We start from the raw sequence: 387,329 nt of genomic DNA, 5'->3' as shown, positions 1-387,329 counted from the left end.
CAGGCTTTACGGTTCGAGCCAGCTAAAGCTGCTCGATTTCGCATCCAGTTTTCAAGGCGCAAGCCTTGAACCACATGACTTCTGGTCTGGTGGCGATGGCGGAGGGGTTCCACGCGTTCCCATCCCGAACACGACCGTTAAGACCTCCAGCGCCGATGGTACTTGGACCGCAGGGTCCTGGGAGAGTAGGACGTTGCCAGGCCGGATGCATGCCCGAGCAATCGACGAAGTCGACGGCCAGGGCTGAAGCTAATGCAAACAGCACCCCGAAAGGGGTGTTTTTTTGTGTTGCCTCCTCTCCGAGAAAGAATAATTCGGGCATGGCAGACAGACATTAATGACTGTTCGACGTTAATAGGGGAGGAACGATAGTATGTTGCCGGATGGCGAGAAATCAGTGATGGTATACTTTAACACGCCGGACCAAGCCAAGAAAGCACTAGAGCAAATGAAGAACGAGTTCGAAGTGATTGAAGCCAAAGTCGACCGTTTCGACGGATATCCCGGAGACGGGGCCAACCCGGACAATCCGATCACGGGCGATATTCCAAGCCTTGGATCGCTGACCTTGGGCGGGAACTTTAACCGCGACTCTGGAATATTAGCCGCGGCTAGCACCAGCGCAAGCGGCCTAAGCTCGGGTGGACCGGGCAATAGGGTAACCGGAACGGATATTCTATTGACCGCAATCGTCCATGAGAAGGATCGACAAAGAGCGATGGACATCGCTTACGAATGCGGAGCGCTTAAATAGAGGCGATGCCGTAGAAATGATCCATTGCAGCCTTATTCAGCATATTGCGGGCAAGTGAAAGCCACCCGACCTCTAGGCTCGCTTCGGCAAGCCGCGAAGCAGAAAACGCCGGAAGCTCCGGTTGCTCTTCATTTGCCCAGACACACTCTCCGGCTCGATCATCCGTTTGGCCGACAGCGCAAAGCCTACCACGCTACACCAACTGCACGGAGTACAGTTCGTTATCACCTTATCGTCATTTTTTACTGAATAACGGCATCGAATACCTCTCATTATCGCCGAAGCCGCCAGAACGCTCATCTTCTACAAAATAGCTGCACTTCATACCGTTTACAGGTCAAGGAGAATCCCGAAAGTTGGATACCTGCCATTTATGCAGTTCGTGTCGAGCGATGACGCTGCGTTGGCTTAGTTGATATCGATCATTAAACAACAAAGAGGCGTCACTCGGTCGAATCGACCTTTGGGACACCCCCATTTTCCTCTTAGTGGAATTTCTCCGACAGGAAAGTTCTCCTTGTAACGATTTATTGGACGATAATCTGTCCGACCATATTGTCGTGGCCTTGTCCGCACTGAATACTACAGTGAAACTCGTAAGTACCGGTTTTGTCCAATTTGATCGTTGCGGTTTCGCCGCCCTTGATATTCACGCCTAAATCCCCGATCTCCAGCGCATGAACGCCTTTTTCGTTGTTCAAAGTCAGTACAAGCGTATCGCCTACGTTCGCTACGATCTCGGGTTCGCTGAACTCCCAGTTGACGGCATTCACGGTGATTTCCTTCGTAGCTCCTCCGCCAGCACCCGCCTGTTGAGATGCCGGCGCCGAAGGAGTTGGGGAATTCGCGTTATTGTTGTTTGCATTCCCGCATGCGCTAAGCGCGAATAAGGCGACTAATGCGAGAAACGCACTTAACTTGATGGGCATTCGTGTCATAGTGTGTATACTCCTCCTATAATTATTCGCCGTTAATATGCCCAAAAGCATCTAGACTTAATCTTAAGCGGCATAATCGATCGTTGTCCTCACATACAATCGGTGTGAGGGAATCGAGACGTTCGTCGTACGAAAAGGAGGGTGTGCGAATGGCTAGAGCTTTCTTGAAATCACCTGTAAAAGGCGTGTTGATGGGAGTCTCAATGACCGGCGGATGGCTTCTAGCCGACCTCTTGCTTCCGGAGCCTTGGGGTGACTTTATTCTGTTCGCATCAATGGCAGTGGTGAATATCGCGATCGGATGGAAACTCGGGAAGCTTTACGATTCGCAGAACGACAAGGAGACGGAAGGCGCCTTCGGGGCCGATCAAGAAGCCAACCTGGATTTGCGATCGTAGCAGGGGGGCGGGTTGCGTCACCGACTATACGCAGTCGCTTTGGTCTCTCGATAGTGGAGAGACCTTTTTTGTTTGTACTCGGAACTTTACATAAAATACGCCAATTGGGCAATACCATTATCAATGATGATGGCATGAAGCATCCTCGTCTGAATCGCGAAGCCGCAAACTCACACATCTTGGAGGTCATGATCGTGACAACAACGCAAATCAAAATAGGAGCGGCGCTGTCATTATTGTTTGTTCTGAGCAGTTGTACCGGGAACAACAACAATAATAACGATAACGCTTCACCATCTCCTTCGCCAACGTCCAGCCCGGCCGCGACGAATTCGCCTCCCGCAACCGGCGTAACCGGCCAATCCTTCGAGAACTGGGGATCTTACGGGTACACGCTGGCGAACAATCGCCACGTCCCGTTCAAGGAGATCACCGCCGATAACGTTAACGATCTCGGCGTAATCTGGTCCGCGGACCTGAAGACGCTCGACAAAGACGTCAAAAACGGAAACCAGTCGTATCCGGTCGTCGTCGATGGAGTTATCTACGTAACGACGGCAGGCAACCAAGTATTCGCGTTCGATTCCGTAACCGGGAATACGTTATGGCATTGGAAACCGACTGCGGAGCAAGCCGCCGGCTTCTCCAAAGCGGGGATTATCGCCAATCGCGGCGTAGCGGTAGGCGAAGGTAAAGTGTTCATGCTTGCGGTCGACAACTCGTTGATCGCCTTGGATCAGAAAACCGGCGAGTTGGTGAAAATGATTAAGCTTGCCGACTATATCGACGGAGTTACGATCGAGAACGGATATTACGAAACGACCGCGCCTCAATATTACAAGGGCAACGTGTATATCGGCAACAGCGGCGGCGACAACGGCGTCCGAGGTTTCGTCGCTGCATTCAAGGCGAGCGATCTGACCCCTGCATGGGATTCCCCGTTCTGGACCGTACCGCCGAAGGGCCAAGATTGGCTGGCGAACAGCAAGTTCCAGGGAGGCGGGGCGGTGTGGAATCCCGTAGCAATCGACGAAGAGACCGACATCATGTATTTCGCGGTAGGTAATCCTGCTCCGGATTTCTTCGGCGCCAACCGCCCGGGGGATAACCTGAATACCGATTCGGTCGTGGCCGTGAACGCGATGACCGGCAAGCTCGTCTGGGCCAAGCAGGAAGTGAAACACGACTTATGGGATTACGACGCGGCAGCCTCCCCGATGATTATCAACGCCACGGTGAAAGGCGCCAAGAAGAAGCTTGTCGTGGAAGGCGGCAAATCCGGATTATGGTTCGCCTGGGATGCCGCCACGGGAGATGTCGTATGGGACGGCGTTCCTTTCACCAAGATCGATAAAAAGGACCCGACGCCTGAAGGTACGGTCAGCTATCCCGGAGTGCTCGGAGGAGAAAACTATGCCCCTGAAGCCTATGATCCCGCGACGAATTACGTCTTGATTCCGGGCGTAGAAGAGCCTTCGCGCTTCAAGTCGGCGAAGACCGAGGCGGAAGCCGGAACACCGGACTTTCCCGGGGCTGCCGCATTCGGCACCAACTACGAAGCCGTGGAGGACTTCCAGGGATACGGTACGATCACCGCGATCGACGTCAATACCGGCAAGCAAGCTTATCAGATTAAGACGACCGCAGCGCAAAGAGGCGGCATAACGAGCACGGATTCGGGTCTTGCGTTCTTCGGCGAGCTGGACGGCAAGATCAACGCGCTCGATATCAAGGCGGGGAAAGTAATTTGGACGTTCCAGACGGCCGGTGACAACGTGCAAGCCGCTCCATCGATCTTCACGGTCGACGGTAAAGAATATATGGCCTTCACCACGGGCGGAACAAAACCGAAGTTGCATGTATTCGGAATCGGCGGCAACAAGACGCAAGGTCAGGCTGGTCAAGCCGAGACGGGCAACGCGCATTCGGCGCAATAATCGCGAAAGGGCCCCGGCGGTCAAGCCAGGACGCGTATCGTCTTGGCTTGACCGTCTCATCTAAAAGGAGACCACATACATGATAAGAATGAGCAAAGCGGGATTATACATACTCTTGACATTCGTAACGGCATTATGGACGGATTCCCGTTGGATCGCGCACGCGAACAAAGACGTCCTTCAAGCCCGAATCGAGCTTGAACAGACGACGTTCGTCGTCAAGACATGGCGAGGCGACGGCTCCCATTTGGCTGCCGATAGGGGCAGGCTGACTTTGGGCGGGCGTCCGGTCGCTAACGCCCTCGTGCAAGTCGATTCGAAGGGAAGAACGATCAGAACCGGAGAGGACGGAGCTTTCGCGTTTGACGTCGATCGTAGTCTTATCGCCTACAAGCCCGTTAAGATTACATCCGTCCATGAAGCGACGATGGATGGCAAGCCGATCGGGAAAGATCAAGCTGCAGCCATCATGACAGCTGCAGCCGCGATCAGCGTCTACCATCCGATCGAGTTGATCAAGGTCAAGCCTTCGGACGAGGATGCGAATAAAGTCAAGGTTCATGCGCGGATCAGAAGCGAACCGGGCGACATCATCTCATTCTTCCAAGCCGATAAGTATCGGATATCGGGTCGGGTAGGGGACCACGACGGCAATCCCGTTAAAGACGCGATCGTATGGATCGATCGGGATAGGGGGGAAAGCTTCGCAAAGTCGACTCCTACGGATAAGGACGGAAATTACGAGATGTATTATTGGCCAGAGGACGAGGAGACGAACCTTACCGTTATCGTAGGTACCCGTCGTTATACGCTGCCGGACGGCAAGGTGATCAAGCTTCCCCGAAACACAAGCGTGGATATTCGAATCAGGCTGCCAAGGGAAGGAACGGTGATCGACGACAAGTCTCCCATGCTTGTCTGCACGACCGCGAAGGGAGCGTCGTACACCGGCCTGCTAGCCGGGTTGGACGTCCCCCCCGGGACTTCTTATGCGTTGACAATTCCCGACCGGCAAGGCCGGTTCGTGCTTACTGTTCCCAAGGACGCATGGGATAAGCGTCCTCGGTTTTTCGAGACGCGGCTGACGGCGTTCGTCGGGCTAGATAAAATTCTGAAAGCAGGAGACGAACTCCCTTCGGATTATTTGCATCCAAGCGATAAGGACCCGAGAGTGGACGTTATCCGTCCGGCAACTGCTCCATGAAATATCGGTGCCAGTTGCCGTGCAGGAAAAGCTTGACGTCGTCCTCCCGGTAATGCTTCAACAAGAGGTTCGCTAGCCGATCATAATGTCCCGCGTGTTCAAGTCCGACGATCCATTCCTTGATCCCGTCGAAGTCGGAGCCGAAGCCGATATGGCATTTGCCGCCTAATGCGCATACATGATCGATATGAAGAAGAATCCGGTCGATGGAGACAGGCGGACCCTCGCTCACGAACGGAGGAACGAACGTAATTCCCATGACGCCGCCGGCTTGAATGAGCGCGTTGATCTGCGTATCCGACAGGTTCCTCGAGCGGGGGCTGATCGCGCTTGCGTTGGAGTGGGAAGCAATAACGGGCTTCCGGGATGCTTCGAGGAGCTCCCAGAAGCCTTTCTCGGAGAGATGAGAGACATCCATGATCAAGCCTAGTCGGTTGCATTCCTGGACGAGCTCCATTCCCGCCGCGGTAAAACCGCCTTGCCTCGGCTCAAGAACGCCGTCCGCCGCCCAATTGGCGCGGTTCCAAGTGATGCCGACGATCCTTACGCCGAGATGATATAGAATCCGAAGATAGGCCAAGTTTCCGTGAAGCGAATCTACTCCTTCCAAGGATAGCAGCGCGCCGATCCGATCGTCGCCGATGGCTAGGCGCATGTCGGATTTCGCGCGGATAAACCGCATCTGCGGCAAGGCAAGAACGCGTTCGTGGAACAAGTCGATGCTCTCCAGGACGTATCGGAAATCGGCGGACCATCGTTCCGGTAAATAGACGGCGAAATTCTGAACGCGGATGCCGGACGCCAGCATTCGCTCGAACGTAACGTCCAGGCCTTCTTGGCCGCGGACGAAATCCAATTCCGGACTGACCAGCAGCTTGCTGAGCACGTCGCAGTGAGCATCGATAATAATCATCCTCGATCACCCTCCGCGGTACGAATAGGAATACGTTCCCCGTTCTCCAGTCTCGTTCGAACCTATCCGATTCAAGATTACGCTGCGATGCGGAGATAGAGCGCATACGGGATCGGTTGCCCGGGCGTCGCCCGTCAACAGGAAAGCTTGGCACCGACAACCGCCGTAATCCAGTTCGCGCCGTTCGCAGCTCCTGCAGGGCTCAGGCATCCATTCCTGGCCTCGAAAAGCGTTAAATGAGGGAGAGTGCTTCCAAATCCAATCCAAATCGCGATCCCGCACATTGTCGAAGGACAAGCTCCGAATTTCCGATGATGCGGTGCATGGCAGAACCTGCCCATCCGGAGCTATTGTGAGCGAAATATGGCCCCATCCGCCCATGCAGGGCTTCGGGGAGTCTTCGTAATAATCAGGCACGATCCATAAGAGTTCGATTTGTTTGCCGTAACGCTCGCTCGCCCGGACGTAGGCGGCTTCGGCTTCCTTAAGCTGTTCCCTGAGCGGAAGCAATTGATCGACGTTGCGCAATGCCCATCCGTAGTATTGGGCATTGGCCAGCTCTAACCGCTGCGCTCCCCATGCTACGCAAAGAGCGATCATTTCCTCGATCTGATGAAGGTTGGCGCGATGGAGGACGACGTTCATATTCAGCGCAAGGCCGTTCTCTCGGATATGCTTAGCTGCTTGTCGTTTCCGTTCATATGCCTTGAATCCGGCAATCGTATCGGCAAGCTCCGAAGTGGCGGCTTGCAGGCTAAGCTGTACGCTGTCGACTCCGGCTTCCGAGAGACGCCGGACTCGCTCTTCCGCCAATCCGACCCCGCTCGTAATCAGGTTGACGAAGAAGCCTAACTCGCGGGCCCGAACGATAAGCTGTTCCAAATCCGAGCGCAATAGCGGTTCTCCGCCCGTGAAATGGACTTGCACGACACCTAGATCGGCTGCCTGTTCCAATACGTTCAGCCACTCATCGGTCGAAAGCTCGCATTCTCTCTTCTGAAGTTCGATCGGATTCGAGCAGTAGGGGCAATGGAGCGGACATCGATGAGTGAGCTCTGCCGTTAAGGCATAAGGTAAGCCTACGGGCATACTTCTAACCATCCTTTCTCCGCGGCCGCCGCTAAAAATTCGAAGATATCGTCTTCGAGACCGGTCTGTCCGTACTTCGCCTCCAGTTCTCCTATGATCGTTGCTATCGTGCGCTGCCCGTCGCAGAGGCGGAGGATCGCCCCCGCCGCCTCGTTAAGCTCGACGACCCGCTCCGGCAGCAGCAAGAGTTCCGCCTGACGGGCTTTGTCGTATTTCAAGCGACCCGGACCGCTGACCTTCGGCCGTTCCGACAGCGCCCAATGACTCATCGCTCTTGCTCACCTCCGGGATAAGCCAAGCTAAGCGCATCCAGCAGCGCCCACAGAACGTTGCATTTGAAGCGCAATGCGTCGATCGCTCGTTCTTGATCGCTGCGATCCCTGCATTCGCGCAAGACGATGCTGAGTCCATGGTCCGCGTCGCGCGGCGCTTGGTGCAGCCGGGCTTGAAAGTAAGCGAGCCCTTCAGGGCGAATCCATGGATACAACTGCTCGAAGACGCCGATCCGCTTCGATACGAGAGTAGGGGCGAACAACTCCGTAAGCGAGGAGGCGACGGCTATAGGCCATGGCTCCAGCCGACAGAAGTTCACGTAGGCGTCGACGGCGAATCGCACGGCCGGAAGCACGTGACGCTCATCCAGCATTTCCTCGCGAGAGATTCCCGCGGCTTCGCCAAGACGTATCCACGCTTCGATACCGCCTTCGCTGCCCGCCCGTCCGTCATGGTCGATGATTCGCTGTATCCACTCGCGGCGGTCTTCCCTGGAAGGCAGCTTGGACAAGATCAAGGCGTCTTTAATCGGGATATTCTTCTGATAGTAAAATCGGTTGGCGATCCAAGCCCGTAGCTGGGCAGGGGAGAGCTTCCCTTCGTGCATCGCGATATGGTAGGGATGCTTATCGTGATAGCGCTCTTCGCCAACCTGCCGCAAACGCGACGTAAATTGTTCGTTCGACAACAAATACGATTCCAACATCAAACTTCCATCTCCATCCCGTCAAACCCGACTTCAATGCCCATGGCTGTCAACCTTCGTCTTTCCGGCGAATGATCGACCAATATCGGATTCGTGTTATTGATATGAACATAGACTTTGCGCCTCGCCGATAGACGCGCGATCCGTTCGGCGCTGCCGTTCGATCCGGCAATAGGGAGGTGTCCCATGTCGGATGCGTCCAGCTCGGACGCGCCCAGCGTGCGAAGTTCGTCGCTATGCCAGAACGTTCCGTCGAGGAATAGGACGTCCGCGCTCTCCGCATGCCGCGCAAGCGTGTCCGACCAAGACTCGATCCCCGGCGCATAGACGGCCACGCCTCCCGTCTTCCGATCCGTCATGCGGTAACCGACGACCCATGGCTTCGATTCCCGAGTCGGATGGAGGGGAGGGCTCGCGCGGACGTATCGGGGAGGCTTATTGCCCAAATCAATCGGACATACCGATAATTGTCCCCCAAATAGGTGGAAAGATTCCTCCGGTACAACCTCTATCCACCGATTGCTCGCGAAAGGTTCAATCACTCGCCGTATCGGAAAGCTATCCGCTAGCGCTTGAAGCACGGGGGAAGGGGCGTGTATATCGATGGACGTGCCCTGTCTGAGTCCTAGAAGACCTGTCGTATGATCCAATTCCGCGTCGGTTAGCAGTACGGCTTGAATAGGAGTCCCGCGTAGGGAAGGGCCCGGGTGAAGGCAGGCTTGCGCTTCCAATTGAACGCCTATATCCGGGCTTGCGTTCAGCAATACCCAACGGATTCCGTCAGGGCTGACGGCGAGCGAATCGTTCCGCCTAGCGCTTACGTTCGGATCGCCGGATCTCGTCCGACGGCAATTCGGACAAGCGCAATTCCATTGCGGAAAGCCTCCGCCCGCGGCGGAACCTAACACTTTAATGATCATCGGTTATCCCCTCTAAAGCAGAGATGCCGGATTGCTCCGGCATAGCGAGTTATTTGCGGTAAGCGTAAGCCGTCACTTCTGCGCAAGTCTCGATAATTCTGAAATCGGGCTTAACCCACATGGGCATATCCTCCCTTCGTGATTTCGGCGAGCGACTTGATTCATTGTATGTCGGTTTCGGGATGTCCAAGAAGCACAAAAAATAACGATGCAAGTTCCCTTCCGGAGTCCGAAAAGAGAGCTGCATCGCTATTGCGCATGTTGACGTTAACGATTACGTTGCGGATCGCGGTTCCGAAGCCCGAAAAGACCGAGAAGTCCTAACCATCCGAGCCACCCCCACGAGGTGTTGCGCTCCGTCGTCGCCGCAGCACGATAGCCATTGGTGTTATAAGACTGCGAGCGGTACGTTGAAGCACCGTTCGTCATGCCAGTGCCGCGCTGATTCGCATTGACGTTCCAGAATTGGCTCCCTGTACCCGTGCCGTAGACGCTGACTTCGCGGTTGCCGGTTGCTTGCGTTCTCGTCCCTCTGTTATGCGACTGAACATGCATATGATCGTGACGATCCGTCCCCATTCCGTTGCCGAGGCCGCCGTTTCCTCCGTTGGTCTTCCCGGATTCGGCATAGACCGGAACTGCAACCATCATCAAAGCGACAACCGCTGCGCACAAGCCGCTTAAAACTTTATTTTTCATCGAAATACCTGCCTTTGAACGAATATTTACTCTTGCGGTTAGGTTCTCATCACAGCATGGATCTTATACAGGCCCGTCCTGCGAAAATATCCCAATGGTTATAACGGCAATGTATAAGGTGGAAACCCGCGCATAAACAATATGCAATGTTCCAATCCTAACGACAGCGAAGGAAGCCGAACTATAAGCCGGGGGAGGATTGGAATTGCGCATACAATGGATGGCGTTCACGATGCTAGGTTTACTGACTTTAACCGCATCGGGATGCTCGGACAGAACACCGGACGCCGTTGATGGGAGCATTCGATCGAACGCGCTGCCTACCCCGAATATCGGGATTCTGGACGGGGTTTCCCGGGCGAAGGCCTTGGACAGCTACGATGCGGCCGGCTTGCACGACAACACCTTTTTTCAATTGAACGATGAGATGTCGGACGTCGTGATTCATATGCCGGGCGTGCAATCCGCTTACGTGATGATGACGGACCGCAACGCCTACGTCGCGGTGAACCGAGGGTCCTCGGATATTCTGACGAACGGACCGCAGCTGCCGGATGCTTTCCTATCCAACGTCTCGGACGCCATTCGTTCGAGATCTCCGTCAACGCGTAACGTGTTCGTCTCCGAAGACCCGGTATTGTGGAGTCGCATGCAGACTTATACCCAAGCCGTACGGGAAGGTTACCCGCTCCGGCGATACGTCTCCGAGTTCAATACGCTCGTCCAGCATGTGTTCCCTGACGAATCCAGTCGACCGCCAACATTCCGATAATCGGTTCAAGAAGGGACAGGGCGCCTGTCCTTTTTTTATTTTTACATAGAAAATCGGCTAAATCGATCAATTGTATCGGAGCGGGACGGCGGTGTATGATCATCTATATCAGGGGTACGAATATAAGGAGGCTGTATAATGGGCAAAGAAAACGGGTTCACGTCCTCTCGGAACCAGGGATTCCGGTTAAATCGAGATGACGGTTATTTCAAAAATCTAGGCGTGGACGTGATGGCCTTCGACGATATTTATCCGGAAGGGCATCAATCCGGCGTCAGTATCATAATGCACGGCAATCGCGTCGCGACGAACGGCGATATCCGATTCGAACAGACGCCCGGACAATGGCAACCGGTGCCCAAGCAGGGCGATCGCGAACTGGACGAAACAACGAATACGATCGCCACTACGCTCAGTTTTCCGGACTCATCCAGGCACTTAAAGGGTTTTAATCCGATGATCTATCCCGATTTCCAATTCAATTACAAGGTTATTGTCCAAGGGGAGGGGGCTTCGGTCAAAGTTACCGTCGATTTGGACAGACCGATCCCGGACAAGTTCGTCGGCAAGTTAAGCTTCAACCTGGAGCTGTTCCCCGGCGCGTTGTTCGGCAAACCTTGGATCATGGACAACAAGCACGGCATTTTCCCCGAACAGCCTAACGGTCCTCTGTTATCGCAACCGTCCAATTCCCCGCATGCGGGGAACTTTAGCGAGCCGGATGCGAAAGCGGATCCCAAGCTTCTGTCAGGCGACAACAAGGCATACAATCCGATGATCGCGGACGATCTGATTGCCGAACCGTATGCGATTGGAAAACGTTTTACAGTCCGGCCCGACGACCCTTATAACCGCTTTACTATCGAGAGCAAGGGCGCGGAGCTGAAGCTATACGACGGACGCATGAACCATAACAACGGCTGGTTCGCGATCAGCAGCGAAGTGCCCGCAGGTGCCGCAAGCCGTGCGATAGAATGGGTGATCACGCCCAACGTCGTAGAAGACTGGATCTATCCGGCCGTCGTACAAACCTCGCAGGTGGGCTATCATCCGAAGCAAACGAAGACGGCCATCATCGAACTTGACGAGCGGGATCGCAAACGCCAGAAACCCGTGCTTTATAAATATACGGAGAACGGCGCCGAACAGGTTCTTGCCGCCGAAGGAGAAGAGTGGGGACGATTCCTCCGCTATCGCTACTTGAAGTTCGATTTTACGAACATTAGGGAAGAAGGGTTGTACAAAGTCCAATACGGCGCTTCGGAATCGTCCGTATTCCGTATCGCGGGCGATGTGTACGACCGGGGCGTCTGGCAGCCGGTGCTGGAGTATTTCCTTCCCGTGCAAATGTGTCATATGCGCGTAAGCGAAAAATACCGCGTATGGCACGGTCATTGTCACCACGATGACGCCCGGATGGCTCCGGTAAATCTGAATCACTTCGACGGCTATGAACAAGGCCCTTCTACGTTGACCACTTATAAACCGGGCGAAGTCGTGCCTGGACTGAACATCGGCGGATGGCACGATGCCGGCGATTTCGATCTTCGCATAGAATCGCAGTCCGGTGAGTTCTATACGCTCGCCTTGGCGTACGAAGCCTTTAATGTCTATTACGATGCGACAACCATAGACCAGAACCGCAGAATCGTCGAGATTCACCAGCCGGACGGCAAGAACGACATCCTGCAGCAGATCGAACACGGCGTTTTGTCCGTCGTGGGAGCCTATCGTGCATTAGGACGGCTCTATCGGGGGATTATCGAAAGCGATCTTCGTCAATATGTCCATCTGGGCGATAGCGCGAGCATGCTCGGGGATCGCTGGGTGTTCACCGAAGATAATCCGCCGCGAGAATTAACGGCAGCCGCCCATCTGGCAGCCGCTTCCCGCGCTTTGAAAGACTTCAATCCGACCTTAAGCAACCAATCTTTGCAGTCGGCCTGCGAGATTTACAGCGTTACGGATGGAACCGGCCATGCCAGAACGGCCAAAATTCACGCCGCCGCGGAATTGTACCTGGCCACCGGCGAACGATCCTACAAGGACTTCTTGCTATCGGAAGCCGATTATATCGTCGAGTCGATCGATAAAGTAGGCTGGTTTATCGCGCGAGCCGAGCAAGCGATGAATGACGCCGGTTTCACGAGTAAAATTCGCGATGCATTGCCGGCTTTGAAGGATCGGCTGACGCGGTTAATCGCCGAGACGCCGTATGGGATACCGTATCGCCCGCATATATGGGGAGCGGGGTGGGGGATCCAGAAACTCGGTTTCGAATACTATTTCCTGCATAAGGCTTACCCTGAATGGTTCGATTCCGAGATGATATTTAATGCGCTTAACTTTGTGCTCGGTTGCCATCCGGGGTCCAACACGATGTCGTTCGCATCGGGAGTGGGCGCTCATTCGGCAACGGTAGGATACGGGCTCAATCGCGCCGACTGGTCGTATATTCCCGGCGGCGTCATATCGGGCACCGCGCTGATTCGGCCCGACTTCCCTGAGTTGCTTGTGTTCCCCTATCTATGGCAGCAGGTGGAGTATGTACTCGGAGGCGGCTCGACGCATTTTATGTTCATCGCTTTAGCGGCGCAACAACTTACAAGGGGAATGGAATAGGAGACGTTACGTACAAAGCCCGCGGCGATCATCGGCCGCGGGCTTTGCTATCGGGCGGTACGAGATTCGGTTAGAGATCAACGCCGGTTACGATTCACGATCTTGCCGAAATCGTCCGTGCGGACGACCCGAACGTTCTTCGAGGCTAACAAGCGCTTATCCGTTATTCTCCACGTATGCGACCTCGAATCGGCTCTTCGAACGGCAACGAAGTTATACTTGGAGGTCGTATAAATCCGATACCCTTGCTTCAAGCAATCTTTGATGAATAGGGCATCAGTACCTTGCTTGGCCTTGGCGAACTTGACGCGCCGGAACACTCTCCGGTTGAACATGATCGTAGCTCCGGCAATGGCCCACACTCTTTGACCGGGACGATGTCTTCTTTGACGCAGCAACAGCTTTCCGGAGTGCGGGAAATAGAAATAGATCGATTCCTTGCCGACAAGATCGGCTTTCGGTTTCATGAGAAGCTTCATCGCCTCGGATATATAATTGGGGGAATAATAGTCGTCATCGTCGATTTTGGCGATATAGCGGTATTTGGCTTTGGACACCCCGAAGTTTAAGCATTCGCCCAACGACTTGCGCTCGGGAAGTTGATACACCCGTACATGGCGATATTTCTTCGCCTGTTCGAGATAGTCGGCACGGCGGAGGCTATTTTTATTCAGAATAATGATAAGCTCTTTGGGATTCCGTTGCTGACGGGCATAGTTGTCGAATATACGATGGATATATTGCCTGCGGATCGTTGGGGTAATGAGGGTTACGCCCTTGCGTGAAGCCCGGCCCATGAACTTCGCTCCTCTTCCTATCGGAAAATTATTTGCGTTTAACGAACTTCGGAGCTTGCCCGAAATCGATCGCGACTTTACCGGTTAATCGGGCGATTCGCGGAGCTAAGATGACCGCGTTCACACCGCAGGTGATCAGCGCCAAATCGAAAGAGCGTTGATGTCGCGCCGCTTTTCTTAAGGCGGAACGAATTTGCCTATAATGAGCGAACCGGATCATTGCGGTAACTTTCGCGCGATAGGGCGGGCGCTCCAGGACGGATTTAATGGCGCTCGGGTTACGGTTGACCACGAGAATCCGTCTGCCCTTAACGACCTTGCGGAACAACGGCTCATAAGGCATCACGCGGTTTACGATCGCGTTGCAGGTTAACCGAGGATTAAGCTTGTAATGGCGAAACACCCGATCGGTTAAACGTCTCTTCAAATAGCGCGGAGCACGGATCATGCGATCGTTCTTATCGAGTATGCCTACGACGGTAGCCTTTCGAACGGAACGTACCAGCTCGTCGCGAAGCCTCAAGTTCGGAAGAGTTACCCCTTTATCTTTACGTTTCGCCCACGGCTCGCGCATGACTTTCTTTAAGGGCCATACCGAATTTTGGCTGATGACGATATTCTCTCCGTCGCCGATTCGTACTAATGAGAAAGCTTCCTTGTTCTTTAAGGCGCGCAGAATGCGTCTTAGTACCGCCGGGAGAGATAAATGAGTGCTCATCACATCGTCCTCGTTTCTCGACAATGTCGGATTAGGTGAACGGATATGCTATACCGTATGTGAGTACCCAGACCCTCAACACGGCACAAGCGGATTTCGTTTAGCTTGGGCCCGAGTAACACTTCCGCTTCGCCTACAATATGATGAGCTATAAATCATCAGAGGTGAGCCAATGGCAGTCGTTAAAGCTACGAAACCGCATATCGATATGCTCGCAAGGCTGCTTCGTGCCGAAGCGGAAGCCGAAGGCGAGCAGGGGATGCTCCTGGTTGGCAATGTCGGCATTAACCGAATCAGAGCGAATTGCTCGGATTTTAAAAATTTGCGAACGATTCCCCAAATGATCGAACAACCGCATGCGTTCGAAGCGCTGCAGCATGGGATGTACTATCAACCCGCAAGAGACAGGGAACGCCGTCTAGCCCAGCGGGCCGTGAACGGGGAGAGAAGTTGGCCGGCCAAATTCTCCCTGTGGTATTTCCGTCCAGGAACGTACGACGCCCCGGGACCCTGCCCGTCGACTTGGTATGGTCAGCCGTTCGTAGGCAGATGGAAGAAGCACTGTTTCTATGAACCGACCGCCGAAGAATGCGATAACGTATATAACACCTTCGGGTAACGAGAGCTTATCCCTGACGAAAAGCCGCGTAAATCGCGGCTTTTCGCTTTTTGGCGATTCATTCTCTCCTTAGTCGATGCAAGGATAGGATAAGTTACCTAATTTCGTCATGACCTCAAGGCTCCATTAAGTGACCGTCATGATGACCGGAGTCACTACCCGCCGTTACATCGTCAATGGTAAGATTTATCACGTTGCAATATTTCAGTGAGTATCTGCACTGATGAAATTTTATTTCTGGAGGAGATAACCCATGAACAAAGTTCTAAGGAAAAGCGCCGTATCCGTTCTTGCGGCCGCTGCGATCGTCACTTCGTTCGCTACCGTATCTGCCGCCGAGAGAGGCGTATCGGTACAGGTGAACGGCAAAGCGATCACTTCGTCGTCGAACGCGATCTTTAACGGTAAAACCTACGTCGATCTTGCCGCATTCTCGAAGACAACGGGCATCAAGTACGTATACGACGCGTCTAAGAAGACGGCTGTCGTGGGCGGTATAAAGCTGAAAGTCATCGTCAAGGGCGGCAAACCGACGGTCGCCGTGCGCGATCTGGCGGCTGCGGCCGGATTCTCGGGTGTCGGCTGGAACGCGGAATCGTTGACGGCAACGCTGAAAGCCGGCAACTTGACCGTATTCGGCGACGCCGTATCGCAGAACTTGGGCTGCGTGCTGACGAGCCGCTTCGCGGTCGGCGACGCGATCGTATTCCGGATGAAAGCTGTCGACGCGAAAGGCAAGCTGGCGAAGGATGCCCAGCTTCAAGTGAAGCTGGGAACCGGCGAAACGATCGACATGGTTATGTTCGAAGAACCGGGCATGCCGGAAGATATGCTCTTCTGGAGAGGAGTCTATCGGATTACCGAGGAAACGCCTAAAGGCGTTCTGAGATATTCGGTTACGGCGCAATCCGCTACGGCGCAAGGAACTTTCGAGCCGTTTAACGTGGAGCCTTCGTTGATCACGATCGTCGCTGCCGAGGAAGCACCTGCATCCGATGAGGCACCTGCGACTGAAGAAGCGCCTGCCGCTAATTAAGAGAGGAGAAGTCGACATTGGATTATCGGCTTAACTTGAAAGGGAAAAAGTGGCTTGCCGTGCTGCTCGCGGGATGTCTCGTGTGGTTGCCTCAAGCATCGCAAGGCTTCGCGGCTAGCGCGAAACCCGAGATTAAACTTGCTCAGACGACGGGAACGATCGGCTCCAAGGTTGATTTCAACGCAACGGGGCTTGCACCGAATAAGACCGCCAAGCTGATCTGGCTTACGGTCGACGGAAGTTATCAGCTAGAAGGCATCTACACCGTCATCGGGCCGCAATATAAGGAGAAGGAAGTCGTCCTGCTGCAAGGGACGGCGGATAAAGACGGAGTCTGGCAAGGAACGTTCACGGTACCGCAAGGTTTCGGCGGAGACCATACGGTGTTCGTGCGCCAAGGCAACAACAACGCGGCGCAGAACAATTACTACGTGAATCCGACGTTCAAGATGTCTCCTTCCTCCGGTCCGGTAGGCACCGAGATTACGATTACGGCGGAAGGCATCGGTCCGGCCAACATGGACAGCAACTGGCAGGTGACCTATGACAACAAGATGACCGGACTTATTACGGCCATCTCGACCGATGGATCGGCAACGGCTAAGTTCCGTGCGTCCGGGTCTGCCGGCAAGCATTCCATTACCGTATGGCACGGCTACCTAGGCATGGGTTACATTAATCACCAGCAAGCTCCGAACGCGTATTTGCCGGTTCCTTCGTTCAGTTTCGATGTAACCGACGAGAAACCGGATTTGCGGAACAGAGTCGGCAAGGTTCCCGCGTCCGCTGCTGACGGGGGCGTGAAGATGCCCGCGCTTAAGATGAAACCGGGAGTCAGCGTTTCCCTCAGCAAGCAAGAAGGCACCGTCGGAGAGAAAGTCGCGCTCCAGGCGAAAGGCGTCCCGGCTAATGAATCTTATCAAATTGTCTGGTACACGATGGTCGGCAATCGCGTTACGGCGGCAGGATTCTCCGAGAAAATGAAGCCGATTGGCAACGTGAAATCGGATGGCGACGGCAATATTCAATACGAGTTCCCGATTCCCGACGACCTTGGCGGCGTACCTCACCGGATCGAGCTAAAATCGGATAAAGAGTCTTTCGGCGAAGCCTATCTGCGGATTCTGCCTTCGATCGTATCGGTGAACAAATCTTCCGGTCCGGCAGGGACGGAGATCGAAGTCGAGATCAAGGGCGCAGGCTGGACTGAATTCGATAACGCCTATTACTTGGTCTATGACAATGCGTATACCGGTTATATGTGCGCGTTCAACAGCCAAGGGACGTTGAAGTTTACGATCATCGCGGCTGGCGAACCCGGACACCATCTCATCGATCTGTATCCCGGCATTTACCGAGGAAAGAAGACAGTGCCGGATATTTATCTGGCTCCTCAGCTCACGTATGAGCAGGATCATCCAGGCTCCGCGATGCCGGCGATCCATCTGAGCTTCGAGATTACGAAATAACGATACCCAAAAAAGGCACTCTCCGGCTCGACCATCCAACTTTAACTGCATGAAGTGCCGTTCGTTATTACAGAATCGTCATTTTTCCACTGAATAACTGTATCGAATACATCACATTATCGCCAAACCGTCAGAACTCTCGTTTCCTACTCAAATACCTGCACTTCGTACCGTTTAAAGGCAATAGAGTATCCCCCTCGATTGGAATACCTGCCATTTATGCAGTTAGTGTGCTGCGTTAGCTTGATTATATCGATCAGCAATAGAAAAGAGGCGTCCCTCTCCGGGACAGCCTCTTTCGCATATATATGCTTAATCTCATAGGTATATTCTCATATGCAATTAGTTATTTACTCACTTCTTTCTCGATAAAATTGCCATTATACTGTCATATTATGTAACCATGTAATCTATGTAAATTATTAACAGGAAATAAGGGGGCGAATAATCGCAATGACAATGCCCATGGTATCAGCTTGCGATTTAGAAGATATACGAAGGGAACAGCTCCTAGCGATATTGCAGGATATGTTAGAGGGTCGGCGGGGACACGTGATCAAGCGATTGTCGTCTTGGATCAGCACGTTGCGCATGGAAGAAGAGGGAGCGGATCTTATTGCCTATCTGTTCGGGAAAGCGTTCATGAGCAGATTGGATCGTTCTCGAATGGAAGTCATGAATTTATATCTTCGTCAGCACGACGTGCCTCAGATCGAGTTGTTCAACCTATTGTGCTCCAAATTTCCGGTAGCTATGGCAGCGGGAACGATAGCCAATCGCTGTCTGGTTAACGCGGCGGAAGGCGCGGATTCGCTTAAGCTTCTCGAGATCGGAATTGGCACAGGCAGACAGATTGTCCTTCTGATCCAGAGTCTTGCCGCGATGAACAAGCCGCCTGTATCCTTGACCATTCATGCGATCGAACCGGATCCCGCTAGTCTGGGTTCAGCGGAGGCGAGCGTACGGAAAGCAGCGGAAGAGGCGGGCATTCATCTGGATTTTCACGGCTGCGCACGGACCATGGAGGATGTTGAAGCGGAATTCTGGAATGATATCCAGGCATCCGACGGGAGATTGCTCGTCAACGCGGCGTTCTCGCTGCATCATGTGCACGGCGGGGCTCCGGATGCAGCGCGCAAGATCTTATTGTCGCGGATACATTCTCTTAAACCGACACTCGTCGTCCTGTGCGAACCCGATTCCGATCATTTCGTACGCGACGTTAGACAACGATTCGCCGAAAGTTGGCGTCACTATTCGAACGTGTTTCGCTTAATCGATCAGTGCGATATCACGGCTCAAGAGAAGCGATCGCTCAAAATCTTCTTCAGCAGAGAGATCGAAGACGTACTCGGAGTACCCGAGACGGATCGGGTCGAGAGGCATGAACGAACCGCATCTTGGATTCAACGGCTTCAATTGTCCGGGTTTGAGCCGGCCAATCCGCTTCAAACTCAAGATCTGCTCTCATGGCCTTTACTTGCAAGGCGGATCGATGAGTGGCATGTCGGTTTATCGGAAGGAAACATCAATCTCGTCTCGATCATTTGCGCTTCTTCGCGTTAAAGTACGTTTACAGGATTTCGTAGAATCGAATGCGAACCGCATCTTTCGTCCGTTCGCCTTTGCCGATCATCAACGTACGATTGAGCCAATCGTATCGGCCGTTCTCGACTTCGAAGAAGGGCGTCGTCCGGAAGTAATAATCTTCCGGGGACACGGGTTCTCCGGCTGCCAACCGGGACATCACTTCTTTCGGACCGTGGCGATACCCCTTATTCACGATATAGATCATGGTTCCATCCGAAGTCTTCATCGTGTACATCGCTTCGATCTCCGCGACGCCGTCCGCGCGGATAAGCTGCCAATCGGCTCCGCCGGGAAGGATAATGCCTTCGATCCTCGGTCCCGAGAATCGTCCTCCCAGAATGGGGATCATTCGTCTCGCGCCTTTGGCTGTGTGCCCGACTTCCTGAATAGGACCGACTTCGATGAAGGCCTCGAAGGCGAAATCGGCATTCATCATGACTTCACTTCCTTACCGGCGTTCAACGTATCTTTATCGAAGCCCGCAATTTGTTTGTAACGCGTAGAGATTGCCTCTAGCTCTTGACGACTGATCACGTCATGAAGGTTCGCAAACCCGTTCGGCGCTCGTTCCTCCACGATCTGCATGACGATCTCGGGACCGTTCTGCCGATTGCTGAGGACGATCGATGAAGTCTTGTCCAATCTTAAAGCTTCAAATTGCTTCAATGCGCCTTCCATGTCATCCGAATCCGACAGGGACTTAGCCAATGCCTCCGAATCGAGTATCGCTTGGGAAGCGCCGTTCGATCCGATCGGATACATCGGATGCGCCGCATCGCCGAGTAGGGCTACGCGGCCGAACGCCCATCGCTTGACGGGGTCTTTATCCACGAGGGGAAACTCGTACACGGCCACCGATTGTTCGATGAGCAGGGGAACGTCGATCCAATCGAATTTCCACTGGGAGAATGAAGGAGCGAAATCTTCCTTATTGGCTTTCCGGTTCCAATCGGTACGGTCCAGCATCCCCCCGGGAACGGTCAATTCGGCGATCCAGTTGATCTGAGATTTTCCTTGCGGGTTAGGTGCGGAGATCGGGTACGCGACGAACTTGACGTCGACATGCCCCATCATGATCATCGACCTGCCGGTCAGGTAGGGAGGGGCTTCCGTCGTGCCGCGCCAAAGAATCCGTCCCCCGTATTTAGGCGCGCCTTCGTCGGGATAATAGTTCTTCCTCACCACCGAGTGAATACCGTCGGCGCCGATCAACAAATCTGCCGAATAACGGCCGATCGACTGACCGCTCTTCCGATTGACGAAATGAGCGGTTACGCCTCCGGCATGTTGTTCGAATTCGGCCAAGTGATGTCCGGTCAAGACTGAATTTTCGCCCAACCTCCGTTGCACTTCCCGCAGCAGAAGCATTTGGAGCTTACCCCGGTGAATGGAGTACTGCGGCCATTGATAACCGGCATCCAATCCCCTCGGCTCCTGCCAGATCAGTTGCCCGAATTTGTTATAGTAAGCTAGCTCCGCGGTTCGCACCCCTTCACGATCCAACTCGTCCGCCAAACCCAATTCGGTTAATACTTTAACGGAATGCGGGAGCAGGTTGATGCCCACTCCAAGCGCGCGGATCTCTTCAACGCTTTCGTAAACCCGCACCTTCATTCCCAACTTGTGCAGCTGCAGGGCAGTCACCAAACCGCCGATCCCGGCCCCGATAATCATTACGCTTTTCCGGTTGATCATAGTTACGCTCCATGTGAATGAATAGAAAATATTATTGTTCTATTATAAATCAAACACGATCGGAAAGGCACTGGCTTTTACGGGTTCGCGATCGCGCTCGAATGTTCAGATAAAGTTCAACGCGAGAATGTACAATGAGTACGATTCATGATGATCGATATAAATAGCGGGATAGAAGAGGTAATCGAACCCTCAGGAGAATCAGAAAAAAGATGATAATCAACACGCTGGATAAATCGGACTTATATTTCGTAACCGTATTAGGTTGTTTTGTCAGGAAGTACGATCTTACCCCCAGAGAAATCGAAGTCGTAGAACACCTCTTGTTCAAAGGCTACAGTAATCGCGAGATCGCACAGGTTTGTTTCATTACGGAGAAGACGGCGAAAAATCATATCGCCAGCATTATGAGAAAGACTTCCGTTAAATCCACCAGACATTTGGCCTCGCTCTACATCAATTTCTTGCATGATTTCATCCTTTCGAAGCCGTCTAACGAATAAACCTCCCCGGATACCGACGTTGAAATCCGTCAATGATTGCCTTAGGCACGCGTACCGTTAAGCGGCATATAGTAAATGGCATCAAGTTTGGCGCTTACACGACGGGGCGCAATCTTCGGCATAATTGAGGTGGGATAATGCACAAGAGCGGCGTGGCGTATTTCTCGGCGGAGTTCGGATTGGATGAATCCTTACCCATTTACTCGGGCGGCCTCGGCATATTGGCCGGCGATCATATTAAGGCGGCAGCGGACCTGAATGTTCCGCTTACGGGAGTTGGCCTATATTACGGAAAAGGTTATTTCCAGCAGCGCATAGACGATGGCGGCTCGCAGCAGCATCTATATCCGGAGATCGATCATCGGGGAAGCGTCTACCCGGTTCGGCTCGTAAAGAATGACGTCGGTCAACCTCTCGTTATCGAGGTTCCGCTCTCCGGCAGGCACGTATATGCGAATGCGTGGTCCGTACAGGTTGGCTCGGTCATGCTGTATCTGCTCCATACGGACATTGAAGCGAATAGCGTCGCGGACCGCCGTCTGACGGACACGCTTTACCCTAGCGATCAGAACGTCCGATTAAGCCAAGAGATACTTCTCGGCATCGGCGGCGCGAGATTGCTTGCAGCGCTGGACATCCAGCCTGACGTCTGGCATATGAACGAAGGACATTGCGCGTTCTTAACGCTCGAGCGCATTCGAATGCTGTCGGCTGAGGGCATCCCTTTCGAGACAGCGCTAGAAGCGGTCAAAGCTAGCACGGTCTTCACGACGCATACGCCGGTTCCGGCCGGGCACGACGTATTTCCGATCGATATGATTGACCGATACTTCGGCGACTACTATTGGCAGCTTGGAACGGACAGAGATCGGGTATTGTCGCTAGGCTGCGTGGACGGCGCATTTAACATGACGCGGCTTGCCGTGAGTCTATCGTCGAAAATAAACGGAGTAAGCCAATTGCACGGAGAGGTGTCCCGCGACTTGTTCCACCGGTGGATGCCGCATATCCCGAAGCAAGATATTCCCGTCGATTCGATCACGAACGGCATCCATATCGGGACATGGCTGGCTGCCGGCATGAAGGAGCTGTTCGATCGGTATCTTCCTTCCGATTGGGCCGCTCGCACAATGGAACCCGATTCCTGGGCAGCCGTTCGGGATATTCCACCGGGCGCGCTCTGGGAAGAACATCAACAGGCTAAACAGAAGATGTTTCGGGAGCTTGGCTTGCCGCTTGACGAGTCCGACGGCGGTCCGCTTATCATCGGTTTTGCAAGACGATTTGCGACCTATAAGCGGGCACTGCTTATTTTCAGCGACCCGGATCGATTAGCGCGCATCCTGGGAGATCCGCAAAGGCCGGCGTGCCTCGTATTCGCCGGAAAGGCGCATCCGGCGGACGGACCGGGGCAAGATCTGATCCGTGCAATCGTAGCGCGATCTCGGGAACCGAGGTTCAAGGATCGCGTCTTCGTCATAGAAAACTATGCGATGGATAAAGCGAGATGGCTCGTTCAAGGCGTGGACGTCTGGCTTAATACGCCCATGAAGCCGATGGAAGCCAGCGGTACGAGCGGACAGAAGGCGGCTCTGAACGGAGTTCTCAACTGCAGCGTGCTGGATGGATGGTGGGCGGAGGGCTATAACGGACGGAATGGCTGGGCCATAGATAGCGCTACGGACGGTGATCGCGAATATCAGTCCAAGCAGGACAGCGAAGCGCTTTACCGATTGCTTGAGGAGGAGATCGTTCCGCTGTTCTACAAGCGAGACGATCAGAAGCTCCCCGCGGAATGGGTTAATTTCATGAAGGAATCGATCTGTTCGCTCGCGCCCGTCTTCAACACCCATAGAATGATCAACGATTATCGGCGCACGATGTATGTCCCGGCGAGCGAGAGGGGAAGGCGATTCGCCGCGGATCGCTTTGAGATCGCCTCAAAGGTTGCTGCTTACAAGCAATTTATCCGCGACCATTGGTCCGGCGTCCGTGTTCGGAACATAGAGATTCTTGACGGCACTAGCGGCAGGATCGGATTGAACAAGACGGCTTTCCGAGCCGTCATTCAACTCGGCATTATAGGGCACAAGGACGTCCGCGTAGAAGCGGTAGGTTCCGACGGCCGACAAGGGATTTGGAAGGCGAAGCTAGAACCGGTTCAGCAGCAGGGCAAGGGGGTTTACGTTTACGAAGGCGCTTCTCCCGACGTCACGGTAGATTTCAGGAAAGCTAACGTGAACGTACGGGTCACGCCGGTCAGCCCTGATTTCGCGCACGACTTCGAGACGGAATTGGCCGCATGGGGATAACGTTGGAATCAGGTTAACATCAAAAAACCAAACTGCGGCCGCAGTTTGGTTTTTTGAGTATTACCGAGCTCCCAACCGTTATTTGTAACCACTATCGGTTCAATTTCGACATTATTCTATCTTTTATGACAAACTTCGATTGATTTTGTCGAAAAGTTGGTATTTATTTGCTATATATCATACGGCTCTGTTTGTACTAATTTGGATATAGGAACTGGACAGCAATAAATTGCAAAACGCGGTGAGTATGATTGGAAGATACGAAGGAGCGGAGTGAGCGCGATGGCGAAATGGGGACATTGGAAACCGGGAATGATCGGATTCGCATGCGGAGCCGTATTTTTCTCCGGCATCACCTATGCGGCGACAAGCCAAATTAAGGTTGAGTTTCGCGATTTACGCTATTATTTCGACGGAACGAACAAGCAACCCCCGAGCGGTCTGAAAGGATTTATATACAATGATTCAACTTACGTCCCTCTGCGATTCGCAGCGGAGTCGTTGGGTAAGCCGGTGGAATGGGTCGAGTCCTCGAGTTCGATATATATCGGCAAGAAACCGGAGCGCCCGGAGGAAACGGATGTGCCGGCGCGTTCGTCCGCCTTGCAGGTCTTCCCGAAGGACAACGCTTGGAACACGGATATTTCGAAATACCCGGTACACAAAAACTCGGCAAAGTTTATTTCCTCCATTGGAGCAGCCAGGGGGATGCACGCGGATTTCGGAACGGAGTGGGAAGGCGAGCCGATCGGCATCCCTTATATGATCGTAGACGGCAATCAACCCAAAGTGAAAGTGACGTTTACGGATGACGCGGACCAAAGCGATCCGGGGCCATATCCAATCCCCCTTAACGCGCCAATCGAAGGAGGGCCCGATAGCGGCGGCGACCGACATGTTATTGTCGTCGACAAGGACAACCTGATGCTGTACGAATTGTACCATGCGCGTCCTTCGGCTCAAGGCTGGACGGCTGCGAGCGGCGCGAAGTGGGACTTGAAGTCCAATGCGCAGCGACCGAAATACTGGACCTCGGCCGACGCCGCGGGCTTGCCGATCTTCCCGGGGCTTGTCCGATATGACGAAGCTTCCTCGGGAGAAATCAATCATGCTCTTCGATTTACGGTCGGCAAAACGCAAAGAGGTTTTATTTATCCCGCGAGCCACTACGCTTCGAACCTTACGGATCCTAATCTTCCTCCGATGGGGCTGAGACTGCGGCTTCGTCAGGATTATGACATATCCGGTTTTTCCCCAACTAACCAAGCGATCCTAAAAGCGTTAAAGAAGTACGGAATGATCGTCGCCGACCATGGCAGCAGCTTATACCTCAGCGGCGCGCACGATCCGCGTTGGGACGATGAAGATTTGCATCATCTCGGCAAGATCAAAGGCAGCGATTTCGAAGTGGTGGACACGGGCAAGATCGAAAAGTAAAGCGAAAATAGATATCCAAATGAAAAACTCCGCTGGCCGAATGGCTGGCGGAGTTTATTTTATAAGGCTATCGATTCGTACAAATGAGATGAACAAAGACTAACTAGTGATAGACCCTCAACGAATAGAACGACTGCGTGCTCCAATCCACCCATGGATCCGCTCCCGACACCGCGATATAAAAGGTGTCCTCGATTGTCCGGAAACGACGACTATATCTCAATCCGCTGGAGGACACTCTCGAGGAATCCAATAAATGATAAAACGCTCCGTGTTGATATTCGAAAACCGTAAACTTGCAATTTTGCGCCGGAGGACATTTCAATTCAACAGTAATAAATTCATCCCTATTGGTAAGGTTCACTTTGAAATAATCGACCTCGGAATTAAAGCTTAGCTGATCTTGTTTCCATTGATTAAGATACAGAGTCCTTGCCGTCTGAACGGTCCCGTTAGGATTGGTGTAATAAGGATCTTGAGCAAAAACCGATTGCGCCGATACCAGAATCATGGCTAGCATGAACGGGACAGTAAACCATTTCTTCAGTTTCATTCTTTAAAAACCCCTCCCAAAAGTTAATGATTACAAAATTGAGTAATAGCTGGCCAGCCACTAAACAACAATAATTGATATGGAGCACACAATGGAATAGTTAGGAAACACTAAATAGAAGGGATGAAACAGTAGATCAATAGATCAAAACAATCAATTTTTTATCGTTAAATGTAATAATTTGGCGATTAATTAAATAAATTTAACATTTATGTTTTTGAAGAGGCAATCTTCCGACATCCGTAACCGCAGCAGCGAAGGAAATGTTCTCAAGCGGGGCTTTGAGTGTCCTTTAAGCGTTGCCGAACCTCATGAAAAAGCAATTTCGACAAAATATTCAGATATTCCATAAAAGTAGTGCGAATTCCTCAAAGATAGTGTTTTTTCATCGAAGGGTTTGAAAGAAGAATAACAGAAAACAGAAGAATAACAGAAATAGGAAAAGCGCTCACTGCTGGCATGCTAGGGCAGCAAGAACCATCAGATTCGAAAATCGATAATCATTGGAGAGATTCTTAGCGTGATTAAACAACTGCCTGTCGTGAAGCCGTATATTTCGGCCTATAAACATCATGCGTTGCCTCTATCGATTTTAAGCTACTACGAAGAGAACGAGTCTTGGATTTGCAACCATTATTTGCAGCTCTATCAAAGATTTGATTTTAATGAGAACGTGCACTGGCTGGATTTTTATCTATTCGACGAGATTCCGATTAGATCGAGCACCATTCCATGGTTAGATCACACTCAAACGATTCATATCGACTACCTAAAAAGGCCCATTCACGAATTTTTGATTGATGTTATCGATCAAGGCAGCTTTATATACGTCATTCATGACGATTACTATATGCCGCATTCGTTTTCCTATAATCAGGGACACTTTAAAAACAATCTGCTTATAACCGGATATGATCTCGATAAACAATGCTTTTATGTATACGACTATGCCAATACGACAAGGGGCCAGCTGCAAGTGAATGAAGTACCGTTCCGTCTGATGGAGAAGTCCATCGCTTCGGAGCATGCATGGAACGTATTAACGTTATTCACTTATCAATCGGATTATCGTCATCAACTTCAATTGGAACTTGCTTATCGATTGTTGCAGGATTATGTAACGTCATCGAACTCCTCCCAAGATCTGTTGCTCATCAGAGATCCGCCGGAAAAAAGAGCTTTCGGAATATCCGTGTACGAGCAAATCAAACGCTTTTTACATGGACACAGCGATTTGATTAATACGCTCCATCTTCCTTTCTACGTCTTCCATGAACACAAAGCGAGCGTCGGGAAACTAATGGATAATCTGATCAATAAGTATGACAATCCTGAGATTCGCCGATTGAGAGCGGAATACGAAAGTGTAATCAGAGACGCAGGATTTATGAAAACGATCATTCTAAAATACATGCTTAAGCCGGATTTCGATATCGCGAAGTCGATCATTCCGATCTTGGATTCCATGAAATTATCGGAGGAAAGGGTGATAACCTCATTATGTGAAGAAATCCAGAAGATTTCATAAATAGAAAGGAGTATTGAAATGATGAACGAGCGGCGTAAGAGGAAAAGAGGATGGCGAATATGACTCGTCACGCTTTCTTGTTTCCAGGGCAAGGCGCTCAGGCAATAGGAATGGGGAAAAAATTATACGACGCCTATCCGATGGCACAACGGATTTTCGAAGAAGCGAGCGACGCGTTGCATATGGATATGCGCGAGCTCTGCTTCGAAGACAAAGAACGGCGATTATCGCTCACGGAATTCACCCAGCCCGCGATTCTAACGGTTAGTTATGCGGCATTCAGCGTGTATATGCAGGAAGTAGGCACGGAGCCGACGTATCTTGCAGGCCACAGTCTGGGCGAGATCACGGCTTTAACCGCCGCGGGATCCTTTTCATTCTTCGATGCGGTTAAGCTGGTACGGATTCGCGGACAATTCATGCAGGAAGCGAGAGCCCTTGGCAACGGAATCATGACAGCCGTCGGAAATCTGGACATTCGGATCATCGAGGAAGTTTGCGAGCAGGCATCGACCTCGGAGGAGTTCGCTGTTCTGGCTACCGTGAATTCGCCGATGCAAACCGTGATCTCCGGTCATCGGACAGCCGTTCTGAAGGTTGAAGAACAGTTGGCGTCCATGGGAGCGCGTCTGCTGCGTTTGCCTGTAAGCGGTCCCTTCCACAGTCCGCTGATGATTCCGGCTGCCCGGAAATTCGCCGAACAGCTCAATCGAATCGCACACAAGCCGCCCCGATGGCCGGTTCTTGCCAATGTAGACGGCATGCCTTATGAGGACGAATCGCAAATCGTCCGGAAATTGACGCTGCAGATGAGTCTTCCGGTACGTTGGGCGGACTGCATGGACTATCTGCACAGCCGACATATCGCTGCGGTTATCGATATGGGACCGCAGGCCGTCGTCGGCAAACTAGCCGCCCAGAATATCCCGAATCTGATCGTACATAGCGTCGACAAAGGTATTAACGAACTCCAGCCCCTAGCGAAAGTGCCCCCGACGGGACTAAACGAGACCGTGACGCTCTTCGTCTCCCGTTGTTTGGCGATGGCGGTAAGCACCAGAAACGCCAACTGGAACGACGAGGAGTATGAAGCAGGCGTCGTTCGACCGTATGAAAGCATTCGCGCTCTTCTGGAACGGATAACCAACGGGGTCGTCGTGCCGGGGAAAGAACATATGAGAGAAGCGCTGGCTATGTTGCAGACGATCTTTAGGACCAAAAAGGTTCCCGTTGACGAGCAAAGCGAACGCATAAACCAAATGATGATGGAAACGGGAGTGAACAGCGGTTGGACGCATTATTGAAATCCATATTGGAGCATACCTCCGCCGGCAAGCTGGACAAGGACATCGCAGCGCAACTGATCCAACATTTGAAAGCCGTACAATCGGACAGACGGACGGACAACCGGGATATTGCAATCATCGGGATTTCCACGCGGCTGCCGCTTGCGGAGGACGCCGAACAATTCTGGGAGCTATTGAAAGCCGAAACCGATTTCGTTCGACCTTTTCCCGATCGGCGTCAACAAGATTATCTTAACTACAAAGCCGCTCTGAATGAGGCAGAACATTCGGACATTCGCTTCAAAGAAGGAGCGTATTTGGAAGAAGTCGATACCTTCGATCACCCGTTTTTTCGTATGTCTCCGGCAGAAGCCAATATGACCGATCCCCATCAGCGGATATTCCTGCAAACCGCCTGGAAGGCCATAGAAGATGCGGGGTACGGAGGAAACCGATTGTCCGGCACGAAGACCGGCGTATACGTAGGATATTCCCCGCCTGAAATCCCCTACAGCAGAATGATAGAGCAGAGCAATCCCGAAGAATTGCATATGTCGTTCGTAGGCAATATTCAGGCCATGATCGCAAGTCGAATCGCGTATCTATTAGACTTCAAAGGCCCGACTCTTACCGTGGATACGGCCTGCTCCTCGTCGTTAGTGGCTGTACATATGGCGTGCAAGGCGATTCAGACCGGCGACTGCGATCAGGCCATTGCCGGAAGCGTGAATGTCTATTGGGGACTTCCAGAGAGAGAGGTCCGAATAGGCATCGAATCTTCTAACGGCCGAACGCAGGCGTTCGACGACGGCTCCGACGGTACCGGCGAAGGCGAAGGCTCGATTGCGATCGTTCTGAAGCCGCTGAAACGGGCGCTAGCGGATGGCGACTCCATCTATGCCGTCATTAAAGGAAGTGCCCTCAACCAAGACGGACGTTCGATCGGTATTACCGCCCCGAACGCCGCAGCTCAATCGGATGTTATTGCCGCCGCATGGAAAGATGCCGACGTTGATCCGCAGACGATCACTTATATTGAAGCTCACGGTACGGGAACCAAGCTTGGAGATCCCGTCGAAATCGAAGGGATCAGCAGCGCATTCGAGCGTTTTACGGGAAGAAGGCAATTTTGCGCGCTCGGCGCACTCAAGTCGAACATCGGTCACTTGAATAGCGCGGCCGGCATTGCAGGACTCGTGAAGGCGGCGCTGGCGCTCAAAAATAAACAGCTTCCGCCCAACCTTCATTTTCGTATACCGAATCGGGAAATTACGTTCGAACGATCCCCCGTCTATGTCCTCGACCGATTGACGGAATGGAAGACGGAAGGTACTCCTCGCAGATGCGGGGTCAGTTCATTCGGACTAAGCGGTACGAACTGCCATATGGTGATGGAAGAAGCGCCGGTCGTTCGACGCGCAACCGGGCCAGGGGCGAATACGACAGAGCTATTCACCATTTCGGCCAGGAGCTTGCAGTCTCTAAAGGAGATGATTTCGAACTTTCGCCGATATATTCACAAGAACTGGGGGGAAATGCCGAACCTGCGCGACGTCTGCTATACGCAAAATACAGGCAGAGGTCATTACGATTATCGATTGGCGTTCATCGTAACAAGCTTGGAGGATTGGCAAGAGAAAATAGATAGTCTGTGCACGTCCGATCTTACGCGGATGACACGTTCCGATATCTATTATGGCGAACGGACAGCCAGAGGAGCGAAGCCGAATCGGACGGATCCGATCGAATTCGAGGAAGAGGAGCTGCACCGGCTCCCCCTATCGCAAATAGGCCGTCTATATGTTTCCGGTGCGAAGGTGGATTTCGACCGATTGTATCCATCCGGCGGCTGCAGGAGGGTTAACTTGCCCGCCTATTCCTTTGAACGGATTCGCTGCTGGGTTACTTGGCCCGAGACTGCGGATAAGGACGACCGGCCTGTTGCGGTTAAGCTCCAAGGAGATGTTGCGGCTTTCACGCAAACCGAACGGAAGCTTGCCCAATTATGGGGCGAGATGTTCGGAGTTGCGACGATGGATAGAGAGGACGACTTCTTCGTATTAGGGGGAGATTCCTTAATCGCGGGACTCATGTTGTCCAGAGTGCAGAAGGAATTCGGAGTCGATCTCCTATTGAATCAAGTTTTCGCCAATCCAACGCTGCGAATGCTTGCGCGGGAAATCGATCATACGGACCCGATCTCGTGTGCCGAAATCCGTCCGGCAACGATTCAATCCTACTATCCGACGACGCCCGCGCAACGAAGAATGTATATTCTGGAGAGAAAATCGCGGGACCTGACTTCTTATAATATACCGGTTGTTCATACGATCAACGAAAGGATAGACTACGCGCGGTTTGCCGAAGCGATGCGGCAATTGACGCAGCGCCATGAAGCGTTCCGAACATCGTTCCATTGGGTGGAAGGGGAGCTGATGCAGCATATACGACCCGAGGTGCCGATAGAACTCGAATTCGGCAACGTGACGGAGGACGAATTGCCGGATAAAATTCGCGCATTCGTCAAACCGTTCGACTTAGGCAGCGCCCCGTTATTCCGCGTCGAGCTGCTGAAGATGTCAGAGGATAAGCATATCCTCCTCATGGACATGCACCATAGTATTTCGGACGGTTTTTCCTTGCGCGTCTTATTGGACGAATTGCGCCTGTTGTATGCCGGAGAGAATCTTTCGCCTCTCCGCGTTCAATATAAAGATTACGCCGTCTGGCTGAAGGAACAAGGCGACACGCTATCCATGCACAGACAGGCGAAGTATTGGGAAACGGTCATGGCGGGCGAGTTACCCGTATTGCGAATGCCTCTCGACTTCGCGCGGCCGACGAAGCAGACTTTTGCGGGAAATACGATACATTTTACGATCTCGAACGAAATGACCGACAAGCTGAAGCTGTTCGCCAAAAATAACGATGCAACGTTGAATTCCGTCTTGTTCGCCGTATACTCGGCGTTGCTCCATGCTTACTCCGGTCAGAATGACCTTATCATCGGCACGATTGTTGCCGGCAGATTGCAGGTGGAGCTGGAGCGCGTCATCGGGATGTTCGCCAATTTCCTTCCGATCCGGTTGAACGTGAAGGAAGGAACCACGCTGGCCGAGCATGTCGCGGACGTTCAGCGATCGCTCATCGATGCTTACGATCATCAGATGTATCCGTTCGATGAACTGGTCGAGAAGCTGGGAGCTAATCAAGACGCAAGCAGAAACCCGATCTACGATACGCTCTTCCTGTTCCATAACGAACTCGGTTCCGACGATGATGCCGTCGAGCACCGGTTGGATATCCAAGATGTTCAATGGCAGCATGATGTCGCTACGGTGGATTTCAAGCTGGACGTGCATCTCGAAGAAGATCGTTTGGCATGCAATCTGCAATATAATACCGCTTTATTTAAGCCCGAATCCATGGAGCGGTTCGCAGAGCGGTTCCAACAGCTTACTGCCATCCTATTGGAGCGGCCGAACGAACCGGATTGGGCTATTCCTTTCCTACCCGATCAGACGATGAAACAACAACGTTCGATAGACGAAGCGAGTTGCGTAGCCGTCGCTGCCACGTTTACCGCCGAATCGCTGGAGCCTTATATCCATTGGTGGCTGAACCAATTTCAATTGGAGATGCAGGTAAAGATCGCTCCTTATAATCAAATCTTTCAACAACTATTGGACCCTGACAGCTTGCTATCCGTGAATCGGGGAGCGAACGTGCTGCTGCTCCGCATGGAGGACTGGATACGCGACGACACGGCGACGGATGCGCAACAATGCAGCAAACTGGAGCAAACGTACCGCGAATGGCTGAATATGTTCAATCATAGACAGATGAACGCGACTTGGTTCGTGGGAATTTTTCCTGTTTCCACGCATCTAGGCTTGAGCGAAGACGTTATTCGCTGTATCGAAAGCCTGAACAATCGATGGCTGGATGCAATCGAACAAATGGACGGCGTTATCGCCGTCGACTTGCGCGAGGCGTCTTCTCTGTACCAGGTAAGGTCCGTCTTCGATGAGAACAAAGACGCCAAGGGGCACCTGCCATTTACGACGGAATATGAGGCCGTAACGGGGACGTTGATTGCCAGAAGGTTGATTGCCTGGAAACGGCAGCACTTTAAAGTGATCGTGCTCGATTGCGACCATACGTTATGGCAAGGAGTTTGCGGCGAGGACGGACCGCTCGGCGTCCGCGTGGAAGACCCGTACAGAGAGCTGCAAAGGTTTGTGATTCAGAAGCAGCGGGAAGGCATGTTGATAGCGCTGTGCAGCAAAAATACCGAACAAGACGTATGGGACACGTTCGAGAACAATGAAGGGATGCTGCTCAAGAAGTCGCATCTTGCGGCTTGGCGGATCAATTGGCAAGCGAAATCGGACAATCTGACGGAACTTGCCCGAGAGTTGAACGTCGGCCTGGATAGCATCCTATTCCTGGATGACAATCCGATCGAATGCGCGGAAGTGATGAATCGTTGCCCGGATGTTCTTACCGTGCAGCTTCCCGGTCATCGTCAGGCGATTCCAATGTTCGTTAAGCATCTATGGGCATTGGACCGGATTAGGATTACGGATGAGGATCGCAACCGTACGTCGATGGTTCAAGCGGAGCGCGACCGCCGGGAATCGCACCATCCGGAAACTTCGCTTGCCGATTTCCTGCTCAATCTAAAGCTGCAAGTCAGCATAAGGCCAATGACATCCTCGGAACGGAATCGGACGGTTCAACTGACGCAAAGAACGAACCAGTTCAATTCCAGCACCATTCGCAGGTCGGAGCAGGAGGTGCAGTCATGGGTGTCCCATCCCGATCGCAGCTGCTGGGTGGTCGAGGTCAGGGATCGGTTCGGCGATTACGGGCTAACGGGCTGCTTATTCTGGTACGAGAGCAATCAGGCGCTGTGGATCGATGCGTTCATGCTCAGTTGCCGCGTATTAGGCAAAGGGGTTGAAGACGGGGTGCTAGCCGCATTCAAAGCATTGTGCAAGGAGCGGCAACTAAGCAAGGTGATGATGCGTTTCGTTCCCACGGAGAAGAATGCCCCGTTCCTGCAGTTTCTGCAGCGGAGCGGATGGACCGAAGAGGCAGACCACTATGCTATTCCTGTTGCATTATTGCCCGATGCGATCCAGCATCTGGCTATCAAGTTCAATGAACCGTTGGAAGACATCGGCTCTCATGAGCCAAATGAACCGAATGTTGACAGGCTCGCCGAATTTCCGACTATCGATCCGGTCGCCGCAGCGTCGAATATACCGGATAGCTTGACCGCTATCGACTGGGAGATGGAAACCGTGAATGAGCTGCGGCTGAGACACGGAAACCATTACGTTCCGCTTGAAGCCTATACGGGGGAACGATTGCTCGGCCTTATCAAATCCGTAAAGACGAGAAAAGAGATGGCCCAGCCGTATGTTGCCCCGGAGACCGAACTGGAGGCTACGGTGGCGAAAGTGTGGAGCAAAGTGCTGGGCGTATCTCCCGTAGGCATTCATGACGACTTTTTTCAACTGGGCGGGACATCGCTCAAGGCCGTTCATCTCGATGTGGAAATGGAACAAGCAGGGTTCCCTTCGGACAATCTGCTGGTCTTCGATCTCAGAACCGTGCATCTGATGGCAAGACATTATGATAGAGATCAACCGAACCGCATGAACGATCCGCAGCCTCAAACGCAAGAGCAGTACCCATCTTTAACCCAATTGGAGGAGCCTATGAATTTACAACGATTCGACCACAAGTTTCTAAGCTGTTATAAGGGACAATTAATCAGCTATCTTCAAAGCAAAGGCGTACCAATCGAGTTGCTGCTTTATAATTCGTTCGAAAGCACGGAGGAAATCGTAAGACAATTGTTCGAAGTCAAAATCGTGATGAAATGGGCGTACAGCACCTCGTATTTGATCGAGGAAGAGGAGTTTTCGGACATCGGCCTTCAAATGATATACAAGGAGTTTAGCCGTTTCCAGGACATCGAAGACGAGTTTCTCGCATTAATCAGATGGGGCAAATGGCTTGTCGTATCCGTGGATCACTACTATCTGCCTCATTCGACCGAGATGAACAAGCGCTTGAAGCCCGATCCGAACGACGGCCATACCGTTATCGTGACCGGTTATGATCCCGGCACGGGTCAAGTGACCTTGCTCGATGACGGTCATACCAACTATATTACGTACCGATATCCTCTGGATACGCTTCGGCATGCCAATAATCAACTGTATGACGAGAAGAAGTACTTGCTATATTTCGATTTTATAGGAAAAGCGCCGGATAAAGAGAAGCTGCAACGGAAGTATCGGCAGTGGATCGAATCGTTCAAGGACGATGCGGCATTTTATGGTTCGCTGCTGAGTCATATTATCGACAATCAGAACAACATGGCGGAATTGAGAAGATTCATCGACGCGCTGCACATTATATCCGGATCGAGAGCTATTTTCGCCAAATATTTGCAATTTATCGGCTATGATTCGGCATTGATCGAGCAACTGCAACAGTGCAGTTCATTGGCGGATAACCTGGTCAGACGAATCGTTAAATTCACGATGTCGCAGGACATCGAAGCAGAGGAATTCCAATCCGAATGCGAACGACTCAAGCAACTGGAGAAGCTTATCATCGTACAGTTAAAAGCGGATCCCGAATTATCGAAATCCGATTATTTCAACCACGGTCTCGTAAAATATTAACGAATAGCGGAGGAACATATGATGCTCAAAAACGAATTGGATGCCTTTATTCGAAAGTTTGCCGTTTTTTGCGAAGAGAAATTCAATATTCAAGCTCCGGAACAGATCGATGACCATGTACCGCTAGAGCAGATATTCGAATTCGATTCCCTTGTATTGACCATGTACGTGATCCAATTGGAAGAGACTTTCAACATACGCGTGCCGGACGAGGAAATCATTAGATTGGGGAATTACAGCGTGTCCAGATTGTTGAATTATATCGAGAATCGACAAGCCGCGGTCAAGGGATAATCTATTCGCAAAGGGGGGACATAATGGGGGCATTCAATGTTACTTCAGCAACTGATCCGTTGGAGAAAACCATCCATCGGTTGTTCGAGGAGCAGGTCGAGCAGGCGCCGGACCACATCGCGATCGTATGCGAGGAACGGCAACTCACGTACCGCGAACTGAACGCGCAAGCGAATCGATTGGCAAGAACGCTTAGGGCTAGGGGAGTCGGGGCGGAGCGAATCGTGGCCATTATGGCGGATCGCTCGATAGAGATGGTCGTTGGAATGATCGCGATTCTGAAGGCCGGCGGCGCGTACATGCCCATTGAACGTATGTACCCGGATGAGCGAATCCAGTACATGCTCAAGGATAGCGAAGCGGTATTGCTGCTCGCTTATGGGGGAGAAACGCGGCTGGAGGGATATACAGGGGAAATACTAGATTTAGGAGACAGGCAGTTTTATGATGCGGACGATTCCCATGTTAATCATGTCAACTTCCCCAATAGCTGCATGTACGTGATTTATACTTCAGGAACGACCGGACGGCCCAAAGGGATCTTGATGCCTCATCTAAGCATCGTTAATTTGCTGGTTTATCAACAGCAGAAGACGACGATCGATACGCGTCGTACTTTATCTTTGGCGTCCGTCGGTTTCGATGTCTTCACCCAAGAAACTTTCTCTACGCTATTAAGCGGAGGCACGCTCATTGTCGCCCAAGAAAGCGTGAAACAGGATCCTTGGCAATTGATTCGCTTCATCGAGACTCACGAGATTTCCGCCGTATACTTGCCTACCGCTTATCTGAAACATATGATTTCCGATCAGGACTTATCCAATAAGCTGTTGCAGCATGCGGAGCATCTCGTAGTTGCCGGCGAGAAGCTTGAACTGAACAGAGCGTTTCTTGACAAGAGCATGCGAAGGAATGTTCAAATCCACAATCATTACGGACCTTCGGAGACCCATGTCGTTACGACTTTCACCATTGGAAACCAGGACGGACTGACGTTAATACCGCCTATCGGGAAGCCGATCTCGAACACTTGGGTCTATATTGTCGACGAAAGCAACCGACTGCAACCGATCGGAACGCCGGGAGAACTGTGCATTAGCGGACACGGCTTGGCGCTAGGGTATTTGAACCGGCCGGAACTAACCGCAGAGAAGTTTGTGGAGAACCCCTTCGCGCCGGGAGAGCGGATGTACAAGACGGGAGATTCGGCGAGATGGCTGCCCGACGGCAACATAGAGTATTTGGGCCGGATCGACCAACAGGTCAAGATTCGAGGTTATCGTATCGAGCTGGGAGAGATCGAAGCGCAATTGTTGCGAATCGCATCGGTTCAACAAGCGGTGGCGACGGCGTTCGTAGACAATGCCGGGCACAACCAATTGTGCGCGTATGTCGTCGCGGATAACGCGCTTACGATCGCCGAATTAAAGGCAGAGTTGTCTCGATATTTGCCGGCGTACATGCTCCCGACGCATTACGTGAAATTGGAGCGGATGCCGCTAACCCTTAACGGCAAGGTGGATCGTAAAGCGTTGCCGGCTCCCGAGAGAAGCATAACGACAGGGGCGACTTATGTTGCTCCGCGCAATGAGGTCGAGGCTGAACTGGTCCGCATATGGCAGCAAGTGCTTGGCGTCGAGCCGATAGGGGCGAAGGACGACTTCTTCGATATCGGGGGACACTCGTTGCGCGCCATGCACTTAGTGACAAGAATTCACCAAGCGATGGGAATCTCCGCGACAATCAAAGACGTCTTCCAGCATCCGTCGTTGGAAGGGTTGGCGGAATATATCGGCAAGCAACGCAAACAACAGTATCAGCCGATCCGTGCGTCGACGAAGCAGGAAAGGTATCCGGCTTCATCGGCGCAAAAGCGGCTGATGGTATTGAGCCAGCTGGAAGGAGTCGACACCGGATACAATATGCCGGAAGCGCGGCTGCTTAGAGGCGTATTGGACGCAGACCGCTTGGAGCGGGCAATACAATCGTTGACCAAACGGCATGAAATTTTGCGGACATCGTTGACGTTCACAGAAGGAGAAGCGGTGCAGATCGTCCATGACGAACTTGACGCGCGTCTGGAGCGCATGGTTGCGAGCAGCGAAGAACAACTGGAAGAGCTCGTGCAAGGCTTCGTGCGGTCTTTCGATTGCGGCATGGCTCCGCTATTCAGAGTCGGTTTGATCCGGTTGGAAGAAGAGCGGCATGTATGGCTATGGGATATGCATCATGCGATATCCGATGGGATTTCGATCGGAATAGGGTTAAGAGAACTTGAGCGTCTCTATCGGGGAGAAGAACTCGAACCTCTGCGGGTGCAATACAAAGATTATGCCGCGTGGCAGTTGGAGCGGCAGGGAAGCGCGGAAGCTGCCCGGGAGGAACGATACTGGCTGGAGCAGTTCGCGGGAGACATTCCCGTATTGCAATTGCCTACGGATTATCCGCGTCCGGCGATGCAGAGCTTTGCCGGGGATCATATGCGGTTCACGGTGGATCGCGAAACGATGATCAAGCTGCGGAAGGTGGCGGAAGCATCGGGAAGCACGCTGTATATGGTGCTGTTGGCGGCGTACAACGTGCTGTTGTGGACATACAGCGGTCAAGAGGACATCGTGGTCGGTACGCCGGTAGCGGGGAGAATGCATGCGGATCTGGAACCGTTAATCGGCATGTTCGTGAACACCTTGGCGATAAGGAATTACCCGCAGGGAAACCTCACGTTTCTAGAATTCCTGGAGCAAGTGAAGGACAACGCGCTGCAAGCGTTCGATCATCAGGGATATCCGTTCGGGGAATTAGTGGAGAAGGCGCTAGTAAGAAGGGATACGAGCCGCAATCCTTTGTTTGACACGATGTTCGTGCTGCAGAACATGGAGACGGAACGGTTCAACCTGGAAGGAGCGGAATCGTCGCGTTATCCCGTTGAACATCCCGTCGCAAAATTCGATTTGACGTTGCAAGCGGAACCGCTTGGGGATGGCGGTCTGGCAGTAAGCATGGAATACGCGACGAAGCTGTTCAGACGCGAGACGATCGAACGAATGGGAATCCACCTGCAACGAATATTCGAGGTAATAAGCGAGCGCCCGGATCTACCGTTACGTGCAATCGAGATACTGAATGAACAAGAAGCGCGGCAACTGACGGAAATCTTCAACGATACGCGTGAAGCGTATCCGCGAGAGAAAACGATCCATCAATTGTTTGAAGACCACGTAGAGCGGACGCCGGACCATATAGCCGTTGTATTCGAGGAACGACAGTTCACGTACCGGGAACTCAACGAGCGGGCGAATCGGTTGGCCAGAACGTTACGGGAAAGAGGGGTAGAGCCGGATCGACTCGTAGGGATTTTGGTCGAACGTTCCTTGGACATGATTGTCGGGATATTGGCGGTCTTGAAAGCCGGAGGCGCGTACATCCCCATCGATCCCATGCTCCCGGAGGAGCGAATCCAGTACATGCTGGAGGATTCGGGGGCGAAGGCGCTGCTATTGCAAGAGCGTTGGCGGGAACGGACTTGTTTCGCGGGTGATATCGTCGTGCTGGACCATGAGCAAGCGTATCATGCGGACGGTACGAATCTGGAGCCCTTGGCTCATGCGAATAACTTGATCTATGTCATCTATACGTCAGGGTCGACGGGCCAGCCCAAGGGCGTCTTGGTTGAGCATCGCTCCGTCGTTAATATTTTATTCCAGCTGGAACAAGAATACCCGATGCTGCCTTCGGACGCCTATTTGTTAAAGACCTCGTATACGTTCGACGTCTCCGTAGCCGAGCTGTTCGGCTGGTTTATCGGACAAGGGAAGCTTGTAATTATGCCGCCGGGCGAAGAGAAAGATCCGTTAACGATCATTCAACGAGTGGAAGAGCAGCGCATTACGCATCTCAATTTTGCGCCTTCCATGCTGAGCGTGTTTTTGAATGTTCTGGAGGACGAAGACGTTGCCAAACTGCGATCTTTAAAATATATTTTCGCAGCCGGAGAGGCGCTTACCTCTAAAGTAGTGGAGAGATACAACCAATTACCGCTGATGGCGAGATTGGAGAACATTTACGGACCGACGGAAGCAACCATATATGCGACGAGATATGCCGCATCGGCTGCTGGACAGGGCGAGACGGCGAACGTACCGATCGGCAGGCCGCTTGGCAATGTTCAGACTTGGATCGTGGATCGGTATGATCGCATGCAGCCGGTCGGAGTGCCGGGGGAGCTTTGCATTAGCGGGGACGGATTGGCGCGAGGGTATTTGAATCGTCCGGAATTGACGGCACAGAAATTCGTCCGGAATCCGTTTAAGCCGGAAGGACGGATGTATCGCACGGGAGATTCGGCGAGATGGCTGCCGGATGGAAACATCGAGTATTTGGGCAGGATCGACCATCAAGTGAAAATTCGCGGTTACCGGATCGAGCTAGGGGAAATCGAGGCCCGACTGGTGGAGCACGCCAACGTGCAGGAAGCGATTATCGTTACGGTAGAACAGCACGGCGAGACGCAGCTTTGCGCGTATTACGTCGCGTTGGACGCAGACGGCAAAGAGGCATTAAGCGCGAAACAATTGCAACGATATTTGGCGTCGAAGCTTCCTTCGTATATGATCCCGTCCCACTTCGTGCGATTGGAGAGAATGCCGCTTACGCGAAACGGCAAAGTGGATCGCAAAGCGCTTCCGAAGCCGGTCGTAACCAAGAACGCGGATTCGCATGCGGTTGTACCCCGCAATGAAGTCGAAGAGCGAGTGACGGGAATATGGTCCGAACTACTCGGAGTCGTTCCGAACGAGTTGGATATGGACGACAACTTTTTCGAAATCGGCGGAACCTCGCTGCTTCTTATGCAAATGCAGGCATCCGTCAACAAACATTATTCCGGAATGATTAAAGTTTCCGACTTGTTTAAATATCCGTCCATCTCTGCGCTTTCCGCCTTTATCGCGGATAAACTTCAGCCTAAGGCTGCATCGGATAACGACTCCAAGATCAGCCGCCAACGGCTTGAAGTCCTAGATATCTTAACCTTAATGGAAAAAGGCGATCTGGATATGGAAGAAGCCCTGGCTTTAATTAGACAAGAGTAAGAAAGGAGCCTAATCGTGATTATTGCTACAGCAGCCAACAAAGCTTATTCCGTTCAATTGCGTACCATGCTGAAATCGTTGTTCGTCAACCTTAGCCAGCCGGATAACGTAACCGTAGTCGTCTTAGAAACCGATATTCCGGCCTCAACGCAATCCGAGATTCATGAGCTCGCTAACGCTTTCGGAGCGACCGTTAAATTCATTGCGATGAATAACGATGAATACAGAGGTTATCCGTTAAATGCCGAAATGTCGCACATCAGTCACGAGACATTCTATCGAATCGCTTTGCCCGAGCTCATTCCGGACCGCGATAAAGTCATTTATATGGACTGCGATATCCTCGTATTAGACGATCTCAGGGAAGTATGGAATATAGATCTCGCCGAGCACCCCTTAGCGGCCGTCGAGGATTTCTTGAGCGTGTGGGATCAAAGCAGGCTCGTCGTACCCGAGGGAACGAAATATTTCAATGCGGGTTTTCTAGTGATCAACCTAAAGCAATGGCGCGAAAATAACGTGGCCGCTCAAATTCGAGATACTTTGCTGAATCCTCAACTTTCGTTGGAATATATGGATCAAGACGCCATTAATCTTGTATTGCAGAACAAATTCCTCGAGTTAGATCGCGTTTGGAATTATCAATCCTATTTCTGGAGGAACGGCATGACGATGCAGCGTCCTTCACTGCTTCATTTTACGGGTCCGGAGAAGCCGTGGAATTCCGATACCGAGTTTAATGGAGTGTATCAATACTATTTGAACCTAGAGGTTTAGCCGCTTAGGAACAATACGATGGACGTCCTCGGGGTCGCTGGCGACCTCTTGGACGTCCATTATTAGTTTGGGAATGTTATATCATTATTATCGATTGATAAATTCCTCTGGAACGACTTCATTGGCATAGGCATTTCTAAACTCTGTAAGCAATTCCAATACGGTATTTCCATTCATTCTAATATCTCCATAATTCGGGACAACCGTATGCCAGTTCTCTTCAGCCAAATATCGCGTTGCAAAGAGATACGTCTCGCCAGGGATGAGCAGTGGATCTCCATCCAATAGAATCAATGAATTTTTATGAATTCCTCCTTGTTGATTCACGGTTACGATAGTGGGAAGAACTCCTTTAATATTTTCGAGAACCTGCACGGTAAATTGCGTCTCCGGAATCGCTCCGAGTTTTTTTGTTCCGATTTGTTGTACTACTTTTCCTGTAAATACGTTATTGGAAGCTCCTACGAGCATCTTTTTATCTTTAAAGTTAGCTACGTAAGTGCGATGTGCTTCGACAACTTTATAGTCGTTCGCTTTATTCTTATTAACCACTGCCTGGATACTTAATATTCCGCCCGCCATTAAGACTGCTGCCAATGCAAGGATTAGCCTTTTTTTCATTATTATCATCCTCTTCGTTCGTACATTATTATACCTGTAGTTTCATAATGATATTCAATACCCAAAGCTTGTCCTAATTCGATGCAACATTTTTTGATACGACATCGTTCTACCTAATGAGATCGGCGAGAATGCACTTCAAGATTGAAACAGCGTTAATGGGAGGTGATTGGATTTCGTAGCCCTGTTCCCAGTATAAGCGATATGCCGCGTGCATTGTTATCGTCGAACTCTTAATGTCGTTAATTATACGGTTAATATATAAGCAAAATGCTTTCGAGGAGGCAATGAACATGAAAAAGAAAACCAAGGGCGCCGCAGCGATGCTGCTGCTGGTGGCTGTCGTCGCCGTATCCGTACCGGCTATCGTATCCGCCAATAGATCGAATCAAGCTGAAGAGGCAGCGCCAGTCGTTGCTCAAGATTATCAAGTTGCCCCAACCGTCCAAGTTGACCAATCCGTCTATGAGAATACCGAATACGGCTTCCGTTTCACGTTGCCGGACAGTTGGAAGGGGTACACGATCGTAACGAACCAATGGGAAGGTCATGATGCGACGGACGGCAAGGTCGCAGAAAGCGGCGCGTCGATCGGTATCCGCCATCCCGAATGGACGACAGACAAGCCTAGGCAAGACATCCCGATTTACGTCTTTACGGTGGATCAATGGAACGCGCTCCAGCAGGAAAAATTCTTTATCGGCGCAGCGCCTATGGGACCTAAAGAGCTGACTCGGAATAATAAATACGTGTTCGCGTTGCCGGCGCGCTACAACTTTGCCTATCTTGACGGTTTCGAAGAAGTGGAAGATATCCTTAACGGCAACCCGATTCAACCGATGTACGCATGAGGGCGTAAACCAATAGGACCAATCAGCCCCAGAGCGCGGGATACGCGGCTTTGGGGCTGTTTCATGAATGGACACAATTTGTTGACAACTTCTCGATAGGTTGGAGATAACTGAACGTTACACTTGAGGATAGATGTTGCCGCGTTGTCACCGCGCATGAGGTTTATGCTAAGATCGATTCAAACATTCCTATGCCATGCGGATTGGAGCTTCAATATGGATAAAACGAAAATACTGATCATCGAGGACGAAGAAGCCATTGCGGATCTGCTCGCTTACGGGCTGAAACGCGAGGGCTTCGAGACGCGGACGGCCGGCAGCGGAGAAGAAGGGTTGCGGGAGCTGGAGCTGTTCCGACCGGATCTGCTGGTGCTGGATTGGATGCTGCCGGACCGAAGCGGCCTTGACCTCTGCAAGCAAGTAACGGCTCAATATAATTTACCCATTCTCATGTTGACGGCCAGGTCGGATATTACGGATAAAATTCTCGGTCTAGAGGTCGGAGCGGACGATTATATTACGAAGCCGTTCGACCTGCGGGAAGTTGTCGTTCGCATCCGCACCATTCTGCGCCGTCTGGCGCAAGTCCAACCGGTTGCAGCCGAAGCGGCGCCTTCGGAAATTCGGTTCCGGGACGTTGTCATCGTGCCCGATGAACGTCTCGTGACCAAGCAGGGCGCCACGGTCGAATTGACGCCGAAGGAGTACGATCTGCTTATGGCGTTGCTTGGCTCCCGGGGCAAAATCTTCACGCGCGCGGAGTTGCTTGAGTTCGTATGGGGCTATGATTTTCCCGGCGACATGCGGACGGTGGATACCCACGTTCAGAGGCTCCGCAAGAAACTCGACGCGGCTGAATGGATTACGACCGTCTTCGGAATCGGGTATAAATTCGAGAAACGGAACGGCTGAACCCATGGTGCGTACGCTGCGAGCCAAATTCGTCGTCGGTTTTCTGCTGATATTCGGCTTATCTTTTCTCGTGCTGAATGTGACGGTCAAGGAATTTATTCGGGACAGCAACCGAAGCATCATTACCTCGGATCTTATCGAACTGAAGAACAACAGCAACGTGTACGTCCGTCAAGCTTTTCTCATCAATCATTTTACGAACGACAATATGTATTTCGGCCAAATGGCCGAGGAGATGGTAGACGATCTTCACCGCGCGACCTCGAGCGATGTGAGCGCCTATACGGTTGACGGGATTATGCTGTATTCGTCCAACGAGGCGGAATTCGCCGGCCGCGGGGCCGAGGACCTCAAGCTGGCGCTTGGCGGCAAATCCGCCTATACGATTACGTATGAGGGAAGCGCGGGCTCCGTGCTCTATTCTTATCCCGTCGTCATCGACGGCGTCAAGGTCGGCATCTTGCGATTCGCCAAAGACTTCACTTCACTGTACGAACAGACAGGCAAAATTGTTAACCTGCTGTTCTATCTGGCTCTCGCCATATTCCTGGCCGCGTTCCTGTTCTCGTATTTGCTGTCGCGGCATATTACGATTCCGCTCGTGAAGCTGACCCGCGCCTCGACGGAAGTCATCGAAGGAAACTTGGACGTTCGCTTGACGTTTCGGCGCAAAGACGAGATTGGGCGGCTGGCGGAGAACTTCAACGAGATGATCGGTCGCATCGACAGCCAGATCGCGACGATCGGACGCGACCGGGACCGGCTGAAGACGCTCATGGACCAGGAGAAGCGATTTTTCGATAACGTTACGCACGAGCTGAAAACCCCGCTTACGTCTATTCTGGGGTATGCGGAGCTGATCAGGGAGAACGGGGAAGCGGATCGCGTCTTTTTCGACAAAGGCATGACGCATATCGTAGACGAAAGCCGGCGGCTGCACGGCATGGTGCTTAACCTGCTTGAAGTATCGCGCCGCGGCGCCGCGTTGGACGAGGACGTACAGATAGACCTCGGCCTGCTTCTCCGGGACGTATGCGACGCCATGGAAATTCGCGCGAAACGCTATAAGAAGCACGTTGTCCTGAATCTGGAGGACGGTCTTGTCGTTCTGGGACAAGCGGACAGGCTGCGGCAGCTGTTTATCAATCTGCTGGATAACGCGATTAAATATAGCGAACCCCTGTCGACGATCACGATCATCGGAGAGAAGATCGCGAGGGAGAAGAGGCTTCGTCTCGCATTCGGCAATCCCGGCGTGACCTTATCTTCCGGCCAGGTGACGAGCGTGTTCGAGCCTTTCTATTCCGGAGACAAGACGTTCAAAGAAGAAGGCAGCGTCGGGCTTGGACTCAGTATCGTCAAATCGATCGTTGACGATCATGGCGGAATGATCCGCATGGACATCGACGGCGGAAGGACAACGGTCTATGTAGAACTGCCCTCTGCCGGGGAGGATGGAGACGAATGATACCGCATAGCAAGAAGAGGAGAGGGATAAGGCTTGGGAAGTTGACTGCCATACTCGTTGCGGTATGGCTCCTCGCGATGACTGCCGGCTGCATCGGCGATCCCGCCTCGGAAACCATCATTATTACGGAGGATGAGCAATCGGGGGGCGGCGTTGAAATCGGCGAAGCCTTCCGGGTGAGCACGATTTATCCTCTGCCGGCGCTGGCTTCTTCCGGACTCTCGGTACTCGGTTGGACTAGCGGAGAAGCCGTGGTGGGATATTTCTCCGAGAACGGGTCTCTCACCGTTCCGTCCACCGTAGGGTTGCAGTTGCTCTCCCCGCCCTATGAGAAGCCTGAGCCCTTGATGAATGATGCGAATTCCGGGACAAGCCTGATCAGCTTGTCGCCTGACGGAAGGTTGATCGCCGAATGGACGACATCCCCGGACGGCGCTTATTTGACTCTCGTTCCCCTGGACAGCCGTCCGGCCAAACCTGTCGCGGCCATCCCAATCGTGGAGCTGACGTTGCTCTCGCGTCAAATCCAATGGTCGAGCAACAGCCGGTTTCTGTCTTATATGGAGGCTGACGGCAACCGGACGCAACAGTTCATGGTCGTCTGCGACGCGAGGGACGGAACGGTACAAAAGTTGCCGCTGCATGGCTACAATACGGACGGAAACGTCTCCGTCAGGTTGTCTGAAGACGGTAATGCCGTCCTGCTCGATGACGGGAAACTTGTCGCGATGGCCAAGCGGAATGCCGACGGCAGCTTTGAAGTCCAATACGATCATCCGTCGGGACGCGGCGGCAGTACCTGGATGGATTCCGACCGTTTCGTATTCCTCGGTTCCGACGACACTTTGTTCCAATACGATGCGCGCAACGGAGAGCTTTCCGTGCTGCTGGAGAAGGTAACCGGCTTCAGCCTATCGCCGGACCGACAAGCGATCGCTTATACGCTCAGCGATAAGGAAGCGATCTATGCGGGGAGGCTGCAAGGGAACAACGTGCTGTATCAGACGCCGGTTTATCAGGGAGTCGTTCCTGACCGGATGGTATGGAGTTTAAACGGCGGCGCGCTTCTGGTTGACGGCGGCATGCAGCCGAGCAGGTCGACGCAGGTAGTTGCTCCGGCACCGGCGGCACAAGCCGGGGAGCGGCTGCAAACCTTTATCATAGCGTTTCAATAACGCCGATACGGCGGGCAGGACGTGCAATCGTCTTGCCCGCCGTTTTTAATTCGCAAGATAGAGACAACTTGTTCACAAGAGGATGAAGGTTTGGAGATATCTCCTCTCTATAATGGGGCATGTACCCGGTGAGATGGCAAGGCAACCGGCGCAAAGGAGATTACGACATGAAAAAATACGGCTCCGTCATCTTGGCAAGCGGTTTGCTTGCTATCGCTTTAACCGCCTGCAACGGCGGTCAGGCAATCGGCAACCATGCGGACAATCACGCGGCAGACTCATCTTCCGTCCCTGCTTCGAACGGGAAGGACGATACTCCCCATGGCGGCAAGAAAACGATCGTCTTCTCTACCTTCTGGCAAGATCCCAAATACGAGGCAGCCAAAAAAGCTTACGAGGCCAAGCATCCGGATATCGAGATTAAGCTGGAAAGCGTGTATACCTCCGACGCAACGCTGGAATCCGATATGGAGAAATACATCTCGACCATGAATGCGGCTATGCTCGCGGGCAAAGGCCCCGATCTGATGGAGACCGATATGCTGCCCGTCGTCAGCTACGTGAAACACGGGCTCCTGGCAGATCTGACCCCGATGATACAGGAGGACAAAGCGTTCAAGAAGAGCGATTATTTTACGAACGTGCTGGACAACGTTCGCTTCGGAGAGGCGATGTACGCGATGCCGCTCTCCTTCTTCCTGATGGGCTTAGCCGGGGATGAGGCCACGATCGCGAAGACGGGGGTGAAATTCGATGACCAATCCTGGACATGGAACGAATTCACGACGGCGGCGGAGAAGATGATCGCAAGCGGCGGACTGCCGTCCGCCCTGTCCTATGAAGGACCTGAGTATTTGCTTGGCGAGATGGTAAGAGACAACTACTCCTTATTCGTCAATCCCGAGAAAGGAGAGGCGAGTTTCGATTCGGCGTCCTTCACCGGACTAATGAAGCAGGTGAAAACCATGTTCGACGATGAGCTGGTGTCCAAGGACGGACGCGGGATGAACGCGTATTTCCGGAGCGTGCAGATTAATTCCCCGAAGGATTATTTGGAATCGATGCAAGTATACGGTCTCGGCACGAAGTTGTTTGATCCGGGAAGCGGCGATCATATGAAGCTGTACGCCAAGCCGCACGCGCAGGACATTGCGGCAGGCGGATATTTCAAGACCTATCGGAGCGTCGCCGTAAGCGCACGGTCTAAGGTGAAACAGGAGGCTTGGGATTTCGTGAAATTCATGCTGCAGGAGGACAATCAATCGTCGGATGCGACGACAGGCTTTCCCGTCAACAAGTCGGCGTACGAGAAGCAGCTTGCGGAGCTGAAGAAGCAAGGATCGTTTCAATCCGCCGAGGAAGGGCCGCTTCATGGCGGCATGATTCGAGTAGACGAGGCCATGCTGAACAGACTTGACGCGTATGTGAACGGAGCCGTTCACCAAGTACGGGACGACGATACCGACAAGCTAACAGATTTGATCGTCAAGGAATCCAAAGCTTTTTTCGCCGGACAGAAGTCCGCGGAAGCGGTAGCTAGCCTGGTCCAGAATAAAGCCATGACATACCTGAACGAATAATAACGGACAAGGGAATGAATGAGATGAAGACAATCGGACTCCTGTTACTTTCATTGGCTGTTATCATCCTTTCTCTGGCCGCATGCAACAGCAATAATGTAAGCGGCAGCGATCAGACTAATGGCACCTCCAACGCGTCCAACGGATCGTCGGGCGCTGACGCGGGGGAGGAAACGCCTCCTTCCGGCGGCAAGAAGACGATTGTTTTCTCGGCATTCTGGCCCGACGAGCAATACGAAAGGGCGGCTAAAGCGTATGAAGCCGAGCATCCCGGCGTGACGATCCAATTCCAATATGGCTTAAGCAGGCCTTTCGGTGAAGAGGGAAGCGGGGAACAGAACGATGCCGATATCGAGAAATTCACGACGTCCACCAATACGGCGATGCTGTCCGGGAAAGGGCCCGACCTGATCGATCTTCGCTATTTGGCGGCGGATGACTATGAGAGACATCATTTGCTCGAAGATCTTAAGGCCAAGATGGATGGAGACAAGACCTTCCGCAATACGGACTATTTCGACAACGTACTGAGCGGCGGTTTGTCCGAAAGCGGTATTTACAGGCTTCCGTTATCCTTCAGCTTAAGCGGCATGGCCGGCGACAAAGCCGCAATCGCCGCGACCGGCGTAACCTTCGACGACCGGACATGGACGTGGGATGAGTTCATGAAGACGGGAAGAGAGCTTGTAGAGGCTAGGGGGAAATACGACTCGGCCATCGTAAGCGGGGAAGGTCTACAGGTCGGCGGCTCCGATTATTTCGTGCGCAGCGTGGTAGCGGACAATTACAGCCGATTCGTGGACGAGACAAATCGGAAAGCAAGTTTCGATTCTCCTGCATTCATCGAATTGCTGAAGCAAATCAAGAGCATGTACGACGACGGCATTGTCGGCAAGCAAGGCAGAGGTTACTTTGCGAATATCACGATCACATCCCCGGAAGATTATTTAATCACACTAAATACTTTCGGGAAGGATACCGCGTTCTACGTGAAGCCCCATGCAGGCGAAGAGACGGCTGGCGCATCCTTCCAGACGCGGGACGAGTTTGGAATCAACGCGAACTCGAACGTCAAAGACGAAGCCTGGTCGTTCTTGAAATTCTTGATGGACCATACGACGATCGGTCTTCCGGTCAATAAAGCGCGATTCGCGGAAGCCGTGCGAGCCTTGAAGGACAAAGGCATGTTCACACCTCCTAGCTTGGGCTCGACTCCTAGCGCACCGTTCAAGGTGAATGAGACTCAGCTCGACAAGCTTGAAGGCTTCGCGGAGTCTGCATCCCGCAAGAAGAATGAATCAGGCAAAATACTGGACATTGTATACGCCAATTCGAATGCCTTATTCGCCGGACAGAAATCCGCCGAGAATGTGGCGGACTTGATTCAGAATAAGGCGATGACGGTCTTAAATGAATAGCCTCCATTTTCGGCCGCCGAGGGGGGATGGCGTTGCCGCCGCGCTGTTCCTCCTGCCGAGTCTAATCGGTTTCTCCGTCTTTTATCTGATTCCGTTCTTGCTCGGATTGTACGAGTCTTTCACGGACGGCTCGCTTGGCGGGGAGTTCGTCGGCATCGGCAATTACGCGGATTTGCTGCACAGCGCTTCCTTCCGCAAAGCTGCGGGGAATACCGTTATTTTCACGGCCATTAGCGTACCTCTCTTGATCGCCATGTCTTTGGCCCTTGCCATTGTATTGAACCGGCCGCTGTTTCTGCGCAGTTGGCTGCGGACTTCCTTTATTCTGCCTCTCGTCGTGCCCGTGGCTTCGGTCGTAACGGTGTGGCAAATTTTCTTCGACTGGAACGGAACTTTAAACGCATGGCTGCACGGCATGGGGCATAACCGGATCGATTGGATGCAGTCGAACTGGTCGATGAGCATTGTCGTCGTCATGTATATATGGAAGAACGTCGGATATGACATGATCCTGCTTCTGGCAGGCTTGCAATCGATTCCTAAGGATTACTATGAGACGGCATCCCTCGAAGGTGCCGGCAGGTGGCATCGGTTCCGCCATATCACGCTGGTTTATTTGACGCCGACCCTGTTCTTCGTGCTGCTGATCTCTATCATTCATTCATTCAAAGTGTTCCGGGAAACGTATCTGCTTGCCGGAGATTACCCGTATGACCGGCTCTATATGCTCCAGCACTACATGAACAACATGTTCTTCGAGCTGGATGTCCAGAAGCTGACGGCGGCGGCCACGCTAATGGTTGCTTGCATCGTCGTCCTGACCTCCGGTCTGCTGCGGGCGGAACGACGGTTTCGCGAGAATACGGAGTAGGAGAGGAGGGAGAGAATGAACGACCGTCCACGCTTGTCCGGGCTGATCCTAACCTTACTGCTAGTCGCGCTTGCAGCTGCCGTACTGTTCCCGATCGGACTTACGCTCGTGAGTTCTCTGATGTCGGAAGCGGAGATTGGCTTGAATTACGATCTGATCGGGAAAATGGTAGATACGGCTAACGGCGGCCAAGAGGCGTTCGTCAACCTTAAGCTTCTGCCGGACTGGCTGACGTTGGCGCAATACTCTCAGGTCTTGATTCTAAGCCCGAAATTTCTGAGCATGTTCTGGAATTCGGCCGGTCTCGTCGTACCAATCGTCGCCGGCCAAGCCCTAGTGGGGTCGATGGCTGCATACGCCTTCGCCAAGCTGCGGTTTCCCGGGCGGGATAAGCTATTTTTCGTCTATCTGATGACGATGCTTATGCCGTTCCAGGTTACGCTTGTTCCCAACTATCTCGTCCTTCATGAGCTTGGCCTTATGAATCGTCCGTCGGCAATCATATTGCCCGGCATATTCGGAGCGTTCGGAGTGTTCATGATGCGTCAGTTCATGTCTCATATCCCTTACGCGCTAACGGAAGCCGCCCGAATCGACGGCGCCGGACAGCTTACGATATTCGCGCGGGTCATTCTGCCGCTCGCCAAGCCGGGGCTTGCCGCGCTGACGGTGCTGCTGTTCGTCGATTACTGGAACATGATCGAGCAACCGCTCATCTTCCTTCAGGACGCCGGCAAGCAGCCGTTGTCGCTCTATTTGGCGCAGATCAACCAATCGGCGAGAGGAGTCGGCTTTGCGGCTTCTTCGCTTTATATGGCTCCGATGGTGTTGTTGTTCCTCTATGCGGAATCGTATTTCGTGGAAGGCATTCAGCATTCGGGCATCAAAGGATAATTGTCGGGAGTGATCGTAATGGAAGGAAGGACGTCCGGGTTTAGCCAACGCCAACTCCGGCTGATCTCCGGTCTGTTCCTGGCTCTGCTCGCGGCGTGCACGCTGGCCGGGAATACGATCCGGGGAATGTCTCTGCCGAAAGTGTATACGCAGCTTGCTTCGCAAGGCTCGATTACGCATGAATACGAAGGAAGCGCCACGGTTCAGCCCGTCCGGACACGGGACATTCATAATCCGGCGGGTTGGAAGGTGAACCAAGTCTTCGTCAAGACAGGAGACAAGGTCGATAACGGGCAGAAGCTGATTGCATACGACAACGGCGAGGCCAAGCTGCAGTTGGAAGACATGTTGAACAATCTGAAGAAGCAACAGCTTTCCTATAGTCAGCTTCAAACGGATTATAAGGTTGCGGCAACCGAAGGCGACGAGGGTAAGCTGGCTGCCGCCAAGATCGCGCTTGATTCGGCCAAGCTCGATCTCGCCTCGCAGAAGAACCATATACAGAGTCTCCAGAAAAGTATCGCCGAAGGTCAGTCGGTGCTCGCTCCGTTCGCCGGTATCGTCGTTCAGGTTAACGCGCTTGCCGGCTCCGGACCAGGGGGATTGCCGGACGTTGTGCTGACGGATTCCTCCAAAGGCTATCAAATTCAGCTTCAAGTGCCTGGAGACGTTGCGGGCATGCTCGAGATTGGAGAGGAGCTGAATCAAATCTCGCTGACCGGCAAAGAAAGCCGGCAGCTAACGGGAACGATCGAAGCGGTGGATGACGGGATGCCCGGAGCTCCTGAGGGCAATCCGTCTGGCTTGAATGCATCGGCTATACAACCAAGCAGCGTGAAAATCAGGTTGGAGGACGATCAGCTTATTGGCGGAGAGCGCGTGCGGGTGAAGATAGCGAAGAGCAGCAAGGAACAAACCGTCATCGTACCCAAAGAAGCCGTACATCAAGATGGACGAGGGACGTACGTCTTTACGCTGGAGAGCAGGGAAGGAGCGCTAGGCAATGCCTTCTACGCGGTCGAGACGCCAATTAAGATCGCGGATTCCAATAGCTACGTCGTTTCCGTCGCCGAAGGACTGTTCGGGCAGCAGGAAGTGATCTTGAACAGTACGGGCTTCCTGATGGACGGGATGCGCGTCAGACGTTGACCGAACCGGAGTTCATGCATAATTGGAGTGTTCCCCGCAAAAAGTAGCCTATAGACTATACAAGGGGGAATAAATATGAGAAACAAGTCGGCGACTGCATTGGCCGTCCTGTTCATTCTTGCGCTGGCATTCCAAGCGATTCCGGCTTCAGCGGCGGCCGTTCAAGCCGAGCCTTTTCATTTCGGATTTAAGAAAAGCCGGGGAGGACAGCTTCCTTCGATAGCCGAAGAAGGATTCATGCCGATCCTGAAGAACCATCAGGCCATTTTCTTGGGAAATACGGACAAGAAGGAACTTTACCTGACTTTCGATAACGGATACGAGAACGGCAACACCGGCCAAATTCTAGATGTTCTAAAGGAGAAGCAGGTACCCGCGATATTCTTCGTAACGGGACACTTCGTCAAGGAGCAACCGGAACTTGTGAAGCGAATGGCAAACGAAGGGCATTTGATCGGCAACCATTCATGGAGCCATCCGGATATGACGCGAATATCGGATGAACAAATTCGGCAGGAATTGGAAAAGGTCCGTATAGAGGTCGCTAAATTAACGCAACAACAAACCATGAACTACGTAAGGCCTCCGCGAGGCATCTTCAACAATAGAGTGCTTGGCGAAAGCCAGAAGCACGGCTATACGAACGTCTTCTGGTCGATCGCATACAGGGACTGGGAAACGAACAGACAGCAGGGCTGGAACTACGCGTATACGAATGTTATCGGTCAACTGCATCCGGGCGCGGTTATTCTGCTTCACACCGTATCGCGCGACAATACTTTGGCTTTAGATAATATTATCGATGAAGCTAGAGCACGCGGCTATGAGTTTAAACGGCTGGACACGCTTGAAGTGAAGGTTTACCGATAACCTGCGTTATACAAACTTAGAAGGACAGTTATAGTTGAATAGAAAGCAGGGATCATACATGCAATCGTTACAAGGGAAAGTCGCTCTCGTAACGGGAGCCGGGCGCGGGATCGGTCGCGCCGTAGCCGTCGCATTAGCCCAAGAAGGCGTAAACCTCGGTCTGATCGGGATGACCTTGTCCAACTTGGAGAAGGTCCGGCAGGAGATTCAGGCGCTTGGCGTTAAGGCATCGATCGCTGCGGTTGACGTGAAGGATTTGAGTTCGGTAACGCAAGCCGTCGACCGGATCCAAACTGAACTTGGTGCGATCGACATCGTCATTAACAATGCGGGCACCGCCAAATTCGGTAAATTCCTTGAGCTTACGCCTGAAGAATGGGAGAATATCATCCGCGTGAACCTGATGGGCGTCTATAATGTCACGAGAGCCGTTCTGCCACAAATGATCGATAGACAAGCCGGCGACATCGTCAATGTATCGTCGACGGCCGGCGAACGCGGCGCTGCGGTAACCAGCGCATACAGCGCATCGAAATTCGCCGTTCTGGGCTTGACCGAATCGCTCATGCAAGAGGTTCGCAAACATAACATCCGTGTCACGGCGTTGACACCGAGCACGATCGCAACCGATCTGGCCATTGAACAGAAGCTGACGGACGGAAATCCGGATAAAGTGGCGCAGCCTGAAGATCTAGCGGAATTGATTGTGGCTCAGCTTAAGCTGAATCCGAGAGTGTTCGTGAAGTCCGCAGGCTTGTGGTCGACGAATCCGTAATCTGCATTGCTACATTGATAAGACTCCGCGCGCGGTGCGGAGTTTTTTTGACATTCACGAGCTTAAATCTGCCTGTAAGCAACGTAGAATATTAAAATTTCTTTGGTGCGCAGCCTGACCTGACTACATGAACAAGGATGCGGCTCAAGGTTAAAAATATCGAAGAGCGCACTCTAGACAACTGACAATAGTCGGAGGACAAGAATATGTACCGATTCTGATCCGCGTATATCGCGTTTTTTTCATTGTATCGACACAATTCTTGTCTATTTCCGATGCCAAGAATCTGTTCCGATTGCAAAAAACTCCATATTGTTATAAATTCAACAAAAAGTAAGAATTTATCAGTATAATCAATTCAAGAAAAAATCGAATTTTTATGAAGATAGGGGAGCGTACAATGAAAAAAATAAAAATGATTACAATGCTTTCGATCATTATGATGGTTTTATCTTATATTCCTGTTGCTGCTAGTCAAGATGTTCCAGTTCAAGGTCAATTCAAGGACGTTAATAAGAGTCATTGGGCAAAAAAGGCAATTGAAGAAGCTGTAAAGGCCGGCTATGTGGCTGGATATCCGGATGGAACGTTCAAACCCGAACAACAGGTAAGTCGTGCGGAATTTATTCGGATGTTAGTCGATGCACTAAAGCTACCGCACATCGAAAAGGGATCGCCTTGGTATCAACCTTACCTGGCAGCCGCTCTTGAAACTTACATCCACAAAACCTCTGATTTCAAGGATGGATACAATGATGTTCTTACCCGTGCCGAGCTTGTTAAGCTAGCAGTAAGATCCACTGATGAACAGTATAGAGCGCTTGGAGTGGCAGAGGATAAAAATTATATGGTTTACCAAGCAACGGAAGACGGCATTCTTGCAGGTGTCGGCAAAGGCAGACTTGATCTCGGCGGAACCACGACTCGCGCTCAAGCTGTTGCCATTATTGAGCGTATCATTTCTGTCAACAAAGGCGAGAAGCTATCTGTCGACAAGTATGCTGTTGCAAGCGCTGAGATTCTTTGGCATGGTACGAATATTTTCACTGTAATGCCGCAATTCTTCAATAAACCTGTAAACCATTTTCCCGGTTCTATTATGGGAATTAATTCCTGGAGCATGGATAAATTGAAATTGGAAAATAAAGATTTCAGCGGTGAACTGGTTGAGCTTATTGCAGTAAACCTAGGAGATAAGGATGATCCAAATCGAGGGCTTCTTCCATCCATTGATAAGCTGCAATGGGGTTACAATACTATTAATCCTATGCCGAAGGATGCTTATGTCCTGTTTGGAAGATACAAAATTAATTACAATAACAATACTAAAATATATCACAACGCTCTTGCCTTCGACATTCGCGGTTTCGAATCTAAGGATACACGTTTTAAAAAACTATCTAAACCTGCGGGATTATTTGTTGATGATCCGAATTTTAAATACCCGGATAAAACTATTATTTCCGTTTTCCCAGGCTCTGGCTATTCCTTTAATAAAGATCAATCTTTGACTATTTATCTTACGACTACAGGTAGTGCCGGAGGCCCTGCAGACAGCTTTATGACCTCTACAATTGTAAGCTCTTCTGTTGCTTCCCAATAATATCATCAACCATCTGTAATGATAAGGCATTAGGAGGTAGCCATGGTTAAGAAATCATTTTCTATCTTAAATATAATTGCAGTATTGGTTACTTCTATGGCGGTTCTTTTATCAGTACCGGCTGAGAAAGCAGATGCTGCAACACCGACAATAAAAGAAAAAGTAAATTTTACGTATTCCGAGTCGTCTAATGACGATAAAACATCCGTACCAGATTTTATTTTTTCACCAAATTCATCAAAATCTGCGTCAATTAATATCTCTGCCAAATCCGGGAAAGTAATCAAGAGCCTTGCTTGGTATACAAAGGGGGATACAACTTCCCCAATAAGATCCGTTCCAGGAGCTTGGTTGGATAAACCAAGCTTTTCAGGATCGGATATAACCTTTGGAACCATTGCTACATTAAAGGCTTCAGGCGGTTCACCTTATGGTGGCGTTTATTATTGGAATAGATCTAGCGGAACAGACGAATGGAAATCCAGTTATGAAGAGGTAAGATTCCCAAGTTCAAATAACTCAGCTTGCCCACCGGCACCAAAAGATAAATGGGGATACAAAGCTTATCCAAATTGTACAGATGATAGACTGCAACTAACGCTAACAAAGGATGGAAAATATACATTTCCATCAGACTTCTCAATAGCTGCTCTTAAAAAAAAAATCTATTGCAGATAATGCAGTTTTAACATCTTCAATTAAACCTGTTGACGTAGAATTAGCTGAGGATAAGATTGTCTGCAGCGGAATATACACGGCTAAGTGTGCAAAACCGGACTCCCATACAAAATACGAGGGAAAAATTAAAGAAGTAAAAAGCAACCAGCAAATAACAATATATTACACTCAAACATTTACTGAAGAGTCTTTAGAAGCACCCCTATACGACGAAGCCAAAAAACTTACTGGAGAAAAAGGCCTATACCACGACTATGCAGCCCCTGGCGCCAGACAAATCTGGTATTACGCAGCATTTTCGTTCAACTTTCAAGGGGATACATACATTTATGGGGACAAGGAAATGTACGTTGAGTGGGGAGATCCAGAAGATGTAACAATATCCGGTGATTTTGATATAACCCCAAGTACAATTAACTGGGGTGAAAGCTTTAGCTTACGCCCAAAGGACTTTAAAATACCGGCATCCTGCACCTATGCTTATCACGATTACATGATAGGAGGCTCAAGCAGCTGGTACAGCGATCGGGTCGGTTCCCAAAGTTCCTCGAGTAGTTACTCTTACTCAAACTACCCTTATAGCCTCGCAATTGGGCCCAACCTTGTTCAAATCAGGGTTACTGCAACCTGCGCTGACGGAGCTATAGACTCTGGATGGGTTAATGGCAAGTTTCTCACCATTAAAGAACGCGAAAACAACTCCCCGCCTCAATTTTCGGCTGGTTTCTTTAGAGAGTACAATCGTAATGGCATCATTCCAGACTATGAGGTTCCGGTAGGAACCAAGATTAACCTACGAATTATTAACAATAACACTAGTGAGCCGGCTATGCCCTATGATCCAGATGGAGATCCTATCACGTACACTTGGCTCTTTGAATCAAGCAGCAGTGCATGGGTTCGCAGTTTGCCAGATGAATATGGAGCATGGGAACATGATGAGGTGATTGGAAATCTAACAGCATCTGAACTTGGGGTACATAGCGTAACGGTTATAGCAAGGGATTCATTCGGGGCTGAATCAAGAAGGACTGTGTCCATATCCGTAATCCCGCCAAACCCCATTCCGATCATTGAAGGTCCTACTGAGGTTAAGGAAAATAGACCGCTTCCAGCACCTTTTTCTGGAGCTAAAAGCTATTCCCCTATGGGAAGGACAATAACCCAATACCTATGGGAAAACAATCTACCTAAATACACTACTGTAGGTACTGAAAGGATTAGGCTTGAGGTAGTTGATAGTGCTGGTTTTCATTCCCTGTACAAAACTGAGCATACACTAACCGTACTTCCCGATGAGCCACCTGTTGCTGTTGTAGAGTCTGATCCTTTAGGCATTAGGGTTGAAAGCTATGACATATTCAATAAATCCTATAGTCCGGACAAAGACCCACTCGTCAAGGCTACCTATCGGTATAAATACGACCAAGCCAATGATGGATTTGATAATGATGCTTGGGTTTCTTTAGCAGGAGATCTTGTAAAATCTCAAATTAAACCTGTAAAGGTAGGCAAGTATCTAATTGAACTTACCGTTGAGGAAGATTACGGTAAAACCGATACAGCAACGACTGTACTCGATACTACAAATCTAGCGCCTTCCGTATCTTTTACTGTAGAGGGTAAAAATGAAGTTCCAGAACCTCCAAATAAATATCTGATTCCAGCAGATAGAATGATTAAAAACTGGGATCTATATGAGACTAACTCCATGGTAAGGCTCATAAATAAGCCATACATGTGGGCAATAGCTGGAGACAAGCTACTAGCCGGACTTGGAAAGGGTATGGAACAGCAATTCAGCTATGAAATGAGTTACTCTTATGGACAAGGCCAAGTAGAGGCTCATCGGGTTTTTCCAGTGTTTACCGACAATGGTTATGGCCCTAATAGCATATCTCCATACAAAGCTTTGGCTGCTAGAGATCCTTTGAAATCCAGTCCAATACTAATACCAACCAAATCTCAAGCCTACCCGTCACCTTTTACAACGGGAGAAGATTATGCAAAACTAGAACCCGCTCAATTTCACACGATGGTTAGAAGCAACAATACACATGTTATATTTGATCAAAAAAGAGTTGCAGGGTATACAGACAATGGGAATAATATCTATCAGCCCGTTATTTTTGGAATGAACAAAAGCAGACTGCCAGGGTACGCATCAGAAACGATAATAAATTCAAGCAATCCCTATAACGTAACAACAAGCCTTATACACAAGTGGATCGGAAGCAACCCATACGACTTTATCATTGACATGTACAGAAAGAGGGAGTATCCCTACTATACGAAACAGGACATGACAAGAGATCCTAACTGGAAGGTCAAAGCAGATGCCGGGGATTTTTCCACTGCAAGCGGCAAAAGCAATTTGGGATACGAGACTCCAATGTTTGAAGTGGCAGGAAACAGGATACTTGCAGTATATAACACAAGGTACAAACCGCTATATGCCTATTATGAAAGCTGCTGCGATAGCGATGGTCGAGATAGGTATAAATATGTGTACCCGCCTAAAAACTATGCAGATGTCTACATCTATGATGCTACGACAGGAGAGTTTTTGGGGAGCTCCTTCGAAAATGGGGAGCGCGCGGAGATAAGCAATACGATATCAAACGGCAATCAGACCAGAATAATGACAAAGGGCAGCAATATAGTCCTACTAAGCTCAGAACCAACGCAGGACTATATAGAGATAGATAGGGATGGCAGGTTTATTAAATCTGGCAAGGTACCTTTATCCACAATAACTGTTAATTATGAGCAAAAGTACAGAAACTACTTTGGTCAAATCATAACAGCTCCAATGGCTACCTATAGCTGCAGTTGGGGATATGCTCAATATGGAACCTATTGGAAAGATGACGCAGGCAATTTCTATTCCTATAGGAATGTGGATTGCTACTCTGGAAATTCCGTTGTAAAGTTTGACATGAGTTTAAACCCTGATATTCCGCAGGGTGTATATTTGGTGCAAATAAAACCGGATTATACCGTTGGAACCGTTGCAAAGCTTCAAGGAACATCCATCTCTAGAGGTCAGGTTGGCATGTATGACTTCATGAGGGAGAATTATCCCATCCTTTTCTACAATCCTGTTACAAAGCAAGCTGTAACTAGAACTTACACAGTTGAATATTGTAACGGATGTATGTGGCCAACCAATACGGAGCATTCCAATATGGCAAACATGACTACAGGAGTAGCGGGACCATCAGGTCTAAATCCACTAAGGTATTACACGGATATGGGACCTTCATTCTATGTAACGCATTCTGGCGCTTATGGAAATGGGTGGGTCACATCTAGCGCAAGCGGTACTTTGGATAAGTTTAACTTCAACTCCGATAAGTACATGAGAAAAGAGACAACAAGCTATACTTATGGAGATAGAAAAACAAAAACACTTAGGCTCGGTGAATACGTAGGGGATGGCATATGGCTATCTATATACGAAGGCATTTATCAAGATTCTGGTCCTGGATTCGGACAAGGTGGAACAACACAGGATGCATACATGTTTCTTGATTCTGGCCTTGTAAACAACACTCAAGCCTACAAGACATTCCAGTTTGGTCAGTTTGTATCTCCAGAGGAATATACCGATGCGGAGTTTAACTTTACGCTTAGCATGGATAGTCCCACTGAGAATGCCAAGACGGCTGGATTTTCCTTTCGAATGGCAAGTCCAATAAATCGCTATGCTGTGGAGACAGACGGAGCAAGCATATCACTGGTTAAATATGTTGCAGGAGCAAGAACCGTGCTACAAACAAGAGCTATAGCGATACAAAAGAAAACGGACTACAAATTTAAAGTTCTTGTGAAGGGCGATCGAATAGAGGTATATTTGGGCGGGGTACCATATCTTGACAAAAGAGACGCAACCTTCACATCAGGCAAGTTTGGACCTTTCTCGGACAAATCCTACACAATCTTTGACAGGATTGAGGCAAAAGAGCTAAATGTGGAGGCTGCCACATGGCTTACGAGCTATGCCATTTGGGATGAAAATGGTGTAGAGGGTGAAGCCAAGGCTGAAGTTAGATACAGCGATATCAAGTTTGAGGATCCAGAAAATGATGCTCAAGCAGGAGACTTTGTATGGGGCATTACCCATACCCCTAAGTTCCTGAATAACCAAGGTCTGTCTTCCATGAATGGAAAGACATTCTCTAGTCCTACGCTTACATTCGATAAGGTTGGCAACTATCGTATTGGATTGAGGGCTAAGGATGATCCTAACGCTGCTTATCCTTTCCCTGGTATGGAATTTGATGAGTACAGAAAGGATTCCAATGAATATTGGCGTATTGTAACCGTCCATAGAAGACCTGTATCTTGCTTTGATCTTGGTATTCATAGCACAACCTTGAATGTAACTTGGAATGATTGCAGTTACGATCCGGACAGATGGCAAAGTTCAACTGTTTATGATACTGAATCAACGGGAATTGACTATAAGACAACTCGGGGAGTTACCGAACGGAAGTATTATTACATTACACCATCAGGAAATACGGTTAATGGCAAGCTGGTGACACCGCAAGAAGTCGGCACCTATACAGCCGGAATGCAAGTAAGAGACGATTACGGTGCCTGGAGTTACTGGACAGAGCATGAAATCGATATTGCCGTTCCGGTCATTCCCGACGATCCGCCAGTTCCGGGTTTCACATTAAGCACAATGACGCTAAAGAGAGGGGAAGCTTTATCGATCACTTCCACCGCTTATGATAAAGAGGACGGTGCAGCGGCGAATCTCACTCACGAATACTACATTCGCAACGTTACGACGGGCAGCGTAGAGTCATTACAGAGCACTAACAGGGGAACATGGGCGAAAACATTCAATTCGGTCGGAAATTTAGAAATCCGTCAAGTTGTCTGCGATTCCAAAGGGCAATGCGCACAAATGACCAAAAAGGTATCCGTTCTAAACCTAGCGCCCGTCTCAAACTTTGATTGGTCGCCAAAACCTGCCTATGAGGGGGATGCAATAACCCTTGTGAATCAATCTACGGATCATGATGGAGATACGATGTCTTTTACTTGGACAGTTACCGGACCGAATGCGTACAGAGCAACGTTCAGCACAACCAATGCCTCGATTCCAAGCAGTGTCACCAACAGTAATCCGGGAGTTTATACAGTTAGACTGAGAGCGGTTGATTCTTACGGAGAACCTAACGCATCGGATGCCGTAAAAACGATTGCGGTTAATGTGCTATCGGTTGCCGGACAAGTAACGCATACTGAAAATTGGGAGGAGAATAGACAACAATACAATAATAAATATCCGGGCTCGCAAAGAGCTGTAGATGTATTCTGGGCGGGTGAGAAATTCGTTCTTGCCGCAGATACGACTGTAACTGGAACGCTTACTACAGCAACCACTGTCACCGTGCGGATGGGAACGAACACCGTGTCGCTTTCTCCGACTAATGCAGCGAAAACAAGCTGGACCGGTTCAATGTGGGAAGAGGATTACGAGGAGCTTTCAGCAGGGACGTATACCTTCACTTTCACCGCGGCGTGGAGTAACGGAACGGTTAAGACGAACACAGTAACCGTTCGGATGCTCGATGACATCTACGATTATTTCCGGATTCATCGATTAAAATAAGCACTGTTATCAAGAATAGGCAGGGGCGATTCCGTCCTTGTCTTTTCTTTAGGACATGAATAAATATGCCGACCAAAATTAGATGTAAAGAGTCAAAAGAGGAAAAAGAGGAAACCTTAGGAAATGTGTCGAATAAGACTGTGTCACATGAAAAAGCACAATTGTTAGCAAGTAAAAGAAAGAATCTAACGATTGGAAGGATCGATTGACCAATGACAAGTATTAAAATACTGCCTTTGGCGACACCGCGTATTTACGCCTATTCTTCGCATGCTACAGCTTTGTCTATTGTATCCACTGAAGAAGATTACTTGCCCTGGTTCCACAGTAACTTCATACAACTTTGCGGTTTGAAGGACTACAATGTAACTTACGACGTGCCTTTGGATTTCTATATGGGTCCGCGAAAAGACTATAATTACTACGTAAATAACAACTGGTTAACGTTCCTGAGCACGGATAGACAACTAGTACAAAGCACCTGTGGAGATATTATTAAATACGTCACCGCGTGCATTGACCAGAATCATTATGTCGCATTGCATTTGGATGAGTTTTATGTGAAAGACCGTTGGGCTTATCAAGTCAAGAAATTCGATCATGAGAACCTAATCTTCGGCTACGACCTGGAGAGACAAATTTTCCACATCATTGGTTATAAAGGAGCCAACCATAAGTTCGAAGCTTCCGAGATCAGCTTTGAAGCATTTAAAGAAGCATACGATCAGTGCGATGATCAGAATGATAACATTTGGAGAAGTCAGATCATATTGATTCAGAAAGTGTACAAAAACTCCGGTCCGTTTAAAGGAACCTACGTATTCGATCTCGAATTGGTGATTCGTACCCTTGAGGAATACCTGGAGTCCAAAGATACCGCCAGGAATTTTAGTATGTTTCAAAATAATCTGACCCATTTTGTTTTTGGTTTGGAAGTATACAATTCGATCAAAACGAATTTGCCTACATTTTGGTACGATTTTAGACCATTTCATGTGTTGCTAGAGCATAAAAATAGCATGATCGATAGGATCCAATATTTGAAAGACAACGGATATCTGGCTGAAGCTGATTATACGTACTTACATGAATCCTATAGTAAAATGGTTCGCACCTGCATGCTTATGAGGAATGGACAGATCAGATACATGGCCACAAGGGAACAAGAGAACGACACCCGCTATCTTGATAAAATCATAACGGATCTGGACCAGCTGGCTAGCTTTGAAAAAGAAGTTTTGGGGCATATGCTGGCTGTTCTGAAGCAATATCCTAACAATGGATAGCAGCGTCTTATTGGCGCTTAGAACTTGATATGTACATAGACCGATTAAAGTCCGCGTATTTACGCGGACTTTTTGAATTTATCGGATCGATTCCCGATTGGCGACAAGACGGCCTTAGGAGGACGGCGCTTCGTTCATGGAGTGGATGCCTTGGTTGATCGGCACTTCCTCGGGGAGCCGTTCGGACATGCCGGGCACGTTACGGGGATGAAAGTCGATAAAATCGGATGAATAGACGGAAACGTACAAACGTCCGCTCCCTGCGAAAGCGCGAATGAGAACCGGCTGGTTATATGGGTTGCGGAACGCGAAATCCGGTCCGTTCCAACTGACCGTCGCATCGCGGCCCGGCAGGACATAAGGGACATGGCGGCTGTGCGAATAACGCTCCAAGATATGGAGACCCGCCCGATCGACTGCGTTGTACAGCGTGGAGGACACTTGGCAGATGCCGCCGCCGATGTCCTCCGCCAGCTCGCCCCGAACGATCACTTTGGCTCGCCGGTAGCCTTTATGCTGGTTTCGCACTCCGACAATCTTGTTGAACGAGAACGTTTCATTCGGAAAGACGACCGTGTTATTGATGGCTTGGGCTGCAAGCGCGATGTTGTTCGAACGGTTCTTATTGCCGGCATGAAAATACGTCGCGTAGCTGCCAATCGGCTTTTCCCGGATCAAAGAGAGCAGCTCGCCATCGACTTTCGGATAGACGACGATCTGCGGCGTCGGGAGCGAAATAGGGCCTTTCCCATAAAAGTATTGGTAGCAGAGCTCTTCGAACTTACGGCGATCGAGCTTCACGCCGGGCCGCTCGGCTTCGATTGCGCCGCTTGCGTCGATGCGGGCATTGACGGGCGGACGATCGGTTTGACTGGCAACGGATTCTAACAACGCTTGCAGCTTAGTCGAATGGATAAGCGGAAATACGGACAACGTATAATCAGCGCGATTTACGCGAATTACGGTACGTCCTTCATGTTCGATCGTCATATCATCGGGAGCCGCGGCTTGGCTGAGCCAGATCGAAAAGCCAAGCGCCAATATTCCTCTCATAGGTACACACCCTCCTTCAAGCAGTTACGATTCCCAAACGTCATCCGAAATATGGGCGGAGGAAACCAATTGCAAAAAACATTATTCATGCTGACGGCGAAATGGATCGCGGCAACGACGCTGTTCGCGACGATATTCGTACCGTACGCCACCTTTGCGGCGCCGAGCGGGCAATCGGCGAATACGGTCACGCTCGTCGTTCGTTCAAGCGAACATGCCTCGTTCGAAAGCCTGCACGATATATCACGCTTTAATCCCGATTGGGTGCTTCGGGCCGAGCGGGGGAAGAAGACCGAATTCGCCCCGGAACTCACGGATTTGTACGTCCGTGTGGCCGGACCTGCGGAGAATCGGACGTACCGAATGACGCGTTCCGGTCGTTTGTGGGAGGGGAATACGGGAGAGCAAATGGTTCTCCCGGCGAGCGCGTCTGCGCGTCTGCTTAAAGAAGGTGAAGTGCTGAGGGAGCGTCATTACGGACGCCTGCTTCATTGGCGGGAAGCCGATCGGATTTTTTATCGGAAATGCGTCTTTACCGTACAGGACGTAGAGACGGGACTAACCTTCCAAGTGCAGCGGCGGGCCGGACGCGATCATGCCGATGTGCAGCCGTTGACACGCCAGGATACGAAGGTGATGAATTCCATCTACGGCGGGCAGTGGAGTTGGAAACGCAGGGCGATCGTCGTGCGGTTGGGAGATGAGCGAGTCGCCGCTTCCATGAACGGGAAGCCGCATGGTGGGGATGGGATTCCGGACAACGATTTCTCGGGCCACTTTTGCATTCATTTCTTGGAAAGCACGACGCACAAGTCCACGGTGCCAGACGTGGCTCATCAGATGATGGTGTACAAAGCCGCAGGACAATCCCGGGCCTTTACGAGCGCCGCTTCTCCGGAGAGGTTGGCGGAAAGCTTGGTTCACGCGATGAACGAGCGGGATCCGGAATGGGTAAGGCTGCTGACGGAAGGCGTGAAGCTCGTCAACCAGGATGAGGTTTTGCGGATCATGGACACGCTCGCCGCGGTTCGATCTGCAGCGCCTAGGCGGCAGGATGCGGCCGACGAGGAGGATGCACTTGTGACACCGCTCGCGTGGAGTGTCGATATGTATCCTTCCGAAGAAGGAAGGCGAAGCGCAACATGGAACATGCGGTACATCCGAACTTCGTTTTTCTCTTCGTGGCAATTGAACGATATCTTGATTGAACCTGGCAACGTGCGCGATCGAAGACACAAAAAATAATAGGATAGGTGAGAGAGTGAGAGGAAATGGCTGTACCCTTGAAGAAGTTAGCCTGTAGAGCTGTGCTATCTTCCTTCGGCATCCTCAGCGGCCAGTTCTCGTTCCAGGTCTTTGATGGCTGCCAGCGCCTCGGGCCAGTCGACGCCGGTTCGGTGCTGGTAAAGTTCGATGGCTTCGGAGCGATTGCCTGAGCGCAGCAATATCCTGAGTACATCGGGGTTCTCGTCTAATGCGTTCTGATAGGAAAGACGGGCAGAGGAAACCCGGGTCTGCACTTCTGAGATCATCGACTCGATGTAGCCTTCGTCCACAATACTCCCCAGCGAGCGCAGGGTTATCTTCACGCGTGCGAGGTCCCCTTGCTCTACTTCGCTCAGCACCCGCTCATATTCGCTGGGATAGTGGGTCTGAAGTGTTCTGAGATACTCTCTGGCGCGGCGCAGGAGAGTCTGCTCGCGCGTCTCGGCTGGTTGAGCTGATGATGCGGATTCCGGTTTGGATCGACGAAACAGTGGCATGGCCAACACTCCTTGTTTAACCTATTCTAAAGAGGAGAATGATAGATGAGAATGTTACGTACCGTTCCAGCAATGCCAGTAAGAGATATCAAGCAAAGCATACATTTCTATTGTGACCAGCTTGGGTTTACATTAGGCTACCATGAAAAGGGCTTCGCTGTCCTCTTAAATCATGAGATTCGATTCATTCATCTATGGGAGGCAAGCGATGAAAGCTGGCGATCACGTGATCTCTTACACAAGCCAATCGCTTCTGGCGCCGAATCTTTCATCGCCGGTACGGCCAGCTGTCGAATTGAAGTTGAAGGGATTGACGAGCTATACAGGCGAATTCAACCGTTGGGAATCATACATCCGAATGCGCATCTGCGAGACCGATGGTGGGGCGAACGGGAATTCGGAGTTGTAGATCCTGATAATAACCTGATTGAATTCTACGAGGCACACTAAAAAGGACTTTTGTTGGATATTTTAAATAAAATTTGGATGATAAACTAGTCCTTGGAGAAAAGATGATTTGGATTTAATAACTTGGTTTGCCCATTCATTTCACTAGGAGGACTATCGAATGAAACGTAAAGTTTTTATGGTAACGGTTATGAGTATCGTAATCGCGCTTGGCATGTTTGGACAAGCGGTTGCCGCCGAGGGCACTAGAACCGCTCAAACTTCTAGTGGGTTCATAGGAACGACGTTTGAGGAGATTAAGGGAGGGCAACCGTATTTGTGTACCTACTCCAGTTCAAATCTTCGAACAAAATATACATTTACGTGCGCCCAAGGGATTAAATATAGTCCGACGATGGGGTTTATTCCACAAAACAGCAGGACGCTTGAACTGAACATATTCGAAGACAAGGCTAATAAAACTCATATTAATGTTTTGCGTTCGGATATTCATTATGTTGATCTTTCCTACGGTTGGTATCTTGAAGCTCTGGTTGATCTATTGGAGCATGTGAATAAACCCACTTTAACATGGGCCGAAATCCAAAACTATTCGAATGGCATCGATGCAACCTCAGCCGAGAAAGCAAAAAAAGTAATAGGCGAGTGGGGATTCTTGCAAATTCAACTTCAGGTAGTTAATGAATATATTAATGATCATATTATGAACTGAGTGTAACAAACCGAACCGTTCCTATACTCCGCGCGCTATGCGGAGTTTTTTGTTTATAGAGACAAGTTCGTGTGTAAATATGGTAGACTACTTCCATATTACGAACGGGAGTGGAACAGGATGGCGATGTTGAAGGAAAGCGCGATAATGACCGGAATGGTCGCGCTGATCTTTGCAATGAACGGTCTTGTAAACTATGAATTGACGCAGCCGCTTGCCGGCGGTTCGGAAGCGGTTAACCTGATCCGGCGACATCTCGATGATGCCGGATTTGCGCTGTTGTTCGTCATTGTCGGGTTTGCATTTCTAGGCATATTCGCCGTGCTTCCTAAGGAGAAAGGCTACCTTTATTTAAGCGTATTCTCTTTTCTGGCTTCGCTTCAGCTCTTCGCGGAGTGGGACGAAAAAGAATTGTTGTTCGGGGGTTTCCCGGAGATAAGCAACTTTTCGCTAGCGATTAAGAGCGCCGTTGTAATTGTTGTCTTCTCGCTAATTACTTACTTGCTGGGTACGATGAACGTACGTTGGAGCAGGGGGGTAAACTTAGTTAACTACGCTCTCTGGGGAACGATTATGGTCTCCTTTATAATTGGGGCGAGCAAACCCTTCTTCCTCCTCCTAGATCGCTTGTATATCTTATTAGTAATCCTCAACATGACGCTTTACGCCGTGCAATTCAGATCCCTTATGCGTCTGAAGAGCCATCAGGCGGAGCTGCGTTGGATAGCCAAAGGTTTTGTCCTCTTCATGATCGTAGTGCTGCCCGATATTGGCAAAGACCTGCTTGAAATTCTCCAGAAACGTAGCATAGGATACCTCGACGCCTATTGGGAACAATGTCTGGAGGACACCTTTCCCTGGGCGCTGTTCGTGCTGGTTGCGTATTTCGGCGTACTGTTTTTCCGTAGATTCTTGCAGACCTTACGGGAAAATAGGAATGTTACGGACCAACTAAAGACGAAGAACGTCGCTCTAGAACAGGAAGTGGATACGAGGCAGCGATTGGATCGGCTATTATCCGAGTTGACGCGCGCTTACCGGGTAGGGGATTTGGAGCAAAGCGTATTGCGCGAGGGGCAGCGATTTTTTGCGTCTCATACATTTAACTTGGTTAAGTATACGGAAACAAAGCACGTGGTACAGGGCGTAGGGGGGAACTTAACGGATTCTCTTGAAAAGGAGCTTCTAATCGCTCTGCAAGCGAAACACAACCGACATATCCCCGGAGAAGTTAGCGTTACTCCCTTGTTGGTTCTCGGAGCGGCAGGGGGGACGGGGGATAGGAAACTGTATTTGGCAGTATCCATGAATAGCGGGGAGCCATTTGCTCTCGTTGAGCGGGATCGGTTCGCGTTGATGCTGATGAGCAAATACGTATCGATATTCTATGACTATCTGCATCTCATAGAGGCCAGACTGAATGAAATGGAACAGAATCAAGCGGGCGGCGAGCCCTGGTTGTCCAAGCTATTCATGCAGATTGCGGAAAAGGAAAGAAAGCGGCTCGCTTCCGATCTGCACGATGAAGTACTGCAGGAGTTATTGAATATCCGAAGGTCAGTAGAACGCGCGTCCGGGGAAAATTCCGTGTACGAGAGTAGGGAAGACATTCGCAGGGGATTGGATAACGTCGAATTCATGCTCCGGGAAACCTGCCATGAGCTCATGCCGCCGTTCATCTCCGAGCATGGCGTGCTTCATGCCGTCTCCAAGCTAGTGGAGAAAACGAGGCTGCGCGCGGAGTTTCAGCTAGAATTCAAGGCACTTCCGATTATGGCTCCTATTAGCGACGAACAGACCATTACGATCTACCGAATCGTACAGGAGTTGATCAACAACGGGTTTAAGCATTCGGAGGCTCGTAAGCTGACGTTGGAGGTCGGGCAAGAGGGCGAATGGCTGCACATTCGTTATAAGGATGATGGGATAGGCATGGAGACGAGTCGAGACTTCTATGAGACGAATCGGTTCGGTTTAAAAGGGATTGAGGAGCGGGCGCGGATGGTCGGAGGGAGTGTCATGTTAGAATCCCAGCCCGGTCAAGGGTTGAGGGTTCACTGCGCACTTCCGCTCTAAGAATCAGATAGATCCAAGTTGATCCATTTCAGTTCAAGTCCCTTGAGCACGGCTTCCTGGCGGGAAGCGGCATTCAATTTCACGAACAGGTGCGAGATAACGTATTCGACATTGCGTTGGCTCATAAAGAGCCGGTCGGCAATGTCTTTATTTTTATACCCTTGGGCAATCATTCGGAGTACGCCGATTTCTTTATCGGTGAGGGCTTTATTGGCGTTGCTCTGCTCCGGATAAGGAGAAGGAAACCGCCCTTCCGTCGTCCTAAGCTGGCGTGCAACAGGCAGAGGCAACACCGTCAAGCGTTGAAATGCCATTCGGAGGCTGCCGATAAACGCTAGTTCGCCGAGCGACTTCTCCAAGATCCCGGTGACTCCGATCTCGATCAGGCGATTATAATGCTCAGCTATGTCCTCTCCGGTCAGGATCACGATTATGGCCTCCGGATTCCTCCGCAAGGTCTCTTCCGTCAATTCGAATCCATTCATCTCCGGAAGCTTCAGATCGAAAATAAACATATCGAATGAGGCTTCCCGCATCGACTCTAGCGCCACTTGCCCACTCGAAGCGGTTGTGACGCGATAACCGTGCTTCTCGAGAATCATGGCCGTTCCAGCCAAGAAGGTCTGGTGGTCGTCAACGATCAATAGATGCTTCATGTTCGTTTCCTCCGAAAAGCTTCTTCTGCTTTCTCATTAATTTTCACTATACTACATTCGAGGGATGGAGACACCGCAAACTTCCTCCTCCGTACCGAAGAATCGCCGTTGCGGAATGGAAGTATTTATTGCGCGGTTGGGTTACATCCTTTCGGTGATCGCAACGCGGACACCATGTTACCGTTGAGGCAAGACTTGATACCGGGAGGTTGTAACATGGAGAAGCGAATGGCATATTTGGACCGGCTGAAGGTGTTCATGACGGTGCTGGTGGTCCTCCATCATACCGCGATCACTTACGGAGGGGCAGGAAGTTGGTATTATATAGAACAACCAAGCACGGATGTTGCAACCGCGCTACTTTCGACGTTCACGGCAGTGAATCAATCGTTCTTCATGGGGTTGTTTTTCTTTATATCCGGCTATGTGACCCCATCCTCTTATGACCGCCATGGAGCGGTTAAGTTTATGAAGGCACGATTGATCAGATTCGGAATTCCGATCATCCTCTTCATGGCCGTCATCACTCCATTATTGGCGTATGTATCTACGGGGTATGAAGGCTCGTTCGCCAGTTACTTGATCACGAGAGCGATGCCGAACCTTCTTTTTAGTTTTGCGGAATTCGAGGTGGGACCCTTGTGGTACTTGGTGGCGTTGCTCCTGTTCTTCGCCGCTTATGCGGGGTACCGGCTTATGAGAGGGGAACAGACTGCCAAGAAAACGTACAATCTAACCTCGGGAACGATTGCCGGATATCTCGTCGCCGTCGCGATGGCCAACTTCCTCATTCGATTGATTTATCCCGTCGGGGAGACGGTATTGTCTCTTCAGCTTGCTTATTTCCCGGCGTACGTTGGACTATATATCGGAGGGATAGCGGCTTATCGCGGAAAATGGCTGGATCAATTAACACAATCCGCTGCTCGTAAATGGAGAGTCGTTGTGTGCGTTCTCATTATTTCGTTTCCCATTGTTATGTTACTCGGCGGTGCGATGGAAGGGGATACCTCCTTCGAAGGCGGCATGAATTGGCAGTCGGCCATTTATTCTATTACTGACCCGATTTTAGGGCTTGGGATCTCTTATTGGCTGCTGGTAACGTTTCGCAAGCGATGGAACGGCGATCCGTCTCCGGTGTCCAGATGGCTGTCGGCTCAAGCATTTCTCGTCTATATGATTCATGCCTTCATCGTGACTTATATCGCTTATTGGCTCCGCGGTATTTCCGTTGATCCTCTTCTTAAGTTTATTCTGGTCGGATGCTTGGCACTGCCGCTTTGCTTATTGGTTGCTTCCCTCTTCCGGAAGATACCTGGGCGATAGAAGGAGAGAAGGGTGCTTCAGATCGCTTGTAAGGAAAAGAAAACGTATCATACGCACTCTAAAAAAGTCTTAATCGTAATATTGACGATTAAGACTTTTTCTGCTATCGTTTCTTATGCGTAAAAATTACAATTAGGATGGTGGGAAGATGACCCCAATACCCGTAACCGTATTAAGCGGATACTTAGGCTCCGGTAAGACGACGATTCTGAATCATGTGCTGAACAATCGCCAAGGCTTGAAAGTCGCCGTCATCGTTAACGATCTAAGCGAGGTGAATATCGACGCGGCTCTTGTAAAAGAGGGTGGCGGACTATCGCGCACCGATGAGAAGCTGGTGGAAATGTCTAATGGCTGTATTTGTTGTACCCTTCGGGAAGATTTGCTTCGCGAGGTCGAAAAATTGGCTCTAGACGGTCGTTATGATTACATTCTGATCGAGTCTACCGGAGTCGGTGAGCCTGTACCGGTAGCGCAGACGTTTACTTACGTCGACGAGGAGCAAGGAATCGATCTCACGCAACAATGCCGACTTGATTGTATGGTAACGGTTGTCGATGCGAATCGCTTCTGGCATGACTTCTCGTCCGGGGAATCGCTACTCGAAAGAAGCCAATCCGTCGGCGAAGACGATACGCGCGAAGTCGTCGATTTGCTGATCGATCAAATCGAGTTTTGCGACGTCTTATTGCTCAATAAATGCGATTTGGTCGGAGAAGAAGAACTCGTTCAGCTTGAAGGAATCTTGCGGAAACTGCAGCCTTGCGCGAAGATCATTCGGACGATCAACGGCAATGTCGATCCTACGGCCATTATGAATACCGGGCTGTTCAATTTCGACGAGGCTAGTCAATCCGCGGGTTGGCTGAAGGAAATGGAGAAGCCGGTCCATACGCCGGAGACGGAGGAATACGGGATTTCGTCTTTCGTATATGAACGCGTAAAGCCATTCCACCCGGGCAGATTGATGCAATGGCTCGAGAATTGGCCGGCTGAAATTGTACGGGCTAAAGGGATCATGTGGGTCGCTTCTAGAAACGATATGGGGCAAAATCTTAGCCAAGCGGGGCCATCCATTCAATTCGGTCCGTCCGGTTATTGGGTTGCGGCATTACCGGCCGAAGAGCGAGAAATGTATCTGCGGGAAGAGCCTGAATTAAGGGCCAATTGGTCTGCGAAGTTCGGCGATAGAATCAATAAAATCGTATTTATCGGAATCGAAATGAATCGTGAGGAAATGATTTCTTCGCTCGATGACTGTCTTCTAACGGATCTCGAAATGGTATCCGATTGGTCTCGGATTGAAGACCCTCTGCCGAACGCAATTTATCTTTAGTTCGTAATAATGACATATAAGCGAGGGTGGTGTAATGAAGCAAGAGATCGAGTTTGTCAAATTCAATCCGACGCAAAACATGACCATACTTGTGAAGACAGAACATCCTGCAGAAGATTACAAACATATTGCTGCCCAATTAATGTCTTATGACAACGTGCATGCTGAGCAAGTCGGATTTATAGGCAAGCCGAACACCTGGGAAGCAGCGGCAAATCTAATCATGGCCGGTGGAGAGTTCTGTGGTAATGCTTGTATGGCAATGGCAGTCTACATTGCATCCGAGAATGGATTGGAATCAAACGGCTTCATGGAGATCGCTTTGGAAACTTCGGGAACAAATCAATTAGTAGCCTGCCGCGTACAAAGGAGTGATGACCGTTATTCTTGTCAGGTTTCCATGCCATTGCCTTTCAAGGTCGAACAACAAAGCGTGGAATATGAAGGTGAATATCTTCAACTTGTTATCGTAAGGTACGAACATTATTTTCATATCGTGATCGAAGTCGATCAGGTTGAGGGGATTTGGACGCGAAGAGCTGAAGGGCTTGCTCGACTTCTGGGCGTTACGTTAGGCGCCAGATTGATCGGCATCTTATTGTTTAACCCGATATCGAATGAGATGGCACCTCTCATTTTTCTTCCCGAATTAGATAGCCTGATATGGGAAAAAGGATGCGGATCCGGAACGGCTTCGGTGGGAGCGTACTTGTCTTGGCGGAACAAAGGAGCTATTCAAGCTGAAATCAAACAGCCGGGCGGTACGATTCAAGTCAGGACGGAGTGTCTAGAGCAGAAGATAACAGGTCTTTACATCGATGGGTTAGTGGGCATCGTAGCTCGGGGCAAAGCCTTTATTGATTCGGAAAGGAGTTGTCGGCTTGAATACCTATATCCCACTGCGCCAAACGTTAACTGATTTTCTGGAGATGTTCACCTCGTTAGCGGCATCGAATAACAGCTTTCATAGCTGTTCGGAATTAGAGAAAGTAATTAACGACTATTCGAGATTTATCCTCGATGAGAAGAATCGAGACGATTGGGATCTATTGGATTCACATGAAACAGCTGAAATCTCCAAGGTTGCGACACAATTAAGAAGTGCGTCAGCTCTTTGTGTCAGCATGATGGAGAAGCACCGGGCATGGAAGCTTTTCGGCGGAATCGAGGACAACACCGATTACTTCCACAATATTGAGTCCAGCATCAAAGAAGAATTCGGAAGATTTCAAGTTCATTCGAATTCCAAGGTCTTATTGGTGGGATCGGGTTCATTCCCGATGACACCTCTATATATTGCCAAACAAACGGGAGCCGAAGTTCTAGGTATCGATATTGATCAAGAAGCTATCGAGTTGGGAAGGAAGGTCGTCGATAAACTCGGAGCTGGCTTAAGAGTCAGGTTAGAACATGCCTTTCTGGAACAGCTTGAGGACATTGGGGATTTGACTCATGTTATTTTTAGTTCGACCGTTGCACTGAAATATGAACTGCTGGATCAATTACATTCTTTAACGAATGACAACGTAGTTGTAGCGATGAGATTCGGAAATCAATTGAAATCCATATTCAATTACCCACAGCTAGAAACCGATCCCCTGAAGTGGAAGCTCGTCGATAAGATTGTGAATCCTCATCAAGTCTTTGATATCGCCTTATATCAGAAAGTATGAACAAAAAGGAGGATATGAAGTCAATCGTGAGCGACTTTAATCGTGTATTAGTATTGGGGACGGGACCAGTCGGCATTCAAATGGCACTTCTCTTTAAAAAGTATCTAAACAGTTATATCGCAATCGCGGGACGAGAGTCCGTACGATCAGCCTTTATTTTTACGGCAATGAAGGAGTCCAATCAGGAGATAGAAGTGACTATTCAGAATGAAAATCACCGAAGATTGGAAGGAAGGTGCAAAATCGATCAAGCCTTTCATGGATATGCGGCAGTTCAAGGGGAATGGGATACCCTTCTATTGGCGGTTACAACGGATTCATATATCGAAGTGTTGAGTCAATTGAATGTGCAGCTACTGAGGAAGGTTAGATGCTTGCTCTTGATCTCTCCTACTTTCGGATCGAACATTGTGGTGAAGCAGTACATGAAGGAAATTCACTCTTCCCCTGAGGTAATCAGTTTTTCTACTTACCTTGGAGATACGCGCTGGCATCAAGGTAAACCTTCAAACCGAGTAAAGACGACTGGTGTGAAAAAGAAATTATACGCAGGTTCTTCGAGCCTTCCTTCGGCTAATGTCGATAAGCTTCATGAGTTATATTCTCATGTCGGGATTACTTTGGAAGTTATGCGTTCACCAATTGAAGCGGAGTCGAGAAACATTTCCTTGTATGTTCATCCGCCGCTATTCATGAATGAATTTTCCTTGAAAGTCGTTTTTCATGAAGTAGATTCTAAAAAATTCGTTTACAAACTATTTCCCGAAGGGCCCATTACGCCGCAGCTCATCCGCGATATGAGAAGGTATTGGCAAGAGATCTCGAGCCTGTTAGAGAAAATGAAATTGCAACGACTGAATCTCCTCAAGTTCATGACGAACGATAATTACCCGGTGAGAACGGAAAGTATATCCCGGCAAGACCTGGCTGATTTCATTCATCTCGATTCCATTCACCAGGAGTATTTATTATACGTCCGCTACGCTTCCTTATTGATCGACCCCTTCTCGGAACCGGATCATGAGGGCAAATATTTCGATTTCTCGGCGGTCCCCATAAATACTATGTTCGTTAACAAAGATGGATATTGGGAAATCCCGAGAATGCCCAAAGAAGATTATTATCGAATCAAAATCATTCAAGGCATAGCAAGGTTCGCAGATTCGGAAACGCCGACGTTGGATAGGTTTATTGACACTTACGAAAGAAAATTAGAAGAAACCGTATTAAGGCTGGATGGTCAACCGCTATCTCAAGCTTTCACCGTTCAAAGTTTTGATGAGGACTTACAAAGAATTAGTAGCGAGTTCAATGACCAGGAGGGTATCAAGTGCTAAAGAAAAAGGCTAGCTTTATGGTGTTGTCAATATTTATCGTAATGTCCTTATGGCTAGTGGGTTGCAACTCCAACAACGAGAATTCCGAGAATAAAGAACCGGGCAATGAGCCGAGGAACGAACTGGTCTATGCCACGGCCAAAGACATTAACGACATGAATCCCCATCTGTATGCAGGTTCGATGCCGGCGCAAGGAATGGTGTTTGAATCGTTGGTGGAGAACACGGCTGACGGAATTAAGCCGCTGCTAGCGGAATCGTGGGATATTTCCGAGGATGGCAAGACGTACACGTTCCGCTTGCGGAAGAACGTTACTTTCCATGACGGCGAACCGTTCAATGCCGAAGCGGTGAAGATGAACATCGACGCCATTCTGAGCAATGCTTCCAAACATGCGTGGATCAAACTGACAACCAAGCTGGCAGAAACGAAAGTCATCGACGAATATACAGTCGAGTTGGTGTTGTCGGAGAATTATTATCCCGCGTTGTTGGAGTTGTCGATGACACGTCCTTTTATCTTCCTATCGCCTAAAGATTTCATCAACGGGCAAACGAAAGACGGCGTCAACGGCTACCACGGAACCGGTCCTTATAAACTCGCCGATCACAAAACCGATCAATATGCGACTTTTGTAGCCAACGAAAGCTATTGGAACGGCGCACCTCATCTGAAGAAAATTACGGCCAAAGTTCTTCCTGCCGGCGAAACGACTTTCCTTGCATTGCAGAAGGGAGAAGTCGACTTCGTATTCACGGATGACCGCGGTGCGGACAGCATCGACGTGGAGGCCATGAATCTTCTAGTCGACTCCGGCGATTTCCGGATTGTCAGAAGCGAGCCGATGAACACGAAGATGATAGTGGCCAACAGCGGCAGAACGAACAGTCCTGCAGCGGATGCAGCGGTGCGTAAAGCGATATGGCATTCGATTGATCGGGAGACCATCAGCGATGCGATATTCAATGGCACGGAAGCCCCGGCGGATAAGCTCTTCTCCTCTAATGTCAACTATGCCAATGTCGACTTGCCGCAGAGAAAGCATGACGTCGAGCAAGCGAATCAGCTGCTGGAGGATGCAGGCTGGATCGGCCATGATATCAGGGAAAAAGACGGCCAGAAATTAATCATGGGCTTGTACTATGACGTCAACTCCTCATCTCAGAAGGCTCAGGCAGAAATGATTCAGAGTTCAGCGAAAAAAATCGGCATTCAATTGGATTTATTGGGAGAGGAATCGACCTCTATCGCCAACAGAAGATCAACGGGCGAATATGATTTGCTGTTCAATCAAACTTGGGGTCTTGCCTACGATCCGCAAAGCACGATCGCTTCCTTCACTTCCGAGGCTTCCTATTATCATACGACGAGCGGCATCCCAGAAGCTGAAGAGCTCTACAAGAAAATTGAAGAAGTCATGGGATCTACGGATGAAGAAACTCGCAAATCGCTATACAAAGATATTTTGACGATCGTCCATGACGAAGCGGTGTTTATTCCTCTAACCACCGGGAGCGTCACGGTGTTGGCTCCCAAAGACTTGGAAGGCATCGCGTTCAAACAAACGCAATTCGAACTTCCGTTCGATCGAATGCACTTCGAATAATGCGTCATTTCGCAACGAAGTAGGGGGGAAGTCCCCCTTTTCGTTGTCCTAAAGGAGAATTCCATGGGTGGATATATGTTACGAAGAGCGCTGGTTGCAATTCCGCTTCTCATCGTCGTTTCATTCCTGACCTTTATTCTAAATACGCTGTCCCCGATGGATCCGGCGGAAGTCGTTCTTCACACGCAAGGGGTTCCGAGAATTACGGATGAATTGCTGACGGAGACGAGGGCGGCTCTCGGTATGGATCGACCTCTGCTAACACGCTATTGGGACTGGTTGCTCTCCTGTCTACGACTGGATTTCGGGGACTCTTACGTCACAGGTAAACCGGTATGGTCGTTATTGGGTCCTGCCTTCGTCAATACCTTGCAGCTTACCCTGGTCTCGGTCATTGCCGTTATCTTGTTATCCGTTGCGCTAGGCATCCTCTGCGCTCTAAAGGAAGGCAAGCTGTTGGATAAGTCGATTCGAAGCGTCTCTTTCATTCTAACCTCTATGCCGTCTTACCTGCTGGCAGCTTTACTCGTATTGTACTTCTCCGTCAAGCTGGACCTACTGCCAACGAATGGAATGGATACGGTCGGCAGTTACATTCTACCGGTAGCCGTCATTACGATCAGCTATGCGGGCATCTACTTTCGTATCATAAGAAGTTCCATGCTCAGTAATCTGAACGAGGATTACGTGCTATTCGGCAGAGCGTGCGGATTGCCGGAACGCAAGATCACGAAGCGCATCTTACGAAATTCCTTGCAGATGGCCGTTTCCGTGTTCTGCATGGCCATTCCTATCATTCTCGGAAGTACGGTCGTCGTGGAAAATATATTCGCTTGGCCGGGACTGGGGACGCTGAGCGTCAAAGCGATTCTGGCCAGGGATTTCCCTATCGTTCAGGCTTACGTGCTCGTGTTGGCGGCAGCCTTCGTAATCGTCAATTCCTTCTCGGACATGCTTAATGCCTGGGTGAACCCTAAATTGAGGGAAGATCGTTAAATGAAACGATTACGCTATCTATTCAATAATAAGTTGGCCGCCTTATCGTTAATCTTAATCTCCGCGACCTTCATCGTCGGAATCTTCGCTCCTTGGATGGCGCCGAATGACCCGAATGAGGTCCATATGGAGCTTCGATTTGCTTCGCCATCTTGGGAATTCTTGCTCGGCAACGATCATTTGGGACGCTGCGTTCTCTCCAGGCTGATCCACGGCATTCGCCCAAGCGTTCTGTGGGTTTTGGCCGCCTTGTTCGTATCGGCTGGGCTGGGAACGATTATCGGATTTATCGCGGGTTATCGCAGAGGCCGGATCGACTCCTTCTTGATGAGAATCTGCGATATCATGCTGTCGTTTCCCGGTTATGTGATGATTCTGGCGATCATCGGCATACTCGGAGTCGGCGTCGAGAATATTCTGCTTGCGTTCGTTCTGATCAAATGGGCTTGGTTCGCCCGCATCGTCCGAACGTCCGTCATGGGATATGCCGAGCTCGAATACGTGAAGTTCTCCAAGGCACTCGGCGTCGGGAATCTTCGAATCATGCGGACGCATATATTGCCTGTCACTCTACCGGATATCGCCGTTGCGTCAAGCAGCGCATACGGGTCGATGGTGTTGCAAATATCGGGCTTCTCTTTCCTCGGGCTAGGTATTCAAGCTCCGCATGCGGAGTGGGGGATGATGCTGAACGAAGCTAGGGAAGTTATGTTCTCCAGGCCGGAGATGATGTTGGCTCCCGGTATCATGACCGTCGTCTTCGTGTCTGCCGTCAACTTCTTCGCGGATGCGATCCAAGTCGCGCTGGATCCGAAGTTAAGGACGAACTCCAGCAATCGCAAATATCAGTCGGCGCTTGTAGCAGAGAAAATGCGAAGAGACGAGGTGGCTTAACTTCTCATGAATCTCTTGGAAGTAGAGAAGCTGAGAATATGGGACGGTCATTCCGGGAACGTGCTTGTCGAGAATAGCACGTTCCAGTTGAAGCAAGGAAGCTGCCTGGCGATCGTCGGAGAGAGCGGAAGCGGCAAATCTCTCACCTGCAGGGCAATTCTGAGATTAAACAATAACGCGTTGCGTCAGTCCGGAGAGATTCGGTTTCAAGGGGTGGATCTATCCCTGCTCGATGAGCGAGAGATGAGACGTCGAAGAGGGAAACAGCTCTACATGATCCTGCAGAACGGGATGCGCGCGTTCGATCCGACGAACGTTATCGGCGTTCATCTAAGAGAGACGCTTGTCCACCATTACGATTGGAACGCAAGCGAGATAACGGAGAAGCTGAAGCCAGCCATGTTGAGCGTCGGGCTTCAGGATCCGATCGGGATTCTGAATAAATACCCTCACCAATTGTCGGGAGGAATGCTTCAGCGTATTATGATCGCCTTGGCTATCGTATTGGAGCCGGATATCATACTTGCCGACGAACCGACGACTGCGCTCGATACGGTATCCAAGTTCGAAGTCGTGGAACAGTTCATTCGATTGCGGGAGAGAATGGGGGGCTCCATGATCTTCGTCTCCCATGAATTGGGCGTCGTAAGGAAGCTGGCCGATGAAGTTCTCGTAATGAAAAGCGGATCCATCGTGGAACTCGGGACGACTGCGGATCTGTTCTCGAATGCCCGCCATGAGTATACGCGATACTTAATGTCGTCTCAGCGGATGTTGAACGATCGGTTCCAACAGTTGATGGGGGGTGCCGGCATTGTTGGTCGTTAATGGAGTCTACAAGTCGTATTCCAGAGGAGGGATGTTCTCGAGCGATCGACAACAGATTCTGCGCGACGTCAGCTTCGCCTATAAGCAAGGGGAATGCCTGGGCATCATTGGAGAGAGCGGGAGCGGCAAATCGACCTTGGGACGCTTGTTGCTCGGCATCGAGAAGCCCGAACGCGGGACAATAACGCTTCATGGGGAAAGCGTGGAGAACAGAAGCTCGAGAAGGGGGAGAATCAGCGCCGTCTTCCAAGATTATACGTCATCCATCAATCCTTACTTCACGGTTGAACAGGCGATTCTTGAACCTTTAATCAGGAAGCGTAACGGTCGAGAGGTTAATAGGAGCAAGATCGAACGACTTCTGTGTCAAGTCGGATTGAGTGCATCCTTCTGCGCCAAATATCCGCATGAGCTATCGGGGGGACAAATTCAGCGAGTATGCATCGCTAGAGCTATCGCGACAGAATCGTCATGCATCCTCCTCGATGAGGCGATCAGCTCTCTGGACGGTTCCGTTCAGATGCAGGTGTTGCAGTTGCTTAAGGACTTGAAAGATACGTTCCAACTGGGTTATCTCTTCATTACCCACGACATCCAGGCCGCCGCATACCTGTGCGACCGCGTCTTATTCCTTAGAAGCGGTCAGATCGAAGAAATCGTCGACATCGCGCAGCTAAGGAACGTTCAATCCCCTTATGCGCAGAAACTGATTCGGATGATGATGAACTAGAGGAGCGGAGGGAAGCAAGGATGTTTATCGGCGCGCTGTCATGGCCTTTTCTACGACTATACGTTCTAACGATTATGTACTTCAGCGCCAACGCGATTCTGAATGTCATCATTCCGTTGAGAGGGGATTCGTGGGGCTGGGCGAATACCGAGATCGGAATCGTCATGGGAGCTTACTTGTTTACGACGATGTTCCTGAGACCATGGGCAGGACAACTTATTGATCGGTACGGACCTGTCCGGATCTTGCGGCTGATTCTTGTCATTAACGGACTGGCGCTGCTTCTGTATACGTTCACAGGAATGGAAGGTTATTTGTTGGCCAGAGTGCTGCAGGGCGCATGTACGGCCTTCTTCTCGATGGCTTTGCAGCTTGGCATTGTGGATGCGTTGCCAGATAAGGATCGCTCGCAAGGCCTATCGATGTACTCTTTATTCGCTTCGATCCCGAGCATGATCGGACCTTTGCTTGCGCTGGGAATGTGGCGGTCCGGCGACATGACGTCCTTTGCCCTTACGATGATTACGCTTGCCGTCGTGACGGGCATTGCGGGCTTCACCGTCCGCATGGACAATTCTCGCGAGCCCGAGTCCGGTTTTACGAATCGGAAGACGTCATTCATGAGGCACTTGCCCCAGCTTTACCGCAATGCGGATCTATTCAGGAGCTCTATGGTGATGCTGGGTACTTCCATCGTATTCGGAGCGATTACGACTTTCGTCCCGCTATACGCGGATGAGATACACGACGCGAGCGCAGCCGTCTATCTAATGCTCCAGGCAGGAACGGTCGTTGCGGCCCGATTCTGCTTGAGGAAAAGAATTCCTTCCGACGGCAAGTGGCACGCCGGCTTTGTCATGTTCAACCTGATCATCGTTGCCATAGCATCGTTATGCGTAAGCATAAGTCCTTATACGGCGGGAGGAGTCGCGTTATTTTACCTGGGCGCTTGTCTGATGGGAATCTCTCAAGCGCTTCTCTATCCGACATTAACGTCTTATTTGACCTTCGTGTTGCCGCAGACGAGTCGTAACGTGATGCTGGGCATGTTCATCGCCATGGCCGACTTGGGCGTCTCTCTGGGAGGGGCAGCGATGGGCCCGCTGGCCGATTGGACTTCCTATTCATTCGTCTATTTCCTATGCGCCATTGTTGGCTTCGTACTGATTGGATTTGCTTCCATCAAGCGTAAAGACGAGCAATTCATACAGAAATAGCGTTCGTTCCGTCATCCTGTTACAATGGCTCTAACAAGATGATAAGGGAATGATAGCCATGGGGGCACCGACTAATGTAAAAGATATGCTCTCGACGATGTCCAGGAATGGGTGGAGAATTACGGACCATCGTCGAACGATGGCGCAAATTTTCGTGGACGATTCGGGTTATTTGTCTCCAAAAGACGTATACGACTTATTAAGCGAAAGATATCCTAGCGTCAGTTTCGATACCGTATATCGCAATCTTCGCATGATGAGCGAGATGGGGATACTGGAGCAGTTTTATTTTATGGATGGCGGATTGAAGTTCAAGGCAAATTGCTCTGACCATCATCATCACCATTTAATCTGTATGAATTGCGAAAAGACGCATACTTTCGATTACTGTCCCATGGATCAGCTATCGAACCTTCCCGACGCGTATAAAATATTAGGTCATCGGTTTGAAATCTACGGGATCTGCGAAGAGTGCCAATCCAATCCCGATAAAGCGTAGTTGACATGTACTAACCGCCCTGATACCCTCATATTATACGTAATAATTACAATTAATGAGGGTGGGGGAAATTGAAAACAACGGTTCTGCCGGATTCCTGGAAGGTACATGCTGCTTTTGTGATAGCGTTCGGTACGATTATTTTATTCGTCTTTCAACCAACGATCTTGACTGACATGCTAGCAACCTCAGAAAGCGGCATACATACTTTCAAGACGATGCTAATCAGCATCTTTCTTGAAGCTATGCCATTTTTACTGCTTGGTGTAATCGTATCGTCGTTCATGCACGCGTTCATTCCCGAAAGTTGGTTTCGACAATGGATTCCGAAAAATCCGGTACTCGGCGTAATGGTTGCATGCCTGCTCGGAATCGTATTTCCTCTATGTGAATGCGGGATGATTCCGATCGTACGCAGGCTTGTTGCCAAAGGAATGCCTCTGTACGTAGGAATCGTATTTATCTTAGTGGGACCGATCGTTAATCCAATCGTGTTTTCCGCGACCTTCGCAGCATTCCGTTCGAAACCTGAAATGGTTTACTCTCGTATGGGACTAGCTGTTGCTGTCGGTCTCGTCATCGGTCTTGCCGTGTACTACTTCGTCAAAAGTACGCCTCTCAAACAAAATCGTTCCTCTTCTTTGCTTGCGGTCCACACGCATCCGCATCACCATAGTCATGATCATTCCACGCCCCGTTCTCGTAGGAACAAGTTTTTGGAAATGTTCGAGCATGCCGGAGCGGAGTTTTTCGATATGGGAAAATACCTCATTCTAGGATCGCTGATCACGGCAGCCGTCCAAGCCTTCGTGCCGCGCTCCGAGATTGTCGGTATTGGGCAAGGGGATATTTCCTCGCATCTATTCATGATGGGTTTTGCGTTTATTTTGTCGCTATGTTCGACATCGGACGCTTTTGTCGCATCCACGTTCGCTAGCACGTTTTCGATGAGCTCTTTGCTGACCTTTTTGGTATTCGGGCCGATGCTTGATTTTAAAAATACGTTAATGCTGCTTTCCGTATTTAAAGCTAAATTCGTTCTCTATCTGGCAGTCGGTATCGCAGTAACGGTGCTTGTCGGTTCATGGATCCTGGGTAGCATGGTTTGGGGCTAGAGAAAGGGAAGGAGGAGTTCCGATTGAATGAGCGTTATAGGATTGCGCACTATTGGATCAGGGCGGGCATATTGGCTGCATTATCTTGGTATATCGTACATTTGGTAAAATCGGATAAACTGCATTTATATATTGTTCCTCGGATGATCCCTTACGTTAAATTCGGGACGCTGGCTTTGTTTGCAATGGCAGCCTTTTACGCGTTTCTTGCCATCAGCCGATCTGACGGAAATGCCGCTGAACCAGACTGCGATTGCGGCCATGAACCTTCGCGTTCATCATCACGAAACATACTCATGTACGGGCTATTCGCAATTCCGTTGCTGCTTGGATTTGCGCTTCCTGATCGAATCATGGGTAGCGAAGTCGTTGCGGTGAAGGGAATGAACCTTAACGTGGCGACCGTTGAACAACCGACAGAACAGGAAGAGGATTTATCGGAACCCTCGTTAGAACAACCGAATGAGCAACCGACAGAAATTCCGAGTGAGAAGCGGGAGGGGGAGTCGCCATATCATGAATTAGATAAGCGATTTCCCGCAGATGATTACGGCATGGACTTCGCAACATTAGGGAAACGACTCTATCCTAAAGACACGATACACGTTAATGCTGAAGGATATCTCGAATTGCTTACCACGCTGGATTTGTACAAAGATAACTTCAAAGGCAAAGATATCGTCATTAGCGGATTCGTTTACCGTGAAGACGATATGGGCAAAGACGAATTCGTCGTATCCAGAATGGCCATGCAATGTTGCTCGGCAGATGCGACGCCGTATGGATTTCTTGTTCGATCGGACATGGGGTCATCCCTTAACAACGATACATGGATAAATATGACGGGAACATTGTCGACTACCGTATATCGGGACAACGAAATTATTAGGCTGGAGGCAAAGAAAATAGAAGTCATCTCGGCGCCGGATGATCCTTACGTATATCCTTACTATGACGATTTCGAGGATCTCGTGGTGGATTAGCCTGCCTCGTTGAACTCGATATTGTTCAATTATTCCGGTCTATTGTTGTTAATGCTTTCGGTACAAGATCAACTTTTGAAGCCAAAGCAGTGATCTTGCCGGTAATATTCAGTCCGTTCTTCTGAGAAAGACATGAAATAGTTTCGTTAACAAAACAACATGGAATACAAGACCAATCACAAACCATCCTACGGAAGCTAACGAATGACCGGCGATTCCGGTTAAATAGCTCTGTGCAGGCCAATAAGTTGGGACCCATACAGCAAGATAAGTCCACGGTTCCGGAACAAAATAGGCGGTAACAGGACCTACAAACAACAATCCACTCGCCTTAGACAGCGCAAGCCCTTCTACTTTATTGGCTGCAAATGCAGTCAGAAACAAGGCGAGGATGGGCGCCTCCAAGACTAGCAGAATGACGGTATAGATGTTTTCCGGTTGTATCTCGGTAATCCCGGACAGCAGAATAAATAACACGCTAAGCAGGAACGTCAACAAACTCGGCAGTAACAACCGGTATCGAAAGTAGCCGGCGCGTGCCAGCGGTGTCACTCCGAAGTATGTCACCATATTTTCATCCCGCTCATCAAGCATAAGGAGGCCGGACATTGAACCCGGCAGCATCGGTATAACGATTAGCAGGAATACTGCAGCGAAAGATATATATTCATCCAACAGAAAGTCGTAGTCCTGCACCAGCCAGTCGGAAAGTATGGGAAAGCCTAATCTCGCAATTATGATTAGCATAAGAGGGCCGACTAGACTGGACATCAGCATCGGATCGGTCAATAACTGTCGAATGTCTCCTAGAAGCAGTGCCCGGTACTTCTTCATCCTTGCACACCTCCGTTCCATTGATTGCGAAGCACTTGTCTACCAAACGAACGATGTGCCCATTTGAAGATGAGAAAATTACCTAACAACAAAATAAGTAGTGAATATCCGATTTGGCCCGCCGTTAAGGTTGAATAAGAAGAACGGAGGAGAAGGAGAGATCCTGATGTCGGTATGATTGCGTACAGGCTAGATGGACCGATCTCGAAGAAACCGAGCAGCGGCAGCGTGAAAGGCAAGACATAAAGTTGTGAAAGCAATATAAATCCGTTAATAGATTGTGAACGAACGACTGCTCCAATGGACAACAGCGTTATCATGCTCGAAGTCAACAGCACGCCGAGAGAGAAGAGAACCGGATGATCCGGCATGCCGAGACCGAAGCCGTGAATCGCCCACGCCGCCGATAAGGAGAGCAGGGATAGTGAAATAGATTTCGCCAGTAAATACTCCTTTAACTGAAGCGGCGTGGCGAACAGACTGGCATGTATCCCTTGATCCTTCTCAAGCAAAACAATCCCTCCAGCAAGAATAAGCCCTACCGCGCTTGGGTCAGAGAACGTAAGCAAGAGAGTGACTGTTTCCTTGTATCCTGTTGGCACGTAATGAAGCAGCACCCAGTAGATGGAGCAAACCAATACGTAAACCCCATAGAATCCATGACGAAGCTGGAATCGAAAGTCGAATTTGATCGCAGACAATAATCTACTCATGTCAATGTTCTCCCCGTCACGTCGATAAAGATCTGTTCCAACGTCGTTTCTCGGGAATGCATGGTTTCGATCGGGTATTGACGGAGCAGTTGTAGGAAGCGTTCATTCCCCCCGATCCCATCGATAGCGAAATCCTCCGCTTTCAGCTCCTGGTTGTCTCGATATTCCACTCGGATTTGTCTTACGCCCAAGCGAAGCTTTAAATCGCGAGGCGAGTCGATCAACTTGATGTGACCATCCACGATGAAAGCGACACGGTCACAAAGTTCTTCTGCAGCCTGCATATTGTGCGTCGTAATAATCACAGTGGCGCCTTCGGACTTTTTCTCCAGAATCAATTCCTTCATAATCTTGGAGTTGACCGGGTCCAAGCCTGAAGTCGGTTCGTCGAGAAACAGAACTTCGGGTCTATGCAGAATGGATCGGCAAAAGTTCAATCGCATCTTCATCCCCTTGGATAGTTGGGATACTTTCTGATGGGCCGCATCCTCCAGACCTAATTTGGCAAGGAGTATTCTCGGGTCTTCCGTCGGACCTGCATAGAGCGATTGGAAGAGCCTTAAATTCTCGATCACGGTGAATTTCTGATAGAAGTTGGGAAATTCGAAGGCAACCCCAATTCGTTCATAATAATCGGACCCTACCGTCCGAATTTCTTTCCCCAGAACCTGTACTTCCCCTTCGTACTGCTTAAGGGAGCCGATCAGTATCTTTTGTGTCGTGCTCTTGCCTGCGCCCGATGGGCCAAGAAAGCCGAATATCTCTCCTGGCCGGATGGAAAAGTCGAGGCCGCGAAGCGTCCGTTCAGCAGCCCCCGGGTACTTAAATTGAAGATTCTTAACCATGATCATAAACTTTCACTCTCCTTGGCTCGATGCGGATTCAAAAAAAAGATAAAAAGGAGCCTGCGCTGCGCAGACTCCATCTGTCAAACTTCGTATGCAATTATTGGAAGTTTATTGTTGAAATGAATATAGCATAGTTGTTTCAGCAAGGCAATATCCGAAAGAGTCTATTGTGGGGAATGTTGAATTGTCGGGTTTTGCAGGTTGAAGGCGTTAATGAGTGAATTCCACCATGAAGATTTTGTTATCGTAAAACGAATAATTACTTACCCTCGCGAAGGAACTGTTCGATTCGTACTTTAATGGCATCTCGAGTCGAACGGAATTGAGACAGGATTTCTTCTTCGGTACCGGTTGCCTTGGCCGGATCATCAAATCCCCAGTGCCACTTGGTGACATTCGGATTCATAACGACCGGGCAATGCTCGTCAGCATGTCCACAGAGCGTAATCACGAAAGTCGCCCGATTGAGCGTCTCCGGATCGATAACGTCAGAAGTGTTGTTCGAGATATCGACTCCGGCTTCTTTCATCACTTGAACGGCGCGTGCATTAAGCCCGTGGGCTTCCAAGCCCGCGCTCTTCACTTCATAACGGTCACCGCCAAGCGCATTCATAAATCCGTCGGCCATTTGGCTGCGGCAAGAGTTGCCCGTACAAAGAAAATAAACGAGTGGTTTCATGTGATTTCTCCTTTTTATATGTATCGAATGTATAGGTCAACTAACCGATGAGCTTTAACCAAAGATAAAGACCGGACAGGGTAATGAATAAGACGGGAACCGTTAAGACAATCCCGACTTTAAAATAATATCCCCAGCCGATTTTGACGCCTTTATTCGAAAGAACGTGAAGCCACAAGAGGGTAGCTAACGAGCCGATCGGCGTTATTTTCGGTCCTAGATCGGATCCGATAACGTTCGCATAGATCAGGCCCTCACGAATGACGCCATCGGTGGATGTTCCTTCGATCGCGAGAGCATCGATCATAACCGTCGGCATGTTATTCATGATCGAAGATAGAATAGCCGCAATGAATCCTCCGCCGACCGTGGCTACGAACAAACCTTGATCGGCTGCCCATTGGAACGCGTGGCCGAGTTCTTCCGTTAATCCGACGTTGCGAAGACCATAGACGACGACATACATGCCGATGGAGAAGACAACGACGGCCCACGGAGCGCCTTTCACAAGGTTCCACGTATGAATGGCCGGGCTTCTACGAGCTAAGAACAAGAAGATAAGGGCTACAACTCCGGCGATGATCGATACCGGCATATGGATGAATTCGCTCGCCAAGTAGGCAATCAGAAGCACCGCCAGTACAACCCATGAAATCTTAAAGAGGCGTACATCCTTTATGACTTCTCGAGGCTTTTTCAGTTGCGCCAGGTCATATTGCCTCGGAATGCTTTTACGGAAATACAAGAAAAGAACGACCAAACTTGCAACTACCGACAACAATGTCGGTACGATCATTCTGCCGGCGTACTGAACGAATCCGATACCGAAAAAGTCCGAAGAGACGATGTTCACCAGGTTGCTCACCACGAATGGCAATGAAGCGGTATCCGAAATAAATCCGCTCGCCATAATAAACGGCAATATCATTCGATCGTCGAACTTAAGCGCTCGAACCATTGCAAGTACGATCGGAGTCAAAATCAAAGCCGCGCCATCGTTGGCGAAGAACGCCGCTACAGCGGCTCCTAGCAACACGACGTACACGAACATCAAAGCGCCGTTTCCTCTAGCGGTACGGGCCATGTGCAAGGCAGCCCATTCGAAGAACCCGATCTCATCAAGAATCAACGAAATCAAGATGACAGCCACGAACGCAAGCGTTGCGTTCCATACGATTTGCGTAACGTCCCATACGTCGTGGAAGTTTACGACTCCGCAGATTAGCGCGACGATCGCGCCGCCGCATGCGGACCAACCGATATTAAGCCCTTTGGGCTGCCAGATAACGAATATCAAAGTAATAAGAAACAGGATAGAGGCAAGCGCCAGCATAGTAACCCCCGAATTAATCGCAGCTTTGCGATGGAGTCGCGTTGATCTGTTCTTTCATGGAGGGAAGTTGGTCGATCAACTGCTTTAAGTGAGGTTTGTCTTCCACGTTTAATGAGTAATAAATCCATTGACTTCGCCGAGTTTCATGGACTAATCCGCCGTTTTTTAAGCGTTTTAGATGCTGGCTCACGTTGGGTTGAGTCGTTCGAAGAATCTCGACGATATCGCAAACACACATCTCCTTTTCCTTAAGGCAAGCAAGAATAGTAAGCCTGCTCTTATCAGAGATAAGCTTTAATTGTTCGGACATGGCTTCGATTGATTCCACTCGGATTCTCCTTCCGTTGAATAATAAGCGTCAAATTGAATTATACACATTTCGTATCATAAGTAAACATTTATATTAGTCCTTACTTATTTTAAATGCACGGCGAATATCAATTTAATCCAATTTAGAATATCAACAATGTACAATGGAAGGAGACAGGAATCTTAACGGCGTTATCGAATTTTCTCACACACGGTCAACGAGATTCCGCTGAAAGGGGCGGTGCCATGAGGCGCTTTAGCATACGGCTTCGTTTAATGATCTTGATGATGTGCCTGACGACGCTGCCGGTGTTGACGGTTACGTGGATCGCGACGCTGAATACGAGGGAATCGGTCAAGAAAGAAATCGTGAACGCGAACATGTCGCGTCTACTGTGGGCCGAGCAATATCTGGGCGAGCTGATCGCCCAGGTCGAATCCGCGTTTATCGGCTTGCAGATCAACGAGAAAGTATTGACCGGCATGGAAAAGGCGGAAAGCGAAGATCCCTCCGTGCAGTCGCGAAGCCTGAACGAGATTCGATCGGCGCTGACCTCGGTGCTCTATTCCAATTCCCGCCGCTTCGAACAACTGACGTTATACATTTCCGACAAAAATCAAGCGTATTCGGTCGACTTTTCCGGTAGCGGCGTCCTGTTTCCGATGACGATCGAAGACAGTAGCTGGTCGCGTATGAAAGAGGGTCCCGTGAATCTGTACTTCGAGCCTTCCGGCGATGGCATCTATGCTTACCACAGTATCAACCGCTTCGAAGACCGCCGCATGCAAGGCGGGTTGTCGGTGCGTATCGACGACGAAATCTGGAAAGAAGCGAACGACATTCTGTTGTCCGAGAACGAAAGCTCCGTATACCTGTTGAACGACAAGGCAGGGCTTTTGACGCTGTCGGGGGCATCCGGCGACGGCATTCCCGCCGAAATCTCGGCGATGATCGCCCGCACCGGGTCGTTCGAATCGCAGCCGCGATTTTTCAAGACTGACCGATTTTTCTGCTTCGTCAAGAGAGTCGACGACGGCGAGCTCGCGATCGTGAAGACGATTCCGATCGCTTCGGTGCAGCAAAGCGCGAATTCGACGATCCGCGCCGGCATCTTGACCGGGCTTCTGTTCGCGGTCGCTTCGCTGCTGTTGTCGGTGCTCGTATCACTTCGCATAAGTCGTCCGATCGTGCGTCTGGCGAAAGAGATGCGCATGGCCGACCCGAACCAGCTTGCCTATACGTCGGTGAATACGAGAGACGAAATCGGTCTTCTCGAACGCGGCTACAACTCGCTCGTTCAGCGGGTCAAAGAGCTGATCGAGCACGAATACCAGCGCGAGATCGACGTCAAGAACGCTCAGCTCGCCGCGTTGCAAGCGCAGATCAATCCTCATTTCCTTAACAACACGCTGCACATGATCGGCGGTATGGCGCTCTCCAAACAGGCGCCCGAAATTTATCAGGTCACGAAAGTGATCGGCGATCTGCTTCGCTATTCGATCTCCGAAGGTGAAGAGCTTGTCGCCTTGGACGACGAGATCAGACATATGAACAATTATTTATATATTCAACAGCAGCGATTTTCCGGAAGATGTCACGCGCGTCTGGATCACCGTTACGCGGAATCGAGCATCCGGTTGCCGAAGTTCACGCTTCAACCGCTCGTCGAGAACGCGTTCGAGCACGGCTTGCAGCGCAAGGAGGGCAGTTGGCGGCTCGACATCCGGATCGCGAGGACGGGCTCCCGCGCCGTATTTCTGATCCGGGACGGCGGCGTCGGAATGACCCGGGACCGATTGGCCCGAATCCGGCTCGACCTGCTCGGACGCACGAACGAGCCGCCGCCCCCGGCGGAAAACGACGGACCCAAGCGCAGGCGCGGCATCGGACTCAAAAACGTCGATTCGCGACTCCGCCTCCGTTACGGAAACCGATATCGCGTAAGAATGTTCAGCGAAGAAGGAGTCGGCACGTTGATCGCGATTGCTATCCCTCTCGAATGGAAAGGAGACGATGACGATGCACAGCGTCCTTCTGATAGACGATGAGCCCTGGTCGCGCGAGGTCGTCAAAGCGCTCGGCCAATGGGATCGTCTCGGCTTTAAGCTCGTAGGCGAGGCGGAAGACGGGAATTCCGGAGTGGCAATGATCGAGAAGCTTCGTCCGGACGTCGTCATTACCGACATGCGGATGCCCGGTCTTGATGGCGTAGGCTTGCTGAAGGCGATAAACGAGTCGTTCCCCGAGCTGAAAATCATCGTGATCAGCGGCTACGACGACTTCGTCTATTTGAGGCAAGCCGTCGCTTCCCGAGCGACCGACTATCTGCTAAAGCCGATCGACCCGGACGAATTGAACGCGGCGCTAGCGAAGTGTGCTGCGGAGTTGGATAAGCACAAGGCCGAAACGCCGTTCGCGGGCGTTGAATACACCGTCTTCGAGGAGCCGGAACTGCGTGAGTTGTATTTGAATTTGCGCAGGAGGCTAAGCGCGGCGCTGCTGGAGCTGGACGAAGAAGCCGTCCTCGAACTCGTTGGCAAATTCGACGATTCGGTGCTTGCGAAGATGGGGCAGGACCTGATGCTGATCGTCGAAACGTTCGCCGCGGAGAACGATATCCAACTCAAAGCTGTCTGGAATCGCGGCGGTCGCTCGTTCGACGGGAGCGGGGACTCGCTGCGCTTTATTTACGGAGAAGTGATGAAGGATGCCATCGCATTTCGGCGCAATCGCAATAGGCTCGACTTAGACGACGTCGTCCGTTTTATCGAGCGCCATTATTCGGACCCTATTTCTCTCGACACGGTCGCCCACTATTTCCATGTGACGAAGGAGCACCTAAGCCGAACGTTCAAGGCGCATACGGGACGCAACATGACCGATGCCATCGTCGCTCTCAGAATGGACAAGGCTCGCGAGGCGATAGAAAGCGGCCTTCCGATCAGGCAGGCTGCGGAGCTTGTAGGTTACGCAGACATCGCCTATTTCTATCGCGTGTTCAAGAAGCAATTCGGGGCAGCGCCGGGAGAGTGGATCAAGCAGAAAGAAGCACGTCAATATCGTGCAATCGAAGAAGACAACATCGTCGAATGATGGCATTGGGTTATTCTCCTACAATTAAGCTGTATTCAACAATAAACAGGGGGAATGAACAATGAAGAAAGCGCTTAATCTCGGTACGGCTCTTTTGCTGACGACCGGCTTGCTGGCGGCATGCGGCAACAACTCGGACAAGGTGGCGAGCTCCGCGACGGCAAGCTCGTCGGCAAGCGCGCCGGCAGAGAAGGCGGAGCCGAAGGAAGTCGAATTGAACGTCTTTATCGGCGCTCCACGGTTCAAGGACCAGTTCGATAAATACTTCGAGAAGTTTAAAGCCAAGGAGTTGGCGGAGAAGAACATCGACGTGACGGTTAACCTGGAAATGCCCGCACCGGAACAAGCAAGGGACGTATTGAAGGCTCGTCTCGCGTCGGGAGATGCGCCGGACGTGTTCGATCTTCACGCCACCCAAGACATTCCGAGCTATTACAAAGCCGGCTATTTGACCGATTTATCCGACCAGACGTTCGTAGGCAAGCTGTACGATGGCGTTAAGCAAACCGTGACGCTGGACGGCAAAGTGCTCGCCGTTCCGATGGAGAGCTTGTCTTGGGGCTACCTCTACAACAAGAAAATGTTCGCGGACAACGGAATTACGCCTCCGCAAACGCTTGACGAAATGAAAGCGGTCGTAGAGAAGCTGAAAGCCGCGGGTCAAACGCCGTTCCTGCTCGCCTACCAAGAATCCTGGGTTCCACAGTTGATGACCGCTTTGTCGATCGGCGGCACGGTGTCTTCCGAGCAACCGGATTGGATCGCCAAGATGAACAAGGGCGAAGCTTCCTACAACGATATCGCAAGCATTTTCGACATCATCGATTTGATTAACGCTAACGGCTCCGCTAAACCGTTCGAGGTCGGCAGCGGCCAAGGCTCCACGGACTTCGCGAACGGCAAAGCCGCGATGTGGATTCAAGGCCCTTGGATGGCCGAATCGATCCTGAAGGCGCAACCGGACTTCGAATTCGGAGTGGCGCCGCTTCCGGTCAGCAATAATCCGGCAGGCACCATGATCAATCTGGCGACTTCGACGTCGCTCGCCGTGTCTTCGTCCAGCGAAAATCCCGAAGTTGCGAAAGACCTGGTCAACTTCATCCTGGACGATAAGGAGTCTTCCGCTTTGTTCGAAGAGCTGAAGTTCAATCCGATCGCGACGGTTCATAACTACGAGACGTTCCCTTGGATTCAAGAAGCGACGGCTTACGTCTCCCAAGGCAAAGCCTACCTTGACTTGCAAATGCCGCAGGCCGTTACCGACGAGCAGGCCAAGCTGCTGCAAAGCTATTACAGCAAAGACGTGTCCAAAGAAAGTTTCATCAAGACGATGGACGCGACTTGGGCTAAAGCGGTAAAGGCCGCAGGCCAGTAAGCGAGCAGATAGGGGGAGTGATGATCGTGACGCCGTCGAGAAAATGGAAACGTTCGGTCGCGCTAATCGCCTTCGTATTCCCCGCGCTGTTGTTTTACGCCGTATTCACGCTGGCCCCCGCTATCGGGGGCGCGTGGTACAGCTTGACAGACTGGAACGGATTGAATCCCACCTATTCAATGGTGGGATTCTCCAATTACGCGGAGGCATTCACGCAAGACCCGTCCTTTGTTAAATCGATCTGGTTTACGCTGAAGTACGTCGTGTTTATCGTCGTTCTGCAAAACGTTATATCCCTGACCGTCGCGGTGCTCGTGGAATCCCGCGGACGCGGCAAAGCCTGGTTCAGGACGATCTTCTTCATGCCGAACATGATCAGCATGATCATCGGCGGATTCATGTGGATGTTTATTTTCACGAAAGTGCTGCCCACGATCGCCGCCAAGACCGGATTGCTGTTCCTGGATCAATCGTGGATCGGCGATCCGAAATACAGCTTCTTCTCCATTCTGGTTCTGTCCTTGTGGGGCGGAGTCGGTTATATGATGGTCATCTATATCGCGGCGCTGCAAAACGTGCCGCAAGCGCTCAAGGAAGCGGCGGCCATCGATGGAGCTTCGTCTTTCCAAGCGTTCCGCAACGTTACGTTGCCGCTTATATACCCTGCGATCACGATCGGCTTGTTCATGACGCTGAACAGCTCGTTCAAAGTGTTCGAAGCCGTATTCGCGCTGACCGGCGGCGGACCGGGAAGGGCGACGCAAGTGATCGCCATGAACATTTACGAAGAGGCGTTCTCCTTCAGCAACCGGTTCGGATACGCCAGCGCCAAAGCGATGATCTTGTTCGCGATCGTCTTCGTCATCACGATCGTGCAACTGGTCGTCATGAAGAGAAGGGAGCTGGAAGCATGAAGCTCCGTTCGGCTCTCATTACGTTCATCTTGCTCTTATGCGCCGTCTTTACTTTGTTTCCGATCCTGATGGGCTTGCTCAATTCGCTTAAAACCGAAGGGGATATGATGAACGATATCCTCTCGATCCCGGCGAAGCTCGAATTCGGCAATTACGCGGACGCTTATCATAAAATCCGTTTCATGAACAGTCTGGGCAATACGGTAACGGTGGCGGCGGTCGGCTTGTTCGGCATTATCGCATGCGCTTCGCTGGCGGGCTACAAGCTGTCCCGGACGCCGGGCAAGCTAAGCGCCTTCTTGTTCGGGTTGTTCGTCATGTCGATGCTTATCCCGTTCCACTCGATCATGATTTCTCTGACGATCATCGCCGACCGGCTTCAGGTGCAAGGCTCTACGACGGGACTCGGACTTATCTATATCGGCCTCGGCGTGCCATTCGCGATATTCCTCTATCACGGATTCGTCAAAACGATTCCGAGAGAGCTCGACGAAGCGGCGGTCATCGACGGCTGCGGCGAAGTCCGGTTGTTCGCTTCCGTGATCTTCCCGTTGCTGCTTCCGATTACCGCGACGGTCGCGATTCTGAATCTGCTGTGGATGTGGAACGATTTCCTGCTGCCTTTATTGATGATTACGCACATCGACGACTATACGCTGCTGCTGTCGACGAACATGCTGTTCGGGCAATACGGCAATAACGACTGGTCTGCGATCTTGGCTTCGCTCGTGTTGGCGATGCTGCCTGTCATTCTGTTCTATTTGATCCTCCAAAAATACATTCTGAACGGCATCGCGGAAGGAGCGGTTAAAGGTTGAGCAAAGACGTGCAAGGATTTTTGAAAGCGGTCGGTCGTAAGCTCGTTAACGAAGCGGGGCGGGAAGTACGGCTACGCGGCGTCGGCTTCGGCAGCTGGATGCTGCCCGAAGGGTACATGTGGCGGTTTCCTAACGCGGGAGACCGGCCACGCAGAATCGAAGCGATGGTGCGGGAGCTGATCGGCGAGGAGAAGGCGGAACGGTTCTGGAGTCTCTATTACGAGCGCTACATCGCCGAGACGGATATCGCTCGCATCGCGCAAGAAGGTTTCAACTCGGTGCGGTTGCCCGTCCATTGGCGTGTGCTAATGGAGGAACGCGAGCCGGTCGTCTTCAAGGAAAACGGCTTCCGGATCCTCGATCAAGTCATCGCCTGGTGCCGAGAGCACCGTCTCTATGTCGTTCTCGATTTGCACGGAGCGCCGGGCGGGCAAACGGGGACGAACATCGACGATTCGGAGCGGGACTTGCCGGAGCTGTTCACGGACGAGCGGAATCGCAGACTGACGATAGAGCTATGGCGAAAGCTAGCCAAGCGATATAAGGACGAGTGGATCGTCGCCGGGTACGACTTGTTGAACGAGCCGCTCCCGGACTGGTTCGCGAAGTACAATCCGCTCGTCATGCCGCTCTATCGCGACATCATCCAAGCGATTCGCGAGGAAGACTCTCGTCATATGATCATTCTTGAGGGGGCGCATTGGGCAACGGATTGGACGATTTTCGACGATCGTCCGGACGACAACCTGATGCTGCAGTTTCATAAATATTGGAACAACCCGGATACCGAGAGCATCCGGAAATTCCTCGACAAGCGAGACGAGTGGAACGTGCCGATCTACATGGGCGAAGGCGGAGAGAACAACAAGGATTGGTACGCCGGCGCATTCCGATTATACGAGGATCACGATATTTCGTGGAACTTCTGGACGTGGAAGAAGATGGACACTGACAATTCCCCTTGCTCTATTCGCAAGCCGGAAGGGTGGGAGAAGCTCGTCGCCTATCTCGAAGGCGGGGAAAAGCCGTCTCCCGACACAGCCGAACGCATTCTTTGGACGTACCTCGATAATCTGCCGATCGAAGCCTGCGACTATCATCCGGCTGTCGTTAACGCGCTGTTCCGCAGGCCATCGGTCCGGATACCCGCGATTTTCTATGGATACAAAGGGGAAGGAGACGGATTCGGTTTCGGGGGTAAGCGCGAGACTCGGACGATCGGCTTTAGAGACACCGACGGAACGGATATCCGATTCGCATCGGAGACCGAGGACGCGACGCCTAACTTCCAACACGGCGGCGGCGAACCTTGGCAGGAGAAGGACTGGATGTACGTCCATCTAGAGCAAGGAGATTGGCTCGCCTATACGTTCGAGACAGAGAAGACTCATTCGATCGGGGTGGATATACGAGCTTCGTCTACGGTCAACGGCAGCAGGCTGGCCGTCACCGTAGACGGTGCCGCGATCGGCGCAGCGGCGCCGTCACCGGCGGTTTGGACGACGGTAACCCTTACAGACGCACGCCTGCTGACGATCGGGCACCATCGGATTGAAATTAAAGCCGAAGCCGGCACCGTGGATTTGATGTGGCTTCAGCTTCATTAAACACACAAGAGCTTATACTTTTTCGAGGACGTTTAGCATGATTGGGCCAACCAGACTTTCGTTTGCTGAGAGGGCAAATCAACTTTGGATGAAGAGAATGTCCAGACATTTGTGTCATTTATGTCTGGACATAGGTCGTTAGACAATTGTCGGGTGACAAGAACTTTTATCCGATTAAAGTCCGCGTAAATCGCGGGCTTTTTTAGTTATCGGCTAACGTTCTTGTCATATGACGATGTCAAGAACTTAGGCCGATTGCCGACTTCAACGATAACGATTACTCAGCAGCTTGTTAAGCAATGGGTATAATTCTCCGGGTTTACATTGTGTGAAATATATGGTTAAAATGAATGAACAAATAGTAAAAGCTAGCTTTTTCGACAAATTATTAGGAAAATCGACAGTGAATTTATTTGAAAAAACAGGAGAGAGTTAGAGAGTTAGGGTTCAGGTAGGTTTTTTGGTGATCTGCTTTGACTAAAGGAGGAAAATAATGGATTTTCATTCGTTAAATGGTGTGGATATGGTAGCAGCCATCACACAAGATACGCTTAATTATCATTGGTCTAAACTGTTCAAGAAGGGAATTTTCTCTAGCAGTCTTTCGATCGATACGGGCAGTTCCGGAATCAAATTGAATGCCAAATTGAACGCGCCGATCGTCCAATTCAATAAGTCGGCGGTTCAAGCAACCTCGCTTCTCGTTCTGAGTATGTCTTCTGGAACGTTCACCTATCAGGAGGGAACAGGCTCACATCATGTAGATTTCAAAAATTGGGTCTATGCGTTTGATGTAAGCTTGAGCTTGGCTGTCGTGAACGGTGAGGATTTGAAGCGTTCAGATGTGGTTCCAGATGCCGTATCGGATCAGTTGAAAGCATTTAATAACTCCTTATATAGCATCCAGCATTTATTCGTTGATTTTCAGAATACCGACTTTACAAGTTATGATCCTTCATTAACGCAATTGCCTTTTCCGGATAATTCTACGATTACGCCAGATCAGCTTGAACAATTTCAACAAGCTTTGGCAAGTTATTTTAGCTCATTACAGGGTGCGTACAATCCTTATGTTCTTGGTTATTGTGTGAGTCAGTTGCCAAACCATACGGGTCTTCAACCAGAAACCTTCACGCCCACGAGCTACAATTTCTCAACCTTTAGCGATCCTTCAACACCAGGATTAAGTACATTGAATTATCTCATCATGACGCAAGAAAAGATTTTTCCGAGCAACACAATGGCGGGGGTATATTTTGAAAACTGGGTAACGTCCTCTGATTACGATGGTAAGTTTATCGTGTCGCCAGACATATTATGGTATGAATGGTTGATCCCTTCAATTCTCTATTCACTTGGCATTCAGCAGCAAGTGAATGCGATGAATGTCATGAATGGCTGGACAGTAAGTCAGTCGAATTCCAATCAAACAACAGAGCCGGACAGCATCACGTGTATTTCGAAAGCCACAATGGTAGACGGTCACACGAACACAACTGACCAACGCAGCGTACAAATCGTATATACCAATGATTCTTCAACGAAAGTGAAAGTGAAGCTGAGCGGTACTTTTACGATGACCTACCGTGTAGACTTCACCTGCATCCTGCACGAGTGGATGGAAGAGGACGCAACGCTCAATTGGTCCGGCAAGATTAAGATCGAAGCGGGCGACAATGGGCAAATCAAGCTAGATCTAGAAGAACTGATCGTTCCAGATGCAACTAGAACAACGAACGGCAATTGGCTAGGCAAAGCAGATATTACTATGATTCCTAACAATAAGAAGACATTGGATCAGATTGGCGATCAATTCGAGAAAACGATGAAGAACAATTTGCAACGATTCCAGAATATGATATCCGGTGTATATAATTGCTTGGTTCTACCTTCAGGCGATGAGTATTTCTATGCAAATCCACAGATGGCGCAAGATGCCAACCTATTGCTAGATATTACATTAAAATCTAATTAAGGATCCCAGTAGAGAAGAGGTTTCTAATGAATATCATTACTGTACCAGGGAATGGGTCAAGCACAAGCAATACCTATCAGATAAGCGTTGATGCAGAATTGATGGTTAATCAGGTTGCGGGTACTGTGGTCGATCCGCAACATATCATGCAAGCGGCACAAGATAGCCTAGGCAATACAATTGTATTCTCCATAGGAAACGATGGCGTATTCTATGCTTTGATCAGAGATGATTCCAGCAATACAGGATGGACACAGGTCGATCTTAGCTCGCAAATAGATTCAAATCTTCAATCACTGACCTTTGACGTTGTACAAAGCACAGATGGAATGCTGCTTCTTGCTTTAGCCATGGCACCTAAGGAAAAGTCTAACCACTCCACCTTGTATATCACACCCTATCTGTCTAACGATCCGACAGTGACGGATTGGCCTAATGTGGTGAATCAATGGGTGGAACGTCCTTTTACGGATGGCAACGTAGAGATTCAAGAGATTGTTAACGGTACGGCTGGCGACAGCTCGACTGCACCTTTAGGGATAGTTGCGGTTCAAAACAGCGATACCTCCGAGCATTATTTCGTTAACCTGGATGCTTCCGATAACACCTGGACTTGGCAAAAGTTCGTTCTGCCTGAGAATGCAACGAAGATTCATGACTTGGCCATCGGCACATTGGAAGGAGATATAGGGGTCTATGCTTTGTATGATACGAGTTCAGGGCAATCTCTTGAATTCACCTCATTGCCTGATCCTACCTATCACAAATCATCCAGCTATGCTTTCACTCTTCCTGGCAAGATGAGAGCTATTACAGCTTTGCCTAATGATCAATCAGATTCATTCGATCTCTATGTGGCAGGGGAAGGGCTATATGTCTATGAAGCCTCCGTGCTTCAGGATGCGACTGAGATCGCGAGCAGTGATACGATCCCATTCTCCAACATTACGGACTTGAATGAAATGGTCGTCACGCAGGATGCTGAATTTGTGTCCCTATTCGCACTTAGTAAAGACGGGTCGTTATTTCATTGCGGAGCTTCCAGAAACGATCTGAACACATGGAGTGTGCCAGTATTAATCAGTGAGAGCGTAACGCAAATTACGGCGAACTTTAACGCATCCTCACAAGCGAATGAATTACTATCCGTGAAAAATGATAGTACACTAAAATATCATTATCAGGATCTGGATAATGCGCTCTGGAAAGAATCACAGATCCAATTGCCGCAGTTAAACGAAGTAGTTAATTTCAATTGTTACACCACCCATGTGAACTTCACAGACCAGAACGGTCAAATTCTCATTAATCAAGAGATAAGCGTATCAGCATCTTCTCTTTGCTACACGACCATGAACGGACAAGTATATCGTTTAGATTCCGATGAATCTGTAACCGTCACGACGGACACGATGGGAAACCTAACGATCATCCAACCGGTAGATACGATCTCTGTGGCTGTCTTCCATCTTACTTGTTCATTGTTCAATGAAGTGATAGATATAGATCCCTCTACCAAAGTGCAAAATGCTTTACAGCAAATTACTTCCTCAGATGACTTGAAGATTGCTAAATTACAGGATGGTACTCCGCTCATCACGACCGATGTGGATGATCAAACCTTGCAAGCAACTGCTGCCTCCTTACAGCAGTTAACAGCTTACACGAGTAATATGACCTCAAATAGTTCTACTTCGACTTTCGCAGCGAAGCCGATTGCATCTGCGAGGTCAGCTAATCAGCCTGGCAGACATTTACTTGCGGCTGCTTCTTTGCCGCAGCAAGCTTGGGGAATGGTATTCAGCAAGAACGCTGCGACTTTCCTTGATCAGACTGCCGCCGTGTCCTATCTGGCCAAGTATCAATCAGGTTCTGGTCGCAGCCTTGCTCAATCTCTCTTTGTATCCGGCTCGATATTTGATGGTTTAAACTGGATTGAGACGGAACTCGGAGACGCAGTAAAGTGGCTTGAGAAGGCTTACGATTCGGTTACAAGCTTCTTTATGCAAGCAGTTGGAAAAGCGTTGGTCTTCGTATTCGAGATCGAAGGAATGATATTCTCCTTTGAGATTAAAGTGATTGAGGCCGCATTACATGCGATCAGTTGGGTACTCCAGAAAACCATCGGAGTGAATATTGACAAGTTTATCGATTGGCTTGGTTTTATCTTTAATTGGGATGATATTAAACTATTCCATAAAGCACTGGTGAATCTATCGAATCAAACGATCGCTTATGGTGAAAGTGAACTGAAGAACGTTGAGAAGAAAGTGAGCGACTTCTTCGACAATCTCAAGAACACCGTCAAGAGTATGGAGCCGACATCGTCATTGCCGGGTCAAAGCGATAACATACAGGAAGCAAAAAATCAATTCTTGGCTTCCCAGTCGGCAGATTTAACGGATATGCAACAGCAATTCAACAATACGCCTGGAAGCTACTGGGGCCAGTATCATTTGATGCACAGCGGGGCGGCGAATAGTACGAACGTGCACACGACAGCTCCTACTGATCCTATGACTTCCTTCTATCAAGACGTAGTTGATCCGACATTGGCATCGATCCAGGATACGATCAATCAGCTCATCCAAGACCTTCAGCTTACGAGTCAGGACAACTCCCTTACCTTTTCACAAGTGTTCGAAATCATGATAGGGGATGTCGTGATCGGCATTCTTGATGCGGCGGAGAAAATCACCGTCGGCTTATTGGAAGTATCCGGCGACATGATGAAGTTATTCCAAAAAGCGCTGAATACCAGCTTGGATATTCCATTCTTCAGTGCTTTTTACAAGAATATATCGGACGATGATCTAACCGTTCTGGATGCAATGATGTTAGTATCAGCGATTCCAAGTACGATCATGTACAAGCTTGCTGCGAATCAAGCGCCTATTACTGATAAGAATGATGTTCTGATCACGGGCGATTATAAGCAGCTTTTTGGATTATTTACAGGTGCCGATAACTCGAATAGACACACTAGCTTAGATGCTGCTCAAGATGATTCATCGACTGTGAGTCCTTCAGTGCTGTATTCGCAGGTTGGAGGGTTCGTGTATACGGTTCTTAATGGGATTCATGATGCCCTCGTATTAATTAGCGTTGATAAACAGCTAGGCATATTGAATGAAGATAATTTCAATGACGCCGAAAGTTTGGAGGAGGAGTTAAAAAGTTTAGAAATGTATGTAGGAGCGGCTTCATTCCTGAGAAATCCATTTTCTTTTCCAGTGGGGACGGATGTTGAAGTTGGTGTTCAGCGAGCGACTTGGGCAACTTATCTTATCGGTTCTATCGCTGAGATCTGCTTACCTTCGCTCGTGCGCAAACTTAAAGGGCAATCTGCAGTACCTTATGCTAAAGGTGCAGAACTCATCATAGTTGCCATGCTCGCATATGCGATGGAGATTAGTATTTCTATAGCAGAGTTCAAGGAAGAGAAAAAGGATAATTCGAATCAACAGTACGATTCGACGGATTCGGCTTTGAAGGTCGCTCAGACGTTATTTTACTTTATTTCCGATATTGCTAGCGGCGTTGCGAGTATGACCATCAAGGACAAAGAGGACCAGACGACTGCCACCGTCTTTTCCGCTGCTTTTGAAGCATTCGGCGGGTTGTTAAGTATTTCTAGGTGTTTAAGGAACACCGTTAAACAAGCAGAGCATCAAAATTTCTAACCTGCGCAAATCGAGCCAGAACAGTTTGACGACCTAATTTGATATGCCACATTCTCGATATCGCAGAGAGAGGTCATGTGATGAAGAAACTCCTATTCGTGCCGGATATATAGAGGTCGTCAAGCAAGGGAATATTAGCAAAGTGAAGGGGAAACTTTATATTGGACAAAGTTATTGGGATACATTGCACAACAGAAAGATGGAAGTAAAGCCCGGCAGCGAAGTTGATTTTAAGGCGGGGGTTTGCTTTCTATAATGATGAAAGCAAGCTTCTTGGAGTAACACCAATATCCATGTGTATGAAACGGCCGGAAAAGGCGACTTGACCAAAGCCAAAAGGGTTACATTGACTATTAATAAATTTGAGCCAATTAACGAAATCGAACCAAACTAAGAGCCTTGTTATGCAAGCGTGTTGTCGGCAGACAAGAACATAGACCGAATCAAATCCGCGTTATATCGCGGATTTTTATTTTGTCGGGTCAAGTTCTTGTCACTTGGCAAGATGACATGTACAAAGACAAGAACATACAACCATACAGATCCGCGCTCAGCGCGGCTTTTTTATTTTCTCGATGTAAGACAAGAACTTGCATTGTTTATAAAGAGGCTTCGAACGTGGATGCAAGTAAGAGATGTAGTAGTTTAATTGAACTAACGGGCAGTTTAGCGCAACCATTAGTTACTTGAGAACGTTGAATTGATTAAGAAGGGGGAGTGAGTTTATGAACATTCGTGCTCTAATCTCCACGTTATTGTTCATTGTTTTGCTTTCTGGATGCAATTCTATTGGGGGTGTCCAAGATTCTAAAGACGCCTCGTTAGATCTATCATTAGCGGATTTGTTAGTTGCCCTTGATGATGTAGGAATCCATTATGAAACAAGAACGGAGACCCAGAATATATACGATCTGCGAAGAGATGGTGCTGAGCGGCACTTGTATCAACTCGGAGCAGGTAAATTGACGATATACCGTTTCCTTACCGTTGACCAGAGGATAGAAGTACAACGAGACCCATTTCCTACCGCCTCTGCAGTACCCCCGAACGGATCGTATGGAATGGGCAGGATACTTGTCTTTTACTACGATGGCGACAACGTAATGGCGCAGAAACTTGCTGAAGCGTTTGAACCATTTGGTTTCGAAGAAAGAAGCCAACTGTATTAAAGGTTGGCAATCGGTGGAACGCTCAGCTAATGGGACACAATACTTCAATCATCCAGCCTGCCGGCGTGATCCGGCAGGCTGTTCAGCTAAGGGGCAGGATAATTCAATGATTTTACGGTGCCGAAATCATTAAGTCTGAATCACTTTATAAGGATATTTGATGCAAACAGCGAGGATATGGTGATCTCTCTAGTATGCCGCTCTAGTGACATATGTGCAAAATACGGGTTTTGTGAATATGTTAAACTCGAATTTATGTAAAAATATTTAAATTCAATTACATTTTTCAACACGATACGACATGAAATTAATTACTAATAACTATTAATTTGTGGGTGTAAAATCCATTTTAGGATTCCTCTCCTATTTATTTTAATGCGAACTATGTATTATTGTTGATTTTGTAGCTGGCCAGCTAGAGAAATTAATAATGGAGGCTAATCATGTGAGTAAATTTAAGAAATTGACTACCGTATTACTGGCTTTGGCAATGATGGCTATCTTTTCTCAATCGGCTTTTGCCGCTGACCCCTACTACACGAATCCTAACGGTTCCACTAGAACTGCATCTCTTTTAACTGTGGGTACAACCGCATCCGATTTCATCTCATTCGCTATGGAAGAAGATTACTACAAAGTGAACGTTGAAAAAGGCAAACTAGTTAAAATCACTTTAAACAGCCCATGGGGTAACTGTGCCAAATACTTTTGCAACGATTATTTACCAAGAACGAATTATGACTTCGCCGTATTCGAATTAGTAAACGGAGTAATAAAATATGTTACGCCTTTTGGCAGCTATGTAGAAGGCGGTAAAGGCGGTACTGATAGTCTCATGTTCTATTCGTCCGGAAATCAATACTATATTAAAGTATCCGGGCATCCGGAAGCTCCAATCGGCAAGGATCCTTATGGTAATCCAATTTACAACTACCATTATTCAGCGATAATGCCTTATCATCTTAATGCCTCTTATTTGAATTTTAACTTCTAGGGTATCCAATGGATTATCATAATTAATATCATTAATCATAAACTCCGCGAGCCTATTCGGTCAGCGGAGTTTATGATTGTAATTCTGCTTGGCAGAGATGAGATACGTTGAATTTTCCTCCGATACGATTGTCGATCCAAGTTCACCCGCATCACTGCATCCAATTCACAACGCGATACGCTACATAGATCGCAACGCCAAACGAAATGTTCAACCAGCCTAAAACTTTGGATAGCTTTTTTTCTTTATTCATATTAGCGGTTTTATAGATATTGATGTCCAAAATTAGTATCAATATGCCCGTGATAATCCAGATCGGTATCACGTAACCGACCGATCCGGCATATTCGCTTATGCCCATGCGAATCCCTCCTGATCAGACTTTCGCTACATTGTCCTTGTTATTTCGCTTTCATTCCGACGCGACGCATTCTCGTGTTTACGGTGACTTCAACATCGACGTTCGGATACATCTCTTGCCATGCCCCTTTCGTAATCACCTTTTTATTCCAGTAATTCGGCAATTTAGCTCGAACGTATTCGCCGAAGCCGAATATGTCGGAATGAGCCTTCTGCGTCTTCTCGATCAAGTTTTCGCAGGCTTTCTTGAGCGCCTTGCGATTGGTGTCCTCGATTTCCTTGAGAATATCGCTGGAGTTGATCGAGAATTGCTCGCTAATCTTCTCTTCCATGCTGATCTCGGTGAAGATTGACACCTTGAAGTATGGTTTTCCGTTACGAATTGAAGCTTTAATCATAGACTTGCGTGAAGTCGCATAGATCGTCACGGTCCTAGACGGATTATTGCCGATAGGGACGAAGCCGCGATAACCGGCAGGATTTAACCCTTTTATCCCCATATAAGCAGCAATGTCGAACGGCAACGTCGAACCGACCATTTTGTCGTAAGTGAATATCGCCATGCCTTGCACCTGAATGTTCTGCTCCTTGCGGATTTCCACGTAAGGCAGGAAAGCTTCTTGTCCTTTCTTCGACGTATTGCTCCAGAACATCCCCACGTAATTCACCGGGAATTTGCCCAGTCTGACGGCGTTGTCCAGCGTGGACATTAAGTACAGCGATGGTACGCGTTCCAGCTCCGGCGCGGCTCTCATCACCTCCAGTGCGCTTCCTTTGGAGACCATCATCCAAGCCATGCGCCGAACTTCCGGATTACGGCGGAGATAATCGTTCAAATTCTGCAAACCATGACGGGCTAGAGCCTCCGATACGACGATTACGCGCAGGTGGCCGAAGAACAGTCTGCCCGACACTTGCTGCTGCAAATTCATAAGCGCATCGTCCAACGTATGCCCGACCACGTCGATAACCCATACGGTCCCCTCGGAACCGCCTTTTCCTCCGCCGCCTTCGCCGGGACCAAGCGGAATTCGGCCGGGCAGTGCGATTTGCACGGCGACGCGCAACATTCGTTGATTCGGAACCGGAAAAGCTCCTTTCAGATGGGAGACGTCCGACTCTTCTTTCGCAGCACCGGGTTTCTCCAGATCGACCGAAATGCCGAGTACGACGGCACGTTCTTCGATTTCAAGCCGATCCCAGCAGCCGGTCAGAACGGGAACGACCATGCCTATCACGATAAGCAGCTTTATCGTCTTAGCAAACTGCGCCGCGAACATCATCGGTTCCCCCTTTTACGACGCACAAGGGCTATCATCCATAGCAACATCGGGTAGCCGATCGTAAGAATCAGTCCGATACGCCCGACGTTCTCGATAATCTCGTACATATGAAGAATACTTCGCGGCAGCATGGCCATGACATATACGGTCGGCAGAAGGAAGAAAGAGAACATCTTGTGATCTCCCAGACGAAAGAGCTTGCTTGCTTCCTTGATCGTAAAAAAATAGCTGGAGAACAAGGTCGTGAATACGGCGGTTACCCATACGGCCAGAAAGGCGGCATCAAGCCGCTCCAACACGTTCGCGGGCAGCGAAGTCCCCTTAGCCAGCTCTAGCGTGGGCCATAGTAAATTTTTGATCTCTTCCGATCCGAACACCCCGACCGTCGCCGCGACGATCGTCACGTACAGTCCGCCGGCAATCAGCATTCCCCAGGCGCTTGCCGTTAGCGCCTTTTCCGGTCGGCGCATCGCCGGAATAACCAACGTCATGATGAACGAACCTTGGAATAGCGCCGTGATCGTTAATAGACCTTCCCACAGTTCCGGTCTCGTCCATGACACGTTCCCCCACATCGGCTGCAGGTTAAGTCCATCGGCGTTTTTCAACGAGAGAGCTACGATCAATAACGCGGGAAAAAGCAGTAGCGGAAAGTAAAAATGATGAATGTACGCAAACGTAGTCACCGAGTTTCTTGTCGCGAGCGCCGCTAGCAGCAGCATGACGATGACCGTTACTTCGAGCGGCGTGCGCGTGAGTACCGACGTAATGACGACTTCGCCGAATTCTCTGGCCGTTAGCGCGCTCAATATGGCGAAGTAACCGATGAGCAACGCGCTGCCAAGACGCCCTAGCCACTTCCCGATGATGTCTTCGCTGTACTGGGTAATGGATTGTTTCGGGAACCGCATGCCGAGAAGCGAGATGACCGCAAGCCCGACGAAGGCGAGCAGAACGCTGACCGCCGTCACGAGCGGCGCGCCGGATTCCGCGGCACGAACGGCGAACAAGGGCAAGGCCAGGACGCCGACGCCGATGATCGTGCTGACGAGAATCGCCGCGCTTTGGATGGCGGTAATCTGCCTTTCGTCCTTCATTCTTCTGCGTCCTTTCGTTCTTCCTTGAACTTCAGGGGGTTTAGAGGGCTTCCCTTGGAATCAGCTTGTTCATCGACAGCTTGACCGCTAATCCTCGTGTGATCTTGCGGAAATAAGAACGACGGTCTTTTCCTCATCAAGGAGAACGGAAAGCGAACGACCGTGTCCTTCATCCCTTCGAAGTTGCCCGGAACGAGCGGGGACATGTAAGGCACGCCGAACGACTTCAATGACAGGATGTGGTTCGCGATGACGATTAAACCAATCATCACGCCGTACAGACCGAATATACCCGCCATAATGATAAGCGGGAATCGGAGCAAGCGAAGCGCTAGCGCGGCGTTGTATGCAGGCGTCGCGAACGATCCGATCGTCGTAAGCGCGATAATGACGACGGTGATCGGACTCGCGAAGCCGGCGGATACCGCCGCCTGTCCTACGACAAGAACGCCGACGATGGACAACGCGCCGCCTACTTGCTGCGGCAACCGGATCGTCGCTTCGCGCAGCACTTCCATCGAGATTTCGATGACGAGCACTTCGATGATCGCCGGGAACGGCACGCCTGCTCTTCCTCCCGCGACCGCAACCGCGAATTCCGTCGGGATCAGCTCCGGATTGAAGGAAATGATCGCCACGTACAACGAAGGAAAGACGAGCGAGAACATCAGCGCGATTAACCGTGCCAAGCGCAGAGCGCTCATAAGCAGGAAACGTTCCGTATAATCCTCCACCGTCTGATAGAACTGATTGAACACGGTCGGAACGACGAGCGCCATCGGCGAGCCGTCGACCATGATTGCGACTCTGCCTTCCAGCAGGTTGGCGGCCACCTTATCCGGACGTTCCATATATTGAACCTGCGGAAAAGGAGAATAGTGATTATCTTCGATAAATTGCTCGAGATATCCCGAGTCGAGGACAGCGTCGATATCGATTTTGGACAACCGTTTATCGACTTCGGCAACCAAATCTGGATTCGTGATTCCCTCCATGTAGCAAACGGCGACCTTGGACTTCGTTCTTCTCCCGATTTCCATCGTTCGAATTCGTAGATCGCTCGTCTGCAGCCGGTACCTTAGCAAGGAGATATTCGTTCCGAGCAGCTCGATGAAGCCTTCACGCGGACCGCGAATGACTTGTTCGGTCGCCGGCGTATCGATTGACCTCTTGTCGATATTACGAGTATCGATCAAGAACGCGTCATACAGACCGTCCACAAGGACGATCGTGTTGCCTTGGAGTATGGCATTCACGAGCGCTTCTAGTTGCCGCTCCAGCTTGCAGGCGCTATGGTAGATCGCATCATTCAGAAGCACTTCGGTCAACTGGCCGAGCTCGAATTCTTTGCCTTCAAGATGCGAAGGCACGTACATGAACGGTTTCAGAATGTCTTTGTTGATCAGTGCTTGATCTACCATGTTCGCGTAATAGCACATGACCGCCGGATACCGCCCGAAGACGTGAAACCGGCGCATGACGAAATCGTTGTTCAATCCGAGCAATTCTTTGAAAAATCGTTCGGACGACGTAAGTTCGTTCCCGAGCAACTTGTCCTTGGAATGCTCTAGCGCCTGCTCGAGCGAATGGTCTTGAACGTCAGCGGAGGCTGTCTTCCTCGGTTTTCTAGGTCTTCTCAGCATCGGATCACCACCCGGGTATAACGCTTCGGTGGTTATTATTTGGCATTCGCTCTACAATTAACCATCCGATACATAAGAAAGCCGACCAGATCGTATCTCTGGTCGGCTTTCTCTTCCTTGGCGCTATAGTCTAAGCAGCTTCACGAAAGACTTCATCGTTGCCTCGCTGCATCTTGCCTGCAGCCAATCTTGAATATGGCGCTCGGCGACGCCGCGATCCGTCGGGCTCGCTTCTATCCGATGAGTGCCCATCCAATGCTCGGCGGTTTCGAACGACGTGCTGTTCCAGCCGTTCTTGTCGCCGTTATCGTTCAGGCGTTGCTTCACCCCGGAGATGACGATGTCCATGCCGGCTTGCAGCTCCGTGATCGCTAGATCGTACTCTTTCTTCTGCTCCGTGGCGGATAATCCGCTAAGCTTCCGCAAGGCGCGCGTTTCGATGCCCGGATTCTCTTCGATGAGCCGGTATAGATCTTTCGCGGTTGTCGAGATCAATCCGTCTGCGTAGCGCTGAAGGGCACTGGCGGTATGCCCGATGACGGCCTTCATGGCAGGCACGAGTTGGCTTGAGATCAAGATCGATTTCTTCTTGAGGAACTTCCCGTACGCCGCCACGCCGTCCGCCGGGAATCGCGCCCGCCACAGCCAAGGATCTCGTTCGGTTTCCGTATACCAATCCGCTTTGTTCGTGAGACTTTCCAAGGAAGGATAATCCGGGAATAGCGGCGATAACGGCAGAATGCCGATTTCCTTGATTGCGTCTATCGCAGCTTCGTAACGCTCGATCTTGATGGCCGTTTGCATCGAACTTAACCCCTTCACATCATTGGTTTACATAATAATTATTACGAATACAGGTGAAAACTTCTATTTATTTAATCTCATTAATCTTTTCTTCAACGGATCGCAGCTTTTGTTCCATCGTACCGACCTTATCGCGCCGATCATCGATCGTGAGCGACGTCGACACTCTCATGGCGCCGTTCTCGAACGGCACTTCGTGCATGCGTCTGACGATCGCGATGAGATCATCCAGATCGCCCTCGATGATCGTGCTCATCGGCGTCAGCTCGTATTTGACCCTTCCTCCCTCTTGCTCGAGCACCCGGTGCACCGCCGCTACATATTCGCCGACGCTTGTCGATCCAGTCCCCAGGGGTACGATCGTCACTTGAACGATTGCCAACTCAAATTCCTCCTCTATTCATCCGTTTCATAGCTTCTCATATGATCTGAGCGTCTTGAGCCGTTCGACCGTCAACCAGCCGCGCCATTCGGATTCGGCGCCGGCGCCGACAGCCGGCCAGCTGATCATCCATCCGCCGTCTTCCTGCTGTTGATCGAGGATGGCGTTCAAATGAACGTTCAGCTCGTCCGTTGTCACGAATTTGCCCGAATAGCTCCCGCGCGCCGGCGCCCAATCCAGCACCTTCTGCACGTAACCTTGCGCATTCGGATCGCGTTCGATCGTTCCCGGTTTTTGCAGCCATTCGTCAACTACCGCAAAATGATGGCTCGCACGGCTTTGATCGGGTGTATGACGCAAAAACTCGACCCATTGGATACCGTCGTGATAGCCGTCTGGTCTAGCTTCCTCCATATATCTCCATAAATAATCGACGCACCGCTTAAACCAATCTTCCTGGAAAACCGCGACATTCGCCTTCTGCTTATAGAGCAAGCCGATAATCGTACCCGTCGGATTGATAGAAGGAACGTCATCCCGTTCGACCATCCACCACGGGGCGTGAGGGTATTCGAGTGCGCTGCGGAACACGAGTGGGAATCCGCCGTCCGGCAACGTAATCTCGCTCAAGTAACGCAAGATTCCTTCCATGATCTCCGGATCGAAAGCGCCGATCTCGTCCATGATGTGCAAAGCCATCTCCGTCGGAACGGGCTGACTCTGCGGGCAGCGGATATCCGGCTCGAGCGCGTTGCCGAATCCGCCATCGGCGTTCTGATAGGCGCGCAATACATCCAGTACCGCCTGCTTGGAGCCGCCCTCGAAATGATACTCGAACCTTCTGCGATCCAACAATCTGCCGTTCTTATAGAGGAACGACTTCGCGAGCTCCAACACGTTCGCACCGTTGTGCATCATCTATCAGCCTCCTGATATCTTTCAAGCGTCTGGTTCGCCATACCGGCAATCTCTTGGCGCAGCCTAGCAGACTCAATGACCTCCGCGTCTATCCCTAATCCGTAGAAAAATCGCACCGCCCATTTCCACTCCGAGAGAGGCAATTGTATATCGAGGTACCACGAATCGTCCGAAATCTGCTTTACGCTGTCGCCGATATGGATGTCTTGCTCCGCCAGCAGCGCTCCTCGGTACGTCAGCTTGGCCACGATTCGAGTATGCTGCTCGTCCGAAGCCGTCACTGGTTTATTCGCTCTTGCATCGCTGCTCGATTCCTTGGGCGCTTCGGCCTCCTCCAACGAGTCGAATCGATCGATGCGGAACGTCCGCTGCTCGCCATGCGTCGCCGAATACGCTTCGCAGTACCAATACCCGTGGGCGGCATAGATTTTGTGCGGATGCAGCAGCAGCGAACGCCGATGATTCTCGGAACGGTACATAACCGTAACCCATGCAGAATCTGCAGTGAAAGCCAGCAACGCGGCCAGGTGCGGCGTCTTCACGATCCGCTCGGGCACGGCCAGCTCCACGCGATCCAGCATCGGCAGGGCTTGCTTCAGCGTCGTCTCCGGCAAGACGGCTTTAATCTTGTCCATGGCCGTCCATCTCGCGTGCTTGAACGGAGTATCGGCCAGCTTCGTCAGACTGTGCAGCGCGAACAACACGGCCAGCGCCTCGCTGGCGTCGAGTTGCAGCGGCGGCAGCTGAAACCCTTCCATAAGCCGGAAACCGCCGGTCGGTCCCGATGTTGCATAGAGTGGAATACCCATCTCGGATAACGCCTGCATATCGCGCAGAATCGTCCGCTTATTCACTTCGAACTTGTCCGCGAGCCTCTGAGCGGTTTCCGGCTTCTGCTGGAGCGCGATCAGTATAGCCATCAATCGATCCAACCGTCTCAATGCCATTTCCCTCCAGTCACAAACCCATTATAGCACCCGATTGGTGACAAGAAGCATGTCATCGATTTTCCCCCCACGATAAAAAACTCGCCCTCAGCCATCTTGTGATGACCGAAGTGCGAGTTCTTAACCAATGAATATCGGCAATTACAAGTTCATGCCCCCGGATGCCTCGATTCGCTGCCCGTTAATCCAGCCGAGCTCGTCGGTGCAGAGAGACGCCACAACGCCTCCGATGTCCTCAGGCTCTCCGACGCGTCCGAGCGCGATCATGGAGCCGATATGCTTGCGCCCCTCCTCATTGACGTTCAAGCCGTTGAAGTCGGTCGCGATCGCGCCCGGCGCTACCGCGTTCACGCGAATGCCTCTTGGCCCGAGCTCCTTCGCCATATACTTCGTCAACACCTCGATCGCGCCTTTCATCGCGGCGTACGCGCCGTAACCCGCGATCGAGAACCGAGTCAACCCCGTCGACAGATTGATGATTGCCCCGTGGTCGTTCATATGAGGCACAAGTTTCTGCGTAAGGAAGAAAACGCCTTTGAAATGCACGTTCATGAGGCTGTCGAACTGTTCCTCCGTCGTGTTCGCGATCGGAGTATTAAGGCCGATGCCGGCGTTGTTAACGAGATAATCCATGCGTTCTGCATTCCACTTCGCCCGCAGCAACTCGGTAAGCTCCAAGACGAAAGAACCGAACGATGCCGCATCGCCTGCATTGAGGTATAACGAAGCCGCCTTACGCCCGGTGCGTTCGATTTCGCCGACGACCGCCTCCGCTTGCTCCTTCTGCGATACGTAAGTAACTATAACGTCGATCCCTTTGCGAGATAATGCCAGAGCGGCATCTCTGCCTAATCCGCGGCTGCCGCCCGTAACGAGCGCGATTTTCGTAACGTTGTTCATGAGAATCTCTCCTTTATTTTTCGCATTGCAATCCATGTCTCCGTGACATAAGCTAATGTTAAACGTTAGAGTTTTATCGAAGTCAAGGGTATGGCGAAAAATAGTGCGGAGGTTCTCTATGTACACGATTAACGAAGTCGCCCGAATATGCGATCTGTCGGCTCATACGCTGCGTTTCTACGATAAGGAGGGCCTTCTCCCGTTCGTCTCGAGGACGCCTTCCGGCATCCGCTCGTTCTCGGAGCGGGATCTCGAACTCATCAAGCTGATCTGCTGTTTGAAGAACACCGGTATGCCGATCAAAGAGATTAAACGATATATCGACATGGTCATGAAAGGAGCGGAAACCGTAGACGAGCGGCGCCAGATGATGGTGGACCACCGCAAGGAAGTGCTGCGGCAGATCGACGAGCTGAAGAAGAACGTGAACTTGATCGATCTGAAAATCGCCTTCTACGACACCCACCATGACGCGAAGTTCGCCGCACATCACAATCACTAGTTAGAGTACGCTCTAGCCTATCCGCACGAAAAAGTCCGTATTCCGAGACAGCCGAACATGGCGGTCATGAAATACGGACTTCGTCTTATGGATCAATATCGCGATTAGGCGTGGAAATTCATACCGTCGGTCGTTTCTTTCACGTAACCGGCACGGATCGTGAAGTCGCCGAAGTGTTCGCCCGGGTTGCGCTCCTTCGCATAACGCGCCAGGATCGGACGAAGCGAATCGAGAATCTCGGCTTCGCCGATGTTCTCCTTGTACAGCTTGTTCAAGCGTTCGCCGCGGAAGCCGCCGCCGAGATACATGTTGTACTTGCCGGGAGCTTTGCCGATGAACGCGAGCTCGGCCAGCATCGGTCTCGCGCAGCCGTTCGGACAGCCGGTCATGCGAACGACGATATCTTCCTCAAGAAGTCCGATTTCCTTCAGCATCGGCTCGACTTTCTCGATCAGAGACGGCAAGTACCGCTCCGATTCGGCCATCGCGAGGCCGCAGGTCGGCAATGCGACGCAAGCCATCGAATTGCGGCGAAGCGCCGTATAGTAGCTGCCGTCGGTCATTCCGTACGTATGGAGCAGTTCCTCGAGCTTCTTCTTCTTCTGAGTGCTGACGTTCCCGATGATCAGGTTCTGGTTAGGCGTCAGGCGGAAATCGCTGATATGCAGCTTCGCGATCTCGCGTAAACCCGTGAACAGCTGCAAGCCTTCTTCATCCTTAATGCGGCCGTTCTGGATGAACAGCGTATAGTGCCATTTGCCGTTGCTGCCTTTCACCCAACCGTAGCGATCGCCGTTATGGTCGAAGGAGAAAGGCTTCGCTTCATCGAGCTTCCAGCCAAGGCGATTGGTCAGTTCGTCCTTAAACCACTCAAGGCCGCGGTCGTCGATCGTGTACTTGAAGCGGGCGTGCTTGCGGACGGCGCGGTCGCCGTAATCGCGCTGGATCGTAACGATTTTCTCCGCTACGTCAATGACTTGCTCCGGTCTGCAGAAGCCGATCGACTTCGCGATTTGCGGATACGTCTTCGGATCGCCGTGGGACATGCCCATGCCGCCGCCTACGATGACGTTAAATCCTTGCAGCTTGTTCTCGTTATCGACGATCGCAATAAGACCGAGGTCTTGGGAATATACGTCCACGTCGTTGGACGGCGGAACCGCGATACCGATCTTGAACTTACGCGGCAAGTAGACCAGGCCGTAGATCGGCTCTTGCTCCACGCCCTCTTGGCTGTCCGCGACTTTCTCTCCGTCGAGCCAAATCTCATGATACGCTCTCGTCTGCGGATCGAGATGATTGCTGATCTTGGTCGCCCATTCGAACACTTGCTCGTGCACTTCCGATTGATAAGGATTCGGATTGCACATGACGTTACGGTTAACGTCGCCGCAAGCGGCAAGCGTGCTCAGCATCGCGTCGTTCACTTCGCGGATCGTCTTTTTCAAATTCCATTTAATGACGCCGTGCAGCTGGAACGACTGGCGAGTCGTCAGGCGAATCGTGTCGCCCCCGTACTTCCGGGCAACGCTGTCCATCGCAAGCCATTGCTCGGACGTGACGACGCCGCCTGCCGCGCGGACGCGAAGCATGAATTGATACGCCGGTTCGAGCTTCTGCTTGTTCCGTTCGTTGCGCAGATCGCGGTCGTCCTGCATGTAGCTGCCGTGGAACTTCATGAGCCGGTTCTCGTCTTCCGTAATCGCACCGGTAATCGGATCTTTAAGCGCCTCTTCGAGATTGCCGCGCAAATAATTCGTACGGCGTTTAATTTCCTCTACGTCGCTGTGCGGGGCGCTGTTCGTCGATAGTAAATGATTGTTTGACATCGTTAATCCCTTTCTCCTCTCGCAAGCCTGCAACTCGCCCTAGTATACGTCTCTCTGGTATCGCTTCTGCTGTTGCATACTAGCTACGTATTCCGCAGCTTGCTCCGAGCTCATGTTGCCTTCCTTCTCGATAATCGAGAGGAGCGCTTGATGGACGTCGTGAGCCATCTTCTTCTCGTCGCCGCACACGTACACGTGTGCGCCTTCCTGCAGCCAACGGAACAGTTCGCCGCTCTTCTCCAGCATGCGATGCTGCACGTATACTTTCTGGTCGGTATCGCGGGAGAACGCCACGTCCATCTTCGTAAGCGCGCCGTCTTTCAGCCAGCGTTGCCATTCGATCTGGTACAGGAAGTCCGTCGAGAAATGCTGGTCTCCGTAGAACAACCAAGATTTGCCGCTCGCGCCCGTCTCTTCGCGGTCCGCGATGAACGAACGGAATGGCGCCACGCCCGTGCCCGGTCCGATCATGATGATCGGAGCGTCCGGATTCTCGGGGAGCTTAAAGCTCGTATTCTGCTGAATGAACACCGGAAGCTTATCGCCGCTCTCCACTCGTTCCGCGAGATGGACGGAAGCGACGCCTTTGCGCGCTCTGCCGTGCGACTCGTAGCGGACCGCGCGAACGGTAATGTGCACTTCGTCCGGATTCGCTCTTGGACTGCTGGAGATCGAGTACAGACGGGCCGGGATTTTACGCAGCAGCGTGACGAACGGTTCCGCCGGGATGCCTTTCATCTTGAAGTCTTGGACCAAGTCCAGCAGATCGCGTCCGTTCATGTATTCCTTCAGCTCTTGCTCGCCGCCTGGAGCCAGCAGGTCGCACAGATCCGCGTTAGACGTAAGCGCCTCGATGGCCGTCAAGAGCGGCTTCGTTAGCGTCGAAATTTCGTAATGGTTCAGCAGCGCGTCGCGCAAGCCGCGCTCTTCGCCGCTCTTGCTGACGGTAACGAGTTCGTCCGCGCGCCAATCCATGGCCGCGATCAGTTGATCGACGAGCTCCGGATCGTTCTGCGGAATGACGCCCAAGCTATCGCCAGGTTCGTATTGTAGATGAGATCCCTCAAGAGAGATTTCGACGTGACGCGTCTCGCGATCCGATCCGCGACCGTTCAAATTCAAGTTTTCCAGAATTTCCGCTTGGAACGGGTTGCTCCGCGAATATTCGGATTCCTCGGCCGCAGCGCCCGCAGCCGGAGCCGCCGCACCCGCCGTTGCTACGCCCGCGCCTGCCGAAGCAGATTCGCGTAACGCGCCGGATACCTGCGCAATCCATTCCGTCGCGGCTTCATCGAAATCGACGTCGCAATCGATGCGAGGGACAAGTCTCTTGCCGCCTAGCTCTTCAAGCTTTTTGTCGAAGTCTTTGCCCGTCTGGCAGAAAAACTCGTAAGACGTGTCGCCGAGCGCCAATACGGAGAACCGAAGATCGTCCAATTGCGGCGCCCGCTTGCTATGAAGAAATTCGTAGAAGGCGATCGCGTTATCCGGCGGCTCCCCTTCTCCGTGCGTACTGACGACGATGAATAGATCTTGGACTTTCTTGAGCCCGTTCACCTTAAAGTCGCTCATGGACGAAAGCGTCGTCTGCACGCCTTGATCCGTCAATTTCTTGGATAGCTTGGTCGCCAATTTGTGGCTGTTCCCGGTCTGGGAACCGTACAGCACGGTCGCTTCTCTCGCGACCGCCGGGGCAGCGGCTGCCGGCTGGCTCACCGCGGAAGCCGCAGGGTTAGCGCCTGCGGAGGCTGATCCGCCGATCGCGGTCAAGAATCCGCTAAGCCAAATTCTTTGCGTATCCGTCAAGGATGGCAGCAGGCGGTTAAGCAGCTCTGCTTGCTCTTGGTTAAACGGACTGTTCGTCGATTGCAATTCCAACAAAATGCACCTCACGCAGCGTAAAATCCTCGTATTTTGTAAACTTCTCTACATCTCAAGCTATCACAGCGCCCTTGCAGGGTCAATTAGATTGATTTTATAGGTTCTATCAGTTCGGGTTATGCCTCTTGGTTTACATAATAATTATTATTATTCATTCATTCTATGGAAACTCGAACCCGTACTTTCTGAAAATGTCCATCGCTTCGTCGGATCGCAAATAATCGAAGACCTCGTCCGCTTCTTTCCTATGTTTCGTCGCTCTTACGACGCCGATCGGATAAACAATCGGCTTGTAGGAGGCCGGATCGACAGCGAACGCGATGTCCGCCCGGTTCGAGGCGAGCGCATCGGTCTTATAGACGAAACCCGCCTCCACGTTGCCCGTCTCTACATATTGCAGCACTTGGCGGACGTCTTTGGCTTGCACGGTTTTCGTGCTAAGCGCATCCCACAGCCCGGCGCCCGTTAAGGCTTCCACCGCGTAGCCGCCGGCAGGCACGATTTCCGGAATGCCGATCGCAAGCTTGACGACGCCGGGCGAACGCAAGTCCTCCAATCTGGTTATCGCCCCTTCGTTGCTCTTAGGAACGATGACGACGAGAGAATTCGAGAGCAGGTTCGCATGCTTGCCCGTTGCGATCAACTGCTTCTCGACCAGCTTGTCCATGTTCGTCTCCGATGCGGACAGGAAGATGTCGATCGGCGCCCCCTGCTCGATCTGCTGCTGCAGCGTGCCGGATGCGGCGAAGTTAAAGCGCAGCTTAATCGAATCGTGCGAGCTTTCGTACCGTTGTTGGACCTCCGTCAGCGCGTCGGTTAAGCTTGCTGCCGCCGAAATCGTCAGGACGACGTTCCCCTCGCTATTTGTCGTATAACGACCGCATCCCGTCGCAATCCCGGCAGCCATCGCGGCGATGCCGACGAGCAAAATCGCTTTACTATATAAGCTTTTCACCTTTATACACTCCCCCTGAAGCTATCCAATCCTTATTTCCTATGTATCCGCAATCCGCGCAATCCGATCGTGACCTTATGTTACAATAGACACAAGGTCGATTAAGTTGATCGAAGCGCACTACGCTTACCTCCTGCGCGGGCGAGTGAACGCCCAGACAAGCGTCGCCACCAGGTAGACGGGCACGACGATCACGATCAATGTCGCGAATTCGGAGAGATCCTCCAACCCCGTACCCGCGCCGTGCCGCAGCATCTCGTATAAGTACAGCGCGTCGGCGATCGCGTAGAGCGCGAACGGAATCCATCGTTGTCTCCACAGCGCACCGCATGTGACCGCAATCATGACGATATCGACGATGATAAACCCGACTTGATTCATAGGGCTCTCCTCTCTTGAAAAACAACGAGCGTCCTCGTACATTGATAGTGAGGTGACACGATGAACCTGCAAAAAAAACGCGACCGCGAGGAACTGGACAAGCACATTCCGCTACTGCCTTGGTACGTCGAAAAATTCATGAATTACAAGCTGCCCGATCTGTCTCCATCTTCCTTGCTCGAATACGCGAGAGATTACGAGAAGTTCTTCTCCTGGCTCATGGCGGAAGGTTTAACCTCTGCGGAACGCATGAGCGCCATTCCGATCGAAGATCTCGAACGGCTGCACATGGACAGCATCGATAACTTCCGCATGTTCCTCGCCACGAAGCGGGACCAAGCGAATACGCGGACGACGATCTCGCGCAAGCTGTCGTCCCTCCGCTCCTTGTTCCACTATTTAAGCCAAATTGCCGAGGACGAGAACTTTTATCCGCTGTTAAAGCGCAACGTCATGGCTAAAGTGTCGGTCAAACGCACGCAGAAACCGAAGGACACGGCGGCCAAGCTAGAAGGAAAACTGCTGCAGGAGCAAGAAATCATCGAATTCATTAACTACATTAATCATGATTACGCCCATGACGTCGCATCGAATAAACAAGCGATTTACGCGCATGAACTGAACCATGTCCGCGATTGCTGCATCGTAAGCCTCATTCTGAACAGCGGGCTGCGCGTCTCCGAGCTCATGAATCTGAACGTCGACGACGTCGACTTCAAAAAGCGGCTCGTGTACGTCTTCCGCAAAGGGAAGAACGACGACACGTTCAAGACGCCCGTCTACTTCCGCACCGACGCGATTGCCGAACTTGAGCTGTATATGAAGGAGCGCGAAACGCGGTACAAGGCGCCGAAGCGGGAGAAGGCGCTCTTCCTCGCCCTTGCGAACGGGAAGAAGGAAGGCTCCCGCATGACGAAGCGCGCCATTCAAGAGATGGTCATGAAATACGCGAAGCGATTCGGAAAGCCGTACTTGTCGGTTCATAAGCTGCGCCACTCGTTCGCCACGGATTACTACTTAAGCAACGACTTGTACAAGACGCAGGAGCAGCTCGGCCATGCTTCGCCGGAGACGACGCAAATCTACGCGCATCTGACGGACAAGACGATGGCGGAAGCGATCGACAAGCGACAAAGCGACGCGCATTAGTTGCCTCATAAAGCAAAAACCACTCGGCGAGAGTGGTTTTGTTATTGTGCGAGCGCTGCCGCCTCTTCCCTGCGCTTCAGAATGGCGTTTACCCATTCCTTGCCGGTACGGCGCTCCTGCTTGGCGATATGAAAATATTCGGCGTAGTCCGCAGCCATCGGGTAACCGCCGATTAATCCGATTACCGGCCGATATTCTTCCAGGATGTCGCGTGCGGCGGCAGCCGTATAGCCGTATAGCTGCTGCATCTGATCGACGATCGCCTTCTCGTACGCGTTAAGCTTAGGACGACCCGCCATAATAACGCCACCTTCTTCCTTGATAGACTTCGTATCCGGATAATTGCAGCATCGGCGCCAGCGACTCCGTGCAGAACGTAATCTGATTGCCGAGCTTTAGCGAATCCAATCTTCGGTTCGCATGATTCCGCGTAATTTTGTCCAGAAACCAGTCGGCATCTTTCTTTAATTTTACTCCACTTGCCACGATTTTACCAGTGTCGGCGTCCGCCATCGGGCCGATCACGATATCCACATGATCCTTGCAGGGATCCGGCGCGCCAGCCGCCACCGTACGGTGTTCATAAATATATTGCGCCCAATGGAGCGATATGCCCGTGAAAATCCGATAGCGCGGTTCGCGCTTCAGCAGCTCGGGAGACACGATGATTTCGAGCACGCACGGATTGCAGGCGTTAAGCTTGTCCTGCATCGCTTTCGCCCATATTCTCGCCTGTTCGAACGAGATCGTCGTGTAGAAGCCTTGACCGAAGTCGCGATTCGGCTTCCAGAAGCGCGAGTTGAGCAGTTGCGTCTGGAAGCCGTCCAAGTAGACGTCCAACGTTCCGTGATACACTTTAGCGGGAAAAACGACTTCGATCGAAATGTCCGGCACCCCCATGCGACTTGACTCGCGAAACTACGAACGCGATGTTCCTATTATAACGGGATTGAAAGATTTTTCCACTATTAGGTTGACATAATATTATAAAAGTAAACTTATAGTCGAGAATTTATTAATGGCATAAAATATGTAGCTGCCTGGTTCGTTGCGTTCATGATCCGCGCGGAGCCCATAACATGACGCAGACGCCGACGATGCAGATCGCGGCGCCAACCCAGTCGTACAGATCGGGCGTCTTTCGATCAACCGCCCATCCCCATAGCACCGCCAACACGACGAAAACGCCGCCATACGCCGCATACACTCTACCGAACGACGGGAAGCTCTGAAGCGTCGGAATGATTCCGTACACGATCAGAATCAAGCCTCCGAGAGCTCCGTACCACAGCGGTCTAGATTCTCTTAGCCATAACCAAACCAAATATCCCCCGCCGATCTCCGCGAGTCCGGCCAGAACGAAAATAATGATCGCCGTTATCATAGCGGTCTCCTTAGCAAGATCCGTTAGATTCTATTTTGTCTAAGCACTCCGACCAGGTCAGGCATTTGCAGCTCAGACCGCTGTCAAGAATCTGAATCATCGAATTCAACTTTCGTTTCCGTTCTTCGAGCTCTGTGCGTTTCTGCTTGGCCATCTGTTCCCAACGCTCCGACAGCGATTCGCCCGACTCGAAGCCTTCGAGCAGAATGGCGATCTCTTGAATGCTGAATCCCGTCTGCTGCGCGATCTTAATAAAGTTGATGCGGTCTAGCAGGCTTTCCTCGTAACGGCGTTGACCGTTGATGCGCGCGGGTGCGGGCAGCAAGCCGACGGATTCATAGTAACGCAGCGTCGACGCATTGACCTCCGCCCTTGCCGCAAGCTGACCGATGCTAATCTCGCCCATAGGATACAGCCCCCTTGACTTCAAGTTAGCTTTAAGTTTTATGCTTGAAATATACTCCATTAGAAAGGTGATGTAAATGAAAAGAAAAGGATTACTTGCGGGACTTGGAGTTATCGGCGCATGTGCCTTATGTTGCGCCTTGCCGCTGCTCGGAGGATTGGCTGCGCTAGGAATCACCTCATACTTCCTGAATCCGTTCGTGTTGTCGGCTCTTGCGCTGATCATGGTCATTGCCGGCGTCGTCTTCTATCAAAGACGCAAATCAAGCGGCTCGTCTTGCATGACGACTGGATGCGGTTGCCAGTCCTGCCGATCGGAAGGAGTATAACGTGGTTAAAGACATCCCCGTCGCTTGTTGTCATACGGCTTTTACGAAAGATGAACGCGAGACGTACGCAAGTATTTGGGAACGATTATCGTCAAGAAGATTCGCAATCACGGAGCTGGAGAACGGTTACCGATTTCAATATCCCGGGGACGCGGAAACGCTGCGGCTTGTCTATGAATGGGTGAGCATGGAGAGGCGCTGCTGTCCGTTTTTAACTTTCGGCGTCACCGCGCGCCATGAAGAGGAACCGATCACGCTCTCTTTAACCGGAGACGAGGAGGCACAAGCTTTTTTACGCACCGAAATGCAGGCCCGGATCGATGCCATTACCGGTCTTTCCTAAATGCTACCGAGGCTGTCCCAAACAAAAAATGAGAATGGAGCAGAGGTTATTTCTGCGCCATCCTCATTTTGTTGTAGTCTATTGCCGTTTTCTTCAACAGATTACGTGTGGCGATAGCGGTTAACGTTGCCACACAACGTTACTTCGGCGCACGTCCTGGACAACCCCTTTGTACATTATGGCGAGGATAACACGTTGATTTGCGAAGCGAACTTCTCTTCCGGCACGATCTCGTATCCAAGCGTCCACACCTGCACGTTGTCGCCTATGTTCAAATTTTCTTGCGCACCCGTTTCTCCGTTCGCCTTATATTTCGTATATGGCAGCAAGCGGTACTTCCTCTGATCGACTTCGATATATCTTTGAGCTACATCAGTATCATCGAGAGACAAATCGGTAATTGTCCCTTCGTGCTCCCCTTTCCCGGCCTCGAATTCGACGACTTGAAGCTGCAAGCCGCTCGTCTGAACCGGATAGCTTTCCTCGAACATGCCATCGCTCCATGCGTTGATCTGATAGCCGATTCTCAGCTCTTCGGCCAGCCCGGACGGGAATCGGACCCACGTTGCGCTCGAGTTGCTTCCCGCCTTCGCCTCTCCGACGACGAGCACGCGATTCCCGTCTAGCGCAGTAATCGTGCCGGTAATGTCGGCTTGCTTCGGCATGACGAACGAATCGATCCGAAGATCGAACGTATAACCGGCGATTTCGTACAAATCCTGCTTAAGCCGTTCAGTCTCCTCAGTGCTTAATGCTTCCCAGGGCGCCTTAGATTTGCGAACTTCGATCACGATTCTCTCGTTCGTCGAGTAGGAAGACTTCAACTGTACGCCGCGTTCGGCGAAGATCTCCCGATGTAGCGACAGCTCCTGCGATAACCGGTCTCTCTCCGGCTGGTTGATATTTTTACGCGACAGACCGGAATGGCCGCATCCGCCGACCGCGATCGCGAGCATCGCCAGCAAGGCGATCCAAAGCGTATGCTTACGCTTCTCTCTTAGCATTCGCAACGCTCCTTCTTGACGTTCGTTATCTTCATACTTTCCAAACGAACGCAGGACGAGAAAGGTTGCTCACCGCAAGAGCGAATAAGGCTGCATCGAGAAGGACGATACTGGAAATCGTAGCTATGATTCCGCCCATAGGAAGGATGGTGTTCCGATTGTTATCGTGTATGCGTGACGTCATACTTGCGCTAGGTTTATCATTGGGAGCGGTCGAGTCCATCGACATTCATCCGCTGCCTGCCTCCGCGCAGCCCGAGTACGCCGAATGGGGTCGAATCGCGATGCAGCGAACAGCCGAACGTTATCGCCTGCCGATCGTGGATTATCAGCATATCGGCCGAAGACAGCTCTCTTCCGGTATAGCGGAAGAGAAGTTCAAGCTATGGCTTCGGGGCGACAACCGGGAGTTCGGCGTGTTCGTTACGATTCGGTTCGAGACGGCGACCGAGAAAATATTGGCGGTCGAATTCGAAGAAACCTCGCGTTAACGCGCGGGCGAGGAAATACAATAGACTACCGAATGATCCGAATAACGAGGTGCTCTGATGGAATTTCGTGTGGAAAAAGATACGCTAGGCGAAATACGTGTCCCCGCGGACAAGCGCTGGGGCGCGCAAACGCAGCGAAGTCTCGAGAACTTCAAGATCGGCACGGAGAAAATGTCCCCTGCGCTCATCTCCGACTTTGCCGTCTTGAAGAAAAGCGCCGCCATCGTCAACGCGCAGCTCGGCAAGCTCAGCGAACAGAAATCGCAAGCGATCGTCGCCGCGGCCGACCGAATCATCGCAGGCGGGATGAACGAGCACTTCCCGCTCGCCGTATGGCAGACCGGCAGCGGAACGCAGACGAACATGAACGTGAACGAAGTCATCGCGAACCTCGCGAACGAGCAACTGGCGAAGCAAGGCAGCAGCGAGCGCATCCATCCGAACGACGACGTCAATAAGTCTCAAAGCTCGAACGACACTTTCCCGACGGCGATGCATATCGCGGCTTACGATGCGGTCGTCAAGCAGGTGCTGCCCGCGATTTGGAAGCTCCATGCGACCTTAACCGAGAAGAGCAAGCAATTCGCCGACATTATCAAGATCGGACGGACGCACCTCCAGGACGCGACGCCGCTTACGCTCGGCCAAGAGATCAGCGGCTGGGTGCGCATGCTGGAGAAAAGCGAGCATATGATCGCGCAAAGCTCGAAGAGCCTGCTGGAACTCGCCGTAGGCGGCACGGCCGTCGGTACGGGCATCAACGCGCATCCGCTGTTCGGCCAGAAGGTCGCCGAGACGGTCGCCGCGCTGACCTGCCATCCGTTCGTCACGGCAACGAACAAATTCCACGGGCTCACGAGCCATGACGAGATCGTTTACGTACACGGTGCGTTCAAAGCGCTTGCGGCCGACCTGATGAAGATCGCCAACGACGTTCGCTGGCTCGCGAGCGGCCCTCGCAGCGGCATCGGCGAACTGACGATTCCGGCGAACGAGCCGGGAAGCTCCATCATGCCGGGCAAAGTCAATCCGACTCAGTCGGAGGCGCTAACGATGGTCGTCGCTCAAGTGCTCGGCAACGATGTCACGATCGGCTTCGCCGCTAGCCAAGGAAACTTCGAGCTGAACGTGTTCAAGCCGGTGATTATACACGCTTTCCTTCAGTCGGCGCGATTGCTCTCCGATGCAATGATATCGTTCAACGACAACTGCGCGGTCGGGATCGAAGCGAACGCCTCGGTCATCCAAGACCATCTGGACCGTTCGCTTATGCTCGTGACCGCTCTGAACCCGCTGATCGGCTACGAGAATGCCGCCATGATCGCGAAGACCGCCCACAAGAACGGCTTAACGCTAAAACAAGCCGCTCTACAGAGCGGCTTGTTGACTGAAGCGCAGTTCGACGATGTCGTCCGGCCAGAGCTTATGATCCATCCGAAGGAATAACGAATCCTTCGAGCTATACGCTCCACCGCGCAGTTCGACGATGTCGTCCGGCCAGAGCTTATGATCCATCCGAAGGAATAACTTAGAATACGAAATCCTCGTCGGTCAGCGGCTCTACGTTCAGCGTGCGGATGTATCCGTTGCCCTTCTTCGAGAAGAAATCGTGCTGCTTCGTCTTCGTGCTCAGGCCGTTCAAGACGATCGGGTTGATCTCTTCCTCCGGGAACGCCGGCTCGAGACCGAGATTCATAAGCGCCTTGTTCGCGTTGTAGCGCATGAACTTCTTCACCTCTTCGGCTAGACCGAGGTCGGCGTACAACTGCTCCGCGTATCTCTCTTCGTTCTCGTGAAGGAACTGCAGCAGACCCTGGAACGTCTCGTACGCTTCGTCCTGCTCGTCGGCGCTCAGCTCGGCGTACACTTCCTGCGCCAATACGCCGACGTACAGGCCGTGAATGCTCTCGTCGCGAAGGATAAGGTCGATGATCTCGCCGCTGCTCGTCATTTTCCCTTGGCCGGCTAAGTACAGCGGATAGAAGAACCCGCTATAGAACAAATAGCTTTCGAGCAATACCGAAGCGGCCATCGCCAAGTAGAGGCTCTTCTTCGAGTCGATCGTCTTATAGTAAGCCGAGATCGTCTCCGCCTTCGTCTGCAAATACGGATTGTTCTCGACCCAGCGGAATACCGCGTCGATCTCCTCGGTCGTCGATACCGTCGTGAAGATGCTGCTGTACGACTTCGCGTGGATTTGCTCCATCATCGCCATAAAGCCGAGCACCGCTTTGCGCTGTAAGCCGTCGACATGCTCGAGAATCCGGGGCATGCCTACGCCGCCTTGAATCGTATCGAGCAGCGTCAATCCGCCCAGCACTTTCATGTATAGCTCCCGCTGCGCCTCGGAGAGGTTCATCCAGGCCATCTTATCGTCGGATAGCGGAATTTCGTCGTCCGTCCAGAACTGCATGATGTTCTGGTCCCAGAACGTCTTCGTGAAATCGTCTTCCTGCTTATTCCAGTTCACCGCTTTGATCGCAGCCAACGTGATTTCCCCTTCCCGTTCAAGCTCCGTATGTTAGACGGAGCAGCTAATGCAATCTTCGACCGCAAGAATCTTCGTCCGAGTGTAATAGAGCGACTTGAGGCCTTTGCGCGCGGCATAAATATAATATCTCGCCAGTTGGCGCGTCGTCACATCGCTGTTGACGTGCAGCACGGTAGAGATGCCTTGGTCGACGTGGGACTGGATTTCCGCGATCAAATCGATCACTTTGAATTGGTCCATGCGGTAAGCCGACTTGTAGAAGAAGAAATTGTCTTTGCTCAAGTACGGCATCGGATAATACGTCGTCGAGTTCGCATACGTGCGCGTCTCGATCGGCTCGACGATCGGCATGACGCTCGACGTCGCGTTCTGCACGTACGAGATGCTTTGCGTCGGCGCGATGGCAAGACGGTAAGCGTGGTACAAGCCGTGCGCCTGAACGTCCAGCTTAAGCGACGCCCAGTCTGCGGGCCCGGGAATATCGATGCCTTCGAACAGCGCTTTGACTTTATCGGTAACCGGATGGAATTTCTCCGCCAGATAGCGGTCGAAGTATTCTCCGCTCGCGTAATCGGACTTCTCGAAGCCCATGAACGTCTCGCCCTTCTCGCGGGCGATCTGCATGCTGCGCTCGATCGAATGATAATTCACCATCATGAAAAACGTGCGTGCGAAATCGATAGCCTCAGGGCTGTCGTACGCGATCTTGTTTTTCGCAAGGTAGCCGTGCAGGTTCATCGCGCCGAGACCGACGGAATGAAGCTCCTTGTTCGCCTTGACGACGCCGGGCGCGTTGTTGATGCGGCTCATGTCGCTGACGGCCGTCAGCGCAGTAATGCCTTCGTGCACGGACTCTTTGATTTTGCGCAGCTCCATGACGTTCGCAATGTTAAGCGACGCCAGATTGCAGCTGATGTCGCGGCGAATCGTGCTCGCCTCGCCCCAATCCCCGATCTCGGACGTCTCCTGCAGCTGGAAAATCTCCGTGCACAAGTTGGACATGCGGATCGAACCGATGTTATTCAAGGCGTGAACTTTATTGGCGTTCGTCTTGTTCATGATGTACGGATAACCGGATTCGAGCTGCGTCATCGCGATCTTAACGAGCATGTCGCGCGCGCTCATGACGATTTTCTTCTTGACGCGGTCGTCTGCCAGCAGCGTCTCGTACATCTCGTCGATGTCCATATCGTCGAGATGCATGCCGTATGCTTTATAGACGGTATGCGAAGCGAAGACGTGAAGCGGCTTGTTCTCTTCCGCCAGCTTATAGAACAGGTTCGGTACGATCAGTCCGATCGACAACGTCTTCAGACGCGTTTTCTCGTCCGCGTTGATCTTCTTGCTATCGAGGAACTCGATGACGTCCCAGCCGAAAATATTATAGTACGCAGCGCCGGAGCCTTTGCGCTGGCCCATCTGGTCCGCGTAGCTGAACGCGTCCTCCATCAGCTTCAGCACCGGCATAATGCCTTTGGCCGCGCCCTCGACGCCTTTGATCGACTCGCCGCGCCCGCGCAGCTTGGACAAGTTGACCGCCACGCCGCCGCCGATCTTGGATAGCTGCATGCACGTGCCGAGCACGTAATTGATCGAATTAAGGGAGTCGTCCATCTCGAGCAGGAAGCAGGACACCATCTCGCCGCGGCGGCTCTTGCCCGCGTTCAGGAACGTCGGCGTCGCCGGCTGCAGGCGTTGCTCCATCATGGATGCGGCCAGCGTCGTCGCAGTCGCCTCGTCCCCGCGCCCCAGATACAGCGCAACGATCGCTACGCGGTCCGCGTAGTTCTCGAGATATTGCTTGCGATCGTTCGTGCGCATCGCGTAATCGGTATAGAACTTCGAAGCGGCCATATAGGAAGCGAATTCGAACTTGTAGCCGTGCGTCAGCCGATAGACGCTGTCGACGAACGGCTCGCTGTACGATTCGTAAACGTTCTCATAGTAATCGTTCCCGATCATGTAACGGACCTTGTCCGTGTGGGTCGCGAACTTGACGCTCTTCGCGTCTATTTCTTTCATGAGCTCGCGCACGGCTTCGCGGTCTTTATCGATTTGGAAAAAACCGTCAGATCCGTGCTGCATAAGTAAGTTGTTCAGCTCAATATGCCGCAACTAAGCTCGCCTCCCGATGAAAATGTTCAATGTCCCTCTGCGTACCTGAAAGCTCGAACTTCCCGAGCACGGGAACGGAATATAGCGCCGAAATTTTGTCCGCGCTGCGCGCGAAGCCCTCTCCCCAGTTGCGATTGCCGCTTGCGAGCACGCCTCTCATGCGCTTATGGTTTGATCTAAGGAAAGATAACGTCTTGTCTGGCGCTTGACCGAAACCGGTCGTATAGGTAACGAGAATGAACGGCTGGTCCAACTCCAGATCCGCCTCGATTTGGACGGCGGGCAGCCCCAGCTTTTTCACGAAACGGCGAACGTTGCCCGTCCGCGAATCATAAGCGATCAACATTCCGTTCTCTCCCTTCATCAGACTACATTCGACATTATCCATAAGATGATCCGACAAAAAAAGACGCGCCGGAAGCAGAAGAAACCGGCACGTCTCAGCAAGCGGCAACAATCGCCGGCATCTAGACGGTACGTGCATCTTCCCCATCATCCGTAGGGAGCATGTTCATACGAGCAGGCAGGTCTCCTGGCTTGGGTTTCACGGCTGTCGTTCGCCTTCCCGGCTAAACCTGAGGTTATCCAGTGGCTTCGGAACGACGCTCTTCCCATACAGTGGCGGGACCGCGCCGGCTTTGCACCGGCTTCCCTATTAAGCTTTTCCCTTATTCTCGGAAAATCACCTGTTCGTTCGATATGTAGTTGTTAAGCTAAAATCTACGTCAATATATAGTGAATGTCAAGACACTTTCTACGAAAACAGGACCTAGTCATTTCGTCCTAGACAGCGCTTACATGATAGATTGTAAGCATTACAAAAGCCGAGAACCCATGTTAAATTGGGCACTCGGCCAGTCGTTAATCTCATTAATAGATGCGGATTAATCCATGATCGATACGATCCGCCAATCGCCGAATTGGTTCTCAAGTTGGAAAGTCAATCGCGCCGTCATGTCGTCGCTGCCCGTAGCCGTGACGACCGCCGTCGCCGCATCGCCGCGTTCATCGACCTCGACCGAATAGCTTTCTCCGAACTCCATCGCCACGTCGTACACCGCAGCCCCCCACGGATCGTCAGCCAGCTGGACCGCATAGGGATCCGGCATCGCGCAGAGCTCGGACAACCGCTCCTTCAACTCGTCGGAGAACCCGTCGTCCAGAACGCGCAGCGCCAAATACTGATAGATCACTTCTTCTATCGATTCCGGGTATAGGACCGGCAATACGATCCTCGTATCGACTTGTTCGAACTTGTCTTGGTCCGGCAGCCACTCGTACTCCCATCGCAAATCGAAGTAGAGCACGTCGTAACTGAACCGTCCTTGGGAGTATCCATCGAACTTACCGTTTCCGTCTTTGTCGATGAGGTCGTCTTCGCCGGCACCCGTCCCGGAAGCGCTATAGACGATGGAAATCGGAACGCCGCCCTTCATCTCGAATAGCTCGAATCCGTACAACCCGACATCGTTCGTGACCCCGCTGTAAATATACTTCTGAGGCTTACCCTCTAGCTGAACGAGTTTCACCTTGCCGGTATGATACCCTTGACCCGCGAGGTTATCGCCGATGCTTGTCACTTCTCCATCGACTTCTCTTAGAACGTAAAGGTCGCTCACCCAATCGAAGTCGCCTTCTTCGCTCCCTAATCCGAGGACGACTTCCTTCGCTCCGTCCAGATCGAGATCTTCCTCCGCGCTGAATACGACGTCTTGGTCCGAGTGGTCGCCGGGAATCGCATCGATGTAGCGTTGCAACGGTTCCGGGGAGTCGGTTGAACTCGGTTCGATAACGGCGGAAGGACTCGCAACGGCGCCGGAAGGCGTCGGGGCAAGCGTCGGTTCTATGTCCGGTGATACCTTGGCAGATTCCACAGCGGTCGCAGCAGCGCTTTTAGAAGTCGTATTCTCGTTGTCGTTGTTCGAGTCGCAGCCGGTGAATAAGACGATGCATAATCCCATTGCCAGCACCCGTATTCGCATCGAGATCCCCTTACTTCATTAGTGTAGTTAAATAATTATAGCACATCTGCTCTATCGGCTTCTCGATGGCTTTATACCGTTGCAAGCCGCGTTCCGTGGAATGAAGCTGCGCGAGCAGCACGGAGGCGTCGTCAACGCCGTCCCAATATCGTCCGAGAAAATGCAGAAAGACGTCGAGCTTGCGCAGGCGGACGAGAACCGGGATCGCTTCCGCCTCTTCTCGGCTTAATCGCCGCTTCTCGCCGAACCCTCTCAACATCGCCTCGATTAGCGAGAGGTCCTCCGAGTCCGATAGCCCCTCCGACTCGGATAACAATCCCGCAATGACGACCGCCAACTCCATCACGCGCAAATCCCATGTGACGAACTCGAAATCGAGCACGGCGGTAATGTTCTGCCCGCCTAGCAGATTGCTATGGTTAATGTCGCCATGGATAAGCTGGTGCGGCAATCCGCGCAGCCGCTGAAGAGGCCCCCTTATCTCGCCAAGGGCCTGTCCGATTATCCCGAGCCGTCCCGCTTCCGCCGCGAACGCCTCGGGCGGCGCGGAGCAGAACGCGGCGACGCTATCGGGCGTACATAACGGATGGGCTTGATCCAGCTCGTAATACGGCGGATATTGCGGGCGGGCGACGCGATGTACTTCCGCGAGAGCCATGCCGAGATGCGCGGCTGCCGTTCCGATCGCGGCGGCAACCTGCGTATCCTTCTCCGGAGGACGCTCCCCTTCCAAGTAAGGGAACACGCAGGCTAGCCGCTCCGTGCCGTCTCGCGTGACGACATAAGTCGAACCGCTCCGAGCCAAAATCGGGCATGGCACGTCGAAGGGCAGCGCCATCTCCTTAAGCTCGCGCAGCAACGCATGCTCGAATGCGACTTTGGACGCATCGCGGTGCGTCTCGTAAATCCGCAGCACCCACCTGCGTCCTTCCGCTTGAACGTATCGCGTCGTATTGTTCCAACCGGACTTTCCTTCGGCGACGATCCATTCGCCGTCCGGCCAATATTGCTCCAGCACGTCATCGAAGAGTGCCGATGCCGAATGACTACTCCGCAGTCGTTGTTTGCTCATCGCTTGTCTCCCATTCCGAACGCAGCAACCCCATCTGAACGACATCGATATATCGACCGTTCTTATACAATCGCTGGCGGAGCCGTCCTTCCTCTTGGAATCCGCATTTCCGATAGCTTCGAATGGCCCGTACGTTAAAGTCGTAGACTTGAAGCTCAAGCCGATTGAGGTTCAGCTCCCGGAAAGCGAACGCGACAAGCAGCTTGAGCGCCTCCGTTCCGATGCCATGCCCTAAATATTCGGGGAATCCGATGACGATTCCGATCGTTCCGACGCGATTCTTCCAATCGATCGCGTCCAAGCTGATCGATCCGATATATTGCTCGGACCCGTGTTCGCAGATGACGAAGCCGCGGCCGTCCGGCTTGCCCTCGAGCATCGAATCGAGGAAATCCTCCGTCGACTGCTGCGTATGCGGATACAGGAAGATGTCGGACAAGTGATTCACGATCTCCGGATTGTTGACCCAAAGACGAATCCAAGGCAAGTCTTCCTTGCGGAATTCCCGAAGCTTGATTCTCTCGCCGTATAGATGCGGCATCTTACCTCACCTCGATCGGATCCTCAAGCAGAATGCCCTGCTCGACGGAACGCTGCACAATGTCTTGCGTGAATCGCCAAAGCGTATCCGATACGGACTCGACGACCGCAAGCCGCTTGAGCACTTGAGACCGGACGATACCGTTCTTCAGCCAACTGTAGCCGCCCGTATAATAGTTGTTAATGACCGGGTGCAGCCGGTCGATCGCGGCGGCGTATTTCGCTTCCATCGTCTCGCCGTCTTCGAACTCGCGCCAAAGCTTCATCCATTCGCCCTTCTGGTCGTCCGGCAGCATGCCGAACAACCGGTCAGCGGCTGCCTGCTCCCGCTCCGCTTTATCTTCATAGCCATGCGTATCATAGGCGAACGTATCTCCGGCGTCGATCTCCACGAGATCGTGAAGCAGAAGCATGCGGATGATCCGATTCAGGTCCAACCCCGGCTCGTTCGCATGTTCGTACAGCAGCATCGCCATCACCGAAGCTTGCCAGCTGTGCTCCGCCGTATTCTCGAAGCGGCTGCGGTCTAGAATGAACGTTTTTCTCAGGACGTTCTTCAGCTTATCGATCTCGGCGATAAAGGCGATCTGTCCGTTTAGTCTGTCGTTGCTCCATCGTTCGGTCATCGTTGCGTTCCTCCGTTAAATGCTGATCATAACCGTTTGCCCTATTGTAACATGGCTCGCCGGATCGTTCATATTCCGTTCATAACGATGCGTTATTATAATGGATATACCCGGAAGCGAAATGCGATTTCGCGCCATTAGGAGTTGAGCCGAATGACTACGATTCTCGTCGTCGACGACGATCCGCATATTCGCGAGCTTGTCGGCGTGTTCCTTAAACAAGAAGGTTTCACGGTGACGGAGGCGACGGACGGCCTCGATGCGCTCGCGAAGCTGGAGAAGTCTCCGGCGGACCTTGTCGTGCTTGACATTATGATGCCGCGGATGGACGGCTTCGAGCTTTGCCGCGAGCTGCGTGAGCTATACGATATGCCGATGCTCATGCTGACCGCCATGGGCGAGACGACCCAGAAGGTCAAAGGCTTCGCGCTCGGAACCGACGATTATTTGGTGAAGCCGTTCGAACCCGTCGAATTGGTCGTTCGGGTGAAAGCGCTGCTGAAGCGGTACAAAATATCGGTTTCGCAACAGGTAACGGTCGGACGAGTCCAACTCGATCGGGCGACGTTCCAGGTGAAGCTCGGCGACATTCATCTTACGCTGCCGCTTAAAGAGTTCGAGGTGCTATTCAAGATGGCGAGCTATCCAGGCAAAACGTTCTCGCGGGAGCAGCTCATCGAGCAAATCTGGGGTTACGATTACGAAGGCGACGATCGGACGGTAGACGTTCACATTAAACGGTTAAGGGAAAGATTCGAGGAGGAAGAAAGCGGATTTCGGATTACGACGATTCGCGGACTCGGCTATCGACTGGAGGCGAATTGAATGAGGCTGCATGGAAAACCATCGGGGTTCAAGCCGCTCCGCCGCCTCCAGGAGGCGCACATTCGCAGCCACGAGCGAATGAATGCGGAGCACTCGGCCTATTACGAGGAACTTTTACGGAAGCATGGCGGCGTCATCAACCAGGACGTGAAGTTCAAGTTGCCCCCTGCGCCCAAAAGTTGGATACTCATCGGACTCTCTAGCTTTTACGGAACGTTGCTGATCGATTACTTGCTGTCCGACTGGCTCGTAAACCTCATCTACGAACAATGGTTCCCCGATTATTACGATACGATGGGCCGCCACTTGTTCGCCGTCCTGTTGATGATGATCGTCTTCGGAATCATCGTCATGATCGTTCGTCTGTTCTTCGACCCCGGTCGGTCGCAGATCAGCATGTTCGTCGCCTGGATGGGCGCGATGCGCCGTATGTCCAAAGGCGATTTCGACGTGACGCTGGATTTCGATGTCCGGTATACCGGACAGATGGGCGTCATCGTCCAAAACTTCAATCAAATGGTTGCCGCGCTTAGAGAGATGGAACAAATGCGGCAGGAATTCATCTCGAACGTCTCGCACGAATTCCAATCGCCTCTTACATCGATCAGCGGGTTCGCTCGCGCCTTGCAGAACGAACAACTGCCGCCGGATACGCGCAAGCACTATCTGGACATTATCGAGCTCGAAAGCGTCCGGTTATCGCGCCTCAGCGACAATCTCCTGAAGCTGACTTCGCTGGAATCGAAGCATCATCCGTTCGAGCCTGGCTCTTATCGTCTCGATCGGCAAATACGCCGAATCGTGCTAGCCTGGGAGCCGTTATGGCGGGAGAAGAACATCGAGATCGACATCGATTTCCCGTCATTGCCGATTACGGCCGACGAAGAATTGCTGGACCAAGTGTGGATCAATTTGTTGAATAATAGCATTAAGTTCACTCCCGTCGGCGGAACGATCTCGATTGACGTCACCGCTACGGAAGGCGGATACCGCATCGAAGTCGCCGATAACGGAAGGGGGATTCCCGAAGAGCATCTTCCTCATCTGTTCGAACGGTTCTATAAAGCGGATCAATCGCGCAACCGTACGGGCGAAAGCAACGGCAGCGGACTTGGCCTGTCGATCGTCCGTAAAATCGTCGAAATGCACGAAGGCACCGTATTCGCCGGCAATCGCGCGGGCGGAGGCGCCGTATTCACCGTCCATCTCCCCGTTCTCGCACAACCGACCGCGCGATGACAATAACGAATTAATTCATGGTCTGCCGATTGAGGATATAACGCAGAAACAGCGCTTGAAGCTCCCGCGAAGAGCGCGTTCTCGTCTTTCCCATCATGCAGGCCATGTGGTTTTTGACCGTCTTCTGGGCAATGTGGAACATCGCTCCCATTTCCTCGTTCCGGAGTCCGAACAAGACGAGCGCGCGAAGCAGCTCGGTCTCCCGTGCCGTCAGCCCGTACCGATCCCCGAACTTGCTTACCGCGAGTCCCGACTCTTTGTCCGCAAGGCTTGCGACTTCCCAATGGTGCATATTCGTCAACATGGCGTTCCTCCGAATCGCTTTTTTCTATTCCCGATACTATTGTCCGACTTTGTCTCATGTTAGGATAAGGAGAAAGTGTTAGGAACTTTCTATATTAGTTGTGAGATTCATATGAAAATAACTCATAGATGTCCGTTGGGGGTGCGTTGCGCACATGTTCCGCTCGCTTCGCTTCAAAATTATTGTCTTCCTGATCATCGCGAACGGTCTATCGTTCGTTGCGATGAGCATTATCAGTTACGAAATTTCCAACAAGCGCATGAACGCCCAGCTCGAGAATCAGAGCATGGTCGACTTGCGCAACACGGTCGCGAATTTGAATACGATGCTCTCCTTGCGCCTTCATGAAGCCGAAGTATTGACGGACTCCGAGGAGTTCCGCACCGGCACGCGGCAAGTGAAGCTTAACTCGCTGAAGAACAACATCGAGAAGTTCGGCTTTCGATACGAATATTACGGCATAGCCGAACGCACCGGAGCATTAGCGTTAACGGATGGACGTTATATGCTGGTCGGTCAATTTCCCGCGTTTCAAGAAGCCTTGCTCGGAATAAGCAGCATTTCGGACCCCGTGCTCGACGCCGACGGCAAACCCATCGTATGGCTGTTCGTCCCGTTATACGATCAGGGCAATCCGGAATGGCAAATCACGGACGTGGCCGCGCTCGCTGTCGATTCGTTCTCGTTGTTCCATCCCATTCTCTCCGTGAAATCCGACGACTACGATGACAGCTCCATTACGCTCATCGATCGAGATATGGACTTGCTGCATTACTCTTCTAGTCCCGACCTCATTCTCAAACGAAACTACATTCGGGACGAACCGTCGACCTCCTTTTTCGCGGAACAAATCAGGATGACCGAACAAGGGAAAGGCGACGTGTATTTGTTCGGACGTGTGCTTAAAATGTTCTACGTGAAAGTGCCCGGCCACGATTGGTACGCCGTCTTCACCGTCTCCAAAACAGAGTTCGAAGCGCCGCTGAGAGCCGTCCTATGGAATAACATGACCTACATCGGAGCGGCGGAAATCGTTCTCGGCGTGTTCCTGTATTTATTTACGAGCAGAATCATATTGAGCCGATTGAAGCTCATCGCGGCCGCTACCCAGCAAGTCGCGTCAGGCGACTTCTACACGCCGTCGATTCCGACGCGGAGCAAGGACGAGCTCGGCCTGCTCGCCGACTCCGTGAATTCGATGACCGAGAAGCTTCGGTATTTGTTCGAGCCTTTCCAGACGTTCATCAAGCACTATAAATACGCGATGATCGTTACGGACGCCGCCTTCCGCGTGACCGCCTTCAATACGCGCGCCCAAGAGATGCTAGACTATTCGGAATCCGAGGTTATCGGCAAGCGCATGCTTCTTAATTGGTACGACCCGATTCAAGTCCAGACGCGTGCCAAAAAGTATTCGGAACAGATGAGTTCGACGATGGAAGCGGACGAATCGGTTATTTTCTTCCCTACTTTGAACGGACTCCAAGCGGATTCCGAATGGATCCTGCACGCGAAGAACGGCGGCAAAATTCTCGTATCGAGCATTCCGAGCGTCATGCGCCATCCTGACGGCTCGATCAAAGGCTATGTACTTCTTGTTCGAGATATTAGCGAGCTCAAACAGACGGCCGCGACGAACACGCGATTGTTCGAGATTATGGAGAGCGCGCACGATATGATCAGCACGTTCGATCTCCACGGGCGCATGTTCTACGTGAATCAAGCCGGTCTTGAGTTCCTCGGCATCGACGAGCTTAACGATTCGAACAATCAGCTCAAGAACTACTTGACGATATCGAACGCCCTCCAGTTCGCCGACGGGCTTCAAATGGCGGAACGCAAAGGCTACTGGCAAAGCGAAACCGAATTCGTGCACGCGAGCGGAGAGCTTCAGACCGTATCCATGATCGTCGTTCCCCATCGTTCGGACGACGGAGGCGAGACGTTCTACTCGACGATCGTGCGCGATATTACCGACCGGAAGACGATCGAACGCCAGCTCCTGCAAGCCAAAGAAGCCGCCGACGAGGCGAACGAAGCGAAAAGCTCGTTCCTCGCGCGGATGAGTCATGAAATACGGACGCCGCTCAACGGTATAATCGGGCTTACCTATCTCCTGCAAAAATCGGATTTGACGGCGATCCAGCAAGATTATCTGAGACAGATAACCGATTCATCGCACAATCTGTTGCATATTTTGAACGCTGTACTTGATTTCTCGAAGCTTGAAGCCGATAAATTATCATTGGAGCACGTTCCTTTTCGCCTGGATGAGTCGATCGTGCGGCTTGGCGGCATGTTCTCGGTGCTGCTTGGCCCGAAGCCCGTCGACTTTATGATCCAGGTGGATCCAAGAATCCCGGACGAACTGATCGGAGATCCGACGCGCCTCGAGCAAGTGCTCTTGAACTTAGGGAGCAACGCGATCAAGTTCACGAACGAAGGCTTGATCGAGATGCAAATCAAACTCACGGAAATGACCGACAATCAGGCGACGCTATCGTTCTCCGTCAGCGATACGGGCATCGGTATGACGCGGGCCCAGCTAAGCAAGCTGTTCACGCCGTTCGTGCAAGCCGACGACAAGACGAGCCGCAAATACGGCGGAACCGGACTCGGTCTCGTCATCTCCCATTCCTTGGTCGACAGAATGGGCGGGAATATTCAAGTGGTAAGCACTCATGATGTCGGGAGCACGTTCGCGTTCAGCTTGCGATTCGAGTTGCCCGAATCGACGCCGCACACCCGTTCGGATGAAAGCTTCAACAGTCGTGTTCTCGTATTGGAGGACCAGCCGATCGTCGGACACCACTGGCGTCTGATGCTCGAATCCATGGGCTGCGAATGTTCGATCGCCAGTTGCTTTGAAGAAGTTCTGGAACTGCTCGCGCAATCGCGATGGGACATCGCGATTATCGATATGGAAGCCGGAGATATGCATGGCGAAGAAACGTGGGCGGCGTGGGTTGGAACGCTGCGTGCCCACGGCATCAAAGTCGTCTCTTCTACGTCGCTGCTCGGAAGAGATGCGCTTCAATACGTAGCGGACGATCTGAAACCGGAAGCCGTCCTTACGAAACCCGTATCGACGCTGCAAGTCCGTCGCATGCTGCAAGTCGTCGCCGCGGACGCGGAATCAAGGAAAGAAGCAGCCTCCTCCGCCGAGTCGGGTCAACCGGAATCGCACGAACAATCCAAGGCGGGAGTACACCGTGTTCTTGTCGTTGACGATCAAGAGCTCAATCGTCTGGTCGCGCAGCAACTGCTCGAGCAGCACGGCTTCGACGTTCTTCTCGCGAGCAGCGGCGAATCGGCTATTCACGCGATAGCCGAACAATTGCCGCATGCGGTTCTCATGGATTTGCACATGCCCGATATGGACGGAATCGAGACGACGTTCCGGCTTCGCAAGCTGTATAGCCCGGAGCAGTTGCCGATCATCGCGCTTACCGCGGACGTAACCGATGAGCAGCATCAGAAGTGTCTGACCTCGGGGATGAACGATATCGTTACGAAACCGATCAACCCGCCCGCGCTGATCTCGGCTCTATCCCGCTATCTTCAAAAAGGCGTCGCCACCGGGTCTAACCTTGCCAAGGCGGCTGTAGCCGCCCAGGATACGCCGTACTTGCAAACCGCGGTCGCGCTGAACCGATTATCCGGCAAACGACAGCTATACGTTCAGTTGTTGGAGAAATTCGACGATCAATATTCGAATGTCGCGCAGCAACTGCAATCCCTAACCGCCGATCCGAACCTCGAACCGGCGATCAGGCTCGCCCATTCGCTTAGCGGCGCGTCCGGACATTTGGGAGCAGACATGCTGCAACATGCGGCCACGGCGCTTGAGCAAGCGCTTAGGAACGGACAAGCCGGCCATTCTGAACTGCACCACCTAGAACAAGCTCTAGACCTGACGATGCCGCACGTTCGTGCATACATTCGACATAAAAAGTAATTAGACGAACCCTGCGGGGCAAGTTATAATAGACACATAAATGAAAATGTTAGCAAAATATGAGCCTTCCTAACACTTTACTAAAGGGTGTGAAAATTGTGACGAAAGCGCTCGTAATCGAAGATGATCCGATCATCGGAGAAATGCTGACTTTATATTTAGCTGAAGAGCATTTCGTAGTGAATCGGGTAGAAACCGCACGCGAAGGATTACAGGCGATACATACGTTCGAACCCGATATCATTTTGCTAGATCTCATGCTTCCAGATGCGGCCGGGACCGAGTTGTGCGCGCAAGTTCGCGGCATAACCGATCTGCCTCTTATAGTCATATCGATGAAGTCGGCCGTCGCCGACAGAATCCAAGCGATTAGCTCCGGCGCGGACGACTATCTATGCAAGCCATTCAGCATGCAGGAACTGAAGGTCAGGATGAACGCCGTGCTTCGACGCTATTCGCAGCAACCCGTGCTTTCGACCGCAAGGACTTCGGCCAAACCCGATCAACAGTCCCTCTCCCTGTCGCAGCAAGGAATCGCTCTTGATTTGGAACGAAGGACGATCGTCATCGACGGCGAACATATCGAAACCACGTTCTCCGAATATGAAATCATGAAGCTATTCGTACAGCATCCCGGTCGCGTATTCACTAGAGAAGAACTCATTAACGCCGTTCGCGGCATCGATTCCTTCATCAACGACAGAGCCATCGATGTCCACGTAACCAATCTGCGGCGCAAGCTCGAGAAGAATCCCAAAGAGCCCCAATTTATTAAGACGGTATGGGGCGTCGGATATAAGTTTATGAAGTGACGTCTTCTCCTCCACGCCTTCTCGGGACTTATCCGAGGAGGCGTTTATCGTTACGCCTGTTCTTTGTCTACGATTACCGTTGAGTTAAAGCTCGCAACCAGCTTATAATAGGAAAGTTGCAACCTTAAATCGGATGAAAAAGGTGCCTTATCATGAGTATTCTAACCGTCAGAAATTTAACGCACGGCTTCGGCGATCGTGCGATATTCAACGATGTATCGTTCCGCTTGCTGAAAGGCGAGCATGTCGGCCTCGTCGGTGCGAACGGAGAAGGTAAATCCACGTTCATGAATATCATTACGGGCTCCCTTGAGCCTGACGCCGGCAAAGTGGAATGGGCGAAGAACGTAAGGGTCGGTTATCTCGATCAACATTCCGTACTCCACAAAGGGATGACGATTCGGGACGTGCTCAAGGGAGCGTTCGGCTATCTGATCAAGATGGAAGAACAAATGAACGAGATGTATGATCGGATGGGATCGGCTACGCCCGAAGAGCTTGAGCAGTTGCTCGCGGAAGTAGGCGACATCCAGGATATGCTGACGAATAACGACTTCTATCTGATCGATGCGAAGGTCGAGGAAATCGCCCGCGGTCTCGGTCTTGGCGATATCGGGCTCGACCGCGACGTGCACGATTTAAGCGGCGGCCAACGGACCAAAGTACTGCTCGCTAAGCTGCTGCTCGAGAAGCCGGATATCCTTCTGCTCGACGAGCCGACCAACTACTTGGACGAGCAGCATATCGAATGGCTGAAGCGTTACTTGCAGGAATACGAGAACGCCTTTATTCTCGTCTCTCACGATATCCCGTTCCTGAACAGCGTCATCAACCTGATCTATCATATGGGCAACCAAGAGTTGAACCGGTATGTCGGCGATTACGACAACTTCTTGCAGCAGCACGAGGCGAAGAAAGCGCAGCTCGAATCCGCCTATAAACGGCAACAGCAAGAAATCGAAGAGCTGAAAGACTTCGTCGCCCGCAATAAAGCTCGCGTCTCGACACGGAATATGGCGATGTCCCGCCAGAAGAAGCTCGACAACATGGAAGTGATCGAGCTCGCCAAGGAGAAGCCGAAGCCGACTTTCAACTTCAAAGAAGCGCGTACTTCCGGGCGCCTCATCTTCGAAGCGAAATCGCTCGTCATCGGTTACGACGAACCGCTGTGCCGTCCGATCGACTTGTTAATGGAACGCGGACAGAAAATCGCGATCGTCGGCGCGAACGGAATCGGCAAAACGACGTTGCTGCGCAGCCTGCTCGGCGAGATTCCTGCCCTCTCCGGCTCGGTGACGAAAGGCGATCATCTGAATATCGGCTACTTCGAACAAGAGATCAAAGCTACCGCGGACGAAACCTGCATCGAAGCCGTATGGAAAAACTTCCCTTCGATGTCGCAATTCGAGGTTCGCGCGGCATTGGCCAAATGCGGACTTACGACGAAGCATATCGAAAGCAAGGTCGCCGTCCTAAGCGGCGGCGAGAAAGCGAAGGTCCGCCTATGCAATCTGATCAACAAAGAGACGAATCTTCTCGTGCTCGACGAACCGACGAACCATCTCGACGTCGACGCGAAGGACGAATTGAAACGCGCGCTTAAAGCCTATAAGGGCAGTATCTTGCTCATTAGCCATGAACCCGAATTTTATCGCGAAGTCGCAACCGAAGTATGGAATTGCGAATCGTGGACGACTAAGGTTTTCTAAGATCCACAGCAATAATAAGGGGTTATCTCTCCGCCATCCGCTGATGGCGAAGGGATAACCCCTCTCTGTTAGGTTAAGTTGATCCCGATCATGACGAGGTCCCTCTCTACGCCATCCAGTACGGCTATGCGCGGCAGCCTCCCCCACTCTTGAAAGCCGAACTTTCTGAGCAGCGCAAGACTTGGTTCGTTATGTCCGAATACGAGGCCGACGATGTTGTCGATGCCTAGACGCGGGCATTCGGCAATCGCCTTCTTAAGCAGCAAACTTCCGATCCCTTGGCCGCGATAGCTTGCGTCGATATAGATGCTAAGCTCCGCAGTGGCGTTGTATGCTGGCCGGCTGTGGAACGATTGAAAGCTTAGCCATGCGATCATTCGCTCGTCTTCTTTCAACACCCAGATGGGCCGGCGGTCCTGCGAATGCTCATGAAACCATGCGTAACGGCTTTCTACCGTAACCGGCTCCAAATCCGCCGTAACCATGCGGCTTGGAATCGTGGAGTTGTAGATTTCGACGATTCGTTCCAGGTCGTCTAAAGTTGCATCCGTAACGGTCATATTCGGTCGCATGCGGCAGTCTCTCCCGGGTCATAATGATAATCTAAACTTTCGTAATGGACATAAACTTCATCCGAGGTGATCGAACTGATCCAATCCCGATCTAAGTATAACCGACTCGGAGTTTGCTGCGCCATTCTCCTGCTTTATACCTTCATGCTGCCATGCGGGGCAAGCTTCGCCGCGGAACCTATGCCTCCGCCCGTAGAAATATTCGACGTCAAACAAGAGAAAGTCGTCCATATCATCCCGATGACCGATTCTCTCCGCGATACGGTAATTAATGCCCTTAATCAGTCGCCTCAGCCCTTTGGAGGCGTTACGATGAATCCGACAGGAGGCATCGTCGCGCACTTCCGATACCCTGAGCCGTTAACGCTCGCCAATCCGATCTATCCGCAGCCTATCAGCGAGCTTTACTTGTTCTTGGAACCGAATAACGCCCCGCTCGCCTTGCTATTCTTCAGCAAAGGGCACAAGCCGCGCGTATTCACGCTACAAGCCGATGCGAATCGCCTCATACAGAGCGTACAGCCCAAACCCTAACAGAATAAGCGCGGCGCCGTATTAGATGCGAACAGCCGCCTTCCCGTTCAGAGAGGCGGCCGTTGCAGTCAATCTTATGGGGTTACGTCTTCCGACTGTTCAACGTTCTGTTTGTCCGGCAACTGCGGAATATAGCTATCCGACAGATGGAGGAGCTTCAGCGTATTGTTATACTCCTCTTCCGTTACGTCGGGTGCCGAATCGGATACGTTCGGCAACGAATAGTTCTCTCCGTCTTTATAGGCTTCTCCAGGCAGGAACAGCTTGCGTTCCGTGAAAACGGATCCCGAAGGCAAGAAGTGTCGCATCGGAAGCTTATTAACGGTCTGATTGAATAGATCTTGACCGAAATGAATTTGCTGATCGAGCGAGAGGCCCATCAAATTCGCGAGCGTAGGCAGAATATCGACTTGGCCGCCTGCCGTATCCAGCTTCGCAGGGTAAGATACGCCTGGAACATGCGCGATAAGCGGAACATTGAACATATCGGTATAGCCGTATTCGTGCCCGAGAATATTCTCCATAAGCGATTTTTCGCGTTTATCTAAGGAGTACAGCGGCAATCCTTGGTGGTCGCCGTATAGCAGAACGATGCTGTTATCCCAAAGCCCGCTGCTCTTCAGCTTATCGATAAATTGTCCGAGCGCATAGTCCGAGTAATTCTGCGCCTCGAGATAATGCCCGACGAGCGTTCCGTCGAATTCTTCCGGGAGATCGAATCTAACTTTATCCTTCGGAATTTCGTACGGGTGATGAGAGCTCATCGCAATCAACTGCGCGTAGAACGGTTGGCCGCTTGCGGACATCTCTTGCAGCTTATCGAACGATTTGTCGTACAATACTTCGTCGGATGCGCCGAACGCTACATGATCGTCATCTCCGAAATAGTCCCGATCATAGTAGCGATCGAACCCGATCGCGGAATACAGCTCTTTACGATTCCAGAAGTCCACTTGGTTCGTGTGGAAGGTTGCCGTATTGTACCCTTGCCCGCTCAGCAGCTTCGGCAAGCTTGGCAACGCTTTTCTAACGTAATTGTCCGTCGCCGGCTCGTGTTTAGGCACGTACAGCGAAGTGTTCACGACGAACTCGGCATCGGAAGTCGTGCCTTGGCCGACCATCGTATAAAAGTGATTGAAGTGGAACTCGTCGTTCGCGAGCTTATTCATGTTCGGAGTCAGCTCTTTGCCGTCGAGCGTCAGTCCGATCAAGAAATTCTGGAACGATTCCATCTGAATGATAATGACGTTCTTGCCTTTAGCGACGCCGGCATATTTCGGAGCTGCCGCGGCGGTGATCCCCTTAAGCTGATCGATCGTAGACTGCGTAATGTCTTCCATCTCGACCCAATCTTCTTCCTCGGTCGAATCCGCGAAGATGGTATAGATCTCGTAATTCAGAATGCCCATCTCTTTGGCTTGCTTGTTCTCGTTCATGCTGGCTTTATTCGTCCAGATGTTAAAAAAGCAAAGCGATACGGACAACGTAATCATGACGGAAATTGCCGGCTTGCGGAAAGGTCTCGGGCGAATCGGCTTCGGCGCCGACTTCGATTTGTAATGAGCCCAGATGAGGAACACGGCGAGCACGATGACATCGAAGAACACGAGCAAATAATAAGGATCCATCAAAGAATAAGTGCTGTTGCCGACTTTCGTGACTTTATCGGCTTGCTTCAGGGCATGATAAGTGGCGATAATACCGTAATACTTGTAATACATGAGTACGGCGAAGTAGAGAACGGTGACGAGTAAGTTCACGATGACGTAGTAGAGGATCTTGCGCTTCGTCGCGAACCATTCGATCAGACAGAAGATCGCCCAGAAGAACGGAACCTCCGTCGCGATCGTCTCCCAAGAAGGTCCATCCGCGAAGACGACGTACCAAGCCAACGCGCCCTTCAGCGCTAGTATGACGGTGAACAATAGAAATCTTCGATTTATTAATTTCAACCATAAAGACAACGCTATCACTCCTTTCGCAACACAAAAATAGGCCGGTAAACAAACCGAAGCCTGCTGTGTCGTCTAGGTGCAAATCTTCACTGCCGATCTTCGATTCTTTCAATCTAGCAAAGAAAAAAATCAAAGGCAAGTGCAGATGTTGGACCGTTAACTAAAGATTAGTTAAATGTGTCTTAATGGTGGCTGAACGCGTATTCGGTGCGTTATTCTACTTCGACCGCATCGTAGGTACAAGTAAATCTTTCCGTCCCGGGCGTCTTCTCCCCGGTGCTCTCGATCCTGAATCCGATGCTTCTGTAGAACTCGACCGCTTCCTCGTCGGTTTCCGCTTCGATCGAGACGGGGTTGAATTGATGGAGCAGCTCCAGAATCATGCCGCGGCCGAATCCGGCTCCTCTTGCTTCCGGTTGCACCGCGATATGACGCAGGGTCATCCGGTCGTTCGAATCGATGTGAAAGCCGACGATGCCGACGATTTGTCCCTCCGATTCATACCCCATGATCCTCAGATCGTCCACCGCTCGGTATTGCTCGATCGTTCGAATGACGTGTTCGGGATCCGGGAATACGGACAGCTCGATCAATTGTCGTACTTCTTCCTCGTGAAGACGCGATTTCAAATCCTGTAACACCCTTGCCAACCCCTTTCATCTATTCGTGCCCGTCTTTATCTTAGGGTCTTATTATACGCTACCTTGGATGTACGCTCCAAACTTGATCGCGCTTACATATGAAAATGGTAAAAAATTAATGTGGGGACTGCTATCCTATCGTTGCGATTATGATTGCCGCGCGAGCAGCACGATTCCTGCCGTAATAAGAACGGATGCCCAGATTCGTTGCTTTCCTTGCGGCTCGCGTAACAGGAATACTCCCATCAGCGTGCCGAATACGGTGCCGATCTCTCTCATAGGAGCAAGTTGGGACACGGGCAGCATCTCCAGCGCCATCAAGAACAGAATATAACCGCCAGGAGAGAGAATTCCGCCAAGCAAGATCGTCGGCCAATTAACGCGCCACTCCCTTGCGATTCCCTTCTCTCGTATCGCGAAGAGCGTAAGCGCGGCGAAGTTGCCGATGTTCGTCAGCTCCGTCAAGAGCTGAGGCGGAACGTGACGAATCGCGACCTTATCGACGACCGTATAAGCCGTAATCAACGCGCCGACCATCAGAGCAACGTATACCGCATGGTTCCCTTTTTTCACGAGTTGTCCGACACGAAGATTGCCCGCGCGGACAATACCGATGACGATACAAGCGATTCCGATCCACCCGACAAGCTGCAGCCTCTCGTTAAGGAGAAGAACGCCGAACACCGGAACCAGCAGCGGGCTCGTCCCTCTCATGATCGGGTAAACCTGCGACAGGTCGCCGATCTTGTACGCCGTTGCAAGCAAATAGATATATACGCCGTGGATGATAACGCTTGCCGCGATTATCACCCATCCTTGAGGATCTACGTCCGAGAATGCCTCCTGGTCGGACCATACGAACGGCAGAAACATAATGGATGACGTTCCGCAGCAAAGCCATAGGAACGCGTGCTTGTTGATGCTTCTCTTGGCGAATAAATTCCACACCGAATGCACAAAACCGGATATAAGCACCAATCCGAATGCCGCGTAAGCCAACTCCGATCACCTGTCCGCCGGAAAGTTAGAGAATCTCCCTGCAATGGTTAATAGCGCCTCGAGCACCCCGATCTCATATGTCGGCGTAATATCGGTCGAAACGATCCGTTCGCAATCGATCGAACATGATCGTCCGCATCGAATAAGATGTTCTCGTAGCGCAATTCCTCAAGTCTCCCTTGTAAAACTCCCGATTCGATAAAATGCAAAAAAAGGAAGAGAGAATGGCTGCTCTCTTTCCTTATTCGCGAACGACGATCGTATCGTTATTATTTTACAGCAACTTGCGAGTTTTGCCTATCTATTACCAAGTGACATAGCCCGGCGAAGGAACGTTGTTCATGATCATATCGACCAGCGGAAGCGTATAAGCGAACACGATGAGCGCGACCGCGATGCCGATCCATAAGCCCCAGCGTTCGAGGAACGCCGGCGTCTTCTCGGATGCTTCCGATACTTCCCCGATCGGATACTCGGTCTCGCCTCTCGGAGCGCGCAGCAGACCGATGATGTTGTAGACGATCAGGATGACGCCGATGAACAGAATCGAACCGCCGATCGCCATGGCGACGTGGTAAGGCATCCACAGCACGGCGTCCGGATGATCGTTATACGTGTTATACGCCGTGCGTCGCGGGGAACCGAACAAGCCGACGATATGCATCGCGCCTGACATGAAGAACATCCCGACGCACCAAATAATCGTCTGAATCATCCCGAGCTTATTCATTCTCGGCGTCAACACGCGTCCGGTAATCGCGGGTATCAGCCAGTACAGAATGCCGAAGAACGTTAGCGCGACGCTGGTCGCGACCGTAATGTGGAAGTGTCCCGTTACCCAAAGCGTATTATGCACGACGGCGTTCATCTGGTTACTCGCGTTGATGATTCCCCCTGCCCCCGCAGGAATGAAGATTAACATGCCCATGAAAGGAGCGAAGAAACGAACGTCTTTCCACGGCAGCTTCTTCACCCATCCGAACGTGCCTTTCGCGCCTTTGGAGCGACCGTAAAGCTCGAACGTGGCGAACATCGAGAACGCCGTCATGAGCGACGGGATAATGACCATGAACGTAAGAACGACCTGCAGGTATTTCCAGAACGGCGAGATCCCGGGTTCCATCAACTGATGGTGAAAACCGACCGGAATCGAGAACAGCAGGAACAGCATGAACGAGAGTCTAGCCAGCGAATCGCTGAAAATCTTGCCCCCGATCACTTTCGGAATAACGACGTACCAGCAGATGTACGCCGGCAGCAGCCAGAAGTAGACGAGCGGATGCCCGAAGTACCAGAACAGCGTGCGGCTCAAGACCACATTAACCGTGTCGACCCACCCGAACGACCAAGGAATGAGCTGCACGACGACTTCGATCGCGACGCCGATCGTACAAATTTGCCAGAGCAGCATCGTGACGACGGACATGTACGCGAACAGCGGCGATAGCTTGCCTTTGTTCCCTTTTTTCCAACGAATATATTGATAGAAAATACCGAAGCCGCTTAACCAACTGCCGACAACGACAAGCGCTAGCGCGATGTAGAACCAAGGCGAAGCCTTCATCGGCGCATAGAACGTGTAGAGCACGCTTGCTTTGCCGAGCAGAATGACGATGACGCCCATAACCGTGCCGACGGACATCAGCGCGTATCCGTACCACCCTAGCTTGCGGGAAACGGGCAGCAGCTTGCCTCCTAGCGTATGCGATACTCCCGAATAGAGGAAGCCGACGATAAAATAGGTCGTGAATATAAGCGCCATCAGCACGCCGTGAGCGGTCAATAGCTCATAGTAACCGATATTCGCGGGCAGCTCGATCGACCCGCTCTTCACCATGCTCTGCAGCAAACCCGCGACGCCGCCGATGAACAGCGCGGCGAAAGCGAACAAGACGTGAGCAAGAACGAGCTTGCTGTCGCTTCTGTCAAATGACTTCATCCGCTAAACCTCCTATTGTACGACGATCGTAATGGCCATGAATTCGTGTCCCGTGCCGCAATACTCGTTGCAAAGAATTAAATATTCGCCCGGTTTGTCGAACGTATGGGTGACGTGGCTCACCTCGCCCGGCACGATCATCATGTTGACGTTCGTGCCGACGATCGCGAATCCGTGAACGACGTCGGAAGACGTAACGATGAAATCGACCTTGGATCCGACCGGCACTTCGAGCGGTACCGCCGGCTCGAATCCGAACGCATAGGCCGTCATAACCGCTTCGTAATGATTTTTGCCGATCTGATTCAAGCCGGGATTGTCGAATGGCGCCGTCTCGGCGACCTTCGTCGGGTCGACCGTGTGGTGGTGCTCGCTCGGCGGCTTCATCCCCATCGAGAACGCCATAACGCCGAGTACGATCAGGAATACCGCAAGCATCGATATCCCGAATTTAAGCCAAGTTTTCTCAAGACGATGAAGATGCATGAATGTCCCACTCCTCCGTTAGTTTCGGGCCATGAACAAGGCGAATACGCCTATCCAAGTCAGTATGATGAAAGCTCCGAGCAGCATGACGGACGCGAACGTCCCTTTAAGCGCCGGCTCTTCTTTCTTGTCTTCCGGTTTAGGCATGCGATGAACCTCCTGTCGAATGGGAATGTATATAGATTCCGCTTAGGAGCCGCTGTATTCGATCTCGCGCATCAGCTGCTCGGTCGCGGGAATGATCGTTTCTTCTTCGATCCGAAAATGTTCATGGACGATCATAAGCACTTGCAACAGATGAGACAGCGATTCCTCGGGCGTAGCGCCTTCTTCTACTACGCGCAGATAAGCGTCGTAATATTGATCCGCGATCCGGCTATCATGCTCAAGCACGCCGATCGGCCCCATCCTGCCGCCGGGTACTAACGTTCTGGCGAATGGATAGATCGTTCCCCGCTCTCTGTCCAAGTGCCGTTTCCAAGCTTGCATGAAAGGAATGACGAGTCTTCTAGCTTCCAGATGATGGGCCGTCCAGTCTGGTTGATCGTAGTTGTTAGGATTCCATTTCATCAGCCGGCAGAGGTGAAGAAGACGCTCATACAAAGAATCATGCTCTTCCTTCCATTCGTCGTACGTGACGTACAGTTCCCACAGATTCGATTCCGGACGTTGCATAGCTCCAGAACCCCCTTTCCGCTCATATCGGGATGTTCGCGATCTCTACGTATTCATTGTGCATGAGCCGCAGGCGGCTTCCTGTGACATTCGTCACTAAACGTTTGAACGTTATGTGAATGCGATTACATGCCCGGACATACAAAAAACCTCCCGGCCGTTAAGCCGGAAGGTTGTCCGTTAATCTTATTCCACGATCAATTTGCCAATCATGTCGGCATGCCCGCTGCCGCACATCGTGTCGCAGATGAATTCGAACGTGCCGGCTTGATCCGCCGTAAACGTTACGGGCTTATTCGCTTTAATGACTTTATCATAGCCGTTGATCTTGATCGTGTGCAGGCCTTGCGTGTTTTTGAGGGTAATGCTGATCGTGTCGCCCTTCTTGACCTTGATTTCCTGTTGATCGAACTCGAAGTTCTTCGCGTTGATCGTAATCGCTTTGGCATCTCCTGCAGGAGCTTCGCTTGCCGCCGGTGACGATGCGGCCTTGTCGTTGTCTTTGTTGCCGCCTCCGCATCCCGTTGCGACGAACGCCGCCAAGAGCAATAAAACCGCCGTGTACATCCATTTGTTCATGAAGAGCCCTCCTTGACTGGTATGCCCCAATCATAAGAGGAATCGGATGAAGAAATTGTGATGGATCTCACATTAATCCAGTTGCCACAAAAGGGTCACAATTCATGAAATTAACGAGAGCGTCCGGAAGGTTTTTTCTCCAACGCGTACAACTCGTCGTCCAATCGGTTCGTTGTCTCCTGGAATACGCTCCGTGCATCCGTTATCGCCGCATTGTAGACATAAGGTCCAATGGCGCCGATCATGAAGTCGACCAGTTGCTCTGCGCCTAGTTCGCCGATGCTCTCTCCCCGCTCCGTCTCGTAATAATGCTGCAGACGTTGAACGAGCTGGAGCTTCTCTTCCCTCGGCAGCTTAATCGGTATCATGCGGTTCAGCTCCGTTGCTTAGTTGCTGATTTTTGCGTTTGCGGTAAAGGATGAAGTTCGTTACGCCCGAGAAGAGGAAGACGACGGTTAGGACGATCCACATGATCCGCTGGTCATCCACAATAATATTAATTAAAAATGCCAACGCGGCGACAATGTATAAGATTCCGATCAACAGGAACGTTTGAGGCTTCTTGGGATTCATTCGCTCGTCTCCTTATGCTTTATGCTATCGTTAAGCGCGTACGTGCTTGTTCAGGAAGGCTACGATATCCTCGAAAGCCGAACGAACGTCCGGCTTATCGAAATGCTGGTCGAACACGTGATCCGCGCCTTCGATCGTGACCAGCTTCGAGATGACGCCGTGTATCCGCAGCTCGTCGTGCATGAGCACCGATTGCTCGTACGGAACGTCCGTGTCTTGATCCCCATGAAGGAATATCGTCGGCGGATAATGCGGCGCGACATGGCTAATCGGATTATACGGGAGAATTCGCCCTTGGTTCCTTGTCGCGTCGAAGCCGCACACTTTAGTCAGCCAATCCCCTTGCTGGCGGCACCGTACATAGTAGTCGAACCGCGCCCAAGCTCCGCTTGTCAATTCGCGGTCGCCTACGGTTTTTGCAGCTTCTTTCTCGCTCACCGCTTGCTTCGAGCAATAATAAGCGCTTGGTTCCGATAACCAACTCCCGATAATGTTACCATACCCGTACAGCGATACGATAGCTTTCGGCCTTACGTTGTCAGGCATCGTCCCCATCAATAAGCTTAGATATCCGCCGACGGAGCTTCCCATCAACGCCATCGCATCGGAATCGAAGCCGTACATGCCAGACGCTTCGTGCTTCACCCAGTGGATGGCATCCTTAACATCTTCGACGATCCTTTCTATCGTCGTCTCGGGCGCCAAACGATAGTCGATATTGACGATGCTGAAACCCGCGCGCCCGAAAAAGTCGATTTGTTCTTGGGCAAGCCATTCGCGCGTGCCGAATATCAAAGCGCCGCTATGCAAGTACATGATCACCGGCGTACCCGGCCCGTTATCGTACACGTCGGCTTCAATGGAGCAATGAGCCGTCCTTTTATAAACATGCGTTTGTTTTACCATATCGTACCTACCGCTTCCTTGGGATGATGAAAGCTCTATCCGATTTCTCGAATCCGATCTTCGGATAGAAGTCGACTGCCCCCGGGGCCGAGATCAGCACCATGCTGACTTCGTTTCCCAATTGATTCTGCAAGTAGGCGACAAGTTGCTTGCCGACATGCTGTCCTTGGAAGCTCTTGTCAACCGCAAGGTCGGACAGGTAGCAGCAGTAGACGTAGTCCGTAATCGCCCTGGCCATGCCGATCAGCTTGCCTTCGCTCCATGCGCTGACGATAACGTCGGCGTGGTCGATCATTTGCTGGATTCTCGCGATGTCCTCGTAAGGGCGTTTAATGCCCGAGTTTTTGAATACTTCCGCTACGTCCGCTGCTTCGACTTTGGCTTCGTGCGTAATCGTGATCATATGAATCAAGCCCATCCCTTCCGTTGTAGGAACGTTCGAAATCGTTATGTCCCGTAATTGGTTTTGCGGAGAAAAGCCGTTCTAAGCTTGTACAGCAGCCACGTCTTCACGACGGATTCGTCCTGCTTATGGATCGCGATCGGATCGAACATCCCGAAGTCGTCCGGAGTTACCGCGAAGTCCAAGGATGATTCTCAAGCGTAGACTTCGTAAGCGATGTCTGCCTCCGATTCTCGAATTCCTGGATGCTCATCTGATTCGTCCCGTTAACCACCATACTTTGTCGATGCAAGAGGTAATCGATAAACCGATATTTCGATAACCCGAGTCATAGCGCAACTGTCCGTCGTCCCCTGCTGCCGCGACAATCGCATCGAATTCCGAAATTTCTGCGTCGGAGAACGGTTCATTGATGACACGATGGAAGAGCATTCTATAGATAATTGCGTTCATCCCCTTGAAGATCTTTGCCCATACAGACGCTCTCTTCGCTATCGACATACGGCTCATAGAGATCAATTACCTCGTAACCTAGCTTCTTGTATAAAGAGATCGCTTCGGGCTGATTCGTTCCCGTCTCCAGAATCGCTCTGCGCTTCCCTTCGTCTCTTGCCCACTGCTCGAGCGCAGAAAGCACCTCTTTGGCGATCCCTTGGCCTCTCGCCTCCGGCTTGACGAACATCCGCTTAATCTCTATGACATTGCCATCTTCCGTCGTTCGGTAGCAACCGCAACCGACCGGCGAGTCCTCGGAATAGGCGACGATCGCGTTGGCGTCCAGCTTGATTCGGTTGAACGGAGCGAAAAACTGCTGCGTCTCCGGGTACCGATTCCATAAATCTTGATCCAGCAACCCGATCAGATACTGAAAATCTTCGTGATCCGGAGATACGCGGTCTAATCGAAACATGGCTAATCATCCTCTTTATTTCATGTCATAAATGATTATTCGGCACTCGTCTCTTTCCCGCTTCCGTCCCCTCCTATCCTTCCGAACTGCTGAATTTACGACTAATTCTACTACACAACCGCTACTCCGATCATTAATTTGGACAAACTTTATACAAAAAAGCCTTCGTCTCAAGAGCGAGACGAAGGAGCGTGAACAAGTTGCTGCCATTGCCACCGGCGTTCGGCGGCCGTGTTGTCTAGCGCTTCGGCGGGATGCGAAGCGCTAGACACTGCTTTAGCGGCATAAGTCGCGGCATGCGCCGCATGGCCGATAACATGAGCGGTGGCCGCCGCATGACCGGCTGCCCTGGCCGCGGCTGAAGCGGCCGAGCTGCCGGCGTCCCGAGCCGCGGCATGAGCGGCGAACGCCGACGCGCGCGCGGCGCTCATGGACAGTTCTCCGCGCGCCCACGCTCGCCCCGCTTCAATCGCTTTCCTCGGCCGCGTATCGTCCGGATGATGATGTTCGAAGCATACAAGTACATGCTCGGCGCACTCCGCAGCCCAGATCGCCGCTCTTCGATGACCGCAGTCTTTGATAAGTTCCGTTATTTGCTTGCTTATGGGCGAATCTACGAACTTTATTTTATCCATCGGTCACCTTCGAATTTGTTTACTCGACACTCGCTCAGTGAGATAGGACCCGTTCTCCACGATCAACGCATTCAACTGCTGCCCGTATGCGCATCCGCCGTCGATGCCGATTTTATCCTCTGCAAACCACACATCGGACTTCCGGTGAATTTCTTCCGCTCTCGAGTGACCGAATACGACCTTCTTGTCGACATGCGTCCGATGAAGATAAAAATCTCCTTTAATATACATGAAGTCGCGTTCCGGCTGTTCCTTCCAATTCGGGTAATTCGGATTTAACCCTGCATGAACATATATATGCGCGTCATCCTCATAATAGAGAGGCAGACGGCGTAAAAATTCGATATGACGGCCATAGGCGTGACCGATTCTCTCGCGTGCCTGATGGATGGCTTCGTCCGTTATCTCCGTACCCGTAAACCCGATATAACTCTGTAAAGTTTGCAAACCCCCATGCTCGCGAAACTTGGCTTTAACCGCCGCTTCGTCGCCGAGTACAAGATCGACGAGTCTTTGATCGTGGTTGCCTCGCAGCGCGATGGCGTTATCCTGCAGGACCAGTTCCATCGTTCGCTCGACGACATCCTTGCTAGCCGGGCCTCGATCTACGTAATCTCCGAGCAAAATTAATTGATCGCTATTCCTATTAAATCGTACGTTATCCAACAACTCATTAAATTCATCGATGCAGCCGTGTATGTCGCTTATGATGATCGTCCTGTTCATTGTCGCACCTACTCGAATCGTTTAGTCATCCCGTTCAGCTCGATTTCTGCCCCGATCTGTCGATCGGACCCGCGAAAACCCGTCATCTCGTTCTGTGTTCCCTCGAACTGCGTGCCGAAACTATTTTTCTCGTGTTCGCGGAGGGGGAGCGTCTTCGCCTCGAATCGTATGCCGTACTCGTCGCTTAGGATCGGTTTGATCGTCATTTCATCGACGTTGCCGTAATTGTAAATCGTGAACGAACAGCTAGCCATTACCTTATATTCGTCCGATTGGAAGGTACAGTGGCTATCTTCCTTTACGTAATCGATAGAACGGAATCCGTCCGCGTTATGCAACAGCAGGAACGTTGCTCTCTCCGCAGCTTGCGGGTACAAGAAGATAAACAGCAAGTAACCGATGACGATTCGGCTTACGATTCTCGGGTATCTCGGTTTATAATACTTCACGGTTCCGACGAATCCGACGATTAGCATGGGCAATCCAAGCAGCGCGGGCCAATGAAAACCGGTTCCATCTGCATTAGACCAAGGAGATAATCCTAACATCTCGAAAATCGCTTCGCCTACCGAACGACCAACGTGATTGCCTGTTAAGATGAATAATGCGAGTAGGATCGCAATAGGAAAGCACGCTTCTCTCCTCAACCGTTCACCCTCCGCTTCATCGTACCATCTTCTCTTGATCGTCCATTGCCACGCATCTTGATTCTATCGAATGCCTGATCGCGCGTAAAGGCGCTTTAGAGAAACTTAAGCCCAAACAAATAAGCTGCCGATACTTCGGCAGCCTTAGGATTGGCGAACGAACACGTCATCGCGCGCTATTTTTTAATGTTGTAGAATCCGAACCGATTGATCTCCTCGATTGCCTTTTGCCCATACGCTTCGATAACCGCAGCTTCGCTCAAGACGTTCTTCTCCTTGGTCTGACCATTATACTGCGTAATCTTGTTGTCTTTCACGACGTACAACGTTTCCATATTCATCGCTCCTCACCTAGGCTAAGAACCAACGATTGAATCTCTTACTTATTCGTTGCATGAACCGCAAAATCCTTTATAACCCAAAGTCGCTCGATTATGGTCTAATGCTTCATCCATTCATCTCTTAGCATGCCGTATACGACATGGTCAACGTAATGGTCGTACAACCATTCTGCCTGTCTAATCAAGCCTTCATTGGTGAAATTCAATCTCTCCGGGATTGCCCTGCTCTTGCTGTTCTGCACGGCTGCTCTAATCTCTACTCGATTCAGTCGGAGCTCGTCGAACAAGTAATGGATCACGGTCGCGCAAGCTTTGGACATGATGCCTTTGCCTTGATAAGCTTCAGCAAGCCAGTATCCGATGGAGGATTTGTTGTTCGTCCAATCGATCTGGTGCAGTCCGATACATCCGACGAGTTGATCTTGATAGAAAATTCCCGCTTGAAAGCCGTTATTGCTCGCGTATTGATTCATCGCAAACTGGATATATTCCCTCGTATGCTCGACGCTTTGCGTGCGGTCGACCCACGGCAACCACTGCCTCAGATGTTTCCGATTGTTATCGGAAAGTCGATAAAGCTCGTCTGCATGACGCGGCTCTAGCAACTTCAATTGAATTTGCTCATTCACCTTATGATTAAACACGCGACTTCTCCCCTGCAACTTTATTCCATCCATTATTGGCTTCCCGGTGCGCTTTATACGGTACTTTGCCGCTCAAGCATTGTCTTCTTGGTTGTGGTGATTATGGCGTTTATCGAACTCTTCGTTCCTCATTCTAATGAGTTCAATCTGCGTCCTAATAAATCCAATCCTGCTCATCATAGGAATAATCCCGCATGCGAGAATCAATAACCCTAATGCGAACGTGAAATGCGGGATCCTCCAAATTTCGCTAGGAGTCAAATCTTTGAGAATGGTATTGGTGCGGACTCCTTGCCCTTGGTAAGCCATGAAAATCAGTATTTTCTCCAGTCCGCTGAACACCACTACGAAGATCCCGGATAAGATCAGTTTCATACTCTGTTGTTTCATATCGTCCTCCTGCTCTCAAATCATGGTTACGAAATAACTGATGAAATATGCAGCGGGAAGCAGCACGAATTGAGCAATCATCGTTCCCATGAATCGGGTCGTCATTAATAATACATAGATTCTGCCTAATTGGTTGCGATGTTCTTCATTATTCAAAGCTTTATCCGTGATCAGGCCTAACTGGGGATCGATAAATATGGTCAACACAATCGTCGCGATGCCGTTAATGATTCCCGACGCCTGCGATGCAGTCATACTGTGCTCCGGAAACAAATGAGCCGCGTACAGCGACGACAGGACACCGACCGTGTAGAACGAGGTGACAAAGATATTGAGCAGGATAAACTTTTTCGATATGCCTAGATAACGATACTGACTCAGCTTCAATCTTGGAATTCTAATATAATGCTTCGTATTCATCAGTTGGCTGATGGAGACGCTAGAGATCAACTTGGGGATTGACCCGGCGATTTCTAGGCGAGTAATGATTCGACCGGATATTGTTACGAACGTAGGAAAAAGGATGATCGCCAATAACGTCCCTACCGAAGAAGCCAGAATAATGATTCTCAAATGATTCAATAACGGAAAAGAAGCATGATGCTTCGCATAGTCGACAAACTTGGCGGACAGCGGGGCTTGTATGAGGTTGGCGGTCCTTGAGACGAGTACGATAATACCGGTCAGAGATAGCGCCACCGCAATCTTATTTAGTCTTACGCCGGCGAATCGTATGGAGTATGACAATGTCTCGGCAGTATGTATAATCATGGTCATGATGAAAACGATGATTAGATTCGTGCTCATTCTTAGGTCAACTCCGGCATCATTCTCTTAACCCGTTCGACTATTCGCTTCTATTATGGGTATGTAGACAAACCGAGGTAAATAACAACAAAAACCCCCGAATGGACACTCCATTCAAGGGTTCGATAGAGGAAGAAGTCACTTCGGGATCAGCAAGTACTTGCCTTCTCTTAGCGATAGATACATCTCGCGATAATTCGCCGCTTCTTCTCTCGCAGCAACTGCATCTTCGGATAATTGTTGAATCAACGTATTTAATCGCTGAACTTCGGCGTTCAGCCTTTGGTTCTCCTGGACTTGGGAACGATAAGATGCTTTCAGGTTAAGGTACTCTTGCTCGTTAACGAATCGGTACTTCGAAACTTGATCGGACATAAGCTCCACTCCCCAGCTTTGAATAATCATAATTATTCGTAAGCGGTTGGAAAATTGAGGGGGTAGAGTAGAATTAATTTTAATCCCGCGATTAGAGACGAATACCCGTTCCTCGTTCATCCATCCGCGCGGCTAAACCTTTTTAATCACCTTGACTTCCTATATTCATCCGTAAGCATTCCTGAGAAGCCCCAATCCTCTTCTTCGATTTCCTGGATGACGATATGGATATGTTCTGGTTTCTTTCCGAGTACGTTTACCAACGTTTCCGTAAATTCTTTAACGATTCGTGCTTTGTCATCACGACTCGCACCCTTCGTTATTTGAAGATTAATATAAGGCATTGTACACCTTCCCATCATCAATTGTCGTGTGACGAATTGGATTCATTACGCATGTCTGACTCTTGATCTTCAATGATTTCTTTCAGATAAAAATCCCTATTCTCTAAAAACCTTCGCGTTACTTGATATTGATCGGTTTCCTTATATTCAATGATTGAAAGCGGACTCGCGTCAAAATTATAAATATCGGCCATTGGATACCCCATTAAGATCGGTGAATGGGTAGCAATGATGAACTGGGCATTTTTCTGTAGTTCGTGAATGATACTCAGAAATTGAATCTGTCTTTGCGGAGATAATGCCGCTTCCGGCTCATCCAGGAGGTAAATTCCCCGCTTACCGAATCGATTATTAAACAATGCGAGGAAAGATTCCCCGTGTGATTGCTTGTGCAAAGATTTCCCGCCGTATGAGTCGTATGTTGAAGGATGATCCATAGCTAGCTGATCGATGTGCGATGCGAAGTTATAATAAGTCTCTGCTCTTAGGAAGAAGCCGTTACTCACCTTAGGCATCCATGACAGTCTGATATAGTCGCCTAACTGGGCGTCTGAAGACTCCACTTCATACTGATTGTTCCGGCTTCCGCCAGCTGTATGAAAACCGCATTGATAAGCAATGGCTTCTAAAAGAGTAGATTTGCCTGATCCATTCTCTCCGACGAAGAAAGTAACATTTCGTTTCAAAGAAATTCTGCTCAAACCTCTGACCGTTGGAATGTTGAATGGATGTTGATCATGATTGTGTATCTTATCATTCAGCTTGATGATCTCACGTAGAAACATGAAATTCCTCCGTAAAGCTTATTCCTGTCTAGGTAAAGTTATTGGTTACCGTGTTGTTCAGCAAGACCGATTTGAACCATTTCGTCAATGTCTTGAACGGTATCCTCACTCAGGCCAAGTATCTAAATTTATTTTTCTTTCATATCGAATTCCGAGATACTTATACCTGACAGTTATTTCTGTTATTTTCTCATTATTCATCAGGTCGAGTCCATAATGAATCGGCTTGGTCCCTTCCAATAATGCCTTTTGTACTTGTTTTGCACGTAGTTTGGGATGTATTGTCCCCTTGTCAATGTCGATAAACTTCGCCATTGGGTCTTCCTGGATCAAAGCGCTCGAGGCTAATTGTCCCGAATAGATAAGAACTAACTGGGCTGTTGTAGGGTCTTTTCCGTTTACGCTTATTTCAACCATTTTAATATTGAATTTTCCGTTATTGACCAAATCTAGAGTTACTTTTGTCCTTTGATCATTCCACGAAAAGCCTGTTGTAGATAGTGGGTTCTGATTCAGCAAGTAATACACCGAAACAATGATTCCTACGATTATGATCCTCAAGGTGACTACTATTGTTCTTTTTTTTGACACCTATATGTTAACCCCTCCGCATGTTCCTGCATTCATTAATTACTCTTCCGATTTATTGAATACTTGATGAGGTGTCAATGGCGGAACTTCTATTGGTCTATATTGTCGTCCGGGTATTTCTAACCTTGAATGAATGGAGCGTTGTTCATCGTTCTCCCTCTCTTCTTAGTTCCTACACAGTTTAGTTTCTATATATCTTTCTTTAAATAATAATGTGTATGTCTTCCAGCATTCTCGATTGTTCCATAAATCTGAAATCCTTCTTTCAGATAAAAATCCAATGCTTGAAAACTCAATGTATCCAGCTTAATAAAGTCGCACTCTTTCTCTTGCGCCATTGTCTCTGCTTCTCTCAGAAGTGCTCTTCCATAACCTAACTTACGATGCTCCGGCTCAACGAATAGATAATGAATCTCCAACCAATTCCAACAAAACTCTCCGACTATCCCGCCGATTATCGGGCCACCTTCAGTAACTAGTTGCAAGTTTAATTCCTGATATCGACCTCTCAAATTCTCCGGAAAATGCTGTAAATTGAACTCTATCATCTTGTTGCTTACGTAATCTTTGTTTATGGGGTCAACATTATTTAATATCATTAATGACAATGCGATTCACTCCAATCTTTCGTGAGGTCTGTAAATTAAATGCTTTAAGGCGAGTCTTCGATTATGAATAGTTACTCCTCCTCACTCGTTGCGCTTCGAGCTGTCATTCTGACTTAAAGATACTCAAGTATGTTTAGCACTTGCCTTACAATCACTCCAATGAATATCAATACAAACAAAATGACTATCCATTTCGTAATGAGTCCCCTGATTAATCCGGCTCAGGTTTCATTCAGGATAATGTCCTTTAGTTCAATCAGACTCTTGATTCTATAGCTTGCTTGTGAGAAGTCGTGCGTTTTTGTGAATTCGTTATGGACAATAGCGCAATCGATACCAGCGGCTACAGCCGAGTTCAACCCTCTGTTTGAATCCTCTACAATCAGGGTCTCTTCTTTGGTAGCTCCGAAGCGCTTCAGGCCGGTCAAGTATGGCTCCGGATGCGGCTTGGCGAGCTCGTAGTCTTCGCGGACAAGGTCGAATTCCATGAATTGTGTAATTTGGCGCTTCTCATGAATAAGCTGAAAATCCGCACGTTTTGCGGTCGTCACAATGGCCATTCGGACGTACTTTGATAATTCAGCTAGCGTTTCAACTACGCCTTCAATCTCTATGGCTTCTGTTCTTAGATATTCCTGATAATAGACATTGCGGACCTCACGCTGCTTATTGATGGTCTGTTCATCAATACCTGCCGCCCTAGCTTGGGACCAAGTGCCCCATGACTGAGTCATGTCACGGAGGTATTGATCTTTATCCAAAGCAAATCCAATGTCAGCCAACGCGCGTTCTCCCGCTTTGTAATACCAGAATTCAGTATCAACCAGAACACCATCATGATCGAAGAGTATGTACTTTTTCAATGTTTCGCTCTCCTTTGTCACCGGCAACCATTCGTTATATTCACGACGCCCCACTACCTTAAGTCCCGTAAATTAGATTCAGTTCTTAAATAACAGTCCTACTTCTTGCAATGCAGTCCTAAGTTTAGGTATTGATGCAGCTCCCATACCGTGTAATTGTAAGATCTCTTTCTCAGAGTACATCGACAGTTTTTGCAGAGAGTTAATTCCATTGTGTTCCAATGCTCGTCTTGCGGGTGCAGAGAGAAGAGAAAGAAAACCATTTGTATGTTTACGCTCTTGTTCACAGATCGGGCAAGTTGGACAATCGCTACTTTTTAAGTAATGATGACCTTTCTCACAAATTCTTTGATTTCTATTAGCAGTTGCCATTAATACTTTCACCTCTTCCCATACGGAAGTATTCTAAGATTGTTCCCGCCAACTTGAATTGACGACTCCATTGTCGTTCGGGAAAGATTTCTTTAATGCCTTTATCTCATCAAAGATTGAAAAGGTGCTAGAGCCATTCATATGGGATATTTTATCATTAAATGAAGGTATATGACTGAAAATGTAGAATAATGTATTTAGAAGTTATTTTTTTGAGAGGCGGTTGAGTTAGTGGAGCCTGTAGTAAATGTACATATTTCAAACAATCAACTCGGCGGGGGCAAATCTTACTTTGACGGTGGATTGCTCTCTTACATCGGTTGGTCAATTTTAGGCTTTTTTGTTACAGTCTTCACTTTAGGAATATGCTATCCGTGGGCATTGTGCATGATTTATGGCTGGAAAATAAATCACACTGTTGTTGAAGGACGCAGACTCAAATTCCATGGCACTGCAATCGGACTTTTCGGTAACTGGATTAAGTGGTTTCTATTATGTATCATTACGATCGGTATTTATAGTTTTTGGTTATTTATTGCCCTAGAGAAATGGAAAGCAAAACACACTACATTCGAGTAATTCAACTTTCCCCGGAAACGGGGATTTTTTGTTCTGCTGAACCGAGGGCCGAATGTCTCGATGCGTGAATATGGTGTTAGATGAAGGTCTTGACCTCATACAATGTTGTTAGTTAATTGTTTAAGAGTATATACTATGTTGTGTCCTATTTCTTTAAGCTAACCATTACTGTACAACATCATTGCTTGGGGGTTATTAAGTGCGTCGATGGAGCTTTCGAAATAATGTTAGAAATGCTGTTAGACATACTGTTACACGATATAATCGTCAACAAAGTCGCAGAAATAATAGAAGTCGTCCGGCATCAGGGGGCTCAAGCAATGATACGATGTACGCAGTTATCTTCTTAATTACTCTATTTGCGTTATATTGGATCTTTAGATTCATCAGATGGTCGTATAATCTAATTGGTTTTCCAGGGTTCGCATTAATTTTTATAGGGCTATTTGGGTATCTGTATTATTGGAAACGCAAACAACAAAAATAGTTAAAGAGTCATTCGTGCCCCTCAAACATTTTCAACAACAAAGCCAATTTCGAGTTTGAATTTGGCTTAATGAAACTATAGCTTCGAAATTTCGAATATAAATTTCCATTCCGCTGTATTGCCTGAGTATCTACCTCGATTTTCCTTTACTGTTACTTTTAATGTTTTTGTAGTTTTCTTTGTAATTGCTGAAACCTTAATTGATGTGCTTCCTGAACCTGAGTCAGGGATCTTATCAAGTTCAGATGCTTTTGCCTTTATCTTGATAGAATCTGTTGACTTCATATCAAGAATTATTGAATCTCCTTCGAGGATTTCTTTATTATTTATGATACCACTAGTCGCCCATTCGTTGCCTACATGATTATTCTCAACTAGCTCTGCATTAACATAAGTAATTTTGATCTTTACAGATTTACTTGCTGCAGAAACCGAACTAATCGTTAGCGCGGATACCAATGTAAATGAAAGAATCATTTTAGCAAATGCTTTAAACATATTTGAGAGTGCCTCCCACAACTAATAAAATAGTGCTCATCTGCACTATTCTACAAATATTTGGGTTTTCCTCTTATCGTTTGTTAGGATTGGCGAAATTTCTGATACGTGTTGTTGTATTCACGTCGTCCCACCCGGCTGCGATGCAAGCGAAATGTTGTTCACTTAGCCAACTCCTTAAACGCTTCTTGGTTCTCTTTAATTATGGAATCCATCAGTGATTCAACCGATGGCTGCGTCTTTGATTTTAAAAACTCAACAAAATCAATTACTTCAATCTTCTTGTCTTCGGGTAGAGTTACAAACTCCTGGAGTAACTTCTCCTCTAGGCTCATTGGAATACCTCCGTTTCCTTTCTTTACATTATACACCAACAAGATCTGCGGTTTAACATTTGATCTTGAAGGTTGTGTATCATTTACCGGTATTTCATCTTACGTACTCATCGAGTCACTTCAGACTCCTGCCAGACCGAAGGCGAATGCCCGATGCGTGAATATGGAGTTTATTCTTTCATCATTCTTTAACTTGCTTTGTAGTTTACGTTCGATTCTTATAAACCCCAAAATAACAAAAATCATAAAGAAATCCGAAACTACATTCATATGGAATCACCAGTTGATCGATGCGTCCGACTGCATTAATCATGTCTTCCTGGTTAACTTACATTCAATTGTTCCTCTTCTTCACCTTATAAATAGTTATAAATATAATTGCCATCACTAATATGGTTCCCGTAACTACTGGATTTACTGATTGATTGCGGATTCCATTATTTAAGTTATCATCTTCACTTTCAGTAATTATAGTTCCATCCCCTAATTGTTGGAGATCATCACTTGCTTGAGATAAATTTAAATTTCCACTACAAAGATTTGTTTGAAACAAATTATTATCGCCTTTATATGAGTAAACTAAATAAACCTGATTTTTTTCGAACTCAAATCCACAGGATGCCCCTGGTCCATCATAGCTATAAATTGTTATATGTTTTTCATTTGTACCTTTCCATGCCTGATCGACTTCAAAAGAATATTTCCTTAATCGTCCATGATCGAATTTTTTTGTTCCGCCTTTATCGGTTACCTTCCCCAAAAAGACCACATGAGATCTTTCTAGCTTTCCCTTAGCATCAGCACCTGCACAACTGCATGCATAGGCTTTGCTTTCAGGAAATAACATCAGTCCAACTATAATAATTGAGAAACTAAGTAAGATTGAAAGAACTTTTTTCATTTTTGTCCCTCCCGTATGACATGAATTTCCGATAACGTTGTTGTATAGGGTGTTGTACGACGTACACCACTACTTTGAAATACTCTCAAGGATATCTATAATTTCTATTAGGTTCTTAATCGATCCATTTACATTTGAAGGTTTTTCAAAAAACTCATCTTCCTTCCATATTCCTATCATTCCAGCCTTTATACTCGCTTCAACATCATTAACTGGATGATCTCCTACAAATACCGCTTCGTGTGGTTCTATTCCTAAGCGATTTAATGCTCTCGCAAATATCTCAATATTGGGCTTTCTTACGCCTTCAATTTCTGAAATCAAGATCAAATCAAAATAACGATCAATCATAAGACCTTTTATATTATTCATTTGGAATCGACCAAATCCGTTTGTTATGATACCTAGCTTTAAGTTCATTCTCTTGATGTAATCTAGTGTTTCAATCACGCCAGTGAACCCAATACAATGACTCTGAAACGACTCAACATAGTCTTCCAATAATTCTTCCCAGGTTAAATTTAGATTCAATTCTTCAATGAGACTTTGATAAACTTTATCTTTCCATACATATCCCTTCTGATCCAGTTGAATAAACCTTTTAATGAAAACATGCTTTTCAACAACATGAAGAGCATGAATATGATTGTATTGATATTCAAGAAAAGCGATCAATGACTGATCTCGATCAAGTAATGTCCCATCTAAATCAAATAATATGCCTTTTATCATCGTTCTCCGCCCTTTGGTGTATGTCACTTAACGCTGTGGTATTCACGAACGCCCACCACCTGCATCCATCTATTTATTCCTCCTTCTAAAAGCGCTCTTATTCACTTCATAACCATCGATCGATTCACATCTTACTTCTGCCAGACCGAAGACGACACAGTCGACCTGATGCGTGAATATGGTGTTAGGTGATACCTCGGTCTTCTTCGGAATTACCCTCAAATTGATTTATGAGTATCTTTGAAGCTACGCTTCTCCATGCCCTTAAGAGTAATAACTTTGCTTCATCTGATTTAACTAATTTCGTATTTACATTCATATAATTCAATTTTGCAAATGTCTCTGGTATTCGAAAGATATTGGGCTCTAATTGAGTAAGAATTTCGCGTTCTTCCGCTGACGTTTTAACTGTTAATGTAACTCCATCTTCTTGGAGCACAGCAAAAATCTTATTCTTTAATCGGAACGAAGGTTTGCCCCAATGTTCTACTTCCTGGGATTCAGGCAATTTCATAATATATTTTCGAATCTCAGAAAACGATATCATTGTTTGGTCTCATCCCTTTCTATTTTCTTTTATTGATCGGACCAAACTCTCATTTGGTTCTATGTCGCCAGCTTCGCTGCTGGAATGCCTCTCCGAATCCTCATTTGTATATTAATTGTTGTAACTTTTTACTTGTTTTTTGTGAAATTGAATATCCTTGTTCAGTATTTGGTAATTTTATCAAAAGACCATTTTGCGGTCTCTCCGTATTACCGATATTTAAGTAATATTTTTTTTGTTCCCCTTCATTCATGGTGATTGTCATCATGAAATCAACACCATAGTCAAGAGATCCACTTATTGGTTTAGCTTTATTTATGGCATCGAGAAATAGATCGATCGATTGTTTATCATTGAATTGTTTTTGAGGGAACGGTGCATTCTTCTGTTCTAAGCAAATTTGGATGCATTCTAGTAAGACTTCTTTAACATACTTTGAATTAATATTCGATTCTTCTAAGAGCCAGTATCCAATGAACCCTGTACAAATGATTAATATAATTACAATCGGCACAAATTTTCGCCTTTGTATATTGATCCCTCTTTCTATTTGAGACTTTACGAGAATGTCATCTAACATTGTTGTATTCACGACGTCCCACCGACTTAAGGTCCCTTAGGAGCTGGCCGCGATGCAGTTAGGCGTGTTGCTGGTGCGTTCTAATAGTCAGAAATTTATAAAAGCCCTTAAATGGAATTGTAATCCATTCACGGGCTTTTATCATCATTAATCATTATGATCTTGATCGCGACAACGTATTATAAATCCCATATACATGTCGTCGCGAGTAACCCGTTCTTAAATGAATGCTTTTCCTCTCTTCTTTTTTAGCACTCGGGGATTTCCGGTGTTGTTGTATTCATGACGTCCCACCGACTTAAGGCTCCGTCAGGAGCCGGCCGCGATGCGGTTAGTCGGTGCGGATGTGTCCGGCTGATTAAGCTTCCCTGAACACTGAAATACCTCATCGAATCACTTCAGACATCTACCGGACCGAACAGCCGAAAGGCTGCGATGCGTGAATATGGTGTTATGCGTTGCCGTCACTACTTGAGTCACTTTCAATTCAGTTCTCTTTCCATTTGAATTGTAATGACTTTCCTTGCATCTTCGAATTTAATGACTTTTAAATCAAAAGGTCTAAAATGATGTTTCGAATAAAATGCTAGTCCTCTTGAATTTGTACTATGACAACTCAGTAGTAACTTATTGATTTTATACTTATCTTTGATCTTCTCAATAATGGAATTTATCAAGACCTCGGAAGCACCTCTTCCTCTGTGACTCGGAGAGACTATCACATTCCCTAGCCAACATGTCTCGTCATTAAAGTCATATAGATTTGCATATGCAGCAATATCGCCTGTAGCTTCTTCGATGATCACCGTTGGTTCAAATCTATCAATAAGCAATTCTAAAATTTGATCAAGTGTTAAAGGATACTTAAATCTTGGACTCACATAAAATAATTCCTCAGCTGATTGTGGAAATGAACATATCTTTAATAAGTCATCCGTGTTTAATGCCCTAGAGATATACATGGTTCAACTCCATCTCTTAATAATTATTAGACGGTTTCGCATAACGTTCTTGTATTCACGACGTCCCACCACCTTAAGCCCGAAGGGCGGCCACGATGCGGTTAGGTGGTGCGGATGTGTCCGGCTAAATAAGCTTCTCCGTTACTGAAATGCCTCATCGAATTCACATCTAACTTCTGCAGGTCCGAGGAGCGACGGAGTCGACCCGATACGTGAGTATGGTGTTAGGCGATGCCAGTGCCACCTTGATTCATCTTTCAAACGGTGTTGTAGTTTTTATGATCCCATAATGATTCTTTAAAGTATTCGATCGGTTTCATGTAATCTATTGGTTTATGAATCATTCTATTCAGCCACATCAAACGTTCAATATTATCGTGAAAATCATCTTCAATAAACCAAGTAACTTCTTTCATTGTTCCTAATACACTTCTGTTGTTTGTCTTAGAAATAACTACTTCTGAGCCATACGCCAAATATCTATTGATCAAACTTTCAACAACTCCCTCTCGGAGTAAATATTCCCGAAGGGTTAGCATGAATCTCTCTTTCAATCGCTCTGTTTGCCCTGTTCTTATTCCATCAATGATAACAGCTAATCTAGTTTGATCGTTCACAAAGACAATGTGTTTCCTTTTATTCAAGTTATATATATGTACATGCCAACTTAAAAATGGAGCTGCATTGACGTCTTCAATTGGTGTAGTTTTCATGTCTTTCAGTAAATCTTTAGTAAGTTTTAATGTAAGCATGTTGATGTTCCTTTCTCGCGCTGGTTTCGTCTAACTGTTGTGTTCACGACGCCCCACCACCTTAAGCCCGTAGAGCGGCCGCGATGCGGTTAGGTGGTGCGGATATGTCCGGCTGAATCCGCTTCCCCGAATCTGAAATGCTTCATAGATTCACATCTGACTCCTGCCGGACCGAGGGGCGACATAGTCGACCCGATATGTGAATATGGTGTTATCAGAAGTCGCTTACATCTTTGAGTTACATTCAGAATCTCCTTAATGTGATTAAATAACTTCGGAAATCAATGTTTTCCTTGTTCTTATTGTCCTTTAAATTTAGTGGGGGTTTAAAAAAATTAATTAATTCTTGTTCAATTAGATCTGGCTCTGGATGAGTATAAAAATGTAGTTGAATGTTCTCAACCATCCAATTAGACAATCTCATTTCGTCTGACTTTGTAAATTTATATCTAGACTTACCCATGTCATTCTGAGATTGAATTCTTTCCAAACCCAATAAAGAACCTAAGCTCTTACGAAGTGTTGAGCCTCTTGCATTTCCTTTAAAATGACTACTATAGTCTCTAGTCCTTAGACTCTTATTTGAGATTCCTACATAGATTACAGGGCGATTATTAAGGTAAGAATAGGTTAACGATCTCATTTGAGTAGGTAACTGAGCGACTGAATTGGCTGTTATACAATATATACCTGTTTCTTTAGGTATAGTCTGGGGGTCATCAGATTTAGGGTCGAAATGATTTTTTGAAAGTTCTTTCAATATCTCCTTCAATGGTTTTCGCTCCTTTCGCTCTTAAGCGATCTCTGATAACGTTATTGTATTCACGACGTCCCACCACCTTAAGCCCAAAGGACGGCCGCAGTGCGGTTAGGTGGTGCGGATGTGTCCGGCTGACTTTGCTTCCTCGAAACTGAAATGCCTCATCGAATCACATAACCCCCTGCCGGACCGAGGAACGACGGAGTCGACCCGATGCGTGAATATGGTGTAATAGGAAGTCAGCGCCTTCTTCGAGACAATTACAAGAAATCTTATTTACCTTTCTCAATGATTTTTTTAATATAGCTGTAATCAATTAAATCTCCCTTAGCTTTAAAGAAAAAACCATTATATCTTATTGTATCTTCTGAATTTATTATGAACTTTATAATTGATTTTCCCTTTTTATTATATATCGTCGTTTTATAGCTATACCCCATAAATCCGAATGTCGGTTTTCCTTTTTGAAAAGTGATTTCTCTGAGATTGTCAATAATATGATCAACTTCCGATTTGGTTGTTATTTCTGTTTCTTCCCCAGTATTACCATCAAAAATAATAAGTTTGGAGACATCAGCATTGTTAATATTTATCAGCCGTTGAGGTATGTATGAAAGACTGAATAAAACTACAGCTATAACAGAAATGACAACCAGCGTGTTCTTCCAAGAGAACTTCAAAAGATCACCTTCTAAAATTGACTTTGATCTTTATTTCTAGCGCTGATTTCCGATAACATCCTTGTATTCACGACGTCGATCCCCTTAGATAGCTCCAATCTTTGGGGGTTCGATGTTTCCGGCTGCATTTGCTTCCCTGTATTCTGAAATGCCTCATCGAATCCACTTCAGACTCCTGCCGGTCCGAGGAGCGACGGAGTCGACACGATACGTGAATATAGTGTTATCCGATGCCCCCAGCCTCTCGATCAACTTATAAATCGCACTTGCGCTCCACTTTTCTTAGTTCTTCTTCTGTCTTTATATTCGGTTCTTAAAGTTAATTCGTCATGATTCTACATCCTTCATGACATATGCTCTTCAATTGCACTTTCTTTAGATATAAAAACAGCCCTTAAATGGAATTGTAATCCATCCGCTGGCAGATATCACCAAATATTTACTTCCTTATAATTACTCTTAATAATCTCAAACAGAATATTACTAATAGATTTATTTTTTACTTTTCTTTGATGCCATCCAGAACACCATTATTACGACCGGGATAAAGATGAACCATGGAATATGAATTGAACTCTGTGTGATGATGGCAATGATTAGCAAGCCCACCGTTCCAAGAATTAGCCATAAACAACCTCTACCGAAAGTCTCCACTGACTCAACTCCCTCTTGTGTTTCCAACATCAATAAATAGTTTGCAATCATCAAGCCATATGTAATGCAGCATTGAAATTGCTCCTTCAGAACATTGGGACTCGCGCTGATATCCTATAAAGTTATTGTATTCACGACCTCCCACCACCTTAAGCCCGGAGGGCGGCCGCGATGCGGTTAGATGGTGCGGATGTGTCCGGCTGATCCAGCTTCCTCGTATACTGAAAAACCTCATTGGATCACATCAGTCTTCTGCCGACCGAGGGGCGACGGAGTCGACCCGATTGAATATGGTGTTAGACGAAGCTCTTGACTTCATCGAAATGCTGCGATTCTCTTCTTATTATCTCATAAATTTCATTTACAATTGTTTCTACTGGTTTTGTACCGTCCACTATAACGTCGCTACTACTTTTCTCATCTTTAAGCATTGCTAAATAAGCATGTCTTCCACGAGAAAGATAATTTCTCATATCATTTAACACTTCTTCTGTTGAGCTTTTATTAAAATCTCTTAGAATTCTTCTTGCCATTGCTACGTCAAGAGGAGTGTCTATGAAGATCGAACAATCTATATAATTATTTATGTCACCGTGTAATCTCGAAAATGGATAGTCAAGCAATATGTATTCAAAATTCTCATTGCTCAACAGCAATTTATTTATATCATTAATTAATGGATCTAGATTCCATTCAGAATAATCCGATCCTTTCTCTACCCAATCACAGATATCTTTAGGATATTCCTCAAAATCGTATTCATCGAAGAATAAAGCTTTGCTACCTGGCAATCTTTCTTTCAATCTATTTGTTATTGTTGACTTCCCGCCTCCTGCAACAGCTGAGATTGATACAATATAGGGCTTTGTTTTATTCATAAGTCCTCCTAATATTTGTATTTACCCGACTTTCAAGAGTTTCGTCTAACGTTCTTATATTCACGACGTCCCACCGAATTAAGGCTCCGAAAGGAGCCGGTCGCGATGCGGTTAGTCGGTGCGGATGTGTCCGGTTGCTATTACTACCCCGAAACTGAATTGCCTCTCCGAATTCACTTCTTACTACTGCCGGACCGAGGGCGAATGTCTGATGCGTAAATATGTTGTTATACGATGCCCAGCACTAACTTGTGATACTTTCACCTTACATTATCTTATCTTTGAGATTTATACTTTTATCAGAAATTATCGATCCGAGAACGTATTCGGTATTGAACTTTATCTTAATAAATGTTTCATCATTAACCTCACCTTTGATACCTATAATATGCAATTTTCCTTTTGAATTCATGTTACCTGCAGAGTAAACAAAAGTAACTTCAAATTCTTTAACACCTTTTGCAATTACGTATTCATATCCGTATTGTTCTTGATCATTTGATATCGTATGCATATTTATATAAGTTTCATCTTGTCTTGCCTCGGTTAACCAATTTGTAATTATCTCAATGTGCTCTGTTTCGATAGAGTTATACTCGACGGAATATATGTCCTTTAGATCAAAGGTATTTAGGTTGTCATGTGAAATTCGATTGTTACAGCCCACAGTAGCAATTAATAACATAATAATGAGTTGAAACATTATTAATCTTCTCATGTAATCTCCTTCAAAGTTTTTTAAGAAGTTGATTATTTCTATATTGTGCAGCCGCGATGCAGTTAGTTACTGGGATGTGTCCGGATGAATTCACTTCATCGTATACTGAAATGCCTCATCGAATTCACTTCTAACTCCTGCCGGACCGAGGGGCGACAACGTCAACCCGATGCGTGAATATAGTGTTATCGGAAGTTCTCGTCCTTTTGAATTGCTCACAAATGTTTTGATCTTCTACTGTTCTTGATCTTCTACATTCTTCTACAGAATTCTTAATGGAATTATAACCCAGCACTTCTAATTCCGCACTTTAAATCCGCATAAATAAAAGCCGCGGCTCCGAAGTTAATCATTCCTCGAAAGGATCACGCGACTAATTAGTTTGATATGTTTTATGCTCTTTAACGGTTCTTGGACGCTCTTATAGCACTCAAGAATTTCCGATATCGTTGTTGTGTTCACGACGCCCCACCACCTTAAGCCCGTAGAGCGGCCGCGATGCGGTTAGGTGGTGCGGATATGTCCGGCTGAATCCGCTTCCCCGAATCTGAAATGCTTCATAGATTCACATCTGACTCCTGCCGGACCGAGGGGCGACATAGTCGACCCGATGCGTGAATATGGTGTTAGATGAAGTTGCTTGCTTCATTGACGTGCTCACATGTTTCTGGGATCTTCTAAGACAAGTAGATCATATGTTTCAATTGTACTACTTCCATCACAATTTTTAGCTTGTAGGACTTTTCTTGACTTGCCATCTTCCCCTCTGTCTCTATTAATAGATAATCCTTGACAAGAGTATTTCGAGATACTTCCATCCGAGTATCCGTCTCTTGATGTATCAATCGTAATTTTCACTTGTTTACCGTCTGATATAAAATCATAAATCCAATAACCACCGTCAATTATTGGGGGTATTACAAGTAAATAGTCTGCTTGATGTTTGTTGAACCGTGCTACAAATTCCTCTATTCGAGAAAAATCTTCTTTATCATAATTGATTAGAATGTTATCTGGTTTACGTGATTCTATTGTTTTGTTTGGACTTGAACAAGCGCTTAATAATATTAATAAGGACCAAACTAATATAGTAACTATAATAGTTTTGATCAGTTTCATTTATTCACATCCTTCAAGCAATTTCAGCTAACGTTTTGTATTTACGAACCCGAGAGGCTTATGGCGACAGAGTCGCCGGGTGGCTTCGCCACTTAGCCTCGCAGGGTTGTCTGCCTGATTTCGCTTCCTCGAACATTCTGCTGGCGAACCAAGGGTTGACGAATGTCGACCCGCCGCGTGAATACGGTGTTATCGGAAGTTACCCTCTTTCAGTTCCAGCTTACAAAGTCCGTCCTTAAAATAAAACATACCTGATCATTCAGGTATGTACTCTAAAATGTCACCGGGTTGGCAATTTAATGATTTGCAAATCTTATCGATTACCTCCAGTGATACATATTGATTTGTATTTAACTTCGCCATGGTCGCTGAAGAGATCCCGGCTAACTTCATTAACTCTTGTTTTTTAATATCCCGATCTATAAGCATTTTAAGCAATGGCTTATAACTTATCATGTTCTTGTTCCCTTCGACCTAAACTTTCCTTTAATTATAACTAGTTATCTTTGCTTAATCAAAGAAATTTTCGAATTGACGCTTGACAAGATTCTTTGCATTGGTTAAGTTATATTTAACTTATCAAATTTATTTACGCGAAATTAAAAATATAGATGGTGGAGTGATGTTGAATTATGACTAATTTCAATGAGGCTTTTGAGAAATTCATCTTTCAACGCACCATCGATCATAGCCCCCACATCAAAAATTTGTATAAGAACTATCAAGAAGTAAATCATGCAGTTAACCAACTACTTGAAAATATTAAACATCAGCTTCCGGAAGAACATATTGGATTACTATTGGAGTTCGAGGAGAGCATCAACTACCTTCATTGTCTCTCTGAGGTCTATATGTATGAACAAGGTATGAAAGATGGGATATGTTTGTCAAAGTACATGTTTCATGATTTTTAAGCTTTAGGGTAATTTCCGATAACGTTCTTGTATTCACGACGTCCCACCACCTTAAGCCCGAAGGGCGGCCGCGATGCGGTTAGGTGGTGCGGATGTGTCCGGCTGAAAATACTTCCCTGTATACTGAAATGCCTCACTGATACTCATCGAGCTCCGGTCCAGACCGAGGGGCGACAGGGTCGACCCGATGCGTGATATGGTGTTATGCGTAGTAGGTCGCTTCTCAGAGAAGCCTAATAAAGTCCCGTTCCTGTCATCTTTAATAAGATCTCAACTATATATTTAGCTCCTTCTTCATAATCAATAAATTCATGGTCATCAAAAATAAAGCCTCTTTCTCTGAAACACGTATACCATTTCCCTTCATCTTCAAAGAAATGGAAACCATCGACGACTGAATGTCTGCTATTTGAATAGTTTTGCGGGATGCCATTCGCTAAGACATATTGAAAAATCTCTTCTTTACTTACAGTAAATACTTCTTTGTAACTATTTTGGGTCATATCCTTAACACCCAATTTGTTACATGCGAAACGTAGTGGATCTCCTGCAAGTAATATTTCAATTTGTGTTTTGCTATCAACCATCTTGGAAACCTCACACATAATTAATGTTTTTGACCTATTACGCATAACGTTGTTGTATTCACGACGTCCTACCACCTTAAGTCCCAACGGGGCGGCTGCGATGCGGTTAGGTGGTGAGATGTGTCCGGCTGATCCTGCTTCCTCGTCTACTGAAATGCCTCATCGAAAATGCTTCAACCAGTTGCCGGACCAAGGGGCGACGGAGTCGACCCGATGCGTGAATATGGTGTTATCCGAAGTACCTGACTTCATTGAGATACATGCTATTTATGGCTCTTCATCTTTCTCAACTAACTTCCATTCCCAGTTATCTAATTTTACTTTAATTTTTATTGGAACTTTCGAGAATCCATATTTGACTTCGTTTGTGTTTGTATCAATCCCTTCATATGTGTACTTTATCCAGACCGTTCCATATAGAAATGTATGAAAAACTTTACCTGTACTTAATTCAATATGGATTCTGTCATCGGGTCCTCTATTAGGATATGTTTGAAACTTTAAAAACTCATCCCTAATATCTTCTGATACATTACTTACCGGGCCTCTGTTTGCCTTATATAAGTAAATTGATGTCACTGTTTGTTTCACACTACTTAAAATCCATACATAGAAACCTATGTATAAAATAATGAATATTGAACATACCACAAATAACGATTTCCATTTGGTTTTGATTTTTGTTTTCATATTATTCCTCTCAGGTATTTCGGATAACGTTATTGTATTCACGACGTCCCACCGACTTAAGCCCCGCCAGGGGCGGCCGCGATGCGGTTAGTCGGTGCGGATGTGTCCGGCTGAATCTACTTCCTCGTCGCTGACATGCTTCCCTGAATCCACAACTAACTCCTGCCGGACCGAGGGCGAATGCCCGATGCGTGAATATGGTGTTATGTGAAGTTCCCCGCAACCTGAGTCAGCTTACAAAACTGCATTAATTCGATAATCTCATATAGATACTTCTTTCTTTAAATCCTATTGCTTTCCAAAATCCATATCCCCTTTCATTCCAATACATGACTTCTATATCTATCTCTTTAGTTTTAAGCTCTTCAGTTAATCTCTCGAACGCCAATTTCCCTATACTCTTGCCTCTGTGATCTCTGCAAATGAAGAATTGTCTTAAGTACAATGGACTTCGCTCATGATTTACCAAGGCATATCCGACGATCTCATTCTCCTCAAAGAACAAATATGCATTGTAATCTGTTGTTATAAAAGATCTCATTCTCTCTTTGAGCTGAACTAAATTCATCTTATTATCATGCTGCTCGTCTTCAATCAGTTGTTTATTAAATAAGGCAAGTATCTCTAGATCTTCATCCACTACTGAGCAAATTCGAACAGATAAATGGCTCAATCAATCACCTTCTGATTTTTTGTCTTTATAGCTCTTGGGGAATTTCACATAACGTTGTTGTATTCACGACGTCCCACCGACTTAAGGCTGCGCCAATAGCCGGCCGCGATGCGGTTAGTCGGTGCGGATGTGTCCGGCTGCATCTGCTTCCTCGTATACTGAAATGCCTCACCGAATCACTTCTAACTTCGTGCCGGACCGAGGGCGAATGCCCGATGCGTGAATATGGTGTTATCGGATGTCGTCATCTTCTTTGATTTAGCTATCAAATTTTCTATACGATTTATTTTGCATTTCAAAAGATATTCCGGGAATTTCTCTGCTTTCTTCATTTGATCTTGGTAGAGTATGATGCTTTGTTTGAATTTCTACACTTTTTCCAATCAATTTAGAATAATCTTTTTTCATTTGTTGAAAAATCTTACTGTAACTTTCTTGTAATAACATACTTTCTTGTAATAATTCTTCTAGCCACTCTCTATTGTATCGACTATATATATTTACGTTTATTGGGGTTGAAAAATGAAAGATTAGCTCCTTGGTTAACTGCTTATTATGCTTCTTTGCAACTTCAAATTCTGCATTGAGCATAGACTCTGGAATGTGTGCTGCCCAGTTTCTTAGATTATTAAGTTCCTGTAATAGATCCAATATCTCTTTGGGCAGTCTCTGTAAACCCCAATCCTCTACATCTACTCTTCGATCAATATATTTTCTAAGCTTTCGATAAGACATTGCATATTTCGATTCATCAGCAAATAGATTGAAAAGGAATACATCCAAAAAATTAATCTTATTGCGTAGATTTTCATAGACGATTCCATCCATCGAATTATCGTCAGCAAGAGTCATAGTATATAGCTTATCTTCAGCTTCTTTTAAATATTTCTTTCTATAATAGAGTTGCTTATGACCCACCATTATTAAGTAGTGCAAGTAAACAATATAGTCTTTCTTCTCATCTAATCTAAACTCTTTATGATTTGATTTTTCCACTTGACCTCATTCCTTTATGACGATTTCCGATAACGTTATTGTATTCACGACGTCCCACCACCTAAAGCCCTAAGGGCGGCCGCGATGCGGTTAGGTGGTACGGATGTGTCCGGTTGATCCCGCTTCACTGCACACTGAAATGCTTCTTCGAAACTCATCGTCCTTCTGCCGGACCAAGGGGCGACGGAGTCGACCCGATGCGTGAATATGGTGTTATGCGAAGGTCTGTTCTTCTTTGATCAACTACCATTGCTCAATACTTAAATCATTCCATAGCGCTTTCCAACGGTTTACTTTCATATCATAAATCTCTTTAGTAATTTGACGCTTGTTTGGTCTTACGACTTTATTAAACACATCATCCAATCCGAAAGGTGCATAAACATTCCACTTATTGGAAGTAATTCTTATGCCAAATGAAGTAGCAGTAGTCGGCCATGTGTCTATTGCATCTTCTACTGAGTGATATGGTTCAATCTCATATCCAAACTGGCTCTTATACCATAAATAAACTCTAGCTTCATTCGTTACATCAATCTTATATGGATAGTCCGGAAAAAAGCTTTCAAGTTGTACTTTCAATCGATCTTCTTTCTCCTCAGATAGATCACTCTCATCGAAATAGACAAAATCTACATCCTTAATTCCATGCTCAAGAGGCATATTACTTAAATAATTCCATACCGTCTGAGTGATGCATCCTGCTCCAATGTAGTAATTAGTTATTTTCAATTCCTGCACTCCAACAAGAAATTCATATATGGCCTTATGTTTCTGTACAATTTGAGTTAACTTTTCAACTTGATGATTTGATGAGTGAATTTGTATCACATCTTTCTATTAATTTGAACTTATAGCTCTTACAGACTTTCGCATAACGTTGTTGTATTCACGACGTCGATCCCCCTTAGATAGCTCCTATCTTAGGGGGATCGATGTGTCCGGCTGAAACTGCTTCCCCGCATACTGAATTGCCTCATCGAATCACTTCTGACTCCAGTCCGGACCGAGGGCGAATGCCCGATGCGTGAATATGGTGTTAGGTGATGTCACTGCCTTCCTGAATTGCTGCCTCAATCAGCTCTTCCATCTTAAATAATGAATGTAAATTGAGTCCAACTTCTTCTATCTTCATTCTGCCTTCAATATTTCTTTCTATTACTATGAGTACATCTGTTACGATTGCTCCAGCTTCTCTCAGGTCATTTGCACTTAGTATCACTTGTCCACCAGTCGTTACGACGTCTTCAATAATGCAAACTCTTTTGCCCTTTACATCAATGCCTTCTGCTAATTTGCAAGTGCCATATTCCTTTGCCTTTTTTCTTACAAAGGCCACTGGGATATTTGATTTCAATGAGAGTGCTGTTGCAACAGGCACACCACCTAATTCAAGTCCTGCAAGCACTTCGGTACCAGGAGGTATTAGTTTGTTTAGTTCTTCTGCAATTCTAGTTAGTAGTTGAGGTTGAGATTCAAACAAATATTTATCAAAATATTCATTTGAGATTTTTCCTGATCTTAATAGAAATTCGCCTGTCAGATGCGAAATATCATAAATTTCTTTAGCTAGATTCTTCATTGTATATTCCTCCAATAAAGTGTTTTATGTAATTGCAGTGATTTCACCTAACTCTCTAATCTACGCATTTCCCATATCCATCCGGCCAGTAGGAATCTACGCCCCAATCCATGCCCTCACTCACTCCATCATCGAGTCCAGAGGGCTCTTAATATTCTTTATACTCTTCACGGCCAAGTGAGTGTAGATTTCCGTCGTTTGCACGTTGCGATGGCCGAGGAGCTCTTGGATATAACGGATGTCGATGCCGCCTTCGAGCAAATGCGTCGCGAACGAATGGCGCAAGCAGTGGAGGCTAACGTCCTTCGCAATTCCAGCATCGGCGAGTGCTTTCTCGAACACCTTCTGAACGGTTCGCTCCGAGATATGGCGTCTCGGGTATTGTCCGGGGAAAATCCACCTATCGGGCTTATAACGTTCAACATAGACCAATACCGCAGCGCAAGCATGCTCAGACAGAACGGTCATCCTGTCCTTTCTCCCCTTGCCTTGACGCACATGCAAAGTTCGCCTATCCTGATCGAGGTCGCCAAGTTGAAGCTTTACGACCTCGCTCACCCGCAAGCCTGACGAGTACGTCAGCAGCAAGATCGCCCGATGCTTCAGATTCAAGACGCGGTCGAGCAACCGTCTAACCTCTGCGACAGACAGCACGTTCGGCAGCTTGCGTTGTTTCTTCGGACGGATAGAGGAGAAGCTGCCCTCGATCATCCCGCACACGTTCTCCAGGTGGAACTTGATGGCGCTGATCGCTTGATTGACGTACGCATGCGACCGATTCTCGCGAAGCAGCTTGTTACTGTAAGCAGGAAGCAGGTCATGGACACGCAGTTCCCTATTCCTCTCATAATACCGATAGAACCGCTCGACATGGCTGACATACGTTCGTATCGTCTGCTTGCTATAACCGCCTAGCCTTAGCCTGATCGCGTACTGACGCTTCACCCCATCTCAACTGGAACGCTCGAATTCGATCGTTGATAACTCGACAGGTAGCTACCTTCCACTCATAGTCCGCAAGCAGCTCGCTTTCCTCCAGCAGCGCATCGTCAACGCTCAAGGCAATCCCATCGAACAGCTGAAGCAATTCCGCCAAAACCCCCGACGTATAAGGAATGATCCACGCCTGTTCCTCCGGATTCCACCTGCGAAAGCACATCCGCTTCACCCGAGCGACCCAATCCGCATGGTACGGCCCCTTCACCGACAACTCATTGCCGCTACGTTAACTGAGCCTAACCTTCATCCTGCGCACCACCCTCTCATTTTATCAATCATCCTATTATTTGGAAACTACTGCCCGCACAACGACAAAAAAGAGACCGTTCCCGCCGGGCGGGAATAGCCTCTCGATGCTTTCGGAGTATAGGTTGATCTTATCATCTAACGAGCAACTCCGTCTAGCCAATCTCCGATCCATCCGTTAAAGTAGAAAGTACGCTTGAATCAGTCACCGTCAGGAGGTCCACCCCAGATGCCATCCCGTTCGGAAAATATCGCCGCAACCCCAACCGCGAGCAGACGCCAACATCTTATTTTTGCGATCGCCACCGTGCTTTATTGGTCTACGCTGTACATTTACGTCCCGATCCTCAGTCCTTATCTCGAGGACCGCGGGATTTCCATAGGCCTCATCGGCTTTATCCTTGGCAGTTACGGACTGACGCAAGTCGTCACCCGGCTTCCGCTCGGCATGTATTCCGACGTCATGTCTCGCCGGAAGCCGTTCCTGATTATCGGCATGCTAGCCGGATTAATCAGCTGCGCCCTGTTCATGCTGCCCGGAACTTGGGGAGGGCCGCTTGCCGGGCGACTCATGGCAGGCATATGCGCTGCGGCTTGGGTTCCGTTCAGCGTCCTCTATGCCTCCTACTACCCCGCTAACCAAACGCATCAAGCGATGGGGACGCTGAGCTTTCTCACCGTATTCGGTCAACTCGTGGGCATGAGCGCAAGCGGAAGCTTAGCCGCATGGGGCGGCTGGAACTACGCGTTCGCATGCGGAATAATCGTAGCGGGGATCGGGGCCATCGTGGCGTTGTTCGTCTACGAGCCTAAGACGGCGCTCGCGCAAGCGAAGGCGCCAGCTCCGACCGAAGGCACGACGCATAACCGACTAGCGTCGCTAGCCGGCATATTTCGTTCCAAGCTTCTATGGAGAGTGTCGATTCTCTCCTTGCTCGCGCATGGTATTCTGTTCATTACGATGTTCGGCTTCACACCGCTGCAAGCGTCCGAGCTCGGCGCCTCGAAATCGCAGCTTACGCTCATCGTCATCGCGTTCATGGTGCCTCATGCGATCGTCTCGTTTATATCCGGCCGACTGTTGGCCCCTCGTCTGGGCAGCCGCAACGTGATCGTCGCCGGTTTTCTGCTGGCCGCGATTTTCACCGCCGCGATCCCTTACAGCGACAACCTGACCTGGCTCGCGCTCACGCAAGCCGGCAACGGAATGGCGCAGGCGATGTACTTCCCGCTTCTGCTCAGCTTCGCGATTCGACCGTTTCCCGCGATCCAGCGAGCGACCGCGATGGGATTCTACCAGTCCGTCTACTCGATCGGCATGTTCATCGGGCCTTACGTCGCCGGGGGACTCAATTCGATGGGCGGTTTGAGAGCAGGATTCTTGTTCGGTTCGTCGCTTGGCCTGATCGCCGCCATCCTGTCGTGGAGCAAGCAATTGAGCGACGAGGATTAACGATTCGCGAACGCCCACATTCCGAACATGAGTAACGCCGAACCAACCACAGCTCCGTAGTCTCGAGCTGCCATTCGCAGCTTCGCCGCGCGGGTCGGGCGCACGTCCCTCGCGACACCGCGGCTTTCGAGCGCGATGGCGATCTCGTCGCCAAGCCGGAATATCGATAACAGGAACGGCAGCGCCATATCCTTCAGCTTCGAGGCGAACGCCCAAGGTCGCCCGGGCCTCATTTTTCCACGCGACAGATCGATTCTAGCGAACCTTCCCCATTCCTCCACGAGCACGGGAACGAATCGAATCATGATCGTAACCGTCAGGATGAGCCGATGCGCGAACGCCGGCGTCCTCCCTCGAATCGTCAACAGCTTCTGTAGCGCATTGCGCAAGGACAGCGGCGTCATCACTAACGGAATGCATAGTCCGAGCAGTAACACGAGGTACGTCCTTGTAAAAGGAAGCAGCGTGCCGATGAAAGCGTCCGTATCGAACGTGAACCAACCCAACGCGAAAAAAGCCGAAACGAACACCGATAACAACGCGTAAGTACGAAGCAGCGCTCGCCACCGCCACAAGGAAATACGCCCCGCAGCAAGCAACGATAGAGTAAGCGCTCCGGCAACGGCGATGCCGCCCCATTGATTCTGTGCGAATATCCCTAGCGACAATAAGATATAAGAGAACCAGATCGTGCGCGGATCGAACGCTCCTAATCGATGCTTGGCCGTCTCGGCAGCGTTGCGAAGGCGGCGAGCGGGTGCCTCGGCTGTAAGCCGTCTTGCGTCCTCCGGCGCCGCTTGAACCTCGCGGGCGACCGCGACGGCTCCCGCAGCGGAATCCGGCGACCATAGCTGCTCCGCGGGAATTCCTCGCAGGTGCAGCTTATGCGCGATTTCCAACCATAATGGCACGGACATTCCCGCCTCCGCAAGCCATTCCGAATGCGCCAGCAGCTCGGCCGGATTGCATCTCCTCACCGTTCCCTCATAATCGAGCAGGAGCACGGAATCCGCGAGCGGCATCGCCCAGTCCAGTTCGTGGGAGACGAGCACTATGCCGATCCCGCGTTTCTTTAACCCCATTAAATATTCGCCTAACCGCGCATGCCCGTCGCCATCCACCCCCGCGCTCGGCTCGTCTAGTAACAGCCAAGAAGCCGGGGGCACGAACGATGCGGCCAATGCCGCGCGACGGCGTTCCCCTCCGCTCATCCGGTACGGATCGCGCGCAAGCCAATCCGCATGCCACCCTACCGCTTCCAGCGCCTCCGACACGCGTTCATCCAGCTTCTCGTTACTTAACCGATAGGGCCGGGCGGAGTACTTCAACTCTTCCGATAGCGTCCGGGAGAATAAGCCGTTCTCGGGAGACTGCGGGGCATAGCTATAACGCAAGAGCGCGCTAGCATTCAGCCGCTTCTTGCCCCATCGGTTCTCCTGCCATAGCGGCTCCATCCCGTAACGAATCCGCATGCCCTCGGGCGCACGCAACCCGGCCAGCTTCTCAAGCCACGTCGTCTTGCCGACGCCGTTGCCTCCCGCGAGCACAATGACTTGGCCGGGATACAGCGTCAGCGCGGCTCCAGACATGTCGCCGGACGTGCCCGTACGCCAACCGATCCCTTCAATGCATAGCTCTACCGGTCGATTTTCCTCCCGTTCCTGCCCACTCGCCGTCCGCAACGTCTCCCAACACCCTTCGCCATTCCTCCGCCGTCACCGGAAGCGGATCCTTAAGCTGATCTTGCCTTCTTAATTGCAACGCCATCGCCGGCAAATATGGCATACGCAATCCCGCTTGCTCGCAAGGGGTTATCGCCTCTTCATCTTCCCCGTACAACATCTGCCGTACGTCGCCGTCGAAGACGATCCGTCCTTCGCTAACCGTGATAACGCGCGATTCCGGCTCGAGCTCGTCCAGCCGCTGCGTCACCCACACGATCGAGGTTCCTTGGCGCTGCAGCCGCCTCGATTCCTTCACGATCGTCACCCGAGTCCGTTCGTCCAGCATGGAGGTAGCTTCGTCCAGCACGATCAATGGGGCTTCGCCTGCGATCGCGGCAGCGAACGCCGTCAGTTGCAACTGCCCGCCGGATAGCCTGTGCCACGGCTCATCGGCCAGTGCTAGCAGGCCTACTCGATCCAGCACCCGCTCCGCGGCAACCCCGATCTCGTCCGCCGGCTTCCTTTGCCACTCGAGCGCGAACTGAATTTCCTCGCGAGGCGTTTCCCCGAACAACTGCGCTTGAGGATGCTGCAACACGATCGGGCTCACGTTCGACCCGGCGAAGCCTCGGCGATAATCGCCGATCATCCCTTCTGTATATAAACCGGCCAACACGCGGGCCAGCGTCGATTTTCCGCTGCCGTTCACGCCGACGATATAGAGCCATTCGCCCGGCGCAACGCTTAATCGTACATCTTCCAGACGAGTCACCGCGTCTCCGCGTTCATCGCTGCCGATGACGGATACCCCGTGCAGCTCTATCGGCTTAGCCGCCGATTCTCTCATTTCATTTTCCCTCTTCCCAATCCAGCGATCTCATGCTACAATCCGAATTGTTAACCACGTCCACACAATAAGGTTAACATTCGAAAGGAGATTTGACAACGTGTCTAATCCGATTACCACGACTAACGTCAACAGCCGAGCCAATACGAGCGAATGGATCCGAGGAATCGTCTTCACTGCTTTATTCGGCGCCCTGTTCATCGCAGGGAGCTATATCAAATTCAGGATCGGCTTCTCAACCGTACCGATTACGCTGCAGACGTTCGCCGTCATCCTTGCAGGAGGGCTGCTGGGCGCTACATACGGGTTTATGAGTATTTTCATCGTCATTCTATTAACGGCCCTCGGCCTTCCGCTCATGGGCGAAGGCAGCGGACTTTCCAAGATGACCGGCGCATCGGCGGGCTTCATCTGGATGTTCCCGATCGCCGCCTTCTTGCTCGGCTGGATATGCGATAAGCTGTTCGCAGGGCGCTCGCGGCTCACGATCGTTCGACTGATCGTTCTCTTCCTTTCCACGTTCCTGATCGGTTCCCTATTGCTTTATGTAACCGGCGCTCCTTGGCTTGCGCACTACTTGCATTGGGACCTTGACACGACGCTTCGCAAAGGGATATACGTTTACCTCCCAGGCGACGTATTGAAATCCGTTGCCGGCGCCATCGTCATCGCCGCGCTGCGCCCGGTGCTGCCGAAGATCCGCCCAAGCAAGTGAGTTGCTTCGCCGATCCGGCCTCCAAGCTCCCGCAAGGGAGCTTTTTTAGTCCCTGCAATCACGAACCGAGGCACTGCCGATCGGGACACAGGTACAAGCAAGAAAGCCGCAGAGTACATACAATTAACAAGATTGTGTGGCGTCATGAACCGGATGTTAGGCGCGGCTATCGCGGCCGATCCAGCTTCTCGATTCGATTCATGCGACTGTCTAGAAGGAGCGTGTACCTACCCGATGGCAACCGGCCGGTTAGACCTGTATATCGCCAAAGTACCGGACAATACGATCGTCTTGACGCTAGGCTGCGGCGATTCCTCGGAATTGCTTGCCATCCCGCGGAATACGCCGATCAATCTTAGCCGCGGCGCGGTCAAGGCGAGCAACGTTAACGTACAGTTTCTCGAGGGACGCGAATGCTTCGCGGATTTCATCGAGATGAACTTCTCTCTCGCTCAGCGCCTCCAGTTGCAAGCGCTCCGACGCTACGCGTTAACGTATTCGTCCGCGAACAGAACCCTCTCGATTCAGCCGTCTCCGATCAGTGAAGCGAAGGCCGTCATCCATTCGCAGAGCGTGAACAACCTCTCGATCGGATACGAGCTCGTCTCCAAGCTAGGCATTCCCGACCGGCAAGGACTTCCGATCCGCGTTCGCAACGGCAAATTTCTCGCGGGGATGCGGCTTCAGGTGCCCGCGAACCTATCGGACGACCGGCTGCGCCTGCCTTCCTATTGGATGAACAAATGGCGTTTGGCCCCGAACGCGAGCTACATGCTGCACTACGATCAACGCTACTCGATTCTGAGCATTTCTCCTCTGTAATTCATATGCAAGCACCGACGAACGTTCTCGCCTCATGAAGAGGGCCGCGCAACTCGAAGCTGCGCGGCCCTCTTGGTTATTTGGATTTTTTCTTGGCGGCTGAGCGGCCTTGCTTCTTCGGATCATCGCTCTTCGGCGCGCGCGTCTGCGAATTCGGGATGCCCTCGGTCACGTCTGGCAGCCTCCTTCCTATCGCGGGGTTCGAATACCCCGGCGACAGTAGGTTGGCAGTCTAGCCGCCGCTTTATTCGCTATGCTTAGTCGCACTGCTCCGGCGCTTCGGCCGGCTTGGCGGCTTCGATGTCGAGCTTCTCCGCGACGGAGTCTCGAATGACCGACACGACGTTCTGAAGCAAATAGTTCACGTCGACCTGGCTTTGCTGGAATTGCTGTACGACCGGCATATTGTCGAGCTCGTCCTGGATTACCGAAATCTCGGTTTCGATCTTCTCCACCATCTGCGGATTGTTGAACGTGTGCTGGAACGCGACGAGCTCTTTTTGTTTCTTCTTGATGAGCGCGATCAATTCCTGAACGCGGGTATGCGATTGAATCACTTTCTCCGCTTTCTGGTACAGCTCGACTTCTTCCGCCGTTGCGATCAAATCCGCGAGCTCCTTCGCCCGCGCCAGAATATCCTCTCGAACGACAAGGTCGATGCTGCTGAACGAAGGTACGCAGCTATGATCGTGGTCATGATGATCATGATCGTGTGCATGTGCTGTCATCTGTCTCTCTCCTAACTTGAGGTGGACGTCCCGTCATTATATAGCGGCCGCTTCCGGCTCCGTTACGACTTCTGCTTTAATATACCATGTCTGCGGCTCCGTGACCCGCACTTGCACGAATTGCCCGATCCATTCCTTCTTCCCCTGAAAATGAATGAGCTTGTTCGTACGCGTTCTGCCGGACAGCACGTCGGGGTTGTTCTTGCTCTCGCCCTCGACGAGCACTTCGACGATTTGGCCTTTGAGCTCAAGGTGGTTAGCCAGCGACAGCTCCCCGATCAGCTCGTTCAGCCGCTGCAGACGCTTCTGCTTCACTTCGTAAAGCACGTCGTCGGCCATCTCCGCGGCCGGCGTGCCCTCGCGCGGCGAGTAGATGAACGTGAACGCCGACGAGAAATTCGCCTCGCGCACGATCGACATCGTCTCCTCGAATTGCTCCTCCGTCTCGCCCGGGAAACCGACGATGATGTCCGTCGTCAGCACGACGTTCGGAATCGCCTTCCGAATGCGACCTACGAGTTCGAGGAACCGTTCGCGCGTGTATTTGCGGCTCATCCGTTTCAGAATGTCCGTGCTGCCGGATTGCACCGGCAAATGGATATGCTCGACCAGGTTGCCGCCTTTGGCGAGCACTTCGATCAGATGGTCGTCGAAGTCTCGCGGATGGCTCGTCGTGAAGCGTACGCGCGGAATATCGATTTTGCGTATATCGTCCATCAGATCTCCGAACCGATAGTTCCGGTCTTCGAAATCTTTGCCGTACGCGTTCACGTTCTGGCCGAGCAGCGTAATCTCCTTATACCCTTGGCGCGCCAAATCGCGAACTTCCGCGATAACGTCCTCCGGCAAGCGGCTTCTTTCCTTGCCGCGAGTGTACGGCACGATGCAGTACGTGCAGAACTTATCGCATCCGTACATAATGTTGACCCACGCCCGCAGCCCTTCGGCCCGCTTCTTCGGCAAATTCTCGATGATGTCGCCTTCCTTGGACCAAACCTCGACGACCATCTCTTTGCCGAAGTACGCGTCCTGCAGCAGATGAGGCAGACGATGGATATTATGCGTTCCGAAAATCAAATCCACGTGAGGGTGCTTGTGCATGATCCGGTTCACGACCGACGCTTCCTGCGACATGCAGCCGCATACGCCGAGAATGAGCTCCGGACGTTGCTGCTTCAGCAGCTTCATATGGCCGAGCTCGCCGAACACTTTGTCTTCCGCGTTCTCGCGAACCGCACACGTATTCAGCAGAATGACGTCCGCATCCTTGCGCTCTTCCGTCGCTTCATATCCCATTGCCTCGAACAGTCCGCGCATGATCTCCGTATCGTGCTCGTTCATCTGGCAGCCGTACGTGTATATCAAGTACTTTTTGCCGCGTCCGAGCCCGCTCAGTTCCGCCGGAACGCCGTTCTCGTAATGGACCTTAATCTCTTCCTTGCCGCGCTTCTTCTCGTCGGAATAGCTCGGGGCGGAGAGCATCGTTATATCTCGGCCGTTAATCCGATAGGTCGTTTTCCCATCCTCTTGCTTAATGACTTTAGCCGAGGAGAAATCGAAATATTGAGCGTAATCCTTATTCCCCTTCTCGGATGCCATATCAGGATTCACTCCTCCTCTTAGATATGCCAGATTCCATCCTAAAATTATATCATTCGGGTTCGTAGATATCCATCGTTAACCGCATCAATAGCCTAGCTTTGCTTCGATTGTCGCGATTCCGTTCGAATAGCTGTAGGAGATCGACATCGATTTCACGTCCGCGTGCTTCTTCAGCATCGTATCGATATCACCGGACAGCTTTCTTCTGCCGTATAGGTAGGTAAACTTCACCGAAGGCTTTCGGCTCTCGATCGCACGATTAATGACGTTAATCGCTTCGTCCACCGTCGCCGCCTGCTCGCCGATGTCCTTCATAATCGCTTGATAAGCGATCGCATACTTGTCTTTCGCTTTGATCTTCGTCTTCAGCATTTCGCGGTAGTCCGTATTCGCCGCCGGCAAGCTTCCCTGCTTCCAGGAATGATCCCGCTTCAGCGCCGCGTCCGTCACGTTGAAGTAACTGTACGAGACTTCCTTCTGCGAATCCCATGTCGTATCGACGTTATACCACTTCCCGTCCAGCTTCACCTTATTCCAAGCGTGCAAGCCGGTGCTGACGGTTCCCGATACGATATGCACGGGAATGCCCGCTTCCTGCATGAGCCGATAGGTGAGCAGCGCATAGCCTTGGCACACTGCCTCTCCCGTCGTCAACGCTTCGTATGCCGTATATTTGCGTAACGACTTGTCGTAGGTCACATGAGAGGCGATATAGTCGTGAAGGACCTTCTCCTTCTGAATGTCGCTCATCTTGTTCGTCGTCAGCTTGGCGACGATCCGCTTCGCTTCCGCTTTAACGTAGTCGGTCTGCTTTTTCGTCTCCAAGTAGTCGACCTTATAGACGGCCGTCCCTTTGGACTTGCCCGGCGCGCTTGTCGTTCGGATCGAATAGCTCTTGATGAGCATTGCGATATACTCGTCCGCTTGCATCGCTTCTTTGATGATCGCTTCCGCTTTCTTCACGTCGGGAACCGATAGCGTAAATGAAGGATTCTGAGCGGACAGCTGCCTCGCGACTTGCTGTACGACAGTGGACGCGCTCGCGGCCGCTACTCCGGTAGTGCCGTCATACGCTGCCGGATTGCCGGATGACGACACTATGCCTAACGCTAGGACGAGGCTTGCGATGATCCGCCTTGCCTGTACCAACACCATGCAACACCTCCAAGTTCGTACATCCTATGCCGCACGTGCGCTTCCTAGTCTAGTATCTCGCCCATGTCTCCCGTCGCGAGGCCTGCCGCGTTGCCCTCGTCCGTGTCGATGTGCATGTCGAGCGCGTATTGATCCGACACGCGCGCGAGCACCTGCTCGAACACGACGCCGCGTTCTCCGCCCGCGCGGACGCGAAGGATTTGCTTATCCTTGATCCCCCACCGCTCGGCATCCGACGTATGGAAATGGATATGGCGCGCCGCAACGATCACGCCTTTATCTACCGTTACCTCTCCCGCTGGGCCGACGATGCGAATGCCCGGCGTGCCTTCGATCTTGCCGGATTCGCGAACAGGCGGATGGAGGCCGAGCGCGAACGCATCCGTACGCGACACTTCCAGTTGCGTCTCTTTGCGCGCGGGGCCAAGAATGCGCACTTTCGGAAAAGAACCTTTCGGGCCGTGGACGGCTACCGTCTCGTTCGCCGCGTATTGTCCCGGTTGAGACAGCGGTTTGAATTCGGTCAGCTCAGCGCCCTCGCCGAACAGAATAGACACGTGCTCTCTGGATAGATGGATATGACGCGCGGAAATTCCGATCGGCACTCGTTTGGCTTCTGTCATGTACAATCACGACTCCTTGATCTGGATGGTAGATTGATCCTATATGCCCTCAGTATAGCGCAATAGGCGCGCGGGACAAACCCCGCACGCCTATTGAATCATGAATCTTATTTGAATTCTGTGAGCAACTTCTCAAATTCGTCGCGAGAAAGTTTAATATCTTGCTTCGCGATCCCTTCCGGCTTGAAGCCGACCGCGAGATCCTCGTACGACTTGCGCTCCTTGTTCTGATAGATCAGGCCGGTGAGCATGCCGCCGGTTTCCATGATCTTGTTCATGGCCGCAACGCGGTTGGTCGGATCGTAATCCGGGAATTGATCCAGATTCACGATGTGTTCCTTGAACCAATCGTACGTGTTGATCTTATTGAACGTCACGCACGGGCTGAATACGTTGATCAAGGAGAAGCCTTTATGCTGCAGTCCTTGTTCGATCAACGACGTAAGCTGTTTCAAGTCGCTCGAGAACGATTGGGCGACGAAGGTGGCGCCGGCTGACAACGCGATCTCCAGCGGAGACAACGTCGATTCGATCGAGCCTTCCGGCGTCGACTTCGTCTTGAAGCCTTCCGCGGAACGCGGCGACGTCTGCCCCTTCGTCAGACCGTAGATCTGGTTGTCCATAACGATGTACGTAATGTCCAGGTTACGGCGAATCGCGTGAACCGTGTGGCCCATTCCGATCGCGAAGCCGTCTCCGTCGCCGCCGGAAGCGATTACGGTCAACTCGCGGTTGGCGAGCTTGACGCCTTGGGCGATCGGCAGCGCGCGTCCGTGAATCCCGTGCAAGCCGTATGCGTTAATGTAACCGGAAATCCGTCCCGAACAACCGATACCGGAAATCACCGCGAGCTGCTCCGGCTCAAGCCCCACGTTCGCCGCCGCGCGCTGGATCGCCGCTTGCACGGAGAAGTCGCCGCAGCCCGGGCACCAGTTCGGCTTCACATTGTTGCGAAACTCTTTGAATGTAGCCATCTTAGTTCAGCTCCTTGCACGCATTGTGAATTTCCGAAGGCAAGAACGGCGTTCCGTCGTATTTCAGAAGGTTGCGGATTTTATCGTGCGAACCGACGTTCAGCTTGATGAGGTTCGCCAATTGGCCCGTCGCGTTATTCTCGAGCACGATGACTTTCTTCGCCGCGTCAAGATGCGGCTTCAGCAGCTCGCTCGGGAACGGGTGCATCTGGCGAACCATGATGCGGTTCGTCGAGATGCCTTCCGCCGAGAGGCGCTCGCGCGCTTCCTCGATCGTGCCGCCGGTCGAACCCATCGCGATGACGAGCAGATCCGGGTTCGCGTTCGGAGCGTCGACCTTGACCGCGTCGGTAATGCGCAAGTCGTTCAGCTTGTTCAGGCGTTTGTCCATCATTTTCTTCCGGTTGATCGCGCTCTCCGAAGGGCGGCCTTCTTGATCGTGCTCGACGCCGGTCACGTGGTGGATGCCGTGCTTCACGCCCGGGATCACGCGAGGCGAGACGCCGTCCTCCGTGAACTCGTAGCGCTTGAACAGCCTATTCTCTTCCGTAGGCGGCAGTTCGCCCGTTACGAGCTTCCCGCGATCGATCACGATCTTATCGTATTCGAGAGCTTCGCATGTCTGCTTGCCGAGCGACAGCTGAAGGTCGGTCGCGATAATGACCGGCACTTGGTATTGCTCGGAGATATTAAAGCCTTCGATCATATCGTAGAAGCATTCTTCGATCGTGCTCGGCGCGATGACGACTTTCGGAATTTCGCCGTGCGTGCCGTTGATGAGCGCGTTAATATCGGATTGCTCTTGCTTCGTCGGCAAGCCCGTGGAGGGACCGCCGCGCTGCGTATCGACGATGACGAGCGGCGTCTCGGTCATACCGGACAGGCCGATGGCTTCCATCATGAGCGATAAGCCGGGACCCGCCGAAGCCGTCATCGTGCGGACGCCCGCATAGTTCGCGCCGATCGCCATCGTAACGGCAGCAATCTCGTCTTCCGTCTGCACGACGGTACCGCCGAATTTAGGCAGTTTCTTGATCAGCCACTCCATAATCTCGGAAGCAGGCGTGATTGGATATGCCGACATCAGACGACAGCCTGCGGCGAGCGTGCCGAGAGCCATCGCCTCGTTGCCGATCATGAACAGCTTCTGCTTGCCGTCGGCGTCCGCGAGCTTGAATTCTTCGAGCGGGCCGCCGGCTTGTTCAAGCACGAACTCCGCGCCGCGGCGCACCGCTTCGATATTCTTCTCGACGATCGCCGGACCTTTGCGCCCGAACTCTTCTTCTACCGCTTTGTTGAATACGTCCATCGACAGCCCGAGCAAAGCCCAGGATGCGCCGGACGCCACCATATTTTTCATCAGGGATGTACCTAGTTCTTCGGCGATCGACGTGATCGGCACCGCGAACAGTCGCGCTTGCACGCCTTCCGGGATCGTTGGAGAGAACTTGGCGTCCGCGACGACGACTCCGCCTGGGCGAAGCTCGTGCGCGTTCAAATCGATGCTCTCTTGGTCGAACGCAACTAAGATGTCTAGGTCGTCGGAAATCGCTCGAATCGGCTTCGTGCTAATGCGGATTTTGTTGTTCGTGTGCCCGCCCTTGATCCGTGAGGAAAAATGGCGGTACCCGTACAGGTAGTAACCCAAACGGTTAAGCGCTGTCGAGAAAATACGGTCCGTACTTTCCACGCCTTCGCCTTGCTGACCGCCGATTTTCCATGACAGTTGACTGATCACAGTGCCCATCTCCTCTAAGCTTCGGTTCGTCGAATTTCGACACTATCCCCAATTTAATTTAAATGTTCAAACAGTTAAATCTTATGTTCAGCAAGTATAAAATGCAAGACCTATTCGCGTAAACGAATGATAGCTGTTTTCGATGGTATACATATCCAGATTAGATCGATGTAAGCTCTACGATTCGGTTTCAGAGATTTTTCGTAAAATACCGTTCGGCATTGTCCGAAGCGAACCCGCGGACGAGCGGTTCCGGGTACCGCTTGAGCAAAGCTTCGATCAAATGGGGGTACTGGCCCGGGTGCCGGAGACCGACCGGATGACGCTCGATGCCGTCGAAGTCGGAACCGAACGCCACGTTCGCCTCCCCGCCTAACGCGCATATGTACTCGACATGCCGCAGGACGTCGTCGATGGAAGCCGGCTCTCTCCGCGTCAGGAACCATGGCACGAACGTAATGCCGATCATGCCGTCTTGGCGGATAATGGCCTTGAGTTGATCGTCGCGCAAATTCCTCGGATGATCTATATACGCATAAACGTTCGAATGGGATGCAAAAATCGGTTTGGACGAAAGCCCGGCGACATCCCAGAACCCGCGCTCGGACAAGTGCGACACATCGAGCAGAACGCCAAACCTGCCGCATTCCGCCACGAGCTGCTTCCCTTCGCGGGTTAACCCGCCGCCTCTCGGCTCCATCGCGCCGTCGCACGCCCAGTTGGCATGATTCCAAGTCGGTCCGAGCAATCGAAGTCCGAGCAGATGCATCAGCCGAAGCGCCCACAGGTTTCCCTGTAATCCGTCCGCGCCTTCGAGAGACAAGATCGCCCCGATTTTCCCTTCTCGATGCGCATCGGCGATGTCGTCCGCTTTGCGAATCAGCTTCATGCGCGGCGCCGTCAGCACTTCGCTCCAGAACAACTCGGCGGCTCGGAATAGCGTCTCGGTGTCTCGCGCAACCTGACTAGGCAGATACAGCGCGAACACCTGAAGCCCGACCCCGCCCTCTTCAAGCCGATTAGGCGTCGTATCGAATACGTCCCCGGGGGCATCGTCCCCCCATCGGACATCAGGATGCTCAAGCAGCTTGCTGATGACGTCGACGTGCAAATCCGTTACCTTCACAGTTATTCCCTCCCGGAATGGAATAAACCCGCTCCACGCATACAAAAAAACCTGCCGCAAAGATGCCATCGCATCGGTCGCGCACGCGCGCCGCTTCGGGAATAGCATCTGAGTAACAGGTTAACGGGTTTGACGCTATGTCTTGTGGTTTACCTAGGCTCGACGATCAGTTTAATCGCCGTGCGATCTTCTCCGTCGATGACGATATCCGTGAATGCCGGAATACAGATCAGATCGACTCCGCTCGGCGCGACGAATCCGCGCGCGATCGCTACGGCTTTCACCGCTTGATTGAGAGCCCCCGCGCCGATCGCTTGCAGCTCGGCGGCCCCGCGTTCGCGAAGCACGCCTGCCAGTGCGCCGGCTACGGAATTTGGATTCGATTTGGCGGATACCTTTAATACTTCCATGACCATTACCTCCTCTTATGACAACCAACGCTAGGCTGTATGCGAGAAAAGCAGTTGCGGCTAGCAAGCAACATTAGCAACATATGCGCGTGCTTCGGCTGCAATAGGAATCAAAGGATGGGCCCACTAAGGCATACATATTCGTTGGCCGCTCCGAAAATTCCTTCTTTTCCCGCGGGGGATGATCATGAAATTGTCATTATAATCTGAATATTCCTAGACGGCGATCCAACTATCCTCGTCCACGGAAATCAATTGCACTTTGTTCGCTCTGCCCGTCGCTTCATCGATGTCGACGAACACGCCGCCGAGCGTCCATTTGCCCTCGGCAACCGTGAATCTTGCGGGCATTCCGGTAATGAAACGGCGCACGACGATGTCTTTATCCATCCCCAGCACGCCGTCCCTCGGTCCTGTCATGCCGGCATCGGTCAGATAAGCCGTTCCGTGAGGGAGAATGCGCGCATCGTTCGTCTGCACGTGCGTATGCGTACCGACGACGAGCGAAGCGTACCCGTCCAGATGCCAGCCCATGGCGATTTTCTCGCTCGTCGCTTCCGCGTGGAAATCGACGAGAATGCATTTGGTTCTCTTGCGAAGCTCCTCGATCTCCTCGTCGGCCACTCGGAAAGGGCATTCCGCCGGTGGCAGGAACGTGCGGCCGATCAGATTAACGATGCCCAGCTCCTTGCCGTTCGCCTTGACGATCATGCTGCCTCTGCCCGGCGTGCCCGCAGGCAAATTCGAAGGGCGAACCATTCTCGATTCGTCATCGATAAATTCGAAAATTTCGCGGTTGTCCCAAGTGTGGTTGCCCATCGTAATGCCGTGGACGCCCCACTCGAACAGCTCGCGCGTAATGGCCGCATTGATGCCTCGCCCTCCCGCCGCGTTCTCTCCGTTGGCGATAATGATATGCGGCTGGTATTTATCTTTTAACCATGGAAGCAGTCGCTTCACGGTATCTCTTCCGATGTTGCCGACGATATCTCCGATAAATACGACTTTCATTCGTTCCTCATCCTTCCGGTGCGGCCAATAAGAAAAGTGGCTGCAATTGTCGCAGCCACTTCTCAGCCTTCCCTGCATTTCCGCTCACTATTTCGCGTACTCGACTGCGCGAGTCTCGCGAATGACCGTTACTTTGATGTGACCTGGGTAGTCCAGTTCGCCCTCGATCTTCTTCGTGATATCGCGTGCCAGACGGAACGCTTCGGTATCGTCGATTTTCTCGGGTTGTACCATGACGCGAACTTCGCGTCCGGCTTGGATCGCGTAAGACTTCTCGACGCCGTCGAACGATTCGGAGATCTCTTCCAGCTTCTCCAGTCGCTTGATGTACGTCTCGAGCGTCTCGCGACGCGCGCCAGGCCGTGCCGCGCTAAGCGCGTCAGCCGCTCCGACCAGCATAGCGATAACCGAAGTCGCTTCGACGTCGCCATGGTGGGAAGCGATACTGTTGACAACGACCGGATGTTCCTTGTACTTCTTGCCCAATTCCACGCCGATCTCGACATGCGAGCCTTCCACTTCGTGGTCGAGCGCTTTCCCGATATCGTGCAGCAATCCGGCGCGTTTCGCAAGCGTAACGTCCTCGCCCAACTCTGCAGCCATCAGCCCGGTCAAGTATGCGACTTCCATCGAGTGCTTCAGCACGTTCTGGCCGTAGCTTGTCCGGAATTTCAGACGACCGAGAATTTTGATCAAATCCGGATGAAGGCCATGCACGCCGACTTCGAACGTCGCTTGCTCCCCGTATTCCCGGATTCTTTCGTCCACTTCCTTGCGAGACTTCTCGACCATTTCCTCGATGCGGGCCGGGTGAATACGTCCGTCCGCAACCAATTTCTCGAGCGAGGTTCTCGCGATTTCGCGGCGAATCGGGTCGAAGCCGGATAGAATAACCGCTTCCGGCGTATCGTCGATGATGAGGTCGATCCCCGTCAACGTCTCAAGCGCGCGAATGTTGCGGCCTTCGCGACCGATAATCCGTCCCTTCATCTCTTCGTTAGGCAACGATACGACGGATACCGTCGTCTCCGCCACGTGGTCCGCGGCGCAGCGTTGAATGGCGAGAGAGATAATGTCGCGGGCTTTCTTGTCGCCCTCTTCCTTCGCTTGCTGTTCGATTTCCTTGATCATTTGGGCGGTTTCGTGGCGCACTTCCTGTTCGACCGTCGTCAGAATCATTTGCTTCGCGTCTTCCGTCGACAGGTTCGAAATGCGTTCCAATTCCGCTACCTGCTGTTTATGCAACAGCTCGATCTGGTCTTGCGTCTCTTCGATACGTTTCTCTTTGTTGGCGACTTGCTCCTCTTTGCGTTCCAACGCTTCGAGTTTGCGGTCCAGCGATTCTTCCTTCTGAAGCAAACGCCGTTCTAGACGTTGAATTTCGTTGCGGCGTTCGCGAATGTCGCGTTCCGCTTCGTTACGGAGCTTGTGCACCTCGTCTTTGGCTTCCAGCACCGTCTCTTTGCGAAGCGCTTCGGCTTCTTTCTTAGCGGACTCGACAATTTGACGGGCAGCCGTTTCGGCGCTGGAAATTTTGGCTTCCGCAATGGATTTGCGTACGAAATAACCGATCCCAAAGCTAAGAAGGCCAACAACGAGAACGATCAAGACCCAGATTAAAGGGTTCATGGTCTTTCACCTCCTCGTTGCATCACCAAGGCAGTTGCTTGGGGACACTTATTCAGTTTGATTGCCGGTTTCTAAACCGTTTCGTAGTCGTGTGAACAATGCATTAAAGGTCGAAAAAACGCGATCCGGCTCCGATTTTGGAAGGAAATCGATACTCGGATAGTGTAGTTTAATACAAAATCATTGTAGCTTTCTCCAAAATAGATTGTCAAGCCACGTTAAAGGCGCTTGCCCCCTGTCCCGAGTACCGCAAAACCTATTGCCATCGGCCAACGTCGAATCGTGCGGAAAGAGGATTAAGCGGTTTGCATCCGCTCGAGAGAGCCCTCGCAACGGCTATCGCTCCGCTCCGCATCGTCATCGCTATTCCTGCCGTCGTCCGCTTCCAATTCAACCTGCACCGCCTGCGCAGCCGATCGGGCGAAGGTGCGTCTATTCGAACGTTTCATCGTAATCGCTATCGATCCACTCCGCATCGTCGTCGCCGTGCCTGCCGCCGTCCGTTTCCGAGGCGGCCTGTTGCGCAGCCGACCGGGCGACGGAGCCCGTGTAGCCTCGTCTCATGAGCATCGCCATTAACTTCTGCTTGCGTTCCCGGTCGTTGCCTTTGACCGACGGCCACTTCTTGCGCGCGAGCGCGAGCGCCGACTGCTGCTCGATTTCCGGCTCGATCGCTCCGATCGCTTGCTCGATCTCAGGCTTCGCGACGCCGCGCTGCAGCAACTCCTGGCGAATGAGCATCCGCCCTTTGCGCTGGTTAGCCGCACGCTGCTCCGCGAATCTGCGCGCGAACGCGGAATCGTCGACCATGCGATTCGTTCGAAGCCGTTCCATGCAGCCGGCGATCGCCTCTTGCGCGAAGCCTTTGCGCTTTAACGCACGTGACAGCTCCGCCGTCGTACGCGCTTTCCGTTCGAGCATTCCAAGCGCGGCGCGGTACGCCTCCTCCTTCTGCTCTTCTTCGAGCAGCTTGGCGTACTCCCCCGCCGTCAATTGCTTGCCCTTGAGCAACCGCCATCCGACAAGCGTATCTTCGTGGATCGTCAGTACCGCTTCTCCCGGTTCCGTTGCTGTCTGCGCGCTGGCGATCAGCGCGTCCACCTCGTCCGTCCACGACTCGAACGACTTTTCTATTATGGGCTTCGAGTACGTATCCTCTGCATCCTTGGGCCAATATCCCGTCAGGTCAGGATCGGTATCCTCTTCGTATTCGAGCTTCAACGTAATTCGATACATCATCGACCGCCGCAAATGCGCTTCAACCGAAACGACAGTCGCCCCAATGACCGTACGCGGATCAGTCGCGGCTTCCTGTTGCTCTTCTACCGCTTTCCGATAGTCGTAGCTTCTTCCCGTCCGCTTCCCGTTCATTATGCCGCCCCCTTTTGTCCGAAAATCGATAAAAAAACAAATAGCGGCACGTTAGGCCGCTAGCTGTTTATATATGTCGGTTCTGCATTATTCTTCGCCAAACTCCGTGTCATCGTCGTCGTCCGCGCTGCTCGCCGCGGAAGCCGCTTTAGCCGTAGCAGATGAACTGAGCAATAAGTCGCGGATGTTCTTCTCGATCTTCGAGCTGATTTCCGAATGATCCTTCAAATATTGCTTGGCGTTCTCGCGGCCTTGACCGAGACGTTCGCCTTCGAAGGAGAACCATGCGCCGCTCTTCTGAACGATATCTTGCTCGGCGCCGATATCGATAATGCTGCCTTCCTTGGAGATACCTTCGCCGTACATAATGTCAACGTCCGCTTGCTTGAACGGAGGCGCGACTTTATTCTTAACGACCTTAATCTTCGTGCGGTTGCCGACGACATCGTTGCCTTGCTTAATCGATTCTACGCGGCGAACGTCAAGTCGTACGCTCGCATAGAACTTCAACGCGCGTCCGCCCGGCGTCGTCTCGGGATTGCCGAACATAACGCCGACTTTCTCCCGCAGCTGGTTGATGAAGATCGCGATTGCCTTCGACTTGCTGATCGCGCCGGAAAGCTTACGCATCGCTTGGGACATCAAGCGAGCTTGCAAGCCGACGAACGAATCGCCCATGTCGCCTTCGATCTCCGCTTTCGGTACGAGCGCGGCTACCGAGTCAACGACGATAATGTCGACGGCGCCGCTGCGGACGAGCGCTTCCGCGATTTCGAGCGCTTGTTCGCCCGTGTCCGGTTGCGAGAGCAGCAGCTCGTCGATGTTGACGCCGAGGTTTCTCGCGTAGATCGGATCGAGCGCATGCTCGGCGTCGATGAACGCCGCTTGGCCGCCGTTACGTTGAACTTCCGCGATCGCGTGAAGCGCGACCGTAGTCTTACCGGACGATTCCGGTCCGTATACTTCTATAATTCTACCGCGCGGGAATCCGCCGATTCCGAGGGCGATATCGAGTGCCAGTACGCCGCTAGAGGACGTCTCCACTTGTAATTGCGCGTTCTCTCCGAGCTTCATAATCGAACCTTTGCCGAATTGCTTCTCGATCTGGCGCAAAGCCATGTCTAATGCGGCGCGACGATCTGACAACACACCCACATCCTTATTCTTTAATAGTTTAATCATACTCTGTTTATAGACGTTTGCCAAGCATTTTGAGAACATTTGTTCGATTTTATTTCGAAAAAAGAACCGAAGCAAAGTTCTCTTCGCCCCGGTTCTTCCGAAACTTTCAACAAAACTTTATCATACCCTACATAAGTTGACAAGCTTCGCGTTTCTATCTTTTATGTCAAATTTGTGAACGCTTTCTCGCTTTTTACGTCTGACAACTACAACCGCACCCCGCGACCGTTCCTAGCCCTGACCCGAGGGGATAATAGCCATAAGCGCCGCCATGCGACACCCCCTGACCCGAGGGGATAATAGCCATAAGCGCTGAACCGGGACACCACTGATCGACCGAAGCAACCTCAACTACCGGCCTGTCACTCGCCCCGTCCGGTAAGAGCCAACCACAGCATATATAGAGCCCGCTTCGACGCGCGAATACGAATGCCTTGGCGGTCGCCCGACAGTTGAAGCTGCACGACCCGAGTCTCCTTGTCCCGCTCCGCCAGACCAACGAACACGAGTCCGACCGGCTTGCCCTCGGAAGAAGCGGGACCGGCGACGCCCGTAATCGACAACGCGAAGTCGGCGTCCGCCAGCTTTCGTGCGCCCTCGGCCATTGCGACAGCCGTCTCAGAGCTTACCGCGCCCGGAGCATTGTCGCCTTCGAGCAAACTCGCGGGAACATCCAGCGCGCGATGCTTCACCAAATTACTGTAGCTGACTACGCCGCCGAGGAACGCATCCGCGCTGCCCGGTACGGTCGTCAGCATAGAAGCGACCATCCCGCCCGTGCAGCTTTCCGCGAGCGTCACCGTACGCCGCTGGGACGCCAGCAAGCGGATGACGGCCGCTTCGATCGGGATATCTTCCTCCGCGTACAGATGACGCGGCGTGCGCGAACGGATCTCCGTAAGCGTCGGTTCCAGCTTGCGAGCCGCTTCTTCCGCGGTCGCCGCTTTCGTCGATACTCGGATCGTTACTTCGCCTTCCGCCGCGTAAGGAGCGATCGTCGGATCCTGCTGCTCGCGTATGAGATCGATCAACAAGTCCTCCAGGCCCGACTCGCCGATGCCGGCGAACTTCAGCATGGCCGAGTGCAGCGTATCGGCTTCGCCTAGCAATGATTTCAGCCAGGCCGTTCCGTCGTTCGCGAACATCGGCTTCATCTCGCGCGGCGGCCCGGGCAACAGCAAGTAATGCGTGCCGTCCTCGCTAAGCGCGTTGCCGACGGCCAGCCCCGTATCGTTGCGAAGCGGAGCGGCTCCCTCGACCAACAGCGCCTGACGACGGTTGCTTTCCACGAAACTGCCGCCGCGTCCGGCGAACATCGCCGTAATTTTATCCATCGTCGGTTCGTGAAGCTCTACGCCCCGCTTTAAGTATTCCGCGAGCGCGTCGCGGGTCAAGTCGTCCATCGTCGGACCGAGGCCTCCGGTGAACACGAGCAGGTCCGCTCTCCCTCGCCCGATCTCGATCGCTTGAATGATACGCTCCTTGTTATCTCCCACCACGGTCTGATAATAAACATCAATGCCCAGCTCTGCCAACCCTCTCGACAGATACTGGGCGTTCGTGTTTACGATTTGACCGAGGAGCAGTTCCGTGCCGACGGCAATGATCTCTGCTCTCATGCGCTTCTCCGCACCTCGTTATACGACCCGCGGCCGATCAATCGACCGGGATCAAATTTTTGTTTTTGACGAAATAATCGATTCCGGAATAGACGGTAATGGCAACCGCGGCCCAGATCGTGACGACGTCCATTTGAAGATCGATGAAATTGAACGGGAAGTTGTTGAGCAGGATGACGATGATCATCGTGATCTGGACCGCCGTCTTCCATTTGCCCCACTTGCTCGCCGCCATGACGGTGCCGTCGAGCAGCGCGACCTGGCGAAGACCGGTAACGGCCCATTCGCGGCTAATGATAATGATCGCGACCCAAGCGTCCAACTTATCGATTTCGACGAGAGAAATAAGAACGGCCGCCACCAATAGTTTATCCGCGAGCGGATCGAGCAGCTTGCCGAGGTTCGTGACGATTTTGCGCTTGCGGGCGATGTACCCGTCCAAGCCGTCCGTGCTCGCCGCGATGATGAATAGCAGCGTGGCGAACACTTGATTCCAAGTGATCGAATAGTTGCCGATCGTCAGCGGATCGACGTCCAGCTTAACGAGCAGGAAGAACGTCATGATCGGAACGAGGAAAATACGCGCGAGCGTGATTCGGTTAGCGAGATTCATGCGATTCCCTCCCCTGACAGATCGTATTCGTAAGCGTGGGTAATACGCACTTTGCGAATTTCGCCGAGCTCCGTCCGAATGCCGGACACGTACACTTCGCCGTCGACTTCGGGTGCGTCATACTGGCTGCGGCCGATATACACGTCGCTTCGCCCGTCGTAGCGTTCGACGAGGACGTCCAGCGTGCGGCCGACGTATTTGGCGCTGTTGCTTTGAGCGACTTCTCGCTGGACTTCCATCAACGTGTGCGCACGATGCTGCTTCGCTTCGTCCGACAATTGGTTCGGCAATCGGTTCGCAGGCGTGTCCTCCTCTTGAGAGTAGGCGAATACGCCAAGGCGGTCGAATTTCATCTCCCGTACGAAATCGCACAGCTTCTCGAACTCTTCTTCCGTCTCTCCCGGAAATCCGACGATCATCGATGTACGGAGTGCGACGTCCGGAATGCGGGCGCGAATGCGCGAGATTAACTCGCGAACGTCGCGCTGGCGGCCCGGCCTGCGCATCCGTTTCAAGATCGCATCCTCGCTATGCTGAAGAGGCATATCGATGTATTTGCAAATTTTCGGATTCGAAGCGATCGTCTCGATCAGTTCGTCCGTGAAGAAGCCCGGATACGCGTAATGCAAGCGAACCCACTCGATCCCTTCCACTTCGCACACGCGGTTCATCAGGTCGGGCAGCTTGAAACCCTCGTAAAGATCCGTGCCGTAATTCGTGGAGTCCTGCGCGATCAGGCTGATCTCTTTGACGCCTTGCTCCGCGAGCTGCTTGACTTCCGAGAGGATCGATTCGATCGACCGGCTTCGGAACTTCCCGCGCATGATCGGGATGCTGCAGAACGTGCAAGCGTTGTCGCAGCCTTCGGCGATCTTCACGTATGCGGTATGCCGAGGCGTGGACAACAGGCGGGGCAGCGTTTCCTCGTAGTTGAATACGGGATTGCCGACATAGACGGGTTTCTTCCCGCCTAGCGCTTCGTCAATAATATCGTTAATGCGATGAAAATCGCCCGTGCCGACGATGCCGTCGATTTCGGGCATTTCCTTCATTAATTCCTGTTTATATCTTTGCGTAAGGCAGCCCGATACGATGAGCGCCTTCAGTCTAGCGGTATCTTTGAGCTCCGCAAGGTTTAGAATCGTATTCACGGATTCCTCTTTGGCCGCGTCAATGAAGCCGCACGTATTGACGATGACGACCGTTGCGTCTTCCGGTTTATCGACGAGTGTATAGCCTCGCGCATGAACGAGTCCCGACATGATCTCCGAATCGACCAAGTTTTTCTCGCAGCCCAGCGTGACGACGTTGACTTTCTCTTGCATCGCTTTGATCCCCCATACGTTCGTCCGTAGAAATAACCCATCACAAAGTATAATCGAACGCTATGTAAAGTGTCAAAAACAGCCGCTTAGCGGAAATTGTTGAATTGAAGCTCCAGCGGGAGTCCAGCGCCTCTAAGCAATCCCATTACGTTTTGCAGATCGTCCTTGCTCTTGCCGGTAACGCGCAGCGAGTCGCCTTGAATCATGCTCTTCACTTTCAGCTTGGAATCGCGGATCAGAATGTTGATTTTTTTGGCGTTATCCTGATCGATGCCCTGCTTCATCTTGATGACTTGGCGGACGGTGCCTCCGGACGCGGACTCGACTTTGCCATAGTCCAGATTCAAGATCGGAACGCCGCGCTTGATCATCTTCGTCTGCAGAATATCGATAACGCTCTTTAGCTTATAATCGTCGTCGGAAGCGACGACAAGCTGTTCGTTCTCGAGCTTGATGCTGCTTTTGCTGCCTTTGAAGTCGAATCGCGTCTCGATCTCCTTCATGGCTTGCGTGACCGCATTATTAACCTCCTGCATATCCACTTTGGATACGATATCGAAAGAATATTCCGATGCCATTAACGATCTTCCTTTCTCTGTCCCGATTTTTCCTACCATTATAGCACGAGAACCGACTACGCCAAAAACGAAAAAGCCCTCATTAACGAGGGCCGAATGATTGGCTTATTGTGCTGATGTCTCTCCCTCGGCGGGCGTAAAGACCATCCGAATCGGCTGTCCCGCCTTGTCTCCGTCCTCAATCGTCACGCCGTCGATCGATACGACCGCTTTATCCGCGCTGCCGACGTTCACGAATAACTGTTGATCCAAAGGGAAGCTGAACGTCGAATTCGTCGGCACGTCTTTATCGAGCACCGTCTTGTTTAATAGCCCTTTGCCTTTAGCCCCGTTACCCGGATATACGCCGATCCATACGTAACCGGACACGTCGACCTGAATCTTATGCCCCGTTCCCGGCGACACCGAATAGTACTGCTTGCCGCCTTTCGTCTCGACCAATTGCACGGATACGTTCGGAGTAGGCGGCGGGGTAATCGTCGGCGTAATCGACGGCGTCGGCGTCTCCGATATGGAAGGCGACGGCGTAGTTGTGTCCGAAGTAATCGGCGGAGGCGTCCCGAGTTCTTCCGGATTCGAATCCTTCGTATTCGAGTAGTACACATAAATAACGGCTGCGATTAGGATCGGAAAAGCCCACATGAGCAGCGATACCGCGACTTTGCCCCATCTATCGTTATGTTGCACGCTTCTGCGTTTGGGCTTTATGCGAGGTTCGGCGGTGCCGACCTCGGAAGTCGCCGCTTTAGGCAATTCCTTCTGGTAGAGGCGAAGCACTTCTTCGGCGTCAAGTCCGACAGTTTCGGCGTACGTCTTCACGAATGCCCGAACGTAAAAAGATCCGGGAAGCACTTTGTAGTCGCCTGTCTCGATCGCTTCCAAATACCTTTTGCGTATTTTGGTGGTTTCCTGGATATCGTCCAGCGAATAGCCGCGCTGCTCGCGCGCTTTACGAAGTAAAGCACCTAGATCGGACACAAGTTTCACCTCTTTCGGTTCATGTTGTAGAGTAGCGATGATTATGTAAGATTACAGGTCTTCGAATCCGGCCGTCGTGAAATTGACGTACGTAATTTCTTCGTCCGGCGTATTCCGCAATTCAATGATGAAATCGAATACGTCATAATCGAACTGCGATTCCCTTACGAAAATATCCGGGTGCTCGATCACTTTGGTCGAATTCATCGCCATCAGCTCTTGAAGAAGAGCGTGATGCTTCTCGTTCGACCGGATCGTGCTGACGATTCCGTCGATAATGAAGACGTTGTTAGGAGTCATCTCGTCGTCCGACAATTGGCTTCTAACCGTCTGTCTCAACAGCGTCGAAGAAACGAACGTCCAACGCTTGTTCGCGCATACGCTTCCCGCGATGATCGACTCTGTCTTGCCTACGCGCGGCATACCGCGCAGTCCGATCGTCTGGTTGCCTTCCCGCTTGAACAATTCGCCGAGGAAGTCGACGAGCAACCCGAGTTCATCCCTCGTGAACCGGAACGTCTTCCGGTCGTCGGAATCTCTCTCGATGTACCGGCCGTGCCGTACAGCAAGTATGTCTGTCAGCCTAGGAGGCCGAATCTTATTCACCGTAATGTTCTCGACTTTGTTCAGCATTTTGCTGAGCAGCTCGATTTTCTCGTCGTCGTTCGTCTGCAGCAGCATGCCGCGTGTCCGGTCTTCTACGCCGTTTATCGTTATAATGTTGACTTCGAGCATCCCGAGCAAGGAAGCGATATCTCCGAGCAAGCCGGGACGGTTTTTATGAATTTTATATTCCATGTACCACTGTTTGGGTTCCATCATGCACCTCATTCGGTTCGAGCAACGCTTAGCTGCAATGTTCTTTCTTTGTTATTCTACAACGCTCCTCATTATCCTGCATAATCTTACAACAACTTAATACAAAAGTCCCGTTCTCTAAGCAAAAACAAAAACTTTCGCTTTAATCGGACAGAAAGCCTCCTTGCGGAGGCTTTCTGAGTCGCTTGCATCGATAGCTTCAGCTGCTGTGATCGGCAAGCTTGACCATCAGCTTCGCCATCGTTTTACGATCGCTTTCATCCCCTACGTCCCAAAGCTCTTTCAACACGCGTTCTTCATCGTTTTTAGGATCGACCTTCGTATCTAGGAAAGACCCGATCTCATAAGCCAGCTTCGAAATGACCTCTTCGTTGATGCCCATTTTCTTCGCCGCGCTGACTCGATCGCCCAAAAACTTCTTCCAGGTGTCGAAATCGTTGAGTACGGTTGACATGTTACAGCCTCCTCGATGGTTACGGGATAAAAGCTCATCGATAATATGCGCGCAAGAGGCCGTAATTATGCGTCATTCCCCGTTCCAACCCCCGTTGATCCCGATGACTTGCCCGGTAACGTAGTTCGCGCCCTCCGATACGAGATAGCGAACGAGCGAAGCGACTTCTTCAGCAGTGCCGAGCCGTCCGAGCGGGATCGCTTGGCGCAGCGAAGCCTTATCTTCCTCGCCCAGCGCGGCGAGCATGTCCGTGTCGATCGCGCCGGGCGCCACGGCGTTCACCGTTACGCCCGAGGAAGCCAGCTCCTTCGCCATCGATTTGACGAACGCGTTCAAGCCGCCTTTGGACGCTGCGTACACCGCTTCCCCGGCTGCCCCGACGACTCCCCACAAACTGGACAGATAGACGAATCTCCCCCGCCTGTTCCATGCCATAGCCGGTCCGAAAAGCTTCGTCAAATAATACGCACTCTTCAAATGTAGCGTGAACAAGTCGTCCCACACGTCCTCGCCGGTATCCTCGAGTAGCCCGTAATGGGCGGCTCCGGCGCCATGCACGATAACGCCCGGAACCCAGCCTTCCGCGTCCAGCTTCGCCTTCATATCGCGCAGCGATTGCCCCGAGCGAGCATCCGCCTGCACGACGATCGCGCGGCTCCCGGACGCCCGGCATGCCGTAGCGACTTCCTCCGCTTGCCGGACAGCCGCGTAATATTGGACGGCAACGTCGTATCCGTCCGCCGCAAGCTGTTTGGCCACGGCGGCCCCGATGCCTCGGGAGCCGCCGGTGACAAGCGCTATACGGTTCAAGAGGAGGCTTTGCTCCTGACGACCGCGACGGCAAGCTGCTCGGGTTTGGCGTGCTCGCGAAGCCGCTCGTTCACTTCATCGAGCGTTAAGCTTTCGAACACCTCTACGGCGCGGAACAAGTCGCCGCCTTTGTGGCGGTACCGCGTAAACTCGCTGGCGATCGCTTCCGGGCTATTGAACATGCGCAGCATCGCTCCGATCCGTTTGCGGCGCGTGCGTTCGAAGATCTCCTCCGGAATGCCTGCGGAAGCCGCTTCGTACATCGCCTCCGTGACGCGGCGCACGAGCTCGTCGGGATCGGGCGTCTCCCCGCCGATAACGGAGAACGCATAGCCTGGACCGGTGTTGAACTCATGGCCGAAGCTGTCGGAGATCAAGTTGTCGTCGTACAGCGACTGATACAATGTGGAGCTGGATCCGAGCACCGATTCCAGCATGATTTTACTCGACAGCTCGTAGCGAATGGCATCGCGTCCCGTGCCCGGATCGTCCTTAAAGCCGAACATGCATTTCGGCAGCGATACGGGAAGGAAGATTTCCTTCTTCTTCTGTTTCACCGTCTTCGGCTCGTCCTCGAATAACCGTCCGATTTCGCCGCCCGGACCGAACGTCTTGCCGGCTTGATCCCGCTTCACCTGCGCCATCGTCTCTTCGGGATCGACGCCGCCCACGACGAACAGCGTCATGTTCGAGGGATGGTAGAACGTATGGTAGCAATCGTACAGCATTTCCTTCGTGATGGAGCGGACCGAATCCGCCGTTCCCGCGATATCGATGCGCACCGGGTGCTTCTCGTACATCGCCTCGTTCAAGCCGAAATAAACGCGCCAATCGGGATTGTCCCTGTACATGTCGATTTCTTGTACGATGATGCCCTTTTCCTTCTCGACGTTCTCGTCGGTGAAATAAGGATTCTGCACGAAATGCAGCAACGTGCCGAGGTTGGCGGCTATATCCTTGGTGGCGGAAAATAAATAAACGGTCCGGTCGAAGCTCGTGTAGGCGTTAGCCGCGGCTCCCTGAGAAGCGAAAGCGGAGAAAATATCGCCTTCCGGTTCCTCGAACATTTTGTGCTCCAGAAAATGGGCGATACCGTCCGGAACGCGGACCGTCTCTCCGCCCGGAACGGTGAAGTGATTGTCTGCCGAACCGTATTTGGTCGTGAACGTGGCGTACGTCTTCGTAAAGCCGGGCTTCGGCAGGATGAACACGTCCAGTCCGTTGTCCAGCTTCTCGTGCCATATTTTTTCTTGCAGCGTCGGATACTCGAGCAACGGCATGGTCAGCCCTCCTCCTTTAGGTCGCGCAGGAAGTATATCGTGTCCAGCTTCGCCAAATGAGCGGCCGCCGTCGCCTGCCCCGGCGTGACCGCTTCGATGTCGGCGATGAAGCTTTCGCCGGTGCGATTGGCGCCGGACAGCACGTTGCTGAAATCGAACGAGATGCGCTCGAACGCCGAATCCTGCAGCTCCCGCAATTGGTTCACGATCATCGCCTTCGTGCGCTGCACGTCCGTCTCCGAGAAGTCGCCGGCTTTGAGCGCTTCAAGCTGTTCCTGCATAATGCGCGAGGCGCGCTCGAAGTTCTTGATCTCGATGCCGGATTGAAGCGTCAGGAGGCCTTTATGTCCGTCCAGCCTGGATGATGCGTAATACGCAAGGCTCGCTTTCTCCCGCACGTTAACGAATAGCTTAGAGTGCGGGAACGCTCCCAGCAAGCCGTTATACACGAGCAGCGCCGCATATTCGTCGCTGCCGTACGAGGCGCCGACGCGAAGCCCCATGTTCAGCTTGCCTTGGCCGACCTCGAGCCGCTCCTGGATCGTCTGCACTTCGGGTCTAGCCTCTGCCAGCGTAGGCGGAGCGTACGCGGAAGGCGCGCCGTCCGGCAGATCGAACGAACGCTTCGCGAACGCCGCGACTTCCTCCAGCGTCGTATCGCCCGCCACGTACAGGTCCAAGTTCGCTTGGCTAAGCCAACGCGTGTAAGACTCGTATAGCGAGGCTCCGTCGATTGCCGCCAGCTCGTCCTTACGCCCGAGCGCAAGCAATCGATACGGTTCGTTCGAGCACATCTCTTCGATGCAACGCTCGGACGCGTACCGGATTTTATCGTTGATGATCGCATCGATGCGTTTGCTTACCGTCGTCTTCTCCGCTTCGATATACTTAGAGCGAAAATGTCCGTTTTCCGTCGCCGGCTTCGTCAGCACCTCGCCGAGAAAGGAAAGCGCCTCGCCGAGCAGCGGCTCCGACGAAGACACGAATCGGTCGTTAATGATGTCTAGACGGAAATTGACGATCTGATTGTCGCCGCGCTTATACAGGTCGAATCCGAAACCGGCGCCGTACAGTTCGTCGAGCTTCTCGCGGAAAGAGATCGTTTCCGGATAAGACCGCGTCCCCCGCCGAAGCACGAAAGGGGTGAGCGCGATCGGCGTCACCCCGGACTCTGTAAGCGGTACCCCTGCGAACAACGACACGGCGAACGTTTTGAAGCGCTTGGTCGGCAACACGTGCAGCCGCAGTCGGCCGAGCGTGCCTCTTTGGAACTGTTCCGACATTTACTCATGCCCCTTACTTAGTAAATTCGCGTCCTCGTCTCGTTGCGTTCAGCCCCATTCTACCTGATTGAACAAGCAAGAAGCAAATGCTGGAAACCCATTCGCCACCAAGCGACGCGAAGTTTCAAAGCGCATTTCGTTTCCTTTGCGCGGGCCACGCAAACAGGCGGCTTACCGGCAGAAAATGTGCTTCCCGATCGTCTTGTACTGCGGTCGCGACCAGATCCATTTCGACGTGGCCGTCGCCGGGTTGAAGTAATAGAGACAGCCGTCGGTCGGATCCAAACCGCTGACCGCGTCCTTCACCGCTTTCATCGCGCTTTCGTTAGGCGTAAGCCAGATTTGGCCGTCGGCTACCGCCGTGAACGCGCCCGGTTGGAAAATAACGCCCGAAGCCGTATTCGGGAATTGAGAAGATTGCACGCGGTTCAAGATGACCGCCGCGACCGCCACTTGACCGATATAAGGCTCTCCTCGGGATTCGCCATAGACGGCGTTCGCCATCATTTTTAGATCTTTGGCCGTCAGGCCGAGATTGTTATTGGCGGGAAGTTTCGAAGCGCTTGCCGCACCTCCTCCTCCGCCGCCGGAAGACGCCGCGCCGCCAGGCAGCTCGCTGGCGGTGGGCTTCCAGTTTTTCGTGGCGCTCCACAGCTTGAGCTTGGTTTTCGCTCCGACGACGCCGTCCGATTTCAAGCCGAACTTCCACTGGAACCAAGTGACCGAGTTCTTCGTCTCGCTCCCGAAGATGCCGTCTACTTTTCCGTTGAAATACCCAAGCGCTTTCAGTCTGCCTTGCAGCTCGTAAATATCTTTGCCCGTCGAACCTTGTTTAAGCGTAGTTGTTCCGAACGTCTCGCGGCTCAGCCCGTGATTCTGCAAAGAATAGAGGCCAAGCAAGCCGAACACTATGCAAACGGTCAGGATGACTAGACGATAGCTCACCGTATTCACGCCTTTCTTCGTAATCCAAGTTAGTCGTTCGCCCGTTAGTATGAGATACGCGAAACCCTCTTATACCCATTTCGGGCTGCCTAAACAAAAAGCCCGCCGCCCCGGACCGGGACGGCGAGCAATCGAATGAGTGCTGTATGGAGCTGGAAATTACGAAGAAATGCGCTGCTGATACTGCTCCATCGTCATGAGCACCTCGCGCGGCTTGCTGCCTTCGTAAGGGCCGACGATGCCTTTGGCTTCCATCGTGTCGATCAGCCTCGCCGCACGGGTATATCCGACTCTCATTCGGCGTTGCAGCAGCGAGACGGACGCCTGCTTCGCTTCGATAATGATCTGCACCGCTTGATCGAACAGCTCGTCGAGCATTTCGTCGGGCGTGTCCGATTCGGTGTCGTCGACTTCAGGTACCAGATCTTCGCTGTACTCGGCTTCGGCTTGTCCGCGGGCGTATCCGACGACTTGCTCGACCTCGTTATCCGATAAGAACGCGCCCTGCACCCGAATCGGCTTGGATGCGCCCATCGGCAGGAACAGCATATCCCCCCGGCCGAGCAGCTTTTCCGCGCCTACCATGTCGAGAATCGTGCGCGAATCGACCTGCGACGATACGCCGAACGCGATCCGGCTCGGAATGTTCGCCTTAATGACGCCGGTGATGACGTCGACCGACGGCCGCTGCGTGGCGATAATCAGATGGATGCCCGCGGCGCGGGCCATCTGTGCCAAGCGTGTAATCGCGTCTTCGACGTCGCCTGCGGCAACCATCATCAAGTCGGCGAGCTCGTCCACGATGACAACAATATACGGTAGAACGCCGTCCGGATTGTCTCCGCTCAACATAAGCGCGTTATAGCCCTCGATGTTACGCGTGCCGGACTTGGAGAACTTCTCGTACCGCTTCTCCATCTCCACGACGATTTTCTTCAACGCGAGAGAAGCGCGGCGAGGGTCCGTGACGACCGGCGCCAGCAAATGCGGAATGCCGTTGTATACGTTGAGCTCGACCATCTTCGGGTCGATCATCAGAAACTTCACTTCGTCCGGCTTCGCCTTATAGAGCAAGCTCGTAATGATGCCGTTGATGCAGACGGATTTGCCGGAGCCGGTCGCGCCAGCAACGAGCAAATGCGGCATCTTCGCCAAGTTGCCGACGATCGGCTGCCCGGAGATGTCCCGCCCGAACGCGATCGTAAGCTTCGCCTGCGATTCTTGGAACGGCTGAGTCTCCAGCACTTCGCGAAGCGTAACGACGCTGACCTCGTTGTTCGGAACTTCGATGCCGATCGCCGATTTGCCGGGTATCGGCGCTTCCATCCGAATATCCTTGGCGGCAAGTGCAAGCGCGATATCGTCGGTCAAGTTGACGATGCGGCTGACTTTGACCCCGACGTCGGGCTGCAGCTCGTACCGCGTAACGGCGGGACCTCTCGCCACGTCGAGCACTTTGGCGCGAACGCCGAAGCTCTCGAGCGTCGCTTCGAGCTTGCGCGCGGTGCTCATATAATCGGCGGCGTTGCCGGACTTGCCGGTTGCCGTCGGCTTGTCGAGCAAGTTCAGTCCCGGCAGACGATACGGCTTCGGCGGTTTGCGCGCCGGTTTCGGCGGCTCGGGCGTTGCCGCAATGTCCGCGACATCGTCTGCCTGAGGCTGATCCGCGACCTCGGCATGCCCGTCATCATCCATTCCAAGCTCCAGCTCAGACTGCACGAGATGAGCCGGCATCTCCGGCTCTTCCTCGCGATCGGCTTCGGCTTCCCAAGTCGGGGTTGGATAAACCTGCTGCGCGAAATCCGTAAATCTCGGCTGCGGCTGCTCTTGCGGCGGCGTGACAGACGATTGCGGCAATTCGCCGTCCGGCTCGCGATCGTCATCCCCGTGCATCGTATGTACATCCGAAGGCATGTTTTTAACGTCAGGCGCCGCATCGGTTTTCTTCGAGGGCCTGATATTGAGGTTGACCGGTTCGTCTTCGTCCCACTGATCCTCCGGCATGCTTCCGGACTCCCGTTCCGGTTTGCCATGGAACAGCTGGAAGAACAGCGGCGTCTTGCGCTGCCGCGGCATGAGCGGCTGCTCGTCCATCGCGTCGTCGTCCGGTTCGAGCGGTATTGCCGGAATTGCCGCAGGTTTGCCCGCGCCTTTGACGGGCACCGCTTTCGCGCGCAGCAGCTTGCTGCCGGAGGACAGACGCGCGGCCAACAGCGGCATGACGCGCATCAGGAACAAACGGATCGCTCTGCCCATCTCGACGTAAGAGCGATTCGTGATGAGCAACAGAGCGATCGCGAATTCGATAATCAGCACGAATTTCGCGCCGTAATAGCCGAACAGCCAATAGAGCACCGAGTACTGCAGCGCGCCGGCCATTCCTCCGCCGATGTCCTTCTTCGTGATCGATACGTCTTCTTCCGGCGGAACGGCCCATAGCTGCTCCTTCAATTGATCCGTCGTCTGGCTGACGATATTCGAAGGCGTAACCGCATCGACCGGACCGAGGCTATTGTCGATCGCGGCCATCGCGCTCCATAGCGTAAAACCGAGCACGACGATAATAAAGCCGGACCTGCGCGACGTCCAGCCGCGCGGCCAGCTGCGTTTAATCATGACGTACAGTCCGACCCAAACACCCGCTAGCGCGAGCATATAGTAATGAATGCCAAGGAGGAAGCCGAACAGCTTGGAAAGAGATCTTCCGACGGCGGCTTCTCCGGAGATGGCGATGACCGATAACGTAATCAATAGAATGCCGTACACTTCGTACTTTAAGCTTGCTCCGAACGGAGCGCGTTTCTTTTTGCGTTTAGCCAAAGCTGCCACCTCCCGGTTCAACATTATACCACAGTTGACGCGAGGTTGGCAGAAGTTCCCGCCGACTTAGATCCCTAGTCCCGCTTGGACGGTATCGCTTTCATCGTTTGCCTTCGCCGCGTAATGGATCGATCGTCCCGGCATGTATTCGGGATTTAAGTATTGGTCGAGCGGCGCGGACAGCAGCCGCACGATCGTGCCGACGCCCGGCGCGGTCGGGCGGACCTGCATGGTCACTTCCCCGTGCGTAATCTCGACGAACGGTCCCGGTTCGGCTTGCATGCCGTCGAGAACGAGTTCCAGTGGCATCGTTGTATAGAGCGTCATAGGGCGGCCGCTCCTTCCGCTCTGGCTTTCTTGCGTTCCGAGATTCGCCGATTCAACTCGCGCAAGCCGTCGCCAAGTCCGCCGACGGCGTTGATTAACCCATGCTTAACCGCATCGGCGCCGATGACGGTCGTGCCGATATCCCGCGTCAGCTCGCCTGTTTTGAACATCAGCTCCTTGAACGTTTCTTCCGAAATGCCGGAATGGCGAACGACGAAACGCGTGACGCGCTCCTGCATTTTCTCCAAATATTCGAACGTTTGCGGAACGCCGATGACCAGCCCCGTCATCCGGATCGGGTGGATCGTCATCGTGGCGGTATCGGCGATGAACGTATAATCCGACGAAACGGCGATCGGCACGCCGATCGAATGGCCTCCGCCGAGGACGACGGTAACTGTCGGCTTGCTGAGCGACGCGATCATCTCCGCGATGGCCAGTCCCGCTTCGACGTCGCCTCCGACCGTGTTAAGCACGATCAGCAAGCCTTCGATTTTCGGATTCTGCTCGGCCGCGACAAGCTGAGGAATAACATGTTCGTATTTCGTCGTTTTATTTTGCGGCGGCAGCATAAGATGTCCTTCTACCTGTCCGATAATCGTGAGGCAGAATATGTTCGACTCTCCCGGCGGCAACGGCGTCTGCCCAAGCTGTACGATCGATTCCGTCGTCGCGGACGCCTTGCGGCCGTCTTCAGCCGGATTCGCGTTCGGTTCCTCTCCGTTTGCCGCGTTCATCTCATTATCGCTCAACTTGATCCCTCCATCGCTGCATCCTATTGGCTTGACATAGTATGGTCGCCGAGGGAACAAATATACGGCTTCATGCAAAGCAAAAACCGCTCCCCTCCGCTTCGCGCGTAAGAGGGAACGGTTCTGAATGAGTGTGGGTTCTATTTCTCTTATACTTCCATGATGATCGGCAAGATCATCGGTCTGCGTCTCGTTTGCTCGTACAGGAACCGGCCGAGCGCGTCTTTGACGTTCGTCTTCAGCGACGCCCATTCGTTCACGTTATCGTTCATCAGTTTCTGCAGCGTGCCCGTTACGATACGGTTCGCTTCTTCGAGAAGCCCTTCGGACTCTCTCACGTAGACGAAGCCGCGCGAGATAATGTCCGGTCCGGACATGATCGCGCCGTCTTGCTTGCTCAGCGTAACGACGACGACGAGGATGCCGTCCTGGGACAGCAATTTGCGGTCGCGCAGTACAATGTTGCCTACGTCACCGACGCCAAGTCCGTCGATCAATACGTTGCCGGACGGAATTTTGCCGGCTTTGCGCGCCGTGCCGTTCTGGAACTCGACCGTGTCTCCGTTATCGATAAGGAAAATATTTTCCTTCGGAATACCTACCGCTTCGCCTAGCAAGCCATGATGGCGGAGCATCCGATATTCGCCGTGGATCGGGATGAAATATTGCGGCCGAATGAGGTTCAGCATGAGCTTCAATTCTTCTTGGCTGCCGTGTCCGGATACGTGTACGCCGGAAATCGATCCTGGTCCATAGATGACATGCGCGCCGAGTCGCATCAATTCGTCTACCGTACGACCGACATAACGCTCGTTACCCGGGATCGGGGTAGCGGCGATAACGACGGTGTCGCCTGGCAGAATGTCGACTTTGCGGTGTGTCGATCTCGCCATGCGCGTAAGCGCAGACATCGGTTCGCCCTGGGAGCCCGTCGATAGGATAACGACGCGGTCCGCGGGAAGCTTGTTCACTTCTTCCGGCTCGATGAGCATGCCTTCCGGAATGTTAAGGTAGCCGAGTTCGGACGCGATCGTAACGACGTTAACCATGCTGCGTCCGATGACGGTCATTTTGCGGCGAGTTTCGACCGCGGCGTTAATGACCTGTTGAATCCGATGCACGTTCGATGCGAATGTCGCAACGACGACGCGTTGTTTGGAGCTGCGGAAAATCTCTTCGAATTCTTTGCCGATGTTGCTCTCAGACGGCGTGAATCCCGCGCGTTCGGCGTTCGTGCTGTCCGATAACAGCGCCAATACGCCTCTGCTGCCGATACCGGCCATTCGCTGCAAGTCCGCATATTGCTCGTTCACCGGCGTATGGTCGAACTTGAAGTCGCCCGTATGAACGACGATACCTTCCGGTGTATCCAGGCATACGCCGACGGAATCCGGAATACTGTGATTCGTGCGGAAGAAGCTCGCTTTGATCGAACCGAGCTGCAGTTCCGTTGCTTCGTTAATGAGAATTCGCTTCGTGTCGCCGAGCAATCCCGCTTCTTTCAGCTTGTTCTCGACGAGACCGAGCGTCAGTTTCGTGCCGTAGATCGGCACGTTCAGTTGCTTCATGATGTACGGAAGTCCGCCGATGTGGTCTTCATGGCCGTGCGTAAGCAGAATACCCCGTACTTTATCTCGGTTTTCCATTAGATAAGTAATGTCCGGAATAACGACGTCGATGCCGAGCATCTCTTCTTCTGGAAACTTCAATCCGGCATCAACGACGATAATATCGTTCGCGTATTGAATGCAATACATGTTTTTGCCGATCTCACCTACGCCGCCGAGCGCGAAAATGAGCAATTTATCTTGGTTGTTTTTCTTAGACAAGTGTAGTACCTCCCGAATCATCTCGACGATCCCGTTCGATATGAAATTTTCAAGTTGCTAAATATTGGCCGCACCCAATCACTCTCAATCATTATACATGAAGCAAAAGAACAAAAACAAGTTAGCCGAACCAGGTTCGACGCAGCAAAAAAACCGATATCCAGCGGATACCGGTTTCGCGGGTAAGTGAACTTAGCGGCGACCGACAGAAATCCGATGGTTATGCTTTCATTAACGCTAGCAGGAAATCTTTCTCCGCGTCGTTCGCGTCCACGAGCGGCAGACGAACGCCGCCCACGGGCAAACCGCGCAGGCCGAGCGCATGCTTGACCGCAACCGGATTCGGAACCGGGTGCGGGCAATGGAACAAGCCTTTGAAATACGGATAGCATTGCTGGTTGAGCGCGATCGCTTCTTGTACGTTTCCTGCCAAATAAGCATCGATCAGCTTCTTCATCTGCGCGCCGATTACGTGACTGGCGACGCTGACGATGCCATAACCGCCGACCGATAATACCGGCAGCGTCAGCGCGTCGTCTCCGCTGTATACGACGAAGCCTTCAGGTGCCCCGCTGACGATTTCCGTCACTTGCTCCAAGCCGGCGCACTCTTTGGTCGCCACGATGTTCGGAATTTGCGCGAGCCGCAGCGTCGTCGAGACCGAGATCGAGGTAACCGTGCGGGACGGCACGTTATAGATCATGACCGGAAGCTTGGTCGCTTCGGCGATGACGCGAAAATGCTGGTAAATGCCTTCCTGGCTTGGCTTATTGTAATACGGAGCGACGAGCAGGATCCCGTCGACGCCGGCTTCTTCCGCCTTCTTCGTCAATTGAATGGAATGCGCCGTTTCGTTGCTCCCCGTTCCGGCGATGATCTTAGCGCGTCCCGCCGCTCTTGCGACCGCGAAGCGGAACAGCTCGACCTTCTCTTCGTCGGACAGCGTCGGAGATTCTCCGGTCGTCCCGCTGACGACCAGGCTCTCGGCGGCTTGCTCTTCGATCAGATAATCGATGATCCGCCCTGTCGTCTCCCAGTCGATATTCAGATTCTCATCGAATGGCGTAACCATAGCTGTGACTAAACGTCCGAAATTCATTGCGATATCCCCCTTAATTCTACCCCTATTATGCCAGATGAAGTCCGAACGCGGAATGCAAAGTTTGAAGCGCCGCCGCCAAATCGGATTCGGCGATCAGCACCCAAATCGTCGTATTCGAGTCCGCGGATTGCAGAATGTTGACGCCCGCCGTCGTTAAGGCCTCCACGATGCCGGCCATGACGCCGGGCTCTCCGTTCATGCCGCCTCCGATCAGCGACACTTTGGCGCAGCCTCTGCGTACGGTCGGCTCGAAATCAAGCTCGCGCAGCAGCCTTACCGCATCGTCCGTGTCGGCGCCCGATACCGTGTAATGAACGCCCGTCGGCATGACGTTAATGAAATCCACGCTGATCCCGTGCGTAGCCATCGCCCTGAATACGCGAAGCTGCAGCTCCGAAGGTCCGTTATCGTTATGGACTGCCAGTTGGGTAACGCCGCTCACGTGCGCCAGGCCCGTGACCGTACGGTCCGTCCACACGCCCTTCTCCCGAATCGTCTCCGACCTGGTGACGAGCGTCCCTTCTCCGTCCGAGAACGTCGAACGAACGCGAACGGGTACGCCTGCTTTCATCGCGATCTCGACGGCCCTGGGGTGGATGACTTTAGCGCCGTTGTTCGCCATGTTGCTGATCTCTTCGTAACTCACGACCGGCAGCTGGCGAGCGCTTGGCACCCACCTCGGATCAGCGGTCAGAATGCCGTCCACGTCCGTATAGATATCGACGATAGACGCTCCGAGAGCGGCTCCTAAAGCCGTTGCCGACGTGTCGCTCCCGCCGCGCCCAAGCGTCGTGATCTCTCCGCGGTCCGTCGAGCCTTGGAACCCGGCGACGATCGCGACACGGCCTTCCTTCAGGTGCTGACGGATCGCTTCCGTCTGGATGCGCACAATTCTCGCGGCCCCGAATCTCGCATCCGTAACGATCCCTGCCTGTCCTCCCGACAGGGCGACGGATGGAATCCCTTCCGCGGTCAATAGGCTGCATAGCGTTGCGGCGGAGATCAACTCTCCGCAGGAAAGCAATAAATCTTTCTCTCTCGCGGGCAAAGCGTTGCCGTTCTGACGGACGAGCTCTAGCAACGAATCCGTAGCGTACGGCTCCCCTCGTCTGCCCATCGCCGATACGACGACGACGAGCGAGCGACCGGCGGCTCGTTCCCGGACAATGTGACGGAGGACGTGGCGCCGGCTCTGTTCGCCTTGCAGCGACGTCCCGCCGAATTTTTGCACGATCAGGTCCATCTTGCTTCCTCCACTTCAGGCTTAGACCGTTGGTGGAAAAAGAGCGAGAACATTGCTGAGTCTTTTCATTATTGAGGGATTGCGATAAACTCCGCGATTTGAACCGCGTTCCAAGCCGCGCCTTTAAGCAAATTGTCGGACACGATCCACAGGTTCAAAGCGCGCGGGTTGGAGATGTCGCGGCGAACGCGGCCGACGAACGTCTCGTTCTTGCCTGCCGCGAACGCCGGCATTGGATATTGCTGAGCCGCCGGGTCGTCATGCAGCACGATGCCTGGAGAGTCCGACAATAGGCTGTTCACGTCTTCGATCTCGAAATCGGACTTCAGCTCGACGTAGACCGATTCGGAGTGGCCGTAGACGACCGGAACGCGCACGCAAGTCGCCGTGACTTCAAGCGTATCGTCGCCCAAGATCTTCTTCGTCTCGCGAATCATCTTCATCTCTTCGAGCGTAAAGCCGTTGTCCGTAAACTTGTCGATTTGCGGAATGACGTTGAACGCGATCTGGTGCTTCACCGGAAGCGAAGCGGTCGGCAGAATGTCCGGTTTCGGATCGTTGCCGGCCAGAACTTCGCCCGATTGGCGGAGCATCTCGCTAATCGCTTTGGCGCCCGCGCCGGACACCGCTTGATAGGTCGACACGATAATCCGGCTTATGCCGTATCGGTCGTAAAGCGGTTTAAGCGCGGCGACCATCTGAATCGTCGAGCAGTTCGGGTTCGCGATGATCCCTTTATGCCCGCTGAGCTTATCGATGTTGACTTCCGGCACGATGAGCGGCGTATCCGGATCCATGCGGTAAGCGTTCGTATTGTCGATGCACACGGCACCGTGTTCGACCGCGTGCGGAATAAGGGCTTTGCTTACGTCTCCGCCTGCGCTGAACAATGCAATATCTACGCCCTTGAAGCTTTCCGGCTTCGCCTCTTCCACCGCGATCTCTTGTCCCTTGAACTTGAGTTTCGTGCCGGCGGAGCGGGCCGAAGAGAGAAGCTTCAGGCTGGCCAACGGGAAGTTGCGTTCTTCGAGCAATCGGATGATTTGTTCTCCAACGGCGCCGGTCGCTCCTACGACGGCGACGTTAAACAACGTTCGTGAAGACATGGTTGGTTCTCCCCTTTGGGTGCAACGAATAGATCTCAAGCGTATTGGAATCGCTCAATGAGCAAAGGTTGCAGTTGTTTGCCTTGCAACGCCGCCTCGCAGGTTTCCATGACGAGATCCATGCGCGCGACAAGGGAATTCGGCTTCGCCTGCGGGTTATCTTGACCGAACGGAACGAAATAGACGTTCTTCGTCACGAGCAGCTTCGCGATATTGGCCGCGTTCAAACCAAGACCGTCGTTCGTCGAGATGGCGAGGACGAGCGGCCTTTGATTGCGCAATTGCGACTTGGCGGCCATCAGGACCGGTCCGTCCGTCATCGCATTCGCCAGCTTGCTTGTCGTGTTGCCCGTGCACGGAGCAATCGCGAGTACGTCAAGCCTCTTCGAAGGACCGAGCGGTTCCGCGTCCACGATCGTCGAAATAATTTCGTTGCCTGTAATATCTCCAAGCGTCTTCTGCCAATCGGCCGAAGCGCCGAATCTAGTATCCGTAGTCATGATCGTAGTAGAAACGATCGGCACGACGTTCGCGCCGGCGTCGACGAAACGCTGGATTTGCGGCATGATCTCCGAAAGCGTGCAATGCGATCCGGACAAAGCGTAACCTACCGTTATCCCGTGCCAATTCATGATTGATTCCCCCGTAGTCGGAAGTCCTCCAGAATGATCTGGGTCAGACTGTTCGCGATGATTCGACCGGCTGTCTTCGGAGCCACGATTCCAGGCAATCCGGGCGCCAGAAACGCCTTGATTCCTCTCTTCTCGGCGAACCGAAAATCGGTTCCGCCAGGCTTCGACGCCAAGTCGATAATGCATGCGCGCAGGGGAAGCTGTGCGATCACTTGTGCTGTGACTATCATAGTCGGAATTGTATTAAAAATCAAGTCGATATTCCCCGCCTGACGCGCGATTTCAGGCATATAAAAAGGCTCAAATCCGACCTCGAAAGCCCGCGCGAACGATTCGTCGCGGCGCACTCCGACCTTCACGTTGGCGCCGATCGCCTTCAGCGTCCGAGCCATCGTAAAGCCGGTTCGCCCGAGACCGAGCACCATGCAATTCGAGTCGTGAATCGTAATATCCGTATTCTGTATCGCCATCATGAGGGCGCCTTCGGCGGTCGGAATCGAGTTATAGATGGCCACATCGTCACGCTCGAACAGCTCGACGAGCGCGATTTGATGCTTTTCGCACAGTTTTCTCAAATAAGGCTTAGCCATTCCGGTGATCACTTTGCACGTTTTGGGAGCCGCCGATAGATGGGCTTCCGTCAACTTAAGCTCTTGGTCGGTAAATATCGTAGAGATCGTCCCGTCGTCATCGGTACCGACCGCAGGAAGCACCAATGCATCCGCAGCGTGCAGAATGTCCGGCGTCCAGTCGGCTTTGACGACTCCGCTGAAAGGCGTATCCAGCCGGTCGAAGCCGCATAGCGTAACGCTCGCGTCGAGCTCCGTCAAACGGCGAATAACCTCCAGCTGCCTGGCGTCTCCCCCGGCGAGAACGATCTGTGCCCCCGTGAGCATCGTGTCCCCTCCCTTCGTTTGCTTGCATAGCACATCGTATGCATTCGCCTAGTCAGGGGTGAAGGGACAGTTCGGGAACGACACCCCTCCCTTTTTCCGCCTTATGGTTATTATCCCGTCAGGTCAGGGGGGGGGGGCGAGTCTTCCAACCATTTGTTGACAAAAGGAACATATGTTCGTTATAATTTCGTTAAGCAAACATATGTTCGGCGGTGTGAAAATGACGATAGGTCCCGTATTCGATTCGCAAGAGGAACTGGCTGATTCCTTCCATACGTCGTTAGAGCAGTTTAAACGTCATTTCAATAAGGAAGAGTCTTGTGTCGAGGCTTTGTATACCGCCAAATGGCCGAACGGTTATCGGTGCCCTCGCTGTTCCTTTTCGCAATGTTATACGATCCGCCGACGCCGGCTTCCTATATACGAATGTGGCTCCTGCGGCCACCAAACTTCCCTTACCGTAAACACGATTTTCGAGAAAAGCCGTACTCCCCTGACTCTCTGGTTTCAAGCCGTTTACCTGCACACGCAAATCCCGGCTATTAGCGCAATCAACCTCATGCATCTCATCGGAACAACCTATAAGACCGCCTGGCTCATCAGCCATAAAATCCGCCATGCCATGACGCAGTCCGATTCGGGCAAGCGACTGAGCGGCCTCGTTAAAATCAACTGCGCGCAATACGGACGCCCCTACAACCCGACCATCTACCGCCATCCTCAGGAGCATCCGTTACTAGTCGGAGCTAGTCTCAGTCTAGAGGGCTCGCTAACGCACCTCAAAATCAAACAAGTCCCGAACGAGCATCTAGTGGAAGACAGGGTTACTCCGCTGGGCAGAGACGCCTTTATCTACGATCATGTCGATTCGAGAAAATCAATGGTCACATCCAATATTCTGAAGTTTAGCCCGATGCGCGACAGGCAGCTCTTGTCAGTGGCCAAGCATGCTTCACTCTGGATCAACAGCACCTATTGCGGGATCGGCGCGAAGCACTTGCAGGCGTATTTAGATCACTACTGTTATCTCCGCAATCATAACAGTCCGTTCAGCGTTCATCTAAGCCGATGTGCCTCAGCCTCGGTGTGCACTTACAAGATGTTGATCGGCAAACCCGACACCGGTGTCGTCCCTCGACCGATAACCTTGATCTATCCGCAACTGCTGAACAAGACACCTTATTTGGTTTCTTGTTGATCGCGTTACCCGAACCGAAAGCGAGGTCAAATGCCAACGCAGCTCTATTCCCCGTCACCCTATCCCTGACTTGACGGGATAATGGCCATAAGGGGAGAAAAAGGAGACATAGGGCGCCACATAAAGAAAAGCTTGATCCGGCCATTAGCCGAATCAAGCTTCCCTCGCTTAACGATTATTTCCCCGTATGTCCAAACCCGCCTTCGCCGCGAAGCGTGTCCGGCAACTCGGACACTTCCTGCAGCGAAACTTGAGGAACGAGCTGGAAGACGATCTGCGCGATCCGTTCGCCGCGATTGATCGTGAAAGCCTCCTGGCCCAAGTTAATGAGCAGTACTTTCACTTCGCCGCGATAATCCGCGTCGATCGTGCCCGGCGTATTCAAGCATGTAATTCCATGCTTGAAGGCTAGCCCGCTGCGAGGTCTAACCTGGGCTTCAAGCTCCCGCGGCATCGCCATGGCGAAACCCGTCGGAATTAATGCGCGCTCGCCCGGAGCCAAGACGACCGGCTCGGCTACCGCCGCGTGGACGTCGAATCCCGCCGCCCATTCCGACATTTGCTGAGGCAAAGGGACGTCTTCATTCCCCGGCAGTCTCTTCAGTTGAATTGGATACAACGAACTCCCTCCCGATTCCCGACAACACTTTTTCGTTGGCGCCGACTAAAGCGATCGCGCTCGGCTGCTGCAACATCTTCGCGATCATGTCATTGACGTCATCCAGCGACACCCGGTCGATTCTGGCCAGCATGTCGTCCAAAGATTGATGCCGTCCGAGCATGAGCTCGTTTTTGCCTATGCGGTTCATCCGGCTGCTCGTGCTTTCCAAGCTTAAGATCAGATTGCCTTTCAACTGCTCTTTGCAGCGGGAAATCTCGGCTTCGCTCAGCCCATTAGCCGCGACGTCGCCCAGCAGCTCCATCGTGAGATCGTATACGTCTTGGGTTTGCTTCGGCGCCGTCCCCGCATATACGGTGAACAATCCGCTATCCGCATAAGAGGTATGGTAGGAATATACGGAGTACGCCAAGCCGCGCTTCTCGCGAATTTCTTGGAATAAACGCGAGCTCATGCCTCCGCCGATCGTATTGTTGAGCAGAATCATCGCGTATAAATTCGGCTCTTGGATCGAGCAGCCCGGGAAAGTCAGACAGAGATGGTTCTGCTCCGTCTTCTTCCGATGGAACAACGCGCCCGAACGGAACGAAGGCGTGGTCACCGGCGACTCGGCGCCGCTGACGTCGAACTGACCGAAATGCTCTTCCAATAACGCGAGGACTTCTTCCCCTACGTTGCCGGCAAGGCTGATGACCGTATTGTCGATCCGATAACGCTCGCCCATGTAGCGGCGCAAATCCGAAGAGCCCATCGCATTCAGCCGTTCCGCCGTGCCGAGTATGGAGTACGCGAGCGGATGCCCGTCATAAGCGGCTCTAGAAGCTAGATCGTGAACCGTGTCGTCCGGCGTATCTTCGTACATCGAGATTTCCTCGAGTATAACGTTTTTCTCTTTCGCCAATTCTTCGTCCGCCAGCTTCGAGTTGAAGAACATGTCCGCGAGAATGTCGACGGCGATCGGCAAATGCTCGTCAAGCACCTTAGCGTAATAGCAAGTGTACTCTTTGGACGTAAAGGCGTTCACGTTTCCGCCGATTCCGTCGAAACGGTCGGCGATATCTTTAGCGCTATGACGATCGGTCCCTTTAAACAGCATGTGCTCGATAAAATGGGAAATCCCGTTGTTGTCCAACGTTTCGTAGCGGGAACCGGTTTTGACCCAGATGCCGAACGATACCGATCTTACGCCGGGAATCGATTCGATCATCACGCGCAGTCCATTCTTAAGTTGATATTTGTTCACCCGATCTCCCCCTTTGAGAATGATATCACTATACCAAATTCCGACAACTGCCACAACAACGCCTACGCCCGATCCGTCGACAGCGTCTCGGATACCGTTCCCAGCGAATACCCTTTGGCTTTAATCGTTGTGATCATGTTTGACAGCGCGCCTTTCGACGCTTCCGTCGGGTGCATTAAGATTAACGTTCCCGGACCGACGCGCTCCTTAACTTTGGAGACGATCGTCCAAGAAGCCGGCTTCATCCAATCCAGCGTATCCAGCGTCCAGAGTACGGTTCGCAGACCGTATTCGGATGCCGTTTGTACCGTTAGACCGTTGTAATCCCCTGAAGGAGGGGCGAACCAATGGTTGTCAACGCCGAGCTCGTCTAGCAGCTTCTCTACTTTACCGATTTCTTCGCGTTGCCTTGCCGGGCCCAGCCGACTCATGTTCGGATGAGAATAGGCATGGTTCGATACTTCGTGCCCTCGCGCGATGATTTCCTTGGCGACCTCTTTATGCTTCGAAAGCCACATGCCATCCAAGAAGAACGTCGCATGAACGTTCGCGGCTTTGAGCGTATCGAGCATCGGCATGATATATTCGTCGCCCCACGCCACGTTGATCATCAGCGCGACCATCGGTTTCGCGGGATTCCCCCGATAGATGGGCAGCAACGGCAAGTCCGATAAATTGACTTTCGGTTTGACTTCCCGATATATCCATGGGACAGTCTCCGCGTCACCGGGCAGCCGAATGCCTTTCTCGACCGCTTTACGGTAAGTGGCTTCGATATCGACTTCTTTGCCGTTATACCCCGGAATCGCTTTCCATACCCGATCGTTAACCGCATTGATGGCCGGAACCGTTCTCGCCGACGCCTCTTGCTTAATCCATTGCAGCAGCTCGGCGTTGCTCGTCGTCGGACTGAACGCCTCGCCAGCCGCCGTCTGCTTCAATGCGGTCAAATAGTCATGAAGAGGCCCGTACGTGCCTAATAGCACCACCAGCAATAAACAAATGGCCATCGCGAATGCTTTGGTGCGCATTTTCGTCGCGTTCATGCATCTTCTCACTCCGATCTTGTCCCATTACCTTGCATAAGCCTATGCGCGGAAGACGGTTAATATGTGAGAGCATCCCATGGAACAGGGCGAAATATGCAACCAAACCTCTATACAAAACAAAAAGAGACCGTTAAAGCTCGTCTCTTTTGTCCGTTCGATATGCAATTGTTAAGCTTTGGTTTCGACCGAGGAAGGCTTCTCCGGCGCTAACAGCGCTTTGCGGGACAAGTTGATCCGACCCATGTTGTCGATTTCCGTTACTTTGACTTCGACGACGTCTCCGATGTTGAGCACGTCTTCGACTTTCGCGATTCTCTCGTGAGCGACTTGGCTAATGTGGATCAGCCCGTCTTTATTCGGAAGAATTTCGACGAAGCAACCAAACTTCTCGATCCGTTTGACCGTACCCGTGTAGACTTCGCCGACGACGACTTCTTTCACGATGCCTTCGATAATCGACCGTGCGCGGTTGTTCGCGGCTTCGTCCGTCGAAGCGATATAGACGGTGCCGTCCTGCTCGATGTCGATTTTAACGCCGGTCTCTTCGATGATTTTGTTGATGATTTTCCCGCCGGAACCGATAACGTCGCGGATTTTGTCCGGGTTGATCTTGAGCGTAATGATCTTCGGAGCATACGGGCTAAGCGATTGGCGCGGCTCTTTCATCGTCTCGAGCATTTTGCCGAGGATGAACATGCGGCCTTCTTTCGCTTGCGCGAGCGCGTCGGTCAGGATTTGGCGATCGATGCCGTCGATCTTGATATCCATTTGGATCGCCGTAATGCCGTCTGCCGTACCCGCTACTTTGAAGTCCATATCGCCGAGATGGTCTTCCATCCCTTGAATATCCGTCAGAATCGAAGTATGCTCGCCGTCTTTGATCAGACCCATCGCAACGCCGGCAACCGGCGCCTTGATCGGTACGCCCGCGTCCATCATCGCCAACGTGCTCGCGCAGATGCTCGCTTGGGACGTCGAACCGTTAGACTCAAGCACCTCGGAGACGAGACGAATCGTGTACGGGAATTCCGCTTCGGAAGGAATGACTTTCAGCAATGCGCGTTCGCCGAGCGCGCCGTGACCGATCTCGCGGCGTCCTGGCGGGCGAAGCGGACGAGCTTCTCCGACCGAGAACGGCGGGAAGTTGTAATGGTGCATGAACCGCTTCGATTCTTCGAGGCCGATGCCGTCGAGAATTTGCACTTCGCCGAGCGGACCGAGCGTACAGATGCTGAGTGCTTGCGTCTGACCGCGAGTGAATAGGCCGGACCCGTGCGTGCGAGGCAGTATGCCGACATCGCTGGAGATCGGACGAATTTCGTTGAGCGCGCGGCCGTCCGGACGCACCTTGTCGTGCGTGATCAACCGGCGGACTTCGTTCTTCACGATATCGTACAGCACTTCTTTGACGTCTTTCAGCTTGTTCGGCGTTTCCGCGTATTGGATCGCGAAGTGATCGACCGTCTCCGCGTTGATCGCGTCGATCGCTTCTTGGCGGGCATGCTTCTCCGAGATGCGTACCGCCTCGACGAGACGAGCATGCGCATAAGCTTGTACATCGGCTTCTACTTGAGCGTCGGCAGCATGCAGCTTGACTTCCATCTTCGGTTGGCCGGCTTTGGCGACGAGTTCGTCGATCGTGCCGCAAATTCTCTTGATTTCGTCGTGACCGAACATGATCGCTTCAAGCATATCCGTTTCGGATACTTCGTCGGCTTCCGCTTCGACCATCATGATCGCGTCGCGAGTACCCGCGACGACGACGTAAAGGTCGCTCTTGGCTTCCTGCTCGACGGTCGGATTCACGACGAACTGGCCGTCGATCCGTCCCACGATAACGCCGCCTACCGGTCCGTTGAACGGGACGTTGGAAATCGACAACGCCGCGGATGTACCGATCATAGCCGCGATTTCCGGCGAGCAGTCCTGATCGACGCTCATGACCAAGTTAACGATCTGCACGTCGTTCCGGAACCCTTCCGAGAATAACGGACGAATCGGACGGTCCGTCAACCGGCTTGCGAGAATAGCCTTCTCGCTCGGACGGCCTTCGCGCTTGATGAATCCGCCTGGAATTTTACCTACCGCGTACAGCCGCTCTTCATAGTTAACCGTAAGCGGGAAAAAATCAAGATCTTTAGGCTCCGACGAAGCCGTTACGGTGGACAGCACCACCGTATCACCATACCGAACGACAACCGCGCCGTTCGCTTGCTTGGCAAGACGTCCTGTTTCGAGCGCGAACGGACGGCCTCCGAGCAACATTTCAACTCGTTGTTCCAAAAAAATTCCCTCCTCTATAACCTACAACTTTATGTACATTCGACACACTTTCCATTATTTCCTGCTAGAAGGCCGCTTAGGCATCGAAACTTGACTTGAAGCGGCCCAATATCGGAAAAAAGCAACCCGGAGCCTTTCGGGACGATGCGTCCCATCGGCTGATCCAGGTTGCTTTCGTGCGGTACATGATTAGCGACGCAGACCGAGCTTCGCGATAAGCGCGCTATAACGGCTAACGTCTTTGTTTTTCAAATAAACGAGCAGCTTACGGCGTTGACCAACCATCTTGAGCAAACCGCGGCGCGAGTGGTGATCTTTCTTGTGCGACCGGAAATGGTTCGTCAAATTGTTGATGTTCTCCGTAAGGATAGCGATCTGGACTTCCGGGGATCCCGTGTCCGAAGCATGCGTGCGATGCTCTTCGATCAATGCGTTCTTGCGTTCTTGAGTCAATGCCATCCTGGAACACCTCCTTCAATAGAATCGCCGTTAGCCTCGCAGGCGTTGGTGAAGCGCGCAGCCAAGCTAAGGTTATGTTTGCTTACCGTCCTCGCCAATCTGGCCGGATTTCAGCAACGTTGTCTAGTATAGCACAGAAGTGATCCCCGTTACAACGCCTATGTTCATACATTCATAGCGCGCTCGGCAGCGTGGAGAGCAGCGCTTTCGCTTGCTCCGCGTCGTTCTTGATTTGCGCGACGAGCTGGTCGATCGATTCGAACTTGCGTTCCTGCCGGATAAAAGAATGAAAAATAAGCGCGATTTCGCGTCCGTACAGATCGCCAGAAAATTCGAACAAATGAGCTTCGAGCTTAAGCTGTCCTCCGGGCGCATCGAAAGTTGGCCGAACCCCGACGTTCAGCACGCCGTGGTAACGCTCTTCGGCCCCCGGCGAACCGCCTATCGGCAGCACGCGAACCTCGATTGCATATACGCCGTTCATCGGTACGACGTAAGGCTGCTCGGGCTTAACGTTCGCCGTTGGAAATCCGAGCAACCGCCCCCGGGCGTCCCCATGAACGACGACGCCTTGAATTTCATAGGGTCTGCCGAGCAGCAGCATCGCGGCGCGAGAATCGCCGGCGGCCAGCTTCTCGCGAACGCGAGTGCTGCTCACCTTAACGCCATCGTTATATACCGGCGAGACGACGTGCACTTGCAAGCCGCCTTCTCCGAATTCGGAAAGCGCCTCGGCGTTGCCTTCTCCGCGATAGCCGAACTTGAAATCGAACCCGACGACCGCGGTGCGTACGCCGATCGGAACGATCAGCGATTTCACGAAGCGCTCCGCCGTCACTTCCGAGAACGGCCGGTCGAAATGAATAACGTACGCGGCTTCGACGCCGAGCTCGGCGAACAGCTCTAGCTTGTCCTCCACCGGAGTAAGCACGGTCGTATACTGCGAGCCTTGACCGAGTACCACTCTCGGATGCGGATCGAACGTCATGACCGCAGGCACGATTCCGTGCTGCTTCGCTAAAGCAACGGCCTGGCGAATGACCTCTTGGTGGCCGAGATGGACGCCGTCGAAAAAACCGATCGCAAGCGACAGGCCTTGCGATCGGATCGCGCCGGCGGGCAACTCGCCCGATTCGGCAACATGATCTACATATAAATCGTATCGTTCCACCACATGTCCTCCTGCTTCATCGGACTAGGCGTTCCCGGACCCTTGTTCGTCAGAGGGGTGGAACACCTTCACCGGACGGACCTTATGCAAGTTCTCCTCGACCGAGAACAACCCGAGAAACGCGCCGTCTCTCCTATACAGCTTCCAGAGGCCTTCCCGATCCGGCGGCGGCTGCAAGCGGGCGGCATCGATCGACTTCCCTTGCAACGCGTAAGTCGATTCCGGTTCGGACACTTCCGTCCGCGGCAGTTCGACCAGCGTATCGGCGGGGATGAGCTTCTCTCTGATCGTACCTTCCTCTTGCAGCTGCGCCAGCTGTTCGAGGGTTACGCATTGAGGTTGCCTCAGTCCAGCGCTTTCCGTACGAACGAGCTTCGCCATGACGGCCGGTACGCCAAGCTTTCTGCCAATATCGACGCATAGCGTCCGAATGTAAGTGCCTTTGGAACAGGATACCGAGAATGACACGGTAGGCTGCGGTCCCCCCGCGGATACCTGAAGCACGTTAAGCCCGTAGATCGTAACGCGCCTGGACGGCCGTTCGACCACGATGCCTTCGCGGGCAAGCTCGTAGAGGCGTTTACCGTTCATCTTCACCGCGGATACCATCGGAGGAACTTGATCGATCTCTCCCATAAAGGAGCTCGCGGCATCGACGATCGTATCTTCCGTAAGGAAAGAAGCGTCTAACTCCTCGAGCACGTTGCCGCTCAAGTCCTCCGTATCGGTGGCCATGCCGAATCTTAAAGTAGCTTCATACGTCTTCGGAAGCTCTTGCAAATACTCGACGAATCGAGTGGCTCGTCCGATGCAAAGCGGGAGCACGCCGGTTACGGCGGGATCGAGCGTGCCGGTATGTCCGATCCGGCGTTCCCGCAGAATCCGTCTTGCTTTCGCCACAACGTCGTGCGAAGTGAACCCGGCCGGCTTCCAGACGGCAAGGACGCCGTCCAACGCAGGCTGACCGCTATTACTCATGCCCGTTCAACGCCTTCTGCACGACGTCCACGACTTTCGAGACCGCTTCGGGAAGCGGCTCGGTTAACCTGCATCCTGCCGCGCGCACGTGTCCGCCGCCGCCGAAATGCTGCGCCACGGCCGCGACGTTCACGGAACCGGAGGAACGCAGGCTGACCTTCACGGAAGACTGTCCGTTCTCCTTGAACAGCAGACCGACTTCGACGCCTTCGATGTTGCGCGGGTAATTGACGAGCCCTTCCAGGTCTTCGTTGGTCGCGCCGGTCTCGGCTAAATCCTCCGAAGTGACCCATATCCAGCCGATTCTCTTGTCGTCGCTGAATGCCAGACGCGATAACCCGCGTTGGATCATTTGCATTTGGCCGAAAGTCATGCGCTCGAGAAGGAGCTCGGCCAGCTCCGGCCCGTTCACGCCCGCTTGCAGCAGACGCGAAGCGATCGCCATGACGGCGGGGCTTGTGTTCGAGTACCTGAAGCCTCCGGTATCCGTCAGGATACCCGTATAGATCGCGGTGGCAACGTCCCTATCGATCGGGAACGACATGGCGTCGATCAGCTCGATGATGATTTCCGCCGTCGCTGCCGCATCGAACTTAAGCACGTTGACGACCCCGTAGCTGTCATTGGTCGGATGATGATCGATGTTCAGAATGTCGGCGCCTTCGGCTACCCATTGCGTCCCGCGTAGGCCGACGCGCGAATAATCGGCGCAATCGACGCAGATCACGTTGCGGAATTGCCTAACTGGAGGCTCGTCGCCCGGAATCGTGACGATATCCTCGCAGCCCCGCAAATAGCAAAGTTTGGAAGGCACCGGACCTTCGTTAAGCAAGGTGTACGTTTTGCCGAGTTTCGCAAGCAGCCATCCCATGGCGACAGTCGAACTAATGGCATCCCCGTCGGGCTGCACGTGAGACACGACCAGGAAATCGTCCCTTTCACGAATAAAATCGGCGGCTTCCTGCAATACGTCAGCCCACATGCCTGGTTCCCCCTAACCTACATCTTCAACGACTCTTCGTTAATCTGATTCAGCAGCGATTCGATCTTGCTGCCGTACGCGATGGAGCTGTCGAACTTGAACTCCATCACGGGCGTATGGCGCAGCTTCACGCGACGGCCAAGCTCCGAACGGAGAAATCCGTTCGCGCGGCCGATCGCCTTCAGCGTCTCTTCTTTCTGCTCGTCGCTGCCCAGAATGCTTAAATAGACTCTGGCCAGGGACAGGTCATTCGTAACGTCGACTCCGGTTACCGTAATGAATCCGATCCGAGGATCCTTCAGCTCCGTCTGAATGATCGTGCTGATTTCCTTCTTGATCTGTTCGCCGACCCGTCCTACCCGGAATTTAGCCATGCTCTGTTCACCTCGTTCAATCGGTGTGGCTTAGCGTTCAACGGCTTCCATGATGAACGCTTCGATGACGTCGAGTTCCTTATAGTCTGTAAACTTCTCCAACGTAATTCCGCATTCGTAGCCTTCGGATACTTCCTTGGCGTCGTCCTTGAACCGTTTGAGCGTGTCGAGTTTACCCTCGTATACGACTTTGTTGTCGCGCAGCAAGCGCACTTGAACGTTACGTTGCATTTTGCCGTCGGTAACCATACAGCCTGCGATCGTACCTTTGTTGATTTTGAAAATGTTGCGCACTTCGGCGTGACCGATCACTTTTTCTTGGAACACAGGATCTAGCATGCCCTTCATCGCTTGCTCGATCTCTTCGATGACTTTGTAAATGATCGAGTGCAGGCGTACGTCGACTTTCTCCTGCTCGGCCGTCGATTGCGCGCCCGATTCAGGACGTACGTTAAAGCCGATGACGATCGCGGACGAAGCGCTCGCGAGGCGGATATCGGATTCGGTGATCGCGCCTACGCCGCTGTGGATCGTTCTGACGCGCACGCCTTCGATTTCGATTTTCTCGAGCGAGCCTTTGAGCGCCTCCAAGGAACCTTGCACGTCGGCTTTGAGAATGACGTTAAGCTCTTTGATTTCACCTTCTTTGATCTTGCTGAACAGATCTTCGAGCGTAACCGCTTGGTTCGCCTTCATCGTCTCTTGGCGCGTCTTGATCGAGCGTTTGTCGGCGATTTCGCGCGCCTTGCGCTCGTCTTCGAACACCATGAACGGATCGCCGGCTTGCGGAACCTCGGTCAGACCGGTAATTTCGACCGGCGTCGAAGGACCCGCTTCCTTGATGCGGCGCCCGCGGTCGTTCGTCATTGCGCGAACGCGTCCGAAGCAGTCTCCCGCTACGAAGGCGTCGCCGACTTTAAGCGTACCGTTCTGTACGAGAATGCGGGCGACAGGGCCTTTGCCTTTGTCGAGCTCGGCTTCCATGACGGTACCGCGCGCGCGTTTGTCCGGGTTCGCTTTGTAGTCGTTCACTTCCGCCACGAGAAGGATCATCTCGAGCAGACCGTCCAAGTTGACGCGCTGTTTAGCGGACACTTCGACGAAAATCGTATCGCCGCCCCACGCTTCTTGAACGAGACCGTATTCGGTCAGCTCTTGCTTTACTTTATCCGGATTCGCATCCGGTTTATCGATTTTGTTGACCGCGACGATAATCGGCACGTTCGCCGCTTTCGCATGGTTAATCGCTTCTACCGTCTGAGGCATGACGCCGTCGTCGGCTGCGACGACGAGAATCGTAATATCCGTTACTTGAGCGCCGCGGGAACGCATCGTCGTGAACGCTTCGTGACCCGGCGTATCGAGGAACGAAATCTTCTTGCCGTTGATCTCGACTTGGTATGCGCCGATATGCTGCGTAATGCCGCCCGCTTCGCCGCTGGCGACTTTCGTCTCGCGGATCGCGTCCAGGAGCGTCGTCTTACCGTGGTCGACGTGGCCCATGATCGTAACGACCGGAGGACGAGCAACCAGATCGACTTCGTCGTCTTTCTCTTCGACCGTCTCGAACTGCATATCTTCGACGACGATTTTCACTTCCGTCTCGACGCCGTATTCGCCCGCGATGAGGAGAACCGTGTCGAGGTCTACTTCTTGGTTGATCGTCGCCATAACACCCATCATGAACAGCTTCTTGATGACTTCCGCGACGTCTTTATGAAGCAGCTTCGCCACTTCGCCGACCGTCATGTTGCCGCGAACGATAACCTTTTTCGGCGTATTGTCGATTTTCTCGCGCGGAGGTTGGTTGTTCTTGCCTCTGGCGTTTTTGCCGCCTTTGCCTTTCGGGCTGCGGAAGTTCGGACGCTCATCGAACCGGGCGCCGAGCTCTTTGCGCTTGCCGGCCGCGTTCGGGTTGTTGCGGTTGAAGTCTTCCCGGCCTTTGCCGTCCCGGCTAGGCGTACGATTGTCGGTGCGGGTTCCCGTACCGCGTTGGCCTGCCGCCGCTACCGGAGCGCCGCCGCGAGAACCGCCGAATGAAGAATTGCCCGCCGGAGCCGAAGTGCCAGGTCCGCGGTTGCCGCCGAAGCCGCCTTGACCTTGCGGACGTTGACCGTAACCGCCCTGACCGCCTTGACCGCCTTGGCCCTGCGGACGTTGTCCGTATCCGCCCTGGCCGCCTTGGCCTTGCGGACGCTGACCGTATCCGCCTTGACCGCCTTGGCCTTGCGGACGCTGACCGTACCCGCCTTGACCGCCCTGGCCTTGCGGACGCTGACCGTACCCGCCTTGACCGCCTTGGCCTTGCGGACGCTGACCGTACCCGCCTTGACCGCCCTGGCCTTGCGGACGCTGACCGTACCCGCCTTGACCGCCCTGGCCTTGCGGACGCTGACCGTCGCGGTTGTATCCGCCTTGGCCTTGCGGACGCTGGCCGTCGCGGTTGTATCCGCCTTGGCCTTGCGGACGCTGGCCGTCGCGGTTGTACCCGCCTTGGCCTTGCGGACGCTGACCGTCGCGGTTATATCCGCCTTGGCCTTGCGGACGACCGCCTTCGCGGTTGCCGTAGCCGCCTTGGCCTTGCGGACGACCGCCTTCGCGAGGCGCGCCTTCTTGGCCTTGCGCTGGCGAAGCGGAAGCAGCCGACGCGGCAGGAGCCGGAGCTGGCGCAGCCGATTGCGGCGCAGCAGGCGTGGACGCCGCGGAGCTTGCAGGCGCGGCAGGACGAGCCGCAGGCGCTTGCTCTTCTCTGCGAGGCTGACTTTGCGCCGGCGCGCTTGCTGCCGCCGGAGCACCGCCGGACGAGCGACGGCCGTCTCCGCCGCCTTGGCTTTGGGCCGGCTTGGCAGCCGTATTCGCCATCTTGGCCGCAGCGTTCGCTTTGACGTCGCGGAAAAACTTCTCGACCGCCTGCGTCATGCCGTCCTCCATCACGCTCATATGGTTGTTGACCGGCATGTTCTGTCTTTTGAGTATCGTAATGATCTCTTTACTGCTCATATTGAGCTGCTTGGCGTATTCATACACCCTCAGCTTATCTTTGTTGTCTTCTTGTTTACTCAATATTCTCCACCTCCGAATGATGAACGAAGCCGACTTGAAGCATGTCGGCAAACCCCCGATCCGTAACCGCGAATATAACGCGTTCCGGCTTTCCGACAGCGGCGCCCAGCTCGAACCTGGAATAGCCGATCAGCATCGGCACGCCGTAACTTTTGCACTTATCCGCGAATTTCTTGCTCGTGTTGTCCGAAGCGTCGCTCGCCAGCAACACCAGCTTCGCCTCGCCCGAGCGAATCGCCTTCAGGACGATTTCCTCGCCGCTGACCAGCTTGCCCGCTCTCATGGCGAGCCCTAGACGGGACAACGCTTTATTCGATGCCGTCACCTTGATCAAGCTCCTTCGCGGCCTGGAACTTATCCTCCACGCGAATGAAATCCGCTTCCAGACGATCGTATATTTCAGCTTCCACCGGCGTCGCGAGCGCGCGCTCGAACGCTTTGGATTTTTTGGCCAACTTAAAGCACGACACTTTGCCGCACAAATACGCGCCTCTTCCCGGCTTTTTGCCGGTCAAGTCGATCGAGATTTCCCCCGCGGGAGAACGCACGATCCGGATCAATTCCTTCTTCGCCATCATCTGCTGGCAAGCGACGCATTTGCGCTGCGGTATCTTCCTAGGTCTCAAGACGATCCCCTCCAGCGATTCGCGAGAAACGCGCTTCGTAAGCAATCCTTAGTCGATCGATACGCTGTCCTGATGCATCGTCGCGCCGGTCGACTTCGGCCGCCCGTATTCCTGCTCGGCTTGCGTCTCGCTCTTGATATCGATCTTCCAGCCGGTCAGCTTCGCCGCAAGGCGCGCGTTCTGGCCCTTGATGCCGATCGCGAGCGAAAGCTGGTAATCCGGCACGATGACGCGGGCCATCTTCTCCGCTTCGAACACGAGCACTTCGAGCACCTTGGAAGGGCTAAGCGCGTTCGCGACGTACTCGTCGACTGCTTCGGACCATCTCACGATGTCGATTTTCTCGCCTTTCAGCTCGGTGACGATCGATTGGACGCGAATGCCTTTCTGGCCGACGCAAGAGCCTACCGGATCGACTTCCTCGTTGCGGGAATGAACGGCGATCTTCGAACGGAAGCCCGCTTCGCGCGCGACCGAACGAATCTCGACCGTACCGTCGAAGATTTCGGGTACTTCAAGCTCGAACAGACGTTTCAGCAGCCCTGGATGAGTACGGGATAAAATGATTTGAGGGCCCTTGCTCGTGTTCTCGACTTTCGTAATATAAGCCTTCACGCGGTCGCCTTGCTTGAACTTATCGGTAGGCATAAGCTCGGTCAGCGGGAGCGCCGCTTCGACTTTACCGAGATCGACGTACAGGTTGCGCAGATCCATCCGCTGAATGATGCCCGTTACGATATCCTGCTCTTTGTCGACGAATGCGTGATAGATCAGTCCGCGTTCCGCTTCGCGGATGCGCTGCGTCACGACTTGCTTCGCGGTTTGCGCGGCGATGCGGCCGAAATCGCGAGGCGTAACCTCGATCTCGGCGATATCCTCGATTTGGTAGTGCGGATTAATGCTTCTCGCCGCCTCGACCGAAATTTCCAGGCGCGGGTCGAGCACGTCCTCGGATACCGTTTTGCGCGCGTATACTTTAATTTGCCCAGTTGTCCGGTTAATGTCCACGCGAACGTTTTGCGCCGTATTAAAGTTCCGTTTGTAGCTGGAGATCAGTGCCGCTTCGATAGCCTCGATCAGGACGTCTTTGCTAATGCCCTTATCGCGCTCGATTTCGGACAGCGCTTCAATAAACTCCATGCTCATGTCAAGATCATTCCTCCTCATAATACGGCTAAGCCCGTAACGTTGGTTACGGCCTGCCGGTTGTCATTGTTAAGTTAGAACACGATGGCCAGCCTAGCGGAAGCCACCTTGCTGTACGGAATCGCATGCTTTTTGCGTCCGATCGCGACCGTTAACGTCGTACCGTCGAAGCTTTCGAGCTTGCCTTCGAATTCTTTGGAGCCGTCGATCGGCTCGTACGTCGTCACGAAAACGTGCTTGCCCGCCGCCTTGGCCACGTCGTCCGCTTTCTTCAGCGGGCGCTCCGCGCCGGGCGAGCTCACTTCGAGGAAATACGCTTCGGAAATCGGATCCAGCTCATCCAGCTTCGCGCTGATGAATTCGGAAACGCGGCCGCAATCGTCGATATCGATGCCGCCGTCCTTGTCCACGTAAATGCGCAGGAACCAGTTGCTGCCTTCCTTTACATATTCCACGTCCACCAATTGGAACCCGTTCTCCGTCAAGTACGGCGTCGCGAATTCCTCAACGATGGATTTGATTTTCGATGCGCTCAAATTTGGTATACCTCCCGATGCTTCAAATGGATATCTGCAGGCGTCACAACGCAAAAAGGCCGATGACAAAACTTAAAGAGTGGGTTTCCCCACTCTTCTGCAGACAGTGATATCCACATGATTACCAAAATTAATATACCATAACCTGCAATCCGCTGGCAACCACATCTTTCCCGTAACAACGCCGCTTGACGGCGATCCCTGCTCCCCGCGTCCGGGCAAAGTACGTGGAATCAACTCCGGGGCATTGCTTCGCTTTGCGAGGCTAAAAGAGCATCAATTGGTTCGACTCCGGCAGTCCGCGGAATACGCCCATGCCGCTGAGCACCTCGACGATCGTCTTGCTCGCCTTGGAGCGCTGCTGGAAATCTTCCACGGACAGGAAGTCGCCGTCCTCGCGGGAAGCCGCGATGTTGCGGGCCGCGTTCTCCCCGACGCCGGCGATCGCGCCGAACGGCGGGATCAAGCTGTCGCCGTCCACGATGAACCGGGTCGCGTCGGAACGGTACAGATCGATCGGCTTGAATTTGAAGCCGCGCGCCGCCATCTCCAGACCCATCTCGAGTATGGAAATCATGTTCTTCTCTTTGGTCGTGGCTTGGAAGCCTTTCGCCTCGATGTCGATCAGCATCTTGAGAATCGCGTCATAGCCTTGGCAGAACAGCTCGACGTCGAAATCGCCCGCGCGAACCGAGAAGTACGTCGCGTAAAATTCGATCGGATAATATAGCTTGAAGTATGCCGTGCGAACCGCCGAGATAACGTAAGCGGAGGCGTGGGCTTTCGGGAACATGTACTCGATGCGCAGACACGAATCGATGTACCATTGCGGCACTTTGCACCGCTTCATCTCCTCGATCCACTCCGGCGTGAGTCCTTTCCCTTTACGCACGCTTTCCGTAATCTTGAACGCGAGGGACGCCTCCATTCCCGCTTTATAAATAAGGAAAAGCATGATATCGTCGCGGCAGCCGATTACGGTCTTGATCGTGCACGTGCCGTTCTTGATCAGCTCTTGCGCGTTGCCGAGCCATACCCCGGTTCCATGGGACAAGCCCGAGATTTGCAGCAAGTCGGCGAACGAGGACGGCTTCGTTTCCTCCAGCATTTGTCGAACGAACCGCGTGCCCATCTCCGGAACGCCGAACGTCGCGACCGGCGACCGGATCTGTTGAGGGCTAACGCCGAGCGCGTCCACGGAGTTGAACAGGCTCATGACCTTCGGATCGTTCATCGGGATCGTCGTCGGATCGACGCCGGTCAAGTCCTGCAGCATCCGCATCATCGTCGGATCGTCGTGTCCGAGTATATCGAGCTTGAGCAAGTTTTCGTCGAACGCGTGGTAATCGAAGTGCGTCGTCTTCCACTCGGAGTTTTTATCGTCGGCCGGGAATTGAACCGGCGTAATATCCTCCACTTCGATATAGTCCGGAACGACGACGATGCCGCCCGGATGCTGGCCCGTGCTGCGCTTGACGCCCGTACATCCCGCCGCCAGCCGATTCAGCTCCGCGCCTCGCCAGCTTTTGCCGTGCTCTTCCTCGTATTTCTTAGCGAAGCCGAACGCCGTCTTCTCCGCGACCGTGCCGATCGTGCCCGCCCGGAACACGTTCTTCTCCCCGAACAATACTTTCGTATAGTTGTGGGCGTGCGGCTGATATTCGCCCGAGAAGTTAAGGTCGATATCGGGAACCTTATCGCCTTTGAACCCGAGGAACGTCTCGAACGGAATGTCCTGACCGTCGCCTTTCATCGGTTCGCCGCAGTCCGGACACGTTTTGTCCGGCAAGTCGAAACCGGAAGGCACGCTGCCGTCGAGGAACCATTCGCTATGCTTGCACGCTTTGTTCTTGCACAAGTAATGCGCCGGCAGCGGATTAACCTCCGAGATGCCGAGGAACAGCGCGACGACCGACGAGCCGACCGAACCCCGCGAGCCTACCAGGTAACCGTCGGCGTTGGACTTCTTTACGAGCCGCTCGGAAATCAAATAGTTCGCGGAGAAGCCGTATTTAATAATCGGAACAAGCTCCTTCTCGAGCCGCGCGACGATGACCTCGGGCAACTCCTCGCCGTACATCTCCTTGGCCGTCGCATAGCACGTATTGCGAATTTCCTCGTCGGCGCCATCGATGATCGGCGAGAACAGGCCGTTGTCTGTAGGACCGCCCTTCTTCGGAAACATATCGTACGTCTCGAACCGCTCCGCCAGCTCGTTCGTGTTGCGTACGACGACCTCGTAGGCTTTGTCCTTGCCGAGGAATTCGAACGCCTCCAGCATCTCGTTCGTCGTGCGGAAATGCGCGTCCGGCTTGCGCTGATCCTTCAGCGGACTAAACCCGGTAATGCCGAGAATCGTAATGTCGCGGAACAGCTTCTCTCTCGGCAGCAAGTAGTGGACGTTGCCCGTCGCGATGACGGGCTTGCCGAGCTTATCGCCGATGCGGACGATGCGGCGCAGCGCTTCTTCGAGCTCGGCGCGGCTGCCTACCAGCCCTTTGTCCAGCAGGTGCATATAGAAATCTAGCGGCTGGATTTCGAGCACGTCGTAGAAAGCCGCCACGTCCTCCGCTTCCTCCTGCGACTTGTTGAGCACCGTCTCGAACAGCTCGCCCTTCTCGCAGCCGGAGATGATAAGGAGTCCTTCGCGCAGCTCCACTAGCTTGCTTCTCGGCATGCACGCCACGCGGTTCATGTAATCGGTGTGAGACATGGAAATCAGCTTGTATAAGTTCTTCTTGCCGACCGCGTTCAGCGCGTACACGCCGCAGTGGAACGGGCGCGACGTCTTCCAGCTGTCGACGTTCACTTCGTTCAGAATATGAAGTCCCGTCACGCCGCGGGCAGCGGCGTCCTTCAGCAAGCCGTTCAGGATACCGGCCAGCGCGATCGTATCGTCGATGGCGCGGTGATGGCTTTCGAGCGACACTTTGTACAAATCCGCAAGCGTGTTGAGACGGTGGTTTTTCATGTGCGGATGCAGATACCGCGCAAGCTCGAGCGTATCGAGCGCCGGGTTCGGAATCGGCGGCAATCCGTGCCGCTTGCAAGCCTCCTGCATGAAGCCGACGTCGAATCTCGCGTTGTGGGCGACGAGCACGGCGTCCTCGATGAAATCGATGAACTCGCGGAGCTTCGGCTCAAGCTCCGGCGCGTCCTTGACCATATCGTCCGTAATGTTCGTCAGTTGTTGAATGTTATAGGGAATCGGCTCATGCGGGTTGATGAACGTCGCGAACCTGCCGATCTCCTGGCCTTTGTGCATCTTCACGCCGGCTAACTCGATAATCTTGTTGTTCGTGACGGACAGACCCGTCGTCTCGATATCGAATACGACGTAGACGGCGTCTTCGAGACTTTCCTCGCGCGGGTTCAGCACCATCGGCACCGCGTCGTTGACGACGTTCGCCTCGACGCCGAACATGACCTTGATGCCGTGCTTCTTGCCAGCCTTCGCGGCGTCGGGGAAGCATTGCACGTTGGCGTGGTCCGAGACCGCGATCGCCGTATGCCCCCACTTGGCTGCCGTCTTAATATATAGGTCGACCGGAGTAACCGCGTCCATCGTGCTCATCGTCGTGTGAAGATGGAATTCGACGCGCTTCACTTCGGCATCGTCCTTGCGCTCCGGCGGAGCGACGACTTCTTTAATATCGTTCGGAAAAATAACGAGCTCGGGCGGGTTCATGAACCGGTCGTACTCGACCTTGCCGCGCATCTTGACCCACTTGCCGTTGGCAAGCAGGCTGAGCATCTTCGCGTCTTCCTTGTTTTTGGCGAACATCTTCACGTTCAGAGAGTCGGAGAAATCCGTCACGTTGAACGCGAACAGCGTGCTGCCCGTCCGAAGCTCTTTGACCTCCAAGCCGAATACCGCGCCTTGGATCGTCACCTTCTTCTCTTCCTCTTGAATTTGCGAGATCGGGACCGGCTCTTCCTTGATCTCGTAGCCGTGCTGGAGCACCTGAGGCGGCTCGCCTTCTGCCGCAGCAGCCGCTTCCTTGGAGTCGGCCATCAGTTGCTCGATCGCGTCGCGGTTTTCCTGCTGAATCTTCTGCGTGAACTCGCTCATCATATCCGGCCGCGCTTCGCCGACCGTCAGCTTGAACCGCGTCGCGCGCTGGAATCTTTCCTCGAAGAAGCGGGCTGCGTGAACGTCGATTTCTTTCTTCTTGGCAAGCTCCAGGTTCATCACGGTGTGCAGCGTGACTGTTACGACGTCTTTGTCGTCGTAGTCGACTTCGGCTTTCGCAAGCCAGCCGTTGACCGATACGACCGACTGCTGCATCCACTCGACGAACAAGCTCCAATACGCCTGCACGATCGCCCCCGTAGGAACGGCTTGGGCGTACAGCAGCACGGTCTGAATGTCCGCGTGATGGCCAAGCTTCGCTCTCATCCGCTCTGTCATGCCGGCGTATACCGCGGCCGGCAGCAATTGAGTTAGCCCGATATAGAACGTCCATTCCTTCTTGGACGGACTGATTTCCAAACGATCCAAATAGCCGTTAGAATAATACTCCTGCTTCCATTCGGCAGGAAGCGCCGCTTGTTGCATCAGCACTTCGAAGCCGTGTCGTTGTTTATCCGTCGGCTGCATCTTCACATTCCTCTCCGCTTACTCTCTAGTTATTCTACCTGATGAGGTAGCCCCCTTCAATAGAATGGAAGTAGATTCCGAGGGTGATGGACGAGCCTCGATGGAGCAAGAGCGAACAACCCAAATAACTCGCATATGCATTTATTACTCTCAAAAAACAGGTTGTTACGCAAAACACCACAAATACGCAGTTAATCGGAGCAAAAATCCGCCAATCCGTTCGATCTCAACCAAATAAATATCGATTTGTTGTTATTTATAATCTGAGGGTAATTGGTTACAAAATAACCGTCGATTCTTGGTTATTGGCTCCACAGACCGTAAATTTGAGCGGAACATCTTTTCCTACAAATAAAAAATGAGGTGTCCCCCGCCGTTTCCGGCAAAGAACACCCCTTCATTCTTAATAAGCTCTTGCGAACACGACCGTATGCTTCGCCGCATCGCCGCATACGAGGCAAGTCGACTTCTTCTCGGCCGGTTCGAACGGAATGTTCCGGCTCGTCGCGCCGGTTTCCGCCTTCACCGTGCTTTCGCAAGCGTCGGAGCCGCACCAGCCGGCTAGGCCGAAGCCGCGGCTTTGCTCCATCGCCGTCTTGAACTCGTCCAGCGTATCTACGGAGAACGAATTCTCCTCGCGGAACGCCAGCGCTTTCGCGTACATATCGCCGTGAATTTGCGCGAGCAGCGCTTCGATTTCGGCGACGATGTTATCGAGCGCGACGGACTTCTTCTCGCCGCTTACGCGGGAGACGAGGACGCATTGGCCGTTCTCGATGTCGCGAGGCCCGATCTCGAGACGGATCGGAATGCCGCGCATTTCGTATTCGTTGAACTTCCAGCCCGGAGATACGTCCGCGCGGTCGTCCACGCGAACGCGAACGCCTGCGGCTTTAAGCTGCGCGTACAGCTCGTCCGTCTTGCCGATCACCGTCTCGCGGGTTTTCGGAGGTCCGATCGGAATCATGATGACTTGGGTCGGCGCGACCTTCGGCGGCAATACGAGACCGCGATCGTCGCCGTGCACCATGATCGTGGCGCCGATCAAGCGGGTGCTGACGCCCCAAGACGTCGTATGGCAATATTGCTGCGTATTCTCGCGGTCGAGATACTTAATGTCGAACGCAACGGCGAACTTCGTCCCAAGATAGTGGGACGTACCGGCCTGAACCGCGCGGCCGTCCTTCATCATCGCTTCGATCGAGTACGTATCGACCGCTCCCGCGAACCGCTCCGACGGCGTCTTCTCGCCCTTGATGACCGGGATCGCGAGTACGTTCTCCACGAAATCCGTGTACACGTCCAGCATCGTCATCGTTTCTTTGCGGGCGTCCGCTTCGTCCTCGTGCGCCGTATGGCCTTCCTGCCACAGGAATTCGCTCGTGCGCAGGAACGGCAGCGTTCTTTTCTCCCAACGGACGACGTTCGCCCATTGGTTGATCAGCACCGGCAAGTCGCGGTAGGAGTTGATCCACTTGCTGTACATATGGCCGAACATCGTCTCCGACGTCGGACGGACGGCAAGGCGCTCCTCGAGCTGCTCTCCGCCCGCTTCGGTCACGAACGGCAGCTCGGGATTGAACCCTTCCACGTGCTCCTTCTCTTTCTGGAAGAAGCTTTCCGGAATGAACATCGGGAAGTACGCGTTGCGGTGACCCGTCGCTTTGAACCGGGCGTCCAGCTCCTTCTGGATGTTCTCCCAAATCTCGAAGCCTTCCGGACGGAACACGATGCAGCCGCGGACCGGCGAGTAATCCATCAATTCCGCCTTCTTGATGACGTCTATATACCAACGCGAGAAATCTTCGCCCTGCGGCGTAATTTCCGTAACGAACGCTTGCGTCTTCGAATCCTTCGACATAACGCTCCCCAACTCCTGACAACGGCTTAGTGTCTGACTAATCCTACGATATCGTTATAAGTGACGACGACCATTAACAGCATTAACATGGCGAAACCGATGAAGTGCACCATGCTCTCCCGGTTCGGATCGATCGGTTTGCCGCGAATCGCTTCGATTCCGAGGAACAGAAGTCGGCTTCCGTCGAGCGCCGGTATCGGCAACAGGTTAAAGATGCCGAGATACAGGCTGAGGATTCCCGCCCACATTGTCAGTTGGGCGAATCCTTGCTTCGCGATCTCTACCGTCAATTGCGTCGTCTTGACCGGTCCGCCAAGGTCGTCCAGCTTGAACTCTCCGAATATAAGCTTGCGGAAGCCTTCGAATATTCGCTCCGTCATATCGACCATCGAAGTTCCGGCGAACTTGATCGTCTCGCCGATGCCCGGCTTTCTCGCCTCTCCCGTCGGCACGACGCCTACTTTGCCCGTCGCCGGGTCAGGCGTGACCTTAATCGGCACATCGACGCCGTCCCGCTCGACGATCCAATTCATCGGCTTCCCGACCGATGCCTCGATCTTATCGATGAACAGCTGGACGTCGGCTCCGATCGGCGTATCGTTGATCGACTTGACCCAATCGCCTTTCTCCAAGCCTGCCGCAGCGGCCGGCTTTCCGGCTTCCACGTGGGCGATCAAAATTTTGGTCGGGTTGTCGACGGGTACGCCTTGCAGCACGATATAGAGAGCGAATAAGACGTATGCGAGCAAGAAATTCATGACCGGCCCGGCGAAAATCGCAAGCGCCCGCTTGCCTACCGGTTTCTGGCCGAATTGGCGATCAAGCGGAGCGATTTGCGTCTCCTGCCCTCTCGCGATCAAGAGCGCGGCAGGGTGCACATCGAACCGCTCGACGTCTCCGTCGACGTCTAGCGTGACGTACAGATGCTTCTCCAAGTCGATCGCCTTAATCTCGCCGCGAAGAACGTCCGAGCGTTCATCTAGCCGGTCGAGATATAGACGGGTGACCCGATTGTCTTTGATCCGGATCGCGATCGTCTGACCGGTCTTGATTTCGACGACTTCCGGATCTTCCCCGGCCATCCGAACGAAGCCCCCGATCGGCAGCAGCCGAAGGGTGTAGCGGGTTTCCCCTCGCTTGATCGAGAACAGCTTCGGCCCGAAGCCGATCGCGAACTCGCGTACCAATATGCCAGCCCTGCGGGCGAAATAGAAATGGCCCCATTCGTGCAGCGATACGAGCAAAAAGAACATGAGCACGGTCAATAACGCGACCTGAATATTTCCCATCGATTCAACTCCTTACCCGTTGCCCGTACAAGCGGCTGATCTTAGATTAACATTATTCTCCCAAGCGCTACAAGAGAATACCGTCTTCCGGATATTTAACGAAAAAGCGCTTCGCGGCGGGCCCAGCCGTCCGCTTCGAGTATCGTCGCCAAGTCCGGGGATCTTACGGCGTCGTGACGCGCAAGCACCTCCGCGATCGTATCCTCGATCGCCAGGAAAGAGATTTCTCCCTTCAAGAAACGAGCAACGGCGATTTCGTTCGCGGCATTGAATACGGTCGGCGCCGTTCCTCCAGTCCTTCCCGCTTCGTAAGCCATCCTTAAGCACGGGAACCGCCCGAAGTCCATTTCGCGAAAACGAAGCGTTCCCGCCTTTACCAAATCCAGCGGAGAAGCCGGGGACGGCCGCCGCTCCGGATACGTGAGCGCGTATTGAATCGGAACGCGCATGTCCGGATTGCCGAGCTGCGCGATGACGCTCGTATCCACGAACTCGACCATCGAATGGATGATGCTCTCCGGATGAAGGACGACGTCGATCAGGTCGTACGGAAGCCCGAACAGCCAGTGGGCTTCGATGACTTCCAGCCCTTTGTTTACCATCGTCGCCGAGTCGATCGTAATTTTGGCGCCCATGCTCCAATTCGGATGCTTGAGCGCATCCTCTACCGTAACTCCGATCAATTGATCGCGCGTACGATCGCGGAAACTGCCGCCCGATGCGGTAATAACCAACCGTTTGATCGCCTTCGCGTCTTCCCCGTTCAAGCATTGGAAGATGGCAGAATGCTCGCTGTCGACGGGCAGCAAGGAGATTCCTCTCTCCCTCGCTCGTTGCATGACGATGTGCCCCGCGGTCACGAGCGTTTCCTTGTTCGCAAGGCCGATGCTCGCGCCGGCGTCGATCGCTGCGAGCGTAGAACGAAGCCCGATGCTGCCGGTCAGCGCGCAGACGACGAACGATGCGCCCGATCCTGCCGCGACTTCGATCAGGCCTTCTTCTCCGAACACGACTTTAACGCCGGCCGGCACCTGCTGTCTTAACATATCGGCGGCGTCCTTCGTTCCTACCGACACGAGCTTCGGCTTGAACGCATTCACCTGCCGCAGAAGCAGCTCCACGTTGCCGCCGGCGGCGAGTCCTACGACTTCATAGCTGTCCGGTTCCCGAGAGATGACGTCGAGCGTTTGCGTGCCGATCGAGCCCGTACTGCCGAGCACCGCTATTGTTTTCATGGAACTAACCTCCGCTGCCTTCTGTTACTATGTAATGAAACCCCTCGTTATTGCGGCAATAAACCGAGCAAATGCACGAGCGGAAACACGATCAGCCAGCTATCCGTACGATCCAGCACGCCGCCGTGTCCGGGCAATAGATTGCCCGAATCCTTGACTCCGCGGAATCGTTTGTACGCCGATTGAACGAGATCGCCCAATTGACCGGCCACCGCCGCCGCTAAGCCGATTAACGCGGCATCGCCGTAGCTAAGCCGATCCGGCTCGACGTACGCGAATATGCCCGCCGTGATCATCGCGATGACAAGACCGCCGATGGCGCCTTCGATCGTCTTGTTCGGACTGATCGCCGGCCACAGCTTCGTCCGTCCGATCGCTTTGCCGACGAAATACGCGCCCGCATCCGACGCCCATATGCAGAAGAACGTCAGAACCGACCAGAAGATGCCGTGCGTCATCTCGCGCGTGACCGCCATATAGTGAAAACCGATCCCGACGTAGATGACGCCGAGGAACAGAATGCTTACGTGCTCTAATTGTATACGGTTCTTGCTGAAAACCGTTCCGGTCAGCAGGACGAACATGAGCAGCCATGCCATGACTTTAAAGGAGGGCATGTCCCAATCGAACGGAATTTCGGGCAGCGCGAGAATGCCGACCGCCGCGAAACCGATCAACACGTCGGCTCTCAGCCAAGATTGTCCGTTCAGTCTAACGAATTCCCAGAACCCCACAAGCGCAAGAACCGCGAGAAAACCCGAATAATACCATCCGCCCGCCCAGAGCAGGAAGACGAAAGCCAGTCCCGCGGTTACTCCGCTAATGATCCGCTGTTTCATGCTGCAAAAGCCCCCCGTAACGGCGCGATCGCCGCTGATACTCCCGTATCGCTTCGTATAGATGCTCTTCGCCGAACGAAGGCCAGAACACGTCCGTGAACCAAAATTCGCTGTATGCAACCTGCCACAGCATGAAATTGCTCAAGCGGAGCTCGCCGCTCGTGCGGATCAGCAGATCCGGGTCCGGCAATTCGCCCGACAACAGCTTGCTTCCGAACATCGCTTCATCGATGGCTTCCGGATCTAATCGACCCGCTGCGGCTTGCCGCGCAAGCTCGCGAGACGTTTCGACCATTTCGTCGCGGCTTCCGTAGTTTAGCGCGAAATTAAGGATGAGGCCTGTATTGTCTTTCGTGCGCGCGATCGCTTCGTCGAGTGCGGCAAGCGTATGGCCGGGCAGCAAATCGCGTTTGCCCATCATCCGGACCTGCACGTTGTTCTCGATCAACTCGCCCAACTCGAGCGCCAGAAATTCCTGCGGGAGCTTCATCAGAAATTCGACTTCCGCTTTAGGGCGTATCCAGTTTTCCGTGGAAAACGCGTACAACGTCAATACTCTGACGCCGATACGGTCAGCTGCCTTCGCAATCCTCTTAACGGTTTTCATCCCGCTATGGTGACCTGCTATTCTCGGAAGCCCGCGAGCTTTCGCCCAGCGGCCGTTGCCATCCATAATGATGGCTACATGCTCCGGAATGTTGTCTCCCGTCGGCAATTCGTTCGCTTGCGCCGACCGAATGCCCTCCGAAGTGAATACGCCGATCCGAAGCTTGCGGAGCCACTTGAAGAAGCTGCCCATCGTTCTTCCCCCTCAGACGCTTGATCCAGCCCGTAATAAATGAGAATAAACCCCACCTGGCGGAGGGGCTCATCCGGAAGCTCTTTATACTTCCATGATTTCTTTCTCTTTGGCGAGCAGTATTTTGTCCACTTCGGCGACGTAACGGTCCGTAATTTTCTGAACGTCGTCTTGATGGCGGCGAGACTCGTCTTCGGAAATTTCGCCCTTTTCCTTTTTCTTGATGTCGTCGTTCGCGTCGCGGCGAATGTTGCGGATCGCCACTTTCGCTTCTTCGCCGAATTTCTTCGTCTGCTTCGCGAGGTCCGCGCGGCGCTCTTGCGTGAGCGGCGGAATATTGATGCGAATGATCGATCCGTCGTTCGCCGGGGTGAGCCCGAGGTCGGACTTCAGAATCGCTTTCTCGATCGCCGCAAGAGCGGATTTGTCCCAAGGCTGAATAATGAGCGTGCGGGAATCCGGCGTATTGATCGAGCCCATCTGATTGACCGGCGTCGGCGTGCCGTAGTAATCGGCTTCCACTCTATCGAGCATCGAGGCGGATGCGCGTCCGGCCCGCAGCGTTTGCAAATCGCGTTTCAACGCGCTTAGCGCTTTTTCCATGCGATCTTCCGCGTTTTTCTTAATCGCTTGTGGCATTAGTCAAGACTCCCCTTCACAATGGTGCCGATCTTCTCGCCGAGGACGGCACGCTTAATGTTTCCTTTCTCGGTAATCGCAAACACGAGAAGCGGGATATTGTTGTCCATGCAGAGCGAGGAAGCGGTGGAATCCATGACGCCGAGGTTTTTGTTCAGAACGTCCATGTACGTCAATTGCTCGTATTTTTCCGCGCTTGCATCTTTGAACGGATCGGCGCTGTATACGCCGTCGACTTTGTTCTTGGCCATGAGGATGACCTCGGCTTCGATCTCGGCCGCGCGCAGCGCCGCGGTCGTGTCGGTGGAGAAGAACGGATTGCCCGTGCCTGCGGCGAAAATGACGACGCGGCCCTTCTCCAAGTGGCGAATCGCTCTTCTGCGGATGTAAGGCTCGGCGATCTGTTGCATAGCGATGGAAGTTTGCACCCGTGTTGGCACGTCGATCTGTTCAAGCGCGTCTTGAAGGGCAAGAGAGTTCATGACGGTCGCGAGCATGCCCATGTAGTCGGCGGTCGCGCGGTCGATCCCCTTCTGGCTGCCGGCGATGCCGCGCCATATGTTGCCGCCGCCGCACACGATCGCGACTTCAACGCCTAGCTCGACGACTTCCTTCACTTGCTGCGCGATCGACAGGATGGTCGACGCTTCGATGCCGTATCCGTTCGTGCCGGACAACGACTCTCCGCTCACCTTCAATACTACGCGTTTATATACGGGACGCTCCATTTGTACCTCCATCATATCCACTGTAATTTCTTTCCTTGCGATCGCTCAAAAAGGGGGAACACCGCGTGTTCCCCTTTTTAAATTTACTATTATTGTTTCACTTGAGCCATAACTTCTTCGACGAAGTTGTCCACTTTTTTCTCGAGGCCTTCGCCCAGCTCGAAACGAGCGAAACGACGGATCGAGATTTTCTCGCCGATTGTCGCGATTTTCTCGTTCAAGAGCGTCGTGATCGATTTGTCCGGATCTTTAACGAAAGCTTGCTCCATGAGGCAGTTTTCCTCATAGTATTTGTTCATGCGGCCTTCAACCATCTTGTCGACGATTTTCTCAGGCTTGCCTTCGTTGAGCGCTTGGTTGCGCAGGATTTCTTTTTCTTTGTCCAGTTCGGCTTGCGATACTTCTTCGCGGGACAAGAACTTAGGGTTAGCCGCTGCGATGTGCATGGCGATGTCGCGCGCGAACGATTTGAATTGCTCGGTTTTGCCGACGAAGTCCGTCTCGCAGTTGATTTCGACGAGAACGCCGATGCGTCCGCCGCCGTGGATGTAGGATTCTACTACGCCTTCCGTAGCGATGCGGTCGCCTTTCTTAGCCGCGGCAGAAAGGCCTTTCTCGCGAAGCAGCTCGGCTGCTTTCGTCAGATCGCCGCTTGCTTCCTCCAGCGCTTTTTTGCAATCGAGCATGCCTGCTCCCGTTCTTTCGCGTAGCGTTTTAACGTCTGCTGCATTAATAGCCATTGTAGCGTCCTCCTCGTGGATAAGCCCTTGGGCGCCTTGCTCAAGGGAAACGTTGGTTATGTTCTTTTTTACAAAAAGGGCGGTGAGAAGTTTTCTTCTAACCACCCTTTCAGCTTGCTTATGTGATTGCGAACGATTTACGCGGTCGTTTCTTCGCCTTGGCGGGATTCAACGATTGCGTCAGCCATCTTAGCCGTAAGAAGCTTAACTGCGCGGATCGCGTCGTCGTTGCCCGGGATTACATAATCGATTTCGTCCGGATCGCAGTTCGTGTCGACGATACCTACGATCGGGATGCCGAGCTTGCGAGCTTCCGCTACCGCGATACGCTCTTTGCGCGGGTCGATGATGAACAGCGCGTCAGGGAGCTTGCGCATGTTTTTGATGCCGCCGAGGAATTTCTCAAGACGATCTTTCTCTTTGCGGAGAAGGATGACTTCTTTCTTCGGAAGCACTTCGAACGTGCCGTCGTTCTCCCATTTCGTCAGCAAGTGCAGACGATCGGTACGCTTCTGGATCGTAGCGAAGTTCGTCAGCGTACCACCCAACCAACGTTGGTTGATGTAGTATTGTCCGCTGCGTTCCGCTTCTTCCTTAACGGAATCTTGCGCTTGTTTCTTCGTGCCGACGAACAGCATCGTTCCGCCGTTCTCAGCGAGCTGGCGTACGAAGTTGTAAGCCTCGTCGACTTTCTTGACCGTCTTCTGCAGGTCGATAATGTAAATGCCGTTACGTTCGGTAAAGATGTACTTGTCCATCTTCGGGTTCCAACGACGTGTTTGGTGACCGAAGTGCACGCCTGCTTCAAGCAGTTGCTTCATGGAAATGACTGCCATCTCTACTGCACCTCCTAGTGGTTTTTGGTGAATCTCCGCCGCTTCTCGCGCTTTCCGCCAAAACTTAATTGCTTGTCGCAAGTTAAGCACCTTTGACGAAATTGAAAAGCGTGTGTTTTTTACACCGAAAAATAATATAGCATATCGAAGGCGCGAGCGCAATGGAGATACGGCACGTTACCCAAAAAAATACCCGCGCGAGCCTTTAGGGCTTCAAGCGGGTAAGTTCCGTCATAATTTGGCGATACGTCGGCTTGCCCGTGAACACGGATGTCCCGACTTTAAGATCTTTGGCGATCGACCAGCATTTGTCCAGAAAATCGTCCCCGTCATCGACAACGCCGAGTTGTTCGAGTTTTGCCGCGACTTCCGTAAGCGTCATGCCGTACTTCACGTATAAGGTCGTCGCTTTCGGTTCATCCGGTTCAGTCGCGCCCGGGGATGCCGATGCGGACGCGTCGCTCTCCGGCGAAGCTTCCGCCCCCGGCTCGGCGGCTTGCTTATCGCTAGGTGCCGAAGACGGCTCCGCGTTATTCGCCTTTTCCTGGGCTTGCAGCAACGCCTCTTCGATCTTCGCTTGCAGCTCATCCTCGGTATACATGGACTCTTCGGCCGAATAGATGACGTAACCGGCAGCTTCGGCTTGTTTCTCCAATTGCTCCCGGGTCAGCGGCTTCGTTTGATCTTGGGCCGCCAGGATCAGCTGCAGCATCGAAGCGCCGATCATAAGCCCGATGCCGAGTCCCATCAGCCAGCTTCGATATTTACGCATGCTGCTCTTCCTCTCTGCGCGCCAACTGCAGAACCAACTGCACTTCGCCTTTATTCAGCCCGAGCGACTTGGCGATCTGTTCGACCGACCGGCCTTTGTCATGAAGCGCCAGCAGTTCCGGATATCTGCCTCGTATCGAGGTCGGAGGAACCTGGATCGGTTCCGGCTCCGGATCTTTCGCCGGCTCCGGTTGGACGAACGTATGAGGTTGTGAGGGCGCGTCGGTCGTCGCCGGCTCATCTTGACGGAATTCGGGCGTGGCGGCAGGAATCGGCGCAGCGGTTGCAGCCGTCGTCGCGGCTTGCAACGACCATAGCTTCATCTGATGCTCCATGTCGACGATTCTGCGGCTTAGCTTGTCCACGGTCTCGTCTTGCTCGCGCTTAAACTTGGCGACCGCATCGACCAGCTCGCGATTTTCGGCTTCGAGATCCTCGAGCAATTGCTCATAAGCGGAGTCGCTTGATAATTCCGAATCTTTGCCTTTCGAGGAAGGCTTCGGCATCATCCACGCGTACCCCGTAATCGCTACGCCTAGCAGTACAACGCTTAACCACGGACTTGGCGTCATTAGAACAACCCTTCTTTCTTGCAGTACGGTTAACCTATGAAATCGATATGTTTGCCTTTATACGGATGTTTGGGAGGCGGTGCGCTTGCAGAACCCGATGGCTGTTCTTCTTCGTGCGAATGTTTCCCTGCTCCGGATTGACTGCCTTGCTCGCGCGCGCCACGGTCTTTGATCGTACCTTTGGCGGACGACTCCGTCTTCTGGCTCCTCTTGGCTTCGTGTTCGGCGTTCTTGATCGTTTGATGGGCCAGCGCGGCTTGTTCGATGATCGGTCTTTGCTGCTGATGCTGCGCGAGAGGAGTCATTTCTACCGTGCGAGGCAATGAGGTCTGGATATCGATAGACTTATAGCTCAGGGCAAGTCACCTCTTCCTACGCTATTGCCAAGCCTTCTAGCCGTTCGTGTCGGTTAATTGTAAGGCACCATGACGATATCGCCGTCCATGAATCGGAATGAAACCCGCTGCGAGCTGTCTTTGATGAAACGAGTGTATCGGCCGATCACGATTTTCGTGCCTCCGAACAACGTATGCGTGGCGTCTACGCGAGCCGTCGACGCATCCTCTAACGATTTCTCGATTTCCAGCGTGCGTTCCTTGGCGGCTTTCATCTCTTCGATCGTCTGTTTCTTAGTGACGGACAGCTTCGTGCGAAGCGCAAGCTTATCCGAGGCCAGCTGTCCCGTCGAGGCCAACTGATCGAGCAGCGCAAGCGCTTTTTCCGTTTTATCCAAGCTTTCGGTCAATTGTCTGATCGTAGATCTAAGATCGTTCAGCTCATGTCTGAGCTCCGGCTTAACGCCGACCTCGACCGATGTCGCGGTGGACATGGAGTTGCCGATCATGCGGGCGGTTACCCGATCGCCGGCTTGCACGAGTCCGCCGACGACTAATCCTTTGGAGCCTACGCACTGCACGAGCCGGCCGGCGCGTATGTTGGAGTGCATGATACTCTGAGAGACATAGATATCTTCTCCAGCGAGCACGTTGCCTTCTTGAATGAAGGAGCACTTCACGTTGCGTCCGGCTTTGACGTAACCTTTATTGCTGCCGATGATGCCGCCTAACACCTCGATCGAACCGTCCGATTCGACTTCCGCGCCCTCGATGCCCCCGGTTACGCGAATATCCCCCGACGCTTTGACCCGGAATCCGGTTAGAATATTGCCTCGGATGACGACGGTGCCGACAAAATCGATATTCCCGACGCGATAATCCACGTCTCCGTTCACTTCGAACACCGGAAAGACGTTCAGCTTTTCTTTCTCCGTCTTCGTTACAAGGCCGTCGATTGCCGCGTACATGGCGATGCGCTCCGGATTGACGACGACGTTTTTGCCGATTTTGAAATGCGCTTCTTTACCGTCTCTTGGGGCAATCTCTTCACCCGTAACCGCTTTGCCCGGCGTGCCGGGCTCTGCCGGGATACGCTCGGCGATCAGTTGTCCGGCTTTGACGTTCGCGAGCTGTTTCAATTCCTTATAATCTACGCTGCCGTCTTCCCGCTCCGCGGGTCCTTTGCCTTCTTCGCTGGAATCGAACATATAGCGGATATAACCGTCTCTGCCGTTGGTCGGCGGCGTTCCGGCCGCAACGATATTCTGCGTGAAGTAGAAGGCTTGCGGATTTTGCGAGATTAAATACAAAGTGTCCGCTTGCACGCCGAATTTTACACCGTTCTCGCTCAGAAATTGCTCCAAATCCCGTACCGTCAGCGCCATGTTGCCTTCGACCCGGCGAAAGATAAGGTGCGCCTGCAGCTTATCATCGCTAATCGTCACTTGTAAGCTATCTTCCAATGATTGCGTATCGTTATTAGCCAATGGTATCCCCTCCTTGTTAACCGTTTTGCAACAAATGATCTTTCTGTTTCGCCAGTGCACCCCGCAATCTTAGAATCGCTTTGGAATGAAGCTGCGAGATCCTTGATGGCGAAAGGCACATGACTTCGGCGATTTCGCTTAAAGAAAGGTCATCGTAATAAAATAAAGAAACGACCGTTCTCTCTTTTTCGGTCAATTTCTGGATGCCGTAGACTAGCGATTCCTTTAAGTAGGTTTCATGGACCGTATACTCCGGATTGATCGCTTTATCGTCGACGAGGAGCGACATTCTCGTCTCGGATTCTTCTTCTCGGATCGGATCCTCCAGCGAACAGACGGCCGCCACCGCGACCTCCTGAAGCATTTGTTGAAATTCTCGATCGCTTATATTCAAATAGGCGCATACTTCTTCATCCGTAGCGGAGCGCAAATGCTTCTGCTCCAGTACCGCGTATGCATCCTCCATTTTTTTCGCTTTATCACGTACGGATCTGGGTACCCAGTCTCCTTGACGAAGGCCGTCGAGGATCGCTCCGCGTATTCTCCACGAAGCGTACGTTTCGAATTGGAGTCCCCTTGTATAATCGAACTTCTCGATCGCATCGATTAATCCCATGACGCCGTTGCTGGACAAATCGTCTTTCGTCACGTTCTTCGGCAACCCTACCGCCATACGGCTTGACACATAATCAACCAAGGGCAAATACTGCTCGATGAGCAGCTTACGCGCCTCTGAATCCCCGTTTTCTTTCCATCTGAGCCATAACCCATGATGGGACACCTTAGATCGTGTTTGCTCGACCATTCTTGCTCACCATCCTTATTCGTCCGTCAGGCGACGTATCGCCTGAACCACTTCCTCCGGATTCGGATTGTCAAGCGACACCAACTGTTTAGGCTCGAGCGGTTGGAAAGACGTGCTTTGCGCTTCGCCTTTGCCGTCCGACCAGCGTTCTTTCATCATTTCCGCCAGTTCATCCCCTTCGTCAGGGGTAATCAAGTCGAGATTGCTTCCGCGGTCCTCGCTTGATTCGTCTTGCGCGTCGGTTATAGCCGGCCCGGACTCTTCGCTTGGGTGCAGCAATTGCCCGAGCAGCAGGCTAATCACGAATGCGATGGCGGTGAACGTCGCGAAGGCGTACACGCCGCGGACGAGCGTTGTTCCGATCGGATTGCTAGCGTAAGAGAACAACCAAGTCAGCAATGCGCCGAATCCGCCGAATCCGACATTTATTCGCCAGTTACCGATCATCTTTAAATCTCCTTTATGCCGTGCTGTACGCTACGAATACTGAACACGCCGGTTCCGCTGTCCAGCTCGACGGTACGGCCGTAGTTGCCTCCGGTATCTTCCCCGATCAGCGGAATGCCGAGCTGCGTCAAAGCCAGCTTCGTCGCCTCGACGTTCCGGGGTCCGATTCTCATCGAATCCGAACCGTTCGCAAAAGCGAACATTTGGGCGCCGCCGGCCATCTTGGCTACTAGGCGCCCGATACTGGCGCCTTTCCTCTTAAGCTGCTCGATCAATTCGGGAACGGCCGTATCCGCGTATTTCGCGATGTTCAGCTGTCCTTCGCGAGCGATTTCGGAAGAAGGCAGCATAATATGCGCCATTCCGCCGAGCTTGAGTTGCGCGTCGTAAAGGGTTAACCCCACGCACGAGCCAAGACCGGTCGTGCGGATGATCGCGCCGCCCGTGCCGACGTTCAAGTCCGCCATTCCTACTTTGATGAGAACTCCTTCTGTCATTCGATCGGCACTCCCAACGCACGGAACAGCTTATCGAACGACTCGGGGTCCGGAATCAAGAAGAAATGTCCCTCCGCTTCCTGTTGCCCTTCCAAGAACGTCGTATCGATTAGCAGAGCATCGTCGCCCATCGTGCCGAATTGAACCAAGCCGTAGCTCAGAATCGCTCCGGCCATATCTACGGCGAGAGACGGCACGGTAGGCGACATGTGCAAGCCGGTGAAGTCGGCCAGAGAAGACAAGTAAGAGCCAGCCAAGATGTTGCCGATTTCATTAAGCGCGGACAGTTCCAGTTCGCTGTAATCGTCGTTCTCGGCAGCTTCGAACCCGAGCAGACCTCGTAGGATTCGCCTTGCCGGCTCTCGATTCAGGATGAAGAACATATTGCCCGGAGCGTCGCCTTCCACGCGCAGGAATATGGCGATGACGACGGCTTCCGAACCCCCTACCCGCTCCGCGATCGCTTCGAAAGGAACGAGGCTGACCGTCGGAACCGCCATGTCTACCGGCTTGTCCAGGAGAAGCGATAACGCGGTAGCGGCGTTGCCCGCACCGATATTGCCGACTTCCCTCAGTACGTCCATTTTGAAATCCGCATTGCCGTTGAATAGGTTCACGGTTTATTCTCCAAGCTGCTCTAGCAGAACGATTTCGCCGCGATTGAGCACTTCCGGCAGATTGAGCAGGATGAGCAGGCGGTTATCGCCGATTTTGGCAACGCCGCTCAGGTATTTCGCTTTGATGCCGCCTACGATTTCCGGCGGATTCTCGATCGTGTCGCTCATCAGATCAAGAACGTCGTTAGCCGAGTCGACGATAAAACCGACTTCCATGTCGTTCACGGCAACGATAATGATGCGCGAATTTTCTCCGAGCTCCGACTCCTCGAGGCCGAAGCGGCCGCGCAAATCGATAACCGGAATGACGACGCCGCGAAGATTGATGACGCCTTTGACGAAATCCGGCGTTTTGGGCACACGGGTGATCGGCATAAGCCTCTCGATCGTGCGAACTTTATCAACTTCGATGCCGTACTCTTCTTGCGCCAACGTGAATACGATGACTTTCATTTCCTCTGCCATGGATGTACCCTCCCAATAGAGTCCGGTATTTTATTTGATAAGCGCGTTCGGATCGATGATCAGCGCGACTTGTCCGTCGCCTAGAATCGTTGCGCCGGATACGACGCCGACAACGCTGCTTAAATATTTGCCTAACGGCTTCAGTACGATCTCGCTCTGGCCGATAAATTCGTCGACCATGACCGCTGCCAGCTTGTCCCCTTTGCGAACGACGACGATTTCCGTCTCTTCCTCGCCCTGCTCATTGTAGTCAGGCGAACCGACGACGGACGACAACGAGACGATCGGAATGATGGCGTTGCGAAACTCGATCATTTGGGAGCCGTGCACGTTGCGGATGTTCTCCTTGCGGATCGAGCCTGTCTCCACGATAGAGGAGAGCGGGAACGCATATTTCTCCGAACCTAGCTTAATCAGCATGGCAGCGATAATAGATAGCGTGAGCGGCAGCTGGATCGAGAACTTCGTGCCGGATCCGAGCTTGGAAGTGACGGCGACGTGGCCGCCGAGCGATGCGATTTTGGACTTTACGACGTCAAGTCCGACGCCGCGTCCGGAAATGTCCGAAATTTTGTCCGCCGTGCTGAATCCGGCTGCGAAGATCAGCATGTTCACTTCGTCGTCGGACAGCTTCTTGGCGTCTTCGGCCGTAATGACGCCGCGCATGATCGCGGTTTCGAGAACCTTCGGACGATTGATGCCTTTGCCGTCTTCTTCGATCTCGATGAAGACGTGGTTGCCGGCATGGTACGCGCGCAAGTGAACCGTGCCGACTTCGGATTTGCCTGCGCTCACCCGGTCCGAAATCGATTCGATGCCGTGGTCGACCGCGTTGCGGATCAGATGCACGAGCGGATCGCCGATTTCGTCGATGACGGTGCGGTCCAATTCGGTCTCGGCCCCCGTAATGACCAGGTCGACTTTCTTGTCGAGCGATTTCGCCAAGTCGCGCACCATGCGGGGGAACCGGTTAAAGACGCTCTCCACGGGCACCATGCGAAGCTTAAGTACGATATTTTGCAGATCCGCGCTTACTCTCGCCATATGCTCGACCGTCTCCGTCAGATCGTTGCGGCGAACTTCGGTTGCGAGCTGCTCGAGCCTTACCCGATCGATGAGCAACTCGCTGAACAAATTCATGAGAGAGTCTAGTCTATCGATATCGACGCGAATCGTCCGCGGAGCGGCGCTGCCCGCAGCCGCTTGCGGAGACGGACGCGGGGCGCTCGGAGCCTCCGCGGAGGGGGCAGCCGAAGCGGCTGGAGCGGCCGCAGCGACTTGCTGGGTCGCGGTCTGTACTTCGGCCGAAGCCGACGCAGCGCTGACGTGCGCCGCATTGTCCAAATCCGTCAACGTGCCTTGATCGACCGGCGTAATGTTCACCGATTCGATCTCGGAAACTCTTGAAACCTGATCGCGCAACACGCTCTCGTCGACTTGCGAAATATAATAGACGGCGAAGCTGCGGTCGAATTGCTCCTGTTCGATCTCCTGCACGGAAGGATGCGCCTTTACGACTTCCCCGTTGCGTTCGAGAGCATCGAACACCATGTAGGCTCTTGCCGCCTTCAGCAAGCAGTCTTCGCGAACGGTCACTTCGATGTAGTACGCGCGGTGTCCGCTTTCGAGGGACTGCATCAGGACGGAAAGCTGAAATTGGTCCAGCATGAGCGACGTAGGCGTCGCTGCTTTCGGAGCCGCGGATTTCGCGCCGGCGCTGCCGTCTCCGATATCTCCCTTGACGATCGCTTTCAACCTGTCTACGAGCTCCGTAACGTCACCGCTGCCCGTTCCTCCGTTGATGACGTCTTGCACCATCGCTTCCAATTCGTCCAGGCATTTGAACAGTGCGTCGAAGATAACGCCGTTCATGCTTAGCTTGCCGTTGCGTACGAGATCGAGCACGTTCTCCATCTCGTGCGTCAAGGAAGCAAGATCCTTGAATTCCATCGTTGCCGACATCCCTTTCAGCGTATGCGCCGAACGGAAAATCACTTGTACGATGCTAATATCCTCGGGCTGTTGCTCAAGCCGAAGCATATTCTCGTTAAGAGATTGCAGATGATCGTTTGCCTCATCGATAAAAATAGATAGATACTGATTCATTTCCACGGGACGGACACCTCCAGATTGGCTGAGCTTGCGGATGCTGCGTTAAGTTTTACGAGCGTTCACTTCGCGTACGAGCACGGACGATATCGACTGCAGCGGAAGGACGTGAGAGGCGGCGCCAAGCTCTACTGCCGAGCGAGGCATGCCGTACACGACGCACGTTTCTTCGGCTTCCGCGATCGTCGTCAGCGCTCCGCTGGCTTGCAAGGCCTTCATGCCTTTCGCACCGTCGCTCCCCATTCCGGTCATCAGTACGGCGTGCCGCTTTAATCCGGCATGCTGCGCCGCTGACTCGAATAGAACGTCGACGGAAGGACGGTGACCGCTTACAGACGGATCTTCCGTTAGCTTGATGCGATAGGTTCCTTTCGCGTCTTTGACGAGCAGCATATGTTTGCCGCCTGGCGCTATATAAGCGGTTGCGCTCTCGACGATCTCTCCGTCCGAAGCTTCCCTTACGTGAATGCTGCAGAAGGAGTCTAATCTCTGCGCCAAAGAATGCGTGAACTTCGGCGGCATATGCTGAACGATAAGGATCGGAGCCGCAAACTGTTCCGGGATGCCGGTAAGCACTTCATGCAACGCTCGTGGTCCGCCCGTAGACGTTCCTATAACGACAATATGATTGAAATCCGTCGAAGCTTCTCGCCGTACAGCCTGCGGCCGAGACGGAGCAACGGGAGCTTCGGCCGCCGGCGGTGCGTTCGGCACTTCCGGCTTCTTATTCGATAACGCGGTCGTCCGCTTTCTCTCCGTAAGGGTCCGCTGCTCTTGGACAGCACCGGCTGCAGAACTCGCGGGCTTAGCCAAACCGGGCTCCGGTTTGATCGGCGGAGGATCTGCCTTGCGCATATCGTTCGAAGGCGACGGCCGTTTCGGCGGTTCGACGACTCGAGCCGGATTCGCTCGATCTCTCGGAAGCTGCGATTTCGGCTCTTCCTTCTTTTTCTCGGGTATAACTGCATCGGGCGGAGCAGCCGACTTGACGGGCGGCTCCTGCTTCGGGATTCGCGGCTCCGGAACGGGAGGCGGTTCCGCCTTCTCTTCCACGGCCGGCAACATCCGGAAAGCGCCGTTGCTGACGGTCTGGACCGCGATATGTAACTTTTCGAGCAGCAGCTCGCCTACTTGGCGAATATCCAGCTTTACTGCGCCGTCCGGCTTGCGAATGAAGTCGAACGCGCCGTATTGAAGCGCTTTGATCGTATCCCGCGTGCCGTTGTCGGTAACGGCGGATAACATGATGACCGGGGTCGGTCTAACGGACATAATGCGTCTGAGCGCTTCGATGCCGTTCATTTGCGGCATCTCGACATCCATCGTGATGATGTCGGGCTTGAGCTTAAGCGCTAATTCTACCGCTTCCATGCCGTTACCAGCGGTTGCAAGCACGTTGAACGAAGCATCCGCGCGGATGACGTCGCTGAACACTTTGCGCATGAACGGTGAATCATCCACGATCAGAACGTTATATTCCGGCATTGCGTGTCCCTCCCCCTGATATTCTAGTTGTATGAGACTCGTAATCCTGCTGTTGATTCGATTGCTAGCTCCAAAGCTTCTTAATCCGATTAAGGAACCCTGACACTCCTCTAGTTGACTGCGTCGTGCGTTCCAACAGGAAGCTCGCGGCGATCCGGTCTATTCCCCGGGCCGCGGCGCTGTCCGGAAACGCGACGGACAACGGCGTTTGGCGTTTGACCGACTTGGATACGCTCGTATCGTCCGGAATGTACCCGAGCACCGGAAGGTCGATGCCTAAATACTTGCTGGCGACCTGTCTCATATTCTCGGAAGTTTGCCGGCCTTCTCGATCGTCTGCGACTCGGTTAACGATCAGGCGGAACGTGACTTCGTGTCCCATGGACTTCACCATCTTGATCAATGCGTAGGCATCTGTTATCGACGTAGGCTCCGGCGTCGTGACGACGATGGTCTCGTCGGCTGCCGTAATGAAGCGGACGGTTTCTTTGGAAAGACCGGCCCCCGTATCGAATACGATAAAGTCGACGTGTCCGTTAAGCTTGCCGATCTGTTGCGCGAAGTACTCGATCTCTTGATCGCTTAGCCGCACGAGGTCCTTGAAACCCGAACCTCCGGCGATGAACTGCAAGCCGTTCGGCCCGGTCTGGATAATGTCCCATATGGACTTCTCGCCTTTGAGCAAGTGGATCAAGTTGTACTGCGCCGGCGTGCCGAGCAAGACGTCGATGTTCGCAAAGCTGATATCCGCATCGAATACGAGAACGCTGTAGCCGCGTTTCTGCAACGCCATCGCGAAGTTCAAGCTGAAGTTGGACTTGCCGACGCCTCCTTTGCCACTCGTAATCGTAATGATCCGGGTCGTCTTCGCTAGATCGGGACTGGCCGTGCTCACCAAGTGTCTGAGCGCTTCCGCTTGATCATTCATGGGAGAATTCCCCCAGCAGCCTGCGTACTAGTTCTTCCGGATCGTAGGCGCGAATGTCGTCCGGTACCGTCTGTCCGCAAGTGATATAGGAAATGTGGAACGAAAACTCTTTAATTAAGTTAAGGACGGAACCGTACGTGTCGGTCTCGTCGAACTTCGTTAGTAGCAGCTGGTCAACGCCGTACTTCGCGAACTGCGAAGCGACCGTTCTCATGTCGCTGTACTTGTGGGTCATGCTCAAGACGAGAATCGTCTCGCTCTCCTCGCCCGGAGAGAGCAGGCTGTTCACTTCCGATACGAATAGCTCGTTGCGGTAATTGCGGCCTGCCGTATCCATGAACACCAGATCCCGGTCGTCCAGCTTCTTGTACGCCCTCGTTAGTTCGCCCGGAGAAAACACGACTTCCAGCGGAACGTTCAAGATGTCGGCATAGGTCCGAAGCTGATCGACGGCAGCGATTCGATACGTATCCGCCGTAATGAATCCGACTTGGCGGCGGTAGTTGATCGCTTGTTCGGCGGCCAGCTTGGCGATCGTTGTCGTCTTGCCAACGCCTGTCGGCCCGACGAAGTTAACGATTCTTGCGTTAGGCGACAACCCGAACCCTTGAGACGGCCCAAGCCATTCCCGAAGCACGATCTTAGCCGCCTCGAAGCAAATCAGCGGATCATCGTTGTTAACGCCGAGGCGCTCGTTCACCGCTTCGGCGAACTGCTCGACGTAGACGGGCTCCACGCCTTGCTCCGCAAGTCGCCTGCTCCATCTCATGACGGATTCCGGCATCGTACGGTACGTTTGCTGCTTCGTAAGCTTCAGCATCATGTCCTTCATCGAGCGCAACTCGTGAAGCAACGCGCTCGACTCGTCGACACGTTCGTTCTTCGGGGTCAGTATAGCCGGCACGCTATCCGACTCGACCGCCTGCATCGCCTGTTTGCTTTCTCTCTCTTCGAGCACCTTCACGGCTACGGCTAGCGTGTCCGCTTGCTCGTCCGTCGGGTCGGCGAAAGGTCTTGGTTCTGCGATTTGCTGGGCTGCGCTGTCTAATTGCGCCGCGAATGCCGACGGGCGCGGTTTATCCGCGAACGACGGCTGGGCGTATCGGTCTCGTACCGCACCGGCGGGTAGCACCGGCGCAAGCGCGCCGGCGTCGGCCTTCGGCTCGGCTACGGCAATCGCGGAGCTCGGCCTTTCGGCAAGAGGCGCCGCGGTTGCCCGCGGTACCGCGGGCTTGCGCGCGGGAGGCTTCTTCGATGCCTCGTCGATCGCTGCGGTGACTTCCACCTTTCTCTTTCGGAACATGCCAAGAAATCCGCCGACGCGGATTTCTTTCGTATTGAGAATGACGGCATCCGAACCAAGCTCGCTGCGGATGAGTTGCACCGCTTCGGGAATGTCCTCGACGATATAACGTTTCACTTTCATGCGTTCACCACCCCGACGCTCTGCACTTCAATGCTAGGTTCCAATTCGCTATAAGAGATGACGGGAATATCTTGCATGCTGCGTTCAAGCAATTGCCTCAAGTACATCCGGATCGTCGGAGACGTGAGAATGATCGGCTGCTGTCCGGATTGGATCTGGCGGTTCACTTGCTCCGTGAGCCGCTGAAAGATCGTCTGCGAGGATACGGGATCCATCGCGAGATAGCTGCCGTGATCGGATTGCTGCACGGCTTCCGAGATTTTCTTCTCTACGGAAGGACTCACCGTTATGACCTTGAGCGGCTCGGCAGGATTCGCGTACTGCTGCGTAATCTGTCTGGAGAGGCTCTGCCTGACGTATTCGGTTAGCACGTCCGGATCTTTCGTATACTTCCCGTAATCGGCTAACGTCTCGAATATCGTCACGAGATCGCGAATCGATATTTTCTCCTTCAGCAGCTTGGCAAGCACTTTCTGCACGTCGCCTACGGTCAGAATAGACGGGATGAGTTCGTCGACAAGCGCCGGGAACGTTTCCTTGACGCTCTCGACAAGCGCTTTCGTCTCTTGGCGGCCGATCAGCTCGTGCGCATGTTTCTTGATCACTTCCGTCAGATGAGTCGCGACGACGGACGGAGGATCGACGACCGTATAACCGGACATCTCCGCTCTCTCCTTCATCGCATCGTCGATCCAGAGCGCAGGCAATCCGAACGCCGGTTCCTGCGTTTCGATGCCCGTGATGGAATCGTCGTCGAATCCCGGACTCATGGCCAGGTAGTGATTTAGCAATAATTCGCCACGAGCCACCATATTTCCTTTCATTTTGATAACATATTCGTTCGGTTTTAGTTGAATATTGTCTCGAATCCGAATGACAGGCACGATTAGGCCCATTTCGAGGGCGCATTGGCGCCTGATCATGATGATCCTGTCAAGCAAATCGCCGCCCTGCTGCGTATCCGCGAGCGGGATGAGGCCGTACCCGAACTCGAATTCGATCGGATCGACTTGCAGCAAGCTGATGACGCTCTCCGGACTGCGCACTTCTTCGATTTGTTTCTCTTCGACAAGCAGCTCTTCTTCTTCTTTCCTCTTATTAAGGTTCGACTGGAGGCGATAGCCTGCGATTGCGAGTATCGCGGCATAAGGCATCGTCGTTAGTAACGGTATCGGCGTCGCGATGCCAAGCAAAGCGATCGTGCCGGCGACAATATAAAGAAGATTCGGATATCTGAGCAGTTGCTTCGTCATGTCGTGCGCCAAGTTTCCTTCGGATGCCGCTCTCGTGACGATGATGCCGGCAGCCACGCTGATCAAGAGCGCGGGGATTTGGCTGACGAGACCGTCGCCGATCGTGAGGATCGAATACGTCTCGAGCGCCTGCATGACGTCCATGCCGTGCATGGCCATGCCGACGATGAATCCGGCGATCAAGTTGATGAAGACGATAATGATCGATGCGATGGCGTCTCCTTTGACGAACTTGCTCGCACCGTCCATCGCGCCGTAGAAGTCCGCTTCTTTCTCGATCTTCTCGCGGCGTTCTTTCGCTTGTTGTTCGTTGATAAGGCCGGCGTTCAAATCGGCGTCGATACTCATCTGTTTACCCGGCATCGCATCGAGGGTGAAGCGAGCGCCGACTTCGGCAACGCGCTCCGAGCCTTTCGTAATGACGATGAACTGAACGACGACGAGAATGAGGAACACGACGAAACCGACGGCAAGCTCCCCGCCCGCGACGAACTCGCCGAACGTCTGGACGACGTGACCGGCTTCGCCCTTCGATAAGATTAACCGTGTTGTCGAAATATTAAGCGCCAGCCTGAAAATGGTCGTGATGAGCAGCATCGTCGGGAAAATCGAAAAATGAAGCGCATCCTGCGTATTCATCGCGATGAGCAAAATCATGATGGCGAGTGAAATATTGATAACGAGTAAAACATCTAGAAGTCCTGCTGGAATCGGAACGACCATCATAAGAACAAGGCCTATGATGCCGACCAGGATGCTTAGGTCTCTGATTTTCATGCCGACTCCACCTCCTCAATACTGTCCTCTCGCAAGTTAGCTCGTTGGAAACCCTACCCTTTCGTGCGCTCCTTAATGTGCGCCGGGAATGGGTTGCTACTCCGCCGCTGTTATAATCGAGTTGCTGTGAATGATTTGAAGGTTACAACTCGATTATAAAGGCGGACGTAGACTCTCCGTAGCAACCCGTTCCCTTTGCACCGGAGCTATGCTGGGTAACTTCCAAAGAACCTCGCGAGCCGGCCAAATTTCGTTTAAACCCAATGATGCCTTCTGCGCTTAGCGCTTGAAGGCTGTATGTATGCGTCTTTTGTGTTTGTTACGCTTTCTTGCGGCCTTTGAGGCGATATACGTATGCCAGCACTTCCGCTACGGCTTGGAACAGATCGGCGGGGACGGATTCCCCGATTTCGGCCCGTTCGTACAGCGCGCGGGCGAGCGGCTTGTTTTCCATCGTTATAACGTTATGTTCTTTGGCGATTTCCCGAATCCGCAGGGCGAGATAGTCTTGCCCTTTGGCGATGACCTTCGGCGCATCCATCTTCGTGCCGTCGTATTGCAGCGCGACCGCGAAGTGGGTCGGGTTCGTGATGATGACGTCGGCGTTCGGCACTTCCTGCATCATGCGCATGAGCGCCATCTGGCGTTGCCGGCTTCTGATTTTTCCTTTGATCAGCGGGTCGCCCTCCGCGTTTTTATGTTCGTCCTTGATGTCTTGCTTGCTCATTCTGAGCTTTTTCTCGTAATCGTATTTTTGGTACATATAGTCCGCGATCGCGAGTAAGATGAGCAGTACCGCCACGAATATGCCGAGACGAAGCGTCAAGCTGGCGACGTACGCGAAAATTTCTTGAACGGGCACCGTGGCCAGTTCGAGAAAACGCTGTTTCTCCGACCAAATGACGGTATATACGACGATCGAGATGACGATCAGCTTAAGCGAGCTCTTGAGAAACTCGACGACGGCTCGCATGCCGAACAGATTTTTCGCTCCGCTGATCGGGTTCAGAGTGCTCAGTTTCGGTTTCAACGATTCGAACGTGAGCAGCCATCCGATTTGAATGTAAGAGGACGCGAAAGTAATGACGACGACAACGAAGAAAATCGGTACCAAAAACTTGGCCATCTCGATTAAATAATAGGTCATCAAGCTCAATACGTTCTCTTGCGTAACGTTCATGTCCATACGATGCTGAAAGATGTCGCTGAACATGCTCGTAATCTGCTTGCTGAAGTATGGGCCTAGCATCACGAAACAACATACAGCGCCAAGCAGGATCAAGGCACCGGGAATTTCAGCGCTCTTGGCGACTTGGCCTTTCTTACGGCTGTCTGACCTTTTCTTCGGCGTCGCCTTCTCCGTCTTCTCGCCCGCGAACAATTGCAAATTCATCCTTAGGCGATAACGGTGCATGATGTTCCCTCCTTGCCCTTGCTTGATTTGTACCTTTATGACGATTGCATGATGACGAACAGCTTCTCTAATGCGTTAAACATAGCGTCGAACAACAATTGGAACAATACGCCGAATCCCGGAAGAAGCAATATCAGTATGGCCAATCCGACGAGGATTTTGATCGGAACCCCGATGACGAACACGTTATATTGCGGGGCGCTTCTCGTAAGCAGCGCGAGCCCCAGATCCGTTAGGAACATCGTCACGACGATCGGCGCTGAAATTTGCAGAGCCAGCAGGAACGTGTCCGCGAACGTCCGGGTGAGAAACTCCGTAATGCTGCCGCCGTAATACACCTTGAATAGATCGTTATCGAGCGGTAGCCAGTCGTAACTGCTCATGATCGCCTTCAACAAGTAATGATGCCCGTTGATCGATAGAAAGACGAGCATCATGAGCATGTACTTGAAGTTGCCGAGAATCGGAGCGGATACGCCCGAGATCGGGTCGACGATGTTGGCGATCCCGAACCCCATCTGTATGTCCATCAGCGCGCCGGAAGTTTGGACGATCGTGAAGAACAAATAAGACACGTAACCGATAATCAGCCCGGCGAAAATCTCGCGGAAGATCGCCAGGATGTAGTTGCCGTTCGCCACGACGTTCGTATCCCAGCCGATCGTCAAGAACACGATGATCGAAACGAAGAAAGCGAGTCCGATCTTGATCGTCTTAGGAAACGTCCGGGACGAGAAAATCGGCGCGACAACAAAAAACGCAGTAATTCGACAAAGAACGAGCAGAAAAGCAGGGAATGCCTGCATGAGAATATCCATTCGGCATCACCCGATGTAATTCGCCAAGTTGCCTAGCAGATTGCTGGTGAAATCGATCATGATATTAAGAATCCATGGACCGAAAACCAGAATCGCCACGAACACGGCTATAATTTTGGGTATGAACGCAAGCGTCTGCTCTTGGATATGCGTCGTCGCTTGAAAAATACTGACGAGCAGACCGACGATCAGGCCGATTCCGAGCATCGGCGCGCTTATTTTCAGTACGGTATACATCGCTTGGCCGGCAAGGCCGATCACGAATTCGGTGCTCATCGCGCTCCTCCTCTTAACGATTCTTTACCTATCATGCGCTAAAGCTGGCCAACAGCGACTTCACGATCAAATACCAACCGTCGACGAGCACGAAGAGCAAGATTTTGAATGGCAAGGAAATCATTACGGGCGGAAGCATCATCATCCCCATCGCCATAAGCGTACTGGCTACCACCATATCGATGATGAGGAACGGGACGAAGATCATGAATCCCATCTGGAACGCCGTCTTCAGCTCGCTGATCGCGTACGCCGGAACGAGTACCGTAATCGGAATGTCCTTATAAGTTGCGGGCTTCTCCGCTTGCGTGTAATCCATGAACAGCAACAGGTCTTTAGGACGGGTATGCTTGTACATGAAAGCTTTCATCGGGTCGGCCGCTTTTTCCAGCGCGACGGTCTGTGTAATTTCGCCTTTCAAGTAAGGCTGAAGCGCTTGTTCGTTCACTTGAGAGAGCGTCGGCGCCATAATGAACAGCGTCATGAACAAAGCTAGACCGATCAATACCTGGTTCGGAGGCATCATTTGCGTTCCGAGCGAAGTTCGCACGAAGCCGAGTACGATAACGATTCGGGTGAAACTGGTCATTAGAACGAGAATGGCCGGAGCCAGACTCAGTACCGTTATGAGCAGCAACAGCGATATCGCCGATGCCCCTACTTCCCCGTTCCCGTCACCCAGATTCACATCAATACCGATGCTACCCTCCGCGAAAGCCGTATGGCTTGCGGCAAGCATGACGGTCATGATGGCACTAAAGCTATAAAGCAGTTTTTTATTCATTACTCATCCGTCCGATCTTCGGCGCGGCGTTCTTCCATCAGCTTCTCTACGCGCTGCCTTCTCTCCGTAAGCTCGCGGAGCCGGTTCTCAAGCGTTTTCTCGAAGGGACTCGAGGCAGGAGCTGACGAATCGGAATCTTGTTCGCCTTGCGTATTGTTGCGTCCGGTCCACTTGCGCAGCCATGGGGGTAACGGATACGCTTTCGCTTGCTCGGTCATATCGTGGTCCGCAAGCAATGCGGCCACCATGTCCGTATCGGTAATCGACTCCAGCAAAGTGACGTCATCGCCGATGCCGAGCACGTAGATCCGTCCGTTCCATTCGACGATCTGCACCGACTTGTTCGTGCCTAACGTCAGACCCCCTAACGAACGGAGCGAGCGGTTCATCCACCACCCGCGATTTCGCTTCCCGAGAAATCTTAGCGAGAGAACGATCAGCCCGACGATGATGCCCAGGACGAACAGTACCCAGATCAAATCCCATGATGAGCCCGCCTTCAGGGTATCTTCCGACAGACGAAATCCTCGCATCGATACTCAACGCTCCTGACTTAGCTCAAAGTTTTCTTGATGGCCTCGATAACGCGATCGGCTTGGAAAGGCTTAACGATGAAATCTTTCGCGCCTGCTTGAATCGCATCGATAACCATCGCTTGTTGACCCATTGCGGAACACATGATGATTTTGGCGTTGGAATCCATTTTGCGGATTTCTTTCAACGCCGCGATGCCGTCCATCTCCGGCATCGTGATGTCCATCGTCACGAGATCGGGATGAAGCTCTTTATACTTTTCGACCGCTTGCGATCCGTCTTGTGCTTCCCCAACTACCTCGTAACCATTCTTCGTCAAAATGTCGCGAATCATCATGCGCATGAATGCTGCGTCGTCTACGATAAGAATGCGGTTTGCCATTTCTTTTTCCTCCCGGTGTGCTTATTGGATTTTTTGGACGCGATCCCATTGGCTGACGATGTCGGTTACCCGAACGCCGAAGTTTTCGTCAATGACGACAACCTCGCCTTTGGCGATCAATTTGTTGTTCACTAAGATGTCTACAGGTTCGCCCGCCAGCTTGTCCAGTTCGATAATCGATCCTTGGGACAGCTCCAAAATCTCCTTGATCTGCTTTTTCGTACGGCCTAGCTCGACCGTCACTTTAAGAGGAATATCGAGCAGCAGATTGAGATTCGTTTCGTCGGTCTGCGCGTATCCGCCGCCTTGGAAGCTGGCGAATTGCACAGGGTTCACGTTGACGTTCCGATTCGCCGAAGTGCCGAACGTCTGCGGGGAAGCAGGTTGCGGCGGCATGTAGGCTGCCGGCGGTTCCTGGTACATCGGAGGCGCTTGGTGCACCGGAGGCGGCGATTGGGCGTACGCCGGAGCTGGCTGCGGCGGTTCCGGCGCGACGTATGCAGGCTGTGCCGGCGGCGGCGCGTGCGTGACCGCTGGCTGCGCTGGCGCAGCCGCCGGCGCTGGCTCGCTGTCTCCCATCAGGGAACGAACAAGCTCCTTCGCGAAAGGTACCGCAAGCAACTGCATAATGGAAGAATCGATCAAATCGCCGATTTTCAATCGGAACGAAATTTTGACGTACACTTCTTCGGTAGGCAGGCTGCTGACACCGGAGTTGTTGCGCACATCGAGGATATCGATACCCGGAGGAGAGATATTCACGAGCCGGTTAAAGATCGTGGACATGGAAGTCGCGGACGAACCCATCATCTGGTTCATCGCTTCCTGCACGGCGCTAATGTGAATTTCGTTCAGCTCTTCCGAAGTGACGTTGCCGTCCCCGCCTAACATCAAATCCGCGATCACTTGCGCGTCGTGAGATTTAATGACTAGCGAATTGATGCCCTCGAAACCGTCGACATATCTCACGTGAACGGCTACATGAGGCTTGGGAAACTCTTCTTCGAATTGTTCTTTGGCGATCGCGGACACGGTAGGCGTCGTAATATCGACCTTCCGGCCAAGCAGCGTGGAAAGGGCTGTCGCCGCGCTGCCGAACGTAATATTGCCGATTTCGCCAAGCGCGTCTTGCTCGAGCGGCGACAAGTAGTCGTCGATCGTCATCAAGCCCGATCCGGAACTTTCCTCGAAAGACGAACCTTCGTCTCCTCCGCCGGAAGATTGGCGCAATAGCGCGTCGATCTCCTCTTGCGACAAATAATCTTTACTCGTCATTGATCTCTTCCACTCCTTCGCTGACGATCTCTTCTACTTGAATCGCCATCTTATCGCGCACGGTACCTGGGCTGGCAATAAATTTAACCTTGTCTCCGACCTTTACTTCGAGGCCTTCGCCGGTCGGTTTATGAAGCGCAATGACATCTCCGACGGAGAGACTCAGAAACTCTCTGACGGATATCCGCGAAGTGCCGAGTTCCGCGATAATCGGAAGCTTGGCTTTGCTGACCCGTTGTTCGAGCAATTCTTGCTCTTCCGGCGCGCGCGTCTTCTTCTGGTTGACGAACCAATGGTGCACGGACAACCTGGACATGATCGGTTCGATGACGATATGGGGAATACACAGGTTGATCATCCCCGTCGTATCGCCGATCTTCGTACTGAGCGAGATGAGGGCGATCGTCTCGTTCGGAGACACGATTTGCATGAACTGCGGATTCGTCTCGAGCGCTTCCATCCGAGGTTGCAAATCGATGATCGTTCGCCACGCCTCCTGCAAGCTTTCGAAAGCCCGGCTGAATATTTTTTCCATGATGATCGTCTCGATCTCCGTCAAGCTGCCGATCTTCGAAGGCGCCGAACCGGCACCGCCGAGCAATCGATCGAGCATCGCGAAAGCGACGTTCGGGTGAACCTCGAGTACCATGCGCCCTTCCAAAGGTTCCGCCTCGAAAATATTAAGCACGGTCATCTTCGGGATGGAGCGGATGAATTCATCGTAAGGAAGCTGTTCGACCTGTACTACGCTGATCTGAACGAATGTCCGCAGCTGGGCTGAAAAATACGTCGTCAAGAAACGCGCGAAATTTTCGTGGATTCTCGTTAAGCTGCGAAGGTGATCCTTGGAGAAGCGCATCGCGCGTTTGAAGTCGTACACGCGAACCTTCTTCTGCGTTTCTTCCTTTTTAAGCTCTTCCGCATCCATTTCGCCTGAGGATAGCGCCGCTAATAGCGCGTCTATCTCATTTTGTGACAGAACGTCAACCACAACTCTCACCCCTTTCTATCGATGACTGAAATATCCTATTAGATCAGCGCGATCATGAAATTCGTAATATCCACCTTCGTTAACTTGCCTTCCGATAGGACGGCGTTAATCGAATTGATCAGGCTGGCTGTCAATTGGTCTTTGCCTTTCGCGTCGATGATTTCGTCCGGGGACATGGCGCTCAGGGCACGAATGACGATGGGCTGGATCTTGATCGTCTTGATTTTATCGAACTCTTCCTTCGCGTCCGGGGTATCCAGAGTGAAAGCAAGGTCGAGCATTGCTACGTGATCCAAGTCCGACAAATTCGTCTTAATATCGGTTAATTCGGAAGTAACCTTAAGCATTTCATCCGCAGACATCGGCGGTTCGGCTTGTACTTGCTCGACGCTTTCCTTCGCCTTTTGGTCAGGATCGGCATTCTTATCGTCCTTATCCAAGGTTGACCAGAAGTAGATTCCGGCGATCGCGATAAGTGTGATCGCAAGTAATAGCGATACGAGCCAAGGCAACAGTTTTTTCATGACGAAGCTCCCTCCGATTGCGTGTCCGCTTTGCTTGTTACCGCCGCTAACACGCCTATGCTGCGTAAGTAATGCCGGATAGCCCGGATTACGTCCGAAGAATTTTCGGTGACAATGTATTTCTTGCCTGTAGTAAGCGTGATCAGCGTGTCGGGCATTTCTTCCACGGTTTCGATCAATAGCGCGTTAACGTGGAGTTTCGTGCCGTTAAGCCGCGTTACGAGAATCATAACATTGGGCCTCCAAGCTGCCTGGGGAGAGCCGAGAAGCTCTCCCGGGGCAGAAATTCAGAAATTCAGACTCTCAATTAGCGTTTCAGGTTAACGACTTCTTGCAGTACTTCGTCGGACGTCGTGATGATGCGAGAGTTCGCTTGGAATCCGCGTTGCGCAACGATCATCTCGGTGAACTCGCTCGTCAGGTCGACGTTCGACATCTCGAGCTGGCCGGAGATGATCGCGCCCGTGCCGAGCTCCGCGTTCGCCGCCGTGCTGATCTCGAATTCTCCGTCAGGCATCGCGTTCGGCGTTACGATGTACAGGTTGCCGCCGACTTTCTCGAGACCGCCCGGGTTAACGACTTTGACGACGCCGATCTGTATGTCCGTTGGCGTTGCTAGTCCGGTCTCGTCAACCGTGGTGAGTCTGCCGTCTTGTCCGATCGAGAACGCCGTTACCGTCTCGTCGAGAATGATCGGAGCGCCGTCCGCTCCTAGGACAAACATCCCGTCGGCGTTAACGAGCTGGCGGCTCGCGTCGATCGTGAAGTTGCCCGCGCGAGTCAAGTATTGCGGACCGTCGCCGTCTCCCGTTGGCGTGACAACGAAAAATCCGTCGCCGTCGATACGCAAATCGGTCGGAACGTTCGTCGTCATCGCGCTGCCCGGCGTATGGATCGTATCGATGGAAGCGATCGCGACGCCGAGGCCGACTTGCTTGGCGTTAACGCCGCCGGACGTGCCTTCGACCGGAGCCGTGATGCCGGACATCGACTGGCTGAGAATATCTTTGAACATAACGCGTCCAGCCTTGAAACCCGTCGTATTGACGTTGGCGATATTGTTGCCGATGACGTCAAGCTTCGCTTGGAAACCGCGCATACCGGATACGCCGGAATACATAGAACGCAACATGTAATGCCTACCTCCCGCATTGTTTGGATGAGGCCGCTTCAATCGGTCCGCGGCCAAGGGCTTCCTTCAGATAGGACCGGCCCTGATGCTTGCTTAGCTTACGACTACCGCGCTGTCGATCTGAGTGAACACGTGCTCTTGCATCGAGCTGCCGTCCATGGCCGTAACGACCGTACGGTTCGGAACGCTCACGATCATCGCGATGTCTTTGAACAGAACGAGCGAATCCCGCGCGCCTTTGGCTGCCGCTTGATCGACTGCGTTCGCGATTTTGTTCAATTGCTCTGGCATAAGCTCGATTCCTCTCTGCTGCAGACGCTGCTGCGCGTGAGAACTGAACTTCAGCTGTTGCCTCTCGAGCAATTCCTTGAACGAGACGTTGCCGTTAGCGCCGGCTGGATTGCGAATGATGTTAGAATGGCTTTGAAGCGGTCCGGTTCGTCCCGTCGTAAACTGGTGAGCGGTGATCCGGTCAGTCACTTCCATCCACCCCCGATTCGCCTTCGCTTGCTCTCGGATACGTAATGGAAAGAATATCGGCGACTTTAACCTCTAAATTCTGTACCTTCGCGTATTGCAAGCCGTCGCGCCATACGATAGAATCCACGACACCCGAGTGGTTCGTCACCTCTCCGTTCTCCGTCGTGTTCACCCAGGAAATTTCGGTTCCGATCAATCCGGCAGCCATTCCTGCCGATTGCCGTAGCGCGGTCATTTCCTTGGACACGTTCATCATTTGCTCCAGCGAGGAAAACTGCGCCATCTGCGCGATGAACTCTTTGTCCTGAAGCGGCTGCATCGGGTCTTGGTTACGCAATTGGGTGACGAGAATTTGCAGAAATTGATCTTTGCCGAGTTCTTTCGTCGGCGTCCTGGCTGCCTTCTGCACGTTGCTTGCCGCGTAATACGGCCATACGTTAGTCGTGCCTACTGCTCCGTCTGCCACTGGCTTCACCTCCTTCTATCCGCGTTACGCCGTGACATTCAGCGAGCTGCCGTAACCGGCTTCCCGTAGCGTCGATGTGCGCGCTAGCTCGTCTTCGAAATCGACCTTGTCTTCGTACGTTCCGTTATCGCCGCGATTGTTCGAGCCGTTTCCGTTGCCGGCAAAGCCGTTCTGGCGGCCATCCTGGTTAAGGAGCGACGTCGTATTCGCGTTCGACGGTTGTTGCACGACTTCCAGACGATCGACCTGCAAGCCTTGCGCGCTCAGCGACGATCTAAGCTGAGACATTTGGTTCTCGAGCAGTTCGCGCGCCATGACGTTGTCTGTCATAAACTGCGCGGTCAACTGTCCGTTCTGCATGATGATGCGGATATCGACTTGGCCGAGATGTTCCGGCGTCAGCGTCAGTCTTGCCTCCGTCGTTCCGTTGCCCTGCGTCAGCATGAATTGCTTAACCATGAATTTCTGCATCTGCTCGGCGAATTGCTGTACCGGAACTTGAGCCGGCATTGCGGCTTTCGCTTGCGCTGCTTCCGCGGCGGCTTTCGCGTCTTGGCTCAAGAACGTCCAAGCCGGTTGGCTTTCCGTTCCTGCGGTCTCCTCTCCGGATAGGACAGGGGCTACGTTAGCGGCAAGACCGTCAGCGGATACGTTCTCGCCTCCGGGTTTGACGACTTGAAACTTCCACACGGGATCTCTCAGAGCCGGTGCGGCGGTCTTATTGTCGACCGAAACCGTCATGGCTTGATTCGTTGCTTCCTTGGAGGACGTTGTTCCTGCTGCTTCGAGCTTCGGATCGCGAGTTACGGCAATCTTAGTTTGGTCGTCAACCGTTTGAAGCTGATCGGCAGTCGCGCCTGCGCTTGTCCCGACCTGATCGTTCAGCGTCTTAACCAGCATCTGCAGTTCACCGAACAACGCCGGAGACTGTTTCAGCAACTCTGGATTGCGCGTCAGCGCGTCCGATACTTGCTGAAGCGTCGTCTTTAATGCGGCGAAGAGCATCTGGCTCGTCGTTCGGGCGTCCGGAGAAGCCTCCGAATCGAGCAGGGAAACCGAATCTTCCTGAGCAGGCGTCCCGGTCGAAGGTTGAGCGATCTCGATCTGCTGCAGGATGCCTTGGAAAGCGACCAACAACGCAGCAAGCTGATCGTTATTGTCACTTTGCAATTGTCCGTCCTGCTCCAATTGGCCAAGCTGCTCCACTAGCTTCGCGAGTATCGCCAGCAATTCGTCCGGCTGCCCTTCCGACTGGGTAATTCCCAATTGGCCAAGCAGAGCGACTAGTCCGACCGGCATAATCGCGTTGCCGACCGCAGCGTTCTCGCCGGAACCGTTCATCGCGCCGAATAGCGCGCCGGCGAAGGCGTTGCCGCTTGCTCCGTTCGCGGCTCCCGCTTGGGAGGCTCCCGGCGCGGCGATTGTTGCTTTAGGCGCAGTCGTAATCGACATGTTCATCTTGTTCTCACCTCCTTTCATTAGCGTTAGCCATGCATGGTCTTCGGAGTAAAGATCTATGGATTTACCGGCATCAGCTTGCCGATTAAAGCAACCGTCGTCTTCTTGTCTTTGTCCGTCATGGCCGCCAATATCGAGGAGCGCGAGTTGTTATCCAGGACGCCTAGAATACGGAGCGCCTTGCTCTGACTCGTGGAGGCCATTTGAAGCAGCAGATCGGCTGCCTTGTCCGGCGCCATCGCCGAGAACGTCCGATTCAGCTCGGTCGTATCCAATGTTGATGCTTCCGCTCCTGCGCCGATCTCCAGCTCGTCGATGCGGGACTGCAGAGCCGCGATCTCGCGATCGCTCACCTTATCGGAGTCCTTCAGCTTGATCGTGACTTCGGCAGCTACTCTCGGAGTCATGCGTTCGAGCACTTTGCCGCGTTGATCCGTCGTCATCGCTCCGAGCACGAGCGCCGCTTCTTCGACGGTCATGCTTTCGAGAATCGGTCCGGCTTTGCTTGGCGACATCTTCGCGTACATATCCGCAAGCGAGGATATTTTAGCTGCGTATTCCTCGGTCGAAACCGTCTTTTCCGCGGATTCCTGCTTCAACGAATCGAGTTCGGCTTGCATGCTCTCGATTTTTTTGGCGTCTTCCTGCGCTTGATCGGTCGCTTGCTTCAACGCATTGTCCCGATCCGTTAATAGCGCGTTAAGCTCCGCGATCTTGTCTTTGGCGTTGTTAACCGTCAATTCCTCGTCGCTTGCCGGCGTTGCCGTCTCGGACGGGTTCGCGGGATCCGGAACGATCGATTTAACGACCGGAATTTTATTGCCGATCTCAAGCGCCGCGTCGCGCCACTCCTTATTGAACATCAGGAGCAGCACGCCAAGCAGCACCGCGGTGAACAATACAGGGGTTATGAAGAAGAGAAACCGTTCGAACCCGCTGTAACTTTCCTTCTCGACGTCTGCGCTCGCCACGTTTCTCCCTCCTTTGCATTCGAGGTTGGATTACTTGCCTTATGCGCGCAGCGCGTTGCCTGCGCGAACGATCGCAATCTCGTCAAGTTCGTTCTGCTCCCGGCTCAGCCACGCAAGCTTGAAGCGTTCAAGAGCGTGTTCCCTTGCGTTGAGCCATACTTTCTCGTCGATCATCTTGCCCGTAAGCCGTCTTTGCCGATATTCGACTTCCATAGCGGCCGATCGGACGTCTTCGCTTTGTCTTCTGATTCTGTCGTCCAAAACCTCTATGTATTGCTGCAGTTCCGTGATGCGAGACAGCGGCGTAGGCTGAGCGGTCATTCCTTCGAGCGACTGCTCGACTTCGGCGCGCTCGTTCACGAGGTCCGACATTTTTTCTTCCTCTTGCCTGAGCTTGCTGAGCGAAGCGGCATATTCCCATTCCGCCATCGACTTCTCGCTGCCCTTCAGATCGACGATTTTTTGCAACGGATAATTGAAACGCATGATCGGTTACGGTCATCTCCCGCGTCAATCAGAGTAGGAATCCATCAAACCTGCTACCGCTTGAAGAAGTCGATGAGCAGTCTCTCCTGCGCTTCCTCCAGCGTAATTTTCTCGTCCGTGCGCTGTTGCGTGAAGGCGCGTATTAAGTCGATATATTGGATCGCTTTATCGATTTCGGGGTTGGACCCTTTCTGATAAGCGCCGATATTGATTAAATCCTCCGCGTCGCGGTACACCGCAAGCAATCGTTTCAGCTCTTCGGCGGCCGTTTGCTGGTCCCGTGTGACGATATCCTTCATGACGCGGCTAACGCTCGACAGAACGTCGATAGCTGGAAAATGGCCTTTATTCGCCAAGTTGCGATGAAGCACGATATGTCCGTCGAGGATGCCCCTAACCGCGTCCGCGATCGGCTCATTCATGTCGTCGCCGTCGACGAGTACCGTGTAGAACGCGGTAATCGAACCTGTAGGACCCGTCCCCGCTCGTTCTAGCAACTTCGGCAGCGCGGCGAATACCGACGGAGTATACCCCCGGGTCGCCGGCGGCTCGCCGATCGCCAGCCCGACTTCGCGTAGCGCCATCGCGTAGCGCGTTACGGAGTCCATCATCAGCATCACGTTCAGTCCGCGGTCCCGGAAGTATTCGGCGATCGTAGTCGCGATCAGCGCTCCTTTCATCCGGACAAGCGCCGGTTGATCGGACGTCGCGACGATCACGACGGAACGGGCAAGTCCTTCCGGACCAAGGTCCCTCTCGATGAACTCGAGCACTTCGCGTCCACGTTCGCCGACTAGCGCGATCACGTTGACGTCCGCCGACGTATTGCGGGCGACCATCCCGAGCAGCGTGCTCTTGCCGACGCCCGAGCCTGCGAAAATGCCGACGCGCTGGCCTTGTCCGACGGTCAGCAAGCCGTCGATCGCGCGAACCCCGATGCCCAGCGGTTGCGTGACTCTCGGGCGCATAAGCGGATTGCCGGGCGCATTCTGCGTCGAATGATGCGACATCCGAACCGGCAATCGCGATCCGTCCAATGGCCTTCCCAGACCGTCCAGCACTTTGCCTAGCAGCTCGGAGCCTACTTGAACGGTCAGCGGGCCGCCCGTCGCGACGACGTCGCAGCCGGGACCGATCGAATACAGCTCGCCAAGCGGCATGAGCAGGACTCGGTTGTTCCGGAAACCTACGACTTCCGCGAGGACCGGGGAGCCGCCCTTCATCGGATGGATCGTGCATACGTCCCCGATGCTGGCGTCGGGACCTTCCGACTCGACGGTAAGGCCGATGACTTGCATCACCTTGCCGTTCACCCTCACCGGATCCATGTGCCTAAGCGCGTCCGTATAACGGTGCGAATCAAGGAGCTTCATCAGGTGCTCCCTCCTCGGCGGAATGGTCGGCGATTCTCAGAAGCTGCTGCTTGATCGCTTCCAGCTGCGTATCCACTCTCGCGTCGATGCTGCCGAACGCCGAACGGACGATGCAACCGCCTTCCGACACCGAAGCGTCGGGAACGATCTGCAGCTCTGCTTGCGAATCGATGCTGGCGACCAATTCCTCCTTCGCCGCCTGCACGAATGCAAACTGCTTAGGGGACACGCATAGCACGATTACGCCTTGCTCTTTTCTTCTGGATAGCGCTTGTCCGAACAGCTTGATAGCAAGCTCGGGAGCCTCGGTCAATTCTTGAACCAGAATCTTCTCCGCAATCGAACAGCTAAGCTCGACCGCGAACCTTTCCGCTTCCGCAATGACGGATTCCTTCGTGGCGTAGGCCTGGGTAACGATCGCCTGCGCTTCCTGCATGCGTCCGTCCCACTCCATGGCGAGCGACTTGGCTGCGTCCTCCGTCCCCGCGAGATATCCTTCTTCGTAGCCTTGTTTTGCAACTTCTTCGCGGTATTGATCGTCTTCTTCTCTGCGGGATTGCCACCAAGAGTCGGCGTCTTGCCTCGCTTGGGCCCGAATCCGCTCTGCTTCTTCCATCGCGCCGGCGATGATCGCCTGCGCGGCGTCTTCGGCATCCGACAGGATACGGTCTTTCAACGATTGTGTTTCGACATCCGGTTTCTGATTTCCTTCGGAAACGCCGTCGGAACGCGAAATATTTTGCGGAGCGACGGCGAGTTTCTGCATGATTTCTACCTTTTTTAAATCTTCCAACGAGACGACATGAGAGGATTTGATCAGATTAGACAATAATATCGTCTCCTCCGCCGCGAGCGATGATGATCTCTCCTGATTCTTCCAGTTTGCGAATCGTCGCTACGATGCGCGTCTGCGCTTCTTCGACGTCGCGCAGACGAACAGGCCCCATGTATTCCATCTCTTCCTTGAACGTCTCGGACATCCGTTTCGACATGTTCCGGAAGATCGCCTCGCGGACCTCTTCGCTCGCCACCTTGAGCGCCAGCTGCAGGTCGGCGTTCTCGATGTCGCGGATGATCCGCTGGATCGAGCGGTTGTCCAGGTTGACGATGTCCTCGAACACGAACATCCGCTTCTTGATTTCCTCCGCGAGCTCCGGATCTTGAATCTCCAGGGAATCGAGAATCGTACGCTCCGTTCCGCGGTCTACGCCGTTCAGGATCTGTACGATCGCTTCGATGCCGCCCGCGTTCGTGTAGTCCTGCGTGACGGTCGCGGATAGCTTCTGCTCCAGGACTCGTTCGACTTGCGCGATGACTTCCGGAGACGTGCTGTCCATGAGCGCGATCCTTCTCGCGACGTCCGCTTGCTTCTCTTGAGGAAGCGAGGAGAGAACGGCCGATGACTGGTCCGGCTGCAAATACGAGAGGACGAGAGCGATCGTCTGCGAGTTCTCGTTCTGGATGAAGTTCAAGATCTGGGTCGGCTCCGCCTTGCGGGCGAAGTCGAACGGACGAACTTGAAGCGTCGCGGTAAGCCGGTTCAGAATGTCCAGCGCCTTCGTCGAACCGAGCGCCTTCTCCAGAATCTCTTTGGCGTACGTGATACCGCCTTGGGTCAAATACTCCTGCGCGACGCAGATTTGATGGAACTCGCTTAATATTTGTTCTTTCTCCGCGCTGTCGACTTTACGAACGTTCGCGATCTCAAGCGTTAGCTGCTCGATCTCGTCGTCCCTCAAATGCTTGAACACTTGCGCGGATACATCCGGTCCTAGCGTAATGAGTAGAATGGCCGCTTTTTGCCGTCCCGACAGTTGAAACCCTTTCGCCACTCCTGCCACCTCTATTCGTCCACAAGCCAAGTCCGGAGAAGGTTGACGAAATCATCCGGTTTGCGCTTGGCAAGACTTTCCAATTGTTTGCGTACTTGACTCTCGTTCGTGACATTGTCGAGATCGATCGTCGGCAATTCCACCTGAGGCATGGCCGCAAGCTCCGCCGCTTCCCGCTCCGCCTTCTTGCGGCGACTGTAGACAATGTACCCGCCGCCTCCGAGCAACGCGAGCGCCAGCAATCCAATACCTGCCCATAAGAGACTGGAGGAAGCCACGCCTCCGCTTGCGCCCGTCTGATCTCCTTCGAAAGCTTGGGAGATGATCGACACGCGATCGGCCAGCGCCTGATCCGTCAATTCGAGTCCGGATTCGGCGAGCAGCACGCGCACGCTGCGGTAGAGAGCGCCTTGGATCTGCTCTCGCTTCTCGTCGGTCATCGCCGCGGAATCAATTCCGACATTTATCGTAAGGTCGTTAACTTTATACGGTCCGCGGACGATATTATTAGTAATGCGATTCACTTCATAGTTGATGGTAGATTGCGTCTTCTCCGAAGAGGACGTTCCCGAGCTCGATCCTCCCGGATAGTTCGCGATGTCGGTCTCGCCCGCACCCGCTACGCCTCCGGCTTGGCCGTCCGTGCTGGTCGACGTTTCCGAAGAATTTTGCTCGCTGATCGGAATGCCTCTGTTGTCGTTGTCGTCCAACGGTTTCACAAGTTGCTCTACCGAATCGACCTTATCGAAGTTAAGCGACGAAATGACGCTGACGACGATGTTGTCCATTCCGACGATCGGAGATAGAAACTGCTGGATGTTCCGCTTAAGATCGTTCTCGAAAGCGGTTTTTTTCGCGGCCTGACTCTCGAATAAATCTCCGTCTACGCCGCCATTGCCGCCGATCGCCGAGGACGGCGTCAGATCCCCGTCCGTGCTGCTGCTGATCGTAATATTCTCGATATCCAGGTTCGGAACCGCGGATTTAACGAGATTATAATAGCTGTCGATATCCGATTGTTTCGGTCTAAACCCGGTCTTAAAGGTCATGACGACGGAAGCGATCGCTTGCTCGCGATCGGATTCGTTCAGGAATACGGATTTCTCCGGAAGCGTGACGACCGCTCTGACCTTCGCGACGCCTTGCTTGCTTAACAACAACTGTTGAATTTCTCCGTTCAACGCGTTGCGAAGCTTGACCTCGAATTCCTTATCCGTGGATCCGATCCCGGACGATTGTCCGCTAAGTTCTTCGAAGCCGCCGACCGAGCCGTTCTGCACGATTCCTTGCGAGCCTGCCCCTACTTTAACTTCCGCGAGCTTCGCGCTCGGAACGGAAATGCTCGTCCCGTCGCTGCTCAGTTTATAACTGATGCCGTTCGTGTCCAAATATTGGATCAAACCCGCCGCATCCGACTCGTCCAGATTGGAATAGGCAACCGCGTATTCCGTCTTCGTGAAATAACTCGTAAAAAATATAATGACAAAAAGCAGAAGTACAGCCGTAGAGGCTAGTACCCACTTTTGCTTCTTATTGTATTGGTTCCAGAAGCCAAGCATCTTCTCTCGAACCCTAGCCCACTTCTCGTTCACAATGTCACCTCACCTGCGATTAACACGCGAGGCGATACGCCGGTTTGCAAGCGAATCGCCCATTGTGTTCTAGCTCCGTCGAATGGCCGCGATTAGACTTGCATCCGCATAATTTCTTGATAGGCTTCTACGACCTTATTGCGCACTTGACTCACTAAGGACAGGCTAAGCTCGGCCCTGGAAGCGGCGATCATGACGTCGTTCACGTCCGCCTGTCCGATAATGAATTGGTCGTTGACCTTATGTACGTTCGCTTCCTGCGCGGCCACACCGTCTATCGCTTGCTTCAGGAACGAGGCGAAGCTTTCCGTTGCTTCCGCCGGCGTTGTCTTGCGCTCCGCCGGATTCAAAGAGTTCATGGACCCCAGGTTAACCGGAGTAATCAAATTGTTCGAGATCATTCATGCCGCCTCCCGTATTCTCTGTATCCAATTGAAACTCTTAACTTTATCGACCGATTTCGAGAGATTTGGTGAACATCGCCTTGCTGGCATTCAGCGCGGTGACGTTCGCTTCGTAGGAACGCGAAGCCGAGATCAAGTCGACCATTTCCTTCGCGATGTCTACGTTAGGCATATAAACCATGCCGCTGGCGTCCGCATCCGGATGGGAAGGGTTGTACACCTGCTTGAAAGGGGTTTGATCCTCTTGGATCTTCGTTACCCTTACGCCTTGAGCGGACGATCCGTTAAGCTGCGCGTTCAACAGGTCCTTGAACGGCGTCTGCGACGGTTCGACGACGACCATCTTGCGACGGTAAGGAACGAACTGTCCGTCGACGCTCCCGGCTCTCGTCGTTTCCGCGTTAGCGATGTTCGAAGAGATAACGTCCATGCGAAGCCGATTGGCCGTCAAGGCCGAAGCGCTTATATCAAATCCGCCAAGCTTCATTCATTACCCTCTCCCTTCGATCCCGGTTCTCATCATTTTGACTTCATGGCTAATCTGCTGCACAAGTAGGTTATATCTGAGTTGGTTTTCCGCCAAAAGCGCCATCTCTTTGTCGATATCCACGTTGTTGCGGTTATTGTTGATGGACGTTGAATTCTCCGCGACGACCTGCGGTACAGGCAGCGAAGTCATCGACGAACCGTTAATCGGAATATGGCGAGCGTCCGTCACCTTGCCTGGAAGCGCTTGCGCACTATTCCGTCCACCCATCGCTTGAGCCAGCAATTCCTCGAACGCGACATCGGATCTTTTGTAATACGGCGTATCTACGTTCGCGATGTTGTTAGCCAAAACGGTTTGTCGTAAGGATGCTGCGCCTAATGCGCTCTCCAAGCGCTGAAACGATACTCCGCCTAATAAATTCATTCTCGTCGCCTCTTTCCCGAGCACAAACTGACATGACTCTGCAAACTTCTCTTTTACATTCCACATGATATCGATAAATTCCTGCTTTAATCGACATCTATTTCGTTCTTTGATTAAAAAATCTACATGTAGTGACACATTAAAAAATTCTAAGAACATCATCTATGACAAGCGGTCGTGTGACAATAAGAATAAAGCCCTAATCTTCGTATAGAAGATAGGGCTCAATAGGCTTTAAGGGTATAAAATTTTTAGCTCTTGCGTTGCTCCAGTTCCTGCAACAGCTGCACGTTCATAATGCGGATATAGGTGCCTTTCATGCCCAGCGACCTCGTCTCGATAACGCCGGCGCTTTCCAGCTTCCTTAACGCGTTGACGATGACCGATCTCGTAATGCCTGCCCGGTCGGCGATTTTGGAGGCGACAAGCAGCCCCTCTTTGCCATCCAATTGCTCGAATATTTGTTCGACGGCTTCTAATTCGCTAAAAGAGAGAGAGTTGACCGCGACGGAGACGATGGCTTTGCTCCGCGCTTCGGTTTCCCGCTCTTCCGCGCGTTCGCGGAGAATCTCCATGCCGATGATCGTGGAGCCGTATTCGGCGAGAATCAGGTCATCGTCGCCGAACGAATGGCCTTCTCTTGCTAGGACCAGAGTCCCAAGCCGGTCCGCGCCGCCTATTATCGGCACTATGGTTACGACCCCGTTCGCGAACGCGGCGTGGGCCGGAGACAGCGTTTCCTCTGCAGACGTATTAGCCGCCGTCTCGCCGATGCGAAGCAGTTGCTCGTTCGTCGTCGCCGGAAAACGCAGCTCCTCCGGATGCTCCTGTCTAAGCCACATGTCCGGGAAAGCGGCGGAATGCGCGGCGCCTAGAATTTTGCCGCGCCGGCTGACCACGAAGACGTCGCCTTGAATCGTCTCGCGCAAGCCTTCCGCCATCTCCCTGAAGCTGAGCGGCTTTCCCGCCGCTCTCTGTAGCAGCCGATTCAACGTACGGGTTTTCATCAACAGCGTCATGAGTTCATTATCCTCCTAGATGTTACAGACACATTAAACATTAAAACCCTTCGATTATAAAATATATTGACTCAAATCGCGATTACTTGCAATGGACGCAAGTTTCTCCCGAACGTATTCCGGTGTAATGGACATCTCTTCGAGCTGCAGCTCCGGCGCTTCGAACGATAAATCCTCGAGCAGCTTTTCGAGCAGCGTGTGCAGTCTGCGCGCGCCGATATTCTCGGTGTTGCGGTTTACTTCCTGCGCCATCCGCGCAAGCTCCGCGATCGCGCCGTCCGTGAACGTCACTTGGATGCCCTCGGTCTGAAGCAGCGCGGTATATTGCTTCGTCAACGCGTTCTGCGGTTCGGTCAGGATGCGCACGAAATCCTCGTCCGTTAAGCTGCTGAGCTCGACGCGGATCGGAAACCGGCCCTGCAGCTCGGGAATGAGGTCGGATGGCTTGGCGACATGGAACGCGCCGGCCGCGATGAACAGCACGTAATCCGTCTTCACCGGTCCGTACTTGGTCATGACGGTCGATCCTTCGACGATCGGCAGAATATCCCGCTGTACGCCTTCGCGGGAGACGTCCGGCCCTTGGCCGCGCCCGTTGCTGGCGATTTTGTCGATCTCGTCGATGAATATGATGCCCGATTGCTCCGCTCTGCGCACCGATTCGGAAGTGACGTCGTCCATGTCGATCAGCTTCGTCGCCTCTTCGGCCGTAAGCACTTTGCGCGCTTCTCTGACGGTCAGCTTTCTCTTCTTGCGCTTCTTGGGCATGAACTGACCGAGCATCTCCTGCATGTTCTGCCCCATTTGCTCTTGGCCGGGGCCGGCGAACATATCGAGCATGCTGGGGGTAGCATCCTCCACTTCGATCTCGACGATATCTTTCTCGAGCGCGCCCGATTCGAGTTTCGTCTTCATGTCGCGGCGCTTATCCTGCAAGCTCGGATCGACCGGCTCCGGTTCATCGGCGGGCGCGTTGGCGCCTCCGAACAGCATCTCGAGCGGATTGCGCTGCGCTTTCTGCTTGACCGGCGCGGGGACGAGCAGCGCGACGAGCCGTTCGTTCGCCGCTTGCTCCGCCTTGTCCTTGACATTCTCGGTACGCTCTTCCTTGACCATGCGGATCGAGGTTTCGACGAGGTCGCGAACCATCGACTCGACGTCTCGGCCGACGTAACCGACTTCCGTGAATTTGGTCGCCTCGACTTTGACGAACGGCGCGTGTACGAGCTTAGCTAGCCTCCGGGCGATTTCCGTCTTGCCGACGCCCGTCGGACCGATCATCAGAATGTTCTTAGGCACCACTTCGTCGCGCAACTGTTCGGGCAGCAAACTGCGGCGGTAACGGTTGCGAAGCGCGACCGCGACGGATCGCTTCGCCGATTTCTGGCCTACGATATATTTATCAAGCTCCGCCACGATTTGACGGGGAGTCAGTTTATCGTTCATACCCATACCTCCTTGATAAAAGTGAATCTACGTCGGGCTCGATCTAACTCACCCTTGATAAAAATGAATCTACGTCGGGCTCGATCTAACCGACTGTTAAATTTCTTCGACGACAAGGTTGGCGTTCGTGAACACGCATATTTCCGCCGCGGTTTCGAGCGCCGCTCTGGCGATATCTTTCGCGTTCATCGCAGGCGCATGGCGCACTAACGCGCGCGCCGCCGCGAGAGCGAAGCTGCCTCCGGAACCGATCGCTAGAATGCCGTCGTCGGGCTCGATCACTTCCCCGTTGCCGGATAGCAGCAGCATGCCCGTCGCGTCCACGACGATCATCATCGCCTCGAGACGGCGCAGCACGCGGTCCGAGCGCCATTCCTTGGCAAGTTCGACGGCGGCGCGCTGAAGGTTGCCGTGATGCTCCTCGAGCTTGCCCTCGAATTTCTCGAACAGCGTGATCGCGTCCGCGACCGAACCTGCGAATCCGGCGAGCACTTGCCCGCGATAAAGCCGGCGAACCTTCTTCGCGCTATTCTTCATGACCATGCTATTGCCGAACGTCACTTGACCGTCTCCCGCGATCGCGCCTTGGCCGTTATGTCGAACCGCGCATATCGTCGTCGCGTGAAAGCTCATATCCATGAATGATACCTCCTTGATCTTATATCGTCATGGGTCAAAGGCATGAAACCCTTATTGGCGGGGATTGGAGGAACGGCGCGATTAGAGGCATATGCACCTCTATTCGGAGCTTTCCCGATTTTGCATTCGTCGTGAATAAAGCGGCAAAGCAGCGGCCTCCGATGGAAGCTGCCGCTGCTTCTAATGAACGGATACGTCGCTGCTCTTGGTGTCCCGAAGCTCCTCGCTTAATGCGTCAACGCTCTCCAACGCCCGCGCGGCGATGGCATCGTTCTTTTCTTTCTTGCTTCTTATGCGATAGCCTAAAGGCGGGAACAGCCCGAAGTTCGCGTTCATCGGTTGAAAATGCTTGAAATCGGCCGTCGTGATATATTGCGCCATGCTGCCGAGCGTCGTGTGCTGCGGAAGCGTCAGCGGCTCCAAGCCTTTCGCCAGCCGTCCGGCGTTAAGACCCGCGATCAACCCGGACGCGGCGGACTCCACGTAACCTTCGACGCCCGTCATCTGGCCGGCGAAGAACAACGTCTCGCGTCCGCGGAATTGATACGTCGGCAACATCAGCTTAGGAGAGTTGATGAACGTATTGCGATGCATAACGCCGTATCTGACGAATTCCGCGTTCTCTAGACCGGGAATCATCGAAAATACGCGCTTCTGCTCGCCCCACTTCAAGTGCGTCTGGAAGCCGACGATGTTGTACAGCGTTCCGGCCGCGTTATCTTGCCGAAGCTGGATAACGGCGTGCGGCAATTTCCCCGTGCGCGGGTCGATCAGACCGACCGGCTTCATCGGGCCGAACAGCACGGTCTGTTTGCCCCGCTTCGCCATTACTTCGATCGGCATGCAGCCTTCGAAGTACATTTCCTTCTCGAACTCTTTGACCGCCGCCACTTCGGCCGTCGTAAGCGCCTCGTAGAACGCGTCGAACTCCGCTTCCGTCATCGGACAGTTCAAGTACGCCGCCTCGCCTTTATCGTAGCGCGAAGCGAGATACACCTTATCCATATCGATCGAATCCTTCTCGACGATCGGCGCCGCCGCGTCGAAGAAGTAGAAATATTCTTCTCCCATCAACTGCTTTATGCTCTCCGATAACTCCGGAGAAGTAAGAGGACCCGTCGCGACGACGACGATGCCGTCCTTCGGAATTTCTTTGATCTCTTCGTTGATCACCGTAATAAGAGGATGCTCCCTCAGCGTGCGCGTAACTTCGCCGGAGAAACCCTCGCGATCGACGGCCAGCGCCCCGCCTGCCGGTACGGCATGCATGTCGGCGCTCGCCAAGATGAGCGAGTCGAGCCTTCTCATCTCTTCCTTCAACACGCCGACGGCGTTCGTCAGTCCGTTCGCTCTGAGACTGTTGCTGCAGACGAGCTCCGCGAAGCCGTCCGTATGGTGCGCAGGCGTGCGCCGCACCGGACGCATTTCGTATAAAGTGACGGGGACGCCCAGCTTGGCGATCTGCCACGCGGCTTCGCTGCCGGCTAGACCTGCGCCGATGACCGTCACGGATTGAACCACGCTCACAACGTAAACCTTCTTTCTGCTTCTGCTTCAATAATCCTTAATAATCGACATCCGCCTCGGCCGCTTCATCCGGTTCCGCGGCTTCCTCCGAGTGCGTGCAGACGGTGCAATGATATTGCGTATCGCCCTTCACTCGTTTCTCGACCATCATGCCGCTGCACTCCGGGCATGGCTTGGCGATCGGTTTATCCCAGGAGACGAAGTCGCATTCCGGATATTTGTCGCAGCCGTAGAACATGCGCCCCTTCTTGCTGCGGCGTTCGACGATATGCCCTTCCTTGCATTTCGGGCAAGTGACGCCGGTCGCCTTCACGATCGGCTTCGTGTTCCGGCAATCCGGGAACCCGGAGCATGCCAGGAACTTGCCGAACCGGCCCATCTTATACACCATCGGACTACCGCATTTGTCGCAATTTTCGTCCGAAGGCTCATCGCGGATTTCGACTTCTTTCATTTCTTCCTCGGCGACGGCAAGCCGTTTCTCGAACGACTTGTAGAAATCGCCGATGACGTTGACCCATTCCTGCGTTCCTTCCTCGACATGGTCGAGATCGCCTTCCATATGCGCCGTAAATTCGGCGTCGAGAATTTCCGGGAAAAACTCCTCCATCAACTGGACCACGAGTTCTCCCAGCTCCGTCGGTACGAATTTCTTCTCTTCGATGGCGACGTAATAACGCTTCTGAATCGTCTCCAGCGTCGGCGCGTACGTGCTCGGACGGCCAATGCCCAGCTCCTCGAGCGCGCGTACGAGACGCGCTTCGGTATAACGCGGCGGCGGCTGCGTGAAATGCTGCTTCGGATCGATCTGCTGCGCGGCAACGCTCTCGCCCGCCGCAAGCGCCGGTAACAGACGGTCCTCGTCGGGCGTATCGTCGTCGCTGCCTTCCACGTAAACCTTCGTAAAGCCAGGAAACTTCATCTTCGACCCGTTGGCCCGGAACGTTACCGGTCCGTTCAATAGATCTACCGTCATCGTATCGAGTATCGCGGACGACATCTGGCTCGCGACGAAACGCTCCCAAACAAGCTTGTAAAGCCGCAGTTGATCGCGAGACAAGAACGATTTAACCGATTCAGGGTCGCGCAGGACGGACGTCGGGCGGATCGCCTCATGCGCGTCCTGGGCGTTTGCGTTCTTTTTCACATATACTCGCGGCGTCTCCGGATAGAACTTCTCTCCGTAGCGTTCTTCGATGAATGCCTTGGCTTCCTCTTGCGCGACGGGAGAAATCCGCGTCGAATCGGTACGCATGTAGGTGATGAGGCCGACCGTGCCTTCTTTGCCGAGATCGACGCCTTCATAAAGCTGCTGGGCGATCTGCATCGTCTTGGACGCGCGGAAGTTCAACTTGCGGGCCGCTTCCTGCTGCAGCGAAGAGGTAATAAAAGGAGGGGACGGATTGCGCATCCGCTCCTTCTCTTTCACTTCTCCTACTTCGAACGGTTTGCCGTTCAGAAGCGCGACGATTTCCTTCACCTCCGCTTCGCTGCGGAGCTCCTTCTTCTCGCCGCCGAGCGCATGGAACTTCGCCTCGAAGCCGTTCTTCCCTTTCATCAGATGCGCGGTTATGCTCCAATATTCTTCGGGGACGAACGCCTTGATCTCGTTCTCGCGATCATAGATGAGCTTCACGGCGACGGATTGGACGCGCCCCGCGCTTAGCCCTTTCTTGACCTTCTTCCAGAGCAACGGGCTGATCTTATAGCCTACCAGGCGATCCAGCACCCTTCTCGCTTGCTGGGCGTTGACGAGATCCATATCGATCGGTCTCGGCGTCTTGAACGCGTCTTTGACCGCTTGCTTCGTAATTTCGTTGAATACGACGCGGCAGGCGTCCTTCTCGTCCAGTTCCAAGTAATGGGCGAGGTGCCAGGCGATCGCTTCCCCTTCGCGGTCCGGGTCAGCCGCCAAATACACTTTTTTCACCTTTTTGCTAGCGTCTCTTAATTCCTTAAGCACGTTGCCTTTGCCGCGGATCGTGATGTACTTCGGATGGAAGTCGTTATCGACTTCTACCCCGATTTGACTCTTGGGTAAATCGCGAATATGGCCCATGGACGCTTTAACGATATATTTGCTTCCGAGATATTTACCGATCGTCTTGGCTTTCGCCGGGGATTCCACGATTACGAGTGAATCGGCCACGTCCATTCCTCCTCTCCTACGGTCGACGAGTCCGCCTCGGCAAGCCTATCGGCTACTTTAGAGGACCTTATATATAGAACCGGGTTGCTGCTGAATCGTTCGTTTTATCATTAAAGATAGCAGAACCGATTGTAAAAGTCCAAACTGCATGCCAGATTGTTCCGCCAGCTCGTCGATGGAACGAGGCTGATCCGCTATCAAATCATAGATAGCCCGCTCGTCATTCGACAGGATCCGAGGCTTCGAATACGGCTCCGTTACTTTATCGGAAGCGCGGGAGTTGCGGCGTTCCTTGGGCAACCGATGTTTATAAGCTTGGAAAATATCGCTCTCGTCAAGCACCGGCTCCGCACCCTTCCGAAAGTATTCGAGCGCTCCCGAGCTGCGAGGCGAGCTGATCGGCCCCGGAACGACGAACACGTCCCGATCATAGTCGATCGCGAGGTCCGCCGTAATGAGAGCGCCGCTCCGCCTGGCCGCTTCCACGACGACGACGCCCATCGACAGCCCGGCGATGATCCGGTTGCGCATCGGGAATTTAGCGGGGTGGATCACGGCTTCCGGCGGCGTCTCCGATAGGATAAGGCCGTCCTTGACGATGTGGTCGTACAGGAGTTGGTTTTCGGGCGGGTAACAGACGTCTACTGGCGTAGCGAGCACGGCAATCGTGCGGCATTCGCCGCGCAGCGCTCCTCTATGCGCAGCGGAGTCGATGCCTCTGGCCAGCCCGCTGACGATCGTAACGCGCCGCGCGCAGCCGGCAGCGAGGTCCTCCGCGATTTTACGGCCGTACGCCGTCGCTTGCCGCGTGCCGACGATGGCCACCGCCGGCTTGTGGGCCAGCTCCCAATTCCCCCTATAATAGAGGATCCAGGGAGGATCGGCGATTTCCCTAAGCAATGGCGGATAACGTTCGTCCAAGAACGTCATAATTCCGATCCCCCGATCGCGGCACCGTCTGATGCGGCGCCGATGCGCTTCGGGTCCGATGCTGGCGATGACCGCCTCGCATTGAGACGGAGCAAGCCCCATCTCCCTCCAATCCCGCTCCCGGAACGTACCTACGTCGCTCCGCAGGCGCAACGGATGGTTGATCCCGTATTGCACGACATGGCAAATCGCGAGATCCCCTACTCCTTCGGCCTCGTGCAGCGCAAGCAGCAGCCCTCTCGTGATGCCGGAATTGCGGACGTCTTCTAGCGTTAATCTCGGCCGATTCTTTCTCGCTTTCCACGCATGATCGTTACCCATCGTCTTTCCCGACCTTTCTTCCCGCCCGTAAGACAAAAAGCCCTCCACTCCCTCGAACCGAGGGGGCGGAAGGCTGCTTGCCTTGCCGTTAAAGCGTTTGTGCTTATTGTGCTGTTACTATAACATTAACCTTTGCATTTTTCCAGCAGGCCTTTGTCCTCGAGGACGGCGACAAGCGTCGAGCCCATGTCGGAAGGCGTCGGAGCGACGCGGACGCCGCACGCTTCGAGCGTTGCGATCTTCTCGGCAGCCGTTCCTTTGCCGCCGGAGATGATTGCGCCCGCGTGGCCCATGCGTTTGCCCGCAGGAGCCGTAGCGCCGCCGATGAAGCCGACGACAGGCTTCGTCATGTTCGCTTTGATCCATTCGGCGGCTTCCTCTTCCGCCGTGCCGCCGATTTCGCCGATCATGATGACCGCGTACGTATCCGGGTCTTCATTGAACAGCTTCAGGATGTCGATGAATTCGGAGCCTTTGACCGGGTCTCCGCCGATTCCGACAGCGGAAGATTGGCCGATGCCGCGGGTCGTCAATTGATGCACCGCTTCGTACGTGAGCGTACCGGAACGGGACACGACGCCTACGTGGCCCTTCTTGTGGATGTAGCCCGGCATGATGCCGATCTTGATTTCGCCCGGCGTAATAACGCCCGGGCAGTTCGGTCCGATTAGACGCGTTTTCTTGCCTTCCATGTAACGCGTGACCTTGACCATATCGAGAACCGGAATGCCTTCCGTGATGCAGATGACGAGGTCGAGCTCCGCGTCTACGGCTTCCATGATGGAGTCGGCCGCGAACGGAGGCGCGACGTAGATTACGGATGCGGTAGCGCCGGTAGCGGCGACCGCTTCTTTCACGGAATTGAAGATCGGCAACGTGACTTTCTTGCCGTTCTCCAAGTCGAAATCGATCGTCTGGCCGCCTTTGCCCGGCGTCACGCCGCCGACCATTTGCGTGCCGTATTCCAAAGCACCTTTGGCATGGAACGCTCCCGTCGCGCCCGTGATGCCCTGGGTGATCACCTTGGTGTTCTTATCGATCAGAATACTCATGATTTATACACTCCCCGGTAGGTTCCCTAGTTACTTCACTAGCGCCACGATTTTTTGAGCTCCGTCGGACATCGAGTCGGCCGCGACGATGTTCAGGCCGGATGCGTTCAAGATCTCTTTGCCTTTGGCAACGTTCGTGCCTTCGAGACGTACGACGAGCGGACGGTCCAGACCGAGCTCGCGAGCCGCAGCGACGACGCCTTCGGCGATAATGTCGCACTTCATGATGCCGCCGAAAATATTAACGAAAATCCCTTTGACGTTCGCGTCGGAAAGGATGATTTTGAATGCTTCGGTTACTTTCTCCTTCGTCGCGCCGCCGCCTACGTCAAGGAAGTTAGCCGGCGAGCCGCCGAAGTATTTAATGATGTCCATCGTCGCCATCGCGAGGCCGGCGCCGTTAACCATACAGCCGATATTGCCTTCGAGGGCGATGTAGCTGAGGTCGAATTTGGACGCTTGGATTTCTTTCGGATCTTCCTCGTCCAAGTCGCGAAGCTCCAGGATGTCCTTATGGCGGAACAGCGCGTTGGAATCGAAGTTCAGCTTCGCGTCGAGCGCCATGACGTTGCCGTCGCCCGTTACGACGAGCGGGTTGATCTCGGCGATCGAGCAATCTTTGTCCTCGAACGCTTTATAGAGCGCGAGCATGAACCCGACCGCTTTGCCCACGAGCGGACCTGGAATCTTAATGTCGTTAGCGAGGGCGCGCGCTTGAAACGGAAGCAAGCCGACGGCAGGATCCACGACGACTTTGATGATTTTCTCGGGGGAATGGGCAGCGACTTCCTCGATGTCCATGCCGCCTTCTTCGGAACCCATCATGACGACGCGGCCGGTAGCACGGTCGACGACGACGCCGATGTAGTATTCCTTCTTGATGTCGCAGCCTTCTTCGATGAGCAGGCGTTTTACTTCTTTGCCCTCAGGACCCGTTTGGTGCGTGACGAGCACTTTGCCGAGCAGCTCTTTCGCATAGTTCGCGACGTCGTCCAGACTTTTCGCGATCTTGACGCCGCCCGCTTTACCGCGGCCGCCGGCATGGATTTGAGCTTTGACGACTTGAACAGGACCGCCTAGTTCTTTGGCCGCAGCGACGGCTTCTTCGACGGTAAACGCCACTTTGCCGCGCGGTACGGCGACGCCGTATTGACGCAGTACTTCTTTGCCTTGATACTCATGAATGTTCATGATCCAAGCATCCTCCCGTTTTGCGTTCAATATATCTGTGATTCGTTTTGCTGTATGTACGCATAAACGGTATTCCGTCTTCCGTTAGAAGACGCGATAACGTTTATGTCATAAACCATTCGCTGTCGAATTCTGATAACGATTCGAGAGAATGGTTAACAAAACCTCCACCATTGTAACACTAAATGTTTTATCGTTCCTCACTTTTTCATATCTTTTTTAGTCTAATTTGGCAATGGTTTAATCTCATAGTTAGATTGAAACCTGCACAACAAATCTAGGATGCGCGTTAGTCGGTAAAATCATGCTGTTGTTGCGTATCGAGCGCATACTGAAAGTCATTGTCACGCCCGATTGTCGCTCCCTGCGACAATGTTGCACTTGCGGCGGCGTTTCCGCGCCCGATTGTCGCTCCCTGCGACAATGTTGCGCTTGCGGCGGCGTTTCCGCGCCCGATTGTCGCTCCCTGCGACAATGTTGCGCTTGCGGCGGCGTTTCCGCGCCCGATTGTCGCTCCCTGCGACAATGTTGCACTTGCGGCGGCGTTTCCGCGCCCGATTGTCGCTCCCTGCGACAATCGGATGAGAGGATTGACACCGTCGCCGTGCCGCGATAGACTGGATGCAAATGGATATGAATCGGAAGGAAGCACCTTCCCGTACGTAGGATTACGTCGGAGGAAGGTGCTTTTTGTTATGTACGTGAAATTGCTAAGCGCCAGCGTTCTTGGCGTAGAGGGTAGATTCATCGAGGTCGAAGTCGATATTTGTTCGGGGTTGCCGCAGGTGTCCGTTGTCGGCTTGCCGGATTCGGCCGTTCGGGAGTCGGTCGAACGCGTCCGGGCCGCGATCAAGAACGGCGGCATGAAGTTTCCGATGGACCGGATTACGATTAATCTCGCCCCTGCCGATCTGCGCAAAGAAGGCAGCGCGTTCGATCTCGCCATCGCGGCAGGCATCTTATGCGCGAGCGGGCAAGTCGACCCGGCGCTGCTCGAGCAGACGCTGTTCATCGGCGAGCTTGCGTTGAACGGTTCGGTACGGAACGTACCCGGCGTGCTGCCGATGACCGAGCTGGCGCGGAGCGCGGGCGTAAGGCGAGTCATCGTGCCGGAGGACGCGGTCGAGGAAGCCCGGCTCATTACGGGCGTCGAGGTATTCGGAATCCGCTCGCTCGCGCAATGGACGGGCGGTTTGGTGGACAGCCTGGATAGTGACGCTTCGAGATCCGAGACGATCGGCCCTGCTCCCGAGCGATTCGGCCCCGCGATGGATACGCCCGACGGTGAACTCGATCTCGCCGACGTCATCGGCCAAGCGCAAGGCAAACGCGCGCTCATGATCGCGGCCAGCGCCATGCACAACATCTTGTTCGTCGGCCCGCCCGGGACGGGCAAGACGATGCTATGCCGCAGGCTCCCTACGATCATGCCGCCGTTATCCGGGAGCGAATCGCTCATGGTGACGAAGATCGTCAGCGTGAGCGGCAAGCTGGGCAACGGCCGCGAAGGGTTGATTCGCCGGCGGCCTTTCCGCTCCCCGCATCACTCGATCTCGATGGCGGGCTTAATCGGCGGCGGCTCGATTCCGAAGCCCGGGGAAGTCACGCTTGCCCATCACGGAATCTTGTTCCTCGACGAGCTGGCGGAGTTCTCCAGAGCGAGCTTGGAAGCGCTGCGGCAGCCGATCGAGGATCGCGAGGTCACGATCGGCCGTGCCCGCGGCGTATGCCGCTTCCCCGCCCGATTCTTGTTGGCGGCCAGCATGAATCCGTGCCCTTGCGGATTCGCCGGAGGGTCGCCGGACGATCGGCCTTGCACGTGCAGCCCGCTCGCAATCGCGAGGTATCGAGCGCGAATGTCCGGGCCGCTCGCGGACCGGCTCGATCTGCAAGTCGAGCTTCCGCGCCAGCCGGTTCGCCTCAAAGAACGGAGCTCGCTGTCTTCCGAGGAAGCCAGGAGTCTCATCACCGAAGCCTCTGAACGCCAACAATCCCGTTACGCGAAGTACGGGATTCGTTGGAACAGCGAATTGCAAGGCTCGTTGCTGCATACGTACGCAGCGGCTATGATGGCGGCCGACGCGGAGCAGTTACTGCACCTCGTGTACGAGCAGCTCGGGCTCAGCTACCGGGCGCACGACCGCATTCTGAAAGTGTCCCGCACGATAGCCGATCTCGCCGGCAGGGAGACGATTCGCTCCGAGGACGTCGCCGAGGCGGTCAGCTATCGTTGCTTGGACAAGAACATCGAGGAAGCCGGTTGAATCTTAACGGCGAATGAACTTCTCGCGGATTTGCTCCGCGATGCCGTCAGCCGTGAAGCCGTATTCTTGGATGACGCGATCCGCTTTCGCGGAGGCGCCGAACTTGCGAATGCCGACGATTAGGCCTTGGTTGCCGGCGATCGATTCCCAGCCGGACGGATGCGCCATCTCGATGACGACGTTCGAGGTCACGCTCGGATCGATAACGCTGTTGCGGTAGCTCTTGTCTTGCTTCTCGAACAGCTCCTTGCTCGGCATGCTGATGACGCGAACGTTCGCTCCTTCTTCCGCGAGCTTCTGCTGAACCGCGATCGCCAGGCTGACTTCGGAGCCCGTGGCGACGATCTGCACGTCGGGCCGTTGATCGGCGCGGCCGGAGATGATGTACGCGCCGCGAGCGACGCCTTCATTCGCCAGCGCGCTCGTTCCAGGCAGAACGGGCAGGTTTTGTCTCGTGAGCGCGAACACGAACGGGCCTTCCTTCGATTCGAGCGCATATCGCCAGGCGGCAGCCGTCTCGTTCGCGTCGGCCGGACGGAACAGCGTCAAATCCGGGATTAACCGCAGCGACGGCACTTGCTCGATCGGCTGGTGCGTCGGGCCGTCTTCACCTACCGCGATACTGTCATGGGTGAAGACGTAAATAACCGGTTGCTTCATGAGCGCGGACAGACGGATCGCGCCGCGCAGGTAATCGCTGAACACGAGGAACGTGCCGCCGTATACGCGAAGCCCGCCATGCAGCGACATACCGTTCAGCGCGGCTCCCATCGCGAACTCGCGCACGCCGAACCACAGATTGCGACCGTCGTACTGCTTCGCGGAATAGTTGCCGTAATTCGCCATCGCCGTCATATTCGAGCTTGCGAGATCCGCCGAACCGCCGATCAGCAGCGGCAGCGTGTCCGCCAAACCGTTAATGACTTTGCTGGAGGCCGTACGCGTGGAAATTTGCGCTTGCAGATCGATGAAGCTCGGGATGCCCGCTTCCCAGCCTGCCGGCAGCTCTTCGCGAATCGCCTGTTCAAGCTGCGCGCCTAACTCGGGGTAAGCTTGTTTATAATCACCGAGCAACTGCAGCCAAGCCGCCTCCGCGACTTCGCCGCGCACGAGAGATTGGCCGAAATGCGCTCTTACTTCTTCCGGCACGTAGAAATCCGGCTCAAGCGGCCAGCCCAGCGCTTCCTTCGTAAGACGCAATTCTTCTTTGCCGAGCGGAGAGCCGTGCGTCCCGCCGTGACCGCCTTTACCCGCTTTGTTCGGGCTGCCGTAACCGATCGTCGTCTTGATCTCGATAAGCGTAGGCTTGCCGGTTTCTTGCTTCGCTTCGGCGATCGCCCCGGCGATCGCGACGACGTCGTTCTGGTCCTCCACGCGCAAATATTGCCAGCCGCAAGACTCGAAGCGGCCTTTAATATTTTCCGAGAACGCCATGTTCAGCTCGCCGTCGAGCGAAATATCGTTCGAATCGTATAGCACGACGAGCTTGCCGAGCTTCAAGTGTCCGGCCAGCGAGACGGACTCGCCGGAGATGCCTTCCATCAAGTCGCCGTCGCCGCAAATAACGTACGTATGATGATCGACGACCGGGAAGCCTTCGCGATTGAACACCGCGCCAAGATGCGTCTCCGCCATCGCCATGCCGACGGCCATCGCAAGCCCTTGCCCGAGCGGGCCCGTCGTCGCTTCGACGCCCGGGGTGTGTCCGTATTCGGGATGACCCGGCGTGCGGCTTCCCCACTGTCTGAACTCCTTCAGATCGTCCAGCGATAGATCGTATCCGCTCAGATGAAGCAAGCTGTACAACAGCATCGAGCCGTGTCCGGCGGATAAGACGAAGCGATCTCGGTTGAACCACTCCGGATTGCGCGGATTATGCTTCATTTGGCGCGTCCACAGCGCGTATCCCATCGGAGCTGCGCCCATCGGCATGCCCGGGTGGCCCATGTTCGCTTTCTCGACCGCGTCGATCGTTAATGTACGTATCGTATTTATGCTCAGTTGCTCGATTGTCGCTTTAGAAACGGTTTGTTCCATTGTAATCGCCTCCTAGCCTAGTATCCAACTCTTGTTCCCAGTATAATAGAGACGGTTGGTATATAAGAAATTAATATATTTACTAGGAGTCATAAACCATGTCTATGATTAACTACGAACTTTATAAAGTGTTTTACTTAGCGGCGAAGACTGGCAGTCTCACCCAAGCCGCACGTTTGCTGTATCTCACTCAGCCGAGCGTCAGCCATGCGATCAAGCAACTGGAATCCAGCCTTGGCGCAACGCTGTTCGCCCGCAACGCCAAAGGCGTCGAACTTACGCAGGAAGGCGCCATTCTATATGCCTATATCGAGCAAGCGCACACGTTCATTACGCTCGCGGAAGACAAAATGGCGGAGCTCAGCAATCTTGAGAGCGGAGAGCTGCGAATCGGCGGGAGCGACTCGCTGTTCAAACACTATTTGCTAGCTTACTTGGAAGCTTACCGTCTAGCGCATCCCGGAATCGCCATTCGTCTCATCCACGGAACGACGCCGGAGCTCATCGCTTCTCTCAAGGAAGGCGCGATCGATCTCGGCGTCGTTCGCCTCCCGATCTCCGATACGCAACTGGAAATTAATCGGGGCATCGAGCTTCAAGACTGCTTCGTCGCCGGTTCGCAGTTCTCGGAGCTGAAAGATCAGACGCTGTCGATGGAACAGTTGCTTCGCTACCCGATCATTCTCTTCTCGCGCAACAGCCGCGCAAGATCGGCCATTACGGACTTGTTCCGCGAACACGGTCACGAGCTGACGCCGCAGATCGAAGTCGGCAGCGTCGATCTGCTGCTCGAATTCGCGCGCAAAGGGTTGGGCATCTCTTTCGTTACGCGCGAATTCGCCGCCCGTCACCTTGAAGACGGCACGCTGTTCGCAATCAAGCTCGATGTGAAAGTTCCTCCCTCCCAGGTCGGCTTCATGACGTTGCGCAACATGCCGCTATCAAAAGCCGCGCAGCAGTTCCTGTCTATGATCGGCTAAATCCCCTCTTCCAATAGAAAGGGACGACGGAATGGGCTTCCGTCGTCCCCGTACCCTTATTTCTTCTCTCCGTTTCCGTTGCCTCCGGAGTCTATTAGCTCCAGCAATGCCGCCGGGATCGCGAACTGCTCGTTGCGAATGCTGATGACCGGATCGTCCTCCGCTCCGTTCCGGCTCTCCTTGATCGCTTCGATCTCCTTATGGAGACGCTCCATCCGTTTGTCGAGGGCAGCCGCCGAATCGGCCGCTTCTTTCAGCTCCTGAAGCAGCCGCTGCGGGACGGATTGGTTGTACTTGTAGAAAATCTTATGCTCCAAGCTCGCCCAGAAATCCATCGCGATCGTCCGAATCTGCACCTCGACGCATACGTTCTCTTCCCTGTCGGACATGTACACGGGAACTTCGACGATAACGTGCAAGCTTTGGTAGCCGTTCGGCTTCGGATGCAGAATGTAATCCTTGACTTCGATGATGTTCAAGTCTTTCTGTCGCGACAGCATATCGCTGATCCGATAAATGTCCGAGACGAACGAGCACGTGATGCGCATGCCCGCAATGTCTTTAATGTGCTCGCGAATGCTCGGCAGACTGATATCGCAGCCTTTGCGGCTGATTTTGTTCAGAATGCTTTCGGGCGTCTTCAGGCGCGTCTTCGTATGCTCGATCGGGTTGTAGTCGTGAAGGAACTGGAACTCTTCCTTCAGAATCTCGACCTTCGTCTCGAGCGCGTCGAGCGCGAATTTGTACATCATCATGAATCGGGTGATTTCGTTCTTGAAGCGTTTGAGCTGTTCGATCGGCAATAACGTGTTATTCAGCGTGAATCACCCTTCTCTTCTGGCTATTGACCCAACAAGATGCGAGTGTACGGCGAATCGATCGGCATCAGGATGACCGGCTCGTTGTTCAGCGTCGTTACGTAGCTTTGCAGCGTACGATAGAAACTATAAAACTCCGGATCTTTGCCGTACGATTCGTTATAGATTTTCGCGGCTTGCTGCTCGCCTTCGGCGATAATCTTCTTCGCGTCCGCCTCCGCTTGCGCTAGCAACTCGGTCGCCTGGCGATCGGCTTTGGAAGTTACCTTCTTCGACTCCTCGTCGCCCTCGGACAAGTAACGCGCGGCGATCGACTGGCGCTCGGAGATCATCCGGTTATAGACGCTTTCCTTGTTCGCGTCCGGCAAATCCGTCCGTTTGATTCTGACGTCGATGACCTCGATGCCGTAATTGTCTCCGCTCAGCGTTGCCGCTACTTCGCGCGTAATTTCGTCGTTGATGTTGCCCCGCTCGGTGTTCTCGCTGATGATGTTCTCGTAGTTGATCGCAGGAAGTTTCGCGCGAACGGTATTATAGACGGTTTCGTCGATCCGCTTAACGCCCGCGCTGACGGTTTTGGCCGTCTTGAGGAACTTCTCCGGATCGTCGATGCGCCACACCGTGTAGTTGTCCACGAGAATCGGCTTTTTGTCCTTCGTCAGAATTTGCGTCTGCTGGCTTCTATACATCATTTGATACTTCGGAAGCTTCGAGACGCTTTCGATGAACGGAATTTTGAAGTGCAAGCCCGGGTCTTCGACGACTCTGACCGCTTCTCCGAACTTCAGGACGACTTTGTATTCGCCTTCCTTGACGACGTACATCGAGGTAAATCCGAGAATGAGGAAAACGAGAACGCCGACGGTCGTTAAAATCGATTTTTTGCTCATTTCGCCGTCCCTCCTTGCGCAGCATCAGCTTGCGGTGCCGGGGACGGCGCGCTTGCTGCAGGAGCAGTAGCAGCTTTAGCGGATGCTTGGCTTGAACCTCGCATCAACTCGTTGATCGGCAAATATTTCACCGTGTCGCCGCCCGATTCGGTAATGAAAATTTTGGCTTTCGGCAATATTTTCTCCAGCGTCTCGATGACTAACCGGCTTTGGGTAACGCCCGGATTCTTCGCGTACTCGGAGTAAATGGCGTTGAACTGGGCAACGTCGCCTTCCGCATTAAGGATACGAGACTTCTTCACGCCTTCCGCGTTCTCGATGAGCGCCTGCGCTTCGCCGCGCGCCTTCGGAATACGGTCGTTCTCGTACTTGGACGCGTTGTTGATCTTTGTGTTCTTCTCTTCGCGGGCGTTCGTAACGGCGCGGAACGCATCGGACACGGCGCCGTCCGGCGGTTCGATATCCTGGAACTTCACGCCGACGATCTGCATGCCTGTATTGTACTTCGATTGCAGGTCGATGAGCAACTCCCGCACCTTCTCTTGGATTTCCGTCTTGCCGTCGGTGATCGCATAATCCAGCTTCGTGGAGCCGATTACGGACCGGATCGAGGAGCTCGCCGCATTGCGCATGAACTGCTCCGGATCGTCGATATTGTACAAATAATCGCGGATGCTGCTGATTTTCCATTGAACGACGGCGTCGGCGGAAACGATGTTCTCGTCTCCCGTAATCATCAGCGCCTCTTCTTCGTTCGGCGTCACGATGTCGCCTCGTTGCGTGTACCCGATCGTAATGACTTGCGTCAGCTCCGCGGGCACTTTCACGACCTCTTGAATCGGATAAGGCCATTTGAAGTGGAGACCGGCCGTCGTCTCCTCCGTATATTTGCCGAAAGTAAGTATCGCGGCTCTCTCTTGCTCCTGCACCGTGTAAAAAGAGGAGTAGAGAAGCAGCAGTAAAATTACCGCGCCGATGCCGATCAAGATTTTTTTGATCAGTCCCGGCGGTATCTCGACTTGATTCGGGTTGCGGGGCTTGCGGCCGATGTCGATCACATCCATGTCGTAGTTGCCTCCTTCTTAGAAATGAAAGGTTTACCAATCCAGGCTTACCAAAGATTCATACGAAGTAGCGGGCAATCGGTTTCATGGAATGCGGAAATGGATGGCGCGGGGGTGTGGCGGATTAGGTCAATATGACCTTTATTCGGAGGCGCGTCGGGGTTTCGGCGATTTAGAGGTCAAATTAACCCTTATTCGGTGGCGCGTCGGGGTTTCGGCGGATTAGAGGTCAATATGACCTTTATTCGGTGGTGTGGCGGGGTTTCGGCGGATTAGAGGTCAAATTGACCCTTATTCGGTGGTGCGTCGGGGTTTCGGCGGATTAGAGGTCAAATTGATCTTTATTCGGAGGTGTGGCGGGGTTTCGGCGATTTAGAGGTCAAATTGACCCTTATTCGGTGGCGCGTCGGGGTTTCGGCGGATTAGAGGTCAAATTGACCCTTATTCGGTGGCGCGTCGGGGTTTCGGCGGATTAGAGGTCAAATTGATCTTTATTCGGAGGTGTGGCGGGGTTTCGGCAATTTAGAGGTCAAATTGACCCTTTTTCGGAGGCGCGTCGGGGTTTCGGCGATTTAGAGGTCAAATTGACCCTTTTTCGGAGGCGCGTCGGGGTTTCGGCGGATTAGAGGTCAAATTGACCCTTTTTCGGAGGCGCGTCGGGGTTTCGGCGATTTAGAGGTCAAATTGACCCTTATTCGGTGGCGCGTCGGGGTTTCGGCGATTTAGAGGTCAAATTGACCCTTTTTTCGGAGGCGCGTCGGGGTTTCGGCGATTTAGAGGTCAAATTGACCTTTATTCGGAGGGATGGCGGGGTTCCTATGGAACAACCGGCGATTAGAACGCGCCGGGAATGTGCCTGAGTTCCGCGATAGTGCCGTCTAGGCGGAACGTGACGGCGACGACGTCGCACCGTACGGACGGGGGTGATGCCGACTTGCGCTGCGCCAAATAATACGCCGCAACCTCGCGGACTTGGCGTTGCTTGAGGGGGGTCACCGCTTCGAGCGCGGTGCCGAACTTCGTCGGATTCGTGCGGGCGCGCACTTCCACGAACACGAGCGTGCCGCCGTCTTCTGCGATCAGATCGATCTCTCCGATGCGGCAGCGCCAATTGCGGGCGACGATCCGGTAACCTAAATTCGCGAGATAGTCTGCCGCCGCTTGTTCGCCCATTCGGCCCGTAGCCGCTCGATTGTCCGTAGAACGACGAGGCTTCGAGCGGGAGGATTGATGCCGGACATCCATCGTTCGAGCCTCCTCTTTACTCTTCTAACGGATTAGTTGCGCCTGGAAGCGCGTTGGTCGGAGCGGTAGACGAAACTGAGAATTTCGGCGACCAACGAATAGAGCTCGGAAGGAATTTCCTGCTCCAGGTCAAGCTTGGACAGCACTTCGACGAGCGAAGAGTCCTCCTGCACCGGAACACCGCTTTCCTGTGCTTTGCGCAGGATCTCTTCCGCGATGACGCCCTGGCCCTTGGCCACGACGACCGGCGCGGATCTTTGTTCGGGACTATATTTGAGGGCTACCGCTTTCTTGGGCAGCGTTCGGCTCTTCGCCTCTTCTCTGCTCATGCGCGGAAGTCAACCCCTTTGTAAGGCTTGGCGGCGTACGCGCCGGCCGGAACGGTGCGTTCCAAGCCGTTGCCGGCCGCCGCATCGGCAGCGGCCGCTTCCGAGCCCGGCTTCCATTGCGGCAACGGAGCCACGTTCAACGATAACAATTGGAAGCCCGCGCCTTCCATTCCCGCGCTAAGCTCGCCTCTCGCCTGCTCGATCAGTTCGGACATGCCCGGGAAGTCGCTGAGCAGCTTTAACGAGACGATTTTGTCGACGACTTGCACGTCGACGATCGTATCGCCGATATGGCGCATGCGAAGATCGAACAACAGCCTGCAATTGTCCGCGTCCCACTCGCCGCGCCGGTTGCGCCTCGATTGAACGTGGACGGTCGCCGTCGTGTCGCCGTTCTCGTTCTTCATCGGAATGAACAGCGTCATATGGCTGAGCGGCACATTCGGGTTGCGATCGGACGTGAGCAGCAACTGCTGGCCGGTAACTTGGTTGGCCAGATGCTGCGCCGCCTCGCGGAGAGCGGGCGGAGCGTCGTCGTGCGACGCCAGCGCGAGCAAGGCGCTCTTGAGCGTATCCGCGGCTCCGCGAGCCTCGGGGTTGTCCGCAGCCCCCGGCATTGCCGGAGCGGAGGCTGGCAACTCGGCGCCGGGGCCGGGCATCCGCTGCTGCGCCGTCAATGGCTCGGCGTGCTGCAGCAGCTTATGCTCGTGCTCCACGCCGAGCCATTGCAGGAAGCGGCCGATCCACGCGGCCGCTTCCTGCTTCGGCGCCGCCGGCAATGCCGCGGCGCGCGGCTCTTGCGCTGCCGACTCCAGCGGCAGCGCCTGGGCTTGCGGGCGAGCGGCATCCGCCGCGCCAGGCCGCGGCGCAGCGACGCTAGTCGCGTTCGCCGCGCTCGAGCTATCGGCGCGCGGGGCATCCGCCGCCCGCGCGCCAGCTCCGGCCGCCTGCGTTGCCTCGGCGGCCGTACCCGTGCCGGCCCCTGCCGCAGGCTGGGCCGGGCCAGTTACAGTTGCAGGCCGCGAACCCGCCGCCTGCGCCGGGGCTTCCATGCCGGCCGCAGGCGCGCCGAGGCCAGCCGGCCGGGCCATGCCCGACAGATGCGCCTCGCCTTCCGCGACGATCGCAGCCCCTTGGGCTAGCACTTGCTGCAAGCGCTGACCCGCCGCGACAGCGTCCTTCCCTGTCATACTCGCACGCGCCTGCGAGCCCGTCGCCTCTTCGCCGCCCAGCCACTTCGAGAGCGCTGTCTGAAGCTCGTTAAGCCCCTCGTGCAGAGGCTGTCCGAATAACGCTTGCCGCAGCGATCCGAGCGTCGTCTCCGTCGGCGTCAATCCGCGACGGAACGCCACGTCCGCCGCGCCCATCCACGTTTGCGCATCGACGCCGGCAGGCTTGGCCGCCATCGCCGCGTGGAAATGCGCCGCCGTTTCCTTCGTCAGCGGATAGCCGTCGCGCTTCAGTCCGCGCAATAGCTCCATGCTCGTCCTTTGATCCGGCAAGCCGAACGACTTCAGCGCGTCCTTCAGCGCTTCCTCCGGCAATGCGTCCGTCGCGTCGGCAAGCGGCTTCAGCACGACATCTCCGTTTGGGCTCGGCTGCACCTGCAGCAACATGCCGCGACCGAGAGGCATGTCCGCTTCCAGCTTGGCGCGAACATGCAGCCCGTTGATGTTGACTAGCCCCTCTTGATTGTCCATCATCTCGAGCAGCACGCCGCGCACGATTTGACCGATTCTCAGCTCTAACGCGCGCGCCGCGTCCGCGGGCTGCGCGTCGCCGAGCAACGCCCGCGCGAGTTGTCCGATATTGACGTTCATGCTCATGCCGTTTCCTCCCGCCGCTCAATCTATCTATTCTATGTATCGGCAAATCGATTACAGCCCTAAATGCCTAAAACAACAATTGCTGCTCCACCCCGATGTTCCCGAGGAAGCTGCGCCGATGCAGCGGCGTCGGACCGAGCGCCGCGATCGCTTCTCGATGCGTCTTCGTCGCGTAACCTTTGTGCGCCGCGATGCCGTAGCCCGGATACAGCCGATCCCATACGTCCGCGCACAGCCTGTCTCTCGTTACTTTGGCGATAATCGATGCCGCCGCGATCGACTGGCTGAGGAAATCTCCCTTGATAATCGCAGTCTGCGACACTTCCAAATCCACCGTTTCCGCATCCACGAGCAAATGCTCCGGCACGACGCCCAAACCGAGCACCGCCTGTTTCATCGCTAGCCGCGACGCTTGTCGGATGTTGATCTCGTCGATCACCTTCGCTTCGACTCTCGCGACCGACCATGCCGAAGCTTCCGCGATAATTTGATCGTAGAGCCTATCCCTCTTTTTCTCGCTCAGTTGCTTCGAATCGTTAACCTCCTCCAGCACGAGTCCGACAGGCAGAATAACCGCGGCCGCCACGACGTCGCCGAACAAACAGCCCCGGCCGACCTCGTCCACGCCCGCTACCGCCGTGCAGCCTTGCGCCCAAAGCTCCGATTCGAATGCGAGTCTATTGATTTGTTCATGATTATCGTTTTCTACTTTCATCCTGCGTTGCCCCCTGCACCCTCGCCCATCCGCTCGCTTATGTATTTTCCTGACAATCACTGTTCGTCCCAGTCCAGAAACTTGCCGCGCAACTGCGGCGTCGGAATCGGACAGCTTTCCGCCTTCCCGAACCAACGATACCGGTTGCGCGCGATATAACGATACACGCCGTCCCGAATGAATTTAGGCACGATAATCGCCCCGTAGACGAGCCGCCATCGACCGCCCAAGCGGCGGAGCGCGCGAAGCGCAGCCGTAGACCTCGTATAATAGCGACCCCCGTCAATGAGCACGAACGTATCCATTCCCGATTCAGGCATCCCGCCCTCGCGAAGCAGCCCCCGACCTACGGACGACTGCAACGACGCGAACCGGAAAACGTCGGCCGAGTCGCGCTCGATATACCATTGCGAAATCGCGTTGCACATGACGCACTGCCCGTCGATTAACGCAATGACTTTACCTTCCGCATCGATTTGCAGCCCATTGCTCATTCCGCTCACCCGCCTTACGTTCATTGTATCATGTAATCCGCCCGTTACGTCGTTTTTCGGCAATACGCGCGCATGAAAAAACCGCCATGCGGACGCAATCTCACCTGCGCCGCACAGCGGTTGTCCAACCTATTATTCACGTTGTCGGCTCCGAAGCCGTCTCCGAGAATTCGTCCGGCGATTCCAGCGTCATCCGGCCGAGCTTGCCCGCGCGCAATTCGCGCAGTACGATGCCGGCGGCCTTCTCGTAGTCGACATGTCCTCCGCCGGCCAGACAGCCTCTTCGCCGTCCGATCTGCTCCAATACGTCGACCGCGGATTGCAAATCCGGCAATTCCGCAGGAAGGTCGGTCAGCCCGTACCTCTCCGCGAGAATCGGCCGGTAACCCCGGACCAAATCCTGCAGCACGAAGCAAGCGACTTCGTCGATATGCAGAACGTCTTCCTTGATCGCTCCGGTAGCGGCTAAGCGGAAGCCGGCGATCGGATCGTCGAACCTCGGCCACAGAATGCCCGGCGTATCGAGCAGCTCGAGGTCTCCGCCCGTCTTGATCCATTGCTGGCCCTTCGTTACGCCCGGACGGTCGCCCGTTATGGCGATGTTCCTTCCCGCGATTCGGTTGATCAGCGTGGACTTGCCGACGTTCGGGATGCCGACGATTAACGCTCGAATAGGCCTCGGTTTCATGCCTTTGTCGATCTGGCGTTGGATCTTCTCCTTAAGCAGCTCTTTCGCTTTGCCCGCAATCTCCTTCACGCCGGTCCCCGAATTCGCGTCGATCGCCAGCGTCATGTGACCCTTATCGCGAAAATAACGGCTCCATTCCGCCGTGCGCTCCGAATCCGCCAAATCCGCCTTGTTTAGCAGAATTAGACGTGGCTTCGCGCCGGTAATCTCGTCGATCATCGGATTGCGGCTCGATTGCGGTATTCTCGCGTCGAGCAGCTCGATGACGACGTCGATCAGCTTTAATTTTTCTTCGATTTGGCGTTTGGCCCGGGTCATATGTCCGGGAAACCATTGTATCGTCATTTCGATTCCCCGTTCATAACTTAGTGCTTAATGAAATGAAAATCTTTGAGCGGCCAGAACACGAGATCCGCGCGTCCGACGACGCGATCGATCGGAATATACCCGATTCTGCGGCTGTCTTCGCTATTGTTGCGGTGATCGCCCATGACGAAAAGCATGCCATCCGGCACTTTTCCGTCAGGGTACGCTTCGTTCGGGAAATTGCTGTATGGACCGATGTCATTATATAAGCGATCTTCTTCGTTGGCTTGCGCTTCCGCGATTGCCTTCTTCAAGTAGGATTCCTCGATCAGTTCGCCGTTTATGTATACGTTATCTCCCTCGACTCTGACCGTGTCTCCGGGCACGCCGATGACGCGCTTAATGAAATCGCGTTTTTCTTCAGGCACATGGAATACGATCACTTCGCCGCGTTTCGGCTCGCGAATGTCGTAAATGATTTTGTTAACGATAATCCGTTCCCGATCCCAGAAGTTCGGCTCCATCGACGGTCCGTCCACGATGAACGGACTGACCAGGAACCAGCGAATGACGAAGACGAGCAAACCGGCGATCGCCAGCGCTTTGATCCACTCTACAATTTCGCCCGTCATTCTGGAATTGCCGGGCTTCTGCGGCGCTCCCGCCTCGCCCGAACCGTTCTCTCCCTCTGCTCGGCCATCCTGCTCGTCGATCGATATCATAGGTCGCGGCGATACCGCACGATCGCTGTCCGTCGACTGGTCGATTGGATCGGCTATTTCGTCCGTTTTGGAATTGTTCTGGTCCATTCTTTATCGCCTCGATTCGTCTTGGAGAAAATGCAAAAAGGGAGACTTGAACATCGCCAAGCCCCCCTTTGACGCCATTATCGAATTTCTTTGATACGCGCTGCTTTACCGCGAAGGTTGCGCAGGTAGTACAGTTTCGCACGGCGAACTTTACCGCGGCGAGTCACTTCGATTTTCTCGATGCGAGGCGAGTGTACTGGGAAAGCACGCTCAACGCCGACGCCGTAAGAAATTTTGCGGACCGTGAAAGTTTCGCTAATGCCGCCGCCGCGACGTTTGATAACAACGCCTTCGAACAGCTGGACGCGCTCACGGGAACCCTCGACGACTTTCACGTATACTTTGAGCGTATCGCCCGGACGGAAGCTTGGCACGTCCTTGCGGAGCTGCTCTTGCGTGATCGCTTGAATAAGGTTACTCATTAGGGTCTCACTCCTTCCATAACAGACGTTCGTACCCCGCTCCCCGAATGCTCTCATTCGGATCATGGCGTGCAGAGGACCGTCCTACGTAACAAACAGAACAACATTTGAAATTTTATCATAACGGGTCGCATAACACAAGGGGATTTTATCGCGAAATCGCGATCTTGATCTCCGGTCTATCCAGTCTGTCGGCTCTTGATATTGTTAGAAAAGCCTGTTAAGTATTCCGAGCGATAAGTGTAAATAAAATAACTGCCAGGATACAGCCAATCGCAAGCTCACCATGCGTTACAAGACGATACCTGCGAACTTGCAGGTGTTATGTATGGGCGCGCGGTTTAGCGCGACTTTTCTTGCTCATTACCTGCAGGATTGCAGCCGTAACTCCGAAACGATTCGATTCGGGCAGCATGATCTGCAGGATTGCAGGCGTTACTCCCCATGGGTGCGATTCGGACCGACATACCATGCACGAATACTGGCTGCGAAGGTTCCCCTGATGCAGCCGTCTGCTGCATGACAGCCTATTCCGAGAGCTGTTCCTCCAGCCACTTCCGCTCTTCAGCCGTCAGCTCCGCCGATTCCAGCAGCTCGGGGCGGCGCTCCAGCGTGCGCTGAAGCGACTGCCTCCTCCGCCACTTCTCGATCTCCGCATGATGGCCGGACAGAAGCGCGTCCGGCACTTTCCAGCCGCGAAACTCGGCGGGACGCGTATAATGCGGATATTCGAGCAAGCCGTCGCTGAAGGAATCCGTTACCGCCGATCGCTCGTTGCCGAGAACGCCCGGCAAGAGGCGAACGACGGTATCGATGACGACCATCGCCGGCAGCTCTCCGCCGGTCAGCACGTAGTCGCCGATCGATAGCTCGTCCGTGACGAGATACCGGCGAATCCGTTCATCGTAGCCCTCGTAATGACCGCAAATGAAAATCAGATGATCTTCCTCCGCAAGCTCGAGCGCTTTGCGTTGCGACAAAGGCTCGCCTTGCGGGCACATGAGAATGATGCGCGGAGGCTTAGTCTGCCCGTTCGTCCCGGAAACCCCGGCCGCGAGATGTTCCACGGCTCCGAAGATCGGCTCCGCTTTCAGAACCATGCCCCCGCCTCCGCCATAAGGCGTATCGTCTACGGTCCCGTGCTTATTGTTCGCGAAATCGCGGAAGTTGACCGTGTTCAGGGACACGATGCCTTTGTCTTTCGCTTTGCCGAGGATGCTGGCGCCGAACACGCCCGCGAACATCTCGGGGAATAACGTCAATACGTCGATCCGCATCGTTACAGCAGCCCTTCCATCAGATGCACTTTCACTTTGCGTGCGGCGATATCGACATCCAAGACGACGCCGTCGATGACCGGCAGCAGCAGCTCCTTGCCCTTCGGCAGCTTAACGACCCATATGTCGTTGGCGCCGGGCGACAGCGTGTCCGTGATCGTGCCGAGCGTCTGTCCCTCTTCGGTTACGACCTCGCAGCCGATAATATCGCGGACGTAGTATTCCCCTTCTTCGAGCGGTACCCGCTCCGCATCGGACACTTTCAGCTCCCAGCCTTTATAGCGCTCGACTTCATTAATATTGTCGTATCCTTTGAGCTTGAGGATGTACATCTTCTTCTGTTCGCGCGACGAGACGACTTCGACGGCGACCGGAGAGCCGGATTCCGGCGGATACATCGTCAGCATTGCGCCCGGTTTGAAGCGGACATCGGGAAAATCGGTCTGCGGGTACACTTTCACCTCGCCGCGGATGCCGTGCGTGTTGACGATTTTGCCCACGTTGAGCATGCGCTCTTCCGACATGGAAGCAGCTCCCTTCAGGTACAAAGTTCAGCTACTATCATAAAGCATCGTCATTATTCCCGCAAATCGCGCCAAGCTCCGTGCCACAGCGACCCCGTTCCCGCGCCGGTCGGAAAAGCGGCGGCGATCGCCCCGGATACGAACGATTTGGCTAGCCGGCAAGCCTCTTCGGGCGAAAAGCCTTGCGCGATATACGCCGCGACGGCCGACGCCGTCGTGCAGCCTGTGCCGTGGGTATGCGACGTGGCATGGCGAATCCCGCTTATTCGGCGCGCGGGCTCGGATGTTGACGGACCGACGAAGACGTCGATCGCTTCCTTAGCTCCGCTGAAGTGGCCTCCCTTAAGCAGCACATGCCGAGGTCCGAAAGACAGCAGCTTGAAAGCCGCTTGCTCCATGTCTTCGACGGACCGAATGTCCGTCTCGCGCATGCCAAGAAGCCGACAGGCTTCCGGCAAGTTAGGCGTTGCGACTTCCGCTAACGGCAGCAGCATCGCTTTCATTGCTTCGAATGCGTCCGCGCCCATGAGCGCGGAGCCGTCCTTCGCCGCGTACACCGTGTCGACGACGAGGCTCTTCGGCTTGTACCGGCGTATGGTTGCCGCTATCGTCTCGACGTGCGCGCGCGTCGGCAGCATCCCCGTCTTGACCGCGTCGGCCCCGATATCTCCGAGCACGCTGACAAGCTGCGCTTCGACCATCTCGGCGGAAACCGGTTCCAGACGCTGGACGCCGACGCTGTTCTGCGCGGTAATCGCGGTAATGACGCTCATCCCGTATACGCCGAGCTCTTGAAAAGTTTTCAAATCCGCTTGAATACCCGCTCCCCCTCCCGAATCAGAACCGGCGACGGTCAGGACGATCGGGGGCCGAGTACCTGCCTCGCTCATCGCGATCTCTCCTTTTCCGCCGTACGGTTGAAGCGCTCCAGGCTGAATGCGTTGCCCTGCGAGTCCGTCTTCGCAAGCAGAAGCCGCCCGACCATCGACGCGGTTGCGGGACTGAGCAGAATGCCGTTGCGATAATGCCCGGCCGCGACGATAACTTCGGGACAGCCCGGAACTTCGCCGATCAGCGGACGGCCGTCAAGCGTCGCGGGCCTAAGGCCCGCCCAGCTTCTGACGGGAGTCTTTCCTTCCAGAAAGGAGAACACGCGGCCGCTCCACCTTGTCAACCGCTCGATGCCTTGCGCCGTTACGCTTCGGTCGAACCCCGCCACGTCCTCCGACGCCCCGCAGACGATCGTGCCGTCGTCTTTCCGTACCCAGTACGCCTGGCTCGAGAAGACCATATGCCGAACTTCTCCCAACCCGGCGTCATAGGCGCAAATTTGCCCGCGAATCGGATGAACCGGAACGCCCACGCGAATCCACTCCTGAAGAAAACCGCTCCAAGCTCCGGTGCAGACGACCAGCCGATCCGCGCGCCAAGTTTGCGCATCGCCCATCGTCACGGATACGCCGGACGCTTTCGTTACTTCGAGCTTCGATAACGGCCCTGCATGCGGGACGAGCCGAACCCCGGCTCGCCTGCAAGCTTCTTCCGCGGCGATCGCCAGCTTCGGCGCGAATACGTGGCTTTCGGCGGGACAATATAACGCCCCGATCGCTTTGCGCGATATGCGCGGCTCCACGCTGTGCAACCGGGACTCGTCCAGCCATTCCATCTGCGCGCAATAGGGCCGCTGCCATTGCAGCCGAGTCTGCATCGGCAGCATATCCGCTTCGTGGAACGCCACGTTTAAGCTCCCGCTCGCGCTCAGTTCCACCCGCTCCCCGGAAATCTCCTCGATCTCCCGGACCCACTCGGGGTATTGCATGAAGCTGTCCAAGCATAGCCGGAAAAACGGGTCGAAGCCGTCCGGATTTTCCGAGAAAGGCGCCAGCATGCCCGCCGCCGCTCCCGTGGCTTGACCGCCGAATCCGCTTTCCTCCACTACGGTAACCCGAAATCCTAGCCCGGTCGCTTCCAGCGCGCAGGACAATCCGATAATGCCGCCGCCCAGAATCAGTACCGATTGCGCCATGCTAAGCCTTCCCTTCCGCCATTACGGCCTCGTACAATGAGCCTTCGGACGTGCTGCTGGCCGACGCATACCTTCTCTTCGGAATGCGCCCCGCCAGATAAGACAGCCTTCCCGCTTCGACCGCCAGTTTCATGGCCCGGGCCATGGCGACGGGATCTTGCGCTTTGGCGACCGGCGTATTGGCCAGAATACCCGACGCGCCAAGCTCCATCGCCTGGACGACGTCTTGCGCGGATCCGAGTCCGGCGTCCACGATGACGGGAACGACAGCTTCTTCGGCGATCAAGCCGAGGTTATAAGGATTCAATAGGCCGAGCCCCGTCCCGATCGGCGATCCGCCCGGCATGACGGCTGCGGCTCCCGCTTCTTGCAGGCGGCGGCATAGGATAGGATCGTCCGACGTATAAGGCAGCACGATGAATTGCTCTTGCACGAGACGTTCCGTCGCTCTCAGCGTTTCGATCGGGTCCGGCAGCAACGTGCGCGGATCGGCGCTGATTTCGACTTTGATCCAATTGCCCAGCCCGGCGGCGCGCGCCAATCGCGCGATGCGAACCGCTTCGTCGGCGTTGCTCGACCCCGACGTATTCGGCAAATAAATATAGCCGCGATCGGCTACGTGCTGCAGGACGCTGTCGTCCGCGACCTCTTCGAGATTGATGCGGCGAACCGCGAACGTAATGACCTCTGCTTCCGAAGCCATAAGCGCCTGTTGCATGACGGCCGGGCTCGGGAATCTGCCCGTACCGAGGAAAAACCGCGAGTCAAGCGCATGTCCGCCGATGACAAGCGGATCGCTCGATAACGTGTCCTTCATCCGCATCAACCTCCTCCGACGAAATGCACGAATTCAACCGTTGCTCCGACGCGCAGCGGAGCTTCGCCCCAGCTTCTGCGCGGAACGAATTCCCCGTCCATCTCGGCCACGACCCGCCTATCCTGCAATTCATACTGCTCTGCCAATTCGAGGAGCGTCGAGGCTTGCGTCCGCGATCGCCGGCCGTTCACGGTCACGAAGATTCCCGTGGCTTTCGATTCAACCGAAGCATTCGGCGACCCATCCCTCGCTTCGATTAACGCTATGAACCGCCGGCATACCGCTTCGGGATCCTCGCTTCCGACGACAGCGGACACTACGCACAGCCTGTTCGCCCCCGCGTTCAGCACCTCGAACGCGTTATCGGGCGTAATGCCGCCGATGGCGACCCACGGAATCCGTATCTCTGCGGCAACCTCGGATACGTATGCGGTCGTCACGGGCTGCCTGCCCGGTTTCGTTCCGGTCGCGTACACGGGACCTACCCCGATATAATCCGCCCCCGCTTGCTCGGCTTCGCGGGCTTGCTCGATCCGATGGGTCGAAATGCCGATGATCCGATCGGGTCCCATGATTCGGCGCGCGACCGCGATCGGCATATCGTCTTGGCCAAGGTGAACGCCGTCCGCGTCGATGGCGAGCGCGACGTCCGGATGATCGTTCACGATAAGCGGCACGTTGTATTTAGCCGTTAAGTCTTTCAGTCTCTTGGCTTTCTCCAGCAAATCCCGCTTGGAGATGTCCTTGTCCCGTAGCTGCACGATGTCCGCGCCGCCTTTCAATGCCGCTTCCATCACCTCAAGCATGCTGCGTCCCGGATGATAATTTTCTCCCGTGATGACATATAGCTTGAAATCGAGTTTCCCATTCATCGCGGCACCTCCTCTTCTGCCAAATAACTACGATAGATCTCTTCCGCCCGTTCGACTCCCCCCGCCCCTTGGATGAGCGACCGGCCGTCCGAAAATACGACGATACGTTCCCCTTCGGCCGTCAACGCGCGGATCAAATACGCGTTGCTGGCCGTAATCTCGCAGCCCCGGCTTGAAAGCCGCTTTTCCCACTCCGGCAATCCGAGCGCGGGGCGAAGCGCTAATTGCACAGTATCTCTACCGCACAGCACGACAACCTTCTCTTCATCCGGCTGCGGCTCGCGTTCCTCGACCTGCCAATCGGCAGACGGAGCATGAGGCTTTCCGACAGCCTCATGCAATCGTTCGGGTAGGCGCCCTGCCCCGCAATGAACGCAGCTTTCGCGAGGCGGAGGCAGTTTCCACTCTTTAAGCGCAAAGTTCCATACGTCGGCCGATACCCATGTATCGCGCAACGCATGAAAGTTTCCGGTCAGCCATTTGATCGCTTCGACCGCTTGCAGCCCGGCGATAAGCTCCACCGCTGGCGCAATGACGCCGATCGTATCGCAAGTCGGCGCGCCGCCATCCGTATCCGAAGCTTCTGTCTCGCCAAGCAAGCAACGAAGGCAGACATGCTTGCCGGGCACCAGCATCGCGCTCATCCCGCTTGATCCGGCGACGCCTCCGTAGACGAAAGGCACCCCGTGCGCGAAGCATGCGTCGCTCATGAGCAGCCTCGTCTCGGCGTTGTCCGTACCGTCGAGCACGAGGTCGACGCCCATGAGCAGCGACTCGGCGTTGCGCTTGCCGACATCGGCCACTAAAGCTTCGATTCTCGCGCCGCCGTTCATGCGGCGCAGCTTGGCTGCCGCGGCAACCGCCTTCGGCAGCGCGGCGCGGGCGTCCTCTTCGTCGAACAACGTCTGCCGGTGCAGATTGCTCAACTCCACGTAATCCCGGTCGACGAGGCGGACGAAGCCCGCCCCCGACCGGACCATGTGCTGGGCGAGCGACGCGCCGAGCGCGCCCGCCCCGACCACGAGAACGCCGGCGTCGCCGAGCTTGCGCTGACCCGCTTGACCGATCGGCGCGAACCGAATTTGCCGGGAGTAACGCTCCGTCACTAATCGGTCATGGCGCATAAATACGGCTTCCCGTTGCCAAGAATCGCTCCGACTCCCGCTTCATGCCCGCCTCGAGCGCCTCCTGCGTATCGAGACCGTGCTCCGCGGCATAATCCCGAATGTCTTGCGTAATGCGCATGCTGCAAAACTTCGGTCCGCACATCGAGCAGAAGTGCGCGGATTTCGCCGCTTCCGCCGGCAGCGTCTCGTCATGGTAAGACATCGCGCGCTCCGGATCGAGCGAGAGGTGGAACTGATCCCGCCAACGGAACTCAAAGCGGGCCTTGGACAACGCGTCGTCGCGAAGCCGCGCTCTCGGATGCCCTTTCGCCAAATCCGCGGCGTGAGCGGCGATTTTGTAGGCGATGACGCCGTCTTTGACGTCTTCTTTGTTCGGTAAGCCCAAGTGCTCCTTAGGCGTTACGTAGCATAACATCGCCGTGCCGAACCAACCGATCATCGCCGCTCCGATGGCGGACGTAATATGGTCGTAACCCGGCGCGATGTCCGTCGTCAGCGGCCCAAGCGTATAGAACGGCGCTTCTTTGCACACTTCCATTTGGCGGTCGACGTTCTCTTTGATGAGATGCATCGGCACGTGACCGGGGCCTTCGATCATCACTTGCACGTCATGCTTCCAAGCGATGTCCGTCAGTTCGCCCAGCGTATCCAGCTCGGCGAACTGCGCCTCGTCGTTGGCGTCCGCGATGGAACCCGGTCTTAGGCCGTCGCCGAGCGAGAACGTCACGTCGTAAGCCTTCATGATTTCGCATATTTCTTCGAAATGCGCGTACAGGAAATTTTCCTTGTGATGGGCAAGGCACCAAGCCGCCATAATCGACCCGCCCCGCGAGACGATGCCCGTCACGCGCTTCGCCGTCAACGGGATATAACGAAGCCGTACGCCCGCATGAATCGTGAAGTAGTCGACGCCTTGCTCCGCCTGCTCGATCAGCGTGTCGCGGAACACTTCCCAGCTCAAGTCTTCCGCTTTGCCGTCGACCTTCTCGAGCGCCTGATAGATCGGAACGGTGCCGACCGGCACCGGAGAATTGCGAATAATCCATTCCCTCGTCGTATGAATGTTTTTGCCGGTGGACAAGTCCATGATCGTGTCCGCGCCCCAACGCGTCGCCCAAGTCATTTTCTCGACTTCCTCCTCGATCGACGATGCGACCGCGGAGTTTCCGATGTTAGCGTTGATTTTCACGTGAAAATGACGTCCGATAATCATCGGTTCGCTCTCCGGATGGTTGACGTTCGCCGGTATGACCGCGCGGCCGGCGGCTACTTCCGCCCGGACGAATTCCGGGCTAAACCCTTCGCGGATGGCGATGAACTCCATTTCCGGCGTGATCGTGCCTTGACGCGCGTAATAAAGTTGCGTGACGTTGCGGCCAGGCGCGGCTCGCAAGCACTCGTTCGTCGTTTTCGGAAACAGTTCCGCGCCGCGCTCGGCAGCCGAACGTTCCGAAGCGAACCCGTTATCTTCCGGCTTCACTTGGCGCCCCGCGTACGCGACGACGTCCCCCCGCTCCGTAATCCAACGGTTCCGAAGCGGAGGCAAACCTTGCCGCACGTCCGCGGCGTAGCTTTCGTCCGTATAAGGCCCGCTTGGATCGTATACTTGAACCGGCGCGTTCGGCTCCTCGCCGTTCCTTCCGTTGCTCGGCGTAAGCGCGATTTCGCGCATCGGCACCCGGATATCTTCCCTAGAACCCCCTACGTACACTTTGCGGCTGCCCGGCAGCGGCCTCGTCAACATCGGCATTACATAAAACCCCCTAATGGAATCGTTCGAATTTCCACTAGGGGGCCGTAATAGAAAATGGCGCAAGTCCGCCGCTCTCCCTCTCTCGAAGCGGCTTCTAAACAACAAAAGCCGCCCCGGAGGGAGCGGCGGAAATGTATCGCGTTAACGCGCGGCATGCCGACAAGGCGAGCCCATAGGCCCACGCTACCGTACCGCGATCGTATGACGAACATTGCCCACTTTCCTACGCTGGCATGACCCAGATCAGGTTCAAAGGGACCAAGGCGGTAGCCTTATCTCAGCCCATGCGGGCGCCCCTAGTGGAATTTACAAACAAATCGTAACTTGGAATTCGTTTCCTGTCAACCCCAACGCGGTACGCTGCGGCAGGACGGTACCTCGGCGCTCTGGTCGGCCAGCGCATGAGCCGGCTAGCGAAGAAGCAGCAATGTGCGAAATAACAACCATTTGCATTTATTTTCTCTAAAACTCTCGTTACTCGCTAAAATAACAACCATTTGCAATTACTTGAGTCGGAAAGCGGCCATTCGACGACACAGCACTCTAATAACTATCGATCTGTTGTTATTTTTCATATGGGCTCTTATCTGCTCACAATAACTATCATATGTTGCGATTATTTCATTTCTTATCCCGATATCCCCTTCGCTCAGGAAAGCGACCGCCGCCTGCTTCCTCCCCTGAGCGAGAGGGATATCGTTACAATAACAAAAAACCGGCCGCATCGCTGCGGTCCGGTTTCTTAGCCGTTAATCAGAAACAATATCCACGATGACGCGCTTCCGCTCTTTAACCGCGGCGGAAGAGACTACCGTGCGAACCGCTTTCGCGATCCGCCCCTGCTTGCCGATGACTTTGCCGACATCGTCGGGATGAACGGAAAGCTCGTACACCAGGCCTCTCGCGTCTTCCTTGACCTGAATTTGCACGTCTTCCGGATGATCCACGAGTGCTCGGGCGATAACCCGAATCAATTGTTCCATGGTTCAACCCTCCGGTATTAGGACGATTACTTCTGGAGCTTGGATTCGTGGAATTTCTTCATGACGCCGGCTTTGCTCAGCAGGTTGCGAACGGTATCGGACGCTTGCGCGCCGTTTTGCAGCCATTTGAGAGCCTTTTCCTCGTCGATTTGAACTTGCGCTGGCGCAGCGACCGGGTTATAGATGCCGATCTCTTCGATGAAGCGTCCGTCGCGAGGAGAGCGGGAATCGGAAACGACAACGCGGTAAAAAGGAGCTTTGTGAGCACCCATACGTTTCAGACGAATACGAACTGCCATGTTAACTTTCACCTCCTTGATGAAATAAAATCGCAATGGTTATGTTAGTTAAAACGGAAATCTCGGCCCTTTGTTCTTGCCGCCGAACATATTCTTCAGCGCGCCCATGCCGCCTTTCGGCTTGCCGTTCGGACCCATCATGCCGGAGAATTGCTTCATCATCTTCTTCATGTCCTCGAACTGCTTGAGCAGGCGATTGACGTCGGCGACCGTCGTTCCGCTTCCGGCGGCGATCCGCTTGCGTCTGCTGTAGTTGATGATGTCGGGCTTCAGCTTCTCGGCGTGGGTCATCGACTTCGCGATCGCTTCGGTGCGATTAATCTGCTTTTCGTCGATCTTGAAGTTCGGATTGCTCTTCAGCTTGCCCATGCCGGGCATCATATCGAGCAACTGCTCGAGCGGACCTAGGTTGCGAACTTGCTCCATCTGCTCGAGGAAGTCGTAGAACGAGAATTCCGCCGTGCGCATCTTGCGTTCGAGCTCTTTGGCTTTCTCCGCGTCGATGTTCGTCTGCGCTTTCTCGATGAGCGACAGCATATCGCCCATGCCGAGAATCCGCGACGCCATCCGGTCCGGATGGAACGCTTCGAGCTGATCGATCTTCTCGCCCGTGGAGGCGAATTTGATCGGGCAGCCGGTAACGGCTTTGACCGACAGCGCCGCCCCGCCGCGCGTATCGCCGTCGAGCTTCGTCAGCACGACGCCGGTGAGGGCGAGCTGCTCGTGGAAGCTCTTCGCGACGTTGACCGCTTCTTGGCCGGTCATCGCGTCGACGACGAGCAACACTTCGTCCGGTTCGACAGCCGAATGAATATCCTTGATTTCCTGCATCAGCTCTTCGTCGATCTGCAAGCGGCCCGCCGTATCGATAAGCACATAATCGTACCCCTCGGCCTTCGCCTTCGCGACGCCTTGCTTCGCGATCTCGACGGGGCTGACCTGGTCGCCCAGCGTGAATACCGGTACGCCGATCTGTCCGCCGAGCACCTCGAGCTGCTTGATCGCCGCCGGACGGTATATGTCGCCCGCGACGAGGAGCGGATTGTTCTTCTGCGTCAGCAGCAGCTTCGCGAGCTTGCCGGTCAGCGTCGTCTTACCCGCGCCTTGCAAACCGGCCATCAGGACGACCGTCGGAGGCTTGTTCGACTTCGCAAGCTTCTCTTGCGTGCCGCCCATCAGCTCGGTCAGCTCTTTGTTGACGATATCGATAATGACCATCGCCGGAGTAAAGCTCTTCTGAACCTCTTGCCCGAGCGCTTGTTCTTTCACTTTGGCGATGAAATCTTTGACGACTTTGAAGTTAACGTCCGCTTCGAGCAACGCAAGACGCACTTCCCGCATCGCTTCGTTCACGTCGTCTTCCGATACTTTGCCGCGGCCCTTCAGCTTGCCGAACACGTTCTGCAGTCGAGATGTCAATCCTTCGAACGCCATAAGCTCATCCCCCCTTCTTAAGAACGGATACCGTTGTTAACTATTCGCTTCTGCTCCCCTGAGCAGGTTGATTGTCCGTTGTATGTTGTCGCGGGTGTCGGGCCGCAGCTCAGAAATTTGCTTCTCGAGCTGGTCCAAGCCGGCTTGGATCTGATGATGGCGCTCCGCAAGCCGCAACTTCGACTCGTAATCTTCCAGCGCTTGCTCCGCCCGCTTCAGATGCTCGTACACCGCCTGACGGCTAATGTCGAAGTCCGCGGCGATTTCGCCGAGCGAATAATCGTCGTGAAAGTAACATTTCAAGAACGTCTGCTGCTTCTCCGTCAATAACGGCCCGTAAAAATCGAACAACACGTTCATGCGGTTCGTCTTCTCCAGCGCGTTCTGTCCGTGCACGTCGGCTGCTCCCTTCGTAAACCAAGTCAAGGAAAATACCTTTACAGCCCATCTACGTTCCTTATGATACGCAATAGCGATTGAGATGTCAAGGCATTTACCTTAACATCTTTCTTGCAGCCCACCTAATCCCAAGGAATCTAGGTTCGTAAACATTGGCGATCTCTCTGCGCGTAAGCTAGATAACAACCAATTGCATCTATTTTCTCTAAAAATCCCACCTTGCCCGTAAATAACAACAATTCGCAGGTATTCGGAGTGGAAATCGGTAATCCGGCGTAATCTCGTTCAAATAACAATCGATCTGTAGTTATTTTATTATTAGGGCACGTAATATCTCAAATAACTGTCGATTGGTCGTTATTGCTCAGTCCTTTATATCGATATCCCCGTTACTCAGAATTGCCGAAGTTTCCTCTTTCCTGAGCGAAGGGGATATCGTTCAAAGAACGCAAAAAAGTCAGCCCCGAGGGCTGACCAAGAGTTATGAGCTACTCTACTGCGACTCGTCTTGCGGCTCTTCATCCTGCACGAATCCGGCGAACAGCGCGTGCACGAATTGATCGGCATCGAATTCCTGCAGATCGTCCATTTTCTCGCCGAGGCCGACGAACTTCACCGGCAACGCCAGCTCGTTGCGGATCGCGATCACGATGCCGCCCTTCGCCGTGCCGTCGAGCTTCGTGAGCACGAGCCCGGTGACGCCGCTCTTCTCGCCGAACAGCTTCGCTTGCTGCAGTGCGTTCTGTCCCGTCGTCGCGTCCAGCACGAGAAGCGTCTCGTGAGGCGCGCCGGGAATTTCCCGCTGGATGACCCGGTGGATCTTGGAAAGCTCCTCCATCAGGTTCGATTTGTTCTGCAGCCGTCCGGCCGTATCGCAAATAAGGACATCCACATTGCGCTGCTTGGCCGCTTGAACGGCATCGAACATGACAGCCGCAGGGTCGGAACCGGAATGCTGTTTAATCACGTCGACCGAGACGCGCTGACCCCACACTTCAAGCTGCTCGATCGCGCCCGCGCGGAACGTATCGCCAGCGGCAAGCAGCACGTTCTTCCCTTGTTGCTTGTAGCGCCAGGCCAGCTTGCCGATCGTCGTCGTCTTGCCTACGCCGTTCACGCCGACGAACAGAATGACGGTAATGCCGTTCGGATTGCTATTAAGCCCCGCTTCTTCCCCGTTGCCCCGCAGCATGTCGGTCAGCTTCTCGGACAAGATCGGTTGAAGCTCCGCCGGATCTTCGATTTTGCGCTTTTTCACCTCGTCGCGCAACTCGTCGATGAGCTCCATGACCGTATTCACGCCGACGTCGGCGCCGATCAGAATCTCTTCCAGCTCCTCGAAGAAAGCTTCGTCGATTTTCTTGCGGAGCGTGAACAGCTCGCCGACTTTGCCGAACGCGTCGCGCGTCTTCGCGAGTCCGCCGATGAACTTGCTCGTTACCGCTTCCGTCTTGGCGGAGATCGCTTCCTTCAGCTTTTTGAAAAAACTCATCGTCTCTTTCCTCCACCCTATCGCCCGGCCGTCTCTTTATGCCGTGGCCGTCATTTCCTCGGTATCCTCCAGACGGACGGACACGAGCTTCGATACGCCGCCCTCTTCCATCGTTACGCCGTACAGCACGTCCGCTTCTTCCATCGTGCCTTTGCGGTGGGTAACGACGATGAATTGCGTCGAATCCGAGAATTCGCGCATGTATTGGGCGTAACGCGAGACGTTCGCCTCGTCGAGCGCGGCTTCGACTTCGTCGAGCACGCAGAACGGCACCGGCTTCACGTTCAGTATCGCGAACAACAGCGCGATTGCCGTCAACGCGCGCTCTCCGCCGGAAAGGAGCTGCAAGTTTTGCAACTTCTTGCCTGGCGGCTGCGCGACGATGTCGATGCCGGTATCGAGCGGTTTATCCGGATCTGCCAAGATCAGATCAGCGCGACCGCCTCCGAACATCCTCGAGAACACGACGACGAAATGCTTGCGGATTTCGGAGAACGTCGTCAAGAACCGTTTGGACATCTCTTCGTCCATCTCGCGAATGATGCCATGCAGCTTCGTCTTCGCCTCGATCAAGTCGTTCTCTTGCTCCGACAGGAACTGGTACCGTTCGTAAACGCGCTTGTATTCTTCGATCGCACCCAGGTTGACGTCCCCGAGCGCGATAATTTTGCGTTTCATATCGCGCACTTCGTTTTGCGTGCCGACGATATCTTCCGGCACCGGATATTTCGCCTTCGCCAGCTCGAAGCCGAGTTCGTATTCCTCGCTCAGCTTACGCAGCAGGTTATCCAGCTCGACGTCCATCCGGTTGACGGCGATTTCCGCTTGGCGCATGCCTTCCTCGACGGATCGCAGCTTCGTCCGCTGATCTCTCGTCTCGCCTTCTTTGCGTTCGAGCTCGCGCTGCTTCTCCGCGCGGTCCGCGCGCTTAAACTCGATATTCTCCGTCAGTTGCTTCTTCTGGATGCGCAATTCGTTCAAGCGCTCCTTCTGCTGAGCGAGCTGCTCCTCGTTGCGCGCGTTCTCTTCCGCGTTAAGAGAGAGCGACTCTTGCAGCTGTTTCAGCTCGGCCGACAACCTTGTCAGTTCCGATCTTCCCCGCGCCGCCTGCTCGTCAATCGCGCCGCGATCTTGCTCGAGCCTTGCGATCGCGATCCTCAGTTCGGTCAGAGCCGATTGAAGCTCTTCCTTCTCGCTCGCGCTGCGGCGGCGGAGCTCTTCCGCTTCGCGGATGCGCGCTTGGATTCGCTCTTCTTCGACGACAAGCGCCGCAAGCCTGGCATCCACCTCTTCGCGCGTCGTCGACAGGCTGCTCGCCTCGGCGTCGAAAGCCGCCTTCTCCATCGTCAGCGCGGTTTGCTGCTCTTCGAGCTGCTTCTCTTCCTGGTGAAGCTGTTGACGCTCCGCAGCTACCTGTTGCTCGTTAAGCCGCTCTTTCTCTCCTTGATCCCGCAATTGCTCGATATGGTGAGCGACAAGCGAGATTTGCTTCTTCAGGTCGTCCACTTCCGCGCGAGCCAGCGCTTGCGCGTTCTCGGCTTCCGCGATCTCGCGCGCCAGATCGTCTAGCTGACGCTGACGCCCGAGCAAGCTCGAAGACTTCTTCTGCAAGCTGCCGCCCGTCATCGAGCCGCCCGCGTTGACGATATCACCTTCGCGCGTAACGACGCGGTAACGGTACTGCAGCCTCGAGGCGATCTTGTTCGCTTGCTCCAACGTCTCCGAGATGAGCACGTTGCCGAGCATGCTGCTGACGATATTCGCGTATTTCGGTTCGGAACCGACCAGCTCCGCTCCGATCCCGATGAATCCTTCCAGTTGCTCGAGCTGACGTCTGTCGCTGTCCGGCAGCGTGCGCGGACGGATGACGTCGAGCGGCAGGAACGTGGCGCGCCCCGACTGACGTTGCTTCAAGTATGCGATGGCCGTACGGGAGCATTTCTCGTCTTCCATGACGATATGCTGCAACGCGCCGCCGAGCGCCGTCTCGATCGCCGTCTCCAGGTTGGCCGGCACGCTGACGAGCTCCGCCACCGCGCCATGCACGCCGTGCAAGTTGCCGCGCTTCGACGCCTTGAGCACTTCGCGAACGCCGTGCTGGAAGCCGTCGTAGTCATCCTGCAGCTCCTTGATCGTATCGCGCCGGGATACGAGCGCGTCGCGCTTCTGATCGAAGCGGCGAACGGCTTGCTGCGCTTCCTCCAGCTTCCGCTGAAGCTCGGACGACCGCGCGCCTTCGGACACGTACTGGTTACGCACGTCTTCGAGCGCCGCGGACACGGCCGCGAAACGCTCGTCCAACTGCTCGCGCTTCGCGTTCAGCCCTTGCTGCTGCTCCGCAAGCCGCGCTTCTTCTTCGGCAATGCGCGCGACCCTGCGCTCCAACACCTCGCGCTGGCCTTCACCGTAACGAATGTCGTTGCGGGCCTGCGCCATCGCGTTAAGCGTATCGAACAACTCCGCTTTCAGCTTCTCTTCGGCTTCCGTGCTGCCGTCGGCCAAAGCCAGCTTCTCGCTCTCCGCAGCCAGCTTCGCCGTCAGCGCGGACAGCTCCGCGTCCAAGCTTGCGCGCTTGTCGCTTAAACTCGCGGATTCCGCCGTCGACTCGGCGTGACGCTCCGTCGCGGACGCGATCGATTGCATCACCCCTTCGCGGGTGCGCTCCAAGTTCGCTCGGCGTTCGTTCAAGAGCTCGCCGTAGCCTTCGGTTTTCTCGGTTTCCTCGGAGCAGTGAAGCAGCTCGTCCTGCAGCTTCTCGAGCACTTCCTCCAATCGCAGGAGCACCTGGCGCTCTTCCTCGAGCTGGGCATCGTGCGCGCTGACGAACGTAGACAACACCGTCTGTTCGTCGCGAAGCGCCGTCAGCTTCTCGTTCGTCTGCGTCCAAGACGCGTGCACGCCCTCGATCTGATGAACGTACAACGCGATCTCTTTATTTTTCAAATCTTCCTTAAGCGCTTTGTACTTCTCGGCTTTGGCCGACTGCTCCTTGAGCGGTTCGATTTGGCCGTCGAGCTCGCTTACGAGATCGTGAATCCGCAATAAATTGTTCTCGGTATCCTCGAGCTTCTTCTGCGCTTCCTTCTTGCGGCTTTTATACTTCACGATGCCGGACGCTTCCTCGAAAATGCCGCGGCGATCCTCGGAGCGCGTACTGAGGATTTCCTCGATCCGCCCCTGTCCGATAATCGAATAAGCTTCCCTGCCGATCCCGGTGTCCATGAAGAGCTCGGTAATGTCTTTCAGCCGGCACGGCTGCTTGTTGATCAAATATTCGCTATCTCCGTTCCGATGCACCCGGCGGGTAACGGTCACTTCGCTGAAATCGAGCGGAAGCGCTTTATCCGAATTGTCCAGCGTCAAGGATACTTCGCCGAAGTTGACCGCTTTACGGGTATCGCTGCCGGCGAAAATAATATCCTGCATATTGCCGCCGCGCAGAGACTTGGCGCTTTGTTCGCCGAGCACCCACCTGATGCCGTCGGATATGTTGCTCTTGCCGCTGCCGTTAGGCCCGACGACGGCGGTTATGCCGCGGACGAATTCCAGCTCGGTACGGTCCGCGAACGACTTAAACCCGGTCAGCTCGATTCTTTTTAGAAACATAAGGATGAATTTCTCCTCTCGAGTCGGTCGGTCATGATTGCTTCAGCAACATGTGCAGCGCCTGCGACGCCGCTTGCTGCTCCGCTTCCTTCTTGGAACGTCCGGCTCCTGTGCCGAGACGTTGCTTGCCGACGACGACGACGGCGATAAACTCCCGATCGTGCGCGGGTCCCCGCTCTTCCACGATCCGATAGTCTAGCGGCCCCATCCCCAGCTGCTGCACCTTCTCTTGAAGCTCGGTTTTGTAATCCTTCCGCGGCGCTTCGCCGTCTTCCGGCAGCTTCGAGAACAGATGCCGTTCGAGAAACTTGCGTACGACGACAAGCCCTTGATCCAGGTATAGAGCGCCTACGAACGCTTCGAACGCGTCGGCCAGCAGCGACGGCCTCGTTCGGCCGCCCGTTTGCTCCTCCCCTTTGCCGAGCAGCACGACTTGCCCGAAATCGAGCGCCTCGGCAAAACGGACAAGCGACGGCTCGCATACGATGCTGGCCCGCAGCTTCGTAAGTTCTCCCTCCGGACGATCCGGATACTTGCGGTACAGAAACTCGGACACGGTCAACTGCAGCACCGCATCGCCCAGAAACTCCAGCCTCTCGTTGTCGGGAACGCGCGCGCCCCGTTGCTCGTTGACGTAGGAAGTATGCGTGAACGCCTGCCGCAATAGAGACCCGTCTTGAAAACGCAGGTTCACGCGTTCTTGCAAACGTTCGAAGCTATCACTCATGTCGTCACCCCGATTCTCGTCGCGTAAAACAACCAACGCAGACGGCATAAGCCGCCTGCGTCGACGTTCACGCACTTCTAATTAGGCTTCATATTTACGCATAATGATCGTAGCGTTGTGCCCGCCGAATCCGAAGGAGTTCGAGAGCGCGATCTTAACGTCCGCCTTGCGCGGCTTGTTCGGAACATAATCCAAATCCAATTCAGGATCTTGATTGTCCAAGTTAGCCGTCGGCGGAATTTCGCCGTTCTGCAGCGTCAAGCCTACGATGACGGCTTCCACGCCGCCGGCAGCGCCGAGCAGGTGCCCGGTCATCGACTTCGTGGAGCTGACAGCCAGCTTGTACGCATGCTCGCCGAACACTTTCTTGATCGCCGTCGTTTCCGATTTGTCGCCGACAGGCGTCGAAGTGCCGTGCGCGTTAATATAATCGATGTCCGCAGGCTCGATGCCCGCGTCTTTAATCGCTTTGTTCATGCTGCGCGCCGCGCCTTCCGGATCCGGCTCGACCATGTCGAACGCGTCGCCGCTCATGCCGTAGCCGATTACTTCCGCGTAAATTTTGGCGCCGCGGGCTTTGGCATGCTCCAGCGACTCCAGCACCATTACACCCGACCCTTCGCCCATGACGAAACCGTCGCGGTCGACATCGAACGGGCGGCTCGCTTTCTCGGGCTCTTCGTTGCGCGTGCTCATCGCTCTCATCGAGCAGAAGCCGGCCATGCCGATCGGACGGATCGTCGCTTCCGCGCCGCCGCAGATCATGACGTCGGCGTCTCCGCGCTGGATCATTTTGAAAGAATCGCCGATCGAATGCGTACCCGTCGCGCAAGCCGACACGGCAGCCGTGTTCGGTCCTTTCGCGCCGGTAATCATCGAGATTTGGCCGCTGGCCATGTTCGCGATCATCATCGGAATGAAGAACGGGCTGACGCGGCGGGGACCTTTGTTCATCAGAATCGTGTGCTGGTCTTCCCATGTGCCGAGTCCGCCGATGCCGGAACCGACGACGACGCCTACTTTATCGGGATCCGCGTTCTCGCCGATCACGAGCCCCGCGTCTTCGATCGCCATCTTACTGGCGGAGACGCCGAACTGCACGAAACGGTCCATTTTGCGGAGATCTTTCTTATCGATATAGACGGACGGATCGAAGTCTTTAATCTCTGCCGCGATCTTCGTCGTATATTCGGATGTATCGAATGCTTCTATTCTGCTAATGCCGGACTTGCCGGCGAGCAGGTTATTCCATAACGTAGGCAAATCGGATCCGAGAGACGTTACGACTCCCATACCGGTAACCACGACGCGGTGCTTCAACAGCTTCACCTCTTCAAGGGATATCAATCGCCTCTCCCGCTGACGGGAATAGACTCATGAATGTGGAGAAGTCCCGTTAGGATAACGGGACCCGATCGATCATTACGAATGAGATTGTATGTATTTAACGACTTCTCCCACCGTAGTGATCTTCTCTGCATCTTCGTCGGAAATCTCCAGGTCGAATTCGTCCTCGAGTTCCATAACGAGTTCTACCACATCGAGAGAGTCAGCGCCTAAGTCGTCTTTGAAGGATGCTTCGGCGGTTACTTCCGCCTCTTCAACTCCCAGGCGTTCGATAACGATGCGTTTAACGCGATCATAAACATCGGACATCCGGTTCACCTCCCTTAACGTATTATACGTGAATCATGGACAAAAATCCAGCACGCTATCGCGCAGTCCGTGCGCGCCCGGACGGGTACCGTGCGCCTATTTTACATGTACATTCCGCCGTCTACGTGAATCGTCTGGCCGGTCATATACGACGCGGCATCGGAAGAGAGAAAGACGACGGCAGCCGCGATGTCCTCCGGACGGCCCATGCGGGCGAGCGGAATCTCGGACAATATCTTCGCGCGAGCTTCTTCCGGCAATTTGTCGGTCATGTCCGAGACGATGAACCCCGGCGCTACCGTATTCACGGTAATGCCGCGCGATGCCAGCTCCTTGGCAGCCGACTTCGTCAGGCCGATGACGCCGGCTTTCGCCGCGACGTAGTTCGCTTGCCCGGCGTTGCCGAGCACGCCGACGACGGACGAGATGTTAATGATCCGTCCGGAGCGTTGCTTCATCATCGGGCGGGTAACGGCTTTAATGCCGTTGAACACGCCTTTCAGGTTCGTCTCGATCACTTCGTCGAAATCTTCTTCTTTCATGCGCATGATTAGGTTGTCACGGGTAATACCGGCATTATTCACGAGAATATCCAGCTTGCCGCCGAATGCTTCCAGCGTCTTCGCCAGCATATCGTCGAACTCGGCGGACTTGCCGACGTTCGCCTTGATCATGATCGCCTTGCGTCCGAGCGCTTCGATCGCCTTGACGGTTTCCGCCGCGGCAGCCTCGCTGCCCGAGTAGTTGACCGCAACGTCCGCACCGGCTTCCGCCAGCCCGATCGCGATCGCGCGGCCGATGCCGCGGGAAGCGCCGGTGACGAGCGCGGTTTTACCGTTCAAATCCCACATCGCCATCATCATTCACCCTCTCCTGCTTGCGTCTTATTGCGTGACGGCGCCTGCGGCTGCGGCCGCCGTGTTCACCGGGATCGCCTGAACGGATTTATCGGTTTTCTTGATCAGTCCGGACAGCACCGTGCCCGAGCCGATCTCCACGAACGTGTCTACGCCTTCCGAAATCAGCCATTTGATCGTATCTTCCCATTGCACAGGAGACACCACTTGCAGGGCGAGCAGCTTCCGCAGCTCCTCGCCGGAAGTCACCGGCCGCGCGTTCACGTTCGCGACGACGGGTACCGCCGCATCGTTGAATACGACTTTCGCGAGCTCGGAGGCAAGTCGATCGGCCGCAGGCTTCATCAGACTGGAGTGGAAAGGTCCGCTGACTTCGAGCGGGATAACCCGCTTTGCTCCGGCTTCTTTGCCGCGATTGCCGATTTCGGCGACGCCTGCCGTGGAGCCGGATACGACGATCTGCCCCGGACAATTGACGTTAGCGAGCTCGACCGTGCCGACGTTCGCGGTAACGTCCGCGCATAATGCGGCGAGCGCGTCGCGCTCCGCGCCGAGCACGGCGGCCATCGCGCCTTGTCCGCTCGGAACCGCTTGCTCCATGAACTGTCCGCGGGCCCGCACGAGGCGGATCGCGTCTTCGAAGCCAAGCACGCCGGCCGCGACTAGCGCGCTATATTCCCCTAGGGAGTGACCAGCGACGAAGTCCGGCTTAACGCCTTGCGACTTATATGCTTCGAGCAACGCGATACTGGTCGCCAGGAGCGCGGGCTGCGTGTTCGCCGTTTGGCGAAGCTCCTCTTCGGGTCCTTCGAAGCTGAGCTTGCTGATCGAGAAGCCGAGCGCGGAATCCGCCCGATCGAACACGTCGCGCGATGCGGCGTTCCCGTCGTATGCGTCCTTGCCCATGCCTACCGCCTGAGCGCCTTGGCCGGGGAACACGAATGCGATTTTACCCAAGTGGAAACCCTCCTACCAGATCAAAGTGGACGCGCCCCAAGTCAAACCGCCGCCGAAGCCGACGAATACGAGGCAATCGCCTTCCTTGACGCGCCCTTCTTCCACCGCTTCGGCAAGCGCAACCGGAATCGAAGCGGCGGACATGTTGCCGTATTTATCGATATTGATCATGCATTTGTCGTTCGTGAGGTTCAGACGATCGAGCGCGGACTGGACAATGCGGATATTCGCCTGGTGCGGGATGAGCAAGTCGATATTCTCCTTCGACAGCCCAGCCTTCGCAAGCGCCTCTTCCGCTGCATTGCCCATGATGCGAACCGCGAATTTGAACACTTCGCGTCCGTTCATCTCGATGAAATGACGGCGATCCGCGACCGTTTGCTCGGAGGAAGGCAACCTCGATCCGCCGCCGCAAATGCGGAGCAGCTCTCCGCCGGAACCGTCCGCGCCCAGCTCGAACGATCGGAAGCCTCTGCCTTCCGGCACTTCGCCTAGCACGACCGCGCCCGCGCCGTCTCCGAACAGGATGCACGTATTCCTGTCCGTGTAATCCGTTATTCGCGACAACGATTCGGCTCCGACGACAAGCACACGCTTGTACATGCCCATCTTGATGAATCCGGTTGCGCTCGCGATTCCATAGATAAATCCGGAGCATGCGGCGGACAAGTCGTACGCGGCCGCTCTCTTCGCTCCGAGCTTCTCTTGAAGCAAGCAAGCCGTCGAAGGGAAGAACATGTCCGGCGTAATCGTCGCGACGATGATCAGATCGATCTGGTCGGCCGTGACGCCTGCCGCTTCCATGGCGCGAAGCGATGCTTCGTAAGCCAGATCGGACGTCGCCTGGCCTTCGCCGACGATCCGTCTTTCCTTAATGCCGGTCATCGTGACGATCCAATCGTTGTTCGTCTCGACCATCGTTTCCAACTGCTCGTTCGTTAATCGGTTATCAGGTACGTATTTGCCGGTACCGAGTATGCCGACGGAGATGTCTTTCATTGCAATTTCGCTCACTTTCCGCTGAATTCTTCGGTTAACGCCGCGATCAAACCGTTGCCGATCGCCGTCCGCGTATGCCGGATTGCGGTTTTCATCGCTTTGGCATCGGAGGAACCGTGTCCTTTCACGACGAGACCGTTAACGCCGAGCAAAGGCGCTCCGTTGTATTCGTTGTAATCCATCCGTCTTCTGACGCGGCGGAAGCTCGGCTTCAAGATCGCAGCCGCGAGCTTCGTCTTCCAGGAAGACGTCAGCTCCTCGCGCAGGAGCGAGAAAATCGATGACGCCGCCCCTTCGAAAGCTTTCAACATGATATTGCCGGAAAAACCGTCGCACACGATAACGTCGCAAGCGCGATTCAGAACGTCCCGGGCCTCGATGTTGCCGACGAAATGGATCGGCGCTTGGTTAAGCAGATCGAACGCCGCTTTCGTCAACTCGTTGCCTTTGGCTTGCTCCGTGCCGACGTTCAGCAATCCGACGCGTGGTTTGTCCATCCCGTGAACCTTGGCTCTATAAATCGTTCCCATGAGTGCGTATTGTAATAAGTGCTCCGGTTTGGCGTCCATGTTCGCGCCCATGTCGAGCGCGAGAACGCCTACGTTATCCGCGGAAGGAAACATCGGCGCAAGCGCCGGACGATCGATGCCGTTAAGCCGGCCGAGCAGCAATAATCCGACCGCCATCAGCGCTCCGGTGTTGCCCGCGGATATCATGGCGTCCGCGCGTCCTTCCTTCACCATCCGCCCGGCAACGACCATGGAAGAATTCGGCTTTCTCCTCACTGCCCTTACCGGTTCGTCATCGCTTTCGATAACCTCGTCGGCTGGCTCGACCGTAATATTAGACGGCGGGTTCGCTCCTAGCAGCGGCTGAATTCGTTCCGGTTTGCCCACGAGAATAAGGTGCGTGTCCGGCCATTCGGCGGCTGCCGCCAGCGCGCTTTCGACTTGCGCGCGCGGCGCGTGATCCCCGCCCATTGCATCTATCGCTATCCGCAATGTAGGTCACTCCTCTTAGGTTTTCGATTCCGCTGCAGACCGGTATATGACGAAATTCCCTTGGAATACCATCTCTTCGCCAACGTAAGTAAATACTTCGACTTTTGCTTTTTGTCCGCCGCTGGATCTCACATACGCTTTCGCGATACATTTCTCGCCTAGCTTTACAGGCCTGACGAACCGAATGTCCGCGGAAGCGGTTAGCGCGATCTCGTCGTTGATGACCGCCACGGCGAGCGAGTTCGCTTGCGCGAACACATGATGTCCCCTTGCGATGCCGCTGCGGGAAAATACGTGTTCTTCGTTCATCTCGAATAACGAGATGCCGCTCTTGTCCAACTGCAGGTCGACGATATCGCCGATGACCTCGTGCAACGGCAAAGAACGAACCGAGTCGTGCGAGCGCTCCGCCATGAGCTTCAGTCTTTCCCTTAGCTCGGGTATGGCAAGCTCTAATCGGTCTAAGCGTATCGTTTGGATGCTGACCTTCAAGAGTCGCGTCAGCTCCCGGTCGGTGAGGAACGGGTTTTCTTCCAGAAGCCGGCTTAGCTCCTGGTGACGCTGTCGTTTCGGAAGCCGTTCCAACGTTCACCACCGCTTTCTATACGGGTTATTACCCCTGTATGTAGCCTTTATTACCAGGTACCAAAAAGAGTATAAAGAAAAACGCGCCAGGTTGCAACGAGGAGAACGCCCGGATCGTCCAAAGATGGTCGATCGCGGACCTCCGCCGCCGCTCCTGGCGCGCTTAAGCATTATTGCTTAATGATTTCGCGCGCTTTGTACGTACCGCATACTTTGCAAACGCGGTGCGCCAATTTCAATTCGCCGCAGTTATCGCATTTCACCATGCCTGGAACGACCAATTTGAAGTGCGTGCGACGCTTATTTTTGCGGGATTTCGATGTTTTTCCAAAAGGTACTGCCATTGTTCCCACCTCCTTATCAGAGTCCTGAGCTGCCGACTACTCTTGCTGGGGTTTAAACCAATCTTGTAGCGCCGCCAGGCGAGGATCGATCTTCGCCGTATTGCAGCCGCATGATTGTTCATTTCGATTCGTACCGCATTCCGGGCACAGCCCCTTGCAATCTTCGCCGCATAACGGCGCGTACGGCAATTGAACGACCAATTCTTCAACCAGGAAAGGTTCAAGATCGATGCGTTCGCCGGCTACCGGAATCGCTTCGTCTTCTTCATCGAACTCCGCGTCCGGATCTTCCACGAGCTGCAGCTTCACATCGATAGGAAGTTGAAGCTCCTGCTCGATCGCATCCAGACAACGAGAGCATTGCGTTCGTACGCTGCAGGAAAGCGTTCCGGTCAAAATGATGAGATCATCTGCCGGTTGCGCGGCGAGCGTGTATTCGACTGGACTTAACGGAACGTATTCCGTGTTGCCGCGAAAAACATCGGCCGCGTTAAGCGATCCTTTCAATTGAACCGGCGCTTGCCGGGCTACGAGCTCTTGTACGTTAAGCAACAATGATATCACTCCAAACAAACAAAAATTATTATATCGAGATTTACGGTCATTTGTCAACAATTTCAGATCGGCTGAACTTTGCTTGGCGCGCGGGTTCTCCGCGACCGTTGCAGCGCTTCTTCCCGCGGTTTCTATTCCCCGGCGCATCATGCTATATTGAGGTTGACAGGTTATCCCATTTTGGCACCTAAGGAGCCCGCCATGTCTTCCATTATTCACTCAGAGATGATGCCGTTGTCAACAGTAGGCATAGTCGTTGAATATAATCCGCTTCACAACGGTCATCTCTATCATTTGCAGCAATCGCGGAAAATAACGGGGGCTGACAACGTCGTCGCCGTCATGAGCGGCAACTTCCTTCAGCGCGGAGAGCCGGCTTTATTGGATAAGTGGGCCCGTGCGGAAATGGCGCTGCGGGCGGGCTGCGACCTCGTGCTCGAGCTTCCCGTCGCCTATAGCGCCCAGCCCGCGCAATGGTTCGCTTACGGCGCAGTCGCCACCCTTCACGCGACGGGGGTCGTCGATTCCCTCTGCTTCGGCAGCGAAAGCGGCGACGTCGAAACATTGGACGCGATGGCCGCCATGCTGGCCGAAGAACCGTTGCCGTTCGCTGCGGAGCTGGCAGCTTGCTTGAAGCGGGGAATGCCTTACCCTGCGGCGTTCACCGGCGCCGCGCAAGCCTACTTGCGGAGCATCGGGCGGGAGAATCTTGCTTTCACGCTCGAACAACCTAATCATACGCTCGGCTTGCATTATTTAATCGCCCTTCGCAAGCTCGGCAGCCGAATCGTTCCCCATAGCGTTCGCCGCGAGAAATCCGAGTACAATCAAGAGGACATTACGGACGTCCGAATCGCTAGCGCGACCGCACTACGCAAGCTGCTGTTCGGCGAAGACGGTTCGCTTGAGGGGCTTGCGCCGTACGTGCCTCCTTCGACGCTGGACGTACTCCGGCGAGAAATCGCGGCGGGCCGCGGACCGCTGCGCTGGGATAGCTTCGCCCGCCCCTTGTTCCATCGGTTGCTCGGGCAAGACGTATCCGAGCTTCGCGAATACGCGGAGGTGACGGAAGGGCTTGAATATCGGATTCGCGACGTTCTTGGAGAAGTTGCCGAGATGACGGTCGAAGCGTTGCTGGATGGGCTGAAAACGAAACGATATACCCGGACGAAGCTTCAAAGAACGTTGCTGCGAATATTGCTTGGCCATCGCAAAGAATGGCTTGCGCCGGACCGGTTGGCAGGCGGCATTCAGTACTTGCGCGTTCTCGGCTTCACCGAACGCGGTCAGCGTCTGCTCGGTCGTATGCGCAAAACGGCGTCCGTTCCCGTGGTCGACTCGGCGGCGCGGGGCGACTGGCCTTACTTGGCGCTAGATGCCCGGGCGTCGGCCGTATACGCGCTCGCTTACCGCGACGCTTCGCCCGCCGATGCGCGTCGGGATTATACGCAGCCGCCGATCCGTCTGATCGAATAAGACGGACAAGGTGGTCTATCCTCTTCCCTCGGGACGTACATTGTAATGTATTTACGCCCGAGGGGAGATTTGCGCCTATGGACAAGGGAGCGAACCGCAGACGCTACGCCGCCTTATCGGTAACGATGGGGATGGCGGCGCTTCTCGTCGTTGCCGGCATCGTATATTCGCCCGGGGACGCTTTTCGGGCTTCGTTATCCGGCTTGCAAATTTGGTGGCAGAACGTATTCCCGGCTCTGCTCCCGCCGATGATATTAGCCGACCTGCTCGGTGCGTCGGGCTTGTTGCACGGGCTCGCTATACTAGCGGAGCCGTTGACGCGCGGCTTGTTCCGCCTACCCGGCACGTCCGGTTGGGCGATCGCCTTCGGCTGGGCCGCAGGCGTTCCGGCAGGCGCCAAAGAGACGGCGCGGCTCAGAGAGCGCGGCATGCTGCTGGAGAACGATGTCGATACGGTGCTGCTCGTCTCTCACATCCCGAATCCGTTCCTCGTCATCCTCGTCATCGGCTGCGGATTTCTGCATTCCGCCGCTTTAGGATGGTCGATCGCGATAGGATTGTGGCTATCCGCGATCTTGTCCGGCATCCTGTGGTCCCGAATCGCGAAGCCGCGCTCGCCCAAGCAGCCCGCTTCGCCCGTACGCGAACCAGGCGCGCTGCTGCGGAGAGCCATTCGCGCGGCTGTCGACGCGCGCCGCGAAGACGGCCGGCCGTTCGGCAAACAGATGGCCGACGCCGTCTCGCAATCGGTCACGACGCTGTTCGCGATCGGGGGACTGATGATGATGAGCGCCGTCGTCATCCGGCTCATCCAATATTGGATTCCCGGCAGCGACTTGTGGATCGCGTTTCCGGGCATTTACGAGATGCACCTCGGCGCTTTCGAAAGCAGCCGATCCGACTTGTTCGCCTCCGCGCCCGTGTATGCCGCGTCGCTCTTGGCCGCCGTCCTCGCGTGGAGCGGCTGGAGCGGACTCCTTCAAGCCCGGGCGGCCTTCGGCGCCAAAGACAAGTTCCCTTGGGCCAGAGTCATCGCCGGACGGCTGCTTCATGGGGCGACGGCGCTGCTCGTCACGTTCCCGATCGCCCGCATCGCCACATCCGAACCGGTGGCGAACTTTATGTACTCGCTCTGGCCGACCCGCTGGGCCGCGCTCGATGCCTGGACCTCATCCGCTCCTTGGCCGAGCGGCTGGGAACGGCTGCCCGACACGATCGCCGTCGCATGCGTCAGCTTCGCCGTGTTTATCCTGCTGGCTCTTACCGCCGCGCTCATTCGTCCGAAGAAACCCCGCAAACGGGAGGAGTAACGGCGGCCATTACAACGATATCCCCTTTGCTCAGGAAGGTCTGTGATCTTCGACCCTGAGCGAAGGGGATATCGTTATAAAGGGAGGAAAATATCAACCAGTCGCAGTTATTTCGTGCGCCACAGTGCCATTTTCGAAAAATAGCAACTATATGCAGTTATTCCGCGCAGTAACTTGACTAATCCGATATTCGCTTGCAAATAACCGTCGATCTGTTATTATTTTTCCAATCCGCCTGCTCCCCCTGATAATTAACCTCCGAATTGCTGTTATTTTCCTCTCCCGTTAATTCAACGGAATGACCAACTCTAATTCATCGATACGCTTCAGCGGTTTGATTTCAATGACGGCAATCTTCAGTCCGGACTCCCGAGGCAATGCCGGCAATTTCGCCTTATATACGTAGGCATCGTCTTGCAGGCGAGTATGATCGTAATGCTCAAACTTGTATTGTTGTCCCTTATCGTCTTCCACCCACCAGGCGTGTTCCTGAACGTAAGGCTCGCTTCCTTGCACTTCGTATTCCACCCACGTCTGATCATCCTCGAACGATATGCCGCGGAAGGTGATCTCGCCGGCTTCCCCTTGGCTGACCGTATAGGGATAATGGTTCGGAAACTCATAATATCGAACCACCGGCTTCTCGATACCTACGAACGATCCATTACCTTGGTTTTTCATCTTGGATACCCGTTCCGCGGTGCGTAAAATAAGCTCATGATTGTCGAGAGAGATTGGCGCGAACCGAGAAGTATGGCGATTCCCGTGTCCGTCTCCGCCCAGTTGCTCAAGCATTAATCCCTTCTCATCCCACAGTCGGAAAACAAGATCGTTCCGGGTAACGACTTCTCCGATCGGGATTTCCCGCCGTTCATCGTATGAAAGTCTATCGTAGCGGTCGGGCACATCCAATTCATACGCGATCTCGGTCGTCAACGGAGTCAGCGTCACTCCCGTGACGGCGACGCGAATGCCGGCAAAGTCCCGGATCAGAGGCGGGTCGAACTTCTTTTCCTTCACGCCTTCCTTGATCTTACTGACCCGTGCCTCGAGCCACCAGTTTCCGTCGATTAGCGTCGGCTTTCCGTCCCGCATGGCCGTTACTTCTTGAAAATGAATATCGAGGTCGAACTCGTCCGGCAGCTGATCTTCGAAACTAAACGTATACAAGGAGGCCGTCATTCCGCCCGGCAAATTTTTGAATCTTGCTCCGATTCCCGCGTTCAGAAACCGACCGTCCGCGCGAAGGGAGCTGGCAGGAGAGAAATGAATATCCAAGTTCTGTTCATGCAATAGTCCGACCGTCAAACGCGTTCCGTCATAGACAACTTGATCAAGCGTAACGGAAACGCCCTTATCTTCCACCGTCCGCCCTACGGATGTCGCGAATCCGACATCAACGATGTTCCGAACGCCAGTATCGCCTAGCGTTTGGAAAACCGTTCCGATCCCGGGGAGCTGCCGCAGCACTTGCGCCATCGCCGGAGAAATGAATCCGAGCGCGAACGTTCCGGCTAGCAAAATAACGATAGATGCGCATATCCATAATGCGGGCTTGCTGATTCGGCGATTGCGTTCCGGTTCCGGCAACTGATTGTAAGCAGCCTCCAGCTTATCCCGAACGATCGAAGGGAGCTCATAGGTGGATTGTTGGATGGCGCTCTTCATTCTCTGATCCCCATGTTGCTCGTTCATGAGTGTCCCGCCCCCTTCGTCTGCCCAGCGTGAGCGAAGCCTAATATTTCTCGCGCCCGGTGCAGCCTCGATTTAACCGTTCCCTCTGGCAAGTCCATTTCCTCGCTGATTTCTTTTATCGTGAGCTCTCCATAATAATAGAGCAGCACGATGCTCCGCAAAGACTCGTCAAGCGTGTCTATCCATTCCCGCATCTCGACACGATCGTAGCCTGCTTCCCGTACACCTGAGTCATAACAGACATCCAATGTCATCACATTGCGCGTCCGTTGCAGCACTCGTTTGCATTCGTTAATCAAAATGCGGATGACCCATGTTTTGAAGTACGCCGGCTCTTTCAAACCGCGAATCGAGCGAAAAGCCCGCAGCACCGTTTCCTGCATCGCGTCGGCGCAATCGGCGTCTGAACGCAGGAAGGCTTTGGCCGTCTGATACATCGAAACTTCCAACGTTCGCATCGCTCTGACGAACGCGTCTTTGTCCCCTTTTCGGGCGCGTGAAGCATCATCGCTCCATTCCAATGGATGGCACTCCTTTCACGTTCTTGTCAGTCATTAGATCGCGTTTATTGTCATTCGGTTCACGGCACTCAAAAAAAAAAAAAAAAAACGGCCCGACAGTTTATGTTGGCCGTTAATTTAGCAGTTGCTAACGCAGTTTCTAGTTGAAATCACCTAGGGATGGCTTGTATTTACCTTGCAACGCCGCTTCGACCGCCGGAGGCACCAGGTCCTGCACCGGTCCGTTAAACTTGGCGATTTCCTTGACGATGCTGGAGCTAAGGTACGAGTACTTCGGATTCGTCATCATGAACACCGTCTCTATGCCTTCGTCCAATTGACGGTTCGTCGATGCCATCTGCAGCTCGTATTCGAAGTCCGTGACGGAACGAATACCGCGCACGATGACTTGCGCTTGGCGAGACCGCATATATCTGACGAGCAGGTCGCGAAAGCTGTCGATCTCCACGTTCGGAAGATCGCGGGTGACGTCCGCCAGCAGCTTCTTGCGCTCGTCCACGCTGAACAGCGGTCTCTTGGAAGTATTGTTAAGCACCGCCACGATGAGCTGGTCGAATTGTTTCGCCGCTCTGCGGATAATGTCGAGGTGACCGAAAGTAACCGGATCGAAGCTGCCCGGGTATACCGCTATTCGATGTTCATGTTCAAGATTATTAGACCGAGGACTCATCCGGTGTTTCCCCTTCCGTTGCCGGGTCGGCTTCTGAATAATATCGGTAGATCGACAGGGCGATCTCACCGTATACGACATGTTTCGTTCGTTCGAAGGCGCCGTAACGATCATCGTATTGAACCTCGGGACTGTGCTCGACGACGGCTACCGCGCGGTCGGCTACTAGTCCCCGAGAAGCGGCTTCCAGCAGAAGCTGGTCGCAATTCGTCATCGCGTACGGCGGGTCGAGGAAGAGGATATCGAATGGTTTGCCTTGCCGCTCGAGCAGTTTTAGCGCCCGGCTCGCGTCGTTCCGGTACACTTCGGCTTTCGCCGAGAGCCGTGTCGAAGCCAAATTCGCTTTGACCACTTCGATGCTTTTGGCGTTCGCATCTATGAATACCGCATGCTCCGCGCCGCGGCTCAGCGCTTCGATGCCAAGCCCGCCGGTGCCCGCGAACAGATCCAGCACGCGATCTCCCTCGAAATACGGACCGATGATGCTGAACATCGATTCCTTCACTTTGTCCGTCGTGGGACGGGTGTTATTGCCCGGTACCGCCTTCAGCGGATGCCCCTTGGCTTGTCCGGATATGACTCGCACGCTTTCAACCCCTGATCGTCTGCGCAGCCTCAAGCTTTACGCCTTGTTTGCTGCAGTAATGTTACCATAATCCGCCGTTTTGCAAAAGATCGCCTCTTACAGCTTGGTATCGAGTTGTTACATTCGCATTATTTTTTCCGCTCGAACGTATATTTTCCACCATCCGGGTCACAATGATAGTACCGGCGCCGAGAGGTGTCGGGGATAACCGCGGAGAAGACTTACGTTTCCCCATAAGCTCTTCGTCCGGTTTCTCCTCTCCCATGAAGGCCCTCGTCGCGAGACGGGGGTCGACTTTTTGCGTAATACGCTATTCCCCTCCTAAAACCGCTCATACAGTTATTTGATAATCAGAATAATATATTCCGATTCATCATTAGGAGGTGAATAGATATGGGTGATAAACACAACAAGAGCGTATCGATCATGACATGGAACATCTATTTCGGAGCTACCCTAACGCCTCTAGTTGGAACGACTCCTGCCGAGCTCCCTCAACGGGTTACCGAGGTGTTCAGACAGGTTCAAGCAACGAATTTCCCGGTGCGGGCACGAGCGATCGCCGCTCAAATCGCAAGAAAAATACCGGATATCATCGGCCTTCAAGAAGCGGCCATATGGCAGCTTGTTTCGCCTCAAACTTCCGAAGTTGCGGCAGAGTATGATTTGGTTAACATCCTTGTCAAAGAATTGCGGAAAATAGGGTTGCATTATCAGGTATTAACCACGGTGAGTACGACGGATGCTACGTTGCCTAGCAGCAGCGGCTTTAACGTCCGATTCGTAGACCGTGATGCGATATTGGTGCGCAAAAATTCAGGACTGAAGTTCTCGAATGTTCAAACGGATGTTTTCGACGCTTTTCTTCCCGCTCCGGTTGGCGGTAGTATTGTAAACCTCAAATTTGGATGGATTTCCGTTGACGTCACTGTACACGGCAAGAAATTCAGGCTCGTCAATACTCATTTACAGCCGATTACGCCGTTGCTGCCCATTACGCTTCAAATCCAACTCGCTCAAGCCAATGAGCTTCTGAGTGGCCCGGGAGCGACCCAGCTTCCGTTAATATTCATAGGGGATTTCAACTCGAATGCCGACGGCAGCGGTCAGACGTACAACCTTCTGATTGCCGCCGGATTCACGGATGCATGGGTGGCCGCGGGAATCGGCAACGGATTTACCGGGTTCCAGGATCCTGATCTATTGAACATCAATTCTCAATTAAGCGTTAGAGTAGACCTCATTCTCTATCGGGGTAACTTTAAGATTAAAAAAATAGACGTAGTAGGAGAAGCGCAAGCGGACCGTACGCCTACGGCGCTATGGCCTTCCGATCACGCGGGAGTCGTGGCTACGATTGCTTTACATTAGGTCATAGATGGGTGTTATTTTCAAAAAATTGATCATAACACAAAGAGCAGCGAAGGCCCCTTCGCTGCTCTTTGCGTATCTTATACCTTTACCGACGCCCCTCGAGCAGCGCCAGCACCTCTTGCTTCAGCGAGATGAACGCCGGGTCCGTCCAGACGTCGCCGCGTCTCGGGCGAGCGAACGGCACGGCGATCTCGCGAACGACGCGTGCCGGGGCGGCGGATAGCACGTAGATCCGGTCCGACAGCAGCAGCGCCTCTTCGATGCTGTGCGTGATGAACAGCACGGAGCGGCGGTCCGCTTCCCACAGCTCAAGCAGCCACTTCTGCATGTCTGCGCGGGTCAACGCGTCAAGCGCGGCGAACGGCTCGTCGAGACACATGAGATCCCGCTTCATGAGCAGCGCGCGAAGAAACGATACGCGTTGCTGCATGCCGCCGGAGAGCACGTGCGGATACTCCGCCTCGAACGCCCCCAAGCCGATTCTGTCCAGCCATTCGGCGGCGAGCGCTTTGGCCTCTTGCTTCGAAGCTCCCGCGGTCACCAGAGCGGAAGCGATATTGCCCGCCACGCTCAGCCAAGGAAACAGCGCAGCCTGCTGCGGCATGTAGCTGATCAATCCCGACTTGCCGGTCACGTCGCCGCCGTCGATGAGCACGCGCCCGCCGTCTGGCTTCTCGACGCCGCCGATCAATCGGAACAGCGTGGATTTGCCGCTGCCGGAAGGTCCGATCAACGTCACGAATTCGCCTGCGCGAACGTTCAGCGATAGCTCGTCCAATACGGGAACACGCTCTTTGCCGCGTTTGTATGACTTGGCAATACCGTCGACAACGAGTTTATAGCCATTATCGGAATCTTTCGGCCCGTTCATTTGCTCACCGCCTTCCATTCGCCCCGCGAGCTCGGACGCCAACGAATAATGAACCGTTCGAGTAGCGCGACGATACCGAAGAACACCAAGCTGAGCGCAATGATGCAGACGATCGATCCGAACACGCCGGCGGCATCGAAGCCCTTGAACCTAAGCTGCAAGTAATAGCCGATCCCTTTGTTCGCCCCGAGCCACTCCGCGACGGTCGCGGAGGAGACGACGTACGTTGCCGCCATTTTCAGGCCTGTGAACAGGTATGGCAGCGATGCCGGAAACTCGAGCCGCTTCATGCGCTCCCATCTGGAAGCCCCGATCATGCCGAGATATTCCCGCAAATGCGGTTCGGCTTGTCCGAGTCCCGTCAACATCGACATCGTCACCGGGAAAAAACAGACGATTACGAGCAGAATCAGCTTCGGCGTTAAGTCGAACCCGAACCAGATCATGAGAAGCGCGCCGAGCGCGATCAGCGGAATGTTCTGCGAGATGACGAGCAACGGCGCTACCGCCTCCCGGAACAGCGGTACCGAATGGATGATGACGGCAATCGCGGCGCCGACGAGCAGGCCGAGACCGAGCCCCATGAACGACAATTTCAACGTAGCCGCAAAATGAGACCACAATAGCTCGCGATCGTCGGCCATTCGTTTGGCAATGTCCGAAGGCGCAGGAAGCGTATAATCGGCGATTCCGGACAGATTACAGTAAAGCTGCCAAAGCCCGATGAACGCGATCAGCGTAACGACCGGCAGTCCGATCGTTCTTAACGTCTTATTTCCCATTCGGATACTTGATCAACTGTTTGGAGATCGAGGCTTCTCCGGCTTTGTTGACGACCAGCTTAATCTGGGACAACACCGAGGGACTGCCCATTTCGAACATCGCGTCGTTCATTCGCTTGACGATCGCGATCAGCGTGTCGAGATCGCCTTCCAACGTCGTCTCCAGCGGTCCGACGAGATACGGCACGCCCGACGCTTTAATGATCTCGATCGCGCGGTCTACGTACGGAATGACTTCTTCTCCCGGATTTACTCTCGGCAAAATTTGAATGCTAAGCAATGCCTGCGCCATAATAGAATCCTCCTCAACACTTGTCCATTATCGTTATTTCGGCAAAAACTCGTTCGTGAACATGGCGTTGTAATCCAGGTCCTTGTCGAGCAGCTTGTTCTGCTTCAACCAATCGCCGTAGCCGGACCATACCTCCAGCTTTTGTACGCCCCAACGAGGCGCATCGTCCTTATATTTCGGGCTTAGCCACTTCTGGCTCGCTTTGACGAGCTCGGCGTTAAGCTCCGGAACGGCTTTAAGTAGGATGTCGGCCGATTCCTCCGGATGATCGATCGCGTACTGGTAGCCTTCCGACGCGCCAGCCAGAAACTCCCGAACGACTTCCGGCTTCTCTTGGATCAGCTTCTCGTTCGTCAGAATAAGGGGCGTATAATAGTCCAGCTGCTTGCTATAGTCGGTCAAGTACACCATATTGATCGGTTCGTTGCGAAGCTCCGCCTGAATGCCGTCCCAACCGTAGAATATCCATTCGAAGTCGATCCCGTTCTTCGTGCCCGAGAAGAAATCGGCGGTTCCCGCGTTTACGAAGTTCACCTTCTTCACGTCGGCGCCTTGCAATGCCATCAACGAGCTGATGACCGCTTCCTCGGCCGGCGTGTTCCATCCGCCGTAGGTTTTGCCTTCGAAATCTTTCGGTTCTTTAATGTTGCGGTCGACCGGCGATGCGAACCCCGACGTGTTGTGCTGGATGATCGGCGCGATCGAGACGAGCGGCAGGCCTTGGCTGCGCGCTTGAATCATGCCTTCTTGAGCGCCGATGCCGAATTCGGCCTTCCCGGCTGCGACGAGCGAGCTCGCTCCCGCTTCCGGCGGCTGAACGATCTCGACTTCGAGTCCGTGCTTCGCCCACAAGCCTTGCTCCTGCGCGACATACAGCCCCGTATGGTTCGTGTTCGGCGTCCAGTCCAGCACAAGGGTTACTTTCAGCGGCTCCGCCGGCGACGCCTCCTTCTCGTTGTTGCCGCAGCCCGCGAGCAGCAGCGTTCCCGCGATCGCGACCGCGCCCCATCTTGTCCAGCTTTTCTTCGTAACTGTCATTTCTCTCGTTCTCCCTTTCCCCATTCTGGATGCGACAGTTCGTGGCAACGAACAATAAAATAACGCCCCCCGATTCCGGAGGGCGTCTCGTATGCATTGACGTATAGCACGACGTAAATCTCGTCATGCTCCCACCTTCCTACGCTGGTACTAACCAGATCAGGTATAAGGGTCTGCATCTTCGATGGGATGCACTCTCAGCCGGCCTTGCTCCAGCTCCCCCGGGGCTTATTCCATTATGTTGTCTTTCGCTATCTTCCTCATTATAGCAAACGATCCGAATCTGTCTACGATTTATCTGAACATCGACCAAAGTTTAATCAGATGCAGCGGATTGTTCGGATCGATCTTCTGCGAGATGACGAAGCTGACCAGTTGCTCCTCTAGCGCGTCCGTCAGCGGCTCGTTCATGATCCGCGCGAACGATCTGACCCAGCGGCGTACTTTAACGCGGTCTTGCAGATCGTATTTCGTAACGCCTTCGAGCTGCGCTTTAATCCGTTCCTTGATGGCCGGATTTTTCATCTTCGTCTTGACGCGTTCCACGAATTCCGGCTTAATGCCGTACTTTTGCCAGCTCATTGCCCTAGTATGCCCCCTCTCGGCAGCTATTCCGTTCATCATATGCCGAGCGCTTGCGGAGCATGACAAAATAAACCGCCCGCATTTTCATGCGGGCGGTCATCGCTAGTCGAGCGGTTCGGACTGCTCGCTCGTTTCCCTGTGCAAATAATCTCTCAGCGGCTGATACGCCGGCGAGCTCCAGAACGATTCCTTGGACGTGAGCTCCGCGGCGTCGTCGCGCGCTTGCTCCAGCACCTCGAAATCGTTCAGCAAATTCGCGAGCCTGAATTCCGGCATCCCGCTCTGCTTCGTACCGAAAAACTCTCCGGGACCGCGCAGCTCCAAGTCCCTTCGCGAAATCTCGAACCCGTCGTCCGTATCGGTCATCGCCTTCATGCGCTCCTGGCCGTTCTCCGATTTCGGATCGGCGATCAGGATGCAATACGATTGGTGCGCGCCTCGCCCGACGCGGCCTCGCAGCTGGTGAAGCTGGGACAAGCCGAATCGGTCCGCGTCCATAATGATCATGAGCGTCGCGTTCGGTACGTCAACGCCTACTTCGATAACGGTCGTCGAGACGAGCACGTTCATCTCTGCGGCGGCGAACGTCCCCATCGTCGCGTCTTTCTCCGCGGCGGACATGCGGCCGTGCAGCAAGCCGACGTTAAGCTCGGGCAACGACTGCCGCAATTGCATGTGCAGGTCGATCGCGTTCTGAACGTCCAGCTTCTCGGACTCTTCGATAAGCGGGCAGATGAAGAACGTCTGACGGCCGGCCTCCGCTTCCTTGCGAATGAAGCCGAGCACGCGATCCATCATGTCGTGCTTCACCCAGAACGTGCGGATCGGCAGCCGTCCCTTCGGCCTCTCCCGCAGCGTCGACACGTCCATGTCGCCGAACACCGTAATGGCGAGCGTACGCGGAATCGGCGTCGCCGTCATCGTCAACACGTCGGGGTTCATCCCTTTGCGCCGCAATATACTGCGCTGGTTCACGCCGAACCGATGCTGCTCGTCCACTACGACTAGGCCGAGGCTGCGAAAATAAACGTCCTCCTGGATCAGCGCGTGCGTGCCGACGAGAATATCGAGAAGACCCATCTGAAGCGAAGCCAGAATGTCTCTGCGTTTGCGGTCGGTCATGCTGCCGGTCAGCAAGCCGACCTGAATGCCGACCGGCTCGAACAGCTTGCCGAGCGACCTTGCGTGCTGCTCCGCCAAGATTTCCGTCGGCACCATTAGCGCGCCTTGATGCCCCGCCTTGATCGTGGCATACAGCGCGACTGCCGCCACGACCGTCTTGCCGGCGCCGACGTCGCCTTGCAAGAGACGGTTCATCGTATACGGCTGCTTCATGTCGTGCAGGATTTCGTTAATGACCTGCTTCTGCGAGTCGGTGAGCGTGAACGGCAGCTTGGCGACGAACGAGCGGATGTCGTCGTTGTTGACCGGATGCGCGATGCCGATCGGCTCTTTCTTATGGGTAGCCCGATACGCTTGAAGCTTAAGCTGGAACAGGAACAGCTCCTCGTACACCATCCGGCGCCGCGCTTCCTGTCCCTCGCTTGAATTTTCCGGCCGATGGATGCGGAAGATCGCCTCTCTGCGCGGCATCAGCCCGTGTTTCTCGACAAGGTCCGCCGGAAGCAGCTCGGGAATGAGGGCGCCGAACTGCGTCAGCGCTTTATCGATCGCCTTGCGAATGTAAACCTGCGTAATCGCGCCGCCGACCGAATAGACCGGTTGAAGCGTACCCGTCTTCGAAGCGCCGCGATCCGGAAATTCGGATTCGGCTACCGTAACCTGACGTCTTCTTTGCTCCCATTTGCCCGATACGATAATGTCGCGGCCCGGCGTCAGCTGCTCCTGCAGAAACGCGCGGTTGAACCACACCGCCGTCAGCAGCATCCCCTCGACCGTTATTCTGCACAGGAGACGCGATTTGCCTCCGTAACGCTGCAGCGACGGCATCGTCGCGATCGTGCCCTGTACCGTTATTTTCTCCCCGTCTTTGACTTCCGTCAGCGAACGGATTCGATAATCCTCGTAACGAAACGGATAATGCTCGATCAGCTCCCCGACCGATGAAATACCTAAGGCGTGAAGCTCCTCCGCTTTCTTGGAGCTCACGCCTTGAAGGTTAACGAGCGGGGTAACGAATAATGAAGATGACATAAGACCAACCTCTTTAGGTTACTTCACGCCCGCGTCGCGAATAAACCGAGCGTTCCCGGACCTGCGTGCGCGCCGATGACCGGCCCGATCTCGGTTTCCGTATATTGTATAATGTTGAGCCGGCTCTTCAGCAGTCCGGACAATTCGGCCAGTCCGTCCTCGAAGCCCGGCGTCTTGGCGATGATCAGCTCGATCGGGTCGCCCTTGAAATCCTCCTCGAGCAGCTCGGCGATCCTTCCGAACGCCCGCTTCTGGCCGCGCGCCTTCTCGAACGAGTACACGTAGCCTTCATCGTCGATGGAGAGGATCGGTTTAATGTTAAGCAGCGTGCCGATCAACGCGGAAGCTTTGCCGATGCGGCCGCCCTTCTGTAAGTATTCAAGCGTATCGACCAGAAAATAAAGCTTCATCGACGCCCTCATGCGTTTGACTTCTTCGATGATCCGCGTCTTGTCGGCGCCTTCCCGCGCCAGCTTCGCCGCGGCAACGACGAGCAACCCGTAGCCGTAAGACGCGGAGCGCGAATCGATAACCGTAACGTCGGCATCGTCGTCCAACATCGATTTGGCGATCAGAGCGGACTGGTAAGTGCCGCTTAGCACGGAGGAAAGGGAGATGCAGACGACCGATTTGCCTTGCTCCGTCAGCTTCTTGAACGTCTCGAAGAAATCGGAAGGCGACGGCTGGGAAGACTTGGCCAAGTCATTGGACCGAGTAAGCTTCTGATAAAATTGCGCAGGCGTCAGTTCGATGTTGTCGAGGTACGTCTCGCCGCCGATGATCACTTTAAGCGGCACCATCGCGATATCAAGCTCCTCGCGAACCGCTAACGGAATGTCCGCGGTACTGTCGGTTACGATTGCTACAGTTGCCATAAGCTCGTCCTCCATTCGCGCAACCTATTCATTTCGCATGCTTATTTCTCGACGGCGAACAAATACGGATACAGCGGCTGTCCGCCCTCATGCACTTCGACCTCGACGTCCGGATATTGCTGGGCAAGCCATTCGGACAGCCTCTCTGTCGTATCCGGATCGGCGCCTTCGCCGGTCAACACCGTGATCATGTCGCTGTCCGTATCGAGCAGCTCGGCCGACAAGGTACGGCACGTTGCCTCGAGAGACGGCGTCGAAGCGACGATCGTCTTATCCTTGATGCCGATATAATGACCGTCCTTGATCTCGATGCCGTCCATGTTCGTATCTCTGACCGCTTGCGTCACCTGGCCCGTAACGACGCGTTCCGCCGCTTTCGTCATGCGAGCCGTATTCGCGGCGTCGTTGTCGTTCTCCTGGAAAGCCAGCATCGCCGCGAGGCCTTGCGGGATCGTGCGCGTCGGCAATACGGTCACCGGTCTTTCCGCCAATTCGGCTGCTTGCTTCGCTGCCATAATAATGTTCGGATTGTTCGGCAGCACGTAGATATGTTGAGCCGTCAGCGATTGAATCGCGCCGAGCAAATCTTCCGTGCTCGGATTCATGCTCTGTCCTCCGGAGAGAACGATGTCCACCCCTAAGCTTCTGAACAACTCCGCGTTGCCTTCGCCTACGCTCACGACGACGACGCCGTATTCGGCCATCTCGTGAACGTCCGGGTTCGGCTCGGTTTCCGGCGACGCGGCGATGGACGGCAGGTTAACGACGCCCGGCAGCGAGTAATCGACTTTCGGATCGAATGCCGGGGCGGCAGCGACCGCGCTGGCAGCCTCCGCATAGGTTGCGCCCGCAGCGACTGCCGGCATGCCGGTCGGCTGCTCGGCTTTAGGCTGAAGCAAATCGCGATGCTGTTCCTGCATGTTAAGAATGTGAATATGGGTAATTTCTCCGTATGTCAGCGCAGCGTTCAGTACGTCCCCCGGACGACGCGAATGTACGTGTACCTTCACGATGTTATCGTCTTCGATCAGGATAATGGAATCGCCGTCGCGTTCGAGCGTTTGACGGAAAGCGCGCTCGTGGAACGGTGTCGACGCGGGTAACCGATGAATGAAAAATTCCATATCGTACGGGAAAGCGATGCTTTCCGTCGCGATCTTCGACTGCGCCGAAGCGTGCGCCGGGACTGGCGAGACGGCAGGCTTCGCTGCCGGAGTCGGAGTTGCCGAAGCGGCGGGAGTTACGGCCGGAGTCGCCGAATCGCCCGTATGCAAATAATCGAGGAAACCCTCGTAAATGTAAACCAATCCTTGTCCGCCGGAGTCAACGACGCCGACTTGCTTCAAGACCGGGAGCATCTCTTGCGTGCGAGCCAGCGTCTCCAGCGCCTTGGCATGTACCTCTCCCAACCATTCCACGATGTCCTGCGTGCGGCGGGAAGCGAGCAAGCCGTGCCGCGCAGCCTCTCTGGCGACGGTCAGAATCGTGCCTTCCACCGGCTTGACGACCGCCTTGTAAGCGGTATCAACTCCCTGTTGCAGGGCGCCCGCGAACATCGGGACATTGAGGTCCTTACTGCCTGCGACCGCGCGGGAGAACCCGCGGAACAGCTGGGATAATATAACGCCGGAGTTCCCTCTTGCTCCCATGAGCAGGCCTTTGGAGAGCACTTCGGCTGCCCTGCCGACTTCGTCGGAAGGTTTATTCGTTAATTCGGCCACGCCGGCCGACATCGTTAAATTCATATTCGTTCCGGTATCGCCGTCCGGCACCGGAAATACGTTCAGGGCGTTGACGCGTTCGGCGTTGCGGGACAACTTCTCGGCGCCCGCGAACACCATTGCCGCCCATTCGGATCCGTTCAAGTAACGCTTACTCAATGAAGAATTCCCCTTCCCGTCTCATCGATCGAAGACAGCGGCCACGTACGCGTCGCTGCCCTCGGTCCTTCTAACGCATTACTCGCACGCCTTGAACGTTAATGTTCACGTAGTCGACTCGGAGTCCGACGACTTCCTCCAGCACGTATTTCACTTTGGACTGGATGTTGTGCGCGACTTCGGATATTTTCGTTCCGTAGCTCACGATGACATAAAGATCAAGATGGACGACTTCGCCTTCGTGGCGTACTTCGACGCCGCGAGACAAATTTTCCCGGCCGAGCAGCTCGGCGATTCCGTCCTTCAGGCCTTTGCGGGAAGCCATACCGACCAGCCCATAACAATCCAGCGCCGCCGAACCTGCTATGACCGCGATGACTTGATCCGCTACATCGATTTTTCCATTCTCCGAGGCCAGCTGCATAGGCATGGAAATTCACTCCTTTATGCCTGTATTATGGACCATACCTCATTGTACTATAAAAAAACGGCAGAATGAAGCCGTTTTCTCTCTTTATCGAGCATGTCCGCACAATTCGCCGATATCCAAGCCTTTTAAGCATTGCAAGCCCTTTTCCCCTGTGCTATTATAGGGAAGTATTTGTATGGACGTGGCAGGGAGGTGTATTTTAGTGGCTCGTAAATGTTATATCACAGGGAAAAAGCCAGGTACCGGCAACAACAAGTCTCACGCGAATAACACTACTCGCCGTACTTACGGCGTTAACGTACAAAAAGTGCGCATTCTGGTGAACGGCAAGCCGAAGCGCGTATTCGTAAGCGCGAAGGCGCTGAAGTCCGGACTTGTTACCCGCGTATAAGGGAATATGGGTAAGCTGCTTACCCTCGAATAGACGAGTACCGCCATCCATCGGAAGGCGGTATTTCGTTTTATATGGAAGTCGGATCGGCCGAATAACCGAACAAAACCGCCAGACTCGTCTGACGGTTTTTGGCTATAAGCGGGACGTACGGTGCCTCGTCAGCTTTTGTGAAACGTGTTCAGAATCGCTTTGACGAAGCCGCCCAGAAATTTCGGCAGCTTGATGGTGTAAAATTTCATCGTCCCATCCCTCCTCCGCAGGCTGAACCCTTACCGGCGTCCTTCGTTCCGACGCTGCTATTGGTTCAATCTATGCGGACAGCGTTTTGTCCTATTCCAGACAAACGCGGAGCGACTAGCCTAGCGGAGAGAAAGAATCGCTTCTTTACGGTTCGGATGACCGAATATATAAGTGCCCGCGACGAGCGAATTCGCTCCGGCTTCCTTCACGAGCGCCGCCGTCTCGAGGTTGATGCCTCCGTCCACCTGGACGTAGACGTCGCTTCTCCCGTGCCTTGCCAGCATCTCGCGAAGCTGACGCAGCTTAGGCAGCATCGAAGGCATGAACGCCTGGCCGCCGAAACCGGGGTTAATCGTCATGATCAGTACGAGATCGATCTTGTCGAGGACGTATTCCAGCACGGATAACGGCGTGTGCGGGTTCAGCGCGACGCCCGCCTTCATGCCCAACTCTCCGATCTGCGTAAGCGTGCGGTCCAGGTGAACGCACGCTTCCGGATGAACGGTGACGCGGTCTGCGCCGGCCGCTTTCAGCGCCGGGAACAGCGTCTCCGGACGTTCGACCATCAGATGCACGTCGAAGAGCAGCTTCGTGGTCGGGCGAATCATCGACACGATCGGGGGCCCGAACGTCAAATTCGGCACGAAGTGGTTGTCCATAATATCGATGTGCACCCAATCCGCTCCCGCCTCGTCGATCGAGCGCAATTCCTCTCCGAGCCTCGCGAAATCCGAAGCCAGGATCGATGGGGCGATAATCGTCATGTTAGTACCTCCGTCTTTTCTCTTTCCATTCCTTCATGAAGCTTAAGTAATTCTGGTATCGGCTATCCGCGATTTTCCCCTGTTCCTTCGCCTCGAGCACGGCGCAGGACGGCTCGTGGATGTGCGTGCAGCCTCGAAACTTGCAGCCGGACGACAGCTCCTTGAATTCGCGGAAGCAATCGCCGATCTGATCGATGCCGAGCTCGGCGAAATCCAATTGGCTAAAGCCGGGCGTGTCCGCCAAATACCCGCCGCTAGGCAGAGCGACGAGCTCGACGTGTCTCGTCGTATGCTTCCCGCGGCCGAGCTTGTCGCTGATTTCGTTCGTCTCGAGCGTAAGTCCGGGAACGAGCGCGTTGAGCAGCGACGACTTGCCTACGCCGGACTGTCCGGCGAATACGTTGATATGGCCGGCCAGGGCGCCCCGCAGCTCGTCGACTCCGTCCCCCTTGTGGGCGCTCGTGATGAGCACTTTATAGCCAAGAGAGGCATATAAGCCGCGGGCAACTTCGACGTCTGCGCGGATTCGATCGCCTTCCTCGTCCTCGGGGATCCTGTCCATCTTCGACAGGACGATCAGCGCATCCATCCGGGCATGCTCGACGTGAACAAGAAACTTATCGAGCAAGGCCAAGCTGAGCTCGGGCCGGATGACGGAGAAGACGAGCACTGCCAGATCGGCGTTCGCGATCGGCGGACGAACAAGCTCGGAATGTCTCGGCCCGATCCGGTCGACGGTGCCTTCTCCGTTATCCGTTAGGCTGTATTCCACGCGATCGCCGACGAGCGGCGATTCGCCTCTCTTCTTGAATATCCCGCGCGCCCGGCATTGCACAAGCCGTTCGCCGTCCTGCACGTAATAATATCCGCTGAGCGCTTTCGTAATTAAACCTTCGGGCATTCGTATACGGCTCCTTCGCCTTGCTTTACGCCATTCGTTCTCATTGCGCGTTCTCCAGTTGCCCGCCTGCGGCAGCATCCGCGTCCTCGTCGGCCGCCGGTTCATTCTCCGGCTCGTTCGAATCCGGTTGCTCCGATTCCGTATTCACCGTCGTGCCGCCTGTCGGGATGTCCGCGTAAGGGAACCATTGCTCTTGCAGGAACTGACCGTCTCGATAAATCATGATGTGACCGTCTTTGCCCGGGGCAAGCACCAGCGTAACCGGGATTTGCGTCATTCGCGAGATTTTGGTTGCCGGAAGCTCGAGGTTATCTCCTCTCGCGTCGGAGTATTTGATCGAAATCGTGCTCTCCTTGCCGTCCTCCGCCGGATACACGATCACGTTGAGCGGTTCTTCTTTCGCGTCCTCCGGATAGCCTGTGCTGATCCAGATCGAGATTTCCGTGCCTTCTGTCACTTTCTCGTTCGTCTCGGCCGGGAACTGCTTGAACACTTTGCCTTTAGGCGTGTAGCTTGGCGTTCTCGTAATTTTATCTTCCGGCAGCTTCAGGTTGTACTTCTCGATCGTCGCCTTCGCTTCGCTTTCCGACAGATCGATCAGAATCGGCATCTCGAACGCTTCCCGCCCTTTGCTGACCGTAAGCGTGACGGTCGTCTCGGACGGCTCGAACTCTTGATCGGGCTTCGGATTGGAGCGGATCACCGTTCCCGGCTCGCTCTCGTCGAAAATCTCCGAAGGCAGAACATTATCCGCGTCGACGCCCATGTCGATCAGCGATTGCTTGGCCTCTTCGAACTTCTTGCCCGTGAAATCCGGCATTGTCGGCAAATCTTCGCCTGTGCTTATCGTCAGTTGGATGATGGCGCCCTTAGCTACCGTAGCGCCTTGCTTCGTTTGCTTCGTGACGAATCCCTCGGGAATCTCCTTGCTCGGTTCCTCAAGCACGACCGAGTCGACGATCAAGCCGGCTTCCTCGAGCATATCGCGAGCTTCTTGTTCCGAACGGTTGACGACTTCGGGCACTTTGACGTCCGGGGATTTCACGATATCTCCAAGCGCGTTGATCGCCCATATGAGCACGGCGATCAGCACGGCGGCGAGCACGCCGAGCACCGTAGGCAATACCCATGACCGCTTGCGCTCCGTTAACCCTTCCGAATTCCAGCGAACGTCGGTATCTCCGGCCGTCGCGGCCGCTTGTACGGGAACTTCGAGCGTCTGACGCATATCCGGACGAATCGCGGGAATGACTCTCGTCTTCTCCGATTCTTCGTCCTCGTCGCTCAAGAACCGGGCCGCCGGCTCGTTCATTCGGGTCGGCTGCAAGCACGTCTCGAGATCTCTTAGCATCTCCGTCGCCGACTGGTAGCGCTCGAGCGGATTTTTGCGCATCGCCTTCACAATAATGTTCTCCACGCTTTGCGGGATGTACGGATTCACGCTGCGGGGGGCCTCGAACGGCTCCTGCAAATGCTTAAGCGCGACGCTGATCGGGCTTTCCCCCAGGAAAGGCAATCTCCCGGTCAGCATTTGATACAGGACGATTCCGAGGGAATAAATGTCCGACTTTTCTCCCGTCGCCACGCCTTTGGCGTGCTCGGGCGAGAAGTAATGCACGGATCCGACGACGGAGCCCGTCTGGGTTATCGTCGAAGACGTAACCGCGCGAGCGATGCCGAAGTCCGTCACTTTGACGCGTCCGTTGTTCCCGATCAGTATGTTGTGAGGCTTAATATCGCGATGAATGATTTGATTATGATGGGCGTGCTCGAGCGCGTCGCAAATTTGCGATGCGACTCTAACCGCTTCGTCCGGTTGCAGCGGGGCACGATCGCGAATGATTTCGTTCAGATTGGCGCCGTCGATATACTCCATGACGATATAGTAAGTGTCTTCGACTTGCCCGACATCATAGATGCTGACGATGTTCGGATGAGATAGAGACGCTGCCGCCTGCGCTTCCCGGCGGAACCGCTTGACGAACTCGTCGTCGTGGGTGAATTGGTGACGAAGCACTTTAACCGCGACGAATCGGTTCAACAATAAGTCCCTGGCTTTATAGACGAGCGCCATTCCGCCGCCGCCGACGCGTGCCAGCAGTTCGTAACGTCCGCTCAGCGTATGTCCGATCATGCCGTCACCCCTCCAGTGGTGTCCGCCGCGGCGTCATCCGCAACCAAGACGACCGTAACGTTATCGTCGCCGCCCGCGTCGAGCGCCAAATCTATCAATCTATCGGCCTGCTCGTCGAGGTCTGCGGCATGAACCCCCATTGCTTGAAGCAGCAGAGATGGTTCGACGAGACCGCTTAATCCGTCGCTGCATAGGAGCAGCCGGTCTCCGGGCCGCCAATCGAACGACCGTACGTCCACTTCGACGTCGCGATCCGTCCCGAGGGCGCGCGTCAATACGTTGCGACGAGGATGAATGGCCGCTTCCTCGGGACTCAACTGGCCGGACTTCGTAAGCTCGTTCACGAGCGTATGGTCTTCCGTCAATTGCGACAGCTCACCCTCGCGGTACCGGTATGCCCGGCTATCGCCGATATGCCCGATCCAACCGCTGTCGCCTTCGATGATGGCGAGGACGACCGTCGTGCCCATGTTGTGGTATTGTTCGTTGAGCGACGCCGTCTCGAACACGACTTCGTTCGCCTTGCGGATCCACCCGCGCACGAGTTCGGACTTGTCCGCATCGACCTCATCCTGTTTCCAACCCTGGATAGACGCGACGATGCTGTCTACCGCCAACCCGCTCGCCACGTCTCCCGCGCGATGGCCGCCCATGCCGTCGGCGACGATCGCGATCGTCACCCCGTCTTCCAGCGCACCGCTCCAAGCCTGATCCTCGTTCACCTGCCGCACTTTACCCACATGACTCCGTAAAGCCGTCTTCAAATCGATCACCCCGTCGTCTTCTCCATATGCTGCGCGCGCAGCTGTCCGCACGCGGCCGCTATGTCATGTCCCTGTTCTCTCCGGATCGTAACGTTCACGTTCTTCTTCTGGAGAATGCGCTGGAATTCGAAAATATCGTCGCGAGGCGTTCTCACGTAATTCCGCTCCGGCACGTAGTTGACCGGGATGAGATTCACGTGACAGAGCATTCCTTGCAAGACGTCAGCCAGCTCTTCGGCATGCTCGGGCCTGTCGTTGACCCCGCCGATGAGCGCGTATTCGAACGTAATCCTGCGGCCCGTCTTCTCGATATAATATTTGCAAGCGTTCATCACGTCGACGAACGGGAATCTGCGGTTCACCGGCATCAGCTTCGAACGCAGCGCGTCGTTAGGCGCGTGAATCGATATGGCCAAGTTGATCTGCGTGTTCTCGTCCGCGAATTTCAACATGCTCGGCACGATGCCGCTCGTCGACACCGTAATATGTCTCGCCCCGATGTTCAGTCCTTTCGGATGAATCATCGTGCGCAGAAATTGCATCGTCGCGTCGTAGTTCTCGAAAGGCTCGCCGATCCCCATGATCACGATGCTAGACACCCGTTCATTGATCGGATCGAGCATCCGCTGCGCCTGCACGACTTGGGCGATAATCTCGCCGGCCGTCAAGCTGCGCTTCAGCCCGCCCAAAGTGGACGCGCAGAACGTACAGCCGATGCGGCAGCCGACCTGCGTCGTCACGCAGACGCTGTTGCCGTAATTATGGCGCATGATGACCGTCTCGATCGCATGCTTATCGTACAGCTCGAAGAGGAACTTCACCGTTCCGTCCTTCGACTCGAATTTGGCGATCTCCGTCATCGTCACGAACCGGAAGGCGTTCTCCAGCTTGTCGCGAAGCTGCTTCGGCAAATTGCTCATTTCCTCGAACGAAACGACTCGTTTCACGTACAGCCAGTCGTATATTTGTCCCGCGCGAAAGCCGGGCTCTCCCTGTTCTTTGATCCAATCCTGGATTTGCTCCAGCGTATAGTCGTAAATAAAAAGCTTGTTATTATCGTTGTCCATTTGGAGTCACCGCCGTTCTATCTATTTTACCATAAACGTCTTGCCCTCTTAAACCTTGCCGCGTGGACATGAACGAGGGGAAGGGCCGCTTCGCGTATCGTCTATTGGACGCGCCTTCCGCGAAATCGTTGCGCTTTATCGTTATTCCGCCCGGCGAATTCTCGCGATGAAGAAGCCGTCGCTGCCGAACATGTGAGGGAGCAGCTGCAGGGCGCCTTTGAAAGATTCAGGGACGTTCTCGGTTGCTCTAAGGGGGGCTATTACTTCTTCCGGCCAATTCGCGTCCAGCTTGAACGACGGGTTATCGCTCAGAAAACGCTCGATCGTCCGCTCGTTCTCCTCCGGCGCGATCGTGCACGTGCTGTACACGAGCGTTCCCCCCGGTTTGACGAGCGATTGCACGCGGTCCAGGAGCCGACGCTGAAGTTCCGCCAGACTCTCGACGTCTTCCTGCGTTTTGTTCCATTTGATTTCCGGTTTGCGCCGAATGACGCCGAATCCGGAACAGGGCGCATCCAGCAGCACGACATCGAATGAACTCTCATGGAGCCGTTCCGGCAATTCCAAAGCATCCGAGACCATCGTCTCCACGCAGGTCAGCCCAAGCCGCCCGGCTTGCTGCTGAATGAGCGCTTCTTTGTGAAAATGGACATCGTTCGCCAGCACCTTCCCTTTGTTCCGAAGGAGTTCGGCCAGATGGGTCGATTTGCCGCCGGGCGCGGCGCAGCAATCAAGCACCTTCATGCCCGGCTGCGGGTTCGCTACCGCGGCGACCAGCATCGAGCTCTCGTCTTGAATCGTGAAGCCGCCGTTGCTGTACCAATCCGTATGCACGAGATTGCCCGCTTTCTCAGCGACGATCCCTTGCGCCGACAAGCGGGAAGGCTGCACGGCAAGGCCCGATTCATTCATGGCCGCAAGCAGCTCGTCTCGGGTAGATCTGAGCGGATTAACCCGGACCGATGCGTGTGGCGGTTCGTTGTTCGCCGCGCAAATTTTCTCCGCCGTCTTTTCGCCATATGCGTCGATCCACCGCTGAACGAGCCATTCGGGATGGCTGTGCTCCAGCGATATCCGCTCTGCGGGCGATAAGTTTGATGGCAGCGGAGTGGCTATGCCATCGCGTATGATGCCCCGCAAGACACCGTTAACGAGTCCGGCGATTCCCGCGTGTCCGCGGCGTTTGGCGATGTTGACCGCCTCGGCGACGGCGGCATGCGCCGGTACGCGCGTAAGCCAGCGCAGTTGGTAATAGCTGAGCCTCAGCAGCGCGCGCACCCAAGGCTCGACTTTATTGGGCCAGCCTTTGACGCGTCCGCTTAACGCATAGTCGATCGTGTTCAGGCGCTGAATCGTGCCGTACGCGAGTTCGGTCGCGAGCCCCGCGTCCGGTCTGGACAAAGCCGCGTCGTTCAACGCCTGATTTAGCGCCAATCCGCTGAACGACTCGTTCAGCTCGACCTTGAGCAGCACCTGCATCGCCACTTCGCGCGGGCCTTGCGGCTTGCCGCCTTTTCTAAAAACATTGTTCATCGTTCGCATCCTTATCTACAGTGGATCATATCTTCATCGGTCCTCTATCTGCATGGAATGCAGATAGAGAACCCGAATTCGTACTTATCAGTAATCATTCCTGCACGGAATACATCTCAGTATCGCCAAAACCGCCGAATTCCTCACCGATCGCCATATGAACTGCACTTCGTACATCTGACTGATTGCGAAGTGGCAGAGTATAGAAATAACTGTATACAGTGCAATTAATCGACGGCATTAAGGCCGCAACCCAGGTCTATGTATGCCCGCGTAACACGCAAAAAAGCCCGGGTGGATTACCCGAGCAGCGTTCCGGGGGCAAGCCGCGCGCCGCGCGCGTATTCGGCCGCGGACAACGCCTTTTTGCCGGCAGGTTGAACTTCGGCAAGCACGAGGCTGCCGTCGCCGGTGCGCACGCGAATGCCGCGAGCGTTCGTCTCCAGTATAGAGCCCGGCGGCATGGCGGTCCAAGCGGGTTTAACCTCCGCGTCTTCCGCCGTCGGCACTTCGCAGCGCCATACCTTGAACACTTCGCCGTTCAACTGCGTAAAGCCGCCGGCCATCGGATTCAGGCCGCGCACACGGTTGAACAGCTCCCGCGAAGTCGCGTTCCAATCGAGCCTCTCGTCGTCGCGCGACAAATTCGGCGCATACGTCGAATCCTCATGCCGCTGCGGTACGCGCGGAGCCTCGCCCGCAGCGATCCGCGGCAGCCATTCGCCTAGCAACCGCGCTCCGGCTATGCTTAGCTTATCGAACATCGTGCCGGATGTATCTTCGTCGGCGATCGGCACCTCTATGCTTGCGATCATATCGCCGGTGTCGAGGCCTTCCGCCATATACATGAGCGTCACGCCGGTCACCGTCTCGCCGTTGATAATAGAGCGTTGAATCGGCGCGCCTCCTCTATAGCGAGGAAGCAACGATCCGTGAACGTTCAAGCATCCCAGCCTCGGCAAGTCCAGCACCGATTTCGGCAATATTTGTCCATACGCCGCCGTCACGATCAGTTCCGGCGCGACGGCGGTCACGGCCGCGACGCCTTCGGGCGAGCGCAGCTTCTCCGGCTGCAGCACGGTAAGCCCCCGCTCCAGCGCGAATGCTTTCACCGGCGGCGGCGTCAGCTCGCGCTTGCGTCCGACGGGACGGTCGGGCTGCGTGACAACCGCAGCGACGTCGTAGCCTTGCTCAAGCAACAAATTTAATGAGGGGACCGCGAATTGCGGAGTCCCCATGAATAAGATCCTCATTCTATTCCCCATCCTGCTCTTGCACTTCTTCCTTGCGCGCCTCGTAGATCGACTCCGCGAGATCGATATACAATACCCCGTTCAAATGGTCGACCTCGTGCTGGAACGCGCGGGACAGAAACTCCGTGGCCTCGTACTGAACCGGCTTGCCGTCGCGGTCGAAGCCTTTGATGACGATATGGTTCGCGCGGCGCACGTCTCCTTGGAGACCCGGGATGCTCAGGCAGCCTTCAGGTCCGAGCTGTTCCCCGTCCTTCGATACGATTTCCGGATTCACCAGCTCGATCAACCCGTTGTCATCGCCTACTTCAACGACGATAACGCGCTTGGAGATGCCGATCTGCGGCGCGGCCAAGCCGACGCCGTCGGCGTCGTACATCGTGTCGGCCATATCGTCCAATAACTTGTGCAGGTTGGCGTTGAACTTCGTCACTTCCTTAGCGGTATCACGAAGCACTTCGTCAGGGTGTTTCACAATAAATCGGATCGACATCGGGCATCCTTCCTTTTCTTCGCAACGTCAATGACGGGCTAGTGTTTAAAGCATCATTTGGGGGTCTACGTCGACGCTGACTTGCAAGCCGTTCTTCTTCACGGCGTCGTCCAGCTCGCGAAGAGCTTGAGCCGCGAGCCGGCTCGCATCGACTTCTCCCCGATATTTTACCATACATTGAAAACGGTAGCGATCCTTGAGGCGCGCGATCGGCGATGCGACCGGTCCCAGCACCTCGAGAACGTCACGCGTGCCGTCCGAGAAGTCCGTTCCGACTCGTTCGGCCGCGGCGTGTTCCTTAAGGCGCGTCGCGAATCTTTGCCCTACCGACAGCAGCATCGGCACGGATTCATGCGAGAACGTTACGCCGATCAGTCTGCCGTAAGGCGGATAGCCGAACACATGGCGAAGCTTCAGCTCCTGCCTGACGAAGCCCTCGTAATGATGGCCTTGCACCGAAGTAATCGACGGATGCTCCGGATCGTACGTCTGGATGATCACTTCGCCCGGCAGCTCGTGCCGTCCGGCTCGCCCCGCCACCTGCGTCAGCAGCTGGAACGTCCGCTCGGAAGCGCGGAAGTCGGGCAACCGCAGCGCGGCGTCGGCCGCGAGCACGCCAACCAGCGTGACATAAGGAAAATCAAGCCCTTTGGCGACCATTTGCGTGCCGAGCAGCACGTCGGCGCGGCGTTCCCTGAATTCCGTCAACCATCTTTCGTGAGAACCCTTCTCCGTCGTCGTATCGACGTCCATCCGAATGACCCTGATCCCGGGAAAAGTTTCGGCTAACGACTCTTCGACCTTCTGCGTCCCGGTCCCGAAATAGCGGATGTGAGGGCTTTGACAGCTCGGGCAAGTCTTCGGCTCGGCTTCCGCGTAGCCGCAGTAATGGCAGCGCATGTTCTGCGCGCCGCGATGATACGTCAGCGCGATTTCGCAATGCGGGCATAGCGCCGTATATCCGCAGGAACGGCACATGACGAACGTCGCGTAGCCGCGGCGATTCAGGAGCAGCACCATCTGCTCGCCTTTCGCGAGCCGCTCCGTGATCGCCTCGTGCAGCGCCCGGCTGAACATCGCGCGATTGCCGAGCTTCAGCTCTTCGCGCATATCGACGATGCGAACGCCGGGCAGCGGCCGATCCGCCACTCGCTGCGGCAGCGGAATGTACCCCATTCCGCCATCACCTCGTTTTGCGGCGGCGTACGTCTCGAGCGACGGCGTCGCCGAGCCGAGCACGACGGCGGCGCCATGCTGCCTGGCGCGTTCGATCGCGACGTCGCGGGCGTGGTATTTCGGACTTTCTTCTTGCTTATAGGAAGTTTCGTGTTCTTCGTCGATGACGATCAAACCGAGCCGCTCGAACGGCGCGAATATCGCGGAACGGGCGCCGACCGCCACCTGCGCGCGGCCTTCGCGGATTTTGCGCCATTCGTCGTACCGCTCGCCGTTCGAAAGCCGACTATGCAGGACGGCGACCTTGGCGCCGAACCGGCTCTTGAACCGCTCCACCATCTGGGGCGTTAGCGAAATTTCCGGCACGAGGACGATCGCTTCCCGTCCGCTCTGCAAGCAACGATCGATCGATTGCAAATACAGCTCCGTCTTGCCGCTCCCCGTCACGCCATGCAATAAGAAGGACGAATGCTCGCGGCTGTCCAATGCGGCCAGAATCGGCGCGATCGCTTCCGCTTGCGCGGGCGTCAACGTCATCGGAGCCGACGCCGGAAAATGCCGGTTCGCGTAAGGATCGCGATCCTCGGTTACCGCCCGAATCTCGATCGAACCGCGTTCGTACAACGCGCGAATCGTCGTGGATGTCGTGCCGAGCGCTTCGGCCAGCCTCTCTACCGCGATCGGTTCCGGGTGCTCGCGCAAGTAGGCGAGCACCTCGTGCTGCTTGCGCGCGCGCGCGGGCAGCTCGGCCAACGCTTGCCGCAACGCCTCGGCCGAAGGCGCGAACACCGTCTGCACCGTCTTCACTGACAGCCGGTTTTCTACCCGCTGCCTCTCCTCCAACCTGCCTTGCTTGAGCCATAACCGCAGCAAGTCGCCATGCTCCGGGTATTGCTGCAGCAGCGCGACCAGCTTCCTCGGCTCTCCGCGCTGCAACGCCTGCACGAGGCCTCCGGCGAAGAAGGCTTCCTCGTCGCTCCACTCCGCTCCGGCAGCCGGATACACATATTTTTCCGCCTTTCCCTTGAGCGCCGCGGGAAGCATCGCCTGCAGCGCCACCGTCAGCGGGCATAGCCACCGCCGGCTGATCCATTCGCCAAGCAGCACCAGCTCCGCCGACAAAGGAGGCACCGCGTCCATCAATTCCGCGATCGGCTTCAGCTTCGTCGCCTCGACTTCGGCATCGTCCGCCAATCCCGTCACGATGCCTTGCAAGGCGCGCCCTCCGAAAGGCACGGCCACGCGGCTGCCGACTTCGACCCATCCGGCCAACTGCGGCGGGATCGAATAGTCGAACGTGCGATCCGTGTCCCGGCTCGGCACGTCTACGATCACTCGGGCAACCGTCATGCGCGTTCCGTTCCGATCTTCGCTGCGGCCAGCTCTAATACTCGCTGCGCTACGGCTTTCTTCGGCATTCGCGGCAAATGCTCCGCAAAACCGCCCGTCCCGTAAATGCTGACGATATTCGTATCCGTTCCGAAGCCTGCGCCTGCTTGCGTCACGTTGTTGGCCACGATGTAATCGCATTTCTTGCGGGCAAGCTTATCGAGCGCGTTGCGCTCGAGCTCCATCGTCTCCGCCGCGAAGCCGATGACGACGGGAACGCGCTTGCCGGCCTGCTTCTCGCGCCATTCGCCGATCGTCTGCAGGATGTCCGGGTTGCGAACGAGCTCAAGCGTCAACGTATCCGATTTCTTCTTCATCTTATGCTCTTCCTGATGAAGCGGACGATAGTCGGCGACCGCCGCGGACTTGATCACGATGTCCGCTTCGGCCGCGCGCGACATGACCGCATCTTTCATCTGCTCGGCCGATTCGACGCGCACGGCTTGAATCCCCTCCGGGGGAACTCCGTCCGTCTTCCCGTACACGAGTGTCACGTCCGCACCCCAATCCCGCGCCGCTTCGGCGAACGCGAACCCCATTTTGCCCGAGGAATCGTTCGTAATATATCTGACCGGGTCGATACGCTCGAGCGTGCCTCCCGCTGTAATCAAAACTCGGCGACCGGCCAAAGGCTTCGGTCCGGCCAGCATCGCCGCGACGGCTTCCGCGATTTCGTCAGGCTCCGCTAACCGGCCTTTGCCGACATATCCGCATGCGAGCTGGCCCGTTCCCGGCTCGACGAAAGTGACGCCTCGGGAAGCGAGCTTATTGACGTTATCGATAACGGCGGGATGTTCCCACATATGCACGTTCATCGCAGGAGCGACGAGCACGGGAGCGGTAACCGCGAGCAGCGTCGTGCTCAGCATATCGTCCGCCAGTCCGTTAGCCATCTTGGACAGAATGTTGGCGGTCGCCGGCGCGACGACGACCAGATCAGCCGCATCCGCCCAGTCGATATGCTGGACGATGGAAGCATCTCGCTCGTCGAACACGTCGGTCGCGACCGGATGGCGGGAAATCGTCTGCAGCGTCAACGGCGTAATGAATTTCGTCGCGCCTTCCGTCATGATGACGCGCACCGAAGCGCCGAGACCGGCTAACCGGCTGCAAAGCGTCGCCGCTTTATAAGCGGCAATCCCGCCGGAGATGCCTAGTATGATCGTTTTGCCAGAGAGCGGCTTGGTCATCGTTTCCCCCTCGTTTCCTAGAAAAAAAACAACCGCTTGGGTTGTTCTTTTCGGTGTTATACGTTTTGCGATCTTATTTCAGATGCTCGACTTTAATCGCTTCGTGGTAAATCTCTTCGAGAGCCACGCCGACTTGCTTGTGCGATTTCGGAGCGCCTATTCCGCACAGATCGCCTTCGCGAAGGCCGCGCGCGCGCTTGGAAGCCGCGACGACGAGCGTATATTTGCTGTCTACCTTCTTGACCAATTCATCGATCGATGGATACAACATCGTTCTTCACCTCTCTCAGACGTTGTCCGCGGCCGAAACCGCGTCGTGCTCGCAATTGTACAGTTCGTGCAGGAACCTCACGCGCTTGCAATGCTCCGCCGTAATGATCGAATCGATCCGCTTGCAGGCAAGGTCGATCTGATCGTTGACGACGGCGTAGTCGTAATGGTAGAGCAAGTTGATCTCGTCCTTCGCGACGGAAAGCCGATGATCGATCGTCGCTTGAGACTCCGTTCCCCGTCCGCCAAGCCGCGATTTCAGCTCGTCCAGCGACGGCGGCATCAGGAAAATAAAGACGCCGTCCGGGAACTTCTCTTTCACTTTCAGCGCGCCTTGGACTTCGATCTCGAGAATGATGTCCTTGCCTTCGGACAATGTCTTCTCGACGAAATCGCGGGGCGTGCCGTAATAATTGCCGACGTATTCGGCGTATTCGAGGAGCGCGTCGGTTTGGATCATCTCCTGGAACTGCTCGCGCGTCTTGAAGAAATAATTGACGCCGTCCCGCTCGCCTTCGCGAGGCGCGCGCGTCGTCGCGGACACCGAATAGACGAGCTCCGGCAGCTTCGTGCGAAGCGCTGCGCAGACGGTTCCTTTGCCGACCCCGGACGGGCCGGATAATACGAATAACAAACCTTTGTTCATGGTGCTCCCCGATTCATTCGTCATGTTCGTCGTCTTTGGTAGACAACCGGTGCGCTACCGTCTCCGGTTGAACGGCGGACAGGATCACGTGGTCGCTATCGGTAATAATCACGGCCCGGGTCCGTCTGCCATATGTAGCGTCGATGAGCATATGACGGTCCCGCGCTTCTTGGATAATTCGCTTGATCGGTGCCGATTCCGGACTGACAATGGAAATAATCCGATTCGCAGACACGATGTTGCCAAATCCGATGTTAATCAGCTTAATCGCCATAGCTTCACATTCCTCCGGTCATAACCACATTCGTCAACTCGCGATATAATACTCTATTGTACTTTAAAACGATAGGAGGGACAAGGGGAGCGCTCACGGATTACCCGCGCGCGGCATGCTTGCCGCTGTTCTCCTTCACGTATTGCGTTAAAGATACCGTCATCTCGTAAGCAAGGAACGGGGTCATCAAGTAGATTCCGTTAAAATGAGCCATCGCGACGTCCAGCAGCTCCTGCGCGATCTTGACGCCTTCCGCGCGCCCTTCCGCGCCCTCGAGCCCGCTCATCCGTCTGCGAACTTCGTCCGATAATTGGATGCCCGGCACCTCGTTGTGCAAATATTCCGCGTTGCGCCCGCTCGCGAGCGGGAAAATGCCGATGAAAATCGGTACGTCCAGGTGCTTCGTCGCTTCGGCGATGTTCACGATTTGCCGGGCGTCGTATACCGGCTGCGTCATAATGTAATCCGCGCCGGATGCGACTTTACGTTCCAGACGTTGAACCGCTTTGTCCAAATATTTGACGTTCGGATTAAACGCCGCGCCTACGATAAAATTCGCTTTCTGCTTTAGAGGCTTGCCCGAGAAAGCGATGCCTTCGTTAAGCTGCTTGATCATCTTAATAATCTCGAACGAAGTCAGATCGTATACGGAGCTCGAGCCCGGCAAATCCCCGAATTTGGCCGGGTCTCCGGTAACGGCCAGCACATGGTCGATGCCGAGCGCGTCGAAGCCCATCATATGCGATTGCGTTCCGATCAAGTTGCGGTCGCGGCAAGCGATGTGAACGAGCGGACGAATGCCGACTCGTTCCTTGAGCAGCGCCGCGAGCGCCATGTTGCTCATGCGCGTGACGGCGAGCGAGTTGTCCGCCATCGTCAAGGCGTCCGCCTGGGCTTCCTTAAGCGCTTGCGCCCCGGCCATGAACTTCGCGATATCGAGATCGCGAGGCGGGTCGAGCTCGACGATGACCGTGTGCCGCTGGCGTACGAGATCGACGATGCTCGGTTCCTTCGGAGGCTCGGGCGGCTGAGAGACGGCTACCGCTGTCGGACGGGCAGCCTCGGCTTTGGCTGCCTGAGCAACTTCCGCGGTTTGGGGCACGTAGTTCTTGAGCGCGCCCGCGATCGCGGCGATATGCTCCGGCGTCGTACCGCAGCAGCCGCCGATCAGCCGCACGCCCGCGTCGGCGAACCGGATCGCCGACGACGCGAAATATTCCGGCGAAGCGGAATAGACGACTTTGCCGTCCACGTAGTCCGGTATGCCCGCGTTCGGAAATACGCTGATCGGTAGACCGATATCCGCCGGCAGCATCTCGACCGCGCGCAGAATGCCGTTCGGACCGCTGCGGCAGTTGAACCCGATGATGTCCGCGCCTTCGCTTTTCAATCTGCGGAACGCGTCGGCCAGCGGGATACCGTCATGCGTCCGGTACGGATCTTCAACGGCAAATTGGCAGATGACGCTAATATCGCTCTTCTTGCGAATGATGCCGAGCGCGATCGACAGTTCTTCCAGATCGAAGAACGTCTCTAGCAGCAACCCGTCGACGCCGGCCGAGAGGAGCGCCCCGATCTGTTCCTCGAAATCCCTGCGGACGACGGCCGTGCGGACGTTCTTGCCCGCCCCGCCGCGAACGGCGCCGATCGAACCGACGACGTAGACGTCCCCGCCTACGGCTTTGCGCGCGATGGCGACGCCGGCCGCATTGATTTCCTCGGTCTTCTTCTCCAAGCCGAATCTCGCTAATTTATTGTGCTGGGCGGAATAGGTATTCGTTTCGATGATTTCCGCGCCTGCGGCCGCGTAACGGCGATGCACGTCGGCGATGACGTCCGGCTTGATCAGGTTGAACTCCTCGAACGAGACCCCGACGGGCAAGCCGAGCTGATATAAATAAGTAGCCATCGCGCCGTCGCCGACCATCGGCCGTCGCGCCAGCGCATGGCGCAATTCCGGTTTCATGAAAGCTTCCCCATCCAATCTTAAACGTAAAGTAATATTAATGTAGCACATATAACTGCTTGAGAACACCGCAGATCGGTATAATGAGATGGTCTGGCAGTACGGTCCAGATGGCGGAATAACATTTTCTTTTTCAATGACAGTGGAATCGGTAATAACGTATACCACCAGAAATGGTATGTATATGGATTTAACGTATTCAGATTCCCGTGCATACGCCTATTCAGCAGCGAATCATGGGATCTCTGCTTGTGGAACAGTAATCGGGATTAGAACTTATACTGGATTAGGATCCTATCAATGGAACCTACCCAATACTTCTAGTTACTATATTCCCCCGAATACTTATGCTTTTTTCGCAGGACGAAACACAGGAACGGAAATACGTATACAATAATGTCACCTGTTACACTCAATGTTACTAACCAAGCCCAGGCATTAGTTTCCCCAAGTACGGGATGTATTGGGACTGATAATGCGGAAGTCATATAAGTTAAGTATGGTGGTGCTGTCAATTGCCTTGCTAATTTCATTAACAACCATCATCTCGGCAGAAAGTAAATCTATTGTTCCAGTTGAGACAATCAAGAATAAGTTTAGTGAAATTAAAGAAATAACGAATCATGCCGATGAAATCTTCATCGTTGGACCAGACTTTTCGATTACAAATGACCGCTACGTATTTTTCAAGAAAAATCTAGAGCTAATACATGAAATCGGGCATAATGGTCCATTAATGACTGAGAATGAAATGATTCGTGCCCTATCAAAAAAAGAACTTGTATTTCATTATGCACAGAATCAAGGAATCAAAGTTTCAGAACAAGAAATTAATGATGCGATTGCAGAACAAAAACGAAAACTGTATGAAGTTCCTGATACAAGTGACTCTGCTGAAGTGATTAGAGAGATCATGAAACAGCGTATTGCGATTACCGGTCTGAATTCAGAGGAATTTTGGAAGAGCGACTTCACAAGAAATGAATATTTAAAATCCATAACCATTGGTAAGCTTTATTCAGAAATGTTAGCAGACAAGAAAATGAAATCTTATGAAGACTTCGATGCTTTTCAAAACCGCTTATACGATGAAAATGTGAGCAAAATCCAGATCTTTAAGTAAATATAGGATTCAAAACAAATCAACAGCCACCGTGCTCATTCGGCCTCGGTGGCTGTTGGTCGTCATGTCAAGATTTCTGCGCTTAGATCGCTCCCGTATAGACGAAAGCGGCAGGCCCCGTCATATAAACGCGGTTGTTCGACTCGTTCCACTCGATGAGCAGATCGCCGCCGGCGAGCGAGATCGTCGCTCTACGGCCCGTATGTCCGTTCAGCACGGACGACACGAGCGTCGCGCATGCGCCGGTGCCGCAGGCAAGCGTAGGGCCCGCGCCGCGTTCCCATACGCGCATGTCGACTTGGTCGCGGCTGTTCGCCGTGGCGAACTCCACGTTGATCTTGCGCGGGAACAGCGGATGCTTCTCCAGCTTTGGCCCCCACGTCGCAAGGTCGAAGTTTACCGCATCGTCGACGTAGATCACGCAGTGCGGATTGCCCATCGATACGGCCGTGAACGCGAAATCGCGTCCGTCTACCGTTACCGTATGCCCGATCACCGGATTCGCGTCGATCGTCGTCGGCACGTCGAGCCCGTTCAAGATCGGCTGGCCCATGTCGACGGTAACACGGCTCACTTGGCCGTCCGTAAGCTCCAGCTCGACCGGTTGAACGCCCGCGCCGAGCGTCTCGATCGTGAGCGACGTCTTGTTCGTCAAGCCGTTATCGTACACGTATTTGGATACGCAGCGGATCGCGTTGCCGCATTGCTCGGCCTCGGAGCCGTCCGAGTTAATGATCCGCATTCTGAAGTCCGCGACTTCGGAAGGCAGAATGTACACCAATCCGTCGGCGCCGATGCCGAAATACCGATTGCAAAGCTTGATCGCCAGCTCGTCTACTCCTGCAGGCAACGCCTGTTCTCCCGCGACGACGATGAAGTCGTTGCCGAGTCCGTGCATTTTCGTAAAATTCATGAGATTTGCCTCCTCGAAAAAAATGACTCTTCGTAGGGCTCGAACTAACTCACCCTATAAGCGCCAGTCCGCATCTTCTCCCTTCATGATAACGAGAAAATCGCGGCAAGAGCATATAGCAAATCTCCGTTTGTTTGCACTTTTACGTTACTCGAAGCGTTTACTCGCCGCGAATCGCGAGCTTGTCCAGCGCTTGCTTGGCGCGCGCGCGAGCTTCCTCGACCGTCGCGGCGGCCGTCAGCGCAACCGCCATGCGGCGTCCGGCCTTCGTGACCGGCTTGCCGAACACGCGAACTTGCGTCTTGGGGAAGGAGAGCGCCTCGCCCACGCCTTCGATCCGATAGTCCTTCAGCTCAGACGTCGCTTTCAGCGGACGGCTAGCGCCCGGCGACACGACGTTGATCTCCGGAATCGGATAGCCGAGAATCGCCCGCGCGTGCAGCGCGAACTCGGACAAGTCTTGGCTCACAAGCGTAACGAGCCCCGTATCGTGCGGTCTCGGCGACACTTCGCTGAAATACACTTTATCCTCGGCCAAGAACAGCTCGACGCCGAAGATGCCCGCGCCGCCCAGCTCGTCCGTTATCGCTTTGGCGATGCGCTTCGACTCCTCAAGCTGCGCTTCGCTCATCGCGTGAGGCTGCCACGATTCGATGTAGTCGCCGTCTTGTTGGATATGGCCGATCGGCGCGCAGAACGCCGTGCCGCTCACCGAACGAACCGTAAGCAGCGTAATTTCCGAATCGAAGCGGATGAACTGCTCGACGATGACGCGCGTCTGCTGCACGCGTCCGCCTTCCATGGCGATCTGCCAGCAACGCTGCAGATCCGACTCGGATTTGCAGACGCTTTGCCCTTTGCCCGAAGAGCTCATGAGCGGCTTGACGACGCATGGGAACCCCATCTCCCGCGCGGCTTGTCCGAACGATTCGAAGTCGTCCGCGAACCGGTAATCAGCGGTCGGCAGACCGAGCTTCTCCGACGCGAGACGGCGAATGCCTTCGCGGTCCATCGTCAGCTGCGCGGCGCGGGCGGTCGGGATGACGCGGTAGCCTTCTTCCTCCAGCTTCACGAGCTCCGCCGTCGCGATCGCTTCGATCTCCGGCACGATCAAGTCCGGCTTCTCCCGTTCGACAACCTCGCGGACCGCCTTGCGATCCAGCATGTCGATCACGTAGCTGCGATGAGCGACCTGCATCGCCGGCGCTCCCTCGTAGCGATCGACGGCGATCGTCTCGACGCCGAGCCTTTGCGCTTCGATAATGACTTCTTTGCCGAGCTCGCCCGAACCTAGCATCAGCAATTTGGTAGTGACCTGCATGGACCTTGTTCCCCCCGAATGGTAAATGTTCACCGTCCATTATACACGTTTCGGCACCGGGCTCACTATAAACCGACGATTCGTTCCCTATGCGTGTCCCATCGACTAGCTTCCGATCCCGATGCGTTGAATGCAAAAGAAACGCAAGACCGTGAATCTTCCGGTAGAAGGATTCACGGTCTCGCGGCTGTACGAATGATGGTTTGTTTTCAGGTTATCATCTAGCGGGCGATTTGACGAGGCGACGCGCTGCTTCCGTACATGATTTTACGGTTTTTCTTCGGTTTGGACGTGCCGAGCACGCTGCCGATGCCCATCGCGAACGTCGGAATGCCGGCGGCGACCATAACGAGCGCCCAATCGCGCCAATCGAGCGGCACGGTCTTGAATACCGGCTGCAGCGGCTCTACGTAGAGCACGGCCAGCATCAGAAGGAGCGACGACAGAACGGCAAGCACCAGGAATTTATTCTCGAACAGCTTGCGGTGGAAAATGGAACGGGAGCTGCGGCAATCGAACACGTGGATGAGTTGAGCCATGACGAGCGTCGCGAACGCTACGGTCTGCGCATGCACGAGCCCTTGACCGTCGTTCAGAGCCATCACGAACGCTCCGAGCGTACATACGCCGATCAGAATGCCGCGGCTTATGATTTTCCAACCGAGCCGCCTGGCGAAAATATTTTCTTTGGCCGAGCGCGGCTTATGCTGCATCAAATCGCTCTCCGCTTGGTCGACGCCGAGCGCCATCGCAGGCAGGCCGTCGGTTACGAGGTTGACCCATAGAATTTGAATCGGCACGAGCGGCAGCGGGAAGCCCGCCATCATCGCCATGAACATCGTCATGATCTCGCCGACGTTGGAGGCAAGCAAGTACCGGATGAACTTGCGGATGTTCTCGTAGATGCCTCGCCCTTCTTCGACCGCCGCGACGATCGTCGAGAAGTTGTCGTCGGCGAGGATGAGCGACGAAGCTTCCTTCGTCACGTCCGTCCCGGTAATTCCCATCGCGATGCCGATATCCGCGGCTTTCACCGCCGGCGCGTCGTTCACGCCGTCGCCGGTCATCGCCACGACGTGGCCGCGCCGCTGCAGCGCCTGCACGATGCGAAGCTTATGCTCCGGAGACACGCGGGCGTACACGTTGACGTCGTCGGCGATCTGATCGAGCTCGGCGTCGTCCATCGCCGACAGCTCCGTGCCGGTAATGACTCGGCCGGCTCTGCCGATGATGCCCAGCGACTTGGCGATCGCTTCCGCGGTAATGCCGTGGTCACCGGTAATCATGACCGTCTTGATGCCGGCTTTGCGGCACTTGGCGATCGCATCCTTCACTTCTTTGCGCGGCGGGTCCATCATGCCGGTCAAACCGACGAAGATGAGCCCGTTCTCGGCTTGTTCTTCGTTATCGCACGCATCGATGCTTTTGACCTCGCGGTAAGCGAGGCCGAGCACGCGCAGAGAGTCTCTCGCCATCGCTTCGTTCGCTTGCTTCACCTTCATTTTCAGCGAGTCGGTGAACGGTACGACATGCTCCCCCCACAACACGTACGCGCAGCGCTGGACGAGCAAGTCCGGCGCCCCTTTCGTGCAGATGAGCTTGCCGCCCTGATGGGAGACGAGCACGGACATCCGCTTCCGCTCCGGATCGAACGGGAATTCCTTCTCCCGTTTGTATAGGTTCGCGAGCGCGCCTTTATTCAAACCGGTTTTGGCTGCGAGAACGATGAGCGCGCCTTCGGTCGGATCGCCCTTGACGCGCCACTCGGTTTTGTCTTCGGCCGCGCCCTTCGCGTTCTTCCGCTTTTTGAGGTCTGGCCCCGGCTCCTCGTTGGTAATCTCGGAGTTGTTGCACAAAGCCGCGATTTGCGTCAGTCGGCGAAGCGCCGCGTCGCCTTTGGCGTCGATCCATTTGCCCGCTTCCTGTAGCTGGCCCGTCGGCTCGTATCCTTCGCCGGTCACCTCGATCGTGCGGTCGCCGAGCCATAATCGGGTTACGGTCATTTTATTCTGCGTGAGCGTTCCCGTCTTGTCGGAACAAATCACCGAGGCGCAGCCGAGCGTCTCGACCGACGGCAGCTTGCGCACGATCGCCCTGCGCTTGATCATTCGCTGCACGCCGAGCGCCAGAGCGATCGTCACGATCGCGGGCAGCCCTTCCGGAATGGCGGCGACGGCGAGGCTGACGCCCGCGAGGAACATGTCGTATAGCGGCTGTCCGTGCAGGACGCCCGCAAGAACGACGACGACCGTAAGCGCGATGGCGACGATGATCAGAATTTTGCCAAGCTGTTCTAGCCGATGCTGAAGCGGCGTGTCCGCCTCTTCCGTCGATTGGATCAGATCGGCGATTTTACCCATTTCCGTGGACATGCCGGTTACCGTCACGACGCCCTTCGCCGTTCCGCGCGTAACCATCGTGCCGAGATAGCCGCAGTTTTTGCGATCGCCGAGCGGCGGCTCTTCGGCGGCGATCGCGCCGGGTTCCTTGATGACGGGAACCGATTCCCCCGTCAACGCCGACTCGTCCACCGAACATTGGTTGCACTCGAGGAACCGCAAATCCGCCGGCACGCGGTCTCCGCTTTCGAGCAGCACGACGTCCCCCGGCACGAGTTGCTTCGCGGGAATGACTTGCAGGCTGCCGCCGCGCAGCACCTTCGCGCTCGGAGCGGACAGCTCCTTCAGCGCGCGCAAGGAGCGTTCCGCCCGAAACTCTTGATAGAAGCCCAGAACCCCGTTAATCAGAATGATGGCGATAATCGTGAGCGCGTCCAGCATTTCTCCCAGCAGTCCGGAGATGACGACAGCGCCGACGAGCACCAACACCATGAAATCTTTGAATTGATTGAGCAGCAGCTTCAGCGGAGACTCTCCGCGCTTCTCCTGCAGCTCGTTCGGACCGCCCGCCGACAGCCGATTCGCCGCCTCCTCCGCAGACAACCCGTTTTCGAAATCCGTATTCAATGCCCCCAGCAGTTGCCCCTCGTTTAGCTGATGCCATGCCTTCCGTTCCACGACGGCCATCTCCCTCCCGCTTATCCGCTTTTACGTCCTATATGTATTCAGACAAGCAGGGAAATATCCCGGGTTGTACACCTTGCCGCACTTTCCCTTTGCACGGAACTATGGCATCATTAGGAGCGTAACGACGAATCGGAACCGCGTGTTCGTGCTGTTGGCGGCAACATGGACCAGCGCTCAGCAGCATGGAATGCAGTTAATTCACATTCGCGGCCCTTGGACCAGCACTCGGCTGCATGGAATGCAGCGATTTCACATTCGCGGCCCCCGGACCAGCACTCGGCTGCATAGAATGCAGTTAGTTACCCGAAGATCACGCTCTTTTGCCCACTACCTGCACGGAATACATCCATTTGAACGCTAAACCGCCGAAAATTTGTGATTGCACCAATCTAACTGTACTTCGTGCAGATACTCGACAGAGGCGGCACCCGTAACGGAAAAGAACTGCATTTCGTACCGTTAGCCGCATCATGGATAGGTAACGTTCACATTCGCGGCCCTTGGACCACCATTCGGCTGCATAGAATGCAGCGATTTCACATTCGCGGCCCCCGGACCAGCACTCGGCTGCATAGAATGCAGTTAGTTACCCGAAGATCACGCTCTTTTGCCCACTACCTGCACGGAATACATCCATTTGAACGCTAAACCGCCGAAAATTTGTGATTGCACCAATCTAACTGTACTTCGTGCAGGTACTCGACAGAGGCGGCACTCGTAACGGAAAAGAACTGCATTTCGTACCGTTAGCCGCATCATGGATAGCGTACGTACGCGTGCGTGCTGTTAGCGGCTATGACAATTTCGCGACGTTAACATAACTAACGCCTCTAACGCCTGTACAACCGCACCTCCGCAACAGCGAAAACGCCGTTCCTGAGCTACGGGGAGAATGGCCATAAGCAAGCATCCCAATACAACGAACTAGGAGCATCCATCATGTCACTCGACGGAATCGTCACCCGCGCGCTCGTCCGCGAGCTGCAAAGCTGCGTCAACGCGCGTATTCATAAAATTTATCAGCCCACCGACAACGAAATGGTGTGGCACATTCGCGGCCAAGGCGTGAACGGTCGCTTGCTGCTGTCCGCCCACCCGTCCATGCCGCGCCTGCATTGGACGGAGCAAGCTTGGGAGAACCCGGCCGAACCGCCGATGTACTGCATGCTGCTGCGCAAGTATTGCGAAGGCGGCGTCATCGAAGCCGTTCGCCAGGTCGGGCTGGAGCGGATCGTGCAATTCGATATCCGCCATCGCGACGAGCTCGGCGATTACTCGATGAAGCAAGTCGTGCTAGAGATCATGGGCAGGCATAGCAACCTGATCCTCATGGATCCCGCATCCGGCATCATTCACGACGGCATACGCCACGTCACGCCCGCGATCAGCAGCTATCGCGTCGTCTTGCCGGGAAGCACTTACGCGGCCCCCCCTTCCCAAGATAAGCGCGACCCGCTCTCCGAGACGGAATCCGGCTTCGAGTCCGCTCGGGAACGGTCCGGCGCAGACGAAGGCGATGCTTCTTGGCTGGTCGGCGCTTATACGGGAATGAGCATTCTCGCGGCGAACGAAATCAAGCATCGCGCCGAATCGGCGCATCGCTCGCTATGGAGCGCCTTCAGCGAGCTCATGCAGCATATCGAGGCGCATCGCTACGAACCGACTCTGGTCGAGACGCCCGACGGGCGAACGCATTTTTCCGCCATATCGCTCACCCATCTGCAAGGCAATGCCGCCAAGTACGATTCGATCCACGTATGTATCGACCGGTATTACCAAGACAAAGCCGTGCGCGACCTCGTTCGGCAGCGAACGGCGGATTTGAGCCGTTTCCTCGTCAACGAGACCGCCAAAAACGAGAAAAAGCTGATCAAGCTGGAAGATTCGCTGAAGGAAGCCGAGGATGCCGACCAGTTGCGTCGGATCGGCGAGCTGCTGACCGCGCAGTTGCATCTCCTGACCAAAGGGGATAAGAAAGTCGATATCGTCGACTTTTACGACGAGAATCAGACGACGATATCCGTTACGCTCGATCCGCTGCTCACTCCTAACGAGAACGCGCAGCGGTATTTCCGCAAATACAATAAACTGAAGAACAGCCGGACCGTCATCGCCGAGCAGATGGATGCCGCTAGAGCCGAAATCGTCTACTTGGCTTCCGTGCTGCAAGGGCTCGAAACCGCGACCCCCGCGGATATCGAGGAAATTCGCGAGGAGCTCGTCGAACAAGGCTATATCCGCGCGCGCGGGTTGAAGAAAGGGTTCCGGAAAAAGAAAAAAGACCGGCCCGCCCTGCTGTGTTACACGTCCAGCGAAGGCGTTCCGATCTATGTCGGCAAAAACAATACGCAAAACGATTACGTCACGAACAAACTCGGGTCTCCCAACGATACGTGGCTTCACACGAAAGATATTCCCGGCTCCCACGTACTCATCCGAAGCCAGGAATTCGGCGATCAGACGCTGCGCGAAGCCGCCACCATCGCCGCTTACTACAGCAAAGCGAAGCAATCGAGCAACGTGCCGATCGACTATACGCGCATCCGCAACGTGCGCAAGCCGAACGGGGCCAAACCGGGCTTCGTCACGTACGACAACCAGACGACGATCTACGTCAATCCGGACGAAGCGCTCGTCCAAAGCTTGCCGTCCGCGATCAAATAGCGTCGCCGCTCCGACCGAACCGATCCAAACATGCTTCGCATATGCACGCTCGTTCCCGCAAAGCCTCGGGAACGAGCGTTAATATTTCCGGCGGGAACGATCGCTTGACGCACCAGCATTCGTCGATCGGTTTCCCTGCCTCCATGCCGCAACGGCCGTCTTCGCCGCAGATCGGACAGCTCATGTCCTGCCCTCCAGCAACAGCTTCGCCACGGACACATCCACCGTCCGGTTACCGATCGGACCGTGGAATACGACGCCTTCCCGCGAGCCGTGATAGTCGGAACCCCCGGTGATCAGCTTGCCGCGATCGGACGCCAGCTTCGCGTACTTGCGTTCCTCGGCTTCGTCGTGATCGGAATGGTACGCCTCCAAGCCGTCCGCGCCGCCATCCAGCAGCGAAGCCGCAAGCTCGTCTTCTCCGTATAACCCCGGGTGCGCCACGATCGCCGTGCCGCCCGCTTCATGAATCCATTGCACGGCCGTAAGCGGCTCGATGCGCGGCGGTACGACGTACGCTGCTTGTCCTTCCCCGAGGTACCTGTCGAACGCTTCCCGCAAATCCGAAACATATCCTTTATCGATGAGCACCTGCGCGATATGCGGGCGGCCGACGGAGCCGTCGCCTCGCCGATTGCGGTTAGCCTCCGCGATGACCTCGTCGATCGCGATCGTCATCCCCAATTCGTTCAGACGCGCGACGATCATCTCATTGCGGCTGTCTCTGGTGTCACGAAGCGTGAGCAAGCGCGCGATGAATCGCTCGTCGCGATAATCGATGCCGTAACCGAGGATATGGATGTCTTTGCCTAGGGCAGCCGTGCTGATCTCTACGCCCGGCACGAAGATGATGCCGGCTTCCTTGGCGGCTTCGAGCGCTTCCGGAATGCCGGCCACCGTATCGTGGTCGGTGATGGCGATCGCGCCTAATCCGATTTCGGCGGCCATAGTTACGTTGACGGAAGGCCGGTTCTTCCCGTCCGAAGCCGTCGTATGCGTGTGCAAATCCGCTCGATTATTCATGGGTCAGCTCCCTTAAATCGTGCAGCAGCGCGGCTGCCGGAATCGGCAACAAAGCGGACTGCAGCCTTACGGCGTAAAATTGCCGGACGAACGACACGCCTTTGATTCTCACCGGCTTTACCAAGCCGAGCGCGATTTCGTGCTTGATCGTCCACTTCGAAATAATGGACAAACCTAATCCGGCTTCGACCGCCGATTTCACCGCACCCGTGCTTCCGAATTCGCTTGCGATTTTCAGTTGACCTTCCGTCACGCCGTGCCGCAGCAGCTCTTCCTCCATAATTTGACGAGTACCGGAGCCTTTCTCCCTAAGCACCATCGGCTCAAGGATCACTTCCGAGAGCTCGACCTCCTCGCGGGAAGCGAAGGGGTGCCCCGCCGGCACGATGAGCGTTAGCTCGTCGTTCATAACCGGCTCCGCGTCGAAGCCCTGCACGTCGCAAGGTGCCTCGATGATGCCGAAATCGAGTCCCTGCGAGCCGATCGCTTCTATGATTTCCGTCGTGTTCATGACCTTCATGTTGACGGAGATTTCGGGATATTTGCGCAGGAATGTGCCGAGCAGACGCGGAAGCACGTATTCGCCGAACGTCAAGCTGGCGGCGAACACGAGCCTTCCTTTCAACTCCTCGACGAACCGAATCATGAGCGTATCGGTTTCCCGCATTAATTCGATGGCTTTCCGCGCTTGGGGCAGCAGCCAATGGCCCGCCTCCGTCAGCTCCAGCTTTTTGGTCGTCCGGTTCAACAGCTTCGTCCCGAATCGCTCTTCCAGCGCCTGCACCTGCATTGTCACTGCGGGCTGGGTCATATGCAGCGCTTGGGCCGCGGCCGAGAAGCTTCCTCGTTCCGCCACGGTGTAAAATATATGTAGTTGATGCACGTTCAGCGCCATATTCGTTCCCCTTCCGCGGCTATCTGAACGAATTATACCATAAGCCGCATACAAACAAGAGCATGCCCTCAGGGCATGCTCCGAACCTGGATACGCTAACGGCGCTTGCGATTATTTTTAATTAAAGTCATGCGCCTGGAATGCCTTAACCACGAATAATACGTCTTCAAATCGCGCAGCTCCATCGTCTCCGACATCCGGCCGAGGAACGTTACGACGATCATTTTATGCAACGGATTGCCCAGCAGGTCGGTCTCGGTCTCGCTAAGCGCGAATTCCGCGACGAATACAAGGTCGTCGTCGATCGTATAGACGTCCTGCTCGTTCCTGTAATACGAAACGATGCGGCCTTCCTTCAGGCATTCCCACATATATTGAGCGATGTCGGAATAACCGGTTTTCTCGTTCTCTACCCGGTCGGTCCAACGGGTTCGCGCGTGGTTCGTAATGATGATATCCGCGACCTTCTTGTCGCCGAGCACGACATGGAACGGCTCATATGTGTTCCACCGATCTGTCTGTTTATCCTTCACCGGGCTATCCCCTTCCCGATTGTAGGTCTAGAAGATTATTCCTGTCTAGGTAGTTAAGTTCATTCTATCGCACTCTTTCCCGACGATTCAACAAAAAAATAAAAAGACTCCTATAATTCCATTTAATGTAACCCTCTGTAAGGGAAGTCGGTCTTAATGCTCATCTTATCATGCTGACGTTAAACATTTTCTAAACATTGCGGCATTCCGTAAATTTTAAAAAAACAGCCATCTCCCCGAGGATGACGGCTGTTCTAGACATGCGCTACAGGCTGTAAAACCGGGTTTTGTCCGGCTCGTTCTTCTCGTATTCGGTCTTGATCTCATTACGGTAAGAACGTTCGATTTTCTTCACGAAAGGCAGCCTTTGCAGGTTACGGACCGCTTCTTCGGCAACGTCCGCATTCATGTACATGACCGCGTATTGCATCTTGCGGGATAAATAGTGGAGCGTCCCGTATTTATCCAAGCCTTTGGCTGCTTTCGCGTCGCTAAACCATACGATATAACCTGTCCGTTCGGCAAACATGACTGACCTCCGCGTTCAACAAATTGAACTTAACCGCAACCGCCGCTGCCGCATGAGCAGCTTCCGCCGCCGCCGCAACCCGAGCCTTTCGGGTTCGGATCGTTATCGGGCACTTTAATCGAGTGCGACACGGCCCCGGCCAACGTACGCGATATATCGTACAACAACTCATCGAGCGATGCTTCCGCTGTCTTGTACCGGCTGACCGACTCGATCCGGTCCAATTGCGCTTCCGCCTCGTAAACTTGTTCCAATGCGGCGTTATAGTCCGGATGAAACCGTCCGAAACGTTCGCATTCGGCGAATTTCTCTTTCGCCTTGGCGAATTGCTTCATTAAGCGCTGGGCTTCGGCGTCGCGATGAACTTGATCTTTCCAATACACGTATTCTGCCGCGAGAGCAGAATGTTTAATCCAATCCCCCAGCTCAAAGGCGCGGGACATGAGCGACGCCAGATCGGCAGGCGCGCCATCCGCCGTAACGCCTTGTTCCGCCGCAGGGAGGGTATCTATCATACTGGCCATTGACGGCCTCACCTCACCTTTCGGCTTTGCGATACTTCCTATCATAACACACAAAGGCATTGATCGGTCAATGCGTCTACGTGACATCCAAGCTTGGCAGGTTGATCATCAGCTCCGCGAGGTCGCATGCGCTCACTTCCACGAGCTTCTGCGGCTCGTCCGCTTCCCCGCGCCAATGCCCGATCGCCCGAAAACCGTCTCCTTGACGCTCAAGCGCGCGTGGCACGAAAAGCTTCGTCACGCCTTCCCGTCTTACGAGCAAAGAAGTTTGCCAGCTGATCGCGCGCTGCACCAACGATTCCCTCGTGGATGCATGATAGGCCCTCGGCTCCTTGACCCACGCGGACGGTATATCCAGCATGCCAGGGAACAAATCCTCGAATGCCGGGATGGACGGATCCGCCTCATAATAGCCTAACGCGAAAGGCCGGTATATCCAACCCGGCTCCTTATGCTCGCTTCCGGCGGCTACGTCCCCGTCCTCGCCGGCGTCAGCGTTAGGAGGCTTATGCCGCTTCGCGGCCGCCGGGGGGTATCCCAGCTTAGACAGACGGGCTTCGATCGCTTTCCTCGCTCCCGCGTCGACGATGAAATCCCGATCTCCTACGAGCTCCGGCTTATGTGCGACAAGCTCGGGATCGTCCAACAGCAGCTTGGCGATCGCGGGACTGTCCGTCCGAAGCAACAAGGCGTCTTCGAATTTCGTCCTGCCGAGGCGAGCATACCAGTCGTTCAGCGCATCGGCGACTTGGGAAGGCAGCGATTCTCCTGAACCGCGCTCGAGGAAGTCGATCAGCGTTTGACGAGAATACCCCGCGTCGATTGCCTTGGCACAGGCATCCCTAGTCAGCCGGTATACGAACAATGCATCCGCGGCAACCCGCTCCGTCGTTCGTCCGAGCGTCCATCGCGCGGCGAGGCCGACGTCCGGCGGAACGATGATTTCGCCGTCCGGCTGCACGATGAAAGTCCCTTCGTTCGGTTCGGCATCAGGCTTCTCCGCTTCGCGCGCAGGAAATTCGTTCAGCATGCGAAACGCGGGGCGACCGGCCGCCGATCCGCGCTCCACCCATCCGCAGCACTCCAGCAAGCGAAGCCAGGCGTCGGCCTTGGCTTCCGGCGCCACGGTCTCGAACAGACGCGTCTCCAGCCATACCCCGACCTGCAGCGTTGCGACCGCCGAAGCCGCGAGATGCATCTGCGGATCCGCTGCAGCGTAACGCTCAAGTAGAAATTCATGCAAGCGGGCATCCGCTTGTTGGACGGATAACGCCAACCATTCGCTCAACCCGCGCTCGTCGATTCGAATATCGCGTTCCGTTCGAACAAGTACGCCTGCGCTTAGCCCAAGATCGATCGCCAAAGCCGCTTGACGAGGAAGATGCTCGGCGTCGGGGTAAGCGAAACCGATCGTCTCCAGCTCTTGCGACGCGATGCGCATCGGAGCGATAAGCTTAGCGACGGACTTACGGTGCAAAGTACGTTTGGCCGTAAAGGCGATCGGCTGGTCGGCGACGCATTGCCAAGAGAGCAGCATCTCAAGCGACAGAGGCAAGCGAAATCGCTTATCCGGGTCAGTCAACGGCCTGCTTTCTCCGGCTGGCAACCGGATCGATTGTACGGGCAGCAAGCGCCTTTGCCACGACGGCACCATGTCGGTCGGTATATAGAACAGTTGATCGCCCCACGCCTTGCGGACGGCGAATACGATGCCGTGGAGGCGAAGGCTCGCTAGACCGACCCGAATTTCAGAGCCTGTATACTGCGCTGGCGAACCCGCCTCGCACACATTGACGAGCTGCTCCAGCCCGAACGGAACCGCGGCGAAGCTCGCGACGATCGTCGCGAGCAGGCCGACCGTCTTCGGCTCTGCGCCGGACTGCCAGCGGTCCGCCCATTCGGAAGAGCCGATGATTCGGTTCAACGGCTCTCCGCGTTCGATCTGGGGCCGCACCGCCGCGGAAGCGGCAATGAGCCCGGCGATCGACTCCGGAAGCCTGGCGACGGACTGCCTAACGTTCACTCCGGACTCACCTTCTCCCATGCGGGCGAATTCGGCGCCTGCCAGCGGTCGATCGTATAAGGGTATCCTTGCTCCAACAGAAATCGGCCGCGATTGCGGGAAAATTCGATTTCATCCGTCCCGTCGCTGACGACGGAATAGAACGAAGCGGTTATGCCCGATGCTTTCGGGCGCAAGATTCGGCCTAACCGCTGCGCCTCTTCCTGCCTTGAACCGTAGCTGCCGGATACTTGGATGGCAACGGCCGCATCCGGCAAATCCACGGCGAAATTCGCGACCTTCGAGACGATCAGTACGCGAATCGTCCCTTCCTTGAACTGCTTGAACAGTTCTTTGCGGCTATGATGGGGCATCTCGCCCGTCACGAGCGGCAAGGAAAGCTCGCTGGCCAGCTCGTGCAATTGGTCCAAGTATTGCCCGATAATGAGCGTCGGCGTTCCATAATGCCGATCAAGCAGCGTGCGGACGACTTCCGTCTTGAGCGGATTTTGTCCGGCGATGCGATGGCGCAAGTTTCTTGGCGCAGACGTATAGTGCTGCAGCGATTGTTCGTCCATCGGTACTCGGACTTCCGTGCATACCGCTTCCGCGATCCATTTGCGCTCCTCCATCGTTCGCCAAGGCATCTCGTACCGTTTCGGGCCGATGAGCGCGAACGCGTCCTCCTCGCGGCCGTCCTCGCGCACGAGCGTCGCGGTCAACCCGAGCCTGCGGGTCGCTTGCAGGTCGGCCGTCATCCGGAAGACGGGGGCGGGCAGCAAATGAACTTCATCGTAAATAATAAGTCCCCATTCCCGATTGACGAACAGCTTCCAATGCGGGTAATCCTCTTCTTTGGACCGTCTATGGGTGAGAACTTGATAAGTCGCCACCGTTACGGGCCGAACGTTCTTCGTCTCGCCCGTATACTCTCCGATATCTTGTTCCGTCAACGTCGTGTTCCGAACGATCTCCTCGATCCATTGGGATACGGACACGCGATTGGGCGTTAGGATAAGCGTCTCGCATTTCAGCTTGGCGAGCGCGGCCATGCCGACCCATGTTTTCCCCGCGCCGCACGGCAATACGACGACGCCGCTTCCTCCGTCGCGGCAATCGTCGCCTAGGAACGCCTTGACGGCTTCGGCCTGATAGTCGCGCAGACGGATCGGTTGCCCTCCTTCGGCGCGCTCGCGGAGATTCACGTCGAGCGCGCGGCCGGTGCGGTAACCCGCCATATCGACGACGGGATAACCGAGCTCGGCCAGCTTTCGTTTAAGCCAGCCGCGTGCTTCCGGGCGTACCGCGGCCGAATGGCTGCCCGCCTCCCCTTCGAAAGCCGCGGTCAGATTGCCCCTTTGCCCGAGCGATGCGAGCAGATCCGCCGATTTGCTGACAAGCGCAAGCTTGCCGTCCGACGCGACAAGCCGCAACAATCCGTATCGATTCATCTGTCGGCGGATTTCTTCCTCCAAAGCCCCCGGCACTCCGAACCGCGAAAGCGCCGCGAGCCGTTCGACGATTTCGCCCGCGGTCCACCCCGACGACGCCGCTTGCCATAACGTAATCGGCGTCATCCGATAGGTGTGAAAAAAGCCGGGCCGCTTATGCAGCTCGGCGAATTCTCTTAAATAATTGCGTGTAGTCGCGTAATCCGGATGCCGCTCGTCGAGCAGCAGCGTTCCGTCGGATTGGATTAGCAACGGCCTGGTTATCGCCATGTACAGCCCTCCTTGACTGTACAGCGTTCCCTTTAACGGCCGTTTTCATGTGTCGCTTATCGCGACGCTTTGCGGAATCCGGCGGCCTGAGCCTCTTCCTCGGTGCAGAACATCGCCTCCGCTTTCGTCTGGTTATAGCTTTTGCCGCCCGGGATATGATAAATTTTCTCTTTGCCTCCGGATTTGATGTTGCCCTTGATTTGCGGTTCCGCGCAGCCCGGACCCTCGTCCGCGGAATGGCCGGTAACCGGGGTCTCTTGAGCTGCTGGCTCTTCGCTTGCCCACAGTCCGACGCCGCTTTCGCGCGCCGTTCGTTCGACCTTTAGAAAATACTTGGCGTACGTCACGTCGGGCGGGTACGTCATCACGTTGGCATAGCCTTCCCGCACCAGCAGCTCGTTGTACATCGTCGCTTCCCCTTTAATGAATACGAACCGCAAGAGCCTGCCGTAGCGATCGGTCTCGCTAACGTCCTTGAACATGTACACGGCTTTGCCCGCAAGACGCTGTTCGGTATATGCGCTCGCTTCGACGCCGTAATATTCTACCTTCCCGTACTTCTCTGGGGTGTTCACGCCGACCAGCCTGACCTTGCTCCCCGTCTTCGTCTCGAACGTGTCGCCGTCCACGACGCGCGCGACGACCGCTTCTTCGGGCGTTCGATCCGACAGCTCGGGATAGCGCTCGTAGATCGACGCTAAATCCGCATCGTCGCTGACAAGCTCCGATTGCCCCGCGCAACCTGCGATGATCAGCAACGCCAATAGTCCAACGATCCTTATTGCATGTTTCCCCATATGTATATCTCCATCCTGACTTCTCTTTCGTTTCATGATAAAAGGCTCGCCTTCGGTTAAGCGCCGAACGGCGAGCCTTCCACGTTAATGCGCCAATCCGTGTTCGGAAATGCTGCTGAGCGCTTCTCCCGCTTCATTGACGAAAATTTCGCGAATCGCCAAATCCCCGATCGATATGACGCCTCTCAATTCTCCGTTGTCAACGACGGGAAGCCTGCGAATTTGGCTTTCCGCCATCAATTCCGCGGCATCGTCGACGGAGGTGTCGGAGGATACGGTTTTGACATCGGTCGATAATACATCCCCTACCAAGGTCGCGCCGGATGAATCGCCGGCTAACGCGCGTATAACCAAATCCCGGTCCGTAACGACTCCGATCAGCCTGCTCCCCTCGACGACCGGCACGAAGCCGATATCGTTATCCCTCATCACGATGGCTGCTTGCCTCACAGTGTCCTTCGGTCCAACGGTCTTGCAGTCTTCCGTCATAATTTCGGCAATCGTACGCATGTCGGCCTCCTTGACCCTTAGTCGAATATCGACTTTAGAATGGCCGAACCCGTAAAACCTATGCAACCGCCATCGGGTTCATTATTTGGTTTCCGAAGCCGCATCGTCGGCGACCGCGATGAGCAGCTTCGCCGCGTTCAGCATCGCCCGTTCATCGATGTCGAAGCGAGGGTGATGATGCGGCGCCGAAGAGCCGTCCGCTTCGCCGGCTCCGACGAAGAAGAAGCATCCCGGCTTATGATTCAAGTAGTAGGAGAAATCTTCGCCCGCCATCACGCGCTCGCTTGTCAATACGCTTCCGGGCATGATCGTTTCGGCGACGCGGAACCATCTGGCCGTCTCTTGCTCGTCGTTCACGACCGGCGGGTAACCTTCGATATAATTCAGCGTATATTCGCAACAGTAGAGCTCGCACGTGTGCTTCACGACTTCCTCGAACCGGCGGCGCATGAACGCGCGAAGCTCGGGCGTGAACGTTCTGATCGTTCCGCCGAGACGGCATCTTTCCGCGATCACGTTGTTAGCCGAACCCGAGTTGAACTTGCCGATGGACAGCACCGCTTCTTCCAGCGGATTGACGTTACGGGACACGATCGACTGCAAGGCCGTAACGAGGGCCGCTCCGGCGACCAGTGCATCGGTGCTTTCGTGCGGCAATCCGGCATGGCCTCCCCGGCCGATCAGCTCGAGCTCGAACTCGTCCGGCGACGCCATGAACGGTCCGGGGCGCGTTCCTGCGAACCCGTAAGGCATCGGCGACCACAGGTGCACGCCGAATATCGCGTCGACGCCGTCCAGCGCGCCGTCCGCGATCATCGCGTTCGCTCCGCCCGGAAGAAATTCCTCTCCCGGCTGGAACAGAAAAATACGCGCGCCCGCGACTTCTTCGCGATGCAAGCTATAGTACCGCGCAACGGCAAGCAGCTCGGCCGTATGTCCATCGTGTCCGCAGGCGTGCATGACGCCGGACACCGTCGATCTGTAGCTCGCCGTCTTCTCGTCTTGAATCGGCAGCGCGTCGATGTCCGCCCGCAAGCCGATGGCGCGGCCCGGCTTCGCTCCTTCGAGCTTGGCGACGACCCCCGTGCCCGCAACGCCTCTCCTAACCTCAAGCCCCCAGGACGACAGCAAGTCGGCGATCCTCTTTGAGGTTTCTACCTCTTTAAAAGAAAGCTCCGGATTCGCGTGAAAATGACGGCGCCATCCCACCATATCGCTATAAATCGATTGTAGCGTCTGAACGTTTACCATCGTGGCGGCGCCCCTTCCGAAAAGGATATTTGTACTATTGTAGCAGAAAGTCTAACCGATCGTAACCGGACGAATGCTTCCGAAGCATAACATTGTCAATGAACGTTCGAACTTGTGACCCGAAGCGGGCTTGCAGAAGACTGGCAAACCGACTATCATGGAAGGGAATAAAGCTTGTTCGACCTTCCGAAGGAGGATTTTTTGATGTTACTTGACAATACGGGATTAATCGGCGTACGCAGCGATCTGGGCCACCTTGACGATTCCGGCGAGAAGCTCGGCTTCGTTCGTTGGCAATGGGAATATCGCCGCGCTACATATGATCTGAAAATTCAAGACCGTTCCAAAGGCGAAGATTACTTCCTGCGCATTACGACTCGCGCCGTGGAAGGCAAGCTTGAGAACCCGGACGCGATTCTCGAGATCGAGCACGTCTACATCGGACGCGCAACGTTCCCGCACGGGCTCGACTACGAATCTTCGATTCCTGCGCCGATCCTGGACGTTGCGACGCAGCGCGTTCAAGATTTGAAGCAGCTGCTGACCAAATAATCGGGGCGGGACAGGGATGAGTACCCCGTCTACCGGATCGCGCGGCGCGCCTGATTTCTTGCTGCTCATACTAACGCTCGTGCTCGTCGGCTTTGGCCTCGTCATGGTCTTCAGCGCGAGCTCCAGCATGACCGTCGTTGACAAGGACTTTGGCAACGACGCTTTATTTTTCACGAAGAAACAGCTGATATGGGCCGGACTCGGCACGTTCATCATGTTCATCTTGATGAACATCCATTACGAGAAGTACAAGAAATTGTTCGTGCTGCTGTTCTTCGGCACGCTCGTCTTGCTTATCATCGTCCCGTTCACGGCGTCCAGCATTAACGGCGCCCGCAGCTGGATCGGCATCGGGGGCTTCGGCATCCAGCCGACGGAATTCGCGAAGCTGGCGATTATCCTTTACTTGGCTTCGATTATCTCCAAGAAGGACGAGAAATTCCGCGATTTTCAGAAGGGTTTGCTGCCGGTCATGATCGTCGTCGGTTTCTTCGCCTTCCTGATCATGCTTCAGCCCGACTTCGGCTCCTGCGCGATCTTGGTGCTATGCGCGTCCGCCATTGTCATTGCCGGAGGGTCGAACCTCAAGCATATTATGATGTCCGCAGGCATTCTCGTCGGACTCGGCTTGCTCGGCTTGTCGCTCGTCATGCTATTCAATCCCGAATTCGACGGCGGATACCGCGTAGACCGGTTCCTCGCGTTCATGGATCCGCTCGCGGACCAGCAAGGGACAACCTATCATATGGTCCGGTCGCTCGAAGCGTTCGGACACGGAGGGTTAACCGGCGCAGGTCTCGGCAACAGCGTGCAAAAGCTATTTTACTTGCCTTATGCGTATAACGATTTTATATTCGCCGTCATCGGCGAAGAGCTCGGTTTCATCGGAACGACGGTATTCGTGATCTTCTACATGCTGTTCCTATGGCGGGCCCTCATCATCTCGCTCCGATGCCCGGACATCTACGGAACGCTGGTCGGCGTCGGCATCGTGTCGCTGATCGCGATCCAAGCGCTCATCAACATGGGCGGCGTAAGCGGCGCGATTCCCGTAACAGGCGTTACGCTTCCGTTCATTAGCTACGGCGGTTCTTCCATGCTGATGATGCTCATGGCCATGGGCATTCTGCTCAGCATCTCCCGCGAATATAATCGCGTCCACAGAACGTAAATCAAAAAACGTGATCGAACACGCCGAAGCGTGCCGATCACGTTTTTGTCGTTATGTATTCGTTATTTGACTCGGTGCGCTTCTTCCGGTTCTTCGTCGCGGAAAGCGACGCCTTCGACTTTAACGTTTACTTCCACGACGCGAAGGCCGGTCATATTCTCCACGGCTTCGCGAACGTTATCTTGCAGACGGCGTCCAACCTCTTGGATCGGGATGCCGTATTGTACGACGATTCTTAAATCGATGGCAGCCTCAAGCTGGCCTACTTCGACGGACACCCCTTTTTGCGCGTTGCGCCCGCTAAGACGCTTGGCCAACCCTTCGGATATCCCGCCGGACATCGCGGCTACTCCGGGCGTTTCCAACGCTGCCAACCCGGCAATCGTGGCGACGACATCGTCAGAAATACGAATTAATCCTTGCTGTTCTTCCGTCATGGCGGCTCACTCTCCCGAACCTGTAATGCTTTCATTGTAATGGAATTGCCCTGAATAAATCAACCACGCTTCCCTTCCTTGTCCGCCTCCCGTTTTTCGGTTTACGAATCGCCTCCAATTGGTTATAGTAAGGAATGGAAATAAACCCATAAGTAAGATACTATAATCGCCGAGGTGCTTGGCCCTTGAAAAAGCTGTTTTTCCCTTTACTTGTCATTACGTTCGCGCTCAGCGCGGTTTCCCATTACTCGCAATGGGGCGCGGCAGTAGAGTTCGGATTCGCGGGGCTGGCCATCTTGTTCGCCGCGGGATTGCTGGGCAAAGCGACGGAATCGGTCGCCCACTATGCAGGCCAACGGCTGGGCGGACTGCTGAACGCCACTTTCGGCAACGCGGCGGAACTGATCATATCGATCTTCTTGATCAAAGAGGGCTTGTTCGAGATCGTTAAAGCAAGCTTAACCGGCGCGATCATCGGCAACCTGTTGCTCGTGCTCGGGGTGAGCGCGTTCGCAGGCGGCCTCAAATACAAAGAACAAAAGTTTAACGTCCATCTTGCCGGCCAGAACGCTTCTCTGATGCTGCTCGGCGTCATCGCCCTATTCATTCCGGCGATCTTCGTCAAGACCGAGCATATATCCGAAGATAACACGATGACGATGAGTATTATCGTTGCGGGCTTCCTGATCGTGGCTTACTTCGGATGGCTCGTCTATTCGATGTATACGCACAAAAGCCTGCTCGAGGATCACGTCGATACGAAAGCCGACCATGGGGAAGAACCCGAATGGTCCAAAGGGATGTCCATCCTTCTGCTCGTCGTCGCTACGGTGCTCGTCGCCTTCATCAGCGAATGGCTCGTCCATACGCTCGATACGTTCTCGTCCCGGTTCGGCCTCTCCGATCTGTTCGTAGGCGCGTTCGTCGTCGCCATCGTCGGCAATGCCGCCGAGCACAGCGCGGCCGTCCTGCTCGCGCTGAAGAACAAAATGGGCGCGGCGGTCGAGATCGCCATCGGCAGCAGCCTGCAGATCGCTCTGTTCGTCGCTCCGGCGCTCGTGTTCATCAGCTTGCTGTTCGAGGACCAAATGAATCTTATCTTTTCCACCATCGAGATTGCCGCAATCGGGGTCGCCGCGTTTATCGCGTCATCGATCTCCAGAGACGGCTCGACGACTTGGTACGAGGGCAAGCTGCTCTTGATCGTCTATGCGATTCTCGGCGTCTCTTTCTACTTCGTCTAATCGCGACGCCGCTCCGACCGTCGAATATACAAAAAAAGAAGAGTAGCCGCGCGCTACTCTTCTTTGCGTTCCAATGCTTCGTATAACAGAGCCAGATTGCGTTCCAGCTGGCTGATTAATAGTTTGCCCGCGCTTTCCTCGACTAATCCGGTGCGCACCGCAAAATCGACCGCTCTCGAGAAGCCGTACATTTGGGTGTCCAGCACTTCTTCATATAACGGGCATTTGCGGGTCGCCAGATTTTCCATCTGGATGGCGATCAGTTTCTCGATTTTGTCGGCATCTTCCTGAAGCAGCCGCTGCGCTTTCTGATTCAGGTGAATCATTGTGTCCGATGAAGCCATTCCCACTCCCCCTGTGCCCTAACTACCATCCCTTTCATATTAGACGAAATCGCGCTTAAGCACAAGGACAGGGAGCGTATAACCGATATTTTCATCCGCGCCGGCGCGGAATTACGCCCCCGAATATAAAAACGCCCCGTCCATGCAATGGACGAGGGTTTCCGGTTCGCTACGATTTAGGATTAATCCACGACTTTTACGTTCAGGCTGTGTTTCGCGAACACGGCGCTGAGCGCTTCCTTCGCTTCGTCCGCATCCGGTCCGTGGACGTGAAGTTCATACGCCGTATTGCCAACGAGCGTCGTGAACAATCCGAGAATACTCTTCACATCGATGTACTTGTTCTCTGCTTGCAATACGATGGAAGAACGGAACTTGTTAGCGGTCTGGGACAGTTCCACAATTGCCGCGTTGTTAGACATGGGAATCCCTCCAATATATAGGCTGTTCGATCTCTACCTCATCATACCTTGATCTGGCAAACTCGTGCAAGAGGAAACTATTTAAGAGCTTCCGGATTAAGGCCTTCAAGCTCGGGTATGACGAAAATCCCGTCTTTTCGGATGAGCACGTCGTCGAAATACACCTCTCCGCCGCCGTATTCGGGACGTTGGATCAGCACCAAATCCCAGTGGATGGAGGAACGGTTGCCGTTGTCGGTTACTTCGTACGCCTGACCCGGAGTGAAATGCAGGCTGCCTGCGATTTTCTCGTCGAACAGCGTATCCTTCATCGGATGCAGGATGTATGGGTTGAAGCCGAGGCTGAATTCCCCGATGTAGCGGGCGCCTTCGTCGCTGTCGAGCAACGCGTTGATGCGGTCCGTGTCGTTGGCGGTCGCTTCGACGATTCGGCCGTTCTCGAAAGTGAACTTGATATTCTCGTACGTAAAGCCGTTGTAGACGCTCGGCGTATTGTAAGAAATCGTGCCTTTGACGGAATCGCGCACCGGGCACGAATACACTTCGCCGTCCGGAATATTGCGTTCGCCGGAGCATTTCTGCGCGCCGATGCCTTTGATCGAGAACGTCAGATCCGTGCCCGGACCTACGATACGGACTTTGTCCGTCCGTTTCATCAACGCCTGCAGCGGATCCATCGCCCGGTCCATCTTGGCATAGTCGAGATTGCACACGTCGAAATAGAAGTCCTCGAACGCTTCCGTGCTCATGTTCGCAAGCTGGGCCATCGCGGCATTCGGGTAACGCAGCACGACCCATTTCGTACGCTTGACCCGCTGCTCCATATGTACGGGATGACGATGAATTCTATCGTACAGCTTCATGGCGTCGGACGGAACGTCCGCAAGCTCGTTCACGTTCTCGCCTGCGCGAATGCCGATATAGGCCTGCATTCTTTTCATTCGTTCAAGATCGTATGCCGACCAAGTCTCCATTTGCTCCGGAGTAGCATGGTGCAGAAGCGTTCGCAAGACGGAACGGTCTTCGATCTCGACGTACGGGCGACCGCCAAGCTTGGCGACTTCCTCGATCAGGCATTTGAGCAACTCCCGCTCGGAACCGATCATCTCGATCAGGACGTTGTCCCCGGGCTGAACTTTCACGGAGTAGCCGGCCAAGTTGGCCGCTAGTTTCTGGATACGCGGATCGCGCATTGGAATCCATCTCCCTTATCGATAAGTTGCTGCGTGTTGCTAATCTATTGTACCA

At 53.5% G+C, this 387,329-nt stretch carries 376 protein-coding genes, 1 rRNA gene, 1 pseudogene and 3 riboswitches (1 of these 381 cut by a window edge); of the genes and pseudogenes, 91 read left to right on the top strand and 287 right to left on the bottom strand.

Annotated features, from left to right (window positions below; genetic code table 11):
* Positions 1-85: 85 nt before the first annotated feature.
* Positions 86-202 (top strand): 5S ribosomal RNA (gene rrf, locus COHPA_RS0102230).
* Between the two features lie 171 nt (positions 203-373).
* Entirely contained in the window at positions 374-754 is a 381-nt protein-coding gene (locus COHPA_RS0102225) for a hypothetical protein (protein WP_027084565.1), read from the top strand.
* Here the strand turns inward: COHPA_RS0102225 and COHPA_RS26390 are convergent.
* Together COHPA_RS26390 and COHPA_RS0102220 are read right to left on the bottom strand one after the other, a co-directional pair.
* Positions 747-940: pseudogene (locus tag COHPA_RS26390) on the bottom strand (transposase); the annotation flags it as partial. The gene COHPA_RS0102225 and the pseudogene COHPA_RS26390 sit on opposite strands and share 8 nt — an antisense overlap.
* 341 nt (positions 941-1,281) lie before the next feature.
* On the bottom strand, positions 1,282-1,692 hold the full coding sequence (locus COHPA_RS0102220) for a cupredoxin domain-containing protein (protein ID WP_169733238.1): 411 nt from the start codon (positions 1,690-1,692) through the stop codon (positions 1,282-1,284).
* A gap of 149 nt (positions 1,693-1,841) precedes the next feature.
* Between COHPA_RS0102220 and COHPA_RS25755 the strand changes: the two genes are divergently transcribed.
* The 3 genes from COHPA_RS25755 (at position 1,842) to COHPA_RS0102205 (ending at position 5,231) form a co-directional block, all read left to right on the top strand.
* Complete coding sequence (locus COHPA_RS25755) at positions 1,842-2,090, top strand: hypothetical protein (protein WP_027084563.1); 249 nt, start codon at positions 1,842-1,844, stop codon at positions 2,088-2,090.
* Between the two features lie 194 nt (positions 2,091-2,284).
* Positions 2,285-4,027 carry a pyrroloquinoline quinone-dependent dehydrogenase gene (locus tag COHPA_RS0102210; RefSeq protein WP_169733237.1) on the top strand — a complete coding sequence of 581 codons (1,743 nt, stop codon included), beginning with the start codon at positions 2,285-2,287 and terminating at the stop codon, positions 4,025-4,027.
* 79 nt (positions 4,028-4,106) lie between these two features.
* Complete coding sequence (locus COHPA_RS0102205; protein ID WP_027084561.1) at positions 4,107-5,231, top strand: carboxypeptidase-like regulatory domain-containing protein; 1,125 nt, start codon at positions 4,107-4,109, stop codon at positions 5,229-5,231.
* Here the strand turns inward: COHPA_RS0102205 and COHPA_RS0102200 are convergent.
* The 7 genes from COHPA_RS0102200 to COHPA_RS24135 all read right to left on the bottom strand — a co-directional run bounded on the left by COHPA_RS0102200 (position 5,206) and on the right by COHPA_RS24135 (position 9,831).
* A complete protein-coding gene (locus COHPA_RS0102200) occupies positions 5,206-6,144 on the bottom strand; it encodes a dipeptidase (RefSeq protein WP_027084560.1) in 939 nt (312 codons plus the stop codon). The two genes, COHPA_RS0102205 and COHPA_RS0102200, sit on opposite strands and share 26 nt — an antisense overlap.
* A 6-nt stretch (positions 6,145-6,150) precedes the next feature.
* Positions 6,151-7,233, bottom strand: coding sequence for a pyrroloquinoline quinone biosynthesis protein PqqE (pqqE, locus tag COHPA_RS0102195; protein WP_027084559.1), 1,083 nt, complete (start codon positions 7,231-7,233; stop codon positions 6,151-6,153).
* Entirely contained in the window at positions 7,224-7,502 is a 279-nt protein-coding gene (gene pqqD / locus COHPA_RS0102190) for a pyrroloquinoline quinone biosynthesis peptide chaperone PqqD (protein ID WP_027084558.1), read from the bottom strand. Before pqqD ends, pqqE begins: the two co-directional genes overlap by 10 nt.
* The gene (pqqC, locus tag COHPA_RS0102185; RefSeq protein ID WP_027084557.1) at positions 7,499-8,212 is read right to left on the bottom strand and encodes a pyrroloquinoline-quinone synthase PqqC; all 714 of its coding nucleotides are present in this window, start codon (positions 8,210-8,212) and stop codon (positions 7,499-7,501) included. Before pqqC ends, pqqD begins: the two co-directional genes overlap by 4 nt.
* On the bottom strand, positions 8,212-9,132 hold the full coding sequence (gene pqqB / locus COHPA_RS0102180; protein ID WP_027084556.1) for a pyrroloquinoline quinone biosynthesis protein PqqB: 921 nt from the start codon (positions 9,130-9,132) through the stop codon (positions 8,212-8,214). The genes pqqC and pqqB overlap by 1 nt, the downstream gene beginning before the upstream one ends.
* A gap of 49 nt (positions 9,133-9,181) precedes the next feature.
* On the bottom strand, positions 9,182-9,253 hold the full coding sequence (gene pqqA / locus COHPA_RS26385; RefSeq protein ID WP_425393700.1) for a pyrroloquinoline quinone precursor peptide PqqA: 72 nt from the start codon (positions 9,251-9,253) through the stop codon (positions 9,182-9,184).
* A 146-nt stretch (positions 9,254-9,399) separates the two neighbouring features.
* A complete protein-coding gene (locus tag COHPA_RS24135) occupies positions 9,400-9,831 on the bottom strand; it encodes a WGxxGxxG family protein (protein ID WP_027084555.1) in 432 nt (143 codons plus the stop codon).
* 205 nt (positions 9,832-10,036) lie between these two features.
* Between COHPA_RS24135 and COHPA_RS0102170 the strand changes: the two genes are divergently transcribed.
* A complete protein-coding gene (locus COHPA_RS0102170) occupies positions 10,037-10,603 on the top strand; it encodes a YhcN/YlaJ family sporulation lipoprotein (protein ID WP_027084554.1) in 567 nt (188 codons plus the stop codon).
* A gap of 138 nt (positions 10,604-10,741) precedes the next feature.
* Positions 10,742-13,225 carry a glycoside hydrolase family 9 protein gene (locus COHPA_RS0102165; protein WP_027084553.1) on the top strand — a complete coding sequence of 828 codons (2,484 nt, stop codon included), beginning with the start codon at positions 10,742-10,744 and terminating at the stop codon, positions 13,223-13,225.
* A gap of 77 nt (positions 13,226-13,302) precedes the next feature.
* Here COHPA_RS0102165 and COHPA_RS0102160 read toward each other — a convergent pair whose 3' ends face one another.
* Both COHPA_RS0102160 and COHPA_RS0102155 read right to left on the bottom strand, forming a co-directional pair.
* Positions 13,303-14,022, bottom strand: a complete 720-nt coding sequence (locus tag COHPA_RS0102160) for a glycosyltransferase family 2 protein (RefSeq protein ID WP_027084552.1) — start codon at positions 14,020-14,022, stop codon at positions 13,303-13,305.
* 28 nt (positions 14,023-14,050) lie between these two features.
* On the bottom strand, positions 14,051-14,740 hold the full coding sequence (locus COHPA_RS0102155) for a GT-D fold domain-containing glycosyltransferase (RefSeq protein WP_027084551.1): 690 nt from the start codon (positions 14,738-14,740) through the stop codon (positions 14,051-14,053).
* Between the two features lie 172 nt (positions 14,741-14,912).
* Between COHPA_RS0102155 and COHPA_RS0102150 the strand changes: the two genes are divergently transcribed.
* The 4 genes from COHPA_RS0102150 (at position 14,913) to COHPA_RS0102135 (ending at position 19,430) form a co-directional block, all read left to right on the top strand.
* Positions 14,913-15,359 carry a cell wall hydrolase gene (locus COHPA_RS0102150; protein ID WP_027084550.1) on the top strand — a complete coding sequence of 149 codons (447 nt, stop codon included), beginning with the start codon at positions 14,913-14,915 and terminating at the stop codon, positions 15,357-15,359.
* A gap of 253 nt (positions 15,360-15,612) precedes the next feature.
* Complete coding sequence (locus COHPA_RS0102145) at positions 15,613-16,395, top strand: hypothetical protein (RefSeq protein ID WP_027084549.1); 783 nt, start codon at positions 15,613-15,615, stop codon at positions 16,393-16,395.
* A 17-nt stretch (positions 16,396-16,412) separates the two neighbouring features.
* On the top strand, positions 16,413-17,864 hold the full coding sequence (locus COHPA_RS0102140) for a hypothetical protein (protein ID WP_027084548.1): 1,452 nt from the start codon (positions 16,413-16,415) through the stop codon (positions 17,862-17,864).
* A gap of 552 nt (positions 17,865-18,416) precedes the next feature.
* Positions 18,417-19,430: a GRAS family protein gene (locus tag COHPA_RS0102135; RefSeq protein ID WP_027084547.1), complete on the top strand. Its 1,014-nt coding sequence runs from the start codon at positions 18,417-18,419 to the stop codon at positions 19,428-19,430.
* Between the two features lie 7 nt (positions 19,431-19,437).
* On the opposite strand, the gene COHPA_RS0102130 is transcribed toward COHPA_RS0102135, so the two are convergent.
* A complete protein-coding gene (locus COHPA_RS0102130; protein ID WP_027084546.1) occupies positions 19,438-19,890 on the bottom strand; it encodes a DUF3237 domain-containing protein in 453 nt (150 codons plus the stop codon).
* Positions 19,887-21,149, bottom strand: a complete 1,263-nt coding sequence (locus COHPA_RS0102125) for a flavin-dependent oxidoreductase (RefSeq protein WP_027084545.1) — start codon at positions 21,147-21,149, stop codon at positions 19,887-19,889. Before COHPA_RS0102125 ends, COHPA_RS0102130 begins: the two co-directional genes overlap by 4 nt.
* A gap of 212 nt (positions 21,150-21,361) precedes the next feature.
* On the opposite strand from COHPA_RS0102125, the gene COHPA_RS26380 reads away from it, so the two are divergent.
* From COHPA_RS26380 to COHPA_RS0102110, 3 genes are all read left to right on the top strand, one after another.
* Entirely contained in the window at positions 21,362-21,652 is a 291-nt protein-coding gene (locus tag COHPA_RS26380; protein WP_027084544.1) for a LuxR C-terminal-related transcriptional regulator, read from the top strand.
* Between the two features lie 137 nt (positions 21,653-21,789).
* Positions 21,790-23,964, top strand: coding sequence for an alpha-glucan family phosphorylase (gene glgP, locus COHPA_RS0102115; protein ID WP_027084543.1), 2,175 nt, complete (start codon positions 21,790-21,792; stop codon positions 23,962-23,964).
* Positions 23,965-24,246: 282 nt separating this feature from the next.
* Entirely contained in the window at positions 24,247-25,401 is a 1,155-nt protein-coding gene (locus COHPA_RS0102110; protein WP_027084542.1) for a stalk domain-containing protein, read from the top strand.
* A gap of 103 nt (positions 25,402-25,504) precedes the next feature.
* On the opposite strand, the gene COHPA_RS0102105 is transcribed toward COHPA_RS0102110, so the two are convergent.
* A complete protein-coding gene (locus tag COHPA_RS0102105) occupies positions 25,505-25,954 on the bottom strand; it encodes a hypothetical protein (RefSeq protein WP_027084541.1) in 450 nt (149 codons plus the stop codon).
* Between the two features lie 520 nt (positions 25,955-26,474).
* Between COHPA_RS0102105 and COHPA_RS0102100 the strand changes: the two genes are divergently transcribed.
* The 6 genes from COHPA_RS0102100 to COHPA_RS0102075 are packed head-to-tail and all read left to right on the top strand — an operon-like array spanning position 26,475 to position 41,636.
* The gene (locus COHPA_RS0102100; RefSeq protein ID WP_027084540.1) at positions 26,475-27,482 is read left to right on the top strand and encodes a hypothetical protein; all 1,008 of its coding nucleotides are present in this window, start codon (positions 26,475-26,477) and stop codon (positions 27,480-27,482) included.
* A gap of 50 nt (positions 27,483-27,532) precedes the next feature.
* Positions 27,533-28,786: an ACP S-malonyltransferase gene (gene fabD / locus COHPA_RS0102095; RefSeq protein ID WP_027084539.1), complete on the top strand. Its 1,254-nt coding sequence runs from the start codon at positions 27,533-27,535 to the stop codon at positions 28,784-28,786.
* On the top strand, positions 28,771-35,475 hold the full coding sequence (locus COHPA_RS24130; protein ID WP_027084538.1) for an HAD-IIIC family phosphatase: 6,705 nt from the start codon (positions 28,771-28,773) through the stop codon (positions 35,473-35,475). Before fabD (COHPA_RS0102095) ends, COHPA_RS24130 begins: the two co-directional genes overlap by 16 nt.
* Before the next feature lie 21 nt (positions 35,476-35,496).
* Positions 35,497-35,769 carry an acyl carrier protein gene (locus tag COHPA_RS0102085; protein ID WP_027084537.1) on the top strand — a complete coding sequence of 91 codons (273 nt, stop codon included), beginning with the start codon at positions 35,497-35,499 and terminating at the stop codon, positions 35,767-35,769.
* A gap of 23 nt (positions 35,770-35,792) precedes the next feature.
* A complete protein-coding gene (locus COHPA_RS0102080) occupies positions 35,793-40,859 on the top strand; it encodes a non-ribosomal peptide synthetase (protein ID WP_027084536.1) in 5,067 nt (1,688 codons plus the stop codon).
* 15 nt (positions 40,860-40,874) lie between these two features.
* On the top strand, positions 40,875-41,636 hold the full coding sequence (locus tag COHPA_RS0102075; RefSeq protein WP_027084535.1) for a glycosyltransferase family 8 protein: 762 nt from the start codon (positions 40,875-40,877) through the stop codon (positions 41,634-41,636).
* Between the two features lie 87 nt (positions 41,637-41,723).
* Here the strand turns inward: COHPA_RS0102075 and COHPA_RS24125 are convergent, their stop codons facing one another.
* Complete coding sequence (locus tag COHPA_RS24125) at positions 41,724-42,257, bottom strand: hypothetical protein (protein WP_027084534.1); 534 nt, start codon at positions 42,255-42,257, stop codon at positions 41,724-41,726.
* Between the two features lie 293 nt (positions 42,258-42,550).
* On the opposite strand from COHPA_RS24125, the gene COHPA_RS0102065 reads away from it, so the two are divergent.
* The 15 genes from COHPA_RS0102065 to COHPA_RS0101995 all read left to right on the top strand — a co-directional run bounded on the left by COHPA_RS0102065 (position 42,551) and on the right by COHPA_RS0101995 (position 63,419).
* On the top strand, positions 42,551-43,108 hold the full coding sequence (locus COHPA_RS0102065; RefSeq protein ID WP_027084533.1) for a hypothetical protein: 558 nt from the start codon (positions 42,551-42,553) through the stop codon (positions 43,106-43,108).
* Positions 43,109-43,324: 216 nt separating this feature from the next.
* Entirely contained in the window at positions 43,325-44,020 is a 696-nt protein-coding gene (locus COHPA_RS0102060) for a response regulator transcription factor (RefSeq protein WP_027084532.1), read from the top strand.
* Between the two features lie 4 nt (positions 44,021-44,024).
* Entirely contained in the window at positions 44,025-45,488 is a 1,464-nt protein-coding gene (locus COHPA_RS0102055; protein WP_027084531.1) for a sensor histidine kinase, read from the top strand.
* Complete coding sequence (locus COHPA_RS0102050; protein WP_027084530.1) at positions 45,485-46,663, top strand: WD40 repeat domain-containing protein; 1,179 nt, start codon at positions 45,485-45,487, stop codon at positions 46,661-46,663. Before COHPA_RS0102055 ends, COHPA_RS0102050 begins: the two co-directional genes overlap by 4 nt.
* Before the next feature lie 167 nt (positions 46,664-46,830).
* Positions 46,831-48,243, top strand: a complete 1,413-nt coding sequence (locus tag COHPA_RS0102045; RefSeq protein WP_035119889.1) for an ABC transporter substrate-binding protein — start codon at positions 46,831-46,833, stop codon at positions 48,241-48,243.
* A 23-nt stretch (positions 48,244-48,266) separates the two neighbouring features.
* Complete coding sequence (locus COHPA_RS0102040; protein WP_027084528.1) at positions 48,267-49,661, top strand: ABC transporter substrate-binding protein; 1,395 nt, start codon at positions 48,267-48,269, stop codon at positions 49,659-49,661.
* A complete protein-coding gene (locus COHPA_RS0102035) occupies positions 49,654-50,532 on the top strand; it encodes a carbohydrate ABC transporter permease (protein WP_027084527.1) in 879 nt (292 codons plus the stop codon). Before COHPA_RS0102040 ends, COHPA_RS0102035 begins: the two co-directional genes overlap by 8 nt.
* A gap of 15 nt (positions 50,533-50,547) precedes the next feature.
* Complete coding sequence (locus COHPA_RS0102030; RefSeq protein WP_027084526.1) at positions 50,548-51,426, top strand: carbohydrate ABC transporter permease; 879 nt, start codon at positions 50,548-50,550, stop codon at positions 51,424-51,426.
* An 18-nt stretch (positions 51,427-51,444) separates the two neighbouring features.
* On the top strand, positions 51,445-52,575 hold the full coding sequence (locus COHPA_RS0102025; protein WP_027084525.1) for an efflux RND transporter periplasmic adaptor subunit: 1,131 nt from the start codon (positions 51,445-51,447) through the stop codon (positions 52,573-52,575).
* 75 nt (positions 52,576-52,650) lie between these two features.
* Positions 52,651-53,445, top strand: coding sequence for a delta-lactam-biosynthetic de-N-acetylase (pdaA, locus tag COHPA_RS0102020; RefSeq protein WP_027084524.1), 795 nt, complete (start codon positions 52,651-52,653; stop codon positions 53,443-53,445).
* 58 nt (positions 53,446-53,503) lie between these two features.
* Positions 53,504-54,220, top strand: a complete 717-nt coding sequence (locus COHPA_RS0102015) for a 3-ketoacyl-ACP reductase (protein ID WP_027084523.1) — start codon at positions 53,504-53,506, stop codon at positions 54,218-54,220.
* A gap of 400 nt (positions 54,221-54,620) precedes the next feature.
* Positions 54,621-55,823: an S-layer homology domain-containing protein gene (locus tag COHPA_RS0102010; RefSeq protein ID WP_027084522.1), complete on the top strand. Its 1,203-nt coding sequence runs from the start codon at positions 54,621-54,623 to the stop codon at positions 55,821-55,823.
* Between the two features lie 42 nt (positions 55,824-55,865).
* Positions 55,866-56,501, top strand: a complete 636-nt coding sequence (locus COHPA_RS25405; RefSeq protein WP_156926586.1) for a hypothetical protein — start codon at positions 55,866-55,868, stop codon at positions 56,499-56,501.
* 343 nt (positions 56,502-56,844) lie between these two features.
* A complete protein-coding gene (locus COHPA_RS0102000) occupies positions 56,845-62,133 on the top strand; it encodes a PKD domain-containing protein (RefSeq protein WP_035119326.1) in 5,289 nt (1,762 codons plus the stop codon).
* A gap of 212 nt (positions 62,134-62,345) precedes the next feature.
* A complete protein-coding gene (locus tag COHPA_RS0101995) occupies positions 62,346-63,419 on the top strand; it encodes a hypothetical protein (RefSeq protein WP_027084519.1) in 1,074 nt (357 codons plus the stop codon).
* 114 nt (positions 63,420-63,533) lie between these two features.
* On the opposite strand, the gene COHPA_RS0101990 is transcribed toward COHPA_RS0101995, so the two are convergent.
* Positions 63,534-64,472, bottom strand: coding sequence for a VanW family protein (locus COHPA_RS0101990; protein ID WP_027084518.1), 939 nt, complete (start codon positions 64,470-64,472; stop codon positions 63,534-63,536).
* 69 nt (positions 64,473-64,541) lie between these two features.
* Here COHPA_RS0101990 and COHPA_RS24120 point away from each other — a divergent pair, with 69 nt between their 5' ends.
* The gene (locus COHPA_RS24120) at positions 64,542-65,717 is read left to right on the top strand and encodes a hypothetical protein (protein ID WP_027084517.1); all 1,176 of its coding nucleotides are present in this window, start codon (positions 64,542-64,544) and stop codon (positions 65,715-65,717) included.
* A 65-nt stretch (positions 65,718-65,782) separates the two neighbouring features.
* Here COHPA_RS24120 and COHPA_RS0101980 read toward each other — a convergent pair whose 3' ends face one another.
* Positions 65,783-66,235: a hypothetical protein gene (locus COHPA_RS0101980; protein WP_027084516.1), complete on the bottom strand. Its 453-nt coding sequence runs from the start codon at positions 66,233-66,235 to the stop codon at positions 65,783-65,785.
* A 45-nt stretch (positions 66,236-66,280) separates the two neighbouring features.
* Between COHPA_RS0101980 and COHPA_RS0101975 the strand changes: the two genes are divergently transcribed.
* The 3 genes from COHPA_RS0101975 (at position 66,281) to COHPA_RS0101965 (ending at position 69,431) form a co-directional block, all read left to right on the top strand.
* Entirely contained in the window at positions 66,281-66,685 is a 405-nt protein-coding gene (locus COHPA_RS0101975; RefSeq protein WP_027084515.1) for a bleomycin resistance protein, read from the top strand.
* Positions 66,686-66,803: 118 nt separating this feature from the next.
* Complete coding sequence (locus tag COHPA_RS0101970; RefSeq protein WP_027084514.1) at positions 66,804-67,355, top strand: hypothetical protein; 552 nt, start codon at positions 66,804-66,806, stop codon at positions 67,353-67,355.
* 120 nt (positions 67,356-67,475) lie between these two features.
* Positions 67,476-69,431 (top strand): sensor histidine kinase, encoded by a 1,956-nt coding sequence (locus tag COHPA_RS0101965; RefSeq protein WP_027084513.1) that lies wholly within the window; start codon positions 67,476-67,478, stop codon positions 69,429-69,431.
* On the opposite strand, the gene COHPA_RS0101960 is transcribed toward COHPA_RS0101965, so the two are convergent.
* On the bottom strand, positions 69,428-70,087 hold the full coding sequence (locus COHPA_RS0101960; protein WP_027084512.1) for a response regulator transcription factor: 660 nt from the start codon (positions 70,085-70,087) through the stop codon (positions 69,428-69,430). The two genes, COHPA_RS0101965 and COHPA_RS0101960, sit on opposite strands and share 4 nt — an antisense overlap.
* 216 nt (positions 70,088-70,303) lie before the next feature.
* On the opposite strand from COHPA_RS0101960, the gene COHPA_RS0101955 reads away from it, so the two are divergent.
* The 14 genes from COHPA_RS0101955 (at position 70,304) to COHPA_RS0101890 (ending at position 84,628) form a co-directional block, all read left to right on the top strand.
* Positions 70,304-71,413: an acyltransferase family protein gene (locus COHPA_RS0101955; RefSeq protein ID WP_027084511.1), complete on the top strand. Its 1,110-nt coding sequence runs from the start codon at positions 70,304-70,306 to the stop codon at positions 71,411-71,413.
* Between the two features lie 148 nt (positions 71,414-71,561).
* The gene (locus COHPA_RS0101950) at positions 71,562-72,749 is read left to right on the top strand and encodes a GTP-binding protein (RefSeq protein WP_027084510.1); all 1,188 of its coding nucleotides are present in this window, start codon (positions 71,562-71,564) and stop codon (positions 72,747-72,749) included.
* Positions 72,750-72,783: 34 nt separating this feature from the next.
* The gene (locus tag COHPA_RS0101945; protein WP_027084509.1) at positions 72,784-73,668 is read left to right on the top strand and encodes a histidine racemase CntK family protein; all 885 of its coding nucleotides are present in this window, start codon (positions 72,784-72,786) and stop codon (positions 73,666-73,668) included.
* Entirely contained in the window at positions 73,631-74,422 is a 792-nt protein-coding gene (locus COHPA_RS0101940) for a class I SAM-dependent methyltransferase (RefSeq protein WP_027084508.1), read from the top strand. Before COHPA_RS0101945 ends, COHPA_RS0101940 begins: the two co-directional genes overlap by 38 nt.
* Before the next feature lie 26 nt (positions 74,423-74,448).
* Positions 74,449-75,759 carry an opine metallophore biosynthesis dehydrogenase gene (locus tag COHPA_RS0101935; RefSeq protein WP_211237867.1) on the top strand — a complete coding sequence of 437 codons (1,311 nt, stop codon included), beginning with the start codon at positions 74,449-74,451 and terminating at the stop codon, positions 75,757-75,759.
* Positions 75,760-75,776: 17 nt separating this feature from the next.
* Positions 75,777-77,366 carry a staphylopine-dependent metal ABC transporter substrate-binding lipoprotein gene (gene cntA / locus COHPA_RS0101930; RefSeq protein WP_027084506.1) on the top strand — a complete coding sequence of 530 codons (1,590 nt, stop codon included), beginning with the start codon at positions 75,777-75,779 and terminating at the stop codon, positions 77,364-77,366.
* A gap of 63 nt (positions 77,367-77,429) precedes the next feature.
* Positions 77,430-78,362: a nickel/cobalt ABC transporter permease gene (gene opp1B / locus COHPA_RS0101925; RefSeq protein ID WP_027084505.1), complete on the top strand. Its 933-nt coding sequence runs from the start codon at positions 77,430-77,432 to the stop codon at positions 78,360-78,362.
* Positions 78,363-79,256, top strand: a complete 894-nt coding sequence (gene cntC, locus COHPA_RS0101920) for a staphylopine uptake ABC transporter permease subunit CntC (RefSeq protein ID WP_027084504.1) — start codon at positions 78,363-78,365, stop codon at positions 79,254-79,256.
* A 6-nt stretch (positions 79,257-79,262) separates the two neighbouring features.
* The gene (gene cntD / locus COHPA_RS0101915; protein WP_027084503.1) at positions 79,263-80,084 is read left to right on the top strand and encodes a staphylopine uptake ABC transporter ATP-binding protein CntD; all 822 of its coding nucleotides are present in this window, start codon (positions 79,263-79,265) and stop codon (positions 80,082-80,084) included.
* Positions 80,071-80,814, top strand: a complete 744-nt coding sequence (locus COHPA_RS0101910) for an ABC transporter ATP-binding protein (protein WP_035119325.1) — start codon at positions 80,071-80,073, stop codon at positions 80,812-80,814. Before cntD ends, COHPA_RS0101910 begins: the two co-directional genes overlap by 14 nt.
* A 20-nt stretch (positions 80,815-80,834) precedes the next feature.
* Positions 80,835-82,031 (top strand): staphylopine family metallophore export MFS transporter CntE, encoded by a 1,197-nt coding sequence (gene cntE, locus COHPA_RS0101905; RefSeq protein WP_027084501.1) that lies wholly within the window; start codon positions 80,835-80,837, stop codon positions 82,029-82,031.
* Positions 82,032-82,089: 58 nt separating this feature from the next.
* A complete protein-coding gene (locus tag COHPA_RS0101900; protein ID WP_035119879.1) occupies positions 82,090-82,530 on the top strand; it encodes a Fur family transcriptional regulator in 441 nt (146 codons plus the stop codon).
* 71 nt (positions 82,531-82,601) lie between these two features.
* Complete coding sequence (locus tag COHPA_RS0101895) at positions 82,602-83,645, top strand: permease (RefSeq protein ID WP_027084499.1); 1,044 nt, start codon at positions 82,602-82,604, stop codon at positions 83,643-83,645.
* Positions 83,646-83,668: 23 nt separating this feature from the next.
* Positions 83,669-84,628 (top strand): TIGR03943 family putative permease subunit, encoded by a 960-nt coding sequence (locus tag COHPA_RS0101890; RefSeq protein WP_027084498.1) that lies wholly within the window; start codon positions 83,669-83,671, stop codon positions 84,626-84,628.
* A 108-nt stretch (positions 84,629-84,736) separates the two neighbouring features.
* Here the strand turns inward: COHPA_RS0101890 and COHPA_RS0101885 are convergent, their stop codons facing one another.
* From COHPA_RS0101885 to COHPA_RS0101860, 6 genes are all read right to left on the bottom strand, one after another.
* Entirely contained in the window at positions 84,737-85,462 is a 726-nt protein-coding gene (locus tag COHPA_RS0101885) for a hypothetical protein (protein WP_027084497.1), read from the bottom strand.
* Positions 85,459-86,175, bottom strand: coding sequence for a fluoroquinolone export ABC transporter permease subunit (locus tag COHPA_RS0101880; RefSeq protein ID WP_027084496.1), 717 nt, complete (start codon positions 86,173-86,175; stop codon positions 85,459-85,461). Before COHPA_RS0101880 ends, COHPA_RS0101885 begins: the two co-directional genes overlap by 4 nt.
* Positions 86,172-87,026 carry an ABC transporter ATP-binding protein gene (locus COHPA_RS0101875; protein WP_027084495.1) on the bottom strand — a complete coding sequence of 285 codons (855 nt, stop codon included), beginning with the start codon at positions 87,024-87,026 and terminating at the stop codon, positions 86,172-86,174. The genes COHPA_RS0101880 and COHPA_RS0101875 overlap by 4 nt, the downstream gene beginning before the upstream one ends.
* Positions 87,027-87,282: 256 nt before the next feature.
* Entirely contained in the window at positions 87,283-87,702 is a 420-nt protein-coding gene (gene arsC, locus COHPA_RS0101870; protein ID WP_027084494.1) for an arsenate reductase (thioredoxin), read from the bottom strand.
* A gap of 40 nt (positions 87,703-87,742) precedes the next feature.
* Positions 87,743-89,035 (bottom strand): arsenic transporter, encoded by a 1,293-nt coding sequence (locus tag COHPA_RS0101865; protein ID WP_027084493.1) that lies wholly within the window; start codon positions 89,033-89,035, stop codon positions 87,743-87,745.
* Between the two features lie 13 nt (positions 89,036-89,048).
* Positions 89,049-89,363 carry an ArsR/SmtB family transcription factor gene (locus COHPA_RS0101860; RefSeq protein WP_027084492.1) on the bottom strand — a complete coding sequence of 105 codons (315 nt, stop codon included), beginning with the start codon at positions 89,361-89,363 and terminating at the stop codon, positions 89,049-89,051.
* Positions 89,364-89,590: 227 nt separating this feature from the next.
* Here COHPA_RS0101860 and COHPA_RS0101855 point away from each other — a divergent pair, with 227 nt between their 5' ends.
* From COHPA_RS0101855 to COHPA_RS0101810, 10 genes are all read left to right on the top strand, one after another.
* Positions 89,591-91,393 carry a sensor histidine kinase gene (locus COHPA_RS0101855; protein ID WP_084760251.1) on the top strand — a complete coding sequence of 601 codons (1,803 nt, stop codon included), beginning with the start codon at positions 89,591-89,593 and terminating at the stop codon, positions 91,391-91,393.
* Positions 91,365-92,438: a response regulator gene (locus COHPA_RS0101850; protein WP_027084490.1), complete on the top strand. Its 1,074-nt coding sequence runs from the start codon at positions 91,365-91,367 to the stop codon at positions 92,436-92,438. The genes COHPA_RS0101855 and COHPA_RS0101850 overlap by 29 nt, the downstream gene beginning before the upstream one ends.
* A 61-nt stretch (positions 92,439-92,499) precedes the next feature.
* Positions 92,500-93,813: an ABC transporter substrate-binding protein gene (locus tag COHPA_RS0101845; protein WP_027084489.1), complete on the top strand. Its 1,314-nt coding sequence runs from the start codon at positions 92,500-92,502 to the stop codon at positions 93,811-93,813.
* A 26-nt stretch (positions 93,814-93,839) separates the two neighbouring features.
* Positions 93,840-94,727, top strand: a complete 888-nt coding sequence (locus COHPA_RS0101840) for a carbohydrate ABC transporter permease (protein WP_425393670.1) — start codon at positions 93,840-93,842, stop codon at positions 94,725-94,727.
* On the top strand, positions 94,724-95,545 hold the full coding sequence (locus COHPA_RS0101835; protein ID WP_027084487.1) for a carbohydrate ABC transporter permease: 822 nt from the start codon (positions 94,724-94,726) through the stop codon (positions 95,543-95,545). The genes COHPA_RS0101840 and COHPA_RS0101835 overlap by 4 nt, the downstream gene beginning before the upstream one ends.
* Positions 95,542-97,152 carry a cellulase family glycosylhydrolase gene (locus COHPA_RS0101830; protein ID WP_027084486.1) on the top strand — a complete coding sequence of 537 codons (1,611 nt, stop codon included), beginning with the start codon at positions 95,542-95,544 and terminating at the stop codon, positions 97,150-97,152. The genes COHPA_RS0101835 and COHPA_RS0101830 overlap by 4 nt, the downstream gene beginning before the upstream one ends.
* Before the next feature lie 493 nt (positions 97,153-97,645).
* Positions 97,646-99,127, top strand: coding sequence for a hypothetical protein (locus COHPA_RS0101825; protein WP_027084485.1), 1,482 nt, complete (start codon positions 97,646-97,648; stop codon positions 99,125-99,127).
* A gap of 26 nt (positions 99,128-99,153) precedes the next feature.
* Positions 99,154-102,810, top strand: a complete 3,657-nt coding sequence (locus tag COHPA_RS0101820; protein ID WP_027084484.1) for a hypothetical protein — start codon at positions 99,154-99,156, stop codon at positions 102,808-102,810.
* 725 nt (positions 102,811-103,535) lie between these two features.
* Positions 103,536-103,979 carry a hypothetical protein gene (locus COHPA_RS0101815; RefSeq protein WP_027084483.1) on the top strand — a complete coding sequence of 148 codons (444 nt, stop codon included), beginning with the start codon at positions 103,536-103,538 and terminating at the stop codon, positions 103,977-103,979.
* A 445-nt stretch (positions 103,980-104,424) separates the two neighbouring features.
* Complete coding sequence (locus COHPA_RS0101810; protein ID WP_027084482.1) at positions 104,425-104,973, top strand: hypothetical protein; 549 nt, start codon at positions 104,425-104,427, stop codon at positions 104,971-104,973.
* Between the two features lie 151 nt (positions 104,974-105,124).
* Here COHPA_RS0101810 and COHPA_RS0101805 read toward each other — a convergent pair whose 3' ends face one another.
* The 9 genes from COHPA_RS0101805 to COHPA_RS0101765 form a co-directional block, all read right to left on the bottom strand.
* Positions 105,125-105,334 (bottom strand): CLC_0170 family protein, encoded by a 210-nt coding sequence (locus COHPA_RS0101805; RefSeq protein WP_027084481.1) that lies wholly within the window; start codon positions 105,332-105,334, stop codon positions 105,125-105,127.
* 40 nt (positions 105,335-105,374) lie between these two features.
* Entirely contained in the window at positions 105,375-106,616 is a 1,242-nt protein-coding gene (locus tag COHPA_RS0101800; RefSeq protein ID WP_084760245.1) for a Ger(x)C family spore germination protein, read from the bottom strand.
* Entirely contained in the window at positions 106,613-107,713 is a 1,101-nt protein-coding gene (locus tag COHPA_RS0101795; RefSeq protein WP_027084479.1) for a GerAB/ArcD/ProY family transporter, read from the bottom strand. Before COHPA_RS0101795 ends, COHPA_RS0101800 begins: the two co-directional genes overlap by 4 nt.
* On the bottom strand, positions 107,710-109,356 hold the full coding sequence (locus tag COHPA_RS0101790) for a spore germination protein (RefSeq protein ID WP_027084478.1): 1,647 nt from the start codon (positions 109,354-109,356) through the stop codon (positions 107,710-107,712). Before COHPA_RS0101790 ends, COHPA_RS0101795 begins: the two co-directional genes overlap by 4 nt.
* 123 nt (positions 109,357-109,479) lie before the next feature.
* A complete protein-coding gene (locus tag COHPA_RS0101785; protein WP_027084477.1) occupies positions 109,480-110,160 on the bottom strand; it encodes an AlkZ-related protein in 681 nt (226 codons plus the stop codon).
* 67 nt (positions 110,161-110,227) lie between these two features.
* Positions 110,228-110,542, bottom strand: coding sequence for an MTH1187 family thiamine-binding protein (locus COHPA_RS0101780; protein ID WP_027084476.1), 315 nt, complete (start codon positions 110,540-110,542; stop codon positions 110,228-110,230).
* A gap of 27 nt (positions 110,543-110,569) precedes the next feature.
* Positions 110,570-111,460, bottom strand: a complete 891-nt coding sequence (locus tag COHPA_RS25400; RefSeq protein ID WP_027084475.1) for a prenyltransferase/squalene oxidase repeat-containing protein — start codon at positions 111,458-111,460, stop codon at positions 110,570-110,572.
* Positions 111,457-112,407 carry a helix-turn-helix transcriptional regulator gene (locus COHPA_RS25395; RefSeq protein ID WP_169733235.1) on the bottom strand — a complete coding sequence of 317 codons (951 nt, stop codon included), beginning with the start codon at positions 112,405-112,407 and terminating at the stop codon, positions 111,457-111,459. Before COHPA_RS25395 ends, COHPA_RS25400 begins: the two co-directional genes overlap by 4 nt.
* Before the next feature lie 141 nt (positions 112,408-112,548).
* Positions 112,549-113,307: an SDR family NAD(P)-dependent oxidoreductase gene (locus tag COHPA_RS0101765; protein ID WP_027084473.1), complete on the bottom strand. Its 759-nt coding sequence runs from the start codon at positions 113,305-113,307 to the stop codon at positions 112,549-112,551.
* Positions 113,308-113,425: 118 nt separating this feature from the next.
* Here COHPA_RS0101765 and COHPA_RS0101760 point away from each other — a divergent pair, with 118 nt between their 5' ends.
* Entirely contained in the window at positions 113,426-113,809 is a 384-nt protein-coding gene (locus COHPA_RS0101760; RefSeq protein WP_027084472.1) for a MerR family transcriptional regulator, read from the top strand.
* Between the two features lie 104 nt (positions 113,810-113,913).
* On the opposite strand, the gene cysI is transcribed toward COHPA_RS0101760, so the two are convergent.
* The 4 genes from cysI to COHPA_RS0101740 form a co-directional block, all read right to left on the bottom strand.
* The gene (cysI, locus tag COHPA_RS0101755; protein ID WP_027084471.1) at positions 113,914-115,638 is read right to left on the bottom strand and encodes an assimilatory sulfite reductase (NADPH) hemoprotein subunit; all 1,725 of its coding nucleotides are present in this window, start codon (positions 115,636-115,638) and stop codon (positions 113,914-113,916) included.
* Positions 115,639-115,677: 39 nt separating this feature from the next.
* The gene (locus COHPA_RS0101750; protein ID WP_027084470.1) at positions 115,678-117,516 is read right to left on the bottom strand and encodes an assimilatory sulfite reductase (NADPH) flavoprotein subunit; all 1,839 of its coding nucleotides are present in this window, start codon (positions 117,514-117,516) and stop codon (positions 115,678-115,680) included.
* 163 nt (positions 117,517-117,679) lie between these two features.
* Positions 117,680-118,426: a molybdate ABC transporter substrate-binding protein gene (gene modA, locus COHPA_RS0101745; protein WP_156926730.1), complete on the bottom strand. Its 747-nt coding sequence runs from the start codon at positions 118,424-118,426 to the stop codon at positions 117,680-117,682.
* Positions 118,427-118,600: 174 nt separating this feature from the next.
* Positions 118,601-118,855, bottom strand: coding sequence for a hypothetical protein (locus COHPA_RS0101740; protein WP_027084468.1), 255 nt, complete (start codon positions 118,853-118,855; stop codon positions 118,601-118,603).
* A gap of 60 nt (positions 118,856-118,915) precedes the next feature.
* Between COHPA_RS0101740 and xerS the strand changes: the two genes are divergently transcribed.
* Positions 118,916-120,004 (top strand): tyrosine recombinase XerS, encoded by a 1,089-nt coding sequence (gene xerS / locus COHPA_RS0101735; RefSeq protein ID WP_027084467.1) that lies wholly within the window; start codon positions 118,916-118,918, stop codon positions 120,002-120,004.
* Between the two features lie 41 nt (positions 120,005-120,045).
* Here xerS and COHPA_RS0101730 read toward each other — a convergent pair whose 3' ends face one another.
* From COHPA_RS0101730 to COHPA_RS0101715, 4 genes are all read right to left on the bottom strand, one after another.
* A complete protein-coding gene (locus COHPA_RS0101730; RefSeq protein ID WP_027084466.1) occupies positions 120,046-120,303 on the bottom strand; it encodes a hypothetical protein in 258 nt (85 codons plus the stop codon).
* Positions 120,287-120,904, bottom strand: coding sequence for a DUF3990 domain-containing protein (locus COHPA_RS0101725; RefSeq protein WP_027084465.1), 618 nt, complete (start codon positions 120,902-120,904; stop codon positions 120,287-120,289). Before COHPA_RS0101725 ends, COHPA_RS0101730 begins: the two co-directional genes overlap by 17 nt.
* A 154-nt stretch (positions 120,905-121,058) precedes the next feature.
* Positions 121,059-121,388 carry a YnfA family protein gene (locus tag COHPA_RS0101720; RefSeq protein WP_027084464.1) on the bottom strand — a complete coding sequence of 110 codons (330 nt, stop codon included), beginning with the start codon at positions 121,386-121,388 and terminating at the stop codon, positions 121,059-121,061.
* Positions 121,389-121,398: 10 nt separating this feature from the next.
* Entirely contained in the window at positions 121,399-121,794 is a 396-nt protein-coding gene (locus tag COHPA_RS0101715; protein WP_027084463.1) for a MerR family transcriptional regulator, read from the bottom strand.
* Between the two features lie 76 nt (positions 121,795-121,870).
* On the opposite strand from COHPA_RS0101715, the gene COHPA_RS22815 reads away from it, so the two are divergent.
* Together COHPA_RS22815 and COHPA_RS0101710 are read left to right on the top strand one after the other, a co-directional pair.
* Positions 121,871-122,122 carry a hypothetical protein gene (locus COHPA_RS22815; RefSeq protein WP_156926585.1) on the top strand — a complete coding sequence of 84 codons (252 nt, stop codon included), beginning with the start codon at positions 121,871-121,873 and terminating at the stop codon, positions 122,120-122,122.
* A gap of 1 nt (position 122,123) precedes the next feature.
* Positions 122,124-122,465 carry a hypothetical protein gene (locus tag COHPA_RS0101710; protein WP_027084462.1) on the top strand — a complete coding sequence of 114 codons (342 nt, stop codon included), beginning with the start codon at positions 122,124-122,126 and terminating at the stop codon, positions 122,463-122,465.
* A 176-nt stretch (positions 122,466-122,641) separates the two neighbouring features.
* Here COHPA_RS0101710 and COHPA_RS0101705 read toward each other — a convergent pair whose 3' ends face one another.
* Complete coding sequence (locus COHPA_RS0101705; protein ID WP_027084461.1) at positions 122,642-123,469, bottom strand: DUF3221 domain-containing protein; 828 nt, start codon at positions 123,467-123,469, stop codon at positions 122,642-122,644.
* Positions 123,470-123,639: 170 nt separating this feature from the next.
* On the opposite strand from COHPA_RS0101705, the gene COHPA_RS0101700 reads away from it, so the two are divergent.
* Both COHPA_RS0101700 and fumC read left to right on the top strand, forming a co-directional pair.
* Positions 123,640-123,960 (top strand): YqzG/YhdC family protein, encoded by a 321-nt coding sequence (locus COHPA_RS0101700; RefSeq protein WP_027084460.1) that lies wholly within the window; start codon positions 123,640-123,642, stop codon positions 123,958-123,960.
* A gap of 57 nt (positions 123,961-124,017) precedes the next feature.
* Positions 124,018-125,406, top strand: a complete 1,389-nt coding sequence (gene fumC / locus COHPA_RS0101695) for a class II fumarate hydratase (RefSeq protein WP_027084459.1) — start codon at positions 124,018-124,020, stop codon at positions 125,404-125,406.
* Positions 125,407-125,488: 82 nt separating this feature from the next.
* On the opposite strand, the gene nrdF is transcribed toward fumC, so the two are convergent.
* The 7 genes from nrdF to COHPA_RS0101660 form a co-directional block, all read right to left on the bottom strand.
* Positions 125,489-126,448, bottom strand: coding sequence for a class 1b ribonucleoside-diphosphate reductase subunit beta (gene nrdF / locus COHPA_RS0101690; protein WP_027084458.1), 960 nt, complete (start codon positions 126,446-126,448; stop codon positions 125,489-125,491).
* Positions 126,449-126,481: 33 nt separating this feature from the next.
* Complete coding sequence (gene nrdE, locus COHPA_RS0101685; protein WP_027084457.1) at positions 126,482-128,566, bottom strand: class 1b ribonucleoside-diphosphate reductase subunit alpha; 2,085 nt, start codon at positions 128,564-128,566, stop codon at positions 126,482-126,484.
* Positions 128,553-128,912, bottom strand: a complete 360-nt coding sequence (gene nrdI, locus COHPA_RS0101680; RefSeq protein ID WP_027084456.1) for a class Ib ribonucleoside-diphosphate reductase assembly flavoprotein NrdI — start codon at positions 128,910-128,912, stop codon at positions 128,553-128,555. Before nrdI ends, nrdE begins: the two co-directional genes overlap by 14 nt.
* 159 nt (positions 128,913-129,071) lie before the next feature.
* Positions 129,072-129,271, bottom strand: a riboswitch (cobalamin riboswitch).
* A 179-nt stretch (positions 129,272-129,450) separates the two neighbouring features.
* Positions 129,451-130,548, bottom strand: a complete 1,098-nt coding sequence (locus COHPA_RS0101675) for a hypothetical protein (protein ID WP_156926583.1) — start codon at positions 130,546-130,548, stop codon at positions 129,451-129,453.
* A 10-nt stretch (positions 130,549-130,558) separates the two neighbouring features.
* Positions 130,559-131,620, bottom strand: coding sequence for a phosphotransferase (locus tag COHPA_RS0101670; protein WP_027084454.1), 1,062 nt, complete (start codon positions 131,618-131,620; stop codon positions 130,559-130,561).
* Positions 131,595-132,161 (bottom strand): GNAT family N-acetyltransferase, encoded by a 567-nt coding sequence (locus COHPA_RS0101665; protein WP_027084453.1) that lies wholly within the window; start codon positions 132,159-132,161, stop codon positions 131,595-131,597. The genes COHPA_RS0101670 and COHPA_RS0101665 overlap by 26 nt, the downstream gene beginning before the upstream one ends.
* Position 132,162: 1 nt before the next feature.
* Positions 132,163-132,786 carry an HD domain-containing protein gene (locus tag COHPA_RS0101660; protein ID WP_027084452.1) on the bottom strand — a complete coding sequence of 208 codons (624 nt, stop codon included), beginning with the start codon at positions 132,784-132,786 and terminating at the stop codon, positions 132,163-132,165.
* Between the two features lie 153 nt (positions 132,787-132,939).
* On the opposite strand from COHPA_RS0101660, the gene COHPA_RS0101655 reads away from it, so the two are divergent.
* Both COHPA_RS0101655 and COHPA_RS22810 read left to right on the top strand, forming a co-directional pair.
* On the top strand, positions 132,940-133,611 hold the full coding sequence (locus tag COHPA_RS0101655; protein WP_027084451.1) for a response regulator transcription factor: 672 nt from the start codon (positions 132,940-132,942) through the stop codon (positions 133,609-133,611).
* Positions 133,612-134,850 (top strand): sensor histidine kinase, encoded by a 1,239-nt coding sequence (locus COHPA_RS22810; RefSeq protein WP_027084450.1) that lies wholly within the window; start codon positions 133,612-133,614, stop codon positions 134,848-134,850. It abuts the gene before it with no gap.
* A 10-nt stretch (positions 134,851-134,860) separates the two neighbouring features.
* On the opposite strand, the gene COHPA_RS0101645 is transcribed toward COHPA_RS22810, so the two are convergent.
* A complete protein-coding gene (locus COHPA_RS0101645; RefSeq protein ID WP_027084449.1) occupies positions 134,861-135,154 on the bottom strand; it encodes a LuxR C-terminal-related transcriptional regulator in 294 nt (97 codons plus the stop codon).
* 154 nt (positions 135,155-135,308) lie between these two features.
* On the opposite strand from COHPA_RS0101645, the gene COHPA_RS0101640 reads away from it, so the two are divergent.
* The 3 genes from COHPA_RS0101640 (at position 135,309) to COHPA_RS0101630 (ending at position 141,633) form a co-directional block, all read left to right on the top strand.
* Positions 135,309-139,112: a response regulator gene (locus COHPA_RS0101640; RefSeq protein ID WP_027084448.1), complete on the top strand. Its 3,804-nt coding sequence runs from the start codon at positions 135,309-135,311 to the stop codon at positions 139,110-139,112.
* A 98-nt stretch (positions 139,113-139,210) separates the two neighbouring features.
* The gene (locus COHPA_RS0101635) at positions 139,211-139,924 is read left to right on the top strand and encodes a response regulator transcription factor (protein WP_027084447.1); all 714 of its coding nucleotides are present in this window, start codon (positions 139,211-139,213) and stop codon (positions 139,922-139,924) included.
* 152 nt (positions 139,925-140,076) lie between these two features.
* The gene (locus COHPA_RS0101630) at positions 140,077-141,633 is read left to right on the top strand and encodes an ABC-F family ATP-binding cassette domain-containing protein (protein WP_027084446.1); all 1,557 of its coding nucleotides are present in this window, start codon (positions 140,077-140,079) and stop codon (positions 141,631-141,633) included.
* Between the two features lie 68 nt (positions 141,634-141,701).
* Here COHPA_RS0101630 and COHPA_RS0101625 read toward each other — a convergent pair whose 3' ends face one another.
* Positions 141,702-142,205, bottom strand: coding sequence for a GNAT family N-acetyltransferase (locus COHPA_RS0101625; RefSeq protein WP_027084445.1), 504 nt, complete (start codon positions 142,203-142,205; stop codon positions 141,702-141,704).
* Positions 142,206-142,517: 312 nt separating this feature from the next.
* On the opposite strand from COHPA_RS0101625, the gene COHPA_RS25390 reads away from it, so the two are divergent.
* On the top strand, positions 142,518-142,739 hold the full coding sequence (locus COHPA_RS25390; RefSeq protein ID WP_156926582.1) for a hypothetical protein: 222 nt from the start codon (positions 142,518-142,520) through the stop codon (positions 142,737-142,739).
* 74 nt (positions 142,740-142,813) lie between these two features.
* Here COHPA_RS25390 and COHPA_RS0101615 read toward each other — a convergent pair whose 3' ends face one another.
* From COHPA_RS0101615 to COHPA_RS24930, 28 genes are all read right to left on the bottom strand, one after another.
* A complete protein-coding gene (locus tag COHPA_RS0101615) occupies positions 142,814-144,712 on the bottom strand; it encodes an LTA synthase family protein (RefSeq protein ID WP_342667801.1) in 1,899 nt (632 codons plus the stop codon).
* A gap of 194 nt (positions 144,713-144,906) precedes the next feature.
* The gene (locus COHPA_RS0101610) at positions 144,907-145,335 is read right to left on the bottom strand and encodes a GNAT family N-acetyltransferase (RefSeq protein WP_027084442.1); all 429 of its coding nucleotides are present in this window, start codon (positions 145,333-145,335) and stop codon (positions 144,907-144,909) included.
* A gap of 147 nt (positions 145,336-145,482) precedes the next feature.
* Positions 145,483-146,334, bottom strand: a complete 852-nt coding sequence (locus COHPA_RS0101605; RefSeq protein WP_027084441.1) for a DMT family transporter — start codon at positions 146,332-146,334, stop codon at positions 145,483-145,485.
* A 304-nt stretch (positions 146,335-146,638) separates the two neighbouring features.
* Positions 146,639-148,273: a b(o/a)3-type cytochrome-c oxidase subunit 1 gene (locus COHPA_RS0101600; RefSeq protein ID WP_027084440.1), complete on the bottom strand. Its 1,635-nt coding sequence runs from the start codon at positions 148,271-148,273 to the stop codon at positions 146,639-146,641.
* A gap of 12 nt (positions 148,274-148,285) precedes the next feature.
* Positions 148,286-148,759 carry a cytochrome c oxidase subunit II gene (locus COHPA_RS0101595; RefSeq protein ID WP_027084439.1) on the bottom strand — a complete coding sequence of 158 codons (474 nt, stop codon included), beginning with the start codon at positions 148,757-148,759 and terminating at the stop codon, positions 148,286-148,288.
* Between the two features lie 18 nt (positions 148,760-148,777).
* Positions 148,778-148,906, bottom strand: coding sequence for a cytochrome c oxidase subunit 2A (locus tag COHPA_RS24770; RefSeq protein ID WP_027084438.1), 129 nt, complete (start codon positions 148,904-148,906; stop codon positions 148,778-148,780).
* Between the two features lie 42 nt (positions 148,907-148,948).
* Positions 148,949-149,434: a hemerythrin domain-containing protein gene (locus COHPA_RS0101585; protein WP_027084437.1), complete on the bottom strand. Its 486-nt coding sequence runs from the start codon at positions 149,432-149,434 to the stop codon at positions 148,949-148,951.
* A 186-nt stretch (positions 149,435-149,620) separates the two neighbouring features.
* Positions 149,621-150,013, bottom strand: a complete 393-nt coding sequence (locus COHPA_RS0101580; protein ID WP_027084436.1) for a cupredoxin domain-containing protein — start codon at positions 150,011-150,013, stop codon at positions 149,621-149,623.
* Between the two features lie 110 nt (positions 150,014-150,123).
* Positions 150,124-150,381: a DUF2164 domain-containing protein gene (locus COHPA_RS0101575; RefSeq protein ID WP_027084435.1), complete on the bottom strand. Its 258-nt coding sequence runs from the start codon at positions 150,379-150,381 to the stop codon at positions 150,124-150,126.
* Positions 150,368-150,586, bottom strand: a complete 219-nt coding sequence (locus COHPA_RS0101570) for a hypothetical protein (protein ID WP_027084434.1) — start codon at positions 150,584-150,586, stop codon at positions 150,368-150,370. Before COHPA_RS0101570 ends, COHPA_RS0101575 begins: the two co-directional genes overlap by 14 nt.
* Before the next feature lie 30 nt (positions 150,587-150,616).
* Positions 150,617-151,492, bottom strand: a complete 876-nt coding sequence (locus COHPA_RS0101565) for an alpha/beta hydrolase (protein WP_027084433.1) — start codon at positions 151,490-151,492, stop codon at positions 150,617-150,619.
* Between the two features lie 7 nt (positions 151,493-151,499).
* Positions 151,500-151,910 carry a GNAT family N-acetyltransferase gene (locus COHPA_RS0101560; protein WP_027084432.1) on the bottom strand — a complete coding sequence of 137 codons (411 nt, stop codon included), beginning with the start codon at positions 151,908-151,910 and terminating at the stop codon, positions 151,500-151,502.
* A gap of 29 nt (positions 151,911-151,939) precedes the next feature.
* On the bottom strand, positions 151,940-152,080 hold the full coding sequence (locus COHPA_RS25385) for a hypothetical protein (protein WP_156926581.1): 141 nt from the start codon (positions 152,078-152,080) through the stop codon (positions 151,940-151,942).
* 248 nt (positions 152,081-152,328) lie between these two features.
* A complete protein-coding gene (locus tag COHPA_RS0101545; RefSeq protein WP_027084430.1) occupies positions 152,329-152,805 on the bottom strand; it encodes a GNAT family N-acetyltransferase in 477 nt (158 codons plus the stop codon).
* Positions 152,806-152,975: 170 nt separating this feature from the next.
* The gene (locus tag COHPA_RS22805) at positions 152,976-153,440 is read right to left on the bottom strand and encodes a putative immunity protein (RefSeq protein ID WP_027084429.1); all 465 of its coding nucleotides are present in this window, start codon (positions 153,438-153,440) and stop codon (positions 152,976-152,978) included.
* 3 nt (positions 153,441-153,443) lie between these two features.
* Positions 153,444-154,166, bottom strand: coding sequence for a metallophosphoesterase family protein (locus COHPA_RS0101535; RefSeq protein ID WP_027084428.1), 723 nt, complete (start codon positions 154,164-154,166; stop codon positions 153,444-153,446).
* A gap of 8 nt (positions 154,167-154,174) precedes the next feature.
* A complete protein-coding gene (locus tag COHPA_RS0101530; RefSeq protein ID WP_027084427.1) occupies positions 154,175-154,813 on the bottom strand; it encodes a hypothetical protein in 639 nt (212 codons plus the stop codon).
* Between the two features lie 176 nt (positions 154,814-154,989).
* Positions 154,990-155,148 (bottom strand): hypothetical protein, encoded by a 159-nt coding sequence (locus tag COHPA_RS25380; RefSeq protein ID WP_156926579.1) that lies wholly within the window; start codon positions 155,146-155,148, stop codon positions 154,990-154,992.
* 104 nt (positions 155,149-155,252) lie between these two features.
* Positions 155,253-155,798 carry a GNAT family N-acetyltransferase gene (locus COHPA_RS0101520; protein WP_027084426.1) on the bottom strand — a complete coding sequence of 182 codons (546 nt, stop codon included), beginning with the start codon at positions 155,796-155,798 and terminating at the stop codon, positions 155,253-155,255.
* Between the two features lie 72 nt (positions 155,799-155,870).
* Positions 155,871-156,188: a hypothetical protein gene (locus tag COHPA_RS0101515; protein ID WP_027084425.1), complete on the bottom strand. Its 318-nt coding sequence runs from the start codon at positions 156,186-156,188 to the stop codon at positions 155,871-155,873.
* Between the two features lie 15 nt (positions 156,189-156,203).
* Entirely contained in the window at positions 156,204-156,995 is a 792-nt protein-coding gene (locus tag COHPA_RS0101510) for a lipid II flippase Amj family protein (protein ID WP_027084424.1), read from the bottom strand.
* 138 nt (positions 156,996-157,133) lie between these two features.
* A complete protein-coding gene (locus COHPA_RS0101505; RefSeq protein WP_027084423.1) occupies positions 157,134-157,370 on the bottom strand; it encodes a hypothetical protein in 237 nt (78 codons plus the stop codon).
* A gap of 146 nt (positions 157,371-157,516) precedes the next feature.
* A complete protein-coding gene (locus COHPA_RS0101500) occupies positions 157,517-157,714 on the bottom strand; it encodes a tautomerase family protein (RefSeq protein ID WP_027084422.1) in 198 nt (65 codons plus the stop codon).
* Between the two features lie 17 nt (positions 157,715-157,731).
* Positions 157,732-158,499, bottom strand: coding sequence for an AAA family ATPase (locus COHPA_RS0101495; RefSeq protein WP_027084421.1), 768 nt, complete (start codon positions 158,497-158,499; stop codon positions 157,732-157,734).
* Between the two features lie 105 nt (positions 158,500-158,604).
* Complete coding sequence (locus tag COHPA_RS0101490; RefSeq protein WP_027084420.1) at positions 158,605-159,090, bottom strand: hypothetical protein; 486 nt, start codon at positions 159,088-159,090, stop codon at positions 158,605-158,607.
* A 188-nt stretch (positions 159,091-159,278) separates the two neighbouring features.
* Positions 159,279-159,698 (bottom strand): GNAT family N-acetyltransferase, encoded by a 420-nt coding sequence (locus COHPA_RS0101485; protein ID WP_027084419.1) that lies wholly within the window; start codon positions 159,696-159,698, stop codon positions 159,279-159,281.
* 221 nt (positions 159,699-159,919) lie between these two features.
* Positions 159,920-160,561, bottom strand: coding sequence for an HAD family hydrolase (locus COHPA_RS0101480; protein ID WP_027084418.1), 642 nt, complete (start codon positions 160,559-160,561; stop codon positions 159,920-159,922).
* A 78-nt stretch (positions 160,562-160,639) separates the two neighbouring features.
* Positions 160,640-160,933: an RNA polymerase alpha subunit C-terminal domain-containing protein gene (locus tag COHPA_RS24930; protein ID WP_084760237.1), complete on the bottom strand. Its 294-nt coding sequence runs from the start codon at positions 160,931-160,933 to the stop codon at positions 160,640-160,642.
* 231 nt (positions 160,934-161,164) lie between these two features.
* Between COHPA_RS24930 and COHPA_RS0101475 the strand changes: the two genes are divergently transcribed.
* Positions 161,165-161,512: a YjgN family protein gene (locus tag COHPA_RS0101475; protein ID WP_027084417.1), complete on the top strand. Its 348-nt coding sequence runs from the start codon at positions 161,165-161,167 to the stop codon at positions 161,510-161,512.
* A 562-nt stretch (positions 161,513-162,074) separates the two neighbouring features.
* Here COHPA_RS0101475 and COHPA_RS0101470 read toward each other — a convergent pair.
* The 22 genes from COHPA_RS0101470 to COHPA_RS0101355 form a co-directional block, all read right to left on the bottom strand.
* Positions 162,075-162,497, bottom strand: coding sequence for a hypothetical protein (locus COHPA_RS0101470; RefSeq protein ID WP_027084416.1), 423 nt, complete (start codon positions 162,495-162,497; stop codon positions 162,075-162,077).
* Between the two features lie 161 nt (positions 162,498-162,658).
* Complete coding sequence (locus COHPA_RS24925; RefSeq protein ID WP_084760232.1) at positions 162,659-162,832, bottom strand: DUF2281 domain-containing protein; 174 nt, start codon at positions 162,830-162,832, stop codon at positions 162,659-162,661.
* A gap of 334 nt (positions 162,833-163,166) precedes the next feature.
* Positions 163,167-163,733 (bottom strand): hypothetical protein, encoded by a 567-nt coding sequence (locus tag COHPA_RS0101460; RefSeq protein ID WP_027084415.1) that lies wholly within the window; start codon positions 163,731-163,733, stop codon positions 163,167-163,169.
* 69 nt (positions 163,734-163,802) lie between these two features.
* Complete coding sequence (locus COHPA_RS0101455; protein ID WP_027084414.1) at positions 163,803-164,465, bottom strand: HAD family hydrolase; 663 nt, start codon at positions 164,463-164,465, stop codon at positions 163,803-163,805.
* Positions 164,466-164,649: 184 nt separating this feature from the next.
* Complete coding sequence (locus COHPA_RS0101450) at positions 164,650-164,979, bottom strand: MmcQ/YjbR family DNA-binding protein (RefSeq protein ID WP_245590322.1); 330 nt, start codon at positions 164,977-164,979, stop codon at positions 164,650-164,652.
* A 133-nt stretch (positions 164,980-165,112) separates the two neighbouring features.
* Positions 165,113-165,604, bottom strand: a complete 492-nt coding sequence (locus COHPA_RS0101445; RefSeq protein WP_027084412.1) for a YhfM domain-containing protein — start codon at positions 165,602-165,604, stop codon at positions 165,113-165,115.
* Between the two features lie 470 nt (positions 165,605-166,074).
* Positions 166,075-166,473, bottom strand: a complete 399-nt coding sequence (locus COHPA_RS0101440) for a GNAT family N-acetyltransferase (protein WP_245590279.1) — start codon at positions 166,471-166,473, stop codon at positions 166,075-166,077.
* A 338-nt stretch (positions 166,474-166,811) separates the two neighbouring features.
* Positions 166,812-167,306, bottom strand: coding sequence for a DUF6933 domain-containing protein (locus tag COHPA_RS0101435; protein ID WP_027084410.1), 495 nt, complete (start codon positions 167,304-167,306; stop codon positions 166,812-166,814).
* A gap of 244 nt (positions 167,307-167,550) precedes the next feature.
* The gene (locus COHPA_RS25375) at positions 167,551-168,078 is read right to left on the bottom strand and encodes a GIY-YIG nuclease family protein (protein ID WP_156926578.1); all 528 of its coding nucleotides are present in this window, start codon (positions 168,076-168,078) and stop codon (positions 167,551-167,553) included.
* A 260-nt stretch (positions 168,079-168,338) separates the two neighbouring features.
* A complete protein-coding gene (locus COHPA_RS0101430) occupies positions 168,339-168,746 on the bottom strand; it encodes a hypothetical protein (protein ID WP_027084409.1) in 408 nt (135 codons plus the stop codon).
* A gap of 950 nt (positions 168,747-169,696) precedes the next feature.
* The gene (locus COHPA_RS0101420; protein WP_027084407.1) at positions 169,697-170,278 is read right to left on the bottom strand and encodes a nucleoside/nucleotide kinase family protein; all 582 of its coding nucleotides are present in this window, start codon (positions 170,276-170,278) and stop codon (positions 169,697-169,699) included.
* 265 nt (positions 170,279-170,543) lie between these two features.
* Positions 170,544-170,996, bottom strand: a complete 453-nt coding sequence (locus tag COHPA_RS22800) for a hypothetical protein (protein WP_027084406.1) — start codon at positions 170,994-170,996, stop codon at positions 170,544-170,546.
* Positions 170,997-171,653: 657 nt separating this feature from the next.
* Positions 171,654-172,115 carry a DUF4362 domain-containing protein gene (locus tag COHPA_RS24920; RefSeq protein WP_084760229.1) on the bottom strand — a complete coding sequence of 154 codons (462 nt, stop codon included), beginning with the start codon at positions 172,113-172,115 and terminating at the stop codon, positions 171,654-171,656.
* Positions 172,116-172,370: 255 nt separating this feature from the next.
* The gene (locus COHPA_RS0101405) at positions 172,371-172,571 is read right to left on the bottom strand and encodes a helix-turn-helix domain-containing protein (protein WP_027084405.1); all 201 of its coding nucleotides are present in this window, start codon (positions 172,569-172,571) and stop codon (positions 172,371-172,373) included.
* 691 nt (positions 172,572-173,262) lie between these two features.
* Positions 173,263-173,616, bottom strand: a complete 354-nt coding sequence (locus COHPA_RS0101395; RefSeq protein ID WP_027084403.1) for a hypothetical protein — start codon at positions 173,614-173,616, stop codon at positions 173,263-173,265.
* Between the two features lie 267 nt (positions 173,617-173,883).
* Positions 173,884-174,348 (bottom strand): hypothetical protein, encoded by a 465-nt coding sequence (locus COHPA_RS0101390; protein WP_156926577.1) that lies wholly within the window; start codon positions 174,346-174,348, stop codon positions 173,884-173,886.
* A gap of 205 nt (positions 174,349-174,553) precedes the next feature.
* The gene (locus tag COHPA_RS0101385; protein ID WP_027084401.1) at positions 174,554-174,979 is read right to left on the bottom strand and encodes a GNAT family N-acetyltransferase; all 426 of its coding nucleotides are present in this window, start codon (positions 174,977-174,979) and stop codon (positions 174,554-174,556) included.
* Positions 174,980-175,237: 258 nt separating this feature from the next.
* A complete protein-coding gene (locus tag COHPA_RS0101380) occupies positions 175,238-175,975 on the bottom strand; it encodes a hypothetical protein (protein WP_027084400.1) in 738 nt (245 codons plus the stop codon).
* A 243-nt stretch (positions 175,976-176,218) separates the two neighbouring features.
* Positions 176,219-176,716, bottom strand: a complete 498-nt coding sequence (locus COHPA_RS0101375; protein ID WP_425393669.1) for a nucleotidyltransferase family protein — start codon at positions 176,714-176,716, stop codon at positions 176,219-176,221.
* A 298-nt stretch (positions 176,717-177,014) separates the two neighbouring features.
* Positions 177,015-177,557: an orotate phosphoribosyltransferase gene (gene pyrE / locus COHPA_RS0101370; RefSeq protein WP_027084398.1), complete on the bottom strand. Its 543-nt coding sequence runs from the start codon at positions 177,555-177,557 to the stop codon at positions 177,015-177,017.
* Positions 177,558-177,677: 120 nt separating this feature from the next.
* On the bottom strand, positions 177,678-178,502 hold the full coding sequence (locus COHPA_RS22795) for a tyrosine-type recombinase/integrase (RefSeq protein ID WP_035119320.1): 825 nt from the start codon (positions 178,500-178,502) through the stop codon (positions 177,678-177,680).
* Positions 178,459-178,761: a hypothetical protein gene (locus tag COHPA_RS0101355; RefSeq protein WP_156926576.1), complete on the bottom strand. Its 303-nt coding sequence runs from the start codon at positions 178,759-178,761 to the stop codon at positions 178,459-178,461. The genes COHPA_RS22795 and COHPA_RS0101355 overlap by 44 nt, the downstream gene beginning before the upstream one ends.
* 270 nt (positions 178,762-179,031) lie before the next feature.
* Between COHPA_RS0101355 and COHPA_RS0101350 the strand changes: the two genes are divergently transcribed.
* On the top strand, positions 179,032-180,255 hold the full coding sequence (locus COHPA_RS0101350; protein WP_027084394.1) for an MFS transporter: 1,224 nt from the start codon (positions 179,032-179,034) through the stop codon (positions 180,253-180,255).
* Here the strand turns inward: COHPA_RS0101350 and COHPA_RS0101345 are convergent.
* Both COHPA_RS0101345 and COHPA_RS22790 read right to left on the bottom strand, forming a co-directional pair.
* Complete coding sequence (locus COHPA_RS0101345; protein WP_156926575.1) at positions 180,252-181,937, bottom strand: ATP-binding cassette domain-containing protein; 1,686 nt, start codon at positions 181,935-181,937, stop codon at positions 180,252-180,254. The two genes, COHPA_RS0101350 and COHPA_RS0101345, sit on opposite strands and share 4 nt — an antisense overlap.
* Positions 181,879-182,766: an energy-coupling factor ABC transporter ATP-binding protein gene (locus tag COHPA_RS22790; RefSeq protein ID WP_027084392.1), complete on the bottom strand. Its 888-nt coding sequence runs from the start codon at positions 182,764-182,766 to the stop codon at positions 181,879-181,881. Before COHPA_RS22790 ends, COHPA_RS0101345 begins: the two co-directional genes overlap by 59 nt.
* A 100-nt stretch (positions 182,767-182,866) precedes the next feature.
* Here COHPA_RS22790 and COHPA_RS0101335 point away from each other — a divergent pair, with 100 nt between their 5' ends.
* Both COHPA_RS0101335 and COHPA_RS0101330 read left to right on the top strand, forming a co-directional pair.
* Positions 182,867-183,481 (top strand): biotin transporter BioY, encoded by a 615-nt coding sequence (locus tag COHPA_RS0101335; RefSeq protein ID WP_027084391.1) that lies wholly within the window; start codon positions 182,867-182,869, stop codon positions 183,479-183,481.
* A 234-nt stretch (positions 183,482-183,715) separates the two neighbouring features.
* Complete coding sequence (locus COHPA_RS0101330; protein WP_027084390.1) at positions 183,716-184,303, top strand: hypothetical protein; 588 nt, start codon at positions 183,716-183,718, stop codon at positions 184,301-184,303.
* Between the two features lie 257 nt (positions 184,304-184,560).
* Here the strand turns inward: COHPA_RS0101330 and COHPA_RS0101320 are convergent, their stop codons facing one another.
* From COHPA_RS0101320 to dpsA, 32 genes are all read right to left on the bottom strand, one after another.
* Entirely contained in the window at positions 184,561-185,031 is a 471-nt protein-coding gene (locus tag COHPA_RS0101320; RefSeq protein WP_027084389.1) for a YlbF family regulator, read from the bottom strand.
* 36 nt (positions 185,032-185,067) lie between these two features.
* Positions 185,068-186,630 (bottom strand): tRNA (N6-isopentenyl adenosine(37)-C2)-methylthiotransferase MiaB, encoded by a 1,563-nt coding sequence (miaB, locus tag COHPA_RS0101315; protein WP_027084388.1) that lies wholly within the window; start codon positions 186,628-186,630, stop codon positions 185,068-185,070.
* Between the two features lie 87 nt (positions 186,631-186,717).
* Positions 186,718-187,788, bottom strand: a complete 1,071-nt coding sequence (locus COHPA_RS24115) for a transglutaminase domain-containing protein (protein ID WP_027084387.1) — start codon at positions 187,786-187,788, stop codon at positions 186,718-186,720.
* 44 nt (positions 187,789-187,832) lie between these two features.
* Positions 187,833-188,411, bottom strand: a complete 579-nt coding sequence (gene pduL, locus COHPA_RS0101305; protein ID WP_027084386.1) for a phosphate propanoyltransferase — start codon at positions 188,409-188,411, stop codon at positions 187,833-187,835.
* A 107-nt stretch (positions 188,412-188,518) separates the two neighbouring features.
* Positions 188,519-189,385 (bottom strand): 2-oxoacid:ferredoxin oxidoreductase subunit beta, encoded by an 867-nt coding sequence (locus COHPA_RS0101300; protein ID WP_027084385.1) that lies wholly within the window; start codon positions 189,383-189,385, stop codon positions 188,519-188,521.
* A gap of 1 nt (position 189,386) precedes the next feature.
* Complete coding sequence (locus COHPA_RS0101295; protein WP_027084384.1) at positions 189,387-191,123, bottom strand: 2-oxoacid:acceptor oxidoreductase subunit alpha; 1,737 nt, start codon at positions 191,121-191,123, stop codon at positions 189,387-189,389.
* A gap of 190 nt (positions 191,124-191,313) precedes the next feature.
* Positions 191,314-192,249 carry a dipeptidase gene (locus COHPA_RS0101290; RefSeq protein ID WP_027084383.1) on the bottom strand — a complete coding sequence of 312 codons (936 nt, stop codon included), beginning with the start codon at positions 192,247-192,249 and terminating at the stop codon, positions 191,314-191,316.
* A 149-nt stretch (positions 192,250-192,398) separates the two neighbouring features.
* Entirely contained in the window at positions 192,399-192,659 is a 261-nt protein-coding gene (spoVS, locus tag COHPA_RS0101285; protein WP_027084382.1) for a stage V sporulation protein SpoVS, read from the bottom strand.
* A gap of 216 nt (positions 192,660-192,875) precedes the next feature.
* Positions 192,876-193,670: a TIGR00282 family metallophosphoesterase gene (locus COHPA_RS0101280; RefSeq protein ID WP_027084381.1), complete on the bottom strand. Its 795-nt coding sequence runs from the start codon at positions 193,668-193,670 to the stop codon at positions 192,876-192,878.
* A gap of 87 nt (positions 193,671-193,757) precedes the next feature.
* On the bottom strand, positions 193,758-195,299 hold the full coding sequence (gene rny, locus COHPA_RS0101275; protein WP_027084380.1) for a ribonuclease Y: 1,542 nt from the start codon (positions 195,297-195,299) through the stop codon (positions 193,758-193,760).
* Between the two features lie 432 nt (positions 195,300-195,731).
* Positions 195,732-196,670: a regulatory protein RecX gene (locus COHPA_RS22780; protein ID WP_027084379.1), complete on the bottom strand. Its 939-nt coding sequence runs from the start codon at positions 196,668-196,670 to the stop codon at positions 195,732-195,734.
* A gap of 87 nt (positions 196,671-196,757) precedes the next feature.
* Entirely contained in the window at positions 196,758-197,816 is a 1,059-nt protein-coding gene (gene recA, locus COHPA_RS0101260) for a recombinase RecA (protein WP_027084378.1), read from the bottom strand.
* 398 nt (positions 197,817-198,214) lie between these two features.
* Positions 198,215-199,471: a competence/damage-inducible protein A gene (locus tag COHPA_RS0101255; RefSeq protein ID WP_027084377.1), complete on the bottom strand. Its 1,257-nt coding sequence runs from the start codon at positions 199,469-199,471 to the stop codon at positions 198,215-198,217.
* Between the two features lie 37 nt (positions 199,472-199,508).
* Positions 199,509-200,084: a CDP-diacylglycerol--glycerol-3-phosphate 3-phosphatidyltransferase gene (pgsA, locus tag COHPA_RS0101250; RefSeq protein ID WP_027084376.1), complete on the bottom strand. Its 576-nt coding sequence runs from the start codon at positions 200,082-200,084 to the stop codon at positions 199,509-199,511.
* Positions 200,081-201,409: a 30S ribosomal protein S12 methylthiotransferase RimO gene (gene rimO, locus COHPA_RS0101245; protein WP_027084375.1), complete on the bottom strand. Its 1,329-nt coding sequence runs from the start codon at positions 201,407-201,409 to the stop codon at positions 200,081-200,083. The genes pgsA and rimO overlap by 4 nt, the downstream gene beginning before the upstream one ends.
* 86 nt (positions 201,410-201,495) lie before the next feature.
* Positions 201,496-201,987 (bottom strand): YajQ family cyclic di-GMP-binding protein, encoded by a 492-nt coding sequence (locus COHPA_RS0101240; protein ID WP_027084374.1) that lies wholly within the window; start codon positions 201,985-201,987, stop codon positions 201,496-201,498.
* Positions 201,988-202,092: 105 nt separating this feature from the next.
* Positions 202,093-202,965 carry a helix-turn-helix domain-containing protein gene (locus COHPA_RS0101235; RefSeq protein WP_027084373.1) on the bottom strand — a complete coding sequence of 291 codons (873 nt, stop codon included), beginning with the start codon at positions 202,963-202,965 and terminating at the stop codon, positions 202,093-202,095.
* A 51-nt stretch (positions 202,966-203,016) separates the two neighbouring features.
* A complete protein-coding gene (locus COHPA_RS0101230; RefSeq protein ID WP_027084372.1) occupies positions 203,017-203,784 on the bottom strand; it encodes a DUF3388 domain-containing protein in 768 nt (255 codons plus the stop codon).
* Positions 203,785-203,983: 199 nt separating this feature from the next.
* The gene (locus tag COHPA_RS0101225; RefSeq protein WP_027084371.1) at positions 203,984-204,238 is read right to left on the bottom strand and encodes a DUF3243 domain-containing protein; all 255 of its coding nucleotides are present in this window, start codon (positions 204,236-204,238) and stop codon (positions 203,984-203,986) included.
* Positions 204,239-204,310: 72 nt separating this feature from the next.
* Complete coding sequence (gene ymfI, locus COHPA_RS0101220) at positions 204,311-205,048, bottom strand: elongation factor P 5-aminopentanone reductase (protein ID WP_027084370.1); 738 nt, start codon at positions 205,046-205,048, stop codon at positions 204,311-204,313.
* Entirely contained in the window at positions 205,045-206,328 is a 1,284-nt protein-coding gene (yfmH, locus tag COHPA_RS0101215) for an EF-P 5-aminopentanol modification-associated protein YfmH (protein WP_027084369.1), read from the bottom strand. Before yfmH ends, ymfI begins: the two co-directional genes overlap by 4 nt.
* Before the next feature lie 2 nt (positions 206,329-206,330).
* On the bottom strand, positions 206,331-207,611 hold the full coding sequence (yfmF, locus tag COHPA_RS0101210) for an EF-P 5-aminopentanol modification-associated protein YfmF (protein ID WP_027084368.1): 1,281 nt from the start codon (positions 207,609-207,611) through the stop codon (positions 206,331-206,333).
* A 171-nt stretch (positions 207,612-207,782) separates the two neighbouring features.
* The gene (sleB, locus tag COHPA_RS0101205) at positions 207,783-208,556 is read right to left on the bottom strand and encodes a spore cortex-lytic enzyme (RefSeq protein WP_035119318.1); all 774 of its coding nucleotides are present in this window, start codon (positions 208,554-208,556) and stop codon (positions 207,783-207,785) included.
* A gap of 159 nt (positions 208,557-208,715) precedes the next feature.
* Positions 208,716-211,400, bottom strand: a complete 2,685-nt coding sequence (locus COHPA_RS0101200) for a DNA translocase FtsK (RefSeq protein WP_035119316.1) — start codon at positions 211,398-211,400, stop codon at positions 208,716-208,718.
* 42 nt (positions 211,401-211,442) lie between these two features.
* Entirely contained in the window at positions 211,443-211,703 is a 261-nt protein-coding gene (locus COHPA_RS0101195) for a YlzJ-like family protein (RefSeq protein ID WP_027084365.1), read from the bottom strand.
* Complete coding sequence (locus COHPA_RS0101190) at positions 211,700-212,440, bottom strand: ClpP family protease (protein ID WP_035119833.1); 741 nt, start codon at positions 212,438-212,440, stop codon at positions 211,700-211,702. The genes COHPA_RS0101195 and COHPA_RS0101190 overlap by 4 nt, the downstream gene beginning before the upstream one ends.
* Before the next feature lie 164 nt (positions 212,441-212,604).
* On the bottom strand, positions 212,605-214,284 hold the full coding sequence (locus COHPA_RS0101185) for a ribonuclease J (protein ID WP_027084363.1): 1,680 nt from the start codon (positions 214,282-214,284) through the stop codon (positions 212,605-212,607).
* Positions 214,285-214,504: 220 nt separating this feature from the next.
* Positions 214,505-215,383, bottom strand: a complete 879-nt coding sequence (gene dapA / locus COHPA_RS0101180; RefSeq protein WP_027084362.1) for a 4-hydroxy-tetrahydrodipicolinate synthase — start codon at positions 215,381-215,383, stop codon at positions 214,505-214,507.
* A gap of 28 nt (positions 215,384-215,411) precedes the next feature.
* On the bottom strand, positions 215,412-216,629 hold the full coding sequence (gene dapG, locus COHPA_RS0101175; RefSeq protein ID WP_027084361.1) for an aspartate kinase: 1,218 nt from the start codon (positions 216,627-216,629) through the stop codon (positions 215,412-215,414).
* A gap of 68 nt (positions 216,630-216,697) precedes the next feature.
* Positions 216,698-217,735, bottom strand: coding sequence for an aspartate-semialdehyde dehydrogenase (locus tag COHPA_RS0101170; RefSeq protein WP_027084360.1), 1,038 nt, complete (start codon positions 217,733-217,735; stop codon positions 216,698-216,700).
* Positions 217,736-217,770: 35 nt separating this feature from the next.
* A complete protein-coding gene (locus tag COHPA_RS0101165; RefSeq protein ID WP_027084359.1) occupies positions 217,771-218,367 on the bottom strand; it encodes a dipicolinate synthase subunit B in 597 nt (198 codons plus the stop codon).
* Positions 218,364-219,263: a dipicolinate synthase subunit DpsA gene (gene dpsA, locus COHPA_RS0101160; protein WP_027084358.1), complete on the bottom strand. Its 900-nt coding sequence runs from the start codon at positions 219,261-219,263 to the stop codon at positions 218,364-218,366. Before dpsA ends, COHPA_RS0101165 begins: the two co-directional genes overlap by 4 nt.
* Positions 219,264-219,483: 220 nt before the next feature.
* Between dpsA and COHPA_RS22775 the strand changes: the two genes are divergently transcribed.
* Complete coding sequence (locus tag COHPA_RS22775) at positions 219,484-220,461, top strand: transposase (protein ID WP_169733234.1); 978 nt, start codon at positions 219,484-219,486, stop codon at positions 220,459-220,461.
* 175 nt (positions 220,462-220,636) lie between these two features.
* Here the strand turns inward: COHPA_RS22775 and dut are convergent, their stop codons facing one another.
* The 69 genes from dut to sucC form a co-directional block, all read right to left on the bottom strand.
* A complete protein-coding gene (gene dut, locus COHPA_RS0101150; RefSeq protein WP_027084356.1) occupies positions 220,637-221,080 on the bottom strand; it encodes a dUTP diphosphatase in 444 nt (147 codons plus the stop codon).
* The gene (locus COHPA_RS0101145) at positions 221,043-222,323 is read right to left on the bottom strand and encodes a M16 family metallopeptidase (RefSeq protein WP_027084355.1); all 1,281 of its coding nucleotides are present in this window, start codon (positions 222,321-222,323) and stop codon (positions 221,043-221,045) included. The genes dut and COHPA_RS0101145 overlap by 38 nt, the downstream gene beginning before the upstream one ends.
* Positions 222,324-222,385: 62 nt before the next feature.
* Positions 222,386-223,369 (bottom strand): polysaccharide deacetylase family protein, encoded by a 984-nt coding sequence (locus tag COHPA_RS0101140; protein WP_027084354.1) that lies wholly within the window; start codon positions 223,367-223,369, stop codon positions 222,386-222,388.
* A 171-nt stretch (positions 223,370-223,540) separates the two neighbouring features.
* Positions 223,541-225,655: a polyribonucleotide nucleotidyltransferase gene (gene pnp, locus COHPA_RS0101135; RefSeq protein WP_084760227.1), complete on the bottom strand. Its 2,115-nt coding sequence runs from the start codon at positions 225,653-225,655 to the stop codon at positions 223,541-223,543.
* A 189-nt stretch (positions 225,656-225,844) separates the two neighbouring features.
* A complete protein-coding gene (gene rpsO, locus COHPA_RS0101130) occupies positions 225,845-226,114 on the bottom strand; it encodes a 30S ribosomal protein S15 (protein ID WP_027084352.1) in 270 nt (89 codons plus the stop codon).
* A gap of 172 nt (positions 226,115-226,286) precedes the next feature.
* Positions 226,287-227,285 carry a bifunctional riboflavin kinase/FAD synthetase gene (locus tag COHPA_RS0101125; RefSeq protein ID WP_027084351.1) on the bottom strand — a complete coding sequence of 333 codons (999 nt, stop codon included), beginning with the start codon at positions 227,283-227,285 and terminating at the stop codon, positions 226,287-226,289.
* A gap of 24 nt (positions 227,286-227,309) precedes the next feature.
* Positions 227,310-228,263 carry a tRNA pseudouridine(55) synthase TruB gene (truB, locus tag COHPA_RS0101120; protein ID WP_027084350.1) on the bottom strand — a complete coding sequence of 318 codons (954 nt, stop codon included), beginning with the start codon at positions 228,261-228,263 and terminating at the stop codon, positions 227,310-227,312.
* Complete coding sequence (locus COHPA_RS0101115) at positions 228,256-229,245, bottom strand: DHH family phosphoesterase (protein ID WP_027084349.1); 990 nt, start codon at positions 229,243-229,245, stop codon at positions 228,256-228,258. Before COHPA_RS0101115 ends, truB begins: the two co-directional genes overlap by 8 nt.
* Before the next feature lie 17 nt (positions 229,246-229,262).
* Positions 229,263-229,619: a 30S ribosome-binding factor RbfA gene (gene rbfA / locus COHPA_RS0101110; RefSeq protein ID WP_027084348.1), complete on the bottom strand. Its 357-nt coding sequence runs from the start codon at positions 229,617-229,619 to the stop codon at positions 229,263-229,265.
* Positions 229,620-229,649: 30 nt separating this feature from the next.
* Entirely contained in the window at positions 229,650-232,682 is a 3,033-nt protein-coding gene (gene infB / locus COHPA_RS0101105; RefSeq protein ID WP_027084347.1) for a translation initiation factor IF-2, read from the bottom strand.
* The gene (locus COHPA_RS0101100; protein ID WP_027084346.1) at positions 232,675-233,007 is read right to left on the bottom strand and encodes a YlxQ family RNA-binding protein; all 333 of its coding nucleotides are present in this window, start codon (positions 233,005-233,007) and stop codon (positions 232,675-232,677) included. The genes infB and COHPA_RS0101100 overlap by 8 nt, the downstream gene beginning before the upstream one ends.
* Positions 232,991-233,308 (bottom strand): RNase P modulator RnpM, encoded by a 318-nt coding sequence (gene rnpM, locus COHPA_RS0101095; protein ID WP_027084345.1) that lies wholly within the window; start codon positions 233,306-233,308, stop codon positions 232,991-232,993. The genes COHPA_RS0101100 and rnpM overlap by 17 nt, the downstream gene beginning before the upstream one ends.
* A gap of 48 nt (positions 233,309-233,356) precedes the next feature.
* Positions 233,357-234,454 carry a transcription termination factor NusA gene (nusA, locus tag COHPA_RS0101090; RefSeq protein ID WP_027084344.1) on the bottom strand — a complete coding sequence of 366 codons (1,098 nt, stop codon included), beginning with the start codon at positions 234,452-234,454 and terminating at the stop codon, positions 233,357-233,359.
* Positions 234,455-234,528: 74 nt separating this feature from the next.
* On the bottom strand, positions 234,529-234,990 hold the full coding sequence (rimP, locus tag COHPA_RS0101085; protein ID WP_027084343.1) for a ribosome maturation factor RimP: 462 nt from the start codon (positions 234,988-234,990) through the stop codon (positions 234,529-234,531).
* 265 nt (positions 234,991-235,255) lie between these two features.
* Complete coding sequence (locus COHPA_RS0101080) at positions 235,256-239,590, bottom strand: PolC-type DNA polymerase III (RefSeq protein WP_027084342.1); 4,335 nt, start codon at positions 239,588-239,590, stop codon at positions 235,256-235,258.
* A 403-nt stretch (positions 239,591-239,993) separates the two neighbouring features.
* Positions 239,994-241,451 carry a proline--tRNA ligase gene (proS, locus tag COHPA_RS0101075; protein ID WP_027084341.1) on the bottom strand — a complete coding sequence of 486 codons (1,458 nt, stop codon included), beginning with the start codon at positions 241,449-241,451 and terminating at the stop codon, positions 239,994-239,996.
* A gap of 26 nt (positions 241,452-241,477) precedes the next feature.
* Positions 241,478-242,740, bottom strand: coding sequence for an RIP metalloprotease RseP (gene rseP / locus COHPA_RS0101070; protein ID WP_027084340.1), 1,263 nt, complete (start codon positions 242,738-242,740; stop codon positions 241,478-241,480).
* A 95-nt stretch (positions 242,741-242,835) separates the two neighbouring features.
* Positions 242,836-243,975 (bottom strand): 1-deoxy-D-xylulose-5-phosphate reductoisomerase, encoded by a 1,140-nt coding sequence (locus COHPA_RS0101065; protein ID WP_027084339.1) that lies wholly within the window; start codon positions 243,973-243,975, stop codon positions 242,836-242,838.
* Between the two features lie 47 nt (positions 243,976-244,022).
* On the bottom strand, positions 244,023-244,814 hold the full coding sequence (locus COHPA_RS0101060) for a phosphatidate cytidylyltransferase (protein ID WP_027084338.1): 792 nt from the start codon (positions 244,812-244,814) through the stop codon (positions 244,023-244,025).
* Entirely contained in the window at positions 244,795-245,613 is an 819-nt protein-coding gene (locus tag COHPA_RS0101055; RefSeq protein WP_027084337.1) for an undecaprenyl pyrophosphate synthase, read from the bottom strand. Before COHPA_RS0101055 ends, COHPA_RS0101060 begins: the two co-directional genes overlap by 20 nt.
* Positions 245,614-245,697: 84 nt before the next feature.
* A complete protein-coding gene (gene frr / locus COHPA_RS0101050) occupies positions 245,698-246,252 on the bottom strand; it encodes a ribosome recycling factor (RefSeq protein ID WP_027084336.1) in 555 nt (184 codons plus the stop codon).
* Positions 246,252-246,980 (bottom strand): UMP kinase, encoded by a 729-nt coding sequence (gene pyrH, locus COHPA_RS0101045; protein WP_027084335.1) that lies wholly within the window; start codon positions 246,978-246,980, stop codon positions 246,252-246,254. The genes frr and pyrH overlap by 1 nt, the downstream gene beginning before the upstream one ends.
* An 89-nt stretch (positions 246,981-247,069) precedes the next feature.
* Positions 247,070-247,720: a translation elongation factor Ts gene (gene tsf / locus COHPA_RS0101040; protein WP_027084334.1), complete on the bottom strand. Its 651-nt coding sequence runs from the start codon at positions 247,718-247,720 to the stop codon at positions 247,070-247,072.
* A 137-nt stretch (positions 247,721-247,857) separates the two neighbouring features.
* Positions 247,858-248,556 (bottom strand): 30S ribosomal protein S2, encoded by a 699-nt coding sequence (rpsB, locus tag COHPA_RS0101035; RefSeq protein WP_027084333.1) that lies wholly within the window; start codon positions 248,554-248,556, stop codon positions 247,858-247,860.
* Positions 248,557-248,761: 205 nt separating this feature from the next.
* Positions 248,762-249,328 (bottom strand): hypothetical protein, encoded by a 567-nt coding sequence (locus COHPA_RS0101030; protein WP_027084332.1) that lies wholly within the window; start codon positions 249,326-249,328, stop codon positions 248,762-248,764.
* Complete coding sequence (locus COHPA_RS0101025; protein ID WP_027084331.1) at positions 249,321-249,899, bottom strand: DUF6115 domain-containing protein; 579 nt, start codon at positions 249,897-249,899, stop codon at positions 249,321-249,323. Before COHPA_RS0101025 ends, COHPA_RS0101030 begins: the two co-directional genes overlap by 8 nt.
* A 29-nt stretch (positions 249,900-249,928) precedes the next feature.
* Positions 249,929-250,222 (bottom strand): hypothetical protein, encoded by a 294-nt coding sequence (locus COHPA_RS0101020; RefSeq protein WP_156926573.1) that lies wholly within the window; start codon positions 250,220-250,222, stop codon positions 249,929-249,931.
* A gap of 86 nt (positions 250,223-250,308) precedes the next feature.
* Positions 250,309-251,721 carry a FapA family protein gene (locus tag COHPA_RS0101015; protein ID WP_027084329.1) on the bottom strand — a complete coding sequence of 471 codons (1,413 nt, stop codon included), beginning with the start codon at positions 251,719-251,721 and terminating at the stop codon, positions 250,309-250,311.
* A 16-nt stretch (positions 251,722-251,737) separates the two neighbouring features.
* Complete coding sequence (locus COHPA_RS0101010) at positions 251,738-252,526, bottom strand: FliA/WhiG family RNA polymerase sigma factor (protein ID WP_027084328.1); 789 nt, start codon at positions 252,524-252,526, stop codon at positions 251,738-251,740.
* Between the two features lie 15 nt (positions 252,527-252,541).
* Positions 252,542-252,973: a hypothetical protein gene (locus COHPA_RS0101005; protein ID WP_027084327.1), complete on the bottom strand. Its 432-nt coding sequence runs from the start codon at positions 252,971-252,973 to the stop codon at positions 252,542-252,544.
* A gap of 2 nt (positions 252,974-252,975) precedes the next feature.
* Complete coding sequence (locus tag COHPA_RS0101000) at positions 252,976-253,470, bottom strand: chemotaxis protein CheD (RefSeq protein ID WP_027084326.1); 495 nt, start codon at positions 253,468-253,470, stop codon at positions 252,976-252,978.
* The gene (locus COHPA_RS0100995; RefSeq protein ID WP_035119825.1) at positions 253,467-254,054 is read right to left on the bottom strand and encodes a chemotaxis protein CheC; all 588 of its coding nucleotides are present in this window, start codon (positions 254,052-254,054) and stop codon (positions 253,467-253,469) included. Before COHPA_RS0100995 ends, COHPA_RS0101000 begins: the two co-directional genes overlap by 4 nt.
* Positions 254,055-254,090: 36 nt before the next feature.
* Entirely contained in the window at positions 254,091-254,552 is a 462-nt protein-coding gene (locus COHPA_RS0100990) for a chemotaxis protein CheW (protein WP_027084324.1), read from the bottom strand.
* A gap of 30 nt (positions 254,553-254,582) precedes the next feature.
* Entirely contained in the window at positions 254,583-256,664 is a 2,082-nt protein-coding gene (locus COHPA_RS0100985) for a chemotaxis protein CheA (RefSeq protein ID WP_027084323.1), read from the bottom strand.
* A gap of 42 nt (positions 256,665-256,706) precedes the next feature.
* Positions 256,707-258,146 (bottom strand): protein-glutamate methylesterase/protein-glutamine glutaminase, encoded by a 1,440-nt coding sequence (locus tag COHPA_RS0100980; protein WP_027084322.1) that lies wholly within the window; start codon positions 258,144-258,146, stop codon positions 256,707-256,709.
* Between the two features lie 64 nt (positions 258,147-258,210).
* Entirely contained in the window at positions 258,211-259,074 is an 864-nt protein-coding gene (locus COHPA_RS0100975; RefSeq protein WP_027084321.1) for a MinD/ParA family protein, read from the bottom strand.
* Positions 259,067-260,500 carry a flagellar biosynthesis GTPase FlhF gene (flhF, locus tag COHPA_RS0100970; protein WP_027084320.1) on the bottom strand — a complete coding sequence of 478 codons (1,434 nt, stop codon included), beginning with the start codon at positions 260,498-260,500 and terminating at the stop codon, positions 259,067-259,069. Before flhF ends, COHPA_RS0100975 begins: the two co-directional genes overlap by 8 nt.
* On the bottom strand, positions 260,497-262,530 hold the full coding sequence (gene flhA, locus COHPA_RS0100965; protein ID WP_027084319.1) for a flagellar biosynthesis protein FlhA: 2,034 nt from the start codon (positions 262,528-262,530) through the stop codon (positions 260,497-260,499). Before flhA ends, flhF begins: the two co-directional genes overlap by 4 nt.
* 319 nt (positions 262,531-262,849) lie before the next feature.
* Complete coding sequence (gene flhB / locus COHPA_RS0100960; RefSeq protein ID WP_027084318.1) at positions 262,850-263,944, bottom strand: flagellar biosynthesis protein FlhB; 1,095 nt, start codon at positions 263,942-263,944, stop codon at positions 262,850-262,852.
* Between the two features lie 35 nt (positions 263,945-263,979).
* Positions 263,980-264,762 (bottom strand): flagellar biosynthetic protein FliR, encoded by a 783-nt coding sequence (gene fliR, locus COHPA_RS0100955; RefSeq protein WP_027084317.1) that lies wholly within the window; start codon positions 264,760-264,762, stop codon positions 263,980-263,982.
* A gap of 6 nt (positions 264,763-264,768) precedes the next feature.
* The gene (gene fliQ / locus COHPA_RS0100950; protein WP_027084316.1) at positions 264,769-265,038 is read right to left on the bottom strand and encodes a flagellar biosynthesis protein FliQ; all 270 of its coding nucleotides are present in this window, start codon (positions 265,036-265,038) and stop codon (positions 264,769-264,771) included.
* A gap of 31 nt (positions 265,039-265,069) precedes the next feature.
* Entirely contained in the window at positions 265,070-265,822 is a 753-nt protein-coding gene (fliP, locus tag COHPA_RS0100945) for a flagellar type III secretion system pore protein FliP (protein ID WP_027084315.1), read from the bottom strand.
* A complete protein-coding gene (locus COHPA_RS0100940) occupies positions 265,822-266,355 on the bottom strand; it encodes a flagellar biosynthetic protein FliO (protein ID WP_027084314.1) in 534 nt (177 codons plus the stop codon). Before COHPA_RS0100940 ends, fliP begins: the two co-directional genes overlap by 1 nt.
* A 20-nt stretch (positions 266,356-266,375) precedes the next feature.
* The gene (locus COHPA_RS0100935; RefSeq protein WP_027084313.1) at positions 266,376-266,738 is read right to left on the bottom strand and encodes a response regulator; all 363 of its coding nucleotides are present in this window, start codon (positions 266,736-266,738) and stop codon (positions 266,376-266,378) included.
* Positions 266,739-266,759: 21 nt separating this feature from the next.
* Positions 266,760-268,013 carry a flagellar motor switch phosphatase FliY gene (fliY, locus tag COHPA_RS0100930; RefSeq protein WP_027084312.1) on the bottom strand — a complete coding sequence of 418 codons (1,254 nt, stop codon included), beginning with the start codon at positions 268,011-268,013 and terminating at the stop codon, positions 266,760-266,762.
* Positions 268,003-269,004 (bottom strand): flagellar motor switch protein FliM, encoded by a 1,002-nt coding sequence (gene fliM / locus COHPA_RS0100925; protein WP_035119314.1) that lies wholly within the window; start codon positions 269,002-269,004, stop codon positions 268,003-268,005. The genes fliY and fliM overlap by 11 nt, the downstream gene beginning before the upstream one ends.
* A gap of 38 nt (positions 269,005-269,042) precedes the next feature.
* Positions 269,043-269,528: a flagellar basal body-associated FliL family protein gene (locus tag COHPA_RS0100920; protein ID WP_027084310.1), complete on the bottom strand. Its 486-nt coding sequence runs from the start codon at positions 269,526-269,528 to the stop codon at positions 269,043-269,045.
* Positions 269,525-269,758 carry a flagellar FlbD family protein gene (locus tag COHPA_RS0100915; protein ID WP_027084309.1) on the bottom strand — a complete coding sequence of 78 codons (234 nt, stop codon included), beginning with the start codon at positions 269,756-269,758 and terminating at the stop codon, positions 269,525-269,527. The genes COHPA_RS0100920 and COHPA_RS0100915 overlap by 4 nt, the downstream gene beginning before the upstream one ends.
* A 77-nt stretch (positions 269,759-269,835) precedes the next feature.
* A complete protein-coding gene (gene flgG / locus COHPA_RS0100910; protein WP_027084308.1) occupies positions 269,836-270,660 on the bottom strand; it encodes a flagellar basal body rod protein FlgG in 825 nt (274 codons plus the stop codon).
* Between the two features lie 93 nt (positions 270,661-270,753).
* Positions 270,754-271,140, bottom strand: coding sequence for a TIGR02530 family flagellar biosynthesis protein (locus COHPA_RS0100905; protein WP_035119823.1), 387 nt, complete (start codon positions 271,138-271,140; stop codon positions 270,754-270,756).
* The gene (locus COHPA_RS0100900) at positions 271,133-271,606 is read right to left on the bottom strand and encodes a flagellar hook capping FlgD N-terminal domain-containing protein (RefSeq protein ID WP_027084306.1); all 474 of its coding nucleotides are present in this window, start codon (positions 271,604-271,606) and stop codon (positions 271,133-271,135) included. The genes COHPA_RS0100905 and COHPA_RS0100900 overlap by 8 nt, the downstream gene beginning before the upstream one ends.
* Positions 271,607-271,630: 24 nt before the next feature.
* Entirely contained in the window at positions 271,631-273,064 is a 1,434-nt protein-coding gene (locus COHPA_RS0100895; RefSeq protein WP_027084305.1) for a flagellar hook-length control protein FliK, read from the bottom strand.
* Between the two features lie 56 nt (positions 273,065-273,120).
* A complete protein-coding gene (locus COHPA_RS0100890; protein ID WP_027084304.1) occupies positions 273,121-274,035 on the bottom strand; it encodes a MotE family protein in 915 nt (304 codons plus the stop codon).
* Positions 274,036-274,074: 39 nt separating this feature from the next.
* Complete coding sequence (fliJ, locus tag COHPA_RS0100885) at positions 274,075-274,521, bottom strand: flagellar export protein FliJ (RefSeq protein WP_027084303.1); 447 nt, start codon at positions 274,519-274,521, stop codon at positions 274,075-274,077.
* Positions 274,522-274,574: 53 nt separating this feature from the next.
* On the bottom strand, positions 274,575-275,894 hold the full coding sequence (gene fliI, locus COHPA_RS0100880) for a flagellar protein export ATPase FliI (protein WP_027084302.1): 1,320 nt from the start codon (positions 275,892-275,894) through the stop codon (positions 274,575-274,577).
* Positions 275,881-276,723 (bottom strand): FliH/SctL family protein, encoded by an 843-nt coding sequence (locus COHPA_RS0100875; RefSeq protein WP_027084301.1) that lies wholly within the window; start codon positions 276,721-276,723, stop codon positions 275,881-275,883. Before COHPA_RS0100875 ends, fliI begins: the two co-directional genes overlap by 14 nt.
* The gene (fliG, locus tag COHPA_RS0100870; RefSeq protein ID WP_027084300.1) at positions 276,716-277,726 is read right to left on the bottom strand and encodes a flagellar motor switch protein FliG; all 1,011 of its coding nucleotides are present in this window, start codon (positions 277,724-277,726) and stop codon (positions 276,716-276,718) included. Before fliG ends, COHPA_RS0100875 begins: the two co-directional genes overlap by 8 nt.
* An 11-nt stretch (positions 277,727-277,737) precedes the next feature.
* Complete coding sequence (gene fliF / locus COHPA_RS0100865) at positions 277,738-279,318, bottom strand: flagellar basal-body MS-ring/collar protein FliF (RefSeq protein WP_027084299.1); 1,581 nt, start codon at positions 279,316-279,318, stop codon at positions 277,738-277,740.
* Positions 279,319-279,410: 92 nt separating this feature from the next.
* Positions 279,411-279,719, bottom strand: a complete 309-nt coding sequence (gene fliE, locus COHPA_RS0100860; protein WP_027084298.1) for a flagellar hook-basal body complex protein FliE — start codon at positions 279,717-279,719, stop codon at positions 279,411-279,413.
* A 46-nt stretch (positions 279,720-279,765) separates the two neighbouring features.
* Positions 279,766-280,209, bottom strand: a complete 444-nt coding sequence (gene flgC / locus COHPA_RS0100855; RefSeq protein ID WP_027084297.1) for a flagellar basal body rod protein FlgC — start codon at positions 280,207-280,209, stop codon at positions 279,766-279,768.
* A gap of 3 nt (positions 280,210-280,212) precedes the next feature.
* The gene (flgB, locus tag COHPA_RS0100850; RefSeq protein ID WP_027084296.1) at positions 280,213-280,635 is read right to left on the bottom strand and encodes a flagellar basal body rod protein FlgB; all 423 of its coding nucleotides are present in this window, start codon (positions 280,633-280,635) and stop codon (positions 280,213-280,215) included.
* Positions 280,636-280,886: 251 nt separating this feature from the next.
* The gene (codY, locus tag COHPA_RS0100845; RefSeq protein WP_027084295.1) at positions 280,887-281,654 is read right to left on the bottom strand and encodes a GTP-sensing pleiotropic transcriptional regulator CodY; all 768 of its coding nucleotides are present in this window, start codon (positions 281,652-281,654) and stop codon (positions 280,887-280,889) included.
* A gap of 54 nt (positions 281,655-281,708) precedes the next feature.
* The gene (gene hslU, locus COHPA_RS0100840) at positions 281,709-283,100 is read right to left on the bottom strand and encodes an ATP-dependent protease ATPase subunit HslU (protein ID WP_027084294.1); all 1,392 of its coding nucleotides are present in this window, start codon (positions 283,098-283,100) and stop codon (positions 281,709-281,711) included.
* Between the two features lie 96 nt (positions 283,101-283,196).
* The gene (gene hslV / locus COHPA_RS0100835; RefSeq protein ID WP_027084293.1) at positions 283,197-283,739 is read right to left on the bottom strand and encodes an ATP-dependent protease subunit HslV; all 543 of its coding nucleotides are present in this window, start codon (positions 283,737-283,739) and stop codon (positions 283,197-283,199) included.
* 180 nt (positions 283,740-283,919) lie between these two features.
* A complete protein-coding gene (gene trmFO, locus COHPA_RS0100830; protein ID WP_027084292.1) occupies positions 283,920-285,266 on the bottom strand; it encodes an FADH(2)-oxidizing methylenetetrahydrofolate--tRNA-(uracil(54)-C(5))-methyltransferase TrmFO in 1,347 nt (448 codons plus the stop codon).
* A 37-nt stretch (positions 285,267-285,303) separates the two neighbouring features.
* Positions 285,304-287,415, bottom strand: a complete 2,112-nt coding sequence (topA, locus tag COHPA_RS0100825) for a type I DNA topoisomerase (protein ID WP_035119821.1) — start codon at positions 287,413-287,415, stop codon at positions 285,304-285,306.
* 57 nt (positions 287,416-287,472) lie between these two features.
* Positions 287,473-288,702 carry a DNA-processing protein DprA gene (dprA, locus tag COHPA_RS0100820; RefSeq protein WP_027084290.1) on the bottom strand — a complete coding sequence of 410 codons (1,230 nt, stop codon included), beginning with the start codon at positions 288,700-288,702 and terminating at the stop codon, positions 287,473-287,475.
* An 89-nt stretch (positions 288,703-288,791) separates the two neighbouring features.
* Entirely contained in the window at positions 288,792-289,718 is a 927-nt protein-coding gene (gene sucD, locus COHPA_RS0100815) for a succinate--CoA ligase subunit alpha (RefSeq protein WP_027084289.1), read from the bottom strand.
* Between the two features lie 30 nt (positions 289,719-289,748).
* Positions 289,749-290,909 (bottom strand): ADP-forming succinate--CoA ligase subunit beta, encoded by a 1,161-nt coding sequence (gene sucC, locus COHPA_RS0100810; RefSeq protein WP_027084288.1) that lies wholly within the window; start codon positions 290,907-290,909, stop codon positions 289,749-289,751.
* A 695-nt stretch (positions 290,910-291,604) separates the two neighbouring features.
* On the opposite strand from sucC, the gene COHPA_RS0100805 reads away from it, so the two are divergent.
* Positions 291,605-293,173, top strand: a complete 1,569-nt coding sequence (locus COHPA_RS0100805) for a YifB family Mg chelatase-like AAA ATPase (RefSeq protein WP_027084287.1) — start codon at positions 291,605-291,607, stop codon at positions 293,171-293,173.
* 3 nt (positions 293,174-293,176) lie between these two features.
* Here the strand turns inward: COHPA_RS0100805 and tkt are convergent, their stop codons facing one another.
* Positions 293,177-295,210 carry a transketolase gene (tkt, locus tag COHPA_RS0100800; protein WP_027084286.1) on the bottom strand — a complete coding sequence of 678 codons (2,034 nt, stop codon included), beginning with the start codon at positions 295,208-295,210 and terminating at the stop codon, positions 293,177-293,179.
* Between the two features lie 98 nt (positions 295,211-295,308).
* Here tkt and COHPA_RS0100795 point away from each other — a divergent pair, with 98 nt between their 5' ends.
* Positions 295,309-296,190, top strand: coding sequence for a LysR family transcriptional regulator (locus tag COHPA_RS0100795; protein ID WP_027084285.1), 882 nt, complete (start codon positions 295,309-295,311; stop codon positions 296,188-296,190).
* A 56-nt stretch (positions 296,191-296,246) separates the two neighbouring features.
* On the opposite strand, the gene COHPA_RS0100790 is transcribed toward COHPA_RS0100795, so the two are convergent.
* From COHPA_RS0100790 to COHPA_RS0100620, 35 genes are all read right to left on the bottom strand, one after another.
* On the bottom strand, positions 296,247-296,945 hold the full coding sequence (locus COHPA_RS0100790; protein WP_084760911.1) for a GTP pyrophosphokinase: 699 nt from the start codon (positions 296,943-296,945) through the stop codon (positions 296,247-296,249).
* Between the two features lie 86 nt (positions 296,946-297,031).
* Positions 297,032-297,898, bottom strand: a complete 867-nt coding sequence (gene hflC / locus COHPA_RS0100785; RefSeq protein ID WP_027084283.1) for a protease modulator HflC — start codon at positions 297,896-297,898, stop codon at positions 297,032-297,034.
* Positions 297,895-298,962 (bottom strand): FtsH protease activity modulator HflK, encoded by a 1,068-nt coding sequence (gene hflK / locus COHPA_RS0100780; RefSeq protein WP_027084282.1) that lies wholly within the window; start codon positions 298,960-298,962, stop codon positions 297,895-297,897. Before hflK ends, hflC begins: the two co-directional genes overlap by 4 nt.
* 834 nt (positions 298,963-299,796) lie before the next feature.
* Positions 299,797-300,207, bottom strand: a complete 411-nt coding sequence (locus COHPA_RS0100775; protein WP_027084281.1) for a YraN family protein — start codon at positions 300,205-300,207, stop codon at positions 299,797-299,799.
* A 32-nt stretch (positions 300,208-300,239) separates the two neighbouring features.
* On the bottom strand, positions 300,240-300,536 hold the full coding sequence (locus COHPA_RS0100770) for an EscU/YscU/HrcU family type III secretion system export apparatus switch protein (protein ID WP_027084280.1): 297 nt from the start codon (positions 300,534-300,536) through the stop codon (positions 300,240-300,242).
* Positions 300,533-302,362 carry a hypothetical protein gene (locus COHPA_RS0100765; protein WP_027084279.1) on the bottom strand — a complete coding sequence of 610 codons (1,830 nt, stop codon included), beginning with the start codon at positions 302,360-302,362 and terminating at the stop codon, positions 300,533-300,535. The genes COHPA_RS0100770 and COHPA_RS0100765 overlap by 4 nt, the downstream gene beginning before the upstream one ends.
* A gap of 67 nt (positions 302,363-302,429) precedes the next feature.
* Complete coding sequence (locus COHPA_RS0100760) at positions 302,430-303,077, bottom strand: ribonuclease HII (RefSeq protein WP_027084278.1); 648 nt, start codon at positions 303,075-303,077, stop codon at positions 302,430-302,432.
* A gap of 56 nt (positions 303,078-303,133) precedes the next feature.
* Positions 303,134-303,571 carry a thiol-disulfide oxidoreductase DCC family protein gene (locus tag COHPA_RS0100755; RefSeq protein ID WP_027084277.1) on the bottom strand — a complete coding sequence of 146 codons (438 nt, stop codon included), beginning with the start codon at positions 303,569-303,571 and terminating at the stop codon, positions 303,134-303,136.
* A gap of 136 nt (positions 303,572-303,707) precedes the next feature.
* Complete coding sequence (ylqF, locus tag COHPA_RS0100750) at positions 303,708-304,604, bottom strand: ribosome biogenesis GTPase YlqF (protein WP_027084276.1); 897 nt, start codon at positions 304,602-304,604, stop codon at positions 303,708-303,710.
* 20 nt (positions 304,605-304,624) lie between these two features.
* Positions 304,625-305,278, bottom strand: a complete 654-nt coding sequence (gene lepB, locus COHPA_RS0100745) for a signal peptidase I (protein ID WP_035119814.1) — start codon at positions 305,276-305,278, stop codon at positions 304,625-304,627.
* Positions 305,279-305,451: 173 nt separating this feature from the next.
* On the bottom strand, positions 305,452-305,796 hold the full coding sequence (gene rplS / locus COHPA_RS0100740; RefSeq protein WP_027084274.1) for a 50S ribosomal protein L19: 345 nt from the start codon (positions 305,794-305,796) through the stop codon (positions 305,452-305,454).
* Between the two features lie 527 nt (positions 305,797-306,323).
* Entirely contained in the window at positions 306,324-307,073 is a 750-nt protein-coding gene (gene trmD / locus COHPA_RS0100735; protein ID WP_027084273.1) for a tRNA (guanosine(37)-N1)-methyltransferase TrmD, read from the bottom strand.
* A gap of 2 nt (positions 307,074-307,075) precedes the next feature.
* Positions 307,076-307,597, bottom strand: coding sequence for a ribosome maturation factor RimM (gene rimM / locus COHPA_RS0100730; protein WP_027084272.1), 522 nt, complete (start codon positions 307,595-307,597; stop codon positions 307,076-307,078).
* 53 nt (positions 307,598-307,650) lie between these two features.
* Complete coding sequence (gene thiD, locus COHPA_RS0100725) at positions 307,651-308,487, bottom strand: bifunctional hydroxymethylpyrimidine kinase/phosphomethylpyrimidine kinase (RefSeq protein ID WP_027084271.1); 837 nt, start codon at positions 308,485-308,487, stop codon at positions 307,651-307,653.
* Positions 308,484-309,623, bottom strand: coding sequence for a glycine oxidase ThiO (gene thiO, locus COHPA_RS0100720; RefSeq protein ID WP_027084270.1), 1,140 nt, complete (start codon positions 309,621-309,623; stop codon positions 308,484-308,486). The genes thiD and thiO overlap by 4 nt, the downstream gene beginning before the upstream one ends.
* A gap of 1 nt (position 309,624) precedes the next feature.
* Positions 309,625-310,446 (bottom strand): thiazole synthase, encoded by an 822-nt coding sequence (locus tag COHPA_RS0100715; RefSeq protein ID WP_425393668.1) that lies wholly within the window; start codon positions 310,444-310,446, stop codon positions 309,625-309,627.
* Positions 310,446-311,312: a thiamine phosphate synthase gene (gene thiE / locus COHPA_RS0100710; RefSeq protein WP_027084268.1), complete on the bottom strand. Its 867-nt coding sequence runs from the start codon at positions 311,310-311,312 to the stop codon at positions 310,446-310,448. The genes COHPA_RS0100715 and thiE overlap by 1 nt, the downstream gene beginning before the upstream one ends.
* Positions 311,309-312,436 (bottom strand): ThiF family adenylyltransferase, encoded by a 1,128-nt coding sequence (locus tag COHPA_RS0100705; RefSeq protein WP_027084267.1) that lies wholly within the window; start codon positions 312,434-312,436, stop codon positions 311,309-311,311. The genes thiE and COHPA_RS0100705 overlap by 4 nt, the downstream gene beginning before the upstream one ends.
* Entirely contained in the window at positions 312,426-314,189 is a 1,764-nt protein-coding gene (gene thiC, locus COHPA_RS0100700; RefSeq protein WP_027084266.1) for a phosphomethylpyrimidine synthase ThiC, read from the bottom strand. Before thiC ends, COHPA_RS0100705 begins: the two co-directional genes overlap by 11 nt.
* Positions 314,190-314,395: 206 nt before the next feature.
* Positions 314,396-314,500, bottom strand: a riboswitch (TPP riboswitch).
* A gap of 441 nt (positions 314,501-314,941) precedes the next feature.
* Positions 314,942-315,175, bottom strand: a complete 234-nt coding sequence (locus COHPA_RS0100695; RefSeq protein WP_027084265.1) for a KH domain-containing protein — start codon at positions 315,173-315,175, stop codon at positions 314,942-314,944.
* 26 nt (positions 315,176-315,201) lie between these two features.
* Positions 315,202-315,474 (bottom strand): 30S ribosomal protein S16, encoded by a 273-nt coding sequence (gene rpsP / locus COHPA_RS0100690; protein ID WP_027084264.1) that lies wholly within the window; start codon positions 315,472-315,474, stop codon positions 315,202-315,204.
* Between the two features lie 48 nt (positions 315,475-315,522).
* Entirely contained in the window at positions 315,523-316,908 is a 1,386-nt protein-coding gene (ffh, locus tag COHPA_RS0100685; RefSeq protein ID WP_027084263.1) for a signal recognition particle protein, read from the bottom strand.
* Between the two features lie 36 nt (positions 316,909-316,944).
* Complete coding sequence (gene ylxM, locus COHPA_RS0100680) at positions 316,945-317,268, bottom strand: YlxM family DNA-binding protein (RefSeq protein WP_425393699.1); 324 nt, start codon at positions 317,266-317,268, stop codon at positions 316,945-316,947.
* A gap of 532 nt (positions 317,269-317,800) precedes the next feature.
* A complete protein-coding gene (ftsY, locus tag COHPA_RS0100675; RefSeq protein ID WP_027084261.1) occupies positions 317,801-318,799 on the bottom strand; it encodes a signal recognition particle-docking protein FtsY in 999 nt (332 codons plus the stop codon).
* Between the two features lie 36 nt (positions 318,800-318,835).
* Complete coding sequence (gene smc / locus COHPA_RS0100670; RefSeq protein ID WP_027084260.1) at positions 318,836-322,405, bottom strand: chromosome segregation protein SMC; 3,570 nt, start codon at positions 322,403-322,405, stop codon at positions 318,836-318,838.
* Between the two features lie 31 nt (positions 322,406-322,436).
* Entirely contained in the window at positions 322,437-323,132 is a 696-nt protein-coding gene (gene rnc / locus COHPA_RS0100665; protein ID WP_027084259.1) for a ribonuclease III, read from the bottom strand.
* A gap of 81 nt (positions 323,133-323,213) precedes the next feature.
* Positions 323,214-324,452: a beta-ketoacyl-ACP synthase II gene (gene fabF / locus COHPA_RS0100660; protein ID WP_035119812.1), complete on the bottom strand. Its 1,239-nt coding sequence runs from the start codon at positions 324,450-324,452 to the stop codon at positions 323,214-323,216.
* A 102-nt stretch (positions 324,453-324,554) separates the two neighbouring features.
* Positions 324,555-324,788, bottom strand: a complete 234-nt coding sequence (gene acpP / locus COHPA_RS0100655; RefSeq protein WP_027084257.1) for an acyl carrier protein — start codon at positions 324,786-324,788, stop codon at positions 324,555-324,557.
* A gap of 101 nt (positions 324,789-324,889) precedes the next feature.
* On the bottom strand, positions 324,890-325,639 hold the full coding sequence (gene fabG, locus COHPA_RS0100650) for a 3-oxoacyl-[acyl-carrier-protein] reductase (RefSeq protein WP_035119811.1): 750 nt from the start codon (positions 325,637-325,639) through the stop codon (positions 324,890-324,892).
* A gap of 33 nt (positions 325,640-325,672) precedes the next feature.
* Complete coding sequence (fabD, locus tag COHPA_RS0100645; protein ID WP_027084255.1) at positions 325,673-326,602, bottom strand: ACP S-malonyltransferase; 930 nt, start codon at positions 326,600-326,602, stop codon at positions 325,673-325,675.
* A gap of 12 nt (positions 326,603-326,614) precedes the next feature.
* Positions 326,615-327,601, bottom strand: a complete 987-nt coding sequence (locus tag COHPA_RS0100640) for a beta-ketoacyl-ACP synthase III (protein ID WP_027084254.1) — start codon at positions 327,599-327,601, stop codon at positions 326,615-326,617.
* An 11-nt stretch (positions 327,602-327,612) separates the two neighbouring features.
* Positions 327,613-328,602, bottom strand: a complete 990-nt coding sequence (plsX, locus tag COHPA_RS0100635) for a phosphate acyltransferase PlsX (RefSeq protein ID WP_035119311.1) — start codon at positions 328,600-328,602, stop codon at positions 327,613-327,615.
* Between the two features lie 15 nt (positions 328,603-328,617).
* Positions 328,618-329,187, bottom strand: a complete 570-nt coding sequence (gene fapR, locus COHPA_RS0100630; protein WP_027084252.1) for a transcription factor FapR — start codon at positions 329,185-329,187, stop codon at positions 328,618-328,620.
* A 170-nt stretch (positions 329,188-329,357) separates the two neighbouring features.
* Positions 329,358-329,531 carry a 50S ribosomal protein L32 gene (gene rpmF, locus COHPA_RS0100625; RefSeq protein WP_027084251.1) on the bottom strand — a complete coding sequence of 58 codons (174 nt, stop codon included), beginning with the start codon at positions 329,529-329,531 and terminating at the stop codon, positions 329,358-329,360.
* Between the two features lie 36 nt (positions 329,532-329,567).
* Positions 329,568-330,086: a YceD family protein gene (locus tag COHPA_RS0100620; protein ID WP_027084250.1), complete on the bottom strand. Its 519-nt coding sequence runs from the start codon at positions 330,084-330,086 to the stop codon at positions 329,568-329,570.
* A gap of 234 nt (positions 330,087-330,320) precedes the next feature.
* Between COHPA_RS0100620 and COHPA_RS0100615 the strand changes: the two genes are divergently transcribed.
* Positions 330,321-331,562: a nucleotidyltransferase gene (locus COHPA_RS0100615; RefSeq protein WP_035119809.1), complete on the top strand. Its 1,242-nt coding sequence runs from the start codon at positions 330,321-330,323 to the stop codon at positions 331,560-331,562.
* Between the two features lie 77 nt (positions 331,563-331,639).
* On the top strand, positions 331,640-332,872 hold the full coding sequence (locus COHPA_RS0100610; RefSeq protein WP_027084248.1) for a hypothetical protein: 1,233 nt from the start codon (positions 331,640-331,642) through the stop codon (positions 332,870-332,872).
* Positions 332,873-333,157: 285 nt separating this feature from the next.
* Here COHPA_RS0100610 and COHPA_RS0100605 read toward each other — a convergent pair whose 3' ends face one another.
* The 4 genes from COHPA_RS0100605 to rsmD all read right to left on the bottom strand — a co-directional run bounded on the left by COHPA_RS0100605 (position 333,158) and on the right by rsmD (position 336,377).
* Positions 333,158-334,567, bottom strand: a complete 1,410-nt coding sequence (locus COHPA_RS0100605; protein WP_027084247.1) for a DUF4179 domain-containing protein — start codon at positions 334,565-334,567, stop codon at positions 333,158-333,160.
* The gene (locus COHPA_RS0100600) at positions 334,564-335,088 is read right to left on the bottom strand and encodes a sigma-70 family RNA polymerase sigma factor (protein WP_027084246.1); all 525 of its coding nucleotides are present in this window, start codon (positions 335,086-335,088) and stop codon (positions 334,564-334,566) included. The genes COHPA_RS0100605 and COHPA_RS0100600 overlap by 4 nt, the downstream gene beginning before the upstream one ends.
* 139 nt (positions 335,089-335,227) lie before the next feature.
* The gene (gene coaD / locus COHPA_RS0100595) at positions 335,228-335,758 is read right to left on the bottom strand and encodes a pantetheine-phosphate adenylyltransferase (RefSeq protein WP_027084245.1); all 531 of its coding nucleotides are present in this window, start codon (positions 335,756-335,758) and stop codon (positions 335,228-335,230) included.
* The gene (gene rsmD, locus COHPA_RS0100590) at positions 335,742-336,377 is read right to left on the bottom strand and encodes a 16S rRNA (guanine(966)-N(2))-methyltransferase RsmD (RefSeq protein ID WP_425393667.1); all 636 of its coding nucleotides are present in this window, start codon (positions 336,375-336,377) and stop codon (positions 335,742-335,744) included. The genes coaD and rsmD overlap by 17 nt, the downstream gene beginning before the upstream one ends.
* 360 nt (positions 336,378-336,737) lie before the next feature.
* Here rsmD and COHPA_RS0100585 point away from each other — a divergent pair, with 360 nt between their 5' ends.
* Complete coding sequence (locus COHPA_RS0100585) at positions 336,738-337,715, top strand: endonuclease/exonuclease/phosphatase family protein (protein ID WP_027084243.1); 978 nt, start codon at positions 336,738-336,740, stop codon at positions 337,713-337,715.
* An 88-nt stretch (positions 337,716-337,803) separates the two neighbouring features.
* On the opposite strand, the gene COHPA_RS0100580 is transcribed toward COHPA_RS0100585, so the two are convergent.
* The 9 genes from COHPA_RS0100580 to COHPA_RS0100540 all read right to left on the bottom strand — a co-directional run bounded on the left by COHPA_RS0100580 (position 337,804) and on the right by COHPA_RS0100540 (position 346,625).
* Positions 337,804-338,589 (bottom strand): ABC transporter ATP-binding protein, encoded by a 786-nt coding sequence (locus tag COHPA_RS0100580; RefSeq protein ID WP_027084242.1) that lies wholly within the window; start codon positions 338,587-338,589, stop codon positions 337,804-337,806.
* Positions 338,586-339,371 carry an ABC transporter permease gene (locus COHPA_RS0100575; protein ID WP_027084241.1) on the bottom strand — a complete coding sequence of 262 codons (786 nt, stop codon included), beginning with the start codon at positions 339,369-339,371 and terminating at the stop codon, positions 338,586-338,588. The genes COHPA_RS0100580 and COHPA_RS0100575 overlap by 4 nt, the downstream gene beginning before the upstream one ends.
* Positions 339,361-339,663 (bottom strand): thiamine-binding protein, encoded by a 303-nt coding sequence (locus COHPA_RS0100570; RefSeq protein ID WP_027084240.1) that lies wholly within the window; start codon positions 339,661-339,663, stop codon positions 339,361-339,363. Before COHPA_RS0100570 ends, COHPA_RS0100575 begins: the two co-directional genes overlap by 11 nt.
* A 33-nt stretch (positions 339,664-339,696) precedes the next feature.
* On the bottom strand, positions 339,697-340,701 hold the full coding sequence (locus COHPA_RS0100565; protein WP_027084239.1) for an ABC transporter substrate-binding protein: 1,005 nt from the start codon (positions 340,699-340,701) through the stop codon (positions 339,697-339,699).
* A gap of 119 nt (positions 340,702-340,820) precedes the next feature.
* A riboswitch (TPP riboswitch) is annotated at positions 340,821-340,934 on the bottom strand.
* A gap of 61 nt (positions 340,935-340,995) precedes the next feature.
* Entirely contained in the window at positions 340,996-341,283 is a 288-nt protein-coding gene (locus tag COHPA_RS0100560) for a stage VI sporulation protein F (RefSeq protein ID WP_027084238.1), read from the bottom strand.
* A 105-nt stretch (positions 341,284-341,388) separates the two neighbouring features.
* Positions 341,389-343,440, bottom strand: coding sequence for an ATP-dependent DNA helicase RecG (gene recG, locus COHPA_RS0100555; RefSeq protein ID WP_027084237.1), 2,052 nt, complete (start codon positions 343,438-343,440; stop codon positions 341,389-341,391).
* 23 nt (positions 343,441-343,463) lie between these two features.
* Positions 343,464-344,315: a DegV family protein gene (locus tag COHPA_RS0100550; RefSeq protein WP_027084236.1), complete on the bottom strand. Its 852-nt coding sequence runs from the start codon at positions 344,313-344,315 to the stop codon at positions 343,464-343,466.
* A 41-nt stretch (positions 344,316-344,356) separates the two neighbouring features.
* Complete coding sequence (locus COHPA_RS0100545) at positions 344,357-346,195, bottom strand: DAK2 domain-containing protein (protein WP_027084235.1); 1,839 nt, start codon at positions 346,193-346,195, stop codon at positions 344,357-344,359.
* A 70-nt stretch (positions 346,196-346,265) separates the two neighbouring features.
* The gene (locus COHPA_RS0100540) at positions 346,266-346,625 is read right to left on the bottom strand and encodes an Asp23/Gls24 family envelope stress response protein (RefSeq protein ID WP_027084234.1); all 360 of its coding nucleotides are present in this window, start codon (positions 346,623-346,625) and stop codon (positions 346,266-346,268) included.
* A 202-nt stretch (positions 346,626-346,827) separates the two neighbouring features.
* On the opposite strand from COHPA_RS0100540, the gene rpmB reads away from it, so the two are divergent.
* The gene (rpmB, locus tag COHPA_RS0100535) at positions 346,828-347,016 is read left to right on the top strand and encodes a 50S ribosomal protein L28 (RefSeq protein ID WP_027084233.1); all 189 of its coding nucleotides are present in this window, start codon (positions 346,828-346,830) and stop codon (positions 347,014-347,016) included.
* Between the two features lie 161 nt (positions 347,017-347,177).
* On the opposite strand, the gene spoVM is transcribed toward rpmB, so the two are convergent.
* From spoVM to COHPA_RS0100460, 15 genes are all read right to left on the bottom strand, one after another.
* Positions 347,178-347,258 carry a stage V sporulation protein SpoVM gene (spoVM, locus tag COHPA_RS22770; protein ID WP_019639080.1) on the bottom strand — a complete coding sequence of 27 codons (81 nt, stop codon included), beginning with the start codon at positions 347,256-347,258 and terminating at the stop codon, positions 347,178-347,180.
* Between the two features lie 120 nt (positions 347,259-347,378).
* Positions 347,379-348,023, bottom strand: coding sequence for a ribulose-phosphate 3-epimerase (rpe, locus tag COHPA_RS0100525; RefSeq protein ID WP_027084232.1), 645 nt, complete (start codon positions 348,021-348,023; stop codon positions 347,379-347,381).
* A gap of 1 nt (position 348,024) precedes the next feature.
* Positions 348,025-348,924, bottom strand: coding sequence for a ribosome small subunit-dependent GTPase A (gene rsgA, locus COHPA_RS0100520; protein ID WP_027084231.1), 900 nt, complete (start codon positions 348,922-348,924; stop codon positions 348,025-348,027).
* Between the two features lie 40 nt (positions 348,925-348,964).
* Positions 348,965-351,058: a Stk1 family PASTA domain-containing Ser/Thr kinase gene (gene pknB, locus COHPA_RS0100515; RefSeq protein ID WP_027084230.1), complete on the bottom strand. Its 2,094-nt coding sequence runs from the start codon at positions 351,056-351,058 to the stop codon at positions 348,965-348,967.
* A complete protein-coding gene (locus tag COHPA_RS0100510; protein WP_035119801.1) occupies positions 351,055-351,822 on the bottom strand; it encodes a Stp1/IreP family PP2C-type Ser/Thr phosphatase in 768 nt (255 codons plus the stop codon). The genes pknB and COHPA_RS0100510 overlap by 4 nt, the downstream gene beginning before the upstream one ends.
* Before the next feature lie 5 nt (positions 351,823-351,827).
* Positions 351,828-352,889 carry a dual-specificity RNA methyltransferase RlmN gene (rlmN, locus tag COHPA_RS0100505; RefSeq protein ID WP_027084228.1) on the bottom strand — a complete coding sequence of 354 codons (1,062 nt, stop codon included), beginning with the start codon at positions 352,887-352,889 and terminating at the stop codon, positions 351,828-351,830.
* Between the two features lie 141 nt (positions 352,890-353,030).
* Positions 353,031-354,422, bottom strand: a complete 1,392-nt coding sequence (gene rsmB, locus COHPA_RS0100500) for a 16S rRNA (cytosine(967)-C(5))-methyltransferase RsmB (RefSeq protein ID WP_027084227.1) — start codon at positions 354,420-354,422, stop codon at positions 353,031-353,033.
* Between the two features lie 299 nt (positions 354,423-354,721).
* On the bottom strand, positions 354,722-355,675 hold the full coding sequence (fmt, locus tag COHPA_RS0100495) for a methionyl-tRNA formyltransferase (RefSeq protein WP_027084226.1): 954 nt from the start codon (positions 355,673-355,675) through the stop codon (positions 354,722-354,724).
* A 1-nt stretch (position 355,676) separates the two neighbouring features.
* Complete coding sequence (gene def, locus COHPA_RS0100490; RefSeq protein ID WP_027084225.1) at positions 355,677-356,168, bottom strand: peptide deformylase; 492 nt, start codon at positions 356,166-356,168, stop codon at positions 355,677-355,679.
* Positions 356,169-356,213: 45 nt separating this feature from the next.
* Complete coding sequence (gene priA / locus COHPA_RS0100485; protein WP_027084224.1) at positions 356,214-358,694, bottom strand: primosomal protein N'; 2,481 nt, start codon at positions 358,692-358,694, stop codon at positions 356,214-356,216.
* Positions 358,691-359,923: a bifunctional phosphopantothenoylcysteine decarboxylase/phosphopantothenate--cysteine ligase CoaBC gene (gene coaBC, locus COHPA_RS0100480; RefSeq protein WP_027084223.1), complete on the bottom strand. Its 1,233-nt coding sequence runs from the start codon at positions 359,921-359,923 to the stop codon at positions 358,691-358,693. Before coaBC ends, priA begins: the two co-directional genes overlap by 4 nt.
* A 73-nt stretch (positions 359,924-359,996) precedes the next feature.
* Complete coding sequence (rpoZ, locus tag COHPA_RS0100475) at positions 359,997-360,194, bottom strand: DNA-directed RNA polymerase subunit omega (protein ID WP_027084222.1); 198 nt, start codon at positions 360,192-360,194, stop codon at positions 359,997-359,999.
* Positions 360,195-360,209: 15 nt separating this feature from the next.
* On the bottom strand, positions 360,210-360,839 hold the full coding sequence (gene gmk / locus COHPA_RS0100470) for a guanylate kinase (protein ID WP_027084221.1): 630 nt from the start codon (positions 360,837-360,839) through the stop codon (positions 360,210-360,212).
* A gap of 13 nt (positions 360,840-360,852) precedes the next feature.
* Positions 360,853-361,113, bottom strand: a complete 261-nt coding sequence (gene remA, locus COHPA_RS0100465) for an extracellular matrix/biofilm regulator RemA (RefSeq protein WP_027084220.1) — start codon at positions 361,111-361,113, stop codon at positions 360,853-360,855.
* Positions 361,114-361,213: 100 nt separating this feature from the next.
* Positions 361,214-363,079: a bifunctional homocysteine S-methyltransferase/methylenetetrahydrofolate reductase gene (locus COHPA_RS0100460; protein WP_027084219.1), complete on the bottom strand. Its 1,866-nt coding sequence runs from the start codon at positions 363,077-363,079 to the stop codon at positions 361,214-361,216.
* Between the two features lie 475 nt (positions 363,080-363,554).
* Here COHPA_RS0100460 and COHPA_RS0100455 point away from each other — a divergent pair, with 475 nt between their 5' ends.
* The gene (locus COHPA_RS0100455; protein WP_027084218.1) at positions 363,555-364,202 is read left to right on the top strand and encodes a hypothetical protein; all 648 of its coding nucleotides are present in this window, start codon (positions 363,555-363,557) and stop codon (positions 364,200-364,202) included.
* Between the two features lie 82 nt (positions 364,203-364,284).
* On the opposite strand, the gene dapF is transcribed toward COHPA_RS0100455, so the two are convergent.
* From dapF to COHPA_RS0100440, 3 genes are all read right to left on the bottom strand, one after another.
* A complete protein-coding gene (gene dapF / locus COHPA_RS0100450; protein WP_027084217.1) occupies positions 364,285-365,115 on the bottom strand; it encodes a diaminopimelate epimerase in 831 nt (276 codons plus the stop codon).
* Between the two features lie 160 nt (positions 365,116-365,275).
* The gene (gene purT / locus COHPA_RS0100445) at positions 365,276-366,436 is read right to left on the bottom strand and encodes a phosphoribosylglycinamide formyltransferase 2 (RefSeq protein ID WP_027084216.1); all 1,161 of its coding nucleotides are present in this window, start codon (positions 366,434-366,436) and stop codon (positions 365,276-365,278) included.
* A gap of 221 nt (positions 366,437-366,657) precedes the next feature.
* Positions 366,658-369,453 carry a calcium-translocating P-type ATPase, SERCA-type gene (locus COHPA_RS0100440; RefSeq protein ID WP_035119799.1) on the bottom strand — a complete coding sequence of 932 codons (2,796 nt, stop codon included), beginning with the start codon at positions 369,451-369,453 and terminating at the stop codon, positions 366,658-366,660.
* Positions 369,454-370,401: 948 nt separating this feature from the next.
* Here COHPA_RS0100440 and COHPA_RS0100435 point away from each other — a divergent pair.
* The gene (locus tag COHPA_RS0100435; RefSeq protein ID WP_027084214.1) at positions 370,402-372,126 is read left to right on the top strand and encodes an Rqc2 family fibronectin-binding protein; all 1,725 of its coding nucleotides are present in this window, start codon (positions 370,402-370,404) and stop codon (positions 372,124-372,126) included.
* Here COHPA_RS0100435 and COHPA_RS0100430 read toward each other — a convergent pair.
* The 11 genes from COHPA_RS0100430 to COHPA_RS0100380 form a co-directional block, all read right to left on the bottom strand.
* Positions 372,119-372,310, bottom strand: a complete 192-nt coding sequence (locus COHPA_RS0100430) for a cysteine-rich CWC family protein (RefSeq protein WP_027084213.1) — start codon at positions 372,308-372,310, stop codon at positions 372,119-372,121. The two genes, COHPA_RS0100435 and COHPA_RS0100430, sit on opposite strands and share 8 nt — an antisense overlap.
* The gene (locus COHPA_RS0100425; protein WP_027084212.1) at positions 372,307-373,149 is read right to left on the bottom strand and encodes a PHP domain-containing protein; all 843 of its coding nucleotides are present in this window, start codon (positions 373,147-373,149) and stop codon (positions 372,307-372,309) included. The genes COHPA_RS0100430 and COHPA_RS0100425 overlap by 4 nt, the downstream gene beginning before the upstream one ends.
* The gene (locus COHPA_RS0100420) at positions 373,142-374,044 is read right to left on the bottom strand and encodes a LysR family transcriptional regulator (protein ID WP_027084211.1); all 903 of its coding nucleotides are present in this window, start codon (positions 374,042-374,044) and stop codon (positions 373,142-373,144) included. Before COHPA_RS0100420 ends, COHPA_RS0100425 begins: the two co-directional genes overlap by 8 nt.
* Positions 374,045-374,139: 95 nt before the next feature.
* Entirely contained in the window at positions 374,140-374,577 is a 438-nt protein-coding gene (locus COHPA_RS0100415; protein WP_027084210.1) for a hypothetical protein, read from the bottom strand.
* 265 nt (positions 374,578-374,842) lie between these two features.
* On the bottom strand, positions 374,843-375,106 hold the full coding sequence (locus tag COHPA_RS0100410) for a YlbG family protein (RefSeq protein ID WP_027084209.1): 264 nt from the start codon (positions 375,104-375,106) through the stop codon (positions 374,843-374,845).
* 29 nt (positions 375,107-375,135) lie between these two features.
* Positions 375,136-375,630 carry a YlbF family regulator gene (locus tag COHPA_RS0100405; protein ID WP_027084208.1) on the bottom strand — a complete coding sequence of 165 codons (495 nt, stop codon included), beginning with the start codon at positions 375,628-375,630 and terminating at the stop codon, positions 375,136-375,138.
* A 76-nt stretch (positions 375,631-375,706) separates the two neighbouring features.
* Complete coding sequence (locus COHPA_RS0100400; protein ID WP_027084207.1) at positions 375,707-377,653, bottom strand: helicase-associated domain-containing protein; 1,947 nt, start codon at positions 377,651-377,653, stop codon at positions 375,707-375,709.
* Positions 377,650-379,353, bottom strand: coding sequence for a DNA repair helicase XPB (locus COHPA_RS0100395; protein WP_027084206.1), 1,704 nt, complete (start codon positions 379,351-379,353; stop codon positions 377,650-377,652). Before COHPA_RS0100395 ends, COHPA_RS0100400 begins: the two co-directional genes overlap by 4 nt.
* A 56-nt stretch (positions 379,354-379,409) precedes the next feature.
* Positions 379,410-380,150, bottom strand: a complete 741-nt coding sequence (locus COHPA_RS0100390; protein ID WP_027084205.1) for a thermonuclease family protein — start codon at positions 380,148-380,150, stop codon at positions 379,410-379,412.
* Positions 380,151-380,234: 84 nt separating this feature from the next.
* Complete coding sequence (locus tag COHPA_RS0100385; protein ID WP_027084204.1) at positions 380,235-380,660, bottom strand: CBS domain-containing protein; 426 nt, start codon at positions 380,658-380,660, stop codon at positions 380,235-380,237.
* Between the two features lie 81 nt (positions 380,661-380,741).
* Complete coding sequence (locus COHPA_RS0100380) at positions 380,742-381,911, bottom strand: M20 metallopeptidase family protein (RefSeq protein ID WP_027084203.1); 1,170 nt, start codon at positions 381,909-381,911, stop codon at positions 380,742-380,744.
* 204 nt (positions 381,912-382,115) lie between these two features.
* Here COHPA_RS0100380 and COHPA_RS0100375 point away from each other — a divergent pair, with 204 nt between their 5' ends.
* Both COHPA_RS0100375 and ftsW read left to right on the top strand, forming a co-directional pair.
* Positions 382,116-382,463, top strand: coding sequence for a YugN family protein (locus COHPA_RS0100375; RefSeq protein WP_027084202.1), 348 nt, complete (start codon positions 382,116-382,118; stop codon positions 382,461-382,463).
* A 16-nt stretch (positions 382,464-382,479) separates the two neighbouring features.
* A complete protein-coding gene (ftsW, locus tag COHPA_RS0100370; protein ID WP_027084201.1) occupies positions 382,480-383,634 on the top strand; it encodes a putative lipid II flippase FtsW in 1,155 nt (384 codons plus the stop codon).
* A gap of 62 nt (positions 383,635-383,696) precedes the next feature.
* Here the strand turns inward: ftsW and COHPA_RS0100365 are convergent, their stop codons facing one another.
* Positions 383,697-384,071 carry an Asp23/Gls24 family envelope stress response protein gene (locus tag COHPA_RS0100365; RefSeq protein WP_027084200.1) on the bottom strand — a complete coding sequence of 125 codons (375 nt, stop codon included), beginning with the start codon at positions 384,069-384,071 and terminating at the stop codon, positions 383,697-383,699.
* A 185-nt stretch (positions 384,072-384,256) separates the two neighbouring features.
* Here COHPA_RS0100365 and cax point away from each other — a divergent pair, with 185 nt between their 5' ends.
* Positions 384,257-385,315 carry a calcium/proton exchanger gene (gene cax / locus COHPA_RS0100360; RefSeq protein WP_027084199.1) on the top strand — a complete coding sequence of 353 codons (1,059 nt, stop codon included), beginning with the start codon at positions 384,257-384,259 and terminating at the stop codon, positions 385,313-385,315.
* A gap of 53 nt (positions 385,316-385,368) precedes the next feature.
* On the opposite strand, the gene COHPA_RS0100355 is transcribed toward cax, so the two are convergent.
* From COHPA_RS0100355 to COHPA_RS0100340, 4 genes are all read right to left on the bottom strand, one after another.
* Positions 385,369-385,659 (bottom strand): Fpa/YlaN family protein, encoded by a 291-nt coding sequence (locus COHPA_RS0100355; protein ID WP_027084198.1) that lies wholly within the window; start codon positions 385,657-385,659, stop codon positions 385,369-385,371.
* 182 nt (positions 385,660-385,841) lie between these two features.
* The gene (locus tag COHPA_RS0100350; protein WP_027084197.1) at positions 385,842-386,081 is read right to left on the bottom strand and encodes an HPr family phosphocarrier protein; all 240 of its coding nucleotides are present in this window, start codon (positions 386,079-386,081) and stop codon (positions 385,842-385,844) included.
* A 77-nt stretch (positions 386,082-386,158) separates the two neighbouring features.
* Complete coding sequence (locus tag COHPA_RS0100345; RefSeq protein WP_027084196.1) at positions 386,159-387,274, bottom strand: aminopeptidase; 1,116 nt, start codon at positions 387,272-387,274, stop codon at positions 386,159-386,161.
* Between the two features lie 39 nt (positions 387,275-387,313).
* A protein-coding gene (locus COHPA_RS0100340; protein WP_027084195.1) for a hypothetical protein crosses the window boundary here: on the bottom strand, positions 387,314-387,329 show its 3' end. It continues 710 nt past the right edge of the window; 16 of the gene's 726 nt are visible here — the last part of the coding sequence; the start codon falls outside the window, past its right edge; it ends in the stop codon at positions 387,314-387,316.

The sequence above is a fragment of the Cohnella panacarvi Gsoil 349 genome, assembly GCF_000515335.1.
Classification (GTDB): domain Bacteria; phylum Bacillota; class Bacilli; order Paenibacillales; family Paenibacillaceae; genus Cohnella; species Cohnella panacarvi.
The sequence above is the reverse complement of the archived record's forward strand: the minus strand, read 5'-3'. Positions and strand labels throughout refer to the sequence as shown.

Bases quoted from the DNA above. Each gene is read 5' to 3' on its own strand.
- pyrH (WP_027084335.1), bottom strand. From the start codon at position 246,980: ATGGAGCGTCCCGTATATAAACGCGTAGTATTGAAGGTGAGCGGAGAG.
- COHPA_RS22775 (WP_169733234.1), top strand. From the start codon at position 219,484: ATGACGATAGGTCCCGTATTCGATTCGCAAGAGGAACTGGCTGATTCC.
- COHPA_RS0100765 (WP_027084279.1), bottom strand. From the start codon at position 302,362: ATGAGCATGAACGTCAATATCGGACAACTCGCGCGGGCGTTGCTCGGC.
- COHPA_RS24770 (WP_027084438.1), bottom strand. From the start codon at position 148,906: ATGCCTAAACCGGAAGACAAGAAAGAAGAGCCGGCGCTTAAAGGGACG.
- flgC (WP_027084297.1), bottom strand. From the start codon at position 280,209: ATGAAGCTTGGCGGATTTGATATAAGCGCTTCGGCCTTGACGGCCAAT.
- COHPA_RS0101675 (WP_156926583.1), bottom strand. From the start codon at position 130,548: ATGCGAATACGGGTGCTGGCAATGGGATTATGCATCGTCTTATTCACC.
- COHPA_RS0102200 (WP_027084560.1), bottom strand. From the start codon at position 6,144: ATGATTATTATCGATGCTCACTGCGACGTGCTCAGCAAGCTGCTGGTC.
- xerS (WP_027084467.1), top strand. From the start codon at position 118,916: ATGAACCTGCAAAAAAAACGCGACCGCGAGGAACTGGACAAGCACATT.
- COHPA_RS0101790 (WP_027084478.1), bottom strand. From the start codon at position 109,356: ATGCTGAGAAGACCTAGAAAACCGAGGAAGACAGCCTCCGCTGACGTT.
- recG (WP_027084237.1), bottom strand. From the start codon at position 343,440: ATGTCATCTTCATTATTCGTTACCCCGCTCGTTAACCTTCAAGGCGTG.
- sucD (WP_027084289.1), bottom strand. From the start codon at position 289,718: ATGAGTATTCTGATCGATAAGAACACCAAGGTGATCACCCAGGGCATC.
- COHPA_RS0100575 (WP_027084241.1), bottom strand. From the start codon at position 339,371: ATGGGAAATAAGACGTTAAGAACGATCGGACTGCCGGTCGTTACGCTG.
- flgB (WP_027084296.1), bottom strand. From the start codon at position 280,635: ATGAATTTATTAGGCGGAGTATCGTTTCAGCGCTTGGAGAGCGCATTA.
- COHPA_RS0101405 (WP_027084405.1), bottom strand. From the start codon at position 172,571: ATGATAAGTTATAAGCCATTGCTTAAAATGCTTATAGATCGGGATATT.
- COHPA_RS0101660 (WP_027084452.1), bottom strand. From the start codon at position 132,786: ATGACCGAACGATGGAGCAACGACAGACTAAACGGACAGATCGCCTTT.
- COHPA_RS0102125 (WP_027084545.1), bottom strand. From the start codon at position 21,149: ATGATCAACCGGAAAAGCGTAATGATTATCGGGGCCGGGATCGGCGGT.
- gmk (WP_027084221.1), bottom strand. From the start codon at position 360,839: ATGAACAAAGGTTTGTTATTCGTATTATCCGGCCCGTCCGGGGTCGGC.
- COHPA_RS0100775 (WP_027084281.1), bottom strand. From the start codon at position 300,207: ATGGATGTCCGGCATCAATCCTCCCGCTCGAAGCCTCGTCGTTCTACG.
- rny (WP_027084380.1), bottom strand. From the start codon at position 195,299: ATGAACCCTTTAATCTGGGTCTTGATCGTTCTCGTTGTTGGCCTTCTT.
- COHPA_RS0100605 (WP_027084247.1), bottom strand. From the start codon at position 334,567: ATGAACGAGCAACATGGGGATCAGAGAATGAAGAGCGCCATCCAACAA.
- COHPA_RS0102035 (WP_027084527.1), top strand. From the start codon at position 49,654: ATGAATAGCCTCCATTTTCGGCCGCCGAGGGGGGATGGCGTTGCCGCC.
- COHPA_RS0100980 (WP_027084322.1), bottom strand. From the start codon at position 258,146: ATGCCGGAATATAACGTTCTGATCGTGGATGATTCACCGTTCATGCGC.
- spoVM (WP_019639080.1), bottom strand. From the start codon at position 347,258: ATGAAATTTTACACCATCAAGCTGCCGAAATTTCTGGGCGGCTTCGTC.
- rimO (WP_027084375.1), bottom strand. From the start codon at position 201,409: ATGCAAGAGAAAGTCAACGTCGTCACGCTGGGCTGCGAGAAAAACTTG.
- dapF (WP_027084217.1), bottom strand. From the start codon at position 365,115: ATGAATTTTACGAAAATGCACGGACTCGGCAACGACTTCATCGTCGTC.
- COHPA_RS0101010 (WP_027084328.1), bottom strand. From the start codon at position 252,526: ATGGTCGAGCAAACACGATCTAAGGTGTCCCATCATGGGTTATGGCTC.
- COHPA_RS0101990 (WP_027084518.1), bottom strand. From the start codon at position 64,472: ATGAGAGGAATATTGGCGCTTGGCTTTTCGATCTGGCTCAGCCAAGCC.
- COHPA_RS0101515 (WP_027084425.1), bottom strand. From the start codon at position 156,188: ATGAAACAACAGAGTATGAAACTGATCTTATCCGGGATCTTCGTAGTG.
- COHPA_RS0101030 (WP_027084332.1), bottom strand. From the start codon at position 249,328: ATGCGTAAATATCGAAGCTGGCTGATGGGACTCGGCATCGGGCTTATG.
- COHPA_RS0102000 (WP_035119326.1), top strand. From the start codon at position 56,845: ATGTACGTTGAGTGGGGAGATCCAGAAGATGTAACAATATCCGGTGAT.
- COHPA_RS0100410 (WP_027084209.1), bottom strand. From the start codon at position 375,106: ATGTTTGCCGAACGGACAGGTTATATCGTATGGTTTAGCGACGCGAAA.
- COHPA_RS0101170 (WP_027084360.1), bottom strand. From the start codon at position 217,735: ATGTCTTCACGAACGTTGTTTAACGTCGCCGTCGTAGGAGCGACCGGC.
- opp1B (WP_027084505.1), top strand. From the start codon at position 77,430: ATGGGTGGATATATGTTACGAAGAGCGCTGGTTGCAATTCCGCTTCTC.
- COHPA_RS0100915 (WP_027084309.1), bottom strand. From the start codon at position 269,758: ATGATTCTCGTAACGCGGCTTAACGGCACGAAACTCCACGTTAACGCG.
- COHPA_RS0100760 (WP_027084278.1), bottom strand. From the start codon at position 303,077: ATGAAAGTAGAAAACGATAATCATGAACAAATCAATAGACTCGCATTC.
- COHPA_RS0100435 (WP_027084214.1), top strand. From the start codon at position 370,402: ATGTCACTCGACGGAATCGTCACCCGCGCGCTCGTCCGCGAGCTGCAA.
- COHPA_RS0101885 (WP_027084497.1), bottom strand. From the start codon at position 85,462: ATGAAGAAGTACCGGGCACTGCTTCTAGGAGACATTCGACAGTTATTG.
- glgP (WP_027084543.1), top strand. From the start codon at position 21,790: ATGCACAAGAGCGGCGTGGCGTATTTCTCGGCGGAGTTCGGATTGGAT.
- COHPA_RS0100585 (WP_027084243.1), top strand. From the start codon at position 336,738: ATGGGTGATAAACACAACAAGAGCGTATCGATCATGACATGGAACATC.
- modA (WP_156926730.1), bottom strand. From the start codon at position 118,426: ATGGCTGCCGGGATTGCGACGGGATGCGGTCGTTATACGACAAATAGC.
- COHPA_RS25380 (WP_156926579.1), bottom strand. From the start codon at position 155,148: ATGGAAACGTTGTACGTCGTGAAAGACAACAAGATTACGCAGTATAAT.
- COHPA_RS0101565 (WP_027084433.1), bottom strand. From the start codon at position 151,492: ATGGTAAAACAAACGCATGTTTATAAAAGGACGGCTCATTGCTCCATT.
- thiO (WP_027084270.1), bottom strand. From the start codon at position 309,623: ATGGCGCAATCGGTACTGATTCTGGGCGGCGGCATTATCGGATTGTCC.
- COHPA_RS0101460 (WP_027084415.1), bottom strand. From the start codon at position 163,733: ATGAAAAAAGTTCTTTCAATCTTACTTAGTTTCTCAATTATTATAGTT.
- COHPA_RS0101115 (WP_027084349.1), bottom strand. From the start codon at position 229,245: ATGTGGGCTGACGTATTGCAGGAAGCCGCCGATTTTATTCGTGAAAGG.
- rpoZ (WP_027084222.1), bottom strand. From the start codon at position 360,194: ATGTTGTATCCATCGATCGATGAATTGGTCAAGAAGGTAGACAGCAAA.
- COHPA_RS0100550 (WP_027084236.1), bottom strand. From the start codon at position 344,315: ATGGCAACTGTAGCAATCGTAACCGACAGTACCGCGGACATTCCGTTA.
- COHPA_RS24930 (WP_084760237.1), bottom strand. From the start codon at position 160,933: ATGGCAACTGCTAATAGAAATCAAAGAATTTGTGAGAAAGGTCATCAT.
- COHPA_RS22790 (WP_027084392.1), bottom strand. From the start codon at position 182,766: ATGAGAGAATCGGCGGCTAAGCCGATAGAGCTGCACGGGGTATCCGTC.
- COHPA_RS0100355 (WP_027084198.1), bottom strand. From the start codon at position 385,659: ATGGCTTCATCGGACACAATGATTCACCTGAATCAGAAAGCGCAGCGG.
- COHPA_RS0101300 (WP_027084385.1), bottom strand. From the start codon at position 189,385: ATGGCTACATTCAAAGAGTTTCGCAACAATGTGAAGCCGAACTGGTGC.
- COHPA_RS0101230 (WP_027084372.1), bottom strand. From the start codon at position 203,784: ATGGAACCCAAACAGTGGTACATGGAATATAAAATTCATAAAAACCGT.
- frr (WP_027084336.1), bottom strand. From the start codon at position 246,252: ATGCCACAAGCGATTAAGAAAAACGCGGAAGATCGCATGGAAAAAGCG.
- rlmN (WP_027084228.1), bottom strand. From the start codon at position 352,889: ATGGACAACGATAATAACAAGCTTTTTATTTACGACTATACGCTGGAG.
- COHPA_RS0101535 (WP_027084428.1), bottom strand. From the start codon at position 154,166: ATGAACAGGACGATCATCATAAGCGACATACACGGCTGCATCGATGAA.
- COHPA_RS0101850 (WP_027084490.1), top strand. From the start codon at position 91,365: ATGCACAGCGTCCTTCTGATAGACGATGAGCCCTGGTCGCGCGAGGTC.
- rpsP (WP_027084264.1), bottom strand. From the start codon at position 315,474: ATGGCAGTTCGTATTCGTCTGAAACGTATGGGTGCTCACAAAGCTCCT.
- COHPA_RS0102085 (WP_027084537.1), top strand. From the start codon at position 35,497: ATGCTCAAAAACGAATTGGATGCCTTTATTCGAAAGTTTGCCGTTTTT.
- COHPA_RS0101980 (WP_027084516.1), bottom strand. From the start codon at position 66,235: ATGCCACTGTTTCGTCGATCCAAACCGGAATCCGCATCATCAGCTCAA.
- COHPA_RS0102220 (WP_169733238.1), bottom strand. From the start codon at position 1,692: ATGACACGAATGCCCATCAAGTTAAGTGCGTTTCTCGCATTAGTCGCC.
- COHPA_RS0102145 (WP_027084549.1), top strand. From the start codon at position 15,613: ATGAACAAAGTTCTAAGGAAAAGCGCCGTATCCGTTCTTGCGGCCGCT.
- COHPA_RS0100790 (WP_084760911.1), bottom strand. From the start codon at position 296,945: ATGATGATGTACAAATTCGCGCTCGACGCGCTCGAGACGAAGGTCGAG.
- COHPA_RS22805 (WP_027084429.1), bottom strand. From the start codon at position 153,440: ATGGATAAAATAAAGTTCGTAGATTCGCCCATAAGCAAGCAAATAACG.
- COHPA_RS24925 (WP_084760232.1), bottom strand. From the start codon at position 162,832: ATGAGCCTAGAGGAGAAGTTACTCCAGGAGTTTGTAACTCTACCCGAA.
- COHPA_RS0102105 (WP_027084541.1), bottom strand. From the start codon at position 25,954: ATGAAACTGAAGAAATGGTTTACTGTCCCGTTCATGCTAGCCATGATT.
- COHPA_RS0101970 (WP_027084514.1), top strand. From the start codon at position 66,804: ATGAAACGTAAAGTTTTTATGGTAACGGTTATGAGTATCGTAATCGCG.
- hflC (WP_027084283.1), bottom strand. From the start codon at position 297,898: ATGAGCAAAAAATCGATTTTAACGACCGTCGGCGTTCTCGTTTTCCTC.
- rbfA (WP_027084348.1), bottom strand. From the start codon at position 229,619: ATGGCTAAATTCCGGGTAGGACGGGTCGGCGAACAGATCAAGAAGGAA.
- COHPA_RS0101765 (WP_027084473.1), bottom strand. From the start codon at position 113,307: ATGAACAACGTTACGAAAATCGCGCTCGTTACGGGCGGCAGCCGCGGA.
- COHPA_RS25755 (WP_027084563.1), top strand. From the start codon at position 1,842: ATGGCTAGAGCTTTCTTGAAATCACCTGTAAAAGGCGTGTTGATGGGA.
- COHPA_RS0101595 (WP_027084439.1), bottom strand. From the start codon at position 148,759: ATGCATCTTCATCGTCTTGAGAAAACTTGGCTTAAATTCGGGATATCG.
- COHPA_RS0101705 (WP_027084461.1), bottom strand. From the start codon at position 123,469: ATGCTAAGAGAGAAGCGTAAGCATACGCTTTGGATCGCCTTGCTGGCG.
- def (WP_027084225.1), bottom strand. From the start codon at position 356,168: ATGTCGATCCGATTTATTGTGAAACACCCTGACGAAGTGCTTCGTGAT.
- COHPA_RS0101560 (WP_027084432.1), bottom strand. From the start codon at position 151,910: ATGGGCTTGATTCATATGATCACGATTACGCACGAAGCCAAAGTCGAA.
- COHPA_RS0101060 (WP_027084338.1), bottom strand. From the start codon at position 244,814: ATGAAACAGCGGATCATTAGCGGAGTAACCGCGGGACTGGCTTTCGTC.
- codY (WP_027084295.1), bottom strand. From the start codon at position 281,654: ATGACGCTGTTGATGAAAACCCGTACGTTGAATCGGCTGCTACAGAGA.
- COHPA_RS0100380 (WP_027084203.1), bottom strand. From the start codon at position 381,911: ATGGTAAACGTTCAGACGCTACAATCGATTTATAGCGATATGGTGGGA.
- COHPA_RS0102160 (WP_027084552.1), bottom strand. From the start codon at position 14,022: ATGGGCCGGGCTTCACGCAAGGGCGTAACCCTCATTACCCCAACGATC.
- COHPA_RS0101435 (WP_027084410.1), bottom strand. From the start codon at position 167,306: ATGCTTACATTAAAACTTACTAAAGATTTACTGAAAGACATGAAAACT.
- COHPA_RS0102045 (WP_035119889.1), top strand. From the start codon at position 46,831: ATGAAAAAATACGGCTCCGTCATCTTGGCAAGCGGTTTGCTTGCTATC.
- COHPA_RS0101625 (WP_027084445.1), bottom strand. From the start codon at position 142,205: ATGCGACCGAATATGACCGTTACGGATGCAACTTTAGACGACCTGGAA.
- rpsO (WP_027084352.1), bottom strand. From the start codon at position 226,114: ATGGCATTGACTCAAGAACGCAAGAACGCATTGATCGAAGAGCATCGC.
- cntC (WP_027084504.1), top strand. From the start codon at position 78,363: ATGAAACGATTACGCTATCTATTCAATAATAAGTTGGCCGCCTTATCG.
- COHPA_RS24125 (WP_027084534.1), bottom strand. From the start codon at position 42,257: ATGAAAAAAAGGCTAATCCTTGCATTGGCAGCAGTCTTAATGGCGGGC.
- COHPA_RS0100425 (WP_027084212.1), bottom strand. From the start codon at position 373,149: ATGAATAATCGAGCGGATTTGCACACGCATACGACGGCTTCGGACGGG.
- COHPA_RS0101585 (WP_027084437.1), bottom strand. From the start codon at position 149,434: ATGCAACGTCCGGAATCGAATCTGTGGGAACTGTACGTCACGTACGAC.
- COHPA_RS0102205 (WP_027084561.1), top strand. From the start codon at position 4,107: ATGATAAGAATGAGCAAAGCGGGATTATACATACTCTTGACATTCGTA.
- cysI (WP_027084471.1), bottom strand. From the start codon at position 115,638: ATGTCAAACAATCATTTACTATCGACGAACAGCGCCCCGCACAGCGAC.
- COHPA_RS0101875 (WP_027084495.1), bottom strand. From the start codon at position 87,026: ATGATCATGGTTAAGAATCTTCAATTTAAGTACCCGGGGGCTGCTGAA.
- COHPA_RS0101845 (WP_027084489.1), top strand. From the start codon at position 92,500: ATGAAGAAAGCGCTTAATCTCGGTACGGCTCTTTTGCTGACGACCGGC.
- COHPA_RS0102015 (WP_027084523.1), top strand. From the start codon at position 53,504: ATGCAATCGTTACAAGGGAAAGTCGCTCTCGTAACGGGAGCCGGGCGC.
- fliQ (WP_027084316.1), bottom strand. From the start codon at position 265,038: ATGAGCACCGAATTCGTGATCGGCCTTGCCGGCCAAGCGATGTATACC.
- COHPA_RS0102030 (WP_027084526.1), top strand. From the start codon at position 50,548: ATGAACGACCGTCCACGCTTGTCCGGGCTGATCCTAACCTTACTGCTA.
- COHPA_RS0101670 (WP_027084454.1), bottom strand. From the start codon at position 131,620: ATGAGCAAACAACGACTGCGGAGTAGTCATTCGGCATCGGCACTCTTC.
- COHPA_RS0101785 (WP_027084477.1), bottom strand. From the start codon at position 110,160: ATGCAAACGGCCATCAAGATCGAGCGTTACGAAGCTGCGATAGACGCA.
- sucC (WP_027084288.1), bottom strand. From the start codon at position 290,909: ATGAACATTCATGAGTATCAAGGCAAAGAAGTACTGCGTCAATACGGC.
- COHPA_RS0100695 (WP_027084265.1), bottom strand. From the start codon at position 315,175: ATGGAACAATTGATTCGGGTTATCGCCCGAGCACTCGTGGATCATCCG.
- COHPA_RS0100540 (WP_027084234.1), bottom strand. From the start codon at position 346,625: ATGCCTATGCAGCTGGCCTCGGAGAATGGAAAAATCGATGTAGCGGAT.
- pqqE (WP_027084559.1), bottom strand. From the start codon at position 7,233: ATGCCCGTAGGCTTACCTTATGCCTTAACGGCAGAGCTCACTCATCGA.
- fliI (WP_027084302.1), bottom strand. From the start codon at position 275,894: ATGAAGCTCCTTGATTCGCACCGTTATACGGACGCGCTTAGGCACATG.
- COHPA_RS0100580 (WP_027084242.1), bottom strand. From the start codon at position 338,589: ATGAACGGGCCGAAAGATTCCGATAATGGCTATAAACTCGTTGTCGAC.
- pqqD (WP_027084558.1), bottom strand. From the start codon at position 7,502: ATGAGTCATTGGGCGCTGTCGGAACGGCCGAAGGTCAGCGGTCCGGGT.
- COHPA_RS0102080 (WP_027084536.1), top strand. From the start codon at position 35,793: ATGGGGGCATTCAATGTTACTTCAGCAACTGATCCGTTGGAGAAAACC.
- rseP (WP_027084340.1), bottom strand. From the start codon at position 242,740: ATGGGAAATATTCAGGTCGCGTTATTGACCGTGCTCATGTTCTTTTTG.
- pdaA (WP_027084524.1), top strand. From the start codon at position 52,651: ATGAGAAACAAGTCGGCGACTGCATTGGCCGTCCTGTTCATTCTTGCG.
- COHPA_RS0101600 (WP_027084440.1), bottom strand. From the start codon at position 148,273: ATGAAGTCATTTGACAGAAGCGACAGCAAGCTCGTTCTTGCTCACGTC.
- rsmB (WP_027084227.1), bottom strand. From the start codon at position 354,422: ATGAACAATGTTTTTAGAAAAGGCGGCAAGCCGCAAGGCCCGCGCGAA.
- dapA (WP_027084362.1), bottom strand. From the start codon at position 215,383: ATGAATTTCGGACGTTTAGTCACAGCTATGGTTACGCCATTCGATGAG.
- ftsY (WP_027084261.1), bottom strand. From the start codon at position 318,799: ATGAGTTTTTTCAAAAAGCTGAAGGAAGCGATCTCCGCCAAGACGGAA.
- COHPA_RS0101350 (WP_027084394.1), top strand. From the start codon at position 179,032: ATGCCATCCCGTTCGGAAAATATCGCCGCAACCCCAACCGCGAGCAGA.
- COHPA_RS24135 (WP_027084555.1), bottom strand. From the start codon at position 9,831: ATGAAAAATAAAGTTTTAAGCGGCTTGTGCGCAGCGGTTGTCGCTTTG.
- COHPA_RS0102165 (WP_027084553.1), top strand. From the start codon at position 10,742: ATGGGCAAAGAAAACGGGTTCACGTCCTCTCGGAACCAGGGATTCCGG.
- fabG (WP_035119811.1), bottom strand. From the start codon at position 325,639: ATGTGGGATTTGAACGGTAAAACCGCGCTCGTCACCGGCGCTTCCCGC.
- COHPA_RS25395 (WP_169733235.1), bottom strand. From the start codon at position 112,407: ATGGCATTGAGACGGTTGGATCGATTGATGGCTATACTGATCGCGCTC.
- rpe (WP_027084232.1), bottom strand. From the start codon at position 348,023: ATGACGATTATCGCCCCATCGATCCTGGCTTCGGATTTCGCGAGGCTC.
- COHPA_RS0101630 (WP_027084446.1), top strand. From the start codon at position 140,077: ATGAGTATTCTAACCGTCAGAAATTTAACGCACGGCTTCGGCGATCGT.
- thiD (WP_027084271.1), bottom strand. From the start codon at position 308,487: ATGAGCGAGGCAGGTACTCGGCCCCCGATCGTCCTGACCGTCGCCGGT.
- pgsA (WP_027084376.1), bottom strand. From the start codon at position 200,084: ATGAATCTCGCTAACCGAATCACGCTCGCGCGTATTTTCCTCGTTCCG.
- ftsW (WP_027084201.1), top strand. From the start codon at position 382,480: ATGAGTACCCCGTCTACCGGATCGCGCGGCGCGCCTGATTTCTTGCTG.
- pduL (WP_027084386.1), bottom strand. From the start codon at position 188,411: ATGACAGAAGCCAAACGAGTGCCGATCGGAATTTCCGCGCGTCATATC.
- cntE (WP_027084501.1), top strand. From the start codon at position 80,835: ATGTTTATCGGCGCGCTGTCATGGCCTTTTCTACGACTATACGTTCTA.
- COHPA_RS0101645 (WP_027084449.1), bottom strand. From the start codon at position 135,154: ATGTTGACGAATATGCACCATTGGGAAGTCGCAAGCCTTGCGGACAAA.
- COHPA_RS0101000 (WP_027084326.1), bottom strand. From the start codon at position 253,470: ATGACAGAAGGAGTTCTCATCAAAGTAGGAATGGCGGACTTGAACGTC.
- COHPA_RS25405 (WP_156926586.1), top strand. From the start codon at position 55,866: ATGGTTAAGAAATCATTTTCTATCTTAAATATAATTGCAGTATTGGTT.
- COHPA_RS0100640 (WP_027084254.1), bottom strand. From the start codon at position 327,601: ATGAAAGACATCTCCGTCGGCATACTCGGTACCGGCAAATACGTACCT.
- COHPA_RS0101900 (WP_035119879.1), top strand. From the start codon at position 82,090: ATGGGGGCACCGACTAATGTAAAAGATATGCTCTCGACGATGTCCAGG.
- COHPA_RS0102050 (WP_027084530.1), top strand. From the start codon at position 45,485: ATGATACCGCATAGCAAGAAGAGGAGAGGGATAAGGCTTGGGAAGTTG.
- dapG (WP_027084361.1), bottom strand. From the start codon at position 216,629: ATGGACCTGATCGTGCAAAAATTCGGCGGGACGTCGCTGCAAGGCGAA.
- fliY (WP_027084312.1), bottom strand. From the start codon at position 268,013: ATGACGAGTAAAGATTATTTGTCGCAAGAGGAGATCGACGCGCTATTG.
- COHPA_RS0100565 (WP_027084239.1), bottom strand. From the start codon at position 340,701: ATGACAGTTACGAAGAAAAGCTGGACAAGATGGGGCGCGGTCGCGATC.
- ylqF (WP_027084276.1), bottom strand. From the start codon at position 304,604: ATGACGATACAATGGTTTCCCGGACATATGACCCGGGCCAAACGCCAA.
- fmt (WP_027084226.1), bottom strand. From the start codon at position 355,675: ATGAGGATCTTATTCATGGGGACTCCGCAATTCGCGGTCCCCTCATTA.
- COHPA_RS0101825 (WP_027084485.1), top strand. From the start codon at position 97,646: ATGGATTTTCATTCGTTAAATGGTGTGGATATGGTAGCAGCCATCACA.
- ylxM (WP_425393699.1), bottom strand. From the start codon at position 317,268: ATGAACGTGTTGTTCGATTTTTACGGGCCGTTATTGACGGAGAAGCAG.
- cntA (WP_027084506.1), top strand. From the start codon at position 75,777: ATGGTGTTGTCAATATTTATCGTAATGTCCTTATGGCTAGTGGGTTGC.
- COHPA_RS0100365 (WP_027084200.1), bottom strand. From the start codon at position 384,071: ATGACGGAAGAACAGCAAGGATTAATTCGTATTTCTGACGATGTCGTC.
- COHPA_RS0101005 (WP_027084327.1), bottom strand. From the start codon at position 252,973: ATGATCGGTAACTGGCGAATAAATGTCGGATTCGGCGGATTCGGCGCA.
- COHPA_RS0101570 (WP_027084434.1), bottom strand. From the start codon at position 150,586: ATGAATCCCAAGAAGCCTCAAACGTTCCTGTTGATCGGAATCTTATAC.
- COHPA_RS0102225 (WP_027084565.1), top strand. From the start codon at position 374: ATGTTGCCGGATGGCGAGAAATCAGTGATGGTATACTTTAACACGCCG.
- COHPA_RS0100940 (WP_027084314.1), bottom strand. From the start codon at position 266,355: ATGCGAGGATTTCGTCTGTCGGAAGATACCCTGAAGGCGGGCTCATCA.
- COHPA_RS0101720 (WP_027084464.1), bottom strand. From the start codon at position 121,388: ATGATAACGGCGATCATTATTTTCGTTCTGGCCGGACTCGCGGAGATC.
- COHPA_RS0100995 (WP_035119825.1), bottom strand. From the start codon at position 254,054: ATGGACGTACTGAGGGAAGTCGGCAATATCGGTGCGGGCAACGCCGCT.
- COHPA_RS0101495 (WP_027084421.1), bottom strand. From the start codon at position 158,499: ATGTTTCTACGTGAGATCATCAAGCTGAATGATAAGATACACAATCAT.
- purT (WP_027084216.1), bottom strand. From the start codon at position 366,436: ATGCAGGTCACTACCAAATTGCTGATGCTAGGTTCGGGCGAGCTCGGC.
- COHPA_RS24115 (WP_027084387.1), bottom strand. From the start codon at position 187,788: ATGGTGTTGGTACAGGCAAGGCGGATCATCGCAAGCCTCGTCCTAGCG.
- fabD (WP_027084539.1), top strand. From the start codon at position 27,533: ATGGCGAATATGACTCGTCACGCTTTCTTGTTTCCAGGGCAAGGCGCT.
- rpsB (WP_027084333.1), bottom strand. From the start codon at position 248,556: ATGGCAGTCATTTCCATGAAGCAACTGCTTGAAGCAGGCGTGCACTTC.
- COHPA_RS0101945 (WP_027084509.1), top strand. From the start codon at position 72,784: ATGAAGCAAGAGATCGAGTTTGTCAAATTCAATCCGACGCAAAACATG.
- thiE (WP_027084268.1), bottom strand. From the start codon at position 311,312: ATGAATGGGAAACTCGATTTCAAGCTATATGTCATCACGGGAGAAAAT.
- COHPA_RS0102155 (WP_027084551.1), bottom strand. From the start codon at position 14,740: ATGAGCACTCATTTATCTCTCCCGGCGGTACTAAGACGCATTCTGCGC.
- COHPA_RS0100460 (WP_027084219.1), bottom strand. From the start codon at position 363,079: ATGAAACCGGAATTGCGCCATGCGCTGGCGCGACGGCCGATGGTCGGC.
- flhF (WP_027084320.1), bottom strand. From the start codon at position 260,500: ATGAAAGTGAAACGTTATATCGTCGAGGACATTCCCGAAGCGGTGCAA.
- pknB (WP_027084230.1), bottom strand. From the start codon at position 351,058: ATGATCGGACATACGCTGAGCGGACGTTACGAACTGCTGGCACGCGTC.
- COHPA_RS0102055 (WP_027084531.1), top strand. From the start codon at position 44,025: ATGGTGCGTACGCTGCGAGCCAAATTCGTCGTCGGTTTTCTGCTGATA.
- COHPA_RS0101835 (WP_027084487.1), top strand. From the start codon at position 94,724: ATGAAGCTCCGTTCGGCTCTCATTACGTTCATCTTGCTCTTATGCGCC.
- fliJ (WP_027084303.1), bottom strand. From the start codon at position 274,521: ATGCGTTTCAATTATCCGTTGCAAAAAATCGTCGATCTGAAGGGCAGC.
- pqqC (WP_027084557.1), bottom strand. From the start codon at position 8,212: ATGTTGGAATCGTATTTGTTGTCGAACGAACAATTTACGTCGCGTTTG.
- COHPA_RS0102065 (WP_027084533.1), top strand. From the start codon at position 42,551: ATGAAAAAGAAAACCAAGGGCGCCGCAGCGATGCTGCTGCTGGTGGCT.
- COHPA_RS0100395 (WP_027084206.1), bottom strand. From the start codon at position 379,353: ATGGCGATAACCAGGCCGTTGCTAATCCAATCCGACGGAACGCTGCTG.
- coaBC (WP_027084223.1), bottom strand. From the start codon at position 359,923: ATGACCAAGCCGCTCTCTGGCAAAACGATCATACTAGGCATCTCCGGC.
- COHPA_RS0101500 (WP_027084422.1), bottom strand. From the start codon at position 157,714: ATGCCTTATATTAATCTTCAAATAACGAAGGGTGCGAGTCGTGATGAC.
- COHPA_RS0101055 (WP_027084337.1), bottom strand. From the start codon at position 245,613: ATGGGCAGCTTCTTCAAGTGGCTCCGCAAGCTTCGGATCGGCGTATTC.
- COHPA_RS0101080 (WP_027084342.1), bottom strand. From the start codon at position 239,590: ATGCAGCCGACGGATAAACAACGACACGGCTTCGAAGTGCTGATGCAA.
- COHPA_RS0101805 (WP_027084481.1), bottom strand. From the start codon at position 105,334: ATGGGCATAAGCGAATATGCCGGATCGGTCGGTTACGTGATACCGATC.
- COHPA_RS0101580 (WP_027084436.1), bottom strand. From the start codon at position 150,013: ATGAACAAATGGATGTACACGGCGGTTTTATTGCTCTTGGCGGCGTTC.
- COHPA_RS0101470 (WP_027084416.1), bottom strand. From the start codon at position 162,497: ATGTTTAAAGCATTTGCTAAAATGATTCTTTCATTTACATTGGTATCC.
- COHPA_RS0101715 (WP_027084463.1), bottom strand. From the start codon at position 121,794: ATGGGCGAGATTAGCATCGGTCAGCTTGCGGCAAGGGCGGAGGTCAAT.
- COHPA_RS0101025 (WP_027084331.1), bottom strand. From the start codon at position 249,899: ATGACGCCAAGTCCGTGGTTAAGCGTTGTACTGCTAGGCGTAGCGATT.
- COHPA_RS0101995 (WP_027084519.1), top strand. From the start codon at position 62,346: ATGACAAGTATTAAAATACTGCCTTTGGCGACACCGCGTATTTACGCC.
- COHPA_RS0101510 (WP_027084424.1), bottom strand. From the start codon at position 156,995: ATGAGCACGAATCTAATCATCGTTTTCATCATGACCATGATTATACAT.
- COHPA_RS0101820 (WP_027084484.1), top strand. From the start codon at position 99,154: ATGAATATCATTACTGTACCAGGGAATGGGTCAAGCACAAGCAATACC.
- COHPA_RS22780 (WP_027084379.1), bottom strand. From the start codon at position 196,670: ATGAACGGGAAGCGGACGGGAAGAAGCTACGACTATCGGAAAGCGGTA.
- tsf (WP_027084334.1), bottom strand. From the start codon at position 247,720: ATGGCTATTAATGCAGCAGACGTTAAAACGCTACGCGAAAGAACGGGA.
- COHPA_RS0101800 (WP_084760245.1), bottom strand. From the start codon at position 106,616: ATGATGTTCGCGGCGCAGTTTGCTAAGACGATAAAGCTGCTTATCGTG.
- cntD (WP_027084503.1), top strand. From the start codon at position 79,263: ATGAATCTCTTGGAAGTAGAGAAGCTGAGAATATGGGACGGTCATTCC.
- COHPA_RS0101545 (WP_027084430.1), bottom strand. From the start codon at position 152,805: ATGTTTCGATTAGACCGCGTATCTCCGGATCACGAAGATTTTCAGTAT.
- hslV (WP_027084293.1), bottom strand. From the start codon at position 283,739: ATGGATATGAGCTTTCACGCGACGACGATATGCGCGGTTCGACATAAC.
- flhA (WP_027084319.1), bottom strand. From the start codon at position 262,530: ATGAAAATCAGAGACCTAAGCATCCTGGTCGGCATCATAGGCCTTGTT.
- COHPA_RS0100705 (WP_027084267.1), bottom strand. From the start codon at position 312,436: ATGCGCCATGACCGATTAGTGACGGAGCGTTACTCCCGGCAAATTCGG.
- hslU (WP_027084294.1), bottom strand. From the start codon at position 283,100: ATGAACGATAAACTGACTCCCCGTCAAATCGTGGCGGAGCTTGATAAA.
- COHPA_RS0101740 (WP_027084468.1), bottom strand. From the start codon at position 118,855: ATGAATCAAGTCGGGTTTATCATCGTCGATATCGTCATGATTGCGGTC.
- hflK (WP_027084282.1), bottom strand. From the start codon at position 298,962: ATGGATGTGATCGACATCGGCCGCAAGCCCCGCAACCCGAATCAAGTC.
- COHPA_RS24920 (WP_084760229.1), bottom strand. From the start codon at position 172,115: ATGAAACTGATCAAAACTATTATAGTTACTATATTAGTTTGGTCCTTA.
- COHPA_RS0101195 (WP_027084365.1), bottom strand. From the start codon at position 211,703: ATGACGCTCTATACAACGATGCCACTGGAACTCGTTCTCGACGGCATG.
- COHPA_RS0101575 (WP_027084435.1), bottom strand. From the start codon at position 150,381: ATGATACCGATTAAGCTGCCGAGGGAAGAGAAGCTCCAGCTCGTTCAA.
- rpmF (WP_027084251.1), bottom strand. From the start codon at position 329,531: ATGGCAGTACCTTTTGGAAAAACATCGAAATCCCGCAAAAATAAGCGT.
- COHPA_RS0101760 (WP_027084472.1), top strand. From the start codon at position 113,426: ATGTACACGATTAACGAAGTCGCCCGAATATGCGATCTGTCGGCTCAT.
- COHPA_RS0102110 (WP_027084542.1), top strand. From the start codon at position 24,247: ATGGCGAAATGGGGACATTGGAAACCGGGAATGATCGGATTCGCATGC.
- yfmF (WP_027084368.1), bottom strand. From the start codon at position 207,611: ATGTCGGAACAGTTCCAAAGAGGCACGCTCGGCCGACTGCGGCTGCAC.
- COHPA_RS25400 (WP_027084475.1), bottom strand. From the start codon at position 111,460: ATGATGCACAACGGTGCGAACGTGTTGGAGCTCGCGAAGTCGTTCCTC.
- nrdI (WP_027084456.1), bottom strand. From the start codon at position 128,912: ATGTTGATCGCTTATGATTCGCGGACGGGCAACGTTCGCCGTTTCGTG.
- arsC (WP_027084494.1), bottom strand. From the start codon at position 87,702: ATGAAACCACTCGTTTATTTTCTTTGTACGGGCAACTCTTGCCGCAGC.
- COHPA_RS0102060 (WP_027084532.1), top strand. From the start codon at position 43,325: ATGGATAAAACGAAAATACTGATCATCGAGGACGAAGAAGCCATTGCG.
- remA (WP_027084220.1), bottom strand. From the start codon at position 361,113: ATGGCGATTAAGCTGATTAACATCGGATTTGGCAACATCGTGTCTGCG.
- COHPA_RS0101450 (WP_245590322.1), bottom strand. From the start codon at position 164,979: ATGAAATTGCCTGAATCCCAGGAAGTAGAACATTGGGGCAAACCTTCG.
- COHPA_RS0100715 (WP_425393668.1), bottom strand. From the start codon at position 310,446: ATGCGGATGAAGGACACGTTATCGAGCGATCCGCTTGTCATCGGCGGA.
- spoVS (WP_027084382.1), bottom strand. From the start codon at position 192,659: ATGGAAGTATTAAAGGTATCCGCCAAATCGAATCCAAATTCCGTAGCC.
- COHPA_RS25390 (WP_156926582.1), top strand. From the start codon at position 142,518: ATGAATCCGACAGGAGGCATCGTCGCGCACTTCCGATACCCTGAGCCG.
- COHPA_RS0101455 (WP_027084414.1), bottom strand. From the start codon at position 164,465: ATGATAAAAGGCATATTATTTGATTTAGATGGGACATTACTTGATCGA.
- COHPA_RS0101700 (WP_027084460.1), top strand. From the start codon at position 123,640: ATGCGTGACGTCATACTTGCGCTAGGTTTATCATTGGGAGCGGTCGAG.
- COHPA_RS0101140 (WP_027084354.1), bottom strand. From the start codon at position 223,369: ATGAACGCGACGAAAATGCGCACCAAAGCATTCGCGATGGCCATTTGT.
- ffh (WP_027084263.1), bottom strand. From the start codon at position 316,908: ATGGCGTTCGAAGGATTGACATCTCGACTGCAGAACGTGTTCGGCAAG.
- nusA (WP_027084344.1), bottom strand. From the start codon at position 234,454: ATGAGCATGGAGTTTATTGAAGCGCTGTCCGAAATCGAGCGCGATAAG.
- flgG (WP_027084308.1), bottom strand. From the start codon at position 270,660: ATGTTGCGTTCTATGTATTCCGGCGTATCCGGTATGCGCGGTTTCCAA.
- COHPA_RS0101320 (WP_027084389.1), bottom strand. From the start codon at position 185,031: ATGACAGCACATGCACACGATCATGATCATCATGACCACGATCATAGC.
- COHPA_RS0102040 (WP_027084528.1), top strand. From the start codon at position 48,267: ATGAAGACAATCGGACTCCTGTTACTTTCATTGGCTGTTATCATCCTT.
- COHPA_RS0101190 (WP_035119833.1), bottom strand. From the start codon at position 212,440: ATGAACGCGGCAAACGGAGAGGAACCGAACGCGAATCCGGCTGAAGAC.
- fliE (WP_027084298.1), bottom strand. From the start codon at position 279,719: ATGATCTCGAACAATTTGATTACTCCGGTTAACCTGGGGTCCATGAAC.
- fliR (WP_027084317.1), bottom strand. From the start codon at position 264,762: ATGGATATTCTCATGCAGGCATTCCCTGCTTTTCTGCTCGTTCTTTGT.
- COHPA_RS0100390 (WP_027084205.1), bottom strand. From the start codon at position 380,150: ATGGGGAAACATGCAATAAGGATCGTTGGACTATTGGCGTTGCTGATC.
- COHPA_RS0101505 (WP_027084423.1), bottom strand. From the start codon at position 157,370: ATGTCCGATCAAGTTTCGAAGTACCGATTCGTTAACGAGCAAGAGTAC.
- rimM (WP_027084272.1), bottom strand. From the start codon at position 307,597: ATGTCGGAAGAGCGCATGCTCAACGTGGGCAAAATCGTCAACACGCAC.
- COHPA_RS0100935 (WP_027084313.1), bottom strand. From the start codon at position 266,738: ATGGCAAACCGCATTCTTATCGTAGACGACGCAGCATTCATGCGCATG.
- COHPA_RS0100805 (WP_027084287.1), top strand. From the start codon at position 291,605: ATGTACGTGAAATTGCTAAGCGCCAGCGTTCTTGGCGTAGAGGGTAGA.
- COHPA_RS0100920 (WP_027084310.1), bottom strand. From the start codon at position 269,528: ATGAAAAAACTGTTGCCTTGGCTCGTATCGCTATTACTTGCGATCACA.
- COHPA_RS0101420 (WP_027084407.1), bottom strand. From the start codon at position 170,278: ATGAATAAAACAAAGCCCTATATTGTATCAATCTCAGCTGTTGCAGGA.
- COHPA_RS0101855 (WP_084760251.1), top strand. From the start codon at position 89,591: ATGAGGCGCTTTAGCATACGGCTTCGTTTAATGATCTTGATGATGTGC.
- miaB (WP_027084388.1), bottom strand. From the start codon at position 186,630: ATGGCATCCGAGAAGGGGAATAAGGATTACGCTCAATATTTCGATTTC.
- proS (WP_027084341.1), bottom strand. From the start codon at position 241,451: ATGTCGAAGGATTCGAAGACGCAAGCGTTCGTTACGGAAATTACGCCG.
- COHPA_RS0102150 (WP_027084550.1), top strand. From the start codon at position 14,913: ATGGCAGTCGTTAAAGCTACGAAACCGCATATCGATATGCTCGCAAGG.
- COHPA_RS0100610 (WP_027084248.1), top strand. From the start codon at position 331,640: ATGGACAAGGGAGCGAACCGCAGACGCTACGCCGCCTTATCGGTAACG.
- COHPA_RS0100770 (WP_027084280.1), bottom strand. From the start codon at position 300,536: ATGAGCAGAGAAGAGGCGAAGAGCCGAACGCTGCCCAAGAAAGCGGTA.
- COHPA_RS0100420 (WP_027084211.1), bottom strand. From the start codon at position 374,044: ATGGCGCTGAACGTGCATCAACTACATATATTTTACACCGTGGCGGAA.
- COHPA_RS0101815 (WP_027084483.1), top strand. From the start codon at position 103,536: ATGAACATTCGTGCTCTAATCTCCACGTTATTGTTCATTGTTTTGCTT.
- COHPA_RS0100795 (WP_027084285.1), top strand. From the start codon at position 295,309: ATGTCTATGATTAACTACGAACTTTATAAAGTGTTTTACTTAGCGGCG.
- pyrE (WP_027084398.1), bottom strand. From the start codon at position 177,557: ATGAAGAATCTAGCTAAAGAAATTTATGATATTTCGCATCTGACAGGC.
- COHPA_RS0101330 (WP_027084390.1), top strand. From the start codon at position 183,716: ATGGCAACCGGCCGGTTAGACCTGTATATCGCCAAAGTACCGGACAAT.
- COHPA_RS0102010 (WP_027084522.1), top strand. From the start codon at position 54,621: ATGAAAAAAATAAAAATGATTACAATGCTTTCGATCATTATGATGGTT.
- COHPA_RS0101255 (WP_027084377.1), bottom strand. From the start codon at position 199,471: ATGAGAGCAGAGATCATTGCCGTCGGCACGGAACTGCTCCTCGGTCAA.
- COHPA_RS0101655 (WP_027084451.1), top strand. From the start codon at position 132,940: ATGACTACGATTCTCGTCGTCGACGACGATCCGCATATTCGCGAGCTT.
- COHPA_RS0100405 (WP_027084208.1), bottom strand. From the start codon at position 375,630: ATGGCCAGTATGATAGATACCCTCCCTGCGGCGGAACAAGGCGTTACG.
- smc (WP_027084260.1), bottom strand. From the start codon at position 322,405: ATGTTTCTAAAAAGAATCGAGCTGACCGGGTTTAAGTCGTTCGCGGAC.
- fumC (WP_027084459.1), top strand. From the start codon at position 124,018: ATGGAATTTCGTGTGGAAAAAGATACGCTAGGCGAAATACGTGTCCCC.
- COHPA_RS22800 (WP_027084406.1), bottom strand. From the start codon at position 170,996: ATGAGAAGATTAATAATGTTTCAACTCATTATTATGTTATTAATTGCT.
- acpP (WP_027084257.1), bottom strand. From the start codon at position 324,788: ATGTCCGATGTTTATGATCGCGTTAAACGCATCGTTATCGAACGCCTG.
- COHPA_RS0101395 (WP_027084403.1), bottom strand. From the start codon at position 173,616: ATGGTTGATAGCAAAACACAAATTGAAATATTACTTGCAGGAGATCCA.
- tkt (WP_027084286.1), bottom strand. From the start codon at position 295,210: ATGGAACAAACCGTTTCTAAAGCGACAATCGAGCAACTGAGCATAAAT.
- dpsA (WP_027084358.1), bottom strand. From the start codon at position 219,263: ATGCTCACGGGGGCACAGATCGTTCTCGCCGGGGGAGACGCCAGGCAG.
- COHPA_RS0101200 (WP_035119316.1), bottom strand. From the start codon at position 211,400: ATGTTGAACCGGGAGGTGGCAGCTTTGGCTAAACGCAAAAAGAAACGC.
- rplS (WP_027084274.1), bottom strand. From the start codon at position 305,796: ATGAGTAACCTTATTCAAGCGATCACGCAAGAGCAGCTCCGCAAGGAC.
- yfmH (WP_027084369.1), bottom strand. From the start codon at position 206,328: ATGCCGTTGCTCGAGTATCCGACGCTGCAAGAAAAAATATGGCACGAG.
- COHPA_RS0100990 (WP_027084324.1), bottom strand. From the start codon at position 254,552: ATGGCAGAGGAAATGAAAGTCATCGTATTCACGTTGGCGCAAGAAGAG.
- COHPA_RS0101640 (WP_027084448.1), top strand. From the start codon at position 135,309: ATGTTCCGCTCGCTTCGCTTCAAAATTATTGTCTTCCTGATCATCGCG.
- COHPA_RS0100430 (WP_027084213.1), bottom strand. From the start codon at position 372,310: ATGAGCTGTCCGATCTGCGGCGAAGACGGCCGTTGCGGCATGGAGGCA.
- COHPA_RS0100385 (WP_027084204.1), bottom strand. From the start codon at position 380,660: ATGCGTACGATTGCCGAAATTATGACGGAAGACTGCAAGACCGTTGGA.
- COHPA_RS22815 (WP_156926585.1), top strand. From the start codon at position 121,871: ATGAAAAGAAAAGGATTACTTGCGGGACTTGGAGTTATCGGCGCATGT.
- COHPA_RS0101880 (WP_027084496.1), bottom strand. From the start codon at position 86,175: ATGAGTAGATTATTGTCTGCGATCAAATTCGACTTTCGATTCCAGCTT.
- COHPA_RS0100570 (WP_027084240.1), bottom strand. From the start codon at position 339,663: ATGGCGCAGGCATTGCTTAGCATTCAAATTTTGCCGAGAGTAAATCCG.
- COHPA_RS0101665 (WP_027084453.1), bottom strand. From the start codon at position 132,161: ATGCCGCATCTATACGGCGAGAGAATCAAGCTTCGGGAATTCCGCAAG.
- COHPA_RS0101960 (WP_027084512.1), bottom strand. From the start codon at position 70,087: ATGAAGCATCTATTGATCGTTGACGACCACCAGACCTTCTTGGCTGGA.
- COHPA_RS0102025 (WP_027084525.1), top strand. From the start codon at position 51,445: ATGGAAGGAAGGACGTCCGGGTTTAGCCAACGCCAACTCCGGCTGATC.
- COHPA_RS0101950 (WP_027084510.1), top strand. From the start codon at position 71,562: ATGACCCCAATACCCGTAACCGTATTAAGCGGATACTTAGGCTCCGGT.
- COHPA_RS22810 (WP_027084450.1), top strand. From the start codon at position 133,612: ATGAGGCTGCATGGAAAACCATCGGGGTTCAAGCCGCTCCGCCGCCTC.
- priA (WP_027084224.1), bottom strand. From the start codon at position 358,694: ATGACGGTTGCCCGAGTGATCGTAGACGTGCCGAGCCGGGACACGGAT.
- COHPA_RS0101165 (WP_027084359.1), bottom strand. From the start codon at position 218,367: ATGAATTGGCACGGGATAACGGTAGGTTACGCTTTGTCCGGATCGCAT.
- flhB (WP_027084318.1), bottom strand. From the start codon at position 263,944: ATGCACCGTTATCGCCTAAGGATGAATTTGCAATTGTTCGCGGGCGAG.
- COHPA_RS0100375 (WP_027084202.1), top strand. From the start codon at position 382,116: ATGTTACTTGACAATACGGGATTAATCGGCGTACGCAGCGATCTGGGC.
- thiC (WP_027084266.1), bottom strand. From the start codon at position 314,189: ATGCCGATGTTGACGAGGCCGCTGCCGGGCAGCCGCAAAGTGTACGTA.
- COHPA_RS0100895 (WP_027084305.1), bottom strand. From the start codon at position 273,064: ATGAACATGTCGATTACGACTGCGCCTAAAGCAACAATCGCCGCGCCG.
- COHPA_RS0101280 (WP_027084381.1), bottom strand. From the start codon at position 193,670: ATGAAAGTCGTATTTATCGGAGATATCGTCGGCAACATCGGAAGAGAT.
- COHPA_RS0101225 (WP_027084371.1), bottom strand. From the start codon at position 204,238: ATGTCAACCGTACTCAACGATTTCGACACCTGGAAGAAGTTTTTGGGC.
- COHPA_RS0101865 (WP_027084493.1), bottom strand. From the start codon at position 89,035: ATGCTGGCGCTTGCCTCTATCCTGTTTCTTATTACTTTGATATTCGTT.
- COHPA_RS0100975 (WP_027084321.1), bottom strand. From the start codon at position 259,074: ATGAATGATCAAGCGGAAGCGCTCAGACACTTGGTGAGCACGGCCAGT.
- COHPA_RS0101730 (WP_027084466.1), bottom strand. From the start codon at position 120,303: ATGGCGGGTCGTCCTAAGCTTAACGCGTACGAGAAGGCGATCGTCGAT.
- COHPA_RS0101065 (WP_027084339.1), bottom strand. From the start codon at position 243,975: ATGAAAACAATAGCGGTGCTCGGCAGTACGGGCTCGATCGGCACGCAA.
- COHPA_RS0101725 (WP_027084465.1), bottom strand. From the start codon at position 120,904: ATGGGGGTGCCGGACATTTCGATCGAAGTCGTTTTTCCCGCTAAAGTG.
- COHPA_RS0100755 (WP_027084277.1), bottom strand. From the start codon at position 303,571: ATGAGCAATGGGCTGCAAATCGATGCGGAAGGTAAAGTCATTGCGTTA.
- rnc (WP_027084259.1), bottom strand. From the start codon at position 323,132: ATGAGTGATAGCTTCGAACGTTTGCAAGAACGCGTGAACCTGCGTTTT.
- pqqB (WP_027084556.1), bottom strand. From the start codon at position 9,132: ATGATCATTAAAGTGTTAGGTTCCGCCGCGGGCGGAGGCTTTCCGCAA.
- COHPA_RS0101975 (WP_027084515.1), top strand. From the start codon at position 66,281: ATGAGAATGTTACGTACCGTTCCAGCAATGCCAGTAAGAGATATCAAG.
- COHPA_RS0101965 (WP_027084513.1), top strand. From the start codon at position 67,476: ATGGCGATGTTGAAGGAAAGCGCGATAATGACCGGAATGGTCGCGCTG.
- COHPA_RS0100560 (WP_027084238.1), bottom strand. From the start codon at position 341,283: ATGAGCTGGCAAAAGTACGGCATTAAGCCGGAATTCGTGGAACGCGTC.
- COHPA_RS0100350 (WP_027084197.1), bottom strand. From the start codon at position 386,081: ATGTCTAACAACGCGGCAATTGTGGAACTGTCCCAGACCGCTAACAAG.
- COHPA_RS0101795 (WP_027084479.1), bottom strand. From the start codon at position 107,713: ATGAAGGACGAAAGGCAGATTACCGCCATCCAAAGCGCGGCGATTCTC.
- trmD (WP_027084273.1), bottom strand. From the start codon at position 307,073: ATGCGGATCGACGTATTGACGTTATTCCCCGAGATGTTCGCGGGCGTG.
- COHPA_RS0100345 (WP_027084196.1), bottom strand. From the start codon at position 387,274: ATGCGCGATCCGCGTATCCAGAAACTAGCGGCCAACTTGGCCGGCTAC.
- COHPA_RS0101955 (WP_027084511.1), top strand. From the start codon at position 70,304: ATGGAGAAGCGAATGGCATATTTGGACCGGCTGAAGGTGTTCATGACG.
- COHPA_RS0102130 (WP_027084546.1), bottom strand. From the start codon at position 19,890: ATGATGAATGCCGATTTCGCCTTCGAGGCCTTCATCGAAGTCGGTCCT.
- fliP (WP_027084315.1), bottom strand. From the start codon at position 265,822: ATGAATAAAAAACTGCTTTATAGCTTTAGTGCCATCATGACCGTCATG.
- COHPA_RS26380 (WP_027084544.1), top strand. From the start codon at position 21,362: ATGATAATCAACACGCTGGATAAATCGGACTTATATTTCGTAACCGTA.
- truB (WP_027084350.1), bottom strand. From the start codon at position 228,263: ATGAGTAATAGCGGTCAGCCTGCGTTGGACGGCGTCCTTGCCGTCTGG.
- COHPA_RS0101240 (WP_027084374.1), bottom strand. From the start codon at position 201,987: ATGGCATCGGAATATTCTTTCGATATCGTATCCAAAGTGGATATGCAG.
- coaD (WP_027084245.1), bottom strand. From the start codon at position 335,758: ATGAGTCCTCGGTCTAATAATCTTGAACATGAACATCGAATAGCGGTA.
- rsgA (WP_027084231.1), bottom strand. From the start codon at position 348,924: ATGCCCGAAGGTTTAATTACGAAAGCGCTCAGCGGATATTATTACGTG.
- COHPA_RS0100455 (WP_027084218.1), top strand. From the start codon at position 363,555: ATGCGGAAGTCATATAAGTTAAGTATGGTGGTGCTGTCAATTGCCTTG.